The organism is Saccharothrix sp. NRRL B-16314 (assembly GCF_000716595.1).
Classification (GTDB): Bacteria; Actinomycetota; Actinomycetes; order Mycobacteriales; family Pseudonocardiaceae; genus Actinosynnema.
In genome coordinates this window covers 1-366,750 of record NZ_JNXC01000007.1, presented here as the reverse complement: position 1 = coordinate 366,750, position 366,750 = coordinate 1, and the positions used below count along the sequence as shown (strand labels likewise).

The 366,750-nt window shown below is 71.7% G+C and carries 297 protein-coding genes, 1 tRNA gene and 2 pseudogenes; 137 read left to right on the top strand and 163 right to left on the bottom strand.

Annotation, left to right across the window (positions count from 1 at the left end):
• Positions 1-1,609: beta-ketoacyl synthase N-terminal-like domain-containing protein (locus OQ02_RS15000; RefSeq protein WP_269321616.1), on the bottom strand; the 1,609-nt coding region annotated here is incomplete at its 3' end.
• Positions 1,610-2,765: 1,156 nt separating this feature from the next.
• Here OQ02_RS15000 and OQ02_RS14995 point away from each other — a divergent pair.
• Entirely contained in the window at positions 2,766-3,641 is an 876-nt protein-coding gene (locus OQ02_RS14995) for an LLM class F420-dependent oxidoreductase (RefSeq protein WP_033438974.1), read from the top strand.
• A gap of 141 nt (positions 3,642-3,782) precedes the next feature.
• Complete coding sequence (locus OQ02_RS14990; protein WP_033439054.1) at positions 3,783-4,415, top strand: class I SAM-dependent methyltransferase; 633 nt, start codon at positions 3,783-3,785, stop codon at positions 4,413-4,415.
• Between the two features lie 6 nt (positions 4,416-4,421).
• Here OQ02_RS14990 and OQ02_RS14985 read toward each other — a convergent pair whose 3' ends face one another.
• The 16 genes from OQ02_RS14985 to OQ02_RS14910 form a co-directional block, all read right to left on the bottom strand.
• Positions 4,422-5,249, bottom strand: a complete 828-nt coding sequence (locus OQ02_RS14985) for an alpha/beta hydrolase family protein (protein ID WP_033438973.1) — start codon at positions 5,247-5,249, stop codon at positions 4,422-4,424.
• A 122-nt stretch (positions 5,250-5,371) separates the two neighbouring features.
• Positions 5,372-6,103 (bottom strand): putative adhesin, encoded by a 732-nt coding sequence (locus OQ02_RS14980; RefSeq protein ID WP_033438972.1) that lies wholly within the window; start codon positions 6,101-6,103, stop codon positions 5,372-5,374.
• Positions 6,104-6,207: 104 nt separating this feature from the next.
• Positions 6,208-7,209, bottom strand: coding sequence for a hypothetical protein (locus OQ02_RS14975; RefSeq protein ID WP_033438971.1), 1,002 nt, complete (start codon positions 7,207-7,209; stop codon positions 6,208-6,210).
• A gap of 38 nt (positions 7,210-7,247) precedes the next feature.
• Positions 7,248-8,654 carry an alkaline phosphatase family protein gene (locus OQ02_RS14970; RefSeq protein WP_033438970.1) on the bottom strand — a complete coding sequence of 469 codons (1,407 nt, stop codon included), beginning with the start codon at positions 8,652-8,654 and terminating at the stop codon, positions 7,248-7,250.
• Positions 8,651-9,757, bottom strand: coding sequence for a metabolite traffic protein EboE (eboE, locus tag OQ02_RS14965; RefSeq protein WP_231500037.1), 1,107 nt, complete (start codon positions 9,755-9,757; stop codon positions 8,651-8,653). Before eboE ends, OQ02_RS14970 begins: the two co-directional genes overlap by 4 nt.
• Positions 9,754-10,605, bottom strand: coding sequence for a TatD family hydrolase (locus OQ02_RS14960; protein ID WP_033438969.1), 852 nt, complete (start codon positions 10,603-10,605; stop codon positions 9,754-9,756). Before OQ02_RS14960 ends, eboE begins: the two co-directional genes overlap by 4 nt.
• Positions 10,605-12,191 (bottom strand): EboA domain-containing protein, encoded by a 1,587-nt coding sequence (locus OQ02_RS42400; RefSeq protein WP_033438968.1) that lies wholly within the window; start codon positions 12,189-12,191, stop codon positions 10,605-10,607. Before OQ02_RS42400 ends, OQ02_RS14960 begins: the two co-directional genes overlap by 1 nt.
• A complete protein-coding gene (locus tag OQ02_RS14950; protein WP_033438967.1) occupies positions 12,188-13,042 on the bottom strand; it encodes an SCO3242 family prenyltransferase in 855 nt (284 codons plus the stop codon). The genes OQ02_RS42400 and OQ02_RS14950 overlap by 4 nt, the downstream gene beginning before the upstream one ends.
• Complete coding sequence (locus OQ02_RS14945) at positions 13,039-14,196, bottom strand: inositol-3-phosphate synthase (RefSeq protein WP_033438966.1); 1,158 nt, start codon at positions 14,194-14,196, stop codon at positions 13,039-13,041. Before OQ02_RS14945 ends, OQ02_RS14950 begins: the two co-directional genes overlap by 4 nt.
• A 202-nt stretch (positions 14,197-14,398) precedes the next feature.
• Complete coding sequence (locus OQ02_RS14940) at positions 14,399-19,210, bottom strand: ThuA domain-containing protein (protein ID WP_081915634.1); 4,812 nt, start codon at positions 19,208-19,210, stop codon at positions 14,399-14,401.
• A gap of 66 nt (positions 19,211-19,276) precedes the next feature.
• Positions 19,277-20,134 (bottom strand): sugar phosphate isomerase/epimerase family protein, encoded by an 858-nt coding sequence (locus OQ02_RS14935; protein WP_033438965.1) that lies wholly within the window; start codon positions 20,132-20,134, stop codon positions 19,277-19,279.
• Between the two features lie 47 nt (positions 20,135-20,181).
• Positions 20,182-21,360 (bottom strand): substrate-binding domain-containing protein, encoded by a 1,179-nt coding sequence (locus OQ02_RS14930; protein ID WP_033438964.1) that lies wholly within the window; start codon positions 21,358-21,360, stop codon positions 20,182-20,184.
• Complete coding sequence (locus OQ02_RS14925) at positions 21,357-22,391, bottom strand: ABC transporter permease (RefSeq protein WP_051772309.1); 1,035 nt, start codon at positions 22,389-22,391, stop codon at positions 21,357-21,359. The genes OQ02_RS14930 and OQ02_RS14925 overlap by 4 nt, the downstream gene beginning before the upstream one ends.
• A complete protein-coding gene (locus OQ02_RS14920; RefSeq protein WP_442973627.1) occupies positions 22,388-23,272 on the bottom strand; it encodes an ABC transporter permease in 885 nt (294 codons plus the stop codon). Before OQ02_RS14920 ends, OQ02_RS14925 begins: the two co-directional genes overlap by 4 nt.
• A 131-nt stretch (positions 23,273-23,403) precedes the next feature.
• A complete protein-coding gene (locus OQ02_RS14915; RefSeq protein ID WP_033438963.1) occupies positions 23,404-24,909 on the bottom strand; it encodes a sugar ABC transporter ATP-binding protein in 1,506 nt (501 codons plus the stop codon).
• Complete coding sequence (locus OQ02_RS14910) at positions 24,906-26,186, bottom strand: Gfo/Idh/MocA family protein (RefSeq protein WP_081915633.1); 1,281 nt, start codon at positions 26,184-26,186, stop codon at positions 24,906-24,908. Before OQ02_RS14910 ends, OQ02_RS14915 begins: the two co-directional genes overlap by 4 nt.
• Positions 26,187-26,334: 148 nt before the next feature.
• Between OQ02_RS14910 and OQ02_RS14905 the strand changes: the two genes are divergently transcribed.
• The 9 genes from OQ02_RS14905 to OQ02_RS14865 all read left to right on the top strand — a co-directional run bounded on the left by OQ02_RS14905 (position 26,335) and on the right by OQ02_RS14865 (position 37,307).
• Positions 26,335-27,465: an ROK family transcriptional regulator gene (locus OQ02_RS14905; RefSeq protein WP_197043341.1), complete on the top strand. Its 1,131-nt coding sequence runs from the start codon at positions 26,335-26,337 to the stop codon at positions 27,463-27,465.
• A gap of 30 nt (positions 27,466-27,495) precedes the next feature.
• Positions 27,496-28,524: a family 2 encapsulin nanocompartment cargo protein polyprenyl transferase gene (locus OQ02_RS14900; RefSeq protein ID WP_033438961.1), complete on the top strand. Its 1,029-nt coding sequence runs from the start codon at positions 27,496-27,498 to the stop codon at positions 28,522-28,524.
• Positions 28,525-28,750: 226 nt separating this feature from the next.
• On the top strand, positions 28,751-30,631 hold the full coding sequence (locus OQ02_RS14895; RefSeq protein ID WP_033438960.1) for a hypothetical protein: 1,881 nt from the start codon (positions 28,751-28,753) through the stop codon (positions 30,629-30,631).
• A 5-nt stretch (positions 30,632-30,636) separates the two neighbouring features.
• Positions 30,637-32,112: a hypothetical protein gene (locus tag OQ02_RS14890; RefSeq protein WP_033438959.1), complete on the top strand. Its 1,476-nt coding sequence runs from the start codon at positions 30,637-30,639 to the stop codon at positions 32,110-32,112.
• A 296-nt stretch (positions 32,113-32,408) separates the two neighbouring features.
• The gene (locus tag OQ02_RS14885) at positions 32,409-33,050 is read left to right on the top strand and encodes a dTMP kinase (RefSeq protein ID WP_033438958.1); all 642 of its coding nucleotides are present in this window, start codon (positions 32,409-32,411) and stop codon (positions 33,048-33,050) included.
• Between the two features lie 131 nt (positions 33,051-33,181).
• Complete coding sequence (locus OQ02_RS14880) at positions 33,182-33,934, top strand: hypothetical protein (protein ID WP_156077049.1); 753 nt, start codon at positions 33,182-33,184, stop codon at positions 33,932-33,934.
• Between the two features lie 23 nt (positions 33,935-33,957).
• Positions 33,958-35,196 carry a putative PEP-binding protein gene (locus tag OQ02_RS14875; RefSeq protein WP_156077048.1) on the top strand — a complete coding sequence of 413 codons (1,239 nt, stop codon included), beginning with the start codon at positions 33,958-33,960 and terminating at the stop codon, positions 35,194-35,196.
• 36 nt (positions 35,197-35,232) lie between these two features.
• Positions 35,233-36,474 carry a 3-phosphoshikimate 1-carboxyvinyltransferase gene (gene aroA / locus OQ02_RS14870; RefSeq protein ID WP_033438955.1) on the top strand — a complete coding sequence of 414 codons (1,242 nt, stop codon included), beginning with the start codon at positions 35,233-35,235 and terminating at the stop codon, positions 36,472-36,474.
• On the top strand, positions 36,471-37,307 hold the full coding sequence (locus OQ02_RS14865) for an MBL fold metallo-hydrolase (protein WP_197043330.1): 837 nt from the start codon (positions 36,471-36,473) through the stop codon (positions 37,305-37,307). Before aroA ends, OQ02_RS14865 begins: the two co-directional genes overlap by 4 nt.
• A 57-nt stretch (positions 37,308-37,364) precedes the next feature.
• On the opposite strand, the gene OQ02_RS14860 is transcribed toward OQ02_RS14865, so the two are convergent.
• A tRNA-Met gene (locus tag OQ02_RS14860) sits at positions 37,365-37,438 on the bottom strand.
• Between the two features lie 470 nt (positions 37,439-37,908).
• Here OQ02_RS14860 and OQ02_RS14855 point away from each other — a divergent pair.
• Together OQ02_RS14855 and OQ02_RS46930 are read left to right on the top strand one after the other, a co-directional pair.
• Entirely contained in the window at positions 37,909-39,549 is a 1,641-nt protein-coding gene (locus OQ02_RS14855) for a serine/threonine-protein kinase (RefSeq protein WP_033438953.1), read from the top strand.
• Positions 39,550-39,926: 377 nt separating this feature from the next.
• The gene (locus OQ02_RS46930; RefSeq protein ID WP_081915650.1) at positions 39,927-41,027 is read left to right on the top strand and encodes a lytic polysaccharide monooxygenase; all 1,101 of its coding nucleotides are present in this window, start codon (positions 39,927-39,929) and stop codon (positions 41,025-41,027) included.
• A 53-nt stretch (positions 41,028-41,080) separates the two neighbouring features.
• Here the strand turns inward: OQ02_RS46930 and OQ02_RS14845 are convergent, their stop codons facing one another.
• From OQ02_RS14845 to OQ02_RS14815, 8 genes are all read right to left on the bottom strand, one after another.
• Positions 41,081-41,713 (bottom strand): hypothetical protein, encoded by a 633-nt coding sequence (locus OQ02_RS14845; protein ID WP_033438952.1) that lies wholly within the window; start codon positions 41,711-41,713, stop codon positions 41,081-41,083.
• Positions 41,714-41,724: 11 nt separating this feature from the next.
• The gene (locus OQ02_RS14840; RefSeq protein ID WP_033438951.1) at positions 41,725-42,408 is read right to left on the bottom strand and encodes a hypothetical protein; all 684 of its coding nucleotides are present in this window, start codon (positions 42,406-42,408) and stop codon (positions 41,725-41,727) included.
• Positions 42,405-43,544: a WXG100 family type VII secretion target gene (locus OQ02_RS40085; protein WP_051772308.1), complete on the bottom strand. Its 1,140-nt coding sequence runs from the start codon at positions 43,542-43,544 to the stop codon at positions 42,405-42,407. The genes OQ02_RS14840 and OQ02_RS40085 overlap by 4 nt, the downstream gene beginning before the upstream one ends.
• A complete protein-coding gene (locus OQ02_RS42390) occupies positions 43,541-43,867 on the bottom strand; it encodes a hypothetical protein (protein WP_051772307.1) in 327 nt (108 codons plus the stop codon). Before OQ02_RS42390 ends, OQ02_RS40085 begins: the two co-directional genes overlap by 4 nt.
• Before the next feature lie 10 nt (positions 43,868-43,877).
• Positions 43,878-44,492 (bottom strand): YbaB/EbfC family nucleoid-associated protein, encoded by a 615-nt coding sequence (locus OQ02_RS14830; protein WP_231500035.1) that lies wholly within the window; start codon positions 44,490-44,492, stop codon positions 43,878-43,880.
• Positions 44,493-44,563: 71 nt separating this feature from the next.
• The gene (locus OQ02_RS14825; RefSeq protein ID WP_033438949.1) at positions 44,564-45,607 is read right to left on the bottom strand and encodes a hemolysin family protein; all 1,044 of its coding nucleotides are present in this window, start codon (positions 45,605-45,607) and stop codon (positions 44,564-44,566) included.
• Entirely contained in the window at positions 45,604-46,917 is a 1,314-nt protein-coding gene (locus OQ02_RS14820) for a hemolysin family protein (RefSeq protein ID WP_033438948.1), read from the bottom strand. The genes OQ02_RS14825 and OQ02_RS14820 overlap by 4 nt, the downstream gene beginning before the upstream one ends.
• Positions 46,918-47,044: 127 nt before the next feature.
• Entirely contained in the window at positions 47,045-47,854 is an 810-nt protein-coding gene (locus OQ02_RS14815) for an SAM-dependent methyltransferase (protein WP_033439047.1), read from the bottom strand.
• Between the two features lie 181 nt (positions 47,855-48,035).
• Here OQ02_RS14815 and OQ02_RS14810 point away from each other — a divergent pair, with 181 nt between their 5' ends.
• On the top strand, positions 48,036-49,121 hold the full coding sequence (locus OQ02_RS14810; RefSeq protein ID WP_033438947.1) for an S-(hydroxymethyl)mycothiol dehydrogenase: 1,086 nt from the start codon (positions 48,036-48,038) through the stop codon (positions 49,119-49,121).
• The gene (locus OQ02_RS14805; RefSeq protein ID WP_442973624.1) at positions 49,121-49,747 is read left to right on the top strand and encodes an MBL fold metallo-hydrolase; all 627 of its coding nucleotides are present in this window, start codon (positions 49,121-49,123) and stop codon (positions 49,745-49,747) included. Before OQ02_RS14810 ends, OQ02_RS14805 begins: the two co-directional genes overlap by 1 nt.
• A 65-nt stretch (positions 49,748-49,812) precedes the next feature.
• Here the strand turns inward: OQ02_RS14805 and OQ02_RS14800 are convergent, their stop codons facing one another.
• On the bottom strand, positions 49,813-50,865 hold the full coding sequence (locus tag OQ02_RS14800) for a LacI family DNA-binding transcriptional regulator (protein WP_197043329.1): 1,053 nt from the start codon (positions 50,863-50,865) through the stop codon (positions 49,813-49,815).
• Positions 50,866-50,990: 125 nt separating this feature from the next.
• Between OQ02_RS14800 and OQ02_RS14795 the strand changes: the two genes are divergently transcribed.
• From OQ02_RS14795 to OQ02_RS14780, 4 genes are all read left to right on the top strand, one after another.
• Positions 50,991-52,913: a discoidin domain-containing protein gene (locus OQ02_RS14795; protein ID WP_033438945.1), complete on the top strand. Its 1,923-nt coding sequence runs from the start codon at positions 50,991-50,993 to the stop codon at positions 52,911-52,913.
• A gap of 181 nt (positions 52,914-53,094) precedes the next feature.
• A complete protein-coding gene (locus OQ02_RS14790; protein WP_063747064.1) occupies positions 53,095-53,814 on the top strand; it encodes a winged helix-turn-helix transcriptional regulator in 720 nt (239 codons plus the stop codon).
• A 267-nt stretch (positions 53,815-54,081) separates the two neighbouring features.
• Entirely contained in the window at positions 54,082-55,635 is a 1,554-nt protein-coding gene (locus tag OQ02_RS14785; RefSeq protein WP_033438944.1) for a carbohydrate-binding protein, read from the top strand.
• A gap of 83 nt (positions 55,636-55,718) precedes the next feature.
• Positions 55,719-56,567 carry an NYN domain-containing protein gene (locus tag OQ02_RS14780; protein WP_231500034.1) on the top strand — a complete coding sequence of 283 codons (849 nt, stop codon included), beginning with the start codon at positions 55,719-55,721 and terminating at the stop codon, positions 56,565-56,567.
• A 6-nt stretch (positions 56,568-56,573) separates the two neighbouring features.
• On the opposite strand, the gene OQ02_RS14775 is transcribed toward OQ02_RS14780, so the two are convergent.
• The 3 genes from OQ02_RS14775 to OQ02_RS14765 all read right to left on the bottom strand — a co-directional run bounded on the left by OQ02_RS14775 (position 56,574) and on the right by OQ02_RS14765 (position 59,133).
• On the bottom strand, positions 56,574-57,743 hold the full coding sequence (locus OQ02_RS14775; RefSeq protein ID WP_033438942.1) for an RtcB family protein: 1,170 nt from the start codon (positions 57,741-57,743) through the stop codon (positions 56,574-56,576).
• A gap of 58 nt (positions 57,744-57,801) precedes the next feature.
• Positions 57,802-58,431, bottom strand: a complete 630-nt coding sequence (locus OQ02_RS14770; RefSeq protein WP_033438941.1) for an NADPH-dependent F420 reductase — start codon at positions 58,429-58,431, stop codon at positions 57,802-57,804.
• A 105-nt stretch (positions 58,432-58,536) separates the two neighbouring features.
• Positions 58,537-59,133: a short chain dehydrogenase gene (locus tag OQ02_RS14765; RefSeq protein WP_033439044.1), complete on the bottom strand. Its 597-nt coding sequence runs from the start codon at positions 59,131-59,133 to the stop codon at positions 58,537-58,539.
• 110 nt (positions 59,134-59,243) lie between these two features.
• On the opposite strand from OQ02_RS14765, the gene OQ02_RS14760 reads away from it, so the two are divergent.
• The 4 genes from OQ02_RS14760 (at position 59,244) to OQ02_RS14745 (ending at position 62,354) form a co-directional block, all read left to right on the top strand.
• A complete protein-coding gene (locus OQ02_RS14760; RefSeq protein ID WP_033438940.1) occupies positions 59,244-59,873 on the top strand; it encodes a superoxide dismutase in 630 nt (209 codons plus the stop codon).
• Positions 59,874-60,086: 213 nt separating this feature from the next.
• A complete protein-coding gene (locus tag OQ02_RS14755) occupies positions 60,087-60,530 on the top strand; it encodes an SRPBCC domain-containing protein (protein ID WP_033438939.1) in 444 nt (147 codons plus the stop codon).
• Entirely contained in the window at positions 60,527-60,883 is a 357-nt protein-coding gene (locus tag OQ02_RS14750) for an ArsR/SmtB family transcription factor (protein ID WP_033438938.1), read from the top strand. Before OQ02_RS14755 ends, OQ02_RS14750 begins: the two co-directional genes overlap by 4 nt.
• Positions 60,884-60,974: 91 nt before the next feature.
• The gene (locus tag OQ02_RS14745; protein WP_231500033.1) at positions 60,975-62,354 is read left to right on the top strand and encodes an MFS transporter; all 1,380 of its coding nucleotides are present in this window, start codon (positions 60,975-60,977) and stop codon (positions 62,352-62,354) included.
• On the opposite strand, the gene OQ02_RS14740 is transcribed toward OQ02_RS14745, so the two are convergent.
• Positions 62,348-63,868, bottom strand: a complete 1,521-nt coding sequence (locus OQ02_RS14740) for a glycosyltransferase family 39 protein (RefSeq protein WP_231500032.1) — start codon at positions 63,866-63,868, stop codon at positions 62,348-62,350. The two genes, OQ02_RS14745 and OQ02_RS14740, sit on opposite strands and share 7 nt — an antisense overlap.
• Before the next feature lie 167 nt (positions 63,869-64,035).
• On the opposite strand from OQ02_RS14740, the gene OQ02_RS14735 reads away from it, so the two are divergent.
• The 4 genes from OQ02_RS14735 to OQ02_RS14720 are packed head-to-tail and all read left to right on the top strand — an operon-like array spanning position 64,036 to position 70,476.
• Positions 64,036-64,872 (top strand): ABC transporter ATP-binding protein, encoded by an 837-nt coding sequence (locus OQ02_RS14735; protein WP_033438937.1) that lies wholly within the window; start codon positions 64,036-64,038, stop codon positions 64,870-64,872.
• The gene (locus OQ02_RS14730) at positions 64,859-65,617 is read left to right on the top strand and encodes an ABC transporter permease (protein ID WP_033438936.1); all 759 of its coding nucleotides are present in this window, start codon (positions 64,859-64,861) and stop codon (positions 65,615-65,617) included. Before OQ02_RS14735 ends, OQ02_RS14730 begins: the two co-directional genes overlap by 14 nt.
• Positions 65,618-65,629: 12 nt before the next feature.
• On the top strand, positions 65,630-69,334 hold the full coding sequence (locus OQ02_RS14725) for an SDR family NAD(P)-dependent oxidoreductase (protein ID WP_051772306.1): 3,705 nt from the start codon (positions 65,630-65,632) through the stop codon (positions 69,332-69,334).
• Positions 69,331-70,476, top strand: coding sequence for an acyl-CoA dehydrogenase family protein (locus OQ02_RS14720; RefSeq protein ID WP_033438935.1), 1,146 nt, complete (start codon positions 69,331-69,333; stop codon positions 70,474-70,476). The genes OQ02_RS14725 and OQ02_RS14720 overlap by 4 nt, the downstream gene beginning before the upstream one ends.
• Before the next feature lie 214 nt (positions 70,477-70,690).
• On the opposite strand, the gene OQ02_RS14715 is transcribed toward OQ02_RS14720, so the two are convergent.
• From OQ02_RS14715 to OQ02_RS14655, 13 genes and pseudogenes are all read right to left on the bottom strand, one after another.
• The gene (locus OQ02_RS14715; RefSeq protein WP_033438934.1) at positions 70,691-71,239 is read right to left on the bottom strand and encodes a GNAT family N-acetyltransferase; all 549 of its coding nucleotides are present in this window, start codon (positions 71,237-71,239) and stop codon (positions 70,691-70,693) included.
• Between the two features lie 182 nt (positions 71,240-71,421).
• The gene (locus OQ02_RS14710; protein ID WP_033438933.1) at positions 71,422-72,147 is read right to left on the bottom strand and encodes a thioesterase II family protein; all 726 of its coding nucleotides are present in this window, start codon (positions 72,145-72,147) and stop codon (positions 71,422-71,424) included.
• Entirely contained in the window at positions 72,144-73,214 is a 1,071-nt protein-coding gene (locus OQ02_RS14705; protein ID WP_033438932.1) for an HAD-IIIC family phosphatase, read from the bottom strand. Before OQ02_RS14705 ends, OQ02_RS14710 begins: the two co-directional genes overlap by 4 nt.
• Entirely contained in the window at positions 73,211-74,359 is a 1,149-nt protein-coding gene (locus tag OQ02_RS14700; RefSeq protein ID WP_033438931.1) for an acyl-CoA dehydrogenase family protein, read from the bottom strand. The genes OQ02_RS14705 and OQ02_RS14700 overlap by 4 nt, the downstream gene beginning before the upstream one ends.
• A 3-nt stretch (positions 74,360-74,362) precedes the next feature.
• A complete protein-coding gene (locus OQ02_RS14695; RefSeq protein ID WP_033438930.1) occupies positions 74,363-74,620 on the bottom strand; it encodes an acyl carrier protein in 258 nt (85 codons plus the stop codon).
• Positions 74,621-74,677: 57 nt separating this feature from the next.
• Positions 74,678-75,547, bottom strand: a complete 870-nt coding sequence (locus OQ02_RS14690) for a 3-hydroxyacyl-CoA dehydrogenase family protein (protein WP_033439040.1) — start codon at positions 75,545-75,547, stop codon at positions 74,678-74,680.
• Between the two features lie 46 nt (positions 75,548-75,593).
• Entirely contained in the window at positions 75,594-79,412 is a 3,819-nt protein-coding gene (locus tag OQ02_RS40920) for a type I polyketide synthase (RefSeq protein WP_051772305.1), read from the bottom strand.
• Positions 79,378-83,769 carry a type I polyketide synthase gene (locus OQ02_RS40915; protein ID WP_051772304.1) on the bottom strand — a complete coding sequence of 1,464 codons (4,392 nt, stop codon included), beginning with the start codon at positions 83,767-83,769 and terminating at the stop codon, positions 79,378-79,380. The genes OQ02_RS40920 and OQ02_RS40915 overlap by 35 nt, the downstream gene beginning before the upstream one ends.
• Entirely contained in the window at positions 83,720-88,912 is a 5,193-nt protein-coding gene (locus OQ02_RS40910; RefSeq protein WP_051772303.1) for a type I polyketide synthase, read from the bottom strand. The genes OQ02_RS40915 and OQ02_RS40910 overlap by 50 nt, the downstream gene beginning before the upstream one ends.
• 8 nt (positions 88,913-88,920) lie before the next feature.
• On the bottom strand, positions 88,921-93,555 hold the full coding sequence (locus OQ02_RS14670) for a type I polyketide synthase (protein WP_033438929.1): 4,635 nt from the start codon (positions 93,553-93,555) through the stop codon (positions 88,921-88,923).
• 20 nt (positions 93,556-93,575) lie between these two features.
• Positions 93,576-98,960: pseudogene (locus OQ02_RS14665) on the bottom strand (SDR family NAD(P)-dependent oxidoreductase); the annotation flags it as partial.
• Positions 98,961-98,991: 31 nt separating this feature from the next.
• On the bottom strand, positions 98,992-104,454 hold the full coding sequence (locus tag OQ02_RS46680) for a type I polyketide synthase (RefSeq protein ID WP_442973625.1): 5,463 nt from the start codon (positions 104,452-104,454) through the stop codon (positions 98,992-98,994).
• Complete coding sequence (locus OQ02_RS14655; protein WP_051772302.1) at positions 104,451-112,784, bottom strand: type I polyketide synthase; 8,334 nt, start codon at positions 112,782-112,784, stop codon at positions 104,451-104,453. The genes OQ02_RS46680 and OQ02_RS14655 overlap by 4 nt, the downstream gene beginning before the upstream one ends.
• Before the next feature lie 406 nt (positions 112,785-113,190).
• Between OQ02_RS14655 and OQ02_RS14650 the strand changes: the two genes are divergently transcribed.
• The 3 genes from OQ02_RS14650 to OQ02_RS14640 all read left to right on the top strand — a co-directional run bounded on the left by OQ02_RS14650 (position 113,191) and on the right by OQ02_RS14640 (position 118,987).
• A complete protein-coding gene (locus tag OQ02_RS14650; RefSeq protein ID WP_033438927.1) occupies positions 113,191-114,561 on the top strand; it encodes a condensation domain-containing protein in 1,371 nt (456 codons plus the stop codon).
• A 34-nt stretch (positions 114,562-114,595) separates the two neighbouring features.
• Positions 114,596-116,782: an MMPL family transporter gene (locus tag OQ02_RS14645; protein WP_033438926.1), complete on the top strand. Its 2,187-nt coding sequence runs from the start codon at positions 114,596-114,598 to the stop codon at positions 116,780-116,782.
• A gap of 99 nt (positions 116,783-116,881) precedes the next feature.
• Positions 116,882-118,987, top strand: coding sequence for a HelD family protein (locus OQ02_RS14640; protein ID WP_051772301.1), 2,106 nt, complete (start codon positions 116,882-116,884; stop codon positions 118,985-118,987).
• A 34-nt stretch (positions 118,988-119,021) separates the two neighbouring features.
• Here OQ02_RS14640 and OQ02_RS14635 read toward each other — a convergent pair whose 3' ends face one another.
• The 3 genes from OQ02_RS14635 to OQ02_RS14625 are packed head-to-tail and all read right to left on the bottom strand — an operon-like array spanning position 119,022 to position 121,988.
• A complete protein-coding gene (locus OQ02_RS14635; protein WP_033438925.1) occupies positions 119,022-120,221 on the bottom strand; it encodes a pyridoxal-dependent decarboxylase, exosortase A system-associated in 1,200 nt (399 codons plus the stop codon).
• A complete protein-coding gene (locus tag OQ02_RS14630) occupies positions 120,218-121,735 on the bottom strand; it encodes an acyl-CoA ligase (AMP-forming), exosortase A system-associated (protein ID WP_033438924.1) in 1,518 nt (505 codons plus the stop codon). The genes OQ02_RS14635 and OQ02_RS14630 overlap by 4 nt, the downstream gene beginning before the upstream one ends.
• Positions 121,716-121,988: an acyl carrier protein gene (locus OQ02_RS14625; RefSeq protein ID WP_051772299.1), complete on the bottom strand. Its 273-nt coding sequence runs from the start codon at positions 121,986-121,988 to the stop codon at positions 121,716-121,718. Before OQ02_RS14625 ends, OQ02_RS14630 begins: the two co-directional genes overlap by 20 nt.
• A gap of 182 nt (positions 121,989-122,170) precedes the next feature.
• Between OQ02_RS14625 and OQ02_RS14620 the strand changes: the two genes are divergently transcribed.
• A complete protein-coding gene (locus OQ02_RS14620) occupies positions 122,171-123,757 on the top strand; it encodes a condensation domain-containing protein (protein WP_033438923.1) in 1,587 nt (528 codons plus the stop codon).
• Between the two features lie 69 nt (positions 123,758-123,826).
• On the opposite strand, the gene OQ02_RS14615 is transcribed toward OQ02_RS14620, so the two are convergent.
• Entirely contained in the window at positions 123,827-124,819 is a 993-nt protein-coding gene (locus OQ02_RS14615; protein WP_033438922.1) for a hypothetical protein, read from the bottom strand.
• Between the two features lie 84 nt (positions 124,820-124,903).
• On the bottom strand, positions 124,904-125,872 hold the full coding sequence (locus OQ02_RS14610) for a hypothetical protein (RefSeq protein WP_033438921.1): 969 nt from the start codon (positions 125,870-125,872) through the stop codon (positions 124,904-124,906).
• A gap of 199 nt (positions 125,873-126,071) precedes the next feature.
• Between OQ02_RS14610 and OQ02_RS43760 the strand changes: the two genes are divergently transcribed.
• Positions 126,072-126,278, top strand: coding sequence for a hypothetical protein (locus OQ02_RS43760; protein ID WP_156077047.1), 207 nt, complete (start codon positions 126,072-126,074; stop codon positions 126,276-126,278).
• A 152-nt stretch (positions 126,279-126,430) separates the two neighbouring features.
• Here OQ02_RS43760 and OQ02_RS14605 read toward each other — a convergent pair whose 3' ends face one another.
• Positions 126,431-129,520, bottom strand: coding sequence for an AfsR/SARP family transcriptional regulator (locus OQ02_RS14605; RefSeq protein ID WP_063747062.1), 3,090 nt, complete (start codon positions 129,518-129,520; stop codon positions 126,431-126,433).
• Positions 129,521-130,543: 1,023 nt separating this feature from the next.
• Here OQ02_RS14605 and OQ02_RS14600 point away from each other — a divergent pair.
• A complete protein-coding gene (locus tag OQ02_RS14600; protein WP_033439033.1) occupies positions 130,544-131,656 on the top strand; it encodes a sugar ABC transporter substrate-binding protein in 1,113 nt (370 codons plus the stop codon).
• Between the two features lie 61 nt (positions 131,657-131,717).
• Here OQ02_RS14600 and OQ02_RS14595 read toward each other — a convergent pair whose 3' ends face one another.
• The gene (locus OQ02_RS14595; protein WP_033438920.1) at positions 131,718-132,110 is read right to left on the bottom strand and encodes a hypothetical protein; all 393 of its coding nucleotides are present in this window, start codon (positions 132,108-132,110) and stop codon (positions 131,718-131,720) included.
• Positions 132,111-132,215: 105 nt separating this feature from the next.
• Here OQ02_RS14595 and ilvD point away from each other — a divergent pair, with 105 nt between their 5' ends.
• Positions 132,216-133,904, top strand: coding sequence for a dihydroxy-acid dehydratase (gene ilvD, locus OQ02_RS14590; RefSeq protein ID WP_197043339.1), 1,689 nt, complete (start codon positions 132,216-132,218; stop codon positions 133,902-133,904).
• Between the two features lie 56 nt (positions 133,905-133,960).
• On the opposite strand, the gene OQ02_RS14585 is transcribed toward ilvD, so the two are convergent.
• The 5 genes from OQ02_RS14585 to OQ02_RS14565 all read right to left on the bottom strand — a co-directional run bounded on the left by OQ02_RS14585 (position 133,961) and on the right by OQ02_RS14565 (position 139,383).
• Positions 133,961-134,635, bottom strand: coding sequence for a hypothetical protein (locus tag OQ02_RS14585; protein WP_033438918.1), 675 nt, complete (start codon positions 134,633-134,635; stop codon positions 133,961-133,963).
• Between the two features lie 104 nt (positions 134,636-134,739).
• Entirely contained in the window at positions 134,740-135,630 is an 891-nt protein-coding gene (locus tag OQ02_RS14580; RefSeq protein WP_331281535.1) for a WD40 repeat domain-containing protein, read from the bottom strand.
• A 38-nt stretch (positions 135,631-135,668) separates the two neighbouring features.
• On the bottom strand, positions 135,669-136,550 hold the full coding sequence (sigJ, locus tag OQ02_RS14575) for an RNA polymerase sigma factor SigJ (protein WP_033438916.1): 882 nt from the start codon (positions 136,548-136,550) through the stop codon (positions 135,669-135,671).
• Positions 136,547-137,281, bottom strand: a complete 735-nt coding sequence (locus OQ02_RS14570) for an SDR family oxidoreductase (RefSeq protein ID WP_033438915.1) — start codon at positions 137,279-137,281, stop codon at positions 136,547-136,549. The genes sigJ and OQ02_RS14570 overlap by 4 nt, the downstream gene beginning before the upstream one ends.
• Before the next feature lie 80 nt (positions 137,282-137,361).
• Positions 137,362-139,383 (bottom strand): MMPL family transporter, encoded by a 2,022-nt coding sequence (locus OQ02_RS14565; protein ID WP_033438914.1) that lies wholly within the window; start codon positions 139,381-139,383, stop codon positions 137,362-137,364.
• 74 nt (positions 139,384-139,457) lie between these two features.
• On the opposite strand from OQ02_RS14565, the gene OQ02_RS14560 reads away from it, so the two are divergent.
• The 3 genes from OQ02_RS14560 (at position 139,458) to OQ02_RS14550 (ending at position 142,544) form a co-directional block, all read left to right on the top strand.
• Positions 139,458-139,922, top strand: coding sequence for a MarR family winged helix-turn-helix transcriptional regulator (locus OQ02_RS14560; RefSeq protein WP_033438913.1), 465 nt, complete (start codon positions 139,458-139,460; stop codon positions 139,920-139,922).
• A gap of 76 nt (positions 139,923-139,998) precedes the next feature.
• Complete coding sequence (locus tag OQ02_RS14555; protein ID WP_033438912.1) at positions 139,999-141,144, top strand: glycosyltransferase; 1,146 nt, start codon at positions 139,999-140,001, stop codon at positions 141,142-141,144.
• Positions 141,145-141,326: 182 nt separating this feature from the next.
• Entirely contained in the window at positions 141,327-142,544 is a 1,218-nt protein-coding gene (locus tag OQ02_RS14550; protein ID WP_033438911.1) for an SGNH/GDSL hydrolase family protein, read from the top strand.
• Between the two features lie 91 nt (positions 142,545-142,635).
• On the opposite strand, the gene OQ02_RS14545 is transcribed toward OQ02_RS14550, so the two are convergent.
• Together OQ02_RS14545 and OQ02_RS14540 are read right to left on the bottom strand one after the other, a co-directional pair.
• Positions 142,636-143,958, bottom strand: a complete 1,323-nt coding sequence (locus tag OQ02_RS14545; RefSeq protein ID WP_197043327.1) for a YVTN family beta-propeller repeat protein — start codon at positions 143,956-143,958, stop codon at positions 142,636-142,638.
• 165 nt (positions 143,959-144,123) lie between these two features.
• Complete coding sequence (locus OQ02_RS14540) at positions 144,124-144,723, bottom strand: superoxide dismutase family protein (protein ID WP_051772296.1); 600 nt, start codon at positions 144,721-144,723, stop codon at positions 144,124-144,126.
• Between the two features lie 180 nt (positions 144,724-144,903).
• Between OQ02_RS14540 and OQ02_RS14535 the strand changes: the two genes are divergently transcribed.
• The gene (locus OQ02_RS14535; protein ID WP_156077046.1) at positions 144,904-145,416 is read left to right on the top strand and encodes a hypothetical protein; all 513 of its coding nucleotides are present in this window, start codon (positions 144,904-144,906) and stop codon (positions 145,414-145,416) included.
• 3 nt (positions 145,417-145,419) lie between these two features.
• Here OQ02_RS14535 and OQ02_RS14530 read toward each other — a convergent pair whose 3' ends face one another.
• Both OQ02_RS14530 and OQ02_RS44785 read right to left on the bottom strand, forming a co-directional pair.
• Positions 145,420-147,393 (bottom strand): endo-1,4-beta-xylanase, encoded by a 1,974-nt coding sequence (locus tag OQ02_RS14530; protein WP_033438910.1) that lies wholly within the window; start codon positions 147,391-147,393, stop codon positions 145,420-145,422.
• A gap of 113 nt (positions 147,394-147,506) precedes the next feature.
• Positions 147,507-148,460, bottom strand: coding sequence for a hypothetical protein (locus tag OQ02_RS44785; RefSeq protein WP_051772294.1), 954 nt, complete (start codon positions 148,458-148,460; stop codon positions 147,507-147,509).
• 184 nt (positions 148,461-148,644) lie between these two features.
• On the opposite strand from OQ02_RS44785, the gene OQ02_RS14520 reads away from it, so the two are divergent.
• The gene (locus OQ02_RS14520) at positions 148,645-149,310 is read left to right on the top strand and encodes an alpha/beta fold hydrolase (protein ID WP_033438909.1); all 666 of its coding nucleotides are present in this window, start codon (positions 148,645-148,647) and stop codon (positions 149,308-149,310) included.
• A gap of 15 nt (positions 149,311-149,325) precedes the next feature.
• On the opposite strand, the gene OQ02_RS14515 is transcribed toward OQ02_RS14520, so the two are convergent.
• Positions 149,326-149,694 carry a hypothetical protein gene (locus tag OQ02_RS14515; protein ID WP_033438908.1) on the bottom strand — a complete coding sequence of 123 codons (369 nt, stop codon included), beginning with the start codon at positions 149,692-149,694 and terminating at the stop codon, positions 149,326-149,328.
• 143 nt (positions 149,695-149,837) lie between these two features.
• Between OQ02_RS14515 and OQ02_RS14510 the strand changes: the two genes are divergently transcribed.
• Both OQ02_RS14510 and OQ02_RS14505 read left to right on the top strand, forming a co-directional pair.
• Complete coding sequence (locus tag OQ02_RS14510; RefSeq protein ID WP_051772293.1) at positions 149,838-150,425, top strand: RDD family protein; 588 nt, start codon at positions 149,838-149,840, stop codon at positions 150,423-150,425.
• Positions 150,426-150,666: 241 nt separating this feature from the next.
• Positions 150,667-150,939 carry a hypothetical protein gene (locus OQ02_RS14505; RefSeq protein ID WP_033438907.1) on the top strand — a complete coding sequence of 91 codons (273 nt, stop codon included), beginning with the start codon at positions 150,667-150,669 and terminating at the stop codon, positions 150,937-150,939.
• 121 nt (positions 150,940-151,060) lie between these two features.
• Here the strand turns inward: OQ02_RS14505 and OQ02_RS14500 are convergent, their stop codons facing one another.
• Both OQ02_RS14500 and OQ02_RS14495 read right to left on the bottom strand, forming a co-directional pair.
• Positions 151,061-151,867, bottom strand: a complete 807-nt coding sequence (locus OQ02_RS14500) for a hypothetical protein (RefSeq protein WP_033438906.1) — start codon at positions 151,865-151,867, stop codon at positions 151,061-151,063.
• Positions 151,867-152,367 carry a SigE family RNA polymerase sigma factor gene (locus OQ02_RS14495; protein ID WP_033438905.1) on the bottom strand — a complete coding sequence of 167 codons (501 nt, stop codon included), beginning with the start codon at positions 152,365-152,367 and terminating at the stop codon, positions 151,867-151,869. The genes OQ02_RS14500 and OQ02_RS14495 overlap by 1 nt, the downstream gene beginning before the upstream one ends.
• 180 nt (positions 152,368-152,547) lie before the next feature.
• On the opposite strand from OQ02_RS14495, the gene OQ02_RS14490 reads away from it, so the two are divergent.
• Positions 152,548-153,690 carry an acyl-CoA dehydrogenase family protein gene (locus OQ02_RS14490; RefSeq protein WP_033438904.1) on the top strand — a complete coding sequence of 381 codons (1,143 nt, stop codon included), beginning with the start codon at positions 152,548-152,550 and terminating at the stop codon, positions 153,688-153,690.
• Between the two features lie 15 nt (positions 153,691-153,705).
• Here OQ02_RS14490 and OQ02_RS14485 read toward each other — a convergent pair whose 3' ends face one another.
• Complete coding sequence (locus OQ02_RS14485) at positions 153,706-154,632, bottom strand: NAD(P)-dependent alcohol dehydrogenase (RefSeq protein ID WP_033438903.1); 927 nt, start codon at positions 154,630-154,632, stop codon at positions 153,706-153,708.
• 91 nt (positions 154,633-154,723) lie between these two features.
• Between OQ02_RS14485 and OQ02_RS14480 the strand changes: the two genes are divergently transcribed.
• Positions 154,724-155,341, top strand: a complete 618-nt coding sequence (locus OQ02_RS14480) for a TetR/AcrR family transcriptional regulator (protein WP_231500031.1) — start codon at positions 154,724-154,726, stop codon at positions 155,339-155,341.
• 110 nt (positions 155,342-155,451) lie between these two features.
• Here the strand turns inward: OQ02_RS14480 and OQ02_RS14475 are convergent, their stop codons facing one another.
• Positions 155,452-156,387, bottom strand: a complete 936-nt coding sequence (locus OQ02_RS14475) for a hypothetical protein (RefSeq protein ID WP_033438901.1) — start codon at positions 156,385-156,387, stop codon at positions 155,452-155,454.
• Between the two features lie 414 nt (positions 156,388-156,801).
• On the opposite strand from OQ02_RS14475, the gene OQ02_RS14470 reads away from it, so the two are divergent.
• The 3 genes from OQ02_RS14470 to OQ02_RS14460 all read left to right on the top strand — a co-directional run bounded on the left by OQ02_RS14470 (position 156,802) and on the right by OQ02_RS14460 (position 160,045).
• Complete coding sequence (locus OQ02_RS14470; RefSeq protein ID WP_033438900.1) at positions 156,802-157,422, top strand: L-threonylcarbamoyladenylate synthase; 621 nt, start codon at positions 156,802-156,804, stop codon at positions 157,420-157,422.
• Between the two features lie 109 nt (positions 157,423-157,531).
• On the top strand, positions 157,532-158,305 hold the full coding sequence (locus OQ02_RS14465) for a hypothetical protein (protein ID WP_033438899.1): 774 nt from the start codon (positions 157,532-157,534) through the stop codon (positions 158,303-158,305).
• 237 nt (positions 158,306-158,542) lie between these two features.
• Complete coding sequence (locus OQ02_RS14460; protein WP_033438898.1) at positions 158,543-160,045, top strand: methionine--tRNA ligase; 1,503 nt, start codon at positions 158,543-158,545, stop codon at positions 160,043-160,045.
• 43 nt (positions 160,046-160,088) lie between these two features.
• On the opposite strand, the gene OQ02_RS14455 is transcribed toward OQ02_RS14460, so the two are convergent.
• Together OQ02_RS14455 and OQ02_RS14450 are read right to left on the bottom strand one after the other, a co-directional pair.
• Positions 160,089-161,609 (bottom strand): chitinase, encoded by a 1,521-nt coding sequence (locus OQ02_RS14455; RefSeq protein ID WP_051772292.1) that lies wholly within the window; start codon positions 161,607-161,609, stop codon positions 160,089-160,091.
• Between the two features lie 111 nt (positions 161,610-161,720).
• Complete coding sequence (locus tag OQ02_RS14450; protein ID WP_033438897.1) at positions 161,721-161,951, bottom strand: hypothetical protein; 231 nt, start codon at positions 161,949-161,951, stop codon at positions 161,721-161,723.
• Between the two features lie 138 nt (positions 161,952-162,089).
• Here OQ02_RS14450 and OQ02_RS14445 point away from each other — a divergent pair, with 138 nt between their 5' ends.
• From OQ02_RS14445 to OQ02_RS14430, 4 genes are read left to right on the top strand one after another with little or no spacing between them, the layout of a single operon-like run.
• A complete protein-coding gene (locus OQ02_RS14445; RefSeq protein WP_033439026.1) occupies positions 162,090-164,558 on the top strand; it encodes a hypothetical protein in 2,469 nt (822 codons plus the stop codon).
• Positions 164,551-165,216, top strand: a complete 666-nt coding sequence (locus OQ02_RS14440) for an ABC transporter ATP-binding protein (protein WP_033438896.1) — start codon at positions 164,551-164,553, stop codon at positions 165,214-165,216. Before OQ02_RS14445 ends, OQ02_RS14440 begins: the two co-directional genes overlap by 8 nt.
• The gene (locus tag OQ02_RS14435; RefSeq protein ID WP_231500030.1) at positions 165,213-165,896 is read left to right on the top strand and encodes an ABC transporter ATP-binding protein; all 684 of its coding nucleotides are present in this window, start codon (positions 165,213-165,215) and stop codon (positions 165,894-165,896) included. The genes OQ02_RS14440 and OQ02_RS14435 overlap by 4 nt, the downstream gene beginning before the upstream one ends.
• 6 nt (positions 165,897-165,902) lie before the next feature.
• Positions 165,903-166,946 carry a GDSL-type esterase/lipase family protein gene (locus tag OQ02_RS14430; RefSeq protein ID WP_033438895.1) on the top strand — a complete coding sequence of 348 codons (1,044 nt, stop codon included), beginning with the start codon at positions 165,903-165,905 and terminating at the stop codon, positions 166,944-166,946.
• Here OQ02_RS14430 and OQ02_RS14425 read toward each other — a convergent pair.
• Genes OQ02_RS14425 through pdhA form a run of 7 tightly spaced genes read right to left on the bottom strand, consistent with a single transcriptional unit; the run spans position 166,921 to position 172,265 of the window.
• Positions 166,921-167,535: a histone deacetylase gene (locus tag OQ02_RS14425; RefSeq protein WP_231500029.1), complete on the bottom strand. Its 615-nt coding sequence runs from the start codon at positions 167,533-167,535 to the stop codon at positions 166,921-166,923. The two genes, OQ02_RS14430 and OQ02_RS14425, sit on opposite strands and share 26 nt — an antisense overlap.
• A gap of 20 nt (positions 167,536-167,555) precedes the next feature.
• Positions 167,556-167,807 (bottom strand): hypothetical protein, encoded by a 252-nt coding sequence (locus OQ02_RS14420; protein ID WP_033438894.1) that lies wholly within the window; start codon positions 167,805-167,807, stop codon positions 167,556-167,558.
• A 25-nt stretch (positions 167,808-167,832) separates the two neighbouring features.
• Positions 167,833-168,396, bottom strand: a complete 564-nt coding sequence (locus OQ02_RS14415) for a GNAT family N-acetyltransferase (protein WP_033439023.1) — start codon at positions 168,394-168,396, stop codon at positions 167,833-167,835.
• Between the two features lie 5 nt (positions 168,397-168,401).
• Positions 168,402-168,899 (bottom strand): HIT family protein, encoded by a 498-nt coding sequence (locus tag OQ02_RS14410; protein ID WP_033438893.1) that lies wholly within the window; start codon positions 168,897-168,899, stop codon positions 168,402-168,404.
• Between the two features lie 9 nt (positions 168,900-168,908).
• Entirely contained in the window at positions 168,909-170,189 is a 1,281-nt protein-coding gene (locus OQ02_RS14405; protein ID WP_033438892.1) for a dihydrolipoamide acetyltransferase family protein, read from the bottom strand.
• Positions 170,182-171,195: an alpha-ketoacid dehydrogenase subunit beta gene (locus tag OQ02_RS14400; RefSeq protein WP_033438891.1), complete on the bottom strand. Its 1,014-nt coding sequence runs from the start codon at positions 171,193-171,195 to the stop codon at positions 170,182-170,184. The genes OQ02_RS14405 and OQ02_RS14400 overlap by 8 nt, the downstream gene beginning before the upstream one ends.
• Positions 171,192-172,265 carry a pyruvate dehydrogenase (acetyl-transferring) E1 component subunit alpha gene (pdhA, locus tag OQ02_RS14395; protein WP_033438890.1) on the bottom strand — a complete coding sequence of 358 codons (1,074 nt, stop codon included), beginning with the start codon at positions 172,263-172,265 and terminating at the stop codon, positions 171,192-171,194. Before pdhA ends, OQ02_RS14400 begins: the two co-directional genes overlap by 4 nt.
• A 122-nt stretch (positions 172,266-172,387) precedes the next feature.
• Here pdhA and OQ02_RS14390 point away from each other — a divergent pair, with 122 nt between their 5' ends.
• The gene (locus tag OQ02_RS14390; RefSeq protein WP_033438889.1) at positions 172,388-172,879 is read left to right on the top strand and encodes an Lrp/AsnC family transcriptional regulator; all 492 of its coding nucleotides are present in this window, start codon (positions 172,388-172,390) and stop codon (positions 172,877-172,879) included.
• On the opposite strand, the gene OQ02_RS14385 is transcribed toward OQ02_RS14390, so the two are convergent.
• The 4 genes from OQ02_RS14385 to OQ02_RS14370 all read right to left on the bottom strand — a co-directional run bounded on the left by OQ02_RS14385 (position 172,861) and on the right by OQ02_RS14370 (position 176,334).
• Positions 172,861-173,568, bottom strand: a complete 708-nt coding sequence (locus OQ02_RS14385; RefSeq protein ID WP_033438888.1) for a CAP domain-containing protein — start codon at positions 173,566-173,568, stop codon at positions 172,861-172,863. The two genes, OQ02_RS14390 and OQ02_RS14385, sit on opposite strands and share 19 nt — an antisense overlap.
• A gap of 240 nt (positions 173,569-173,808) precedes the next feature.
• Positions 173,809-175,089, bottom strand: a complete 1,281-nt coding sequence (locus tag OQ02_RS14380) for a HAMP domain-containing sensor histidine kinase (RefSeq protein ID WP_033438887.1) — start codon at positions 175,087-175,089, stop codon at positions 173,809-173,811.
• Positions 175,086-175,766: a response regulator transcription factor gene (locus OQ02_RS14375; RefSeq protein ID WP_033438886.1), complete on the bottom strand. Its 681-nt coding sequence runs from the start codon at positions 175,764-175,766 to the stop codon at positions 175,086-175,088. The genes OQ02_RS14380 and OQ02_RS14375 overlap by 4 nt, the downstream gene beginning before the upstream one ends.
• A 31-nt stretch (positions 175,767-175,797) precedes the next feature.
• Positions 175,798-176,334, bottom strand: a complete 537-nt coding sequence (locus OQ02_RS14370; RefSeq protein ID WP_033438885.1) for a TetR/AcrR family transcriptional regulator — start codon at positions 176,332-176,334, stop codon at positions 175,798-175,800.
• Between the two features lie 135 nt (positions 176,335-176,469).
• Between OQ02_RS14370 and OQ02_RS14365 the strand changes: the two genes are divergently transcribed.
• From OQ02_RS14365 to OQ02_RS14350, 4 genes are all read left to right on the top strand, one after another.
• A complete protein-coding gene (locus OQ02_RS14365) occupies positions 176,470-177,252 on the top strand; it encodes an SGNH/GDSL hydrolase family protein (RefSeq protein ID WP_033438884.1) in 783 nt (260 codons plus the stop codon).
• A 103-nt stretch (positions 177,253-177,355) separates the two neighbouring features.
• Complete coding sequence (locus OQ02_RS14360) at positions 177,356-177,907, top strand: hypothetical protein (protein WP_033438883.1); 552 nt, start codon at positions 177,356-177,358, stop codon at positions 177,905-177,907.
• Between the two features lie 48 nt (positions 177,908-177,955).
• On the top strand, positions 177,956-178,531 hold the full coding sequence (locus OQ02_RS14355; protein WP_033438882.1) for a MarR family winged helix-turn-helix transcriptional regulator: 576 nt from the start codon (positions 177,956-177,958) through the stop codon (positions 178,529-178,531).
• Positions 178,528-178,890: a hypothetical protein gene (locus OQ02_RS14350; protein WP_033438881.1), complete on the top strand. Its 363-nt coding sequence runs from the start codon at positions 178,528-178,530 to the stop codon at positions 178,888-178,890. The genes OQ02_RS14355 and OQ02_RS14350 overlap by 4 nt, the downstream gene beginning before the upstream one ends.
• 17 nt (positions 178,891-178,907) lie before the next feature.
• Here the strand turns inward: OQ02_RS14350 and OQ02_RS14345 are convergent, their stop codons facing one another.
• On the bottom strand, positions 178,908-179,654 hold the full coding sequence (locus OQ02_RS14345) for a peptidoglycan recognition protein family protein (RefSeq protein ID WP_081915646.1): 747 nt from the start codon (positions 179,652-179,654) through the stop codon (positions 178,908-178,910).
• A gap of 7 nt (positions 179,655-179,661) precedes the next feature.
• Here OQ02_RS14345 and OQ02_RS14340 point away from each other — a divergent pair, with 7 nt between their 5' ends.
• The 4 genes from OQ02_RS14340 (at position 179,662) to OQ02_RS14325 (ending at position 187,041) form a co-directional block, all read left to right on the top strand.
• On the top strand, positions 179,662-180,366 hold the full coding sequence (locus OQ02_RS14340) for a VIT1/CCC1 transporter family protein (protein WP_033438880.1): 705 nt from the start codon (positions 179,662-179,664) through the stop codon (positions 180,364-180,366).
• Between the two features lie 137 nt (positions 180,367-180,503).
• Positions 180,504-180,716, top strand: coding sequence for a hypothetical protein (locus OQ02_RS14335; protein WP_156077044.1), 213 nt, complete (start codon positions 180,504-180,506; stop codon positions 180,714-180,716).
• 384 nt (positions 180,717-181,100) lie between these two features.
• Positions 181,101-185,597, top strand: coding sequence for a glutamate synthase large subunit (gltB, locus tag OQ02_RS14330; protein WP_033438878.1), 4,497 nt, complete (start codon positions 181,101-181,103; stop codon positions 185,595-185,597).
• Positions 185,590-187,041, top strand: coding sequence for a glutamate synthase subunit beta (locus OQ02_RS14325; protein WP_033438877.1), 1,452 nt, complete (start codon positions 185,590-185,592; stop codon positions 187,039-187,041). The genes gltB and OQ02_RS14325 overlap by 8 nt, the downstream gene beginning before the upstream one ends.
• An 82-nt stretch (positions 187,042-187,123) precedes the next feature.
• Here the strand turns inward: OQ02_RS14325 and OQ02_RS43750 are convergent, their stop codons facing one another.
• The 4 genes from OQ02_RS43750 to OQ02_RS14305 form a co-directional block, all read right to left on the bottom strand.
• Positions 187,124-187,735 (bottom strand): uracil-DNA glycosylase, encoded by a 612-nt coding sequence (locus OQ02_RS43750; protein ID WP_033438876.1) that lies wholly within the window; start codon positions 187,733-187,735, stop codon positions 187,124-187,126.
• Positions 187,736-187,993: 258 nt separating this feature from the next.
• A complete protein-coding gene (locus tag OQ02_RS14315) occupies positions 187,994-188,626 on the bottom strand; it encodes a DUF4360 domain-containing protein (protein ID WP_033438875.1) in 633 nt (210 codons plus the stop codon).
• A 106-nt stretch (positions 188,627-188,732) separates the two neighbouring features.
• Positions 188,733-189,350, bottom strand: coding sequence for a DUF4360 domain-containing protein (locus OQ02_RS14310; protein ID WP_033438874.1), 618 nt, complete (start codon positions 189,348-189,350; stop codon positions 188,733-188,735).
• Positions 189,351-189,608: 258 nt separating this feature from the next.
• Positions 189,609-190,091, bottom strand: a complete 483-nt coding sequence (locus OQ02_RS14305; protein WP_231500028.1) for a MarR family winged helix-turn-helix transcriptional regulator — start codon at positions 190,089-190,091, stop codon at positions 189,609-189,611.
• A 95-nt stretch (positions 190,092-190,186) separates the two neighbouring features.
• Between OQ02_RS14305 and OQ02_RS14300 the strand changes: the two genes are divergently transcribed.
• Complete coding sequence (locus OQ02_RS14300) at positions 190,187-191,701, top strand: GGDEF domain-containing protein (protein ID WP_231500027.1); 1,515 nt, start codon at positions 190,187-190,189, stop codon at positions 191,699-191,701.
• 41 nt (positions 191,702-191,742) lie between these two features.
• Here OQ02_RS14300 and OQ02_RS14295 read toward each other — a convergent pair whose 3' ends face one another.
• The 3 genes from OQ02_RS14295 to OQ02_RS14285 all read right to left on the bottom strand — a co-directional run bounded on the left by OQ02_RS14295 (position 191,743) and on the right by OQ02_RS14285 (position 193,818).
• On the bottom strand, positions 191,743-192,321 hold the full coding sequence (locus OQ02_RS14295; RefSeq protein ID WP_033438872.1) for a hypothetical protein: 579 nt from the start codon (positions 192,319-192,321) through the stop codon (positions 191,743-191,745).
• An 87-nt stretch (positions 192,322-192,408) separates the two neighbouring features.
• Positions 192,409-192,981 (bottom strand): hypothetical protein, encoded by a 573-nt coding sequence (locus OQ02_RS14290; protein ID WP_033438871.1) that lies wholly within the window; start codon positions 192,979-192,981, stop codon positions 192,409-192,411.
• Between the two features lie 258 nt (positions 192,982-193,239).
• Positions 193,240-193,818 (bottom strand): hypothetical protein, encoded by a 579-nt coding sequence (locus OQ02_RS14285; RefSeq protein WP_051772290.1) that lies wholly within the window; start codon positions 193,816-193,818, stop codon positions 193,240-193,242.
• Positions 193,819-194,213: 395 nt separating this feature from the next.
• Between OQ02_RS14285 and OQ02_RS14280 the strand changes: the two genes are divergently transcribed.
• On the top strand, positions 194,214-194,537 hold the full coding sequence (locus OQ02_RS14280; RefSeq protein WP_033438869.1) for a hypothetical protein: 324 nt from the start codon (positions 194,214-194,216) through the stop codon (positions 194,535-194,537).
• Between the two features lie 552 nt (positions 194,538-195,089).
• Here the strand turns inward: OQ02_RS14280 and OQ02_RS14275 are convergent.
• The 4 genes from OQ02_RS14275 to OQ02_RS14260 all read right to left on the bottom strand — a co-directional run bounded on the left by OQ02_RS14275 (position 195,090) and on the right by OQ02_RS14260 (position 199,995).
• A complete protein-coding gene (locus tag OQ02_RS14275; protein WP_231500026.1) occupies positions 195,090-195,875 on the bottom strand; it encodes a cyclase family protein in 786 nt (261 codons plus the stop codon).
• 86 nt (positions 195,876-195,961) lie between these two features.
• The gene (locus OQ02_RS14270) at positions 195,962-197,056 is read right to left on the bottom strand and encodes a zinc-binding dehydrogenase (protein WP_033438867.1); all 1,095 of its coding nucleotides are present in this window, start codon (positions 197,054-197,056) and stop codon (positions 195,962-195,964) included.
• Positions 197,053-197,469, bottom strand: a complete 417-nt coding sequence (locus OQ02_RS14265; protein WP_033438866.1) for an acyl-CoA thioesterase — start codon at positions 197,467-197,469, stop codon at positions 197,053-197,055. The genes OQ02_RS14270 and OQ02_RS14265 overlap by 4 nt, the downstream gene beginning before the upstream one ends.
• Positions 197,470-197,502: 33 nt before the next feature.
• Positions 197,503-199,995, bottom strand: coding sequence for a helix-turn-helix transcriptional regulator (locus tag OQ02_RS14260; protein WP_051772289.1), 2,493 nt, complete (start codon positions 199,993-199,995; stop codon positions 197,503-197,505).
• A 170-nt stretch (positions 199,996-200,165) separates the two neighbouring features.
• Here OQ02_RS14260 and bdeA point away from each other — a divergent pair, with 170 nt between their 5' ends.
• From bdeA to OQ02_RS14240, 4 genes are all read left to right on the top strand, one after another.
• Positions 200,166-201,032: a bis(hydroxyethyl) terephthalate hydrolase gene (gene bdeA / locus OQ02_RS14255; RefSeq protein ID WP_051772320.1), complete on the top strand. Its 867-nt coding sequence runs from the start codon at positions 200,166-200,168 to the stop codon at positions 201,030-201,032.
• A 431-nt stretch (positions 201,033-201,463) separates the two neighbouring features.
• The gene (locus tag OQ02_RS14250) at positions 201,464-202,870 is read left to right on the top strand and encodes a family 2B encapsulin nanocompartment shell protein (protein WP_033438865.1); all 1,407 of its coding nucleotides are present in this window, start codon (positions 201,464-201,466) and stop codon (positions 202,868-202,870) included.
• A gap of 27 nt (positions 202,871-202,897) precedes the next feature.
• Complete coding sequence (locus tag OQ02_RS14245) at positions 202,898-204,307, top strand: family 2B encapsulin nanocompartment shell protein (protein ID WP_033438864.1); 1,410 nt, start codon at positions 202,898-202,900, stop codon at positions 204,305-204,307.
• Between the two features lie 107 nt (positions 204,308-204,414).
• Positions 204,415-205,455 (top strand): family 2 encapsulin nanocompartment cargo protein polyprenyl transferase, encoded by a 1,041-nt coding sequence (locus OQ02_RS14240; RefSeq protein ID WP_033439018.1) that lies wholly within the window; start codon positions 204,415-204,417, stop codon positions 205,453-205,455.
• 78 nt (positions 205,456-205,533) lie between these two features.
• Here OQ02_RS14240 and OQ02_RS14235 read toward each other — a convergent pair whose 3' ends face one another.
• Both OQ02_RS14235 and OQ02_RS14230 read right to left on the bottom strand, forming a co-directional pair.
• Positions 205,534-208,080, bottom strand: coding sequence for an ABC transporter permease (locus tag OQ02_RS14235; RefSeq protein WP_033439017.1), 2,547 nt, complete (start codon positions 208,078-208,080; stop codon positions 205,534-205,536).
• Positions 208,080-208,838 carry an ABC transporter ATP-binding protein gene (locus OQ02_RS14230; protein WP_033438863.1) on the bottom strand — a complete coding sequence of 253 codons (759 nt, stop codon included), beginning with the start codon at positions 208,836-208,838 and terminating at the stop codon, positions 208,080-208,082. The genes OQ02_RS14235 and OQ02_RS14230 overlap by 1 nt, the downstream gene beginning before the upstream one ends.
• A 365-nt stretch (positions 208,839-209,203) precedes the next feature.
• Here OQ02_RS14230 and OQ02_RS14225 point away from each other — a divergent pair, with 365 nt between their 5' ends.
• Positions 209,204-209,596, top strand: a complete 393-nt coding sequence (locus OQ02_RS14225) for a DUF742 domain-containing protein (protein WP_231500025.1) — start codon at positions 209,204-209,206, stop codon at positions 209,594-209,596.
• On the opposite strand, the gene OQ02_RS14220 is transcribed toward OQ02_RS14225, so the two are convergent.
• The 3 genes from OQ02_RS14220 to OQ02_RS14210 all read right to left on the bottom strand — a co-directional run bounded on the left by OQ02_RS14220 (position 209,549) and on the right by OQ02_RS14210 (position 211,890).
• On the bottom strand, positions 209,549-210,457 hold the full coding sequence (locus tag OQ02_RS14220; protein ID WP_051772288.1) for an NAD(P)-dependent oxidoreductase: 909 nt from the start codon (positions 210,455-210,457) through the stop codon (positions 209,549-209,551). The two genes, OQ02_RS14225 and OQ02_RS14220, sit on opposite strands and share 48 nt — an antisense overlap.
• 130 nt (positions 210,458-210,587) lie before the next feature.
• Positions 210,588-211,322 (bottom strand): anti-sigma factor family protein, encoded by a 735-nt coding sequence (locus OQ02_RS14215; protein ID WP_033438861.1) that lies wholly within the window; start codon positions 211,320-211,322, stop codon positions 210,588-210,590.
• Between the two features lie 4 nt (positions 211,323-211,326).
• Positions 211,327-211,890, bottom strand: coding sequence for a sigma-70 family RNA polymerase sigma factor (locus tag OQ02_RS14210; RefSeq protein WP_081915624.1), 564 nt, complete (start codon positions 211,888-211,890; stop codon positions 211,327-211,329).
• Between the two features lie 177 nt (positions 211,891-212,067).
• Here OQ02_RS14210 and OQ02_RS14205 point away from each other — a divergent pair, with 177 nt between their 5' ends.
• The 5 genes from OQ02_RS14205 to OQ02_RS14185 all read left to right on the top strand — a co-directional run bounded on the left by OQ02_RS14205 (position 212,068) and on the right by OQ02_RS14185 (position 216,678).
• On the top strand, positions 212,068-212,646 hold the full coding sequence (locus OQ02_RS14205; RefSeq protein WP_231500024.1) for a hypothetical protein: 579 nt from the start codon (positions 212,068-212,070) through the stop codon (positions 212,644-212,646).
• Between the two features lie 11 nt (positions 212,647-212,657).
• A complete protein-coding gene (locus tag OQ02_RS14200) occupies positions 212,658-213,425 on the top strand; it encodes a DUF4142 domain-containing protein (protein ID WP_033438859.1) in 768 nt (255 codons plus the stop codon).
• A 151-nt stretch (positions 213,426-213,576) separates the two neighbouring features.
• A complete protein-coding gene (locus OQ02_RS14195) occupies positions 213,577-214,416 on the top strand; it encodes a ferredoxin (protein ID WP_156077043.1) in 840 nt (279 codons plus the stop codon).
• Entirely contained in the window at positions 214,413-215,813 is a 1,401-nt protein-coding gene (locus tag OQ02_RS14190) for an NAD(P)/FAD-dependent oxidoreductase (protein ID WP_063747060.1), read from the top strand. The genes OQ02_RS14195 and OQ02_RS14190 overlap by 4 nt, the downstream gene beginning before the upstream one ends.
• Positions 215,814-215,955: 142 nt before the next feature.
• Positions 215,956-216,678 (top strand): D-Ala-D-Ala carboxypeptidase family metallohydrolase, encoded by a 723-nt coding sequence (locus tag OQ02_RS14185; RefSeq protein WP_033438858.1) that lies wholly within the window; start codon positions 215,956-215,958, stop codon positions 216,676-216,678.
• 154 nt (positions 216,679-216,832) lie between these two features.
• Here the strand turns inward: OQ02_RS14185 and OQ02_RS14180 are convergent, their stop codons facing one another.
• Together OQ02_RS14180 and OQ02_RS44780 are read right to left on the bottom strand one after the other, a co-directional pair.
• Positions 216,833-218,110 (bottom strand): S1 family peptidase, encoded by a 1,278-nt coding sequence (locus OQ02_RS14180; protein WP_033438857.1) that lies wholly within the window; start codon positions 218,108-218,110, stop codon positions 216,833-216,835.
• On the bottom strand, positions 218,107-218,748 hold the full coding sequence (locus tag OQ02_RS44780) for a hypothetical protein (protein WP_197043326.1): 642 nt from the start codon (positions 218,746-218,748) through the stop codon (positions 218,107-218,109). The genes OQ02_RS14180 and OQ02_RS44780 overlap by 4 nt, the downstream gene beginning before the upstream one ends.
• Before the next feature lie 118 nt (positions 218,749-218,866).
• Between OQ02_RS44780 and OQ02_RS14170 the strand changes: the two genes are divergently transcribed.
• Positions 218,867-219,331 carry a YkvA family protein gene (locus OQ02_RS14170; protein ID WP_033438855.1) on the top strand — a complete coding sequence of 155 codons (465 nt, stop codon included), beginning with the start codon at positions 218,867-218,869 and terminating at the stop codon, positions 219,329-219,331.
• 1 nt (position 219,332) lies between these two features.
• Here the strand turns inward: OQ02_RS14170 and OQ02_RS14165 are convergent, their stop codons facing one another.
• The gene (locus tag OQ02_RS14165) at positions 219,333-220,067 is read right to left on the bottom strand and encodes a lysophospholipid acyltransferase family protein (protein WP_033438854.1); all 735 of its coding nucleotides are present in this window, start codon (positions 220,065-220,067) and stop codon (positions 219,333-219,335) included.
• 77 nt (positions 220,068-220,144) lie between these two features.
• Here OQ02_RS14165 and OQ02_RS14160 point away from each other — a divergent pair, with 77 nt between their 5' ends.
• Genes OQ02_RS14160 through OQ02_RS14150 form a run of 3 tightly spaced genes read left to right on the top strand, consistent with a single transcriptional unit; the run spans position 220,145 to position 223,340 of the window.
• Positions 220,145-221,410: a PP2C family protein-serine/threonine phosphatase gene (locus OQ02_RS14160; protein ID WP_081915619.1), complete on the top strand. Its 1,266-nt coding sequence runs from the start codon at positions 220,145-220,147 to the stop codon at positions 221,408-221,410.
• Positions 221,407-222,906: a sensor histidine kinase gene (locus OQ02_RS14155; protein WP_331281534.1), complete on the top strand. Its 1,500-nt coding sequence runs from the start codon at positions 221,407-221,409 to the stop codon at positions 222,904-222,906. The genes OQ02_RS14160 and OQ02_RS14155 overlap by 4 nt, the downstream gene beginning before the upstream one ends.
• On the top strand, positions 222,903-223,340 hold the full coding sequence (locus OQ02_RS14150; RefSeq protein ID WP_033438853.1) for a response regulator: 438 nt from the start codon (positions 222,903-222,905) through the stop codon (positions 223,338-223,340). The genes OQ02_RS14155 and OQ02_RS14150 overlap by 4 nt, the downstream gene beginning before the upstream one ends.
• Here OQ02_RS14150 and OQ02_RS14145 read toward each other — a convergent pair.
• Positions 223,337-224,005, bottom strand: a complete 669-nt coding sequence (locus OQ02_RS14145; RefSeq protein ID WP_033438852.1) for a TetR/AcrR family transcriptional regulator — start codon at positions 224,003-224,005, stop codon at positions 223,337-223,339. The genes OQ02_RS14150 and OQ02_RS14145 overlap by 4 nt on opposite strands.
• 79 nt (positions 224,006-224,084) lie before the next feature.
• Here OQ02_RS14145 and OQ02_RS14140 point away from each other — a divergent pair, with 79 nt between their 5' ends.
• The gene (locus OQ02_RS14140) at positions 224,085-224,852 is read left to right on the top strand and encodes an alpha/beta fold hydrolase (protein WP_033438851.1); all 768 of its coding nucleotides are present in this window, start codon (positions 224,085-224,087) and stop codon (positions 224,850-224,852) included.
• Between the two features lie 6 nt (positions 224,853-224,858).
• On the opposite strand, the gene OQ02_RS14135 is transcribed toward OQ02_RS14140, so the two are convergent.
• Complete coding sequence (locus OQ02_RS14135; RefSeq protein WP_033438850.1) at positions 224,859-225,863, bottom strand: MBL fold metallo-hydrolase; 1,005 nt, start codon at positions 225,861-225,863, stop codon at positions 224,859-224,861.
• A 10-nt stretch (positions 225,864-225,873) separates the two neighbouring features.
• Positions 225,874-226,152, bottom strand: a complete 279-nt coding sequence (locus OQ02_RS14130) for a GNAT family N-acetyltransferase (RefSeq protein ID WP_081915618.1) — start codon at positions 226,150-226,152, stop codon at positions 225,874-225,876.
• 84 nt (positions 226,153-226,236) lie between these two features.
• Here OQ02_RS14130 and OQ02_RS14125 point away from each other — a divergent pair, with 84 nt between their 5' ends.
• The gene (locus OQ02_RS14125; protein ID WP_033438849.1) at positions 226,237-227,256 is read left to right on the top strand and encodes an LLM class flavin-dependent oxidoreductase; all 1,020 of its coding nucleotides are present in this window, start codon (positions 226,237-226,239) and stop codon (positions 227,254-227,256) included.
• A gap of 259 nt (positions 227,257-227,515) precedes the next feature.
• On the opposite strand, the gene OQ02_RS14120 is transcribed toward OQ02_RS14125, so the two are convergent.
• The 4 genes from OQ02_RS14120 to OQ02_RS14105 form a co-directional block, all read right to left on the bottom strand.
• Positions 227,516-229,516 carry a UvrD-helicase domain-containing protein gene (locus tag OQ02_RS14120; RefSeq protein WP_033438848.1) on the bottom strand — a complete coding sequence of 667 codons (2,001 nt, stop codon included), beginning with the start codon at positions 229,514-229,516 and terminating at the stop codon, positions 227,516-227,518.
• Positions 229,517-229,925: 409 nt separating this feature from the next.
• Entirely contained in the window at positions 229,926-230,729 is an 804-nt protein-coding gene (locus OQ02_RS14115) for an ABC transporter ATP-binding protein (protein WP_231500023.1), read from the bottom strand.
• Positions 230,726-231,754, bottom strand: coding sequence for a FecCD family ABC transporter permease (locus OQ02_RS14110; RefSeq protein ID WP_033438846.1), 1,029 nt, complete (start codon positions 231,752-231,754; stop codon positions 230,726-230,728). The genes OQ02_RS14115 and OQ02_RS14110 overlap by 4 nt, the downstream gene beginning before the upstream one ends.
• Positions 231,751-232,752, bottom strand: a complete 1,002-nt coding sequence (locus tag OQ02_RS14105) for an iron chelate uptake ABC transporter family permease subunit (protein WP_033439009.1) — start codon at positions 232,750-232,752, stop codon at positions 231,751-231,753. The genes OQ02_RS14110 and OQ02_RS14105 overlap by 4 nt, the downstream gene beginning before the upstream one ends.
• A gap of 72 nt (positions 232,753-232,824) precedes the next feature.
• On the opposite strand from OQ02_RS14105, the gene OQ02_RS14100 reads away from it, so the two are divergent.
• Entirely contained in the window at positions 232,825-233,325 is a 501-nt protein-coding gene (locus tag OQ02_RS14100) for a hypothetical protein (RefSeq protein WP_033438845.1), read from the top strand.
• Position 233,326: 1 nt separating this feature from the next.
• Here the strand turns inward: OQ02_RS14100 and OQ02_RS14095 are convergent, their stop codons facing one another.
• Positions 233,327-233,953 (bottom strand): FMN-dependent NADH-azoreductase, encoded by a 627-nt coding sequence (locus tag OQ02_RS14095; RefSeq protein WP_033438844.1) that lies wholly within the window; start codon positions 233,951-233,953, stop codon positions 233,327-233,329.
• Between the two features lie 94 nt (positions 233,954-234,047).
• The gene (locus OQ02_RS14090) at positions 234,048-234,671 is read right to left on the bottom strand and encodes a TetR/AcrR family transcriptional regulator (RefSeq protein ID WP_033438843.1); all 624 of its coding nucleotides are present in this window, start codon (positions 234,669-234,671) and stop codon (positions 234,048-234,050) included.
• Positions 234,672-234,767: 96 nt separating this feature from the next.
• On the opposite strand from OQ02_RS14090, the gene OQ02_RS14085 reads away from it, so the two are divergent.
• The 4 genes from OQ02_RS14085 to OQ02_RS14070 all read left to right on the top strand — a co-directional run bounded on the left by OQ02_RS14085 (position 234,768) and on the right by OQ02_RS14070 (position 238,742).
• Positions 234,768-235,238: a MarR family winged helix-turn-helix transcriptional regulator gene (locus OQ02_RS14085; RefSeq protein ID WP_231500022.1), complete on the top strand. Its 471-nt coding sequence runs from the start codon at positions 234,768-234,770 to the stop codon at positions 235,236-235,238.
• Positions 235,235-236,140 (top strand): NADP-dependent oxidoreductase, encoded by a 906-nt coding sequence (locus OQ02_RS14080; RefSeq protein WP_033438841.1) that lies wholly within the window; start codon positions 235,235-235,237, stop codon positions 236,138-236,140. The genes OQ02_RS14085 and OQ02_RS14080 overlap by 4 nt, the downstream gene beginning before the upstream one ends.
• Positions 236,141-236,324: 184 nt before the next feature.
• Positions 236,325-237,815, top strand: a complete 1,491-nt coding sequence (locus OQ02_RS14075) for a hypothetical protein (protein ID WP_051772284.1) — start codon at positions 236,325-236,327, stop codon at positions 237,813-237,815.
• Positions 237,816-237,875: 60 nt separating this feature from the next.
• Positions 237,876-238,742 carry a class I SAM-dependent methyltransferase gene (locus tag OQ02_RS14070; protein WP_033438840.1) on the top strand — a complete coding sequence of 289 codons (867 nt, stop codon included), beginning with the start codon at positions 237,876-237,878 and terminating at the stop codon, positions 238,740-238,742.
• A gap of 39 nt (positions 238,743-238,781) precedes the next feature.
• On the opposite strand, the gene OQ02_RS14065 is transcribed toward OQ02_RS14070, so the two are convergent.
• Entirely contained in the window at positions 238,782-241,937 is a 3,156-nt protein-coding gene (locus OQ02_RS14065) for a hypothetical protein (RefSeq protein ID WP_156077041.1), read from the bottom strand.
• Positions 241,938-242,209: 272 nt separating this feature from the next.
• Here OQ02_RS14065 and OQ02_RS14060 point away from each other — a divergent pair, with 272 nt between their 5' ends.
• Positions 242,210-242,785: a snapalysin family zinc-dependent metalloprotease gene (locus tag OQ02_RS14060; RefSeq protein WP_033438838.1), complete on the top strand. Its 576-nt coding sequence runs from the start codon at positions 242,210-242,212 to the stop codon at positions 242,783-242,785.
• A gap of 89 nt (positions 242,786-242,874) precedes the next feature.
• Positions 242,875-243,186 carry a DUF6191 domain-containing protein gene (locus tag OQ02_RS14055; RefSeq protein WP_081915616.1) on the top strand — a complete coding sequence of 104 codons (312 nt, stop codon included), beginning with the start codon at positions 242,875-242,877 and terminating at the stop codon, positions 243,184-243,186.
• A 203-nt stretch (positions 243,187-243,389) separates the two neighbouring features.
• Here the strand turns inward: OQ02_RS14055 and OQ02_RS14050 are convergent, their stop codons facing one another.
• The 4 genes from OQ02_RS14050 to OQ02_RS14035 form a co-directional block, all read right to left on the bottom strand.
• Positions 243,390-243,587, bottom strand: a complete 198-nt coding sequence (locus tag OQ02_RS14050; protein ID WP_033438837.1) for an MbtH family protein — start codon at positions 243,585-243,587, stop codon at positions 243,390-243,392.
• Positions 243,584-257,410, bottom strand: coding sequence for a non-ribosomal peptide synthetase (locus OQ02_RS14045; protein ID WP_231500021.1), 13,827 nt, complete (start codon positions 257,408-257,410; stop codon positions 243,584-243,586). Before OQ02_RS14045 ends, OQ02_RS14050 begins: the two co-directional genes overlap by 4 nt.
• A 93-nt stretch (positions 257,411-257,503) precedes the next feature.
• Complete coding sequence (locus OQ02_RS14040) at positions 257,504-258,511, bottom strand: iron-siderophore ABC transporter substrate-binding protein (protein ID WP_033438836.1); 1,008 nt, start codon at positions 258,509-258,511, stop codon at positions 257,504-257,506.
• 82 nt (positions 258,512-258,593) lie between these two features.
• Complete coding sequence (locus tag OQ02_RS14035) at positions 258,594-259,940, bottom strand: lysine N(6)-hydroxylase/L-ornithine N(5)-oxygenase family protein (RefSeq protein WP_033438835.1); 1,347 nt, start codon at positions 259,938-259,940, stop codon at positions 258,594-258,596.
• Positions 259,941-260,148: 208 nt separating this feature from the next.
• Between OQ02_RS14035 and OQ02_RS14030 the strand changes: the two genes are divergently transcribed.
• The 5 genes from OQ02_RS14030 (at position 260,149) to OQ02_RS14015 (ending at position 266,055) form a co-directional block, all read left to right on the top strand.
• Positions 260,149-261,774: an ABC transporter ATP-binding protein gene (locus OQ02_RS14030; RefSeq protein WP_231500020.1), complete on the top strand. Its 1,626-nt coding sequence runs from the start codon at positions 260,149-260,151 to the stop codon at positions 261,772-261,774.
• On the top strand, positions 261,771-263,498 hold the full coding sequence (locus OQ02_RS14025; RefSeq protein WP_197043334.1) for an ABC transporter ATP-binding protein: 1,728 nt from the start codon (positions 261,771-261,773) through the stop codon (positions 263,496-263,498). The genes OQ02_RS14030 and OQ02_RS14025 overlap by 4 nt, the downstream gene beginning before the upstream one ends.
• 163 nt (positions 263,499-263,661) lie before the next feature.
• Positions 263,662-263,835, top strand: coding sequence for a hypothetical protein (locus tag OQ02_RS43740; RefSeq protein ID WP_197043324.1), 174 nt, complete (start codon positions 263,662-263,664; stop codon positions 263,833-263,835).
• A gap of 299 nt (positions 263,836-264,134) precedes the next feature.
• Positions 264,135-264,782, top strand: coding sequence for an MBL fold metallo-hydrolase (locus tag OQ02_RS14020; protein ID WP_033438832.1), 648 nt, complete (start codon positions 264,135-264,137; stop codon positions 264,780-264,782).
• A gap of 55 nt (positions 264,783-264,837) precedes the next feature.
• On the top strand, positions 264,838-266,055 hold the full coding sequence (locus tag OQ02_RS14015; RefSeq protein WP_156077039.1) for an SGNH/GDSL hydrolase family protein: 1,218 nt from the start codon (positions 264,838-264,840) through the stop codon (positions 266,053-266,055).
• A 45-nt stretch (positions 266,056-266,100) separates the two neighbouring features.
• On the opposite strand, the gene OQ02_RS14010 is transcribed toward OQ02_RS14015, so the two are convergent.
• Both OQ02_RS14010 and OQ02_RS14005 read right to left on the bottom strand, forming a co-directional pair.
• Positions 266,101-267,087 carry a LacI family DNA-binding transcriptional regulator gene (locus tag OQ02_RS14010; protein ID WP_033438830.1) on the bottom strand — a complete coding sequence of 329 codons (987 nt, stop codon included), beginning with the start codon at positions 267,085-267,087 and terminating at the stop codon, positions 266,101-266,103.
• 129 nt (positions 267,088-267,216) lie between these two features.
• Positions 267,217-267,453: a hypothetical protein gene (locus OQ02_RS14005; RefSeq protein ID WP_033438829.1), complete on the bottom strand. Its 237-nt coding sequence runs from the start codon at positions 267,451-267,453 to the stop codon at positions 267,217-267,219.
• A 492-nt stretch (positions 267,454-267,945) separates the two neighbouring features.
• Between OQ02_RS14005 and OQ02_RS14000 the strand changes: the two genes are divergently transcribed.
• The 8 genes from OQ02_RS14000 (at position 267,946) to OQ02_RS42380 (ending at position 275,843) form a co-directional block, all read left to right on the top strand.
• The gene (locus tag OQ02_RS14000; protein WP_081915614.1) at positions 267,946-269,160 is read left to right on the top strand and encodes a M16 family metallopeptidase; all 1,215 of its coding nucleotides are present in this window, start codon (positions 267,946-267,948) and stop codon (positions 269,158-269,160) included.
• Entirely contained in the window at positions 269,144-270,058 is a 915-nt protein-coding gene (locus tag OQ02_RS44775) for a hypothetical protein (RefSeq protein ID WP_033438827.1), read from the top strand. Before OQ02_RS14000 ends, OQ02_RS44775 begins: the two co-directional genes overlap by 17 nt.
• Complete coding sequence (locus tag OQ02_RS13990) at positions 270,051-271,244, top strand: M16 family metallopeptidase (RefSeq protein ID WP_033438826.1); 1,194 nt, start codon at positions 270,051-270,053, stop codon at positions 271,242-271,244. Before OQ02_RS44775 ends, OQ02_RS13990 begins: the two co-directional genes overlap by 8 nt.
• A gap of 7 nt (positions 271,245-271,251) precedes the next feature.
• Complete coding sequence (locus tag OQ02_RS13985) at positions 271,252-272,319, top strand: nucleotidyltransferase family protein (RefSeq protein ID WP_033438825.1); 1,068 nt, start codon at positions 271,252-271,254, stop codon at positions 272,317-272,319.
• The gene (locus OQ02_RS13980) at positions 272,319-273,278 is read left to right on the top strand and encodes an ABC transporter ATP-binding protein (protein WP_033438824.1); all 960 of its coding nucleotides are present in this window, start codon (positions 272,319-272,321) and stop codon (positions 273,276-273,278) included. Before OQ02_RS13985 ends, OQ02_RS13980 begins: the two co-directional genes overlap by 1 nt.
• A complete protein-coding gene (locus OQ02_RS13975; protein ID WP_033438823.1) occupies positions 273,275-274,042 on the top strand; it encodes an ABC transporter permease in 768 nt (255 codons plus the stop codon). The genes OQ02_RS13980 and OQ02_RS13975 overlap by 4 nt, the downstream gene beginning before the upstream one ends.
• Positions 274,039-274,836: an ABC transporter permease gene (locus OQ02_RS13970; protein ID WP_033438822.1), complete on the top strand. Its 798-nt coding sequence runs from the start codon at positions 274,039-274,041 to the stop codon at positions 274,834-274,836. Before OQ02_RS13975 ends, OQ02_RS13970 begins: the two co-directional genes overlap by 4 nt.
• 124 nt (positions 274,837-274,960) lie before the next feature.
• Positions 274,961-275,843 (top strand): IS5 family transposase gene (locus OQ02_RS42380; protein WP_231500019.1). Its coding sequence is split into 2 segments (ribosomal slippage): positions 274,961-275,304 and positions 275,303-275,843, totalling 885 coding nucleotides; the frame shifts between segments, so codons are not numbered across the junction.
• Positions 275,844-276,013: 170 nt separating this feature from the next.
• Here the strand turns inward: OQ02_RS42380 and eno are convergent.
• Positions 276,014-277,294 carry a phosphopyruvate hydratase gene (gene eno, locus OQ02_RS13955; protein ID WP_033438820.1) on the bottom strand — a complete coding sequence of 427 codons (1,281 nt, stop codon included), beginning with the start codon at positions 277,292-277,294 and terminating at the stop codon, positions 276,014-276,016.
• Between the two features lie 208 nt (positions 277,295-277,502).
• Positions 277,503-278,462, bottom strand: a complete 960-nt coding sequence (locus tag OQ02_RS13950) for a nucleoside-diphosphate kinase (RefSeq protein WP_033438819.1) — start codon at positions 278,460-278,462, stop codon at positions 277,503-277,505.
• A gap of 205 nt (positions 278,463-278,667) precedes the next feature.
• Between OQ02_RS13950 and OQ02_RS41895 the strand changes: the two genes are divergently transcribed.
• The 8 genes from OQ02_RS41895 to OQ02_RS13910 all read left to right on the top strand — a co-directional run bounded on the left by OQ02_RS41895 (position 278,668) and on the right by OQ02_RS13910 (position 286,823).
• A complete protein-coding gene (locus OQ02_RS41895; RefSeq protein ID WP_063747059.1) occupies positions 278,668-279,168 on the top strand; it encodes a transposase in 501 nt (166 codons plus the stop codon).
• 128 nt (positions 279,169-279,296) lie between these two features.
• The gene (locus OQ02_RS13940; protein WP_033438818.1) at positions 279,297-279,509 is read left to right on the top strand and encodes a hypothetical protein; all 213 of its coding nucleotides are present in this window, start codon (positions 279,297-279,299) and stop codon (positions 279,507-279,509) included.
• Positions 279,510-279,584: 75 nt separating this feature from the next.
• Positions 279,585-280,811, top strand: coding sequence for a hypothetical protein (locus OQ02_RS13935; RefSeq protein WP_033438817.1), 1,227 nt, complete (start codon positions 279,585-279,587; stop codon positions 280,809-280,811).
• Positions 280,808-282,793, top strand: a complete 1,986-nt coding sequence (locus OQ02_RS13930; RefSeq protein ID WP_051772283.1) for an FAD/NAD(P)-binding protein — start codon at positions 280,808-280,810, stop codon at positions 282,791-282,793. The genes OQ02_RS13935 and OQ02_RS13930 overlap by 4 nt, the downstream gene beginning before the upstream one ends.
• Positions 282,790-283,869 (top strand): alkaline phosphatase family protein, encoded by a 1,080-nt coding sequence (locus OQ02_RS44770; RefSeq protein ID WP_197043323.1) that lies wholly within the window; start codon positions 282,790-282,792, stop codon positions 283,867-283,869. The genes OQ02_RS13930 and OQ02_RS44770 overlap by 4 nt, the downstream gene beginning before the upstream one ends.
• The gene (locus OQ02_RS13920; protein ID WP_033438815.1) at positions 283,866-285,200 is read left to right on the top strand and encodes an LLM class flavin-dependent oxidoreductase; all 1,335 of its coding nucleotides are present in this window, start codon (positions 283,866-283,868) and stop codon (positions 285,198-285,200) included. Before OQ02_RS44770 ends, OQ02_RS13920 begins: the two co-directional genes overlap by 4 nt.
• A 1-nt stretch (position 285,201) precedes the next feature.
• Positions 285,202-285,387 carry a hypothetical protein gene (locus OQ02_RS13915; protein WP_033438814.1) on the top strand — a complete coding sequence of 62 codons (186 nt, stop codon included), beginning with the start codon at positions 285,202-285,204 and terminating at the stop codon, positions 285,385-285,387.
• Entirely contained in the window at positions 285,384-286,823 is a 1,440-nt protein-coding gene (locus OQ02_RS13910; protein WP_033438813.1) for an amidase, read from the top strand. Before OQ02_RS13915 ends, OQ02_RS13910 begins: the two co-directional genes overlap by 4 nt.
• A 204-nt stretch (positions 286,824-287,027) precedes the next feature.
• Here OQ02_RS13910 and OQ02_RS13905 read toward each other — a convergent pair whose 3' ends face one another.
• Positions 287,028-288,749 (bottom strand): DUF4910 domain-containing protein, encoded by a 1,722-nt coding sequence (locus tag OQ02_RS13905; RefSeq protein WP_033438812.1) that lies wholly within the window; start codon positions 288,747-288,749, stop codon positions 287,028-287,030.
• 92 nt (positions 288,750-288,841) lie between these two features.
• Here OQ02_RS13905 and OQ02_RS13900 point away from each other — a divergent pair, with 92 nt between their 5' ends.
• The gene (locus OQ02_RS13900) at positions 288,842-289,642 is read left to right on the top strand and encodes a hypothetical protein (protein WP_156077037.1); all 801 of its coding nucleotides are present in this window, start codon (positions 288,842-288,844) and stop codon (positions 289,640-289,642) included.
• Positions 289,639-289,932, top strand: a complete 294-nt coding sequence (locus OQ02_RS13895) for a PqqD family protein (RefSeq protein WP_033438810.1) — start codon at positions 289,639-289,641, stop codon at positions 289,930-289,932. The genes OQ02_RS13900 and OQ02_RS13895 overlap by 4 nt, the downstream gene beginning before the upstream one ends.
• Before the next feature lie 6 nt (positions 289,933-289,938).
• Here OQ02_RS13895 and clpX read toward each other — a convergent pair whose 3' ends face one another.
• Entirely contained in the window at positions 289,939-291,237 is a 1,299-nt protein-coding gene (clpX, locus tag OQ02_RS13890; protein WP_033438809.1) for an ATP-dependent Clp protease ATP-binding subunit ClpX, read from the bottom strand.
• A gap of 129 nt (positions 291,238-291,366) precedes the next feature.
• On the opposite strand from clpX, the gene OQ02_RS13885 reads away from it, so the two are divergent.
• The gene (locus OQ02_RS13885; RefSeq protein WP_033438808.1) at positions 291,367-292,467 is read left to right on the top strand and encodes an aminotransferase class I/II-fold pyridoxal phosphate-dependent enzyme; all 1,101 of its coding nucleotides are present in this window, start codon (positions 291,367-291,369) and stop codon (positions 292,465-292,467) included.
• A 41-nt stretch (positions 292,468-292,508) separates the two neighbouring features.
• Here OQ02_RS13885 and OQ02_RS13880 read toward each other — a convergent pair whose 3' ends face one another.
• Positions 292,509-293,468, bottom strand: coding sequence for a nucleoside-diphosphate kinase (locus OQ02_RS13880; RefSeq protein WP_033438807.1), 960 nt, complete (start codon positions 293,466-293,468; stop codon positions 292,509-292,511).
• 106 nt (positions 293,469-293,574) lie between these two features.
• Positions 293,575-294,624: an LD-carboxypeptidase gene (locus tag OQ02_RS13875; RefSeq protein ID WP_081915610.1), complete on the bottom strand. Its 1,050-nt coding sequence runs from the start codon at positions 294,622-294,624 to the stop codon at positions 293,575-293,577.
• Between the two features lie 88 nt (positions 294,625-294,712).
• Between OQ02_RS13875 and OQ02_RS13870 the strand changes: the two genes are divergently transcribed.
• From OQ02_RS13870 to OQ02_RS13850, 5 genes are all read left to right on the top strand, one after another.
• Positions 294,713-295,462, top strand: coding sequence for an SDR family NAD(P)-dependent oxidoreductase (locus OQ02_RS13870; RefSeq protein WP_033439001.1), 750 nt, complete (start codon positions 294,713-294,715; stop codon positions 295,460-295,462).
• 133 nt (positions 295,463-295,595) lie between these two features.
• Positions 295,596-295,961 (top strand): SSI family serine proteinase inhibitor, encoded by a 366-nt coding sequence (locus OQ02_RS13865; RefSeq protein ID WP_051772280.1) that lies wholly within the window; start codon positions 295,596-295,598, stop codon positions 295,959-295,961.
• Between the two features lie 194 nt (positions 295,962-296,155).
• Positions 296,156-296,824 (top strand): hypothetical protein, encoded by a 669-nt coding sequence (locus OQ02_RS13860; RefSeq protein ID WP_051772279.1) that lies wholly within the window; start codon positions 296,156-296,158, stop codon positions 296,822-296,824.
• A complete protein-coding gene (locus OQ02_RS13855; protein ID WP_081915609.1) occupies positions 296,811-297,263 on the top strand; it encodes a phage holin family protein in 453 nt (150 codons plus the stop codon). Before OQ02_RS13860 ends, OQ02_RS13855 begins: the two co-directional genes overlap by 14 nt.
• On the top strand, positions 297,239-297,973 hold the full coding sequence (locus OQ02_RS13850) for a DUF3618 domain-containing protein (RefSeq protein ID WP_033438805.1): 735 nt from the start codon (positions 297,239-297,241) through the stop codon (positions 297,971-297,973). The genes OQ02_RS13855 and OQ02_RS13850 overlap by 25 nt, the downstream gene beginning before the upstream one ends.
• A 111-nt stretch (positions 297,974-298,084) precedes the next feature.
• Here the strand turns inward: OQ02_RS13850 and pcaC are convergent, their stop codons facing one another.
• The 8 genes from pcaC to OQ02_RS13810 form a co-directional block, all read right to left on the bottom strand.
• Positions 298,085-298,447 (bottom strand): 4-carboxymuconolactone decarboxylase, encoded by a 363-nt coding sequence (gene pcaC, locus OQ02_RS13845; protein WP_269321615.1) that lies wholly within the window; start codon positions 298,445-298,447, stop codon positions 298,085-298,087.
• Positions 298,444-299,193: a 3-oxoadipate enol-lactonase gene (gene pcaD, locus OQ02_RS13840; protein WP_033438804.1), complete on the bottom strand. Its 750-nt coding sequence runs from the start codon at positions 299,191-299,193 to the stop codon at positions 298,444-298,446. Before pcaD ends, pcaC begins: the two co-directional genes overlap by 4 nt.
• Positions 299,190-300,566, bottom strand: coding sequence for a 3-carboxy-cis,cis-muconate cycloisomerase (gene pcaB, locus OQ02_RS13835; protein WP_051772278.1), 1,377 nt, complete (start codon positions 300,564-300,566; stop codon positions 299,190-299,192). Before pcaB ends, pcaD begins: the two co-directional genes overlap by 4 nt.
• Positions 300,541-301,116 (bottom strand): protocatechuate 3,4-dioxygenase subunit alpha, encoded by a 576-nt coding sequence (gene pcaG, locus OQ02_RS13830; RefSeq protein ID WP_033438803.1) that lies wholly within the window; start codon positions 301,114-301,116, stop codon positions 300,541-300,543. Before pcaG ends, pcaB begins: the two co-directional genes overlap by 26 nt.
• Positions 301,109-301,816 (bottom strand): protocatechuate 3,4-dioxygenase subunit beta, encoded by a 708-nt coding sequence (gene pcaH, locus OQ02_RS13825; RefSeq protein WP_033438802.1) that lies wholly within the window; start codon positions 301,814-301,816, stop codon positions 301,109-301,111. Before pcaH ends, pcaG begins: the two co-directional genes overlap by 8 nt.
• A 37-nt stretch (positions 301,817-301,853) precedes the next feature.
• Positions 301,854-302,576, bottom strand: a complete 723-nt coding sequence (locus OQ02_RS13820) for a CoA-transferase subunit beta (RefSeq protein WP_051772316.1) — start codon at positions 302,574-302,576, stop codon at positions 301,854-301,856.
• Positions 302,577-302,596: 20 nt separating this feature from the next.
• Positions 302,597-303,394, bottom strand: coding sequence for a CoA transferase subunit A (locus OQ02_RS13815; protein ID WP_033438800.1), 798 nt, complete (start codon positions 303,392-303,394; stop codon positions 302,597-302,599).
• 254 nt (positions 303,395-303,648) lie between these two features.
• Positions 303,649-304,044: a YybH family protein gene (locus OQ02_RS13810; RefSeq protein WP_033438799.1), complete on the bottom strand. Its 396-nt coding sequence runs from the start codon at positions 304,042-304,044 to the stop codon at positions 303,649-303,651.
• Between the two features lie 70 nt (positions 304,045-304,114).
• Here OQ02_RS13810 and OQ02_RS13805 point away from each other — a divergent pair, with 70 nt between their 5' ends.
• The gene (locus OQ02_RS13805) at positions 304,115-304,990 is read left to right on the top strand and encodes a LysR family transcriptional regulator (RefSeq protein WP_033438798.1); all 876 of its coding nucleotides are present in this window, start codon (positions 304,115-304,117) and stop codon (positions 304,988-304,990) included.
• Between the two features lie 3 nt (positions 304,991-304,993).
• Here the strand turns inward: OQ02_RS13805 and OQ02_RS13800 are convergent, their stop codons facing one another.
• From OQ02_RS13800 to OQ02_RS13790, 3 genes are all read right to left on the bottom strand, one after another.
• Positions 304,994-305,437, bottom strand: coding sequence for an LIC_13387 family protein (locus OQ02_RS13800; RefSeq protein ID WP_033438797.1), 444 nt, complete (start codon positions 305,435-305,437; stop codon positions 304,994-304,996).
• 76 nt (positions 305,438-305,513) lie between these two features.
• A complete protein-coding gene (locus tag OQ02_RS13795) occupies positions 305,514-306,089 on the bottom strand; it encodes a TetR/AcrR family transcriptional regulator (RefSeq protein ID WP_033438796.1) in 576 nt (191 codons plus the stop codon).
• A 45-nt stretch (positions 306,090-306,134) separates the two neighbouring features.
• Positions 306,135-307,532, bottom strand: a complete 1,398-nt coding sequence (locus OQ02_RS13790) for a PP2C family protein-serine/threonine phosphatase (RefSeq protein ID WP_033438795.1) — start codon at positions 307,530-307,532, stop codon at positions 306,135-306,137.
• 386 nt (positions 307,533-307,918) lie between these two features.
• On the opposite strand from OQ02_RS13790, the pseudogene OQ02_RS40075 reads away from it, so the two are divergent.
• Positions 307,919-311,532: pseudogene (locus OQ02_RS40075) on the top strand (HAMP domain-containing protein).
• 197 nt (positions 311,533-311,729) lie between these two features.
• Here OQ02_RS40075 and OQ02_RS13780 read toward each other — a convergent pair.
• Together OQ02_RS13780 and OQ02_RS13775 are read right to left on the bottom strand one after the other, a co-directional pair.
• A complete protein-coding gene (locus tag OQ02_RS13780; protein WP_231500018.1) occupies positions 311,730-312,551 on the bottom strand; it encodes an aminoglycoside phosphotransferase family protein in 822 nt (273 codons plus the stop codon).
• Between the two features lie 47 nt (positions 312,552-312,598).
• Positions 312,599-312,931 (bottom strand): STAS domain-containing protein, encoded by a 333-nt coding sequence (locus OQ02_RS13775; RefSeq protein ID WP_033438794.1) that lies wholly within the window; start codon positions 312,929-312,931, stop codon positions 312,599-312,601.
• 214 nt (positions 312,932-313,145) lie between these two features.
• Between OQ02_RS13775 and OQ02_RS13770 the strand changes: the two genes are divergently transcribed.
• Both OQ02_RS13770 and OQ02_RS13765 read left to right on the top strand, forming a co-directional pair.
• Positions 313,146-313,532 (top strand): ATP-binding protein, encoded by a 387-nt coding sequence (locus OQ02_RS13770; protein WP_033438793.1) that lies wholly within the window; start codon positions 313,146-313,148, stop codon positions 313,530-313,532.
• Between the two features lie 110 nt (positions 313,533-313,642).
• On the top strand, positions 313,643-313,879 hold the full coding sequence (locus tag OQ02_RS13765; protein ID WP_033438792.1) for a hypothetical protein: 237 nt from the start codon (positions 313,643-313,645) through the stop codon (positions 313,877-313,879).
• Between the two features lie 154 nt (positions 313,880-314,033).
• On the opposite strand, the gene OQ02_RS13760 is transcribed toward OQ02_RS13765, so the two are convergent.
• Both OQ02_RS13760 and OQ02_RS13755 read right to left on the bottom strand, forming a co-directional pair.
• Positions 314,034-314,294 carry an antitoxin gene (locus OQ02_RS13760; RefSeq protein WP_051772276.1) on the bottom strand — a complete coding sequence of 87 codons (261 nt, stop codon included), beginning with the start codon at positions 314,292-314,294 and terminating at the stop codon, positions 314,034-314,036.
• 177 nt (positions 314,295-314,471) lie between these two features.
• Positions 314,472-314,780, bottom strand: a complete 309-nt coding sequence (locus OQ02_RS13755) for a hypothetical protein (protein WP_081915608.1) — start codon at positions 314,778-314,780, stop codon at positions 314,472-314,474.
• 445 nt (positions 314,781-315,225) lie between these two features.
• On the opposite strand from OQ02_RS13755, the gene OQ02_RS13750 reads away from it, so the two are divergent.
• The gene (locus OQ02_RS13750; RefSeq protein WP_156077036.1) at positions 315,226-316,077 is read left to right on the top strand and encodes a peptidoglycan-binding domain-containing protein; all 852 of its coding nucleotides are present in this window, start codon (positions 315,226-315,228) and stop codon (positions 316,075-316,077) included.
• 58 nt (positions 316,078-316,135) lie between these two features.
• The gene (locus OQ02_RS13745) at positions 316,136-317,098 is read left to right on the top strand and encodes a pirin family protein (RefSeq protein WP_033438790.1); all 963 of its coding nucleotides are present in this window, start codon (positions 316,136-316,138) and stop codon (positions 317,096-317,098) included.
• 5 nt (positions 317,099-317,103) lie between these two features.
• On the opposite strand, the gene OQ02_RS13740 is transcribed toward OQ02_RS13745, so the two are convergent.
• Positions 317,104-317,436: a YnfA family protein gene (locus tag OQ02_RS13740; RefSeq protein WP_033438789.1), complete on the bottom strand. Its 333-nt coding sequence runs from the start codon at positions 317,434-317,436 to the stop codon at positions 317,104-317,106.
• A 95-nt stretch (positions 317,437-317,531) separates the two neighbouring features.
• Here OQ02_RS13740 and OQ02_RS13735 point away from each other — a divergent pair, with 95 nt between their 5' ends.
• Genes OQ02_RS13735 through OQ02_RS13725 form a run of 3 tightly spaced genes read left to right on the top strand, consistent with a single transcriptional unit; the run spans position 317,532 to position 319,514 of the window.
• A complete protein-coding gene (locus OQ02_RS13735; protein WP_033438993.1) occupies positions 317,532-318,341 on the top strand; it encodes a class I SAM-dependent methyltransferase in 810 nt (269 codons plus the stop codon).
• Positions 318,342-318,391: 50 nt separating this feature from the next.
• Entirely contained in the window at positions 318,392-319,012 is a 621-nt protein-coding gene (locus OQ02_RS13730; RefSeq protein ID WP_033438992.1) for a TetR/AcrR family transcriptional regulator, read from the top strand.
• 22 nt (positions 319,013-319,034) lie between these two features.
• Complete coding sequence (locus OQ02_RS13725; RefSeq protein ID WP_033438788.1) at positions 319,035-319,514, top strand: hypothetical protein; 480 nt, start codon at positions 319,035-319,037, stop codon at positions 319,512-319,514.
• 15 nt (positions 319,515-319,529) lie between these two features.
• Here OQ02_RS13725 and OQ02_RS43730 read toward each other — a convergent pair whose 3' ends face one another.
• The 5 genes from OQ02_RS43730 to OQ02_RS13705 form a co-directional block, all read right to left on the bottom strand.
• Positions 319,530-319,706 carry a hypothetical protein gene (locus tag OQ02_RS43730; protein ID WP_156077035.1) on the bottom strand — a complete coding sequence of 59 codons (177 nt, stop codon included), beginning with the start codon at positions 319,704-319,706 and terminating at the stop codon, positions 319,530-319,532.
• A gap of 41 nt (positions 319,707-319,747) precedes the next feature.
• Positions 319,748-320,515 (bottom strand): F0F1 ATP synthase subunit A, encoded by a 768-nt coding sequence (atpB, locus tag OQ02_RS13720; protein WP_033438787.1) that lies wholly within the window; start codon positions 320,513-320,515, stop codon positions 319,748-319,750.
• A 65-nt stretch (positions 320,516-320,580) separates the two neighbouring features.
• The gene (locus OQ02_RS13715; RefSeq protein ID WP_081915607.1) at positions 320,581-322,119 is read right to left on the bottom strand and encodes an extracellular solute-binding protein; all 1,539 of its coding nucleotides are present in this window, start codon (positions 322,117-322,119) and stop codon (positions 320,581-320,583) included.
• Positions 322,120-322,226: 107 nt separating this feature from the next.
• Positions 322,227-323,300, bottom strand: a complete 1,074-nt coding sequence (locus tag OQ02_RS13710; RefSeq protein ID WP_033438785.1) for an acetate/propionate family kinase — start codon at positions 323,298-323,300, stop codon at positions 322,227-322,229.
• Position 323,301: 1 nt separating this feature from the next.
• Complete coding sequence (locus OQ02_RS13705) at positions 323,302-325,629, bottom strand: phosphoketolase family protein (protein WP_033438784.1); 2,328 nt, start codon at positions 325,627-325,629, stop codon at positions 323,302-323,304.
• An 83-nt stretch (positions 325,630-325,712) separates the two neighbouring features.
• Between OQ02_RS13705 and OQ02_RS13700 the strand changes: the two genes are divergently transcribed.
• The 4 genes from OQ02_RS13700 (at position 325,713) to OQ02_RS13685 (ending at position 332,935) form a co-directional block, all read left to right on the top strand.
• Entirely contained in the window at positions 325,713-326,840 is a 1,128-nt protein-coding gene (locus tag OQ02_RS13700) for an alkaline phosphatase family protein (RefSeq protein ID WP_051772274.1), read from the top strand.
• A 106-nt stretch (positions 326,841-326,946) separates the two neighbouring features.
• Positions 326,947-330,507 carry a DEAD/DEAH box helicase gene (locus tag OQ02_RS13695; protein WP_033438783.1) on the top strand — a complete coding sequence of 1,187 codons (3,561 nt, stop codon included), beginning with the start codon at positions 326,947-326,949 and terminating at the stop codon, positions 330,505-330,507.
• A gap of 43 nt (positions 330,508-330,550) precedes the next feature.
• Positions 330,551-331,153 (top strand): acetoacetate decarboxylase family protein, encoded by a 603-nt coding sequence (locus OQ02_RS13690; RefSeq protein WP_033438990.1) that lies wholly within the window; start codon positions 330,551-330,553, stop codon positions 331,151-331,153.
• A 192-nt stretch (positions 331,154-331,345) separates the two neighbouring features.
• Complete coding sequence (locus OQ02_RS13685) at positions 331,346-332,935, top strand: glycoside hydrolase family 64 protein (protein ID WP_033438782.1); 1,590 nt, start codon at positions 331,346-331,348, stop codon at positions 332,933-332,935.
• A 73-nt stretch (positions 332,936-333,008) separates the two neighbouring features.
• Here OQ02_RS13685 and OQ02_RS13680 read toward each other — a convergent pair whose 3' ends face one another.
• Together OQ02_RS13680 and OQ02_RS13675 are read right to left on the bottom strand one after the other, a co-directional pair.
• Entirely contained in the window at positions 333,009-333,497 is a 489-nt protein-coding gene (locus OQ02_RS13680; protein WP_231500017.1) for a DUF1062 domain-containing protein, read from the bottom strand.
• 288 nt (positions 333,498-333,785) lie between these two features.
• Positions 333,786-334,433, bottom strand: a complete 648-nt coding sequence (locus OQ02_RS13675; RefSeq protein WP_231500016.1) for a dienelactone hydrolase family protein — start codon at positions 334,431-334,433, stop codon at positions 333,786-333,788.
• Positions 334,434-334,540: 107 nt separating this feature from the next.
• On the opposite strand from OQ02_RS13675, the gene OQ02_RS13670 reads away from it, so the two are divergent.
• Together OQ02_RS13670 and OQ02_RS13665 are read left to right on the top strand one after the other, a co-directional pair.
• Positions 334,541-334,774: a hypothetical protein gene (locus tag OQ02_RS13670; RefSeq protein WP_156077034.1), complete on the top strand. Its 234-nt coding sequence runs from the start codon at positions 334,541-334,543 to the stop codon at positions 334,772-334,774.
• A 79-nt stretch (positions 334,775-334,853) separates the two neighbouring features.
• A complete protein-coding gene (locus OQ02_RS13665; protein WP_033438779.1) occupies positions 334,854-335,636 on the top strand; it encodes an alpha/beta fold hydrolase in 783 nt (260 codons plus the stop codon).
• Here OQ02_RS13665 and OQ02_RS13660 read toward each other — a convergent pair.
• Complete coding sequence (locus OQ02_RS13660) at positions 335,599-336,468, bottom strand: serine/threonine-protein kinase (RefSeq protein ID WP_051772272.1); 870 nt, start codon at positions 336,466-336,468, stop codon at positions 335,599-335,601. The two genes, OQ02_RS13665 and OQ02_RS13660, sit on opposite strands and share 38 nt — an antisense overlap.
• 107 nt (positions 336,469-336,575) lie before the next feature.
• A complete protein-coding gene (locus OQ02_RS13655) occupies positions 336,576-337,514 on the bottom strand; it encodes a lysyl oxidase family protein (RefSeq protein WP_231500015.1) in 939 nt (312 codons plus the stop codon).
• Between the two features lie 250 nt (positions 337,515-337,764).
• On the opposite strand from OQ02_RS13655, the gene wecB reads away from it, so the two are divergent.
• On the top strand, positions 337,765-339,015 hold the full coding sequence (wecB, locus tag OQ02_RS13650) for a non-hydrolyzing UDP-N-acetylglucosamine 2-epimerase (protein ID WP_231500014.1): 1,251 nt from the start codon (positions 337,765-337,767) through the stop codon (positions 339,013-339,015).
• On the opposite strand, the gene OQ02_RS13645 is transcribed toward wecB, so the two are convergent.
• A complete protein-coding gene (locus tag OQ02_RS13645; RefSeq protein WP_033438777.1) occupies positions 338,918-340,240 on the bottom strand; it encodes an FAD-dependent oxidoreductase in 1,323 nt (440 codons plus the stop codon). The genes wecB and OQ02_RS13645 overlap by 98 nt on opposite strands.
• Complete coding sequence (locus OQ02_RS13640; protein ID WP_033438776.1) at positions 340,240-341,067, bottom strand: glycosyltransferase; 828 nt, start codon at positions 341,065-341,067, stop codon at positions 340,240-340,242. The genes OQ02_RS13645 and OQ02_RS13640 overlap by 1 nt, the downstream gene beginning before the upstream one ends.
• Positions 341,068-341,405: 338 nt before the next feature.
• Between OQ02_RS13640 and OQ02_RS13635 the strand changes: the two genes are divergently transcribed.
• On the top strand, positions 341,406-342,812 hold the full coding sequence (locus tag OQ02_RS13635; RefSeq protein ID WP_231500013.1) for a sugar transferase: 1,407 nt from the start codon (positions 341,406-341,408) through the stop codon (positions 342,810-342,812).
• Complete coding sequence (locus tag OQ02_RS13630) at positions 342,809-344,212, top strand: putative glycoside hydrolase family 15 protein (protein WP_231500012.1); 1,404 nt, start codon at positions 342,809-342,811, stop codon at positions 344,210-344,212. Before OQ02_RS13635 ends, OQ02_RS13630 begins: the two co-directional genes overlap by 4 nt.
• Positions 344,213-344,538: 326 nt before the next feature.
• On the opposite strand, the gene OQ02_RS13625 is transcribed toward OQ02_RS13630, so the two are convergent.
• Genes OQ02_RS13625 through OQ02_RS13585 form a run of 9 tightly spaced genes read right to left on the bottom strand, consistent with a single transcriptional unit; the run spans position 344,539 to position 354,270 of the window.
• Positions 344,539-345,636 (bottom strand): glycosyltransferase family 4 protein, encoded by a 1,098-nt coding sequence (locus OQ02_RS13625; protein ID WP_231500011.1) that lies wholly within the window; start codon positions 345,634-345,636, stop codon positions 344,539-344,541.
• Complete coding sequence (locus OQ02_RS13620) at positions 345,633-346,706, bottom strand: glycosyltransferase (RefSeq protein ID WP_231500010.1); 1,074 nt, start codon at positions 346,704-346,706, stop codon at positions 345,633-345,635. Before OQ02_RS13620 ends, OQ02_RS13625 begins: the two co-directional genes overlap by 4 nt.
• On the bottom strand, positions 346,703-348,124 hold the full coding sequence (locus tag OQ02_RS13615; protein WP_231500009.1) for an oligosaccharide flippase family protein: 1,422 nt from the start codon (positions 348,122-348,124) through the stop codon (positions 346,703-346,705). Before OQ02_RS13615 ends, OQ02_RS13620 begins: the two co-directional genes overlap by 4 nt.
• Entirely contained in the window at positions 348,121-349,395 is a 1,275-nt protein-coding gene (locus tag OQ02_RS13610; protein ID WP_197043321.1) for a glycosyltransferase family 87 protein, read from the bottom strand. The genes OQ02_RS13615 and OQ02_RS13610 overlap by 4 nt, the downstream gene beginning before the upstream one ends.
• The gene (locus OQ02_RS13605) at positions 349,389-350,267 is read right to left on the bottom strand and encodes a hypothetical protein (protein WP_033438774.1); all 879 of its coding nucleotides are present in this window, start codon (positions 350,265-350,267) and stop codon (positions 349,389-349,391) included. The genes OQ02_RS13610 and OQ02_RS13605 overlap by 7 nt, the downstream gene beginning before the upstream one ends.
• Positions 350,264-351,319, bottom strand: a complete 1,056-nt coding sequence (locus OQ02_RS13600; protein WP_231500008.1) for a glycosyltransferase — start codon at positions 351,317-351,319, stop codon at positions 350,264-350,266. The genes OQ02_RS13605 and OQ02_RS13600 overlap by 4 nt, the downstream gene beginning before the upstream one ends.
• A complete protein-coding gene (locus OQ02_RS13595) occupies positions 351,309-352,493 on the bottom strand; it encodes an O-antigen ligase family protein (protein ID WP_033438981.1) in 1,185 nt (394 codons plus the stop codon). Before OQ02_RS13595 ends, OQ02_RS13600 begins: the two co-directional genes overlap by 11 nt.
• Positions 352,493-353,440 (bottom strand): polysaccharide deacetylase family protein, encoded by a 948-nt coding sequence (locus tag OQ02_RS13590; protein WP_051772270.1) that lies wholly within the window; start codon positions 353,438-353,440, stop codon positions 352,493-352,495. The genes OQ02_RS13595 and OQ02_RS13590 overlap by 1 nt, the downstream gene beginning before the upstream one ends.
• The gene (locus OQ02_RS13585) at positions 353,437-354,270 is read right to left on the bottom strand and encodes a hypothetical protein (RefSeq protein WP_051772269.1); all 834 of its coding nucleotides are present in this window, start codon (positions 354,268-354,270) and stop codon (positions 353,437-353,439) included. The genes OQ02_RS13590 and OQ02_RS13585 overlap by 4 nt, the downstream gene beginning before the upstream one ends.
• A 218-nt stretch (positions 354,271-354,488) precedes the next feature.
• On the opposite strand from OQ02_RS13585, the gene OQ02_RS13580 reads away from it, so the two are divergent.
• The gene (locus OQ02_RS13580) at positions 354,489-355,124 is read left to right on the top strand and encodes an SAM-dependent methyltransferase (RefSeq protein ID WP_033438772.1); all 636 of its coding nucleotides are present in this window, start codon (positions 354,489-354,491) and stop codon (positions 355,122-355,124) included.
• Between the two features lie 6 nt (positions 355,125-355,130).
• Here OQ02_RS13580 and OQ02_RS13575 read toward each other — a convergent pair whose 3' ends face one another.
• Together OQ02_RS13575 and OQ02_RS13570 are read right to left on the bottom strand one after the other, a co-directional pair.
• Positions 355,131-356,006 (bottom strand): NAD-dependent protein deacetylase, encoded by an 876-nt coding sequence (locus OQ02_RS13575; protein WP_033438978.1) that lies wholly within the window; start codon positions 356,004-356,006, stop codon positions 355,131-355,133.
• A gap of 10 nt (positions 356,007-356,016) precedes the next feature.
• Entirely contained in the window at positions 356,017-356,532 is a 516-nt protein-coding gene (locus OQ02_RS13570) for a substrate-binding domain-containing protein (protein WP_051772268.1), read from the bottom strand.
• A gap of 2 nt (positions 356,533-356,534) precedes the next feature.
• Between OQ02_RS13570 and OQ02_RS47145 the strand changes: the two genes are divergently transcribed.
• Both OQ02_RS47145 and OQ02_RS13565 read left to right on the top strand, forming a co-directional pair.
• Entirely contained in the window at positions 356,535-356,840 is a 306-nt protein-coding gene (locus tag OQ02_RS47145; RefSeq protein ID WP_081915604.1) for an enolase C-terminal domain-like protein, read from the top strand.
• Positions 356,841-356,881: 41 nt separating this feature from the next.
• A complete protein-coding gene (locus tag OQ02_RS13565) occupies positions 356,882-357,463 on the top strand; it encodes a dihydrofolate reductase family protein (protein WP_033438771.1) in 582 nt (193 codons plus the stop codon).
• 12 nt (positions 357,464-357,475) lie between these two features.
• On the opposite strand, the gene OQ02_RS13560 is transcribed toward OQ02_RS13565, so the two are convergent.
• From OQ02_RS13560 to OQ02_RS13545, 4 genes are all read right to left on the bottom strand, one after another.
• The gene (locus OQ02_RS13560) at positions 357,476-357,910 is read right to left on the bottom strand and encodes a VOC family protein (RefSeq protein ID WP_033438770.1); all 435 of its coding nucleotides are present in this window, start codon (positions 357,908-357,910) and stop codon (positions 357,476-357,478) included.
• A 28-nt stretch (positions 357,911-357,938) separates the two neighbouring features.
• Positions 357,939-360,143: a M20/M25/M40 family metallo-hydrolase gene (locus OQ02_RS40070; RefSeq protein WP_051772267.1), complete on the bottom strand. Its 2,205-nt coding sequence runs from the start codon at positions 360,141-360,143 to the stop codon at positions 357,939-357,941.
• Between the two features lie 57 nt (positions 360,144-360,200).
• Positions 360,201-361,688, bottom strand: a complete 1,488-nt coding sequence (locus OQ02_RS13550) for a serine/threonine-protein kinase (RefSeq protein WP_033438769.1) — start codon at positions 361,686-361,688, stop codon at positions 360,201-360,203.
• Positions 361,689-361,866: 178 nt separating this feature from the next.
• Positions 361,867-363,156: a CoA transferase gene (locus tag OQ02_RS13545; protein WP_231500006.1), complete on the bottom strand. Its 1,290-nt coding sequence runs from the start codon at positions 363,154-363,156 to the stop codon at positions 361,867-361,869.
• Positions 363,157-363,235: 79 nt separating this feature from the next.
• On the opposite strand from OQ02_RS13545, the gene OQ02_RS13540 reads away from it, so the two are divergent.
• Positions 363,236-364,405, top strand: coding sequence for a cytochrome P450 (locus OQ02_RS13540; protein WP_033438768.1), 1,170 nt, complete (start codon positions 363,236-363,238; stop codon positions 364,403-364,405).
• Between the two features lie 31 nt (positions 364,406-364,436).
• Here the strand turns inward: OQ02_RS13540 and OQ02_RS13535 are convergent, their stop codons facing one another.
• A complete protein-coding gene (locus tag OQ02_RS13535; RefSeq protein WP_033438767.1) occupies positions 364,437-364,814 on the bottom strand; it encodes a DUF4267 domain-containing protein in 378 nt (125 codons plus the stop codon).
• 112 nt (positions 364,815-364,926) lie between these two features.
• Here OQ02_RS13535 and OQ02_RS13530 point away from each other — a divergent pair, with 112 nt between their 5' ends.
• Both OQ02_RS13530 and OQ02_RS40900 read left to right on the top strand, forming a co-directional pair.
• Positions 364,927-365,520 (top strand): TetR/AcrR family transcriptional regulator, encoded by a 594-nt coding sequence (locus OQ02_RS13530; protein ID WP_033438766.1) that lies wholly within the window; start codon positions 364,927-364,929, stop codon positions 365,518-365,520.
• Between the two features lie 174 nt (positions 365,521-365,694).
• Complete coding sequence (locus OQ02_RS40900; RefSeq protein ID WP_156077033.1) at positions 365,695-366,735, top strand: DUF222 domain-containing protein; 1,041 nt, start codon at positions 365,695-365,697, stop codon at positions 366,733-366,735.
• Positions 366,736-366,750 lie beyond the last annotated feature (15 nt).

Here is a 366,750-nt window from a genome sequence, read left to right as displayed (position 1 = left end):
GCTCGGCACACACCTCGTCCAAAGCCTCGGCGAAACGCGGGAACGACGCCGCAAGCGCAACGCCCATCCCCGCACGCTGAGCACCCTGACCCGTGAACAGGAACGCCGACTTACCACCGATCAGAGAACCCTGCGACACCCCAGCAGCCGGTCGGCCCTCGGCGAGCGCGTCCAGACCGGCCAGCAAGCCGTCACGATCCGACGCGACCACCGCGGCGCGCTGATCAAATTGAGCGCGCGTCGTGACCGCGGAGAAGCCGACGTCCACCACGTCGAAATCGGGGTGCGCCACCAGGTGATCCCGCAGCCGCGCTGCCTGTGCGCGCACCGCCGCGTCACCCTTGCCGGACACCAGCACCGGCACGGTGCGCGCGAGCCGAGCCGGCTCGGCGTCGGGCGTCACGGGGGCGGCGGTCAGCACGACGTGGCAGCACGTGCCGCCGATGCCGAGCGACGTCACCGCCGCGACGGGCCGGCCGTCCGACGGCCAAGGCTCGTTGTCGGTGACGACTCGCAGACCCAGTTCACCCAGGGGGATCCGGGGGTTCGGCCGCGAGAAGTTGAGGCTGGGCACGAGTTCGCGCCGGTCGATGCACAGCGCGGTCTTGATGAGGCCCGCGATGCCGGCGGCGCCTTCGAGGTGGCCGATGTTCGTCTTGACGGAGCCGACGACGAGCGGGCTGGTGCGGGAACGCCCGTAGGCCGCGCCCAGTGCCTCGGCCTCGATCGGGTCGCCGACCCGGGTGCCGGTCCCGTGGAGTTCGATGTACTGCACCGCTGCCGGGTCGACGCCGGCGTGGCCCAGGGCGTCGGTGATCGTGCGTGCCTGCGCGGTGGCGCTCGGCACGGTCAGCCCGCTGTCGTCGCTGCCGGTGCCGACGGCGCTGCCCTCGATGACCGCGTAAATGTGGTCACCGTCCTCGATCGCGCGGTCGAGCGGCTTGAGCACGACCACGCCGCCGCCCTCGCCGCGCACGTAGCCATCGGCCCGCTCGTCGAAGACGAAGCACTTGCCCGATGGCGAGAGCGCTCCCGCGGCCTCGGGCAAAGCGCTGCTGAGCGGTGAGATGTTGAGGTGGATTCCGCCTGCCAGCGCGATATCCGCCTCTCCGTTGCGGAGGCTTTCACACGCGAGGTGGACCGCGACGAGGGACGACGACTGTCCGGTGTCGACCGTCAGGCTGGGACCGTGCAGGCGCAGGGTGTGTGAGATGCGGTTGGCGATCATCGCCCGGTGGACGCCGGTCAGCGTGTGCCGCGTGACGCCGCGCGTTCCGCCGATCGCGACGAGGTCCGCGTAGTCGGCGGCCATGACGCCCAGGAAGACGCCGATCTTCGCCGGCAACGTCCCGGCGGCGACGATGCCCGCGTCCTCAAGCCCTTGCCACGCCAGTTCGAGCGCGAGTCGCTGCTGCGGGTCGGTTTCCGCTGCTTCCCGCGGTGACATGCGGAAGAAGCCGGCGTCGAACTCCTCGATGCCGTCGACGAAACCACCGCGGTCGGGCCCGAACGGCCGGTCGCGGTCCCGCGTCGCGTCGACGCCACCGCTCAGCACCTGCCAGAACTCCTCGGCGCCCGCTGCTCCGGGCGTCCGCGACGCGATGCCCACGATGGCAACCTGTAGGCGATCCGCGCCCGTCATGGCATCCCCCCGTTATCCCGCCGACAAAGCGATGTTCCGTACCGGTGTGATGGCAAAGAGACAGAGACCGGTCACTCCGTGTTTACATGGGTGCCACTGAATCCGGCGTGGCAGACAACCGCCGACAATGCGGGCGGCATGGTTTACCTACGCAATCACTGCGGACAAGGGAAACGTTACACCCCCAGCCACGGTGCTGGGTCGAATCTCGGACGCGGTCGGCACCGACCGAACTAATTATGAACCTGGCGGCCCTTCCGCTCACATCCCAGCTGTGCGCCGGGAGAATAACCCGGCAGCTGCGGCACTGCGCAAGACTCGTCTCCCACCGAGAGGCCGGAAAGGGCCGAACGGACGCATTCCCTACCCCGTCGGGACAGTTCCCTTAGGCCGAACGGTCACATTTGAGCCCGTTTCGGACGACGTTGACTTAAACGTACACCCACTTATACGTCACCGAAGTTGAACCGTCAAGTACCCATCAAAGCACCGGGGTTACCGGCCATTAACATGCACACCGCCCACCGGCCAGGTAAATCAGCGACGGATCAAATCCCGGAGCCGGGAGACGGGGCGTCGCCCGCCCTTCACGGCTGACCTCAGCCATCCTCGGACCAAGCCGCAGACGGTCGTCCGGGCGCTATTCGAGCAGGTCAGCGGGCTATCAGGCCCGGACGCGAGCCTTCGGCACCCCGGTCCGCCCCACCGTCGCGCCGCCCACCGCCACCGACCGCATACTAAGCGGACGCATACCCACGAATGACCGATTCGCGAAGTTGCCTGAAGAAACCAATGCACAGGCCGACCCATTTGGTTTTCCTATGGGTGCCCCATCGGGCAGTCTTCCCGGGCCACCGAAAAACATCGGTAACGAAAAGTTCACCCCGGCGCGTGGACGTGGCCTAGACCACAGTGCGGGATGTGTAACGAAACGGAAAAACGGTCCCGGCCGATACCGTAACTCGCCTGGAACCACGAACGCGAGCAGTTCTCACGTCGTCCGGCGGTCCGGCGACCCGACCGCAGGCCAATCCCCGAAATGTTGCGCACTTGACCTGGAGCGCGCTCCAGGAACTAGCGTCGCGCCGTCGACCAGGAGAACAGCCGGAGAACGGAGCACGACGTGCGGCTCGGTGTGCACATCACCAGGTTCAACCAGGGCGCGGCCCGACTCGGTCCCGATTTGGCCGCCGCCTGCGCCGCGGCCGAAGCGGCCGGGGTCGGCTGGCTCTCGGCCATGGACCACTACTTCCAGATGGAGCACAACGGCGGCCCTGAAGACGCGATGCTGGAGTGCTACACGACTCTCGGCTTCCTCGCCGCCAACACCTCGACGGTCCGGCTGGGAGCGCTCGTCACGGGTGTCACCTACCGCCACCCCGGTCTGCTGGCGAAGATCGTGACGACGCTGGACGTGCTGTCGGGTGGCCGGGCGACCCTGGGCATCGGCGCGGCCTGGTACGAACGCGAGCACACGGGCCTGGGCGTGCCGTTCCCGCCGCGGTCGGAACGCTTCGAACGCCTGGAAGAGACGCTCCGGATCTGCCACCAGATGTGGGACGCGGACGACAACGGCCCGTTCGAGGGCAAGCACTACCGCCTGGCCGAGACCATGTGCTCACCGGCGCCGGTGAGCGCGCCGCGCCCGGAGATCATGATCGGTGGCAACGGCGAGCGCAAGACGCTCCGGCTGGTCGCGCGGTACGCCGACGCCTGCAACTTGCTCGTGCCGACCCCCGCGGAGGTCTCGCACAAGCTCGACGTGCTGCGCCGCCACTGCGACGACGTGGGCCGTGACTACGCCGAGATCCGCAAGACCATGGTGTACCTCGGGGACACGCCGAAGGTGGGCGACGCCGACGCGTTCGCCGAGGAGCTGGCCGGGTACGCGGGGCTGGGCATCGACACCATCGTGGTGATGGCGCCGGACGGCGACTTGGCCGAGTGGATCGAAGGCGTCATCGCCCCGACCACCCGGCGAATGGCCGACGTCGACTGAGGGACCGCGCCTCGACAGGGGCACGAGCGGCGCCGCCCGGCGTCCGGCGGTGAGGTCGGCGGTGCCGATCGCGGACTTGGAGATGCGCGCGGACGTGCTGACCGGTGGACTGGTCGGGCTCCCGGTGACGTGGTGACCCCGATGAGGAGGACAGCGGTGGTGGACGAGCGCATCCGCGCCAAGTGGGACGAGTTCGCGCCGAAGTACGACCGGTCCATCGGTCTGTTCGAACGGCTCCAGTTCGGCGGCGGGCGGGAGTGGGTCTGCTCGCAGGCCGCTGGTGACGTGCTGGAAGTCGCCGTCGGCACCGGTCTCAACCTGCCGCACTACCCGCCCGGTGTCCGGCTGACCGCCCTGGACTTCAGCCCCGCCATGCTCGACCAGGCCCGCGCCCGCGCCGCCGACCTCGGCCTCGACGTCACCTGGCGGGAGGGCGACGCCCAAGCCCTCCCGTTCGGCGACGCGACGTTCGACGCGGTCGTGTGCACCCTCGGGCTGTGCGGTGTCCCCGACGAACGGGTCGCGCTGGCCGAGATGCACCGGGTGCTGCGCCCGGGAGGCTCGCTCCTGCTCCTGGACCACGTCGGCAGCCACCACCGGCCGATCAACCTCGGCCAGCGACTCCTGGACCGGATCACCGTGCCGATGATCGGCGATCACCAGACCCGCCGGCCCCTGCCGCTGGTCGAGGAAGCGGGTTTCACCGTCGTGCGCAGCGAACGGCTGAAGCTCGGCACGGTCGAACGCGTCGCCGCCGTCAAACCGTCCGGCTGAGGGCCGTCACGCCGCATCCGCGAGGTGGCGTCGGAACCACCTGACCAGGCCGGCGTCCACCTCACGGGCGTGCGGCAGCTGCGGTGCGGGCTCGATGCCCGGCTCCTCGGCGAGCGGGTGCGCCAAGCCGGGGATCGACAGCAGTTCGGCCCGCTCGCCGACGGCGTCGACCAGACGGGCCGCGTCGACCCGCAGCGCCGGGTGGTCCAGCTCGCCGCTCACGACCAGCAGCGGCGCGCGACCGGCGATGAGGTCCGCCTTGGCGAGGAAGTCGAGGCTGTCGACGGCTTCCCCGGACTCGGCGTCGTACGGGTAGTCGCCCGGGAACAGGTCCACGACGGAGCGCATCCTGATGGCGGCGTTGACGACGGCGCCGGCGAAGACCGGGACCTCGCTCTCGGCGAGGACGCGCAGCGCGACGGCACCGCCCAGCGATCCGCCGAGCACGCCGATCGGGCCGTCACCGATCGGCAGTTGGGCGCGGATCGACTCCAGGGCGGCCGGGAACTCCTCGTAGGCCTGTCGCACGAACGGGTACAAGTAGGACATCAAGGGGTCCTTGCGGACCAGCGCCATGCCGGCGTCCATGCTGCCGTCGACCATGCGCGCACCGCACATCGGCATGCCCAGGTGCACGCGCCACGCGGGCAGGCCGTTCAGCGGCAGTGCGGCGGCGAACGCGGCGTCGGACCTCGGCGCGTCCAACATGTGCCAGGTGACGATGACCGGCGCGCGGCCGTCGACGGCGGGCGATGACGAGGTGGGTGGCAGCGCGGTGGGTGGCAGCGCGGTGAACGGCACGCCGGCGGCCGTGCCCGTGATCGGTGACTCCATGCGGCCACGGTAGGTCGACCGCCGCGTGCCCGGAATCGGTTACGCCACCGGCGGAATCGACACGGCCGACAGCACGCCGTCGCTCCGGCGCCGACCTGTCACGCCGCCTGTCACGCCGCCTGTCAGGATTCCTTCAAGCGCACGTAATAGCCCTGGTGCGTGAACAACGCCGCGAACTGCGGGTTGTCGGAATACCCGCTGCTGCAACACGCGTAGTGGACCTGCGTGTGCCCGTCGGCCGCGGCCTTTTCGACCAGCACCCGCAGCGGGGTCGGTGTCTCGACGGTGATCGGTGAGCCCTGGATCGCCAGGCCGTCCGGCGGCCGGACGGTGTAGTCGACCACTTCCTGCCCCTGGGTGAAGCTCCACGGGTACCCGGCGGGCATGGGCTTGACCACCGCGGAGTCCGTCTGCTTCAACTCCAACTCGTCCGCCCGCGGGATGCTCCCGGTTTCGATCCGGTTCGCCACGGCGTTGTCGAGGTACGCCCCGTTCGGCGCGTACATCCGCACCGTCATGTTGGCCGGCACCGTGAACGTCCCGAACTTCTTGCGCCGCTGGGTGGCCAGGTGCGACTCGCTGAACCGGCCGTGCCCGCTGATCACGGCGCCGTACTCGTCCAGCTGCTGCTCGGGCGTGTCCAGGTCCATCCCCTCGGGTGGCTCCGACAGCGAGGACATCGAACTCTCCCGGCTCGCGCGCTGCACCGGCGTGAGCATGTCCGCCACCGCCCGGTTGCCGATCTGCCGTTGCAGGTCGAGCACTTCCTGGTGCGGGTGCGCGTGCGGCGCGGGGGTGTCGTGCCGGACGGCCTCGTCCTCCGCCTTGTTCCGGTGGCGTGTGGACTTGTGCACAACCGTTCCCCTTCCTCCTGGCGACACCGTCCATCGTGGTCGGCGTGACCGGGCTTGGGAGGGGCCGTGAGGGCAACACGGCGGCAGCGTTCCTGCCCCAACGATCAGAGTCGGTCGAGGGGGATGCGTGCGCGTGCGTCGGGAAGTCCGGCGAGGGGCCACGTGACGAGCAGGTCCAGCACGTCGTCCGGGGGACGTTCGACGATGAAGTCCTGGGTGCCGGAGACGATCCCGTCGCCGCCCGAGAACGAACCGGACTGCGCTCGGAGCCAGTGCGCCCGGCCGTCCCGGACCACCGCGAGGGAGCCGCCCGGACCGTCCGCGCGGATGCGGGCCGCTTCACCGGGTGCCCGCGACGAACGACCGGTCGGCCCGAACGCACTGGCCGCGATCGTCCGCGCCACGTCGCCCTCGGCGACGCTCGACAGGCCGCCGGCGAGCAGGTCCGGGCCGACGGCGACCAGCCGCGTGAGGACGACGGCCGCGCGACCTCCCCGGTGCAGGACGCGCGGGACCGCCGCGGTGGTGCCGGTCTCGATGGCCGCACCGCGCGGCCAGGAGGCCACCTGGTGTTCGAACGTCTCGTCGGTCGGCACGGCGGCGACCGGGGCGTCCCAGATCGACGTGGTCGCCCGCTCGACGGCGGCGCGGTCCGGCAGCGGCACGGTGACCACCGACTCGGGGAAGCCGATCTCGGGCCAGGCGAGGACCAACGTGACCTCGTCGAACGCCGGCGGCAGCTGGAAGACCGAGCGGTGGGTCGGCCCGGACTCGCCCCCGGCGTGCTCACCGCTGTTGGTCGCCAGGGAATCCGGGTAGCGCCAGTGCGCCCGCCCCGCCTGGTCCAGCAGACCGAGTCGGAGGTCGATGCCCTCGTCCACGGCGGGCAGTAGCGTGCGCGGCGCGATCGCACCGGCCTTGCGGGTGGCCCGCCGCCGCTCGGTGGCGTTGCGCCGGTCGAGCGGACGGCGGGCGAGCAGCTCGATCTCCAGCCCGGACACCCGGGACACCGCCCTGACCACGCCGACCGACAACTCCGGCCGGCGCACCAGGAACCCACCCGGGTGCGCCACGGCACCCAGAACCTGCTCGATGTCCCCCGTCATCAACCCAGCATGCCCTCGACCCCACCACCGGGCAACGGTCAGCCCGGCCGCGAGGACCCGCCCGGCAGCCCTTGCAGACCGAGCAGGAGGTCGCGGACGTCGGTCGCGGCGATCCGACCCGCGCGTTCGACGGCGTCCGGCACGTGCGGGTCGGAGCACAGCAGCACCGGGCCGTCCTCGGCGCGGTCGGGCAGCCTGCCGTGCGTGCCGAGGACGCAGGTCGGGTCGAGCGGCACCACGTTCATCGCGTACCGGAGGCCGAGCTTCTTGCGGGCCAGGTTCAGCCCCGCCTTGGCCTTGGCGAACGGGTCGGCGGGGTCGAAGAACAGCTCGGCCGGGTCGTAGCCCGGTTTGCGGTGGATCTCCACGCCGCGGGCGAAGTCGGGGGCGCGGTCGTCGTCGGTCCAGTAGTAGTAGGTGAACCACGCGTCCGGTTCGGCCACGGCGATCAGCTCGCCGGAGCGCTCGTGGTCGAGCCCGACGCCCGCCTGCGCCTCCCGGTCGAGCACCACGTCCACGCCGGGTAGTTCCGCCAGCACTGCCCTGGTGCGCGGGAGGTCGGCGGGGTCGGCGACGTAGACGTGGGCGATCTGGTGGTCGGCCACCGCGAACGCGCGGGAGGTCCACGGGTCCAGCAGCTCCATCCCTGCCTGCGTGTAGACCTCCAGCAGCCCGGCGCGGCGCAGCGCCCGGTTGACGTCGACCGGGCGGCGGGCGTCCGTGATCCCGTACTCCGACAGGGCCACGACGGTCGCGCCGGCGGCCTCCGCGTCGGCGAGCAGCGGGGCAAGGGCGGCGTCCACCTCGGTCGCCGCCTTGATCGCCTGCGGCGCGGACGGGCCGAAGCGCTGGAGGTCGTAGTCCAGGTGCGGGACGTAGACGAGCAGCAGGTCAGGCCGTTGTGCCGCGAGCACGCGGCGGGCCGCGCCGACGATCCACTCGCTCGACTTCAGCGCCGCCGTCGGCCCCCAGTACTGGAACAGCGGGAACGCGCCCAGTTCGGCCACCAGCTCGTCGTGCAGCGCGGGCGGGCGGACGTAGGCGTCGGGCGACTTGCGGCCGTCGGCGTGGTAGATCGGCCGCGGTGTCACCGTGATGTCGGTCGACGCGCCCATCGCGTACCACCAGCAGACGTTCGCGGCGGTGTAGCCGGGGTGGGCGCGGCGCGCGGTCTCCCACAGCTTCTCGCCGCCGACCAGCTTGTTGTGCTGGCGCCACAGGTGGACCTCGCCGAGGTCGCGGAAGTACCAGCCGTTGCCGACGATGCCGTGCCCGGCCGGGGTGAGCCCGGTGAGCAGGGTGGACTGCACGCTGCACGTCACGGCGGGCAGCACCGTGCCCAGCTCGGCCCGCCAGCCCCGTTCACCCAGCGCGCGCAGGTTCGGCATGTGCGGCAACAGCGCCGGCGTCAGGCCGACGACGTCGATGACCACGAGCGGGTTCATGGTGTGCCTCCGATGTGGTCCATCGCCCAGCGCAGCTCGGCGGCGATGCCGGCCGCCAGGTCCGTGCTCGGGCCGGGCAGGACGGTCCACGTGTAGGTCTCGACCTCGACGTGGGGCATGGTCTCGGCGGTGGTCCGGACCGCTTCGGCCGCGGCCAGCAGCACGTCGGTCGTGGACGTGAGCGGTGCGGCCGGTCGTGCGTGCAGCGGCACGTGGAAGTGCACCCGCCACGGGCCGTCGGCGGGCAGGTCCGCCAGTGCTCCGGGCAGGTCGTCGGCCGCGAGCACGCCGGTGGGCGTGTTCTCCCTGACCTGGTGCAGGTACCGCGGCTCCGCGAACGCCGAGATGGCGCGCCGGCCGTCCTCCGTGCCGGGCTCGGCGACCTCGAGCGCCGCGGACGCCTGCACCTTGACCACCGACAGCCCCGACGCGTAGATCGACTTCACCGCCGCGACGGGGTCGGCGAACGACACGGCCAGGTGGCAGGTGTCCAGGCAGAGCCCGACGTGGTCGTGGTCGACGCGGTCGGCCAGCCAGCCCACCGCGTCGGCGACGGTGTCGAGCACGCAGCCCGGCTCGGGCTCGACGGCCAGCTTGACCGGCCTGCCGTTCCGCCCCGCCTCGGCGCGCAGGTAGCGCGCCAACACGTCGAACGCGCCCTGGGCTCGCACGTCGTCGGCGTTGGTCCACGGCTCGCGCCAGGCCAGCGGCAACGTCGAGATGCTGCCGTAGGACGCCGAGTCGGGGAGCAGGTCGGCCAGCACCGTCGCGCACGCCATCGTGTACGACAGGCGGCGCGGGTCGGTCCACGTCGGCAGGTACACGGCGTGCTTCACCACGTCCTGGTGGAACCCGCCGTAAGGGAACGCGTTGAGCGTGCTCACCGTGAGGTCCCTGGCCCGCAGCTCCGCCGCCAGGCCGCGCCGGGCCGACTCGTCCTCGGCGAGGCCGCGCGCGACCGGTTCGGCCAGCCAGAGGCCGAGGGCGAGCGTGTCGACGCCCAGCTTCTCCCGCACCGGAACGGCGTAGCGGTCGAGCTGGGCGACGATGCCGGGCAGGTCTTCGGCGGGGTGGACGTTCGTGCAGTAGGCGATGGACGTCACGGGCGTTCGCCCCGCAGCACGGAGTTGCCCGCGAACGTGTCCCCCGCCGGGGTGTCGTCCAGCATCAGCCGACCGCTCTGGCCGTAGAACTCCACGGGGTTGTCCCACAGCACCCTGTCCACATCGGACTGGTCGAAGCCGGCCGCGAGCATGGCCAGGCCGGTCTTGTGCGTCTTGAGCGGGTCGGACCGGCCCCAGTCAGCGGCGGAGTTCACCAGGACGCGTTCGGTGCCGTACTCGCGCAGGATCGCCACCATCCGGTCCTCGTCCATCTTCGTGCCGGGGTAGATGGAGAAGCCCATCCAGCAGCCGGAGTCGGCCACGGCGCGCACGGTCGTCTCGTTCAGGTGATCCACGGCCACCCGTTCGGGGGCCAGGCCGGATTCACGGACCAGGTCGAGCGTCCGGGCCGTCCCCGCAGCCTTGTCCCGGTGCGGTGTGTGCACCAGAGCCGGCAACCCGTGCCGCACGGCGAGCTCCAACTGTCGGGCGAACGCGTCGTCCTCCTCCGGCGTCATCGAGTCGTAGCCGATCTCGCCGACCGCGACCACGCCGTCCTTGGCGAGGTAGCGCGGCAGCACGTCCAGCACGTCGGTGCAGCGCGGGTCGTTGGCCTCCTTGGGGTTGAGCGCGATGGTGCAGTGGTGCCGGATGCCGAACTGCGCCGCGCGGAACCTCTCCCAGCCGATCAGGGCGTCGAAGTAGTCGGTGAACGACCCGACGTTCGTGCGCGGCTGCCCCAGCCAGAACGCGGGCTCGACGAGCGCCCGCACACCGGCGGAGTACATCGCCTCGTAGTCGTCCGTCGTCCGGGAGGTCATGTGGATGTGCGGGTCGAAGATGCGCATCAGGTTCCGCTCCTCAGCAGGTCGAGCGCGTCAGCGGGCACGGCGCGTCCCGCGGCGCGGCGTTCGTCGGCGAACGCGCCGACCATCCGCCGCAGCTCCGCGTCCGCGCGCCGGTCGAGCCGGGCCACAGCGGCCAGTGGGATGCCCAGGAACAGGCACTTCAGCACGCCGTGCCGCCACGTGTGCACGTCGAGGTGGTCGGCCGCGAACGGACCGAGCGCCGCCGCGACGAGCCGGGTGTCGTTGCTGCGCAACGCGTCCTGCACCAGCTCGACGGCGGCCGTCGGCGCCTTGTCCCCCACGGCGGCGAGCGCGCGCAGGACACCGCGTCGTTCGGCGTCGTCGCCGTGGCGGTAGAGCGAGGTCAGCTCGGTGGCCAGCTCCTCTGGTCCGACCGCTGACGCGAGGGCGGTGAGCAGCTTGGCGCGGGCCACGTCGTCCACGGTCCCGTGGACCACCCCGAGCGGGTCGGACTCGCCTTGGACCGGCGTTCGGCCCACCTCCCTGCCGACGGCGGGGAAGAGGGCGCCGATCGACGCGGGATCGGCCAGCACGCTGCTTTCCGCTTCCGCGAGCCACGACCCAGGCGTCGCCGCACCCGATTCGGACGACACCGCGCCCAACTCCTCCGACCCAAGCGGCACCGCGCCCGAAGCCTCCGACCCAAGCGACACGACGTCCGACCCCGGCAACGCTGCACCCGACGCGTGCGACACCCCGCCGAGCGCCTCCGAGCCAAGCGACACCGCACCCGGCGTGGGCAACGCCGCGCGCAGCGCGCTCATGGCCCTGCGCGCCACATCGGGCGCGGCGTGGCTGTGTCGGGGCAGTTCGACCCCGGCAAGACCGGTGTAGCCGATCTCGGCCAGTGCGGCGAGCGTGCCGGGCAGGTCCAGGTCGCCGTCACCGAACTCCAAGTGCTCGTGCACTCCAGGCAGCATGTCGTCCAGCTGCACGTTGAGCAACAGGTCCCCCGCCCGACGGATGCAGGCCGCCGCGTCCTCCGGTTCCACCGCGACGCAGTGCCCCACGTCCAGCGTGATCCCGAGCAGGTCGGGCGACCCCAGCTCTTCCCTGAGCCGAAGCGCCTGGTCCAAGCGTTCCACGAGCATGCCCGGTTCCGGTTCCAGCGCGAGCGGCACGCCGTGCCGGACCGCGCCGTCCAGGGCCGCCGTGACACCGGACCTCATCCGCTGCCACGCCTCGTCGTGGTCCACGCCGGCGGGCACGATCCCGGACCAGAACGACACGCAGTCGGCGCCGAGGTCGGCCGCGATCCGCAGCGCCCGGACCAGGAAGTCCACCCGGACCTCCTGCGCGTCGCTGACCAGCGTCGGGTGGTGCTTGCGGTGCGGGTCGAGCAGGAACCGCGCCCCGGTCTCCACCACTACCCCCAGGCCGAGGCCGTCGAGCCTGGCCGCGACCTGGTCGACCCGTTTCGGCAGGTCGGGGCCGAACGGGTCGAGGTGGACGTGGTCGAGGGTGAGCGCCACCCCGGTGTAGCCGAGGTCGGCGATCACCGCGAGCGCGTCGTCCAGCCGGTGGTTGGCGAATCCGTTCGTGCCGTACCCGAGGTGGAACGTCATGTCGGCCCTACCTTCCGGCTCAACGCACGGGCGAGGGGCAGCACGAGCGCGAGCCCCGCGGCGACGGCCGGTGACCCGCTTCGCGCCACCAGCGCACTTTGCAGCGGCACCATGCCGTGGATACCGGCTTTCGTCGCCGATCGGACGGCGACAGCGCCGGGATCGCGCACGGCGGCCAGTTGGGCACGCCCGACCGTGGCCGCGTAGCCGGCCGCACCCGCGAGCACACCCAGCCGATTCCGCCAGGTCCGGACCGGGCGGGCGATCGTGGTCAACGTCGTGACGGCCGTGCCGCCCAGCACCGCCTTCACCGCGGTGGCCGACGTGCCGTGCACCTCGCCGCGGGACAACGCCGTCACGCCCAGGGTGTGCCCGGCCATCACCACCGCGGCAGGCAGCGCGGTACCGGCCCCTGACCGCCCCGCGCCCAGCAGGACGTCGAGCGCTCGGCACGCCGCCATCGCCAGCGGACCGGCTTTGGTGTCCTTGAGCACCGTGTCGTAGGACCACACCGCCACGGCGAGCGGCGCGGCGACGGCCAGCGAGTCACGGCCACCGGCCAACGCGGCCAGCCCCAACCCGGTCGCGCTGAGCGCCACGGCAGTGGTCAGCGCGGCGCGAGGGCTGATCCGGCCGGACGGGATCGGGCGCTCCGGGCGCTCGACGGCGTCCAGCTCGCGGTCGGCCCAGTCGTTGAGCGCCATGCCCGACCAGTACAGCGCGACCGACGACAGCGGCAGCAGCAAGCGCCGGCCGCGCAACGCCGTGCCCGCCGCCGCCGCACCGACGAGCGTGTCGCCGAGCACGGTCAGCGCGGCCGGTGCCCGGACGAGTTCCGCGTACGCCCTCACCCCAGCTCACCCGCCCACCGGTACAGCTCACGCGTCTGCTCGGCAAACCGGTGCTCGTCACTGCCGAGCGGGTCCTTGAAGAAGAACGCCAGTGCCCCCAGCGCACCCACCTGGCCCGTTGCGTGCGCCGCGGCGACCAACCGGGTCAGGTCCAGCACCAACGGCGCGGCCAGCGACGAGTCCAGCCCCGTCCACGTCAGCTGGAGCGACATGCGTGCGCCGAGGAACCCCTCGAACGACACGTGGTCCCATGCCGTCTTCTGCTCGCCCAGGTCAGGGACGTTGTCGATGTGCAACGGCGCGGTGACGTCGTCGCCCAGCAACGCCGCGAGCCCCCGCGCCTTCGACACGATCTTGCTGTCCGCGTGCGCCGGGTCCTCCAGGGTCGCGCCGTCACCGCCGCCGAGCAGGTTCGTCCCAGCCCAGGACCGCACCCGCAACGCCCGAGCGGTGAACATCGGCGCGAGCACCGTCCGCAGCAGCGTCTCCCCCGTCTTGCCGTCCCGCCCCGCGTACGGCAGCCGCTCGCGCCGGGCGAGTTCGTCCAGCGCGGGCAACGCCACACCCGTCGACGGCGTGAAGTCCACGAACGGGCAACCCGCCCGCAGCGCCGCATAGGCCGCCACCGAACTGGGCGGCAGCACCGACCGCGCCGGGTCGGCCAGCGCTTCCTCCAACAGCGCCAGGTCGGCGTGCTCGGGCGCGGCCGGTACCGGCGGTTCGGTCGAGGACACGTTCACCACCACGACCCGCGCCAGACCGTTCCGCTCGCGGAAGTCGGCGATGTCCGCGCCGAGCCGCCGGGCGGCCTCGGCCTGGCTGCCCCGGTGCGTGACCGGGTGGTAGCCCTCGCGGATCTCGTCGTCGGCCGACCGCAACCCGGCCTCGATCGGGCCGAGCAGCCGGTGCGGCAGCACGCCGCTGTCGGCCAGTTGCTCCGCCCGCTTGACCAAGGCCGTGTCCACCACGTCGTGCCCGCCGACGACCAGGTCGTCCCAGCCGGGCAGCGGCGCCCCGGCCAGCTCCGGTCGTTCGGTCACGCACCCGGTCGGCGCCGCCAGGCCCGCCCGCATCGCCAGCAGCCCGCTGATCGCCGTGGTCGCTACCGACCCCCGTGCGCCGATCAACCACAGCCCGGTGGGTTCTTCCGCCATTGGCCACCCTCCTTCGCCTGCTCCACTCGAAGTCCGTCCAGTCACCGGGTCCGGTCGCCACCGAACCGGCGCCGGGACGCGGAAACGTCCCGACGCCGGTCGGGTGGACGCGGACCGGCACCCGCGCCCACGCATGGTGGGTGGTAGCCGCCGTCGTCGGCAGTGACCGACGACGACGGCTACCACGGTCGACCCGGTCCGATCAGCCCGCCTGCGCCCTCAGCGCGGCGATCACCACCTCCGCGTCGGCCACGAGCAGCTCGCGCACGCCCTGGTCGGTCACCTTGCGGGCGACCGCGTCGCGGAAGCCCTCCAGCTTCTTTACCGCCTCGGCCTGCTTGCCGTCGAACAGCAGCCTTCGGGCGTCGTCCAGGTCGCGGTCCAGCCCTCGCGCGACGGACGACGTGATGCGCCGTTCCGCCGAGAACCGGTCGACCAGGGCCTGGAGGTCGGGCAGGGAGGTGGTGACGCTGAACGACACGACCACGTCCCGCTTGTTGCCCGCCTTGTCGGTCGCGGTCAGCGCCAGGGTGTGCGCGCCGAGCGCGAGCGTGTGCATGGCGATGCTCGTGCCGGACGTCACCGGAGCGCCGTCGAGCGCGGCGGTGACCGTGCCGACGCCGGACGCGGCGTCCTCGCCCTGCCAGGAGACCACCTTGTCCTCGGAGTGGCCGTAGCTCACGCCGTCGTACAGGCCGGTGAGCTTCACCGTCGGCGCGGTCGCGTCGACCTTGACCGGGACCGAGCCGGGTTCGGACTCGTTGCCCCGGACGTCGGTCGCCCGGTACTGCACCGCGTGCACGCCGTCACCGGTCACCGGGAACGGCGCCGTGTAGGGCTTCCAGTCGCCGCCGTCGATCCGGTACTCGGTGCTCGCCACGCCGGAGCCGGCGTCCACCGCGTTGATCGCGACGGTCGGCGTCGTGGTCCACCAGCCGTCCGTTCCGTCGGGCTCGACCGGGTCCACGGTGGCCGAGACCTCGGGTGCGACGTCGTCCACGGACACCCGGAACCAGTCGAAGTCGACCGTCACCGGGCCCCTCGTCTGCGACGGGCCGATCGCCATCAGGCCGACCTTGGCGTTCGGCACGTCGTTCGTCACCGGCGCGCCCATCGACGTCCACGTGGTGCCGCCGTCGCTGATCTCGCCGCTGTAGGTGTTGCCCACCTTCTTCAGCCGCAGGTGCCACCACCCGCTCTCCGGCGTGCCGATGGTGATGCCCCGGTTGCCGCCGTCGCCGAACGAGCCGTTGTTCTCGGACACCAGCTCCGCGCCCAGCGACACGGCCTGACCCGGCGCGTTGCGCGCGACGACGTCGAACTTCACGTAGTCGTCGTCGTTGGCGTACACCATGAAGCCGGCGAGCTGCCACTGCTCGACCACCGGCGCGGCCATCCTCGTCTCCAGCGTCCAGTCGCCCTCGGGGGCGTTCTGGAGGACGAAGTTGCGCGGGTCGTCGTTGTTGCCGCCGTTGATGTCGCCGGGCAGGGTGTCGATGCTCAGCACACCGTCACCCATCCGCATCGACGGCAGGTCCGGCCGCACGACGGCGTTCCAGCGGCACCCGTCGAGCCGGTCGCCGTCGAACTCGTCGCTCGGCGCGACGGCCGGGTCCGGCGTGTCGCACGTGATGGGCGGCATCGGGGGATCACGCACGAGCACCGGCGTGGACACCTTCTTGGTCCGCCCGGCCGCGTCGGTGACCGTCACGGACGCGTAGTACGTGCCGTCCACGGCGTAGGTGTGCTCCACCGTGGCACCCGACCCCGACGTGCCGTCACCGAGGTCCCACGCGTAGGTGAACGGCGCGTCGTTCTCCGCGTCGGTCGCCGTCGCGGTGAGCTTGGTGGTGAACGGCGCGGTGCCGGTGGCCGGGTCCGCCGTGACGACCACGTGCGGCGCGGCGTTGACGGACACGCCCTTGCCGATGAACGTGAACGAGTCGAGCGTGAACTGGTTGGCCGGGCCGCGGAACACCGCGACCAGCTTCATCGTGCCGCCGGGGTTCGTGACCGCCACGTCGGGCGCGGTCGCGTACCGGTCGATGCCGCCGGTGGCCGGGACCGCGATGGTCGCGACCAGGTCACCGGTCGGTGAGTCCTTGCGCAACTCGATCGACCCGCCCGCGGACGTGGACGCCACCCGTGCGGTGACGCGGTCGATCTGGTGCAGGTTCACCGGGTCGAAGGCGATCCAGTCGCCGTCACCGATGTCGCCGACCCGCTTGCCCGATTCGGCGGCGGGGTCGTTGCCGACCAGGACGCCCGAGGACTCCTGGTGGAACTCGGCCTGCTTGTGCTTGGGCTGGATCACCGCGAGGTCGCGGCCGACCAGCGGCGGCAGGTCACCGGAACCGCCGTCGGTGTAGGACGCGTCGACGGAGTAGAAGATGTCCGCGTCGGCGTGGCCCTCGTCCACCAGCGTGGCGAACTCGCCCTCGCACGCGTTGATCTGGTCGATCGGGTGCGCGTGCGCCTCGTGGCCGAGGGCGGGCTGCAGGACCGCCTTGGCGCAGTCCGGTTGGCCGTCCTCCGGGTCGGTGATGTCGAGGTCGAACGCGACCTTGTCGCCGAAGTCGAAGAACCCGCCGTCGACCGGGGACGTCATGGTCACCGACGGCGCGGTGTTGCCGACCGTCACCTGGACGTTGGTCACACCGCTCTTGCCCGACGCGTCGGTCACGGTCAGCTGCGCGTTGTAGACGCCGTTGGCGTCGTAGGTGTGGGTCGGCTCGGCCTCGGTGGACGTGCCGCCGTCGCCGAACGTCCACGCGTAGGTCAGCGCGGCGCCTTCGGGATCCTCCGACCCCGTGCCGGAGAACGTGACCGGCAGCGGCGCCTGGCCCGAGGACGGCGTCGCCGTCGCCTTCGCGGTCGGCCGTCGGTTGCCCTGCGTGTAGTCGATCCGGTAGACGCCGGAGTCCGGGTTGTCGCGGCCGTAGCCGCCGCCCCACTCCACCACGTACATCGCGCCGTCCGGACCGAACTTCATGTCCATGGGCGCGAGCGGCGCGGCGCTCTTGAACCACTCGTTGATCTTGAGCAGGCCGCCCTGGTCGTCCTGCGAGAACGTCCAGAACTTGTTGCGCGTCCAGTCGTAGTAGAACGGCTTCCCGTCGTAGTACTGCGGGAACTTGACGTCCGACACCAGGTTCGGGTCGAACTCGTAGCGCGGCCCGGCCATCGGGGCCTCGCCGCCGGTGCCCATCTCGGGGAACTCGTCGCCCTCGGCGCCGTTGCCGTACCAGACCTGGGCGGCCTTGGCGGCGGGCAACGTGGTCAGGCCGGTGTTGTTCGGCGAGTCGTTCACCGGGTTGCCGCAGTCGAACTTCGCCTTGGACGTGTTCGTCGCGAAGTCGAAGTCGTTGAACGGCGTGTTGTTGCCGACGCAGTACGGCCAGCCGTAGTTGCCGGGCTCCTCGATCACGTTCCACTCGACCAGCCCCCCGGGGCCGCGCGACGGGTTGTCCCCGCCCGCGTCCGGGCCGTAGTCGGCCATGTAGAGCGTGCCGTCGGAGGCGACGTTGAAGCGGAACGGGTTGCGGAAGCCCATGGCGTAGATCTCGGGCCTGGTCTTCTCCGTCCCCGGCGCGAACATGTTGCCCGCCGGGACGGTGTAGGTGCCGTCCGCCTCGGGGTGGACGCGCAGGATCTTGCCCCGCAGGTCGTTCGTGTTCGCCGAGGTCTTCTGCGCGTCGAACAGGTCGCGGCCGGGTCGCTCGTCCACCGGGGCGTACCCGCTGGACTGGAACGGGTTGGTGTCGTCGCCGACGCCGATGTAGAGGTTGCCGTTCGGCCCGAACTCCAGGTACCCGCCGGTGTGGCCGGGCTCCTCGCGGCGCGACGCGGGGATCTCCAGCAGGACCTTCTCGCTGTCCGGTCGGATCACGTTGCCCGTGGCGGTGAACCGCGAGACCCGGTTGATCTCGGCGAGGCCTGGCGGCGAGTAGTACACGTACAAGTGGTTGCTGGTGGCGAAGTCCGGTGCCAGGGCCAGCGACACAAGGCCGTCCTCGCCGCCGCTGTAGACGGGCAGGGACAGCGCGGTGGAGGTGGCGCCCGTGGCCGGGTCGTGGACGCGGATCTCGCCCAGCAGCTCGGTGTAGAACACCCGGCCGTCCGGTGCGACGTCCAGCGTCGTCGGCGCGTGGGTGCCGTCGTCCAGCGTCACCTTCTCGAAGCTGGCGTCGACCGTGGCGCCGCAGTCCGAGGACACGACACCGGCGGCGGTGCGGATGCCGCCCAGGACGTGCGCGACGAAGTTCGGCTCGGTGTAGTCGGCGGCGTTGTGGCCCATGCCGGTCGCCCAGACCCGGCCGCCTTCGGCGTCACGGCACCACGTGATCGGGTGGTCGTGGCCCATGGCCTCGGAGCCCGGGTCGTAGGTCTTCTCGTCGACCTCGACCAGCGGGTGCACCTTGCCGCGCATGCTGGGCTTGAAGTTGTACCACTCCTCGGCCTTCTGCCAGCGGTCCGGCAGGTGCTTGGTCGACTCGTGCACCTCGTCCACCTGGTAGGAGGTGGCGGTGAGGCCGTTGGCGGAGTGCGCGGTCATGTGCGCGCCGCCGTTGACGAAGTCGTCCCACCACGGGAACGACGACTCGATGTTCATGTCCGTCGCGTTGTGGACGGCGACGATGCCGCCGCCGTCGTTGACGAACTTCTTCACGGCGGCGCGCTGGGCGTCGGTGTCCCAGACCATGCCGCCGTTCTGGAGCATGATGACGACGTCGAAACCGGCCAGGTTCTCGTCGGTGAACTGGGCGGAGTCCTCGCTGTGCACGACCTCGAAGTGGTTGTCCGCGGCGAGCTTCTCGACCATCGCCACACCGGCGGGGATCGAGTCGTGCCGGTAGGCGCCGGCGGCGGTCTTGGTGAACAGCAGGGCGCGGAATTCGGCCGGCGCGTCGTGGCCCGGGTGGGCCGCGGCGGTCGCCGGGATGAGACCGACCACGACGAACAGGGCCAGCACGAGGGTCAGAACGGTGCGCAAGCGGACTACAGGGGTTCTCACGATCCTCCACACACTTTCGGTTCCGCCCGGCGTGCCGGCGCCGGTGAGTCGGGGGGACACGCTGGTTCAGGCGGGGCCTACCACCCCCTTCAGGAACTTGAGGCCGTCGACGGCGAGCGCGTCCTGCGTCGGCGCCAGCGGGCGCCAGATGGACGCGGCGGTCGCGATGGACGCGTTCTCACCGGTGAACGACTCGATGCACAGCGGCCCGGTGTAGTCCGCCTCGGCCAGCGCGGCGACGATGTCGGCCCAGTCGAGGTTGTCGTCGCCCGGTGTGCCGCGGTCGTTGGCGCACACCTGGACGTGCGCGATCCGGCCTCGGGCCGACCGGATCGCGTCGCCGACGTGCTTCTCCTCGATGTTCTGGTGGTACACGTCGACCGCGACGCCGCAGCCGTCGACGGGCAGGCCGTCCAGGGCCGCAAGGGTCTGCCCGATGGTGTTGAGGAGGCTGGTCTCGTAGCGGTTGAGGGGTTCCACCGCGACCCGGACGCCGGACGCCCGCGCGTGCTCGACGACGGGTGCGAGGTTGTCGCGCAGTTCGGCGTACGCGTCGGACCGCTCGCGGTCCGACATGCGCCACGTGCGGCCGACCGAGGCGTAGGCGGGGCCGCCGATGACCGGCGAGCCCACCTCCGCCGCGATGTCCACGACCTGCCGCAGGTAGTCCTGGGTGGCGGCGACCGTCGCCGCGTCGGCCGCGACGAGCTCGCGGCCGGGTGGCATCACCAGGCAGACGGTCGCGGCGAGACCGTGGTCGGCGAGCACCCGTGCCGCCAGCGCGGGGTCCCAGTCGCCGACCTGCTCCACCGGGAGTTCGAGCACGTCGAACCCCCACCCGGCGGTCCGCGTGGCCAGCTCGGCCAGCGTCGCGTCGCGCAGCGGTGACGTCCAGACCCACGTGCTCACACCGATGGCGTGCACGGGTGCCTCCGTTCCGGCTCGGTTTTCCGACGTCGTTCCTCGGGCGATCACTTCCAGGGCGCGGGGTACCCGGCCATGGCCTCGCACCCGCACATCGCGTAGTGCAGCGGGGGCATGTCCTGCTTGAGGAAGCTCTGGAGGTTGTCGCCGGTCACCTTCGGCTGCGGCAGCACCCACTCCTTGGGCACCTGCTGACCGTTGAGGACCTTCAGCGCGGCGATGATCGGCGTGCGCCACTGGTAGGTCGGGTAGGTCGGGGCCACGGCGGTCATCTTCTCGTCGGCCCACATCCGCAGGAAGTCCTGCTGGTCCTCGCCGACGAACGCCGGGATCGGCACGCCCGCGTCCTGGAACGCCTCGATCGCCGCGACGGCGGTCGCGCCCGCGTCCATCCACACGCCGTCGATCTGGCCCTCGCGCTGGATGAAGTCGTTGACGATGCTCTTGGTCTTGGCCGCGTCACCGTCGGTGAACTCGACACCGACGACCTTCAGGTCGCTGCCGGAGAAGATCTCGTTGGCCGCCGCCCACCGCTGCTCCAGCACATCGACGCCGGGCAGGATGCGCAGGGCGAGGACCTTGCCGCCCGACTTCACCTTCTCCTTGAGGAACTCCGCGCCGTCCGCGCCGAACGCGAACCCGCCGATCGGGTGGACGAACGTGACGGGGCAGGTGGAGTTGACCCCGCGGTCGAACACGATCACCGGCACGTTGGTCTTGCAGGCGGCCTCGATGGCGGGGGTCAGGGTGGCCGTCGTGTTCGGGGACACGATCAGCGCGCTGCACCCCTGCGACGCGAACGACTGGATGTCGCTGATCTGCTTGTCGTCCTTGGCCTCGGCGTCGAGCACGGTGAACTTGGTGATCTCCGGGTGCAGCTTCACCTCCTCCTTCATCGTCTTGAAGCCGACCTGGCGCCAGGGGTTGTTGACCGCGGCGTTGGAGAAGCACACGTGGTAGTCGCCACCGGGCTTGGCGAACTTGGCCGTGTCGACCAGCTCGGGCGAGATCATCTGCTCCCACGGCTTGTCGGCCGGCCCCTCGGCCGCGGTCGTCCGGAACTTCAGCTGGCGCTCGTACTGCGCGCGGTCGAAGAACTCGGACTTCGCCTCGGCCTTGGACGTGCCCGTCGAGCCGGGCGTGCCGCTCTCGGCGGGCAGGTCGCTGCTGCAACCGGCCATGGCGAGCACGCCCGCGACGGCCACGACGGACCACTTCCTGTTCATCTGTTCTCCTTGTGCGGCGGTGGGGTCGAACGAGTGGAGGACTCGGTGGCGGTGCGCGACCGGAACCCGAGCCGGAGGTTCGCGCCGAGGGAGGCGTAGGCCACCGCGGCGATGATGATCACGCCCTGGACGGCGGACTCCAGGGCGCCGGAGACGCCGAGCAGGTTGAGCAGGGAGAAGAGGGCTTCCAGGGTCAACGCCCCGGCCGCGGCGGCGACGACGGAACCGCGTCCGCCGCCGAGCAGGACGCCGCCCAGCACCACGGCGGTGATGGCCCGGAACTCCAGGCCCTCCCCCACCTGGGCCGACACGCCCGCGAACCCGCCGAGCAGGATCGCGGCCAGCGCAGCGAGCAGACCGGACAGCACGAACGCCAGCACCTTCAGGCGCACCACGCGTCCGCCCGCCAGTCGCACCGCGTCCTGGTTGTCCCCCACCGCGACGAGCGTGCGCCCGGTGCCGCTGCGCATGAACTGGGCGGCGGCGACCAGGACGACCAGGAGGATGACCACCGACCACGGCAGGTGGCCGAGCACCGGCAGGTCGATCCCGCCCCGACCGAACACGCGGAACGACGGTGACAGCGCGCCGCGGGGAGCGCCGCCGGTCCACAGGAACACCGCGCCGTCGAGCACGAGGAGCATGCCCAGGGTCACGATGAACGACGGCACCAGCAGCTTCGTCGTGATCAGCCCGTTGACGAGGCCGACGAGCACGCCGAGGGCCAGCAGCAGCGGGATCACCCAGATCGTCGCCGACTCCTGCCCGTCGATCAGCCTGGCGGCGATCACCACTTCGGCCGTGACCAGCGACCCGACCGACAGGTCGAAGCCGCCGGAGACGATGACGAAGTACTGGCCGATGGCGAGGATCATCAACGGCGCCGCGCGCTTGAGCAGCGCGAGGTAGCCGGTCGGTTCCGAGTAGGCCGGACCGGCGAAGGCCAGCGCGACCAGGAGCACGGCCAGCACGGCCAGCACCGGCGCGGTGCCGTCCGCCAATCGGGGACGCCACGTGGTGGGCGCGTTCACCCGGACCTCCTGGAGAGCTGACGGCGGGCGTAGAGCGCGACCGCGACGATGAGGACGACGCCGCGCACCACGTCCTTGAAGAACGGGTCGACCGCGAGGTCGTCGAAGATGGTGTCCAAAGTGGACAGGATGAGCACGCCGCCGATGGTGCCGACGACACCGCCGCGACCACCCGCGAGCGCCGTTCCGCCGAGCACGACGGCCGCGATGGACTCCAGGTCGTACCCGGCGTCCGTGCCGACGTACGGCGCGCCCGAACCGAGCCTGCCGGCCAAGAACACCCCGGCGAGACCGGCCGCGACCGCGCACAGGACGTGGGCGGTGACGATGGTGCGGCCGGTGCGCACACCGGACAGGCGGGCCACGTCGATGTCACCGCCGACCGCGTACATGTGGTAGCCGCCGCGGGTCCGCCGCAGGTACCACCACGCCGCACCGGCGATGGCCAGCATCAGCAGCACGCCGATCGGGACCGGGCCGACGCGGTCGAACCCGAGGTGCTGGAACGCGCGCGGCACGCTGCCCGCCGGTCCGGTGTAGTTCTCCTCCAGGTAACCCCGCAGGATCAGCGCCACGCCGAGGGTCGCGATGAACGCGTTGACCTTCAGCACGGTCACGACCAGGCCGTTGACCAGGCCGACGACGGCGGCGACACCCAGTGCCAGCAGCACGCCGGGCACCATCATGCCGTCGCTGCCCGCCATGGTCTCGGCCGCGACGAGCGAGCACAGGCCGACCAGGTAGGCCACCGACAGGTCGAGCGACCCGTTGATGATGACGATGGTCTGGCCGACCGCGACCAGTCCCAGGACGGTGCTGCGGGTCAGGATGTTGAGGATGCCGCCCTGGTCGAGCAGGACGCCGCCCTGGATACCGACCAGGACGCTCCCGACGACCAGCAGCACGGCCAGCGCCAGGTAGACGGTGACGGTGGGGGTGGGGGTGAGGCTGAACCGCCGTGCGCCGCCTCTGCCGGCGCCACGGGCGACCTCGCTCTTCTGCTGCACGACGCTCACGCCACTTCTCCGATCCCGTGGCCGGTGGCGAGCCCCATGACGGCCTCTTCACTCGCGCCCGCGGGTAGTTCGCCCGCGATGGCGCCCTCGTGGACGACCAGGATCCGATCGCTCATGCCGATCAGCTCCGGCAGCTCAGACGAGATCATCAGCACCGCGACGCCCTGCCGGGCCAGGTCGCGCAGCAGCCGGTGCACAGCCTGCTTCGCGCCGACGTCGATGCCGCGGGTCGGTTCGTCCACGACGAGCACGCGCGGTCCCACGGCAAGCCACTTGGCCAGTACGACCTTCTGCTGGTTGCCGCCGGACAAGTACCGCACTTCCTGGTGCTCGCCCCGCGCGACGACCGTGACGGACTTCAACAGCGCGGCGAGGTCGGACCGCTTGCGCCCGGCACTGCCCGGCAACGCCGCCCGCCGGACCAGCAGCGCGTTGTCCCGGATGGACTGCCGCAGGGCCAGGCCCTCGCTCTTGCGGTCCTCGGTGACGAAACCGATGCCGAGTCGCACGGCGGCGCGGGGGTCGGTGATCCGCCGCGCCACGCCGTCCAGTTCCAGCGTGCCGGTGGTGAACGGCTCGACGCCCCAGATCGCCCGTGCGATGGCCGACCGCCCCGAACCCTGGAGGCCGGCGATGCCGACGATCTCCCCCGACCGCAGCTCGAAGGTCACCTCCCGGACCCGCTGGTTGCCCGCGCCGCGCAAGGCCAGCCGGACCTCGCCGAGGTCTTCGTCGGTCGCGCGGTCCGGGTAGAGCGCGTCCAGCGAACGCCCGACCATGTGCCGGACGAGCTGGTCGGAGGTCATCTCGGTGGTCGGGGCGCAGGTCACGAACGCGCCGTCCTTCAGCACCGTGATCCGCCCGCTCAGGTCGAACACCTCGCGCATCCGGTGCGAGACGTAGAGGATCGCGATCCCCCGCTTGCGCAGCCGGTCGACCAGGTCGTACAGCAGTTCCACTTCCTGGTCGGCCAGCGCGGCCGTCGGCTCGTCCATCGCCAGCACCTTGGCGTCGGTGGACAGCGCCTTGACGATCTCCACGACCTGCTTCTGGGCGACCGACAACCGGCTGATCGGCGCGGCCGGGTCGATGCCGTCCTCACCGAGCCAGTCGAGGAGCTTCCGGGTGTCCTCCTCCATCCTGCGGCGGTCCACCCGGCCCCGGCGGACCGGTTCCCGGCCGAGGTGGACGTTCTCCGCGACGGAGCGGTGTTCGAGGAGGTTGAACTCCTGGTGGATGATCGCGATGCCCGCCTGCTGCGCCTCGCGCGGCGTGCCGAAGACGACTTCCTCGCCGTTGACCTCGATCCGGCCGGAGTCGGGCCGGTGCACGCCCGCCAGCACCTTGAGCAGAGTCGACTTGCCCGCGCCGTTCTCGCCCATCAACGCGTGCACCTCACCCGCCCGCAGTTCGAGGTCCACGCCTCGCAGCACCGGCACGCCGAGGAAGCTCTTGGTGATCCCGGTGAGCCGGACGACGACGTCCTGTTCAGACGCGCTCACCCGGCCACCCCGGTGTGATCGCCGGCCTGATCGCCGGCAGCACCGACGGTGGCCTGGTTGCCCGCACCGCCGACCGTTGCCCGATCGCCCGCACCGCCGACGGTTGCCCGATCGCCCGCAGCGCCGACGGTTGCCCGATCGCCGGCAGCGCCGACTGTGGTCCACTCGCCATCGGACGCGGCGGACAGCAGGACCGCCTCGGTGATCCGGGTCGCGCGCAGGCCGTCGGCGAAGGTCGGCAGGCCGTCCGGCGCGCCCTCCCCCCGCACCGCGCTGTACGTGTCGGCGACGAAGGCGTCGAAGCAGTCCTGGTAGCCCTGCGCGTGCCCGGCGGGCAGCCGCGCGTACCCGGCGGCCGAGGGCGAGAGGGTGGACGGGTCGCGCAGCAGCACCCGGTTGCCGTCCCGCCGACCCACCCACAGCCGCTCGGGGTCCTCCTGGTCGAAGGCGAAGCTCGACTCGGTGCCGGAAACCTCCAGGTGCAGCCGGTTCTTCCGACCGGCGGCGACCTGCGAGACCACCAACGTGCCGAGAACCCCGGCTTCGGTGGCGAACTGGACGACGGCGGCGTCCTCGGTGGGCGTGACCGAAGGGCGCGGTCGCGCTTGGACGGTGGCCGTCCGGGCGGACAGCCGGTGGATCCGGTCGCCGGTGACGAACTCGAACAGGTCGCACCAGTGCGAGCCGATGTCGGCGAACGCCCGGGACGGCCCGCCGACCGCCGAGTCGACCCGCCAGTCGTCGTCGTTCGGCCCGGCCAGCCAGTCCTGGAGGTACCCACCGGTCACCGTGGACACCACGCCCGCCTCGCCGGTCGCGAGCCTGGCCCGCAGTTCTCGCACCATCGGGTGAAATCGGTACACGAACGGAACAGCGCCGACCCGGCCGGCGGTCAGCGCCGCGGCGGTCAGGGCGTCGGCTTGGACCGCGCTGGTGGCCAACGGCTTCTCGCAAATGACGTGCGCGCCAGCGGCCAGCGCCGCCTCCACCGCTTCCGCGTGCCGCGCGTTCGGCGTGCACACGTGCACCACATCGGCGCCGGCTTCGGCCAGCAGCGCGTCGAGATCCGGGTACCCGCGCTCCGCTCCGACGGTCCGTGCGGCCTGGTCAGCGCCTTGCGGGGTGCTCGCCACGGCGGCGACCACCGCGGCCCCCGCGCGCCGGGCGGCTTCGGCGTGCACGCGGCCCATGAACCCAGCTCCCACCACGGCGACCCGCAGTGTCCGAGGCTCGGTACGACCGCTCTCAGCCGTTTGAGTTAGGTGGGTCACAGTCATGCGGCGAACGGTAAGGGGGCTAATGGCGGATGTCAACCAAAAGTCGGCTAAGTTTAGCCGAGTTGCGCCGTATCAGCCCGCTCTCTGCTTCAATTGAGAGGTGAAAGAAGACGTTCCCTCCGTCGGCGCCGCGTCTCCAGGAGAGTTGTTGCGACTCCTGCGCGACGGCGTGCCCCGCACCCGCTCCGAACTCACCACGGTCACGGGACTGGCCCGGTCGACCGTGCGGGCCAGGTTGGACGCGCTCCTGGACGCGGGCTTGGTCAGCGACGGGGGCAGTGAGGCGTCCACCGGCGGCAGACCAGCCGGCCGGTTCGTGTTCAACGCCCGCGCGCGGGTGGTGCTCGCCGCCGAGGTCGGCGCGACGCACGCCACCATCGCGGTGACCGACCTGACCAGCGCGCCGCTGGCCGTCAGCCGGCTCGACCAGGACATCGCCGAGGGCCCGGAGGTGGTCCTGCCCCGGCTGATCGCCGCCTGGCGGGCGCTGCTCGCCGAGGCCGGCCTCGAATCGACGCGCGTGGCGGGTGTCGGCATCGGCCTGCCCGGCCCGGTCGAGCACTCCACCGGCCGGCCGAACAACCCGCCGATCATGCCCGGCTGGGACGGTTACGACGTGCCGGGGCTGATCAGCGCGGAGCTCGGCGTGCCGGTGCTCGTGGACAACGAGGTCAACCTGATGGCCCTCGGCGAGCACACCACGTCGTTCCCGGAGGCCGAACACCTCATCGTGATCAAGGTGGCGACCGGCATAGGCGCAGGCTTCATCAGCAACGGCCTGCTGCACCGCGGCGCGGTGGGCGCGGCGGGCGACCTCGGGCACATCCTCGCGCCGCACGCCGGCGACGTCCCGTGCCGCTGCGGGAACACCGGCTGCCTGGAGGCGGTCGCCAGCGGCTCCGCGATCGCGGCGGCCCTGCGCGCCAAGGGGGTCGAGGCGCACACGAGTTCCGACGTGGTCGCGCTGGTCCGGGCGGGCAACCTGGAGGCAGGCCAGGCGGTGCGCCAGGCGGGCCGCAACATCGGCGAAGTGCTCGCCGCGTGCGTGAGCATGTTCAACCCGTCGCTCATCGTCGTGGGCGGCACCGTCGCGCTGGCGGGCGAGATGCTGCTGGCCGGTGTGCGCGAGGCGATCTACCGCCGTTCGCTGCCCCTGGCGACGGGGAACCTGCGCATCGTGCCGTCCCAGGCCGGTGACGACGCCGGTGTCCTCGGCGCGGCGGCGATGGTGGTCCAGCACGTCCTCTCACCGGCCGTCGTGGACCGGCAACTCGCCTGACCGTCCGTCCCCCCACCGACAAGGAGGCGCGTGGTGCCATCGGAAGCCCCAGCCCTCGCCCGGCCGGTGCGCGACGTGGTGTCGTGGAGTCGCGGCATGGTGGAGCCCGCCCTCCGTGCCGCCGTCGACGGGTTGCCCGCCTCGGTGCGGCGCGTCGCCGGGTACCACCTGGGCTGGTGGGACGAGCACGGCGACCCGACCGAAGGCGCCGGTGGCAAGGCGATCCGGCCGGTGCTGGCGCAGCTCGCGGCCGAGGCGGTGGGCGGGTCGGCGAGCGACGCCGTGCCGGCCGCCGCGGCGGTGGAACTGGTGCACAACTTCTCGCTGCTGCACGACGACGTGCTCGACGGCGACCTGACCCGCCGGCACCGACCGGCGGCGTGGCACGTCTTCGGCGTCCACGCGGCCATCCTGGCGGGGGACGCGATGCTGGCGTCCGCCTTCGACGTGCTCGCGGCCGGCGGGCACCCGGCCGCGTTGACCGGCGTGCGGGTGCTCAACGCCGCCGTGCTCGGCCTGGTCGAGGGAGAGCACGCCGACCTGGCGTTCGAAGCCAGGCACGACATCGACGTGGCCGAGTGCGTGGCGATGGTCGAGCGCAAGACCGCCGGACTTCTCGCCGGCGCCTGTGCCCTGGGCGCCCTGTTCGGCGGCGGTGGACCCGGGGCGGTGGCCGGTCTGCGCGACTTCGGCCGGGAGGTCGGCGTGGCGTTCCAGCACGTCGACGACCTGCTGGGCATCTGGGGCGATCCCGCCGTGACCGGGAAGCCGGTGCACGGCGACCTGCGCGCCCGCAAGAAGTCGCTGCCGGTGGTCGCCGCCCTGACGTCCGGCACACCGGCCGGTCGGGAACTCGCCGCGCTGTACCAGGACCCGGCCACCGAGCCGTCCCGCTTGGCGGAGCTGGTGGACGCGGCCGGCGGTAGGGCGTGGAGCGAGCGGCAGGCGGACCTGCTCCTCGCCCAGGCCTTGAGCCACCTCGACTCGACCGGCCTCGCGCCACGCCCGGCTGCGGAACTCACCGCCCTGGCCAAGGTGATCGTCCACCGCGACCGCTGAGCGCACAATGCGCGCGACCCGCCGAGACCCTGGCGTCGTTGAGCACTGCCACCGCGGGCAGTCGAGGCGACGCGCCGCTGCGGTGAGCGTTGATCCGAAGGGCTGAACCGATCCGATCTCCCGCCCGGACGGCCTCGACCGCTCGCATAATTGCCCGACTTGCCGGGGTCGGGCACGAGGCAGTCGCGGGAGACTCATGTCGGGTGACACGGGTGGCTTAGCCGGGGTGGACGGCGTTTCCACCGTCCTGGTCGACGAGATGGTGCGGCGACCAGGCGGACGGGCGCGGCCGTCGCCGCTCGTCGTCGCGCTCGGTGCCCGAGGGACCGGCAAGACCGCTTTGCTGCGGCGGATTCGCGACCGGTGCGTCAACCGGGTGCCCTGGGCGTTGCTGGACCTCGAAGAGCTGGGCGAGGCCCGTCCGAGTGGAATCCTGACCGGTATCGCCTTCGAGCTCAGCCGGGACGTGCCGCAGTTCGGCCGGATCGCGTTCCCCCGCCTGTGGCTGTGCGCGCTGGTCCTGACCAGCAACCTGAACACCGTGGACCGGGGCAAGGCGCTGGCGGAGGTCAACGCCGTGATGCGCGAGAACCGCCCGGTGGAACAGCACCGGCAGCAGGTGTTGAGCCTCGCCGAGCTCGCCGCGGACGCCGCCGGGTTGCCCGGCTGGGCGCCGTCGGCGACCGACACGCTCCTCAACGGCCTCAACTGGCTCTCCCGCCGTCGGGTGCTGCGCGCCGTCAAGGGCATGTCGCGTTCCGCGGCGCCCAACCCCCGCGATCTGCTGGTCGACCTCCACCACAAGGACAAAGGCGCACCCGACGATCGCGCCGCGGTCGACGCGATCGTGTTCGACGCCTTCCTCGCCGACCTGCACCAGGCGTTCACCGGTCGGGTCCACCAGCTGCGCCGGACGGCCAACTGCGTGGTGCTGCTCGACAACGCCCACACCCCGGAGGGCAAGGCGTTCCTGTCCGGTCTCCTCGCGGCGCGCAAGCGGGCCGGGGCGCAGGGCGACCACGCCGCCGTCTTCGCGACCAGCCGGACGTGGAACGTCGACTGGAACGGCACCTGGCGGCGGCCCGGCACGCTGCCCACCGGGCACTCGCCCCTTCCGCCCACGCCCGACGAGGTCGAGCGGGTCGTGCGCGCCGAATCGCAGCCCTGGTTCCTCGTGCGGTTGACGCATCTGAACCCCGGCGACACCGCGGAAGTGGTCAAGCGCGCCACCACGTCCCGGTTGCCCGCGTCGCTGCCCTACCGCCTCACGCACGGCCACCCAGGCGGTCTGCGGACGATGCTCGACGTGCTCGCCCGACAGGAAGGGCCGGTTCCCCTGCGGCGGCTGCTGTCCGTGCCCGCCCACCCCGACCGGACCGCGTCCTTCGCCGACGAAGCACTGGGGCTGCTGCTCGGTGACCTCCCGGAAGCCCAGGTGGACGACCTCGTCACGGCGAGCGCGGGACGCGGCGTGGAGTTCCTGTCCGACGCGACCGTCCTCGGCACCGACCTGCCGGACGGCGGCGGCGCGCTGTACACGTTCCTGCTGAACAACTTCCTGCTGACCCTGGCAGGCGAGGGCGACGCCGCTCGCGTCGTGCTCGACCCGTGGCTGCGCACCCTGCTGCTGCACCGGCTCGCACGGCGCGAGGACGCCGAACGGGGCTGGGACGCGGTGCACCGGAGGTGCCGGGACCACTACGCGGACCAGGGCCAGGAGACCAAGGCCCGCTACCACGACCTCGCCCTCGGGGACGTGCGCTCGGCGGTGGCGCACCTCGCCGGCCCGTTCACGTCCGACCGGCAGCTGGACATGGCGACCGCGCTGAAGTGGTTGGCGGAGCTGGATGTCATCACGTCCGCGCCCAACCGGCTGCCGCGCGACGCCGAGCCGCTGACGCAGGTCGAGCAGCTCATCGAGGGCGTCCCGCCCACCGGGTCGCACGGCGCGGCCCTGGCCAGGCTCGTCGCCGCGCTCTGGATCGCGGCCGACCCGCTCGGCGATCCCGACGGCACGCTGCGCGGTCGGATCGCGGAGGCCTACCGGCGGCTCGGCCAGCACGGCGGCGAGGGCTCGATCCTGTTGCACGACCGGGCGGAGAGGTAACGCGGATGAGCGTGACAGTGCCACCGTCGCCGTTCCGGCGGCTGCTGATCCCGGTGCTCGTCGTCCTGCTCGCCGCCCTCGGCGTCGCGGCCTACCTGGTGGTGGACGATCGCCTGGAGCGCTGCGACGGCCAGGACGACGTGCGCAAGGCCGCGGACACCGGCGAGTGCATCGGCGTCACCGCCGCCGAGAGCGACTTCGACCAGCCGGAACTCGGCGCCGTGCTGGACCGCATCAGGACGGAGAACGCGAACGCCCGCACGGACCCGGAGTTCGTCAGCGTCGCGGTGTTCCTGCCGATGACGACGGCGCCGGGCGGCATCACGACCTACGACTGGGTGCGCAGCCAGCTCCAAGGCGCGTCCCAGGCGCAGGTGACGTTCAACCGGAGCGCACGCCCCAAGGTGCAGCTGCTGCTCGCCAACCCCGGCAACGACATGCGGCACTGGCGGTCCGTCGTGGACGACCTCGACTCACGGCGGGACGGACCCGACCACCTGGTGGCCGTGACGGGCATCGGGCTGAGCCTCGGCCACGCCCGTGACGCGATGCGGCGCATGTCGGAGCTGCGCATCCCGATCGTCGGCTCGACCATCACCGCCGACGACCTCGCCGGCATCCCCGGCCTGCTGCGGCCCGCGCCGACCAACGAGCGCCAGGCCCGTGCGGCGGCCGACCACCTCAAGGGCACCGGCGCGAAGACGGCGTTGCTGTTGCAGGACACCAACAACGACGACCTCTACCCCGAAACGCTGGCCAAGGCGTTCCGGGACCAGTTCGACGACGGACAGCACCGGGTGCTGGAGCAGGCGCAGCAGTACGACTCCGGGCTGGGCAGCGTGGAGAACGCCTTCGCCCTGATGATGCCCAACATCTGCGCCACCGAGGCCGACGTGGTGTTCTTCGCGGGTCGGGGTCGCGACCTGGCCCGCTTCGTCGAACGGCTGGCCACGCGGTTGTGCCGCGAGCGGGTGATCCGCATCGTCACCGGCGACGACATCTCGGCGGAACAGCTGCTCAGCGAGTCGTTCAAGCGGGGCCTCGCGGCGGGCGTCGAGGTCACCTACACCGATCTCGCGGACGGCGCCGCGTGGGAGGCGGACCGGCGAAAGCCCCTCGCCGAGCGCGAGTTCCCGGACACGGCGGTCCAGACGTTCCTCGGTGACGAGCAGGACCCGGAGACGTGCTTCCGCTGCTTGTTCGGCGCGGTGGCGTCGGGCGACGACGGCGCGATCATGGCGTACGACGCGATGCTCACCATCACCACGGCGATCCAGCGGGCGTCCGGGGCGACGGCCCGGCGCGTGTCGGCCACCCAGGTGCTGCAGGCCTTCAACTCGCTCAACGGCCAGAACGCCGTGCCGGGTGCGAGCGGGCTGCTGTCCTACGACAACGACGGCACGGCGCACCGGAAGGTCGTGCTGCTGATGCGGCTGGACGGCGCCGGTGTGCCGGCGTTCGTGGGCCTGGTGTCCGGCTGAGCACCGCCACGCCGGCGGGTGTGATCGGCACCACATCGCCCGTTACCAGTCGATCAAGGCGACCGTCAAGCGCCGCCAAACAATTCTCCCACCATCCGGGACCTTCCGAAAGTCGTCGAATCGACCGGGAAATACCGACTGCTTGACGGCCGCCGCCGCACTCTGCTTGTCTGGCTGCAACGTTCTTGCTGGGGGGCAATTCAGGGAGCACGGGCCACACCTCGCGTTCCGCACGGATTACGCATTCGACTCCCCCGCGAGCGGTGTTGACCGACATCAACGGGAGGTAGTCGAACGTGGTTCGTGATGGGGGATCGCGCGCACCCGGTCGCTTAATCGCGGTCGTCGGGCTCGACGGCGCGGGGAAGTCGACGCAGGTGCCCGCGCTGGGCGACTGGCTGACGTCCGTCGGCGTGCCGACGCAGGTGCAGGTCAGCGTGTCCATGGCGCCGGTGCGCAAGGCGCTGTCGGTGATCGCCGCGGAGGACGGGTACGCCGACCACCTGGAGCTGATCGGCGCGGAGACCATGCGCCTGATCTCGGCGTGCAACAAGCTCGCGCGGGTCGCGCCGGTCGAGCGGAGCCTGCGCGAGTCCGGCGGCGTGGTCGTGATGGACCGGTACACGTACTGCCAGTACGCGCTCGCGTCCGCGCAGCGCGCCGGTGACGTGCGGTTCCTCCGGCGGCTCTTCGCCGGAACGCCGAAACCCGACCTCACCCTCTTCCTGGACGTCGAACCCGAAGAGGCGGCACGGCGCGTGGACGAGCGCGGGGTGGACGTGGAAAGCGTCCAGTTCCTGAAGGAGTTCCGCGAGGCCTACCAGGCCCTGCCCGAGTTCGCCGACTTCGTGCGGGTCGACGGCAACGGCACCCCGGAAGAAGTCCAAGAATGTCTTCGGACGGCCGTTCGGGTGAACCTGCCGGAACTCTTCTCCTGAATCACCGAATTACCGGACGACTTCCACAACTGAACGAGCACCGCGCGGCGCATTCCGTCGTGCCGATCACGCTGCCCGTCCGCGCTGCCGCGTAGGTCGGCCGGTGTGCGCTGCGCAAAATGGAGGTAATGATGTCCAGTTTCCAGAGCCGAACCATTGCCGACGGCATGTTCAGCCGTTCGTCGACCTGCCACATGCACGTCGACGCGGGCGGTTTCGCGCCGGCGGTGGAGATCGCGCGCCTGGTCGACCGCGACCACCAGGTCCCGTGCAAGGCGGTGCCCGTCATCTCGCTGGTGAGCGGGCCGCAGCGGAAGGCGTCCCCGGACGCGTACGCCGAGCACCACCCCGCGCACGACGAGGACCCCCAGGCCGACTCGTTCGCCTCGGTCTACCTCGGCGACGCCACGACCCTGACCGCCGTGCCGGGCATCCTCGAAACCGTCTACGCCGCGCACCCGACCGCGGTCGTGGAACTCGAGCAGGTCGCGTGCGCGATCACGTGGGAGGGCGACGTCCTGGTCGCGCCGCGAGAGTTGGAGACTTTACCAATCCACGTCGCCGGCGCCCGGCAGATCGAGACCCACGTGTCCTACGAGTACCACCACGGCTTCAACCTGGCCAAGGACGCCACCCAACCCGACCTGGACAAGCTGGTCGAGCGCCTCGCGGAGCGCGGGGTGCCGTTCGGGAGCATCTACGTGTTCGACCGCGGCGACAAGCTCGCCTACCGCACCAACTGCTTCACCGCCGAGTCGGAGCCGGAGCGACTGGTCGGGGAGCGGCAGGCCTGCCTGGAGGTCGTCGCCGAGCTGACGGGGGCGCAGGCGCCGGTGAAGACCGTGCTGGAGCGGGTGCTCGGCATCTGGCAGCCGGCGGCCTGAGCACCGGGTCGGGGGGAACGCCAGTGGACGGGACGTCGATGAGGTGGTCGGACGCCTACTACGCGCGGCCGGAGGTGTTGCGGGACAAGGTGGTGCGGTGCGACGTCGACGTCCCGCTCTCCACCATCGCGTTCCTCCACCGGTCCCGGGTGTCCGGTGTGGAGTTCACGGGCGACCTGTCGGGTGCGCACTCCCGGATCATCTGGGAGGAGATCGGGTCCTGCCGGCAGGCAGGCGGCGGCACGCACGAGCGGCTGTCCGAACCGCTGCTGGCCAACGCCTGCTCCGCGGAGGGTTTCGCGCACGCGGCGCGGATCGGCGCGGGCGGGCTCGGTCTGGTGCGCGGCGAGTTCCTCTTCGCGGTGGCCGTCGTCGGCCTGCTCGACCGGCGTTTCCACGACGGGCGCACGGTCGCGGACGTGCTCACGGCCGAAGGCGACTGGCGGACGTTGGGCCGAATCCTCGACGACGACCGGTTGCGGGAGGAACTGGCCGAGCGGTTCCTCGCGGAACTCCACCCGGCGGGCCGCCTCTTCCAGCCCGGAGCACCGGTTTTCGTGCGCTGCTTCGACTACGGCGACGCCTACAGCGCCACCGGCGGGCAACGCGGCACGCCGCTCCTGCTGAACCAGCTGCCCGGCTCGATCTCGTTCCTCGCGCAGGTGCTCGCCGAGGCTCAGGAGCAGCACCCGACCCGGTTCGTCCTCGGCCTGCCGCTCGTGTCCAGCTACGCCGAACTGGCCGCGGGGTTGGGGATCGCGGAACGGGCCGGGGTGCGGTTCGGCGACGGTGGTCCCGGCTTCGGCTGGGAGGTGGAGACGCCCGCCGCGTGCCTCTGCACGGGGCTGTGGGCCGACCAGCTCCAGCGGGAGCGCGGAGTCCGCGTGGAGCTGTGCGGTATCGGGACCAACGACCTGACCCAGTTCACGCTGGCCCGGCCACGCCGTGAGGCCGCCCGTCCCATCGAGGGCAGGCACGAGGCGCACCCTGCGGTGCTCGCGCTGCTCACGCGTCTGGCGCAGGACTGCACGACGAGGTCGCTGACGGCCGTGCTGTCCGGCGTGGCGGGTGAGGACCCCGGCTACCGCGCGTTCGCCCGTGAGCTGGGGTTCCTCGTGTCGTGCCCGGTGCCCGCGCTGCACCGGTCCGCCCGCCCGCCCGTGCCGGTGCTGGACCAGGCGGTGGAGGCGGACGGCCTCGCCGACGGGACCGGCGTCGCGGAAGCGGTCGGCTGGTCCCGGGAACCGTCCTCACTATCCTGACCGGTACCACCGCCGTTCGGCAGGAAGGCCGCCACCATGCCCTACGCGACCGCGCGCATCCCCGGTTCGAAGTCGGCGACGGCGAGGGCGTTGTTCCTGGCGGCGCTCGCCGACGGCCGCACCACCCTGCGCGACCCGCTCGTGTCGGACGACACGGTCGCCTTCGCGGAAGGGTTGCGGGCACTGGGTTTTCCCGTGACGCGGGAGCGCGGCGTGTGGACGGTCGACGGGCGACCGGCCGGTCCGCCCGCGACCGAGGCGACCTTGTGGTGCCACGACTCGGGCACCACGGCGCGGTTCCTGCCGGGACTCGCCGCGCTCGGCAAGGGCCGGTACGAGGTCGACGCGAGCGAGCAGATGCGGGTCCGCCCGATGGGACCGCTGCTGGCGGCGTTGCGGCAGCTCGGGGTCGACGTGACGGCGCAGCCCGGTGATCGCCTGCCGTGGGTCGTCGAAGCGGACGGCGTGGCGGGCGGCGAGGTGGTGATCGACGCCGGGACGTCCAGCCAGTACCTGACCGCGCTGTGCCTCATGGCGCCCGCGACCGCGGCGGGGTTGCGCATCCACGTCACCGACCTGGTGTCCGTGCCCTACGTCGACATGACGTTGGCGATGATGCGCGACTTCGGGGTGGAGGCCTCCCGTTCGGGCATGACGATCACCATCCCGGCGGGTGGCTACCGGGCCGGCGAGCACGCGATCGAACCGGACGCGTCGACGGCGTCGTACTTCTTCGCGGCGGCGGCCGTCACCGGCAACACCGTCACCGTGCCGGGCCTGGGCCGTGACTCGCACCAGGGCGATCTCCGGTTCGCCGCGGAAGTGCTGCCGCGCATGGGGTGCCGGGTGGAGGTCACGGCGGACAGCACCACCGTGACCGGCCCCGAACGCCTGCGCAGCCCCGGTGAGGTCGTCATGCGCGACATCAGCGACACGATGATGACGTTGGCCGCGATCGCGCCGTTCGCCGACGCGCCGGTCCGCATCAGCGACGTCGCCAACTGCCGTGTCAAGGAGTCCGACCGGATCGACGCGATCACCGAGGCGCTGGAGGCGTGCGGCATAACCACTCGCAGCGGGCCGGACTGGCTGGAGGTCGACCCCGGCACGCCGCGGGCCGCCGAGGTGAAGACGCGTGCGGACCACCGCATCGCGATGAGCATCAGCGTCACGGGTTTGCGCGCACCGGGGATCACCCTGGACGACCCCGGCTGCGTGCGGAAGACGTTCCCCGGATTCCACGAGGAGTTCGCGGCCCTGCGGGAGGCATGGCGATGACACAACCGGCATTCGTGGCACCCGGCGTGGTGACGGCGTTCTGCCCCAAGCCGACCAGCCACACCGGGGTGGTCGTGATGGTCGCGGCCAAGGGCGACGGTGTGGTCGTGCTGGACAGCGGCATGGCGGAACCCATGCCGGACGCGCTGGGGCCGGCGCTGGAACTGCTCGGCGCGACCACGGCCGACGTGCGGGCGGTGTTGAGCACCCACGGGCACCGCGACCACACCGGTGGCAGCCGGGCGTTGCGGGACGCGAGCGGCGCCCTCACGTACTTCTCAGCGGACGACGAGGGCCTGGCCGGCTTCGCGCCCGACGTGCCGGTGACCGACGGGGACGTGATCTCCAGCGGCGACTTGCGTTTCGAGGTCGTCACCACCCCGGGCCACACGGCGGGCAGCGTGTGCTTCTACGAGCCGACGCTCAAGCTCCTGGTGGCGGGCGACGGCGTGCAGGGCGTGGGGTCGGCGCGGAAGCTGCCGGTGTACTACGAATCGGGCACGAGGTACCGGGCGAGCCTCCGCAAGCTGCTGGCCCTGGAGATCGACACCCTCGTCGTCGGCCACCCGCTGGCGTGGCGTGGTGCGAACACCCACGTCTTCACCGGCGCGCAGTGCCACGAGCTCCTGGAGGACAGCTTCGCGGCGGCGGAGGCGATCCGTGCGGCCGTGGCAGCGGTCGGACCGCACCCGACACCGCACCGGGCGGCCTTGGCGGTCCTGGCGACATCCCCGATCTTCGACCACTTCGACCCCGGCGACCCGGTGGAGGAGGACACCGAAGCGACGTTGGACAGCGAACTGCGCGACCTCGCCGGAACAGCCGTGAGGTGAGCTCGGCTCACACGTCAAAGGCCCCGGGCTGCTGCCCGGGGCCTTTGCACTGCGTTGTAGCGGGGACAGGATTTGAACCTGCGACCTCTGGGTTATGAGCCCAGCGAGCTACCGAGCTGCTCCACCCCGCGTCGGTAAAACCAGTCTACGCCATCGCGGACGGGGGTTCGCACCACCCCCGTCCAAGCAACGCCGCCGCAGGTCAGGGCCTCACCAAGCCTCCCAGGCCGGGGTTAGCGGACGTGCGGGTTCCGCCCGCTCGGACCGTCTCTGCCGCCGGTGATCCCGACTGCGGACATCCGACCCTCGTCGGTCCGCACGCCGATCACCGTGCCGACGTGCAGGCCGTCCACCGCGATCGGTCGGCCTGACCCCGGCGTTGCCGACGGTCTCCGGACCGCCCTCGACCTTCCGGCCCGCAAGCACCGCCACCACGGCCGGCGCCGCTGCTGCTCTTCCCTGCACCGGCCGAAACTTCCGGAGAACCCGCCTACCTGGATGATCTTCGCGCCGTGCGCGGCGGTGAGTGCCGGGTCCGGTGCGGACCTCCGGGTACGTAGGATTGCCCGGTTGTGCAACACGGAAGGGTGAGGTGCCGGTGATGGACGTGGGCCGCTTGGTGGCCGGGCGGTACCGGCTGCGCGGGCGCCTCGGTGCCGGTGCGATGGGCGTGGTGTGGCAGGCGACCGACGAACGCCTTGGCCGCGTGGTGGCGCTCAAGCAACTGGTGGTGCCCGCGGGCACCGATCCGGTCGAGGCAGTGGGCCGTGCCGCGAGGGAAGGGCGCATCGCCGCCCGGTTGCAGCACCCGAACGCGGTGACCGTGCACGACGTCGTCGAGGAGGACGGCAGGCCGGTCCTGGTCATGGAGTACCTGTCCGCCCGGCCCCTGTCCGACAAGATCGCCGAACGCGGAACCCTTCCCGCCGAGCAGGTGATGCGCGTCGGCGCGCAGATCGCGGGTGCGCTGGCGGCGGCGCACGCGGCGGGCATCGTGCACCGCGACGTCAAGCCCGGCAACATCCTGCTGACCGACGACGGCACCGCGAAGATCACCGATTTCGGCATCTCCCGCGCGGTCGGGGACGTCACCGTCACCAAGACCGGGCTGCTCGCGGGCACGCCCGCGTTCCTCGCGCCCGAAGTCGCGCGGGGCAGCGATCCGGGACCGGCCTCCGACGTGTTCTCGCTCGGCGCGACCCTGTACGCGGCGGTGGAGGGGCGACCGCCGTTCGGCGACAGCGACAACGCCATCGCTCTGCTGCACACCGTCGCGTCGGGCCACTACGCCCCTCCGACGCAGGCCGGGCCGCTGGCCGAGGTGTTGGCGGAACTGCTGCGCAACGACCCGTCCACCCGGCCGACCATGGCGCAGGTCGCCGACCGGCTGCGCGCGGTGCGCCCGGCTCCGACCCGGCTCGACCTGCACCCGGCCGACCCGCTGACGGCACCGTCACCCGGCACGTCGTCCGGTCCGCCGACAGGTCCACAAGCCGGTCCACTGGCAGGTCCGCCATCCGGTCAACCAGCAGGCCCGACGCCGGGCAGGTTGTTCGGTCCGCCGACAGGTCCACAGGCAGGTCCGCCACCAGGCCTACCAGCAGGTCCGCCGCCCGGCACGTTGTTCGGGCCGCCACCCGGTCTAGCGGCAGGACCGCCGCCTGGCTCGGCCTCCGGCAGCCGACCAGGGCTTGCGTCGGGGCGTCGAGGACTCGTCGCGCTCGCCGCCGTGGCCGTCGCCGCGCTGGTCGTGCTCGGCGTGGTGTTGGCGAACAAGCCGTCGAACACCGCGCGCGATACCACCAAGCCCACGACGACCACCCCCTCCGCCGCCTCGACCACCGTCACCCCGGAGCAGCTGGAGAAGGTGGTGGCCGACTACTACGGGCTGCTCCCCCAGAACCCGGGAAGTGCGTGGAACCTGCTCTCGCCGAGTCTCCAAGCGCAGGGCAAGCAGCAGTACGGCAAGTCGTGGACCGGCATCAAGGAGCTGACCATCAGCTCGCCGCCCGCCGCCACCGGCCGGGAAACCGTCACCGTCGGCATCGACTACACCGGCGCGGAGGGCAGGAAGTTCCGCGAGTCGCACCGGCTGGGGCTCGTCGTCCGCGACGGCACGCCGCTGATCGATTCCGTCGAGGTCCTGTCGTCGCAACGCATCGGCGACGACAAGGGCCATCACGAGGACGACGATGACGACGACAAGAAGGGCGACAAGAAGCGCGGCGAAGGCAACGGCTGAGTCCCCCGCCCAGTCGCCTCACGGCCACGGTGTCCACGCTCGCTCCACCGACCCCCTGCCGTCCGAAGTCGCTTCGCGGGTTCGCCCTTGACGAGCACCGGGCGACGACCGTACCGTCGTCGTGATCGTTTAAGTTGCGCAAGAGTTCGAGGTGTCCCGACCTCCGATCGCCTCAGGTCGGCCACACCGGCCCCGAGCGATCGGCCCGGCGGGCACCGCACCCGGAGTAGGACCTATGAGCAGCCGGTTTCCGACACCATGTCTGGGAGCGCTCCCAGGAGGGCTGGGTGCTCACGAGGTCCGCGAACCGCCGGTTCCGGCCGCCCCCGGAACCGGGCAAGTCCATGTCGTCGATCAATGAAGATTTGGCGGTCTACATGCTTCGCTTCTCTGAAAGCGCTCCCACCGCTCGCCGGTCCGGCGACGGTTCGCCCAAGTCCGCCGCGTGGCGGGCGGCGGCGGTCTTCGGCGCCTGCCTGACGCTGCTGACGACCCTGCTGGTCGTGACCTTCGGCGCGGGCAACGCCTCGGCCCACGGCGCGGTGAGCGACCCGCCGTCGCGCCACTACGGCTGCTACCACCGCTGGCCCAACGGCCCGACGCAGCAGATGGCCACCGAAGACCCCATGTGCTACCAGGCGTGGCAGGCCGAGCCGGCCGCGATGTACAACTGGAACGGCCTGTTCCGCGAAGGCGTCGCCGGCAACCACCAGGGTGCCATCCCCGACGGGCAGCTGTGCAGCGGCGGCCGGACCTTCAACGGCCGCTACGCCGCGATGGACAAGGTCGGCGCGTGGGCCGCCCCGACCAAGCCCAACCAGTTCACCCTCAACCTGAACGACACTTCCTCGCACGGCGCCGACTACATCCGCGTCTACGCCACCAAGCAGGGCTTCGACGTGAAGACCCAGCCGCTGAAGTGGAGCGACCTGGAGCTCGTCGGCCAGACCGGGCGGATCCCCACCGGCACGACGACGCCGGTCCAGGTCAACGCACCCGGCCGCACCGGCAACCACGTCCTCTTCACGGTGTGGCAGGCCAGCCACCTCGACCAGAGCTACTACGCCTGCAGCGACGTGAACTTCAACGGTGGGACGACCACGACGACGACCCCGACCAGCACCTCCACCACCACGACCACGACCACCACGACCAGCACCACGACGACCACCAACCCGTCGGCCGGTTGCTCGGCGAGCTACCGGGTGACGTCGCAGTGGTCCGGTGGCTTCCAGGGCGAGGTGCGCGTGGCGGCCGGCACCACGCCGATCAACGGCTGGACGGTGAGCTGGACGTTCACCAACGGCGAGCGGATCAGCTCCTCCTGGAGTTCGACCCTGACCACGAGCGGGTCCACCGTCACCGCTCGGAACGCCGCCTACAACGGCTCGGTCGGCGTCGGCTCCAGTGCGAGCTTCGGCTTCACCGCCTCCGGCACCTCGGCGAACGCCTACGCGCTCACCTGCACCGCATCCTGATGTGATCGGAAGTCCGCCCGCCGGCTACCGCAGCGGCGGGCGGACTTCGCACGTCAGAAGTTGGCGTGGGCGGTCCGGACGGACTGCTCGGCCTGTGCGTCCCGGAACTCGAAGGTCGAGCCGTCCGCGAACGCCACCCGCACGAACCACTCCGGGTCGACCGCCCGTCCCAGCGGCACGGCGTCCAAGCGCGCCGTGGTGATCGGCGCGTCCCACCACGTCACCAGCGCCGGCACGTCGGGCTGCGACTGCCCCAACGAGCGAACGCGGCCGAGCAGGCCACCGGACGCGGGTGCGGCGGGCCTGGTCGCCTCGCCGTCCACGACGAGCGCGAGCCGCCGGTTGGTCAGCAGCAGCCGGCACTCGTCACGGCCGGCGGTGAACGAATCCGCCCACCGGACGGCCACCTGGTCGGGGCGCTGGGCGTGGGACCAGCCCCAGACGGCCGGGTCGTGCACCCACTCGTCGTGGTGGAACCGCCCCTCCCCCACCGCACGGGTCGGCAACGGCCACTCGGGCACGGGCACTTCCAGGGCGGCGACGTCGGTCCGGTGCGGCGCGGCGCGGGTCGGTCCGATCGTGCTGCCGACGTGCCCCTCCGGGTCGACCACCCACACGACCTGCTCGCCGGGCTCGACCCAGCGCTGCTGGGCGATCTCGCCGATCTTCAACCTGTTCTTCGGCAACTTCCCGTCCCCTACCGGCCGTTGACCAGGGCCAGCAACCGTTGCGCGCGAACGGCGTCCGACCCGGCGACGATGTCGATGCCCGAACCGTCCACAAGCGACACCCGCAGCACGTGGACGTTGCCCGTCGTGTAGTCGTAGGGCAACTTGCGCGCGGCGACGGCGACTCCGGCGATCCGCTCTCTCGGGACCTCGGCGACGGACTCGACGTCGGCCGTCTCGATCGGGACGTGCGCTGGGTACGGGTCCTTGCCCGCCAGCGCGTCACGCGCGCTCTTCGCGAAGCCCCAGACCTGGTCGAGCAGCGACTTGTCCGGTTCCGCGTCGGGCGACGCCGGTTCGGGTTCGGTCCGCACCCAGGCCATCCGCCGCGGGGTCAGCACCCACCACGCGAACGTGAGGTCCCGCACGGCCAACCCCGCGCCGACCGCCATCGTGCCGGTGCCAGGACCGAACACCACGGCCTTCGGTGGCGCCTGGCCCTGGTCGCGCGGGCCGCCGGCGGACGCCGCCGCGGCTGCCGTGCCCAACGCGCGCAACGCCTTGCCGCCGAGGCCCCGTTCCGGCGCGCCCCACCAGTCCAGGCCGTTCACGTCGAAGCAGGAACCGGTCGAACCGACCGGAGCGCACAGCAGGACGGGCTCGTCCGGCGCGCACCACGACTGCCGGAGTGCCGGCACCCCGTCGAGCTTCACCAGTTGAACCCGCGTTCCTGCGTCTCCCGGCGTTCCTCTTCGGACGGTTGGTTCTGCGCTGCGTCGTAGGCGGCGTCGGTGCCGAACTTGATGGCGCCGTCGACCGCGGCGTCGACGGCGGCGTTGGTCGCCGCGGCGGCCACCCTGGTCTCGCCGCCGAGCAGCCCGGTGAGCACGGTCTGGCTGATGTTGCTCGCCAGCGCGCCTTCACCGGTGACGCCGTCCATGAACCGGTTTCCCGTGGTCGAGGCGAGCGACGTGTCGTCCGCCCTGGTCAGGATGTTGACCAGGGGGTTGGACCCGGCACGGCGACCGACCGCCTGCTCCAGCATGTTGCCGCCGCGCAGGCCGTTCATCCGCTGGATGACCTGGCGCAGCGGGCCGCGCAGCCGGGTCAGCAACTGCTCCAGCCGCTTCATGATCTTGAACAGCTCCATCTGGAGCTTGCTCACCCGCATGGTGATCCGGACACCGGTGCTGCCGACCTGCACCGTGGTCGTCGCACCCGCCGCGGCGACCGAACCGCCCGCGGTGATCCACGAGGCGGCCAGCGCGGCCAGCCACTGCACGATCAGGCCGATGATCAGCTCGGTGAGGATCTGGATCACGAACTCGACGAACATGTCGAAGAGGTCGGCGATCATGTCCAACGTCTGCTTGAGCCCGCGCACGTCCTCGGCCAGCGCGGACACCCCACCGCTGAACTCGGTGATCTGGTTGCGGAACGCGTCGCCCGCCTCGCCGACCCAGAGCCCGCTGGTCGCGTCCGCCCGCTTCTGCTCGGCTTCGGCGACCTGGTCCAGCCAGACCGCGACCTCTTCCCAGCCGTTGCCGGTGGCGCGCATCTGCTCCGGATCACCGATCGCCCACTCGGCGAGCTCGATCAGCGGGCTGAGCACGATCGACACCAGGAAGCCCAGGCCGTTGTCCATCAGCGCCTTGCCGGGGCTCGCGATGGTCTCCAGCAGCTCCATCCGGCCGGAGATCGTCGCCGCGGCCATCTGCGGCGGGCTGGTGGCGTCGGCCAGGTCCTGCATGGCCCCGATGCCCGAGCTGCCGCGCCCGGCCGCCTGCTCGAACCAGTTCTTCTGGTCGCCGCCGTTGAGGTCGGCGAACGTGCCCGGCCCGGCGTTCACCGGCCACCGCCCAGGCCGTCACCGATCTTCGAGAACGCCTGCGAGAGGCCGTCGTCGACGCCCTTGTAGACCTCGAAGCTGCCCATCAGCTGCTCGCCGGTCTGCTTCAGGAAGTCCTGCGCGTCGGTCGCCAGCTGCCGGCACTCGTCAAGGCTGGAGAAGTAGCCGCTGCTCAAGCCGACGGCGTCGCCGATCGGGCCGAAGCACTGGTCGTCCACCCTCGCCTGCTCCAGCAGCGCGGCCAACGCGCCGAACTTCTCCGCCAGGCTGTCGCTGCCCGCCGCGAAGGCGGTCAACGCCTCCGGTACGACGTTGAAAGTCACCCTGTCCCCCTCAGCTCAGGTACGTGCTCGGCGGTTCCTCGTCGTCTTCGACCGGCGGACGTGGCGGACGGTTCCCCGGCGCCTGGTTCGGCGGCGGGGTCACCGGCCGCTGGAACGGCGGTTGGAACGCCGGCGGGCCGGCCGGCGGCGGCGCGCTCACCGGTGAGGTGATCGAACCGGTCACCGGCGGCGAGGCGGGCGGCGCCATCCCTGGAGGCGGCGTGCCAGGGGGTTGCGCGCCCGGAGGTTGCGCGCCCGGGGGCGGCGGTGCCGACGGCATGATCGGCTGCACGCCGGACGCCGCCATGCCCTGCTTGAACTCCTGCAACCGGTCGCCCAGGATCGGCGCCACCGCGGCGTCGAGCTGCTGCGCCGCGTTCAGCGTGGCCATCCGGATCGCGTCCAGGATCTCCTGCTGCAACGCCACGTGCGAACGGGACATGGCGGCGGGCGACAGCTGGAGCCCCAGCACGGCACCGGACGGCGCGGCGGTCACCGTGACGGCTCCGTCCCGGCTGCGCCCCACCCCGCGCAGGTCCTTCATCGCCTCCTGGAGCTGGCCGGCCTTGGCCGCCTGCTCCTCGAACGATCGCATCATCGCCTGCAACCGCTGCTGACCATCCACCCCGCACGCACCCCCGGCGCCCTTGACACTCCGTGCGCGAAAAGGCTAGCCGAACTCGTCCGGTCGGGTGTTCAGATCGCCGGAAGCGGGCTGTCGGTCTCGTCCTCGAACTCGCCGATCAGCTCTTCGAGCAGGTCCTCCAGCGCGGCGATGCCCACGACCCGGTCGTCATCCGCCACGAGGGCGAGCTGTGCGCGGTCGGCACGCATCGCCGTGACGGCCTGGGCCACCGGCATGGCGGCGGGCAGGATCAGTGCCTTGCCCATCAGGTCGCGGGCGGTGGCGTCGGCGCCGGCCGCGGTGGCCCGGACGGCATCGCGGATGTGGACCAGGCCAACGAACCGGCCCTGGCGGTCCGTCACCGGGAAGCGGGACCGACCGCACTCGCGGCTGCGCAGTTCGATGGCCCGCGCGCTGGTCCCCTCGGACACCGTCACGGTCCGCTCGGCGGAGATCATGACCTGCGCCACCGTGGTGTCCTGGAGTTGCAGCATCCGGGTCAGCAGTCGCCGCTGCCCCTCGGGGATCAGACCGTGCTCAGCGGACTGCCGGACGAGCATCCGCAGGTCGTCGGGCCGGTGCGCCTGGGCCAACTCGTCCTGCGGCTGGACCTTCATCGCCCGCAACAACGCGTTGGTGACCCCGTTCAGTCCACTCAGGAGGTAGCGGACCGAGTGCGCGAACGCCCGGAACGGCAGCGCCAGCAGCAGCGCCGAGCGCTCCGGGTGCGAGATCGCCCACGACTTCGGGGCCATCTCGCCCACCACCATGTGCAGGAACACCACCAGCACGAGGCTGATCGCGAACGCGATGCCGTAGGACACGCCGGCGGGCAGTCCGGTCGCGGCGAGCAGCGGGTCGAGCAGGTCCGCGACGGCGGGTTTGGCCAGCGCGCCGAGCCCCAGCGTGCACAGCGTGATGCCGAGCTGTGCGCCCGCGAGCATCAACGACAGCTCACGCACGCCGGCGACCGCCGCACGGGCGGCACGACTCGTCTCGGCGGCCTGCTCCAAGCGGTGCCGCTTGGCGGAGATGAGGGCGAACTCGGCGGCGACGAAGAACGCGTTGGCGATCAACAACCCCGCCGACAGCACCAACGACCACCCGGTGCTCATCGGACGTCCTCCCGGTCGGCGACGCGGAACGCGAGCACGACGGTCGACGGCACGTTGCGCGCGACCGCCGTCACCCGCACCGACACCCCGTCCAGCTCGACGTGGTCGTCCAGCCGCGCGGTGCGCCCGAGCCGGCTCAGCACCAGCCCGGACACGGTGTCGTAGCTGTCGTGCTCGGGCAGCTCGACGCCGGTGGCGTCGGCGATCTCGTCCACCCTCATCCGACCGGGCACCCGCCACACACCCTCGTCCAGCTGCTCGATCACGGCCTCGTCCAGGTCGTCCTCGTCCCGGATCTCCCCGACCAGCTCCTCGGCGAGGTCTTCCAGCGAGACGACACCGGCGAAGCCGCCGAACTCGTCCACCACGCACGCCAGCTGCCGGCGCTCCGCCCGCAACCGTTCGAGCACCGCCGGGAGCGGCAGCGTCGCGGGCACCACCAGCGCGGGGGAGGCGATGTCGCCGATCGGCGTGTCCGCGCGCCGGTCCGGGTCCACGGTCAACACCTCGGCCAGCCCGACCACGCCCCGCAGGTCGTCCAGGTCGTCGCCGAACACGGGGAAGCGGGAGTGTCCGGTGTCCAGCAGGTCCACCACGCGGGCGGCGGGCTCGTCGGCGCGCACCGCGTGCACCGCCACGCGCGGGGTCATGGCCTGGTCGGCCACGAGTTCCCGGAAGCCGATGCCGCGGTCGAGCAACCGCGACAGCCCGGCGTCCAGGTGCCCCTCGCCGCGCGCGTCGGTGATGATCTGGCGCAGGTCGTCCGAGGTGGCGCCCTGCGGCAGCTCCTCGACCGGCTCGATGCCGACCGCGCGCAGCAGCCGGTTCGCCGCCGCGTCGAACAGGCGGATGACCGGGCCGGCGACCTTGAGGTAGGCGAGGGTGGACGCGCTCAACGCCTTGGCCAGCGGTTCCGGCCGGGCGATGGCGAAGTTCTTGGGCAGCAGCTCGCCGAGCACCATCTGCACCACGGTGGCGAACACCAGGGCCACGGCCATCGACAACGACACCGCCACGGCCGGTGACAGGCCCGTCAGCCCGAGCAGGTCGGCCAGTCCGGTGCCGAGCAGGGGTTCGGCCACGTAACCCGCGAGGAGGGCGGTCACGGTGATCCCGAACTGGGCGCCGGAGAGCATGAAGGACAACTTCTGGGTGACGCGGTGAGCCCGTTCGGCGGCTGGGTCGCCGTCCTCGGCCTGCTGCCGCAGCCTGCCCCGGTCCACCGCCATGTAGGCGAACTCCTGGGCCACGAAGTACCCGGTGGCCGCGGTGAGGGCCACGATCGCCGAGACACCGGCGAGGATCAACACGAGGCGTCCGCCTCGGAGGGTGGAACCGTGATCAGCCGGGTCGAACCCGGCCTACTACTACAACCGTCTGTATCGGCACTATCAGGCATTGCTCCACAGTAGCAAGTTCCCCTGCCCGACCAGGGCGTCAGGGCTTGCGGCCGACCGCGGCGAGGCCGGTGAACCGCTCGGGGTGCTCGTCGACGTCGTCCGGCGACTCGGGCCGCCACAGCGGCAGGAACACCACGCCCGGGTCGACCACGTCGAAGCCCTCGAACAGGGCGGTGACCTGCTTGCGGGTGCGCATCGTCATCGGCGTCGAGGTCTTCCGGTACAGCTCCCGGTGTTCCTCCACCTTCTCCGGCTGCGCCTCGTCCGAGGCGTGCGACACGACGAGGAAGCTCCCCGGCGCCATCGCCTCGCGGTAGCCGGCGATGATAGCCGCCGGGTCGTCCGAGTCCGGCACGAAGTGCAGCACCGCGACCATCATGACCGCGATCGGCTGGTCGAAGTCCAGCAGCGACGTGACCTCCGGCCGGGCCAGGAGCGCGTCCGGCGCCCGCAGGTCGGCCTTCACGACGGTGGTCTGCCGGTCGTCACCCAGGATCGACCGGCTGTAGGTCACCGCGACCGGGTCGCGGTCCACGTACACGACCCGCGTGCCCGGGTCGACGGCCCTGGCCACTTCGTGCACGTTGCCCGCGGTCGGGATGCCGGAACCGAGGTCGAGGAACTGGCGGACGCCCGCGGACACGCAGTAGCGGACGGCGCGGCGCAGGAACGCCCGGTTCGCCTGCATGATCACCGGCAGTTCCGGCCACATCCGGATGGCCTGCTGGGCCATCTCCCGGTCGACCGCGAAGTTGTGCGCCCCACCGAGGTAGTAGTCGTACACCCGGGCGGCACTCGGTCGACTCAAGTCGATCTCGTCGGGCCCCCCGGCCTCCTCACGGTCCATCTCGTCCTCGCCCCCCCGCACTCCACGACCCCCCGTCAAGCTACTCCGCTCGTCCCTCCCGGTCCGGCCGGTGTCGACACGACCGTGCACGAGGACGACACCCCGCGCGCGTCGCAGTCGCTCACCGCGTGGGTCCATCGGGTATGAACGCTGAGGACATCAGCACTGGGAAAGGGACTTCGTGACACAGACGGTTCGTGGCGTGGTGGCCCGGGGCAAGGGCGCCCCGGTCGAGGTGACCGACATCGTGGTGCCCGATCCGGGGCCCGGTGAGGCGGTGGTGCGGGTGCAGGCGTGCGGCGTGTGCCACACCGACCTGCACTACCGGGAAGGCGGGATCAACGACGAGTTCCCGTTCCTGCTCGGCCACGAGGCCGCGGGGATCGTGGAGCAGGTCGGCGAAGGCGTCACCGACGTGGCGCCGGGCGACTTCGTGGTGCTGAACTGGCGCGCGGTGTGCGGCGCGTGCCGGGCGTGCCTCAAGGGCAAGCCCTGGTACTGCTTCAACACCCACAACGCCGCCCAGCCGATGACGCTCGCCGACGGGACGCCGCTGTCGCCGGCGCTGGGCATCGGCGCGTTCGCCGAGAAGACCCTCGTCCACGCCGGGCAGTGCACCAAGGTGGACCCGCAGGCGTCACCGGCCGTGGCCGGGCTGCTGGGCTGCGGTGTGATGGCCGGGTTCGGCGCGGCGGTCAACACCGGCAACGTCGGCCGGGGTGACAGCGTGGCCGTGATCGGGTGCGGCGGCGTCGGTTCCGCGGCGGTGGCGGGCGCGCGGACCGCCGGTGCGACCACGATCATCGCGGTCGACATCGACCCGCGGAAGCTGGAGTGGGCGCGCGGGCTCGGCGCCACCCACACCGTGGACGCGTCGTCGGAGGACGCGGTGGCCAGGGTGCAGGAGCTGACCGGCGGGTTCGGCGCGGACGTGGTGATCGACGCGGTGGGGCGGCCGGAGACGTGGAAGCAGGCGTTCTACGCCCGTGACCTGGCCGGCACCGTCGTGCTGGTGGGCGTGCCGACGCCGGACATGCGCGTCGACCTGCCGCTGATCGACTTCTTCTCCCGCGGCGGTGCGCTGAAGTCGTCCTGGTACGGGGACTGCCTGCCGTCCCGCGACTTCCCGTACATGATCGACCTCTACCGGCAGGGCCGGCTCGACCTCGACGCGTTCGTCACCGAGACCATCGCGCTCGACCAGGTCGAGGACGCTTTCGCCAAGATGCACCACGGTGACGTGCTGCGCTCGGTGGTGGTCTTCTGATGGCCCGCGTCGACCACGCGGTCACGCGCGGGACGTTCAGCCTCGACGGGCAGACGTTCGACGTGGACAACAACGTGTGGGTGGTGGGTGACGACGCGGAGTGCGTGGTGATCGACGCGCCGCACGACGTGGACGCGATCCTCGCCGTCGTCGCCGGCCGCGAGGTCAAGGCCATCCTGGCCACGCACGCGCACGACGACCACGTCCGGGTCGCCCCGGACCTGGCCCGCGCGACGGGTGCGCCCGTGCTGCTGCACCCGGCCGATCGCGTGCTCTGGGACCTGACCCACCCGGACGTGGCGCCGGACGGCGACCTCGCCGACGGTCAGGTCGTGGAGGTCGCGGGCACCGCGCTGCACGTCCTGCACACCCCGGGCCACGCGCCGGGCGCGTGCTGCTTCCACTCCCCCGACCTGGGCGTCGTGTTCACCGGGGACACCCTGTTCCACGGTGGTCCGGGCGCCACCGGGCGGTCGTACTCGGACTTCGACACGATCGTCCGGTCCATCGCGACGAGGCTGCTCACCCTGCCGGAGGCGACCGTCGTCCACACCGGCCACGGCGAGGACACCACGATCGGCACCGAGGCGCCGCACCTGACCGACTGGCTGAGCCAGGGCCGCTGACGCGCGGGGGCCTGCACCCCGGAGGGGACGCAGGCCCCCGGCGTTCGACGCGGGCGACGGGTGCCCTACGGCCTGGTGACCAGGGCCGGTCCGGTGGACTGGCGGATTACCAGCGTGGTGGCCAGCTCGATGTGCAGGGCTTCGGGCTGGTGCCCGTCGAGCATGCGCATGAGCTGGGTGACGGCGATCCGCCCCATCTCCTGCAACGGCTGGCGCACGGTCGTCAGCGGCGGGTCGGTCGCCCGGCTGATGTCTATGTCGTCGAACCCCGCGATCGACAGGTCTGCGGGGATGCGCAGGCCGCGTTCACGGGCCGCCTGCAACGTGCCGACGGCCAGCTTGTCGTTGAAGCAGACGATCGCCGTTGGCCGTTCCGGGTGGTCGAGGAGTTCGGCGGCGGTGCGGCGGCCCGCCTCCGTGGTGGGCTCGACGTGCCAGAGGTGGTGCGCCATCGGCAGGACACCCGCCTGCGAGAGCGCGGCGCGGTGGCCGGCCAGGCGGGCGTCGCTGGCCAGCCAGTCCTCGGGCCCGGCGATGACGCCGATGTCGCGGTGGCCGAGGCCGACCAGGTGGCCGGTCAGCGCGCGGGCGCCGGCGAAGTGCGCGGCCGAGACGGCGGCGACGTCCGGTGGCGGCGGGGTGCGCGGGTCGACCACGACGAACGGCAGGTCGGTGCGGGACAGGGCGACGAGCTGGTCGCCGTCCTCCGGCGGGAGGATGAGGATCGCGGCGCTGATGCCGGGCTCGTCGGGCAGGCCCGCGAGCGTGTCCGCGTGCTGCGCGGACTCCCCCGCGTCGAGCAGCAGGCGCAGGCCGTGGCGCTTCAGCGTCTCGGCGATCGAGGAGACGATCAGGCCGAAGTAGTCGGTGAGCACGTAGGGGCAGCGCACGTGGACGGTGCGCTGCCGGTCGGCCCCGGTGACGCGCATCCTGCTTCGTTCCACGGCTTGCAGCACCAGATCGCGGGTCCGCGGGGCCACGTTGGCGTGGTCGTTGAGCACGCGGGAGACGGTGGCGATCGAGACGCCGGTCTCCGCGGCGATGTCGCGGACGGTGACGCGCCGGTTATCGGGCATGACGTTGCCGCAGGTCACCGGCTTGAGTTTGCACCTGCTCACTATAGCGACCGGCGTCCGGCACGGGGTTGACGCCGACCGGAACCGCGTGTTTCATGCTGCGAGCAGCTGTTACACCCTGATCGACCTCTTGTTACATCGGTGCCTCCTCAGCCCTAAGGACGACGATGAGAACGACTGTTCGCCGCGCCGCGACCGCGGCCCTGATCCTCGGTCTCGCCGTCGTGCCGGCGGGGCAGGCCGCCGACGGCCACGACACCGGCCCGCGGGCGCGGGTCTGGGTGACGACCGTCGACCGGGCCGAGTTGATGGCGGAACGCGCGCCCGTCGCGTTCGGCACCGGCTCCTCCGCGCACCCGACGATCGTCGTGGACCCGGACCGGACCGAGCAGACCGTGGACGGTTTCGGTGCGTCGATCACCGACTCCTCGGCGAACGTGCTGCACGGGCTCGCGCCGGCGGTGCGCGAGGAGACCATGCGCAAGCTGTTCGACCCCGTGCACGGGATCGGGGTGAGCTTCCTGCGCCAGCCGGTGGGCTCCTCCGACTTCACCGCCGCCGCCGAGCACTACACCTACGACGACGTGCCGGCCGGACAGACCGACTTCCCCCTGGCGCACTTCAGCATCGCCCCCGACGAGGCGAAGGTGCTGCCGCTGCTGCGCGAGGCGAAGCGGCTCAACCCGGCGCTCAAGGTGATGGGCACGCCGTGGAGCCCGCCCGCGTGGATGAAGACGACCGACTCGCTGGTCGGCGGCCGGTTGAAGGACGACCCGGCCGTCTACGACGCGTACGCCCGCTACCTGGTGAAGTTCGTCGAGGCCTACGCCGCCGCCGGCGTTCCGGTGGACTACCTGTCCGTGCAGAACGAGCCGCAGAACCGCACCCCGGACGCCTACCCCGGCACGGACATGCCGGTGGCGCAGCAGCTCGCGGTGATCGAGGCGCTGGGCCCGAAGCTCCGCGCCGCGAGCCCGCGCACGAAGATCCTGGCCTACGACCACAACTGGGCCACCCACCCCAACGACGTCGCGGCCACCCCGCCGGGGTCGAGCCCGGAGACCGACTACCCGTACCAGGTTTTGGACAGCCCGGCCGCCCGCTGGGTCGCCGGAACCGCGTTCCACTGCTACTACGGCGACCCGGGCGCGCAGACCGCGCTGCACGACGCGTTCCCGGACAAGGGCATCTGGTTCACCGAGTGCTCCGGCTCGCGCGGCCCGACCGACCCGCCGGCGAAGGTCTTCCGCGACACCCTCACGTGGCACGCCCGCAACGTGGTCCTGGGCACCACCCGCAACCACGCCAAGTCGGCGGTGAACTGGAACATCGCGCTGGACAGCACGGGCGGCCCGCACAACGGCGGCTGCGGCACGTGCACCGGCCTGGTCACCGTCCACCCCGACGGCTCTGTGACCACCGACGCCGAGTACTACACGATCGGCCACCTGTCGAAATTCGTGAAGCCGGGCGCGAAGCGGATCGCCAGCACGTCGTTCGGCACGACCGGCTGGAACGGCCAGGTCATGGACGTGGCTTTCCGCAACCCCGACGGCTCGACCGCCCTGGTGGTGCACAACGAGAACGACGACCCGCGCGCGTTCGCGGTGAAGGTCGGCGAACGGCTCTTCGAGTACACGCTGCCCGGCGGCGCGCTGGCCACGTTCACCTGGCCGCGCCACCACGCGTTGCGCGGCAAGCTCGACCAGGTCTCGCTGGACGGCGCCACCGCCACCGCGTCACCGACCGGTGAAGGCGCCGAACGCCTGGCCGACGACGACGCCTCGACGCGGTGGAGCAGCGGACAGGCCCAGGCCGCGGGCCAGCACGTGCAGCTGGACCTCGGCTCCCGCGAGCAATTCCGCCGGGTGGCCGTGGACAGCGGCGGCAACCTCGGCGACTACGCCCGGAACTGGGAGCTCTCGGCCAGCGACGACGGCACGTCGTGGCGGACCCTGGCCACCGGCGCAGACGTCGGCCAGCTGACCGAGGTCGACGTGCGCCGGACCGCCGCGAGGTACCTGCGGGTCACGTCGACCGGAGCGGCGGGCAACTGGTGGAGCATCGCGGACATCCGCCTGTACGACTGATCGCCACCCCTTCGCCGTCCTGACGAGGACACAGCCGGGATCGCTATCACTTCTGACACCATTGACCTTGCCGCGTCGATCAACCCGCAACGTCTAGCACCCATTGCTACGGGTCGGCACGGAGCGTGAGCGATGTTACCATCAGAGTTGTTAGCGATCCCGGTCGGAAGGGCTCGGCGTCATGGGCGTCCGGCGAGACTACGGCCAGTTCTGCGGGCTGGCCGGCGGGTTGAACGTGATCGGCGAGCGGTGGACGCTGCTGATCGTGCGTGAGCTGCTGATCTCGCCCTCGCGCTTCACCCTGCTGCTGGAGAACCTGCCCGGCATCGGCCCCAACGTGCTGACGGAGCGGCTGCGGATGCTGCTGGAGCGCGGGGTGGTAGAGCAGCTGCCGGTCGAGGGCGACTCGCGGGGGCGGATGTACCGGCTGACCGCGAAGAGCGAGGAGCTGCGCGGGCCGGTCCTGGCGCTCGCCAGGTGGGGGATGGGTTTCCTCACCGAGGAGGACGCGGGCAGGACCGTGCGCGACGAGTGGGGCTTCCTGGCCCTCCAGTCGATGATCGACCACGACCGCATCCCCGACGTGGACGAGACCTACGAGTTCCGGGTCGGTGACAGCCGCTTCGCCGTCGAGGTCCGGGGCGGCGCGCTCTCGTTCGTGCCGGGTCCGGCGCCGTCGCCCGACCTGGTCGTCAGCTGCGCGGCGGACGTCTTCGTCCGCATCGGCGCCCGCCTGCTGACCCCGTTCGACGCCATCGTGACCGGTGACGTGAAGGTGCACGGCGCCCCCGAATCCATCCACCGGTGCACCAGGATGCTGGGTCTCGCGCCGCGCGGTGCGACTCCTCCGCCACGTGGCACCCGCGGACCTCGTGAATCGACGAACGATTGTTCACGGTGATGAACCGCAGGTAATTCCCGCGCCGTTGTTCACCGTTGTGAAACCACAGCGGAACAGCGCCCGCGCATTGCGTCGGCCGGAACCGTTGAGTTAACGTTCCTGAGACCGCTCCCACACACGTTTGCGCAGTTCAGAGACGTGAACAAGGGAACGGGTCACGTTCCGGCCGATTGCCCGCAAGGAGGCGTGCATGAGCGCTCGCGAAACGGTGTCCGTGTTCGTGGAATGGCGGGAATTGGCGGCAGCCACGACACAGGAGATCCCACGATGAGATTGACACCGCTTGCCGCAGGCGTCGCCTTGGCCGCGAGCGTCGTCCTGGCGTTACCGCTGGGCACGGCGAACGCCGCGACGACCCGCCACGAGGCGGAGACGTCGCCCGCCGTCTGCACCGGCTCCATCGACAGCGACTGGACCGGCTTCTCCGGCACCGGGTTCTGCAACGGCACCAACGCGACGGGCGCGTACGCCCAGTTCACCGTGAACGCCGCGGCGGCCGGCACCGCGACGCTGGCCGTGCGGTTCGCCAACGGGACCACGAGCGCGCGTTCCGCGAACCTGATCGTCAACGGCACGACCGTGCAGTCGGTGCCGTTCGAGGGCACGGGCGCGTGGAGCACGTGGGTCACCAAGACGCTGACCGCCACCGTGAACGCGGGCAGCAACACCATCCGGCTCAGCCCCACCGGCTCCACGGGCCTGGCGAACATCGACTACCTCGACTTCACGTCCGAGGGCACCCCGCCGCCGACCGGCGACACGCTGTACGCGGCGCCGAACGGCCGTGACGGCGCGACCGGCACGGTGGCCGACCCGACCACGCTCACCTCGGCCATCTCCCGGATCGCCGAAGGCGGCACGATCTACCTGCGCGGCGGGACGTACGCGTACTCCCAGACCGTCACCATCCCGCAGGGCAACAACGGCACGGCGACCGCGCGCAAGAAGCTGGCCGCCTACTCCGGTGAGACGCCGGTGCTGAACTTCTCGGGCCAGGCCGAGGACCCGGCCAACCGCGGCCTCGCCGTAAACGGCAACTACTGGCACGTCCTCGGCGTCGTCGTCGAGCGCGCCGGCGACAACGGCATCTTCGTCGGCGGCAGCAACAACATCTTCGAGCGCACCGTGACCCGCTTCAACCGGGACACCGGGTTGCAGCTCTCCCGGATGCTGTCCACCACGCCCAAGGACCAGTGGCCGGCCAACAACCTCGTCCTGAGCGCCGAGTCGCACGACAACGCCGACTCCGACGGCGAGGACGCCGACGGTTTCGCCGCGAAGCTCACCTCCGGCCCCGGCAACGTCTTCCGCTACGCCGTCGCGCACAACAACATCGACGACGGCTGGGACCTCTACACCAAGACCGACACGGGCCCCATCGGCGCGGTGACCATCGAGGACTCGCTCGCGTACGAGAACGGCACGCTGAGCAACGGCGGCCAGGCAGGCAACGGCGACCGCAACGGGTACAAGCTCGGCGGCGAGGACATCGGCGTCAACCACGTCATCCGGCGCAACATCGCCTACGACAACGGCAAGCACGGCTTCACCTACAACCGCAACCTCGGCTCGATGACCGTCTCCGACAACGTCAGCATCGACAACACCGAGCGCAACTTCAACTTCGACGGCGGCTCCTCGGTGTTCCGGAACAACACCTCGTGCCGCAGCGGCAGCGGTACGACGGACCGGACCATCGGCAACGTCGACAGCTCGAACCAGTTCTGGTCCGGCACGAACGGCTCGCGGTGCTCCTCCTACGCCGGCGCGCTGCGCTGGTCGTACGCCGCGGACGGCCGGCTCGTCGTCACGTTCGGCTAGGCGGCACCGTCCACGCGGGTCGGTCGGGTGTGCGCCCGCCCGACCCGCGTGGTGCTCCCGGCCGGCCGGGTAAGGTCGGCCGTGTGGGTCGTGTGGCGGAGATCGTGCGCATCGGTGTGTTCTACGACGGAACGTGGTTCGCTTATCTGAGTGATTTCTACGCCACCGTCCACCCGCGCGCGGCCCGCGTCTCCCTCGACGGCTTCCACGACGCCCTGCGGTGGTACGCCCACACCGAGACCGGGCTCCCCCTGGACGACTGCGTGCTGCACGAGGCCCACTACGTGCGCGGTCGCATCGAGACACCGGCCGCGTCGTTCGACGCCGTGCTGGCTGCCGCCGGGGTCGTCCGGCACGACCTCCCGCTGCACGGCGGCAAGGAGAAGGGCGTCGACGTCCACTTCGCACTCGAAGCGTGGGAGCGCGCGACCACCGCGCCGCTGGAGTGGGTCGTGCTTGTCACCGGCGACGCCGACTTCACCCCGTTGGCGACCCGGTTGACCGACCGCGGCGTGCGGGTGGTCGTGCCGGTGGTGGACGTGCCGTCGGTGTCGGCGCCCGCCTGGACACCGCGCACCGCGGCTCCGCTGCGGGCGGCGGCTACCGCGACACCGTCCTTCGACGTGCTGTTCGCGCCCACGGACCGTGACGACTACCCGCTGCGACGCCCGTTCGTGCGTTCCGCGGAGGCCGTGGCCTCGGCCGCGGGCCTGCCGCGCGGGCGTCGTCGCGGTACGGTGACGGGTTGGCGCACCGGGCAGCCGCACGGGTTCATCACCGACACCCGCGGCGGCTCCTGGTACGCCTCCCGCGACGACATCCCCGAAGGCCTCACCCTGCTGCTGCCCGGGACTCCGGTGTCGTTCACCGGATCGCCCACGCCGGTCGCGGGCCGGAAGTACCCGCGGGCGCAGGCGATCCGGCCGGAGTGAGGGTGGTCAGTCCCCCTTCACGTTGACGACCTGGCGCAGCGTGTGCCGCACCTCCACCAGGTCCTGCGCGTCGCGCATCACGACGTCGATGTCCTTGTACGCGGCCGGGATCTCGTCGATGAACGCGTCGGTGTCGCGGTACTCGATGCCGACCATCGCCTTGCGCAGGTCCTCCCGGTTGAACGCCCGGCGCGCGGCCGACCGCGAGTACTCGCGTCCGGCGCCGTGGGGCGAGGAGTTCAGCGCGACCGCGTTGCCCTTGCCGACCACGACGTAGGACGCGGTGCCCATCGAGCCGGGGATGAGGCCGGGCGTGCCCTCCTCGGCGTTGATGGCGCCCTTGCGGGACAGCCACACCTCCTTGCCGAAGTGAGTCTCCTGCTCGGTGTAGTTGTGGTGGCAGTTCACGGTCTCCTGCCGTTCCACGTCACGGCCGATCCAGTCCGTGACGCAGTCGACGACGCGGTCCATCATCTCCTCGCGGTTGAGCCAGGCGAACTCCTGTGCCCAGCGCATCTCGCGGATGTAGTGCCAGAACTCGTCCTCGCCCTCGACCAGGTAGGCGAGGTCGGGGTCGGGCAGGCTGATCCAGCGCCGGTCGCACTGCTCGCGCGCGACCCGGATGTGCTTCTGCGCGATCTTGTTGCCCACACCGCGCGAACCGGAGTGCAGGAACAGCCACACCTGCCCGGTCTCGTCCAGCGTCACCTCGATGAAGTGGTTGCCGCTGCCGAGGGTGCCCAGCTGGAGCTCCCAGTTCCCGGCGTAGGAACCGGGGTCGAAACCGGCCTTCTCCGCGTTGGCCGCGAGCACGCCGACCCGTTCCCGCGCCGTGGAGGTGAGGTACTTGTTGTACTTCCCCGCCGACAGCGGCACGGCCTGCTCGATCGCCTCGCGCAGCGCGGCGAGCGGTCGCGCGCGGAGGTCGTCCCGGGTGAACTGGGTCCGCACGGCGATCATCCCGCAGCCGATGTCGACGCCGACGGCCGCCGGGATGATCGCGCCCAGGGTCGGGATGACGCTGCCGACCGTGGCGCCCTTCCCGAGGTGCGCGTCGGGCATGAGCGCCAAGTGCGGGAAGATGAACGGCATCCGCGAGGCCTTCTCGGCCTGCTCACGCGTGCCCGGGTCCAGGATGGAAGCCCAGTTCATCAGGCGCTTGTTGATGTGCTCCACGGTTCTCCTCTGCTCGAGGTAGAACCTATTCGCGATGGAACAGCCTCGCGAGCGAGATTCACCCCGTGGCGGCCACGAGGTTGAACGCCGCGAGGCTGTCCATTCCGCCGAACAGCAGGGAGATCATCACCGCGGCCATCGCTTCGAGGTGGTGGGCGTGCCGGAGGTCGCCGACCCGCAGCGGCTCGCACCCGATGTCGGTGATCAGCCGCGTGGCGAGCTCCGACGCCGAGGGGTCGTCACCGCAGTGCGGCACGACCAGGCGGCGGTGGTCGAACACCGGCGGCTCCATCCGCCAGACGTCCGCGTGGCAGAGGTTGAACGCCTTCACCACGTGCCCACCCGTCACCTGCGCGATGTGCTGCGCCATCGACACGCCGGGTCGCGTGACGAGCGTGAAGTGCTCGACCTCGACGGGGTTGTTGCAGTCGATCACCGCCTTGCCGCGCAGCGCGTCCCCGATCCCGTCCAGCGTCGCCGCCATCCCCTGGTACAGGACCGCGATCAGGGCCACCTCCCCGAATTCCGCGACCTCCCGGAAGCTCCCACTGCGCCCTCCCCACTTCTCCGCCAACCGCCGCGCCTTCGACTCCGTGCGCCCCGCGACCATCAACTCGTGCCCTGCCGCGGCCCAGCGCGTGCCCAACGCGTCCGCCATCGCCCCGGCACCGAGGATTCCGATTCTCACGATTGCGAGGCTAGGAGGCGGTCAGGAACCATCCGGTTCCCGACGGCCCAGGGCTGACGGCTCAGGGCTGACCGGCGCGGGCCTGATCGGTGGAGGTCGGTCGGTTCACGGGCAGTACACCTGGCCGGTCTGCGCGCCTTCGACCGAGCGGACGTAGGCCTGGGTCACCTTGGCCAGGTCCACCGGCTCCATGCCCGGGAAGAACGCGCCGTAGTCGTCCAGGCTCTCGGTGAACACGGTGGGGCTGACGGCGTTGACGCGCTGTGGTGCGATTTCGATCGCCGCCGCCCGCACGAACGCCTCCACCGCGCCGTTCGCCAGCGAAGCCGCACTGCCCGTCGGCACGGGTTCGCGCGCCAGGACACCGGTGATCAGGGTGAACGAACCCCGTTCGGCGACCCGGCGGAGTCCCTGCCGGACCAGTTCGACCTGGCTCAGCACCTTCCCCCGGAAAGCCGCCTCGTAGTCGCGCGCGGTCATCTCGGCGATGGGCTTCCACGGGGTGTCGCCGGCGGCGCTGACGACGGCGTCCAGGGGCCCGATCCGCTCGTACATCCCGGTGATCTGCGCCGGGTCGGCGATGTCGTGGCGCAGGTCGCCGCTGGAGCGCCCCACGGTGACGACCTCGTGGCCCCGCCCGATCAGGGTGGCGTGGACGGCCGCGCCGAGCGTGCCGCCGGCGCCGATCAGAGCAATCTTCATGCCGGTCACGCTAGAGCCCGCTCCGGTGCCCCACCGCCCCGGCCTAGTTGCAATAAAGTTGTTCTTGCTAGAGAGTGGCAATAACACCCACGAGGTACCCGGAGAGGCTGATGAGCCAGTACGTGCTGCCGGACTTGCCCTACGACTACGCGGCCCTGGAGCCCGCGATCACCGGCGAGATCCTGGAGCTGCACCACAGCAAGCACCACGCGGCCTACGTGAAGGGCGCCAACGACACCCTGGAACGACTCGCCGAGACCCGGGAGAAGGACGACTTCTCCGGCCTGGTCGGCCTGGAGAAGACCTTCGCGTTCAACCTCTCCGGACACGTGCTGCACACGATGTTCTGGGACAACCTCAGCCCGGACGGCGGCGGCCGGCCCGACGGCGAGCTGGCCGCCGCGATCACCGAGCACTTCGGCTCGTTCGACGCCTTCGCGAAGCAGCTGACGGCCGCCACGGCGGGCGTGCAGGGTTCGGGTTGGGGCGTGCTCGCCTGGGAACCGCTGTCGCAGCGCCTGATCGTGGAACAGGTCTACGACCACCACGGCAACGTCGGCATGAACACCACCCCGGTGCTGGTGTTCGACGCGTGGGAGCACGCGTACTACCTGCAGTACCGCAACGTCCGCCCCGACTACGTGCAGAAGCTGTGGACGCTGGTCGACTGGGCCGACGTGACCCGCCGCTTCGACGCCGCCCGCGCGGGCGCCACGGGCCTGATCGCGCCTTCGAAGTAGCGCCGGAAACCGAAGCAGCACCCAGACCGGCAGTGGGTGCTCCGACAGACCACCACGCTGCCACCACCGTGCCCCCGCCTCCCGACAGAGGCGGGGGCACGGTGCTGTCCGCGGCCGTCGTTCAGTGAGTTGCAACTTGTCGGTTGCTACTCACCGGGCTTTGTGCAACTATCTGGTTGCACCCAATGACGACAGCGAACAGGAGTCCTTCCCATGAGCGAAGACCGGATCGAGCGCGACACCCTCATCGCGGCACCGCTTGAGCGCGTGTGGTCACTCGTCGCCGCACCGGGTTTCTGGGTGGCCGAGGACGCGGGCGCGGCCACCGCACCGGCCGCCGAAGGCCAGTCCGTGGTGGCGAAGAACCCCGAGTACGGGGAGTTCCCCGTCCGCGTGGAGAAGGTCGAGCCGCCGACGTACGTGGCCTACCGCTGGGCCAGCGCGTTCCCCGGCCAGGAACTGCGCGACGACAACAGCACGCTGGTCGAGTTCACGCTGACGGCGGAGGGCGACAAGACCCGCCTGCGCGTCGTGGAGAGCGGTTTCGCCACGATCGTCGCGTCGGAGGACGTGCGCGCCCAGGCGTTGAGCGACAACACCGGTGGCTGGCCGCAGGTGATCGACGCCCTCAAGGACCGCGCCGAACAGGCCGGGTGACCGGAGCGGAACGTCGCGGCGACGTCGCGGGGGTCGGCGGCGTCCTCGTCGCGCTGGCCGACCCCACGCGACGTCGACTGGTCGACCTGCTCGCCGCGGAAGGCGAGGTCACCGCGACGGCGCTCGCCGAACGGCTGCCCGTCTCCCGGCAGGCGATCGTCAAGCACCTGGCCGTGCTGGACGCCGCCGGGCTCGTGTCCGGCCGCCGCGTCGGGCGGGAGGTCCGCTACGCGCTGAGGCCCGCCGCGCTGGACGCGACAGCGCGGTGGGTGGTCTCCCTCGCCGCCCGCTGGGACCGGCGACTGGCGACGGTCAAGCGCGTCGCCGAGCTGGCCCGTCCCGACGAGGGCTGACCGACAGCAGCACTTCCTCAGGCACAACACGGAAAACCGCACACCCCGCACCCCGGGGTGTCCTCGGCCTGCCGCGAAACGGAACCGTCCCTTGACCACCGACACCTCGACCGCCGGCACGACCTCGCCGCACCGGTTCACCGGCCGGGAGCGGCTGATCCTGCTGATCCTGCTCGGCGCCGGGTTCATGCTGTCCGTCGACTTCTCCATCCTGAACGTCGCCCTGCCGCAGGTCGGCGAGGGCGTCGGGATGGGACTGGCGGCACTCCCCTGGGTCGCCACCGCCTACGCCCTGCCCGCCGCCGGTTTCACCCTCCTCTTCGGACGGTTGGCCGACCTGTTCGGCCGCCGGCGGCTGTTCCTCGCGGGCATGGTCCTGTTGACCGTCGCCTCACTGCTCGGCGGCTTCGCCACCAACCCCGAGATGCTGCTGACCGCCCGCGCGCTCCAGGGCCTGTCCACCGCGATGTCCATCCCGGCGTCGCTGTCCCTGCTCACCACCACGTTCCAGGAGGGTTCGGCCCGTGACCGCGTCCTCGGCCTCAACGGGGCGCTGCTGTCCGGCGGCTTCACCGTCGGCGCACTGGTCGGCGGCACGCTGGTCGGCCTGCTGAGCTGGCGCGCGGCGTTCTTCATCAACGTGCCCGTGGCCGTGGTGCTGCTGGCGCTCACGCCGTTCCTGATCGCCGAGAGCAGGTTGCCCGACCGGGTGAAGCCGGACGTGCCCGGCGCGATCACCGTGACCGGCGGTCTGCTGGCCGTCGTGTACGCGATCACCGAGCGGAGCGTCCTCGCAGCCGCGCTCGGTGTCGTGCTGCTGGCCGCGTTCTGGGTGGTCGAGCTGCGGGCCGAAGCACCGCTCGCCCCGGTCCGCATCCTCCGGCGCCCCACCGTCAAGTGGGGCAACTTCGCCGGTCTCGTGGTGTTCGGCACGGAGACCGGGATGATCTTCATGATGACGCTGTACCTGCAGAACGTGCTCCGGTTCAGCCCGATCGTCACCGGTCTCGTCTTCGGCGTGCCGGGTCTGGCGGCGGTGTTCGCGGGTCCGATCGCGGGTCGCTTCATCAGCCGTCACGGCTACCGCAAGGTGCTGTCGGCTGGGTTGACCGTGCAGGCCCTGTCCACCGTGCCGCTGATCTTCCTCGGCTCCGACCGCCTCGGCCTGGCCGTCCTCGTCCCGGTGCTGCTGATCGGCTTCTTCGGGCACGTGACGGCGATCGTGGCGTACACGGTCACCGGCACGTCCGGCCTGCCGGACGAGGAGCAGGGCCTGGCCACCGGTCTCACCACGATGACGCAGAACATCGCCATCACGATCGGCATCCCGGTCCTGAGCGCGATCGCCGCCACCGGTTCGTCGGAGCTGACCGGCATCCACCTCGCGCTGACCGTGGCCGTCGCCGTCACGCTCGTCAGCGTCGTGCTCGTCTGGTTCGGGCTCCGACCGCGCAGCGCGCCGCGTCAGTAGTAGCGGCGCAGGTCCGGCCAGATCGCGGACCACGGTGCGTCGGTGCCCGCGCACAGCTGGACCACCGTGCCCTGTTCGTCGTTCTCCAGCCCGTGACCGTTGTCCACGGTCGCCACCGGGCGGCAGTCGGTGAAGTGCCTGCCGATCGTCCGGTTGGAGGGGTAGTGCACCAGCACCACCGGGCCGGTGGCGGAGTCCGGTGGCGCACCCCAGTCGGCGAAGCTCATGTGCCCCGAGTACGGGCCGGGCAGACCGTGCTCCGGGCCGTAGCGGGCGATCGCACCCGCCTCGCCGTAGTTCTGGGTGAAGATCACCGCCTGGTCGCGCCGCTCGGCCGGTATCCCGCGCCACGCGGTCGCGACGGCGGCGGTCAGCTCCGGCCACCCGACCTGTTCGCCCTGCTCCTTGTTCATGCCGTTGATCAGGTTCAGCGACGTCGGCGGCAGCACCGGCAGCGACGCCACCACGTTCACCGCCGCCGCGACCAGCACGAGCGCGGGCAGCGCCCACCGGCGTGCGCCGGGCTTCCGCCGTGAAGCGGCCCAGCGCACGGCCGGCGCGGCGCCCGCCGCCAGCACCACGATCAGCAGCGGGATCACGTAGTACGCCTTGCCGCCGATCGCCAGCACGAGGACCGCCAGCAGCGGGTAGGCCAGGCCGAACGGCCGCGCCCACCGGATGTCCGGATCACGCCACAGGCGCCGCGCACCGGCGACCAGGACCGGCACGAAGACCGGCGACAGGTACACGAACTGCAGCGGCACGAACAGCGCCCGGTTCTCCGCGCCGTCCTCCGCGCTGATCCCGACCGCGATGGTGAGCTGCGGCCAGCCGTGCGCCGCCTGCCACCACAGGTTCGGCGCGGCGAGCGCCAGCGCCACCAGCGCGCCCGCCACCGGCCACCAGGACCGGAGCACCCGCCGCGGTCCCACCACCAGCACCGAAACCAGCACGCCGAACAGCAGCAGCCCCACCAGGTACTTGTTCAGCACACCGATCCCGGCCGCCGCGCCGACGGCCAGGTACCAGCGGCCGTCGCCGGTGCGCAGCAGCCGCAGCGTGAACAGGCTGATCAGCAGCCACAGGAAGATGTCGAACGTCGCGGTCGAGACCAGGTGGCCGTTCACCAGGATCACCGACGACACCGCCGTGCACGCCGCCGCGAACACCTGCGCCCGCCGGCCGCCGCCCAGCTCGCGCGCGATCAGGGCGACCACCACGACACCGGCCACGCACGTCAGCGTGGACACCACGCGCAGGCCCATGACGGTGTCGCCGAACAACGTGGTGCTCAGCCTGGCCAGCAGCGGCGTCAACGGCGGCTGGTCGACGTACCCGGCGGCGAGGTGGTCGCCCGCCACCCGGAAGTACAACTCGTCGCGGTGGTAGCCGTAGCGGCCGGACAACGCGGTCAGCAGGGCGGCCAGCGCCGCGCCGAGCACCGCTACCTGGCGTGCCGCGAACGGTCGTAGGGGTCGGCCGGTGTCCGAGTGCTGCGCCGCTTCGAGGCTCACCGCACGAATCATGCCGGCCACCGCGCGGATCGTCCGCCGCCGCGCGGACCGGCGGTGGCAAGTACCTGCCGACAGCGATTCCCGTCTGGCTGGGCCGATTCACGGCCGTCGATAGTGATCAGCGGCGGAGCCCGACCCGACCGCACTCATCGCAGGGAGGTGACCCCTTGTTGGAAGCTGTCGACCTCACCAAGCGCTACGGTCAGGTCCAGGCCCTCGACGGATTCAGCCTGACCGTCGACGCGGGTGAAATCGTCGGCCTCGTCGGTCACAACGGCGCGGGCAAGACGACGTTCATCGAGATGGCCGCGAGCCTGGCCCGCCCGGACGGCGGCCGGGTGACCATCGGGGGTGAGGAACCCTCGCGCGTGCGGCACCGCATCGGCATCGCACCGCAGCACATCGCGTTGTACCGGTCCGTCGACGTCCGCGAGCACTTGGCGCTGTTCGGCGGCCTCGCGGGGATGCGCGGCGCCGTCCTGCGGACCGCCATCGACGAACTGGTGGCCGCGTTGCGGCTCACCGAGTTCGTCGGCCGGCGCGCGGGGCTGCTCTCCGGCGGCCAGCAGCGCCGCACCCAGGCGGCGTGCGCGCTGATCCACCGGCCGTCGGTGCTGCTGCTGGACGAGCCGACCGCGGGCGCCGACCCGGAGACGCGCGAGGCGCTGCTCGACGTGGTGAAGCAGCGCGCGGGTGAAGGCGCGGCGATCATCTACACCACGCACTACCTGCCCGAGCTGGCCGAGTTGCAGGCGACGATCGCGGTGGCCCGACGTGGCCGGGTCATCGCCCGCGGCACCAGCGCCGAACTGCTGGCGTCGTTGCCCGGCGAGGTGTCCGTGACGGTCGACGGCCGGGAGATCCGGGCCAGCACCACCGATCCCGGCGGCACCCTGATCGACCTGCTCCAGCGCAACGACCGCGGCGTGACCGCCGTCGAGCTGCGCAAACCCTCCCTGGACGACCTCTACCGGTCACTGGCGGTCACCGATGCGGCAACGTGAAGCGACTCACCGGATCGGCGTGCTGATCCGGCACAACACCCTGATGCGGTTGCGCGACCCCGGCCAGATGATCAGCTACGTCGTGCTGCCGATGGTCATCATGCTGATGTTCAAGCCGCTCTACGAGAAGGCGCTCGGCACCGGCACCATCCAGGTCGTCACCGGACCGCTGGTGATGTTCTCGGTGTTCACCCTGGCCATCGTGGGCAACTCGATCCTGGTCGAACGCGAGTGGCGCACCTGGGACCGGCTGCGCACCAGCTCGGCGTCGGCGTTCGAACTGCTGCTGGGCAAGACGGTGCCGGTGTTCGTGATCCTGCTGGTGCAGCAGAGCGTCCTGCTCGTGTACGGCTGCCTGGTCATCGGCCTGCCGTTCCCGAAGTCGATCGGGTACGTGGCGCTCGCGGTCGTCGTGTGGGGCCTGACGCTGCTCGCGATCGGCGCGGCGCTGGCCACCGTGATGCGCAGCCACGCCGAGCTGGGCATGGTGTCCGACCTCGGCGCGATCGTGCTCAGCTCCATCGGCGGCGCGCTGGTGCCGGTGAGCCTGATGCCGGAGTGGGCGCAGTTCCTCGCGCACTTCTCCCCCGGCTACTGGGCGCTGCGGATGCTCCAGTCCGCGGTGGTCGGCGACTCGGCCGGGATCGTGCTGCCCACCGCGGTCCTGCTCGCGATCGCCCTGGTCGCCGGTCTGTTCGCGATTCGTCGGATCGCCCGCGGCTGGGGCCGCAGCGATCTGCTCTAGGAGGCCACCACCATGACCGAAACCGACTACGGCTCCGCGGTCGCGCTGATCGGCATGTCCGGTCGCTTCCCCGGCGCGGGCAGCGTGGCCGAGCTGTGGCGCAACCTGCTGGCCGGCGACAAGGGCCTGCGGACCATCACCGACGACGAGGCACGGGCGGCGGGCGTCACGGAGGACGTGCTCGCCGACCCGCGGTACGTGCGGGTCGGCGGTCCCCTCGACGGCATCGAGGAGTTCGACGCGGGCGTGTTCGGCTTCAGCCCGCGCGAGGCCGAGACGATGGAGCCGCAGCACCGGATGTTCCTGGAGTGCTCGTGGGAGGCGCTGGAGAGCGCCGGCTACTGCCCCACCGACACACCGGGCCAGGTCGGCGTGTTCGCCGGGTCCGGCTTCCCGTTCTACATGATCCGCAACGTGCGGCAGGTCGCGGACGAGCCGGGCGGGGAGATCCTGCTCGGCATCGGCAACGAGCGCGACTCGTTGTCCACGCTGGTGTCCTACAAGCTCGGGCTGCGCGGGCCGAGCATGACCGTCCAGACGTTCTGCTCGACCTCGCTGGTCGCGGTGCACCTGGCGGTGCAGAGCCTGCTGACCTACGAGTGCGACATCGCGATCGCCGGCGGCGCGTACGTCCCGCTGCCGCAGCCGACCGGCTACCTGTACGAGCAGGGCGGGATCCTGTCGCCCGACGGGCAGGTGCGCAGCTTCGACGCCGCCGCCGGCGGCACCGTGATGGGCGCCGGTGTCGGCGCGGTGGCGTTCAAGCGGATGTCCGAGGCGCTGGCCGACGGTGACGTCATCCACGCGGTGGTCCTCGGCTCCGCCACCAACAACGACGGCCGGGTGCGCGCCGGGTACACCGCGCCGGGCGTGGACGGCCAGGCCGCGGTGATCGAGTCCGCGCTGGACGTCGCGGGCGTGAAGCCGGACACCATCGGGTACGTCGAGTGCCACGCCACCGGGACGGTGCTGGGCGATTCGATCGAGCTGGCCGCGATGAACCGGGTGTTCCAGCAGACACCGGAGACGCCCGCGGTGCTCGGTTCGCTCAAGCCGAGCCTCGGTCACCTGGACCGCGCTTCCGGCGTGGCCGGGCTGATCCGGGCGGCGTTGAGCCTGGAGCACGAGGTGCTGCCGGGCACGCCGGACTTCGCCTCGCCCAACACGGCTTTGGCGAACGACCGGTTCACCGTGCTCACCGAGCACCGGCCGTGGCCGCGCGGGACGCATCCGCGGCGGGCGGGTGTCAGCTCGTTCGGCCTGGGCGGGAGCAACGCCCACGTCGTGCTGGAGCAGGCGCCGAAGCGCGAGGCGGCGCCGCGTCCGGGTCCGCACTTGTTGGTGTGGTCGGGTGCGGACGACAACGCGGTGTCCGAGCTGACCGATCGGCTGCGGCGGCACCTGGTGGAGAACCCCGGGCTCGACCTGGCTGACGTCGCGTTCACGCTCCAGGTGTCGCGCGGTGGTTTCGCGCACCGGCGTGCGGTCGTGTGCCACGACGTGCGGGACGCCGTTGCCGCGTTGGCCGACCCGGCGCGGTGGATCGACGGGACGACTCGTCGGCGTGATCCGCAGGTGCGGCTCGTTCCGTCCGACGCGCCTGCGGCTTGGTTGGCAGAGCTGGCCTCAGTGGTCGACTCTTCACCTGATCGTGTGATGTCGGGATTGGGGGCGGAACTGACGCGGCTCGGCGTTCGGGTCGTGTCCGGTGCCGCGGCGGAAGAGGTTCCCGTCGAGCCCGGTCACACCGGGTCGGCGGCCGAGTGGCTGCTCACCACGGTGGCCACGCTGTGGCAGGCCGGTTCGGGGATCGACTGGGCGGCGTTGCACGGCGGCGCGGGCCGGCGGGTGGAGCTGCCGACCTACCCGTGGCAACGGCGTCGGTACTGGGTCGAGGCCGACCCTTCGCAGACCGCACCCGTTCCCACCGGGCGCACCCACGACCGTTCGCGGTGGACCCACCTGCCGACGTGGAAGCAGTGGCCGTTGCCGGTGGCGGACCTGGACGAACGGCTGCGTGCCGCCGGTCCATGGCTCGTGCTGGCCGACGACCCGCGCGGCGAGGAACTGGTGTCCCGGCTGCGTTCGGTCGGCGCGGAGGTGACCGCCGCCCGTCCAGGTGACACCTTCGACCAGGACGACCAGGGTGATTTCACCGTGGGCCCGTCGGATCTGACCGAGCTGTTGTCGTCGCTGCTGGCCGCGCCGCGGACCGTTGTGCACGGGTTCGCCCTGACCCCGGACCCCGGCGACGACCCGATCGCCCGCTTCGACGCGGCGCAGGACCGCGGGTTCTACTCCGCGCTGGCGCTGGCACGAGGACTCACCGACGACTCCGGTTCCGCGCCGCCGGTCGAGCTGGTGCTGCTCACGTCGGGTGCGTCGGCCGTCGTCGGGTCGGACCTGACGCACCCCGAGCACGCCGCGCTGGCGGCGGTCGGACCGACGTTGGCGCAGGAGAACCCCCGGCTCCGGGTACGGCACCTCGACGTCGACGAGCTGTCGACCGCCGCTCTGGCGGCCATGGTCGCGCCGCACGAAGGGCCGGTGGCGGTCCGTGCCGGTGAGGCTTGGCTGCGGCGGTACGAGCAGTTGCCGCTGGAGGCGTCCGGTGACGTGATCCGGCCCGGCGAGACCGTGCTGATCACGGGCGGGCTCGGTGACGTCGGCCTGGTGCTGGCGCGCCACCTCGCCGAGCGGTACGGGTGCAAGCTCGTGCTGACCGCCCGTTCACCACTTCCGCCGCGCGCCGAGTGGCAGGCGTACCTGGACGCGGTGCCGGAGGACGGTGAGCGGACCGCGCGGCACATCCGCAACGTGCTGGACCTGGAGGCGCGGGGCGCGGTCGTGCTGGCGATGTCGGCGGACGTGGCGGACCTCGCACAGATGCGCGCCGTGGTGGACGCGGCGGTCGAGGCGTTCGGCGGGATCGACGTGGCCGTGCACGGCGCCGGTGTGCAGGACCCCCGGTTCTTCGGCTTCGCGCACCTCGTGGAGCGGGCCGAGTGCGAGCCGCACCTGTCGGCCAAGGTCCGCGGTTTCCACGTGCTCCAAGCGGTGTTGGCGGGCCACTGCCCGGACCGGCGGATCACGCTGTCGTCGTTGGCGGGCGTGCTCGGCGGGATGACGCTGGGCGCCTATGCCGCCGCCAACGCGGCGCTGGACGCCTACGTGAAGGTCGCCCGCGCCCGCGGTGAGGGCAACTGGATCACCGTGGACTGGGACACGTGGAACGTCGACGCCGACCGGCTCGACGGGCACGGCCCGACCGTGGCGGACTTCGCGATGTCGCCGACCGAGGGCGTGGACGTCTTCGAGCGCGCGCTCGGCGCCGGCGACCGCGTCGGGCACCTGGTCATCTCGACCGGGTCGCTGGACGCCCGCCTCGCGCAGTGGGTCACCGGTGTCGGCGGTGAGGAGGGCGCCGAGACCGACGGTCGGGAACGCCACCCGCGGCCCGACCTCGGCACGCCGTTCGTCACGCCGGCCGACGGCACCGAAGAGGTGCTGGCCGGGATCTGGTCGGCCGTGCTGGGCATCGAGCCCGTCGGCGCCGACGACAACTTCTTCGAGTTGGGCGGCCACTCGCTGGTCGCGATCAAGCTCACCACCCGGATCCGCAAGGCGCTCCGGGCGTCCGTGCCGGCGACCGCGCTGCTCGAGTGCCCCACGGTGCGCCAGCTGGCCGCGTTGATCGACGAGGGGGAAGAGGGATGAAGCAGCCCGAATACGTCCGGACCGTGCAGTCGTTCGTGCGGCGGGAGCTGATCGGGACGTCGTTGGACTCCCTCGCCGACATGCCACTGCCGGTGTACTCGCGGTTCGCCGAGACCGGGCTGGCGAACTGGTGGGCGCCGAAGGAGCAGGGCGGGCTGGGACTGGGGTTGGAGGAGGGCGTCCGGATCGTGTCGGAGCTGGCGTACGGCGACGCGGGCGTGGCGTTCACGCTGCTGATCCCGGTGCTGGCCGGCAGCATGGTGGCCCTGTACGGCGACGACGCGGTGAAGGACCGGTACCTCGGCGGGATGGTGGCGTCGAACGGGACTTGCGCGACGTTGGGCAGTGAGCACGAGTCGGGCAGCGAGCTGACCCGGGTGACCACGACCGTGCGCCGTGACGGTGACGAGCTGGTGCTGAACGGGCGGAAGGCGTTCTCGACGAACTCCGACTTCGCCCGGTTCCTGATCGTGCTGGCGCGCACCGAGACCGGCTACCAGTCCGTGCTCGTGCCGCGTGACACACCGGGCATCCGGGTCGACAAGCGCTGGGACGTGATGGGGCTGCGGTCGTCCGGGACCTACGAGGTGACGCTCACCGACTGCCGGGTTCCCGCGGTCAACGCGTTGCGGGGCAATGGTTTGCGGTTGCTGGAGGTCGGCTTGAACGCCAGCCGCATCCTGATCGCCACCACGGCGCTCGGTGTCGCGCGGCGGGTGCGGGACCTGTGCATGGACTACGCCAAGACGAAGATCGTCAAGGGCGTGCCGTTGACGGCCAACGGCGTGTTCGCGAGCAGGCTCGGGCAGTTCGAGATGCAGATCGAGGTCATGACGAACCAGTGCCTGGCCGCGGCGCGTGAGTACGACTCGATCGCGTCACGTCCGGATGCGGCGGAAGAGTTCCTGCGGGCGGGCACCCTGAAGTGCGCGTTGACGACCAAGATGTTCTGCGGGCAGGCCGGGTGGCGGATCGCGTCGGAGGCGTCCGAGATGTTCGGCGGGCTGGGCTACACGCACGAGTCGCCGATCGGCAAGCTGCTGCGCGACGTCCGCTACGTGTCCATCGTAGAGGGCGGCGACGACGTGATGCGCGACCTCGTCTACAACCGCTTCGTCGTCCCGGTCTCCAAACGCGCCTGACCCCCGTGAGTCCTACGTTCAGGCCCCGTGAGTCCTACGTTCAGAACCCCCGAGTTCAACGCTCAGAACAAGGTCGCTCTGTTCTGAGCGTTGAACTCGGGGTACACGAGCGTAGGACTCACGCGTTCTGAACGTAGGACTCACGCGGGTGGGTGGTGGGATGCGGGGGTTCGGTACGCGCCTGAACCCCGGGAGTCCTCCGTGCTGCCGGACGTCAAGCGGGCGGCGTGGCCGGGGACCACACGCCGAACCACTGCTCGGCGCCGAACGCCTCGAACCTCTCCACCTCCGTGAACCCCAGCTTCACCGCGAGTCGCATGGAACGGTCGTTGGCGGTCTGGGTGCAGAGCGCCACCTGCCTGCCGGGTAGCGCGTCGGCGAACCAGCCGAGCGCCGCTGCGCACGCCTCGGCGGCGTACCCGTGTCCCCACGCCTCCGGCAGGAGCAGGTAGCCGAGCCACGCCTCCCCCGCGTCCGGGCGGGCGGGAGCAGGGCGCTCCGCGTCACGCCCGTCGAACGTGATCATGCCGATCGTCGCCCCGCCACGATCGATCACGAAGAAGCCGGGTCGCCGCCCCGGCACCTCGGGCATCGCGCGTTCGAGCTCATCACGCGATTGTGGGCCACCGATGTAGGTGCCCACCTCCGGCGAGGAGAACAGCTCGATGAGCGCCGCGCGGTCCCCGGCCTCGGACTCGCGGAGCACGAGCCGCTCGGTCCTGATCGGGACGGGTGGCCAGGCGACGAGTCCCAGCTCGGTCATGTCGGCAACTTAGCGCACCCCCGCGGGGCAGCAGCCTCGTCCAAGCCGAACCGGCGTCCCCCGAGTTCACCGCTCCGAACGAGGTGACTTTGTTCTGAGCGTGAACTCGGGGTACGCGAACGTAGGACATGGTGGTTCTGAAGGTACGACTCACGGGTTCTGAACGTAGGACTCACGCGGGGTCAGAGGTGGGGGTGTAGGGCTTCGGTCAGGTGTTTGTGGGTCAGGGTGGGGTGGTCGAAGACGGCGAAGTGGCCGCCGGCCAGGGTGTGCAGGGTGAAGTCCGCGGTGGTTTCGGCGGCCCAGGCCTGCTGGGCCGCGTGGGCGGCCCTGGGGTCGCCGGTGCTCGCCAGGACGGTCAGCGGGACGGGCAGGGGCGGCTCCTCGGTGTACGAGTACGTCTCCTTGACGCTGAAGTCGCCGCGCACCGCGGGCAGCACCATGTCCAGCATCGAACGGTCCGCCAGCAGCCACTCGGGGGTCCCGCCCAACGCCCGCAGCATCTCCACCAGCTCCCCGTCGGTCATGCCGCCCACCAGCGGCAGGTCGTCCGCCGAGTACCGGGGCGCCGCGCAGCCCGACACGATCAGGTGCACGGGCAGGGGTTCACCTCGCCGACGCAGCTCGCGCACCAGCTCGAACGCCACCAGCGCGCCGAGGCTGTGCCCGTAGACCGCGTACGGACCGGAAGTGGAGACCACGTCGGCGATCCCGGCCACCAGCGTCGGCATCCGGTCGTGCGGTGGCTCGCGGAACCTCGTCTCGCGCCCCGGTGGCTGCACCGGCCGCACGGACACGCCCGGCACCTCGCCCAGCCACCCCCGGAACGCCGACGCGCCACCACCCGCGTGCGGCAGGCAGTACAGGGGCAGGCCCGCCGACGCCGGGAACGGCAACCACGCCGTCACGCCACGACCTCCACCCGCACGTACGGCGGCGGGGGCTGCAACGTCGACAGGTCCGCCTCCAGCACCGCCAGCGAACCCGACCGGCTGATCTCGCGGAACCCGGCGAACGCGTAGGTGATCTGCATCATCCGGTTGCGGCCGGTCTCCACGAAGTCCGCCCGCACCGCGGCGCCGGCGTCACGGGCCAGGCCCATCACGTGGTTGAGCATGACCATCCCGACACCGCGGGACATCACCCGGCACGACATGAGCAGCATCCGGAGCTGCCACGCCTCCGCGCCCTTCTCCACCAGCGCCAGCCCGATCTTGCCGTAGCTGCCGAACCTGTCGGTCAGCGACGCCACCAGCAGCAGGTGGTCCGGCGACGACCGCAGCTCGTCCAGCTCCTCGTACGAGTACGTGCGCCCGGTGGAGTTGAGCTGGTTGGTGCGCACCGTCAGCTCCTCGGCGCGCTGGAGGTCCTCGCGCCGCGCCGGTTCGATGGTGAACGTCAGGTCCAGGCTCGCCAGGAACTCGTGGTTCGTCCCGACGAACTCCTTTTCCAGCTCGTCCCGCACGATCTGCCCCTGGTACATCCCGCGCCGCAACGCCGACTCGTCCGTGACGAACCGGGGCGTGAACTCCGGCCGCACCAGCGCCTCGTCCACGTCGAGCACGTCCACGCACGTCACCTCGGGCACGCCGTGCGCCACCTCCGCCCGCTCGAACTCCTGGTCGTCGACGAACGCGAACGCGTCGAGCCCGAGGTTGAGCGCCGTGGCGATCCGCCGGATCGACTCCGACTTGGCGTTCCAGTTCACCTGGGGGAAGAGGAAGTACTCCGCCAACCCGAAGGAGCGCAGCTTCTCGACTGCGGCGTCGTGGTCGTTCTTGCTGGCGATCGAGTGCAGCACGCCCATCTTGTCCAGGCGTTTGACGTGCTCGACCAAGTCCTGCCTCAGCACGACGTCGCCGTCCTCCAGCAGCACGCCGTCCCACAGCGTGTTGTCGAGGTCCCACACGATGCACTTGATGCGGCCCTGCTTGGGCTTCTCGGGTACCACGGCCCCGACCGTCGGCGCACTCATCTCGTCTCCCGGTATGCGTCGCCAGCGATGGTGATCCGCTGGACCTCGTTGCTGCCTTCGATGATCTCCATCACCTTGGCGTCGCGGTACAGGCGGGCCACGGGGTAGTCCGCGCCCATCCCGTTGGCGCCGTGCACCTGGACGGCCTCGGACGCGTGCCTGGCCGCCGCGGTGGACGCGAAGTACTTCGCCACCCACGTCGCCATCAACGTCGTCGGGTCGCCCGCGTCCTTGAGCCTGCCCGCCTCGGCGACGAGCAGGCGTCCCGCGCGCACGTCGGTGACCATGTCCGACAACTTCGCCTGGATCAGCGGGAAGTCGCGGATCTTCGTGCCGCCGACCGAACGGCGGGTCGTGTAGGCGGCGCAGGCGTCAAGGCACGCCTGGACGATGCCGACCGACCCGGCCGCCACGCTGTAGCGGCCGATGTCTAGCGTGCCCGTCAACACCATGCCCGCGGTGAACCCGCTGGGACCGAGGAGCGCGTCGGCCTCCAGGCGCACGCCCTCGAAGGCGACCTCCGCGATCATCGACCCCCTGGTGCCCATGATGTCGGTGATCGGCGTGACGCGGACCCCCGGCGTCGACCGGGGCACCAGGAACGCGCCGATGCTGGACCCGGTGCGGGCGAACACCAGGTAGACGTCCGCCCGCTGACCACCGGTGATCCACTTCTTGACGCCGTCGAGCACCCAACCGGAACCGGTCGGCACGGCGGTCGCGCCGATGCCCGCGGCGTCGCTGCCCGCGCCCGGTTCCGACAGGCAGAACGACCCGAGGGCCGCGCCGCGCGCGAGCAGCGGCGCCCACCGCTCGCGCTGCGCCGGGCTGCCCCAGCGGTTCAGCGTCCAGGACACCATGCTGTGCACGGTGAGGAGGCTGCGCACCGACGAGCAGCCGCGGCCGACCTCCTCGTGCACTTCGCCGAGCGTCACCATGTCCATGCCCGCGCCACCGACCTCGGGCGGCAGGAACGGCGCCCACAGCCCGGCGGCGGCCATCCGCTCGATCAGCTCCTCCGGCACGCGCGCGGCGCGCTCGAAGTCGTTGGCGTGCGGTGCGATGTGGGTGTCGACGAACGCACGGGCCGTCGCGCGGTCGTGGACCGCGTCGACGCCCGGTGCGGCGACAACCGGGGCCGCCATGCCTCAGACCCGCGCGACTTCGACCGTGGAGCACCGGGTGACCAGGGCGTCCATCGAGTCGACGGTGCGGAAGTTGTCCAGCTGCAACTCGTTGTTGGGGATGGTGATGCCGAAGTTCTTCTCCACGAACATCACCAGCTCCATCGCGAACAGGGAGTTGACGAAGCCCAGCTGGAAGATGTCCTGGGACGTGTCGAACTCGACGTCCGGGTAGCGGCCCTTGATGAAGGCCAGGATCCGGTTCTTGACGGTGTCGGACATCGTTGCTCCTTTGTCGGGTCGTGCGGGAAGGCCACGGAAAGGGAAAGGGAAGGGTGGCTACTTGGCGGCGGTGACGCGGTTGCCGCCCTGGTAGTCGTAGAAGCCGCGGCCGGTCTTGCGGCCGTGCAGCCCGGCGTCGGTCATCTGCTTGAGCAGCGGGCACGGCCGGTACTTGCTGTCGGCGTAGTGCTCGTACAGCACCTCGACGCTGTACAGGATGGTGTCGACGCCGATCAGGTCGGCGGTCTCCAGCGGGCCCATCGGGTGGCCGAAGCAGCTGCGGAACACCTCGTCCACCGATTCGGCGTCGGCCACGCCCTCGTGCACCAGGAACGCGGCCTCGTTCACGGTCAGCATCAGCACCCGGTTGGACACGAAACCGCTCGCGTCCTTGACGTCGATGGCCTTCTTGCCCATCGCGGTCAGCAGCGCCCTGGTCCGCTCGACGGTCTCCGGCGACGTGTGGAAGCCGGGGATCAGCTCGACGGCGGTCTTGGCCGGCACCGGGTTCATGAAGTGCACGCCGACCACGTTCGCCGGCCGCTTGGTGATCGACCCGACCTTGGTGATCGGGATCGCCGACGTGTTCACGATGAACACGGTGTCCGGCCCGCAGGCCTCGTCCAGCGCCGCGTACACCTCGCGCTTGACGTCCCAGTTCTCGGTCACGTTCTCGATCACGACGTCGGCCTTGGCGACGCTGTCCGCGCCGACGCCGGTGGTGATCCGGGACAGCACGTCGTCGGGGTCGAGCGCCGGTCCGCCGAGCAGCCTGCTCAGCCGGCAGTTGTTCCTGATGGTGGCGAGCGCGTCCGCCAGGATCGCCTCGCTCCGGTCGACGAGGACGACCTCGTGTCCGGTCTGCGCCAGGTTCTGGGCGACTCCCACACCCATGACACCCGCGCCGACCACGCCGATCACCGTCATGCCCACTCCGTTTCCTGTCCGCATAGTCCGCATCGGGTCGAGAACGTCACTTGCCGCGCCTGCGCGCGGCGGAGGCCGCCACGCCGGACCGGCGGAGCTGGGCGCGCAACTGGCCGCCCTGTTCCGCGGGCCCGTCGGTCGACCCGCCGCCCGCCGCCGCTTCGACCACCTTGGCCAGCGACGCGACCGTCGGCGCTTCGTAGAGGATGTGCGGCGGCAGCTCCGCCAAGCCGAACTCGCGGCGCAGCGAGGCCACGATGTTCACGCCCAGCAGCGAGTTGCCGCCCAGTTCGAAGAAGTTGTCCAGCACGCCGACCTGCGCCAGCCGCAGCGACTCGCACCAGACGGCCGCGATGGACTCCTCGGTCGCGCCCGACGGCTCCTGGAACAGGGTCACCAGCTCGGGCCTGGGGTGCCGGGCGCCGCCGCCCTCGGCCAGCGCCGACGACGTCACGGCCGCGAGCGTGAACTGCGAGCTGAACCGGACCATCGTGTCGAAGTCCTGGGTGGACACGACGACGCGCGGTTCACCCGTCGCCAGGGCGCGCAGCAGCGACCGCCAGCCCTCGGCGAAGCCGATGCCGATGCGGGCCCGGTTGACGACCAGGAACTCCTGGAGCGTGTCGGAGTAGCCCGAGAGGCCGTCCGACCAGGCGTTCCAGGTCCACTCGCCCCAGTCGACGGAGACGACGTTCCGGCCGCCGGCCGCGAGCTGCTGGGCGTAGGCGTCCAGGAACGCGTTCGCCGCGGTGTAGTCGACCTGGCCGGGGCCGCCGCCGGTGGCGGAGGTGATGGACGAGAACAGCACCCAGAAGTCCAGGTCGACCTCGTCGGGCTCGCCGATCCGCAGCGCCTCCGCGAGGGCGAGGGTGCCCGCCACCTTGGGCGCGAGCACCTGGTCCAGCTCGTGCGGCTGCTTGAACTGCATCAGGCCCATGCCGGGCACACCGGCGGCGTGCAGGACGCCGTTCAGCGCGCCGAAGCGCGCCAGGGCGGTGTCCACGGCCCTCCGGACGTCCGCCGGGTCGCTCACGTCGCCGGTGACGACCTCGACTTCCGCGCCCAGCTCCGCCAGGGCGGCGACCTGGGCGGCCCGCTGCCGGGTCTTCTCGTCCGGCGCGTCGGTGCCGGGCTCGGGCAGGCCGGTGCGGCCGAACAGCACGAGCTTCGCCTTGACCGCCTTGGCCAACTCCTCGGCCATCGCGAGACCGATGCCGCCGAGACCGCCGGTGATCAGGTACACGCCGCCGTCGCGCAGCACCGACGTGTCCACAGTGGACGGCATCGACTCGTAGCCGGGGACCCAGCGGCGTCCGTGCCGCAGCGCGACGATCCGGTCGTTCAGGGGTCGCCCGAGTTCGCCGACCAGGCCGGTGACGGCCCGACGGGTGGGTGACGCGTCCACGTCGATGAACCGGGCGGTGACGGTCGGGTACTCCAGCGGGATCACCAGGCTCGGGCCGACGAGCGTCGCGGCGTGCGGGTCGGCCACGTCACCGGGCAGCACCTGCTGGGTGCCCGCCCCGACGACGTCGAGCGACCAGTCCTCCACGCCGAGCTCCCCCGCCGCCCTGGCCAGCGCGACCAGGGTGTGCAGGCCGAGCCGAACGGCGGTGTCGCCCTGGTCGCCGAGCGTCCACAGGTGCACCACGCGGTCCAGCGGTGTTCCCGCCGCACGCAGGTCGCGCAGCAGCCGGAGCGAGTCGTCCACGTTGCCGGGCCGCAGCACGTGCCCGCCGTCCACGACCTCGTACGCCGCACCGGGTCGGACCTCGGTGACCGCCGCGCCGGTGCGCCGCAGTTCGGCCACCACGTCGTCCGCCACGCCCTCACGGGTGAACACCAGCCACGACGCGGGCTGCTCCCCCGCCGCCACCGCCGCGGTCTGCCGCCACACCGGCAGGTGCAGCCACTCCTCCTCCGGCAGCTTCGGCAGGTCGGCGAGCACGTCCAAGGTGGCCTCGGCGGGGCTCTGGCCGGCCGGTGTGACCGCGCCGCGCACCGGCGGCTCGATCCAGTAGTCCTGCCGCTGGAAGGCGTAGGTCGGCAACGGCACCCGGTTGGGCAGCGTCGCGGGGTCCACGCCCTCGGCGTCGGCGTGCCGCCGGTGGTACGTCGTCCAATCCACCCGGACGCCGGTGAGCCACAGCCGGGCGAGGCAGTCGGCCAGCGCCTCGTCGTCCGCACGCCGGTCGCCCGCCGGCGGCAGGGTGCTCAGGATCAGCGGCCAGCGCTCCGGCGGGCAGCCCGCGGTGCGGAGCATGGCGCCGAGCGACTGACCGGGGCCGATCTCGACGATCGTCACCTCCTCGTCGGCCAGCAGGGTGTCGACGCCGGTCGAGAACTGGACGGTCCGGCACATGTGCCGCGCCCAGTAGGCCGGGTTGGTCGCCTGCTCGACGGTCACCCTGGCGCCCGTGACGTTGGAGATGTACGGGATCGTCGGCGCGTTGAGCGTGACGTTCGCCTTGACCCACGCGGTCAGGTCATCGGCGATGCTTTCCAGCATCCGCGAGTGGAACGCGTGGGTGGTCTGCAACGCGCGGTTGGGCACTTCCGCCTTGCGCAGTTCGGCGACGAGGGCGTCCATCGCGTCCTGCGGCCCGGCCAGCACGGTCACCTCCGGCCCGTTGACCGCGGCGACGTCCAACCCGCGCTCGTCCAGCCGGTAGCGGCGCAGCCCTTCGACGGACAGCGACACCGCGACCATCGTCCCGCCGGGCAGGGCGTTGATCGCCTTGGCCCGGTGGGCGACCAGCTTCAGCGCGTCCTGCACCGACAGCACGCCCGCCAGGCAGGCCGCGACGTACTCGCCGAGGCTGTAGCCGAGCATCACGCGGGGCTTGAGGCCCCACGTCATCAGCGTGCGGGCCAGCGCGTACTCGACCGCGAACAGCGCGGGCTGCACGACTTCCGTGCGTTCCAGCGCCGACACCCTCGGGTCGGTGTCACCGGCGCTGCGGCCCAGCAGGGCGGCGAGGTCGTTGCCGCCGGCGCGTTCACCGGTCAGCAGGTCGGTCAGGTCGACGTCCGGCAGCTCCAGCTCCGCCAGGCACCGGTCGAGCTCGGCGCGGAACACGGGCTCTCGTTGGTACAGCTCGGCGACCATGCCCGGGTACTGCTCGCCGACACCGGTGAACAGGAACGCCACCTGCCGGTTCGTGGTGGTGTCGACCCGGCCGAGCACACCGGACCGGTCACCGCCCAGCGCCGCGGCGGCCTGCTCGACGCTGCTCGCGACCAGTGCGCGCCGGTGCTCGAACGTCTTGCGCCCCACCTGGAGCGTGTAGGCGACGTCCACCAGCCGGGTGTCCGGCTTCGACGCGAGGTGCTCGGCCAGCCGGGCGCCCGCCTGGTCCGCGGCCGTGACGTTGCGGGCCGAGATCGGCAGCACGTGGTGCCTTCGGGTGGTGCCGGGATCGGTGGGCCGCGGCGCCGGGCGTTGCGGCGCCTGTTCGACGACGACGTGCACGTTGGTGCCTCCCATGCCGAGGGAGTTGATGCCCGCGACGGGCGGCTTGCCGGCGTTGTCGCGCCACGGCGACAGCTCGGTGTTGACGTAGAACGGGCTGTTCTCGAAGTCGATCTGCGGGTTGGGCTCGGTGTAGTGCAGGCTCGGCGGGATCACGCCGTTCCAGAGCGCGAGAGAAGTCTTGATCAGGCCCGTGACGCCTGCCGCGCGGTCCAGGTGGCCGACGTTGGTCTTGGCCGAGCCGATGGGCACGAACTGCTTCGCGGCGGTCTCACCGAACGCTCGTGTCAGGGCCGCGACCTCGATCGGGTCGCCGAGTTCGGTCGCCGTGCCGTGCGCCTCGATGTAGCCGACGTCGTCACCGCTTGAGCACGACCACCGCCGCGCCGTCACCGAACATGCTGCCCGCGGCTTGGGCGTCGAACGTCCGCACGTGACCGTCCGGCGACTCCATGCCGCCGGGTGCGTACTCGTGGCCGATCTTGTCCGGCACCCGCACCGACACACCGCCGGCCAGCGCCATCTCGCAGTCGCCGTTGCGCAGCGCGCGGATCGCCATGTGCGTGGCGACCAGCGACGTCGAGCAGAACGTCTGCACGGCGACGCTGGGGCCGTACAGGTCGAGCAGGTAGGACACGGTGAGGGTGAGGGCGTCCTTGTCGTTGCCCATGATCACCTCGTAGGTGCTGAACTCACCGTCCGCGAGCTTCTCCGGCATCCGCATCAGGTACGTGCTGAGGTTCGCGCCGCCGTACACGCCGACCCGGCCGCGGTGCTCCGGCACGACGTAACCGGACTGCTCCAACGCCTCCCAGCACACTTCGAGGAACAGGCGTTGCTGCGGGTCGGTGATCGAGGCCGCGCGAGGGCTCATCCCGAAGAACGCGGCGTCGAACCCGGCGACGTTGTCCAGCACGGGCCGGGCGCGGACGTAGGACGGGTTCGCCAGCTCCTCCGGCGTCACGCCCGAGCCCAGCAGCTCCTCCTCCGAGAAGAAGCTGATCGTCTCGACGCCGCCGCGCAGGTTGCGCCAGAACGACTCCACGTCCGGTGCGCCGGGGAACCGGCCGGCCATGCCGACGATCGCGATCTTGTGGTCGTCGTCGGTGCCGACCTGCGGGCGCTCGGTCACCGTCACGGTGGCGGCGGCGCTGTCCGTCGCGCCCTCGTTGTCCAGGATGGCGGCGAGGCCTTGCACGGTCGGCGCCTCGAACAGGGTCACCGCGGCGATCGCGATGCCGAACCTCTTCTTGACCAGCGACAACATCTGGAGGCCGAGCAGCGAGTTGCCGCCCAGGTCGAAGAACGGGTCGTCCACGCCGACCGGCTCGACACCCACCAGGCGCGACCACAGCTCGGCCAACGCGCGTTCGGTCGGGGTCGACGGCGGTGTGTAGGGCTGCGGCAGGTCCGGGCGCGGGAACCTCGGGCCGGTGCTCAGCGCCTCCGAGACGGTCATCGTGCGCGGCAGGCGTTCCTCCAGCCCGCCCGCCGCGACGACCAGCCACGGCCGGGGCGCGGCCAGCAGCCGGTCGAACGCGGCCAAGGCCTCCTCGGCGGTCATCGAGTGCTTGCTCATGGCCGCGCCGACCTGGACGTGTCCCAGCGTCACGGTCCACGTGTCCCAGCTGGACGAGATCCAGCAGGTCGGCTGCTCACCAGCGCGGAAGCGGCTGTGGTTGCGGTAGCCGATCGCGGCGAGCGCGGCGTTGGCCGCGGCGTAGGCGGCGAACGTGATGCCGCCGAGGATCGAGGACGTCGAGGAGAACAGCAGGCAGAACTCCGGGGCCTGCGCCTCGGGCAGTTCGGCGAGCACGGTCTCCACCACCCGCGCGCCCGCCACCTTCGCGCCGAAGTGCAGGTCGAGCACTTCGTCGTCCACCTCGCGCAGCGCGCGGAACGTGCCGGGGTCGGTCACCGCGGCGGCGTGCACGACACCGTCGAGCCGACCGCCCGCGACCACGTCGGCCACCAACGCGCGCATGGCGTCCAGGTCGGTCACGTCGATCGCCGGTGTGAGGACTTCCGCGCCCAGTTCCCGGATGCGGGCCACGCCGTCGGTGCGCTGGTCGCCTTCCGCCGAGTGGTCGCCGGCAGCGGGCAGTCCGTTCCGGCTGGTCAGCACGAGCCGTGCGGCGCCGGCGCGGGCGAAGTGCTCGGCGAGCAGCAGTCCGAGGTCGCCCAGCCCACCGGTGATCAGGTAGGTGCCGCCGGTGCGGATCGCGAACTCGGCGGGCGCTTCGGGGTCGGGCTCCGCCGGGGCGTACCCGCGCACGTGCCGGACGCCGTCGCGGTAGGCCATGAGCACGTCGCCGACGTCCTCGGGCCGCCGCACCTCGGCCGCCAGTGCGCCGGCGGTGGCGGTCACGTCGGCGGAGGCGTCCACGTCGACCGTGCAGCAGTCCAGGTTGAGGTATTCGAGGTTCGCGACGAGCTGGAGCACCGCGGCGGCGGACTGGCCGGGCTCCGGGACGTCCCCGGCGGCGACGGCCTGACCCGTCTTGGTGGCGACGATGACCCGCGCGCTGCCGTTGCCGTCGCTGCCCCACGCGTCCAGGACGGCGGCGGTCGGCAGCACCACGTCCCGGCCGTCGGACACCGGGTGGTCCAGCAGCCTCAGGTCGACGACCGTCGTGGAGCCTGCGGCGTGCTCGCGCACCAGTTCCGCGTGCTCCTCGGTGGTGAACGCCTTGGCGGGCACCACGACCACGTCGACGCCATCGGTGCGCAGCAACCCGGCGAGCGCGTCGGCGACACCGGCGGTGTCGGAGTACAGGACGCACCGTGCGACCTCGGCCGGAGTGCCGGTGATCCGGGCGACCGTCCACTCCGGACGCATGACCTGCACGTGCGCGGTCGCCACCGGCTCGGCGGCCGGGGTGGCGGCGGGCAGCGCGGGCCGGGTGGAGGGCTCGATCCAGTAGCGCTGCCGCTGGAACGGGTAGGTGGGCAGCGGGATGCGGTTGCGCCTCCCGTCGTGGTGCGCGGTCCAGTCGAGGTCGACGCCGCCCAGCCACAACCGGGCGAGGCAGTCGGCCAGCGCCTCGTCGTCGGCCCGCCGGTCGGCCGCGTTGGGCAGGGTCGCCAGGATCAGCGGCCAGCGCGAGGGCGGGCAGTTCACGCCGCGGACCATCGTGCCGAGCGACTGGCCGGGACCGATCTCCACCACGGCCAGTTCGGGGTCGGCCAGCAGGGTGTCGACGCCGGTCGCGAACTGGACCGTTCGGCACATGTGCCGCGCCCAGTAGGCCGGGTTGGTGGCCTGCTCGGTGGTGACCCGCAGGCCGGTGACGTTGGAGATGTACGGGATCGTCGGCGCGTTGAGCGTGACGTTCGCCGCGACCCACGCGGTCAGCTCGTCACCGAGCGGCTCCAGCATCCGGGAGTGGAACGCGTGGGTGGTCCGCAGGGCGCGGAACGGGATGTCGGCGTCACGCAGCTCGGCGAGCAGCCCTTCCATCGCGTCACCCGGACCGGCGACCACCGTCACCTGGGGTCCGTTGACGGCGGCGATGTCGAGCCCGCGGTCGGCGAGCCCGTAACGCCCGAGGTCCCGTTCCGGCAGGGACACCGCGACCATCGAGCCCGCGTCGACCGTGTCGATCAGCCGGGCGCGGTGGGCGACCAGCTTGAGCGCGTCGTCGGGTGAGAGCACGCCGGCGACGCACGCCGCGACGTACTCGCCGAGGCTGTAGCCCATCATGAGCTGCGGCTTGAGGCCCCACGCCATCAACGTGCGGGCCAGCGCGTACTCGACCGCGAACAGCGCCGGCTGGACGACCCCGGTGCGTTCCAGGGCCGACGAACGGGGGTCGGAGGCGGCGTCGGCACGGCCCAGCATCGCCGCCAGGCCGTCGGTCGCCGCGCGGTCGCCGGTGAGCAGGTCGACCAGGTCGACGTCGGGCAGGTCCAACTTCGCCAGGCACGCGTCCAGCTCGGCGCGGAACACCGGCTCACGCCGGTACAGCTCGGCGACCATGCCGGGGTACTGCTCACCGACACCGGCGAACAGGAACGCCACCGGACGGCCCGTCGTGGTCTCGACCCGGCTCAGCAGGCCCGTCTTCGCACCGGTCAGCGCCTCGCACGCGGCCTCGGCGCGGTCGACGACCAGCACCCTGCGGTGCTCGAACGTCTTGCGCCCCACCTGGAGCGTGTACGCGACGTCCGCCAGCGGGGTGTCGGGGGCGGCGAGCAGGTGGTCACCCAGCCGTCCGGCTGCCTGGTCCGCCGCGGTGGCGTTGCGGGCGGACAGCGGCAGGACCTGGTACCGGCGGGCCGTGTCGGGGTTCTCGATGACGACGGGCTCGCGCACGGGAGCCTGCTCCACCACCAGGTGCACGTTGGTGCCGCCCATGCCGAGCGAGTTGATGCCCGCGATCGGAGGCTTGCCGGCGTTGTCCCGCCACGGTGACAGCTCGGTGTTGACGTAGAACGGGCTGTTCTCGAAGTCGATCTGGGGGTTCGGGGCGGTGTAGTGCAGGCTCGGCGGGATCACGCCGTTCCACAGGGCGAGCGACGTCTTGATCAGGCCCGTGACGCCCGCCGCGCGATCCAGGTGGCCGACGTTGGTCTTCACCGACCCGATCGGCACGAACTGCTTCGACGACGTCTCACCGAACGCCCGCGTCAACGCCGCGACCTCGATCGGGTCACCCAGTTCGGTCGCCGTGCCGTGCGCCTCGATGTAGCCGACCTCGTCACCGGTGATCCCGGCGCCGCTTGAGCACGACCACCGCCGCGCCGTCACCGAACATGCTGCCCGCGGCTTGGGCGTCGAACGTCCGCACGTGACCGTCCGGCGACTCCATGCCGCCCGGCATGTACTCGTGGCCGATCTTGTCCGGCACCCGGATCGAGACGCCGCCCGCGAGGGCCATCTCGCACTCGCCGTTGCGCAGCGCCTGGATGGCCAGGTGGGTCGCGACCAGGGAGGTGGAGCAGAACGTCTGCACGGCGACGCTGGGGCCGTACAGGTCGAGCAGGTAGGACACGGTGGTGGTCAGGGCGTCCTTGTCGTTGCCCATGATCACTTCGTAGATGCTGAACTCGCCGTTGGACAGCTGCTCGGGGTTGCGCAGCAGGTAGGTGCTGATGTTCGAGCCGCCGTAGACGCCGACCCGGCCGCGCGCGCCGGGCACCGCGTACCCGGCCTCCTCCAACGCCTCCCAGCAGACCTCCAGGAACATCCGCTGCTGCGGGTCGGTGATCGCGGCCATCCGGGGGTTCATGCCGAAGAACGCCGCGTCGAAGTCGCCCACGTTGTCCAGCACCGGGCGGGCCCGCACGTAGGACGGGTCGGCGATCTCCTCCGGCGTCACGCCCGACGCCCGCAGCTCCTCCTCGGTGAAGAAGCTGATCGTCTCCACGCCGTTCTTGATGTTGTCCCAGAACGCGCGCACGTCCGGCGCTCCGGGGAACCGGCCCGCCATGCCGACGACCGCGATCCGCCGGTCGTCGCCGGACTCCTCGCGAGGCCGGGTGACGACGGGTCGGGGCGCGGGGGCCGAAGCGCCCTGCTGGTCGAGGACGGCGGCCAGGGTGCCCACCGTCGGCGCCTCGAACAGGGTCACCGCGGGCACCGCGACGCCGAACCGCTTCTTGACCAGCGCCAGCATCTGGAGCGCGACCAGCGAGTTGCCGCCGAGGTCGAAGAACGCGTCCCGGATGCCGACCGGCTCGACGCCCAGCACGTCGGACCACAGCTCGGCCAACGTCCGCTCGGTCGCGGTCAGCGGGGGCGCGTACGGCTGCGGCAGGTCGGGGCGGGCGAAGCGCTCTCCCCCGCCGACCGGCATGTCGAGCATCGACGCCGCGCGGGGCAGGCGGTCGGCCAGGCCACCGGCCGCGACCACCGTCGCCGGGCGTCCGTCGGCCAGCAGCCGGTCGAACGCGGCCAGGCCCTCCGCGGTGCTCATGGAGTGCTTGACCATCGCCGCGCCGACGCCGCCCTGGATGCGTTCCAGGGTCATCGCCCAGGTGTCCCAACTCGCCGCGATCCACCGCTCGTTGCGGTGAGCGAGGGCGGTCAGCGCGGCGTTGGCCGCCGCGTAGCTGCCGAACGTGATGCCGCCCAGGATCGAGGACGTCGAGGAGAACACGACGCAGAACGCCGGCGCCCGCTCCGGCGGCAGTTCGCCGAAGACCCGGGCCAGCACGTTCGCGCCGGCGACCTTGGCGCCGAAGTGCCGGTCCACCGCCTCGTCGTCCACGTCGCGCAGCGCGCGGAACGTCTCCGGGCCGGTCACGGCGGCGGCGTGCACCACGCCGTCCAGCGGGCCGTCCGCCAGCACGTCGGCCACCAGCGCGCGCATGGCGTCGACGTCGGTGACGTCCACCGCCGGGGTGAGCACGTCCACGCCCAGGGCGCGCAGGCGTGCCACGCCGTCGCTGCGCCGGTCGCCGGTGCCGGCCGGGATGCCGCTCCGGCTGGTCAGCACGAGACGGGTGGCGCCGGCCGTTGCCAGGTGCTCGGCCAGCACCAGGCCGACGTCGCCCAGACCGCCGGTGATCAGGTACGTGCCGCCGCGGCGGACCGCGAAACCGCTGTCGGACGGTTCGGCGGGCGCGTAGCCCCGGACGTGGCGGCGGCCGTCGCGGTAGGCCGCGAGCACGTCGTCGGCCGGCTGCCGCACCTCGGCGGCGAGCGCGAGGGCCGACGTACCGGCGTCCGCGCGCACGTCCAGGTCGACGGTGCGGCATTCGAGGTTCAGGTACTCCTGGTTCGCCACCACCGGTAGGCCGGCCGCGGCGGCGTGCGCGGGTAACGGGGATTCGCCGTCGAGCACCGCCTGTCCGCCTCGGGTGACGAGGACGACGCGGGCGTTGCCGCCCTGTGTGCCCCACGCGTCGAGCATCGCGGCGATCGGGCGCACCACGCCCCGACCATCCACATCGGACTCCGGGTGGTCGAGCAGGCGGAGGTCCACCAGCGTGGTCGCGACCTGGTCGGCTTCGGCCAGGCTGTGCCCGTCCCGGAGGACCAGCACGTCGGTGCCGTCACCGCGCAGCACGTCGGCCAGCGCGTCGGCGACACCCGTCGTGTCGGCGAGCAGCACGCACCGCTCCGGCGTAGCGCTACCGCTCAGCTCCCGCGCGGTCCACGTCTGGCTCATGAGCTGGACGTGCTCGACGTCGGCGTCGAGCGCCAACCCCGTCGGGGCGACGGCCGAGATGACGGCCTGGGTCGCGGGCGGGTCGATCCAGTACCGCTGCCGTTCGAACGGGTAGGTGGGCAGCGAGACCTTGGCGACGGGCCGGTCCCGCTGGTAGCCCGCCCAGTCGACGTCGACACCGGCCAGCCACAGCCGGCCGACCGCCTCGGCCACGACCTGGCTGCCCGGACGCGGGTCGGCGGACGCGGGCAGCGCCGCCACGACGTGCGCCCAGCGGTCCGGCGGGCAGTCGCGGTGGGCGCGGGCCATCGTGCCGAGCGACGGGCCGGGCCCGATCTCCAGCAGCGCCAGGTCGCCCTGCGCGAGGACCGTGGCCAGCACGGCGTCGAACCGGACGGGGGCGCACATGTGCTCGGCCCAGTAGGCGGGATCGGTGACCTGCTCGGCGGTGGCGAGTTCGCCGGTCACGTTGGAGACGTACGGGACCTCCGGCGCGTTGAGCGTGACGTTCAACGCGACCCAGGCGGTCAGTTCGGCGCGGATCGGCTCCAGCATCCGGGAGTGGAAGGCGTGCGTGGTGGCCAGGGGGCGGGACGGCACCGACTCGTCGGCCAGGAAGTCGCGGAACGCGCGCATCCCGTCCGGCTCACCGGCGACGACCGTCAGCTCCGGCCCGTTGACCGCGGCGACGTCCACCGTCGTGACGGCGGCACGCTCCAGCCGTGCGCGGACCTCGTCGGCGGACAGCGGGATCGCCGCCATCTCGCCCGCCGGCAGGTCGTTGATCAGTTGCGCCCGGTGGGCGACGAGGGCGAGCGCGTCGTCCAGGGACAGCACGCCGGCCAGGCAGGCGGCGACGTACTCGCCGACGCTGTAGCCCGCGAGCAGCTTCGGCCGCACACCCCACGCCTCGAAGAGCCGCGCCAGCGCGTACTCCACCGCGAACACCGCCGGCTGCAACCGGTCCGTGGACTCGGCGGACGCGGCGTCCGCACGACCCAGCAACGCACCGAGGCCACCGTCGGCCCCGCGGACCCCGAGCATGTCCTCCAGCGGGTCGACGCCCATGTGCCTGGTCAGCACCGCGCGGCACTCCTCCAGCGCGGCGCAGAACACCGGCTCGGTCTCGCACAGGTCGGTCGCCATGCCCCGGTACTGCTCGCCGGTGCCCGCGAAGAGCAGGGCCACTTCACGTTCGGCGGTGCCCTTGCCGCCGAGAGCCCGACCGTCGCGCAGTCCGGTGATCGCGTCGGCCGCCGTGCCGGCGACCAGGACCCGCCGGTGCTCGAAAGCCTGCCGCCCGGTCTGCAACGTGTGCGCCACGTCCGACAGCCGGTCGTCCCCCGTCTCCAGGCGGTCGGCCAACCGCGTGGTCATCGCGTCCGCGGCGGCGTCGGACCGGGCCGACCACACCAGCAGCTCCGGCCGCGGCGCCGCTTCCGGCCGCTCGACCAGGGGCGCTTCCTCGATCACCACGTGCGCGTTGGTGCCGCCGATGCCGAACGCGCTCACGCCCGCGCGGCGGACCCGCTCGGCTTCCCGAGGCCACGGCGTCAGGTCCGTGACCACCTCCAGCCGGGCGTCACCCGCGCCGAGCTGGCGGTTCGGCTCGGTGAGGTTGCGGGTGGGCGGGATCTCCTCGTTGCGCAGCGCGAGCGCGGCCTTGATCAGGTTCGTGACGCCGGCCGCCCGGTCGAGGTGGCCGACGTTGGTCTTCACCGAGCCGATCCGCAGCGACCCGCCGCGGAACACCTGCTGCATCGCGGCGAGCTCGGCCGCGTCACCCAGCGCGGTGCCGGTGCCGTGCGCCTCCACGTAGTCGATGTCGGCCGGGTCGAGACCCGCGCTGGCCAGCGCCTCGGCGATCACGGCGGCCTGGCCGCGCACGCCCGGCGCGGTGAAGCCGACCTTCCGGCCGCCGTCGTTGTTGACCGCCCAGCCGCGGATCACCGCGTAGATCCGGTCGCCGTCGGCCAGCGCGTCGGACAGCCTGCGCAGCGCGACCACGCCGACGCCGCTGCTCAGCGGGCTGCCCAGGCCGGCCGCGTCGAACGCGCGGGTCTCGGCGTCCGGCGGCGCGATGCCGCCCTGCTGGTAGAGGTAGCCGACGCGGTGCGGCACGGCGATGTTCACGCCACCCGCCAGCATGACGTCGGCCTCGAAGTTGGCCAGCACGCCCGCGGCGGCGGCGACCGCGACCAGCGACGTCGAGCAGTAGCTCTGCACGGCGTAGCTGGGGCCGGTCAGCCCGAGGGTGTGCGCGACGCGCGTGGTCAGCGAGTCCTTGTCGTTGGCCAGGCCCACCGCCATCTCGCCCATCGACGCGGCGACACCGCTGGGCGACAGGTTGTTCTGGAGGTAGGAACTCCACGCGCTGCCCGCGATCACGCCGATCGCGCCGTCGAACCTCGTCGGGTCGACCGCCGCGTCCTCCAGCGCCTCCCAGCTGTGCTCCATGAAGAGCCGGTGCTGCGGGTCGAGGATCTGCGCTTCCTTCGGGGTGACGCCGAAGAAACCCGCGTCGAACAGCTCGATGCCGTCGAGCACACCGCCGGCCTTCACGTAACCGGGGTCGTCCAGCAGTTCCGCCGGAACCCCGGCGGCCTTCAGCTCCTCGTCGGTGAAGCGGGTGATGCCCGACGCGCCACCGCGGATGGTGCGCCACAGCCCGGCGACGTCGGCCGCGCCGGGGAACCGCCCCGACATGCCGACGATCGCGATGTCGGTGCCCGGGACGGCGTCCGGCCCGAAGTCCGTGCTGTCGTCGTGGTCGCTCACGTCAGTCCTCATTTCCGCCTGTCCGAACGGGCGCGGCGCCGCCGCTGCCCGCGAGCCGAGCTCGTGGTGAGCAAGTCCTCGGAGGCGCGTTCACGCCCGTCCGAGCGGTCCAGTGCCGCGGCGAACGCGGCTACCGTGGGGTGTTCGAACAGCACCGCGGGCGCGATGGTGGAGTCCAGCTCCTTCTCGACCGCCCGCACCATCGCCATGCCGACCAGCGAGTTGCCGCCGAGGTCGAAGAACGGGTCGTGCACGCCGACGCGGTCGATGCCCAGGTACGACTGCCACACCTCGGCGATCGTGGTCTCCAGGGGCGAGCGCGGCGGGACGAACTCGGTGCGCAGCAACGGCCTGGGGAACCGCTCGGCGGCCGGTGCGACCGCGCTGGCGTCCACGAGCGCGTCGATGTCGACCATCGCCGTCCACTCGCGCAGTGCTTCGGCCATGTCCTGGCGGACCGCGACGACACGTCCCTGGCCGCCGCGCACGATCCGGTCGAGCAGGGCGTTGCCGGTCTCGTCGTCGAAGCCGTGGCGTCGCCGGTAGTCGGCCGCGCGTTCGGCCATGGCGCTGGCCGCGCCGCCCGTCTGCCAGGCGTCGTGCAGCCACGGTCCCCAGGCGACGGTGACGACCTCGGTCGAGGGCGCGGTGGCCGCCAGGGCCGCGCCGTAGGCGTCGAGGACGGTGTTGGCGGCGCAGTAGTCGGCCTCGCCGATGCCGCCGAACGCCGTCACCGCGGACGAGTACAGGACCAGCAGCTCGGGGCGTTCGTCGGCCGGCGTGCCGGGTCCGACCAGCTCGGCGAGCGGGCCGAGGGCGAGGACCTTCGGTGCCAGCACGGCGTTCGCGCCCTCGGTGGTCTGCCGCTGCACCATGCCGCTCGCGGGCAGGCCGGCGACGTGCACCACGCCGGTCAGCGCGCCGAAGTGCGCGCGGCAGCGGCGCAGGGCTTCGCGCAGGCGGTCGGGCACGCCGACGTCCGCGGCCAGCAGCAGGACTTCCGCGCCGGCGGCCTCCAGCTCGGCGACGTCGGCGGTGCCGGAGCGGCCCACCAGCGCCAGCTTGCGGACGCCGGCGGCGACGAGGTGCCGGGCCAGCCCCAGCCCGAGACCACGGGTGCCGCCGGTGATCAGGTAGACGCCGTCGGCCCGCCACGCCGGTCCACCCGAGTCCACTGTGGACGTTTCAGCCCAGTCCTGCACCCAGCGACGACCGCGCCGCCAGCCGGTCACGACGCCGTGGTGGTCCGGCTCTTCGAGCAGTTCGCGGGCCAGGTGTGCCGCTCCACCGGCGGTGTCGAGGTCCACGCCGCTCCAGGTGAAGCCCGCGTACTCGTGCTGGACCACCCGGCCGAGGCCGTGCACGGCGGCTTGGAACGGCGCGGGCGCGTCGGCACCCAGGACCTCCACCGCGCCCCGGCTGACCGTCAGCAGCCGCACGGCGGGCAGGTCGCCGAACGCCTGGACGGTGTGCAGGAGGGTGTCGTAGCCGTGGCGGATCGAGGCTCGCAGCTCGTCGTCGCTCGCGTAGACCGGCCGGGCCGAACCGCTGAGGCCGCTCCACAGGTGGACGACGTGCACCGGTCCTTCGCCCACCGCCGCGCGGACCTCGCGGTAGTGCTCCGGCACAGCGGGGTCGATGACGATCCGGGCGCCGTCACGGCGCAGTTCCGCGCCCGGCACCACTTCGACCACCGGCGTTCCGGTCGCGGCGACCAGCGCGGCCAGTTCGGCGCCGGTGCCGTCCGGGTCGGTGAAGACGACCAAGGTGCCCGGCAGGGCCACCGAGGCGGGCGGTGCGGTCAGCTCCTGCCGCCACACCGGCGCGTAGACCAGCTCGGCCGCCTGGGACGCCTTGGTCCGGCGTTCGGTCGGCGTCGCGGTCTGCTCGGGCCAGAACTTCCGACGTTGGAACGGGTAGGTGGGCAGGCCGACCACCCGGCCGGGGCGCGCACCTGCCGTCCAGTCGACCGGCACGCCCAGTTCCCACAGCCGCGCCGTGGTGTGCCGGAACTCGCCTTCTCCGGCCGTCCACCGGGTGGGCAGTGTGCCGAGCACGGCCGGTGCGCCGGTGGCGTTCTGGCGCACCAGACCGCCGAGCGTCTGGCCCGCGCCCAGTTCGAGGAACACGTCGACGTCCAGTGACAGGCAGTGGCGCACGCCGTCGGCGAACCGGACCGGGCTGACCAGGTGGTCGGCCCAGTAGCGGGCGCTGGTGGCCTCTTCGACCGTCAGGGCTACGCCGGTGCGGTTGGAGATGATCGTGGTCGTGGGCGGGTTGCGCGCCACGGACTCCAGCAGTGCGGCCAGCTTCTCCCGCACCGGCTCCAGCAGCGAGGAGTGGAACGCGTGGGCGGTGCGCATCGGCCGGCACGCGACACCGTCCTCGGTCAGCCGGCCGACCACGGCTTCGACGGCGTCACCGGGTCCGCTGAGCACCGTCATCGACGGCCCGTTGAGCGCCGCCACGTCCACGTCCGCCCCGGTGGCCGCGATCGCGGCACGCGCGGTGGTCTCGTCGGCGGCCACGGCGACCATCCGGCCGGCCGGTGTCGACGCGATCAGGCGGGCGCGCTCGACGACGACCGTCAGCGCGTCCTCCAGGGTGAACACGCCGGCCAGGCAGCCGGCGACGTACTCGCCGAGGCTGTAGCCGATCAGCGCGTCGGGCGTGACGCCCCGGTGTGCGAGGAGCGTCGCCAGGGCGTACTCGACGGTGAACAGGAACGGGTGGGCGATCTCGGCTCGGTGCAGCGGACCGTCCTCGGCCGGGCTGTCGGCGCGACCCAGGAGCGCGGCCAGGTCGGTGGGTTCGTCGTCACCGAAGAGGAGGGGACGCAGGTCGACGCCGTGTGCTTCGACCAGCGCGACGCAGCGGTCCACGGCTTCGGCGAACACCGGTTCGGTGCGGTGCAGCTCCCGGCCCAGGCCCGCGTGCTGGTCGCCGGTGCCCTGGAGCAGGAACGCCACCCTGGGGCGGGACTTCGCGCGGACCGCCTCGCCCGTGGCGGCCAGCGCCGTGAGTCGGCGGACCGCGTCGTCCACGTCCGTGACGACCAGGGCGCGGCGGTGGTCCAGCTCGGCGCGGCCGGTGCGCAGGGTGTGGGCGACGTCCGCCAGGTCCGTGCGGCCGTCCAGCCAGTCCGCGAGGTTCGCCGCGTGGGCCTGCAACGCCGGAACGCTCGCCGCCGACAACGGCAGCACGTGCGTGGTCGCCGCGGGGTCGGCCTCGGCTTCGGAGAGCTCGGTTCCGGAGGGCTTGGGGGCTGCCTCCAGCACCAGGTGCGTGTTCGTGCCCGACCAGCCGAACGAGCTGACGCCCGCGATGGCCCGCCGATCCACCGGCAACGTCGTCGCGGCGGTCGCCGGCCGGATCGTGCCGTCAGCGGGGATGGCGCCGGTCGGGTCCGCCATGTTCAGGTTCGGCGGCACCAGGCCGTGCTCCAGCACCAGCACGGTCTTGATCAGCCCGGCGACACCGGCCGCCGCCTGGGTGTGGCCGATGTTCGTCTTCACCGCGCCGACGTGCAGCGGGTGCCCGGGGTCGCGCGAGCCGAAGACGTCGTGCAGCGCGGACAGCTCGATGGCGTCACCGAGCGGTGTGCCCGAACCGTGCGCCTCGACGTAGTCCACCTCGTCCGGCCCGATCCGGGCGGCGGCCTGCGCCCGGCGGATCACGTCCACCTGTGCGCCGCGGCTGGGCGCAGTGAGGCCGTTGCTGCGGCCGTCCTGGTTCACCGCCGAGCCGCGCAGCACCGCCCTGATGCGGCGGCCGTTGCGGATCGCGGACGACAGCCGTTCCAGCAGGACCAGCCCGCCGCCCTCGCCCATCACGTAGCCGTCCGCGGCGCGGTCGAAGGTCTTGCACGTGCCGTCGGCCGACAGCATCGAGGTGGCGCACGCCTGCACGTAGGTGTCCGGGTGGATCACCAGGAACGCTCCGGCCGCCACGGCCAGGTCGCACTCGCCGCGCCGCAGCGCCTCCGCCGCCAGGTGGACGCCGACCAGCGAGGACGAGCAGGCGGTGTCCAGGGTCGCGGTGGGTCCGCGCAGGTCGAACTGGTAGGCGAGCCGACCCGCGACGACGCTGGCGGACACCCCTTGCCCGAAGTAGGGATCGGCGACGACACCCGGTCCGGTCCGCTCGGTCTCCAGCCGGCCGTACTGGACGGTGTCCATGAAGCCGACCATGACGGCGGTCCGGCTGCCCGCGAGCCGCGCCGGCGACGTGCCCGCGTTCTCCATGCCCTCCCACAGCAGCTCCATCAGCAGCCGCTGCTGCGGGTCCATCCGCAGCGCTTCCTGGGGCGACACGCCGAAGAACTCCGCGTCCCACCCGGCGATGTCGGGCAGGAGGCCACCGTGCCGCGTGTACACGCCGCCGACGGTGCGGCGGTCCGGGTCGTAGTAGTCGTCGATCGACCACCGCGCGGGCGGCACCTCCACCACCCCGCTGCGGCCGTCGCGCAGCAGGTCCCAGAAGCCCTCGACCGTGTCACCGCCACCGGGGTAGCGGCAGGCCATGCCGATGACGGCGATCGGCTCGTGCCTGCTCTCCTCCGCCTCCGCCAGGCGCTTGCGCGCCTCGCTGAGGTCGACCGTGACGCGCTTGAGGTACTCGCGCAGTTTGTCCTCGGTGGCCATGTGCCTTGTCTCCCAGCGTGTCAGAGCCGGCTGTCGATGAAGGCGAAGATCTCGTCGTCCGACGCGGAGCTGAGTCGGTCGCGGACACCGTCGGGTCCGTCGTCGGCACCCAGTCGGGCGAGTGTGCTGTGCAGGATCGCGATCACCTTGGCGCGCATGGGTTCGCCGTGATCGGGGAGCGCGCGCTGCACCCGGTCCAGGGTTTCGCGGAGCGTGTCGTCGGGCGACGGTGGCGCCGGTGCCAGCGTCCGGTGGAGGTGCGCGGCCAGCGCCGTCACGGTCGGGTGGTCGAACGCCACCGTCGCGGGCAGCCGCAGACCGGTCCGCGCGCCGAGCCGGTTGCGCAGTTCCACTGCGGTGAGCGAGTCGAACCCCAGGTCGCCGAAGGCCACGTCCTCGTCCACTGTGGACTGCGCCAGCACGGCGGCCACGTTGGCGCGGACGAGGTCGACGAGCAGGTCCCGCGCTTCGGCCTCCGTCAACGCCGACAGCTTGGCGCCCAGGCCGTGCGCGGCCTCGCCCGTGGCGACACGGCGGACACCGCGGACCAGGCCGCGCAGCACCGGGGGCAGGTCGCCGCGCTCGGCCGCGGTCCGGAGCCCCGCCTCGTGCCAGTTCGCCGCCGCCACCAGCGGTTCGGAGCCGCGGACAGCCGTGTCGAACAGGGCCAGGCCTTCGTCGGCGGTGAGCGGGCCGATGCCCGAGCGGGCCAGTCGGGCGACTTCGGCGGCGCCGAGCGTGCCGGTCATGCCGGTCGCGGTGTCCCACAGGCCCCACGCGACGGAGACGGCGGGCAGCCCCGACCGGTGCCGGTGCGCGGCGAGCCCGTCCAGCACGGCGTTCGCTGCCGCGTAGTTGGCCTGACCGGCGTTGCCGAGCACCCCGGCGAGCGAGGAGAACAGCACGAACAGCGACAGCGGCCGGTCGGCGGTCAGCTCGTGCAGGTGCCAGGCCGCGTCCGCCTTCGGCGCGAGGACGGTCGCCAACCGCTGGGGCGTCAGGGCTTCGACGGTGGCGTCGTCCAGCACGCCCGCCGCGTGGACGACGCCCGTCAGGGACGGGATGCCGTCGACCAAGGCGGCTAGTGCGGCACGGTCGGCCACGTCGCAGGCGACCACGGACACCGCTGCGCCCATGTCGGTGAGGCGGGAGGTCAACTCGGCCGCACCGGGCGCGTCCGGGCCTCGGCGGGAGGTCAGCACCAGGTCGCGCACGCCGTGGTCGGTGACGAGTCGTTCGGCGACCAGCGCGCCGAGGCCGCCGACGCCACCGGTGACCAGCACCGTGCCGCCCGCAACCGCGGTCCGGTGGTCGGCAACCGGCCGGCGGGTCAGGCGGGTCAGGCGGGGAACGAGCACCTTCCCCTGGTGCACCGCCAGTTGCGTCTCACCGGCCGCCAGCGCCGGGTCCAGCGAAGTCCAGTCCTCGAACCCGGCCGGCACGTCGGCCAGCACGAACCGGTCGGGGTGCTCGGACTGGGCGGACCGCACCAGCCCCCACACCGCCGCGCCGGCCACGTCGTGCGCGCCCGGCCCCACCGCGCCGCACGTGGCGAACACCAGTCGGCACCCGGCGAACCGGTCGTCGGTGACCCACGCCTGCACGGCGGCCAGCACCCTGGCGGTGACGTCGTGCACGGCTTCGGGCATCGTCGCGGGACCGGGGTCGACCGCGACGACCAGGAAGTCCGGGGTTCCGTCGGGTGCCAGGGCGTCCAGCCTGCCGACTGCCCACCGGGCCGGGTCGGCGGTCCGGGCCGGCGACTCGACCCAGTCGACGGCGAGCGGTGCGTCGTCCGGGGTGGTGGCACGCAGTGATGCCGGCGCGACCTCACGGACGCGCAGCGACTCGATCGTGAAGACCGGCGTGCCCGTCGCGTCGGCGGCCAGCACCTCGACGTCGTCACCGGTGAAGGTCAGGCGGACGCGCAACGTCGATGCGCCCGTGGCCCACAGCCTCATGCCGCGGAACACGAACGGCAGGCGCGGGTCGCCGTCACCCGCGGCCAGCGCCACCGGGTGGAGGGCCGCGTCCAGCACCGCCGGGTGGATGCCGAAGCGGGCGAGGTCCAGCCCGTCCGGCGCGGCGATCTCGGCGAACAGCCCGGTGTCGTGCCGCCAGACGCCCACGACACCGCGGAACGCCGGACCGTACTGGTAGCCGAGGTCGGCGAGGTCCTGGTAGCCCTGAGCGGCGTCACCCGCGGCACCCGACGGTGGCCACCGGACCGCCCACTCGAACGACCCGTCGGCCTCCCCCACCCCCAGCAGGCCGGATGCGCACCGGACCCACTGGTCACCGGAGCGGAAGTGGGCGGTGAAGGCGCGGCGATGGTCGGTGTCCGGCTCACCGACGCCGAACTGCACGTCGACGGCACCGGTCGCGGGCAGCACCAGCGGGTGTTCCAGGGTCAGCTCGTCCACTTGGTCGCAGCCGGCGGCCGAAGCGGCCTCCGCGGCCAGTTCCACGAACGCGCTGCCGGGGAACAGGACCGTGCCGTCGACGGCGTGGTCGGACAGCCAGGGCGCGGTCTCGCGGGACAGCCGTCCGGAGAGCAGGAAGCCTCCGTCTGCCCGTGACACCACGGCGGTGAGCAGCGGGTGCGTCGAGCGTGCGATGCCCGCGCCGACCGCGAGCCCACCGCCGTCGGACGCGTCTAGCCAGTACCGCTGCCGGTCGAACGCGTAGGTGGGGAGGTCGACGTGCCGCCGGGGTGCGGCGCCCAGCGCGACGGACCAGTCGACCGGCGCGCCGAGGACGTGGGCGTGCGCGGCGGCGGTCAGCACATGACACCAGTCGCCCGCGTCACGGCGCAGCGAGGCGCACACCCCGCCGGTGATCCCGGCGGTGTCGAGGATGTCCGCGACATCGCTGCCCAGCACGGGGTGGGGGCTGCACTCCACGAACAGGGGGCTGCCGGTGAACGCGCCGACCGCCTGGTCGAACCGGACGGGGTTGCGGAGGTTGTCGTACCAGTAGTCGGAGTCCAGGTCGGTGGCCGGGATGAAGCCGCCGGTCACCGAGGAGCAGTACCGGACGTCGGTGTCGCTCGGGTGGATGCCGCCCAGGACCGCGCGCAGCTCGTCCCTCAGCGCCTCCACATGCGGCGTGTGGGACGCGTAGTCCACGTCGATCCGACGCACCCGCGTGGTGTCGCGCAGCTCGTCGGTGAGCTCGTCCAGCGCGTCGACGTCACCCGCGACCACGCAGCCGGACGGTCCACTGTGGACCGCGATCCACAGCCGCTCGGGCCAGGACGCCAGCGTCGGCTCGACTTCCGCGGCGGGGAGGGCCACCGCGAGCATCCCGCCGGTGCCGTTCAGCTTGACCAGCGCCTGGCCGCGCAACGCGACGATCCGTGCGGCGTCGTCCAGCGACAGGGCTCCGGCCACGTGCGCGGCGGCCATCTCGCCCTGGGAGTGCCCGATCACGGCGGTGGGCTCGACGCCGAGGGACCGCCAGACCTCGGCCAGCGACACCATGACCGCGAACAGCACCGGCTGCACCACGTCCGTGCCGACGAGTGCGGGCACGCCTTCGTCGCAGCGGAGCACGCCGAGGACCGACCACCCGGTGTGCGGTGCGAGGGCGGCGTCGCAGGCGGTCATCTTCGTGCGGAAGACCTCGTTGGCTTCGAGCAGGCCGACCGCCATCCCGGCCCACTGGGAACCCTGGCCCGGGAACAGGAACACCGGTCGGGCGTCCGGGCGGGCCAGGCCCGTCACGGCGCACGGGTGGGGTTCACCGGCGGCGACCGCGGCCAGCGCGGCGACCAGCTCGGCCCGGTCGTCCGCGATCACGACGGCGCGGTGCTCCAGCGTCGTGCGCCGCGTCAACCGGTGGCAGGCACTCACCAGGTCGGCGTCGGACGCACCCACCGCGAACGCCCGCAACCGCCCGGCCTGCGCCGCCAACGACCGCCCGGTCCGCGCGGAGAACGCCCACACCAACGGGCCGGTCACCGCTTCGGGCTCGGCCGCGTCCGGCTCGACGTCGGCCGGCGCCGCTTCCACGATCACGTGCGCGTTGGTCCCGCTGACCCCGAAGCTGGAGACCCCAGCCCGCACCGGCCGGTCGGCGTGCCGCCACGGCACGGCCTCCGTCAGCACCCGGACGCCACCGCCCTCCCAGTCCACGTGCGGACTGGTCTCGTCGGCGTGGAGGGTGCGCGGCAGGGTGCCGTTGCGCATCGCCATCACCATCTTGATCACACCGGCGACGCCCGCGGCGGCCTGGGTGTGGCCGATGTTCGACTTCACCGACCCCAACCACAGCGGGCGGTCCGCCGGGCGGTTGCGCCCGTAGGTCGTGACCAGCGCCTGTGCCTCGATCGGATCACCGAGCACGGTGCCGGTGCCGTGCGCCTCGACGGCGTCCACCTCGCTCGCGTCGACCCGCGCGTCCGCGAGGGCCTGCCAGATCACCCGCTCCTGGGACGGCCCGCTCGGCGCCGCCATGCCGTTGCTGCGACCGTCCTGGTTGACCGCGCTGCCCCGCACCAGGGCGAGGACCTGCCGGCCGTTGCGCCGGGCGTCCGACAGCTTCTCCAGCAGCAGCACACCCACGCCGTCGGACCACGCCGCGCCGTCGGCCGCCGCCGAGAACGACTTGCACCGACCGTCCGGTGACAGCACGCGCTGCCGGCTGAACTCCACGTACATGTCCGGCGTGACCATGACCGTGGTGCCGCCCGCGAGCGCGAGCGAGCACTCGCCGTTGCGCAGGGCCTGCACCGCGAGGTGGACGGCCACCAGCGACGACGAGCAGGCCGTGTCCACGCTCATCGCCGGGCCTTCCAGCCCGAACGTGTAGGCCACCCGGCCGGGCAGGATGCTCGGCAGGCTGGAGGTGTAGAGCGTGCCCTCGACGTCCTCCGGCACCGCGCCGAGGAACCTGGTGCCGTAGAAGTCGAACATGTTGCCGACGTAGACACCGGTCCGGCTGCCGCGCAGCGACATCGGGTCGATGCCGGCCCGCTCGAACACCTCCCACGTCGTCTCCATGAACAACCGGTGCTGCGGGTCGGTCGCCAGCGCCGCGCCGGGGCTCATGCCGAAGATCCCCGCGTCGAAGTCGGCGGCGTCGTGCACGAACCCCCCGTGCCGCGTGTACGACTTGCCCAGCGCGTCGGGGTCCGGGTCGTACAGCCCTTCCAGGTCCCAGCCCCGGTCGGTCGGGAACCCGCTGATCGCGTCCACACCGGACGAGACGAGGTCCCACAGGTCCTCCGGGTCCGTCACCCCGCCGGGCAACCGGCACGCCATCCCGACGATCGCGATCGGCTCGTGCCGCGCCGCCGCCGCGTCGTTCAGCCGCGTCTCGGTGTCGCCGAGCCTGCGCCGCGTGTCGGCGAGGTCGACGATGACGCGCTTGAGGTAGCCGCGGAGTTCTTCCTCGGTCGCCATAGCTCGCCTTTCGCTAGCGGGGGGCTGGGGGTCAGAGTTCGCTGTCGATGAAGGCGAAGATCTCGTCGTCCGACGCGGAGTTGATCTTGTCTTGGACGTCGTCGCCGCCCTGCGGTCCGCTGAAACGGGCGATGGTGCCGTGCAGGATCGCGACGAGCTTGGCGCGCGTGGCGTCGTCGTCCGGGTCCACCAGCCGGCCGACCTCGTCGAGGGCCGACCTGAGGGTGTCCTCGGCGGACGGCGGTGCGGGCGCCAGCGTGCGGTGCAGGTGCTCGCACAGGGCCGCGACGGTGGGGTGGTCGAACGCCAGCGTGGCGGGCAGCCGCAGTCCGGTCTCGGCGTCGAGCCGGTTGCGCAGCTCCACCGCGGTCAACGAGTCGAACCCCAGCTCGTTGAACGCCCGGTCCACCTCGACCGCGTCCGGACCGGGGTAGGCCAGCACCGCCGCCACGTGGCCGCGGACCAGGTCCGCGATCAGCTTCCGGGCGTCGGCCTCGGTCACCTTCGCCAACCGGTCCGCCAGCGCGGTGCCGCCCGCGGAGGCGCCACCGGCCGCACGTCGTGGCGCACGCACCAGCCCGCGCAGGACCGGCGGCAGCACGCCGCCCTCGGCTCGGGCGCGCAGCCCGGCCAGGTCCCAGTTGGTGGCGACCACGACCGGTTCCGGCGAGGTCAGGGCGTAGTCGAACAGGTCGAGGCCCTGGTCGACGCTCAACGGCGCGATCCCCGACCGGGCCATCCGCGCCACGTCGGCGTCCGCCAGCCCACCGGACATCCCGCTCGCGGAGTCCCACAGGCCCCACGCGACCGACACGGCCGGCAGCCCGAGGGCACGGCGGTGAGCGGCGAGCCCGTCCAGCACGACGTTCGCCGCCGCGTAGTTGCCCTGGCCGGGGTTGCCCAGCACACCCGCCAGCGACGAGAAGAGCACGAACGCCGTCAGCGGCAGGTCCGCCGTCAACTCGTGCAGGTGCCAGGCCGCGTCCACCTTCGGCGTGAAGACGGTGTCCAGCCTCTGCGCGGTCAGGCCGTCCACGGTGGCGTCGTCCAGCACGCCGGCCGTGTGCACGACGCCCGACAGCGGCCGGTCTGCGGGGATCGCGTCCAGCACGACCTCCAGCGCGTCCCGGTCGGACACGTCGCACGCGGCCAGCGTCACCTCCGCGCCCAGCGCTTCCAGCCCGGCCACGAGTTCGGCCGCGCCCGGCGCGTCCGCACCCCGGCGGGACAGCAGCAGCAGGTGCTTCACCGCGTGCCGCTCGGCCAGGCGTCGGGCGACCAGCGCACCCAGTCCCCCGGTGCCACCGGTCACCAGCACCGTGCCGGAGAAGTCGGGCGGGGCAACGACATCCGCGGTGCGACGGGCCACGCGGGGGACGCGCGCCACGCCGTCACGGACGACGAACTGCGGCTCACCCGGTGCGGCGACCAGGTCCCACTCGGCGAAACCGTCCGGCACGTCGGCGAGCGCGAACCGGCCGGGGAACTCGGACTGCGCCGACCGCACCAACCCCCACACCGCGCCACCGGCAACGGCGTCCGCGAACGCGTCCCTGGTCAGGAACAGCACGGTGCTGCGGGCGAACCGGTCCGCCTCGGGTGAGGAGAGCCAGCCCTGCAACACCTCCAGCGCCCGCCCGGTGACCTCACGGGCGCTCGCCGGCACCGGACCAGCCACCGGGGAGCACGGCACCACGACGCGGTCCGGCACCGCCGCCTCGCCCGCCACCACGGCCTTGACCAGCGCCTCCAGGTCCGGGTAGGCGACCAACCCGGGCACCGGGTCACCGATCGACACCCAGCCCGACACGTCCGCGGCGGTGGCCGCGAGGTCCAGCCAGTCGATGCCGTGCGGCACCGGCCCGGCCGAAGCGGGCGCCAACGACTCGACCGACACCGCCCGCACCCGCACCGAGTCGATGCCGAACACCGGCCGTCCGTCGGGGTCCACCGCCTCCACCGCCACCGAGTCACCGGACACGCCGAGCCGCACCCGCAGCACCGACGCGCCCGAGGCGTGCAAGCGCGCACCCCGGAAGACGAACGGCAGCCTCACGTCCCCGGACCCGGCCGTGAGCACGAGCGGGTGGAACACCGAGTCCGCCACCGCCGGGTGGAGGCCGTAGCCGTCCACGTCCAGCCCGTCCGGCGCGGTGACCTCGGCGAACACCTCGTCGCCGCGCCGCCAGACCGCCGTGACGCCGCGGAACGCCTGCCCGTACTCGTACCCGAGGTCCGCCAGCCCGTCGTAGCCACCGACGACGTCGACCGGCTCGGCGCCGGCGGGCGGCCACGTCGACGCCCAGTCGCCGGAGCCGGACGCGTCACCCGCAACCAGGACACCGGACGCGCACCGCACCCACTCGCCGTCACCTTGGCGCGAGAACACCCGCACCGCGCGCGAGCCGTCGCCGCCGTCGACCACGACCTGCCACGACAGGTCACCCGCCGCCGGCAGCACCAGCGGAGCCTCGAACATCAGCTCTTCCACGTGGTCGCAACCGACCTGGGCGCACGCCTCCCACACCGCGTCGAGCACCGCCGTGCCCGGCACCACGACCGTCCCGGACACCACGTGGTCGGCCAGCCACGGCAGCCGGGCCACCGACAGCCGACCGGTGAGCACGACCCCGCCGCCGTCGCCGATCTCGACCGCCGCGCCGAGCAGCGGGTGGTCCAGGCCGCGCTGGCCGACGGACGACGCGTCCGCGCCACGCGTCGGCGGGTCGAGCCAGAACCGCTTGCGGTCGAACGCGTACGTCGGCAGGTCCGCCGCGACGTCCACCGAACCGGTCCCGAACAACGTCGCCCAGTCGACCGCCACACCCGCCGCCCACGCCTGCGCCAGGCAGCTCACCACGCCCTCGGTCTCGGACCGCTGCCGGTGGTGCAGCGCCAGCACCGGCACGTCCGGCGTCGACACGCAGCCGTGGGTCATCCCGGCCAGCACCGCCTGCGGCCCGATCTCCAGGAACCCGGTGGCGCCCTGCTCCTCCAGTCCGCTGATCGTGTCGCGGAACAGCACCGCACGGCGGATCTGCTCCACCCAGTACCCGGGCTCGGTCCACGACAGCTCGCCGCCGAGGTTGGTGACGTACGGCGTCCGGGCCTGCTCGAACCGCACGTCGGCCAGTTCGGCGGCGAAGTCCGCGACCACCGGTTCCATCAGCGGCGAGTGGAACGCGTGGCTGACCGCGAGCCTGCGGGTCCGCCGACCGCGTCCGCTCCACTCCGCCGCCACCGCGAGGCACGCCTGCTCGTCACCCGACACGACGACGCTGGTCGGGCCGTTGACCGCGGCGATGCCGACCAGGTGCCCGGACAGGGTCGGCGTGACCTCGTCCGGGGTCGCCTCGATCGCGACCATCGCGCCGGGCGCGTCCAACGCCTGCATCAGCCGGGCCCGCGCGGTGATGAGCCGGGCCGCGTCGGTCAGCGAGAGGACACCGGCGACGTGCGCGGCGGCGAACTCGCCGACCGAGTGCCCGGCCACGAAGTCCGGTGTGACGCCCAGCGACACCACCAGCCGGTACGCGGCCACCTCGAAGGCGAACAGCGCGGGCTGCGTGTAGCAGGTGTGGTCGAGCAGCGACGGTTCGTCCCACATGACGTCACGGAGCGGACGGTCCAAGTGCGCCGACAGCGCGTCGCAGACCTCGTCGAACGCCGCAGCGAACACCGGGTGGGCGGCGTGCAGCTCGCGGCCCATGCCCACCCGCTGGCCGCCCTGGCCGGTGAACAGGAACGCGAGCTTCACCTTGTCCCGGGCGGTGCCCCGCACCACGTCCGCCGATGGCCTGCCCGCCACCAGGTCGCCGAGCGCGGCGACCAACCCGTCACGGTCCGCGCCGAGGACCACGGCACGGTGCCTGGCGTGCGACCGGGTGGTGGCCAGGGCGTGCGCGACACCGACGACGTCCGCGCTCGCCTCGGAGGTCACGTGCGAGTGCAGCTTGGCCGCCTGTGCCGCCAACGACTCCGCACCGGCCGCGCTGACCACCCAGGCCGACGGCCGGATCGTCAAGTCCACTTCGGACGGTTCGACGGCGGGTGCTTCCTCCAGCACGACGTGCGCGTTCGTGCCGCTGATCCCGAACGACGACACACCCGCCCGGCGCGGCCGGCCGTCGGTCGACCACTCACGCGCCTGGTCGAGCAGCCGGACGGCGCCGCTGCTCCAGTCCACGTGCGGGCTGGGCTCCTCGGCGTGCAGGGTGCGCGGCAGGACGCCGTTGCGCATCGCCATCACCATCTTGATCACACCCGCCACGCCGGCCGACGCCTGGGTGTGGCCGATGTTCGACTTCACCGACCCCAGCCACAGCGGCCGGTCCGCCGAGCGGTCACGGCCGTAGGTCGCGAGCAGCGCCTGCGCCTCGATCGGGTCGCCGAGCGTGGTCCCGGTGCCGTGCGCCTCCACCACGTCGACGTCACGCGGGTCCAGGCCCGCGTCGTCCAACGCGTCCTCGATGACCCGTTCCTGCGCGGGGCCGTTGGGCGCGGTCATCCCGTTGCTCTTGCCGTCCTGGTTCACCGCCGAACCACGCACCACGGCCAGGATTCGCCGCCCGTTGCGCCGGGCGTCCGACAGCTTCTCCAGCAGCAGCACACCCACGCCCTCGGACCACGCCGCACCGTCCGCCTCGGCCGAGAACGACCTGCACCGCCCGTCCACGGACAGCGCGCGCTGGCGGCAGAACTCGATGATCGGGTCCGGGGTCGCCATGACCGTGGTCGCACCCGCGAGCGCGAGCGAGCACTCGCCGTTGCGCAGGGCCTGCGCCGCGAGGTGGATCGCCACGAGCGACGACGAGCACGCCGTGTCCACGCTCAGCGCCGGCCCTTCCAGCCCGAGCGTGTAGGACACGCGGCCGGACAGCACGCTGCCGGCGCTGGACACCAGCAGCATCCCCTCCAGCCCGGGTGGGTTGTCGCCGTTGAACCGGGCCGCGTAGTCGTTGTACATGATCCCGGCGAACACACCGGTCCGGCTGCCGCGCACCGAGGCGGGGTCGATCCCGGCCCGCTCGAACACCTCCCAGCTGGTCTCCAGGAACAACCGGTGCTGTGGGTCGGTGGCGAGTGCGTTGCGCGGGCTCATCCCGAAGAACCCCGCGTCGAACTCCCCGGCGTCGTACAGGAAACCGCCGTGCCGGACGTAGGACTTGCCGACCGCCTCCGGGTCCGGGTCGTACAGCCCGTCCAGGTCCCAGCCCCGGTCCGCCGGGAACCCGCCGATCGCGTCCGTCCCGGACGCCACCAGGTCCCACAGCTCCTCCGGGCCGGTGACCCCACCGGGGAACCGGCACGCCATGCCGATGATCGCGATCGGCTCGTGCCGGTCCTGCTCCACTTCGGCCAGCCGCCGACGCGCCTCCGTGAGGTCGACGGTGACGCGCTTGAGGTAGTCCCGGAGTTTGTCCTCGGTCGTCGCCATGGGATCAAGGCCTTTCGCGGAAGCCGGGTGGACTGGCCGGACGGGTGGAGGGGTCAGAGCTGCTTGTCGATGAAGGCGAAGATCTCCTCGTCCGAGGCGGCGCCGACATCGGCCGGCAGGCCGTCCACCTCTTCGGCGACGGTGGCGGGCACCAGCGCGGAGCCCAGCCGGTCGAGGGTGCTGTGCAGGATCGCGACGAGCTTCGCCCGCGTGGTCTGGTCCTCGTCCGACAGCACGCCGTGGATCTGGTCGAGCGTGGCGCGCAACAGGTCTTCGGGCGGCGTGGCCGACGGTGCGATGGTCTTGCGCAGGTACTCGGCCAGCGAGGTGATCGTCGGGTAGTCGAACGCGAGCGCCGTCGGCAGCCGCGTGCCCACCTCCGCGTCGAGCCGGTTGCGCAGCTCCACGGCGGTCAGCGAGTCGAAGCCCAGCTCGGTGAACTCCCGGTGCACGTCGACCGATTCGGGGCTCGGGTGTGCCAGCACGGCCGCCACGTGCGACCGCACCAGGTCCAGCACGAACTTGCGCGCGTCCGCGTCGGCCATCGCCGACACGCGTTGCGACAGCCCGCCGGCTGCCACGACCGGTGCAGTCGTGGCGGTGACCGTTCGGCGGGGCGTGCCACGCACCAGCCCACGCAACACCGAGGGCAGCTCCCCGGTTCGTGCTTTGAGGGCCGCCGTGTCCCACTTCGCCGCCACCACGAGCGGTTCGGACGCGGTGAGCACGTGGTCGAACAGGTCCAGGCCCTCACGGGCGGTCAGCGGCGTGATACCCGACCGGGCGAGCCGAGCGGTGTCGGCCGCCGTCATCGCGCCGGTCATGCCGCTCTCCCACGTGCCCCACGCCACGGACACCGCGGGCAGGCCGAGCGCGTGCCGGTGCACGGCCAGGCCGTCGAGGAACATGTTGGCGGCGGCGTAGTTGGCCTGACCCGCGTTGCCGACGACGCCCGCGACCGAGGAGAACACCACGAACAGCGACAGGTCGGCGGTCAGCTCGTGCAGGTGCCACGCCGCGTCGGCCTTCGGCCCGAACACCTCGTCCACCCGCTGCGTCGACATGCCTTCGACCGTCACGTCGTCCAGCACTCCGGCGGCGTGCACGACACCGGTCAACGGCCGGTCGGCAGGCACCGAGGCCACCAGGCGGGCGACGGCGTTCCGGTCGGAGACGTCGCAGGCCGTCAGCTCCACCTCGGCGCCGAGATCCCGCAGCCGGGCCGCCAAGTCCTCGACACCGGGCGCGTCCGCGCCACGCCGTGACGCCAGCAGCAGGTGCCGGACACCGTGCTGCTTCACCAGGTGCTCGCTGACCAGCGCGCCCAACCCGCCCGTGCCGCCGGTCACCAGCACGGTCCCCGACACGTCCACGGTGGACTCGACACCGTCGACCGCACGACGCACCAGGCGAGGCACCACGACGTCCGGGCCGCGCACGGCCACCTGCGTCTCACCGGCCGCGAGCGCCGCCGCCACCGTCGCCCACTCGGAGAAGTCCTGTTCGACGTCCACCAGGCCGAACCGGCCGGGGTGCTCGGACGCCGCCGAGCGCACCATGCCCCAGACCGACGCCCCGACCACGCCCTCCACACCGCCCGCCGACAGCCCGCGAGTCACGAACACCAGCCGCGAGTCGGCGAACCGGTCGTCGCCCAGGAAGCCCTGCACCAGGTCCAACACCTGGTAGAGCGCCTGCCGGGCCGCGTGCGGCACGTCGTCGTCCACCGGGGGCAGCAGCGGCACGGCGATCAGACCGGGCACGTCACCGGCCGTCAGGTCCGCCAGCGAGCCGAGGTCGTAGTGCGGCTGGGCCTCCACACCCGCCAGCCCGAGCACCGCGCACAGGTCGTCGGCGGCGGAGTCGTACCCGACCACCGCCCACCGCTGTCCCACCAGGTCCACGTCCGACACCCGTGCGTCGGCCCACTCGATCGCGTAGGGGGTCACGCCGGACCTCTGCCCGCCGCCTTGCTGCCCGCCGCCTTGCCGCCCGATCCTGCGCATCGCCAACGTGTCGACGTTCGCGATCGGGTTCCCGGCGGCGTCGTGCACGGCCAGGGACACCCGGTCGTCACCGGTGCGGCCGATCCGCACCCGCAGCACCTCCGCGCCACCCGCCGCGACGCGCACCCCGCTCCAGGAGAACGGGAGCAGCAGCGAGTCGCGGTCCAGCAGGGCGTGCGCCGGGTCGCCGAGCACGAGCAGGTGCAGCGCCGCGTCCAGCAACGCCGGGTGCAGGGCGAACCGACCCGCGTCGGCGCGCACCGGCTCCGGCAACGCGACCTCGACGTACAGGTCGTCACCGACCCGCCAGGCGTCGGTCAGCCCTTGGAACGCGGGACCGTACGCGTACCCCTGGTCGGCCAGCCGCTCGTACACGTCGTCCACCTCGACGGCCACGCCGTCCACCGGCGGCCACACCGCGAGCCCGTCGACCGGGACGTCAGCGGCGACCGCGAGGACACCGCCGGCGTGACGCGTCCAGCGTGCCCCCGGGTCGTCCGAGGGCCGGGAGTGCACGCTCAGGTCCCGTCGACCGTCAGCGTCGGCGCCGCCCACCACGAGCTGGAGCGCCACCGCGCCGGTCTCCGGCAGGTCCACCGGGAACTCCAGGGTCAGCTCGGCGACCTCGTCGCAGCCCGCGACGGCGGCGGCCTCCAGCGCCAGGTCGACGAACGCCGTGCCCGGCAGCAGGACCCGTCCGTCGATGGTGTGGTCGGCCAGCCACGGCGCGGCGGCCCGCGACAGCCGCCCCGTCAGCAGGAACCCGTCACCGTCGGCCGGCTGGACGACCGCGCCGAGCAGCGGGTGCGGCGACCCGGTCAGGCCGATCGCGGTGACGTCCGCCGCCTGCGCGCCGTCCAGCCAGTAGCGGGAGCGCTCGAACGGGTACGTCGGCAGCCCGGCCGGCGCGGGGCGCTGCGGTCCGAGCACCGAGGCCCAGCTCACGTCGGCGCCCGACACGTGCGCCCGGCCGACCGCCAGCAGGAACCGCCGCCACCCGCCGTCATCGCGCCGCAGCGACCCGACCGCGACACCGGCCGTGCCCGCGTCGCGCAGGGTTTCCTGGACGTGCCCCATCAGCACCGGGTGCGGGCCGGCCTCCACGAACAGCGGCGTGCCCGGCACGCTCAAAGTCCGGACGGCCTCCTGGAACCGCACCGCGTGGCGCAGCGTCCGGTACCAGTAGTCGGCGGTCAGCTCCTCCGTCGGGACGATCCCGCCCGTCATGCCCGAGCAGAACTCGATCTCCGTCTGCCGGGGCCGGACGCGGGCCAGCGCGTCGAGCAGCCGCTCACGCAGCACCTCGACGTGCGGGGTGTGCGAGGCGTAGTCGATGGCGACCCTGCGGGGCTGCGCCCGGTCGCCGCAGGCCGTGACGAACTCCTCCAGGGCGTCCAGGTCACCGGCCACCACCGTGTTGCCCGGCCCGTTGTAGACCGCGATCCACAGCCGATCGGACCACGGCGCGAGGATCGGCTCGACCTCCTCGACGGACAGGCTGACCGACGCCATCCCGCCGGTGCCCGCCAGCGTCATCAGGGCCTTGGCGCGCAGCACGACGACTTCCGCCGCGTCCTCCAGCGTCAGCACGCCGGCCACGCACGCGGCCGTGATCTCGCCCTGCGAGTGGCCGACCACCGCGGCGGGCTCGACCCCGACGGACCGCCACAACTCGGCCAGCGACACCATCACCGCGAACAGCAGCGGCTGGATCACGTCCGAGCCGTCGTCGAGTCCGGGTGCGTCCTCCGCACCGCGCAGCGCGTCCAGGACCGACCACCCGGTGTGCGGTGCCAGCGCCGCGTCGCAGGCGGTCAGCCGGTCGCGGAAGACTTCGCTGGACTCCACCAGGTCCACCGCCATGCCCGGCCACTGCGTGCCCTGGCCGGGGAACACGAACACCGGTCGGACGTCAGCCGCCGCCACACCGTCCACCGAGGACGGGTGCGGCTTGCCGGTGCTCAGTGCCGCCAGTGCCGCCAGCAGGTCTTCGCGGTCTTCGGCGACCACGACGGCACGGTGCTCGAACGCGGCGCGTCGCGCCAGGGCGTGCCCGGCGGCGCGCAGGTCGTCGTCACCGGCCGCCAGCGCGAAGTCGTGCAGCCGGGCGGCTTGAGCGCGCAACGCGGTGTCCGTGCGGGCGGACAGCGTCCAGACGATCGGACCCTCGCCCACGACCCCGGTCACCTGCTCGGGGGCACGTTCCAGGATCAGGTGGGCGTTGGTGCCGCTGATGCCGAACGACGACACCGCGGCCCGCGCCGGGCGGTCGGCGGGCAGGTCCACCGGTTCGGTCAGCAGGCGCACCGACCCGCCGGACCAGTCGACGTGCCCGGTCGGCTCGTCGGCGTGCAGGGTGCGCGGCAGCGTGCGGTGCTCCAGCGCCTTGACCATCTTGATCACCCCGGCCACACCGGCCGCCGCCTGGGTGTGGCCGAGGTTGCTCTTGAGCGAACCGAGCCACAGCGGCCGGTCGGACGGCCGCCCGTCCCCGTAGGCGGCCATCAGCGCCTGCGCCTCGATCGGGTCGCCGAGCCGCGTGCCGGTGCCGTGCGCCTCCACCGCGTCGACGTCCGCGGGCGTCAGACCGGCGTCGGCCAGCGCCTGCCGGATCACCCGTTCCTGCGCGGGCCCGTTGGGCGCGGTCATGCCGTTGCTGCGGCCGTCCTGGTTGACTGCGCTGCCTCGCACCACCGCGAGCACGGGGTGGCCGCGGCGGCGTGCGTCGGACAGTCGTTCCAGCACGACGACGCCCGCGCCCTCGGACCAGCCGGTGCCGTCCGCGTCGGCCCCGAACGCCTTGCAGCGGCCGTCCGGGGCGAGCCCGCCCTGGCGGCTGAACTCGACGAACATGCCGGGCGTCGCCATCACGGTCGCGCCGCCGGCCAGCGCCAGGTCGCACTCGCCCCGGCGCAACGCCTGCGCCGCGAGGTGGACGGCCACCAGCGACGCCGAGCACGCGGTGTCGACGGTGATCGCCGGGCCTTGCAGCCCGAGGGTGTAGGCGATGCGGCCGGACACGACGCTCAGCGCGGTCCCCGTCAGCAGGTGGCCGTCCACGTTGCCGGTCGGCTGGTGCAGCCGCGGGCCGTAGTCCGGTGCCATCGCGCCCAGGAACACGCCGGTGCTGCTGCCGCCCAACGCGGCGTGGTCGAGCCCGGCCCGTTCGACGGCCTCCCAGCACACCTCCAGCAGCAGCCGCTGCTGCGGGTCCATCGCGGTGGCCTCACGCGGGCTGATGCCGAACAGGGCCGCGTCGAACCGGTCGGCGTCGTGCAGGAACCCGCCGTGCTTGGTGTCACTGGTGCCCGAGCTGCCGTCCGCGGACAACGCGTCGAGGTCCCAGCCGCGGTTCGTCGGGAACGAGGTGATGGCGTCGCCGCCCGTGGACACCAGCCGCCACAGGTCGTCGGGCGTGGCCACGTCACCGGGGTAGCGGCAGCCCATCCCGACGATCACGACCGGGTCGTCGTCCGCCGGCCGCACCACGACGGCCTGGTCCGCCGGCCCGTCCTGGGACAGCGCGTGCAACCGGTCCACCAGGGCGTCCGGCGTCGGGTGGTCGAACAGCAGGCCGGTGGGCAGCCGCAGCCCGGTGGCCGACCGCAGCCGGTTGCGCAGGTCGACGGCGGCGGCCGAGTCGACGCCCAGCTCCTTGAACGTCCGGATCGGCAGGACGCCCCGGGTGTCCGACAGGCCCAGGACGTCGGCCGTGGTGGTGAGCACCAGGTCCCGGAGGTCCCGTCGAGACCTGACGACCGGCTTCCGTCCACTCAGGACAGATGGGCGCGGCGCGGCGTCACCCGGCCAGTGCCGTTCCCGCTGGAACGCGTAGGTCGGCAGGTCCGCCAACGCCGTCCGCGGCACGTCCACGCCACCGACCCAGTCCACCGGCGCGCCGAGCGTGTACGCCTCGGCCAGCGCGTGCCGGAACCGGTCGAGCCCGCCGTCGCCGCGACGCAGCGTGCCGACCACCGCCACATCCCGCTCGGCCTCCTCGGCGGTCTCCTCCACGCCCGCGACGAGCACGGGGTGAGGGCTGCACTCCACGAACAGCGTGTGGTCGAGGTCCAGCGCGACCCGCACTGCCCGGTCGAACCGCACCTGGCGGCGCAGGCTCCGGTACCAGTAGTCGGCGTCGAGGGTCGCGGTGTCCACCGGCTCACCGGTGAGGGTCGAGACGAACACCGCGTCGGTCGACACCGGCCGGATCGGCGCGAGCGCCGCCAGCACGTCGTCCCTGATCCGCTCCACCTCGACCGAGTGCGACGCGTAGTCGACCGGGATCGCTTTGACCCGGTCCCCACGCCGCTCGAACACCTCCCGCAGCCGTGCCAGCGCTTCGTCCGGCCCTGAAACGACCACCGAACGCGGCCCGTTCACGGCGGCGACGGTGACCTCGGGCGCGTGCTCGGCCACCACCGACTCGACGACGTCCGGTGACGTGGCGACCGACATCATCCCGCCGTGGCCCGCGATTTCGGCGATCGCCTTGCTGCGCAACGCGACCACGCGTGCGCCGTCGGACAGGGTCAGCGCGCCGACGACCGTGGCCGCCGCGATCTCACCCTGCGAGTGGCCGACGACCAGGTCCGGCACGACACCGCGAGAGCGCCACAACCGGGCCAGCGACACCATGACCGCCCACAAGGCGGGCTGCACCACGTCGACCCGGTCCAGGTCACCCCCACCGCGCAGCACGTCGACCAGCGAGAAGTCGGTGAACGGCGCAAGCGCCTCGGCGCACGCCGCGATGGACTCGGCGAACTCCGGCGAGTCGTCCAGCAGCGCCCGTGCCATCCCCGGCCACTGAGATCCCTGACCGGGGAACGTGAACGCGCACCGGGTGGACACCGCGGTCCCGGTGACCACGGACGCGTCCGGGCGACCTGCGGCGAGCGCGTCGAGCCCGGCCGAGCGGTCCTCACCGAGGATGACGGCCCGGTGCTCGAACTCGGCCCGGGACAAGGACAACGACAGCGCCACGGCGGCGGGCTCGACGGCCGGCGCGATGGCGCGCAGTCGTTCCGCCTGGCCCCGCAGCGCTTCGGCCGACCTGGCGGTCAGCACCCACGGCAGGTCCGGTCTACCGCAGGCCGGTTCACCGGGCACACCCGCCGGCGCCTCGCCGAGCACGAGGTGGCAGTTGGTGCCGCCCATGCCGAACGAACTGACACCCGCCACCAGCGGGCGGTCCGGCCGGGGCCAGGGACCGGCGGCCGTCGGCACGCGCAACCCCAGCTCGTCCAACGGGATCTCGGGGTTCGGCTCGGCGAAGTTCAGGCTCGGCGGCAGCTCACCGTGCTTGAGGCTCAGCACCACCTTGAGCAGGCCCGCGACGCCCGCCGCGCCCTCCAGGTGGCCGATGTTGGTCTTCACCGACCCGACCAGCAGCGGCGTGGCCGCCCGTCCCGCACCGAGAGCGGCGGCCTCGATCGGGTCGCCCACCTTCGTGCCGGTGCCGTGCAGCTCGACGTACTGCACTTCGTCGGACCGGACGCCCGCCGACGACCGTGCGGTCTCGATGACCTCGCGCTGCGCGCGTTCGCTGGGCGCGGTCAGCCCGTCGCCGCCGCCGTCGTTGTTCACCGCGCCGCCCAGGACGACGCAGTGCACCACGTCGCCGTCCCGCAGCGCGTCGGACAACGGCTTGAGCACGACCAGCGCGCCGCCTTCACCGCGCACGTAACCGTTGGCACGGCGGTCGAACGTGTAGCAGCGACCGTCGGGGGACAACGCGCCGAAGCGTCCGATCGACGCCGTGGTCTCGGCCAGCAGGTTGAGGTTCACGCCGCCGGCGAGCGCCAGCCCGGTCTCGCCGCGCCGCAGGCTCTCGCAGGCCAACTGGACCGCGACCAGCGACGACGACTGCCCGGTGTCGAGCGTGAGGCTCGGTCCGCGCAGGCCGAGCGCGTAGGAGACGCGGTTGGCGATCATGGCTCGGTTGGCGCCGGTGTAGCTGTGCGGGCCGAGGTTGTCGGCGCCGAGCCGGTCCTGGACGGCGGCGTAGTCCTGCGTGATGGACCCGACGAAGACGCCCGTCGCGCTGCCGCGCAGCCCGGTCGCGACCAGGCGTGCGTTCTCCAACGCCTCCCAGGCCAGCTCCAGGGCGAGGCGCTGCTGGGGGTCCATCACCGCGGCCTCGTTCGGCGAGATGCCGAAGAAACCCGCGTCGAAGCGGTCCACGTCCGGCAGGAAGCCGCCGCGGCGGTGCTCGGTCAGCCCCGGCCAGCGGCCCTCGGGCACCTCGGTCACCGCGTCGACACCGTCCCGCAGCAACCGCCAGAACGCCTCCGGGTCACCCGCGCCCGGCAGCCTGCACGACATGCCGATCACGGCGACCGGTTCGGCCGCGTACTGCCGACTCGTCTCACCAACCATGACTGCGCCACCTCACGGTCATCGTCCGACGACGCCACCGGTAATTGCCCGAACCGACGGTGGCGAACAGCGCGTGGACGCCATTCGAACTGCGGACTCCTCTTGCGATTCCCCATGTTTCGCACTGTCGCCGGAATTCACACCGGACGACCAAGATCCTTGGCGTCGAATGCTAAGCGACCCGGACGGCGGCTGTGCTGACAACTAGTGACGGCAAGAATCGGCCGGCGGGCGGCGCTTGTCCCCCTCGCGCGGGCGGGGCTAGCGTCTGCGGCACAGTTCGAGTCCCGATCGAATTCGTCGTCTCGCACGTGCTTCATCCGGCCGGAAGTGCGGCAAGGCGCTTCGCGCGTGCGTGAAGGGCCGGTAGACCCCGCCCCCGGTAAAGCCTCACCGAGGAGTCCACGTGCACGCAGACGCGCCGCTCAGCCACGGCCAGCTCTACTCCTGGCGGGAAGTCGACAGCTACCCGGAGGGCTGGAAGAAGGAGGCCAACCTCCCGGCGACGTGGGACCTGAGGGGCCGGTCGCTGGACGACGTCACGGCGGCCCTGCGGCGGTTGGTCCGGCGGCACGAACCCTTGCGCACCACCTACCACCTGGTCGACGGCGTTCCGGTCCAGCGGGTCCACGAGGACGTCGCGCTGCCCGTCGAGCGGGTCGACCGGGTGATCACCGACTTCGGCGACCCGGACCGCACCACCGGCGCCCTGGTCGGGATTCCGTTCCCGATGACCGACGCGCTGTGTTGGCGCGGGGAACTCGTCACGACGGACGGCGTGCCGATGTTCCTCTCGCTGTCGTTCTCGCACCTGATCCTGGACGTCTGGTCGATCATCGAGCTGGGCTCCCAGTTCGACGCCCTGGTCCGCGATCCCTCGACCGCGCCGCCGACCGCTCCGTCACCGCGAGAGCTCGCCCACCGGCACGCCGAGGACGCCGCGTCCGGACGGCGATCCGCCGCCGAGCGCTACTGGAGCAAGCTGCTGGAGGACGACCACCGGTCACCTGCCCTGCCGACGCTGCCGCCGCACGAGACCAAGCCACGCGTCCAAGCGACGCTGCACTCGGTGGCACTCGGAGGACTCTCCGCCACCGCGGCAAGCGCGCTCGGCGTCTCCGCGCCGGCGGTCGTGATGGCGCTGGTCGCCGCCGGGCTGGCCGAGCACGCGGGCGCGCGGCGCGTCACGCTGAACCTGATGTCCTCCAACCGGTTCACGCCCGACCACCGGCACGCCGTCGGCACGCTGAACCAGCTGATCCCGGTCGTGGTCGACGTCGACGCGGGCCTGCCGTTGGGCGAGCACATCACGCGCACGCACTGGGCCGCCGCCAAGGCCTACCGCTACTCCTCCTACGACGTCGACCGGATCGCCGCGATCGCCGCCGAGGCGGGTGCGACCGGTGACCACGACGGCTGGTTCAACCAGCTGTTCCCGTGCTGGTTCAACTACCTCCAGCTCGACGGCGAACCGTGCGCCCCGGCGTCCCTCGCGCCCGCGGAACTGGTGTGGACGCCGGACGCGCGGCAGTACGGGCAGCCGTTCGACGTGCGGGTCACGGTCAAGGGCGGCCGGATGAGCGTCGCGCTGCGGACCGACCCGGACGTCGTCACCGCGGACGGGGTGACGTCGATCCTGCGTGCCGTCGCACTCGGCGTCCGGCGCGCGGTGATCGAGCCGGAGACCGCCACCAAGGACCTGTGGGACGCCGATGGCGCGGAACTCCCGCCGGCGCTGTTCCCGCCGCGGCCCCCGGCTCCGCCGCGCGGGGTCTGACCCGACCGAGGATCGAGACGACGGAAGGAAGCGCATGTTCGCGTGGTGGGGAACGGTCATGAACCGGATGCGGTGGGTGGTCCTGGTGGCCACCGCCGGGTTCGTCGCGTTCGCGGGTGTCTGGGGCATGGGCGTGTTCGACCGCCTCGCCGACGACGGCAGCCTCAACGATCCGAACAGCGAGTCGCAGCGCGTCATCTCGCGGGTGACCGAAGAGGTCGGGCGGCAGAACGTCCACCTGATCGCGTTGTACTCCAGCGACGAGTTCACCACCGACGACCCCCGGTTCCGCGACGCCGTCGAGGACGCCGTGGCGGAGCTGCGGGCCAATTCCGCGGTCGAGATGGTGACCTCGTTCTACGAGACGCAGGCGCCGGACATGGTGTCGACGGACAAGCACTCCACGTTCGTGCCGATCAGGTTCGCGGCGGGCACCGGCGACGCGGTGGTCGAGGAGGCGAAGGCCGGGCTGGCGGCCGACGGCCTGACCACGCAGGTCGGCGGCCAGCTCGCGGTCAGCGCCGACATCGACGAGCAGATCGGCGACGACCTCGTGCGCGCCGAGCTGATCGCGCTGCCGCTGCTCCTGCTGCTGCTCGTGATCATCTTCGGCAGCGTGGTCGCCGCCCTGATGCCGCTGCTGGTCGGCGGGATCGCCATCCTGGGCGCGTTCACGGCCGTCCGGGTGATCAGCGTGTTCACCGAGGTGTCGGTGTTCTCCATCAACATCATCACGATCCTGGGCCTCGGCCTGGCCGTGGACTACGCGCTGTTCATGGTGAGCCGGTTCCGGGAGGAGATGGACCGCGACCGGCCCGTCGGGCAGGCGGTGGCCAACACCGTCGCGACCGCGGGCCGGACCGTCGCGGTGTCCGGTCTGATCGTGACGCTCGCCCTGGCCGGGCTGCTCATCTTCCCGCAGATGCTGCTGCGCTCGATGGGCCTCGGCGGCAGCGCCGCGGTCCTGGTCGCGATGCTCACCACGCTGATCGTGCTGCCCGCCGTGCTGGCCGTGCTCGGCAAGCGGATCAACTCGCTGCGCATCCCCGGCCTGCACCGGCGGCGCATCCCCACCGTCACCGGTGCGGTCGCGAGGGCCACCACGGGCATCTGGGCGCGCATCGCGGGCGCGGTCATGCGGCGGCCGGTGCTGTTCACGATCGGCACCACGGCGGTCCTCCTGCTGCTGGCGACCCCGTTCGCCCGGGTCGAGTTCGGCGGCGTGGACGAGCGGGTGCTGCCGGCTGGCACCGAGAGCCGGGTGGTGTCGGAACGGCTGGACGCCGAGTTCGCCAGTGACGGCGTCGACCCGATCCGGGTGCTGGTCTCCGGCGCGTCCGCGGCCGAAGCCGCCACGTTCGCCGACTCGGTGGACGGGGTGGACGGCGTGCGTGGCGTCGCGGTGTCCGCGCAGAAGGGCGAGTCGACCCTGCTGACGGTGCGCTACGACGGCGCGTCCAACTCGCCGCAGGCACGGGCGATCGTCCGGGACATCCGGGCGCTGGACGACCCGGTCGGCGCGGAAGTGCTGGTCGGCGGCCCGACTGCGGCGGTGGTGGACCAGGTGGACGGGCTGTCCGAGAAGCTGCCGCTGATGGGGCTGCTCGTCGCCGGCATCACGTTCCTCCTGCTGGCGCTGGCTTTCGGCTCGCTGGTGGTGCCGCTGAAGGCGATCGTGATGAACCTGGTGTCCATCGGGTCGGCGTTCGGCGTGGTCGTCTGGATCTTCCAGGACGGGCACCTGTCCGGGTTCCTCGGCTTCACCCCCACCGGGTACGTCGACGCCAGCCAGCCGATCCTCATGCTGGCGATCCTGTTCGGGCTGTCGATGGACTACGAGGTGTTCCTGCTGTCCCGTATCCGCGAGCAGTGGGACCACCTGGGAGACAACACGGCGGCCGTGGCGACGGGCGTGCAGCGCACCGGCGGCATCATCACGTCGGCCGCGTTGCTGCTGTGCGTCGTGGTCGGCGCGTTCGCGGCGTCCGGCATCACGTTCATCAAGATGGTCGGTGTCGGCCTGCTGGTGGCCATCGTGGTGGACGCGACGCTCGTGCGCCTGCTCCTGGTCCCGGCGACGATGCGCCTGCTGGGGCGGCACAACTGGTGGGCGCCCGGCTTCCTGCGCAAGTTCTACCAGCGCTTCGGGTTCCGCGAGTCCGACGACCTGGACGACGACGACTCGACCGAGTCCGAACCGGAACTGGCCGCCACCCGCTGAACCGCGGCACCCGAAAGGGCGGGCCACTTCCGCGCTTGCGCGGCTGAGCCGGCGGGGAAGAACAAGACTGTTCTTCCCCGAAATCGCGGTGCACGCTCGATGGCACTGATCGTCGTCCGGGGGGACCGCGTGGCCGTGGCCGGCAGTGGCATCGACCGTGAGATCGACATCGAGCAGGACTACGTGGCGGGCCTGTACGCCCGGCTGGACGCCCTGCGAGAGGAGGCGGCCGGGCGGCTGGCGGCGGCAGGGGATCGGGAGGCGGTGGCCGTCTGGCAGGCGGAGGTGGCACGACTGGGCGCCGTTGAGCAGGGGTTGTGCTTCGGGCGGCTGGACCTGCACGACGGCCGGCGCCTCTACATCGGCAGGCTCGGCCTGTTCCGCGACGAGGGCGGCGAACCGCTGCTGGTGGACTGGCGCGTCCCCGTGGCGCGGGCGTTCTACACCGCGACGGCGACCGCTCCGAACGGCGTGCGGCGACGGCGCCGCATCACCACGCGCGGCCGGACGGTCGTCGCGCTGAACGACGAGTTGCTGGACCGGGACGGCGCCGGCGATGACGGTCTGGTCGGCGAAGCGGCGTTGCTGGCGGCGGTGACCGCGGAGCGGACCGGGCGGATGCACGACATCGTGACCACCCTCCAGGCCGAGCAGGACCGGATCATCCGGCACGAGTCCGGCGGGGTGCTGGTGGTGCAGGGCGGTCCCGGGACGGGGAAGACGGCCGTCGCGCTGCACCGGGTCGCGTACCTGCTCTACACCCGTCCGCACCTGCGCACCCGCGGTGTCCTGGTGGTCGGTCCCAGCCGGATCTTCCTGGACTACATCGGCCAGGTCCTGCCGGGTCTCGGTGAGAACGGCGTGGTGACGGCGACCATCGCCGACCTGGGGCAGGGCGTCCGGGTCAGCCGGGTGGACCCGCCCTCGACCACCGAGTTCAAGGGCGCGGCGGCCATGGCCGAACGGCTGGCGGCGGTGGTGCGGTCACGGGTCCGGACACCGGACCACCCGGTCGACGTCGAGTTCGAGCAGCAGGTGCTGCGGCTCGACCCCGGCGACTGCGCTCGTGCCGTGCGGAAGGCCAGGCGGACCGGGCTTCCGCACAACCAGGCGAGGCTGGTCTTCCAGCGGGAGGTCGTGGACGTGCTCGCGCGGCGCCTGGTCGAGGGCATGGAGGCGGTCGTGCTCACCGACACCGGCGAAGCGATCGACGGCGGCAGCCCGGACGGCCGGCTCGGCGAGGCGGATCTGCGTGCGCTGGCCGCCGCGGGAGTCGTGGTCGACCAGGATGAGCACGACGACGGGCCGAGGACCCTGCTGGACGACACCGACCGGACGGCTCTCACGGACTCGCTGCTCGCCGACACCGGCGTCCGGGCCGCACTCGACCCGCTGTGGCCGCCGCTGACACCGGAGCACGTGGTGTCGGACCTCCTCCACGAGCGGACCGGCGAGCGGACCGACGGGTGGAGCGCCGCGGACGTCCCGTTGCTGGACGAGGCCGCCGCCCTGATCGGCCGGGTCGACGACCGCGCCACGTTCGGGCACGTGGTCGTCGACGAGGCGCAGGAACTGTCCGAGATGGCCTGGCGGATGGTGCTGCGCCGGTGCCCGACCAGGTCGATGACCGTCGTCGGGGACCCCGCCCAGACCGGGAACCCGGCCGGCACCTCCTCGTGGGAGCGGGTGCTCCGGCCGCACGTCCAGGACCGCTGGCAGCTCGCCCGGCTCACGGTCAACTACCGCACACCGGCGGAGATCATGGCCGCCACCGCGGACCTGCTCGCCGCCCACCACCCCGGAACGCCGCCACCCCGGTCGGTCCGCTCGACCGGCGAACCACCGTGGCGCGTCGGCACCGCCCGCGCCGACCTGATCACGACCACCGCCGCCCTCGCCGCGGCGCACACCGACGGCCAACTCGCGATCATCGCCCCGAGCGCCCACATCGAGCCCTTGGCCGCCGCGCTCTCCCTTGCCACACCACCGGACCTGACCGGCAAGGTGGTGCTGCTCACCCCCGATCAGGCGAAAGGCCTGGAGTTCGACTCGGTCCTGATCGTCGACCCGGCCGAAATCCTCGGCACCGCGCCACTGGGCCACAACGACCTGTACGTCGCGATGACCAGGGCCACCCAGCGACTGGGCATCGTGCACCCCGGTCGGCCACCAGCAGAACTGTCCGCCATTCCGGAGCAACCGTGACGCCGCCGACCCGGTGGAGGTCCGCTCGGCGCGGTCACCCGACCAGCACCTCGACGGGCGCCGGGTGGCTGAGGAACCCGGTCGGGCTGGCGGTGAGGCCGTAGGCGCCCGCCTGGAAGACGACGACGAGGTCGCCTACATCCGCGGCGGGCAGCTCCACGTCGTCACCGAGCAGGTCCAACGGCGTGCAGAGGCAGCCGACCACGGTCACCTTCTCCACCGGCCGCCCCACCGGGCCGGCCACCGCGATCGGGTAGTTGCGGCGGATCACCTGGCCCAGGTTGCCCGAGGCCGCGAGCTGGTGGTGCATCCCGCCGTCCACGACCAGGAACGTCTTGCCGCGCGACACCTTCCGGTCGACCACCCTGGTCACGTAGACGCCCGCCTCGCCGACCAGGTACCGGCCCAGCTCGACGACGACCCTGGCCCGCGGCAGGCGCGGGCCGAGCACGTCGGCCAGCGCGGCCAGGTTGTCCGCGATCGGCGCGAGGTCCAGCGGCTTGTCGCGGGCCGCGTAGGGGATGCCGAACCCGCCACCGAGGTTCACGTACCGCACCGGCGACGGCGCGCTGTCCGCCAGTTCCAGCACCAGTTCGACGGTCTGCCGCTGTGCCTCGCAGAGGCTCTGGGCGTCGAGGTTCTGGGAGCCCGCGAACACGTGGAACCCCTGGAAGTCCAGGTCGCCCAGCTGCGCCAGCACCGACGGCACCTGCTCCGAGTCGATCCCGAACTGCCGCGGCCCGCCGCCCAGTCGCATCCCGGACCCGCGCACGGCGAAGTCGGGGTTCACCCGCACCGCCACCCGTGCCGCGATCCCGAGCGCCGAGCTGACTTCCTGTGCCCGTCGCACCTCGGCGGCCGACTCCAGTTCGACGGTGACGCCCGCCGCGACCGCTTGCGTCAACTCGGCGGTGGCCTTGCCCGGTCCGGCGAAGCTGATCCGGTCCGCGGGCATCGGCGTGTCCAGGGCGTGCCGCATCTCGGCCGCCGACGCCACGTCGAAGCCGTCCACCAAGCCACCGAGGTGCTGCACCAACGCGGGCATCGGGTTGGCCTTCACCGCGTAGCTCAAGTGCACCGAGGAAGGCAGCACGGCGCGCACGGCAGCCACGCGCCCGGTCACCTGTGCGCGGTCGTAGGCGAAGAACGGCGTGCTGCCCACCCGTGCCGCCAGCAGCGGGAGGTCGACGCCGCCCACCGCCAACCGCCCGTCCGGCAGGGTGAACCCGTTCACGTGCACCTCCGCCGCAGTTCGGTCCGGTCGAACTTGCCGTTGCCCGACCTGGGCAGTTCGGGCAGCACCTCCACCCGCCGGGGCAGCATGTACTTCGGCAGGTCCACCGCCAGCGCCTTGAGCAGGGTCTCCACGTCACACGGGCCGTTGACCGCCAGGACGACGTGCTGCCCCAGCGCGTCGTCGGGCACGCCGAACGCGACCGCTTCGCCCACCAGTCCGGTGGCGTAGGCGGCTTCCTCGATCTCCGCCGGGCTCACCCGGTAACCCGAGGTCTTGATCATGTCGTCCGTGCGGCCGACGAAGTACAGGAAGCCCTCGTCGTCGCGGTAGGCCACGTCGCCCGACCACACCGCGAGCTCCGACGCACCGGGCGGGTACGGGCGGTACCGCTCGGCCGTGCGCTCCGGGTCGTTCCAGTAGCCCAAGGCGACCAGCGCGCCGCGGTGCACGATCTCGCCGTGCTCACCGGGATCGCACGGCGTTCCATCCGGCCGGACGACCAGCACCTCGGCGTTCGGGATGGCCCGCCCGATCGAGTCCGGCCGCCGGTCGACCTCGGCCGGGTCGAGGTAGGTGGACCGGAACGCCTCGGTCAGGCCGTACATCAGGAACGGTCGCGCCAGGGGGAAGAGCCCGCGCAGCCGGGTGAGCGTCGGACCGGGCATCCGGCCTCCCGTGTTGGCGAAGTACCGCAGCCGCCGCGTCGCCTCCTCCGGCCACGCCACGCCCGCCAGTTGCAGCCACAGCGGTGGCACGCAGGTCAACGCGGTGACGCCGTGACGCGCGCACAGCCGCACGACCTCGCGCGGCAGCAGGTAGTTCACCAGCACCACGTGCGCACCGGCCAGGAACGACGTGGTGAGCTGGCTGAACCCGGCGTCGAAGCTCAGCGGCAGCACCGCGAGCACCACGTCGTCCGCGGTGTGCTCCAGGTACTCCGCGACGCTGGCCGCACCGGCGAGCAGGTTGCGGTGCGACAACACCACGCCCTTCGGTCCACCCGTGCTGCCGGACGTGTAGAAGATCGCGGCCACGTCGACGTCGATCACGCCGTCGCGCACCGGTGACCCGTCCGCCGAGCACAGGTCCGTCGGGCACAGGTCCGCCCAGCCCGTCACGCCCGGCTCGTCGTCGACCTCGCCGATCAGCACCACGTGCCGCACGGTCGGGGTCGCACTCAGGGTCCGGTGCCGCTCGGCGGTCGTGATCACCACGGCCGCCGCGCAGTCGGCGAGGACGTGTTCCACCTGCCGCGCCTTGAAGACCGGGTTCACCGGCACCACGACGCCGCCGGCGGCGGACACCGCGAACAGCGCGACGACCGCTTCGAGGCGCTTCTCGACGTACACCACCACCCGCTCGCCGCGGCGCAGGCCGAGGCGGCGCAGACCGGCCGCCGCGCGGGCGACTCGCCGGTTCAGCTCGCCGTAGGTGAGGGTCTCGTCCTTGAACGTGAGCGCGGGCCGGTCGTCGGCGCCGCACCGCGGCAGGTCATCGAGTCGGGTCGGCATCGGTCCCGGCCACCAACGGTGACAGCGCCTGCCAGAGGGAGCCGACGGTCGCGAACGTGCTCTCTTCGATGATCTCGTCCGGCAGCTCGACGTCGTAGGAGCTCTCGATGTCACCCAGGAGCTGGACGATGCTCATCGAGTCCAGCCCCAGGCTCGCCAGCTCGCTCGCACCGGTCAGCTCGCCGGAATCCGCGTACGGCAGGTGCGGCCGGAGGATTTCCTGGAATTTGCCGGGTATTTCCAAGGTAGCCAAGGTTTCACCTCTGGTCGCCGATGCGGGAACCGACAGAGCACCACGTCGACGGTCAGGTTCGCCGAACACCCGAGCACCGGTCAAGGATCACGCCGAGCAGGTGCCGGCCATTAATTTCGGCCGCTAGCTGCCACCGGCGGACGCATTGTCCCGGCCGGTCCCACCCCCGATCATCGGACACCGTGAAGAGTGCGAACCTGTGCTGGGGCCAGCGCTACATCTGGTTGCGACACCACCAGGTGCCGCCGCACGCCCGGCACGAGTCCCACATCGTGCTGCGGTTCGACATGCCGGCCGGCGTCACCACCGTGATGGTCCGCTCGACGCTCAACTACCTGGTGCGCCGGCACGAGGCGTTGCGGACGACCTACCACCTGGACGCCGACGGCACGCCGCGGCAGCGCGTGCACCCGCCCGCGGCCGTGCCGCTCGTCCAAACGACCGTCGAGCGTGACGGCACGCCGACTCCCGCGGACGTCGTCGAACGGCTGTCGTCGTCCGCGTTCGACCTGGCCGGGGAGTGGCCGTTGCGGGCGTGCCTGATCACCCGCGACGGAGCGCCGAGGCAGGTCGTGCTGGTGCTGAACCACCTGGCGTTCGACGCGTGGACGATCGACCGGTTCGAGCGCGAGTTCGAGGCGCTGGGCGCGGGTCTGGCCGCACGCCGTCCCGCCGCCCTGGAACCGGTCCTGCGCCAACCCGCGGACCTGGCGGCGCACGAGGCGTCCGTCGAAGCGCTGGCCGCCAAGGACATCGCGCTCGGGTACTGGCGGGACGAGGTCGCCGGGCTCGTCCCGGACGTGTTCGCCACGCGGCGCGGCACACCGGCCGACCCCGTCGCGCGTGGCGCCACGCTGACGTCGCCGACGATGCTGGAGGCGAGCCGTCGGGTCGCGGACCGGCACAGGGTGTGGCCGTCGCTGGTGCACGTCGCCGTGTACTCGGCGGTGATGGCCGCGTACACGGGGAGCCGTGAGGTCTCGCACCTGTCGTTCACCGGCAACCGTGACGCCACCCCGTGCACGGACGTGATGACGTGCCTGTTCTCGCCGCTGCTGATGCGGGTCGACTGCCACGACAACCCTCCGTTCTCCGTGTTGCTCAAACGTGCCGCCGAACGCTTCCGGCAGGGGCAGGACCACGCCTACGTCCCGTACGACGAGCTGCTGGAGCTGGTGTCCCGCGAGGGTTCCCGGCGGGGCGAGGTGCTGCGGACGGGCTCGGAGCTGAACTTCCTCAACCACGGCGACCACGCCACCCGCGCCAGGCGGACGAAGTTCACCTGGAACCCCACCCCGGCCGCCTGGGCCGAGTACGGGGCCGACACGTACTTCCGCGTGATCGAACTGCAGGACGCCGTGGTCGTCGGGCTCAACGCCGCGTCGACCGTGATGGACGCCGACGCTGTGGAGCGGTTCCTGCGCGGCTACGAGGCCGTGCTGCTCGCGCTCGACGACCCCGCCGCCGACCTCACCGTCGACAACGTGACCGACCTCTGCGGGTTCGCCGAGCCGGTCCCGGTCGTTCCCCCCACCCACGAGACAGCCGACCCTGAAGCGGTACAAGCACTCCTGACGGCCGTGAGCCAGGTGAACGGGCTCCCGGATGCGTCCCCGGACGACGGCTACGTGAGCGCCGGCGGCCGGGTCCTGCGCATCCCCCGCGTGCTCGCGGACCTCGCCGAGCAGGGCTGGACCGGCGTTTCCGTCTACGACCTCGCCGGCGGCCGACCGATGCGGCACGTGGCCACGAAGCTCACCGCACCCTGACCGTGCCGGGTGGGCCGAGCCATGCCGGATCGGCGGGCTCGGCGCACCCGGCAGTGCCGACCACCGCACTCAGCTCACCAACGCGCGGCAGGCAGCGCGCACGCCCGCCTGGAACCGGCTCACCGCGTCCAGATCACGCATCAACGCGGCGATGTGCCGCCGACAGGTGCGCACCGACATGCCGAGCTTGCGCGCGACGACCTCGTCGGTGAACCCCTTGGCCATCAAGCTGGCCACCGTCTGCAACAGGTCGTCGGCGACCTCGGCGTAACCGGAATCGGCCGCCTCCAACGACGTCGCCACGTCCCACAGGTGGTTGAACACGTCCAGCAGGAACGGGACCACCTCGTCGTGCCGCACCCAGGACGCGACGGCTTCCGCCGGGTGGCTGCCCATCAGCACCGCCGACGACCGGTCGAAGACGACGGCGGTCCGCGGCAGGTGGCTCACCGTGCGCACCACGGCGCCCGAGTCGGTCAGCCGCCGGATCTTCACCCGGCTGGCGAAGTCGGCCCGGTCGCGGTGCTGGCAGACCATCCTGACCGCCACGCCCCGCTCGACCAGCCCGCCGCACACCGACAGGAAGTCGTCCAGCTCGTCGGAGTCGAACGCGCCGGACCGCAGCACCAGCACCTCTTCGCGGCAGGCCTCGGCCGCGACCCGGAGCAGACCGTTGACCTCCAGGTCGCCCGTGATCCGCTCCACCGCGGCCTGCCCGGCGGTGTCGGCGTAGTCCTGGCGGAACGCTTCGGCGCGCTGCCGGATCTGCGCGATCAGCTCGCGGCGCTGGTAGATCTCCCGTTCCATCGGCGAGACCAGCAGCGCCGTCGCCACCTCGGGGTCGACGGGCACCAGCCTGCGGTCCCGGTCGGCGCGCAGCAGCCGGCTCTCCAGGAGCTGGTTCACCGCGGCGTTCACCTCGTGGGTGCCCATCCCCAGTTCCGCGGCCACCCGGTCGATCCCGTCGATCGCGCCGTTCCGGGTGGCGTAGCGGTAGACGTCGAGGAGTTGGTGCTCCGATATTCTGACGATCTCCGGGCGTAACGCGATCACGGTCTGCATGGTCGGTTCTCCTGCTTCACCTCGACACGCGGCATCCGGCGGGACACCGCGGAACTGCGCACGGCGCGGGGCACGCCGTGTGGGTCATCGGGTCGAACGGGGACGATCGGCCAGCCGGACACCCAGGCCGCGTTCCAGCGCGGCACGCTGGAGCCGGCCGCCCAGCGCGGCGTTCTCCGTGCCGACGCCGAGCAGTTCCACCAGCAGGATGTCGTCGGGGTCGCTTCGTCCGGGGTGGTGTCCGGTGAGCACCCGGCCGAGGTCCGCTTCGACGCGCCGCCGGTGCCGCCACGCGGCGTGCGGGCGGTACCAGCCCTCGGTGCGTGGTGCCAGCTCTTCGTGCGTTCCGGGCTCCGCCAGGTGCATCGCGGCCACGGCCCGGTGCCGGTTGGCCGGCAGCAGGCCGAGGTCGTCGACGTAGACCTGGTCGACGCTGTCCAGCAGGTCCGACGGCAGGTCGACGCCGGTGGCGTTGACGGTCAGCGAACCGAGCGGCGGCAGCCCGACCGCCAGCCGGTCCGCGGCGAAGTCGGAGGTGATCAGCAGGTTCGCACCGGCTGCCGCGTGCCGCATGTCGGCGGTGGCGGAGATGCCGATGCCCGCCGCTTCGAGTTGGTCCAGCAACGCCCGTCCGATCGGCACCGGACTCGCGATGTCCGCCGTGTGCACGGAGATGTGGGTCAGCCAGGGCACGTGCCGGGCGATGACGGCGAGGTGCAGCGGAGTGGCCGCGGGCGAGGCGAACAGCGCGGCGGTCACCACCCCGTCGGCGTGCACCTCACGGGCGGCGAGACCGACCAGTGCGGCGGCGCGGACCAGCCGGAGGCAGGACGCCGGGAACAGGCACACGTCGCCGGTGACCAGGTCCTGCACGGCGGTCTGCTCGTGCCGCAGGTGCGCCGCGCGTTCCGGGTCGGCGACGAACCTGCACGTCGGCGGCTCGTCCGGGTGGGTTCCACCGGTCAGCTCTTCGGCGACCACGGCGACCGGGTCCACGTCCTCGATCGCGCGCAAGACCTCGTCGGCGCTGAGTCGCAGGACAGCTCCGGTCATGTGACGCCTCCGGCGTGCCGAATGAGGACGGTTCCCGCCCTATCGTGCACACCGCGCTTCCCAACCTCTTCCGAACCGCTTCCGGTGGCCCGGAAGGCATCGACAGCCGTTCAACGGTCATCCGGCAGCGGCGTGGCTACGGTCGAGATCGGAGAAGCACCAGAAAACTGCCGCCCGAGGTTTGGGAGAATCCGCCGCCGTGTTCACGAAACGAAACTTCGCCAGATCCGCCGTGGGGTTGTCGGCTTTCCTCGCCATCGTGGTCGAGACGTCCCCGGTGGCCCTGGCCTCCGACTCGCTGAGGGACGCGCCCCACCCCGCGGTGAACGACACCGGGTCCAGCAACGCGATGCGCCTGCCCACCGCGCCGCCGCGGTCCGCCAACAACGACTCGCCCTGGGACTGACCGACTGCGCGCCCGGCAACTCCGGCAAGTCGTGCGATCCTCGCAACCACCGCAAGTCCTGCGATCCCCGGCAAGTCCCGCGACCCCGACAACTTCGACAACTCGGGCAAGTCCGGAAACTCCGGCCACTTCGACAAGTCCGGCAACTCCGGCTAGTCCAAGATCCGCGCCGCTTCGCCACCGTCGTCGAACAGCGCGGACCTCGCCGTGTCCAGGCTCTTGAGCAGCCGGACCGCTTCCTTCGAATCCACCTTCGACAGCAGGATCGCGGCCTGCTCCAGGCTCTCGTCGGCCAGGGTCGGGTCGTCCCCGCCGTCCTGCACCTCCGACAGCAGGATCAGCGTCTTCGCCAGCCACACCGACGAGCCGAGGTCGCCGAACACCGTGCGCGCCTCCGCGAGGTGCCCCGCCGCGCTCGCGGTGTCGTCCCGGACGACCGCGATCTCCCCCAGTGCGAAGTGGGACTGCCCTTCGATCATGCGGTCCCCGACGCGCTGGGCGATGGACAACGCGTGCACGAGCGTCGTCTCCGCGCTGTCCATCCGACCCTCCCGGCGCCGCACCATCGCCAGCCCGTACAACGCGTGCGCTTCGCCGATCCGGTCGCCGATCTCCCGCACGGTCCGCAGCACGCTGTGCAGCGCCCGCCTGGCCTGGAGGACCTGGCCGGCGCGCAGGTGCAGCTCGGCGAACCGGCTCATCACCTGCGCCTCACCGCGCAGGTAGCCGGCGCGCCGGCAGAGCGCCAGCGCGTCGCCGAGCATCTGGCGGGCCACGTCGACCTCACCCTCGTCGATGTGGAACTTCGCCAGGCTGCGCAGGATGTTCGCCTCGCCGATGAGGTCGCCGACGGCGCGCATCTTCACCAGCGCGTCGCCGTACTTGGCGAGCATGGGCTCGAAATCGCCGCGCATCCGGTCGACCAGCGCGGCGTTGCGCAGCACCAGCGCCTGGCCGTGGACGTTGTCGTCGGCTTCGAACAGCGCCAGGGCCGACGTGAAGTACCGCTCGGCCGCGGGCAGTTGCTTCTGGATGGTGTGCAGCGTGCCGAGCGAGTAGAGCATCGCACCGCAGCCGGTGCGGTTGCCCGCGCACTCGGTCACGCGCAGCGCCAGTTCCGCGGTCTCCCGCCAGTCGTCCAGGTAGCCCTTGACCTCGAAGACGCTGACCGCGGTCAGCGCGAGGTCCCAGCACAGCTCGTCCAGGCCGGCCGCCGCGGCTTGGCGGACGGCGGCCACCAGCGCGTACCGCTCGTTCTCCAGCCAGTCCACCGGGTTGTCGACCAGCACCGTGTCGGCCCACTCGTCGACGTGCCACCGCGGCGCGGTGCCGTGCAGGATCGTGTGGTCGCCGCCGTACTCCTTGCGGTGCGCCCGTTCCGCGAGCGCCAGCCACGCGCCGAGCACCCTGGTCGTCGCGTCGGCGCGCTCGGCTTCCGTCTCGACCTCCACCAGCTGTTCCCGCGCGTAGACGCGGACCAGGTCGTGGAAGCGGTAGCGCAGTTGTCGCGACTGCCCGTGGACCGTGTCGATCATCTGGGCGTCGACCAGCCGCTCCAACGCCTCCTCGGCGTCGATGGGGTCGGAGTCCAGCAGCGCGGCGGCCGTCCAGCCGGGGAAGTCCGGCGCCTCGATCAGCGCGAACAGCCGGAACAGGCGCTTGGCCCGGTCGGGCAGGCTGCGGTAGGTCATGCCCATGCTGGAACGCAGCTCCAGGCCGTGGTGGCTGAACTCGTCCAGCCGGCGCACCTCGCTGCGCATCCGCCGGGTCAGCTCGGCGATCCGCCACTGCGGCCGGGACGCCAGCCGCGCGCCCGCGATCCGCAGCGCCAGCGGCAGGCCGCCGCAGTAGCGGACCAGCTCGTCCGTGCGGTCGGGCTCGGCGCGCAGGCGTTCGGGGCCGACGATCTTCGCCAGCAACTCGGCGGAGGTGGCGTCGTCGAACGCGTCGAGGTCGACCCGGTGCGCGCCCGCCAACCCCGCCAACCGGACCCGGCTGGTCACGATGACCGCGCAGCTCGGGCTGCCCGGTAACAGCGGCAGCACCTGGTCCTCGCTGGTCACGTCGTCCAGCAGGAGCAGCAGCCGCTTGCTGGCGAGCCGGCTGCGGTACAGCTCGGCGCGCTCGGCGACGTCGTTCGGCATGACCGCGCCGCTGACGCCGAGGGCGCGCAGGAACCGGGCCAGGAGCAGACCGGTGCGCACTTCGCCGCCTTGCAGGTCGACGTAGAGGTGCCCGTCCGGGTAGTGCTCGCTCAGCTCGTGCGCGACCCGCAGCGCGAGCGTCGACTTGCCGACGCCGCCGCGGCCGGAGATCGCCACGACCGGCACCGCGTACCGGGCGGCCTCCGGGCGACCCGCGCCGGGCAGGACGTGGCGGATCTCGGCGATGTGCTGGTCGCGGCCGATGAAGTCGGCGATGCTGCTGGGGAGCTGGCGGGGGCTCGCGGGCGGCTGCTCGGCCGACTCGGGCGGCGCGCCGGGCGGCGGCGCCAGGTCGAGCGACGGATCGCGGTTGAGCACCGCGTGTTCCAGGTCCTGCAACTCCTGGCCGGGGTCGATGCCCAGCTCTTCCACGAGGGTGGCGCGGACGCGGCGGCACACGTCCAGTGCCTCGGCCTGCCTGCCCGACCTGTACAGCGCGAGCATCAGGAAGCCGTGCAGCCGCTCGCGCAGGGGGTGTTCGGCCACCAGTCCGCGCAGCTCGCCGGTGATCTCGTCGTGCCGGCCGAGTTCGAGGTCGAGCCGCACCCGTTCCTCGACGGCGGCGATGCGCGCGTCCTCCAGCAACGCCGCGGCCCGGCGCACGGCGTCGCTCTGGATGCCGTCGAGCGCGGGGCCGCGCCACAGGTCCAACGCGGCACGCAGCGTCGCCGCCGCCTGGTCCGGCTTGTTGTCCGCGGCTTCCCGCTGCGCGGCGGCGACGAGCTTGCCGAACGTGCCGCTGTCCAGCTCGTCGTCGGACAGGGCGAGCAGGTAGCCGGAGGGCCAGGTCTTGATCGCGTCCGGGATGCCGGCGTCGCTGAACAGCTTGCGCAGGCCGGAGATGCAGCCCTGGATCTGGCCGCGTGCGGTGGAGGGCGGCACGTCGCCCCAGATGGCGTCCACCAACTGCTCGACGGACGTGACCCGGTTGGGCTTCAGGGCGAGCGTGGCGAGCACGACGTGCTCCCGAGGGCCGCCGATCTTGTACGAGCGACTCCCGACGACGAGTTGGAGAGGACCGAGAATCCGCAATCCCACCGCACGCACCTCACATTCTCGCGTGATTGCGCGGCCACCCGACCGTTGCGCCGAGCTGCCACCGCCCCCGGACTCGGCCAGGGCACGCTAGCACCTGTTCACGCACGTTGAGCACCTTAGTGCGCATTTCAACCGGTCAACTTTCGCGCGAAAGCACGATCGGGCGCAATGGCCTGCCGAGGAAAGCGCCGGCACCAGCCGGGGTGTTCACCGGACCGTCGGGGGCCGTTCCCGCGAACCGTTTCGAACAACGACAAGATTAGTGAGCATATTTCAGTTTCCACCGGGCGCGGCTTGCCGTATTGACACCACTGGAGCGCACTCCGCCGCACGTGTCCGGTTGGTCCGGATCGGGCAGGTAGCGCCTGGTTCAGGCGGCCGGCAGTCACCAGGCGGGCCATTTCGCCCGGCCGGTCGCGGAGTGCGGACAGCGCCCAGGTCGTCGGCTGGTGCCGCGCCGAGTCGGGGAACGCCGATCGCGGTGCGCCCGAACGTGGTCCTTCACGCTCCGGAGGATGGGGTGGTGCACCCGACCGGCCGGGTCGGGATCGGCCTCGACCCCCAGCGTGACGGTCGCGCCTCGGCCGCCGGTGGCGATCATCGTGCCGTCACGTCCCACCGACCCGGCCGCGCAGGGCCGACGCGTCGTCGACCGCGTTCCGGCGCCGGCGACCGGACTACGGCCGGCCATTCCCGCAGTTCGACCACGAGCCCTCCCCCGCACGGCTGGTGAACACGTCCGCCACGTCGACCTCCCCTGCCCACCTGTCGGCACGAGCAGTGATCGCGTTACGACCCACCGCGCCCTCGCGGGGGCCGGTCACGGCGCCGCCGCGGGTCCGGTCGAAGCCACAATTCCCGGTATTGCGCCGCGATTTCACCGGTCACGGTTGTTTCCGCACTTTATTTCCACCGGCCGGTCACCACGTGAATACAAATCACGGAAAAGCTTGACTCGACCCCGACGAACAGGCTGGAATCCCGTTCTTCCCATTTCACCCCTGAGGCCCGGGAGTGTCGGCCATGCACCGTCGGAGCGCGTTCTCCGTCCTACTCGTCGCGTTGCTCGCCACGGCGTGCGGCGCTGACGGCCGGACGGGGGCCGGAGCCGACGGCGACATCGCCGACAAACCCGTCGTCGGGGTGATCCTGCCGGACGACGAGGCGTCCTCGCGGTGGGTGGAGCAGGACAGACCGAAGCTCGCCCAGGCCTTGCGGTTCGCCGGTGTCGAGCCGTTGATCGAGCACGCCGACAACGACGAGGGCAGGTTCGCGAGCATCGCCGAAGACCTCATCCGGCAGCGGGTCGACGTCCTGGTGACCACGCCGCTGAGCCCGCGAGGCGGTGCGGACGTCGAGGCCATGGCGAAAGCCGCCGGCATCCCGGTCATCAACTACGACCGGATCAGCATGGGCGGCCACGCGGACTACTACGTCTCGTTCGACAACATCAACGTCGGCGAACTCCAGGCCGAAGGTCTGCTGAAGTGCCTGGGAGACAAACCGGGCGCGCACATCATCGAACTCCAAGGCTCACCCACCGACAACAACGCCACCTTGTTCGCGGAGGGCCAGCACCGCAAACTCCGGCCCCTGTACGACAACGGCACGTTGAAACTGGCGCAGAGCCACGCGGTCGACAAGTGGGACGTGGCCGAGGGCCGGATCGCGTTCGCCCGGATGCTCGACGCGAACGGCGGCCGGGTGGACGGCGTGGTCGCCGCCAACGACGGGTTGGCGGGCGCGGCGATCGAGGTGCTCGAGGAGCGGGGTCTCGCCGCCGGCCGGGTGCCGGTGACGGGCCAGGACGCCACCCTCGACGGCCTGCGCTCCATCCTGCGCGGCGACCAGTGCATGACGGTCTACAAGCCGATCCGCGACGAGGCCGAGGCCGCCGCGCGCCTGGCGGCGGCCGTCGCCAGGGGTGACCTCAGCGGCGCCGACGACCTGGCCACCGGCAACACCCGCGACCTGGTGTCCGGCCGGGACGTGAAGTCGGTGCTGCTGGGCGCGGACCTGATCACCGCGGAGAACGTCCGCCAGGTGGTCGTCGCGGAGAACGCGATCAAGCCCGCCGAGCTGTGCGCGGGCGACGTGGGCCCGGTGTGCGCCGACCTGGAGATCCTGGTCGGGTAGCCGCCGAGCCCGCACCGCCCGCGCCGGTCGCGCGCACCGCCCGCCAAGCCGCGGACCGGTGTCAGAAGTGGTCCTTCTCGGTCAGCTCGTGCTCGAACGCGTCCGCACTGGCGACGAGCATCGTCAGCGGCCGTTCGAACTCCTCCAGGACGCTCAGGTCCTCCAGCGGCACGGTGTGCTTGAGCAGGGCGACGCCGTCCACCACCGCCGCGCCGCCGACCAGGCACGTGCCGGCGAGTTCGAGCAGCCGGCCCGGGTCGACCTTGTCGGCGCGGCCGACGGCCGAGGAGATCTCCAGCCAGCCACCGCCGTCCTCGTCCGGCACGTGGTGCACCGCGACCTGCTGGGTCCGGCTGTTCTCCGTGTCCAGCCGGAAGCGCAGCCAGCTGTCCGTCTCCTCCAGCACCTCGTACCGCGTGCGGACGTAGCTGATCACATCGGTCCAGGTGGTCACCGTCGTTGCCTCCCGCGTCCGGCCACGTCACCACCGTAGTACCTGGCGCGCGTGGCACGGCGTGAACAACACCCCGGGAAGCGTTAGGTTCGCCCCATGGACGAGATGCCCGACATCAAGCCACGCAGCCGCGACGTCACCGACGGCCTGGAGCGGACCGCTGCGCGCGGCATGCTGCGGGCCGTGGGGATGGGGGACGACGACTGGGTCAAACCCCAGATCGGCGTCGCGTCGTCCTGGAACGAGATCACCCCGTGCAACCTCTCGCTGGACCGGCTGGCGAAGGCGAGCAAGGACGGCGTGCACGCCGGCGGCGGGTACCCGCTGGAGTTCGGCACGATCTCCGTGTCCGACGGCATCTCGATGGGCCACGAGGGCATGCACTTCTCGCTCGTGTCGCGCGAGGTGATCGCGGACAGCGTGGAGACGGTCATGCAGGCCGAGCGCCTGGACGGGTCGGTGCTGCTCGCCGGGTGCGACAAGTCGCTGCCCGGGATGCTGATGGCCGCGGCACGCCTCGACCTGGCCTCCGTGTTCCTCTACGCGGGCTCGATCCTGCCGGGCCGGGTCACGCTGTCGGACGGCAGCGAGCGCGAGGTGACGATCATCGACGCGTTCGAGGCGGTCGGCGCGTGCTCCAGAGGGCTGATGAGCCGCGCGGACGTCGACCTGATCGAGCGGGCCATCTGCCCCGGCGAGGGCGCGTGCGGCGGCATGTACACGGCGAACACGATGGCGAGCGCGGCCGAGGCGCTGGGCATGTCGCTGCCGGGCAGCGCGGCCCCGCCCGCGACCGACCGGCGCCGGGACGGGTTCGCCCGGCGGTCCGGTCAGGCGGTGGTGGAGATGCTGCGCAAGGGCATCACCGCCCGGCAGGTCATGACGCGGGAGGCGTTCGAGAACGCGATCGCCGTGGTGATGGCGTTCGGCGGCTCCACGAACGCCGTGCTGCACCTGCTGGCCATCGCGCACGAGGCGGAGGTGGAGCTGAGCCTGGACGACTTCACCCGGATCGGCGCGAGGGTGCCGCACCTGGCGGACGTGAAGCCGTTCGGCCGGCACGTGATGACGGACGTGGACCGGATCGGCGGTGTGCCGGTGGTGATGAAGGCGTTGCTGGACGCGGGTCTGCTGCACGGCGACTGCCTGACCGTCACCGGCCGCACGGTCGCCGAGAACCTGGCCGACATCGCGCCGCCGGACCCGGACGGCAGCGTGCTGCGGGCGGTGCACGAGCCGATCCACCGGACCGGCGGCATCACGATCCTGCGCGGCTCGCTGGCGCCGGACGGCGCGGTGGTGAAGTCGGCGGGGTTCGACTCGGACGTGTTCACCGGCACGGCCAGGGTGTTCGACCGCGAGCGCGCCGCGATGGACGCGCTGGAGGACGGCACGGTCAAGGCCGGTGACGTGGTGGTCATCCGGTACGAGGGCCCGAAGGGCGGGCCGGGGATGCGCGAGATGCTGGCCATCACGGCCGCGATCAAGGGCGCCGGCCTGGGCAAGGACGTGCTGCTGCTCACCGACGGCCGGTTCTCCGGCGGCACGACCGGCCTGTGCGTCGGCCACGTCGCGCCGGAGGCGGCGGACGGCGGGCCGATCGCGTTCGTCCGCGACGGCGACCCGATCACGCTGAACGTCGCCGACGGCACGCTGGACATCGGGGTGGACGCCGCCGAGTTGGCTGCCCGCCGGGTGGGCTGGGAGCCGCTGCCCGCGCGCTACCAGCGGGGCGTGCTGGCGAAGTACGCGAAGCTGGTCGGCTCGGCCTCGAACGGCGCGGTCTGCGGGTAGGTGCCACGAGCAGGGAGGACGGGCTCGGGCTCGTCGTCCCTGCTCGTGGACCGGCGTCAGTCGTACGTCCGCAGCACCAGGCAGAGCAGGTTCTCGTCGTCGTCCACGATCTCGAAGCCGGTGACGTTCTCGGAGTCAACGGGGAAGACGAAGGCGTTCGCGCCGGTGTCCCGGTCCAGCAGCGCCTCCACCCAGCCGGCCCGCCGGTGGTGCCGCCCCCTGGCCGCGATGTCGTCCCGCGCGCGGTGGAGGAAGTCGGGCACGTGGTCGTCGTCGAAGTGGTGCCCCGGGTACAGGGCCTCTTCCGCCCACAGCACCGCGAAGTCCTCGATCATGTGGATGTCGTCGTAGCCGTCGGTGCCCCACTTCGCCGCCTCGATCCGCGCGGGCTCGGCCAGCGGGATCACGACCATGCTGACGGAGTACCGGAACGCGTCGGGGTTCCAGGCGTCCGGGATGGTGGCGTGGCTGCCCACGTACACCGGATGGGAGCCTGCGGGTAGCCCGTGCGTGAACCCGCCCTCGGTGTGCGACGGCGTCTCCCAGGTGACCCGGCCGTTCACCACCACGAGGTCGCCCGCGTGGTCGAACCACTCGGGTCTGACCGTGCTGGACCGCGCGGGTGGAGCCGGCGCGTACTTGTCGGCCAAGCGCCACAACAGCCGTTCCACGTCCATGGGGTCGTGCCCTTCCGTTCGTCCGTTGCCCGTGCCGCCCGCCACGCCGATCACCGGTTCACCCGCCGCACCGCGATGCCCACTTCGTCGCGGGAGCCGGTGGCGATCACGAGTCGGCCGTGGCGTCGCCGCACGCGGTCATGGTCGCCACCTCGCCGTCACAGCTGACCGGTTCTCCCACTCGTCCCCCGGTCGCGGCGTCCCACCGCAACACGCCGGTCTCGGCGTCCCACCGCGCCGTCACGGCAGCCGCCCACGAGCAGCGTTCGCCCGTCCGGCAGGACGACCGGGACCAGGGAGAGCACGGGCGCGGTGTGGCCGGTGAGCGAATCGCCAGCCCGCTCGGTCCCAAGGTCCCAGCAGCGCACGTCGCCGTCGTCGGAAGCGCTGAACAGCGACGAGCCGGCGACGGCCAACGTCCGCACGGGTCCGGTGTGGGCGGTGATCGGGTCGCCCACGGGCAGGCCCGTCACCGCGTCCCACCGCCACAGCGCGCCGTCGGCGAAGCCGCCCACCAGCACCGTGCGGCCGTCCCGCACCGAGGCCGCGGCCAGCGACCAGACCGAGGACCGGCGTCCGTGCAGCGGATCGCCCACGGGCAGGCCCGTTGTCGCGTCCCACCGACGCACGTCGCCGTCGTCGGACCCGCTGAACGCGACCGTGCGGCCGTTCAAGCGTGCCGTGACCACCGCCCTCACCCACCCGGTGCGGGCGCCGCCCGCCAACCGCCGGCCGGTCGCCGCGTCCCACCGCTCCAGCCGGCCGTCCTGGAAACCACCGACGACCAGCGCGCGTCCGTCGTCGGCGGTCGTGGCGGCCGACGACCACACCCAGCCGGTGCCGTGGAGCGGGCCGTCCAGCGCCACTCCGGTGATCGCGTCCCACCGGCGCACACCGCCGTCGCTCGACCCGCTGACGAGCACCGTGCGCCCGCCGGGCGGCCGGACGACGGCCAGCGCGGTGACCGGTCCGCGGTGCGGGGGCTGGATCGACCATGGTCGCCCGGCTCGCCAGAGCTCTCGGTTCCCATGGACATGATCATTCGCCATCGCTCGCGGGCACCGCGCGGTAGGTGCGCCGGCGCGGCTCAGACCTCCAGCTCGCGCGGCAGCTTCGCGGGCGCCACCACGAAGTCCACCCGCTTGATCAGTCCTCCGTGGACGGTGAACGCGCAGACGAACCGGGTGGCGTTGCCGGTGAGCACGGCGAATCCCGGACCGCCGTTGACGGCGAGTGCCGCGATGCGTTCACCGGCGGCCATCTTGCGGCGCACGCCGACCAGGAACCGGCCCACCCGATCCGCGCCCAGCACCGGACGGCGGGCCACGCCGAGCATGCCGCCGCCGTCCGTGGTGAGCAGCACGTCCGGGTCCAGCACGGCCAGCAGTCCGCGCAGGTCGCCTTGGCCCACGGCACGCACGAAGGCATCCACCGCCCGCCGATGTTCCGCCGACTCCACCTCGACGCGTGGCGCACCAGCGGCGACGTGCGCCCGCGCCCGCACCGCGAGCTGCCGCACGGCAGCCGGGCTGCGCCCGACCACCGCGGCGATCTCCGGGAACGGCATGCCGAACACCTCGTGCAGCACCCACGTCGTGCGCTCGGCGGGCGTGAGGGTCTCCAGGACGACCATGAGCGCGAAGCTCACCGTGTCGTCCAGCGTCACCTGCTCGGCGGGGTCGGCGGCGAGGCCGACGAGCGGTTCCGGCAGCCACGGGCCGACGTACTCCTCCCGCTGCACGCGGGCCGACCGCAGCACGTCCACCGCCCGACGTGCCACGGCCACCACCGCCCACGCCTCGACGTCCCGGACGGGGTCGTGCCCGTCGGCGACGGTCAGCCGCAGCCAGCAGTCCGACACCACGTCCTGCGCCTCGGCGAGCGTGCCGACCAACGAGTACGCGACCCCGACCAGGCGCGGTCGGATGCGGGTGTACTCGGCGGCCAGTTCGGCGACCCGGTCGGTCACGGGCGCACCGACTCCAGGTACTCGGCGAACGTCACCTTGCCCTCGGTGTACTCGCCCTGCGGCGTCAGACCGCCGGTCGCGAGACCGTCCGGCCCCTCCCCCGCCTCCTCGACCCGCAGGTCGTCACCCCGGCGCGCCACCAGCTGCCGCGCCATGTCGACCAGCCGCAGCCGCTCGGGACCGGCGATCGGCAGGCTGAAGCCCTGCGGTCCGCCCTCCGCCAGCTCCACCAGCCGCGCCGCCACCTCCGCCGTCGACACCGGCTGCGACAGCATCGCCGGCACCTGGGCCACCGGCCCCGTCGCACCGGCCAGCACCTGGGACGGGAACTCGAAGAACTGCGTCGCCCGCAGCACCGTCCACGGCGCCGGCCCGCCCGACACCAACGCCTCCTGGTGCCGCTTGGCGAAGTAGTAGTCCAGGTCGACCTCGTCCACACCGACGATCGACAGCAGGACCAGGTGCCGGACGCCCGCCCGGACCGACGCGTCGAGCAGGTTGCCGGTGGCCTCGGTGAAGAACCGCTCGGCCTCCGCACGACCCCACTCCGGCGAGTTGGACACGTCGATCACCGCCTCGCACCCGTCCAGCGCCGCGTCGAGCCCGGCGCCGGTGGTCAGGTCGACCCCGCTCGACCGGCTGAGCACGACCGGGTCGTGCCCCGTCCGGGTCAGCTCCTCGACCACCCTGCGCCCCACCACACCCGTACCGCCCGCGACCGCGACCTTCATCGTCCACCCTCGACTCGTCCTGACCGGGAATCTGCCACTGACAGGACGATCGGGCCGGCCGGGCTGTGACATCTCCTCCGTCAGTCCTCGCCCCGGGCCAGTCGGGACGGCCACCAGATGCGCCGGCCGACGTCCACGGCCAGCGCGGGCACGAGCAGCGAGCGCACCACGAACGTGTCCAGCAGCACGCCGAACGCCACGATGAACGCGATCTGAGCGAGGAACAGGATGGGCAGCACCGCCAGCGCCGAGAACGTCGCCGCGAGCACCACGCCCGCCGACGTGATCACACCGCCGGTGATGGTCAGCCCACGCAGCACGCCTGCCCGCGTGCCTTGTCCGACGGCTTCCTCGCGGACCCTGGTCATCAGGAAGATGTTGTAGTCGATCCCCAGCGCCACCAGGAACACGAACCCGAACAGCGGCACCACCGGGTCGGCGCCGGGGAAGCCGAGGATCCCGTTGAACACGAGCGCCGCCACGCCCATGGTCGCCGCGAACGACAGCACGACCGTCGCGATCAGCAGCAACGGCGCGAGCAGCGACCGCAGGAGCAGCGCCAGCACCAGGAAGATCACCAGCAGCACGATCGGGATGATCACCAGCCGGTCGCGCTCGGACGTGGTCTGCGTGTCGAGCTGGGTCGCGGTGGGTCCGCCGACCTTGGCGTCGGCGTCCGGCACCGCGCGGACCGCGTCACGCAGCCGTTGCACGGTGGCCAGCGCGGCCTCGGAGTCGGCCGGGTCGTCGAGCACGACGTCCAGCCGGACCAGGCCCGAAGCCTCGCCGGCAGCACGCACCCCGGACACGCCCGGCACGTCCGCCGCCCTGGTCACCGCCTCGGCCTGAGCCGCGCGCGCCAGCACCACCGTCGGCGCGCCGCTGCCGCCCGGGAAGTGCCGGGACAGCACTTCCTGCCCGGCCACCGAGTCGACGTCGGTGAGGAACACGTCCGACTGGGCCGTGCCGGACGCCTTGAGCTGCGGCACGAACGCGACACCGACGAGCAGCACCAGCGTCGTGAGGACCCACGTGGCCCGTGGCCGGGCGGAGATCAGCCCGGCGACCCGCGCCCACAGCCCGCTCGCCTCCGGGTGCGGCGAGCCGAGCTCCGGTCGACGCGGCCAGAACGCGGCCCGGCCGAGGAGCACCAGAACGGCGGGCAGGAACGTGACGGAGGCGAGCAGCGCCGCGCCGATGCCGATCGCGGCCACCGGGCCGAGGCCCTTGTTCGAGTTGAGGTCGCTGAACAGCAGGCACAGCACGCCGAGCACCACCGTGCCCGCCGACGCGGCGATGGGCTCGATGGTGGCCCGCCACGCCACCCGCATGGCCTGGTAGCGGTCGTCGGTGTCGCGCAGCTCCTCGCGGAACCGGGACACGAGCAGCAACGCGTAGTCCGTGGCCGCGCCGAAGACGAGGATGAACAGGATGCCCTGGCTCTGGCCGTTGAGGTCGAGCACGCCGCCGTCGGCGAGCAGGTACACGGCGAGGCTGGCCAGGCCGAGCGCGAACACACCGGACACCAGCACCACGAGCGGCAGCAGCGGGCTCCGGTAGACCAGCACGAGGATCAGCGCCACCACCGCGCCCGCGACCAGGAGCAGCAGGCCGTCGATGCCGCTGAACGCCTCCTTCAGGTCGGCGACCTGGGCGGCGGGGCCGGTGACCAGCACGGTGAGCCCGTCGGGCGGGTCGGTCACCTTCCCCCTGATGTCCTCCACCGCGCCCGCCGGGTCTTCGGGGTCGACCACGATGACGACCTGCGCGCCCTGGTCGTCCCGGGTGGACGGGATGACCGGCGACGCCTGACCGGGGAAGCCGCGGCTGCCCAGGTACTCGCGGTCCGCCGGGGTGAGCCCGGTGGCGCGTTCGGCCACCACGATCGCGGGCAGGCCGCGCGCGTCACCGAACGACTTGACCAGCTCCGAGACCTCGGTGGCCTCGGCGGACGACGGCAGGAACGCGGTGCTGTCGTTGACGGCCACCTCGCTCAGCTTGCCCGCGAACGGACCGGAGATGCCGCCGAGCGCCAGCCACGCGACCGCCACGAGGGCGGGCAACAGCCAGCGGGTGCGGGTTCGGGTGCGGGTTGCCTGCACGGGAGAATGACCTCCAGGGCCACGTAGTTCGACAGTCTGATAGTTCGACAATCGAAACAATAAGGGGAGGGTGGATGGCCGACAACTCGGACCTGGTCAGGTTGCTCCGGCAGCTCACCGTCGAAACCGACCGGTTCGCGGAACTGTTCGGCGAGAAGCAGCGGATGCACCGCACCGACCTGAACGCGCTCGCGGTGATCATGGACGCGCGCTGGGGCGGAGAGCCGATGACGCCGACCAGACTGGCAGAATCGCTGCACATGAGCGCGTCGGCGACCACGTCCGTGCTCGACCGGCTCGAAGCCGCCGGGCACGTCGAGCGCACCCGCAGCGCGCACGACCGGCGCAAGGTCGAGGTACTGGTGCGGGACAAGGCGCTGGAGCTGGGCCGCCGCTTCTTCGGCCCGCTCGACGGCGCGTTCACCAGGGCGTGGGAGCAGTTCAGCGAAGCGGACAAGGAGGTCGTCGCGCGGTTCCTGAGCGCGAGCATCGACGCCACCGTGTCGGTGCGGGCCGACCAGGCCTCGGTGCCGGACTGACCTCCGCGTCGCCGCCGCGAGGCGCGAACGGGCATAATTCACCCGCTGTGGAAAAAATTTCGCTACGCTCGGTCCAGTGCGAATCCTCTTCTCGAGCCTGCAGACACACGGACACACCTACCCCCTGATGCCGCTCGCGATCGCCGCGCGCGCGTTGGGCAACGACGTCACGTTCGTCACCGGGGAAGCGTTCGCGGACGCGTTGACCGCGCACGGCATCGAGCACGTCACCGGCGGCTTCGGCATGCGCGATGCGTTCGCGCTGGCACAAGAGGGCATGCCGGTGGGGAGGGCGCAGGACGTCCGGCCACAGGTGATCCCGCTGGTGTTCGGCTCGGTGCTGCCGCGCCGCTTCGCCGCCGACCTCGCGCCGATCGTCGCCGAGCGCAAGCCCGACCTGATCGTGCACGAACTGGCCAACCCGGGCGCGGGGCTGGCCGCGAAGGTCGCCGGCGTGCCCGCCCTGTGCCACTCGTTCGGGCGAATGTGGCAGCCGGACGACGTCGGCGCCAACTCGCAGGCGCACCTGGCCGAGGTCGCCGCGGACCTCGGCGTCTCAGTGCCGACCGACGACCTGATGGTGCTTGGCAACCCGTACGTGGACATCTGCCCGTCTTCGGTGCAGGACCGGGCTTTCCTGGCGAGGTCCCCCGAGCGGGTCGAGCTGCGGCCGGTGTCGTTCGCCGAGCCGGGCGACCTGCCGTCGTGGGTGGTCGAGCACCGCGAGCCGTTGGTGTACCTGACGTTGGGCACCGCGTTCGGTGACGTTGGCGTGCTGCGGACCGCCATCGAGGGCTTGGCGGCGACGGGCGTGCGGGTGCTCGTGGCCGCCGGTCCGACGGTCGAGGTGGGCGCGCTCGGCGACGTGCCCGACAACGTCGTCGTGGTGCCGTGGGTGCCGCAGGCGGACCTGTTGCCGCACGTGGACCTCGTCGTGCACCACGGTGGCAGCGGCACGACTCTGGGCACGTTCGGCGTCGGCGCGCCGCAGCTCGTCCTGCCGCAGGGCGCGGACCAGTTCAGCAACGCCGAGATGGTGGTCGAGGCGGGGCTGGGCGACCGGTTGATCGGTGACGACCTGACCGCCGAGGCGATCGCGGCCAAGGCGCGGCACCTGCTCGCCGACGAGGCCGTGCGCGGTGCGGCGCGGGCGATCGCCGACGAGGTGGCCGCCATGCCGTCACCGCACGACGTGGCCCGCAGGCTGCACGAGTACGCCTGAACCACCCTGGCCGCGTCCCCCTGCCGCGGGGCGCGGCCAGGCACGGGTGGTCGGACTTATGCGTTAAGTCGAACCACTCATCGCAACTCCTGCACCGCTCGTCGTGGCTTGCTTGACCGGTTAATCACCTCGCTGCCACGGTCGGCGACGCCACCACTGACGACTGGCGTTGGGAGACCTTCATGGCAGGACACGTCGGGAAACTGGCCGTGATCGCCGCACTCGTGGCGACCATGACGGCGCAGCCCGCCGCCACCGCCCACGGCACACCGTGGGTGGCCGGCTGGGCGGCGAGCCCCGTGGTCGGCAGCGAGATCCCGTGGAGCGACTGCCCGGCCGGACGGGGACTGGAGAACCAGACCGTGCGGAACGTGGTGTTCCTGAGCGCCGGCGGTCGATCCGTGCGGGTCCGGCTGACGAACGCGTTCGGCGCCACGCCGCTGGAGGTCGGACGGGCCTCGGTCGCGGTGCAGGCGTCCGGTGACGCGGCGGTGCCGGGCACGATGCGCGCGTTGACGTTCAAGGGCAGGCGCAGCGTCACGGTGCCGGCCGGGCGGGAGGTCTTCAGCGACCCGGTCCGGTTGGACGTGCAGGCGCTGTCGACCCTGCTGGTGAGCGCCTACGTGCCGCGCGCCACCGGTCCGCTGACGAACCACCCGTTCACCGCGCAGGGCAACTACCTGGCGCCGGGCGACCGGACCGGCGTGCAGTCGGGCGGGTTCCAGGACACGCCGTGCTGGATGGTCGTCAACGGCGTGGACGTGGCGCCGTCACGGCGGGTCGCGGGCGCGGTGGTGGCCTTCGGCGACTCGATCACCGACACCGCGAACACCACCGGCAACGCGAACCGCCGCTGGCCGGACTTCCTGGCCCGGCGGCTGGACGCGGTGCCGGGCAGGACGCTGTCCGTGGTGAACGCGGGCCTGGGCGGCAACCGCCTCATCGCAGACCGGGACGAGCCGTTCTGGGGCGTCGCGGGCGTGACGCGGGTGCAGCGGGACGTGCTGTCGCAGACCGGCGTGAAGGCGATGATCCTGCTGGAGGCCGTGAACGACATCGGCTACAGCGCGTCGGCCGAGGACCTGATCGCCGGGCACCGCGACGTGATCGCACAGGCGCGGGCCAAGGGCGTGAAGGTGTACGGGGGCACGGTCCTGCCGTTCAAGGGGTCGTTCATCTGGACCGAGGAGCGCGAGGCGACCTGGCGCGCGCTGAACGACTGGATCCGCACCTCGGGCGAGTTCGACGGCGTGGTGGACTTCGCCGCCGCGACGGCGGTCCCGGGCGATCCGGCCACGCTGGCACCCGCCTACGACAGCGGCGACCACCTGCACCCGAACGACGCGGGCACGGAAGCGATGGCGAACGCGATCGACCTGGCGATGCTGCTGGAGCGCTGAGCCCCGTCGTGCGCCGCGCATCGGCTGTCCCCGTGCACGCCTCGTCAACCGGGGCGTGCACGGGGGCTCGACGGTCCCCCCGGGTCGGCCGCTACCAGCGGTGCCAGTAGGGGGTGGCGTCGGGGCCGTAGAGCACGAGGTTGGAGTCGCTCTGCACGACGAAGCGATCGGCCGCGGTCCCCCAGCTGTGGGTGTGCCACTTGGCTTCGCCGGCGGGGGTGTAGACGACGAAGTTGCCGTCGGGCTGCAGGATCGCGTAGGTGGCTCCGGAGCCGTCGGTGCGGCTGTGCCACAACGCCTCGCCGGTCGAGGCGTAGAGCACCAGGTTGCCGTCGGGCTGCATGATCAGCCGGAACCTGTTGTCGGGAGAGGTCCGGTACTCGCCGACGGCCAGGCGGTCGCCGCGCACCACCCGGTCGTCCGCGACGTTGACGACCGCGACGTACTGGCCCCCTCGCTGGACCACGTACGCTTCGGCGCCGTTCGGCGTGATGGCCAGGGAGAACGGGGTGAGGCCGACCGGCTTGGTGCGGACAACGGCGTTGGTGGCCACGTCGATCGTCGTCAGGGTGTTCCCGTCGTGACCCGTGACGTGCACCTGGCGACCGTTCGGCGCGGCGGCCACGCCCACGGGCTTCCCGGGCGCGTCGATGGTCGCCCTGACCTGGTTGGCCGCGGTCGCGATCATGTACACCTTGTCGCCCAAGCCGCTGGTGACGTACACGCGCAGGCCGTCCGGCGTGATGGCGAGCCTGTTGGGGGCGGTGCCCAGCGGCACGGTGGCGATCACGCTGTCGGTCGCGGTGCTGACCACCATGACGCTCTTGGTGTGGAAGTCCGCGATGTAGACGCGAGAACCGTCAGGAGTGACCTTCACGTCCGTCGGGCCGTTGTTGCCGATGTGGACCGCGCGGGCGGTGCCGGTGGCGGTGTCGATCACCGACAGGTAACCGAAGCCGACGACGTAGGCCTTCTTCCCGTCCGGCGTGACGGTGACGGCGTTCGGGGACCTCAGCGGTGCCACCGAAACAGTCCTGACGACCGACTTGGTCGCGGTGTCGATCACCGACACCGAGCCCTGATCGGTGTTGTGGTCACCGACGTTCGCGATGTACGCGGTCCGGTTGTCCGGGCTGAAAGCGATGCCCTCGGGCTGCGTGCCGACCTTGATGGTGCCGGTGACCGTCCTGGTGGCGGTGTCGATGACCGACACCGTGCGGTCGTACGCGTTGGTGACGTACGCGAACGCCCCGTTCGGGCTGATCGCGACCCAGATCGGGTTCGACCCGACGCCGATGCTGTTGGGCCTGTCGTCGGCCGTCGCCGTGGTGGGCACCGACGCGATCAGGCCCGCGACGAGCAGGACGACGAGCGCGGCTGATCTTCGCCGGATTCTTGGTGTTCGACCGTGCATGACGCATGACCCCCTTCGACCGTGCGGGCCGGCATTCAGCCGCGCCCGGCGCACCGGATCTTGCCAGACGGGTGCGCCGACCTCGGCTGGAATTTCCGGCTTCACCGGCGGAAACGCCGCCATCACAGGAGCCGGCCACCCAGCACGCCTCCGGCTGCGGCGCGGTCAGCGGAACGGGGCGGTGAAGCAGGCCACCCGGCCGCCGGCGCTGCCCGCGCGGCCCTGCTCGGTCGCGGTCTTGGGCTGTTCGTGGAACACGATCGAGGACGGCACGCGGTCGCCGAAGACGAACGGGACGGTGGTCTCACCCGAACCGTTGCCCTGGCCGTCGGTGGTGAGGTCCAGCCAGATCTCGTTCTGCGGGTTGGCGTACGCCGGGTCGACGGACGGCCGGTCCGGTGTCGCGGCCGGGTCGACCTCGTGCTGGTAGTGCGGACCCGCGTCGGTGCCGGTGAGGCCGCACGGTTCGGTGTGCGCGTGGACGGCGTAACCCCGGTCGGGCTGGAGCAGTTCGACGGTCAGGCGCACGGTCGTCGCGCCCTCGCCCTCCATCACTTCCAGTTCCAGCCGGCCGCCGGCCGGGGCGGCGGACTGGTCGTAGGTGAACGCCGTGTCGGCCGCGTCCACCGGTGCGAGCACGCCGATCTGCCTGCTGGTCACCTTCGCCTGGGCCGTCCGATCGGGTGGCGCCGACTCACCGCCGCAACCCGCCGTGCCGCAACCCACCGCGACGCAGAGCGCGGAGACGACGATGACGGTGCGCATACCGGCTCCCTTCGACGTCGGTCACCGGCCGACTACCCCCGTCACGCCGCGTGAAACCGTCCGCACGCACAGCACACCACCCGCCCGGGTGGATTCCCGCTAGTCCGGGCCGGCGCGGGAAACCTGTCGCCGACGCCGCCGGACGCACAGCGGCGGCGCACCTCGGCAGAGGGGATTTCGATGAGCACCCGTACTTTGATCGCCGTCCTCGCCTGCACGGCGGCGTTCCACGCCCCGGTCGTGCACGCCGCCCCCGACGCGAAGATCGCGTGCGGCACGACGGCCGAGGACCGCGTGACCTCGCGCAGCGAGACCGACGCCAGGTCGCGGTCCTGGCTCGACGCGCAGGTGCCGTACAACCAGCAGTCCTGCTACCAGAACGAGTACGGCAGCTACCGCACCGACTGCTCCGGTTACGTCTCGATGGCGTGGGGCCTCACCCACTCCCGCACCACGGTCACGCTGCGGGACGTCGCCACCGAGATCCCGCGCGCCGACCTCCGGCCGGGTGACGCGCTCACCAACGCCAACCACGCGGCGTTGTTCGTGCGCTGGGCGGACGGTGCGCAGTCGGAACCGGTCGTGCGCGAGCAGACCGGCCCCGACGGCGCACCGCCGGTGGAGCGGACGTGGTCTGCGGCGACGGCGGGCGCCTACACGCCCGTCCGCTACTACCGGATCACCGAGGACTGAGCGTCAGCTCTGGCAGGCCACCCCGTTGAGGCTGAAGGAGTTCGGCTTGGCGTTGGCGCCGGTCCAGCTGCCCAGGAACCCGAACGACACGGAGCCGCCGGGCGGCAGCGTGCTGTTCCACGCCGCGTGCCGCACGGTCACCGACGCGCCGTCCTGGGTGTGGACGCCGCCCCAGAGCTGCGTGATCCGCTGACCGTCGGCGAACGACCAGGCCAAGGTCCACGGGTTCACGGCCGCGGTGCCCCGGTTGGTGATCCGGACCTCGCCCTGGAACCCGCCCTGCCACTGGCTGCCGATCGTGTACGCCACCGCGCACGTCGACGGCGGCACAGTCGTGGTCGTGGTCGTGGTCGTGGTGGTTGTAGTCGTCGTGGTGGTGGTCGTCGTGGTCGTCGTCGTGGTCTGGCCGATCCGGCTCGGGTCCACGACGCCCCAGTACGCGTCCTTGGCCTGCAAGCGGGTGTCGAACAGCAGCGGGTGGTCCTTGCGGGTCACCGGGAAGCTGTCCAGCCAGGTGCCGTCGTCCGCCAAGCCCCACAACGTGACCGAGCTGACGTCGTCGGAGTAGCGCTTGTACAGCTCGAACATGTCGCGGTAGCGGTAGGCCTGGGTGAGCAGCACCTCGCGCGGCGGCGTCGGGTACGACTGGCTGTTGTCGGTGTAGACGGAGATGTCCATCTCGGTGATCTGCTGGTCGATCCCCAGCGGCGCGAACTTGGTCAGCATCGCCTCGGTCTCGGCGACGGACGGCCACTGCACGTTGATGTGCATCTGGTGGCCCACCGCGTCGATCGGCACGCCCTCGGCGCGCAGCTGCACGACCAGGTCGTAGAGCTTGTCGCGCTTCGACGGCACGTTGGTGTTGTAGTCGTTGATCACCAGCCGGGCGTCCGGCGCGACCTCGCGGGCCACCCGGAACGCCGTGCGGAGGTAGTCCAGCCCGGTCAGCTCGAACCACTTGCTGCGGCGCAGCCCGTCGGACTGGTTCTCGTCGATGACCTCGTTCACCACGTCCCACACGGGGATGTCGGCGCCGTAGTGGCCGACAACGGCACGGATGTGCGCGTCCAGGCGGGCGAGCACGAGCGCCTTGCTCTCCGGCGTCGCGGTCAGGTCGTTGCCCGCCGCGTCCTTGAACACCCACGCCGGGGTCTGCTGGTGCCAGACCAGCGTGTGCCCGCGCACCGTGGAGCCGTTGGCCTTCGCCCAGTCGACCAGGGCGTCCGCGTCGGCGAACCGGAACGTGCCCTCGGCGGGCTCGGTGGCGTCCCACTTGAGCTGGTTGCCGGGGGTGATGGAGTTGAAGTGCTTGGCGAGCAACTGCCCGTGGTTGTTGAGGATCTGCGCGTTCTCGACCGCCGCGCCCACCGTGAAGTGGTCGGCCAGCACGTCCTTCACCGACGGGATGTCGGTCTGGATCGGCGGCAGCGGCGTGTAGGACATCGAGAAGTCGTCGATGTGCAGCGAGGCGGTCGCGCCGGCCGCCTCGACGTAGGTGGTGAGGAAGTCGACGTCGGCGGCGAGCGTGTAGGTGCCCTTCAGGTTGACCCACCCGTCGGCGGTGACAGCGGTGCTGCCGACCACCTGGTCGTACGACGGGGTGCCGGCGGTGTGGCGCTCGACCGACAGGCCGGCGCTCGTGGCCGCTTGGCCCGCGGCCAGCCGCACCCACACCGAGAGCTCGTAGCGGACGCCCTTCTGCGCTTTGTCCAGGATGCTCAGGGCGGGACCTTGCCAACCGGCGGTGCGACCGGTGACGGCGAGGCTGTGCGTGCCGCTGTGTGCCACCGCGGTGCTGGGCTCGACGACTTCGCTCGCCCGGCCCGTCCACCCTTGCGCGGTTCCGTCGTCGAACGTGCTCGAGACGACGACCACCGGCTCGTCGGCTGCTGCGGCCCGGGGGCTCGCTTGCGCTGCGATCGCGACCAGGCCGGCCAGGACCGAGGTCGCGAGCACACCGGCGAGAACTCTCCTCATCGAGAATCCCTCTTCCGTCGGGGCAATTTCTGGGAGCGCTCCCAGACATCTCGCCCGGACTATAGGCAGCCCCGGAGGACGCCGCCCAGCCGCCATTCAGCCCAAACGCCCGCCTACTCGCACCCGACGCCGTCGTTGTTGCCATCCAGGCGGTAGTCGTCCGGACCGATGACGGTGATCGGGCCCAGCACGTACTCGGGACCGTCGCCTCTGCCGCCCTCGCAGTCGACGTCGCTCACGATCGGCACGCACGGCACGTAACTGGGGTGGCAGCCGTCGTTGGGTGCGGGCACGGGTGCGGGCGGGGGCTGCGGAGCCTGCGTGGCCGGGTTGGGCTGCGGCTGCGGCTGCGGGTTCGGCTGCGGGTTCGGCTGCGGCTGCGGGTTGGGGGCTGGCGCAGCCGTGGTGGTGGTCGAAGTCGTGGTGGTGGTGGTGGGAGTCGTCGTCGTGGTGGTTGTCGTTGTCGCAGTTGTCGTCGACGTGGTGGTCGTGGTCGGCGCGGCGGTGGTCATCGCCTCCGTGGCGGACGCGGCGGACGTCGTCAGTGCGCCGGACGGGACCTCAGTGGACTTCGGGTCGGACAACAAGCCGATGACGACGAACAAGGCCACCACAGCACCGACGGCGTTCACCACCTTGCGGCGTGACTTGGCCTTTTCCGGTGGGGCGGAGGCGTTCTGCGGAGGTGGCGCGACGACGTTGGACGGGTTGAACGGGTTGCGCGGCAGGTAGAGCACGACTTCCAGACCGCGATCACCCCGCCGGATCGCGGCCTCGCAGCCCGGCGTGCCGCCACCGTCGATGACCTGGCCGACCACGTCGGCGTAGCGCCGCGACATCAGGTACGTCAGCTCGCCGACCCGCTGCCCGTCCAACCGGACCTCGATGGCGTACTGGCCGCGGTGCTTGCCCGCTCCGATGACGCACCACGCCAGCGAGACCGCGACCCGTCTCTCCGCCGGCACTGTGGGATACCTCGCCAGCCACGCCTGCTGGTGTTCCTCCCCGGTCACGACCACCGGGACCCCGGCCTCCAGCATGACCAGGCCTGACGCCGAGTTCTCCATACGCACTCCAGCGACGAACGTGTCTACGTCGCTCATCGGCGCGGTTCGACCGACCGTTACGAGCAGGCGTGAGCGCCTTACCAGACCGCCGCACCACTGCCGTGCCGCGTCCCAAGAGGACGTGGGCATGATGGGCGTCCACGAGGTCACCGGATGAGGCCTCGCCGGAGAAGGTGGACTGATCATGGAAATCCTGCTCGTCGCCGGCCTGTGGCTCGACGCGTCCGCCTGGGACGACGTCGTCCCGGCACTCGAAGCACTCGGCCACGACCCCGTGCCGGTCACCCTGCCGGGCCAAGGCGACGGAGCCACGTCCGCGACGTTGGACGACCAGCTGGCGGCGGTGCTCGCGGCCGTCGACGCGGCGGCCGGGAAGCCCGTGGTGGTGGGGCACTCCGCCGCCGCGACCCTGGCGTGGCTGGCCGCCGACGCCCGACCGGAGAAGGTGGCCAAGGTCGTCCTCGTCGGCGGTTTCCCGGCCGGTGACGGGCAGCCGTTCGCGGACTTCTTCGAGACGGAGGACGGCGCGATGCCCTTCCCCGGCTGGGAACCGTTCGAGGGTCCGGACTCCGTCGACCTGGACGACGAGGCGAGGGAGCGCTTCGCGGCCCGCGCGATCCCCGTTCCCGAAGGCGTGACCAAGGGCGTGGTGCGCTTCACGGACGAGCGCCGCTTCGACGTCCCGGTCGTGGTCGTGTGCCCCGAGTTCAGCCCGGACCAGGCCCGGGAGTGGATCGGCGGCGGTGAACTCTCCAAAGCACGGCACGTCGACTTCGTGGACATCGACTCGGGCCACTGGCCGATGGTCACCAAGCCGGTCGAACTCGCCCGGCTCCTCGCCGGGGCCTGACCTGCCGGCCGCCTCCTACGAGGCGGCCATGAGCAGGCCCATCTCGTAGACGAAGAGCGTGCACAGGTAGGTCGGCAGGGAGATGAGCAGGATCGCCCAGTACGGCAGCGCCATGCGTCGGCTGATGAGCCACGACAGCAGGGCCGAGAGGATCACCGGGATCGGCATGTGGAAGGCCACGTAGTCGATCACGTCGGCGGCGGTGAGCGGGTTCTGGCCGGGCACGGCGAAGGTCAGCACCACGAACACCACGATCCCCGTCAGCAGGTGCGCCGCGAGGTACTTGAGGAACGGGATCTGCGGCCGGGCCGGTGGCGGTGCGCCCTTGCCGCCCTGCCCTGGACGCGCCTGGCCGCGGCGGGCGGCGTTCCGATCCGAGTTCATGTCCCGTCCTCTGGTCGTGGGCCCCGGATGATACGTCCGGGGATCCCCGGACCCGCCGTCCGCGTCTCAGGTCGTACGCGCCGGCAGGCCTCGGATCCGGGGCGGACAGAATGTCGCCGGTCGCAAACGGACAGGAGAGTGTGATGGTCGTTCCTCACGTCGGCCGTGCGCCGAGCCGGCTGGAGATCGTCAGGAGCGAGGTGGTGCACGCCCTCGGGAAGGCGGACGCGGGGCAGGTCGAGGCGTTCGAGGACGGCACCTTGTACGTCCGGGCCGGCTCGTGGTCGCAGCTGTGGGCGTGGCTGGTCGACTTCGTGATCTACCTGCTCGGTGTGGCCGTCGGCATCGTCGTCGCCAGCCTCGTGTACAACGCCGGAACGATCGACGACACCCAGCTCGTCCTGTGCTGGCTCGGACTGCTGTTCCTGGTGCCACCCCTGTACGGCCTCTTCTACGGCAACGGCCGCGCGGTCGGCGCGGTGCTCGCCGGCACTCGGCTCGTGCGGACCGCCGACGGCAGCCGGATCGGCCTCAAGGCCCCGTGGGCGATGATGATCAGGACGGTGCTGCTGCCGTTGCTGATCTTCGTCTTCCTCGCCGGGGCACTGTCCGGCGGCGTCACCTCGGGTCCGCCCGGACGGTTGGTCAGGACCAGCGTCAACGACCGCGGCACCCGCCTGCTCCACGCCGCGGGCTTCCGCCGGCTGGACGACGTGCGCGTTCCCCACTGATCACCGGGCGGTCCGAAGACTCGGCGGTCTGCCACCGGGCGTTCGGCGCGCGGGAACTGTCGGTGGGCCCGGTTACGGTTTTCGATCATGATGGACGAAACCTCCGGTGTGGACCTGGTCAACACCGACCCCGCCCAGGTCACAGCGCTGCTGAAGGGCGGCGCCGACCCGTTGGCCGCAGCTGTGCACCAGGCTTCCGCGCACCTACACCGCGCCTCGGAGCTGGGACGGCGCGGAACGGGTGTGGGACCTGACCACGGGCGAGGAAGTCGGCCGTCCCGAGACGCGGTTCGCCACCATGGCGTTCTCGTTGGCGACGGTCACGATCGACGGACGTCCGCTCGTCGTGACCGGCGGCGGCGACTACGGGACGTCCGGCAGGGTGCGCCTGTGGGACGTCGCCACCGGCCGCGTGGTGGGCCGCGAGCTGCGGTTCCCGGCCCCGGTCAACTCGGTGGCCGTGGCACCCGGTGACGCCTCGTCGTCGCCTTCGGTCACGAGATCACCCCCCTGAGCCGCATCGGAACCGGCGGCTCGGACTGAGCAGCCTTCTTCGGCCCGGATCGTCGCCGCCGGTCCTGCACCGCAGTCGGTGCGGCGTGTCCGGAAAGGTCACGCCGCACCTCTCGTCCGGTTCAGTAGGTGAACCCGGGCTTGCCGACCATGTCGGCCAGCTGCTGCTCGGTGAGCAGAACGCCGCCCGGAGAGAAGTCGAGCGGCGGGCCGTCGTCCACCCAGCTCTGAACCACGGCCTCCACCACCGTTCCGTCCGGGAACAGCTTGCTCGCCGTCATCATGGCCACCTCGCCGCTGCCGCGGTCGACCAGGTTGGCCACCACTCGGATGTCCACACCCTCGACGGGCCGCGTGGTCGGCGGGGCGATCGGTGGGGTCGAAACCGGGATGGCACTCGTGCAGGGGTTCTCCGGCCCGCACTCGGGCGCCTCCGACACGGACCGCACGGAGATCGTCAACGTCGCCCACCCCTTGCCGTCCTCGACGACAGCGGTGGCCTTGTACCCGTCCGAGCTGTCCTCACCGATGCCGTAGAACTGCAACGGCCCGGCCGGTGACCCGGCAGCCCGGGAAAGCCGGTAGCCGGCGGGGATGACGCCGGCCGTCGACAGCTTCGCGGTGAGCTCGGCAGCGTGCTCCACCGTGACGGGCACCGGCGGCACGGCACCGGGCAGCGCCTGCCGCGTCGTGGTCGTGAGCGTCGCACTGGCCGCAGACTCCACAGTGGACGGAGCTTGCACGCTCATGAGCACGCCCGCTCCGGTCGCCAGCACCACACCGACGGACAACGCGCTCGCCACCACCGCCCGCCGTTGCGCCGACGCCCTGCGCGCCGACTTCAGCACCTCCTCCGGTGAGTGCCGCGGTCCGGCATCACCCTCCAGCACCGAGGCCAGCATCCCCCGCACCTCGTCCACGTCGTTCATCAAGCCACCCCTCCCTTGTCGAACGCGCCTTGCAGTTCGCGGCGCAACGCGGCGATCCCCTTGGCGCACTGGCTCTTGACCGTTCCCTCACCGCACTTGAGCAACTTCGCCGTCTGCGCGACCGACTGGTCCTCCCAGTACCGCAGCACCACCGCCGCGCGCTGTCCCGGCGGCAGCGTCGCCAGCGCGCGCAGCACGTCGATGCCCTGGTCGGGGTCGATCTCCGCGGCGGCCAGGTCCGGCGGCTCGGCCACCGGCCTCTCCGCGCTCTTCATCGGCCGGCGGTGGTCGATGACCGTGCGGACGAGCACCTTGCGCCAGTACGCGTCGACCGAATCGGCCCGCCGCGCCCGTGACCAGGACCGGTACAGCTTCAGCAGCGTCGCCTGTGCCAGGTCCTCGGCCAGGTGCCAGTCGCCGCACAGCAAGAACGCCGTCCGCCGCACGTGGCGGTGCCTCGCCCGGACGAACGCGACGAACTCGGCGTCTTTGTCCTTCATCCGTCCACCTCCTCAGCCGTCACGACGAGATGGGGCCACGGTTCGGTTGTCGTCGAGCGCCGCACTCCCGAATCGGGCACCACCCCTCCGGCCGGGAATGCCACGCGAATGGTCGCGCCGTTCCGCGAGCCGCAGTGGGACGATCGTCACTCACCGTAACTTCTCCGCAGGAGGTTGCCGATGAGCTCCGACGTCCTCGACGCCATCAGGACCCTCGCTCCCCAGCTGACCCGCGCCGCCGACCGGGCCGATGCCGAACGCCGACTGGCCGACGACACCGTGGCGGCGATGCGGGAGGCGGGCGCGTTCCGCATCGCCACCCCCGCGCGCTACGGCGGCGGTGAGGCGTCGATCCGCACGCACCTCGACGTCGCGGCCGAACTCGCCACCCTCGACGGCGGCGCGGGCTGGGTGGCGTCGTTGTGGAACGGCGGCAGCTGGATCGTGGCCCAGTACCCCGAGCAGGCGCAGGACGACGTGTGGGGCGCCGATCCCGACGCCCGGATCAGCGGCGCCCTGAAGCCGAGCGGCCCGGTCCACCGCGTGCCGGGCGGCTACCGGCTCAGCGGCGGCTGGAGCTACGCCTCCGGCATCTGGCACGCGACGTGGGGGCTGGCGGCCGTCGTCCTCGACGACGGCCCGGCGGTCCTCCTGGTGCCGCGCGAGGACTACCGGATCGTGGACGAGTGGCACATGGCCGGGATGAAGTCGACCGGCAGCCACCGTTTCGTGGTGGAGGACGCGTTCGTGCCGGACCACCGCGTCCTGCGGCTCGGCCCCCTGGTGGAGGGCTCCAACGTCACGCCCGCCACCCCGCCCACCTACCGCGCCGCGTTCGTGGCGACGCTCGTCGTGATGCTCGCCGCGCCGCTGCTCGGCCTGGGCCGCGCCGCCCTCGCGCACGTGACCTCCGCCGCCGGGCGCAAGGCCATCGCCTACACCGACTTCGCCCGGCAGCGCGACTCGGTCGCCTTCCAGCTCCAGGTCGCCGAGGCCGCCGCCCTGGACAGCGCCGAGCTGCACACCTACCGGGCCGCGGACACCCTCGACGACCACGCCGCCGAGGGTACCTACCCGTCCGAACTCCTCCGCGCCCGCTGCCGCGCCGACGCCTCCGTGGCCGCCCGCAACGTGACCCGCGCGCTGGAAACCCTCGTCTACGCGCACGGTTCGAGCGGCTTCGCCGACGCCAGCCCGCTGCAGCGGATCTGGCGCGACGCCAACGTGTCCGCCCGCCACGGCATGCTCATCCCGCAAGTGAACTTCGAGTTCTACGGCGCGGCGCTGGTGGGTGCCGAGAACATCCTGAGCCCGTTCGTCTGAGCCCTGCCCCCGGTCTCACACCACGCGGACGACGTGCTTGCCCCGCACGCCACCGGCTTCCAGCGCGCGGTGGGCTTCGGCGATCCCGCCGAGCGGGTGGACCGCGTCGACCACCGGCCGGACCGCACCGCTCTCGACCAGGGCGGTGAGGTCCGCGAACAGGTCGGACCGGGGGTTGCCGCTGAAGAACCGGACGCGCCGCGAGCCGAACACCGTCGACGCGAGGACGTAGCCGACGTCGGCGGCGGACCGGAACGCGATGCCGACCATCCGGCCACCGGGGGCGAGCAGGCCGCGGTAGGCGCGGGGTGTGCTGCCGTAGGTGTCCAGGACGACGTCGAAGCTGCCGAGGTCCGCGGGATCGGTGCGGTAGTCGATCGCCTCGTCGGCGCCCAGTTCGCGCACGAAGTCGAGGTTGCGCTCACCGGCCAGGGCGGTGACGTGTGCGCCGTACGCCTTCCCCACTTGCACCGCGACGCTGCCCACTCCCCCGCTCGCGGCGCGGACGAGCAGGCGTTCGCCCCGGCGAAGTTTGGCCTTGTCTCGCAGCGCGGTGATGGCGGTGGTGCCGACGCCCGGCAGCGCGGCGGCCTGGACGAGGTCCAGACCGGCGGGGCTCCGCGCGATCTGACGCGGGTGCACGGCGACGTACTCGGCGGCGCTGCCGAACGAACCGCGCGGCAGCCCTCCCCACACGTGCGCGCCGGGCTCGAAACCAGGACCCGACACGACCTCGCCCGCGAAATCGAGACCGACGCGCTTCGGGAACTTCCGGCCGAGCAGGAGCTTGAGCTTCCCGGCCCGCGCCATCACCTCGCCGCCGTTGACGCTGGCCGCGTGGACCCGGACCAGCACGTGCCCCGGCTCGACCACCGGATCGGGCGCGGTGCCCTCGTGCAAGACCTCCGGCGGCCCGTACCGGTCGAACAGCGCTGCGCGCATCCCGCACCCCTCAAGAAGTGGAAGCTACCCTCCACTTCGACGCTAACACGACAAGCGGAAGGCTCCCTCCACTTGAGCTAAAGTGAGAGGGGTGACCGGTGGGACGACTCAGTTGCGCGTGGACGCGCAGCACAACCGCGACCGCATCGTCGCCTCGGCGCGGGAGACGTTCGCCGCGGTCGGGCTGGACGTCTCGATGACCGAGATCGCCCGCCGCGCCGGAGTGGGCGTAGCCACCCTCTACCGACGTTTCCCGACCAAGGAGTCACTGGTCACGGAAGTGTTCGCGGACCAGTTGACGAACTGCGCGGCGGTCGTGCACGACGCGCTGGACGATCCCGACCCGTGGCGGGCCTTCTGCCGGGTGGTGGGCGAGCTGTGCGAGATGCAGTCACGGGACCGGGGGTTCAGCGCGGCGTTCCTGAGCAGGTTCCCGAACGCGTTGCCGGTGGACGAGGAACGCGCGCGGGCCGAGGAGGCGTTCGCCCGGTTGGTGCTGCGGGCCAAGGAGTCCGGCCGGCTGCGCCCGGACTTCACCCCCGAAGACCTGAACCTCGTGCTGATGGCGAACAACGGCCTCGTCGCCGACTCGGTGGAAGCCACCGTGGCCGCCTCGCGCCGCCTGGTCGCCTACTTCCTCCAGGCGTTCCAGGCCGGTGACCCGCTGCCCCCACCGGTCCCGTTGGGACTGGCGGACGCCCTCGGCTGAGCTCGGCCCTGCGCTCACCCACCCAGGGCCGCACCACTCCTCCCGAGGTCCCGAACCGTCCGAACCGGACAGTCAGGAACCGTTGCCCCGGCAGGTTTCGCCGGCGACGGTCAGCGCGCGCTCCACTCCTTCGCCAGTTGTGCCGCCAACTTCAGGTTCGCCGCCGCCGCGGACTCCGTGCGCCGCCCGTACCCGCACGCGGCGGCGACGCCGGCAACGGGCCGACCGAGGGCGTCCACGGTCAACTCCAGTGCCTCGCGCGTCTCCTCGGGGTTGTCCTCGGCCACGACCCCCGCGATGATCTCCACCCCGGGCCGCAGGCTTCGCAACGCGCTGAAGAACGCCGGATCCGTGGACGGCGGGCTGTCACCGCTCGCGATGGGCAGGTGCACCACCGGCATCGGGATGCCGCGCTCGGCCAGCAGGTCGGCCAGCGCGTTGAGGAGCAACACCGGCGAACGCAGGTCGGTCGGCGTGAACACCGGCACGTGCTCCAGGTCGCCGTAGCAGAGGTGCACCACCCAACGGACGTCCGGCGCGGCGGCGGCGAGCACCTCGGCCACCTGCCAGATGATCCGGCCGGTCACCTCCGGCCAGGCCGCCTCCGGTGTGTGGTGGTACGCCACCAGCACGGCGGGCGTCTCCAGCTGCAACTGCAGCCGATCACCCCACCGGGCGGCGAGCCCGGCCACCTCGTCCACCACCGCGGCTTGCACGACAGGCAACCACTCGCAGGCCGCGTCGATCGAACCGAACGCGAAGACGGCCAGGTCGAGCGCGTTGGGGATGCCGACCTGGACCCGCATCGGTCCACCCGTGTCGAGCCGTTCGAGCGCCGCGAACGCCGCGTCGGCCTGGTCGACCCGGGCGAGGCCGATGTCCTCGGACCGCAGTCGGTGCCCTGGTCGGACGCGGTAGTAGGGCATGTCGTCGTAGCCGCGGCTGTCCCCACCGCGCACCTGGTCGAGCGCGGGCAGCGACGCGAGGTGGTACGTGAGCCAGTCGATGATCCAGCGCGGGTCTCGGTCCCACGGCAGGGCTGTCAACCTTGCGCTGCCACGGTGTTCGAGCACCCAGCCCATGGAAGTGGCTGGGTCTTCGCACAGCGGACGCGGCAGCGAACCCACGAGGTGGACGGGAAGCGAGCAGTCTTCGGAAGATTTTTCGTTGCTGGACATGAGTGTTGTTCTGCTTTCGATCCGAGAGGAGCGTCAGCACCCGGGACGGCACGTGATCTCCGCACTCGAATCCCGGGCACTGGAGGCATCTTCACCACACCGGGCCGACCTCGTCCAATTAGGACGATCAACGCTATCCGACCGTGCGGATCATCCACGCGAACGTGTGAATCGGTTCCGAAGCACCCTCACGTTGACCACGACCGTCCCGCCCGTCCCGGCCAAGACGGGTGGAGTCCGGGGCATCCCGCAGGCCGCGACCGGGGAGACTAGGCTCCCCACATGGCGAGGTACTTCGACGTTCACCCGGTGAACCCACAGCGCAGGTCCATCGACCAGGCGGTCGCGCTGATCAAGGCGGACGGGCTGATCGCCTACCCCACCGACTCGTGCTACGCGCTCGGTTGCCGGCTCGGCAACAAGGCGGGCCTGGACCGGATCCGGCAGATCCGGCAGCTCGACGACAAGCACCACTTCACCCTGATGTGCCGCGACTTCGCCCAGCTCGGCCAGTTCGTGCACGTGGACAACGCGGTGTTCCGGGCGATCAAGGCGGCGACGCCGGGCAGCTACACGTTCATCCTCCCGGCGACCACCGAGGTGCCGCGCCGGTTGATGCACGCGAAGAAGAAGACGGTCGGCGCGCGCATCCCGGACCACCCGGTGGCGCTGGCGCTGCTGGAGGAGCTGGGCGAGCCGCTGCTGTCGAGCACCCTGCTGCTGCCCGACCAGGAGGAGCCCCTGGTGCACGGCTGGGACATCAAGGAACGACTGGACCACGTGGTCGACGCCGTGCTGGACGCGGGCGACTGCGGCACCGTGCCGACGACCGTGGTCGACTTCTCGCAGGGCGACCCGGAGGTCGTCCGGCACGGCGCCGGCGACCCGTCACGCTTCGAATAGCGCCGCGGATCGGGCGAACAGATCAACACTGTTGCGCCGCTCAGAGGTATGGGAGCGTTCCCAGAACAGATAGCTTCCTGCTGCCCCCTCAGCGCAGAAGGAGCTACCCGTGCGGAAACGGTTGTCCTCGGCGGTCCTCGCCGTCCTGCTGTCGGTCGTCACCCTCCCGGTCGCGACCGCTTCCAGCCCCGCCGACCACCGGCTGAAGACCTGCGCCCGTCCCGGCCTGCTGTTCTGCGAGGACTTCCAGAACGTGCCGACCGGCGCGGGCACCAGCCTGAAGTGGGGTGTCGACACCAGGAACGGCTCGCTGGAGGTCGAACGGGACCGGCGCGGCCAGAAGGTGCTGCACGTGCGCGCCGAGGGCAACGGCCGGGCGTTCCTCAAGGTGGACGACTTCGCCGCGCCCGGCAACAGCTTCTACGGCCGGGTCCGGGTCAAGGTGGCGGCGTTCCCGGACCAGCCGGACTGGGCGCACTACACCCTGATCGAGGCCACCGGCGACGGCCCCGAGGTGGTGCGCCCGCTGGGTGGCCAGTACGTGCCGCCGCTCGACCAGGCGCTGTGGGGTGTCGGCGCGGACGGCGGCCCGACCGGCGACTGGACGAACTGGCGTGAGTCGGCGCCGTCCGAGGCCGGCGCGTGGCAGTGCGTCGAGTGGCGGATGGACGCCGCGGACAACCGGATCACGCTGTGGTTCGACGGTGTGGCGAACCCGGACCTGACCGTGTCGACCCGTGAGCACGGGGGCAACCCGGTCGACTTCCTGTTCCCGAGGTTCGACACGGTGAAGCTCGGCTGGCAGCTCTACCAGCCGAACGAGGGCAGCTACGACATCTGGATGGACGACATCGCGCTGGGCACCGACCGCATCGGCTGCTAGGAGACCGCCGTCGGCGCCCCTGGTTCGCCAGGGCGACGGCCGCCACGGCGACGGCCGGGCGATAACGACGCGCGGGACGGGCGGCGGCACTGCTAGCGTCGCCGCCATGTCCTCGTCCTGCCCGGTCATGGCGCCCCGCCACGCGGGGCTGCCGACGCTGGACCGGTGACGAGGTCCGAGGCGCCCACGCCGGGTGCCTCCGCCCGGTGCGGAGCCCCCGCACCAGGAGGTTCCCCGATGTCGCGGTTCTACGTGACCACCGCCATCCCGGACGTCGACGCGGGCCCGCACCTCGGGTACGCGCTGGAGGTCGTGCAGGCCGACGTGCTGGCCCGGCACCACCGCCTGCGCGGCGACCGGGTGCGGTTCCTGACCGGCATCGACGAGAACTCGTCCAAGAACGTGCCGGCCGCCGAAGAGGCCGGGCTGTCGACCGGCGAGTTGGTCGACCGGAACGCGGCGGCGTTCGCGGCGCTGCGCGAGCCGTTGGCGTTGTCGTTCAGCGATTTCATCCGCACGAGCCGCGACGCCCGACACCGCTCCGGCGTCGAACGGCTCTGGCGGGCCTGCGCGGACGCGGGCGACATCTACCGCGCGCACTGCGAAGGCCTGTACTGCGTCGGGTGCGAGCAGTTCCGCACGTCCGACGAACTGGTGGACGGCAAGTGCCCGGAGCACGACGTTGCGCCGCGGTTCGTCACCGAAGAGAACTGGTTCTTCCGGCTGTCGCGCTACGCGGACCGGCTCCACGACCTGATCAGCGGCGGCACGATCCGCGTCGAACCGGCGTCGCGGCGGGACGAGGTGCTCGGGTTCATCGCCGCCGGGCTGCGGGACTTCGCCATCTCCCGGTCACGGACCCGCGCCCACGACTGGGGCATCCCCGTGCCGGGCGACCCGGACCAGGTCGTCCAGGTGTGGTGGGACGCGCTGGGCACCTCCGTCACCAGCCTGGGCTACGGCGAGGGCAGGTCGAACTACCGGCGCTGGTGGGTGGAGAACGACCGGCGCGTGCACGTGATCGGCAAGGACGTGCTGCGCTTCCACGCGGTGCTCTGGCCGGCCGTGCTGCTGTCCGCGGGCGAGCCGGTGCCGACCGACGTCCTGGTGCACGACCACCTCACCACCGACGGCCGCAGGCTCGGCAAGTCCGCCGGTGACGTGGTCGATCCGGTGGGCCTGGCCGACCGGTACGGCGCGGACGCGGTGCGGTGGTGGCTGCTGCGCGAGGTGCCCCGGGTCGGTGACGCCCACTTCACCGTGCCCCGGCTCGTCGCCCGCGCCAACGAGGACCTGGCCACCGGCCTGGGCACCCTCGTCAACCGGGTCACCGTCATGGCCCACCGCTACCGCGACGGCCGACCACCCGTCGGCGCGGGCCCGGACTCGGACGCGGAGCCGTTGGGCGTGGCGTGCCGGGAGTGCCCGGACCTGGTGCACGCCGCGCTGACCGACTTCGACTTCGGGCGGGCCGCCGCGGCGGTGTGGCGGATCGTGGAGGAGGCCAACCGCTACGTCGAGCACGTGCGGCCGTGGGAGCTGGCCCGCGCCGAACGGGGTGGTGATGTCGGGGCGGGACGGCGGCTCGACTCCGCGATCACGGCCCTGCTGTCGGCCTGCCGCGTGCTGGCCACCGAGCTGACCCCGTTCATCCCGACACTGGCCGCGCGGATCTCCGGGCAGTGCGTCACGCTGTCGGACCGGCTCCCGCTACCGCAGCCCCTCTTCCCCCGGCTGTGACGTCGGACCCGCCGGGGTGGTGCCCCGGCGGGTCCTCAGCGGCTCACCGGGGCAGGTAGGCCCGGTGTGAACGGGAGAACTCGAACCCGTTGTGGCGGTCCCAGTTCACCGACCACGTCATCAGACCGCGCAACGCCGGGTACACGGCCTTCGGCTTGTACGTGCCGCAGTTCGCGCCCTTCATCAGGCAGTCCAACGACTTGTGCACCTCCGCGACCGACGTGAACCCGTTGCCCGCGTTGATGCTCGCCGGCAGGCCGATGGCCACCTGGTCCTGCCGCAGCCCGGTGAAGAACTTCGTCGCGTCACCGCGCACCGGGAACCCGGCCAGCACCATGTCCGCCATCGACACGTGGAAGTCGTGGCCGCCCATGAAGTGGTACTGGTTGTCGAGGCCCATGATCGGGCCGGAGTTGTAGTGCTGGACGTGCAGCAGGGTCAGGTCGTCGCGCAGCGCGTGGATCACCGGCAGGTACGCGCCCGCCCGCGGGTCGGCGCCGCCGCTGCCGCCGTAGTGCTGGTAGCCGATCTGAACGAAGAACGTCTCCGGTGCCATGGTGAGCACGAACTTCGCGCCGTAGCGGGCTTTCAGCGTCTTCAGCGCCTGGATCAGGTTGACGATCACCGGCGTGGTCGGCGCGCGGAAGTCGGTGTCGTCGGCGTTGAGGGACAGCGAGTGGCCCTCGAAGTCGACGTCCAGGCCGTCGAGGCCGTACCGGTCGATGATCGCCGAGGCCGAGCGCACGAACGCGTCGCGCGCGGCCGTGGTCGACAGCTGCACCTGGCCGTTCGCGCCGCCGATGGAGATCAGCACCTTCTTGCCCTTGGCCTGCTTCTCCCGGATGCCCGCGATGAACTCGGCCTCGGACTCCACGTTCGGGCACTCGGCGACCGGGCACTGGGCGAAGCGGAGGTCGCCGGAGGTCGCGGAGGTGGGTTCGGCGAAGGACAGGTTGACGATGTCCCAGTCGTCGGAGACGTCCTTCATCCGGATGTAGCCGGAGCCGTTGGCGAAGCTCGCGTGCAGGTAGCCGACCAGGACGCGCTTCGGCAGCCCGGTGGGTGGTGGCGTGGTCGTGGTCGTCGTCGGGCCGGTGGTCGTCGTGGTCGTGGAAGTGGTGGTGGAAGTGGTGGTCGTCGTCGTGGTGGTCGTCGTGGTGGTCGTCGTGGACCCTGCGCACGACGCTCCGTTGATCTTGCAGTTGGCCGGCGACGCGGTGCCGGAGGCGTTGAAGCCGAACGTCACCGTGGCGCCGGGCGCGACGCTCCCGTTGTACTCCCGGTGGGTGAACGTGTAGTGCCCAGCGGCGTTCGTCTGCAGGGAATCCCAGTAAGCGCCGACCGCCGTCCCGGCCGGCAGGTCGAACTCGACCTTCCACCCCGAGATCGCCGCGCTGGTCCCGTTCTTGATCGAGAACTGCGCGGTGTAGCCGGTATCCCAACTCGCGGTCTTGGTGAACGTCGCGGTGACCGACGCGGCGTACGCGGGCGCGAAGCCCACCGCCGCCGCGCCGACCACCAACGCCGCCACCACCCCCACCCTGGCGAACAGGACTCGCGACATCGTTCTCCTCCCAGGCGGTGGCGGCCTCCTGAGGGAGAATTGGACTAGACCACGTCACGGCGTGTCAAGAGAGACCGCCGGGTGGGTGTCACGAGGGCGCGCGGCCCCGGGTCAGTTGTCGCCGCCCTCGTCGCCCTCGCCGTTCCCGTCTTCGCCGCCTTCGCCGTCCTGCTCGTTCTCCTGGTTGTTCTCGACGCCCGGACGGTCGTCGTTCTGGTTGCCGCCCTCCTCGTTGCACCCGGCGCCCAGGGTCAGGAACAGCGCGGCCCCACTGGCCAGCACGGCGAGCGACTTCTTCATCAAGGTCGGCTTCATGGTGTCCCAGTACCCCGACAAGACCATTTCGACACCGCCCGCCCGTTGTCCGGCCCGCGCGCGGCGTTTCCGGACACCCCGCGCGTTGTCCGGACGTTGTCCGGATCGCGACTGTTGTTCATGGAAACTCTCCTGCGTGAACAGACCGGCGGTTACCGTTCGCTGGTGCAGATCCCGTGGAGAGCCGCCCCGCGCGCTGCCCTGTCGAGCCCGTTGACGCTGCTGGTCAGCGTGGTCACCGCGCTGCTGCTCAGCTTCGTGGTCGCCGCCGCCGTGATGCACTCGGCCGCTTCCGGCAGCGCCGCCATCGCCTACCAGCAGGACCAGCTGTGCGCGGAGGCGCTGCACCCGTCGCTGGAGGCCACGGGCGTCGGCGCGCTCCCCCACGCGTACGTCGCCGAGGTGGTTCGGGGAATCACCGCCGCGACGCCGGACAAGCCACCGCTGATCGGCACCTACACGCGCGAGAAGCGGGTGGACTTCGGCGGGCAGCCGACCGAGGCCAAGTTCGGCTACCGACCCGGCGCCACCGACCACCTGAAGGTGCTCCAGGGCGGCTCGAAGGACGGCCTGTGGGTGCCGCAGAGCATCGCCGTCACCACCGACCTCCGACTGGGCGAGCGCGGCATGGGCGGGCGGCTGCCACCGGTCACCGCGGTCTACGCCGACGTGTTCGACCCGCTGCCCGAGTGGTGGTGCTCGGAACGCCACTTCATCGTGCCGAACGTGCTGGACCGCGACGAGCTCGCGACCGCCGTGGTGTGGATGCCCAGCGCCGAGTCGTTCGCCGCGCTGCCGCCGGAGGCGACGACCCCCACCGACATCACCGTGCGCTTCCCCGCCGACGTGCCGCGCACCATCGACGAGGCCTCGGCGCTGCTCGCCGCGGGCACCCAGCGCGTCGCCCCGATCGAGGAGATGTTCAACCGCAAGGTGTCACCGCTGGTCCTGCCGGTCGAGAACGCCGCGCAGACCGTGACGAACGTGCGGTCCGCCGTCCTGCCCCTCACCTTGATCAGCCTGCTCATCGGCCTGGCGGGCATCGCCACGGTGACCGTCCAATGGGCACAGCGCCGGCAGCACGAACTGCGGCTGCTGTGGGTGCGCGGAGCGGGCCCGTTCGCGCTCGGCGGTCGGGGCGTGCTGGAACTGGGCCTGCCGCTGGTGGTCGGCGGCGCGGCCGGGTTGGGCACGGCCCGGCTCCTGCTGCCCGTGTACGCACCGTCCGACGTCCTGCCGCCCGGCACCGTCTCCACGGCGGCGTCGGCGGTGGTCGTGGTGGTGGCGCTGGGCATCGTGGTCACGTTCGCCACCGCCGCCCTGCGCACGCACCGGATGTTCCAGGTCGCGGTGCGCGGCAACCGCCTGCGCAAGGTGCTGGCCGCCCTGCCGTGGGAGTTGGCGACCGCGGCGCTGGCCGTGTGGGCGTGGAACCGGGTGCAGCACAGCGGTCTGGCCACCACGACCAAGATCGGCGGACTGCCTCGCATCGATGCGGCGGCCCTGGCGTTCCCGCTGCTTGTCGTGCTCACGGCCGCGTTGCTGACGGCCCGGTTGGCGAAGTGGGGGCTGGCCGCGTCGCACCGCGCGAAGTTCTGGTCCAAACCGGCCGCGCAGCTGGCCCTCCGCCGCCTCGCCGCGGCACGCGGACCGGTGACGGGCGTGCTGCTGGTGGGCGTGCTGGCCGTCGGCACCATCGCGGTCGGCACCGCCATCGCGGGGTCGCAGGCGACGGCGCTGGACGTGAAGTCCGGCATGTTCACGGGCTCGAACAGCTACGCCCGGATCGCACCGGGGACGACCGAGCTGCCGGAGTCGCTGCGCGCCGACTCCACCATCGTCGGCTACGTCGAGCAGTTCGACCGCCGTGCCCTGGTGGTGGACCCGCGGACGTTCCGCGACGGCGCGTACCCGTTCGAGATCGACCCGGCGCTGCTGACCGAGCCGCTGCGGGTGGGCTCCGTGCCGCGCCGTGAAGTCCGGCTGCCGGGGCTGCCGCCGGTGAACCCGTCGGCGTGGGTGCCGACGTTCCCGAAGCTCGGCAAGGCCGGCTGGGTGGTGCCGGTGGACCGGATCGAGGACCGGGACGACGTCGGCTCCTGGTACGTGTGGTCGCGCAAGCCGCTCGGCGAGCTGACCGCGGCGTTGTCGGCGGCCGGCGTGAAGCACCACGACCCCGACGAGAAGTCGAAGGCGGTGCAGGGCCTGCCGTTCCTGACGATCCAGTGGACGTTCGGTTTCGTCACGGCCCTCGGCGCGGTGCTCGCGGTGGTGGCGGCGATCGCGCTGCTGCTGGCGGTGGAGGTGCGGCGGCGGCAGAACGCGCTGTCGAGCGCGTTCAGCGGCCGGATGGGCCTCAGCCCGGCCGCGATGCTGCGCAGCCACCTGTTCGAACTGGGCTCGGTGGCCGCTGCGGCGGTCGTCGTCGGGATGGCCTCCAGCGCGGTGAGCAGCGGTGTCACCGTGCCGAAGCTCGACCCCGCACCGCGACTCACCCCGGCGCCGGAAGTCCCGAACGCGCTGCCGCTGGTGGCGGCGACGGTCGCGGGGAGCGTGCTGGTGGTGCTGGTGGCGGCGTGGATCGCGGTGCGCGCGGCGCGTTCGGCGAAGATCGGGGAGTTGATCCGTGGTTGATCACGTGCTGCGGCTGCGCGGCGTGGGTGTGGAGTACCGGACGTCCGCCGGTGCGGTGACGGCGGTGTCGGACGTGTCGCTGGACGTGCCCGCGCAGGGCATGACGGTGCTGGCGGGGCCTTCCGGGTCGGGCAAGTCGACACTGCTGCGCGTGCTGAGCCTGGTGGAGCGGCCTACGGTCGGTGGCGTGGAGCTGCGGGGCGCGGGTACGGAGCGGCTGTCGTCGCGGGCCAGGCGGCAGCTGCGGCGGAAGGAGGTCGCGCTGGTGTTCCAGAACCCGGCGGACAACCTGATCGACCACCTGGACGTGGGCGACAACCTGCGTGCGGCGGCGCAGGCGGCCGGGCGGGTCGCGCCGGTCGAGGAGCTGCTGGAGCAGTTGGGCCTGCCCGGCACCGCCGGTTGGAAGGTGTCCGCGATGTCCGGCGGGCAGCAGCAGCGGCTGGCGTTCGGGTGCGCGCTGGCGCGGCAGGCGACGGTCGTGCTGGCCGACGAGCCGACGTCCCAGTTGGACGTGGTCTCGGCGGACCTGGTGCTGGAGACGTTGACGGACTTGGCGCAGCGGGGTGTGCCCGTGGTGGTGGCGTCGCACGACCCGAGGCTGATCGCGCTGGCCGACACGAGGTTCGACCTGCGGAACGGGGTGTTGGCGGCGTGACGGCTTCGCGACAGGTCGGGTCGACGGCGGTGGCACGCGCCGTGGCGCTGCGGGCGACGGGGATCGAGCGGACGTTCCAGCACGCCGGCGGGCCGGTGCACGTGCTGCGCGGGGTGGACCTGGAGGTGGCGGCCGGTGAGCTGGTGACGCTGTCCGGTCCGTCCGGGTCGGGCAAGAGCGCGCTGCTGGCCGTGCTCGCCGGGTTCGACCAGGCCGACGCGGGCACGGTGGAGCTGGGCGGCGAGGTGCTGACGTCGCCGCCGCCGTGGCAGTTGTGCGCCCTGCTGCCGCAGGCGCTGGGGCTGGCCGGCGAGCTGACGTTGGCGGAGAACGTGGCGCTGCCCGTCCGGCTCGGCCGGGTCGGTTCGCCGGCCAGGGTGGCGGAACTGCTGGCGGAACTGGGCATCGCCGACCTGGCCGACCGGTACCCGGCCGAGGTGTCGTTCGGGCAGCAGCAGCGCGCCGCGCTGGCACGGGCCGTCGTCGGGTCGCCGAGGGTGCTGCTGGCGGACGAGCCCACCGCGCACCTCGACCTGAACAGCGCGCCCAAGGCGGTCCGGGCGTTGCGCCAGGCGGCGGACGCGGGCGCGGCCGTGCTCATCGCCACGCACCACGACGAGGTGCACCGCGCGGCGGACCGCACTGTGGTGCTCGACGGCGGGCGGGTCTCCGTAGGATAGGCACCGATGTTGCGTCGATTCGTTGCCGTCGCCCTGGTGTTCCCGCTGCTCGCCCTGTTGCTGGTGGTCAGCGACTCGCCCTACCCGTCGTCACCCGGCCCCTCGCGCGACGCGCCGCGGGCGTTGGTCGCGCTCGGGGACAGCACCATGGCCGGTGAGGGCGCGGGCACGTACGAGCCGGGGACGGACGGCGAGAACGGCAACTGGTGCCACCGGTCGTTGAAGGCCTCGGTGTACAAGACGCAGGTCGCGGGCGTGGACCGGGTGTTCAACCTCGCCTGCTCCGGCGCGAACTCGGAACAGGTCGGCATCACCGACCAAGTGCGCAACACGGAGGGTTCGCAGGCCGCGCAGCTGGCGGCGATCGCGCGCGAGTACCGGGTGTCGGTGGTCGTGGTGGCGGTCGGCGCGAACGACGACCCGCGGTTCGCGGACGTGCTGGGCGCGTGCCTGCGGGCGTGGATCGAGCGCAGCACCGACTGCGCGGACGCCATGGCCGCCGAGTGGGAGGCCCGGGTCAAGCGGATGACCCCCAAGGTGGAACGGGCGCTGCGCGACGTCCGCCGGGTGTTGCAGGACGAGGGCTACACGCCCCGGTCGTACACGCTCGTCCTCCAGTCCTACGCCGCGCCGGTCGCGCCGGGGTTGCCGTTCGACCTCCAGAACCTCGCCGGGTGCCCGCTGCGGACCGGTGACCTGGAGTGGGTCCGGGACACGGCCGTCGACCAGCTGTCGGACGGCCTGCGCACGGCGGCGGACAAGGTGGACGCGAGGTTCCTCGACCTGTCCAAGGCGGGTGACGAGCGCGAGGCGTGCATGCGCGGGAAGAAGCCCGAGGACGAGTGGTTCACCCGGCTCACGATCGACTTCGACGGTCTGCGGGAGGAGTCGCGGGCGCGGCACGCCTTGCAGGAGTCGTTCCACCCCAACGCACGCGGGTACGAGCAGTTCGGTCGGTGCATGACGGAGTTCCTGACCATGCCGGACCGGGAGGCGTCGTGCGTCGCCGGTGACGACGGGAACCTCACCGCCGTGGTGGAGAAGGACTGACCAGCGCCGCGATGTCGGCGGCGGTCCAGAACGGCGTGCGGCGGGCGAGGTAGGCGGCGATCCGTCCGGCGGTCCAGCCGTGCGCTTCGGCGAGGCCGGAGCCGAGCATCCTCAGGTAGGCGGCCGAGGGTGCGGTGTGCTCGACGTCGGCCGCGCTCCACGGTGCGGTGAACGTCAGGGCCGGGTGGCCGTCGTGCTCGCCGAGGTGGAGCAGCGTCTCGTAGCGGCCGGGGCCGAACGCGTGCCTGCCGTCGGCCAGCACGGCGGTCAGGTCGAGGTCGGCGCCCGGTTCGCGGTACATCTCCTGTTCGGCTACGTCGGCGAACTGCGGCGCGGTCACCAGGTAGCCGCGCGCAGAGGTGGTGCCGGGCAGGCCAGGGTCATAGAACGCCCGACCGCCGAGCCAGACCGGCGAGTGCGTGGCGAAGTAGATCCCGCCGGGCAGCTCCAACGCCCTGGTGTCGACCGGCGGACTGCCGTCCCGGCACCCCGGGTAGCACCTCGTCGCACCGACCGGCGTCCCACCCGTGAGGTAGCACGCGAACCGCTCGGCGTGCATGTTCGAGCCGTAGCTGACGTACCAGACCAACCGGCTCGGCCTCCCGGGTGTCACAGGCAGAGGCGGCACGGGCGGGCGGTCGGGTGCGTGGCCTCCAGTTCGGTGCGGCGGCCGACGATCTTGATGTAGCTGCCGACCCAGGTCGTGCCCCGGCTCGGGGTGCCGTTGATGGTGTGGCAGCTGGCGCGGTGCAGGACCAGGTTGTTCGGGTTCAAGCTGCGCTCGGCGTTGACCACGAACTCGTCCTGGTGCTCCGCCAGCCACCGCTCGTAGGCGCCGCTGTCCACGGTGTACTCGTGCATCGAGCCATCATCCGCCGTCCGGTCCTCAGGTGCTGTCCGCCATCCGGTGCCACTCGTCCTCCAGGATGGCGTAGATCAGCTCTTCGCCCCACGCGCCCTTGAAGACCTCGCCGTGCCGGAAGTGGGCCTCCCGGCGCATGCCCAGCCGCTCCATCACCCGCCACGACGGCTCGTTGAACGCGTCGCACGACGCCACGATGCGGTGCAGGCCGAGGTTCGTGAAACCGAGGTCGATCATGGCGGCGGCGGCTTCGGTGGCGTAGCCCTGACCGTGGTGGTCGGGGTGGAAGATGTAGCCGACCTCGCCCTGCCGGTGCGCCTCGCTGAGCCACTTGAGCACCGTCTCGCCGATGACCTCGCCGTCCTTCTCCACGGCCAGCGAGAGGTGGTCGCCCTCCTTCTCCGGCCACGTCACCGCGACCTTCACCGCCAGGCTGTCGGCGGTCTCCTCGGGGCTGCGGGCCTCGCCGTAGAGGTAGCGCACGACGTCCGGGCGGGACTGCCAGGAGTGCAGCGCGTCCTGGTCGGCGAAGGTGAAGGGGCGCAGGGTCAGGCGCCGGGTCCGAATGGGGTAGTCGGGCTTCGTCACGCCGGTCAATCTACGAGGATCCGGCGCAGCCGTCCTCCGAGTTCTGCGGCCAGCTCGGCTAGGTCGCGCTCGGGGAAGTCGCACGAGCCCAGCTCGGCCGAGAACGCGGCGAACTGCTGCCGGTCGTACGGCACTCCGGGTGGCAGGGGCGCGAGGTGCCAGTGGGCGTGCCGGTTGCCCTGTTGGCTGCCCAGGCTCAGCACGTACAGGCGTTCGGTGGGTACCAGGGAGGTCAGCGCGGTGCCGGCGGCGTGGACCACCCGTTGGAGGGCGAGGTAGTCCTCCAACGGGAAGTCGCCGATGACGTGCTCGCGGTGCTCGACCGGTGCGACCAGCAGGTGCCCCCACATGAACGGGAACTTGCTGAGGAACACCACGGCCCGCTCGTCGCGGTGGGCGACGTGGTGCGGGTAGTCGGGGTTCCCGGCGAGCATCTCGCAGATGAAGCACGCTCGGCGGACGAGGTCCAGGTAGGACTCCTCGTCCCACGCCACACGGGTCATCCGGCCAACCTACAGATCCGCCAGGGCGGTGATCGGGGACTCGACGCAGTCGGCGACGAACCGCAGGAACCCGCCCGCCGTGCCGCCGTCGCACACCCGGTGGTCGAAGGCGAGGGTCAGCTGCGCGACCTTCCGGACCGCGAGCTGCCCGTCCACCGCCCACGGCCGGTCGATGATGCGCCCGATGCCGAGGATCGCGGCCTCCGGGTGGTTGATGATCGCGGCCGAGCCGTCGACGCCGAACACGCCGTAGTTGTTGACCGTGAACGTGCCGCCGGTCATCGCGGCGGGCGCGAGCTTGCCCTCACGTGCCGAGGCGGTGTGCGCGGCGATGGCGGACGCCAGTTCGGCGGTGGTCAGGGACTGCGCGTCCCGCACGACCGGCACCATCAGGCCGCGGTCGGTCTGCGCGGCGAAGCCGAGGTGCACTTCGTCGAGGACCACGATCTCGTCGCCCTCGACCCGTGAGTTCAGCTCGGGGAACTTCTTGAGCCCCAGCACGGTGAACCGCGCCAGCAGCGCGAGCAGCGACACCGAGGGCAGCGCGGCGCGTGCGGCGAGGAAGTCGGTGGCGTCGACGTCCACCCACACGGTCGCTTCGGGGATCTCCCGCCGTGACGTGGCCAGCTTCTCCGCCACCGCGCCGCGCACGCCGCGCAGCGGGATGCGGCGACCGGGGGCGACCGGAGCGGTGCGCGCGGTCAGTTCGCGTTCCACGTCGGCCCGGCGGATCACGCCGCCCGGCCCGGTGCCCTCGACCTGGTCGAGCGCCAGGCCGTTCTCCCTGGCCATCCGCCGCACCAACGGCGAGATCACGGCGGGTGCGGTGGCGGGGCGGGCGGCGGGGACGGTGGGCGGTTCGGGTGTCCTGAGCGTTGAATTCGGGGGTTCCGAACGTAGGACTCTCGCGTTCTGAGCGTTGGACTCACGGGGGCGGCGGCGGCGCCGCGGTGTGTCGGAGGTGCCGTAGCCGATCAGGACGTTGCCGCTGCCCGACTTCTCCGGCTCCCCCGGTTCGGCGGGGGCGGCCGGTTCGGCCGGGGCGGGTTGCTTGGCGGGTTCGCCGACGGTCAGGAGGACCGAGCCGACGGGCAGCTGCTCGCCCGGTTCGCCGAAACGGGCGCTCACCACGCCCTCGTACGGGCACGGGACCTCGACCACGGCCTTCGCCGTCTCCACCTCGACCACGGGCTGGTCGATGGACACGTGGTCCCCGACCGACACCAGCCAGGTGACGATCTCGCCCTCGGTCAACCCCTCGCCCAGGTCGGGCAGCCGGAAGTCAGGCACCGTGACCCCCCACGACCTCGTCGTCCCACTGGAGCCGGGCGATCGCGTCCAAAATCCGGTCGACGCTCGGCAAGTGGTGCTCCTCCAGCTTCGGCGGCGGGTAGGGGATGTCGAAGCCGGTCACCCGCAGCACCGGCGCGTGCAGGTGGTGGAAGCACCGCTCGGTGACCCGGGCGACGACCTCCGCGCCGTACCCGCCGAACCCGGACGCCTCGTGCACGACCACCGCCCGGCCGGTGCGCCGCACCGACGCGCACACCGTCTCGTCGTCGAACGGCGACAGCGACCGCAGGTCGACCACCTCGACGTCCCAGCCCTCCTCCGCCGCCGCGTCCGCCGTCTCCAGCGCGGTCGCGACCATCGGCCCGTACGCGATCAACGTGACGTCCCGCCCGGTCCGCCGCACCAGCGCCCGGTCGAACGCGACGGAGTCGGCCGAGTCCGCCGAGTCCGCCGACAGCTCGCCCTTCGCCCAGTACCGCCGCTTCGGCTCCAGGAAGATCACCGGATCGGGCGACGCGATCGAGTCGCGCAGCAACCGGTACGCGTCATCCGGCGTACCCGGCGTGACGACCCGCAGCCCCGGCGTGTGCGTGTAGTACGCCTCCGACGAGTCGCAGTGGTGCTCCACCCCGCCGATCCCGCCGCCGTACGGCACCCGGATCACCACCGGCAACGACACCTGCCCGCGCGTCCGGTTGCGCAGCTTCGCCAGGTGGCTGGTGATCTGCTCGAACGCCGGGTAAGCGAACGCGTCGAACTGCATCTCCACCACGGGCCGCAAGCCGTTCATCGCCATGCCGATGGCGGTGCCGACGATGCCGGACTCGGCGAGCGGCGTGTCGAACACCCGCTCCTCGCCGAACCGCGCGGCCAGGCCGTCGGTCACCCGGAACACCCCGCCCAGGGGGCCGACGTCCTCGCCGAACACCAGCACGCTCGGGTCGGCGGCCAGCGAGTCGGCCAGCGCCCGGTTCAGCGCACCGGCCATCGAGACCGCGCTCATGCCAGTTCCTCGCGCAACGCCGCCGCCTGCTCCCGCAGGTGGCGCGGCATCGTGGCGTACACGTGCTCGAACAGGTCGTCCGGCGACGGCTCCACGTCCACGTTCATCTTCGCCCGCACGGACGCCGCGAACTCCTCGGCCTCGGCCGCGATCGCCGCCCGGCGCGCGTTGTCCAGCAGCCCCCGCGACGTCAGGTACGTCTCCAACCGGTCCACCGGATCGCGGTCCAGCCACGCGGCGACCTCGTCGGACGTGCGGTAGCGGGTGGCGTCGTCGGCGTTGGTGTGCGCCTCGATCCGGTAGGTCAACGCCTCGATCAACGTCGGACCGCCGGACAGCACCGCCTCGCGCACGACCGCGTACACGGCGGCCACGTCGTTGCCGTCCACCAGCACGGACGGCACGCCGTACCCGATGCCCTTGTGCGCCAACGACGGCGCGGCGTTCTGCTTGGACATGGGCACGCTGATCGCGTAGCCGTTGTTCTGCACCAGGAACACCACCGGCGCGTGCCACACCCCGGCGAAGTTCAACGCCTCGTGCGTGTCGCCCTCGGACGTGGCGCCGTCGCCGAGCAGCACCAGCGCCGCCGTGTCCTCGCCCTTCAACCGCGCCGCGTGCGCGAACCCGACCGCGTGCAGCGTGTTGGTCGCCAACGGCGTGCACTGAGGGCCGACGCGGTGCTCGTACGGGTCGTAGCCCAGGTGCCAGCCGCCTTGGAGCAGGGTCAGCGTCTCGGCCGGGTCGACGCCCCGGGTCACGAGCGCGACCGAGTCGCGGTAGGTCGGGAACAGCCAGTCGGTGGGGCGCAGGGCGAGCACCGAGCCGACCTCGCACGCCTCCTGACCGTGTGACGACGGGTAGACGGCCAGCCTGCCCTGCTTGGTCAGCGAGGTGGCCTGGGTGTCGAAGCGGCGGCCGACGACCATGCGCCGGTACAGCTCGACCAGGACGTCGTCGTCGGGCATGGCCAGCGGTGAGTCGTCCACCGGTGAGCCGTCCTTGCGCAGCAGGGACAGCGGTTCGTCGCTGGGCAGCAACGTTCGCTCGGGCGCGCGGGTGCGGGCCATGGGCTCCTCCGGTGTCTCATGTGACGAGATGCTGCGCATGGTCCGCGTCACGGCGGCCAAAGTTCCAGATCCGGCCCGGAAATCCGGACGAATGGCCTCGCGGACGGGTTATCGTCAGCCACATGACGGTGAGGGTTGGACATTCGGCTCCGCTCGACGCGCTCGATCGGCGCATCGTGGAGGAGCTGCGGGCGGACGGCCGGATGTCCATGCGCACGCTCGCGGAGAAGCTGCACATCTCGCGTGCGAGCGCGTACTCACGCGTCGAACGGCTGCACCGCGACGGCGTGATCACGGGGTACGCGGCGGTGGTCGACCCGGAGCGCTACGGCTTCGGCATCTCGGCGTACGTCTACCTCAAGATCAGCCAGCACTCGTGGAAGGCGGTGCGGCAGCGGGTGCTGGAGATCCCGGAGGTGTGGCACGGCGCGCTGGTGTCCGGCGACTACGACCTGGTCCTGCTGGTCCGCGCCCCGGACGCGCACAGCCTCCGCGACCTCGTCCTGTCCCGCTTGCAGACGATGCCGGACGTGACGTCCAGCCACACCGTCCTGATCCTCGACGAACTACCGGCCGGCGGCAACGACCGCGACGGTCACCAGCCGAAGTTCTGAGTCCAGTAGATGCCGTAGGAACCGCCACGCGCCATGCCCGCGCCCAGCGTCTTGAGCTTGCAGTTCAGGATGTTGGCGCGGTGGCCGGGCGAGTCCATCCAGCCCTTCACCACGGCCTCGGCGGTGCGCTGACCGGCGGCGATGTTCTCCGCGCCGGGTGCGGGGTAGCCGGCGGCCTTGACCCGGTCCACGAACGTGCGGCCGTCCCGGGACACGTGGTCGAAGTAGTTCCGGGCGGCCATGTCGGCGCTGTGCGCGCGGGCGGCGGTGGCGAGTCGGTCGTCGGCGGCCAGGGCCGGGCAGCCGTGGGCGGCGCGTTCGGCGTTGGTCAGCTCGACCACCTTGGACTCCGCGATCTCGACCTCGGTCCTGGTCGGCACGGCGGGCGCGGGTGCGGGCGGCGCGGGTGGCTCCACCGGTGTCTTGGCCGCAGGCGGGGCCGGTGCGGGCTCGGCAGTGGTGGTGACGGCCGTCGTCACGGGCGGCGCCTCGGGTGTCGTGGCGCTCGGCGCGGACGTCGTGGCGTCCGCCGTGGTCGTCACCGGCGGGGTGTCGGCTTGGGAGGAGGCGCGGATCGTGGCCGTCGCGCTCACCGTGACCAGGGCCATCCCGTCCGGGTGCTCGCACCCGGCCAGGGCCAACCCGGCGAGGACGATCGTGACGGGCAGCACACTGCTCTTGCGCGACAAGCGAAAAACCTCAATCTGCATTCGGCGGTATTTCGGGCGCGGCGACCGTGTGCACTTCTTCGCAGGGTAAGTGCCGCGGTCGCCGCACCGAACGGGGAACCGGGCGACCGGGCAAGGGTGGGAGCGCGACGGTCGACCTCAATTCCGTGAATAACTTTATCCGGTAACGCGGAACTGTCAACACGCATTTATTTAAGGAACATTTAAACCTGGCATCAGGCGCCGAAAAGGCAGCCTCGGTCAGACTTGCTCCTCCGCACGGCCCAACCACAGCTGGACGCGGGTGCCGCCGAGCGGTCCCCGGTCGACCACCAGCGAACCGCCGGTGGACTCCGCCGCCCGGCGGGCGATGTCCAGCCCGAGCCCGGTCGAACCCGCGCCGCTGCTCCCCCGCCGCAACGCCGCCTCCAGGTCGTCGATGCCGGGCCCCGCGTCCTCGATCACGATCACCACCCGGTCGGCCTGGTGGAACAGGGCCACCACGAAGCCGACACCCTCGGGCGTGTGCCGGAAGACGTTGCCCAGCACGGCGTCCATCGCGGCGGCGAGGTCGCTGCGGGTCAGCGGGACGAGGGCGCGGCGCTCGGTGCCGCGCTGGTTCCACAGCCGCTGCTGGTCGTCGGCCAAGGCGGACCAGAACACCAGCCGGTCGTGCACGACCTGCGCGGCGTCGCACCGACCGCCATCGGGGTCGTCCAGTTCGCGGCGGGCGGCCCGGATGAGTTCGTTCACCTCGCGCTCCAGCGCGTGCACGGCCTGGCGGACGCGGTTGGCGTTGGGGTCCTGGCCGAGCGTTTCCGAATCGAGCCGCAACGCGGTGAGCGGTGTGCGCAGCCGGTGCGAGAGATCCGCGAGGATTTCGCGTTCGTTGGCGACCAGTTGGCCGATGCGGTCGGCCATTCGGTTGAACGCGGTGCCGGCGTCCAGCAATTCCGGTGGACCACTCGGCGTGACCCGGGTGGCGAGATCGCCCTGACCCATTTTGCGCGCGCCTTCGGCGAGCGCGGCGGAGGCTTTGACGACCCGCGCGCCGAGGCGGTCCGCGACCAGCACGGAGCCCAGCACGAGGGTGATCGCGACGCCGCTGAGCGCGAGCCAGGCTTCGGTGACACCGCGGGACAGCTCGGCCACGGGCACGAACGCCTCCACCACCGCGACGCGGCCCTGGTCCAGCAGCACGGGTTGCAGGTGCACCCGGCCAGCGGGGATGACCTCGGTGGACGCGCGGCCCTGCTCACGGGCGGTCGTGAGCTGGACCTCGCTGGCCATCGGCACGCCGACGACCTCGCCGCCCGGCAGGTGCACCGCGACCCGGCCGCCGGTGCTCAGCAGGGCCTGGCCGACGGCCGCCGGGTCGGTGGTGATCACCAGGACCGGCGTGAGCGCGCCCGCCAGCCGTTCCGCGTCGGCCTCCGCCCGGTCCTCGGCGAGTTGGCGCACCACCAGGGCCAGCGGGATGAGGAACGCCAGCGCCACCATCGACGTGACGGCGAGCGAGACCAGGCCCAGCGACTTCCTCACTCGGCCGCCGTGAGCTTGAACCCGACGCCGCGCACGGTGTGCAGGTAGCGGGGCTGGGCGGCGCGTTCACCGAGCTTGCGGCGCAGCCAGGACAGGTGCACGTCCAGCGTCTGGTCGTCGTGCCGGCCGGGCAGGTTCCACAGGTTCGCCAGGAGTTCGGCGCGCGGCACGACCTTGCCCTCGCGGGCGGCGAGGTAGGCGAGGAGGTCGAACTCCTTGCGGGTCAGGTTCAGCTCGCGCCCGTCGAGCGTCGCTTCCCGGCGGTCCGGGTCGACGGTGAGCCGACCCACCCGGAGCGTCGCGGGCACGGTTTCCTTGCGCGCGCGACGCAGCACTGCGGACAACCGCGCGGCGAGGTGCTCGCTGGAGAACGGCTTGACCAGGTAGTCGTCGGCGCCCGCGTTGAGCAGGCGGACGATCTCCTTCTCGTCGTCGCGGGCGGTGGCGACGATGACCGGCACGTCGCACACCCCGCGCATCATCCGCAGGGCGTCCGCGCCGTCCATGTCCGGCAGGCCGAGGTCGAGCACGACGAGGTCGAACCTGCCGTTGGTGATCTCCCGCAGGGCCTCCAGCGCGGTGCCGACCGGCAGGACGGCGTGCCCCAGCCCGGTCAACGCCCGGGTCACCGCAGACCGCACCACCGGGTCGTCCTCGACGAGCAGCACCGAGACCATGGCGCGCACGGTATAACGCGCGCCGTGAGGCTCAACGGGGTTCCTGGTGGAACAGACCGTCGAGCAGCACCGGGATGGCGCGGCCGGGGTCCGGTGTCGAGTCGACGGCGGCCTGGAGCATCGTCAGCACGACCACGATGTCGTTCAGCACGACGTCGTGGCGGAGGTGGCCGGCCTCCTGCGAACGGGCGAACGGGCCGCGCAGCGCGTCCAGCAGTCGGCGCACGTGTCCCCGCTGGTCGGGTTCGGGTACCCGGCGCAGCTCGTCGACCAGCGGGCGCATCGACACCTGGTAGGCCATCACGGCGGCCAGCAGTGCGCGGAACGCGGCGGGGTCGTGGGCGTTCCGGTCGGCGGCCTCGGCCAGCAGCGCCAGGTGTTCCCGCGCCATGGCCAGCAACAAGGTGCGGCGGTCGGAGAAGTGCCGGTACACGGTGGCCTGGCCGAGCCCGGTCAGCCGGGCGACCCGTGCGAGCGACGGGATCGTGCCGCGGACCACCAGCTCCTCGGCCGCGCGGATGATCGCCGCCCGGTTCCTCAGGGCGTCGCTGCGGCGCGGAACGATCATGGCGGCACCCCGGCGAAGCGGTCTATGTTACTCGCAGGTAACGAGAATAGCACCGACTGTGATCCCTCGGAACGCCTTCGTAACGTCGGCGACCTGCCGCCTTCACGCAGGTGACTCCCCGAGGAAGGACCGGACGTGCGCTTACGTCTTCGCAAGGTCGTGTGCGCGGTGCTGCCCGCCGCGCTGGCCGTCATGCTCACCTCGACCGCGGCGCAGGCCGCGGCGGCCGTCGACTACGTCGCGCTCGGCGACTCGTACTCCTCCGGGACGGGCGCGCCGCCGTACGTGAGCGGCTCGTGCTTCCGAAGCCCTCGCGGGTACGCGCAGCTCTGGGCGGACACGCACGCGGTGGCGTCCTTCAAGTACGCCGCCTGCGGTGGAGCCACCACGCAGAGCATGACCGACCAGTTCGCCTCGCTCGACGCGGGCACGGACCAGGTCACGATCACCATCGGCGGCAACGACGTCGGGTTCGCCAACACCATGATCACGTGCGTCACCGGCAGCGACACCAGTTGCGTCAACGCCGTGGACGCCGGCATCGAGAGCGCCCGCACGACGTTGCCCGGTCGGCTCGACGCCACCTACGCCACCATCCGCGACCGCGCCCCGAACGCCACGGTGATCGTCCTGGGCTACCCGAGGCTGGTCGAGCCGACCGGCACGTGCATGAACACCACCAAGCGCGCCGCGCTCAACCGCGGCGCCGACGCGCTGCACGAGGTGATCGCCGGACGCGCCGCGGCGGCCGGGGTGCGCTACGTCGACTCGCGGGCGCACTTCGCGGGCCACGGGGCCTGTGGCCGGTCACCGTGGATCAACCAGTTCTCGCTGTTCCGGCTGGCGGAGTCGTTCCACCCCAACGCCACCGGCTACAGCGCGGGCTACCTGGCCCTGCTCAACACCGTGACCGGCTGACCACCCTCGCCGTCCTGCGTCCGGGGCCACTCCGGACGCGGGGCGGCGCGTCACTCTGCCGGTCAGGGGTCCGCCGTGTCGCCGCCGCCGGCAGTATGGCCGCGTGACCAGGGGCCTCCAGTACCTCGCCGCGTGGTCGGCGACGACCGCGGTGGCGGTGGCGCTGTCTTGGTTGGGCATCCGGTTCGTGCTGGACGCGGGTGTGCCCGAACGGCCGCGGGTCGTCGCCGGGCCGACGCAGTCGTCGGCGATCCGCAGCACCGCCGCAACGACGACCACGACCGTCGCCCCCGTACCCACCACCACGACGACGACGGTGGCCGCGGTCGTGGCGACGGTCGTCCCGACCACCACGACGGTCCCCGTCACGACGACCACGACGCCGCCCCTGCCGTCCGAGAACGGCACGTGGACCGAGGAGGACGGCCGACCGGTGTACCTCCGGAGCTTCCGCCTGCACGGCGGGGTGGCCGCGATCCGCTTCTCCCCCGACGACATGCAGCCGATCTCCGCGACCCCGCGCCAGGGCTTCGCCGCGACCGTCGAACAGCCCGCGGACGCCGTCGTGGTCGAGTTCACCGGGCCCGGCCACACGTCAAGGCTGGAAGCCACCTGGGTCGGCGGACCGCAGTGGCGCATCGTGGAGACCGGCTAGCCGCCCGTTGCACAGATGCTGAAGTAGGTAATAAAGTACTGCTTCACTATGAGTCCAGTAAACAAACCAGCGGTCGAGCTCGCCAACGACCCCGACGGAACCCTCTTCGACTCGCGCGTCCGAACCGCGATGACCGCGTTCACCGACGACGGCGACACGCTCGCGTTCGAGGCGGCGGCGGCCGTTCGCACCGCCTTCCACGCCGTGGAACGCCTGCGGTCGCGCGGAACCGACAGCCGGGGACTCAGCTCCGGCGCGCTGGACGTCCTGATCCGCCTGAGCACCGCGCCCGAGGACGGCATGAGCCTCGGTGCGCTGGCGGGGTCGGCCGGGGTCAGCGCCAGGAACGCGACCGGTCTGGTCGACACCCTCGAACGCGACGGCCTGGTGGAGCGCGTCCCCGACCGGAACGACCGCCGGTCCGTGCTGGCCCGGATCACGCCGCGCGGCGAGGAATGGCTCGACGCGTTCCGCCGACCGTCCCAGCTCGCCATGGCCGCGATCTTCCGCGGCTTCACGCCCGCCGAACTCACCCAGCTCCGACACCTCTGCCTCCGGTTGGCGGACAACCAGACCCGGATCGAGCAGCACCTGAACGCCACCGACCAGGGGGAGACGCCATGACCGACCACGAGGGAACCCGACGCCGGGTCCGGGCCTACCACGACGCCAGGTTCCGCGGCGACGTGCCGACCGCGGTCGCCCAACTCGCCGACCCGTTCACCTTCGAGAGCCCGCTGATGCGGTCGGACGCCGCCGGGCACCTGGCCGGGCTGGACGCGTTCCTCGGGGTGGTGACGGGCGTCGACCTGATCAGCGAGCTGTACGGCGAGTCCGAAGCCACCCTGGTCTACGACGTGCACACGGCCACGCCGGTCGGCACACAGCGCACCGCCGAGCACTTCCGCCTCACCGACGGCCGCATCGCCGCCATCGAACTGATCTTCGACGCCACCGCGTGGCGGCCGATGATGGCCGGCTGAAGCCGAACCGCCACGACTCAGGCCAACGCGACCCGGGCCCGCAGCCTCGGCAGCAGGGCGTGGAAGGCGTCGCCGGGGCACACCGTGCCGTCCCAGAAGTCCCGGTGGCCGTGGATCTCCGTCGGCGGGATGCCGTACTGGCGGCAGATCACCGCGCACAGCCACACCAACGCGTTCCACTGGACCGCCGGCGGCTCCTCGTCGACGTACGTGCCCTCGTTCTCGATGCCGATCGAGTTCCGGTTCTGCCCGAACGCGTGCGCGCCCTCCACCATCCGGTCACCGGCGAGCAACGCGTCGAGGCTCCCGTGCCGCCCCTCCAACAACACCCCGCCCCGGGTGATGGTGAAGTGCTGCCCGGTGTCGCCCCAGTCGTTGCGGTCCATGTGCAGCCCCTGGAAGAACCGGGCCAGTCGGTGCGCGTGCTCCCGCGACGAGTCCGCCACGTTCTCCGTCGCGGTGTGGTGGATCAAGATCCGCTCCGGCTCGCGGGCCAACGACACCGGCCGTTCGACCGGCGGCCGGGCACCCCACTCGGCGCACGGCTCGACCCGCCGCCGGACGGGACGCGGCGGCAGCGTCACGGCGCCCAGCCCCACCACTGCACCCACCCCGAGCAACACCGCGCGCCTGCCGACCACGACTCCCCCATTCGTCAGCCACGAGTGGATCACACGGTGATCGCCGTGCGGCGGACGGCCGCTGTCCAGCCCCTCACCCGTTCGCGCCCACGACACCACCCGGTAGCCGCGTGGTGGTTCCATCATCGTCATGACGCACGCCGGTGAACCGCACAACGACGACCTCTCCGGACGGCTCAACTGGCTGCGCGCCGGTGTCCTGGGAGCGAACGACGGCATCGTGTCGACGGCCGGCCTGGTGGTGGGCGTCGCGGGCGCCACCACCGACCGGACCACGATCCTCGCCGCGGGCGTGGCCGGGCTGGTCGCGGGATCGCTGTCGATGGCGGGCGGCGAGTACGCGTCGGTCAGCACCCAGCGGGACACCGAAAAGGCCGCGCTCCGGTTGGAGGCGCAGGAGTTGCGCGACATGCCGGAGGCCGAGGAACAGGAACTCGCCGGCATCTACCGGGACAAGGGCTTGTCCGACGAGCTGGCCGCGCGGGTGGCCCGCGAGCTGACCGAGCAGGACGCCCTGCGCGCGCACGCCGAGGCCGAGCTCCAGATCGACCCGGACAACCTGACCAGCCCGTGGCAGGCCGCGTGGGCGTCGCTGGTGGCGTTCGCCGTGGGCGCGCTGATCCCGGTGATCGCGATCGTGGTGCCACCGACGGCGTGGCGGGTGTGGGCGTGCGCGGTGGCCGTGCTGGTCGGCTTGGTGCTCACCGGCGCGATCAGCGCACGCCTCGGGTCGAGCCACGTCGGCCGCGCGGTCCGGCGGAACGTCGTCGTCGGGTCACTCACGATGTTCGTCACCTACTACGTCGGCCTCCTGTTCGGCGTAACGGTGGGGTGACTGGGATCACAAGCGCGCACGCTGCGTGATCGCTCGGAAAAAGTCACCACTCCAAGGTGTGGAGTACGCAATCTGCGGGTACCCCGGGCGGACTTGTCGAGGCTGAACGCGGCAAGTCCGGACTGGAGGTGCCCGCCGTGACCCACCCACCCACATTCGTCCTCTTCCCTCGCGGTGAGAAGGCCGAACGGCGGCTCTGGACGCTCCTCGCGGGCCTCTTCACGCTGGTCGCCGGCGTCAACGTGATCCTCGCCGTGAGCGAGGCCGCGTGGTGGCAGGGCGCCCTCGCGGCACTGTGCCTCGGTGTCGCCGCGGGCTGCGTCAGAGCGTCCAGAAGATCCCGAGACTGACTTCAGCCGTAGTTGAAGAGACAGAATTACTAGCCTGACCGGGTGTACCGCGCTGGTCGCAACGGCGTCAAGTAGTGGTGTGATTCACCACGACGCCCTGTCGGACTAGAGCCATAACCGCGAATTCACACTATCGTCACAAGACCCCGGCAATCCCGGTGCACCGCCCAGCACGTCCCGCGACCCAACCGGCCACGGCACGCGCGCACAAGGAAGTGCAGTTCTCCCGCACAACGGAGTGCGGTCACCACGCCGAAGATCTCTCGGGCGTGGATCCACAGCCAGTACCTGTAGGCCGAGCTGTCCGCGTAAAGCCGCGCGTGGGCGTTCGGCCGCATCCGTATGCCCGGACGATGCCCGGACGACGCCACGGGAGGGCCCGTTGTGACCCACCACCAGCCGCAAGGCCTTTACGACCCGCAGTACGAGCACGACGCCTGCGGTGTCGCGTTCGTCGCCGACCTGGCCGGCCGCAGAAATCACGCGATCGTCAGCCAGGCCCTGGTGGCGCTGCGCAACCTCGAACACCGGGGTGCGCGCGGCGCCGAACCGGACACCGGTGACGGCGCGGGCATCCTGATCCAGGTGCCCGACGCGTTCTACCGCGAGGTCGTCGGCTTCCCCCTGCCCGAGCCCGGCGGCTACGCGGTCGGTACCGCGTTCCTCCCCCAGGAGGGCCAGGACGAGGTCAGGGACCAGATCGAGCGCATCGCCGCCGAAGAGGGGGCGACCGTCCTCGGGTGGCGCACCCTGCCGGTCGACACCGACCACGTCGGGCCGACCGCGAAGACCACCATGCCCGCGTTCAGCCAGCTCTTCCTCGCCGGCCCGGAAGGCACCGCCGGCTTGGAACTCGAGCGGCTGGCGTTCGTCGTCCGCAAGCGCGTGGAGCACGCGACGGACGTGTACTTCCCGAGTCTTTCCGGGCGCACCATCATCTACAAGGGCATGCTCACCGAGCCCCAGGTGGAGAAGTTCTTCCCCGACCTCACCGACGAGCGGGTGACGAGCTCCATCGGCCTGGTGCACTCCCGGTTCTCCACCAACACCTTCCCGTCGTGGCCGCTCGCGCACCCGTACCGGTACGTGGCGCACAACGGCGAGATCAACACCATGCGCGGCAACCGGAACTGGATGGACGCGCGCGAGTCGATGCTCGCCACGGACCTGATCCCCGGTGACCTGTCCCGGGTGTTCCCGGTGATCACCCGGGACGCCAGCGACTCGGCGACGTTCGACGAGGTGCTGGAACTGCTGCACCTCGGCGGGCGCAGCCTGCCGCACGCCGTGCTCATGATGATCCCCGAGGCGTGGGAGAACCACGCCGAGATGGACGCGCAGCGCCGTGCGTTCTACGAGTTCCACTCCACGCTCATGGAGCCGTGGGACGGTCCGGCGCTGGTGGCGTTCACCGACGGCACGCTGATCGGCGCGGTGCTCGACCGCAACGGCCTGCGCCCGGCCCGGTACTGGGTCACCGAGGACGGCCTGGTCGTGCTCGGCAGCGAAGCGGGCGTGCTGGAGTTCGACCCCGCGACGATCGTGCGCAAGGGCCGGTTGGAGCCGGGCCGGATGTTCCTCGTCGACACCGCCCAGGGGCGGATCATCGACGACGAGGAGATCAAGGGGCAGCTCGCGGCCGAGCACCCGTACCAGGAGTGGGTCGCCGACGGCATCCTGCACCTGGCCGACCTGCCCGCGCGCGAGCGCGAGGTGCCGACGCACTCGTCCCTCGTGCGGCGGCAGCAGGCTTTCGGCTACACGGAAGAAGAACTGGCGCTGCTGTTGGGCCCGATGGCCCGCTCCGGCGCGGAACCGATCGGCTCGATGGGCAACGATGCCCCGTTCGCGCCGCTGTCGGACCGGCCGCGGCAGCTGTTCGACTACTTCAGCCAGTTGTTCGCCCAGGTGACCAACCCGCCGTTGGACGCGATCCGCGAGGAGCTGGTGACCTCGCTGCACGCCACGCTCGGCGCGGAACCCAACCTGCTGATCGCGGACGCGTCGTCGTGCCGGCGGATCTCGCTGCCGTTCCCGGTGCTGGACAACGACGAGCTGGCCAAGCTCGTCCACGTCGACGACGACGGCACGCTGCCGGAGTTCCGCACCTTCACCGTGCGCGGTCTGTACGAGGTGGCGGGCGGCGGCGAGGCGCTGGTGCGGCGGCTTGACGAGATCCGCGCCGAGGTGTCGCAGGCGATCGAGGACGGCGCACGGTTGGTCGTGCTGTCGGACCGGGGCCTCGACGCCACCCACGCGCCGATCCCGTCGCTGCTGCTGACCGGCGCGGTGCACCACCACCTGGTGCGCGAGAAGACCCGCACGCAGGTCGACCTGATCGTGGAAGCGGGTGACGCGCGGGAGGTGCACCACATCGCGCTGCTCATCGGCTACGGCGCGAAGGCGGTGAACCCCTACCTGGCCATGGCTTCGGTGGAGGAGCTGTCGGACGTCGAGCCGGAGGTCGCCACCCGCAACCTGATCAAGGCGCTGGGCAAGGGCGTGCGCAAGACGATGTCCAAGATGGGCGTCTCGACCGTCGCGTCCTACACCGGCGCGCAGATCTTCGAGGCGATCGGCCTCGGCGACGAGGTCGTGCGCTCCTGCTTCACCGGCACCACCTCGCGGCTCGGCGGCATCGGGTTCGACGTCATCGCCGAGGAAGTCGCGCGGCGGCACCACACGGCGTTCCCGGCCGACGGCGTCCGGGCGCACCACCGCGAGCTGGAGGTCGGCGGCGACTACCAGTGGCGCCGCGAGGGTGAGGCGCACCTGTTCAACCCGCAGACGGTGTTCAAGCTCCAGCACTCCACCCGCACCGGGCGTTACGACATCTTCAAGGAGTACACGCGGGCGGTGGACGAGCAGGCCAAGCGGCTGTTGACGCTGCGCGGTCTGTTCGCGTTCAAGGAAGGCGTGCGCGCGCCCGTGCCGATCGACGAGGTCGAGCCGGTCTCGTCCATCGTCAAGCGGTTCGCCACCGGCGCCATCTCCTACGGCTCCATCTCGCAGGAGATGCACGAGGTGCTGGCGATCGCGATGAACCGGTTGGGCGCGAAGTCCAACACCGGTGAGGGCGGCGAGGACGCCGAGCGGTTCACCCCCGACGCCAACGGCGACTCGCGGCGTTCGGCGATCAAGCAGGTGGCGTCCGGCCGGTTCGGCGTCACGAGCGAGTACCTCGTCAACGCCGACGACATCCAGATCAAGATGGCGCAGGGCGCGAAGCCCGGCGAGGGCGGTCAGCTGCCCGGCGCGAAGGTGTACCCGTGGATCGCCAAGACCCGGCACTCCACGCCGGGCGTCGGCCTGATCTCGCCGCCGCCGCACCACGACATCTATTCGATCGAGGACCTTGCGCAGCTCATCCACGACCTGAAGAACGCCAACCCGGCGGCGCGCATCCACGTGAAGCTCGTCTCCGAGGTCGGCGTCGGCACGGTCGCGGCGGGCGTGTCCAAGGCGCACGCGGACGTCGTGCTGATCTCGGGCCACGACGGCGGCACCGGCGCCTCTCCCCTGTCGTCCATCAAGCACGCGGGCGGCCCGTGGGAGCTGGGCCTGGCCGAGACGCAGCAGACGTTGCTGGCCAACCGGTTGCGCGACCGGATCGTGGTGCAGACCGACGGCCAGCTCAAGACCGGGCGGGACGTGGTGATCGCGGCGCTGCTCGGCGCGGAGGAGTTCGGCTTCGCCACCGCTCCCCTGGTCGTGTCGGGCTGCATCATGATGCGGGTCTGCCACCTGGACACCTGCCCGGTGGGTGTGGCCACGCAGAACCCGGTGCTGCGGGCGAAGTTCGCGGGCAAGGCCGAGCACGTGGTGAACTTCTTCGAGTTCGTCGCGCAGGAAGTGCGGGAGCTGTTGGCGCAGCTCGGTTTCCGCACCCTGGCCGAGGCCGTCGGGCACGCGGACCTGCTCGACACGCGGGCCGCGGTGGACCACTGGAAGGCGGCCGGGCTCGACCTGTCGCCGATCTTCCACGTGCCCCCGCTGCCGGCGGACGCGGCGCGGCACCAGGTGGTGGCGCAGGACCACGGGCTGGACAAGGCGCTGGACAACACGCTGATCCAGCTCGCGGAGGGCGCGATCGCGTCCGGTGACCGGGTGCGGCTCGAACTGCCGGTGCGCAACGTGAACCGCACCGTCGGCACCATGCTCGGCTCCGAGGTGACCAAGCGGTGGGGCGGTGAAGGCCTGCCGGACGACACGATCGACATCACGTTCACCGGCACCGCCGGGCAGTCGTTCGGCGCGTTCCTGCCGCGTGGCATCACGTTGCGGCTCGTCGGCGACGCGAACGACTACGTGGCCAAGGGCCTGTCGGGTGGGCGGATCGTCGTCCGGCCGGTGGCCGACGCGCAGTTCGTCGCCGAGCAGCACATCATCGCGGGCAACGTGATCGGCTACGGCGCGACCGGCGGTGAGATCTTCCTGCGCGGCAAGGTCGGCGAGCGGTTCTGCGTGCGCAACTCGGGCGCGCTGGCCGTCGTCGAGGGCGTGGGCGACCACGGCTGCGAGTACATGACCGGCGGGCGGGTCGTCGTGCTCGGCGCGACCGGGCGCAACTTCGCCGCGGGCATGTCGGGCGGCATCGCCTACCTGCTGGACACGGCCGTGCAGCGGGTCAACCAGGAGATGGTGGACCTGGACCCGGTGGACGACTCGGACCGCGAGTTCCTCCGCCGTGCCGTCGAGAAGCACTACCTGGAGACGGACTCCGCGGTGGCGCACGCGCTGCTGGCCGACTGGGACCTGGCGGTGGACCGCTTCACCAAGGTCATGCCGAAGGACTACAAGCGGGTGCTGGCGGCACAGGCCCGCGCCGAGCTGGAAGGCCGCGACGTCAACCAAGCGATCATGGAGGCATCCCATGGCTGACCCTCGTGGGTTCCTCACCACCGAACGTGAGACCCCTCGCAGCCGTCCCGTTTTCCTGCGCCTGCGCGACTGGCGCGAGGTCTACGAGGAGTTCGAGCGGCCCAAGCTGGAGAAGCAGGCCGGTCGCTGCATGGACTGCGGCATCCCGTTCTGCCACCAGGGGTGTCCGCTGGGGAACCTGATCCCCGAGTGGAACAACCTGGTGTGGAAGGAAGACTGGCGGCTCGCGTCGGAACGCCTGCACGCGACCAACAACTTCCCGGAGTTCACCGGGACGTTGTGCCCGGCGCCGTGCGAGGCCGCGTGCGTGGTGGGGATCAACGGCGATCCGGTCACCATCAAGCGGGTCGAGATCTCCATCATCGACCGGGCGTGGGACGAGGGCTGGGTGACGCCGCAGCTGCCGCCGACGCGCACCGGGCGCAAGGTGGCCGTGGTCGGCTCCGGTCCCGCGGGCCTGGCCGCCGCGCAGCAGCTGACCCGCGCGGGCCACGACGTGGTGGTGCTGGAGCGGGCGGACGCCATCGGCGGGCTGCTGCGCTACGGCATCCCCGAGTTCAAGATGGAGAAGTGGCGGCTGGACCGCCGGCTGGACCAGATGCGGGCCGAGGGCACCGAGTTCCGGACGGGCGTGAACGTCGGTGTCGACGTCACGGTCGAGGAGCTGCGGGAGTCCTACGACGCGGTGGTGCTGGCGGGCGGCGCGACGGCGTGGCGCGACCTGCCGGCGCCGGGCCGGGAGCTGTCCGGGGTGTACCAGGCGATGGAGTACCTGCCGGGTGCGAACCGGGTGGCGCGCGGCGAGCTGGACGCGCCGCCCATCACGGCCGAGGGCAAGCACGTCGTGGTCATCGGCGGCGGCGACACGGGCGCGGACTGCGTGGGCACCGCCCACCGCCAGGGCGCGTTGTCCGTGACGCAGCTGGAGATCATGCCCCGGCCGCCGGAGAAGCGCGCCGAAGCCCACCCGTGGCCGACCTACCCGATGCTGTACCGGGTGACGTCGGCCCATGAGGAGGGCGGCGAGCGGCTGTACGCCGTGTCCACGGTGGAGTTCCTGGGTGACGACGCGGGCGCGGTGCGGGCGTTGAAGCTGGTCGAGGTCGAGGCGTCCGGTGGGCGGTTCGAGCCGGTGCCGGGCACCGAGCGGGAGATCCCGGCGCAGCTGGTGACGCTGGCGATGGGCTTCGTCGGCCCGGAGAAGGACGGCCTGCTCACCGAGCTGGGTGTCGGTCTCGACGCACGCGGCAACGTCGCCCGTGACGACTCCTTCGCGACCGACGTCGACGGCGTGTTCGTGGCCGGTGACATGGGCCGCGGCCAGTCGCTGATCGTGTGGGCCATCGCCGAGGGCCGCTCGGCCGCCGCCGGCGTGGACGCCTACCTGACCGGCAGGCACGTCCTGCCGCGGCCGATCGAGCCGACCGACCGGCCGCTCGTCTGAGCCGTCCCCGGGCGCACAACGACGTGCGCCAGGGGACCCCCTTCTCGCGTGGCCGGACAGCGTGGTCCGGCCACGCGGACCATCACGCCAGCACTTCCGCCAGCCGGTCGAACGCCTCGCGTACGCGCTCGTGCGCGCCGACGTGCCGCAACCCCATCGGGCTCGGCATCGGCGACGTGATCACGTGCACCCGACGGCCCACCCCGGCCGTGTTACCCGGTCGATTCCACTCGTCGCGGGCGATGACCCCCATCAGGAGCACCGCCTTGATGCCCGGCACCAGGTCCAGGATCTTCGGCAGCCACGCTCTGGCGTCACGCAGGTCGTCGGCGCTCGGCTGGTCCGTCGCAGTCGGCCACGGCACGGTGTTCCAGTGCACGACGCGGTGCCAGTCCACCCCTACGCGCTCGTACTCGGCGTGCGCCCGCGCGGCCGTCGGGTCGTTGTTCTCCGGGCTCAGCAGGCCCGAGCCGTGCTTCTTCGTGGCGCCCGGTCCGGGTGACTTCAGCAGCACCAGCGCTTCGGCGTCGACGCCCGCGAAGTCCGGGTCCGGGTAGGGCACGTCGCCGGGCGTCAGACCGCGCGATCGGGCGATCTCGTCCGCCAGGGCGACGAGCGGGGCGATGTGCGGTTCGCCCAGGCGGGCCAGCTTGGTCTGGACCACCGCGGTCGACTTGTTCGCTCGGGCGGGCATGGGGCTCCGTTCGCGTGGTGGCGGCGTACCCCTGCACAAGCGGTGTGGCGGCGGCGTTCGTTACAGCGCCCGTCGTGGCTGCTGCGGCAGCGGACCGTGATCCGGCCGCCTCGGTGGGCGGGTGCCCGCCGCCCACCGAGGCCGCTCCCATGAGCCGTCCCCGGTGACCGGACAGCGTGGTCCGGCCACCGGGGACCCCTTCCCGTCACAGCTCCGACCGGCCCCGGCGCGGCGCCTGTCCGCCGGGACCGCCCCGGACTACGGGCAGGTCTTCCAGGCGAAGTGGTAGGTCGTCTCGACACTGCCGTCCGTCGAGTCCATCGAGATGAAGCTCGTGGTCTTGGTCGGGTCGGACGTGCCCGCGCTCACCCGGAGCTCGGTGTTGATGTTGAACAGGCGCTGCTCACCGCACGGGTGGTAGACGATCGCGGCCAGCTCCGTGGTGTCGGTCGCCTGCCAGTCGTCACTGAACGGGCCCGCGTAGTTGTGGCTCTGGTACGCCGTGGGCGACATGCCCTGGAAGTAGTAGTTGGCCCGTTCCAGGCCGGTCGCGCCCTGCTCAAGGTGGGCGAAGCCGCGGTAGTCGGCTTGCGCGATGCCGTAGGTGAACCCCTGTGGGATGTTCAGCCTCAGGTTGAGCTGGCAGTTCTTCCGGAAATCCGTGGGCAGTGAACCGACACCGACCTGCGCCATGAACTGGCTGTACGTGACGGTGAACGCCTTGTTGTCCGGTGACACCGCTACGGCGGCGGTCCCGGCCGGGCAGCCGGAGCCGTTCACGGTCACCACGTCGATCGTCATGTGGTCCGGCGGTGGAACCGTGTTCGGCGCACCACCGGGAGGAATGACGATCGCCGCCGCCATGGTGGCGGCCACCACGAAATTGAACATGGAGACACCTTCCGACTCGTCCTTGAGCAGGGGTAATCGGCGGCGAATTGACGCAGTTGTGGAGAACACGCGGTTCAGTGTTCGGCGAAGGGCGGTCCGACCGGTGCTAGCACCGCTTCCACGAGAAGTGGTAGGTGGTGCTCACGTTGCTGTCCGTCGAATCCATCACCATGAAACTCGTGCCGGTCGACGTGCCCGCCGTGACCCGGAGTTCCGTGTTGATGTTGAACAGCCGCTGCTCACCGCACGGGGCGTACACGATGGCGCCCCATTCCGTGCTGTCGGTCGCCTGCCAGTTGTCGCTCAACGGCCCGGTGTAGGTGTGGCTCTTGCGGGACGTCGGCGACATTCCCTGGAAGTAGTAGTTGCCCTGCTCCATGCCCACCGCGCCCGGCTGGAGGTGCGCGAAGCCGCGGTAGTCGGCCTGCGTGACGCCGAACGTGAAGCCCTGCGGGTAGTTCAACTGGAGCGCGAGCTGGCAGTTCTTCCGGAAGTCGGTCGGATCCGACGCCGCGCCCGACTCGGCGAGGAACTGGCTGTAGGTGACGGTGAACGCGGTGCGGTCGGGTGCGGCGGCGACCGCCGCGGTGCCGGCCGGGCAACCGGACCCGTTCACCGTCTTCACCTCGACGGTGACGTAATCCGGCGCGACGTCGACCTGCGGTTCACTTAATGGGATGATCGCGGACATGGCCATGACCGCCGCGGCCATTGTGCTCAGCATGGATTGCCTTCCTCTAACCTCACTTCACGATGTGACGGCGGTTACAGGAAGGTAGCGCAACGCCATCGGCGCACAGTTCCACCATTAGGGTGGAAGCGCTCCCGCATAGTGGAACGAATACTTCACCCGACAAATAGGTGTTCCGCACGGCGTTCGTTGAAATTGCGACCATTCCCGAAACGAGACCGACCGCAACTATTGCGTCCACCATTCGGGAGTTGTTCACGGGCCACCGACCCGGACCGACCGGGCACGGGCTCAACCGGGCCGGGAGGCCACCACGCGCCGGATCAGCTGCACCATGCGCGCGCTCTCGTCGTCGTCCAGCGCCTCGAACCAGCGCGCCTCACGCGCGTTCTGGCTCGGGAACGCCCGCGCCACCGACTTGCGACCCTGGTCGGTCAGCGCCACGAACACGACCCGCCGGTCCTGGTCGTCCTTCCTGCGCTCCACCAACCCGGCGCGCTCCAGCGTGTTGATCAGGTTGGACATCGCCGACCGAGTGGTGCCGGACAGGTTCGCCAGCCGCGCCGGCTGCGTCGGCCCCAGGATCCACAGCTTGAACATCAGCCGGAACCCGGGCATCGTCCACCCGAGCTCCCGGTGCACCAGCGCCTCGTAATCGGTGATCATCATGTACGCCAGGTGGAGCACGTTGTACGAAAGGCCGAACGCGTTCGCGTCCCCACCCAGCTCGGCGATCCGGTAACGTGCGTAACGCTCGTAATCCTGCCCTGTCACCACATCCGCAGCGCTGGGACCCTCCTGCTCTGCCACCCGCTGATCCTGACAGGGTGAACCGGCCGACGGCACGTGAATACGGCACACTGGCCGGCGTGATCGGGACGCGTCGGTTCGCCACCACGGCCGCGGTCGTGCTGGTGGTCGCCACCGCCGCGTCCGTGGCCGCGAGCTTCGACATCGTCAAGGGCGAGGGCGCGGTCGTGCTGGACGACCTCGCCCAGCTCGCCACCGGCCTGCTCGCGACCGGCTGCTGCCTGTGGACTGCCCGCCGGGCCACCGGGCCGGACCGGCGCTGGCGGCTCGCGATGGGCATCGGCATGGCGGGCTGGTCGACCGGCCAGGTGCTGTGGACGTGGTACCAGCTGGTCGAGCGGCGGGCCGTGCCGTCACCGTCCCCCGCGGACGCCGGGTACCTCAGCATCGTGCCGTTCGCGTTCATCGCGCTGCTGGTCATCGGCAACTTCCGCCGCTCGGGCTCACCCGACGCCCTGCTGGACCGCCGTTCCCACAGCGCCCGCCTGGTGTTGCTGTTGGACGGTCTGATCGTGACCGGGTCGCTCTTCGTGCTCACGTGGACCACGTCGCTCGGCGGTCTGGTGGCCGTCGGCAACCCGAGCACGCCGGCGTTCCTGGTCGCCATCGCCTACCCGGTGACGGACCTGGCGCTGCTGGTGATCGTGGTGGTGCTGAGCGCGGACCGGAAGGTCGTGCTGCGCAACCAGCTCCGACTGCTCGGGCTCGGCCTGGTGGGACTGTCCCTGTCCGACCTCGCGTTCGCCTACCTGGTCAGCATCCAGGCGCCCGAGGTTCCGCCGCTCGCCAACGCCGGCTTCGTCGTGGGGCCCGCGCTGATCGCGTTGGCGGCGCTCGCGCCGGTGGCGTCGCCCGCGGCCGGGCCGGAGCGCAACCGCCGGCGGTGGCAGTGGGCCTACCTGCTCATGCCGTACGTTCCGCTGCTGGTCAGCAGCGTGCTGGTGCTGCGCCGCACGCTCATCGGCGACCTCCGGCCGTTGGACGGGGTGGAGATCGCCTCCGGGTTCACCGTGTTCGTCGCGGTGATCCTGCGGCAGCTGGTGACCCTGGTGGACAACACCAAGCTGGTGCTGCTGCTCCGCGAGTCCGAGTACAGCCTGAACCACCAGGCGCACCACGACCCGTTGACCGGCTTGGCCAACCGGGCGCTGTTCGAGGACAGGCTCGACGAGGCGCTGACCGACCACCACCGCGACGGCACCCCGTTCGGGCTGCTGTTCGTCGACTTGGACGACTTCAAGGCGGTCAACGACATGTCCGGCCACGCGCACGGCGACGCGGTGCTCGAAACGGTCGCGGCACGGCTGCGGCAGTGCGTCCGCGACACCGACGTGGTGGCCCGGCTGGGCGGCGACGAGTTCGGCGTCCTGGTCCAGGGCGTCGCGGAGCCGGAGCGGGTGGCCTCCCGCGTCCTCGACTCGCTCGGGGACGAGATCAGCGCGTCGGTCGGCGTGGTGATCTGCACCGGCCAGGACCCGGAGGCCACCGCCGCGTCCGTGCTGAGCCGCGCCGACAAGGCGATGTACGAGGCCAAGCGCGAAGGTGGCGGGCGAGGGCTCGTCATCCACTCGTAGGGCGAGGCGGGCCGGTCGGACCGCCTCGCCCTGTGCTCGACTCACTCGACCTCGACGTCGGCCCACCACTGGACGATGTACTTCTGCCCGGCGAACTTGGCGAAGAAGCCCGGGGCAACACCGTGGTCGGAGTCGACGCGGTTGATGCCCAGCGCCAGGACGACCCTCCCCCTCTCCGCGGGGTCCGGGAGCAGCGCCGGGTCGACCCGGTAGAGCAGGGAGACGTCCGCGCTCAGGTCGGAGAGGAAGTCGTCCCACTGCTGGGCGGTCGCCTCGCACCTCAGCTGCATGACGATGAGCGCAGGCGCCTCCTCGTCGATGTTCTCGGTCATGTTGAAGACGAGGTTCGCGCGCTCGACGCGTTCGCCCGGCTGCCGCTGGAAGACCGGCGTCGCGGCCTCACCGGTCCAGATGGCGCCGACCTCGGTCCTGACGTCGAGCAGGTCCTCGCTGCCCGGGGCGCGCAGGTCGTGCTGCAACCACCGGGCGAACTGGTTGTGCGCCCAACCGTCCCAGTCTCCGCTGAACCGGAACACCTCGTCGATCAGCAACTCCTCCTGCCCGATCCACTCCACGACCTTGTCGACGGCTTGGTACGGGCTGAGCATGAGGTACGGCATCACTCACTCCTTGGGTACGGGGGTTCGGGGGAAGGCCGCGAAAGCGGGGTGGGCGACCCGGTGGCCGCCCACCCGCGCGCGACCGGGTCAGCCGAGCAGGTCGGGGTCCGACCACCACTGCACGGCGTACTGGCGGCCGGCGCTCTCGACCCGGTAGCCCGCCGCGGGGCGGAAGCCGGGCTCGTTGAAGCAGATGCCCAGCGACAGCACCATCACGTTCTCCGGACCGAACGCGTCGTCGACGTCGGGGTTGACGCCGTACAGCTTGGTGACGTCACGGCTCAGCCCGGACCGGAATGAGGTCCACGGCTGTTTCGGCGACTGGCACTTCAACTCCGTGATGATGACCGGCGCGGTGTCCGCGACGGCCGGGCTGAGCGCGTTGAACACGAGATCCGCGCGCGACTGGGTGCTCTCGAAAACCGGGACCGCGCCCGTGCCGGTCGGAATGAAGTTGGCTTCCGTCAGGACGTCGAGCGGGTTGTTGTTGCGCAGTCGGAGTTTCAGCTGACTTTGCAGCCACAACGCGAACTGGTTGCGGGCCCAGCCTTCCCAGCCGCCCGCGAACACCGAGAGGGCGTCGATCGTCGGCTGGTCCGCCTGGATCCATTCGACAACGGCCTTGACGACGTCGACCGGGCCGATGGTGTTGTAAGCCATGATGGGACTCCTGGAAGGGGGAGCGGAACGGGGAGCAGCGCGGAACGCGCCGGAGAGGGGGCGCAGAGCGCGCCGGGGAAGTTCGCGCTCTGCGCCCGGGACGACGGGCCGGTGTGGCGGGGGGGCACCCGGGCTGTCGAGCGGGGCGGGTCGTGGACGCCTCGCGGACCTCGACCCCGTCGTCCTCCGCAGTGCGCCGGGTGGACGGCCGGCGCACGGGTCACGCGGTCGACCGGGGAGCGGGTCGACCAGGGGTGATCAGGCCGCGATCGGCTGCATGCCGGTGTTGATCGTCCACGTGTTGTCGGGGTTCAGCACCGCGGTCATCTCGAAGCCCGCGTTGTACTGCAGCTCCACCGAGTTGCTGATCTGCTCGATGTCGAGCACCTCGCCGTGGGTGAAGGTGCCCGCGGTGAGCCAGTAGCTCGGGTGCGGGCTGAAGACGAGGTTCTCGTTGGGCTGCGCCTGCACCGCGAACACGCCGGAGTTCGACATGCCGATGCCGACCGCCGCGCCGTCGGCGGGCACGGTCGGCAACTCACGGATGTAGAGGTTGCCGAGCTCCGGGATGCCGAACGCCTTGCCGGGCACGAACCGGTGCGCGCCGTCCGCGTAGTCGAACAGGATCTGGTTCGAGGTCAGGTCCTGGGGGTTGGCCTGCTGGACCTGCTGCGCCCGGAACCGCGTACCCGGCTTCAACGTGCCGGTGTACGACCAGGCGAAGCAGTAGTCGAGAGCCCACTCGAAGGTCACGGTCGTGTGCGGCCAGGCCGGTGCGGTCAGCCAGGCGAGGGACATGGCGTTGCGCACGCCGAGGTCCACCGGCTGCTGGTACACGCAGAGGTCCTGGAACTGGGTAGATTCATTGCGAACCGTAAGGGAGTACTTCGTTGGCATGGCAGGACAACTCCTTCACGAGGAGAAAACTCGGATAAATTCACACCAGGGGCGAGGAATAGTCGGGCGCGGTGTGATCGGTCGCGGGCCGGTCGACAGCACCGCGTTCGCCCGTTCCCGACGGAGGGCCGGTCAGTGGATTCCGGAGCTCTTTATTTTTACTTTTCCGGTCCGTCCGTCGAAACAAGTACACGCCGCCGAGCGCAAGGCGTCAAGAGAACGGCCTTCACTCGATACGTCGACACCGCATTCACCTGACTTGGCTTCCCGGGAGCGCCGGGCGCGCCTTTTCGTAACGTGAAGACGCAGGCGACCCGAAACGAAAGTCGCGCGAATTGAATTGCGAGCAGTGCCGGCAGGAGTTCCCCGCTCGGGCCACCGGCAGACCCCGCCGGTACTGCTCGTCGGCGTGCCGGCAACGCGCGTTCCGGGCCAGGCAGGTCGCCGAGCGGTCCGCCGTCGCGCTGCCCGGCCAGGTGGAGGCGCTGGCCGTGGAGCTGCGGGACCACGCCGAGGTCATCCGCTTCCTCGCCCGCGGTTGGACGCCCGTGGAGCCCGGGATGTCCCTGACGGACCTGATCGAGGCCACCGCGGACGTGGCGGAGCGGTTGCGGGAGCTGGGCGGGCGCCTGGCCGACGTGCCGTCCCGGCACGGGTGACAGAACGCGTAACGCAACCCCTCAACCGGAACCGCCTACGGGTGACCCCTGACGGTCTGGTGGCTCGACCGACCGGCGGGGCGGTCGCACAGCTCAGTCACCGATCGCGCCGACCGGCACCGCACCTTGGCGGCGCTGCTCGTCTCGTGCTGGCGCTGGTGGCGGCAAGGTGCAGGCTGGCGAGGTCACAGCACCGGCGAGGTGCCGGGCAGGTGAGGTCTCGCCCGCGCCAGCGCGAGCGGTGCAGGTGAGGTGCAGCGCCCGCGCCCGCGGTGCAGGTGAGGTGCAGCGCCCGCGCCCGCGGTGCAGGTGAGATGCAGCGCCAGCGCCCGCGGTGCAGGTGAGATGCGCGCCAGCGCCAGCGGTGCGGGTGAGGCGCCAGCGGTGCGGGTGAGGCGCGCCAGCGCCAGCGGGGTGCAGGGCCAGCGGTGCAGGGCAGGTGAGGCGACATCGCCGTCGCGGGATCGCCGTCGCGGGCGAGGTTCGGGCGAGGTTCGGGGTCGGCCGGACCGCGTGCCGTGCGCCGATCTGGCCGCGCTCACACCGCCGTCGTCAGCGCTTGGGCACGAAGGCGTAGATGCTGGCGGGAGACCCGGAGCCGCGGCGGTTGACCGTGCCGCCGACCAGGATGTGCGCGCCCTGCTCGGGCAGCTGCGCCAGGTTCGCCAGGATCTCCAGGCTGATCCGGTGCTCCCGGTACAACAGCTTGGACACGCGGTACTCGAAGTCGGTGGCGGGCTCCGGGCTGAACGTGTCCGTGCCCAGCGCACCGCGACGGCCGAGGCGGCCGGTGTCGACCAGCCACTGCACGGCTTGCAGCGAGAACCCGGGCTGGTGCATCTGCCCGGCCGCGTCGAAGTTGAAGAACGAGGGGGTGCCCCACCGCTCCTCCCACCCGGTCCACAGCACGACCGCGGCCTCGTTCGGGATGCGGCCGTGCCGCTGCTCCCAGCGCTGGAGGTCGCCCACGGTGACCTCGTAGTCCGCGTCGCGCCCGGCCCGCTCCCGCACGTCGATCTTCACGGCGGGCAGGAACAGGTCGTCGGCGTCGAGCTCGTCGGCGTACGGCTGGTCGTCGTTGAAGTGCGCGGGCGCGCCCCAGTGGGTGCCGGTGTGCTCCCCCTGCGACACGTACTGGAGGTAGAACCCGTGCTCCGGCACCGTGGTCACGGTGGTCAGCGTGAACTCCGGGTCGCCCGGGTAGACGTTGGTCCGGCCCGGGTCGTTGACGTGCGCCAGGTTCACCAACCGGTAGTCGCCCAGCCCCAACTGGCCTGAACGCCCCGCCGCGCCGGCGGACCCGCTGCCCGCGATCATGCCGCCCACTGTCGTAGCCACACCCGCGAGCATCGACCGTCTCCGCACCGCCGACCACTCCTCTGCCTAGCCGTCACTCGATCCGGGCAACGGTACAGGCTCGGTGATCACAAAACGACAACCTGGCGGACGGCTTCCCCTGCGGCCAAACGGGTGAAACCGATGTTGATCTCCTCCAACGTGAGGCGTCCTGACAACAGCTCGTGCACGGGCAGCTGCCCCGCCCGGTACAGGTCGACGAACCTCGGCACGTCCCGCCGCGGCACGCACGAGCCGAGGTAGCTGCCCTTCAACGTCCGTTCCTCCGCGACCAAGCTCAACGCGGGCAGCGAGATTGTCCGGTCCGGGTGCGGCAGTCCCACCGTCACCGTCGTGCCGCCCGCGCCGGTCGCCAGGTACGCCTGCTCCAGCACGGCCGCGACGCCGGTCGTGTCGATGACCTTGTCCGCACCGCCACCGGTCACCGAGCGCACTTCGGCCACCGCGTCCGGACCGCCGGCCACCACGTCCGTCGCGCCGAGCTTCCGCGCCAACGCGCGCTTGTGCTCCACCACGTCCACCGCGACGATCTGCGACGCCCCGGCCGCCCGTGCCGCCAGCAACGCGGCCAGCCCCACGCCGCCGAGCCCGAACACCGCTACCCGGTCCCCCGGCGCGACGGCCGCGCTGTAGAACGCCGCTCCGGCGCCGGTGAGGACCGCGCAGCCGAACAGGGCGGCGATCTCGAACGGCAGGTCGGCGGGCACGAGCGTGGCCGACTTCTCCGACACCACGGCGTACTCGGCGAACCCGGACACCCCGAGGTGGTGGTGCGGGCGCGTTCCGTCGGGCAGCCGGAGCCGCCGTCCGCCGCTCAGCAGGGTGCCCTCGCGGTTCGCCGCCGCACCCGGCTCGCACAACGCCTGCCGACCCGACACGCACCGCCGACAGGACCCGCACGCCGGCACGAACGACAGCACCACGTGGTCGCCGACGGCGAAGTCCGAAGTGCCCGGACCGGTCTCCACCACCTCGCCCGCGGCCTCGTGCCCCAGCAGCATCGGCAGCGGCCGGAGCCGGGAGCCGTCGATCACCGACAGGTCGGAGTGGCACAACCCGGTGGCGCGCACCCGCACCAGGACCTCGCCGGGACCGGGTGGGTCCAGCTCCAGGTCGACCACCTGGAGCGGACCGCCGACCTCCGTCAACACCGCGCCCTTCACGCCACCACCAGCCCTTCCATCGCGGCACGCAGGTCGCCCGGGATGGCCACCGGCTTGCGGGTCGAACGGTCCGTGAACACGTGCACGAAGTGCCCTTCGGCGACCACGTCGTCCCGGCCCTCCGGGTAGAAGCCGATCTCGTAGCGGACGCTGGAGCGGCCGAGGTGCCCGATCCGCAGACCCGCGTCGACGGCCTCCGGGAACGCCACGGACGCGCGGTAGTTGCAGTGGGACTCCACGCACAGCCCGATGGCCGGACCGCCGTGGATGTCCAACCCACCCTCCGCGATCAACCACGTGTTGATCACCGTGTCCATGAAGGCGTAGTGCACGACGTTGTTCACGTGCCCGTACACGTCGTTGTCGTGCCACCTGGTCGGAATCCGCTGCCAGTGCCGGTACTGCTCACGCATACAACATCCTGGGCGCCACCCAACCTCCTGGAATCAGTCGAGCATCCTGGTGAGCTCGACCCGGGACCGCACTTCGAGCCTGGCGAAGATGTTGCGCAGGTGGTGCTCGACGGTGCGGTGGCTCAGGAACAGCCGCGCGGCGATCTCCCGGTTGGTCGCGCCCTCGGCGACCAGGCGGGCGATCTGCGCCTGCTGCGGCGTCAGCCCGGCGGTCGGGTCGACGTCGGCGCGCCCGGCGGCGCGGTTCGCGGCGCGGTCGGCGGTCCGGTCCGCCTGGGACGGTCCGACGGCCTCACCCGCCGCGCGCAGCTCCGCCCGTGCCCGCGCGACCCACCGGTCGGCCTCGTAGCGCTGGAAGATCTTCATCGCGTCGCGCAGGAGTTCGCGCGCGGCACGCGGTTTGCGGTCGCGCCGCAGCCGGTGGCCGTAGAACAGCTCGGTCTTGGCCAGTTCCATGGCGGTGCCGCTGGCCCGGTGCAACCGGATCGCCTCGCGGAAGTGCTCCTCCGCGCGGGCGCCTTCGGTGAGCAGGCCGTGGCAGCGGTGCGACAGCGCGAGACGTGCCGCGCTGCCGGTGGTGCCCGCCCACTTCTCGTAGCGCCGCAACGCGCGGTCCGCGATGGACAGCTGCCCGCACCCGACCGCGGCCTCCACGACGTGCGGCGCGGCCATCACCTTGATGCCGGTGTGCACGCCGCCCGACCCGGCGGCCATCAGCCGCAGCCGGTCCAGCGCGTCGGCCGGGCGGTCCAGCGCGAGGTCCACGCAGGCGAACGCCCACGCACCGAAGGTGCCGGAACGGCCGAGGCCGCGTTCGGCGATCTGCTCGGCGGCGGCGTCGATGCGGTGCACGGCGGTCTCCGTGTCACCCCGAAGCGCGGCGAGCAGGGCCAGGATCGTGAGGTGGTCGACCACGGCGTTGTGCTGGCCGATGGCGGTCGCCGCGTGCACGCCCTCGAACGCCGCCGACAACGCTGCCGAGTGCTGGTCGAGCAGCATCGCGGACAACGCCCGGTACACCAGCGCCCACGGCACGAGCGCCGTCAGCCCGTGCTCGTGCGCCGCCGTCACCGCGCTGGTCGCCAGCTCGTGCGCCCTGGTCGCGTCACCGAGGGTGTACGCGGCCTGGCCGCCCCAGATCTTGGCCTGCGGGTGCGGCACGCGTTCGGCCAGCTCCACCACGGACCGCAGCACGGGCAGGGCCTCGTCATGCCGTCCGGCGAACGTGGCCGCCATGCCGGTGAGGTGGTCCAGCGTGATCCGGGTTTCGTCCGGCTCGTCGGGTCGGCGCAGGCCGGCGGCAAACGCGGCGGTCTCGGCGTAGCGGACGTGGTCGCCCGCGATGCTGGCCGCCTCACCGGCGAAGCCGAGCGCGGTGATGGCCAGCGTGCGGTGCGTGCCGACGAGTTCGCCCGCGGCTTTCAGCAGCCGGCGGACCGCGACATCCGGCAGGCCGTTGCCCAGGTCGAGGCCGCCGCGGAGCACTTCGGTCCGCGCCCGCAGTTCGTTGCTGTCGGTCAGCCGGGCGGCGGTGCGCAGGGCGATGCGGGCGCGGCGGGGTGCGCCGGACGCCCAGTGGTCGGTGGCGGCGGCGATCAGGTGGCGCGCCCTGGCGTCCGGATCGGCGGTCAGGGCGGCGGCGCGGTCGTGGTCGCGGGCCGCGGCCGGGTAGTCGCCGCAGCGCCGGGCCCGGTTCGCCGAGTCGACGAGCCGTTCGGCGAACGCGTCGCGTGCGCCGGGCGCGCGGGCTGCCTCGTGCCAGGTGCGACGGGGGCCGGGTGGCAGGGTTTCGGCCAACGCGGCGTGCGCGGCGTAGCGCAGGACGAGCGGGATCTCCGTGCGCAGCGCGGACCGGACCAGCGGCCCGCCGTCGAGCAGGGCGTTCGCCTCCTCGATCGCGGCCAGGTCGAGGTCCGGCATCCGGGCCAGCGCGTCCGCGTCCACCTCGTCGTCCACCACGCACAACGCGACTGCGCACCTGGCCTGCGGTGACAGCGCGGTGAACCGGGCGCCGAACCGGGCGCGCAGCGAGCTGTCCTCGGGCAGCGCGTCGGGGCCGGGCGCGGTGCCGCCGAGCTGTTCGGACGTGAGCGCGCGGGCCAGCTCGGTGAGCGCCAGCGGGTTGCCGCGGGCCAGGTCGGCGACGTCGTCGGCGAGACCGGGTGCCAGGCCGGGCCGGAGTCCGCGCAGCACCCGGAGGCTGTCGGCGTGGTCGAGCGGGTCCAGCCGGACCCACGGCAGGCCGTGCGGCTCGGCCTCGGTGGCGATCAGCAGGGCCACCGGCTCGTCCGCGATCTCCGCGGCGAGTTCCACCAGCCAGTCGGTGTCCTCGAGGAGGTGGGCGTCGTCCACGCACAGGAGGACTTCGCGGCCGGTGGTCGTGGCGGCCTCCCGCGCGGCGGCGAGCATCGAGGTCTTGCCCGACCCGGCCACGCCGCGCAGCACCAGCGCCCCGCCGTGACCGGCACGGGCTCGGGCGAGCAACGCGTCTACGGCGACGCGCTGCCGGTCACGTCCGCGCAGCATGGGGCCAGTCTGGCCGGAGGTCGACGCCGGGCGGAAGGGGTGCGGCGGAAATTATCTACCAGCGTTAGTTTTCGCCCGCGGACCGGTGGTTGCACCGATGCGGAGCACTCACCCAAAGGCGCAAGGTCATCGCTGTCCGTAGTTCCCTGCCAAGCGAGGTGTACACCGACGTGCAACTCCGCAAACTGATCCCCGCGCTGATCCCCGCGCTGGCCCTGTCCCTGGTCGGCGTGACGCCGCCGGCGAACGCCGAGGTCGAGTACCGACGCGGTCCCGCGCCGACCACTTCCAGCATCGAGGCGACCCGCGGCCCGTTCGCCACGGCGTCCACCACGGTGTCCTCCTGGTCCGTTTCCGGTTTCGGCGGCGGCACGATCTACTACCCGACCAGCACCTCCGAGGGCACTTTCGGCGCCATCGCCGTCTCGCCCGGCTACACCGCGAGCCAGTCCAGCATGGCCTGGCTCGGCCCGCGCATCGCGTCGCAGGGCTTCGTGGTGTTCACCATCGACACCAACAGCCGCTACGACCAGCCCGACAGCCGGGCGACCCAGCTGCTGGCGGCCCTGGACTACCTGACCCAGAGCAGCTCGGTGCGCAGCCGGATCGACTCGAGCCGGCTGGGCGTCATGGGGCACTCGATGGGAGGCGGCGGCACCCTGCGCGCCGCCGAGCGTCGCCCCGCCCTCCAGGCGGCGATCCCGCTGACCGCGTGGCACACCGACAAGTCCTGGGGTGGCGTGCAGGTGCCCACCCTGGTCGTCGGCGCCGAGAACGACTCGGTCGCGTCGGTCTCGTCGCACTCCGAGCCGTTCTACACCTCGCTGCCGTCCACTTTGGACAAGGCGTACCTCGAGCTGAACGGCGCGGACCACTTCGCACCCAACTCGTCGAACACGACGATCGCGAAGTACAGCATCGCGTGGCTCAAGCGGTTCATCGACAACGACACCCGCTACGAGCAGTTCCTGTGCCCCGCGCCGGGGCGCAGCACGCTGATCGAGGAGTACCGGGACACCTGCCCGCACTCCGTCTGATCCGATACCCGGGCGTGGCGCCGCGACGAGTCGCGGCGTCACGCCCGTTCCACCACCGCCTCCTCCTCACACCGCGGCGCCGACTCCCCGTCGGCGCCGCGGTGTCGTTTCCACGCAAGACTGATCTTTTGCCCGCAAACTGGCGGAATGACGACTCGCCGACGTTTCGAATGGTCGTCAACTACACGTTCCAGTGAAAAACGCACACCCGAAAGAGGCACGTATTCGGGGCCAGGGCGAATGCTTCCACCAACGCCCCACAAGATCACTCGTTATTACACGCCCGAGCCCGCTACCAGCACAGTCTGTGCACTTCCCGGGGCCGATTGACCTCCAGGGGTGTACTCACATCAGCCGCTTTCCGCGGGGCATTCGGAGTCACTACCGTCACGGTGGACCACTGGACGGAATCCGATTGGCGGTGTGATGCGGTGACTGTGACCGATTCGGACTTGGACACCGAGCGACCTCGGCTCAGCCTCGGCACGGCGGCGGCGCGGAACCTGGCGACGACGACCAAGTCCGTGCCCCAGATGCAGGGCATCACCTCGCGGTGGCTGCTCAAGATCCTGCCCTGGGTGGAGGCGAAGGGCGGTGCCTTCCGGGTCAACCGCAGGCTCAGCTACGAGATCGGCGACGGTCGGCTGACCTTCACCAACATCGGCGCGGACGTGCGGGTCATCCCGCAGGAGCTGACCGAACTGCCGCTGCTGCGCGGCTTCGAGGACGTCGAGGCGCTGTCCGCGCTCGCCGACCGCTTCCAGCAGCGCGAGTTCCAGCCGGGCGACGTGCTGGTCGAGGAGGGCCGACCGCAGGACGCGGTCCACCTGATCGCGCACGGCAAGGTGAACAAGATCGGCCGGGGCGAGTACGGCGACCACACCGTGCTCGGCTCCCTCGCCGACGGCGACCACTTCGGCGGCCAGGTGCTCGCGGGCCCCCAGGGCGAGTGGGACTTCACCATCAAGGCGGTCACGCCGGTGATCGCCCTGATCCTGCCGTGGGAGGTGTTCGAGCGGCTCAACGGCGAGGCGGGTGGCCTGCGCGCGCACATCCAGCGCGCGTTCGCCAGCGGCACCGGGAGGTCCAACGCCTACGGCGAGGCCGAGATCGACATCGCGTCCGGCCACGAGGGCGAACCGGACCTGCCCGGCACGTTCGTCGACTACGAGGTCGCGCCGCGCGAGCTGGAGCTGAGCGTCGCGCAGACCGTGCTGCGGGTGCACAGCCGCGTCGCGGACCTCTACAACCAGCCGATGGACCAGGTCGAGCAGCAGTTGCGGCTCACCATCGAGGCCCTGCGCGAGCGCCAGGAGCACGAGATGGTCAACAACCGCGAGTTCGGCCTGCTGAACAGCGCGGACCTCAAGCAGCGCATCCACACCCGCAGCGGCCCTCCGACCCCGGACGACATGGACGACCTGCTTGCGACCGTCTGGAAGGAGCCCACGGCGTTCCTCGCCCATCCGCGGGTCATCGCGGCGTTCGGCCGGGAGTGCACCAAGCGCGGCGTCTACCCGTCCACGATCGACCTCAACGGGCACCACGTGCCGGCGTGGCGCGGCGTGCCCGTGCTGCCGTGCAACAAGATCGCGGTGAGCAAGACCCGCACCAGCTCGATCATGCTGCTGCGCGCGGGCGAGCAGAACCAGGGTGTCATCGGCCTGCACCAGACCGGCCTGCCCGACGAGTACCAGCCCGGGTTGTCGGTGCGGTTCATGGGCATCAGCGAGAAGGCGATCATCTCTTACCTCGTCAGCGCCTACTACTCCACCGCGATCCTCGTGCCGGACGCGGTCGGCGTGCTGGAACACGTCGAGATCGGCCGCGAAGACTGAGTCCCCCGACCAGATTGGGCAGCTGAAGTGACCGTGACAGACCCCGGCCTCGCTCCCGAAGAGGCCGAGCAGCAGCGCCAGAGCCTGAGCACCGCGAGTGCGCGGAACCTGGCCAGCACCACGAAGTCCACCCCGCAGATGCAGGGCATCTCGCCCCGGTGGCTGCTGCGAAAACTGCCCTGGGTGACCACCCAAGCCGGCACCTACCGGGTCAACCGCCGACTCTCCTACGCGCTCGGCGACGGCCGGGTGAGCTTCACCAGCACCGGCTCGGACATCCGGGTCATCCCGCAGGAGCTGCGCGAACTGCCCCTGCTGCGCGACTTCCCGGACGACGACGTGCTGGCCGCGTTGGCGAGCCGGTTCCGGCAGCGCGAGTTCCAGCCCGGCGACGTCCTGGTCGAGTCGGGAGGCCGGGCCGAGGAGGTCTACCTCATCGCGCACGGCAAGGTGAACAAGGTCGGCCGGGGCGAGTACGGCGACCAGACCGTGCTGGACACCCTGGCCGACGGCGAGCGCTTCGGCGACGAGGTGCTGATCGGCGGCGAGACCCGGTGGGAGTTCACGATCAAGGCCGTCACGCCGGTGATCGCCCTGGTGCTGCCGTGGCGATCCGTCCAGGAGCTGGAGGAGCGGGCCGAAGCGCTGCGGGCGCACATCGCGTCGGTGGTGCGCAACGCGGACAAGCCGCAGAACAAGCACGGTGAGGCGGCGATCGAGATCGCCTCCGGCCACGAGGGCGAGCCGGACCTGCCGGCGACGTTCGTCGACTACGAGTTGTCCCCGCGCGAGTACGAGCTGGAAGTGGCGCAGACCGTGCTGCGGGTGCACACCCGGGTGGCCGACCTCTACAACAAGCCGATGAACCAGACCGAGCAGCAGTTGCGGCTGACCATCGAGGCCCTGCGCGAGCGCCAGGAGCACGAGATGCTCAACAACCGCCGGATCGGTCTGCTGCACAACGCCGACCTGAAGCAGCGCATCCACACCCGCAGCGGGCCGCCGACCCCGGACGACCTGGACGAGTTGCTGTCCCGGCGGCGCAAGACGGCGTTCATGCTGGCCCACCCGCGCACGATCGCCGCGTTCGGTCGCGAGGCGAGCAAGCGCGGCCTGTACCCCGGCTCGGACGACGTGGACGGCACGCGGGTCATCACGTGGCGCGGTGTGCCGCTGCTGCCGTCGGACAAGATCCCGATCTCGCCGCAGGGCACCAGCTCGATCCTGGCCATGCGGATCGGCGAGCAGGACAACGGCGTGATCGGCCTGCACCAGCCGGGCATCCCGGACGAGGTGCAGCCGAGCCTGAACGTGCGGTTCATGGGCGTCAACGAGAAGGCGATCGTGTCGTACCTGGTCAGCGCCTACTACTCGGTGGCCGTGCTGGTACCGGACGCGCTCGGAATCCTGGAGCACGTGGAGATCGGCCGGTCCTGACCACACCGGAGTCGACGGCAGCCGGACCGCCACGTCCGGCTGCCCGTCTCCCCTGCGCGCCTGTTCACAGGGCAGGTGGGCACATCCCCCGGAACTGGAGTGTGGTGATGACCGACCTCGGCGTGAGCCTCGAACACCGATCCGCCCGAGAGGTGCTGGGTTGGAGTCGTGCGCGGGTGGACCCGGCGTTGCGGAAGGCGGTGGACCGGCTGCCGGACTCGATGCGCGCGGTAGCGGGTTACCACTTCGGCTGGTGGGACGAGGAGGGCAGGCCCACCGGCGCGGACCCCGGCAAGGCGATCCGGCCGGCGCTGGCGCTGCTGGGCGCGCAGGCGGTGGGCGGCGCGGCGCAGACGGCGCTGCCGGCCGCGGTGGCGGTGGAGTTGGTGCACAACTTCTCGTTGCTGCACGACGACGTGATGGACGGTGACACGACGCGGCGCCACCGTCCGACGGCCTGGCACGTGTTCGGGGTGAACCCCGCGATCCTGGCCGGTGACGCGTTGTTGACGCTGGCGCTGGACGTGGTGGCGGGCAGTGGTCACCCGAAGGCGCAGGAGGCGATCCGGGTGGTGTCGGCCGCGGTGCAGCGGCTGCTGGACGGGCAGAGCGCGGACCTGTCGTTCGAGCAGCGCGGCGACGTGCGGCTGGCGGAGTGCGTGCGGATGGCCGTCGGCAAGACGGGTTCGCTGCTGGGTGCGTCCTGCGCGTTGGGGGCGTTGTTCGGCGGCGGCCGGCCGGACCAGGTGGAGCACCTGCGGTCGTTCGGCGAGGAGGTCGGGTTGGCGTTCCAGTTCGTGGACGACCTGCTCGGCATCTGGGGCGACCCGGAGGTGACCGGCAAGCCGGTGTACTCGGACCTGGAGAACCGCAAGAAGTCGCTGCCCGTGGTGGCCGCCCTGACCTCCGACACCCCCGCCGCGCGGGAGCTTGACTCGCTCTACCACGCCGAACGGCAGCTCACCAGGTCCGACTTGGCGCACGCGGCCGAGTTGATCGAGCTGTCCGGCGCGCGGGCGTGGAGCCAGGGTCGGGCGGACGACCTGGTGGAGAGTGCCCGGGAGCACCTGCGCGCCGCGGAACCGACCGAGCGCGCGGCCCGGGAACTGGACGCCGTCGCCCGCCTGGCCACCCACCGGGACCGCTGACACGGGTCCACGCCCCCGCGAGGTCGCGTCGATCGGCTTCCCAAGCGATCGACGCGACCGTCTGCGGAGCAGCGGCCGTCAAGCGGAGTCGTGCGCGATGGCCTGCAGCACGTTGAGCCGTGCGGCCCGGATCGCGGGCAGGATCGCCGCGACCACGCCGATCCCGGCGGAGATCAGGAGGTAGCCGCCGAGCTGCGCCCAGGGGATGCCGATGTCGGTGATGCCCATGTCCTCCAGCGCCCGGACCGCCGCGACCCCCAGCGCGGTGCCCACCACGATGCCGAGCAGCGCGCCGAACACCGAGATCACCACCGATTCGACGGTGATCATCCGCATCACCTGGGCGCGGCGCATGCCGATCGCCCGCAACAGCCCCAGCTCACGCGTCCGCTCGACCACGGACAGCGCCAGCGTGTTGACCACGCCCAGCACCGCGATGAGGATGGCCAGCGCGAGCAGGACCTGGATCATCATCAGCACCGTGTCGAGCTGCGCGGCCTGCTGCCGCACGTAGGAGCTGAGGTCCTGCACGGAGACCTCGGGGTTGTCCGCGAACAGCGGTTCGAGGCGCTTGCGCACGTCGGCCACGTCCGCGCCCTGGTCGGCCTTGATGAACGCGCTGCTGATCTGCGGCAGCGCGAACCCGTCCACGGCGGACTCCGGCAGGAACAGCATGTCGTCGACCACCCTGCTCTCGGCCAGCACGAACGCCACCGTGTAGGTGCGCTGCTCGCCCTTCGTGGTCTGCACGGTCGCCGTGCTGCCCTGTCGCAGGTTCAAGGCGGTGGCCGACACCGCGTCCACGCCGATCTCCCCGTCCTCGAGGTCGGTGATCGTGCCGCCGGCGGCGCTGAGCCCGAAGATGCGCTCCATCGCGGGCACGTCGGTGACCGCCGTGGCGAACCTCCGCTCCCCGTTCACCAGGACGCCGTCGTTGTACCAGCCGAACGCGGACTCGACGCCGGGCGTGCCGGTGATCCGGTCCATCCGGTCGGCGGCGAACGTGCCGCCGACCTGGCCGTTGGCCGACGACTCGCCGGAGATGATCAGGTCGGCCTTGATCTGCGTGTCGGCGACCTTGGTCATGCTGGTGGTGGCGGAGGTGAGCACCACGCTGACGCCGGTGATCAGGGAGATGCCGACCATGAGCGCGGCGGCCGTGATGGCGGTGCGGCGCGGGTTGCGGGCCGAGTTGCGCCGGCCGAGCGTGCCCGGCACGGACCACGAGAGCAGCCTGCCGATCAGCGACACCACGGGTCGGCTGATCAGCGGCGTGAGCAGCGCGACGCCGACGAACGACACCAGCAGCCCCGACATGATCAGCCACAGCGTGCCGTCGGCGAACCCGAAGCCGAGCAGACCGCCGCCCGCCAGGGTCAGCACACCGCCCGCGACGGTCAACCGGGTCAGCGGCCGGTCCGGGGTGGAGGCTTCGCGCAGTGCCGCGACGGGCGGGATGCGGGAGGCGCGCACAGCGGGCAGCAACGCGGCCACGACGGTCACGACGAGGCCCACCGCGAACGACGAGATGATCGCCGACGGGGGCACCGCGATGCCCGCGAGGTGCAGGCTGCCGCCGCCGAACGTGCTGAACAGGGTCGCCAGCAACGCGCCGACGCCGATGCCCGCGCCGAGCCCGACCACGGACGCGATCAGGCCGATCACCACCGCCTCGACCACGACGGACGTGATCATCTGCCGGCGGCTCGCGCCCATCGCACGCAGCAGCGCCAGTTCCCGGGTGCGCTGCGCGACGATGATGGAGAACGTGTTGAGGATGATGAAGACGCCGACGAACAGGGCGATCCCGGCGAAGCCGAGCAGCACGTAGTTGAAGAACGCCAGGCCCTCGCCGATCTCGTCGGCCGACTCCGCGGCCAGCTGCTCGCCGGTCTTCACCTGGTACGCGTCGCCGAGCTCGCCCTGGACGCGGTCACGCAGCACGGTCTGCGACACGCCTTCGTCCGCGCGCACCGTGATGCCGCTGTACGCGCCGGGCGTGCCCAGGAGCAGCTGCTGGGCGGTGGCCTCGGTGAACGCCGTGGTCAGCTCGCCGCCGAGCGAGTCGCGGTCGCCGGGGTAGCCGAAGATCCCGGTGACGGTGAACGTCCGCTTCGGCTCCAGGGTGAGCACGGACAGCTGCTCGCCGACCTGGAACCCGCCGGTCTCGGCGAGGTAGGCGCTGATCACCACCTCGTCGTCGCGCTGCGGCCCGCGACCGTCCCGGATCTCCTCCTGGCCTTCGTCACGCCACGCGATGCCCAACCGCGGCGCGCCGGACGTGGTGAGCACCTTGCCGTTCTCGCCGATGGGACGGGCCGAGCCGACCACGTCGCCGACCGCCGTGCGCACGCCGTCCACCGACTCGACGGCCGCGACGTCCGCCGCGGTCAGGGTGCCGGCGCGAGCGGCCTCCGGGTCGTCCTGGCCCACCTTCGACTTGACCGCGACCTCGACGTCCACTTCGGAGTACGCGGTGGCGAACAAGTCCTTGAACGAGCGGTCCAGCGTGTCGGTCAGCACGAACGAACCGGACACGAACATCACGCCGAGCACCACGGCCAGGCCCGACAGGACCAGCCGGAGCTTGCGCGCCAGCACGCTCTTCAGCGTCGCCGTCAACATCACGCCACGACCAGCCGGTCGTCGCCGTCGAGGACCTTCATCGTGTCCAGCACGGCCGCGGCGGTGGGGTGGTGCAGTTCGCGCACGATCTGCCCGTCGGCCAGGAAGATCACGCGGTCCGCGTAGGACGCGGCGTTCGGGTCGTGCGTGACCATGACGACGGTCTGGTCGAAGTCCCGGGCCGAGCGCTGGAGGAAGCCGAGCACCTCGGCGCCGGACCGCGAGTCCAGGTTGCCGGTCGGCTCGTCGGCGAACACCACCTCGGGCCGTGCGACCAGGGCGCGGGCGCAGGCCACGCGTTGCTGCTGGCCGCCGGACAGCTGCGTCGGCCGGTGCGTGAGGCGGTCGCGCAGGCCCACCGCGTCGATCACGGCGTCGAACCAGGCCCGGTCGACCTTCCGGCCGCCGATGGCCGACGGCAGCGTGATGTTCTCCTCCGCGGTGAGCGTCGGCAGCAGGTTGAACTGCTGGAAGATGAACCCGACCCGGCTGCGCCGCAGCTCCGTCAACCCCTTGTCGCGCAGGCCGTTCACCTTCGTGCCGCCGATCCACACGTCACCGGAGTCGATCGTGTCCAGCCCGGCGAGGCAGTGCATCAGGGTCGACTTGCCCGACCCGGACGGACCCATGATCGCGGTGAACCGGCCGCGGTCGAACTCCACGCTCACCCCGGCCAACGCGGTGACCGCGGCTTCCCCCGTGCCGTAGGACTTCCACACGTCCACCGCTTTCGCGGCCGATCCCACGTTGCCCTGCACCGGTTCCCACCCCTCTGTCCGACGGCGCTCGCCGTCCCCGTGGGCAAATGTGGCGGAACCGGGTACTTCGGCGCGTCGGGAATGACCCCGGAATCGGAGTCGGGGTATTTCCCTTAGCCGGTGCGGAAACACTCCGGAGGAACACCGCGCGCCGTACTTCCCGTCGAACGCTGGCCGAACAAGGGACGAACGGAGGGTTGACCCCACCGATCATCCGATGCCTGCGATGTGGCTCCGACCGATTCGGACACCCGCAGAAAGCGGCCGGACACAGACCGTCGCGACGACACGCAAACCCTCCCACATGGCGGGAAAACCGAGACAGGAGGCGTGCCGGATCGTAGGGTCTAGCGGCGTCAGCGCCCTTGACCAAGCGCTGCCAAGATCAACGTCGACCGTTGTTAGGAGCTGGTGTGTCGACCCTCCGGGTGCGTCCCTACACCAGAACGGGCGGTCGTACGCGCTCCGCGACGACGCTGGCCATCGAAACCATCGTGACGACGAACGAACAGGCGGCGAGAGACGCCCTGACGTCGACCGCGGAACACCGGATCATCAGCGATCTGTGCCGCAATCCGCATTCCGTGGCGGAAGTCGCGGCGACGCTGCGACTTCCGCTCGGCGTGGTGCGGGTGTTGTTGGCGGACATGTCCGACATGAGCCTGATCAACGTGCACGAGGACGGCACGATCGACGACCGCGGTCGGCCGTCACTGGACCTGATGGAGCGGGTCCTCCTGGGGTTGCGCCGGATGTGAGCGGTCCCTGATCGCGTGGACGACCGCGGCCATGTCGACACCGCCGTGCCCCAGCTCCACCGTGCGGGTGAAGAGGGACAGGCACACGTCCAGCAGCGGTGACGCGACACCGGCGGCGCGGGCGGCGTCCACGATCAGCCGGTTGTTCTTGAGCACGTCGCGGGCCGAGGCCTGGACCTCGTAGTCGACGGCGAGGAGCTTCGCCGCCTTGGTGCGCGACACCTTGCTGGCCATGGGGCCCGCGTCCAGCACGTCGACGAACGTGCGCAGGTCGAGGTCGTGGCGTTCGGCGAAGTGGAACGCCTCGGCCAGGCCGGTGGCCATCGTGATCAGGAACAGGTTGACCGCCAGCTTCATCAGCAGGGCGTTCGGGGTCTGACCGCAGTCCACCACGTCCGCGCACATCGGCGCGATCACCTCGCGCGCCCGTGCCACGGCTTCGGGGGCGCCGGCGAGCATGGCGACCAGTTCACCGGCCTCGGCCGGGCCGCGCGAGCCCGAGACGGGTGCTTCGACGTAGTCACCGCCGGCGGCGCGGACGTCGACGCCCAGGGCGTGCGAGTAGTCCGCTGCCGTCGTGCCCATGTTGACGATCGTGCGGCCTCGGACGTTGTCCGCGAACCGGGGCGTGCCGCGTTCCAGGACGTCGTCGATCGCGACCTCGTCGGAGAGCATCAGGATCACGACCTCGGTGGCGGCGAAGACCTCGGCCGCTGTCGCGACGACCCGTGCGCCGACGTCCCGCAGCGGTTCGGCCCGGTGCGGCGACCGGTTCCACACCACCAGCGGCCGGCCGGACCGGGCCAGGTTGAGCGCCATCGGCTGACCCATGGTGCCGAGACCGACGAAACCGACCTCCACCAGAACCTCCTCGTCAAGTACCCGGACGCGCGATTCGCGGTGTCCCCGTCGGAGGCTCGTGGGTTCTGAGCGTTGAACTCACGTGTTCCGAACGTAGGACTCGCGGGTCCTGAGCGTAGGACTCTCGGGGTTACGAGGTGGGGAGGCGGACCAGGGTGGCGCCCTCCCTGGTGTCGCGGACGGTGAACTCGACGATGTCGTGCCACCGCATGCCAACAGCGGCGCTGAAGGTCACCGGGTCCTTGCCCGGGCCCGCCGCCGTCACCAACCACGAGCCGACGACCATCGACTCGCCGGTTCGGGACTTCGCAATCAACTCGCAGCGGGTCGGGCCCTTCGCGCCCTTCACCTCCACCTCCACCGACGTGCCCCATGGTTCGAGGCTCGCCGCGAGCCGGGCGTTCACGCCGGTGGCGGGGTCGGTGCGGGCGATGGTGCCCGCGACGTCCGGTGCGCCCTTCGCCACGTACGACGGGTCCGGCGCCGACGGCGTCGAAGAGGAGGCGGCGACCGGGTCGGGCGGTGAGGCGGCGTTCACCGACACGACCGCGGTCAGCGCGACGAGCACCACGGCAGCGGCGGCGGTCAGCAGCACCGCGGTGCGGCGCTTGCGCGCCCTGGATTCGGAGACCGAGTCGAGCATCGCGCGCACCGAGCGGCCGTCGGGCCGCTCCCCCGTGTTGGCGCGCAGCATGCCGTTGGCGTCGGCCTCGTCGAGCAGATCGGGCAGTTCGGCGAAATCCCGCAGGTCGAGCGCACATCGACGGCACTGGGCGAGGTGGTTCTCGAAGGCGTCGACCTCGTCCTCGTCGAGGACACCGAGGACGTACGCCGCCACGTCGACGTGGTTCGGCAGCGAAGTCACCTGTTCAGCCCCGATCCTGCAACGCGCGCCGCAGGGCGCGGAGCGCGTAGTACACCCTGGACTTCACCGTGCCGGGCGGTACCCCGAGCACCGCCGCGGCCTCTCCGACCGTTCGATCCCTCAGATATGTCTCGAGAATAGCCTCCCGGTGTTCCTCCGTCAGTCCGTTCATCGCCTCGGCGACGACGATCGCCGCCAGCGTGCGGTCCGCTTCGTCCCGCTGCGGCGCCTCGTCGGACGGCGTCAACTCCGACTCCTGCGGTCGGACGCTCCTCTTGCGACGGTCGTCGATGACCAGTCGCCGGGCGACGGTGAACAGCCAGGAGCGCAGCAGGACCGGGTCCCGCTCCAGCTTCTCGGCGTTGCGCCACGCCCGCACGAGCGTCTCCTGGACGATGTCCTCGGCCCACTGCCGGTCGCTGCCGGTCAGCCTCATGGCATGTCCGAGCAGCGCGCTGCCGAACTCCTGGTAGAGCCTGCGGATCAGCTCGTCTTCCAGACTCAAGTCCGGCCAACCGTGATCACTTTGGGGGGAAGTGCTGCGTCTGTGCCGCGCCACGCCGAGCATCCAAGCGCGCCGGCGGGTTCCGCGTCGAGGGTTTCGCGCCAAAAAAAGTCGTCGATTTGTTCGTGAACCGTCACCGCAACGTGTCCGTACTCCACGGTATCCGCCGCAATGGCACGGCCCCGGTTACCGGTCCGCTGGTCCTTTCGGCGGACCCGCCGGCCGGAGAAAGGACCAATGATGCGAAGTCGACGTACCCGGAACGCGTTGCTGCTGGTTCCGGCGGCGGCGGCGTTGATGCTGGTCAGCGCCTGTGGCGCCACCGCGATCGACACCGCCGCGAGCAGGGACGGCGCGGACGGCGCTGGTTCCGGTCCGACGACTCTCCAGCAGTCACCCGAATTCGGCAAGGAGCCGCACCAGATGCTCTCGGCGACCGAGTCGCGACAGGTCGGCTGGTTCGTCGCGGACGCGGGCGGTTTCGCGCTGTACCGCTACGACAAGGACTCCGCAAAACCGCCGAAGTCCACTTGCGACGGCGAGTGCCTGAAGTCGTGGCCGCCGGTGCTGGTCGGCGAGCACACCATGACGTCCGGGGTGGACCCGACGCTGGTCGGGTCGGTGGCCCGCGCGGACGGCAAGAAGCAGGTGACGTTGGCCGGCTGGCCGCTCTACCGGTACACGGGCGACAAGAAGGCGGGCGACCTGACCGGTCAGGGCAAGGGCGGCACGTGGTTCGCCGTGACGCCCGAGGGCCGGAAGGCGCAGGCCGAGGACGACGCGGCGCCCGGTCAACCGTCCACCGGCGACGGCTACTAGGACGAGAACCCATGTCAGCCAAGCGTTTCGCGGCGGTCGCGCTGGCCGTGCACCTGCTGCTCCTGCCCGTGCTGCCACTGTCCGTGCCGGCCGGTGTCGCGCACGCCGACGACCCGGCCGAGACCGGGCCGGTGCAGCAGACCCCGTTGGGCCCGATCTCCGCGCTGGACAAGGAACTGCTGGTCAAGGTGCGACTGGCGGGCCTGTGGGAGATGCCCATGGGTGAGGAGGCGAAGACCCGTGCGGCGAGCACCAGGGTCAAGGAGGTCGGCGCGCAGCTGGCGAGCGACCACATGTTCCTCGACGAACGGGTGGTGCGGCTCGCCTCGCAGATGGGCGTGGCGCTGCCCAACGAGGCCAACGCCGACCAGCAGTCCTGGATGGCGGAGATGCGCTCGCTCACCGGCGCGGCGTTCGACGACTCGTTCGCCAACCGGCTGCGCGCCGCGCACGGCTCGATCTTCCCGGCCATCGGCACGGTCCGGGCGAACACCCGCAACGAGGCGATCCGGCAGTTCGCCCAGGTGTGCAACCAGATCGTGCTCAAGCACATGACCCTGTTGGAGAGCACCAACATGGTCACCGACATGGGCCTGGCCAAACCGGTCGCCGCGGGGGTGGCGCCCGCGGCGGCGGTGCGCGGCGACCCGGTGCGGGCGTCCGCGCAGGTACCGGCGGACGGCCCGAGTCCCCTCGTCGTGCTCCTCATGTGCCTGGCAGGCGCGGTGGTGACGATCGGAATCCTGCGCGTGCTGCGGCCCCGCGGCGACGTCAAGTGAAAGGAGGTGGTCACCCACCCCACTCCGCACTGCCCTCCCCACCCCTGAACCCGCCCGGCAGGCCGTGACCCACTCCTGCACCGCCTGCCGGGCGGGTCGACCCCTCCCACCACCTGCGAGTTCTCTCCCGCCATCTCGGAGGTAACCACCCGTGCTCACCCAGGTTCCGCTGCTGATCGCCCAGGCGGCCGGCGGCGACCACGACGCCGGAGTGCGCCACGTCGCGCAGATCTCGGCGCGTCTGGCCTACGCGACCATGTGCGCCACCCTGTGCTGGGGCGTGCTGATCGCGACGGGCTGGGCCAACAAGCTCTCCGGCAGGCAGGGGTTGCGCAACAGCCACATGGTGCTGGCGACCATGGCCCTGACGTTCGGGTCGCTGCACGCCGTCGCGTTCACCCTGTTGCGGCTCGACGCGTTCACGTCCCTCCAGCTGCTGGTGCCGTTCGCCGACGGCGGCCTGTTCCGGCACGCCCTGGGCATCCTGGGCCTGGAGGTCATGCTGACCGTCGCCGTCACGGCGGGTCTGCGCAAGAAGGTCTACTACCGCAAGTGGCTGAGGCTGCACCAGCTCGCCTACGTCGCGGTAGCCGTGACCGTCGTGCACTCCTGGTTCGGCGCCGTCGCCAACGGCACCCTGGCCGTGGTCTGGCTGGCGGGCCTCACCATCCTGATCCCCACGGCGACCATCGCCGTGGCCCGGTTCCTGCCGCCGCACGTGCTGGTGAAGCTGGGCATGCTGGAACCGGAGCCAGGTTTCGAGCCCGAGCCGGACGGCGCGGGAGGCGCGGCGCTGGACATCAGCGTCGACAACGAGCGCTGCCACCGCTACGGCATCTGCCAGGCCGAGGCGCCGGGCCTGTTCCAGCTGGTCGACGACGAGCGCCTGCGCTACGAGCGCAGGCCGCCGCCGGAGCAGTTCGCCAATGCGCGGGCCGCCGCACGCGCGTGTCCGATGCGCGCGATCGAGTTGCGGGAGCGTGTGCGGTGAAGAACGAGGAACGCGTGGTGGTCGCGGGCGGCGGGCTGGCCGGGTTGCGTGCGGGCGAACGGCTGCGCGAGCTGGGCTTCCGCGGCGAGATCGTCATCGTCGGCGCCGAGCGGCACCTGCCCTACCACCGGCCGGCGCTGTCCAAGGAGGCGATCAACGGCGAGCTGGTCGCGTCCGACCTGCGGTTGACGATCAGCCGCGAGCTGGACGCGGTGTGGCGGCTGGGCACGGTCGCGACGCACCTGGAGCCGGACCGGCACGTGGTCGGCCTGCCCGGTGGCGAGGAGCTGAAGTACGACGGGCTGATCATCGCGACCGGCGTCGAGCCGCGGCACCTCGCGGGCGCGCCGCGGCAGGACCCCCGCATCCACGTGCTGCGCACGGTGGACGACGCGATCGCGATCAAGCGGGCGATCAACTCGACGCAGGGCCTGGTCGTGGTCATCGGCGGCGGTCTCATCGGCTGCGAGATGGCGGCGTCGGTGAAGTCGATGGGCCGTGACGTCGCCGTCGTGAGCCGGTCGTCCACGTTGCTGGGCAGCGCGGTCGGCAAGAGCATCGCGGACACGGTCACCGAGGCGCACCGGGCGCGCGGCGTCCGGCTGGCGATGGGCGTGAAGATCCGGCACTGGGTGCGGCAGTCGGGCGGGGTGGCCATCCACCTGTCCGACGGGCAGGTGTTCTTCGCCGCGGTCGTGGTGATCGCGGTGGGCGCCGCGCCGTCGGTCGCCTGGCTGCGCGGGTCGGGTCTGGTGCTGGAGGACGGCGTGCTGTGCGATCCCACGTGCCACGTGGTCGGCGGGACCGACATCGTGGCCGCCGGTGACGTCGCGCGGTGGCCGAACCTCCGGTTCGGAGGGCAGCCGCGTCGGGTCGAGCACTGGCTCAACGCGGTGGAAATGGGTCGGGCGGCTGCGGAGAACCTGTTGGCGGGCAGGGAGTCTTCGCGGCCGTTCACCCCCGTCCCCCGGTTCTGGACCGAGCAGTACGGCATGCGCATCCAGGGTTCGGGCCTGCCCGCGATGGGCACGGACACGACGACGTTGGCCGGGTCGCAGAAGGACCACCGGACCATCACCGGGTTCATCAGCGACGGCCGACTGGTCGGCATGGTCGGGCTGGACGCGCCGACGGCGATGATCAAGCTGTCGACGGAGCTGTGGCGGCAGAACAAGGTGACCGCGAGCCCGCGTCCGCCACAGCACAGCGCACCCGCCGCGTCGGCCGACCCGGGCGAGCACCGCCTGCCCGCCGGCCCGCGGGCACCGGCCGTGCCGCGTCAGGCACCGGAGCCCGTGCCTTCGCCTCCGCCTTTACCGTCGCACGCGCCTGTGGTGCGATCACGCGGGCACAGCCGCGCGTTGGCCCGCAGCGGACCGAAGGCACCACCCCGGTGATCAGGGGACGCCCGGCCCGCCGTTGCAGGTTGTTCACAAACTGTTCGCGATGTGTGAAATATTCATACATCGAGGACAGATTGACGCAAGTTTTTGTCTCCGCAAGGCTCCAGACCCGTCCCCAACCCGGTCTGGAGGTCCTGTGCTCCGACTAGTTTCCTACATCGCTTCATTAGCCCTTGTCGCTGTCGTCCTGGTGACTGGTGGTGGAACGGCGCAAGCCGACGGCTGCTACACCTGGAACCGAACCCTCTCGCAAGGAGCGTCCGGCGAGGACGTGCGCCAGTTGCAGGTCCGCCTGTCCGGCTACCCCGGCTACGGCGGGGTGCTCGCCCTGGACGGCTCGTTCGGTCCCGCGACCCGCTCGGCGCTCGTGCGCTTCCAGCAGGCTTACGGGCTCTCTGCGGACGGCGTGGCCGGCAGCGCGACCTACTCTCGGCTCTACGCGCTCCAGGACGATGACTGCACGCCGATCAACTTCTCGTACGCGGAGTTGAACAACTGCAACTCGACCTGGGGAGGTGGGAAGGTCTCCGCGTCGACGGCCAAGTTCAACGCCCTGGTGTCGATGTGGAAGCTCCAGGCGCTGCGGCACGCACTTGGTGACCAGTCGATCCGCGTGACCAGCGGCTTCCGCAGCATCTCCTGCAACAGCGCGGTGGGCGGCGCGTCCGACTCGCGGCACCTGTACGGCGACGCGGTGGACCTGGGTTCGGGTCCGCACTCCCTGTGCCGCCTCGCCCAGCAGGCCCGCAACCACGGTTTCAACGGCATCCTCGGCCCGGGTTACCCGGGTCACGGCGACCACACCCACGTCGACCACCGGAGCAGCCGCTTCTGGTCGGCGTCCGCCTGCGGCATCTGACCGCACGGCCTGACTGATCCGGATCTACCCGCGCCCGGCTCCACGCCGGGGTTCTCCACCGACGCCGGCCCGCCCCACCGGTCCTCCCGGGGCGGGCCGGCGTCGCGCGTCCTGCGCCGACACCGGATTCCCGCGACGAGATCGGGCGGGGCGACTACTGCTCGTCGTCCGCGCGCGCGGGGCTGCCCTGTGGCGGATCGCCGACGACAACGGCCGGCATCGGGATTCCGAGCGGCGGGGTGTCCACATCGGACACAGGAGGTCCCGCGTGCTTCAAACGCCGCCGGCGGGTCAGCGCGACCACCGTGCCCGCCGTGCCGGTGCCCACCGCGACGCCCGCGCAGAGCACCGCCAGGACGATGAGCAGCACCGGTGCGCCGCCGGGCTGCCCGCCCCGGTCGACCGCGAGCCGCCGGTACTCGGTGGTCTGGAGGTGACCGGGCGAGCCGGCCAGCGCGTCGTCGAACTCGTCCACCGCGTCGTCGAGATCACCGGCGAAGTAGTGGTCGAGGCCGGTGCGGTAGGCGCGGTCGTGCTCGCCGAGGCCGACCTCGACCTGCTTGCCGGCGAGCACGTCGAGCAGGATCGAGGACGCGGCGGCGAAGTTGAACGACTGCGTCTCGCCCGGCGACTTCTGGCTGACCAGGCCGACCACCCGGCCCTGCATGTCCACCACCGGCCCGCCGCTCATGCCGTTCGTCGCGGCGGCGCTGAACTCGTAGAACGGGCGGTCGTCGCGGGTGCGGCGGGCCGAGATCTGGCCGTTCTTGCTGCTGGGTTCCAGGCCAGGGTCGTCGGCCGCGCCCGCCGAGCCCGGGTACCCGATGGCCAGGATCGGCGTGCCGACCGGTGCCGGTTCACCCCGGATCTCCAACGACGGCAGGTGCTCGCGCGGAACCTTCAGCACGGCGACGTCGCCGTCGTCCGGCGCGACCAGGTCCACCACGGTGGCGGGCGCGATGTCGCGGATCGGTCCGTCGACGGTCGCCTCCATCCGCTCGACCCGGACGTCCCGGTCGATCGGCCGGTCCGGGACCGCGCCCTCGGCGACCGCGTGCTCGGCGAACTGCTGCCTGGCCTGCGCCGGATCACCGACCCGGCCCGCGCCCGCCAGCTCGTCGACGGCCGCGCCGAACAACGCACCCGCACCGCCGTGCGGTCCGGTGTGGACGCAGTGGCTCGCCGTGGCGATGTACCCGTCCGGGCTGATCACGGCGCCGCTGCACGACGACTTCGCGGTGTACCCGTCCGTGCCGCCGAACACCTCGCCGGTGCGCTTGTCGCGCACCCAGCCGTGCCACTCGACGGTGATCAGCACGATCCCGGGCCGGGCGATGGCGGCGGCCGATTCCTCGGGACTGGCCGGCTGGGCGTCGGCCGGCGCGGCAGCGAGCACCGACAGCAGGGCCGCCACGAACAGCGCCCGCCTCACCCGTACACCCCGAAGCCGTTGGTGCGCGACATCGTCGACCGGTAGCCGCTGGCATTGCTCTCGACGAACCGGGTGGACTGGCAGGTGTAGTCGTCCACCTCGTTCTGGCCCGGGTCCACCTCCAACGGCTGGGTGCTGAGCTCCCCGCGCTGGTCGTAGAAGGTCCAGGTGACGTCCGACCGGGTGCGGGCGATGTAGGTGACCGCCTTGTCCGTCGCCGACCACGTGAAGTCGTAGGTGCCCCTGCCCACCACTCGGAGTTCGTTGCCCCGGAACGTGCCGTGCAGCACCACGCCGTCCGGTCGCGCGGTCCCGGTCCCGTCCGGCCGGAACTCGTAGGTCAGGCCGGCGGAGGTCATCGGCAGGGGTGGCTGATCGGTGTAGAACTTGACCATCGACACCTCCTCCACGACGAGCCAGGAGCCGACCAGGCACAGCGGAAGCCCCGCCGCACGCGTGCCGGACTCCACGGCCGTCGGCGAGGGCCTGCCTGCCGTTGTCGACGCGGGCGTGGGACGGTCGTCGGCCAGGGCGACGGCGGTCAACCCGCCGGCCGCGAGCAGCGCGCACGCGCTGATGACGAACAGCACCACGACGAGTCGTGCCGGTGGTGCGGCTAATCCGGACGGTTCACTCACCCGGCCATGGTATTGATCACCGTCGCCCGCCATGTCCCGGTTGATCCGGACGTTTCCGCGACGTGACCCGGCGCTCTCTCCACCCGCGCGGACGCCCGACCGCCACTACCATGGGTGCGTGATCTTCCTCAGCGTGGTCTTCACCCTGATCGGGCTGGGCACGCTGCTGTGGCGTGACGACGACCTGATCGGCGTGCCGCCCGTGGTCGCGGGCACCGGCCTGGTGGTGCTCGGCGTCGCCACCGGCGTGGTGTGGGCGGTGCGCCGTCGACGCCGGTGGGAGCGCAACGGCGAGCCCAGGCCGGTCGGCAACGTCGTCCAGCGGGCCAAGGCGCTGCCCCGGCTGCTGCGCGAGCGCAAGGCGTACGGCCTGCCCACGACGACGCTGGCCACGTGGGGCTTCGCCGTCCTCTACCTGGTCTCGCCGGTCGACCTGCTGCCCGAACTGCTGCCGGTGATCGGCGTCACCGACGACGCGGGCGTGGCCGTGTGGCTGCTGACCAGCGTGTCCACCGTCGCCGGCCAGTACTTGCGGTGGGAACGGGAACGCTCGGGCGCCAGTCCGCGCCCGAGGAAGCCCTGAGTCACCTGCTCCCGGGGTGCGGCAGCTCGCGGACACCGGTCAGCAGCGTGGTGATGGCGCCCATGATCCGCTCGGTCGCCTCGTCCAGCACGGCCTTCGTCGGCTCGAGCCCGTACAAATCGGACAGGTCGACCTCCGCGCCCGCCACCACGGTCACCTTCCGCCACGGCCGTGGCACGAACTTCCCCGGCGGCAGCAGCTCCTGCGTGCCCCACTGCGCTACCGGCACCACGGGCGTCCGGGTCGTCAACGCGAGCCGCGCGACACCGTTCTTCCCGCGCATCGGCCAGCCGTCGGGGTCGTTGGTGAACGTCCCCTCGGGGTAGACGATCACGCACTCCCCCGACTCGAGCGACGTGCGGGCGCTGTCCAACGCCTTGCCCGCGCGCACGCTGTTCCGGTCGACGGGGATGTGCCGCCCCGAGGACATCACCCACCCGAGGACCGGCGCCCGCCACAGGCTCGCCTTCGCCAGGTACCGGGGCACCCGGCCGGAGACCAGCGAGAACGCCGTCAACGTCACCGGATCGGCGAACGACAGGTGGTTGGACGCGAGCAGCACCGCGCCGTCGCGCGGGATGTTGTCCCTACCCGCCATCCGCATCCGCACGAAGAGCACCACGAACGGCCACAGCAGGTCGATGGCCACGGAGTACCAGAATCCTCGGCCCCGGCGGGGTAGTCGGGCCGTCAGGGCCACCATCTGGGAGAACGTCACGCCAGGATCTTCGGTCATGGCCACCGGCGCCGTTACCGCGGCCCACCCGACCGCCGTGGCCCGGGCCTGATCGAGTTCGACTAATCTCCACCCCCGTGGCAGGGCTCCCCGCACAGCGGACCTCCGTGGACCGGATCGACGTGCTGCTCGTCGAAGACGACGAGGGCGACGCCGTGCTGGTCGAAGCACTGCTGGAGGAGGTCGAGGCGGACGTCGCGCTGCACCGGGCGCGGACCCTGCGCGAGGCCGAGGGCCTGCTGTCGACGGCGGACTGCGTGCTGCTCGACCTCGGCCTGCCCGACACCACCGGCCTGGACGGCCTGACCCGACTGCTCGCGCACCCCGCGCCGGTCGCGATCATCGTCCTCACCGGCCTCAACGACGAGCACCAGGGCACCAGGGCGGTGGCCGGTGGCGCGGAGGACTACCTGGTCAAGGGCCAGGTGGACGGTGTGGGCCTGGCCCGCAGCATCCGGTACGCGGTCGGCCGCAAGCGGGCCGAGGAGACCCAGCGCCAACTGCGCGACGAGCAGTTGCTGGCGGCCGAGAAGACCCGCCTCGAACGCGGCCTGCTGCCGTCGCCGATCATGCACGGCGACGACATCGGCTGGCACGTCCGCTACCGCCCCGGCGGCAGCCGGATGCTGCTCGGCGGCGACTTCTACGACGCCGTGCGCACCGCTGACGGCACGCTCCAGGTGCTGATCGGTGACGTGTGCGGGCACGGTCCGGACGAAGCCGCGATCGGCGTGTTCCTGCGCATCGCGTGGCGGGCGCTGGTGCTGGCCGACCAGGAGCCGTCACGGGTGTTGCGGACGCTGCACGAGATCCTGGAGCACGAGCGGCACCAGCAAGGCCTGTTCACGACGGCGTGCATGGTGACGATCTCGCCGGACCGCCGCTGGGCGCGGGTCTACCTGGCCGGGCACCCGGAGCCGATGCTGCTGGTCGGCGACCGGGTGGTGGAGCTGCCGCGCGACCGCGCCGGCCTGCCGCTGGGCGTGCTGCCGGACAGCACGTGGAGCGGCCTTGACGTGCCGCTGCCCCCGGGCTGGGTGATGCTGCTCTACACCGACGGGCTGGTGGAGGGCCGGGTGCACGGCGACAGCGAGCGGCTGGGCTCGGAGCGGTTGATCGAGCTGATCGGCGAGATCACCGCGGACCGGCCGGACTGGGCGGAGGCGCCGGCGGCGTTGCTGGACGGACTGATCGACCGGGTGAAGGAACTGAACGGCGGGGAACTGGACGACGACATGGCGGCACTGCTGATCTCGGACCGCGCTCTTTCGGACCGCGCTGTCCCGAACCGCGCCGGCTCGGACCGCGCCCTTTCGGAACGCCCCCTCACGGACCGCGCGTGAAGGCTTACCGCACCCGGTGGCCCGCCAGCAGGCTGTTGATGGCGGCGGTGGCGATCCTGATCCTCGTGTGCGCGGGCGCGATCGGCAGCCTGGCCGTCTCGCTGGCGGGCCTGGCGGACGCCAGGGTGCTCCTGCTGGACAAGATCGCGCCGGCCCGCACCATGGTGCTCCGGGCCGACACCGCGTTGATCAACCAGCAGTCCGGGGTGCAGGGCTACCTGCTCACCGCGAGGCAGAACCACCTGACCCCCTACACCAACGGGCAGCGCGCGGAGCACAACGCCCTCATGGTCGCCCGGTCGATGCTCGACCCGGTGCGGCCGGACCTCGTCCGCGACCTGGACGACGTCGACCGGCTCGCGGCCGAGTGGCGGCGGGACTACGCCGAACCGCAGGTCGCGCAGGTGCGACAGTCCGGCGTGCCGCACACCGGGTCAGCCGACGCCCAGCGCGGCAGGGAGCTGTTCGACCGGGTTCGCGCCGCCCTCAGCGGGCTCGGCACCAAGCTGGACAAAGCGTCCGAGGAGGCACGGGGACGGCTGGACGCGCTCGCGGACGACATGATGTGGTTGGTCGTCGTGCTCGGCGTGCTGCTGGTGCTGATCATCTCCGGGGTGGCGGTGATCCTCTACCGGATCGTCATCGCGCCGTTGACCGGGCTGGCCGCGGACGTGCGGCAGGTCTCGTCCGGCGACTTCCAACACCCGGTCGAGGCGGGCGGTCCGCGCGAGACGGTGATGCTCGGCCAGGACGTCGAGGCCATGCGGGTCCGCATCCTGACCGACCTGGAGGAGCTGCGGCGCTCGAACTCGGAGCTCGAGCAGTTCGCGTACGTCGCGTCGCACGACCTTCAGGAGCCGCTGCGCAAGGTGGCGAGTTTCTGCCAGTTGCTGGAGCGGCGGTACTCGGGCGAGCTGGACGAGCGCGGCGAGCAGTACCTGAGGTTCGCCGTCGACGGCGCGAAGCGGATGCAGGTGCTGATCAACGACCTGCTGGCGTTCTCACGGGTCGGCCGGATGTCCCGCGAGCAGACGCTGGTGGACTGCGACGAGCTGGTCGCCCAGGTGCTGGACAACTACTCCGAGGTCGTCGAGCGGACGGAGGCGACGGTCGAGGTCGCGGATCTGCCGACGGTGCGCGGCGAGGCGTCGTTGCTGGGTGGCGTGTTCGGCAACCTGATCAGCAATGCGCTGAAGTTCCACGGGTCGGAGCCGCCGCAGGTGCGCGTCGACGTCGAGCGGACCGATGCGTTCTGGACCTTCGCGATCAGCGACAACGGCATCGGGATCGATCCCGAGTACGCTGAACGGATCTTCGTGATCTTCCAGCGCCTCCACCACAAGGACGACTACCCCGGCACCGGCATCGGGCTGGCCATGTGCCGGAAGATCATCGAGTACCACGGTGGCACGATCTGGCTGGAGACCGACGCCGGCCAGGACACCGGGACCACCTTCAAGTTCACCCTGCCGGCCGTAGAGGACGACGAGCAATGAGCAATCCGCTGAACGTGATCGACGTCCTGCTGGTCGAGGACGACCCGGGTGACGCGCTGATGACGCAGGAGGCGTTCGAGCACCACAAGATCCGCAACCAGCTGCACGTGGTGCGCGACGGCGTCGAGGCGCTTGAGTTCCTGCGCCGCGAGGGCCAGTACGAGGACGCGCCGCGGCCGGGGCTGATCCTGCTCGACCTGAACCTGCCGAAGATGGACGGCCGGGAGGTGCTGGCCGAGATCAAGGCGGACGCGGCACTGCGCCCGATCCCGGTGGTGGTGCTGACCACGTCGGAGGCGGAGGAGGACATCCTGCGCAGCTACAACCTGCACGCCAACGCGTACGTCACCAAGCCGGTGGACTTCGACCGGTTCATCGAGGTCGTGCGGCAGATCGACGACTTCTTCGTGACCGTGGTGAAGCTGCCCCGCTAGGCCTCCCGTCCTTCGGCTCCGCCGGGGGTCGCGTACGCCGCCAGGAACACCCGGACGCCTTCGTCGGCGAACCTCAGCAGTTCGTCGTGCGGGTAGGGCTCGGGGTCGAACATCGCCCGGTTGAGCGGCACGGACAGGGCGAGCCAGAGGAACTGCTGGGCGGCGAGCAGCGGGTCCGGCGCGTGCAGCCGGCCCTGTTCGGCGAGGCGGGCGAATCCGTCGGCGAGCCGCTGGTAGCCGCGTTCCGGGCCGGAGGCGTACCAGGCGCGGGCCAGGTCGGGGAACCGGCCGGCCTCGCCGATGACGACCTGCCGCAGCCGGACGAGGTGCGGCAGGGTGACCACGGTGACCAGTTTGCGGGCGATCTCGCGCAGGGCGCCGGCGAGGTCCGCGGTGTCCGCGAGCCCGGTGACCACGTCGTCCGACCGTTGTCCGGCGCTGCGGATGTCGGCGGTGATGACCTCGACGAACAGCCGTTCCTTGTCCGTGAAGTGCTTGTAGACGGTCTGCTTGGAGACCTCGGCCAGCGCCGCCACCTCGTCCATGCCGGCGCCGACGTAGCCGTGCCGGAGGAACACCGTGCGGGCCGCGTCCAGGATGGCGCGGTGCTTGCGGGCTGACCGTCCTTCGGCTTTTCGAGGTGCCTCGTCCCGTGCTTCTTCCACCGTTCGACAGTACTGGACCGTCCAGTACTTGCGCGAGTACCGTACCGTCTAGTTCCGTTTGGTGTGAGAGGAGATGACCATGAGCACCGTGACCTCGAAGGACGGCACGACGATCGGGTTTTCCCAGGTCGGCGACGGGCCGCCGGTGGTGTTGGTGGACGCCGCGTGCTGCTTCCGCGGGTCAGGCCCGATGCCCGCCGTGGCCGAGGCGTTGACCGGGTACACCGCGTTCACGTACGACCGCCGTGGCCGAGGCGAGAGCACGGACCGTCCGCCGTACGCGGTCGAGCGCGAGGTGGAGGACCTGGCGGCGGTGGTGGAGGCAGCGGGCGGGTCGGCGTTCGTCTACGGGTTCTCGTCGGGCGCGGTACTCGCCCTCCACGCCGCCGCGGCCGGGGTGCCGATCACCGCTCTGGCACTGTTGGAGCCGCCGCTGTCGTTCGAGGAGCCTTCCGGCCCGGACGTGCGGGACGAGATCAACGCCCTGGTGGCGGCCGGTCGGCGTGGTGACGCGATGATCCACTTCCAGGTGGCGTGCGGCGTGCCGGAGGAGTTCACGGCCGGGATGCGACAGTCACCCGGCTGGCCGGCGCTGGAGGCACTGGCCCACACGACCGTCTACGACCTGACGATCACCGCCACTCCCCCGGACCTGGCGTCGGTCGGGGTGCCGACGTTGGTGCTGGACAGCAGCAGCAGCGACGAGCGGTTGCGGGGCTGGGCCGACGGGGTGGCCGAGCGCCTGCCGAACGTGCGCCGCCGGACGTTGGGAGGCGAGTGGCACGGCATCGCCCCGAACGTCCTCGCCCCCGTCCTGGCCGAACACTTCAGCCACGCCCGCCCCTGACGCGCCCTAACCCGCCACCGCGTAGAGCACGACGCCATCGGCAGGCGCAGCGGTCAGCAGACCCCGGTGAACGAGCACGTCCAGGTGCGCGGCGGTCTCACCGGTGGCCAGGACCTGGTTGAAGACGTCGAGTTCGACGAACTTCCGCCGCCGCCGGGTCCAGTCGAGCTTGCGGGCGGTCTCGAAGGCGGTGCCCGTGCCGGAGCGGACGGCGTCCATGGTGGCCGCCAACCGGTCCTCGTGGTGGGCGATCAGCTCGTCCACCCGCGCGTGGCTGGACTCGGTGACCGGACCGTGCGCGGGCAGCAGGCGCAGGTCGGGGAACTCGCGGACCAGGCGCAGCGAATCGAGGTAGTCGCCGAGCGGGAGCGCCGGGCGTGCGGGCTCGAAGCCGATCGACGGGGTGATGTGCGGCAGCACGTGGTCGCCCGCGAAGAGCAGCGACGAGTCGGGGTCGACGAACACGACGTGCCCACGGGTGTGGCCGGGCGTGGGCAGGACGCGCAGCACGCGCTTCTCCAGCGCCACGTCGGCGCCGTCGAGCCATTCGTCCGGCTCTTCGTAGTCGCGCAACGCGTCCTCGCCCACCGACGCCATCATGGCGCGCCACTTCTCGGCCAGGTGCGGAGCGCCCCACGTGGTCAGGTCGTCGACCTGGTTGTCGCGGGTGCGGGCGGTGATCTTCGCCAGCGACGGCTGTTCCCCGGCGCCCAGGGCGACCTTCGTGCCGAAGCGGCGGCGCAGGGCCACGGCCATCGTGTAGTGGTCGCGGTGGACGTGGGTGATCAGGAACCGGCGGACGTCCTCGAACCCGTGGCCGATGGCGCCCAGCGCGGACTCCAGCGCCGTTTCACCCGCTTCGAGCGCCCAGCCCGAGTCGATCAGCACTATGCCGTCGCCGTCGTCTATTGCATACACGTTGACGGTGTGCAATCCGTCGTTGGGCAGTGGCAGCGGTATCCGGTACACACCGGGCGCGACCTCGAAGACTCCGGGTTCGGTCCACTCCATCCCCGGGATACTACTTGTCGGTAGCTTCGATCAGCTCCGGATGCTTCTCGACGTAGCCTCGGACGAACGAGCACTCCGCCACCACGGTCAACCCCTTGGCCCGAACGTCCTCCAACGCGTGCCGGACCAGCTTGCCGCCCAGCCCCTTGCCCTCCATCCCGACCACGGTGTGGGTGAACGTCACGACACCGTCCGCCAGCGTGTACTCGGCGAAGCCGCCCGGTTCGCCGTCCACGCGCACTTCGTAGCGGGACCGGTCGGGGTTGTGGGACACGGACACGTCGGTCACCGTCGCTCGCCTCCTGAGCTGTTCGCGCGGCCTCTGACGAGGCTGCCCGCGTGTCACCGTAACCGTGCCGTGCAAGATTGTCGGATGGACGTGTACCTGCTGATCCTGGGCGACCACCTGCCCGACCCGGGCACCGGCACCGTCGTCACCGAGCGCGAGCGGCTGCAGGCGATCGTGGATCAGGCAGTGGTGGCGGAAGAGGCCGGGTTCACCGGGGTGGCGATCGGCGAGCACCACTTCACCCGGTACATCGTGTCGGCGCCCGAGTTGCTGCTGGCCACGATCGCCGCGCGCACCTCCACGCTGCGGCTGTCCACCGGGGTGACGTTGCTGGCGCACCACGACCCGGTGCGGGTGGCGGAGGAGCTGGCCACGCTGGACGTGCTGTCCGGTGGCCGGGCCGAGCTGATCGTGGCGCGGGGGGTGTCGCAGCGGACGGACGCGGCCTTCGGGGTGCAGGACGACCTGCGGGCGCGGTTCGACGAAAACCTGCGGCTGCTGCTGCGGCTGCTGGAGGAGCCGCACGTGACGTGGGACGGCAAGTACCGGAGCCCGCTGGTGGACGTCACCACGACGCCGCGCCCCATGCAGCAGCCCCGGCCGTTGGTGTGGATCGGGAGCGGGTCGGCGGTGTCCGCGGACCTGGCGGTCGAGCTGGACCTGCCGTTGATGCTGCCCAGCACGTTGCGCGACCCGAGCACGCACCGATCGGTGGTGGAGCGTTACCGGGCGGCGATGGGTGGCGGGGGGCGGGTGGCGTTGCCGAGCCACGTCTTCGTGGCGCCGACGGCGGCCGAGGCGCGGGCCACGTGGCGCCCCCACCTCGCCGCGTACGCCGAGTTCGCCGACCCGTGGCGCGGAGACGGTGACGTGAAGGTGGACGCGTTGATGGACGGCGCGGCGGTGTGCGGAGATCCGGTGGAGGTGACCGAACGGCTGAACGGCCTGACCGAACTGCTGGGGTTGGACGCGCAGCTGGTCATGGTCGACATCGGCGGCCTGCCTCACCAGGCGGTGCTGGACACGATCCGCCTCTTCGGCCGTGAAGTCCTGCCCAACCTGACCCCCTCCCCCGCCGCCACCGCCCGTCAGGCCGCGTCCTGAGCGTTGAACTCGGGGGTTCCGAACGTAGGACTCACCTGTCCTGGACGTAGGACTCACGCGTTCTGAACGTAGGACTCACGGGGTGGGTGGGGGGGTTGGGTGGGTAGTCCGGGGTGGGAGGTCGTCATGGTTCAGCCTCAGCCGCCTCGGCCGGAGCCGGTGCCCGAACCCGGGCCCGTGCCTCGGCCTGGGCCGGAGCCGCCTGGGCGGGAGCGCACGCCGGGTACCGAGCCGCCGGTCCCGCCCACGCCCGAGCCGCCTACGCCTGCGTGAGGTGCGAACTGCCGGTGCGCAGGACGACCAGGCGCCGGGTGGCCCGGGTCAGGGCCACGTACCGCTCGGCCGGGGTCATCCGCTCCGGGTCGACCACGACGACCGTGTCGAACTCCAGCCCCTTGGACGCGCGCGGCGTGAGGGGGCCGGCGGGGCCGATCACGGCGAACGTGCCCGTCGGCGGGCGGAACGACTCGGGGTCGGCGTCGGTGACTTCGAGCGGCGGTTCGCCGTGCCGGACGGACGTCGGCAGGACGGCGGTCGGGTCCACTTCGGCCAGGGTGGCGGCGGCGTACGCCATGATCTCGGCGGGCGTGCGGTAGTTGACCGTCAGCCTGCGGTACTCCCAGCGGTCACGGGCGAGCGGGGCCAGCACTCGGCGCCAGTCGCGGGTACCCGCCGCCGACTGGCGCTGCGCCAGATCGCCGACGACGGTCATGGACCGGTTCGGGCTGCGCCTGGCCAGCAGCCGCCAGTCCATTTCGGACAGTTCCTGCGCCTCGTCCACCACGACGTGCCCGTAGGTCCACTCCCGGTCGACAGCGGCGCGCTCGGACAGCACCCGGTGGTCCAGCGCCGTGTGCCGGTCCGCCAGCCACTCGGCGTCCACCAGGTCCACCGCCCGCAGTTCGTCCTCGTGCATGACCTGGTCGGTGTCGATGACGTGCAGCACCCCCTGCGCGTACTCCACGGCCTGCCGACGCTCCTCGGCCTCCCGACGTTCCGCTTCACCGTCCGACCCGAGCAGCTCGGCGGCCTCGTCCAGCAACGGCACGTCGGACACGGTCCACGCCTGCGGGTCGTCGCGGTGCAGCTCCGGATAACCGAGCGCGAAGCAGCGCCCCGCGTAGAGGTCAGCCAGGAGGGTTCGCGGGGTCAGGATCGGCCACAGCGCAGCCACCGCGCGCCGCACGTCGGGGTGGCCCGTCAGCTCCCGACGCACGTCGGCCGCCAGTTCCGGCCAGTCCTCGCCGATGAGGTCCAGCGCGGGGGCGACCAGGGCGTCCACCAGCGCTTCGTGGAACAAGGACTGGGCCTCGTTGTGCTTCAGCCCGGCGTCCCTCGTCCGTGAACGGGCCTGGTCCGCGATCTCGGCGGTCAGCAGCACGGTCACGTCCTCCAGTTCGACCGGGAGCGGCTCCGCGGGCACCTCCTGCCGGTCGGCGACGGCCTCCACCACCAGGTCCACCGCCGCGAGGCCGCCCTTCAGGGCCTGGAGCTCCGGCGAGTCCTCCCGTTCCGCCCGGACGCCGGGGAACAGCTCACCGGGCGTGGCGAACACGACGTCGGCCTCACCGAGCGACGGCAGCACCTCGCCGATGTACCGCAGGAAACCCGGGTTCGGGCCGACCACCAGCACGCCGTGACGGGACAGGCGCTCGCGTTGCGCGTACAGGAGGTAGGCGACGCGGTGCAGCGCGACCGCCGTCTTGCCGGTGCCCGGCCCGCCCTCGATCACCAGGACGCCCCGGTGCGGCAGGCGGATCACCTCGTCCTGCTCGGCCTGGATCGTCGCCACGATGTCGCGCATGGTGTCCGAGCGGGGCGCGTTCAACGCGTCGAGCAGCGCTTTCGACGTGAGCTGGAGTTCGTCGTCGTGAAAGCTCTCCAGGTGCCTGCCCCTGGTCCGGAAATGACGTCGGAGCGTCACGCCTTCGGGGTTCGCGGCGGTTGCGGTGTAGAACGGTCGTGCGGCCGGCGCACGCCAGTCGGTCAACAACGGCTCGTAGTCGTCTTCGATGTCGAACAGGCCGATCCGGCCGACGTAGACGCGGTCGGCGGTGGTGTCGATGCGACCGAAGCACAGGTTCTCATCGGCCACGTCCAGGCGGCTGACCTGCTCCGACAGCGTACGGACGGCGACTTCACGGTGCCAGCGCTGCTCGTGGCCGTCCTTGAGCGCGGCGTCGAGCGCGGCGTGGGCGGCGGCCCGTTCGCGCTCCAGCCGGTCGTGCAGGAACGCGATCCGCTCTCGTTCTTCGGACAATTCCCCGGTTGTCACGCTTGCCCCCTGTGATATACTCGAATTGCCTCCACTCCGCCATTGGCGGGCGAATACAACCTTTATGTTTACCACATTTCCCCGGGGCGCGGATTGGGTGAGGCGTAAGCGCGGCACGCGGCGGCCGAGGGCGCCCGAGTCGCGGTGAACGACGTCGAGGGCGAGGAGGGCGGCGCGGCTTCGATCGCGTCCGCCGGCCGTGCCGGTGCCGCCGCCTACTCGACGTCGAAGGGCGCGGTCGCGTGGGCGGGTTCGCCGGCGTGAACCCCGATGATGGACACCGACTCGCGCGCCGGCGAGATCAGCTCACGCGACCGGGCACCGGGCAATATGGCCCCGTTGGTGACATACCTGCTCAGCGGCCTGTCCAGCGGTGCCTCCGGCCGGCGCCGCGTCAGGTGGCGAGCGTGACGCGCTGCCGGCGCAGCGGCACGATCAGCGGGGTCTCGGTCTCCGGGTCGGTGATCACCCGGCACGGCAGGCCGAAGACGTCCTCCACCAGCTCGGCGGTCACGATGTCGCTCGGCCTGCCCTGCGCCACCACACCTTCACCGGGCTTCATGGCGATCAGGTGCGTTGCGTAGCGGCAAGCCTGGTTGAGGTCGTGCAGCACGGCGACGAGCGTGTGGTTGCCGTCCTCGTGCAGGTTCGCGCACAGGTCCAGCACCTCGACCTGGTGCGCGATGTCGAGGAACGTGGTCGGCTCGTCCAGCAGCAGGATCGACGTCTGCTGCGCGAGCACCATGGCCAGCCACACCCGTTGCCGCTGCCCGCCGGACAGCTCGTCCACCAGCCGGTCGGCCAGGTCGTGCACGCCGGTCAGCCGCATCGCCTCCGCCGTCTGCGCCTCGTCCTCCACCGACCACTGCCTCAGCAGCCGCTGGTGCGGGTACCGGCCGCGCGCGACGAGTTCGCCGACGGTGATGCCGCCCGGCGCGATGGACGACTGCGGCAGCAGGCCGAGCCGCCGGGCGACCTCCTTGGACCGGTACGACGAGATCGCCTCCCCGTCCAGGTACACGGCGCCGTTGCGCGGTTTGAGCATGCGCGCCAACGCCTTCAGCACGGTGGACTTGCCGCAGGCGTTGGGGCCGACGATGACGGTGAACGAGCCGTCCGGGATCTCGACGTCCAGCCCCGACACGACCACGCGCTCGTCGTAGGACAGCGTCAGATCCGAGCCTCGGAGCCTTGTCACGTCGTGCTCCCCTTCCGCCATTCATGGGCCAGCAGCCACACCAGGTAGAGCCCGCCGATCGCTCCGGTCGCGATACCGACCGGCAGCGGGGACGTCGGGAACAGCCGCTGCACCGCGAGGTCGCTGACGACCAGGAGCAGACCGCCCATCAGCGCGGACGCCGCGAGACCCGGACCCGAGGCGCCGGTGAGCCGGCGGGCGAGCTGCGGCGAGGCCAGCGCCACGAACGCGATCGGTCCGGCGGCGGCGGTGGCCACGGCGGCCAGTCCGACGCTCACCGCGAGCAGCGCCAAGCGGGTGCGCTCGGCGTTCACGCCCAGACCCATCGCGGCGCTGTCGCCCATCTCCAGCAACGCCAGGCGCCGCCCGAGGACCAGCGCGCACGGCAGCAGCACGGCGAGCACCACCGCGACCACCTGCGCGTGGTCCCAGCCCCGGTTGTTCAGGCCGCCGACCAGCCAGGCCTGCGCGGCCAGCGCGCTCTCCAGCGTGGCCCGGGTGAGCAGGTAGGAGTTGACCGCGAGCATCATCGCGCTCACCCCGATGCCGATGAGCACCAGCCGGAAGCCCTGCACGCCTTGCTTCAGCGCGAGCAGGTACACGGCGGCGGACGTGAGCAGACCGGCGACGGTGGCGCCGAGGGCGGTGGCCGCCATGCTGCCCTGCACCAGCACGATCACCGCGATCGCACCGGCGGCCGCGCCCTGGGTGAAGCCGATGATGTCGGGGCTGGCCAACGGGTTGCGGGACAGGCTTTGCAGGATCGCGCCGCTGAGCGCGAGCGCCGCGCCGACCAGCAGGCCGGTGAGCAGGCGTGGCAGGCGCAACGTGAAGACGACGAACTCGGCGTAGCCGTCGCCTTGGCCGAGGAACGTGGCCAGCACTTCGCCGACGGTCAGCGGGAAGTCGCCGCTGACCATGGTGGCGACGGCGGCGACCACGGTCAGGGCGGCGAGGGCCGTGCTCACGAGCAGGGCGCGTTCGCTGATCCGGAGCGAGAAGGCGGGGGTCCGGACGGTCCTCACAGCGTGGCCAGCTTCCGGCGGCGGCACAGCGCGATGAACACGGGCGCGCCGATGAACGCGGTGATGATGCCGACCTCCATCTCCTGCGGCGCGATGATCACCCGGCCGACGATGTCGGAGCCGAGCAGCAGGATCGGCGAGAGGACCGCGGCGAACGCGAGCACCCAGCGCTGGTCGCTGCCGCCGATCATCCGGGCCACGTGCGGGACGGTCAGGCCGACGAACGAGATCGGCCCGGCGGCGGCGGTGGCGGCACCGGCCATGAGCGTGACGGCGAGGACGCCGAACGCGCGGATGCGGTTGACGTTCGCGCCGAGCGCTTTGCCGGTGTGGTCGCCGAGGGCCAGCACGTTCAGGCTCCGGGCGAGGAGGAAGGCGATCAGGATGCCGGGCACGACGAACAGCGAGATCCGGCCGACGAGGCCGAAGTCGCGGCCGGCGAGCGAGCCCACGTTCCAGAACCGGAACGAGTCGAAGGTGTGGGTGAACAGCAGCAGGATCGCCGAGACGTAGGCGAACAGCACCGCGGTCAGCGCCGCGCCGCTGAGCACCAGTCGGTCCGGCGTCGCCGTGCCACGACCGGCCGCGCCGAGCACGTAGACGATGGTCGCCGTGCCCGCCGCGCCCGCCAACGCGAACCAGATGTAGCCGAGCGGGCTGGTGATGCCGAAGAACGCGATGGCGGACACGATCGCCGCCGCCGCGCCCATGTTGACGCCGAGCAGGCCGGGGTCGGCGAGCGGGTTGCGCGTCAACGCCTGCATCACCGCGCCGGACAGGCCGAGGGCCACGCCGACCAGCACGCCGAGGACCGCCCGGGGAACGCGGACGTCGCGGACGATCGCGGCGTCGCCGGTGCCGTCGTCGGCGAGGAGGAGGGCGAACGTGTCACCGAACGGGATGCTCTTGGTGCCGATCCAGAGGCTGAGCAGGATGACGAGGGCCAGCACCCCGATCGACACCAGCAGGCCGACCCCTCGCACCGCTTCGCGCGACACCCGCACCTCCCGAAGTTTAGGTAAGGCTAACCGACGCTTCGGCCGAGTCGATCGTCCGGTTAGCCTCGCCGGGTGGACGCTGAGCTGGAGGCCGTTCGGGAACTGGCCGCCCTGTTGCCGCCGGGGCAGGCCCGGGACGTGGTCGAGTGCTGGGACATCGGCGAACAGGAAGCCGGCCTCGACCTCTTGACCAAGGCCTTGGCGGAGGGCGGCATCCCGATCGACGGCGACCAGCGAGCGCAGGTGGCCGTCACCGCCGAGGCCTGGGGCGTCCGCGAGTCGCTCACCCCGGCTCTCCGCCGCTGCCGTTCACGTGCCGGTGGTGCGGTGCGGTTGATCGACGACGACGTGCCGCTCGTGCCGCCGACCTCGACGGACCTCGTGATCGTCCCGTGGATCGCCTGCGCGCTCTGCCCGGAGACCCTGAGCCGAGCCCACCTCATCGAGCCTTGGGGTGATCTGTCGTACCTGGCGGAGCACTACGTGCTGTCGCCGGCACGACTGTTCGGCCCGGAAGACGTCTGGGGAGCCTTCACCGCACTACGAGCCTGCTCGACCGCCTCGAGTCGCTGACTCAGAACGCCTTGGCCGCCGTGACCGCGTCCTCGTGGGCCTGCTTGCGCAGCAGCTCGGCGTCGGCGGTGACGAGGTTGGGGCGGAAGTCGATCTCGGTGACGTCGGTGATCCCGGCCCAGCGCAGCCAGCCGCTGAAGAACGGCCGCTGGAAGTCCACGCCGAACGCCGCGTCACGACCGTTCCCGTACACGGCGCTGGTGTACACGACCGCTGCCTTCTTGCCCGACAGCAGTCCCGAGTAGCCGTGCTCCGGGTCGAAGCGGAACACCATGCCCGGCTGGCTCACCACGTCGATGAACTGCTTGAGGATGTACGGCACGCCGGTGTTCCACATCGGCACGCTGAACAGGTACGCGTCGGCGGCGGCGAAGCGGTCGAACGTGCGCGAGGCGTCGTCCCAGGCCTGCGCGGCGGCGCCCGACGGCTCCCGGCCCGCGAACACGGCCATCTTGGCGGCTGCCGCGTCGGGGCCGAACGCGGGCAGGGTGCCGTCCCACAGGTCGAACGTGTCGACCCGGTGGTCCGGGTTGGCCGCCCGGTAGGCGTCGAGGAACGTGCGGGCGATCGCCAGCGACTCCGAGGCCTCGCCCCGGGGTGACGCGGAGATGTGCAGAAGGGTCGTCACGGTGCGGTCCTCCAGGTAGGCATGACATCCGGACTCCGGTCCGGTTACTACCGCACTGTAGCGGACTGCGGTCCGTTTATGCCACCGGGACCCGTCAGGAGCCGGTCAGCACCAAGCCGGCCAGGCGGGCGACGTTCTCGGCGAAGCGCTCGGCGGCGAACTCGTCGCGCGTCGCGTGCCGGAGGTCGGCCGCCAGCGGGGCGAGGAGCGCGTGGGCGAAGAGGTCGGCGTCGAGGTCCGGCCGCGCTTCGGCCAGCAGGATGCGCACGTGCAGGCGCCAGAACCGGTAGGCGCCCGTCCGGTAGCGCGCGCCGGGGCTCGCCGTCTCCGACAGCCGCACGAGGTCGAGGTTGGCTTCCAGGAAGTGCGCGTACGCGGTCACGAAGGCGATCAGCCGCTCCCCCGCCGGCACACCAGGCCCCAGCGGCGGCGGACCACCGAGGATCGCACCCTGGAGGTCTTCCTCACGCGCACCCAGGAGCGCCGACGCCAGGCCGGCCTTGTCGCCGAACCGGCGGAACAACGTCCCCTTGCCGACACCGGCCTCACCGGCGATCTGGTCCATCGACACGTCCGCGACGCCGTGCCGCGCGAACAACCGCGCCGCGACGTCGAGGATCTTGGCCCGGTTCCGCGCCGCGTCGGCGCGTTCCTTCGGCGCCGCCTCACGGAGATCCGCCAACTCGACGTCCCGGGACGTGCCGCGCTCGCCACTCATGAAGACGGACTGTAGTCCGACTGCGTCCGCCCACCATGTGGCCGGCCAATTAACCGGGTACGTTCATGTGGTCAGCCACATGAACAGGAGGCAATCGTGGAACAGCCGAGCACGGCCGACGCGGGCAGGCTGAGCTACGCGATCTTCGCGCTGGCACGGGCGCATCGCGGGTTCGCCGCCGCACTCCTGCGCGACCTGGGCCTGCACCCCGGCCAGGAACTGCTGCTGATGCGGCTGTTCGACCGGGACGGGCAGACGCAGTCGGAGCTGCTGGACCACGTCGGCCTCGACCACTCGACGGTCTCGAAGTCACTGCGCCGCATGCAGGAAGCCGGTCTGCTGACCCGCGAACCGAGCGAGCGCGACCGGCGGGTGCTGCACGTCTGGCTCACCGACAAGGGCCGTGCGATGCGGGAACCGCTGACCGCGCTGTGGTCCACCCTCGAACGCGCCTCCGTGCGCAACCTCGCACCCGGGGAAGCCGACACCTTCATCCGACTCGCCGGCGTGGTCGAAGACGCGATCGCCCACCGGCACACCTACTCGAACGAGGAGACACCACGATGAAAGCCGTTGTGCTGGAACACTTCGGTGGACCCGAAGAGCTGCATCTGTCCGAAGTGGAACGTCCCGAACCCGGCCCCGGCCAGGTGCGCGTCCACGTGCGGACGGCGGGCGTGAACCCGTTCGACGGGAAGGTCCGCTCGGGCTCCATGGAGGCCGTCTTCTCCACGCCGCTGCCCGCGGTCCTGGGTTCCGAGGTCGCCGGTGTGGTCGACGCGGTCGGCCCGGACGTCACCGGTGTCGCGGTCGGCGACGCCGTGTTCGGTTTCGCCGACTCGGGTTCCTACGCCGAGTACGCGCTGGCGAGTTCGGTCGCCCACAAGCCCGAAGGGCTGTCGTGGGAGCACGCCGTGACGCTGCCCGTGGCCGGTGAGACGACCGACCGCGTGCTGCGCCTGCTGAACGTCCGACCCGGCGAGACGCTGCTGGTCCACGGCGCGGCGGGCGGCGTGGGCTCGGTGGCCGTGCAGGTGGCGCTGGCGGCCGGTCTGCGGGTCATCGGCACCGCCGGCCGGGACAACCAGGAGCACGTCGCCGCCCTCGGTGCCACGCCGACCACCTACGGCGAAGGCCTGGTCGAACGAGTGCGGGCGCTGGCGCCGGAGGGGATCGACGCGGTGTTCGACGTGGCGGGGAAGGGCGCGCTGCCGGACTCGATCGAGTTGCGCGGCGGCACGGACCGCATCGTCACCATCGCCGACAACGCCGCCGGCGAACTGGGCGTGGTGTTCACCGGGGGTCCGCAGCAGCGGTCCGCCGAGCGCTTGGCCGAACTGGCCGGACTGGCCGTGGAAGGCAGGCTCCGCACCACCGTGGCGGCGACCTTCCCGCTGGCCGACGCCGCCGAGGCGCACCGGATCAGCGACGCCGGCCACGTGCGCGGGAAGATCGTGCTGACGGTGTGAAGTAGCTGCGGTGCGGTAGACCGGCCGGGTTTCGGCGCGTACGCCGTCGGTCGGGCTCCGCCCACCACGTCGGAGGCGCGTCGGCCGCTGCCTTCGGGTGCACCGAACGGGCCCCTGGACACTTCGTCACCGCTGCCTGTAACACATGGTTGACAAGTTACCGGCAGGAGTCCGAGGAGGACCGATGGTGGCACGGGACATGAGTCGACGCGGGTTGCTGCGCACCGCCGGGGCGGTGGGCGCCGTCGGCGCGGTCTCGGCGCTGTTCGGTGCCGTGCCCGCGATGGCCGAGCCGTCCATGACCCCGTTCGACCTGCACTTCGCGGTATCGCACAAGTACCGCCCGTTCGACCTGATCGCGCCGCGGTTCGTGCAGTACGACAGCGCCGTCACCCCGCTCCCCGCCTCGGGCGACACGCTCGTCGCCACGGGCGTCCGGCCGCGTGCGCCGTTCGGGTCGGTGCTGGTGGAGGTCCAACGGGCAGCCGGTGTCGTGGTGGCCGGTCTGGCGGGCGGCGGCACGTCCGTGCTCGGCACGCTGGACGCGACCACCGGGCGTGCCACGATCGAGGTGACCGTCGGCGGCGCGACGACCGTGGTGAAGTCCGCGGACGTGCGGGTGGCCGGCGCGTTCCGGTTCGCCGTGGTGGTGAACGAGAACGCGGTCACGGTCCTCGTCGACACGACGGGCACGGGCGCCGGGTGGCAGCCGGTGCTGACCGAGCGCGACGGCGTGCGGGCACTGGTCGACCTGCGGGTTCCCGCAGTGCTGGGCCGGCTCGACTACTCCTACGGCGGGCGTGGCGACGTGCGGCTCGGCCGGGTGCGGGCCGGCTACTTCGGGCAGGCCGGTGTGCGCGATCCGCACGTCGTGCAGCACGCGGACGGACGGCCGTTCATCCGGGACGGCAAGCTGTACCTGACGATGACCAACGCCGGGTTGGGCTTCTTCCAGCAGGCGCACTGGGCGGTGTGGACGATCGACCTCGCCGATCCGAGCCGGTTGGAGCAGGTCGCGGTGCTGTTCTTCGAGCGAGACGGCGTCGTGCTGGGCGACCACGCCGGGCAGATCGTGTACGACGACCGCACCGGCCGGTTCATCCTGGCGATGAGTTCCTGGGGCGACTTCGCGTTCCGGGGCGTCCACGTCCGCCACACGACGACCACCGCGAACGTGCTGCAAGGCGTGCACGTCCTGCCCACCACGAGGTTGGGGCTGCCGACGGCCGTCAGCTCGTGGGACCCGGCCCTGACCCGCGTCGACGGCCGCTGGCACGTGGCGTTCGTGGAGAGCGAGGCGCAGCAGCCCGCGTTCGTCTTCCACCCGGCGCTCGCCGTCGGACCGGTCGGCGCGGACTACGGCGACTCGTTGCGGCTGGTCGGCGCGGACAACTCGGTGGACCAGACCGAGGGGACGATCATCCAGCGGGTTGGCCGGAACTGGTACCTCTTCGCCAGCGACGGCGATGCCCGCCAGTACCCGGTGTACGACATGGCGATGCGCAAGCTGGGCACGCTGGACGCGCCTTACGGCACCAACATCCCGCACCCGATGCTGCTCCAGGTGGGGCGCGAGTGGTGGATGATCAGCTTCGACGGCACGCAGTACGCCGAACCCGTCCTGGGCTATGGCGGTCACGGTGACCTGATCCTGATGCGGAGCCCCGGTCGTTAGCCGGCGCTGTCGCGGCAAGGCCGGATCACCGCAGCGAAACCGTTTTGGTTAGCTCGTGGGGTGAGCGACTACATCGACGAAGCCCTGAAGGCGTTGGCGGACGGGGACATCGACCGGGCCAGGGAAGCGGTCAGCGGCGGGAGGACCCCGCTGCTGACCGCGTTGGCCGCGTACTTGGACGCCTGCGCGGACGGGTCGGTGTACGACCAGCCGGCGGCGTTCGAGGCGTTCATCGACGGCGGCGGCAACGTGGGCCTCTACCGGGAGGTCACCTCGGCGTTGGCGGACGTCTACGCGCGGGTCCGGCCGTCGCGGGTGCTCGACATCGGGTGCGGTGACGGTCGGGCGTTGCGCGCTCTGGCGTCCACCGACGTGGCGGTCACGCTGGTCGAGCCTTCGGCGGCGTTGCTCGACGCGGCGGTGCGCTCGCTGGACGGGTTCGAGGTGGACGCGCGTCACGGCCGGGTCGAGCCGTTCGCGGCGGGACTGCCCGCGGACGCGGTGTTCGACGTGGCCCAGTCGACGTTCGCCCTGCACACGTTGCCGCACGAGGTGCGTGACGGTGTGTTGGCCGACCTGGTCGGGCACGTCGGTGTGCTGGCGGTGGTGGAGTTCGACGTACCCGACCTGGTGCACGGGAGTCCGGAGCACCGGCGGTTCCTGGCGGAGGCCTACGAGCGCGGGCTCACCGAGTACGACGCAGACCGGGCGTTGGTGGCGCAGGGTTTCCTGATGCCCGTCCTGACCGGGCAGCTCGTGCCGGGGGCGACCCGGGCGACCTGGGAGCAGCCCGCGTCGCGGTGGGCTGCCCAGGTCGCCCGAGCCGGGTTCACCGATGTCCACGTCACCCCGCTGCACGACTACTGGTGGTCGCCCGCGTTCCTGCTCACCGCTTCCGGATCGCCCGCAGCAGCGACGCCCCGGTGAGGCGGATCGGAGGATGACCACCCGGCACCATGCCGGCGGTCACGTGGACCGGCGGCGCCCCCACACCAGGGCTGCGGCGCCGAACACCACGGCGAGCAGGCCCAACAGACCCAGGCCGAGCACGCTCGCGCCGGTGTCGGCCAGACCGCCCCCGCCACCGGGCGCGCCGCTGCCAGGCGTGTCGCCGCCGGGTGTGTCGCCGCCGGGTGTGGGCAGACCGGTGGTGCTCGGCGGCACGTCCGGGTCGGCGACCTCGGGGCCCGGGTCGAAGTGCAGGTTCACCGGGTTCGCTTGTCCCCGGATCACCTTGAAGTACGCGTACGGACCCCAGTTCCGGTTGAACTCCCACGGCCCGACCAGGACCGGCGTGTAGTACCCGACCGCGAGATCGGTGAAGGTGAAGCCGCCGTCGGGGCCGGTCACCGTGCGCGCCACGGGTTGACCGGTGATGAAGTCGAGCAGCACCAGCTTGACGCCGGGGATGCCCGCGGGTTCGGGGCCGGTGCCGATCAACGCCCGGCCGGACACCGTCCACACCGCACCCGGCACGCGCGCCAGGTCGGTGCCCTGCGGCAGGCCGACGGCGTTCTCCGGGCCGAAGTCGCACCAGGCGCCGAACAGGCCGAAGTCGTCCGCCCGGTCGGGCATCGCGTCCCGGATGGTGAAGGTGCGCGTCTCCCCGGCCGCCAGCTCGGTGCCGGGCCCGTCATATGCGAACGGTCCCCACTCGGCGCCGTTGTCGGGCATGGGGAGTTCGGCGCTGCCGCAGAAGGCCTTGGCCAGGAGCGGGGTGCCACCCGAGTTCGCCAGCGTGATCGTGATGTCCACCGGGTCGTCGACGCCGTAGGTCTCCCGGTCGAACGACAGGGTCGCGTGCAGCCGGTCCGACAGCGGGCGCTCCATGCGGAAGTGCGCGACGATCTCCTGCCCGCCCGTGACGACCAGTTCGGACTGGTCCTGGCTCACCCACCCGGTGTGCTCGTCCCGGGTCCTCACCAGGTAAGTGCCCGCGGGTACGTCGTCCAGCCGGTAAGTGCCGTCGGCGCCGGTCTCACCGGCCACCCACCTCCGAGGGAGACCGCCCTCGAAGGTGATGTCGACGTTCGGCAACGCTTCGCCGTCGTCGTAGGCGCCGTCCAGGTCGCGGTCGCCGTAGACGACGGCCACCGCGTCGCCGGTCTGGTGGGTCACCGTCGCGCTGAGGTCGAGCACGTTGTCGGCGGGATCGGTGTCCTCGGCGACCTCGACCCGACCCTTCAGCCGCACCACTCCTTCGCGCACCCAGCTCACGTCGCCGACGAGCGTGACGGTGCGCCCCTCACCGGGTTCGAGGTAGGCCCCGCCCCACGGGCGCAGGTCGCCCCACTGGTTGTGGTCGTAGTGCATGCCGTCCGCGACCGACTCGGGCATGTACCGGGCGAACCCCACGGCGGTGCCGGTGTTGACGACCTCGACGGTGACCGTCGCCGGTTCGGTGATGTCGTAGGAGGGCTTGTCGAACGACGCGGTCACCTTCACGTTCGGCGCGAGCCGCGGCTCGACCACGACCGGGCCGTCGACCACCGAGAAGATCGAACGCGTCGGCCCGGCGGCGTCGACCCGAATGCGGAAGTCGCCGTCGTAGCGGTTGCGGTACGGACCCAGCACCAGCACGTCGTAGTCACCCACCGGCAGGTCCACGAAACGCCACTCGCCGTCGTCACCGGAAACCGCCCGTGCGACCGGGATGCCCCGCTGGTCGAGCGCGAGCAGCCTGACCCCGCCGAGCGGCGTCTCCGGTCCCTGACCGGAGTAGTAGCGCAGCAGGCCCGTGGCGTCACCGCGTGCGCCCACGACCTTCGCCATGTCGGACGACCCGACGTAGCCGTCCTCGTGGTGGCCGTGGTTGCCGAAGTTGCACTCGGCGTACAGGACACCGCGCTCGTAGGCGCGTTGGGGCACGACGTCCGGCACGACCACGACCTTCGTCTCGCCCGCGCCGACGGTGGTGCCGGGGCCGCCGACCGCGAGGGGCGCCCAACCCGGGCCGGTGCCGTCCAGCACGTAGGGCTCGCCCGCGTGGTTGCAGACCGCCACCACGCCCACCAGCGGCACCGCACCGGAGTTGGTCAGCGTGATCCGCACGTTGACCTGGTCGGCACGCACATAGGTGTCCCGGTCCAGTTCGAGTCGGGCGGTGAGCACGTCGGACACCGGGGTCGCGGTCGGGATCGCCAGGTCGGCGGTGGTGCCGTCCTCGACCGTGAACTCGCCGAACCCCGGCTTGACCACGACGTCGTCGTCCGGGAGGTGCAGCCGATACCGGCCGGTCGGCACGTCGGTGAACGCGACGCGGCCCTCCCCGTCGGTCACCGCGCTCAGCGACGTGGCCGGCGCGCCGCCGTACGCGGAGAAGTGCAGGCCCGCCGTGCCTTCACCGGCGTCGGCACGGCCGTTGCCGTTCGCGTCGGCGTAGACGACCGCGGAGACCGCGCCCCTCTTCTGCGCGATGCCCGCCCGCGTGGTGGCCGTGTTGTCGACCGGCGTCGGGTCGGCGATCGTGCCTTCTGCCCGGAAGACGCGGATGTTGAACTCCGCGTGGTCGGTCTGGTGGTCGAGCGGCCGTGCGACGAGGTCGACGACCATCCGCTCGCCGGGGGCCAGCGTGTAGCGGCCGGAGATCTCGTTCCAGCCTTCCCTCAGCCACACGTTGCCGTCGAAGACGACGAACTGCACCTCGGTGGCAACCTCGTCACCGACGTTGTCGACGGTGACCGTGATGGGGAGGTCGGACTCCGGCGGGTACTCGGCGCGGTCGAACGCGGCAGTGATCCTCAGGTCGGCTTCGGCTGCGTCGGCGGCGGGGTCGGGGGCGGACACGGGTGCGGGGTCGGGGGCGCGCGGTGACGTCGGGTCGGGCCGGTCGGGCGTGGGCGGGTTCTCGGGCGGCACCGGGCTCTCGGTCGGGCTCTCGGTCGGCGTCTCGGTCGGCGTCTCGGGCGCAGTGGCCGTGGTCGTCGTGGGCGCCGTCGTGGGCGTGGTGGTGGCGGTGGTGCCGGCGGCCGTGGTCGTTTCGGCAGGTGACTCGGCGGTCGTCTCCTGCGCCCAGGCCGGCGCGCCCCCCAACGCGGTGGCGACGGCCAGCACGGCCGCCAAGGCGGTTCTCAGCACACGGTCGCGGGCCGCACGTGGGCGCGCGACATCGTCAACGGACATGATCCGTCCCCCCTGATAGCCGCTGACGTCCCTGCCGAGGTCTCAGCGTCCCCCCGGACGTTTCGGGGCAGGGGCGGGGCGGTGAATGTGCGAAGAGGTTACCGGGGGCGGAACGTCCACCGCAGCGACTGTTCGGGGCAACGGCGAACACAGCCGCCCACCGGAACACCCTACGTATGGGTCTGGTGACATCCGGCTACTGCTGGTTCGTTGGGTACGGGAGCCTCCCTGTCACCGGCTCCCGCACTTCCCTGCCCCCAAGGAGACCAACGATGTTCGTACGAAAGGCCGCGTGGGTCGTCACCGCAGTGCTGGGCCTGCTGTTCCCGCTCGTCGCGGTGGCCGCACCCAGCGCGTCGGCGGACGCGCACGCTCTGGTGCGCACGCTGTACTACGACGTCAGCCAGGCCCAGGAGTTCGCGGCGGACTGGGATCGCGCCGCGGTGAACTGGAACAACTCCGTGGTCAACGTGAAGCTGGCCCGCCGGGCCTCGGGCACGCCGACCAACATCCGGATCTACGCGGACAACGGCTGGCCCCGGGCGTACGTCTCGTCGCTCGGCAACGGCACCGTCTACATGGGACGCCAGGCCGTGCAGCAGGGCTACTACCGGCCCCGGATCACCACCCACGAGATCGGCCACATCCTCGGCCTGCCGGACCGGCGGACCGGGCTGTGCGCCGACCTGATGTCCGGCTCCAGCGCACCCGTCTCGTGCCGCAACGACCTGCCGAACGCGGCGGAGCGGGCCGAGGTCGACCGCCGGTTCGCCGGCACGCTGGCCGCTGGGGACGTGCGTGCGGCCGGGTACACGGGTAGCAGCAGCACTGAGTGCTTCGTGTACTGACGCGGCCGGGGTTCGTGGGGTGGGCTCGCGTCCCACCCCACGAACCCCGACACCTGGAACTCCGTCGGACGACCCGCCGTTGGGGTTGCGTGGACGCGGTGGAGACGGTGTTGGCCTGGAGCATCCCCGGCGGGACTCTCACGGTGGTCGGGGTGGCGGTGTACGAGTTGCTGCGCCAGAAGCGGCGCAAGCGCAAGGGCACGCCGCTGGCCACGACGACCGTCAACGAGATCACGGCGATGTTCTACGGCAGCAAGCGGATGGAGCTCGACTACCGGGATTCCGTCGCCGTGATGCGTGAGGAGGAGTCGCAGGGCGCCCCACCACTCCGCGTCGACCTGGACGACGGCGTGGTGCGCCTCCCGCGATCCCCCGACCAGCGCGACGTCAGCGCAGACTGAGGAACGTCAGAGGTTCGACTCCGGTCCACGAGGCCGGCTCTGCACCCGGGGCAACTCCTCGTCGCGGAACGCCTCCACCTCCTCGATCAGCACGAGAACGTCGATGGTCCCCGCGAGTTCGCGGACGCGCTCGGCACGTGTGGCGACGAGGCACTTCTCGATCGCGCGTTCGATCCACCGCTCGCAGTCGACCCCGTCGCCGGTCAGTCGCGCAGGCTGAGGGGGCGCAGGTCGGTCCAGTGCTCCTCCACGTAGGCGACGCACGCGTCCCGGGTGTCCGGGCCGAACCTGGTGGCCCAGCCCGCCGGGACGTCGGCGAACGACGGCCACAGGGAGTGCTGGCCCTCGTCGTTGACGAGGACGTGGAAGCGGCCTTCTGGGTCTTCGAACGGGTTGGTCACGGCTCGATCCTCCGGTCGGGGTCGGTCGTCGCGGCGTGCAGGTGGCGCAGTACCGCGTCGACCAGGTCTTGGGCTGTGGTCGGGGTGAACAGGTCGGTCGCGTAGACGAGGTAGCACGGCACGGGGCCGTCGTCCCTCGGTTCGTAGAAGCTGAGGGTCAGTTCGGCGGGGGTGGTGCCGGTGGGGATGGCTTCCAGGCTGCCGGTGTCGGCCTCCAGGGTCGACAGGACCGCCTTCTCGTGGTGGACGATCATCACTTGCGGGTCGTAGGGCACCTGCACGTCGGCGTTGTCCAGGGCCGCCAGGTTGGTGGCGCGGATGCGGGACAGCAGTTCGGCGTAGCTGGGGTGCCCGGCGGTGTCGGTGCGCAGCACGATCCGGTTGAAGAACGAGCCGACCAGGTCCGCCAGGGCTTCCTCGGTCCGCCCGGCGGCCATCGTGCCGATCGGGATGTCCGTGCCGTACGGCGTGAGCGCGGCGGCCAGGGCGGCCTGCACCACCATGAACATGCTGGTCCCGGTGCCCGTCGCCAGGTGGTCGACGGACGCGTGCAGTGACGCCGGCAGCTCGAACGGGATCACTTCGGCCGGGTGGCGTCCGGGTCCGGGTTCGCCGGCATAGGGCAGGTCGAGCACGGGCAGGTCGCGCAGGGTCTCGCGCCAGAACGCGTGCTGCTCCTCCCCCACCGACTCGACCACCTCCAGCGACCACAGCGCGTAGTCGGCGTAGGTCACCGGCAGCTCTGTCCACTGTGGAGCTTCACCGGCCCGGCGGGCGGCGTAGGCGTGCTGGAGGTCGCGGAACAGCGGCACCACGGACCACTCGTCCACCGCGAGGTAGCTCATGGTCAGCAGGAACGCCTGAGCGCCGTCGCGGTCGTCCACCACCAGCTGCGCACGGACTGGCGGCTGGGACGCCAGGTCGACCCGCCCACCCGCGAGCGCGCGCAGCGCACCGTCCAGGCCGAGTACGCCCACTACTTCCAGAGGTGGCGCCGGAACCGCCCGCTGCACGCCACCGTCGACCACCGTCCGCAACGGCTCGTGGCGGTCGACGACATCCGCGTACGCGGCGACCAGCGCGGGCACGTCGAACGGCGTGGAAGCCCGCAGCGCCAACGCGTGATCCCACCTGCCCGACGCCCGGCCGCGCTGCACGGGCGACAGCGGCAGGTCCACCGGACGGTCGAACCGGCGCAACCGGGGACGGGCCGACGTGGCGCCGGTCAGCCGCCCGGCCAGCCCGGCGACGGTGGGCGAGTCGAAGACGTCGCGCAACGCGATGTCCACCCCGAACGCCGACCGGATCTTGCCGACCAGCCGCATGGACGCCATCGAGTGGCCGCCGAGGGTGAAGAAGTTGTCGTGGATGCCCGGTGACACGCCCAGCAGCTCGGCGAACAGCTCCGCGATCGCCTTCTGCTCGGGCGTCACCGGACGGTCGTCGCCGGTCAGCGCCGACCAGTCGGGCTGCGGCAGGGCACGGCGGTCGAGCTTGCCGTTCGGCGTCAGCGGGAGCGGCCCGTCGAGGAAGATCACCGTGGCCGGGACCATGTACTCGGGGAGCCGTTCGGCGGCGAACGCCCGCAGGTCGTCCTCAGTCGAGCCGACGACGTAGCCGACGAGCCTGGTCACGTCGCCCGCCCGGTCGGCGACCACGGCGGCCTGGACCACCGCGGGGTGCCGGGCCAGGGCGGCTTCGATCTCGCCGAGCTCGATCCGGAAGCCGCGGATCTTGACCTGGGTGTCGACCCGGCCGAGGAAGTCGAGGTTGCCGTCGGCACGCCAACGCGCGCGGTCGCCCGTGCGGTACATGCGGGCACCGGGCGGACCGAACGGTGAGGCGACGAACCGGGACGCGGTGAGCGCGAACTGGCCGAGGTAGCCGCGGGCCAGACCGCGCCCGGACACGTACAGCTCGCCGACCACACCGGGTGGCACCGGCCGCAGCCGGTCGTCCAACACGTACACGGTGGTGTTGGGGTCGGGGATGCCGATGGGCACGGCGGTGTCCCACTCCGGCTCCGCTTTCCACAGCGTGGAGTTGACGGTGGCCTCGGTGAGGCCGTACGCGGCCAGCAGGTTGAGCCGTCCCGCCCAGCGCCCGATCACGTCCGGCGGCACGGTTTCGGTGCCGACCAGGATGGTGGAGCCCTCGGGCAGTTCGCAGTCGGCGGGCAGGGCGGACACCAGCGACGGCGGCAGGATCATGTGCGTGATCCGGCGGTCGCGCAGGAAGTCGGTCAGCTCCGGTCCGGCGACGCGCACCTCGTCGGGCGCGAACACCAGCCGCCCGCCGACGCACAGCGCCATCGTCAGCTCGAACACGGCCACGTCGAAGCCGACCGACGCGAACTGGAGCACCCGGCTCTCCGACGTGAGCCCCATCCGGTCGATGGCGGTCGCGGCGAGGCTGGAGATGCCCTCGTGCGGCACCACCACGCCCTTCGGCCGGCCGGTCGAGCCCGACGTGTAGATGACGTACATCGCCGAGTCGAGCCCCAACGGTCCACTGCACGCAGTCGACTGGCTGTCGGGTACAGCGGCCAGTTCTTCGCGCACGGAATCCGCGTCGAGGGTCAGGATCTCCACGACGTCGGGGACGGGCGCGTCATAGGTGGTGACCACGAGCGTGGCCGCGGAATCCTGGATCATGTACGCGATCCGGTCGGCGGGGTGCGAGAGGTCGAGCGGCAGGTAGGCCGCGCCGAGCTTCAGGGTGGCGACGACGGTGGCGACCATGTCCGCCGACTTCGGCACCGCGATGCCCACCACGGACTCCCGACCGACACCGCGCGCGGCGAGCAGCCGGGCGATCCGGTCGGACCGGTCGTCCAGCCACGCGTAGCTGACCGACCGGTTGCGGTCGACCACGGCCACCGCGTCGGGCGTCGTGGCCACGCACCGGGCGAACATCACCGGGAACGTCTCCTCCGGCACCACCCGGGCGGTCCGGTTGAACTCGTCCACCACCCGGCGGCGCTCGTCGGGCGCCAGCAGGTCGACCTCGCTCACCGGCGCGGACGGCCTGGCCAGCACCGCGCCCACCAACGTGGTCAGCCGAGCGCCGAGGCGTTCCACCGTCACCCGGTCGAACAGGTCGGTCGCGTACTCCAGCCGGCACACCACCGGCCCGTCCACCACCTCGGTGAAGCTGAACACCAGGTCGAACTTCGCCGTCGTGGTCTCGTGGCCGACCCACGTCACCGGCAGGCCGTCGAACTCCCCCGCGTCACGACCGCGGCTGTGGTACCCGACCATGACCTGGAACAGCGGGTTCCGGGCCGCCGAACGGGTCGGGTTGAGCCGGTCCACCACCGCCTCGAACGGCACGTCCTGGTGCGAGAACGCGGCCAGCGAGGTCTCCTTCACCCGCGCCACCAGCTCGGTGAACGCCGGGTCGCCGGACAGGTCGGCCCGCAGCACCAGCGTGTTCACGAAGAACCCGACCAGGTCGTCCAACGCCTCGTCGGTGCGGCCCGCGATCGGCGCGCCCAACGGGATGTCGTCGCCGGCGCCCAACCGGGCCAGCAGAGCGGCGACGGCGGCCTGCAACACCATGAACATCGACGCGCCGGACGTCTGCGCGAAAGCCCGCAGCCCGTCCGCCAACTCCGGCTCGAACTCGATCTCCAGGTCGGAGCCCTGGAACGTCGGACGTCCGGGACGCGGCCGGTCCACCGGCAGTTCCAGCTCTTCCGGCGCACCGGCCAGCGTCCGCGCCCAGAAGTCCAGCTGCTCCTCGCCGACGACCTCCAGCACGTCCCGCTGCCACACGGTGTAGTCGGCGTACTGGACCGGCAACGGCGTCCACCGCGGAGCCCCGCCGGTCCGCCGCGCCCGGTAGGCCGACGCGAGATCACGCAGGAACGGCCGGTCGGACCACTCGTCGGTGGTGATGTGGTGCAGCAGGATGACGACCAGGTGCTCGTCCGGGGACAGGGACGCGACGGTCACCCGCAACGGCAGTTCGGTGCGCAGGTCGAACGGCCGCTCGACCTCGTCCCGCACGATCCCGGCCACGTCGTCCTCGGTCGCCGAACGCACCACGACCTCGGGCGTGACGTCGTGCAGCACCCGCTGGAACGGCGTGCCCTCGTGCTCCCCGAACACGGTCCGCAGCGCCTCGTGCCGGTCGACGACGTCACCGACGGCGGCGGTGAACGCATCCACGTCCAGCGGGCCGCCCACCTTGAACACCAGCGGGAAGTTGTAGGCGGCGGACGTGCCCTCCATCTGCTGGATCAGCCACAACCGCTGCTGGGCCGACGACAGCGGCAGCTCGGCGGGCCGTTCCACGGGCACCAGCGGCGGCCGGGCCGAGCGCGACCCGACCGAGCCGCCACCGGCCCGTGACGCCAGCTCGGCGACCGTGGGCGCGTCGAACAGGTCCCGGATCGCCAGGTCGACGCCCAGCACCGACCGGGCCCGGCTGATCAGCCGCGTGGCGAGCAGCGAGTGGCCGCCCAGGTCGAAGAAGTCGTCGTCCACGCCCACCGACGGCACCCCGAGCACGTCGGAGAACAACCCGCACAGCACTTCCTCTTCCCGGGTGGCGGCGGCACGCGACGACGCCGCGCCCGTCACCACCGGCTTGGGCAGGGCGCGGACGTCGAGCTTGCCGTTCACGGTCAGCGGCAACGCGTCCACCGGCATGATCGCCGCGGGCACCATGTAGTCGGGCAGGCCGGACTTGAGCCCGTCCCGCAGCACCGCCGGGTCGACGGACGACACCACGTACCCGACGAGCCGCTTCACGCCACCCGGTCCGGCGTCCACCACGACCGCGGCGTGCGTCACGCCGGGTTGCGCGGCCAGCGCCGACTCGACTTCGCCCAGCTCCACCCGGTAACCGCGGATCTTGACCTGGTCGTCCGTGCGGCCGAGGAAGTCCAGGTTCCCGTCACGGCGGGCGCGCACCAGGTCTCCGGTGCGGTACATGCGGGTGCCGGGCGGCCCGTACGGGTCGGCGACGAACCGCTCGGCGGTGAGGCCGAACCGGTCGTGGTAGCCGCGGGCCAGGCCGATGCCCGCGATGTACAGCTCACCGGGTGAGCCGGGCGGCACCGGCCGGAGGCGCGCGTCGAGGACGTACGCACGCGTGTTGCGGATCGCCTTGCCGACGGTCGCCGTCTCGCTGTCCTCTGTGGACGCTCCGAGCGTGTTGATCGTGTACTCGGTCGGCCCGTACAGGTTGTAGCCGTACGTGCCGGGAGTCTCGCGCAGCCGCTGCCACACCGATTCCGGCACGGCCTCGCCGCCGAGCAGCACCAGCGCGGGCACGTGGTTGTCGAGCAGGCCCTCCTCGATGAGCAGCTGCGCGTAGGTCGGGGTCACGTTGACCACGTCGATCAGGTGCTCGTCGCAGTACGCGACCAGGGCCGCGGCGTCACGTCGCAACTCCTCGTCGCACACGTGCACCTCGTGGCCTTCCACCAGCCACAGCAGCTCTTCCCAGGACATGTCGAACGCGAACGACACCGTGTGGGCGATCCGCAGCCGCCGCCCGCCTGCCGCCGCGATGGCCGGCTCGAAGATCGCCTGCTGGTGGTTGAGCTGCATGTTCGTCAGGCCGCGGTACGGCGTGACCACGCCCTTGGGGCGGCCGGTCGAACCCGACGTGTAGATCACGTACGCCGGGTGCTCGAGCGAGAACCGCGGCCACTCGACGTCCTCCGGCGCTAGCGGCAGGTCGTCCCGGCCCGGATCGTCCGAGCTCAACGCGTCCAGATTCAGGTCGTCCAGGCACAGCGCGTCCGGCACCAGCCCGACCGCGGTGGTCGACAGCACGCACAGCGGCTTGGTGTCGTCGATCATCATCAGCAGCCGGTCCGCCGGGTGGTCGAGGTCCAGCGGCAGGTAGGCGGCGCCGGTGCGCAGCACCGCGAACAGCGCCACCACCATCTCGATCGTGCGCGGCAACGCCAGCGCGACCACCCGTTCCGGCCCGGCGCCCCGGCTGATCAGCAGCCGGGCGAGGGTGTCGATCCGGTCCTGCAACTCGGCGTAGGTGAGCCGCCGGTCGCCGAACACCAGCGCGGTCGCGTCCGGTGTCTTCCTCGTCTGGGCGACCAGCAGGTCGGCGATGGTGTCCTCGACCATGCTGTCCGCGCCGGCGTCCCACTCCGCGGCCAACGCGCGGCGCTCGTGGTCGGGCAGCACGTCGAGCGTGCCGAGCAGCGCGTCCGGTGCGTCGACCAGCCGCTCCAGCACGGTCGTGTAGCGGGTGAGCAGGGCTTCGGCCGCGTCGGCGGTGAAGATGTCCGGCCGGGACGCGAGCGTGACGCGGGTCCGGGCACCCGGCGTGATGACGAGCGTCAGCGGGAAGTGCGTTCCGTCCACATTGGACACGTCCAGGACGTCGTGCGCCTGTGCCAGCTCCGCCTGCCGGTCCTCGCCGTCGCCGGTGCGCAGCACGAACAGCGTGTCGAACAGCTGCCGGTGCCCGGCTTCCTGCTGGATCTCGCCGAGACCGACGTGCTCGTACGACATCAGCGCGGTCCGCTCGGCCTGGAAGCGCCGCAGCAGGTCCAGCACGGTCTCGCGGGGGTCGACCGTGACCCTGGTGGGGATGGTGTTGAGGAACATGCCGATGACGTGCTCGACGTGCTCCACCTCGACCGGGCGGCCCGCGACGGCGGTGCCGAACACGACGTCGTCCCGGCCGACCTGGCTCGCCAGCACCAGCGCCCACGCGACGTTGAACACGGCGTTGGCGGTCAGGCCGTGCCGCCGGGCCTCGGCGCGGATCCGGTCGGTCAGGTCTGCGGTCAACTCCTGGTGGAACTCGGCCGGGATGACCGGCTCGCGGGACCGGTCCACCGGCGCGACCAGGGTCGGCTCGCGCAGGCCGGAGAGGGCGGTGCGCCATGCTTGACGTGCGGCTTCGTGGTCCTGACGGGCCAGCCACGTCAGGTAGTCCCGGTAGGAGCCGGGTGGCGGTAGTTCGGCTTCGGCGTCGCGGTACAGCTCCAGCAGCTGCTCCAGGAACAGCCACGCCGACCAGCCGTCCCAGAGGATCAGGTGGTGCGTGATGACGAGCCGGTCCCGGCCGTCCGGGAGGCGCAGCACCAGGAACCGGCACAGCGGTGGCGCGGCGAGGTCGAAGCGCTCGCGGCGGTCGGCGGCCAGGAGATCGGCCGTCTCGGATTCGTCCGCCAGGTCGACCACGCGCAGCGGGATCTCCACGCCGGGCGCGATGAACTGCACCGGTCCGGGCACGCCTTCGCCGGTGAACCCCGCGCGCAGGCTCGGGTTGCGGTCGAGGAGCACGGCTACGGCGCGGCGCAGCCGGTCGACGTCCAACCGGCCGGCGAAGTCCATCGTCTCCTGGGAGAGGTAGACGTCGAGCGCGTCGGTGTCGTAGCTGGAGTGGAAGTACAGGCCCTCCTGCAGCGGCGAGAGCGGCCAGACGTCCTCGGCCTCCGGCAGGGCGCGGCGCTGGTCGTCGGTCAGCACCAGCAGCGGGGCGTCCTCGACGTGCCGGCCGACGGTCTCCACGGTCGCGAGGGCTGCGACCGTGCGGTGCTCGAACACGTCACGCGGGCTGATCTCGACGCCCAGTTTGCGGGCCCGGCTGGACACCGCGATGGACGTGATGCTGTCGCCGCCGAGGCCGAAGAAGTCGTCGTCCACCCCGGGTTCCGGCACGCCGAGCACGGCGGCGAACACACCGCACAGCAGGCGTTCCCGGTCGGTCTGCGGGGCACGTCGTTCCGTGGTCGCGGAGGTCGGGGACGGCAGCGCGTTCTGGTCGAGCTTGCCGCTCGGGGTGAGGGGGAAGTCGGGCAGCGCCACCAGGGCGTGCGGGACCATCGCGGCGGGCAGCGCGCGGGCGATGCCGGTCCTCAGCGCGTCCAGGTCGACGTCCGCCGGCGTCACGTACCCGAGCAGCTGGTTGTCCCGCGCGATCACGGCGGCCCGGCGGACGCCCGGCAGCGTGGCCAGCGCGGACTCGACCTCGCCCAGCTCGATCCGGTTGCCGCGCACCTTGACCTGGCGGTCCGTGCGCCCCAGGTAGACGATCACGCCGTCCGGGCGGCGCACCACCAGGTCGCCCGTGCGGTACATGCGGGAGCCGGGCTCGCCGAACGGGTCGGCCACGAACCGCTCGGCGGTGAGCGCGAACCGGCCGTGGTAGCCGAGGGCGAGCTGCGCGCCGGCGAGGTACAGCTCACCGGGCACGCCCGTCGGGACGGGCCGGAGGAACGGGTCGAGCACGTGCAGCCGGGTGTTCCAGACCGGGCGGCCGATCGGCACGGCCGGGTCCGGCGCGCCGTCGTACTCGAAGTAGGTGACGTCCACGGCCGCTTCCGTCGGGCCGTAGAGGTTGTGCAGCGGCACGGCGGTGAGCGCCAGCCACCTGGCGGCCACGTCACCGGTCAACGCCTCACCGCTGCTGAACACGCGGCGCAGGCTGGTCGACCACCGGGCGTCGTCGCACACCTCGGGGACGCCGAGGAACGCGGCCAGCATCGACGGCACGAAGTGCAGCGTGGTGACGCGTTCGCGGTGGATGAGGTCGGCCAGGTAGGCGGGGTCGCGGTGGCCGTCCGGCTTGGCGAGGACGACGGCCGCGCCTTCGCACAGCGCCCAGAAGAACTCCCAGACGGACACGTCGAAGCTCGACGGTGTCTTCTGGAGCACGCGGTCGTCGGCGGTCAGGCCGTACTCGTGCTGCATCCACGCGAGGCGGTTCACGATGGCGCGGTGCGTGACGACGACGCCCTTGGGCCGTCCGGTCGAGCCGGAGGTGTAGATCAGGTAGGCGGGCCGGTCCGGGTGCGGGGCGGGTAGTTCGACGTCCGGCGCGGTCTCCGCGACGCAGTCCTCCGGCCGGACGACCGTCGTCGCGCCGGAGTCGGCGAGCATGAACTCGATCCGCTCGGCGGGGTAGTCGAGGTCGAGGGGCAGGTAGGCGGCGCCGGACTTGAGCACGCCCAGCAGCGCCACCATCAGTTCGACCGACCGGGGCACGGCCACGCCCACGACGTCACCGGCGTCGGCGGCGCGCAGCCTGCGTGCCAGTGTGGTGGCGCGGCGGTCCAGTTCGGCGTAGGTGAGCGAGGTGCCGTCGTGGACGACCGCTACGGCGTTCGGGGTGCGGGCGGTCTGGGCGTCGATCCGGCTGACGAGCGTGCCGTCCGGGACGTCGACAGCCGTGGCGTTGAGTTCCGCGAACCAGTCGGTTTCCTGCGCGGAGACGAGGCCGAGGTGGGCCACCGGGCGGTCGGGGGTGGTGGCGAACGCGGTCAGCAGCCGGACCAGCCGGTCGCCGAGCGCGGCCACTTCGGCGTCCGGGAGACGGTGCTTGAGGCGGAGTTCGATGCGTTCGCCGGGCATGACCACGAGGGCGAGGGGGTAGTGGACCTGGTCGCGGACCTCGACGTCGTCCACCACGTCCGGGAAGTTCTCGACCACCACCAGGGTGTCGAACAGCTCGCCGTGCCCGGTGATGCGCTGGATCTCGGCCAGACCGAGGTGCTGGTGGTCCAGCAGGCGGGTCTGCTCGTCCTGGAAGCGCTGGAAGACGGTGGCGAGGCTGTCGCCGCCCTTCCAGCGCTGGCGGACTGGGACGGTGTTGATGAACAGGCCCACGGCGTTCTCGATGCCGGGCACCTCGGCCGGGCGGCCCGCGACCGTCGTGCCGTACACGACGTCGGTGCGGCCGGTGAGCGCGCCGAGCAGCAGGCCCCAGGCGCCGTGGAGGACAGTGCTGAGCGTGAGGCCGCGCCGTCGCGCTTCGGCGGTCAGGGCTGCCGTCGACTCGGCGGACAACCGCACGCGGTGCTGACCGTGCCGGGGCGACGCCTCCAGCGCACCCAGCGTGCCCGACGTGCCCGACACACCCGGAGTGCCTGGCACGCCCGATGTGCCCAGCGCGCCCGACATGCCCGCCGTGCCGGACGCAGCAGGCGCGCCGGACGCAGCAGACGCACCCGACGCACCCGACGCACCAAGCGTGCCCGGCGCGCCCGACGTGCCCGACGTGCCAAGCGTGCCCGGCGCGCCCGACGTGCCCGACGTGCCAAGCGTGCCCGGCGCGCCCGACGTGCCCGACGTGCCCGACGTGCCCGACGTGCCAAGCGTGCCCGACGTGCCCGACGTGCCCGACGTGCCCGACGTGCCCGACGTGCCCGACGTGCCCGACGTGCCCGACGTGCCCGACGTGCCCGACGCGCCCGACGTGCCCGACGTGCCCGACGTGCCCGACGTGCCCGACGTGCCCGACGTGCCAAGCGTGTCCGACGTGCCGCGCGTGCCTGGCGCGCCCGACGTGCCCAGCGGGCTTTCGGTCGCCGAGGATGCTTCGCGGAGGTCCCCTCCCCGGGGACCCCTGCTTTTATTCTGCCGGCCGGGTCCGACAATTCTGGTTGGCTCGTCCACATCGGACAGCGCGGCGCGCCACGCGGCGTGCGCGGCGTCGCGGTCGCGGCTTGCCAGCCACGCGAAGTAGCGGCGGTGATCGACCGGTTCCACCCGACCGCCGACCAGCTCCCGCCGGATCAGCCCGACCGACCACCCGTCCAGCAGGATGTGGTGCACCGTCAGCACGAGCCGGTCACCGTGCCGCGCGGCCCGCATCAGGGGCGGCGCCGACAGGTCGAAGCCCGGGGCGCGTTCGGCGGCCAGGACGTCTTCCACGTCATCGGTGGCCGGGTACTCGCGCCAGGGCAGCGTCACCGCCTCAGCGATCACCTGCTCCACCCGCCCGCGCTCGGTCTGCCGGAAACCGGCGCGCAGCAACGGGTGCCGGTCCAGCAACCCCTGCACGTCGTCCCGGCCGGCTTTCAGCGCCAGCACTTCCTGCACCACGTACGAGTCGTCCGCGTCGTACTGCGCGTGGAAGAAGAAGCCTTCCTGCAACGGCGACACCGGCAGCACCGGACCGTCGAACCCGGTCACGTCCAGAGCAGCGGTACCCACCGCGCGGGCGACGCGGGCCAGCCCTGCCACGGTCCGGTGCTCGAAGACCTCGCGCGGCGTGATCACCAGACCGGCGTCACGGGCCCGCGACACCAGCTGCATGGTGACGATGCTGTCGCCGCCCAGCTCGAAGAAGTTGTCGTGGATACCCGGCGTCAGGCCCAGCACGGCCTCCACCACATCCACCAGGGTCTGCTCGACCGGGTTCGTCGCCGGCGCGTCGCCGCCCAACGCCGTCCAGTCCGGTTCCGGCAGCGCCGCCCGGTCGAGCTTCCCGTTCGGCGTCAACGGCAACGGCCCGGCCAGGGGCAGCACCACCGACGGCACCATGTACTCGGGCAGCGTCGAAGCGACGTGCTCCCGCGCGTCCGCCGGAGCCGCCGACCCGACCACGTACGCGACCAGCCGCTTGACCCGCCGGTGGTCCTCCCGCACCAGCACGGCGGCCTGCGCGATGTCGGGGTGCGCCATGAGCACGCTCTCGACCTCGCCGGGCTCGATCCGGAACCCCCGGATCTTCACCTGGCCGTCCGCGCGCCCCAGGAAGTCGATGTTGCCGTCCGCCCGCCACCGGGCACGGTCACCCGTCCGGTACATGCGGGCGCCGGCACCGCCGAACGGGTCGGCCACGAACCGGGACGCGGTCAGCGCCGCCTGCCCCCGGTAACCGCGCGCCAGCCCGCGCCCGCCGACGTACAGCTCGCCCTCGACCCCCACCGGCACGGGCCGCAGCGCCGAATCGAGGATGTAGCACCGCGTGTTGGGGTCCGGCACACCGATCGGCACCGGCCCGGTCCAGTCCGGCTGCGCGGCCCACAGCGTCGAGTTGACGGTGGCCTCGGTGAGCCCGTAGGCCGCGACGACGCGCAGCCTCCGCGCCCACCGGGCGATCAGCTCGGTCGGCACGGTCTCGGTGCCGACGACCAGCACCGCGCCCTCGGGCAGCTCGCAGTCCGCCGGCAGCGCCGCGACCAGCGACGGCGGCAGGATCATGTGCGTGGCGCGGTGTTCGGCGATGTACGAGGTCAGCGCCTCACCCGCGACCCGCCGGTGCGACGGCACGACGATCGCCCGACCGCCGACGCCCAACGACATGCACAGGTCCCACACGGCCACGTCGAAGCCGACGGACGCGAACTGCACGACCCGGCTGTCCGCGGTGATCCCGATCCGGTCCGTCGCGGTCGCGATCAGGCTGCCGATGCCCTCGTGCGTCACGACGACGCCCTTGGGCCGACCGGTCGACCCGGACGTGTAGATCACGTACGCGGCCTGGTCCAGCGCGATGTCCAGGCCGAGGTCGGAGCCGTCGGAGGGCAGCTCGAACCGCGTGTCCGGCGTGATGACCAGCTTCGCGCCCGCGTCGGCCACCATGTAGTCGACCCGGTCACGCGGGTGGTCGAGGTCCAGCGGCAGGTACGCGGCGCCGGCCTTCATCACCGCGAGCAGCGTGACGACGAGGTCGGCCGAGCGCGGGAGTGCCACGCCCACCACGTCTTCCGCGCGCACGCCTTCGGCGACGAGGGCGCGGGCGAGCCGGTTCGCCGCGGCGTTCAGCTCGGCGTACGTGAGTCGGACGTCCTCGCACACGACCGCGACGGCGTCGGGCGTCCGCAGGGCCTGGCGTTCGAACGCCCCGGGCCACGTCACCTCGTCCACCTCGCGGGGTGACGTGCCGAAGTCCAGCAGCCGGGCGCGTTCCGCGTCGTCCACCAGGTCGATCGACGCGACCGGCTGGTCCGGGTCCGCGCCGAGCACGCGGAGGAACCGGTGCTCGTGGTCGGCCAGCTCCTCGGGGGTGCACACGGCCGCGTTCGCCTCGAACGTGACGGACATGCTCCCGTCGGCGCGCGGGAGGAACGACGTGGTGAGGTCGTTGACCGGGCCGAGCGACAGCACGTGGAACGTGACGTCGAGGCCGTCGAACAGGTCCTCCCGGGTGAACCCCAGGTAGTTGACCGTGGGCCCGACCAGCTCGGGGATGCCGTCGCGCAGACCGAGTTCGCGCGCCAGGTCCTCTCCCCGGTAGGCGCTGCGCGGCACGACCTCGCGCACCCCGCGGTCGACGTCCGCGACCAGGCCGGTGACGGTGCTGTCCGGCCGCACGGTGACGCGCAGCGGCAGAACGGTGGACGACATCCCCGGCGTGACCCGGCCGGCCTCGTCGCGTCGACCGGTCATCGGCATGGCCAGCACCAGGTCGGACGCGCCGGTCACGCGGTGCACGTAGGTGGCGACGGCGGCGATGGCCTCCCGTGACGACAACGCGTTCGGCAGCTCGAAGGTCCGGCGGACGACCTCGCGCACCTGTCCGGCGGCACGCGGCACGAGCCGCACGGGCTCCGGGCGGTCCGTCATCTTCGCGTGCCAGAACTCCCGGTCCTGGTGCTGCGCCGGGGAATCGCGGTAGGCGAGGTCGGCGTCGACGAGCGCGCTCGCGGGCTTGGGGCGCGGTTCGTCGGGAGCCGCGTACAGCTCGTGCACCCGTCGGGCGAGCAGCACGAAGCCGTAGGCGTCGATCACGAGGTGGTGGTAGCGCTGGTACCAGACCACGTGGTCGGCGACGCGCAGCAACGCCTGGTGGAACATCGGCCCGTTGGCGAGGTCGGTCAACCGGCCGAGGTCGTCGTCCATCCACGCCCGAGCGTCGGCGGCCGAGTCGAACGACAGGTGCGTGACGTCGGTCGTCACCGGCGCCGAAACCTGCCCCTCTTCGGTGAACCGGACGTGCAGCGCGCCGGCCTCGCCCACCGCCTGCCGCACGGCCGTCTCCAACCGGTCGAGGTCGACCGCGCCGCGCAGCTCCAGGTACCAGCCGATGTTGTAGACGGGGTTGTCGGGCTCCAGCTGCTGTGCCAACCAGACACCGGTCTGAGCACCGGTCAAGGGCAGCGCCATGGTCACGAAACCTTTCCCGCTTCTTCCCGACTTCTCCGCACACACCACGGGTGGGGATGCACGTCGGCACCCCCACCCGTGGGATCGAACCGACTAGTTCTTGACCGCTTCGAGCAGCGGCACGACCTGCTCGATGCCGTAGGGCACGCTCAGCACGGTGTTGAACGACATGGCCGCGCCGATCGGCGGGTCCATGTAGGTGAGGAACAGGTCGCGCTTCTCGCTGACGACGCCCAGCCGCTGGTAGGCGGGCACGGACTTGATCCGCTCCCACGCGGTCTGGTCGAACATGATCCACACCAGCCGGTCGGCGTCGAGCAGGTCGAACCGCTCCTCGCTGAACTCGGCCACGTTCATCTGCCCGGCGAGCTTGCCGATCTCGTCCACCAGGGTGAAGCCCAGCTCCTTCATGAAGATGGCCTTCGGGTCGGTCGGCGCGAACGCGGAGTACTGGCCGGGCTTGAAGCTGTCGGCCACCACCATCGTCTTGCCGGCCCACTCGGGGTGCGCGGCCTTGGCGTCGGCGAAGCGCTTGGCCACGCCGTCGATCAGCGCCTTGGCCTCCTTCTCCTTGCCCAGCGCCTTGCCGATGTGCAGGGTCTGGTCCTGCCACGGCGCGGCGTAGTCCGGGAACGCCTTCGGCTGCGCCACCACGGGCGCGATCTTCGACAGCGTCTCGTACTGCTCCTTCTTCATCCCGGAGTAGACCGCGACGATCAGGTCGGGCTTGAGCGAGGCGACCTTCTCCAGGTTGTACTCGTCGCGCTCGCCGACGATCTCCGGCTGGGTGGAGCCCCAGAGTTCCTTGGTCCACGGCCAGTTGCCGAACGGCCGCTCCTTGAACCAGTCCACGACGCCGACCGGCTTGACGCCGAGCGCCAGCACGGGCTCCTGGTCGGACAGGCCGAGCGTGACGACCTTCTTCGGCTCGGCCTTGATCTCGGTGGTGCCGTACTTGTGCTCGACCGAGACCGGGAACGCGCCCGAGGAGGCAACACCGGTCGGGACCGTCCCGGAGCCGGCGTCGCCGCCGCCCCCGCAGGCGACCAGCGCCAGCGCTGCGGCCGAGACGACCGCGACCAGCCTGAACTTCGTGGACATCAGGGTTTCCCTTTCGGAGGCGCGGCGGCGCGCCGCAGTAACACCAGTTAGGTTTGCATAACCTAACCCATGACGAGGGGTTTCAGTGAGACGGTGAGACGCTGATCGCGTACTCGGGCCGCACCGGCTCGACCGACTGGGCCGGCACCGCGGGCTCGCGGCGGCCGAGCACGGACTGGAGGATCTCCCCGACCCGCACGGACGTGTTGGACAGCAAGGACGACGAGATGCCGTGCGTGTGCTCGGTGCCGCCCTGGAGGTACAGCCCGGCCAGCAAGTGGTCGTCGGTGTCCAGGCGGTAGTCGCGGCCCACGCTGAGCCGGCCGTGCTCGTCCCGCGCGCAGCGGTCGGCGAGGCCGCCGAGCAGCGCCGTCGGGTCGGCCTCGTGGTACCCGGTGGCGTAGACGATCGCGTCCGCCTCCAGCACGGCGCGCTCGCCGGTGCCGAGCGATTCGACGGTCACCGTGACGCCGTCCTCGCGGTCGTCCAGCTCGGCGACGCGGGAGAGGTTGAGCAGCCGCAACCGCTGTTCCCCCAACACCTTCTCCCGGTACACCCGCCGGTACAGCTCCGCGATCAGGTCGTTGTCGACCACCGCGTAGTTGGTGTTGCCGTGGTAGTCCATGAGCCTGCGCTTGACCTGCTCGGGCGCGGTGAAGAAGTCGTCGACGGCGTCCGGGTCGAAGATCCGGTTCGCGAACGGGCTGTCGTCGGCCGGGCTGTAGCCGTAGCGGGCGAACACCGCGCACACCTCGGCGGACGGGAACCGCTCGTGCAGGAACGCGGTGACCTCGGCGCCGCTCTGCCCCGCGCCGACCACGACCAGCCGGCGCGGGTCGGTCAGGGACTCGACGCGGTGCAGGAAGTCCCGGTTGTGCCAGACCCGCTCGGACGGCCGGACGCCGTCGGGCAGGGCCGCGCGCAGACCGGTGGCCAGCACCAGGTTCCGGGCGCGGCGCACCTCCACCTCACCGGACGACGTGCGCGAGGCGACGTCGAAGTGCGTGATCACGCCGTCCTCGGTGACCGGCCGGACGTCCACCACGTCGTGGTCGTAGGACACCAGGTCGTCCACGCGACCGGCGGCCCACTCGAAGTAGTCGTGGAACTCGACCCGCAGCGGGAACAGGTTCTTGTGGTTGATGAAGTCGACCAGCCTGCCCCGCTCGTGCAGGTAGCTGAGGAACGTGAAGGTGCTGTTCGGGTTCCGCAGGGTCACCAGGTCCTTGAGGAACGACACCTGCATCGTCGCGTCCTCGATCAGCATCCCCCGGTGCCAGCCGAACCGCGACTGGCGCTCCAGGAAGTGTGCGGTCACCACGTCTTCGGGGCGCGCGGCGGCGTTGTACTCGGTGACGGCGATCGCCAGGGCCAGGTTGGAGGGCCCGAAGCCGACGCCGAGGACGTCGAAGACCGGTGGCTGTGGCATGGGTGTCCCATCGGTGCGACAACAAGATGATCGAACTTTGGTGAGCCTAACCTAAGCTTGTCCGCAGCGGGAGTGATCCAGGCCTCTCTTTTCATTAGGGTAGCCTCACCTACCACTTAGCGGAAGGCGGCACCGGGTGGAACCCGACCTCAAGACTGCTGTCCCCAAGGTTGTTCTCCGGGAAGCGGTGACCGGGCAGTGGAAGTCGGTGACCCTCGCTTCGGCGCTCGGTGCGGCGCACCAGGCCGGCGAGGCCGCGGTGCCCCTGCTGATCGGCGTGGTGATCGACGAAGCGGTGCGGACCGGCGCGGGCGGGCGGCTGGCGTTCTGGGTCGGCGTGCTGGCCGCGGTGTTCGTGGCGCTGTCGCTGAGCTTCCGGTTCTCCTTGCGCAACGGGGAGAAGGCGTCCCACCAGGCCGCGCACGAGGTGCGGTCCAAGCTGGCCGCACGGGTGCTGGCGACGGACGGCGGCGTGGCGGAGGGCAGGCTGTCCGGCGAGCTGGCGAACATCGCCACCAGCGACGCGCAACGCGTCGGGCAGGTGAACCTCGCGTTGCCCATCGCGTTCTCCGCCGTGATCGGCGTGCTCGTGGGCGCGGTGGCGCTGCTGCGGGTGTCGGTGGTGCTGGGGCTGCTCGTCCTCGTGGCCGCGCCGGTGTTGTTGGGCTTGGCGCACTTCCTCGGCAAGCCACTCGAACGGCGCAGCGACGCCGAGCAGGACCGGGCCGCGCTGGCGTCCGGGGTGGCGGCCGACCTGGTCGCCGGGCTGCGGGCGTTGAAGGGCATCGGCGCGGAGGCGACCGCGGCGCAGCGGTACCGGGTGACCAGCCGGTCGTCCATGGAGGCGGCGATCCGGGCGGCGCGGTCCCGCGCCTGGCTGGACGGGTCGATGCTGGCGATGACCGGTGTCTTCCTGGCGATCGTGGCGCTGGTCGGCGGCCGGTTGGCGGCGGCCGGGTCGATCACCGTCGGCGAACTGGTGGCGGCGGTCGGGTTGGCGCAGTTCCTGCTGTGGCCGCTGTCGATCTTCTCCTGGGTGAACGGGCTGTTCGCGCAGGGGCGGGCGTCGGCCGCGCGGGTGGCCGAGGTGCTGTCCGCTCCCCCGGCCGTGCCGCCGGGCTCGTCCGCGTTGCCGGCTTCGGTGGCCGGGCGGGTCGAGTTGGCCGACGTGGTGTCCGGGTCGCTGCGCGGGGTGTCGTTGACGGCCGCACCCGGCGAGCTGCTGGGTGTGGTCGCGCGTGATCCGGCGGACGCGGTGTCGTTGCTCGCCGTGCTGGCGCGCGAGGTGGACCCGACGGGCGGTTCGGTGACGCTGGACGGACTGCCACTGTCCACTGTGGAGGGTGCGGCGCTGCGGTCGGCGGTGCTGGTCGCGGCGCACGACGCGGACCTGTTCGAGGGATCGGTGCTGGACAACGTGTCAGCCGGTGGGATGAACACCGGTGGCGTGGACGAGGCGATGGACGCGGCGCGGGTGGACGACGTCGCACGGGCGTTGCCGGACGGGCTGGACACGGTGATCTCGGCGCGCGGCCGGTCGTTGTCGGGCGGGCAGCGGCAGCGGGTGGCGCTGGCGCGCGCCCTGGCCGCCGCTCCCCCGGTCCTCGTGGTGCACGACCCGACCACGGCCGTGGACGCGGTGACGGAGGTGTCGCTGGCCGCCGGGATCAAGCAGGTGCGGACGGGGCTGACGACGATCGTGGTGGCGACGAGCCCGGCGTTGCTGGCGGCGGCGGATCGCGTGGTGTTCCTGGCTTCGGGCGCCGTCGTCTCGTCCGGCGCGCACGCGGACCTGGTGGCGGACGAGGACTACCGACTGGTGGTGTTGAGCTGATGCGCGAGCTGTTGGCGACCGCGTCCGGGACGCGGACCTGGGCCGCGGTGGGCGAGTTGGTGCGACCGCGCCGCGGGTTGGCGTGGGCGGCGCTGCTGGTGCTGCTGGCGGGCACGGCGGTCGGGCTGGTGACCGCGCCGGTGCTGGGTCGGATCGTCGACCTGGTGGGCGCGGGGTCGTCCGACCTCACGTGGCCCGTGGTGGTGTTGGCGCTGGTCGCGATCGCCCAGGGCGTGTCGACGGCGTTCGGCACGTCCCTGGTGGCGAAGTTGGGCGAGGGGATGCTCGCGGACCTGCGCGAGAGGTTCGTGGAGCGCGCGCTGCACCTGCCGTTGGAGCGGGTGGAGAAGGCGGGCTCGGGCGACCTGACCTCGCGGGTGACGCGGGACGTGCAGGTGATCGGGGACGCGGTGCGCAACGCGCTGCCGGTGATGGCGCGGTCGGCGTTGACGATCGGGTTGACCGTGGTCGGCATCGCGGTGCTGGACTGGCGGTTCCTGATCCCGGTGCTGCTGGCGCTGCCGATCCACGTGCACACCGTGCGCTGGTACGGGGGGCGGGCGGTGCGGCTGTACGCGGCGCAGCGGGTCGCCGTCGGTGTCCAGCAGCAGCAGTTGCTGGACTCCATCGGCGGTGCGGCGACCGTGCGGACGTTCGGGTTGGCGTCGTCGCACGTGTCGCGGGTGCGGTCGCGGTCGCAGGAGGCGGTGGACCTGGCGTTGCGCGGCATCCGGCTGCTGACGCGGTTCTACGGACGGCTGAACCTGGCCGAGTTCATCGGTCTGGCCGGCGTGCTGGTGACCGGGTTCCTGTTGGTGGGCGCGGGTTCCGCGTCGGTCGGCACGGCGACCGCCGCGGCCCTGTACTTCCACGGGCTGTTCAACCCGATCAACGCGGCGCTGGCGCTGGCGGACGACGTGCAGGCGGCGACCGCGTCGTTGTCCCGACTGGTGGGCGTGACGGACGAGCCGATGCCCGTGCTGGAGGGGCGGGTCCGGCCGGTGGACACGACGATCAAGCTCGCCGGGGTCTGCCACTCCTATGTGGACGGACATCCGGTGTTGCGCGACGTTGACCTGGAGCTGGGCGTCGGCGAACGGGTCGCGCTGGTCGGCGCGTCCGGAGCGGGCAAGACGACGCTGGCCAAGCTGATCGCGGGCGTGCACGAGCCGACGAGCGGGAGCATCAGCCTCGGCGGGGTCGACCTGGGTTCGGCGGTGCGGTCGGTCGCGTTGATCACCCAGGAGGTGCACGTCTTCGCCGGTCCGCTGGCCGACGACCTGAGGCTGGCACGGCCGGACGCGACGGATGCCGACGTCCTCGCCGCGCTGGAGCGGGTGGGCGCGCGAGGCTGGGTGTCGGCGTTGCCGTCCGGGCTCGACACCGTGGTGGGCGAGGGCGGGCACCGGCTGACGGTGGCGCAGGCGCAGCAGTTGGCGCTGGCCCGGCTCGTGCTGGCCGATCCGCCGGTGGCGATCCTGGACGAGGCGACGGCGGACGCGGGCAGCGCCGGCGCGCGGGAGTTGGAGGCGGCGGCGGCGCGGGCGCTGGACGGGCGGACCGGGCTGCTGGTGGCGCACCGCCTCACCCAGGCCGCGACCGCGGACCGCGTGGTGGTGCTGGAGGCCGGTCGGGTGGTGGAGAGCGGCACGCACGAGGAGCTGCTGGCCGCCGGCGGTCGGTACGCCGAGCTGTGGTCGGCCTGGTCCGGAACCCGGTCCTGACACGGCGGCACAGCGGTGATCGCGGCGCCCGAATCCGGGTGCCGCGATCACCGGCTGCCACTACGCCGTGCGGATCACCCTGAGGTAGAGGTCGTAGTCGGGGCCACCGGCCACGTCGAACGGCAGGTCGCCGCTGCATCCGTGGAAGTGCAGGACCAGCACCGTGCGCAAGCACATGGAGCACATCTTCGACCGCACCGGCGCCCGCAGCCGCGCGGCGGCAGCGGCTCTGGTGATACCGCACCTGAGCGCCATCGACCCCGGCTGGCGCCACCGCGACGAGTGTCCCGCCGCGAGCGCCGGTCCCACCGAATCCGGCGTTACCGCGTGGAACTAGAAGATGACGATCAGCAGGACGATCGCGAGGATGATCGCGACGACGGTCGGGATCGTGGCGGGCGACCTGCGGTAGTGGCTGTGCACCGTGGTCTTGCGGAACCAGCTGTACGGCACGCGTCTGCGGTGTCGCTGAACCCAGGGCATGTCTGCTCCCAACGTGGTGTCGTACCCCCGTGTCGGCTCCAGTGGTACCCAGGAGCGCCCTTCCGGACACCTCCGGGTGATCACGACCCGCGATCGGTCCGCCCGTGGCGAAAGCGGGTGCACGGTCGCGGCCCGGCGGCTTAGCGTTGGCGCGTGGAGATCATCGATGTGGTGCCGAACCTGCGGATGCTGCGGTTCCCGGTGGGGCAGGCGTACGTGTGGCAGGAAGGCGACGCGCTGACCGTGATCGACACCGGTACAGCCGGGTACGCCGAGCAGATCGCCGCGCTGGGTCGGATCGAGCGGATCGTGCTGACGCACTTCCACGACGACCACATCGGGTCGGCGGCGGAACTGCGCGCGTTGACGGATGCGCCGGTGTACGCGCACGGGCTGGAGGCGCCGGTCATCCGCGGCGACGCACCCGCGCCGCCGCCGATCGTGCCGCCGGAGGAACGGGAGCTGTACGACCGCGTGACGCCCGGCGTGCCGGTCGCGCCCCACTCCCCCGTCGACCGCGAGGTGGACGAGGGCGACGTGCTGGACTTCGGCGGCGGCGCGCGGGTGCTGTCGATCCCCGGGCACACGCCGGGCAGCATCGCGCTCCACCTGCCGGACGCCGGCGTCCTGTTCACCGGCGACACCGTGGCGACGTGGGAGGGCGCGCCGATCCCCGGCGTCTTCAACCTCGACCGGCCGCTGCTCCTGGAGTCGGTGCGACGCCTGCTCGACCTGGGACCGGACGTCCTGTGCGTCGGCCACGGCGATCCGCTCTTGACCGGGGGCCGCGCACGGCTTTAGCTATCGAGCACTCGATCGAAACTTTCTGTCCCGAGCAGTCGAGGAGAGTGCCGCCGTGAGAGCTCTGGTCGCCGCACTGGTGTTGGCGTTGCTCGGAGTCGCCCCCGCGGCGGCGGCGCCGCCCGATCGCTGGGTCGGCACGTGGTCCGGCGCGGTCACCACCGTGCCGGCGAGCGACTCGACCGCGTTCGAGGACCAGACGATCCGGCAGGTCGTGCGGACCAGCGTCGGCGGCGACTCCGTGCGCGTGCGGCTGTCCAACGAGTTCGGCACGGCACCGCTCGTCGTCGGCGAGACGCACGTGGCGCTCCGCGACTCCGGCGCGCGTGCCGTGCCGTCGACCGACCGCCTGGTCACGTTCGGCGGGCGCGAGTCGGTCACCATCCCGCCCGGCGCGCCGGCGTTGAGCGACCCGATCCCGCTGCGGCTCAAGGCCCGGGTTGACCTGCTGGTCAGCATCCACCTGCCGGACCACACGCCCGGCACGACCACCAGCGCGTTCGCGTACCAGCAGAACTACATCGCGGCGGGCAACGTCACCGGCAGCGCGGACATCACGCCGACCGGCACGACCGATCGGTGGTACTTCCTGTCGGGCGTGAGCGTGCGGTCGTCGGCTTCGGCCGTGGTGGCGTTCGGCGACTCGATCACCGCCGGGACGTCCCTCAACGCCAACAACCGCTGGTCCGACTACCTGGCCCGGCGCGCACCGCACCTCGGCGTGCTGAACAAGGGCATCGCGGGCAACCGCCTGCTGCACGACCCCAACCCCCCGGCGGGCTCGCCGGCCGAGGGGTACGCGGCGCTGTTCGGCGAGAGCGGCCTGCGCCGACTGGACCGCGACGTGCTGGTCCAACCGGGCGCGCGGTACGTGATCGTCCTGCTGGGCGTCAACGACATCGGCCACCCCGGCACGCCCACCGCGCCCGCGTCGGAGAAGGTCACGGCCGCGGACATCATCGCCGGCCACTCGCAGCTCATCGCACGGGCGCACGAACGCGGGCTGAAGGTGTACGGCGGCACGATCACGCCGTTCCGCGACGACACGTTCGGCTTCTACAGCCCCGAGAACGAGGCCACCCGGCAAGAGGTGAACCGGTGGATCCGCACCGGTGGCGCGTTCGACGCCGTGATCGACTTCGACCGGGCGCTGCGCGACCCCGCCGCACCGGACCGCCTCCTCGCGGCGTTCGACAGCGGCGACCACCTGCACCCCAACGACAAGGGCAACGAGGCGATGGCCGAGGCGATCCCGCTCCGCCTGTTCCGCTGACACCGCAAGGCGAACCGGGCCTGCACCAGGCAGGCCCGGTTCGGCTCAGCCCGACCGGCGGACGACGAACTCGGTGGGCAGCACGACCGGTTCCGGCGCCAGGACCGCGCCTTCGAGCCGGGACAGCAGCAGCCGCGCGGCGGCTTCGCCCATCGCCCGCATCGGCTGCCGGACGGTCGTCAGCTCGGCGTGCGCGGCGATCGGCACGTCGTCGAAGCCGACCACCGCGACGTCCTCCGGCACGGTCCGTCCGGCCGCGTTCAACGCCCGGATGACACCCAGCGCCGACAAGTCGTTGTGCGCGAACACCGCGTCGAAGCGAAGCCCGGTGGCCAGCATCTTCTCCGTCGCCTCCGCACCGCGGTCGGTGCCGAAGTCGCCCTCCACCACCAGTCTCGGGTCGACGTGCACGCCCGCGTCGCCAAGGGCGTCGAGGAAACCGTCCAGCCGCTCCCGCACGCACCCGAAGTCCGACGGCCCCGTCACCACGGCGAACGCGGTGCGGCCGGCCGACATCAGGTGCTGCGCCGCGTGCTGCGCACCTTCCCGGTTCGTGGTGCTCACCGACGGGAAACCGGGCCTGCTGCCCCGGTCGTCGATCATCACCACCGGCAGGCCCTGGTCGTGCAACGTCTCTATGTAGCTCAACGTGTCCGGCGGCTCGATCACCAGCAGCCCGTCGAACGCCTTCGCCGACACGTGGCTGGCGAACTGCGCCAACGACTCCGCGCCCCGGTTCACCGTGTACAGCAGCAGGCCGTACCCCTCGGCCTCCAGCTCGTCCACCGCGCCCTGCACGACCTCACCGGTCCACGGCCACGTCAACGACGGCACGAGCATGCCGACGGTGCGCGCGCGACCGCGGGCCAGGCCGACCGCCCGTGCGCTGGGCACGTAGCCGACGTCGGCGATCACCTGCCGCACCCGTGCGGCGGTGGCCGCGTCCACGTCCGGTTTGCCGTTGAGCACCCGGGACACGGTCGCCTTGCTCACCTGTGCCCGTTGGGCGACTTCGGCGATCGTGACCCGCACGGTGACACTCCTCGGCTGCTGACCCCGGCGCAAGCTGCTGCGTAACCGGTACCGAAACCGGTTACGGACACGCAGTCAACCGGTACGCGCACGCAGCGTCAAGAGTCCTCCGGCCGGGATTCGCCGTGGTCAGGCCAGGACCGCGCGTCCGGCGGGCGTCAACTCCGCCCGCACCCACGGCCCGGTGGAACCCGGTTGCGCCGGACGGAGCAGTCCGGCGTGGGCCAGTTCGCGCGCGGCGACCTGGTCGCAGCACAGCAGGCCGTCCACCTTCAGATCCGGCTCGCTGCTGCGGGTCACCTCGACCCGCCCGGCCTCGATCGCGCGGAGCAGGGCCCGCGCGCGGTGGTTCAACTCGTCATCCATGATCTTTCACCGTCGTCCCCAGTAGTTGTGCACTGGGGTTATCGCCGCGACCCCGCGAAGTCTTACCGGGTGCCCGCCCGAGCGGCCTCGGCAGCGGTGATCGTCGTATTCCAGATCGGTGGCGTTACAGCAACGTGGTGATCGTCACTACACGAGGTTCATAATCTTCGGTCACCGTCCGTTCACCGCACGTAGTCTGGCCAACGCGGCGCCGCCTCCCGAAGACCGGCGGCGGCAACGTGCAACAGGGGGAGACCTCGGGAACACGGCCTCACGCCTTCTCGTGATCTCCTTGTCCAGCCTCGAATCCGGTGGCCCCACGGCGACCGGAGGCCACGTTGAAGGGAGGTTCATCATGACTCGCAAGCACACTGCGACGCTCCGCCCCAAGCTGGTGATCAAGGGCAAGGGCAAGTGATCATGAGCGGGGGCGGAGTCTGCTGACTCCGTCCCCGCTCTTCTTCCTCCGGATCGCGACCCCACGGGAGCGGAATGTTCGTGGTGAAGGCCCTGGACAACGGGGTTCGCGTGGCGCTGGACGGCTCGCTCGGAGTGCGAAGCGTGACGGTGTGCGTCTCACTTGGCGCGGGTGCGGCGCACGATGCTCCAGACCAGAGTGGACTGTCTCATTTGGTGGAGCACCTGGTGCTCGAGGCGCCCTGCGACGGTGACACCCCGCTGGCCAAGTGGGTCGACTCGGTCGGCGGCCAGTCCAACGCCTCCACCTCGCACGAAGCGGTGGTGTTCTGGGCGCGCGTGCCCCCGGAGGCCGCGGTCGAGTGCGTGCGCCACCTGGACCGCGCGGTCGCCCGGCCCCGGATCACCGACGAGCTGTGCGATTCCGAGCGCTCGGTCGTCCTCCAGGAACTCCTCGCCGCGGCGGCCGATCCGATCGACGTGGCCAGGGAATCGTTCCACGGCGCGCTGTTCGCCGGCGGCCCGTTCGCCCGCCCGGTCGGCGGCGACGTCGAAAACTTCCCCGAACTACCCGCCGAGGACGTGCTCCGGGCGCACTCGCGCACCCTGGCGGCGCACCCGGTCGACATCAGCCTGGTGGGACCGCCCGACCTGCTCGCCGAGTCGTTCGACGTCCTCACCGGCGGCGAACTGGCACGGCTCGAGCGGACCGGCGCACCGGCGTTGTCCGACCGCGCGGTGGCCGCGCCGCCCCTCCCCGCAGCCGACCCGGACGCCGAGTACGCCTACCTGGTCGCGGGCGGACCCGGCGCGGGCCGGTCCACCTCGCAGTGGGCCGCGGCCGAGGTGCTCGCGGCGGCGATCGGCGGCACCCCCGGCTCGGTGCTGTACGAACGGCTGCGCGGCGAACTCGGGATGGGATATCAGCTCCAGTCCTTCCACACCGCCTACCGCGACGTCGGCTCGTGGTCGGTCGTCGTGGGCGCGCCGCCGGAACACGTGCCCCTGGTGGAGCGGACGGTCCACGACTGCCTCGACGCCGTGGCGTCCGGCCGGCTGGCGGGCGGTCACCTGGACGCCGCGAAGCGGCAGGCGGTCGGCTCGGTGCTGCTGGACAACGAGGACCCGGTCGCGCTGGCCCACCTGGACTGCGCGTGGCTGCCCCTGGTCGGTTCGGGTGAACCGCCGGTGGACGCGGTCCGGCGGCTGATCGCCGGGGTCGACCACGAGGACGTCCGCGCCGCGGCTGCACGGGTTTTGAAGGGCTACACGCATGTCGTCGCGTCCTGACGCCGACGCGGCCGAGCTGCGCGCGCTCGGTGTCGCGGACGACGTCGCCGACCTGTTGGCCGAGTCCGACGCGCTCGCCCGGGTGGCGGACCGGCTGGTGGTGATCACCCCCGAGGTGGACGACGTCACGGGCGACGCCCGCGCGCTGGTCACCTTCCTCACGTCGTCCGTCCACACCGGACCGGAGCTGGTGGCGGAACTGGCCGTGGCCGCGACGGCGCTCCACCCGGGGATCGACCGGCTGGTGCTGGTGCTACCACCCGGTAGCGAGCCGCTCGCCACTCCCGGTGGGACGGCCTACATGCGTTACGTGCTCGCCACCGATCGACTGGTGACCACGGGTCCGGCACCCGGCTGGCAGGTCCGGCAAGCGACCGCGGACGACGCCGACGACGTCGTGCCGCTGTTCGTCGCCGCGCTGGTCGACGGCTACCGCCTGGCCGGCGTCGCCACCGACGAGTCCACAGTGGACGAGTACGCGGTCGGGCTGTTCGGGCAGGCGTTGGAGGTCGGCGCGGTGTTCGTCGCGCACGACGCCGACGGCTTCGCGGGCCACGCCACCGTGCTGCCCGACCAGGACGACCTGACCGGGCGGGACCGCCTGGAGCTGTTCGACCAGTTCGTGCTGCCACGCGCGCACGGCACCCCCGCGGGGTCGCTGCTCACGTCGGCGGCGGTGGAGCACGCCCGCGCGTGCGGTCTGCCGCTGCGCGGCTACGTGTCCGGTGGTGGCCCCACCGCGGACCGGGTCTACGAAGCGCTGGTGGCCAAGGGCTGGCGACCGGACACGACGTACTGGTCCCTCCCGCTGTCCGCACTCCCACTGGTGTCGCCCTCACCGCCCTCGCTCCCACTGGCCTCGCCCTCACTGCCCGCGGAGGTGGTTCCCGGTGGCTGACCGCCGCTTGGCCCTGTTGCCCACGGTCCAACCCGGTCTGCGGACCACGAGCTTCTGCCTCACCGTCACCTGCGGGTCGCGGTCGGACCCGGAAGGGCTCGGTGGCCTGACCCACCTGGTGGAGCACCTGGTGATGTCCGCACCGCTGCGCGGCGGCGAGTCGTTCAGCCGGCGCACCGAGCGGATGGGCGGCACGGTCAACGCGCACACCGGCCTGGAGGAACAGCAGTTCTACGCACAGGTGCACGCGCAGGACGCGCCGAAGGTGCTGGAGCTGCTGCTGGAGGCGGTGTACGCGCTCGACCCCGACGAGGCGACCGTGGCCAGGGAGAAGGACGTCGTGCTCCAGGAGTTGGCCGGTGGCGCGGCCGACCCGAGCGAGCAGGCGCAGGACGCCATCCTCGACGCGCTGTTCCCCGACCACCCGCTCGGCGCGCCGGTCGGCGGCACCCCGGAGGGCATCCGCGCGATCAGCCCCGAGCACGTGCGCGCGCACCACGCGAACGCGGTCCTGACCCGCCCGGTGAGCCTGTCCGTGGTCGGGCCCGAGGTGCCGGGCCTGCCCGACGACGTGATCGCCGACCTGGCCGGTGACCTGGCCGGTGACCGCCTGCCCGACGACCACGCGCCGCTCACCCCCGTGCGGCGGGACCCGATCACGTGGCCCCAGGGCTACTTCTGGCTGTGCTTCGGCGTCCGCTCCCCCGCCATGGGCGACCCGGGCCGTCCGGCGTACGACCTGCTGGCGCTGCTGCTGGACTCCAGCCCCGCGTCGCTGCTCTACCAACGGCTGCGTGACGAGCACGCGCTCGGCTACGCGTTCGACACGTGGGACCGCGGCTACACCGAGGCCGGCGCGTGGCGGATGCTCGTCGGTGTCGACGACGGCAACGGCGACCGGGTCGAGCGGATCGTGCGCGACCTGCTCGGCGAACTCGCCGACCGCGGTCCGGCGGACGAAGACCTGCTCACGGCCAAGCGGCGGGCGGAGGTGCAGCTGCTGCTCCGGACCGAGGACCCGTTGGAACTGGCCAAGTTGGCGGGCGTCCGGTCCCGTGCGGGCAGCGTCCCGTGGTCCGCGGACGCCGACCTGGCGGCCCTGACGACGGTGCCGGCCGGCGCGATCGCCGAGGCCGCCGCCACCGTGCTGGCCAACCTGACGACAGTGGTACGAGCCGGAGGATGACCGCACCATGACCACCACCGCCACCAGGGTCGACCTCGCCCTGTTCCACCGGCTGCTGGACGTGGACGAGGACGAGACACCCGACGTGCTGGTGCGCGCCTCGCGCGCCCACGGCTGGTCGTTCCCCGCGCTGGTGCTGTCGGCGTTCGCGCACGAGGGCGTGGCGCTGGGCAGCGGCTCGTCGGACGAGCTGAACCGCACCAAGACCCGCCGTGCGCTCTACGCCGAAGCCCTCGCCGAGCTGTCCGCGCGGGTGCCCGTCACCGTCCTCAAAGGACCGTCGGTGGCCCGGCACTACCCGGAAGGGCTGGTGCGCCCCGTCGGCGACCTGGACCTGGTGGTGGCCGACGAGCCGACGCTGTGGCGCGCGGTGCGGGCGGTCCTGGAGCTGTGCCCGATCGAGTCGATAGGGGTGTCGGTCTTCGGCCACCCCGAGCAGCACCTGGTCGTCGAGCTGTTCTGGCCGGGCGCGGACCCGTTGCTGGACAAGCAGCACATCGTGGAGCTGTCCACCGCGGCGTTCCCCGGTGACCAGGGGCCGGTGCCGGTCCGGGCGCCGCTGCCGGACGACCCGATCACGTCCAACCTGCTCGCGCTGGCCGAGGAGCGGTTCCAGCGCGCCTTCACCGCCAAGGACCTGACCGACGTGGCCGTGCTCGGCCCGCTGGTCACGTCGTGCGCGGACTTCACCGCCGCGGCCGAGCAGTGGAACCTCGCGCCGGAAGCGCTGGAGCTGCTGGAGCTGGCGGCGGCCAAGATCGACCTCGGTCCGCTCGGCGACGCGCTCGTGCCGCTGCGCGCCGCGGCTGGACGAGAACGGGAGCGGCGGCTCGCCTGGGCACGACCGGAACCGCCGGACGACCCGATCGCGGCGGCGTTGGCCGCGGGCAGGTCGGTCGGCGGTCTGCTGCTGCGCGAGGCGAGGCGTGACGACATGGAGCAGGCCCGCGTGCACCGCTACGACGGCGGTGTCCTGATGGAGACGCCGGTGGGCGACTACCTGATGGTCGACCGCGTCGAGGTGACCCAGGAGCAGTACGACCGGGCGCTCGCGGAACTGGACGGCAGGGACTGATGGGCGAGCCGACCGGTTCTGCCGTCGTGGTCGAAGGGCTGCGGCGTTCGTACGAGCGCAAGCGGCAGGAGCCGCGGGTCGCGTTGGACGGGATCGACCTGTCCGTCGCCGTCGGTGAGGTGCACGGGCTCCTCGGGCCCAACGGCGCGGGCAAGACCACGCTGTGCAAGATCCTCTCCACCGTGCTGCTGCCGACCGGCGGACGGGTCGAGGTCTTCGGCCACGACGTCGTCACCGACACCGCGGCGGTGCGCCGCCTGCTCGGCATCGTGTTCGGCGGCGAACGCGGCCTGTACGGCAGGCTCACCGCGCGCCAGAACCTGCGTTACTGGTCGGCGCTGTACCGGCAGCCGCGAGCCGTGGGCAGGCAGCGGTCCGCCGCGCTGCTGGAGCGGGTGGGCCTGGCCGACCGGGCCGACGAGCGCGTCGAGACGTTCTCGCGCGGCATGAAGCAGCGCCTGCACCTCGCGCGGGGGTTGATCGGCGACCCCAAGCTGCTCGTGCTCGACGAGCCGACCATCGGCATGGACCCGGTGGCGGCCAGGGACTTCCGCACCCTCGTCGGCGAACTGCGCGCCGAGGGCCGGACGATCCTGATCACCACGCACGACATGGCCGAGGCCGAGGCGGTCTGCGACCGGGTGTCGCTGATCGACGGCGGCAAGCTCGTGGCCACGGAGAACCCGAAGACGATCGGCGACTGGCTGAGCACCTACGAGCGGGTGGTCGCCGAGGACGTTCCCGAGGACGTCGCGGTGTCCGTGCGTGCGGTGCCGGGCGTGCGTGACGCCACCCGGTCCGAGGGCTCGCTGGTGGTGGAGACCGACGCGGCAGGCGCGGCGGGACGGGTGGTCGAACTGCTGGTCAAGGCCGGTGTCGCGCGGATCTCCACCGGCAAGCCGTCGCTGGCGGACGTCTACCTGCACGTCATCGGCGACCGGGGAAGCGTGGTGCGGTGATCACCGTCTTCGGCGCCGCGGTGTGGTTCCAGGGGCTTCAGATGCGCCGGGTCGCCAACCTGAGCGCGCTCGTCAACACACCGCTGTTCACGCTCGCCCTGGTGGCGATCATGGTGCACTCCGGGCGGTCGGACCTGGCCCCCTACGCGGTGGTGGGCGCGACCGTGATCGCGGTGTGGAACATGGCGATCGTCGAGTCCGGCGGCATCATCGACGCGGATCGCGGCCAGGGCACGCTGGAAGCGCTGATCAGCACGCCCGCGCCGTTGGCGCTGGTGGTGCTCGGCCGGACCGTGACCGTGACCGTGATCAGCCTGCTGTCGCTGGTCGAGAGCGTCATCGTGGCCCGGCTCGTGTTCGGCGTGGTGGTGGACGTCCACCACGGGTGGCTCTTCGCGGTGACGCTGGTCCTGACCGCCGTGTCGATGGCGATGACGGCTTCGGCGCTGGCGGGCATCTTCGTGCTGTCCCGGTCGGCGCGGACGTTCCAGAACGCGTTGTCCTACCCCTTCTACCTGCTCAGCGGCGCCGTAGTGCCCGCACCGCTGTTGCCGGAGTGGCTGCAGCCGATCACCAAGGTCGTCTTCCTGTCGTGGTCGACCGACCTGATCCGCGACTGCCTGCGTCCGGGTGCCGTGCCGAACGCGTTAACGCGGTTGGCGGTGGTGGCCGGTCTGGGGCTGGCCGCGATGGTGGCGGGCGTGTGGGTGCTGCGGCGCATCCTGGAGCGGGTCCGCACGACGGGGGCGGTGAGCTTCGCGTGATCCGCGACAACGCGAGGGTGCTGGCCGCCGCGTTCACCAGCGCGCTGGCGGACCTGCGGGCGATCTACACGTGGCGCACGTGGTCGTTCGCCTGGCTGTCCCGGATCTTGGCGCAGGTGGCGTTCTACGCCGTGATCGGGCGGCTTCTCGGGTCGGCGGAGCGGACGCAGTACCTGCTCGTCGGGAACGCGGTGTTCATCGCGGCGCTGGTGTCGCTGCTGGTGTGCGCGTCGACGGCGTGGGAGCGGCAGGCCGGCACGCTGCCGCTGCTGGTGGCCGCGCCGACCAGCCCGTTCCCGCTGTTCGTCGGGCGCAGCGCGCAGTGGCTGCTGGACGGGACGATGTGCGCTTCGATCGCGCTGTTCGTGCTGTCGCCGCTGTTCGGCCTGCCGATGCCGATGCCACGGGCGCTGCTCGCGCTGCCGCTGATCGCCTTGGTGTCGTGGTCGACCTACTGCTTCGGCCTGGTGCTGTCGGCGTTCGTGCTGCGCAAGGTTGAGGTGCGCAACCTGGTGAGCGGGCTCAGCTCACTGACGCTGATGCTCGTGTGCGGGGTCCAGGTGCCGACCACGTTCTGGCCCGCCCCGTTCCCGCAACTGGCCGAAGTGCTGCCGCTGACGCACGGGCTTGGCGCGGTGCGTGACCTGCTGTCCGGCGCGCCGGCGGGTGTGGTGGTGGGTGGTGCGGCGCTGGAGCTGTGCGTGGCGACCGGCTGGCTGGTGGTCGCGGGCCTCGCCTTCCGGCACCTCGCGGAGAGCGGGCGGCGGGACGGCTCCATCGAGTTCGGCGACTGACCGCCCGCCGGCGCTGCGCCCCGACAGGGCGCTCCGGCCCGACACCACCGCTCGGTCCCAGCACCACCGCGACCTAGGGCCTGTCCTCAAAGCAGATGTGGCTGATCTGCTTTGATCTTGGGCCGTGGTACGCAGGCATGAGTTGACCGATGAGCAGTGGCAGGTGATCGAGTCGTTGTTGCCCGCTTCGGGTGTGAGAGGTCGCCCTCGGGTGGACGACCGGCGGGTGGTCAACGGGATGCTGTTCAAGGCGAAGACGGGTGTGGCATGGCGTGACCTGCCGGAACGGTACGGGCCGTGGAAGACGGTCTACAACCGGTTCTGGCGCTGGTCGCGCAACGGCACCCTCACGACGCTGGTGTCGCGGGTCCGGGTGGTCGCCGAGGCGATCGACGAACTCGACCGCGAGGTGTCGGTGGACTCCAGCATCGTGCGTGCCCATCAGCACGCCGCCGGCGCCCGCCGCACGACCGCGTCCCACACAGGGGGCGGACGGGCCGTGCGGCGGGCACAGCGAACCAGCTGATCATGCCATCGGCCGCTCCCGCGGCGGACCCACCACGAAGATCCACCTGGCCTGCGACGGCCACGGTCGACCGCTGTCGGTGGTGCTGACCGGCGGCAACGTCAACGACTGCACCCAGTTCACCCGTGTCATGGCCGGCGTCGAGTTCCGACGACCGGGTCCCGGCCGCGCGGCGACCAGGCCCGCACGGGTCATCGCGGATAAGGGCTACTCCTCCAAGGCCATCCGCGCCCACCTGCGCAAACGAGGCATCCCGGCCACCATCCCCGAACGCCGTGACCAGCAGGCCAACCGCAAACGCAAGGGCCGCGCGGGCGGGCGCCCGCCGGCCTTCGACCGCGCCGCCTATAAACGCCGCAACGTCGTGGAACGCTGCTTCAACCGACTCAAGCAGTTCCGCGCCATCGCTACCCGCTTCGACAAGACCGCCATCTCATACCGAGCCATGATCGATCTCGCCACGCTGCTCATCTGGCCTTGAGGACACGCTCTAGCACCACCGCTCCGGCCCGCAGCACCACCGCACCGGCCGGTAGCGGCCCGGCAGGGCGCTCCGGCCCGACTCCACGCTGCCCGCAACATTTTCGCCCCGAACAGCGCGGTGCCCGCCCGTCCCGGCTGGGACGAGCGGGCACCGGTCGTGCTTGGTGGTCAGCCCCGGCTGAGAGCCGACCGACCCGCGTAGCGGGCCTCCGAGCCCAGCTCCTCCTCGATGCGGATGAGCTGGTTGTACTTGGCCGTGCGGTCCGAACGGGACAGCGAACCCGTCTTGATCTGACCGCAGTTGATCGCCACCGCGAGGTCGGCGATCGTGGTGTCCTCGGTCTCGCCGGACCGGTGGGACATGACCACGGAGTAGCCCGAACGGTGCGCCTTCGCGGTCGTCGCCAGCGTCTCGCTGAGCGTGCCGATCTGGTTCACCTTGACCAGGATCGAGTTGGCGATGCCCGCCTCGATGCCCTCGGTCAGCAGCTTCACGTTGGTGCAGAACACGTCGTCGCCGACGAGCTGGCAGCGGTCGCCGATGGTGTCGGTGACGAGCTTCCAGCCCTTCATGTCGTCCTGCGCCATGCCGTCCTCGATGGACACGATCGGGAACTTGGCCACCAGCTGGGCCAGGTACTCGACGTGCTCCTCGACCGTGCGCTTGCGACCCTCGCCGGCGTAGTCGTACACACCGTCCACGTAGAACTCGGACGCGGCCGGGTCGAGCAGGATCGCGACGTCGTCGCCGGGCGTGTAGCCCGTCTTCTCGATCGCGTCCACGACGAACTGGAGCGCCTCGTCGGCGGAGTTCAGGTTCGGCGCGAAGCCACCCTCGTCACCGACGTTCGTGTTGTGCCCGGCGGCGTGCAGCTCCTTGCGGAGCGTGTGGAACACCTCGGAACCGACGCGCACGGCCTCGGCGAAGGTCTTGGCGCCGACCGGCGCGATCATGAACTCCTGGAAGTCGATCGCGTTGTCCGCGTGCGCGCCACCGTTGATGATGTTCATCATCGGCATCGGCAGCAGGTGCGCGTACACGCCACCCACGTAGCGGTACAGCGGCACGTCGTGGTGCGCGGCGGCGGCCTTGGCCACGGCGAGCGACACGCCCAGCGTCGCGTTCGCGCCGAGCCGCGCCTTGTTCGGCGTGCCGTCCAGCTCGATCAGCGTGCGGTCCAGGTCCGTCTGGGCCTCGGCGCTCATCCCCAGGATGGTCTTGGAGATCTCGCCGTTGACCGCGTCGACCGCCGCGCGGACACCCTTGCCGTGGTACCGGCTCTTGTCGCCGTCCCGCAGCTCGACCGCCTCGTTGGTCCCGGTAGACGCCCCCGAGGGAACCGCCGCCCGACCTCGCGCACCGCCCTCCAGCAGCACGTCGACCTCGACAGTGGGGTTGCCCCGGCTGTCGACGATCTCCCTGCCGACCACTCGGACAATGGCAGTCATCTCACTCCTCGGCTCTGGATAACCACAGGCGGCTGAGGACCACGCCGTTGTGGCATCCCCGCCGAGCGCGGTTCGATTGTCATCAACATGTTTCCCGCCCGCCTGAATCATGTCACAGCGGCGGTTTCGACCCTCGGTGACCAAGGGGTGCACGGATGGGCGACCCACGGCCCGTGGACGCAGTTAACGTGCTGTTAACGGGAGGCGTTCACGAGCGGTGGTCGGAGCCCGCCATCGGCGTCGACCACGCACCGGGCGGCGGGTTCTCCAGCACCTTGGCCCACCCCGGCTCGTCGTAGGTGATGAAGTGGGTGCCCAGCACGGCCAGGTCCCAGTGGTCCAGCTCCAGGTCGAGGCGTTCGAGCTCGCGGACGAACGGGCGCCACGCCACGCGCTCGCCCCGGGACATCGCCGCGAGCTGCTCCAGCAGCCAGCCGGCGGCCGGGTCGTCGGCCTGCGGGCACTCGCGCACGGCCCTGGCCACCCGCTCGACCGCCGGTTCCGGCGACAGGTCGAGGCCGCCCTCGTCGCAGCGGCGCAGCTCTTCGTCCAGCACCGCACGGCCTTCGGCGGACAGGCGGCCCTCCGCGAGCGCCGTCAGCAGCCGCAGCCGGGTCGCGCGGTCGCAGAGCAGGCCGAGTTCGCGGACCAGGTCGGCGGGCTCGTCGGCGACGTGGATGAAGCTCAGCACCCGGTTCGGCTGGCCGAGGAGGCTGCGCAGGGTTCCGGGGCGCTGAGCGGACAGCGTGGCCGAGCCCTTGAGGCCGCTGAGGCGCACGGTGCCGGGCACCTCGTGGCCCTCGCCGCTGCGCAGCAGGAGCAGCAGCGCGGGACGGGACAGGACGTGCTCGTTGACCTTGAGCCGGTCGAGGGTGGCGGACGTGAGCTGGTAGCGCCACAGCTCGCGCCAGCTGTGCGGGGTGAACGACATCGGCTGCGCGGCGACGATCTCGAAGTCGTGCTCGCCCAGGTACTCCACGACGGTGCGGAGCTTGGCCGCGACCAGCCCGTCCGGCTTCACCATCAGCAGGGCGGACCGGTGCAGCAGTTCGCCGACCGCGGGCCCGAAGGATTCGACCGCGTCGCTGAACCCCTCCCGGAAGTACGTTTCGCGCTGGTACAACTCCGCCTTCAGCGGCAGCCGGGTCAACGACGGGAGAGTGTTCACGTTGGCGGGCCCCCAAGGCGCGTGGTCCATTTGCCGGAGTTGTCCGAAGCCGGAGTCGCCCAATGCCGGGTAGTGCGATGTCGGCGGCTTCCGCTGTCGGCCGGTCGCAATCCTAACAGCGCGTCGCCGGACAACGACCCGTGACATTGTCCACAGTTCCGCGCATCATGTCGAGGTGCGGTCAAAATACGAGTGGTTGGCCCCCATGTCGCTGTGGCCCCTCGCCCGGCCGCTGATACCGCGACCGGTCGCCCGTCCGCAAGGCGGCGGAACGCGTCGGACCGACGACGAGGCGGTGTTCGGCGCGGTCGTCCACGTGCTCGCGAGCGGGTCCGCGTGGCGCGAGGTGCCCAAGGTGTTCGGCACGTCGTGGCAGACCACGCACCGCCGCTTCACCCAGTGGTGCAACGCGGACCTGTGGCGCCGACTGGTCGACGCCGCGGCCGAAGCCGAGTCGCGCGCGCCGGAGCGTGAACAGGCCGCCGGTGACCTGACCGGGTGGGCGCGGACGCTGGCGGAGGCGGCGGACGAACGACTGCGCGAGGCGCGCGGGGACACGTCGGGCCGGCGGGCGCCCGCGCCGCGGCCGTACATCAAGCGGCAGTTCAGCGGCGGCTTCGTGGAGCAGTTGTTCGGCCCGCGCCGGTGGCGCACCTCCCACGGTGGCCCGCCATCACGTGAGACAACATTCGAAGAATTCGAATAAAAACACCGATCCACGTGAGACAAAGTCTCCTCGAATCAGCCTCGCAATGCTTGACAGGACGAGTCGAAGCGATTGTAGGCTGACCATCGCGGGGACCTTACGCCCGCCTTGAATAAGGGAGCAGAGACATGCAGCACGCATTTTCTCCTGCCATTCAGAGTGGCAACTTCAACCTCAAGAACGAGGTTGTCCAGCTCATCCCGACGGGTGGCGTCGCCGAGCGCGTCGTCATGAGCGTCCGTGAGCTGGAGTCGTTCCGGGTGGCGGGGCTGTCCGTCCCGGCCTCCAAGCACGGCCTGGAGACGATCTGCGGCGCCAGCTGCGAGACCGGCGCCCAGTAGTTCCCCGGCGGGCGGGCCGTCTCCGGGCGGCCCGCCCGTTCACTACTCGTCCCGACGGCCGAACAGGAATTGACCATGCCGACGAACCCCACCTTCCGCAGCGTCCCCACGGTGTCGGTCGTGACCTCCCACGGCCGCCAACGACTGACCGGATCCAGCGACGAGCGGTTGATCGACATCCTGAACCGGAACAACGTGCCGTGGTCGGCCGTCGCGGTGTACGTGCTGCCCGCCTCCGGCGGTGAGCCGCGCCTGACGCCGTGCCTGGACCAGCGGCTGGAGGACTTCGAGGACGCGGCGGAGGTGCTGCTCTACTTCAACCGGAACGTCAACCCGTTCCTGTTCTCGATCGACGACTTCGCCACGATCGACAGCGAGGGTGCGGGCGCGACCGAGTACGTCTACCAGCGGATGGACAACGAGCAGGGGTCGGCCGAGGCGTTCCTGAAGAAGCTCAGCCCCGAGGAGTGCCAGTCGATCATCGCCGACCGGGTCGGCGAGACGATCAGGGCGCACGTGCCGGCGGGCGCGGACATCGTGGTGGGCGTCAGCGGCGGCGGGGACAGCAACGCGCTGCTCTACGGCCTGAGCCAGCTCACCGACCACGGCGTCACGGTGCACCCGGTGATCCTCAAGGGCATCCCGGACTGGGACGCGGGCGTGCCGCGGGCGCAGGCGCTGTGCGAGAAGTACGGGCTGCCGCTGCGCGTGATCGAGGCGGACGAGGTCAAGGAGCTGCTGGGCATCCCGCGCGACTCGGTGGCGCTGATCGACCGGTTCGAGCGCGAGTTCCAGGGTGACGACTTCGAGTTCCTGGGCACCCTGCTGATCCGGCTCGCCCTGTCGAAGGCGGCCCGCGACCTCGGCACGCCGTACATCTGCACCGGCGTGAACCTCGAGGACATCGTCTGCGAGAACCTGTTCCGGGTGTCCAACGGCATGAAGCCCGCCGGTTTCCCGGTGCGCCCCATCGGCGACGTGACGCTGGTGCTGCCGCTGTGGATGTGCCCCAAGCGGATCATCGACGGCTGCTTCCCCAAGTACTCGCTGGAGAACTACGACGCGCGCTACCCGTGCTTCTCGTTGGGGCGCAACCTGTACTACAGCGTGGTCTACGCGATGCAGTCGCAGTTCCCCGGCTACCTGGAGCAGCTGGCGCGCGGGATGTCCGCGCTGAGCCTGAAGGAGCCGGTGGAGTACACGTTCCACGAGGAGCTCGGGTTCCACGTCGAGCGCAGCGTGCCGTTCCCGCTGCTGCGCCGGTTCCGCAAGATGCTCAGCGACGCGGTGCCCACGACGTGACCCTCGGGACCACGAAGGCCGACGGCGGGCAACCGTCCGCCGTCGGCGCCACCGGCGGAGAGCGCCGGCGCGTCCTGGCGATCGTCGGCGCGGGTCCGATGGGCACGTACGCGCTGGCGCAGCTGGCCGCCGAACTGCCGCACGAGACGCCCGCCGGCGGTGTGCGCGTGGTGGTCTTCGAGGGCGGCGGCAGGTTCGGCGCGGGCGAGGTGCACAGCGACCGGCAGCCCAGGACCAGCCACCTGAACCGGGTGGCGGGGCAGATCGCGTTCGCGCCGGACGAGTCGGCGCGGCCACCGGTGCGGCTGCTGCCGCCGGCGCTGCGGCCGACGTTCCTCCAGTGGTGCCGGGCGCGGCACGCGGAGACCGGTGACCCGGACTTCGACGTGCGGCCGGAGGACGTGCCCCGGCGTTACGTGCACGGACTGGCGCTGCGGGACGTGTTCGACCGGTTCGTGCGGCGGCTGCGCTCGACGCCCGGTGTCGAGGTGGACCTGCACGCGTGCGCGGTGGTCGACGTGGTGCCCGGCGACCACGACGGCCACCGGTTCCTGCTGCGGACCGACGACCCGGCGGTGGCCGTGCCCGCCGACGACGTCCTGTTCGCCACCGGCCACTCGTGGAACCACTACCCCGGCTCGGACACCGACGACCCGCGCTGGGTGCCGTACGCCTACCCGCTGGACGTCAGGGTCACCGAGCGGTCCGTGCCGCCGGGCAGGCCGGTCCTGGTTCGAGGGCTGGGGCTGACCGCGCTGGACGTAGTCCTGCACCTCACCGAGGGGCGCGGCGGCCAATTCACGCCGTCGCCCGACGACCCGGCGCTGCTGCGGTACGTGCCCAGCGGCCGGGAGCCGTCGCGGATCGTCGGGATCAGCCCGAGCGGTGTGCCGGGCAGCGGCCGGCCCCGCAACGACAAGCTGGCCGACCCCGCGCTCGAACACCGCGGCGTGTTCTTCACCGAACCGGCGATCGACCGGCTGCGGCTGTCCTGCGGTTTCCCGGACCCGCGCGGTCGGCGTCCACGGCTGGACTTCGACCTGCACCTGCTGCCGCTCGTCGTGCTGGAGATGGCGTACGTGCACCACCGCACGAAGCACGGCGAGCAGGCAGGCCGTGAGCTGCGGGACCGGGTGGACGACGCCTACCAGCGCTTCCTGTCCGGCTCCCTCGCCCAAGGCGAAGAGGGCGCGGACCTCCTGCTGCACGCCGCGCAGGCCGGGGACTTCGACTGGCGCGCGGCGCTGGACCCGCTGCCCGCGCACCTGGCACAACCCGGCGTCGACTGGCACGACCTGGTCCGGACGCGCCTGGCGCGGGATCTCGCCGACTGCTTGGAGGGCAACGTCGCCAACCCGGTGAAGGCCGCGTGCGACGGGGTGTGGCGCGATCTGCGAGCGGTGTTCTCGGCCGCCGTGGACGACGGCGGCCTCACCCCCGAGTCGCACCGCCGCTTCACCGAAGTGCACCTGCGGCACTACAACCGGCTGTCCAACGGCGCCGGGGTCGAGCCGATGCGCAAGCTGTCGGCACTGGTGGACGCGGGGCTGGTGGACCTGGCGATCGGGCCGGACCCGGTGGTCCGCGCGCACGGCACCGGGTTGCTGGTCGAAGGCCGCCGCACGGGCGTGGCGCGCACCGTCGAGGTCGCGGTCGAGGCGCGGGTGCACCCGTTCGACCCGTGGCACGACGCGTCCCCGCTCTACCGGAACCTGTTGCGACGCGGTCTGGCACGCCAGTGGCGCAACCCGTCGGCCGACGGGAGCGCGGACCACGTGCCCGGCGCGCTCGACCTGACCGACGAGTTCCACCCCGTGCTGCCGGACGGGTCGGTGGAGGACGCGTTGACGTTCCTGGGCGCGCCGGCGGAAGGGCTGCGGGTCTTCCAGCTCACCGCGGCACGGCCCGGGTCCAACAGCGCGGTGCTGAACAACGCGGCGGCGTGGGCCGTTCGGGCCGTCGCGCGGAGCGTGCGCCGGTGACCGCCCTCGCGCCGGGTCGCACGGCGTCGATCACCTCGTTCCGGGGCCGGGTAGCCGCCCTGCTTGAGCGGTCCCACCCGCGTGACGTGGTCGTGCTGGCCGTCGACGGTCTGCCGCACCGGCTGGTGGAGCGCCGCTGGCCCGACGCGGTGACCGAGCCGCTGGCATCGGTGCTGCCGACCACGTCGTCCGCGGCCTGGCTGAGCAGCCTGACCGGGCTCGCGCCGGGCGACCACGGCGTGCCCGGCGTGGTGTTCGCGGACCCGGACGGCTCCGACGCGTTGATCAACGCGTTCGACTACCGGGGCGACCGGCTGACCGCCGCGGACGGCACCGTGTTCAGCGACGCGGCGGACCGCGGCTACCGGCCGCTGGCCGTGCCGGCCGACCTGGACGCCTACCCGTGCGCCTGGCGGGACGCGCTGCTGCGCCACGCGGAGATCGTTCCCGGGCACCGCTTCTACACCCTCGGCGGCGGCCCGTACCGACCGCGCGATCCGGCCACCGTCGTCGCCGACGTCGACACGGCGATCGAGGAAGCGTTGGGGCGCGACGGTCCCCGGTTCGTCTGGTGCTTCGTCGAGCTGGACCGGCACGTGCACCACCACGGCTACGACGACCACGTGTCGGCCGCCCTCGACGGCCTGGGCGCACTGGCACGACGGCTCGCCGACGCCGGCACGGTGGTGGTCGCGCACTCCGACCACGGCCTGGTGCCCACCCGCCACGACCCGGTCCTCCAAGCGCTGCTGGACGACCTGCTCGCCCGCCACGGTGCGCGCATGGGCGGCGCCGGCCGGGTGCGGTGGCTGTACTGCACGGCCGTCGACCCGCTCGTCCGCGACCTGAGGCGCTCGCTGCCACCGTCGATCCGGGTGGTGGACTCCGACCTGCTGCTGCCGCCGGGTTCGCTCGCCAGGAACCGGATCGGCCCGGTGAGCCTGGTCGCGGACGGCGAGCTGTTCCTGACCGATCCCGCCTACACCCACGACCACGGGTCGGACGCCGACGACGAGGTGCTGACGCCGTTCACGGTGTGGGAGCCCGACCGGACCGCCGCTGGAGGAACCCGATGACGCGAAAGCACGTGGCACTGGGCGCGTTCCTGTACCCGACGGGGTACCATCTCGCGGCGTGGCGGCACCCGGACGTGCCCGCCGACGCCGGGGTGAACCTCCGGCACTACGCCGACCTCGCCCGCACCGCCGAGCGCGGCGGCTTCGACTTCCTGTTCCTGCCCGACAGCGCCGGCGTGCGCGGTACCGACCTGGACGCGCTCAGCCGTGCCGCGATCCGGTACGTGGCGCAGTTCGAGCCGATGACGCTGCTGGGCGCGCTGGCGGCGGTGACCGAGCGGATCGGGCTGACCGCGACCCTGTCGTCCACGTACAACCACCCGTACAGCGTGGCGCGGGTGGTCGCCTCGCTCGACCACATGAGCGCGGGACGTGCGGGCTGGAACCTGGTCACGTCGCAGAACCCGCAGGAGGCGCTGAACTTCGGGTTCGCCGCCCAGCAGAACCACGACGAGCGGTACGCGCGGGCCGAGGAGTTCGCGGACGTGGTGAAGGGCCTGTGGGACAGCTGGGCGGACGACGCGTTCCTGCGGGACAAGGCGTCCGGCCGGTTCTTCGACCCGGGCGGCGTGGACGTGCTGGACCACAGCGGCGAGCACTTCACCGTGCGCGGGCCGCTGAACCTGCCCAGGTCGCCGCAGGGGCACCCGGTGACCATCCAGGCGGGGTCGTCCGATCCGGGTCGGAACCTGGCGGCACGGGCGGCGGACGTGGTGTTCACCGCGCAGCAGTCACTGCCGTCGGCGCAGGCCTTCTACGCCGACGTGAAGGCGCGGGCGGCCAAGTTCGGCCGTGACCCGGACGACGTGCGCGTCCTGGTCGGCGTGTCGCCCTTCGTCGGCGACACCGAGCAGGCGGCGGTGGCGAAGTACGAGCGGCTCCAGGAGTTGATCGACCCGGACATCGCGGTGTCGCTGCTGGGCAGCGAGCTGGGCGGCGTCGACCTCGGCGGGCACCCGCTGGACGGCCCGCTGCCGCCGCTGCCCCCGTCGAACGCGGGCCGGTCGCGGCAGGAGCTGCTGGCGGACGTGGCGCGGGCCGAAGGGCTGACGATCCGGCAACTCGCGCTGCGGGTCGCCGGGTCGCGCGGGCACCACCAGGTGCTGGGCACGCCGGAGCAGGTCGCCGACCACCTGGAGGAGTGGGTGCGCGAGGAGGCCGCGGACGGCTACATCGTGATGGCGCCGCAGCTGCCCGACGGGCTGACCGACTTCGTCGACCACGTGGTGCCCGAGCTGCGCCGGCGTGGCCTGGTGCGCGAGGGCTACGAGGGCACGACCCTGCGGGACCACCTCGGTCTGCCGCGGCCCGAGCGTCGGGAGGTGGTCTGAAATGTGGGATGACGAGGTCGAGGCGGCGCTGCGCCGGGGTGGGCTGGAGGTGCCGGAAGACCTGCGGGCGGGCACCGCGGTCGGCTACCGGGAGTTGTTGCGGATGGTGGAGCTGCTGCGTGGGCCGCGGTCGGCGATGAGCGAGCCCGCCGCCGTGTTCCGGGTGCCGGAGGGGGAGGTCGGGTGACCGGGACGACCACGACCGAGCTGCACGCGCTGTCGGTCGCCGAGGCGGGGGCGTTGCTGCGGGCGCGCCAGGTGTCTTCGGTGGACCTTACCCGCAACGCGCTGGACCGGATCGCCAGGCACGACGGTGACGTCCGCGCGTTCGTGACGGTGACGGACGAGCACGCGTTGGAGCGCGCGCAGCAGGCGGACCGGGAACTTGCCGCAGGCGTCGACCGCGGCCCGCTGCACGGCATCCCGTACGCGTTGAAGGATGTGTTCGACACCGAGGGCATCCGCACCACGAACCACTCGTGGCTGACCGTCGACCACGTGCCCGCGAGGGACTGCGGCGTGCAGGAGCGGCTGCTGGCCGGCGGCGGGGTGATGGTGGGCAAGCTGGCCACCCACGAGTTCGCGCTCGGCGGCCCGAGCCCCGAACTGCCGTTCCCGCCCGCGCGCAACCCGTGGAACCTCGACCACTTCACCGGCGCGTCGTCGTCCGGGGCGGGTGCGGCGGTGGCCGCGGGGTTCGTCCGCGTGGCGATCGGTTCGGACACCAGCGGTTCCGTGCGCGGGCCCGCGTACCACTGCGGCACGGTGGGGTTGAAGCCGACGTACGGGTTGGTGTCGCGGCGCGGGGTGTTCCCGCTGTCGTACTCGATGGACCACTGCGGACCGCTGGCCTGGACCGTGCAGGACGCGGCGCTGGCCATGCGGGTGATCGCCGGGCACGACCCGGGGGACCCGAGCAGCGTCGACCGGGCCGTGCCGCCGTTCGACGCGGAGTTGGGGTCGGGGGTGCGGGGGCTGCGGGTCGCCTACTCCCCCGGCATGTTCGCCGCCGACGCGGTCACGTCACCGGAAGTGCTGGCGGGGATCGAGCGCGCGGTGGCGGTGCTGCGCTCGTCGGGTGCGGTGGTGGAGGAGGTGGAGCTGCCGCCGTTCGAGCTGTTCAACGCCTGCGGGCGGGTGATCATGACGGCGGAGGCGTTCGCCATCCACGAGCGTGACCTGCGCGAGCGCCCGCAGTTGTTCGGTCGGTACACGTACCACCGCGTCGCGCCGGGCGCGGGGCTGACCGCGGCGGACTTCGTGCAGGCGCTGCGGTTGCGCCGGGAGTTGGCGGAGCAGGTGCAGCAGGTGCTCGACGGGCACGACGTGCTGCTCACCGCCGCCGGGTTGACCACCGCCGCCAAGTTCACCGACTTCGGCCGCGACTGGCCACCACCCAAGACGGCGACCGCGATGCAGACGATCCCGTTCAACGTCACCGGGCATCCCGCGCTGGTGCTGCCGACGGGCTTGGCGGGCAACGGTCTGCCGACCGGGCTCCAGCTGGTCGGTCACGCGTTCGGCGAGGCGATGATCTTGCGGGTCGCGGCGACGCTGGAGCGCGCGCTGGGGCATCCGACGGTGCGCCCGCCGGGTTTCGGCATCGGAGACCCGCTTCGCTGAACGCCCAACGGCCGGCCACGCCAAGTCCAGCAGCCCGCCCGCTCCCACCAGGCCACGTCCGTTCCGGCGGCCTACCCGCCACCACCCCGACCAGCGGACCGCCCGCTCCCACCCGGCCCAGCGGCTCACCCACCACCACCCAGTCCGGCAGCCTGCCGCCACCACCGAACCCAGCGCCGGCACCACACTCCCGGAACCGACCAATCAGGCCCGAACCACCCAACCGGACTCCTCCAGCGCGTCGAACAACCTGCCCGCCACCACCCCGTCCAACGGCCGGCCCAGGGCCAGCGAGGTGTCCTCGATGATCGCCGACCGCCCTGTCCGACCGTCCGCCCTGATCGCCAGGTTGAACAGGACCGCGAGGCAGTGCTTGTCCGCGGCGATCAGGCTCCCGAGCGCGTGCCTGCTCGCCTCGGGCAGGTGGGCGATCATCGCCCGCAGGTTCAACGGTCCGTCCCACGCCGCGCGGACCGGCGGCTCATCGTCCTCCGCCGTCGTCCGGTCCGGGTCGACGCCGGCGGCCAGCGCACGCAGCCGCGCGTTGCCCCGCTCCACGTGCCCGCGCAGGCGTCGGCCCCACTCTCCCCCTTGCGCCGCAGCGACTTCCTCCGCCCGCGCCACCTCGCGCTCGCACCACCAGTCCAGCACCCGCCCCAGCTCGTCCGGCCCGGGACCGCCCGAGGCCACGAGGTGCGCCAGCGCGGCGGCAGCGGCGGTGGCGCGGGTCAGTTCGACCGGCGACACCTTGTCGATCGTGTCCGCGGCGCTGTGGTTGAACCGGTCGGCGGGGTGGCAGAACTGCACCGCGGGGCTGCCGACCGACGGGTCGACGAACAGCGCGTGGTCGGAGAAGCCCAGGAACGGCGAGGACTGCCACGTGCCGGGCGAGTCGGCGGTGGCGGCGAAAGCCTCGTGCACCACCCGTTCCGCCAACGGCGTCAGCAGCGAAGGCAACGTGTCCGGCGACCGCTCCACCACGAACGGCGACGCGCACAGCGCCTGGTCCTCACCGACCATGTCGAGGTTGATCACCGCCATCGGGGGCGGTCCGCCCTCGACCGCCAGCCGTCGGTGCAGGATCGAGGCGGTGCCCACGAATTCGGGGCCCCAGAAGAACCTCACGGCGGCACGCCTGCCCGGCACGGCGGCAAGTGCACGGGCGGCACCGAGGAGCGCGGCGACACCGGAGGCGTTGTCGTTCGCACTCGGCCGCGGGTGGCACAGGTGCGCGGTGAGCCAGACCTCCCCGTCACCGTCACCGGGCAGCACCCCGGACACCACGGGCATCCCGGCGGTGCGGTCCACGGAGACCTCGACCCGGGCCGTCGCGTCGCGGAGGTCCGCAACCCGGGCGAACTCCGCGGGCGTCAGGCTGAACGCCAGCAGCCGGCTCGTCGTCGGCAGTTCGACGCGACCACGTTCATCGCCCTTGTTGGTGGCGTCGGTGACGAACCCGAGCGCTCCGCCGGCGTCCAGTTCGGCGAGCAGGGCACCGTCGCGGTACTCATCGCGGTCCACGACGACCAACGCGCCGTCGAGATCCCCACCCCTTCGCACCAACGGCACGGTGACACCTCCGCCGGGGGTGGACGCGGAGTAAGTCGCCACGGCAAACGGGTGAATCCCGTGATCGAGCTCCACGACCGGACCGCCGGCCCCGACCACCCTGAGCGTCGCGCTGAGCGGGGTCCACGAAACCGGAGCCTCGAACGTCCACCACTGCGCCTTGCCGTCCGCCTGGTAACCGTGCACCGCAACGTTTTGCAGACCGGCGTCCACCGCGGCTCCGGCCACGACCCGTGCGGCCCTTTCGAGCCCGAGCGATGCCTGGTACCGGTCGAAACCGGCAATCCGCCGGAGGTCGTCCATCGTCCTTGCGGTGTCGACCGAGCGGAGGAAACGGGCGACGAGGTGTTCGACCACCGGGGACTCCCCACTGTCCTGTCATGGTCTTGACGCTGCCCACCTTAGCTGGTGAACTCGAATTCCCGACGGCCGATTCTGGGGGAGGCTGCGTGTGGGGAACCGCAAGCGCGCCGGTGAGGGCGATCGCGCTCGAAGCGCTGACGGCGTCCGGTCTGGTACCCCGTGACCACGTGGCGGTGTGCCTCGTCGGCTCGGTGGCCCGGGGCTGGGCCAACGCCAACAGCGACCACGACTTCTACGTGATCACCGGATCTCCTTGGCGCGGCGGCAGTTCCCGCACGCTCCCGGTCCCGCTGCGCCCGAACGCGGTGCCCAGCCGGTCCGCGACCGTGTCCGGTTTCCGGTGCGAGGTCAAGTACTGGACGGTGTCCCAGGTCGACCAGATGATGGCCAAGGTCACCTGGGACCAGTTCGAGCGCGGCACGTCGTCGACGAAGGTGTTGGTGGACACCGAGGAGCTGTTCCTGGAGCGGTTGATCACGTGCGTGCCGGTCAGCGGCGCGGACTGGGTCGCGGACCGGCGGCGCGCGCTGGCCGAGTCGGCGTTCCAGGCCTTCCTGGTCACCGCGTCACTGGCCGAAACGGACTCCAGCGTCGAGGACGCGTTGGGCCAGGCCGAGGAGCAGGACTTCACCAGCGCCGTGCTGTCCGCGCGCAAGGCGTTGGGCCACGCCGTGGACGCGTTGCTGGAGAGCCACGGGAACTTCGGCTCGCGCATCCCCAAGTGGCGGGCCAAGCGGTTCCTGGAGACGGCGCCGCGCCAGTTGAGCTTCCAGGAGTACTGGGACCTGGAGACCATGCGGGACTACGACCCCACCGCGCCGCGGGTCTGGCTGGACCGGGTGCTCACCCTGTGCCGCGACCTGTCGCTGGAGGTGGAGATCCGATGACGTTGCCGATGCCGCTCGCGGCCGAGGCCGTGCCGCGTCGCGCACTGGGCTGCCGTGCGCGCCGGTACCGGGGCAGTCTCCTGGTGGCCAACGCGGACCAGGCGTTCGAACTGGACGAGCTGGCCGAGTTCGTGTTCCGCGACATCGACGGCGCGCGCACCGTCCACCAGTTGGGCGAACGCCTTGCCGTGCGTTACGACCTGCCGGTGGACCAGGCCATCGCGGACACCGCGGACCTGGTCCACCAGCTGGTCGTGCACCGCGTGCTCGACGTCAGCCCGGAGGACTGACGTCGCTCACCGGACGACCTCCTGCGTCCACGGCACCGCTTCGCCTTCGGCAGTGCGCAGTTCCGGCAGCGCGCCGTGCAGGATCGTGTCCTTGGTGACGTGCACGGACGCCACTTCGACCATGGACGGCACGTCGTACATGACCGGCATCAGCGCCTCCTCCAGGATGGACCGCAGGGCACGCGCGCCGGTGCCGCGCTCGATGGCGCGGCCCGCGACGGCGGCCAGCGCGTCGTCGGCGAAGACCAGGTCGACGTCGTCGCGGCGCAGCAGCCAGCGGTACTGCCGGACGAGCGCGTTCTTGGGCTCGGTGAGCACGCGCAGCAGGGATTCCTCGTCCAGCTTGCGGGTCGAGGTGATCACCGGGAGCCTGCCGACGAACTCCGAGATCATCCCGAACTCCACCAGGTCCTCGGGCAGCACGTTGTCCAGGAGGCCGTCCGCGTCGGCGGTGGCGGCGGGGTCCATCTTGCTGCCGAAGCCGATCCCCTTGCGGCCCAGGCGTGCGGCCACGACCTTGTCCAGCCCGGGGAACGCGCCCGCCGCGATGAACAGGATGTCGCTGGTGTCCAGTTTGATCTGGTCGTTGTTGCTGCGGCTGCGACCCGGCTGCGCGCCACCGCCCTTGGCCTGCGGCGAGATGGGGATGACAGCGCCTTCCAGCACCTTCAGCAACGCCTGCTGCACGCCCTCGCCGGACACGTCGCGGCCCGCGGAACCGCCGTTCGACCGACGTGCGATCTTGTCGATCTCGTCGATGTAGACGATGCCGTTCTGCGCCCGCGCCACGTCGTAGTCGGCGGCCTGCAACAGCTTCAGCAGGATGCCGTCCACGTCCTCGCCGACGTACCCGGCCTCGGTGAGCCCGGTGGCGTCCGCGACGACGAACGGCACGTGCAGCATCCGGGCGAGGGTCTGCGCGAGCAGCGTCTTGCCCGAACCGGTGGAGCCGAGCAGCAGGATGTTCGACTTGGCGATCTCGACCTCGCGGTCGGGATCGGACGGATCGGCGGGCGCGATGCGCTTGTAGTGGTTGTAGACCGCCACCGACAGGGACCGCTTGGCCCGGTCCTGGCCGACCACGTACTGGTCCAGGAAAGCCCTGAGCTCACGGGGTTTCGGCAGCACGCGGTCGGTGCCACCTCGCGGCGCCGCCCGTTCCTCGGCGATGGCCTCGGCGCACAGGTCCACGCAGCCGTCGCAGATGCGCACCCCCGGTCCGGAGACCAGCTGTTCAACCCGGTCCTCGCCCTTGCCGCAGAACGAACAGGTCTGCGACTCCGCGGTGTCCGCGACAACCGTCACCGGATTCCCCCGTTCTCCGAAACACGTCACGTTCGGCTCGGCTTCCATCCTCGTGACGGATCCACACGGGGACAAGACCCGTGTACGTTCGATCGGGAAGGAATCGCCGGCTCGACTCCTGGGGGATCCATGCCGTTGGCGATCGGGTCCTACGCGGGCCTGGGTGCGTTGGCCGACGACGCCGACGTGCTGAACCTGGCCTGGACGCAGGACGAGCGGGACCTGCTGGACGTCGACCTCATGGCGGTGGTGTCCGCGGAACTCGCCGACGAGGTCGCCTCGGGGCTGCCGTACGTCAACAGCTACCTGGTGCGCGACCCGTACGGTGAAGCCGCGCTGGGTCCTGCGGTGGCCGGGCACTTCGGCAGGGCCGGGTGGTCGGCGGGCACGACGGTCGGCGCGGGCGTCGGACCGTTGCTGCACTGCCTCAGCACGCTGGCTCCACGCGTGCACGTGGTGTCCGACATCTACCCGGATTTCCCGTTCTGGGTGGACAAGGCCGGTGGGCGGTGCGTGTTCGCCGACGAGTGGGACGCGGCGGACCCCGTGACGCCGCACCTGCGCGCCGCGGCCGACCACGATGCCGCGGTGCTGTTCCTCGAACGGCCGGGCATCACCGGCGACGACTTCGCCGACCTGGACCGGGTGGTGGCGTTGTGCGAGGGCGCGGCGGAACGCGGTGCCGTGGTGCTGGTGGACGAGTCCAACGCGAACTACTACCCGCCCGCCTACAGCGCGGTGAACGTCGTGGACGTCGTGCGGAACCTCGTCGTGGTCCGGGGTCTCTCCAAGGCGTACGGGCTGGGTGGTCTGCGGCTCGGGTACTGCGTCGCGTCGGCGGCGTTGACCGAGTCGGTGCGGTCGGTGGTGCCGCCGCTGCACCCGTCGTCGCTGTCGCTGCGGATCGGGCGTCGAGTGCTCGACCTGGGTGACGTGACGAGTCGGTTGCGCGATCTCGTGGTGGCGCGCAAGCGGGACGCGCACGCCGTGCTGGCCTCGGCCGGGGTGGAGCCGGACCTCCAGGCCGCCGAGTTCCTGCCCTACCTCCTGTACACCGATCCGCAGGGTGCGTTGGAACGCTTGGCGGCGTTGGGAATCCAGGGCAAGGCGCACCCGGCGTGGTCCGCCCGGCGGGGCGAGCTGCGGCACGTCGGGCGGATCAGCGTGCCCCTCGCCGACGCGCGGTGGGCCGAGCTGCGAGCGCGGTGCGCCGGGGAGCGACAGGTCTGACCGCCGCTCCCCTGTCGCTCCTCAGGCGGGCCTGTCGCTCGTCAGGCGGGTCCGGCCCATTCCGCGCGGCTGCTGGCCGGGAGCAGGTCGACGACGCCCGTGCGCTCGGGGACCATCGTCTCGGTCGCGATCATGACGAAGTCCCACCGGTCCACCGGCGAGTCCGGCGGGAAGATCGCCCGCAGCCGGTCCCAGCTCAGCGGTTCTCCCCCGTCGATCGCGGCCCGGAGCTCGGCCAGGTCCGCCGCGCTCACCGACTCGGTCTGCTCGACGCGCAGCAGCGCCTTGCCGATGTCGAAGTCGTTCTCGGGGTACCGGGCTTCCAGCTTCGCGCGCAGGGCGGCGGCCTCGACGTCCGCGCCCGTGGTGAACCGGTCGCGGATCTGGGCGAACAGCTCACGCCGTTCCACCCGGTCGAGGAAGATGCCGACCTCGCGGACGATGTCGGAGGGCTCGTCGGCGACGTGCACGAAGTTGATGACCCGGTTGGGCGGCTGCAACACGGAACGCAGGCTGTTCGGGTCGCGGCCCGCCGGGTTCGCCGAGCCCTTCATGTCCGCCAGGCGCACCGATCCGGGCACCACGCCGTCGTAGCGGGTGTCGCGCAGGATCAGCAGCATGGTGTCGGTGGCGTCGTGCATCACGGTGGTCAGCGCGAGCCGGTCGATCGTGTAGACGTGCCAGTTGTAGCGCCACAGCTCGCGCATGGAGTGCCGGTTGTGCCGCATGGGCGCGACGCCCACGACCTGGAAGCCGTTGGCGGACAGGAAGTCGAGCGTGGCGCCGATCCGCCGGCCGATCAACCCGTCGCACTTGAAGTTCAGCAGCGCCAACTCACCCATGACGGCGGTGGTGCGGTCCCCGAAGACGCTCAGGGCGTCGGCCCACGCCTCCCGGAAGTACAGGTCTTCGGTGAAGAGCTCGCGCTTGCGGGCCGACCGGGTGAGCCCCGCCCACTCCTGTTCACCGGGGTCCTGGTCGATCACGGCTCCGGGGTTCATCGGCCTCTTTCCGTCCGTCTAGATCGATCCTGCTTGCGGTTCGAGCTTAGGACGTGAGCACCCCGCTGTCATGTACGGCATTCCGCGCCCCTGTGCCCGCGCGCCGCTACGCGTAGTCGGCGAAGATCCGGCGTTCGGCGCCGTCGACGGTGATGGCGCCGCCGTGCGGGAGGATCCACTGAGGCCTGGTGTGGCCGAACGGAACGCCGACGCAGACGACGGCGTCCGGGTTGTAACGGCCCACCACCGACACGACCACGTCACGTTGCTCGGCGCGCAGCCGTGACCGGTCCTCGGCGGACGGGCGGTGGGTGAAGTCGGACACCGGCGGCCGGGCCACCAGGACCGCGTCCACCGCGCCGAGGATGCCGCGTTCGCCGAGGGAGCGGACGATCCAGCCGACGTTGCGCGCCGGGAGGAGTTCCTCCGACGTCTCGATGATGAGCACGCCGCCCTGGAGGACGTCCGGCGGGAACGGGAACCGCCCGGCGGTGAGGATCCACTCGATCACCTCGATGCAGCCGCCCCAGGTGCGGCCGGTCACCGATCGGGACGGTCCGTGCCAGCTCCAGGGCTCGGTCGCCTCGCGTTCGCCGAAGGAGTCCAGGGCGCGCGGATCGGCCCAGTCGACGCCGGTGTCCTCGGACTCGCCCGGGTCGGTGATCTCGAGCCGCCCTCCGGTCAGGAGGGCCGCGCGCAGGGACCGGGCGTGGATGTCGTCCACGGCGGGTCCGGGACCGAGGTGGACCTGGGAGGAACCGCCGTAGAAGCTCGCGATCCCGTTCGCCCAGAGCCAGTGGTGCAGGTTCGTGTTGTCGCTGGTGCCCAGGAACGGCTTGGGGTCCAGCCGGGCGAGGTCGGCGTTCAGGTGCGGGACCACCGTGATCTGGTCCTCGCCGCCGACGACGGCCAGGATGCCGCGGATCCGAGGGTCGGCGAAGGCTGCGTTGATGTCCGCAGCGCGCGCTGCGGGTGTTGCCGTGAGGTCGCGCGTCGTCGGGTACTCGACCGGGACGAGGCCGGTGACCTCGGTGAGCCGGCGCATCGCCTGCTCGTGCACTGCCGGGAAGGCGCTGGCGGCGGCGAACGACGGCGAGAGGACCGCGATGCGGTCACCGGTGCGGGCCTTCGGTGGGTGGACCGGGTCGAACACCATACCGAAGATCAAATCACCTGCTGGGCGGACGCGCACGGGCCGATCCCTGAACGTCCCACTACCGAACTTGGCGCTACTCTCCGTGCCCGTGACAGGACTTCTCGCGGGCAGGGTCGCGCTCGTCGTCGGGGCCAGCGGCGGCATCGGGCACGGGGTTGCGGTGCGGTTCGCGCAGGCAGGGGCCGCGGTGGTGGTGCACGGGCACCGGGGTGACGTGCGGGCGCTCGTCGCGGAGATCACTACGGCGGGTGGTCGAGCCACCGCAGTGCGGGCCGACCTCTCCGCCGCGGACGAGTGCCGCCGGATGGTGCACGAGGCGGCGTCCTGGGGTGGGCGGCTGGACGCGGTGGTCAACAGCGCGGGCGCGCAGCCGGTGCAGGAACTGCCGGGCATGACGGACGCGCAGTGGCGCGCGGTGGTGGACGTGAACCTGACCTGCGCGTTCTCCTGCACCCAGGCCGCGGTCGAGGTGCTGGCGGAGGGCGGGTCGGTCACCCACATCGCCTCCGTCGAGGGCGTCAACCCCGCCGCCGGGCACGCGCACTACAGCGCGTCGAAGGCCGCGCTCATCATGTTCGCCCGGTCAGCCGCCCTGGAGTACGGGCCGCGGGGTGTCCGGGTCAACACCGTTTCCCCCGGTTTGATCGACCGACCGGGTTTGGCCGACGACTGGCCCGACGGGGTCGAGCGGTGGACGAGCGCCGTGCCGCTGGGCCGACTCGGCCGACCCGAGGACGTTGGTGACGCCTGCGTTTTCCTCGCGTCACCGATGGCTTCGTGGATTACCGGGAACAACCTGGTAGTGGACGGCGGGATCACCGCGCGACCGACCTGGTGAGCAATTCCGCGCGATTTGGAAAGGCGAATTCGGGCATTACGACATCTCGGTGACATGCCAATCAAGCCGAATACGTTCCACTCGATCGGGTCACCCCGGGGCCATGCGACGAACACGAACTCTCATCGCGTCCTTGTTCGCATCCAGCCTGTTGGCCGCACCGCTGATCGGCACCGGCACGGCGTCCGCCGCACCGCCGGAGACCGACCTCGTACTGGCCGTCTACCAGGAGGAATCGGGGGTCGAGAGCACGCGGCTGACGTGCGACCCGGCGGCTGGTGAGCACGTGCGGGCCCAGGTCGCCTGCAACGAGATCGAAGCTGCCGACGGTGATTTCACCCAGCTGAGCGGCACCGACCCGCAGTTGTGCACGTTCGACTACCGGCCCGTCACCGTGGCCGCGTTCGGCTCGTGGCGCGGAACGCCCGTGCAGTACGTCGAGGAATTCCCGAACCGGTGCGTGATGAAGCAGAAGACCGGCACGGTTTTCTCGTTCTGACCATCTGACCCGACAATCATCCGACCCCGCGGCCGAACACCGGCTGCGGGGTCGCCGCACATCTACCGCCATTTCTTGATCACGGGTGCCCACCCCGCCGCGCCCCGGCGGATCGTTGCCGTTGCGAAGGAGGTTAGCCGGCCGCCAGGTGGGTAGGTGGGTAGGCGAGAGCACGCCGACATGAGGAGTCAGCCGTGGACGAGAACCAAGTGGGTGCGGTCCGGGAGACCGCCCAGCAGGAGGGCACGGCCATGGCGCAGCACGCCAGGCAGGCCGCCGGAAACGTGGGCGCGACCGCGCGTGCGCAGGCCGGGCACGTGGCCCACGAGGCGACGGGTCAGGCCAAGCACGTCGCACGTGACATGCGGGCACGGGTCGCCGACGAGGCCGAGGAGCAGGCGCACCGGGTGTCGCGGCAGATCAACCGGATCGCCGACGAGTTGGGCTCGATGGCCGACGGCTCGGGTCCGGACTCGCTGACCGCGGGCGCGTTGCGCCAAGTCGCCGACACGGGCCGGCAAGCGGCCCGGTACCTGGACGAACGGGGCGCGCGAGGGCTGCTGGACTCGGCCCAGGACTTCGCCCGGCGCAAGCCGGGGACGTTCCTGATCGGCGCGGCGGTGGCCGGTTTCCTGGTCGCCCGCACGGCCAAGAGCATGAGCGGCGCCAACGAGCCGCGACCGCAGCGCGGGTACACCGACCAGACGCCGACGACTCCGGTCACGACGCCGACCGCCGTGCCGCCGACGTCGGCGACACCGCCGTCCGAGTACGGCACGTTGGCGCCGCAGTTCCCGGCGGACCCGGCGCCGTCGCCGCGCGCGCCCTACCAGCCCGAGGGGGTGCCGTATGTCCAGCGCTGAGACCCGCGTGCCGCACACTCGCATCTCTGACGCCGGTGCGACCGCGGTGCCACCGACCGACGAGGAGCCGTCGCTCGGCGAACTGGTCGGTGAGCTGACCGAAGACCTGTCGCGCCTGATGCGCCAGGAACTCGAACTCGCCAAGGCCGAGATCCGGCAGGAAGCCGGCAAGGCGGGCAAGGCGGCGGGGATGCTGGGCGCGGCCGGGTTCGCGGGCTACATGACCGTGATCCTGCTCAGCCTGGCCCTCGTGTTCGCCTTGGCGTCGTTCATGGGCCTGGGCTGGGCCGCGCTCGCCGTCGCGGTGCTGTGGGCCATCACCGGAGCCATCCTGTTCTCCGCCGGTCGGGCGCGGCTGCGCAAGGTGTCGCCCAAGCCGGAACGCACCATCGAAACGCTGAAGGAGGATGCGGAATGGGTCCGTCACCCGACCAAATAAGGCACGACATCGACCGGACGCGCGCCGAGCTGGTCGCCGACGCCAACCGGATCGTCGACCACACCAGGCCGCGCAACATCGCACAACGCCGGGTGGACCGGGTCCGGCACGGCATGAGCAGTCTGAAGGAGCGAGTCATGGGCACGGTTCCGGAGACCGCCTCGACGATGCAGGACCGCGCGGCGGGCATGGCGTCCACCGCCGGTGACCGCACGAGGGACGTCGCGTCCACCGTGGGCGAGCGCGCGCATGACGCCGCCTCAACCGTCGGCGACAAGGCGCAGCACGCCGCGTCCACCATGAGCGACAAGGCGCAGCACGCGGCTCATGCCGTCCAGGCGGCGCCCGAGCAGGCCAGGCGACAGGCCCGCGGCAACCCGCTGGCGGCGGGCATGATCGCGTTCGGCGCGGGTGCCCTGGTGGCGACCCTGATCCCGGCGACCCGGGCCGAGCAGGACGCCGTGCGGGAACTGGGCGAGCGCGCGAGCGGTGCCGTCGAGCCGGTGAAGGAAGCTCTCGCCGAGTCCGCGCAGAAGCTGAAGGAGGACGCGGGCACGATGGTCGGCGAGGCCGCGGACCAGGTGAAGCAGGTCGCCCAGGACGCCACGCAGACGACCGTGGAGCAGGCCAAGGGTTCGGCGCACGAGGTGACCGACCACGCCCGTGAGTCGGGCCAGCACGTGAAGGACGAAGCGAGGAACAAGTACTAGCGCGACGACCTGCCGGGTGAGGTCGACCCGGCCCCAGCGCCGATCTCCGCTCGGAGACCGGCGCTGCGCGCTGCCCGGGCCACGTGCCGCGATCGTGCGGGGCGGACGGGGTCAGTGCTCGGCCAGGATCGGTTGCGCCACGGCGAAAGCCCGGTTCGCCGCCGGGACGCCCGCGTAAACCCCCACCTGCAGCAGCACTTCCTTGATCTCGCCCGCCGTCACGCCGTTCCGCAACGCCGCGCGCACGTGCAACGCCAACTCCTGCTCGTGCCCGAGCGCCGCCAGCATGGCCAGGGTGACGCACGACCGCACCCGGCGGTCCAGGCCCGGACGCGTCCACACCTCATCCCACGCGTACCGGGTGATGAAGTCCTGGAACTCCGCGGTGAACTCGTCGGTTCCCGCCACGGCCCGGTCCACGTGCGCGTCGCCGAGCACTTCCCGCCGCACCCGCATGCCTTCCTCGAAGCTCACAGGTGCGCCTCGATGATCGCCGAAACCTCTTCGTGCGACTCGACGTTCGCCAGGTGGGCCCCCGCGACGACGTGGTAGGAAGCCCCCGGGATCGCCTCGGCGATGAGCCGCCCGCACTCCTTCGGCGTGGCCTGGTCGTCCACCCCCGAGATGACGACGGTCGGGGCTTCGATAGCGGGCAGGACGGACCTCAAGTCCAGTGACGCCAGCGCATCGCAGCACGACGCGTACCCCTCGTCGTCCACTTCGGACAGACGGGCCTCGAAGGAGGCCACCACCTCGGGCGACCGCTCGCGGAACTCCGGGGTGAACCACCGGCCGACAGCGGTGGGAGCGATCGAACCGGTCCCGGCGGACCGCACGGCGGCAGCACGGTCCACCCACGGCTGGAAACTGGCGAACGTCGCCGCCGTGCAGCACAACACCAGCCGTTCGATGCGCTCCGGCGCGTGCCCGGCCAACCACATGCCGACCATCCCGCCCATCGACACCCCGCAGTACGAGACCCGGGCCAGCCCCAGCGAGTCCAGCAGCTCCAGCACGTCGTCGGCGAGGTCGTCGATCCGGTACGGACCCGCCGGAGCCGGACTGCCCCCGTGACCGCGGTGGTCGTAGCGCAGCACCCTGAACCGACGGTGCAGCACCGACAACTGCCGCTCCCACAACGCCGTCGTCGTGCCGAGCGAGTTGCCCAGGACGACGACCGGCGCCTCCGCGGGCCCGCTCAACTCGTAGTGCGGCTTCACGGCCGCCCCCTTCCCCGATGCGCCGCGAGGGCGCGGTCCACGAACTCCCCCGCGCTGCCGACGTACCCGGTCGGGTCCAGCGCGTCGTCGATCTCCTTCTCAGACAACCCGATCCGCAGGTCCGCCAGCAACGCGTCGCGCAGCGACCGGCCGGACGCCACCGCGGTCCGGCACACCTCCGCGACCAGGTCCTGCGCCTCGGTGCGGCCGATGCGCCCGGCCAGCCGCACGGCCACGTTCTCGGCCATCAGCAGCCCACCGGTCACGTCCAGGTTGCGGCGCATCCGCTCGGCGTCGACCACGAGCCGGGACAGCAGCTCACGCGTGCCCCGCACCGCGCCGCCGACCAACCGCAGCAGGTCGGTGACGGTCTGCCACTCGCTGTGCCACGCACCCGCCGCGCGCTCGTGCTCCTGAGCCATCGCCGACAGCACCGTCGACACCAACCCCGGCACACGGCGGGTGCAGGCCGTCACCAGCACCGCGCGCACCGGGTTGTGCTTGTGCGGCAAGGCGGACGACGTGCCACCGTCCGCCTCGGCCACCTCGGCGACCTCGGTCTGCGCGAGCAGCACCACGTCCTGCGCGATCTTGGCCAGCACCCCGGAGACCTCACCCAGCGCGCACGCCAGCTCCGCGACCCTCGTCCGGTTGGTGTGCCACGGGATCAGCGGCGCGGCCAGCCCCAGTTCAGCGGCCAGCTGGGCGGTCAGGTCACCGCCCGAGGGCACCGCGGCCAACGTCCCCGCCGCGCCACCGAACTGCACGGCCAACCGGTGCGTGCGCACCCGCGCCAGCACCGCCTCGGCCTCGTCCACCGCGACGAGCCACCCGGCGCACTTGAGCCCGAACGTGGTGGGCAGCGCGTGCTGCCCCAACGTGCGGCCGGCGATCAACGTGTCCCGGTGCCGCCGGGCGAGCCGTTCGCACTCGGCCGCGACGCCGCGCAGCCCGTCCAGGGCCGGCCCGAGCGCCCGGTAGGCGACCAGCGACAACGCCGTGTCCAGCACGTCCTGGCTGGTCGCGCCGTTGTGCACGGCCGCGCGCCCCTCGGCGGTGACGTGCGCGCCGATCGCCCGGACCAGCGGCACCACGGGCGTGCCGGACGTGAGCGCGCCCTCGCCGATCACGACCGGGTCGTAGTGCCCGACGTCGATGGCCGTGACCACCATCCGGGCGGCCTCCTCGGTCACGATGCCCGCCCTGGCCTGCACGATGGCCAGGGCTCGTTCGAAGTCCAGCATGGCCCGCAGCCACGCCCGGTCGGAGGTCTCGGCCTCGACGTCCGGATCGGTGAACAGCGTGCCCCAGAGCGAGCGGGCGGTGCCGGGCGACCGGCCGCCGTGCTCAGAGGTCGAAGAAGACGGTTTCATGCTCCCCTTGCAGGTGTATGTCGAAGCGGTAGCCGTGCGGAACGCTCTCGGCGATGAGCGTGGCCCGCCGGGCGGGGTCGATCGAGGTCAGGACCGGGTCCGCGGTGTTGGCCTCCTCGTCGGGGAAGTAGATGCGGGTGACCAGTCGCACCAGCATGCCCCGGCTGAACACGGACACGTTGAGGTGGGGTGCTTCCAGCCCGCCGCCGGTCACGGGCAGCGGTCCGGGCTTGACGGTCAGCAGCGAGTACCCGCCGTCGGGGTCGGTGGCGCTGCGGCCGAACCCTCGGAAATCCTTCCAGCGGACGGGACCGCGCGGGTCGTCGGGGTGGTCGAACCGGCCGTCCTGGTCCGCCTGCCAGGTCTCGACCACCGCGTCCGGCACCGGTGCGCCCGTGCCGTCGAACACCGTGCCGCCGATGCGGAAAGCACCCGGTGTTCCTTCGGGGACGACGTGCGGCCCGTCCTCCCACACCAGGCCGAACGAGAAGAACGGACCGACGGTCTGCGACGGAGTCGTCTGGAGGGAGTTCACCCGGAGTTCACTCATCGTCGTCCTCCTCTTCCAGCGGTGTGGGGTTCTTGCCACGCAGCACGATGTCCCACCGGTAGCCGAGCGCCCACTCGGGCACGGTGGTGTCGAGGTCGAAGCGGGCGACCATCGCCTCGCGCGCCCGGACGTCGCGGACCGAGTTGAAGATCGGGTCCTGGGCGAACAGCGGGTCGCCGGGGAAGTACATCTGGGTGATCAGCCGCTGGGTGAACGCGGTCCCGAACAGCGAGAAGTGGATGTGCGCGGGCCGCCACGCGTTGTCGTGGTTGCGCCACGGGTACGCGCCGGGGTGGATGGTGGTGAACGAGTAGCGGCCGTCCGCGTCGGTGATCGTGCGGCCGACGCCGGTGAAGTTCGGGTCCAGCGGCGCGGGGTGGCGGTCGGCGTCGTGGCGGTACCGGCCGGCCGCGTTGGCCTGCCACGCCTCCAGCAGCGTGCCCGCGACCGGTCGGCCGTCACCGTCCAGGACCCGGCCGGACACGATGATCCGCTGGCCCTGCGGCTCGCCGTCGTGGCCCGCGGTCAGGTCGTTGTCGTTCGGGCCGACGCGGCCTTCGCCGAGCAGCGGGCCGGTGATCTCGCCCAACCGCTGTGGCAGCAGCACGAACGGCTGGTGCGGCGCGCGTGCGACGTTGGACCGGTATTCGGGGAACCGCGCCGGCGGGTGCGACGCGGTGTCTTGCCGGTAGGTCGGCACCGGGGTCTCCTGTTCGTCGTGCCGAAGGGGTGGTGGTCTAGCGGGTCAGCTCGCGCAGCACGGCGAGTTCGCGGTCCGTCGGCGGCTCGGTGCGGCCCAGGTCGTCGGCGATCTCCAGGTCCCACCCGGTGCGCTCACGCACCGCCTCCGGGTCGACGCCGGGGTGGACCTGGGTCAGCACCAGCTCGCACGTGCGGGGATCGGGCCGCAGCACGCCGAGGTCGGTGATCACGAGCCGGGGTCCCGCGCCGGTCAGGCCCAGCGCCTCCCGCTCCCCCGGTCCGGACCCGAACCCGAACGACGTCACGAAGTCGACCCGTTCCACGAACGCCCGCCTGCTCTGCCGCACCACGACCACGACCTCGCGGCAGGACGCGGCGATCTCCGGCGCGCCACCCGCACCCGGCAGCCGGACGCCGGGGTGGTGGTAGTCGCCGCCGACGACCGTGGTGTTGATGTTGCCGAACCGGTCGAGCTGGGCCGCGCCGAGGAAGCCGACGTCGATCCGGCCGGGCTGCAACCAGTAGTTGAAGATCTCCGGCACGCCCACCACGCTGACCGCCGTGTCGGCCAGCACGCCGTCCCCGATGGACAGCGGCAGCCGGTCCGGTTTCGCGCCGATCGTGCCGGATTCGTACACCAGCACGAGGTTCTGCGCGTGCGTGCGGCGGGCGAGGTTCGCGGCGGTGCTGGGCAGTCCGATGCCCACGAAGCACACCGCGCCGTCGCGCAACGCCCGTGCCGCCGCGACCGTCATCATCTCGTCGGGCGTGAAGCCGCTCACGCGACACCCTCCAACCACTGCGCGAACCTGTCCCGGTCGCGACTGATCCCGTCCCACGCCTGGTAGAAGTCGTTGTCCCGCACGGAGTAGTCGTGCGCGTAGGACGGGTGCGCCCCGCCCGGCGCGACGGACACGTAGTCCACCACCCACGACGGCAGGACCACCGCTCCCGGCCGCGGGTCCAACTCGTCCACGACCTCCTCGACGGTGACCAGCGAGCGCGAAGCCGCCAGCACGGCCTCCTTCTGCACGCCGGTGATCCCCCACAGCTGCACGTTGCCGTGCCGGTCCGCCCGCTGCGCGTGCACGACCGCGGCGTCCAGTCGCAGCGCGGCGACGGCGGTCAGCACCTCACCCGTGAACGGGCACGTCACCGACGAGATGTTGGCCGTCTGGGCGGGCAGGTCGGTGCCGGTGTAGCCGCGCAGCACCGCGAACGGCAGTCCGGACGCCGCCGCGACGTACCGGTTGGCCATGCCCGCGTGGCTGTGCTCCTCCAGTTCCAGCGGCCGTGGCCAGCCGTGCTCGACCGCGTCGCGGAACCGGTGCAGCGAGCCGACGCCGGGGTTGCCACCCCACGAGAACACCAGCTTCCGCGCGCAGCCGGCACCGATGAGCTGGTCGTACAGCACGTCCGGTGTCATCCGGACCAGGGTCAGGTCGCGCCTGCCCTGCCGGATCACCTCGTGCCCCGCGGCGAACGGGATCAGGTGCGTGAACCCCTCGAACGCCACGGTGTCGCCGTCGCGCACGACGTGTGCCACGGCTTCCGCGAGGGGTGCGATGGCGGCCAACCCGACCTCCCGTTGTGCGCGGCCCGAACCGGCGATCCGGTGCGGCGAACGCTATTGAGCGCGTTCGACGCGGGTCAACGGGAACTTCCACTCACCGGAAGCCCGGGAACCCCTACCTTCTGAACCGGACGTGCCCGCGGGACGAATTGCCTTATGTCAGCGCGTCCGCGAGATGCGCCGGCACGGGACCGCGCGTCGGTCGGATCGGTGATCACTCGACGCAGACGCCGGTGCGCCTGCACCGGTGGGCGGCTTCACCGGACCCGATCCCGGTCGCCCTCACCGGCGCGGCCCGGGGGCGCGAACTCGGGCTGGTCGAGCAGCCGCAGCCAACTCCCGTCGGGCTGGCGCCGGACGACCTGCGCGCGTGCGCCGCTCCCGTCCTTCGGCGGCGTCGCGGTCAGGGCGATGTCGCCGCTGATCAGCGTGGGCAGCGGTGGTTCCGGCTCGAAGTGGGGGCGGCGGGCGAGCACCTCCGCCCACAGCGCCCGGATCGCCTCCCTGCCCTCGGTCCGACTGCCCGGCGGGTAGGCCAGCACCGCATGCTCCTCGTACAGCGCCGCCACTCCGTCCGCGTCCCCCGCGTTCGACCGCTCGACGAACAGACGGGTCAGGTCTTCGGGCCGCATCGCCTTCTCGTATTCCGACATGGGTTCAGCCTGGTGGCGGGCCGATCAGAAGTCCAACAGATTGAACTCATGCGAACTAGAATCGCCAGTCATGGAACTGAGGCAGCTGGAGTACTTCGTCGCGGTCGCCGAGGAGCGGAACTTCACCCGGGCCGCCGAGCGGGTGCACATCAGCCAATCCGGTGTCAGCGCCCAGATCCGCCAGCTGGAGCGCGAGCTGGGCGCCGACCTGTTCGACCGGTCGGCTCGCGTCGTCACCCTCACCGTCGCGGGCAAGGCGGCGCTCGACCACGCCCGTGCCGCGCTGGCCGCCGCCGAAGCGGTCGGCCAGGCGGTCGGCGAGGTGGCCGACCTGATCCGCGGCAGGCTCACCGTCGGGATGGTCGTGGGCTGCACCGTCACGCCCCTGTTCGACGCCCTCGCCGCGTTCCACCGGGCGCACCCCGGCGTGGAGATCTCGCTGCTGGAGGACAACTCCGACCAGCTCGTCCACGCGGTGCGCGGCGGAACCGTCGACCTGGCCCTCGTCGGGGTCGCGGGCGCGATCCCGGAAGGACTGGACGCGCTGACGATCATCAGCGAACGGCTGGTCGCGGCGGTCCCGACCGGCCACCCGTTGGCGGCATCGCGACGGATCACGTTGGGGGACCTGGTTTCCCACCCGATCGTGTGCATGCCGGCCGGTACCGGTGTGCGCACGGTGTTCGACCAGGCGTGCGCGGCCCAGGGCCTGCACCCGTCGATCGCGCTCCAGGCCGGAGCCGCGGACGCCATCGCCGACCTCGCCGCCCGCGGCCTGGGCGTCGCGATCCTCAGCGACTCGATGGCCGCGCACCACCGCGACCGGCTCGTCGCCCTGACCATCACCGACGTCACGACACCCGCGTTGCTCGCCCTGGTCTGGCGCGGTCCGCACAGCCCCGCGACCCGTGAGCTGCTGAACCACTGCCGACGGGCATTCGCATAGTGCTCAGGCGGTCTGGGCGGCGGGCGCCGGGCGGACCACGGCGAGCGCCCAACCGAACGCGACGCCGGCCACCGTGAAGAGGACGATCGGCGGTGTCGGCATCAGCCACACCGACAGGCCCAGCATCACCAGCGAGCCGGCCAGCGCGAGACCGACCAACGGCCGGGCCACCAGCCCCGGAGCGGACCGCGCCACGAGCAGGCACACCAACCCGGCGAAGATCATCCCGGCCGCCATGGCGAGCGACATGCCGAGGTTGATGTCGCGCAGGCTCCGCCGGACACCGGCGATCTCCACGCCGTACTCCCGCATCGCCGCCAGCGCACGTGCCGCCGCGGGGTCTTCGGGGCGCAACGCCATCCCCACCGCGATCATCAGGTGGCCCGCCCCGGTGACGATCCAAGCCCACGCACCGACCCGGAACAGCGCCAACGCCCGACCAGCCATCGCCAGACCCCCTCATCCATACACGACTGTATGTTCCGGACCATACAGTCGTGTATGGCACGTGCCACGACCGGGCCTACCGGACGTCGGTCAACTGGTCGATGAGGTGCTTCAACGCCGCACGTCCGCGCGTGCCCTCCGCCGCCACCTCGGGCACCACCCCGGCCGCCGCGCGCCGCAGGTCGGCCCACCCGAGATACGCCGCGTACGCGACGACCGCCTGCCTGCGCGCCACCGCCGCGGTCAGGCCGGTCTCGACGTAAAGACCGGCGAGGAACGAGATCCGACGCTCGATCACCCTGGTCAGCACGGGAGCGACCGCCGGGTGGTCCGCGTGCGCCACGAGCGCCGGCTCCAGCCCGGGGATGACCTCCGCGCCGAGCGCCACCCCGAACCCCTCGCGAAGCTTCTCGCGGGGGTCGTCGATGGACTCCAGCCGAGCGATCAGATCGGCCGTGGCCCGCTGTTCCCAGAACTCGACCGCGGCCACGAGCAACGCCTCGCGGTCCTTGAAGTGCCAGTAGAAGCTGCCCCGCGTGATGTCCAGCTCACCGGCGAGCGCGTCGACGGACACCGCCGCAACCCCGCCCCTGGCCAGCGCGCGCAGCGCCGCCATCGTCCAGTCCTCGCGGGTGACCCGTCCTCTCGCCATGGCCCGAACAGTAGTGTCCGGCCACACCGAAGATCACCGAGCGCGCTAGGGCTCCGCCTGCAGCACCAACAGGGTCAAGTCGTCGTGCTCGGTCTCGCCGAGCCAGTCGAACGCCACCTTCCGGAGGTGCTGGGCCACCGCCTCCGCGGGCACCCCGACGCACTGGGCCAGCGCCGCCTTCAGCCGCACGTCCCCGAACAGCTGCTCACGGTCGCCGTGCTTGCGCGCCTCGGTCAACCCGTCGCTGTACAGCAGCAACGTCTCCCCCGGCGCGAGCGTCACCGTCGTCTGGTTGAACCGCACCTCGGCCAGCACGCCGACGATCCCGCCGTGCACCGCCACCTCGTCCACCCGCCCGTCCGAGCGCAGCACGAGGGGCGCGGGGTGGCCGCCGGCGGCGAGGGTCAGGCGCAGCCCGCCGGCCTGCACCGGCATCATCGTGCCCACGACCAGCGTGGTGAACAGACGGCTGCCCGCGGCCCGCAAAGCGGCGTTGAGCAGGTGCAACAGGTGCGCGGGCCGCTGCTCGACCACGAGCAGGGTGTGCAGGCTCTGCCGCACCCGACCGCTGTGCACGGCGGCCTCCAGCCCGTTGCCCGCCACGTCACCGAGCACGAACGCCGCGCTGCCGTCCTCGCGCGGGTGGACGTCGTAGAAGTCGCCGCCGATCAGCACCCGCCGGTGCGCGGGCTCGTACACCCTGGCCAGGAGGACACCCGGCACGTCCGGGAGCGTGGTGGGCAGCAGGTTGGCCCGCAGCGCCTCCACCGTCCGCTCCTGCTCGATGAGCCGGTCGCTCGCCTCCATCGCCGCCGCGGCCCGTGCGGCGAAACGTTTCAGCAGGTCGACGTTCCAGGTCCCGTCGAAGCACACCAGCGCGCCGCCCTCGGTCAGCGGCACGGCCAGGCCGGTCCCGGAGGTGCCCCACGGGCCCTCACCCAGGTCGGTGAGCTCCGCGTGCTCGACCACCCGGTCCAGCACGTCGGTGAAGCCGCCCACGGTGCCCGCGACCTGCCGGGTGGTGCGGGCGACGGCCACGTCACCGGCCGGGGTTCGGCGCCACCACTCCAGGCGTCCGCGGGCCCCCGGCAGCACCACGACGCTGTGCTTCGCGGGAGCCAGCTCGACCACGGTGCGCAACGCCTCGGCACGTTCCGTGAGCGACGACAGCCGCCGCGCGGCCTCCTCCAGGTAGTCGTCCACGCCCCGGTACCAGGCGCTCCACCCGCCGCCCAGGTCCTGGTGACGGCCGCCGTCGATCGCCTCCGACAGCGTCGAACCGGGCCGCGCGTCGGGGATCAGCACGGCTGCGAGAGGGTTGACCAGCCTGACGACGCCTTCGGGGTCCAGCACGACGACGGCCTCGTGGAAGCCATCGACCACACGACGCCACGCGTCGAGGTCGAGGCCCGTGTCGGCGCCTTGCCGGTAGCCCTGGGCCATCACGGCTCCTGTGTGTCGGGTCGACCCAACCTATCGGACAAGTTGACACCAACAGTGGCAGGCTTGGCGCAGTTCCGCTGACATCGGAGGCTCGTGTGACGACCGCCCAGGACGACACGGACGTGACCCTGGCCCGACTGCTGACCGCCATGCGCGAGATGAAGGACGGCAACTTCCGCCGGCGTCTCGTCGTGCCCAAGAGGGCCGGACACCGGGATGGGGTGACCGCCGAGATCGCCGAGGTCTTCAACGAGATCGCGGAGCGCAACCAGTGGCTGGTCGGCGAATTGGTGCAGGTGCGCCAGTCGGTCGGCCAGGAGGGCAGGCTCGGCGAGCGGCTGACACCGAGCACCGCCACCGGTGGCTGGGCGACCGCCGCAGACGCGGTGAACGGCCTGATCGACGACCTGACCCGGCCGACCGCCGAGCTGAGCCGCGTGCTCGCCGCGGTGGCCGAGGGCGACCTGTCGCAGGAGATGGTGGTCGACGCGCGCGGTGACGTGGCCGCGCTGGTGGAGAGCTTCAACTCGATGACGGCGACGCTGCGGACGTTCGCGGGCGAGGTCACCCGGGTGGCGAGGGAGATCGGCACGGACGGCCGACTGGGCGGGGTGGCGGTCGTGCCAGGGGTGGCGGGCACCTGGAAGGACCTGACCGACTCGGTCAACTTCATGTCCGACAACCTGACCAAGCAGGTCCGCGAGAGGTCACCCGCGTCGCGCGCGAGGTCGGCACAGACGGACGACTCGGCGGCCAAGCCAAGCCCAAGTACCCGGCGTCGCCGGAACCTGGCGAGACCTCACCGACTCCGTCAACTTCATGGCCGGCAACCTCACCTCCCAGGTCCGCAACATCGCCCAGGTCACCACCGCGGTCGCGCCAAGCCCAAGTACCCGGCGTCGCCGGAACCTGGCGAGACCTCACCGACTCCGTCAACTTCATGGCCGGCAACCTCACCTCCCAGGTCCGCAACATCGCGCAGGTCGCGACGGCGGTCGCGCGGGGCGACCTGTCGCAGAAGATCACGGTCAACGCGCGCGGTGAGATCCAGGAGTTGAAGGACACCATCAACACGATGGTCGACCAGCTGTCCTCCTTCGCCGACGAAGTCACCCGCGTCGCCCGGGAAGTCGGCACCGACGGACGACTCGGCGGCCAAGCCCAAGTACCCGGCGTCGCCGGAACCTGGCGAGACCTCACCGACTCCGTCAACTTCATGGCGAACAACCTGACCGCGCAGGTCCGTTCGATCGCGCAGGTGACGACGGCCGTCGCGGGCGGCGACCTGTCCCAGAAGATCACCGTCGACGCGCGCGGCGAGATCCTCGAACTCAAGTCGACCATCAACACCATGGTCGACCAGCTGTCCTCGTTCGCCGACGAAGTCACCCGCGTCGCCCGAGAAGTCGGCACCGACGGACGACTCGGCGGCCAGGCCCGGGTGCCGGGGGTCGCGGGCACCTGGAAGGACCTGACCGACAACGTCAACGTCATGGCCGACAACCTGTCCACGCAGGTCCGGTCGATCGCGGCGGTGGCGACGGCGGTGGCCGGCGGCGACCTGTCGAAGAAGATCGCGGTCGAGGCCAAGGGCGAGGTGGCCGCGCTGGCGGACACCATCAACGGCATGGTGGACACGCTGCGCGCGTTCGCCGACGAGGTCACCCGCGTGTCCCGCGAAGTCGGCACCGAAGGCATCCTCGGCGGTCAGGCGCGGGTGCCGAACGTGGCCGGCACCTGGAAGGACCTCACCGAGAACGTCAACTTCATGGCGAACAACCTGACCTCCCAGGTCCGCAACATCGCCCAGGTCACCACGGCCGTCGCGCTCGGCGACCTGTCCAAGAAGATCGACGTGGACGCGCGCGGCGAGATCCTGGAGCTGAAGACCACGATCAACACGATGGTCGACCAGCTGTCGTCGTTCGCCCAGGAGGTCACGCGCGTCGCCCGTGAGGTCGGCACCGAGGGCAAGCTGGGCGGCCAGGCCGAGGTGGAGGGCGTCTCCGGCACCTGGAAGCGGCTCACCGAGAACGTGAACGAGCTGGCCGGGAACCTGACCCGGCAGGTGCGCGCGATCGCCGTGGTGGCCACCGCCGTGACGGCGGGCGACCTGACCCGGCAGATCACCGTGGACGCGTCCGGCGAGGTCGCCGACCTCAAGGACAACATCAACCGGATGATCGGCAACCTGCGCGCGTCCACCCGGGCCAACCAGGAACAGGACTGGCTGAAGACGAACCTGGCCCGGCTGTCCGGCCAGATGCAGGGCCACCGGGACCTCAACGCCATGGCGTCACTGGTGATCAGCGAGCTGACGCCGCTCGTGTCGGCTCAGCACGGCGCGTTCTTCCTGGTCGATCCGGAGTCGCACGCCCTGGACCTGACCGCGGCCTACGGCTACACGCCGCGCGGCAGGCGGCCCAAGCGGTTCATGCGCGGCGAGTCGTTGATCGGGCAGGTCGCGGTGGAGAAGAAGACCGTGCTGGTGACCGACGTGCCGCCGGGGTACCTGGAGATCGGTTCCGGGCTCGGTTCCGCGCCACCCGCCAACCTGGTGATCCTGCCGATCGTGTTCCAGGGCGAGACGCTGGGTGTGATCGAGCTGGGGTCGTTCGGCGAGTTCACCGAAGTGCACCTGGACCTGTTGGACCAGCTGAAGGAGAACATCGGCGTCAACCTGAACACCATGCTCGCCAACGCCCGGACGGACACGCTGCTGGTGGAGTCGCAGCGGCTGACCGAGGAGCTGCGGGCGGGTTCGGTCGAACTGGAGGCGCGGGCCCGGCAGCTGTCGTCGGCGTCGAAGTACAAGTCGGAGTTCATGGCGAACATGTCGCACGAGCTGCGGACGCCGTTGAACAGCCTGCTGATCCTGGCGAAGCTGTTGGCGGACAACCTGGACGGCAACCTGAACCCGAAGCAGGTCGAGTTCGCCCGCACCATCCACTCGTCCGGCACCGACCTGTTGCAGCTGATCGACGACATCCTCGACCTGACCAAGGTCGAGGCCGGGCACATGCAGGTGCAGACGGACCCGGTGCGGGTGTCGGACGTGGTCGGCTACGTCGAGGCGATGACCTCGCCGCTCGCGGCCGAGAAGGGGCTGGCGTTCGAGGTCGTGGTGGAGCCGGACGTGCCGTCGACCCTGCACACCGACGAGCACCGGTTGCAGCAGATCCTGCGCAACCTGCTGTCCAACGCGGTGAAGTTCACCCACGACGGGGAGATCAAGCTCCGGATCAGGGTGGTCGAGGGCTCGGTGGCGTTCGACGTGCAGGACACCGGCATCGGCATCCCGTCGGACAAGCTGTCGGTGATCTTCGAGGCGTTCCAGCAGGCGGACGGCACCACGTCGCGCAAGTACGGCGGGACGGGGCTGGGGCTGTCGATCAGCCGGGAGCTGGCGACGTTGCTGGACGGGCGGCTGGACGTGCGGTCGGAGCCGGGAGTCGGGTCGACGTTCACGCTGTACCTGCCGTTGAGCGACCAGGGGCTCGTGCCGCCGGTCGTGGTGGAGCCGGAGGCGTTGCCGGAGCTGCTGACGCCCGCCGACTCGGCGCCGCAGTCGCTGATCGCGCCGTCCGAGCTGCCGCCCGCGCCCATGCGGTTCCACGGCGAGAAGGTGCTGATCGTCGACGACGACCTGCGCAACGTGTTCGCGCTGACCAGCGTGTTGGAGCTGCACGGGCTGCAGGTGATCTACGCGGACAACGGGATCACCGGCGTGCGGGCGCTGGAGCAGTACGACGACGTCACGCTGGTGCTGATGGACATCATGATGCCGGAGCTGGACGGCAACGCCACCATGGCCGCGATCCGCGCCATGTCCCGCTACGCCGACCTGCCGGTGATCGCGGTGACCGCGAAGGCGATGAAGGGCGACCGGGAGAAGTCCCTCGCGTCCGGCGCCACCGACTACGTCACCAAGCCGGTGGACACCGAACACCTGCTCCGCCTGATCGCCTTCTACCTGGGCGTAGAACAAGACCAACCGTGAGTCCTACGTTCAGAACGCGTGAGTCCTACGTTCAGAACGCGTGAGTCCTACGTTCGCGTACCCCGAGTTCAACGCTCAGAACAAGGCTGCCGGTGAGCGCAGCAGAACCTCGCCCGTTCTGAGCGTTGAACTCGGGGGTTCCGAACGTAGGACACGGGGGTTCTGAACGTAGGACTCACGGGACGTGAACGTAGGACTCACGCGGGGTGGGTTAGGGCGGTGGTGAGGCGGTGGCAGCGCAGCGGGTCCTCGGTGAGGCCGGCCGCCAGGCCCCACAGCCAGTAGTCGACGGCGCGGAAGACGACCGAGTCGCGGACGTGGTCGCGGTCCAGGGACGCCGCGTCCGCCAGGACGGTCAGGTGGTCGAGGATCGCGGCACGGTCGGGCATGTCGTCGAGCCTGGTCCACAGCACGCGGGCGAAGTCGTAAGCGATGTCGCCGCGCAGCAGGATCGGGTCGACGGTGAGCCACGGTTCACGGCCGCCCGCCAGCACCTGCGCCGAGTGCGAATCGCCGTTCACCGCGAGGTGTGACGACGTGCGAACCAGTGCGCCGGCGGCCTTCTCGCCCTCCCGCAGGAACGCCACGTCGAACGGTCTCCCCTGCCGTTCCCACTCCGCCTCCAACCCGGCCGACCGCACCCGCGCCAGGTCGGCAGTCGACCGCACGGTCGCGGGGGCGGGCACAGCAAGTCGCCGAGCCATCACGCCCAGCACCGCCATCGCCTCGTCCGACGGCAGATCCAGCGCACTGCGGCGCATGTCGAGGCGTTCGAGCAGCATCGCGCCGGCCGACGGCTCGGCGTCCACCAGGAGCACCGTTCCCCGCCCCCGCCAGAACCGCAACGCCTCGACGTGCGCCGCGACGTCCTCGCTGGGCGCGTTCATCCGCAGCACCAACGGCGTGCCGCTTTGTGTGACAGGAATCACCAACGCGTGCGAACCGTGCGTCACGGGGCCGTCCAAGCGCAGGTCCCACACCGCCAAGCGCTCCTCGATCGCCGCCGGGAGCGCGGCCAACCAAGCCCGGTCACGGGGTAGCGGCGCGTTCCGGAAGCTCTCCGGGATCACGAAGCGGTCGCGGTGGCCGACTCGACAGTCGCGTGGATGTGCATGACCTCGGTCAACTCGGTCAGCCGGAACAGCTTGTGCACCGCCGGTTGCAGGCACGCCATTCTGAACTCGCCGTCCACGCCGTCCAGGCGCCGGTGCCAGTCGAGCATCAGGGAGAGACCGGTGGTGTCCATGAACGGCACGCCGCTCAGGTCCACCACCATCCGGGCGCCCGTGCTCGCTTCGAGGCGGTCGGACAGCACGGGGACGGTGTCCGCGTCGAGTTCTCCCGACACCGCGACAACCGTCCAGTCGCCCCGCACCTCACTGCGCACCTGCAACTCCATGGTGCCCGAGCCTAGCTACCCGGTGCACCTCATGCCGCCACCCCATGCCCGCCACGCCGCCACCGGACGCACCACACCGCCCATGTGACCCGCAGTCGCACCGGTCACCGCACCGCCGCCCGTCGCTGCCACGACGCCGGTCGGCGCGACCAGTCGGTACCGCGAACGGAGGATGTGCGACGATGCGGTAACGGCCGATCAACGGGGAGCGGATGTGCGCAACGAGCCAGCGGCGCCGGTGGCCGTGACGCTGCCCGCTTCGGCGGGCTCATCGGCGCGTGCCAGGCGGGTGGTGGGTGACGCGGCGTCAGCCTGGGGTTTGTCGGCAGACGTCGCGGACGACGCCGCCCTGGTGGTGACAGAACTGGTGTCCAACGCGGTGGACCACGCGGCCGGCCCGGTGGGGCTGACGGTGATCCGCACGGAGTCCGGCGTGCGGATCGAGGTGGCCGACCGCTCGTCCGCGCCGCCCCAGCAGAGACCGGTGCAGGTCGACTCCGCCCGCGGCCGAGGACTGATCATCGTGGCCGCGCTGAGCCGCTCGTGGGGCTCCGAGCCGACGTCCGACGGCAAGGTCGTCTGGGCCGAGCTCGCCGCCTGATCACCCGAGAGCACCTGACAACGTGGCCACCTGGCCACTATCACCCGTACGCGGCGTTCAAGGCCCCGGAAACGGGTATCCCCTGGTTGTCCGACCAGTGAGGAGTTCACGTGTCCACGACCGAAACCGGTCAGGTGACCGGCACCCAGGACAAGGACTACAACATCATCTGGTTCGTAGAGGCGTGCCTGAGCAACGCCCTGCGGCTGGAGACCTACGTCGCCGACGCCGAACGCGCGGGCGACCGCGAGCTGGCCGAGTTCTTCCGCCGCGCCCAGGGTGAGAGCCGCAAGGGCGCCGAGCAGGGCAAGCAGCTGCTCGCATCGCGACTCGCCAAGACCTCGTAGGGACGTCATAGCTCGCGGGGACATCGCAGTTCGCCGGGATCTCGCAGAACAACGCGCCGGGACCGCGCAGACCAACGCACGGCACGATCAAGGGCCGCCCTCGGTCGAGGACGGCCCTTGATCGTGCTTTCGCGCTCTCGTACTCTCGCGCTGCTTACCGCTGGTCCGGGTCGCCGTACTGGCCCTGCCCGGGGGTCTCGTCCTGGTCGGCGGACTGGTCCTGGTCGCGGAACCGGCCCAGACCTTCCTTGGCCTTCTCCGTGCCCTGCTGGATGCGCTCGGAGTGCTGACCACCGGTCCGTTCGTCGGCGAACTGCCCGGCGCGGTCGACACCCTCGTCGACCTTGTCGCCGTGCTGCCCGAGGGCGTCCTTGGCCTTGTTCTTCATGTCGTCGAACTTGTCGCCAATGCCCATCTGCGCTCGACCTCCTCCAAGGGTGTCCCTCATGGACACTCTCTGCGAGGACTACCCGGGGATCGGTGCGTCCGAAGCACCCGGACCCGCAACTCACCCGGTCGAGTTAGCCCGAAGAGCAGGAGCAACGCCGCACGACAGTCCGAACACGACGTACGCACCAGACCGACGGCGGAATCAGACCCCCGGCCGGCGGGACGGGTCCGACGTGTGGTCCTGGTACGCGTAGTCCGGCACGTGCTGCTCGGCCGCGCGCTGGTCCTGAGCCCGCTCGTTCTGCGTGCGCACGGGCGCGCCGTCGGTGGGCGGGTCCGGCAGGCCGAGCATGAGCAGCAGCTCTCGGCAGTCGTTCGCGTCGACCGAGTTGTCCGCGACGGTGCGGGCGGCCTGGTTGCGCTGGACGGTCTCCGCCCTGTCGGCCGCGGCCCGCGCGTCGGCGAAGCCCACTGCGGCGCCTTGTGATCGGCCAGGTCTGGTCTGCGTCATGAAGACCCCGTCTCCCCCGCCTGCAGGGCCGCACCACGCCGACAGCGGACATCGTCCCGCGCGTCGGAGGCGTGATAGTTCGGTCCGGCGTGCCCGCGGGCAGTGGGGGTAGCTGATGTGAACGGATGGTCCGGCGACAAGCCGGTGCTCCCGTCCCCGGCCGCGAACCGCGGGCCGGACTGTGCCGGGGACCGCGCCGACCGAGTGCCGACAGCTCGTGCCCCAACCAGGGGGACTCTACTCCCCGGTCACCCTCACAACGAAGCGCGGTTCCGTCACGGCTGTACGAGGGGGTCGCCGGAGGACCGGAAACCGGTCCCCTCACCGACCCGCCGACGTCATGTCAATACCTAACCAACTACGAGCTTCCGCAGTGAAACGTTGCCAGGAACGGCCGGTTCGCGCTTGACTTACCTCCGTTCGTCGGTGTCGACCGGAGGTGGACGTGGTCAACGTCAGGATCGCCGCACTGGCCGCTGTGCTGATCGGGTCGGTCGGCCTCGCCGCCCCCGCGACCGCCGCGCCACAGGCTCCACCGCAGGTCGTCGCGCTGCCGACCGTCGACATGGAAGCCGTGCTCAAGGCCGCGCAGATCGACCCGCGCCGCGCCGACTCGGCCATCACGCCGGGCAGCGGGGACAGCGTGCTGCGGGTCGAACGGGCACTGGACGCCAAGGGGTACCTGTCGCCCACGTACGTGGACGGCCACTTCGGCACCAGGACCATCGACGCCTACGCGGCGTACCAGCGTTCCCTCGGCTACACCGGGATCGACGCGTCGGGCCTGCCCGGACCCACCTCGTTGCGGCTGCTCGGCGAGACGACCTACACCGTCGTCCGGTCGGTGTCCGCGGGCAGCCGGGTCACGTACCACAACGCGCTGATGAACACCCGCACCAAGGCGATGCTGGTCGAGGCGGAACGCCTGCTCGGCCGGTCGCTGGGCATCACCCAGGGCTCCTACAACCCCGGCGGTGTGCCCGGGTCGGCCGGGACGCACGACGGCGGCGGCGCGCTGGACATCTCCGTGTCCGGCATGACGGCGACCACCCGGACCACGGTGGCGAGGGTGCTGAGGCAGGTCGGTTTCGCGGCCTGGGTCCGCACGCCCGCGCAGGGCGACTGGGGTTACCACATCCACGCCATCGCGCTCGGCGACCCGGACCAGTCCTCCGGCGCACAGCACCAAGCGGGCGACTACTACCTCGGCTTCAACGGGCTGGCCAACCGCGCCCCCGACGACGGCCCGCTGGTCACGCCGAAGCGGACCTGGGAGGAATACCTGCGTTCGCGCTAGCGCGGAGCACGACCACCGGGTTCTACGATGGCCCGATGGCCGTGCGATCGGGGTCGCGATGAGCAACGTGGAGACGAACCCCTCCGAGCTGATCTGCGAGAACACGTCCGGCGTCGCGGCGGTCGAGGTGCTCGAACCGCGTGACGTCCCGCTGGGCGGGCCGCGGGCGATGACCGTGCGGCGCACGCTGCCGAGGCGCTCGCGGTCCATGATCGGCGCCTGGTGCTTCGCCGACCACTACGGGCCGGACGACGTCTCGGTCAGCGGCGGCATGGACGTCGCGCCGCACCCGCACACCGGCCTCCAGACCGCGAGCTGGCTGTTCAGCGGCGAGATCGAGCACCGCGACAGCCTCGGCACGCACGCGGTGGTGCGGCCGGGCGAGTTGAACCTGATGACCGCCGGTCGCGGCATCTGCCACTCGGAGGTGTCGACCCCGACGACGACCGTGCTGCACGGCGTCCAGCTGTGGATCGCACTGCCCGACGCCCACCGCGACACGCCGCCCGCGTTCGAGCACCACGTGCCCGGAGAGGTGCGGTTGGACGGCGCGACGGCACGGGTGTTCCTCGGCACCGTCGCGGGCGAGACGTCACCGGTTCGCACGTTCACCCCGCTGCTGGGCGCCGAGATCGTGCTCGAACCCGGCGCACGGCTGGCGCTCGACGTCGACACCTCGTTCGAGCACGGTGTGCTGGTCGACGTGGGCGCGGTGGAGCTGGCGGGCACGCCGCTCGCCCGTGGCGCGCTCGGTTACGTCGGCGTCGGCGCGACCAGGTTGCACCTGACCAACGTCACCGACGAACCCGCACGGGTGGTCCTGCTGGGCGGTGAACCGCTCGGCGAGGACCTGGTGATGTGGTGGAACTTCATCGGCCGCGACCACGACGACATCGTCCGGTACCGCGAGCAGTGGCAGGAGGAGTCCGAGCGGTTCGGCCGGGTCGAGGGCTACGCCGGTGACCGCCTGCCCGCACCGCCCATGCCGACCGCCCGCCTCCGGCCGCGCACCAGGCCCTAGGACCCTTACGGACGCGGGGCATACATGATCACGGCCACGCCGACCAGGCAGATCGCCGCGCCGACGTAGTCCCACCGGTCGGGCCGGAACTTGTCCACGACCACGCCCCAGGCGAGCGATCCGGCCACGAAGATCCCGCCGTACGCGGCCAGGATCCGGCCGAAGTGCGCGTCGGGCTGCAAGGTGGCCACGAACCCGTACAGGCCGAGCGACACCACGCCCGCGCCGATCCACAGCAGGCCGCGGTGCTCCCGCACCCCCTGCCAGACGAGCCACGCGCCGCCGATCTCGGCGAGCGCGGCCAGCGCGAACAACACCAGCGAGCGGACCACGGTCATGATCGCGACGATAAACCCCCGGATGGCTTGACAAGACGCGGCCTCGTTGTGAACAGTTGTTCATGAACAGGCGTTCACACCGAGAGGGGCACGTGGTGCCGGACATCGTCAACACCCATCAGGCCGAGGCCTGGAACGGGTACGAAGGCGGCCACTGGGCCGACAACCAGACCCGCTACGACGCCGTGAACAGCGGTTACAACGAGATGCTGCTGACCGCCGCCGGTATCGGGCCGCAGGACCGGGTGCTCGACGTCGGCTGCGGCAACGGGCAGGTCACCCGGCTGGCGGCCCGGCGTGCCGGGCACGCGACCGGCCTCGACCTGTCCGGCCCGATGCTGGCCCGCGCACGGGCGTCCGCCGTGGACGAAGGCGTCGGCAACGTCGCGTTCGAGCAGGGTGACGCGCAGGTCTTCCCGTTCCCGCCGCACGCGTTCGACGTCGCGCTGAGCCGGTTCGGGATCATGTTCTTCGCCGACCCGGTGGCGGCGTTCGGCAACATCCGCGGCGCGCTCCGGCCCGGCGGGCGGCTCGCGTTCCTGTCGATGCGCGACCTCGGCGACCTGGGCGACGTGTTCTCCGCCGTCGGCGGTGGGCCGGCGTCGACCGATTCCGGCCCGTTGTCGCTGTCCGACCCGGCCGTAATCGACCGCGTGCTCACCGCCGCCGGGTTCACCGACGTCAAGGCCGAGGCGGTGGAAGCGGAGGGCGTGTGGGGCAGGGACGTGGCCGACGCGACGGAGTTCATCATGGGCTGGGGCCCGGTCCGGTTCGCCCTGCGGAGCGCCTCACCGTCCACTGAGGACCGGGTCCGGGAGTCCGTCGCGCGGGCGCTCGCGCCGCACGCCGGTCCGGACGCGGTACGGCTTCGGGGCACCGCCCGGCTGGTCACTGCGACAGCCTGACGCGGACCGTCGAGCCCGCCGGCACGACGCACGGCCTACGATGCGACGTGATGGCACCGCGACGAGCAGCAGCACTGCGTGACGGCGACGTGAGCCTGCGCGACCACTTGATCGCCACGGCCACCCGCCTCATCGCCGACCGCGGCACCGCGGGGCTCACCGTCCGCGACATCGCCCGTGCGGCGGACGTGGCGGTCGGCGTGCTCTACAACCACTTCGAGGACAAGGAAGAGCTGCTGGCGCTCGCCCTGCACGCCCACGTCCGCGCGGTGGACGAGCGGGTGGGGCGGCCGGCGGTGGACGGCACGCTCGCGGAGAACCTGCACGCGTTCGTCACGCACGCCTTGGCCGTGCACGCCGCGTTCCTGCCCGCGTTCGCCGGTCTGGTGGGTCAGCCGGAAGTGCTCGCCCGGTTCGACGCGCTGCCGAACCCGACGGCCGACGGGCGCGGGCTGCACGCGGCGCTCGCCGACTACCTGCGTGCCGAGCGGGAACGAGGTCGGGTCGCGGCGTGCACCGATCCCGACGCGGTGGCCACGCTGGTCATCGGCGCGTGCCACGAACTCCTCCTCCCCCGCCTCTACCGCGGTGCCACGACGTCCGCCGAGGTGCCGCCGGGTTACGTGGAGAAGGTGGTGGCGGCCGTGCTGAACGGCGTCACGCCGCGGTAGGGGTGCTGGTAAACCTGGTGCTGTGACCGACTCGGTGCGCAACGTCGTGGTCGGGCGGGTCGTCGAGTCGACGCTCGGCCTCACCACCTGCTTGGACCACCGCGGCCTCACCCGATCGCCGAGCCGTCGGAACAGCGGCAGGGCGTCGCGGAAGCACGTCATCGCGGTTTCGGTTGCGCCCGAGGTAGCCGAGCGAGTAGCCGAGCCCGACGAGCAACTTCCCCTCGCTCGACCGGTCGTCGGTCCGCCTGGCTTCGGCGTGGCGCTCAACCGGCTGGGCGAGCTGTTCCGCCGGACCGACAGGTTCGAGTGGGCGATGCGCTGCCACCGATGGGCGTTGGACCTGTTCGCGGCGGCCGACGTGCCGAAGACCCTCTTCAGCGCACTGTTCACCATGGTTGTGATCCACCGACAGCTGTGGGACTTCGAGGCGTCTCGGATCCTCGGCGTGCTGCCGGGTGTGATCGGGCCACGCATCACCGACTGGGTCGCGGAGGTGTGAGCTGTCTCCGATAGGTCACATGCTGTAGTTCACCTGGTCCTGGACTTCGGACTCCGCACCCGACAGCACCCGGCTGACCACCCGCCGCTGGGCCTCCGCCAACTGCTCCGTCGACAGCGCTGCCAAGGCGTCCAGCGGGATGGTGGTCACGTCCGGCAGGTTCAGCTCGATGTCGTCGTGGTGGGCGGACATGGCGGCCTCCCGTGCTCCGAAACCACCATCATGGCACCGGTTCAGTGGTGGGCGGCCAGTGCTCGGCCGATGAAGTGGGCGCTCAGCGTCGCGAAGATGTACGCCTGGAGCACCTGGATCAGCGCTTCCAGCGCGGTGATGCCGATCGCGAGCGCGAAGCTGACGGCGGCCAGCGGTTTCAGCAGTGGGGCGGCTTCGAGGAGCAGGAACTCGCCGCCGAGCACGAACACCATCACCAGCAGGTGGCCCGCGAACATCGCGGCGAACACCCGGATCGCCAGGTTCACCGGGTCGAAGAAGAACTTGAGGATGACCTCGGTGGGGATGAGCAGCAGCCACAGCACCGGTTTCGGCACGTCCGGGATGATGAACTGGTTGCGCAGGTACCCGACGAGGCCGTGCCGCCTGATCCCGACGAAGTGGTAGACCGGGAACACGACCAGCAGCGCGACCGCGGCGGGGAAGCCGATGTGCGCCATCGTCGGGAACTGCACCAGCGGCACGATGCCGAAGATGTTGTTCACCAGCACGAACGTGAACAGGGACAGGATGAGCGGCACGTACGGCTTGAAGTCCTTCGCGCCGATCTGCTCGCGGGCGATCGAGTTGCGCCCGAAGTCGTAGACCGACTCGGCGGCGAACTGCCACCGACCCGGCACCAGCTTGAGGTTGCGGCTCGTGATCAGGAAGAACGCCGCGATGATCACCACCGACAGCACGACGAGGACCATCGGTTTGGTCACCCCGCCGAAGATCGCCGGCGGGAAGAAGTCCGCCGGACCCGGCGGTGTGAAGGTGTTGTCGGCCATGGGCGCCCCCCGTCCAAGGTCTGGGGACAGACCCTATCCGAATCCGGCGGTCGGCACCCGTGCCTTCACCCGGTGGGCACCACAACCGGCCGGTTGAGGATCTCCGCCAACCGCTTCCACAGGTCCGGCGGCAACCGGCTGTCCTGGTCGGTGAGCGCATAGGCGATGCCCTCGCGGAACATCCGGCTGAACTCCACGTAGTGCGGCGTGACCGGGCGACGGCGCGCGTCGTTCAGAGCGGTGCGGATCTCCTGGAGGTCGGGACGCTTGCCGTTGTCGTACGCGGACTGCCTGGTCGGCGCGAACCCGCCGAGCTCGGACAGGATCAACTGGCTGGACGGGCTGGTCAGGAACTCGATCAACGCCTGCGCGGCCCGCGGTTTGTCCGTGGACGCGCTGATCGCCAGGTTCTGCCCGCCGAGCACGCTCGCGGTCGGCGGTGCGGCGACCGCGAACTCGACTCGGTCGACCAGTTTGTCGTACGCGACCGGCCAGTTGCGCATGTACAACGACCGCCCGGCGGCGAACGCGCCGACCGCCGCGTCATCCGTTGTCGCCCGGGCCCCGTTCAGCACGATGGCGGGGTCGCGGGACGCCTTGGCCAGGCGCTCGATGCCCTCCAGGTCGGCCGGCCCGAGTTCGACGGCGCTCTCGTCCGCGTTCCGGGCGACTTGGCCGTTCCGGCTGAACGCCTCGCCTCCCGCCGCCCACATGGCCTCCAACGCGACGACGGTGAGGATCTCCTCGTCGTCGAGCGCTGCCGCGTTCGCCGCCTCAACCCCCGCTGCCCCGGCCGCGATCGCCGCGGCACTGCCGAGGTAGTCGTCCCAAGTCTCCGGCGCCTTGGCCAAATCGGTGCGGTAGAACAGCATTCCGACGTCGGTGTTGAACGGCAGGGCCCACAACTTCTCGCCATGGGTGCAGGTGTCCAGGACCCGGGGCACGAAATCGCCCGACGCGGCCGACCGGTCGAGTTCCCGGATGTACTGGAACTCCGCGAATTGCGCCGTCCACACGACGTCGAGCAGGTAGACGTCGGCGCGGTTGGCCCCACCCGGCTTCGCGTCGTTGACCATCCGCGCGTTCTGCTGGTCGGGCTCGCCGGACACGGGGACGACTTCGAGCTTGTTCTCCGGGTTCGCCCGGTTCCACTGCTCGAAGAGGATGGTCCGCGGGTCGTTCGCGCTCTCGTTGAACGCCGTCATGATGACCAGCCCGCCCGGCTCCGGACCGACGTCCGGCGGGCGCAGGACCAGACCCGCCACCACGATCGCGGCGACGGTCAGCACGATCCCGAGCCGTCTCAACGGTCGCCGCAGCGTGCTCCCGATCTTGCCGACCGCATCGCCCAACGGGAGGTCCGTCGACTCCGGCCGGCGCCACAGCCTGACGATCACCGCCAGCATGATGTTGACGTAGACGCCGGAGATCAACGCCAACACCGCACCGAGCACGGCCCGCGCCACGGAACCGGGCGTCCACGACTGCTCCAGCTCCGCGAACGAGAGGGTGGACACCATGGTCACAGCGATGCCGACCAGCAGCATGAGCGCGATCAGGACACCGCGAAAGCGGGGACTCCAGTGTCCCCCGGGCTCCGCCATTCCCCACCCCTCCGCATTACGCGACGAGCCAAGTAACGTCGGTTCAACCGGGTGTGTCAATCCGCCAACAGCCACAAATAAAGGGAAAACCGCACTATTGCGGAAGGTCAGTCTCCGTCGCGCAGGGCGGCGCGGGTGCCGTGCGCGATCTCCAGGTCTTCCCTGGCGGTGATGACGAGGGTCCGTGCGGTGGCGTCCGGGCCGCTGATGTCGCTGTCGCCGTCGACCCGCTCGTTGAGGCCGTCATCGACGGTGACGCCGAGGAAAGCCAGGCGTTCGGCGGCACGGCGGCGGACGGTGGCGGACCTCTCGCCGACGCCGCCGGTGAACGCGAGCACGTCCAGTCCGCCCAGGGCTGCGGCCATCCCTGCGATGCCCGCGACCAGCCGATGCGTGTAGACGTCCAGCGCCAGCACGGCATCGGGGTCGCCGTCCGCCGCCCTGGCGTCGATCTCCCGCATGTCACCGGTGCCGGCCAGCGCGGTGAGGCCCGACCGTTCCTCCAACGCGGTCGCGACCTCGTGCGGCGACAGCTTCTCGTGCTCCTCCAGCCACAGCACCAGACCGGGGTCGACGGTGCCCGACCTGGTCGCCATGACCAGGCCCTCCAGCGGCGTGAACCCCATGGTGGTGTCGACGCTGCGACCGTCGGCGATCGCCGTGAGGGAGGCGCCCGCGCCCAGGTGGCAGGTGACGAGGCGCTTCGGGCCCAGCAGTTCGGCCACCCGCCGTGCGCAGTAGGCGTGGGACAGTCCGTGGAAGCCGTAACGGCGGATGGCGTACCGCTCCCGCCACTCCTGGGGCACCGCGTAGGTGGCAGCCGCGGGCGGGATGGTGGTGTGGAAGGCGGTGTCGAAGCACGCTACCGCCGGGACGTCCGGGAGCAGCCGGTGCACCGCGTCCAGCCCGGCCAGCGACTTCGGCTGGTGCAGCGGCGCGAGCGCGGTCAGGTCCACCAGCGCCCGGCGGACCAGGTCGTCGACCACGACCGGGTCGGTGAACCGGGTGCCGCCGTGCACCACCCGGTGGCCGATCGCATCCGGCGTGGGCCAGTCCTCCAGGACGTCGCCGAGGCGGGCGGGATCGGGTTCGACGTCGGCGGTGCGCTCCACCTCGTCGTCGGCCGCGAGCAGCCGCAGCTTCAGGCTGGACGAGCCCGCGTTGACGACCAGGACCCGCACGTCAGCTCCACGTCCAGTCGGCGATCGCCGGGTCGTCCTCGCCGTGCTCGCGGGTGTACCTGCGTGCGGCGAGGCGGGCGTCCGACATGCGTTGGCGCAGCGACGCCGCCGCACCGCCCAGCGACGGCACCCGGTCGATCACGTCCATGACCAGGTGGAACCGGTCCAGGTCGTTGAGCATCACCATGTCGAACGGTGTGGTCGTGGTGCCTTCCTCCTTGTAGCCGCGCACGTGCAGGTTGACGTGGTTCGCGCGGCGGTACGTGAGGCGGTGGATGAGCCACGGGTAGCCGTGGAAGGCGAAGACCACCGGCTTGTCGGTGGTGAACAGGGCGTCGAAATCACGGTCGGGCAGGCCGTGCGGGTGTTCGGTGTCCGGTTGCAGCCGCATGAGGTCCACGACGTTGACCACCCGCACCTTCAGCTGCGGCAGGTGTTCACGCAGCAATTTCGCGGCGGCTAGGGTCTCCAGCGTCGGGATGTCCCCCGCGCACGCCAGCACCACGTCCGGCTCGCCCTCGGTGGTGCCCGCCCAGTCCCAGATGCCCACGCCGCGCGTGCAGTGCGCGACCGCGTCCGGCATGTCCAGGTAGGTGAGCGCGGGTTGCTTGCCCGCCACGATCACGTTGACGTAGTGCCTGCTGCGGAGGCAGTGGTCCGCCACCGACAGCAGCGTGTTGGTGTCCGGCGGCAGGTACACGCGGACGATCTCGGCCTTCTTGTTGACCACGTGGTCGAGGAAGCCCGGGTCCTGGTGGCTGAACCCGTTGTGGTCCTGCCGCCACACGTGCGACGACAGCAGGTAGTTCAGCGACGCGAGCGGCGCGCGCCACGGGATCGCACGGGTCGTCTTCAGCCACTTCGCGTGCTGGTTGAGCATCGAGTCGACGATGTGGATGAACGCCTCGTAGCTGGTGAACAGCCCGTGCCTGCCGGTCAGCAGGTAGCCCTCCAGCCAGCCCTGGCACAGGTGCTCGGACAGCACTTCGAGCACCCGGCCGTCCGGCGCGAGGTGGTCGTCACCGGGCACGGTCGCCGCCCGCCACTTGCGGCCGGTCACGTCGAACACCTCGGACAGCCGGTTCGACGCCACCTCGTCCGGACCCATGACCAGGAAGTTGTCCGGGTTGAGGCGCACCACGTCCCGCAGGAACGCGCCGAGCACCTTCGTGGCCTCGCTGCTCGCGGCGGCGGGCCGGTCGACGGTCACCGCGTGGTCGCGGAAGTCGGGCATCCGGAGGTCGCGCAGCAGCCGGCCGCCGTTGGTGTGCGGGTTCGCGCTCATCCGCCGATCGCCCGTCGGCGCGAGGGCGCGCAGTTCGGGCACCAGCCGGCCGTTGTCGTCGAACAGCTCCTCGGGGCGGTAGCTGCGCAACCACTCCTCCAGCCTGGCGCGGTGCCCGGCGTCGGTGCGGGTGCCGGCGAGCGGCACCTGGTGCGAGTGGAACGTGCCCTCGACCGGTTGGCCGTCCACCTCCTTGGGTCCGGTCCAGCCCTTCGGGGTGCGCAGCACGATCACCGGCCACGGCGGGCGTTGTTTCGCGGACCTCATCTCGGCGATGTCGTCCAGCACGCGGTCCAAAGTGGACGCGAGCTGTTCGTGCACGGCCTTGGGCTCGTCACCGACGACGAAGTGCGGCGTGTGGCCGTAACCGCGCAGCAACGACGCCAGCTCGTCCTCCGGGATGCGCGCCAGGACCGTCGGGTTCGCGATCTTGTACCCGTTCAGGTGCAGAACGGGCAGCACGGCGCCGTCACGGGCCGGGTCGAGGAACTTGTTCGAGTGCCAGCTCGCGGCCAACGGCCCGGTCTCCGCCTCACCGTCCCCGATCACGCACACCGCCAGCAGGTCCGGGTTGTCGAACACCGCGCCGTAGGCGTGCAGGAGGGAGTAGCCGAGTTCGCCGCCTTCGTGGATCGAGCCGGGCGTCTCGGGCGCGACGTGGCTGGGGATGCCGCCGGGGAAGGAGAACTGCCGGAACAGGGCGCGCAGGCCGTCGGCGTCCTCGCCCACGCCGGAGTACACCTCGCTGTAGGTGCCCTCCAGGTAGGCGTTCGCGACCAGGCCCGGACCGCCGTGACCGGGACCGGCGACGTACAGGGCGTTCAGGTCGCGCTGCCGGATCACGCGGTTCATGTGCGCGTAGACCAGGTTGAGGCCCGGGGTGGTGCCCCAGTGGCCGAGCAGGCGTGGTTTGACGTGCTCGGGGCGCAGCGGCTCGCGCAGCAGCGGGTTGTCGAGCAGGTAGATCTGCCCGACGGACAGGTAGTTGGCCGCACGCCAGTAGGCGTCCAGCAGGTCGAGGTCGTCCGTCGCGGTCGACACCATGCACCCGACGCTAGCTCTGATCACCACCGCCCGAAACTCGAAGCCGGCGAACTCTCGAAGCCGGCGGACTAGGGTCGGGTGCCATGGATCCGCTGGTGCCCCGGTACGGGGGCGGTTCGCTCGCTGACGTGGTGCCCTCGTTGCTCGCCGGTCTGGGCGTGCCGGGGATGGTGGACGTGCTGGGCATCTCCGGCCCGTCGCGGGTGTGCGTGCTGCTGGTGGACGGCCTCGGGTGGCGGTTGTTGCGGGAGCACGCCTCCGACGCGCCGTTCCTGGCCTCGTTGGCCGGTTCGCCGATCACCGCGGGGTTCCCGTCGACCACGGCGAGCAGTTTGGCGGCGTTGGGCACCGGGTTGCCGACCGGCGAGCACGGGCTGGTCGGGTACTCGTTCGAGGACGGCGCCGAGGTGCTGAACGCGTTGCGGTGGTCGCGGTACGGGGTGCCCGAGCACGTCGACCTGCGGTCCGTGCTGGTGCCGGAGGAGGTGCAGCCCCGGCGGACGGCGTTCGAGGCGGCGTCCGACGCGGGGGTGGCGGTGCGGCTCGTCTTGCCGCGCGACCAGAAGGGCAGCGGGCTGTCCCGGGCGGCGCTGCGGGGTGGGCGGTTCCAGGCGGTGCTGGGGTTCGGCGACCTGGTGGCGCGGGTGGCGGAGGCGATGCGGTCGGACGACCGGGTGCTCTGCTACGCGTACCACGGTGACCTCGACGCGCTCGGGCACGTGTACGGGCCCGGGAGTGACCCGTGGCTGTGGCAGTTGCGGTTCGTCGACCGGTTGGCGGCGGCGCTGGCGGACGGCCTGCCGCGCGGGGGCGCGTTGGTCGTGACGGCCGATCACGGGATGGTGGCGGCGGACGACCGGGTGGACTTCGACGCGGACGCCGGGTTGCGGGAGGGTGTGCGGGTGCTCGGCGGCGAGCCGCGGATCCGGCACGTCTACACGTCGGACGTGGCCGGTGTGCGCGGGCGGTGGACCGAGCGCCTGGGCGATCGGGCGTGGGTGGTGTCCCGTTCGGAGGCGGTGGCGGCCGGCTGGTTCGGACCCCGGGTGGCGGACCACGTGCTGCCGCGGATCGGTGACCTGGTGGTGGCGGCGAGGGGTTCGCTGGCGTTGGTGCGTTCGACGGTCGAGCCGAGTGCCACCACTTTCGTGGGTCACCACGGGTCGCTGACGGAGGAGGAGCAGCACATCCCGGCGCTGGTGGCCACCTGATCCACCCGTCCCCCCGCCAAGACCACCCGAACGGGCGTTCGGCATAGCATCACGTGTCGGCCCGCCCGTGCGGGTCGACGGCCGGTGACCGGGATGGAGGCGATGAGTGGAGCACGGCTCGCCCGTCGTGGACACGTCGGTCGCCGGGGTCGCGGAAGCCAGGTGGGGCGTCCGCCCGGAGCCGGCGATCGCGCGGTACGCCGAGCCGGGCTGGCAGGTGTCCCCCGTTCCCGTCGACCGGCGGTGCCCGACCTGCGAGGGCGAGCTCCACGGCCTGTACCGGGCGCACCCGGACCGTGGTCGGCAGCAGTTGCAGGCCGCCGTCGTGTGCCCCGCGTGCCCCGCCTCGTTCACGCTGCGGGAGTTGAAGCTCTCGCAGCGGTCCGTGCTGGGCGAACTGCGCCCCGACGCGGTGACCCGCCGCCTGGCCGAAGACGCGCAGCTGGAAGCCCTGGCCCGCAACACCCGCCCCGTCCGCCCGCCGGCCGCGAAACCGCCCCAGCGCCCGGACCGATCACCTGGGCAGAGCCGGCCCCAGGCCGAACACCGGACCCTGGACCGACCCCGGAGCGCGGACCAGAGCCCTGGTCAGGAGCCGCCCCGGCAGCCGCGCCAAGATCGCCCGACCGATACGCGTCGGCCCCGTTCTGACACAGCGCCGGGCGCCGAACCGGGCTCCCCCGACCCCCGACCAGCGTTGCCGCCGGAGAGGGCGGGAGTCGAGACGGAGCTCGGGGTCGCGGGTGTCGAGGCCGAGGCGCGGGCTCCGGGCATGGCGGGGGCGGCGGCAGAGGCTGGGTCGGTGCGGCCGGTGCGGCGGGTTTCGACCGTGGCGATGGCGGCTCGGATCAGGTCGATCCTCGCCGGTTCGGAGGTTGCGCCGGCGACTCGTGACGCCGGTGCTCCGGTGTTGCCGCCGGCGTTGGCCGCGCTGGAGTCGCGGCCCGTGTGGTGGTGCAAGACGGTGGACCCGGCACTGGAGGTACCCCATCTGCCACCGGGGGTCGACGCGCGGGTGGTGCTGCCGGAGCGGGCCGAGTTCGACGGGTTGCGGGCGCGGCTCGATCGGGCCGGGGTGCCCTTCCGCTCTGTCCGGCACTGGCTCGAACAGGAGGAAGTGACCACGAGCGCCGCGTCGGCCTGGTTGTCCGACGTCGGCGGCGTGGTGCCGGAGCGGTGCGAGGCGGTGGTCGGGGACGGCGCACGGGCCGCGCGGCTGGCCTTCGAGGTGCTGTGGGACCTGCACGAACCGGTCGACCCCGGCGACATCCCCGACCCGGTGCCCGTCACCCGCTTCGTCCCGGCCGACTGGGCACGGTTCCTGCCGTTCCCCGTGCTCAACCCCGCCCAGGCGCAGGCCGCCCCGCACCTGATGGACGGTGACTCCCACCTGCTGATCACCGCGCCGACCGGTGCGGGCAAGACGGCGATGGGGATGCTCGCCGTGCTGAAGTCGATCCTGGACGAGGGCCGCAAGGCCGCCTGGCTCGTCCCGCAGCGCTCCCTCACCGACGAACTCGACCGCGAACTCGAAACGTGGCGCGCACAGGGCCTGCGGGTCGAACGGCTGTCCGGCGAGTACACCGTCGACGTCGAAGCGGTCAAAGCCGCCGACCTGTGGGTCGCCACGACCGAAAAATTCGAGGCGATCTGCCGCGCCGGCTCGCTCCAGGCGGCCCTCGGCGAGGTCGGCTGCCTGGTCGTGGACGAGATCCACCTGCTCGGCAGCCCCGGCCGCGGCGCGCTGCTGGAAGCGTTGCTGGCCAGGGTCCGGGGCACCGACTCGCCGGTCCGGATCGTCGGCCTCTCCGCGACGGTCTCGAACGCCGCCGAGGTCGCCGAGTGGCTGGAAGCGGACCTGGTGGCCACGACCTGGCGACCGTCCCGCGTCACGTGGCAGCTGCCGACGATCCCGGCGGCGTCCGGGTTCGCCGCGAACAACCGCCGACGCGAACAGGCCGTGCTCGACCTGACCCACCGGCACACCGCCGAGGGCGGCAGCGTGCTCGTGTTCTGCGGCTCCAAGCGCAACGTCCGCTCCACGGCGATGGCGATCGCGGCCGACCGGGGCGCGCCCGTGCACACCGTCGCCGCCGACGACGTCGACGGCCTGACGAAGGTCTGCGCGGACGTCGGCGTCCGCCTCCACTACGCCGACTACGAGCACAAGCACGCCGCCGAACGGGCGTTCCGCGCGCGTGAGGCTGACGTCCTGGTGGCCACGTCCACCGTCGCGGCCGGCGTGAACCTGCCCGCGCGCGCCGTGATCGTCAGGGACGTCTCGATCGGCGGCGAACCGATCGACACCTCGACCGTGCTCCAGATGTTCGGCCGGGCGGGACGCATCGGGGCCGGTGAGACCGAGGGCTGGTCGTACCTGCTCGTGGACGAGACGCAGCGCGCCGACTGGCAGACCAGGCTGGTGGCCGGCTACTCGGTGTACTCGCGCATCCGCGACTCGCTGCCCGACCACGTGCTGGCCGAGGTGCTGCAAGGCCGGATCGGGACGATGGACGACGCGCAGGCGTGGTGGGTCGAGACGCTGGCGCACGCGCAGGGCGACGACGACCTGGAACCGGTGCAGGAAGCTGCGGAGTTCCTGGTCGACGAGGGTCACCTGACCCTGACCGACGGCCGGTTGGCGATCACCGAGCTGGGTCGGCTGACCGCGCGGATGATGGTGTCCACCCACACCGGGCACCGGTTGCGCCGCACCCTCGCCCTGCTGCCCGTGCCGCACGACCCGGACGAGGCGGAGAACGCCCTGAGCCTCGTGCTGTCGGTGGCGGTGCGCGACCTGGCGGGCATCCCGGTGCCGGAGCCGGTGCGACCGGCGGTGGCCACGGTGATCAAGGCGGGCGGCAAGACGTCGCAGATCACCAACACGACGTCGGTCAAGGGCCTGGGTTCCCAGACGACGACCGCGCCCGGTGACCTGGCCTGGGCGGCGCTGCTGCTGGCGGCCCGCTCACCGCACCTGTTCGAAACGGGCAAACCGGGCAGGGGACGGCGGGTGGCCGGCGGCATCCCGATGGCCACCCTGCACCCGGTGTACGAACAGGCGCCGCGGTTCCTGGCGTGGCTGGCCGCGCAGGGCGTGCTGGGCACGGTGCACCCGTGGATCGCCGTGGTGGCCGCCGACCTGGACCACCGCGTCCGCTGGCGGGCGCTGGCACCGACCCGCGGCGCGGGCAGGCTGCTGTGGATGTGCGAGGAGATGGCCACCCGCGCCCACCTGAAGGACGTGGTCCCGGCCTTGTGGCGCTCGGCCGTGGCACGCGGCGTCCGCGCACCGGACTGGCAGCCGGGCCGATCGCCGGCGGGCTGCGTCCTCGACCACGCCGGCTACACCGCGCTGCTGCGCGAACGAACCACCAACCACACCTTGACCGCCCACGCCGACAAGGCCACCGTCACCGGCGGCTCCGGGGCCACCGCGATCGCCTGGCGAGGTCGGACCTGGACGGCGCCCTCGTCGTCGGCGACCATCGCGTACCCCGCGACGGAGGACGACGACTTGACCGAGACCGGCGTCGCCGTGTTCACCCGACGGGGCGACTACCGCGCCACGGGCTGGCTCGACACCTACACGACCCTGGACACCACCACCGAAGCCCCGCCCCCACCGCCCACACGTCCACGTCGGGGGTTGGGCGCGCGGCACTGACCCGCCCGGCCGGATGCGGCCCACCCGTCGACAATGGGTGACCATGGTGAGCTATCCGCCGGAACCGTGGGTCCTCCACGGCCACGCGTGCCTGTCCGTGTGGTCGGTCCCGGTGACCGCCCTCCCGCCGCTGCCGGTGCGCCCGGTGGCGTTGTTCGGGCGGGCCGTGGTCGGCACGGCGTTCGTGGACTACCGGCCGCCCGGCCTGGCGTACCGGGAGTTGGTGGCGGCGGTGCTGGTGCGGCAAGGGGTGCGGCTCGGGGTGTCGATCGCGCGGATCTGGGTGGACAGCCCGGCCTCGCGGGCCGGCGGGCGTGAGCTGTGGGGCATCCCCAAGGAGTTGGCGGAGTTCGACTGGGATCACGGGCTCACGGCGTCCGCCCGGGATGCCGGCGGCACGATCGCCTCGGTGCGCGCGACGCCGCGGCGTCACGGGCTGTGGCTGCCGGTGATGACGTCGACGTGGCAGGCGTTCGGTCGCGGCGTGGCGCGGACACCGTTGCGCGCCACCGGTTTCGTCGCACCGCTCCGGGCGACCTGGGACGTCGACCCGGCCGGCGCGCTGTCGTGGTTGCGCCCCCACCGGCCGCTGATCAGCGTCGGCGTCCGGAACCTCCGGCTGAAGTTCGGCCCGCGTCGGCGTTGACCGTCACGGGTTGACCGAAGTGGTCCGGACCACGTTCCCCCCTTGACATTGGTCGGACCACCGCACAACCCTATGTGGAAGCGCTCTCACGGACGGCGTCAGGCACTTGCCGCCCGTCGCGCTCGCCTCACGGCCGCCCTGAACCCGGTCGCGAGGTCGCATCAGCCTGCCCTGCACCGAGGAGTCGCAACCATGCGCACCCGAATGAAGTGGCTGAGCGCGCTCGTCGCGCTGGCCACGTCAGTGTCACTCACCGCCGCCACACCGGCCGCGGCCATCGGCCCGGACCTGCTGCCGCTGACCGTCACCAACAACAGCGGGCGTTCGGAGGCCGTCCACCTCTACGTCCTGGGCACCGACATCCGCAACGGCCGCCTCGGGTACGTCAACCAGGCCGGCGCCTTCACCCCGTGGTCGCCCGGCTCCAACCCGCCCGTGCCGGCACCGGACGTGTCGATCGCCGGACCGGGCAACGGCGGCAACGTCACCCTCCGCGTCCCCCGGTTCATCTCCGGCCGGGTCTACATGTCGTTCGGCGACAAGCTGAAGTTCTTCCTGACGCCCGACGGCCTGGTGCAGCCAGCGCCGTGGGCCTCGGGCGACCCGAACCACAACATCCTGTTCGACTGGAGCGAGTTCACCTACAACGACTCGGGCCTGTGGTTGAACAGCTCCCAGGTGGACATGTTCGCCGTGCCTCACGCCGTCACCGTGACCGGTGCGAGCGGCGTGACAAAAAAGACCGGCGAGCTGGTCAACAACGGCCGTGACAACGTGATCAACGGTGTGCGCAACCAGGCCGGCTGGGCGAACACGGTCCGCACCCGGTCCGACGGCACGGTGCTGCGCGTGCTCGCGCCGGGCAAGGCGGCCGACGCGGGCCTGTTCGACCGGGCCTACCTGGACCCGTACATCACGCAGGCGTGGAACGCCTACACCTCCAAGACGCTGACCGTGGTGCCGTTCACCGACCGCCCGGACGTGCGCTACTTCGGCCGCACCTCGGGCACCACCATGAACTTCACCAACTCCGCCGGTCAGCACGTGGCGTCGTTCGCCAAGCCGACCACGGCGAACGTGTGGGGCTGCGACGGCGCCCTGCACGCGCCCAACGACCAGGTGGTCGGCCCGATCGCCCGCACCCTGTGCGCCGCGCTGCACCGCTCCACGCTCGGCACGATCGACACCCAGCCGGGCGGCGGTCCGGCCGACTTCTACAAGGGCTCCATCACCAACCACTACTCGCGATTGGTCCACCAGAACATGGTGGACGGCAAGGCTTACGGCTTCGCGTTCGACGACGTGCAGGCGCAGGAGTCGTTGGTGCACGACGGCGACCCGCGTGCGGCGGGCATCGTCCTGACCCCGTTCGGCGCCGGCGGCACCACCCCGCCCCCGCCGGGAGGCAGCATTGTCAGCGCGTGGCACGGCAAGTGCATCGACGTGCCGAACTGGAACTTCGTCGACGGTCAGCGGCTGATCGTGTGGAACTGCACGGGCGGCACGAACCAGAAGTGGGAGTCGACCGGCGGGACGTTCCGCACGCAGAACAACATGTGCATGGACGTCGCGTGGGGCTCGACCGCGAACGGCGCGGCGATCCAGGTGGCGCGCTGCAGCGGCAACGCCGCCCAGCAGTTCGTCCTGACCGCGGCGGGCGACCTCGTCAACCCGCAGTCGAACAAGTGCGTGGACATCGCGGACTGGAACCCGGACAACGACGCGGTGCTGCAACTGTGGGACTGCACCGGCACCGCGAACCAGAAGTGGCGTCGCGGCTAGCCTCCTGATCGAGTCGAACACCTCGGGCCTGTCCGGCGGATCACGCCGGACGGGCCCGAGGCGTTCATGGGGCTCAGCGCTTGAGCGTGAAGGTGAAGTCGCCGGAGAGCTTGCCGCTCAGCCGGACCGCCGAGACGAGCTTCCCCTCCGTGACCAGCCGCTCGACCTCGGCCCGCCCGAGGCCGAACCCTTCAGCGATCAGTCGCACCGGCCGGACCGGGATGCGCGCCGCGAAGCGGACCGACACGTCGATCACCTCGACGTCCAGGCGATCCGATCCGCCCGTGTCGAGGCGCCAGGCGCCGTCCCAGTCGAGGGTGATGCGATTGCGGTGCTGCACGACCGCGTCCTGGAGCAACTCGGCCGTCAGGCCCGAGTCGTTGTCGTGCAGCCGGTCCAGCAGTTCGGGTCGTACGGAGCGCACGTTCATCCGCTCCAGGACCGTGAGCTTCGCGGTGTCGCCGCACCCGGTGCAGAGCACCAGGAGCCAGACGTCGAGGAGCTTGTGGTTCGCGTTGACGCGGAACTTGCCGCTCGCCCGGAAGCGATCGGACGCGCACACGTGACAACGGCGACGGACAAGGGGCAGGCAGGTGGGTACGACCACCCAGTTTTCGAGCACAGGGATACACCGGTTCCAGTGAGAAGTCCGCAGCAAGAAGAAGCGCGGCGCACAAGCGCGACGCGCGACAGATCAGCTCTCGGGAGGTCTCACACGGTGTACAACGGCACGCCTTTGCCCAGACGACTCGGTCCGGCAGCACGGTAATGGCGCGCAGCAGCGCCAATCCAGCGAATTTCCGAGGGACGCGTCGGGCGGCGGAAGTCCGGCTTCCGGTGTCCGGCTACGTCAGAGGTGTTCGCGGAACCACCAACCTGCCAGGCGGGCGACTTCCTCCAGTGCACCCGGCTCCTCGAACAGGTGCGTGGCGCCCTCGACGACCTCGACCCGGTGGGTCACCGCCAGCTGCTCCGCCGCCGCCAGGTTCAGCTCCAGCACCTGCTCGTCCCGACCGCCCACCACCAGCAACGTCGGCGCACGCACCCGGCCCAGCGCGCGACCGGCGAGATCCGGCCTCCCGCCACGCGACACCACCGCCTTGACCAGGTACGTCCCGGCCGCCGCCACCAAGGCCGCCGCCGCGCCGGTGCTCGCGCCGAACAGCCCGATCGGCAGTCCCCGCGCCACCTCCCGGCGCGACGTCCACTCGACCGCCCCCGCCACCCGCTCGGCCAGCAGCCCGATGTCGAACCGCAGGCGCCCCGTGACGCGGTCCTCCCGCTCCTCCCGCGGGTTCAGCAGGTCCAGCAGCAGGGTCGCGAACCCGTCGCGCCGCAGCGACTCGGCCACGGCCCGGTTGCGGCTGCTGTGCCGGGAACTGCCCGAACCGTGCGCGAACACCACCACGCCCAAGGGGTCGTCCGGCACGCCGAGGTCGGCGGCCAGGTCCACGCCCCACGCGTCGACCGACACCGCCATCGTGCCGCTCGTCGTCATGCCTTCCGGGTTGACCGGCGCGCACGGCGGCAAACGACCGCGGCTCGAACGCGGATTCCGGTCGCGCGGTGGGTAACCCATCCGTGTCCGAGCGGAAGGAGCCACCCATGGCTGACGAACGATGGATGTCCGAACAGCAGGAAGGGCTGGACCTGCGACGGGACACCGGCCAGGACCACCGCCTGCAACGCGCCGCCGAGTCCGCGGGCCCCCAGTACACCGCGCACAACGGTCGCGGTGACCTCACGGACGAGGAGTCGACGGCCATCGCCGACGAAGCCGGCTCCAGCTACCCGCGGGGACCGGAGTACGACGCGATGCACGTGGAGGAGGAGCGCTGACCGCCCGGAGCCGGGACGTTTCCGGGACACGGGCTCCCGGAACATAAGATTTCGGGGTCAACGGGACAAAGGGGGACGCGTGCGCGTGAACGAGATCGACATCGCCTACGACGACAAGGGCAGCGGCGTACCGGTCGTGTTCGTGCACGGCCACCCGTTCAACCGCTCGATGTGGCAGCCGCAGGTCGAACGCCTCAGCGCCCGCTACCGGGTCATCGCGCCCGACCTGCGCGGCTACGGCGAGACGACGGTGGTGCCCGGCACGACGCCGCTGAGCACGTTCGCCGACGACCTGTTCGGCCTCCTCGACCGCCTCGGCGTGGACCGCGTGGTGCTGTGCGGGCTGTCCATGGGCGGCCAGATCGTCATGGAAGCGCACCGTGCGCGCCCGGAGCGCGTCCGCGCCCTGATCCTGGTGGACACCTCCCCCGACGCCGAGACGCCGGCCGGGCGTGAGGTCCGGTACGCGGTGGCGGACGATTTCCGCCGTGACGGCATGAGGCCCTACGCCGACGAGGTGCTGGCCAAGATGATCTCCCCGCACAACGTCGGGGCCATGCCCGACGTCGCGGCCCACGTGATGCGGATGATGCTCGGAACGTCACCGGAAGGCGCTGCGGCGGCGGTGCGGGGCCGCGCGGAACGGCCCGACTACCTCGACTCCCTGTCCCGCGTCACCGTGCCCGCGCTCGTCGTGGTCGGCGAGGAGGACGAGTTCACGCCGGTCGCGGTGGCCGAGCTGATGCACCGGACCATCCCGGGGTCGGCCCTCGCGGTGATCCCGGGCGCGGCCCACATGCCGAACCTCGAACGGCCGGACGAGTTCAACGACGCGGTGGAACGGTTCCTGGACGCGCTCTGAGGTGACCCAGGCGTTCCAGGCGCACGGGCGCCGGCCGACCGGCGGACCGCAGCAGCTCGGCGCACCGCGCGGCCGTGGGGCGGCGGCGGGCGGGCAGCGACGTCATCAGCGACAGGAGCCTGATCAGGTCGGCGGGCAGGTGGCGCGGGATCTCGGGCGGGCGGTGCAGGCGGGCCACCGCGGCGTCGAGCGGGTTGCCCTGGTACTCGCGGTAGCCGGTCAGGCACTCCAGCAGGACGAGGCCCAGCGCGTAGACGTCCGCGGCCGGGCCGACCTCGTCACCGCGGACCTGCTCCGGGGCCAGGTAGGCGGCGGTGCCGACGACCTGACTGGCGTTGGTGAGCCTGGTCGCGGACAGTGAGCGGGCCAGGCCGAAGTCGGCCAGGTAGGCGGCGCCGGTCCGGTCGAGGAGGATGTTCGACGGCTTCACGTCACGGTGCACGACGCCCTGTTCGTGCACGTGGACGAGGGCGTCGGCCAGCCGGTGGCCGAGGGCGCGGACGTGCGCGGCGGGCAGCGTGCCCCGCGTCAGCCGATCCCGGAGCGTGACGCCTTCGACCAGCTGCAACACGACGTAGGACTGGCCGTCGGCCGTGCCCGCGTCGTACACGGACAGCAGCCCCGGGTGCGACAGCGCGGCCATCGTGCGGATCTCGTTGTCGAACCGCCGCCCGCCCACCGGGTCGCCCCGGAAGTCGAACAGCTTGACCGCGACGAACCGGCGGAGCAGCACGTCCCAGCCCCGGTGGACTTCGGCCGTACCGCCCGCGCCGAGCTTGCCGTCCAACCGGTAGCGGCCGGCGAGCACCCGGTTCTCAGTGGTCAACGACATGGCCACGCCCTTCGTGTCGCCGGTTGGGACGCCTCCGAATTCCCCCGGTCGGACGTCGACAAACCCACCGGTCTGCGCGGCTCGGCGCGGAGCGGGCGGAACGGCGGTCAACCGATGATGCGGCCGGCGCACCGCTCCTGGCCGGGGCAGCTCCGCAGCACCCGCACCACCGGCGGCTCGACGATCTGCGCGGGCGGCCCCTCGGCGTCACCCGGCCACCGCACGGAGATCGCCATCGTCGAGGAGTTGTTCGCGTACGACTTCTCCACCAGCGTCCGGTCGCCGTTCACGACGTTCACCACGTCGTACACGCCCGACCGCACGCCGGTGATGTCCAGCCACTGGAAGTCGACCGTGTGCAGGTAGTCGTCCCCGAACCCGACCGAGATGCCCTGCACCACGCTCAACGCCTCGGGCGAGTGGTGGCCGCACCGGTTCAGCCGCAGCTGCTTCGCCAGCTCCGCGGCCGGGCTGCCGTCGTCCACCGGTCGGTTCGCCAGCCGGTCCGCCGTCCGGTAGCGGTCGCCGAGGCAGAAGCCGTTCTTCCGGTCGGTGACCACCGTGTCGCCCGAGGTGGTGCGGAGCTGGAAGTGCTCGAAGTCGAGCATGTGCCAGTGCTGGTGCGCGGGCGCCGGCTCGAAGTACATCGTCGCCGGCAGCTGGTGCTGCGCCTGCTCGTACGACGCCGGGATCGAACCGTCCACAGCGGACTGGAAGGCCTGCCGCGACGCCATCAGCGGCTGACCGGTGTCACCGCGGGCGCCGTAGATCAGCAGCGGGCCGTCGCCGATGTTCTCCGCGGACGTGGTGAACCGCAGCCGGACCGCGCCGGCGGGCCCCTTCTCCAGGCACTCGCCGTTCGGCGCCGACGGGTCGGCGACCATGCACACGTCCCAGTCGACGCACCGCGCCGGGTTGGCGGTCCGACCGCCCGCGCACCCCACCGGGGCCTGCCGGAGGTCGGGCAGCAACCCCGTCTCCTCCGCGACCGCGTGCGACGGCCCCATCGACACCGCTACGAGCACCGCTGTGCCGACCAGGGCCACGCATCTCCGCACCATTGTCCTCAGTCCGTCCGATTTGTCGTACGAGTCCGTGCAGTTCCCCGTGCGGTCGTCGGGCGACGGCGGGCGAATGCCGGACTGATCCACAGACAAACCTACTCAAGGACCCCGAAAACGTCGGCACATCACCCGCCAAGTTCACTCGATCGATTGAGGGACAAGGGAAATCCGCCGCACTGGCCCTAGCCTTCACCGCGATCGCGCCCCGGGCGCGCGTCATCCGCTACGGGAGGTGGGTCCGATCGACCAGGGAGTTCTCGGCGCCGTGACGATGGTGTGCGGCACCAGGCCGGAGCTGATCAAGCTGGCTCCGCTGATCCGGCTGATCGGCGCGAGTGCGACCGTCGTCTACACCGGACAGCACTACGACACCGCGATGTACCACCGGATCCGCCAGGACATCGGCCGTCCCGGCCGGTTCCACGAGCTGAACGTGGGCGGCGGGCGGCGCGGCGCGCAGCTGGGCGCGGCGGTGGCCGCGGTGGACGAGGTGCTGGCGCAGCACCCGACGCGGGCGGTGATCGTGCAGGGCGACACGACGTCCGCGCTCGCGGGAGCGCTGGCGGCCAACGCGAACGACGTGCCGCTCGTGCACGTCGAAGCGGGCCTGCGCAGCTTCGACCGGGCGATGCCCGAGGAGCACAACCGGGTGGCCATCGACCACCTCGCGGACCTGTGCTGCGCGCCGACCCCGCTCAACCGCACCAACCTGCTCGCCGAGAGCGTCCCCGAGGAGCGGATCGCGATCACCGGCAACACCGTGGTCGAGGCGCTCGTCAACGCGATGCCGGGGCGGGACGCGGAGGCCGGCGTGCTGGCCTCGCACCGGCTCGAGCGCGACGGCTACGTGCTGGCCACCATCCACCGGCCGGAGAACGTGGACGACCCGGTCACCCTGGAGACGATCCTGCGCGAGCTGAACCGGCTGCCGCTGCCGGTGGTGCTCCCGCTGCACCCGCGCACGGCGAAGCGGGTGTCGGGCTTCGGGCTGACGTCCCTGCTCATCCGGCTCAGGGTGGTGGAACCGCAGGCGTACCCGGCGTTCCTGGCGCTGGCCCGGGGCGCCGCCGTGGTCGTGTCCGACTCCGGCGGCATCCAGGAAGAGGTCAGCGTGCTCAAGCGGCCCGTGGTCGTGGTGCGCCGCAGCACCGAGCGGCCGGAGATCGAGGGCACGTTCGGCACCCTCGTCCCGCCCGGCCCGCGGATGGGCGCGGAGGTGTCGCGGTGGCTGGACGACGTGCCCGGCCACCGGGAACGCCTCGAGCAGATCCCGTCCCCGTACGGCACCGGCTCGCCGTCGGTCCGGATCGCCGCCGCGCTGCGGCACCTGGTCGGCGGCGAACCGGTCCGCGGTCGGTCCGAGGTCCGCCTCGGCGCGGACGCCCTCAGGTCGGAATCCCCTGGCCGGGAAGCCGTTGTGGTGCCTCCTCCAGCATCGCGACGACCCGCCGCGCAAGCCCCGCACTCGAATTCCAGCTCGTGACCTCCGGGTAGACGTGCGCGGTGGTGGCCAGCAGCAGCGGCGTGCCGTCGACCACCACCGGCGGGCGTCGGGCCAGGTACCCGAGCGGGTACACCGGCTCGACGAAGGGCGCCTTGAACACCCGCACGTCGTCGACGTCCGCAGCGTCCAGCGACGGGTGCAGCTCCAGCAGCTGCGCCGTCCAGCGGGCCGCGATCGATGCGTCGTCCTCGCCGAACAGCGGTGACTCCCGGTCGGTGTAGCGCATCGCGTAGACCAGGTGCCACCCGTTGTAGGGCCGCACGCCCGCCAGCGGGGTCATCTGGATCAGGCCGTCGAACTCCGTGCCGGACCGCACCACGGGCGTCCAGTAGTGCCCGGACAGCGGCCGGCGCAGGAAGAACAGCGCGTTCACCACGCCCTGGTACGGCAGCCGCACCTCGGGCAGCCGGGCGGCCAGGTCGTCGTCCGCGAGTTCCCGCAACAGCGGCAGCGGCAGCGTCGACACCACGCGGTCCGCCGAGACGACCTCGCCGGCGTCCAGCTCGATCCGCACGCCGTCGGCCACCCCGACCCGCCGCACCGGGGCACCGAGCCGCACCACGCCGCCACCGGCCTCGATCGACGCCCGCAACGCGTCGATGACGGCCCGGTAGCCGCCCTCCGGGTAGCCGCGAACGGCCACGGCGCCTTCGCGCCCCAGGCGCTGCCACAGGTACAGCGCGGGCACGTCGCCGAAGCGCGCGCCGAACTTCGCCCCGAACAGCGGCGCGAGCAGCAGCTCCCACACCCGGTCGCCGTAGAGGCCGCGCAGCCAGTCCTCGGTGCGCGTGCCGTCCAGGTCCTTGCCCCGCCCCAACCGGCGCAGCAGCAACGAGACCACGCCGAACCGCAGCCGGTCGAGCACGCCCAACGGGGTGAACCTGAGCAGGTCCAGCGCGGTGTTGAACGGGAAGCTCCGACCGTCCACGACCATGCCCATCCGAGTGCGGCGCCACCCGATCGAGTCACGCAGGCCCAGTTCGTCGAGCAGCTCGAGCAGGTGGTCGTCCGTCGGCATCACGCAGTGGTAGAAGCGCTCGATCCAGCGGTCGCGCCAGGGGAAGAACGTGCCGAGCCCGCCGAGCTGGTCGCTGCCCTCCAGCAGCGTCACCGCGGTGCCGGCGCGCACCAGCCGGTGGGCGGTGGCCAGGCCGCAGATGCCGCCGCCGACCACCACCACGTGCCCGTGGCCCACCGGTCCCATCACAGCGCCCGGTACGGCGCGGGCGAGAGCCGGTCGCGGACCAGCAGCTTCACGTACTGCCCGACCGTGCGCGCGATCCTGATCTTGCTCGGGCCCTGCTTGCGGTCGTAGCGCAGGGTCAGCGGCACCTCGGCGACCACCGGGCGGCAGTGCCGGAGCTTGAGCAGCAGCTCCACCATGCAGGCGAAGCCGCGCTCCTCGATCAGCCGCTCGCCCCAGTGCTCCGCGGCACGGGTCAGCAGGCTGACGCGGTAGGCGCGGAACCCGCTGGTGAAGTCGCGGACGCCGTCCACCCGGAGCACCTGCCGGAACAGCACCGCGGCGCCACGGGACAGCAGCCGGCGCAGCGCGGGCGCGGTCGCGTCGTCCCCGCCGGCCACGAACCGGGAGCAGATCACCACGTCCGCGCCGGCCGCGATCTCGCTCTCCAGCTGCCTGATCAGGTCCGGGTCGTGGGTGTCGTCGGCGTCCATCACGACGACCACGTCGTCCTCACCCGCCTCGGCCAGCACGGCGCGCAGTCCTGATTGGACGGCCTGGCCGAGGCCGAGGTTGACCGGGTGGCTGACCAGCCGGACGTCGAGGCCCGGCACCCCGGCGATGGCGACCTCGGCGGTGCCGTCGGACGAGCCGTCGTCCACGACCCAGGCGGTGAGCTGTTCGGTGAGCGCGACCTCCGCGAGCCGGTGCAGCAGCGGGGGGAGCGAGGCGGCCTCGTTGTAGGCGGGCAGGACGACGTGGGCTCGGGCGTGTGTGCGCTTGCCGCCGGAAAGGGCCGGTCCACCCTGTTCCGACGCGGTGCGCAGAGCGCCTTCATCGACTGTCAAAGGACCCCATTTCACTGGATGGTGGATGACGGGCCAGAATTATTCGCCTGCGCACCGCGACTAGATTCGACCACCCCCGCCGGTATCTGGTCGCACGGCAGGATGAATTCACGCGAAGAACGGGCCCGAAGATCACCGAAAAGAGGAACAGGGTTCACCGAAAGAGTGACCCGACATCAAAGAATCACGCTAGGTGCACACGGAGTGCGCGGAGATTACCGTTCGAATGGTCTCGAACGGGTGACCAATATCGAGTTCGCGGTTGGGAAGGACGTCGTCCGAATGTGGTGTGGCGTGCACGGTACGAGCTCGGCCAAGGGCGGTCCGAGGTGAACGGGGTGGGATCGGCGACGACCTCGCCGCTCGAGTCGCGGTGGCGGCACTCGGTGCTGCGGACGGTGTCGCGGCCGGACCTCCTCCGACGGGTGAACGCGGTGGCGGTGCTGCTGGTCGCGGTCGACGTGGCGGCCGTGGCCGCGGCGGCCACGCGGTTCGCGCCGGACGCGGGGTGGACCGCCGTGGTCGTGGCGTCGCTGCTCGGGGTGCGAGCCGCGAGCCGCCTCTACCGACGACGGCTGTGGCTGTCGTGGTTGCACGACGTGCCGCGCTCGGTCTGCGCGACGGCGGTGGCGTTCGCCCTGGTCACGATGGTGGGCCTGATCGGACAGGCGCCACCGGGCGCGACCGCGCGGGCGCAGTGGTCGGTGCTGGTCTTCGCCGCGCTGAGCGAACCGGCCCGGCTCGGCGTGTTCGCCTTCGGCCGCTGGTGCCGGCGCAAGTTCCACCGCTGCGACCGCACGATCGTGGTCGGCGCCGGGAAGGTCGGGGTCGACCTCGTCGGCGCGATGATCGCGCACCCGGAGTTCGGCCTGCGCCCGGTCGGGTTCGTCGACCCCGAGCCCGCCCTCGACCGCTCCGTCCTGCCGGTCGACCTGCTGTCGGAGGAGCTGGCCGACGCGATCACCCGATTGGGTGTCGGCACGGTGGTGCTGGCGTTCTCCCACGCCCGCGAGTCGTCCGTGGTCGACTCGGCCATCACCGCGCACCGGCTCGGCTGCACCACCCTCGTCGTGCCCCGGATGTTCGAGCTCTACCAGGACGGACCGGACATCGAACGGCTGCGCAGCTACCCGCTGATGCGCCTCGGCACCGCGCCGACCAGCAGGCCGAGCTGGTGGGTCAAGCGCGGCACGGACGTGCTGCTGGCCGCCGTCGCGCTGGTCGTGCTGGCACCGGTGATCGCGCTGTGCGCCCTGGCCGTGCTGCTGGAGAGCGGCCGGCCGGTGATCTTCCGCCAGGTCCGGGTCGGGATGGATGATCAGCCGTTCGTGCTCTACAAACTGCGCAGCGTGAGAATGCGCGGAGAAGACGATTCCCAAGTCACCTGGTCGGTGGTCGGAGATCGCCGGGTCGGGCCGGTCGGACGATTTTTGCGTAGCACTTCGTTGGACGAACTCCCCCAGTTGTGGAACATCCTCCGGGGCGACATGTCGATCGTCGGACCGCGCCCCGAACGACCGGGTTTCGTGCGCGAGTTCTCCGCGATCCACGAGCTATACTGGGCCCGGCACCGGGTTCCGACGGGATTGACCGGACTCGCGCAGGTGCACGGGCTGCGGGGCGACACCTCGATTGTCGACAGGTCCCGATACGACAACTACTACATAGCCAACTGGTCGTTGTGGCTGGACGTCAAGATCCTGTTGCAGACGGTGGGTGAGCTGTTGTGCCGAAGGAATCGTTGAACCGACGACCGGGCAGTGGTCGTGGACTTGGTGGCCGTGGCCGTGGTTTCGGCCGGGCGCTGGGTCTGCTGTGCGCCGCTGTGCTGCTGCTGCCGAACGCGGCGTGCACCGCCGTGGACGCGTCCGCGGTCAGGTTCGTGCCGCCCGTCGACCCGCTCGGCCCGCTGCCGAAGCCGCTGGCTCCGTGCGGCTGGTGGTACGGCATCGGCGAGCCACCGACCGAGAAGGACATCGCGTTCGCCGCGAAGCACTACAGCCTGGTGGTGCTCAACGCGACCGAGACGGCCGCGCTGCGGCAGCTCAAGCAGCTCAACCCGAAGGTCAAGGTGCTGGTCTACAAGGACTTCGCCAGCGCGCGCAACTACCCGGGCGCGGTGAACGGCGACAAGGACGCGCCGCTGCTGCCCACCGGTATCGGCTACTTCAAGGCGCAGCGGGAGAACCCGAACTGGTTCGCGCTGGACAAGTCGGGCTCGCGCATCGAGTGGAAGAGCTACCCGAAGCACTGGCAGATGACGGTGTGGGACCCGGCCTACCAGAAGGCGTGGAGCGACGCGGTCACCGCCGAGGTCGTGCGCGAGGGGTGGGACGGCGTGCTGGCGGACAACGACTTCAGCACGTTGAAGCACTACTCCTCGGCGGTGCTCAAGGGCACGGCGGACGCGGCCGAGTCGGACCGGATCATCCGTGACGGCATGGACGGGTTCCTCACCACCGCGGGTGACTCCCTGCACCAGGCCGGGAAGATGCTCATCCCGAACGTGTCCGAATCGCACCTCACCGCCGGTCGGTGGGCGGCGCACTCGCGGTACGACGGCGCGATGGAGGAGAACTTCGGCCTCCGCGACACCGGTACGGGTGAACTTCTCACCTTCAAGGGCAACGAGTGGAAGGAACTGCGGTCACAGGCCGCGCTCGGCGAGTCGTGGCTGCTGCTGATCACGCACACGAAGGGCGAGCGGGAGCAACGCGTCGGGTACGCCACCGCGGCGCTGCTGGCGAGCCCGTTCACGTGCTGGTCCGGTGCGACGACCAGGGACTACCGCAACCCCGACTGGTCGCGGTACCAGGAGTCGGCGCTGGGCAAGGCGACCGAGACCGCGAACCGGTTGCCGTCCGGCGTGTGGGACCGGCGGTTCACCGGTGGCTACGTGGCGGTGAACCCGACCGGGCAATCGGCCTCGGTGGTGCCACCGGCGGGGTTGGTGAACTTCGACGGAGGCGGCGCGGCGCCGGCCACGGTCAAGGTGGCAGCAGGCGACGCCGTGATCCTGGTCAAGCCCAAGCCCAAGCCCTCGACCACCACTCCAACCCCCACCACTCCCGCTCCGACCACCACCCCACCACCGGCGCCGACCACAACGACCACACCGCCGCCGGCTCCCGCTCCAACGCCGTGAGTTCGACGGGCACCACACCGCCGCCCACTCCCGCACCGGCCCCGTGAGTTCGACGGGCATCACAGCGCCGGCGCTCAGGTCCGCAAGTCCAACGCCGGCTCCGGCTCCGTGAGTCAACGCTGCTTTCACCACCAGCCTTCGCCTCACGAGCCGACAACCGCTCCGCCGCCGGCCCTGGCTCATGGTCCGACAACCACACCACCGGCCCTCACCCAGCGGCCCCAAGCACCGCCGCCGGCCCCGCCCCATGAGTGCAACGACCTCCGCATCGCTGCCCCGCCCGAGAGAGCGACGACCGCCGCACCACCACACCGCCGCGCCGACCCTCACCCCATGAGTTCGCGGTAGAGGGCGAGGTGGCGGCGGGCGCACACGTGCGGGGCGAATCGGTCCTGTGCCCGTTCGGCGAGCCGCTTGCCGGTGTGCGCCGGGTCGGGGTCGGCGAACAGCTCGCGCAGCCGCGCGGCCAGCTGGTCGACGTCACCCGGCGCGGCCAGCGCGACACCGTCTCCCGGGTCGCCCAGCATGTCGGCCACCCCACCGGTGTCCGTCGCCACGACGGGCTTGCCCGCCGCCATCGCCTCCGCCACCACCAACGGCTGTTGCTCCATCGTGGACGGCAGGACGAGCGCGTCGTGGTGCCGCAGCACGTCCGGCACATCGGTCCGGAACCCCAGGAACGTCACCCGTCCCCCCAACGCCACCGCCAGCTCCTCGGCCGCAGCCCTCTCCGGACCATCACCCACCACGGTCAACGTGGCGTCCGCCGGCATCACCCCCGGCAACGCCAACGCCGCCAGCAGCGTGGCCAACCCCTTGCGCTCCACCAGCAACCCGACGAACACCAACCGCCGCACCGGCCCGACCGGCAGGTGGACGTGCGCGGGCTCCACGCAGTTGTCGATGTGCGTCACCCGCCCTTCCGGCACCCGCAGCCGGGTCGCCAGGAACCGGCCCATCTCCCGCGCGGGCACCACAATCCGGTGAACAGCACGCGCCACCATCGCATCAGCGGCCAACACGGTCCGCGTGTACGCCGAGGGCCTCACGGCACCCCGAACACCCCGGAACCACTGCTCCCCCACGTCGTCCGGCACACCGTGGTAGGTCTGGATCACCTTGTGCCGCCGCCGGAGCCCTGCTCCGACCAGCCCGGACCGCCGGTCCTGGGCGTGCACCACGTCCGGCTCCCACGCCCGCACAACCGCCCGCGCCCGCCGCCCGGCACGCACGTCCGCCTTGTCACCGACCTCCACGTGCTCGTGGTGCCCGTCCAGCGCCTTCGCACCCCGGCGCGGCACCGGCCCGAACACCCGCACGTCCACCTCGCCCGTCTCCAGCAACGCCCGCGCCAGGCGCACGGTGACGTCCACCGGTCCCCCGCTGTCCTGGGTCAGCAGGTACGCGACCCGCAGGCGCGTCACCGGGCACCCACCACGAGCTTGTCCACCAGGGTCGCGACCTGGTCGGCCACCTGCCGCCGGTCGAACAGCAGCTCCACCCGCCGCCTGCCCTGCACGCCCTCCCGGTCGGCCAACGCGGGATCGGCGAGCCGCACCGCGACCGCTTCGGCCAACGCCGAGACGTCACCGCCGGGCACCACCGCACCGGCCTCACCGACGCTCTGCCGCACCCCGCTCACGTCGAACGCCACCACGGAGCGCCCGCACGCCATCGCCTCCAGCGGCACCAGCGCCATCCCCTCGGCCCGCGACGGCATCACGACCACGTCGGCGGCGGCGTAGAAGTCGGCGACCGCGTCGTCGTGCCCCCACCACCGCACGGACTCGTCCGCGCAGGCCGCCCGCCACCGCTCTCCCATCGCACCGTCACCGACCAGCACCAACCGCGCGTCCGGCACCTTCGCCCGCACCTCGGGCCACGCCGCGAGCAACTGGTCCTGGCCCTTGAGCGGCGCGAGCCGGCCCACGCACACCGCCGTGGGCGCGTCCGGCAGCCCCAACCGCCACCGCGCGGCCACCCGGTCCGAGGGCCGCAGCCGGTCGACGTCCACGCCGTTGCACACGACTTCCGCCGGCGCTTCCACACCGGCGGCCCGCCCGACCGCCAGTTCGTCGTCGCTCACGCACACGAGTTGGTGCGTCCACCTCGACGCCAGCCGCTCCCATGCCCGGGAGGCACGTCCCACCACCCCTGTGGCGGTCTGGAACGACCACATGTGCGGCTGGAACAACGTCGGCCGCCGCCCCCGCACGGCCAGCCGCCCGGCCACACCGGCCTTGGAGCTGTGCAGGTGCACGACGTCCGGCGCGAGGTCCCGCAGGATGCGCCGCAGCCGGACCACTTCGGCGATCGTCCCGATGCCGGGCTGCCGACGCGCCGGCCAGTCACGCACCTCGATCCCCAGCCCACGTGCCCGCTCGGCCAGCGGACCGGGCGGGCACACGACGGCCACCGACCACCCCAGCGCCCGTTGCGCCTCGGCCAACTCCAGCACCACCGACGCCACTCCCGCCGCGACGGGCTGGCTCACGTGCACGACCTCCACCGGAGCACCACCTCCCGGTTCGCCGCCAGCACGACCACACCGCACACCACCGTCAGCACAGCCCCTTCGGCCAGCACACCCACCACCGAACCCGGCGGCCCCAACGCATCACCGAGCAACGACGCCACCGCCGCGCAACACCCCGCCGCCAGCACTACCCCGGCAACGCCCTTCGCCAGCGCCCTGAATGGCGGGCCGAGCCCACGCCGGGCCAACGCGCGCCACGTGCACGGCACCACCAGCCACACGGCCGTGAGCTGGACCAGCGCGACCGCCACCACACCGTGCCGGGTGAACACCGGCAACCCGACGACGAGCAGCACCAGGTGGGTTGCCTCCAACGCCAGGTAGCGCCGAGCGTGGCCGGCCGCCTTGAGCACCTGGTACCAGACGTGCAGCAGGCTGATCCCCAAGCCGTACAGGCACAGCAGGGCCAACGGCGCCGCCGCCTCCGACCACCGCGCGCCGAACACCACGACCCGGTCCGCCAACGCCGCCGTCACCGCGTACAGGCCGCCGGTCACCGCCAGGACGGCCACCGTGAACCGACCGACCACTTCGGACAGTTCCTGCCCGTCGCGGATCAACCTGGCGCACAGGGGGAGCACCACACCGCCGAGCACCACCGCCACCAGGATGTACGGCACCCAGGCGATCCGGAACGCCAACGAGTACACGCCGACCGCCTCCGGCCCGTGCACCCGGGCGATCGCCAGGTAGTCCACGTTGATCAGCAGCACGGCCACCAGCGCGCCCGGCCCGACCACCGCGATCCACCGCAACGCCTCGGCCGCCGCGCCCGCGTCCCACACCGGCCGCACCCGCACCCCGACCACCACACCGAGCACGGGCTGCGCGACCGCCGTGCACAACAGCCCGATTACCAGCGCGTACGGCCCGGCGCCCACCACCGCGAGGACGATCGTCACGATCGCGCCGAGCACCGCGCCGCCCGCGTCCGGCAGCAGGCGACGGCGGAAGTCCAGGTCCCGGTGCAGCAACCCCATCTGCACCCCGGCCACCGCCGCGAACGGCAGGCTCAGCGCAGCCAGCCGGACCATCGGCGCGACGGCCGGTGCGTCCAACGCCCGCGCGATCCAGTCCGCCGCGAGCACCAGACCCAGCGCCAGCACCACCCCGGCGCCGGCGCTGAGCGTGAGCAACGTGCCCGCGACCCGACGCGGGTCGCGGTCCGTCCGGCTGACCACGTCGTAGACGCCCATCGACTGGACGACCTGGCCGATGTTCACCAGCGCCACCGCGAGCGCCACCAGCCCCAGGCCTTCGGACGTGAGGAACGCGGCCAGCACGAGCGTGACCCCCATCTGGGTGCCCTTGCTGACCAGGTTGACCAGGAACAACCACAACGAGCCCCGTACGGCCCGCTGACCGATCGCCGTCACGCCCGCACCGCGCCGACGCCGGAACAGCGACGGGTGGCCGCGAACGCCACCGCCAGCACCCACGCCACCACGACCGCGACACCGTCGACCGTCACGTCGACCCGCACGCCGAACAGGTCCCTGATCGCCAGGTTGACGAAGTGCAGGTGGGCGAAGGGAACCAGGAGCAGGACCACCGACAACAGGAGCCGCCAGTCCCGTTCACCACGTCGCCGCCACCACACCACGCCCACCGCCGCCATCGACGGCACGGCGATCAGCACGTCACCCGGCTGGTGCACGATCGCGACGACCACCGCGAGGCACGTCAGCAGGTCCGACGCGGCCGGGTGGCCCATCCGGTCCAGCCGCTGCACGAGCGCCGCGCTCACCGCGAGCACACCGATCAGCGTGAACAGCTCCGCACCGGTCGCCAACCAGCCGGTGACCCGGAAGAACACCGCCGAGAGGTCGACCCGCTGCGCGGTCAGCGAGTCCACCGCGCCGTACGTCGTCTGGCCGGCGTGCACGAGGTTCGCCGCCACCACGTCCAGGAACGGACCCACCCCACCACCGCGCACGATCATGGGCACCACGACGACCAGGCTCGCGACCGCCGCGATCGCCGTGCCGACCAACGCCACCCGCCGCGACCCCCGTACGCACAGCAGCACCGCCAGCGGCAGGCCGAACTGGGGTTTCAGCCACGCGAACGCCAACGCGACCGCCGCCCACTTCGGCGAGTCACGCCTGGCCAGCAGCGCGCCCGCCGCGCCGAGCGCGATCAGCGGGTTCACCTGTCCCACGTACAGCTGCGCCTTGCCGACCTGGCTGAGCACCAGCAGCGTCGCGATCACCGCCGTGCCGAGCGCCACCGGCACGTGCGGGCGCAGCCGTCCCGCCGCCAGCACCGCGAGCGCGATCAGCAACACCAGCGACGCCAGCGCGAACGCCACCGCGCCGACCCGGTAGCCGGGCAGCGCGAACGGCGCGTGCAGCAGCAGGTGGTACGGCTGGTAGAGGTTGAAGCTCTGCCGCACCGGCCAGTGCTCGAACATCGTGGCCGGGTGGTACGGGTTGCCGCCCGCCAGGAACTCGCGGATCGGGAAGTACAGCGCGTCCCGGAAGTCCTGCAGCCGTTCCTCGGGCAGGTTCGCCCTGGTCGGCAGCGGCACCTCCCACGACGGCCGCAGCGCCCGCCACGCGCCCACCACGCCCACGGCTCCCACGAGTGCCGCCACGGCGACGAGGCCGGACCGCTTCCCCAAGCCGGACTTCAACGACGTCAACACAGCACCACCGCCACTACCGTCGCCACGGCCGGCAGCGCGCCGACCACGGTCGCCAACTCGTCCTGTCGCCTGCTGTCGGCCGGGACGACCGCGATCACCGCTTCGCCGTCACCGGGCTCACCCGTCTTGTCCGGCAGTTCCGCGGCCAGCGCGTCGGCGCGTCCGGTGAGTTCCGGCACCACGGCCACGACGCGCGCGGGCCGTGCCGACGCCTCGCACAGCACCGCCAGCCGTTGCGCCAGACCGGGGTCGTCGTCGGGCAGGACCGCGACCGGGTGCCGCACGCCACCGGCCGTCAACGCCGCGCGCACCTGGTCGCCGGGGCGGGTCCGGCGCAGGTGGCCGAAGGCGTACGCGGCGAGGCCCGCGATCACACCGGCGACCAGCGCCAGTCCGAACGCCAGCGGGCGGTCCGGTGCGGTCCGCGTGGTCTCGGGTCGGTCGAGTTGGCGCAGCCGGGCGGCGGGTGCGAGCAGGTCGACGTCCACCACGGCCTGCGCGATCCGGGTCGCGGCCTGGGCGGCCTCGTCCGCGGTCGAAGCGCGGACCGAGAGCCGGGCCAGGCCCGAGGCGGGCACCAGCTCCACCGACACGCGTCGGGCCAGGTCGTCGATCGTGGTGCCCAGCTCCTGTGCCGGTGCGCGCAGCACGGACGGGCTGCGCGACACCTCGACCAGCGCGGGCAGGGAGAGGGCGACGACCTCGCCGTACCGGGCGTGGACCGCCTCGGCGGAGTTCTCGGTCGCCACCGCCAGGAGGCCGACCCGGCTCTGGTACTCCTCGCCGCGCACCTCGACCACGATCAGCACCACCACGGCGACCAGCAGCGCGACACCGAGGCTGATCCTCAGCTGGAGGCCCGGCAGTCTCATGATGCTCCGATCGCGGTGCGCAGCAGTTCGTCGTAGGACCGCATCAGGAGTCGCGGGTCGTGCAGGCGCCGAACGGACGCTCGCCCCGCCTCCCCCAGTTCGGCTCGTGCGTGGGCGTCGAACAGCAAGGAGTGCAACGCTTCCGCCGTCGCGCCCGGGTCGCGGCGCGGCACCAGGACGCCGCCGCCACCGGCCAACGCCTGGCGCACACCGTCCACATCGGTCGCCACGACCGGGCGTGCGGCGGCCAGCGATTCCAGCACCGCGATCGGCATGCCCTCCCAGTCGCTGGCGAGGACCGTGACGTCGGCGGCGGCCAGCAGGTCGGGCACGTCGCAGCGGTTGCCGAGGAACCGGACCCGGTCCCGGACGCCCAACTCGGCGGCACGGAGGCGCAGCTCGTCCCGGAGGCTGCCGTCACCCGCGAGCCACAGCACCGCGTCGCCGCCGAGCTTCGCCCACGCCTCCAGCAGCACGTCGTGCCGCTTCTGCGGTTCCAGCCGGGCCGGGCACAGCGCGACCGGCACGTCGGGCGCGACACCGTGCACCGCCCGGACCGCCGCCCGGTCCACCCGTTCCGCTTGGGGGAACACGGCGTTCGGGATCACCACGGGGTCGGCGACTCCCGCCGCGCGCAGCCGGTCGGCCGTGGCGTCGGCCACCGCGACGACCGTGCGCGAGGTGCGTTTGAGGATGCGGGCGGCACCCGAGTAGTCGGCTTCCGCCACGCCGTGGAACACCGTCAGCAGCGGCAGCCGGCGCGGCAGCACGGCGAGCCGTGCGACCAGGCTGGCCGACACGTTGTGCGCCAGCACGACCTCCGGCCGGAAGGCGCGGATCGCGGCCTTGGTCGCGGTGGCCGCGCGCAGCACGCCGGACGCCTTGCGCTCGGCCACCGGCACGGTGAACGTCGGCACGCCGAGCGCGCGCAACGCCTCGGCCCGGTGCCCGCCGCCGCTGGCGACGGCCGACTGCCAGCCGAACTGGTCGCCCGACCTGGCCATCCCGGCTACCAGCGCTTCGGCGCCACCGGTGCCCATCTCACTGATCACGTGGAGCACACGCAACGTCGCTCGTCCTCCTCAGACGCAGGTCGGCCGCGGCCACGACCGCGACCAGCGACCACAACGGCAGGTAGTACTGCTCGGACAGGAAGGCGGAGGCGACCACCACCGCGATCAGGGACGCCTGCACCGCGATCATCGGCAACGGGTCGGTGGTGGTGCGCCGCACGCGTTCGCTGGTGACCGCGGTGAGCGCCAGCAGGGCGCAGAACAGCGCGAACCCCGGCACACCGAGTTCGGCCGCCACCTCCAGGTACATGCTGTGCGCGACCGGGCTCTGCTCGTCGATCTCGGCGTTGTGCGAGGCGGCCGGGTAGGAGGTGCGGAACCCGCCCGGTCCGACGCCGAGGCCGGGGTGGTCGGCGACCATGCGCGCGGCGGCCTGCCAGCGCAGTTCGCGGGTGTCCACATTGGTCCCGGCGATGTAGGACTTCTCGTTGATCGCCCGGTCCAGCTCGGGTCCGGCGAACAGGACGGCGGCCACGCCGAGCGCCGTCAGCGTCGCCGCGGCGGCCGTCAAAGCCTTGAGCGGCAACGCGCTGCGGGCGAGCAGCCACGCGACGGTGGCCGTGAGGGCGAGGGCGCCGCCCCGGGAGAACGTGGCCGCCGCGCCCGCCACGAGCACGGTCGCGGCGACGATCGCGCCACGGCGGAGCGCGACCAGCAGCGGCAGCGCGGCGACCAGGAAGTACGCCAGGTCGTTCGGGTCCTCCAGCGGGCCGGTCGCCCGCGTCTCGCCTCCCGCGAGGAGGCTGTGCAGCGCGCCGAGCGCGGCCACCACGGCGCCGGCGACGGTGGACGCGAGGATCGCCCGGATCGGCACCTCGCGGGCCGCGACGTCGATCAGCACCACCGTGACCAGCAGGAACGGCAGCCAGCGGAGCGCATACCCCATCGTGTGCGGTCCGCCCGCGTGCAACGCCGAGGACGCCAGCAGCACGACGGCGAACAGCGCGAGGATCGCGTGCACGGGGTGGGGTTCCGGCGCGCGGCGTTGACGCACCCGGACCGCGACCCAGGTGACGACGAGCAGTGCGGGTGGCAGCTTGGCGAGTTGACCGTGCACTTGGAGGAGGTAGCCCTCCAGCGGTGCGGCGAACACCGTGACGCACGCGAAGGCCCGCAGCAGCCACGTCGTCCGCCACTTGATCCGCGAGGTCATCAGCCGCACCGCGCCAGCAGTCCGGTGTCGTGCTCGGGCAGGCCCGCCGCGAGCCGGCGGACGTGCTCCCCGGTGCCGACCACCTCGAAGTGGGCGCGCAGTGCGCCGAGGACCCAGCCCAGGAACTCGACCTTCCGCGCGCCGGGCACCGCCATGCCGGGGAAGAACTCCATCCCCGGCGCTTCGGCCGCGCCGAGCACGTCCGTCGGGTGCAGCAGCAACGACGGCTGCACGCCGCGCGCCCGGCACAGACGCAGCGCGGTGGTGAAGTAGCCGCGGGCGAGGCGGGGTGACACCTGGTGCAGTTGGAGCAGGTAGGACCCGTGGATCGGGACGCGCAGCAGCGGCATGGTGGTGACCGGCAGTTCGACGAGGCCCGTGCCGACGCGCCAGCGGTAGGCGGCGTTCGGTGCGCGGACGCGGGAGAAGCCGCCGAACAGGTCGCGGTCGCCGCCGGTCGGCGCGGTGCGGTTGTGGTAGGCGCGGGCGAGGGGGCCGATCCAGGTCGGCAGGGTGCTGGCGTCGTAGCGGTAGCCGCGTTCCGCGAGCAGTTCGAGCAGGCTGTGGGTGACGCTGAAGCCGGGTCCGCGGAACCCGGTCGGGCACGGCGCGCCGGCCGTGACGATGGCGTGCTCGGTGCGGGCCAGCTCGGCTTCGAGCCTGGTCCGGGAGTAGCGGTGCAGCCAGGGTTCGTGGCCGTAGGAGTGGTTGGCGATCTCGTGGCCGGCGGCGGTGATGTCGGCGACGGCCTGCGCGCCGTCGTCACGTTCGACGTCCGCTCCGACGACGAAGACGGTGGTGGTGAGGCCGTTCGCGCCGAAGGCTTCCAGCAGGCGGGGCACGGCGGTGGGCAGGAAGCTGGGGCGGCGTTCCCACTCGACGTCGCCGTGGGTCTTCAGGTAGGCCCACAGGTTGTCGAGGTCGAGCGAGACGCTGGCGGTGCTCATCCGGACACCTGCGCCGCGTCGTCGGTGGTCTTCGCGAACCGGTCGGCCGAGCCGAGCAGCAGCACGCCGGACACGACCAGGCCCACGCCGAGCACCACCCACCACTCGCGGCCGGGGGTGATCCGGTCGCCGAGGGCGGCGATGCCGATCACCGAGGTGATGACGACCGTCGTGGCGTCCATCGTGGCGACGGTGGAGGTGGCCGAGCCCCGGCGCAGGGAGAGCGCGAGGTAGGACTGGCCGACGAGGGCGGCGACGATCATCAACCACGCCAACGGGTACAGCGGGAGAGTGGGCAGCGGCTCGTCGGCCAGGGTGCGGCTGGTCATGGCGACCACGGCGAACGTGAGCCCCGCCGCGGTGGCCAGGGGCACCACGCCGTTGATCCGCCGTTGGACCAGGACGAGCGCGACGAGCGGGAGTCCGAAGAGGACGACGCCGAGTCCTTGCGGCACGTCGTGCGCGGTGGAAGGGGTCGCCGCCGCGACGAGCAGCACCAGGCCCGTCGCCATCACGACGAGCACGACCACCTCGACCGTGCGGATGCGCCAGCCGAGGACGGCGATGCCGAAGAGCGTGGCCAACCCGACCGCGCACGACGAGCCGGCCTGGACGAGGTAGAGCGGGAGTTCGGCGCGGGCGAGGAAGGCCAGCGCGAACCCGCCGACCTGGCCGGCGAAGCCCAGCAGGTACAGCCGGTCGCGGACGAGCCTGGAGAGCAGCCCGAGGCCGCCGCCGCCTTCGTCGGCGCGGCGGGAGGCGACCGACTGGGCGACGATGCCCAGCGCGTACAGCACCGCGGACGCGGCGAGTTCGAGGTAACCAGTCACGCGACTCTTCCCCTGGAGACAGCCGGCGCGCGGAAGCGGTCGGTGTGATCCCGATATCGGAGGGCGAGACTAGAACCCGGATCTTCGCGCCTCGATCGAGCGATAGGCCACTACCCGTTCGAGGTATCCCCCTGGTTACGCAACGGGAGTTCGCGGGCGAGTTGCCGGATCGGCAACAAAGTTTGCCAGTCCCGACGCGCGTCCGGAGGATCGGTGACATGAACACGGACGTGAACATGACCGAGGACCACTGGGAGTCGTTCTACCGCGAGAAGGGCCAGATCTGGACCGGCTCGGTCAACGAACTGCTCGCGAGAGAGGTCGGGCACCTCACCCCCGGCACCGCGCTCGACTTGGGTTGCGGCGAGGGCGGCGACGCGCTGTGGCTGGCCGCGCAGGGCTGGACGGTGACGGCGGTCGACGTGTCGAGCACCGCGCTGGCACGGGGCGCGGCGCGGGCCACCGACGCGGGCCTGGCCGCCCGCATCGACTGGAAGCAGCACGACCTGGCGCGGTCGTTCCCGACCGGCACGTTCGACCTGGTCTCGGCGATGTTCCTGCACTCGGCGGTGGCGGCGGACGGTGAGCGGCACGGCATCCTGTCGCGGGCGGCCGAGGCGGTGGCGCCGGGCGGTGTGCTGCTGATCGTCGGGCACGGCGGCTGGGCCACGTGGCAGCACGACCACCCGCACGCCGACCACCACTTCGACACCAACGCCGAACTGCTGGAGTCGCTCGACCTCGGCCCGCGGTGGACCGTCGAGGTGGACGACACCGTCGAGCGCGACATGGTCGGCCCCAACGGCGAGCAGGGCACCCGCTCGGACCACGTCCTGCGCCTCAGGTTGCGCTAGGTGCAGCTAGGACAAGTGGGCCAGGAGGGTCGTCAGGGCGTGACCCAGGGGTAGGTCCACGCGGACGGTGGCGTGGGCGTCGCCCCTGGTCTCGCCCTGGTTGACGATGAGGACGGGTTTGCCGGCGGTGGCGGCGTGGCGGACGAAGCGCAGGCCGGACATGACGGTGAGCGAGGAGCCGAGCACCAGCAGGGCGTCGGCGGAGTCGACCAAGCGGTAGCACTGGTCCACGCGTTGACGCGGGACGTTCTCGCCGAAGAAGACCACGTCCGGTTTGAGGACGCCCGTGCCGCAGTCGGCGCAGGCCACCAGCCGGAACGAGCGGACCTCGTGCTCGGGCAGGTCGACGTCGCCGTCCGGGTTGATCCGGGTGGCGGTGGCCTCGAACGCGGGGTTGGCGGCGCGGAGGCGGCGGTCCAGGTCTTCACGGGGGCTCACGGCTCGGCAGCCCAGGCAGACCACGCGGTCCAGGCTGCCGTGGAGCTCGACCACGTCGGGTGTGCCCGCAGCCTGGTGCAGGCCGTCGACGTTCTGCGTGATCACGCCGGACACGTGGCCGCGGGCGTGCAGTTCGGCGACCGCGTGGTGGCCGGTGTTCGGTGCGGCGCGGGCGATCGTCCGCCAGCCGAGGTGGCTGCGCGCCCAGTACCGGCGCCTGCCCTCGACGCTGCCGGTGAACTCGTCGTACGTCATCGGCGTGTGCTTGCGCAGGCTGCCCGCCGCGCCCCGGTAGTCCGGGATGCCGGACTCGGTGGACAGCCCGGCGCCGCTGAGCACCAGCACCCGCCCGTCCGCGACCACCCGCACGACGTCGTCCAGGCTGGTCGTGCGCGGCAGCGGGGCGCCGGTCGCCGTCCAGCTCAACGTCGGCCGTGTGCGCATGCGCTCCACCTTACGTGGGGTGGACCGGTGCCCGGCCGTTCAGCGGACCGGTGGACTCGCGGACGACCAGCTCGGGCGGGCGGATGTCGATCGCGGCGTCCTCGACCTCCCCGAGGGACGCGAGCAGGGCGCGGGCCGCCGCCCGACCGAGGCCGACGAGGTCCTGGTGCACGGCCGTGAGCTGCGGGGATACGAGTTCGCCGAGGGGCAGGTCGTCGTGCCCGATCACGGACAGGTCGCCGGGCACGTCGACGCCGAGCCGCCGGGCCGCGCTCATCCCCGCCACGGCCGTCGAGTCGTTGGCGAACAGCACTGCCGGACACGTGGGCGATGCGCCGGTGGGGCGTCGGCGGTCGGCCGGCGGCTTCCCGACGGCGTCGACCGCGCCGGCGGCGGTGAAGTCGGACACGATCGTGTGACTGGGTGTGAGGTCGTACGCCGCCAACGACTCCTCGAACACGCGTCGCCGGAAGCGCGCGTGCACCCGGATGCCGCTGTCCAACCTGCGTTCGGCGGTGACGCACACCAGTGGGCGGGACGGCGTTGAAGAAGGTGCTCGACTTCGCCGCGGTGTACGGGTCAAGTCGGGGAGCCCACGGGCCGACGGACCTCTCGCCGGTGGGCATGGCCGCCGCGCTGCACCCGGACCTGGCGGTGCACAACTTCGGCATCCAGGAGTACTGCCGCACACGGCGGCGACCTTGGAAGTGTTCCGGACCTCGCACACGTTCGCGGACGGGCTGCTGCACCCGTCCGACACGCCCGGGTTGGGGGTGGAGCTGGACCTGGACGCGGCCGGCCGGTTCCCCTACCGTGCCGCGTACCTGCCGGTGAACCGGCTGGCGGACGGCACTCTCCACGACTGGTGAGCACCCATGCGGAAGATCATCTTTTCGTTGTCGGTGTCGCTCGACGGCTTCTTCGAGGGCCCGGACGGCGAGATCGACTGGCACGTCGTCGACGACGAGTTGCACCAGCACTTCAACTCGTGGTTGGCGGGGGCGGGCGGGTTCCTGACCGGGCGGCGCACCCATTCGCTCATGGCGGGGTTCTGGCCGACCGCGGATCGCGATCCGGCGAGCACGGGGCCGGTGGTGGAGTTCGCGGGGATCTGGCGGGACATGCCGAAGGTCGTGTACTCGCGGACGTGGGAATCGACGGACTGGAACACGACCATCGCGCGCGAGGTGGTGGTGGACGAGGTGCTGGCGCTGAAGGCATCGCCGGGCGGGAACCTGGTGGTGGGAGGGCCGGACCTGGCCTCGACCTTCCGCCGCCACGGTCTGATCGACGAGTACCGGGTGTACGTGCACCCGGTGCTGATCGGCCGCGGGCGGCCGGCGTTCGGGCCGGAGGACCGCCGGACGGACCTGGACCTGATCGAGACCCGGACGTTCGGCACGGGCGTCGTGCTGCTGCGCTACCGCGTCGGCGGTCGGCTCCTGAGCCGGGGGTGACGCGCCGCCGCGTCAGTCGAGGCAGAACTCGTTGCCCTCGACGTCCTGCATGCAGATGCACGACTCCTCGTTGCCGTCGGCGAGCAGCAGCCGCACGCGCACCGCGCCGAGCGCGACCAGTCGTGCGCACTCGGCCTCCAGCGCGGCGAGGCGTTCCCCACCCACGAGCCCGGTGCCGGCCCGCACGTCGAGGTGCACCCGGTTCTTGACGACCTTGCCCTCCGGAACGCGCTGGAAGTACAGCCGCGGGCCCACACCCGTGGGGTCCATGGCGACGAACGCGGCACCCTGACGCTCGGGCGGCAGCGAGCGGTCGAAGTCGTCCCAGGTGGCGAACCCCTCCGGTGGGGGCGGCACGACGTACCCCAGCACCTCGCACCAGAAGCGGGCGACGCGCTCGGGTTCCGCGCAGTCGAAGGTGATCTGGACCTGCTTGACCGACGCCATCGGCCCACCTTAGCCAGAACCGGAACAGCTAGAACCGGAACGCGGCACGCACCAAGGCGGCGTCGTACGGGCGGTTGCCGGACTGGACCGGCATGGTGTCCGCCGGACGTGGCCCGACCAGGGACGACGCCTCGGCGGGCAGGCCGATCCAGTGGTCGGCCACGGCCACCTCCAGCGGTGTGCCGGGGTCCAGGTCGCAGGTGATCTCACGGCTCGTCGGGCCGTACAGCTCCAGCGTGGCGCCGGGGAGTTCCGCATCACCGAACCGGCAGGCCCGCCGTCCCGGGTCCGACAGCGTGACCTGCGTGCGCCACGCGGAAGCGGTGGGCGTGACGCTGAACCGGACCGTGCGGACGTCGCCGTCGTGCACGCCGACCACGGTCGCGGCGGGGGCGGGCAGGGCGAGAGTGGGCGCGGTGGCACGCATCAGCGGGTCGTCCAGCATCGGGTAGAGGCCGGTCAACGTCACCCGTTCCGGGTTCTCCCCCAGCACGCGCGAGGTCCACGGATCAGGTGCGGGGTCGGCGGAGAGCCAGTCGGCCCGGCCCGTTCCGGTGTCCAGCAGGTAGATCAGCGAGTTGGGGCGCGGCTCGGCGGGGTCGAACCCGAACCGCGCGGTGCCCACCGCGATCAACGTCACCGCGACCACGGCCACCCCGGCCGCAACGGTCCCGGGACGCGGCAGCAAGGACAGCAACGGCATCAGCAGCACCCCGGCGAGCAGCGCGAACACCACTCCCACCGCGCTCAACGGCATCCCCAACGCCACCATCATCGTGCCCACCAGCGGCGGGAAGATCGCGGCGGCGGCGAGCGGCGGGGCGAACGCCAGCCGGGGCGCCCACAGCGCGGGCAACCCGAGCAGCAACGTCCACTGGAACAGGAACCCGCCACCGGGTGCCGCCACCGTCGTGGCCACCAGCAGCACGGCCGTCAGCGCCAACACCCCGGCGATCACCTCGGCCGCGGACCACCGCCGCACCACCCGGACCGCCGCGAACAGCACCGCCAGCCCCACCGCCAGGAACCCGGCGACGAACCAGCCCCGCTCGTACGGCTCCGACAACGCCAGGAAGGCCAACTCCGGCCGCACCGCCGTCACCAGCGCCCACAGCCCGAACGACAGCGCACCGGCCACGACCACCGCCCCGACCGCCACCCCGGCGACCGCGAACACGGCCCGCAACCGCAACCGTCCGATGCGGACCCCGACGGCGAGCCCCACCACCGTCACCGCGGCGAGCACCACCGCCGGCCACGTCGGGTAGTGCACCAGCACCCGGGAGAACAGGTCGAAGTAGACGGCGTCACCGTCACCTGCTCGCAGGTCTCGGTCCCCCAACGCCCGCACCAGCCCGACCATCGTCTCGCCGTGGTGCTGGAGGCTGCCCCGGTCGAGCCGCTCCAGGTCGTCGTAAGGCGAGTGGTAGTCGCGCACGTCGTCGATGAACGCGCTGTTCAGCCCGCGAGCGCCGGCCTCGAGGAACACGGTGAAGTCGCTGTAGTTCGGCATCCGCCGGTAGACCTCGGAGGCCATCGAGTTCGCGATGGGCCGACTGCTCGAAGCGCCGAACGCGGACACCAGCGGCCCGTTGTCGGCACCGGTCTGGAACATCCACACCGGCCCGCCGCTGCCCCGCGCCTCCCAGTTCAGCACGGCGCCGAGCCCGTCGACGCCGTGCCGCCGCACGTAGGCCTCCGCGCCGAGCGTCCCCAGCTCCTCCCCGTCGGTGAACAGGAACACGACGTCGTTGCGCACGTCGCCGGCACGCAGCCCGCGCAGCGTCTCCAGCATCGCCGCGACCGCCGCCCCGTCGTCCGCCGCGCCCGGACCGGTTGGCACGGAGTCGTAGTGCGCGACCAGCATCAACGCCTTGCCGCCGCTCACGGACGGGTCCGTGCCGGGCACGCGTGCGACGACGTTGTGCGCGGTGGCCACGCGGACCACATCGCGCCACGGCTGCACGACGTCGTCGGACTCCACCGTCACCTCGGCGCCGAAACCTCGGGCCGTGTCGGCGATGTAGTCACGGACCCGCGCGTTGTCGGCCGACCCGATCGGGTGGGGTCGTTGGGCGATCGCGGCCAGGTGCTGCTCGGCGCGTCCGGCGGCGAACCCACCCGCCACCGCGTCCGCCACGGGCGCGGGCGGTCGGAACGCCAGGACCGCCAGCGCACCCACACCGGCGATCAGCACGAGCAGGGCCGACACCCACATCCGCCGGACGATCATCCCGAGACCCTAACCGGGCGAAAACGCGTTCGACAGCGCCGGAAGGCGGGCGCACGGCTATCGCTGGCTGTCGATCGCCCACTTCCCGTCGACCTTGACCAGCGTGTAGACGTGCTGCTCCACCTCGTTGCGGCCCGACTTGAACGAGTACGACACCGACGCCGACACCTGGTCGGGGCCGACCGCCTGCACGTTGCTCACGGTCACCGCGCTCATCTGCTCCCACCACCCCCGGTACTCGTCGAAGCTCGACGCCCGCTCGGCTTTGAAGCGGTCGGTGAGCCGGCCGTACGCGACTTCGAGGTTGTTCGGGAGGAGGCCGTAGTAGTCGGACAGCGCCTGGTCCGGGCCGACCTCGGCGGGCGGCTCGGTCGTGGTCGTGGTCTCGGGTTCCGCCTCCGTGGCGGTCGGCGGCTCTTCCGAGGTCGTGTCGCCGGGTTGGGTCGCGGCGGCGGTCGTCGTCTGCGCGGGTTCGGCGGTGGTGGTGTCGCCCTCCCCCGCCGACGGTGAACCGCCTTCGCCCCGGCTGACCAGGTAGCCGATCACCGCGGCGGCGATCACGGCCACGACCGCCAGTGCCACGAGCGCCTTCCGGTCACGTCGGGGCTGTTCCGGAGGAGCAGGCCGAGGATCGACGGGCAGCGGGCCGGCGGGCGGCTGCTCGACGGGCAGCGCGTCGACGGCCGTGGCGCCGAGGGGCGCGGCCATCACCGCGGTCGGGCGCGGCGTCACGGCCGGGACCTCGTCGAACCGCACGTCCCGCAGCATGTCCGCCGCCTCGGGCATGGTCGGCCGGGTTTCCTGTTCCGGGTCGAGCAGGCGCAGCAACACCGGCGTCAACGGCCCGCCGTTGCGCGGCGGCGGGAACCGGCCGTCGGCGACCCGGTGCAGCAGCGCGATGGTGTTGCCGTCCGCGCCGAACGGCGGCGTGCCCTCCACCGCCGCGTAGAGCGTGGAGCCCAGCGCGAACACGTCCGCCGGGAAACCGCCCGTCCCGCCGCGCGCCACCTCCGGCGCCAGGTAGGCGGGTGTGCCGACGAGCATGCCGGACGCGGTGACGGTCGCCTCGTCCGCGGCGCGAGAGGTGCCGAAGTCGGTGACCTTGACCGTGCCGAACTCGGTGACCAGCACGTTGCCGGGCTTGACGTCCCGGTGCACGACCCCCGCCCGGTGCGCGGCGGCCAGCCCGGACGCCAGCTGCACCCCCAGCCGGGCCACCTCGTCGGGCGGGAGGGTGCCGCGCTCGCTGATCAGCGTGGACAGGCTGCGGGACGGCAGGTACTCCATCACCAGCCACGGGTGGCCGTCCTGCTCGACCACGTCGTACAGGGCGATCACGTTGGCGTGCTGCAACTTCGCCGCGATGCGCCCCTCCCGGACCGCGCGGTCGACCGACTCCTGGTCGAAGCCGCCGCGGAACAGCAGTTCCTTGACCGCCACGATGCGACGGAGCCTCAGGTCTTCGGCCCGCCACACCACCCCCATCCCCCCAGCGCCGATCTTCTCGGTCAGCCGGTACCGGCCTGCGATAGTGCGGTCCTCCACCCGTGCTCCCAACGTCGCGCGCACGTTCAGCGACGGGGGTACCCGATCGAGTGACCCTTCGAACGTGCGTTTCAGTGGTAACACTTCAGGGACGCTTTGTCCGCTCACCACGCGGGGTCGGTCCGGACGTGTGACCGGCACGGCACACGACCGTCCTCAAAGGACTTCAGGGGTGCTGTCAGCGCCAGCGGGGTTCGTCGGCGCCCCACCGGGATGGCGGGTCGGTCCACGTTTCCCGGTCGCTGAACGGCGGGCGTGCGTGGCGGAGCGTTCCGTGCGGCGAGGGCGTCTCGACCAGCCACGGTGCGGGGTCGTAGTCGCCCTCGGCGGGTGACGGGTCGATGTCGTGCAGGAGCCAGGACGCGGTGCCTGCGAGCGACAGCCTGACGTGGTGGCCCCGCCCTTCGGTGAGGGCGCGCAGGACGGCCGCGGCGAGCAGGTAGCCGGTGCCGTGGTCGAGGGCCTGGGCGGGCAGGACTCCGGGGACGCCGTCCGCACCTTCGACGGCGGCGATGCCGGTGGCGGCCTGGACGAGGCTGTCGAACCCCCGCCGGTCGGCCCAGTCCCCGGTGTGACCCCAAGCGGAGAGCTGGGCGATGACCAGGTCGGGTCGCCGCGCGTGCAGGGCTGCCGGTGCGAGGCCGTGGCGGTCGAGTGCGCCGGGCCGGTAGCCGGTGACGACGACGTCGGCCCGGTCGAGGAGGTCGTCGAACGCCTGCCGGTCGTGGCGGTCGGTGAGGTCCAGGAGGGTGGAGCGCTTGCCGAGGCCGGTGTCCGCGTGGATGTCGGGGTCTTCGGGGAGGTGCGGCGGGTCGACGCGCAGGACGTCGGCGCCGAGGAACGCGAGCGTGCGGGTGGCGACCGGCCCGGCGATGACCCTGGTGAGGTCGAGGACGCGGACGCCTCCGGCGGGGCGGGAGGCCGGTGGCAGGGTGCGGCTCGCGGTGTCGGTGCGCGTCGCTTCGACCAGGGTGCGCCTGGTCGGGTCGGGTTCCGGCCGGACCGCGACGGCCAGTCCACCCGCTTCGTAGACGGTTTCCTGGACTTCCAGGGCACGTCTGGTGGCCAGTTCGCCTTCGAACGCGTCGGCGGTGACGCCCAGGGCGTCGAGGAGGCGGGTCCGGTGGTGCGGGTAGTTGGCGTGGGTGCGGACCCAGCCGTCGGCGGTGCGCCAGAACCCGGACAGGGGTGCGAAGGTGGCGCCGGTCCGCCCTTCGATCCGCAGGTGGCGTTCGCTGACGAAGGCGGTGGCGACGGCGGCTTCGTCCACGGTCACCGGTGGTATCGCCGTCTTGTTGCGCCGTGCGGCCAGTTCCGCCGCCGCGAGCGCGCACACGCCGACGGTGGCCCGTGCCATGTCCCGCACGGGCAGCCGGGCGTCCAGGACGTTGCCCGCCGTCCGGTGAGCCACGGTCACGTCGGGTCGGCCGCCGAGTGCGGCCCAGGCCTGCGCTGTCACCAAGTCCACGTCGAGCAGTGTGCTGCTTCCGGGCTCGGCGGTCACGTGAGCCCGACCGCCGAGTCGATCACAGCGCTATGTTCTCCGCATGGACTACCCGATGGCGCGTCGTCCCGGCTTCGACCCGCCGGCGGAGTTCGCGGCGTTGCGCGAGGAGTCGCCCGTGTGCCCGGTGTCGTTGCGGCACGGGCAACAGGCGCACCTGGTGACGCGGTACGACGACGTGCGGGCGGTGCTGCGGGACCACGGGCGGTTCTCGTCCGATCCGAGCCGGCCGGGTTTCCCGCAGTTGCGACCGGTGGTCGACCGGAAGGCCTCGCCGGGGAGCTTCCTGGTCATCGACCCGCCCGAGCACACCCGGTACCGGCGGTTGCTCACCGGCGAGTTCACCGTGCGGCGGATGAACGCGTTGCGGCCCGAGGTGGAGCGGATCACGCGGGAACGGCTGTCGGCGTTGCGCTCCGGGCCGCGTCCGGCGGACCTGGTGACCGGGTTCGCGCTGCCCGTGCCGTCGGACGTGATCTGCCTGCTGCTCGGCGTGCCGGTGTCGGACCAGGAGTTCTTCTCCACCCGCAGCCGCGCCCACCTCGACCGGACGCTGTCGGCGGAGCAGGTGCAGACGGCGTTGGACGAGCTGCACGCGTACCTCGAAGACCTGATCCGCGCCCGCCGCGCGTCACCTCGGGACGACCTGATCAGCCGCCTGGTCCGGGAGCCGGGGTTGACCGACGAGGAGGCCCTCGGGATGACCGTGCTGCTGCTGGTCGGCGGGCACGAGACGACGGCGAACTCCATCGCGCTGTCCGTGCTGGTGCTCCAGCGCGACCGGGCGCAGTGGGAGGCCCTGGTCGCCAGGCCCGGTCTGGTGGACAACGCGGTGGAGGAGCTGCTCCGCTACCTCAGCCCCGTGCACCAGGGCGTGGTGCGGGCGGTGGCCGGTGAGGCGACGGTCGGCGGGACGGTCCTCGGCGAGGGCGAGGGCGTGATCGCGTCTCTCTTCGCCGCGAACCGCGACCCGGCCGCGTTCCCCGAGCCCGACCGCCTCGACCTGCGCCGGAACGCCCGGTCGCACCTCGCGTTCGGCACGGGGGTTCACCAGTGCGTCGGACACCTGCTGGCGCGGTGGGAGATGCGCATCGCGCTGCGGCTGCTGGTGACGGACCTGCCCACCCTGCGCGTGGCGGTGCCGTTCGAGGACGTCGCGTTCAAGTTCGACGCCCCCATCTACGGCCTCCGCTCCCTGCCGGTCATCTGGTAGAGCCCTCCGACCGAAGCCGCGCGACTCGCGGTCACGCGACCAGCAGAAGGACGCTCACCACGAGCATCACCGCGGCGGTGGCCCCGTGGACGCCGTAAGCGGCGGCCTTGGGCCCGTTGTTGCGCCGGACGATCAGCGCGTCGCCGGCCGGAATGCCGGTGGCGGCCAGCATGAACCAGCCCAGCAACTGGGGTGTCGCCCCGATCAGCAGGATGAAGATGAAGAGGCCTGACGCGATGTCGCGCACGGCCTTGACGGACAGCCACGCCTGGAAGGTCGGGTCTCCGGTCTGCGTGCCCGGGATGCCGAAACCGGCTGCGGCCTGCGGCGCCCAGAAGGCACGGGCTCCGATGACGATGATGCCTGCGCCGATCAGTCCGGCGACCACGGCGGCAACGGTGGTGAGCATGGCTTGCACCTCTCTCGATGGCAGCGCCGGCTACGTATACTGTCGGCGCTAGCGACAGTAGCGACGATAGATCACTCGACGACAGGATGTCTAGCGTTGCTAGGATGAGGTCATGTCCGCCATCCACGAGCGCCGTGAACGCGAACGCGCCCACCGCCACCAACTGATCGTCACGGCCGCGCGCGAACTCGCGGAAGCCGAGGGCTGGGACGCGGTGACGACGCGCCGGCTGGCCGACCGCGTCGAGTACAGCCAACCGGTGCTGTACAGCCACTTCAATGGCAAGGACGCCATCGTGAGCGCCGTCGCCCTCGACGGTTTCAGCGAACTAGGCGCCCACCTGCGCCGCGCGCGGGAGGCCGCACCCGGGCGGGGAGAAGCCCTGCGCGCCGTGTGCAACGCCTACCTGGAGTTCGCGACCGGACGACCCGCCCTGTACCAGGCCATGTTCGTCCTGCCCACCGACCTGAAATTCGCGAGCACCGAGACGCCGCCGCCGCTGCGGACGGCTTTCGACGAGTTCGTCAGCTGCTTCCGCCCCGACAACGACCGCCGCGAACTGTTCGCCGAAGTCGTCTGGAGCGCGCTGCACGGCATGGCCGTCCTGTCCGACAGCGGGCGCATACCCCCGGCCGGCCAGGAAGAACGGCTCGATTTCCTCATTTCCCGGATTTCCGACACCCACAGCGGGCCGACGACTCCATGAGGACGGAGAGCCGCATCCCGCCGGGTTCCGCCTACCCGACCGGGTTGTCCGATGGAAATGGTGGATAACCGACACGATTCCCTCGCCTTGTTGGCGAGTTCATGCGTCCAGCGCGAGCCGGTGACGGACCGTGTAGTTTCCGGATGATTTACCCACCTGGCCGGGTGACGGCGTGTGAATGCCTGTTCGACTATTGTTCGAGGTATGGATGTTTCGCCGGTGCTGTTGACCGAGGACGACGTGTTCGCCGCCATCGCGGAGGTCGAAGCGTCGATTCGGGCATCGCACCGGCGGCGTCTGGAATTGCTGGCGCAGGTGTTGCGGTGTGGTTTTGACCTGGATGCGCATCGGCGGTTGACGCGGGCGAATCCGGCGGAATTCAAGCAGTGGGTGGCGCAGGTGGAGTTGTTCCTGCCGTCCACCAGCCCCACCGGGCAGTCGCTGCCGCCGCTGTACCGGGCTGCCGGTGCCGCGTTGACGGAAGGCGTGTTGTCGGAGGGGCATCTGCGGGAGTTGGCGCGGGCGTTCACGACGTTGAAGTTGCCGGACTGGTCTGAGGGGGTCCTGGTCGAGGCGGCCGGGTCGGTGGAGCCGAAGGTGGTCCGCCAGCTCGCCGACCGCATCCGGGACCGTGTCGAGCAGGACTCGGTGGACGAGCTGGACGAACCTGCGGCCGAACCGGCGGATGTGTTGTACGTGCGGGATCTGCCGGGCGGGCGGGTGGAGTTCTGGGGTGAGGTGTCGGCGGAGACGGGGGCGCGGTTCACCGCGATGCTGGAGCCGTTGGCGACGCGACGTCCGGAGGGTCCGAAGGACCGGGCGCACCGGTTCGGTGAGGCCTTCGCCGACGTGATCTCGCTGGCGTCGCGGTCGGGGGATCTGCCGTCGGAGGCCGGGGAGCGCCCGCACATCAGCGTGACGGTGGACTTCGAAACCTTGCGGCGTGGGGTGGGGCACGCGGTGTTGGACGGTGACCGGTATCTGAGTGCGGCGCAGGCGCGGCGGATCGCGTGCGACGCGAAAGTGATCCCGGTGGTGATGAATGGCGATTCCGAGGTGGTGGATCTCGGGCAGACGAAGCGGACGGCGAGTGTGGCGCAGCGCAGAGCGCTGCACGCCCGGGATCGGGGGTGTGCTTTTCCGGGGGTGCGCCACGAGGCGCTGTCAACCAATGTGGAGGTGAAAGACCTGCACCGCTGTTATGTCGCACCATAATAGTGATAGCTGAGG

Excerpts from the sequence above, each read along its gene's own strand:
- OQ02_RS14545 (WP_197043327.1), bottom strand. The coding sequence starts at position 143,958 with ATGCACGGTCGAACACCAAGAATCCGGCGAAGATCAGCCGCGCTCGTC.
- OQ02_RS14640 (WP_051772301.1), top strand. The coding sequence starts at position 116,882 with ATGGCACTGATCGTCGTCCGGGGGGACCGCGTGGCCGTGGCCGGCAGT.
- OQ02_RS13715 (WP_081915607.1), bottom strand. The coding sequence starts at position 322,119 with ATGGCGGAGCCCGGGGGACACTGGAGTCCCCGCTTTCGCGGTGTCCTG.
- OQ02_RS14700 (WP_033438931.1), bottom strand. The coding sequence starts at position 74,359 with ATGGCGGCCCCGGTTGTCGCCGCACCGGGCGTCGACGCGGTCCACGAC.
- OQ02_RS13820 (WP_051772316.1), bottom strand. The coding sequence starts at position 302,576 with ATGATGACGGTCGCGGCGGCACGGGCGTTGCGCGACGGCGCGGTGTGC.
- OQ02_RS13560 (WP_033438770.1), bottom strand. The coding sequence starts at position 357,910 with ATGGCGTCGGTCAAGCAGGTCCAGATCACCTTCGACTGCGCGGAACCC.
- pcaB (WP_051772278.1), bottom strand. The coding sequence starts at position 300,566 with ATGAAACCGTCTTCTTCGACCTCTGAGCACGGCGGCCGGTCGCCCGGC.
- OQ02_RS14600 (WP_033439033.1), top strand. The coding sequence starts at position 130,544 with ATGCACCGTCGGAGCGCGTTCTCCGTCCTACTCGTCGCGTTGCTCGCC.
- OQ02_RS13700 (WP_051772274.1), top strand. The coding sequence starts at position 325,713 with ATGGATCCGCTGGTGCCCCGGTACGGGGGCGGTTCGCTCGCTGACGTG.
- OQ02_RS13590 (WP_051772270.1), bottom strand. The coding sequence starts at position 353,440 with ATGAGCACCGCCAGCGTCTCGCTCGACCTCGACAACCTGTGGGCCTAC.
- OQ02_RS14815 (WP_033439047.1), bottom strand. The coding sequence starts at position 47,854 with ATGGACCGTGAGGAGGCCGGGGGGCCCGACGAGATCGACTTGAGTCGA.
- OQ02_RS14790 (WP_063747064.1), top strand. The coding sequence starts at position 53,095 with ATGGGCGTCCGGCGAGACTACGGCCAGTTCTGCGGGCTGGCCGGCGGG.
- OQ02_RS13985 (WP_033438825.1), top strand. The coding sequence starts at position 271,252 with ATGACCACCACCGCCACCAGGGTCGACCTCGCCCTGTTCCACCGGCTG.
- OQ02_RS13775 (WP_033438794.1), bottom strand. The coding sequence starts at position 312,931 with ATGGAGTTGCAGGTGCGCAGTGAGGTGCGGGGCGACTGGACGGTTGTC.
- OQ02_RS14910 (WP_081915633.1), bottom strand. The coding sequence starts at position 26,186 with ATGACTGTGACCCACCTAACTCAAACGGCTGAGAGCGGTCGTACCGAG.
- OQ02_RS14075 (WP_051772284.1), top strand. The coding sequence starts at position 236,325 with ATGGTGGCACGGGACATGAGTCGACGCGGGTTGCTGCGCACCGCCGGG.
- OQ02_RS13740 (WP_033438789.1), bottom strand. The coding sequence starts at position 317,436 with ATGACCGTGGTCCGCTCGCTGGTGTTGTTCGCGCTGGCCGCGCTCGCC.
- OQ02_RS14340 (WP_033438880.1), top strand. The coding sequence starts at position 179,662 with ATGACGCACGCCGGTGAACCGCACAACGACGACCTCTCCGGACGGCTC.
- OQ02_RS14485 (WP_033438903.1), bottom strand. The coding sequence starts at position 154,632 with ATGCGCGCAGCGCTGTTCGACCGGTACGGGCCGCCGGAGGTCTTGCAC.
- OQ02_RS14370 (WP_033438885.1), bottom strand. The coding sequence starts at position 176,334 with ATGATCGTTCCGCGCCGCAGCGACGCCCTGAGGAACCGGGCGGCGATC.
- OQ02_RS14165 (WP_033438854.1), bottom strand. The coding sequence starts at position 220,067 with ATGACCGAAGATCCTGGCGTGACGTTCTCCCAGATGGTGGCCCTGACG.
- OQ02_RS14880 (WP_156077049.1), top strand. The coding sequence starts at position 33,182 with ATGTCCAGTTTCCAGAGCCGAACCATTGCCGACGGCATGTTCAGCCGT.
- OQ02_RS14200 (WP_033438859.1), top strand. The coding sequence starts at position 212,658 with ATGTCAGCCAAGCGTTTCGCGGCGGTCGCGCTGGCCGTGCACCTGCTG.
- OQ02_RS14135 (WP_033438850.1), bottom strand. The coding sequence starts at position 225,863 with ATGGAGTGGACCGAACCCGGAGTCTTCGAGGTCGCGCCCGGTGTGTAC.
- OQ02_RS14125 (WP_033438849.1), top strand. The coding sequence starts at position 226,237 with ATGGACGTGTACCTGCTGATCCTGGGCGACCACCTGCCCGACCCGGGC.
- OQ02_RS13795 (WP_033438796.1), bottom strand. The coding sequence starts at position 306,089 with ATGGCGAGAGGACGGGTCACCCGCGAGGACTGGACGATGGCGGCGCTG.
- OQ02_RS14350 (WP_033438881.1), top strand. The coding sequence starts at position 178,528 with ATGACCGACCACGAGGGAACCCGACGCCGGGTCCGGGCCTACCACGAC.
- OQ02_RS14500 (WP_033438906.1), bottom strand. The coding sequence starts at position 151,867 with ATGAACGACGTGGACGAGGTGCGGGGGATGCTGGCCTCGGTGCTGGAG.
- OQ02_RS14035 (WP_033438835.1), bottom strand. The coding sequence starts at position 259,940 with ATGCCACAGCCACCGGTCTTCGACGTCCTCGGCGTCGGCTTCGGGCCC.
- OQ02_RS43730 (WP_156077035.1), bottom strand. The coding sequence starts at position 319,706 with ATGTCCGCCCACCACGACGACATCGAGCTGAACCTGCCGGACGTGACC.
- aroA (WP_033438955.1), top strand. The coding sequence starts at position 35,233 with ATGCCCTACGCGACCGCGCGCATCCCCGGTTCGAAGTCGGCGACGGCG.
- OQ02_RS40070 (WP_051772267.1), bottom strand. The coding sequence starts at position 360,143 with ATGATCGTCCGGCGGATGTGGGTGTCGGCCCTGCTCGTGCTGATCGCC.
- OQ02_RS14655 (WP_051772302.1), bottom strand. The coding sequence starts at position 112,784 with ATGGTTGGTGAGACGAGTCGGCAGTACGCGGCCGAACCGGTCGCCGTG.
- OQ02_RS14490 (WP_033438904.1), top strand. The coding sequence starts at position 152,548 with ATGAGCTCCGACGTCCTCGACGCCATCAGGACCCTCGCTCCCCAGCTG.
- OQ02_RS14290 (WP_033438871.1), bottom strand. The coding sequence starts at position 192,981 with ATGGCTTACAACACCATCGGCCCGGTCGACGTCGTCAAGGCCGTTGTC.
- OQ02_RS14495 (WP_033438905.1), bottom strand. The coding sequence starts at position 152,367 with ATGAAGGACAAAGACGCCGAGTTCGTCGCGTTCGTCCGGGCGAGGCAC.
- OQ02_RS14080 (WP_033438841.1), top strand. The coding sequence starts at position 235,235 with ATGAAAGCCGTTGTGCTGGAACACTTCGGTGGACCCGAAGAGCTGCAT.
- OQ02_RS13730 (WP_033438992.1), top strand. The coding sequence starts at position 318,392 with ATGGCACCGCGACGAGCAGCAGCACTGCGTGACGGCGACGTGAGCCTG.
- OQ02_RS13935 (WP_033438817.1), top strand. The coding sequence starts at position 279,585 with ATGCCGACGAACCCCACCTTCCGCAGCGTCCCCACGGTGTCGGTCGTG.
- OQ02_RS14040 (WP_033438836.1), bottom strand. The coding sequence starts at position 258,511 with ATGTCCACGAAGTTCAGGCTGGTCGCGGTCGTCTCGGCCGCAGCGCTG.
- OQ02_RS13670 (WP_156077034.1), top strand. The coding sequence starts at position 334,541 with ATGGCTGACGAACGATGGATGTCCGAACAGCAGGAAGGGCTGGACCTG.
- OQ02_RS14150 (WP_033438853.1), top strand. The coding sequence starts at position 222,903 with ATGAGCAATCCGCTGAACGTGATCGACGTCCTGCTGGTCGAGGACGAC.
- OQ02_RS14720 (WP_033438935.1), top strand. The coding sequence starts at position 69,331 with ATGAAGCAGCCCGAATACGTCCGGACCGTGCAGTCGTTCGTGCGGCGG.
- OQ02_RS13575 (WP_033438978.1), bottom strand. The coding sequence starts at position 356,006 with ATGCGCACACGGCCGACGTTGAGCTGGACGGCGACCGGCGCCCCGCTG.
- OQ02_RS13540 (WP_033438768.1), top strand. The coding sequence starts at position 363,236 with ATGGACTACCCGATGGCGCGTCGTCCCGGCTTCGACCCGCCGGCGGAG.
- pdhA (WP_033438890.1), bottom strand. The coding sequence starts at position 172,265 with ATGGCCCGCACCCGCGCGCCCGAGCGAACGTTGCTGCCCAGCGACGAA.
- OQ02_RS14615 (WP_033438922.1), bottom strand. The coding sequence starts at position 124,819 with ATGCAGACCGTGATCGCGTTACGCCCGGAGATCGTCAGAATATCGGAG.
- OQ02_RS14420 (WP_033438894.1), bottom strand. The coding sequence starts at position 167,807 with ATGCACGAGTACACCGTGGACAGCGGCGCCTACGAGCGGTGGCTGGCG.
- OQ02_RS14045 (WP_231500021.1), bottom strand. The coding sequence starts at position 257,410 with ATGGCGCTGCCCTTGACCGGTGCTCAGACCGGTGTCTGGTTGGCACAG.
- OQ02_RS13565 (WP_033438771.1), top strand. The coding sequence starts at position 356,882 with ATGCGGAAGATCATCTTTTCGTTGTCGGTGTCGCTCGACGGCTTCTTC.
- OQ02_RS14240 (WP_033439018.1), top strand. The coding sequence starts at position 204,415 with ATGACCGACCTCGGCGTGAGCCTCGAACACCGATCCGCCCGAGAGGTG.
- OQ02_RS14580 (WP_331281535.1), bottom strand. The coding sequence starts at position 135,630 with ATGGCGAATGATCATGTCCATGGGAACCGAGAGCTCTGGCGAGCCGGG.
- OQ02_RS13605 (WP_033438774.1), bottom strand. The coding sequence starts at position 350,267 with ATGAGACTGCCGGGCCTCCAGCTGAGGATCAGCCTCGGTGTCGCGCTG.
- OQ02_RS13685 (WP_033438782.1), top strand. The coding sequence starts at position 331,346 with ATGCGCACCCGAATGAAGTGGCTGAGCGCGCTCGTCGCGCTGGCCACG.
- OQ02_RS13675 (WP_231500016.1), bottom strand. The coding sequence starts at position 334,433 with ATGACGACGAGCGGCACGATGGCGGTGTCGGTCGACGCGTGGGGCGTG.
- OQ02_RS14760 (WP_033438940.1), top strand. The coding sequence starts at position 59,244 with ATGAGCCAGTACGTGCTGCCGGACTTGCCCTACGACTACGCGGCCCTG.
- ilvD (WP_197043339.1), top strand. The coding sequence starts at position 132,216 with ATGCCCGACATCAAGCCACGCAGCCGCGACGTCACCGACGGCCTGGAG.
- OQ02_RS14205 (WP_231500024.1), top strand. The coding sequence starts at position 212,068 with ATGCGAAGTCGACGTACCCGGAACGCGTTGCTGCTGGTTCCGGCGGCG.
- OQ02_RS13915 (WP_033438814.1), top strand. The coding sequence starts at position 285,202 with ATGTGGGATGACGAGGTCGAGGCGGCGCTGCGCCGGGGTGGGCTGGAG.
- OQ02_RS14355 (WP_033438882.1), top strand. The coding sequence starts at position 177,956 with ATGAGTCCAGTAAACAAACCAGCGGTCGAGCTCGCCAACGACCCCGAC.
- OQ02_RS14310 (WP_033438874.1), bottom strand. The coding sequence starts at position 189,350 with ATGCTGAGCACAATGGCCGCGGCGGTCATGGCCATGTCCGCGATCATC.
- OQ02_RS14560 (WP_033438913.1), top strand. The coding sequence starts at position 139,458 with ATGGCCGACAACTCGGACCTGGTCAGGTTGCTCCGGCAGCTCACCGTC.
- OQ02_RS13535 (WP_033438767.1), bottom strand. The coding sequence starts at position 364,814 with ATGCTCACCACCGTTGCCGCCGTGGTCGCCGGACTGATCGGCGCAGGC.
- OQ02_RS13800 (WP_033438797.1), bottom strand. The coding sequence starts at position 305,437 with ATGGCTGGTCGGGCGTTGGCGCTGTTCCGGGTCGGTGCGTGGGCTTGG.
- atpB (WP_033438787.1), bottom strand. The coding sequence starts at position 320,515 with ATGGCCGACAACACCTTCACACCGCCGGGTCCGGCGGACTTCTTCCCG.
- OQ02_RS13940 (WP_033438818.1), top strand. The coding sequence starts at position 279,297 with ATGCAGCACGCATTTTCTCCTGCCATTCAGAGTGGCAACTTCAACCTC.
- OQ02_RS14210 (WP_081915624.1), bottom strand. The coding sequence starts at position 211,890 with ATGCTCGGCGTGGCGCGGCACAGACGCAGCACTTCCCCCCAAAGTGAT.
- OQ02_RS13580 (WP_033438772.1), top strand. The coding sequence starts at position 354,489 with ATGAACACGGACGTGAACATGACCGAGGACCACTGGGAGTCGTTCTAC.
- OQ02_RS14690 (WP_033439040.1), bottom strand. The coding sequence starts at position 75,547 with ATGACGGTGATCGGCGTGGTCGGCGCGGGTGTCATGGGTGTGGGAGTC.
- OQ02_RS14705 (WP_033438932.1), bottom strand. The coding sequence starts at position 73,214 with ATGAGTGCGCCGACGGTCGGGGCCGTGGTACCCGAGAAGCCCAAGCAG.
- OQ02_RS14260 (WP_051772289.1), bottom strand. The coding sequence starts at position 199,995 with ATGCTGCGCGGACGTGACCGGCAGCGCGTCGCCGTAGACGCGTTGCTC.
- OQ02_RS13645 (WP_033438777.1), bottom strand. The coding sequence starts at position 340,240 with ATGGGACCGGTGGGCCACGGGCACGTGGTGGTGGTCGGCGGCGGCATC.
- OQ02_RS14515 (WP_033438908.1), bottom strand. The coding sequence starts at position 149,694 with ATGAACTCGGATCGGAACGCCGCCCGCCGCGGCCAGGCGCGTCCAGGG.
- OQ02_RS14825 (WP_033438949.1), bottom strand. The coding sequence starts at position 45,607 with ATGAGCACCGGGTGGTCGTTGGTGCTGTCGGCGGGGTTGTTGATCGCC.
- OQ02_RS14795 (WP_033438945.1), top strand. The coding sequence starts at position 50,991 with ATGAGAACGACTGTTCGCCGCGCCGCGACCGCGGCCCTGATCCTCGGT.
- OQ02_RS14865 (WP_197043330.1), top strand. The coding sequence starts at position 36,471 with ATGACACAACCGGCATTCGTGGCACCCGGCGTGGTGACGGCGTTCTGC.
- OQ02_RS13880 (WP_033438807.1), bottom strand. The coding sequence starts at position 293,468 with ATGAACCCCGGAGCCGTGATCGACCAGGACCCCGGTGAACAGGAGTGG.
- OQ02_RS14855 (WP_033438953.1), top strand. The coding sequence starts at position 37,909 with ATGGACGTGGGCCGCTTGGTGGCCGGGCGGTACCGGCTGCGCGGGCGC.
- OQ02_RS14325 (WP_033438877.1), top strand. The coding sequence starts at position 185,590 with ATGGCTGACCCTCGTGGGTTCCTCACCACCGAACGTGAGACCCCTCGC.
- OQ02_RS14410 (WP_033438893.1), bottom strand. The coding sequence starts at position 168,899 with ATGACCCGTGTGGCGTGGGACGAGGAGTCCTACCTGGACCTCGTCCGC.
- OQ02_RS14140 (WP_033438851.1), top strand. The coding sequence starts at position 224,085 with ATGAGCACCGTGACCTCGAAGGACGGCACGACGATCGGGTTTTCCCAG.
- OQ02_RS14060 (WP_033438838.1), top strand. The coding sequence starts at position 242,210 with ATGTTCGTACGAAAGGCCGCGTGGGTCGTCACCGCAGTGCTGGGCCTG.
- OQ02_RS14550 (WP_033438911.1), top strand. The coding sequence starts at position 141,327 with ATGGCAGGACACGTCGGGAAACTGGCCGTGATCGCCGCACTCGTGGCG.
- OQ02_RS14345 (WP_081915646.1), bottom strand. The coding sequence starts at position 179,654 with ATGGAACCACCACGCGGCTACCGGGTGGTGTCGTGGGCGCGAACGGGT.
- OQ02_RS14460 (WP_033438898.1), top strand. The coding sequence starts at position 158,543 with ATGTCGCGGTTCTACGTGACCACCGCCATCCCGGACGTCGACGCGGGC.
- eno (WP_033438820.1), bottom strand. The coding sequence starts at position 277,294 with ATGACTGCCATTGTCCGAGTGGTCGGCAGGGAGATCGTCGACAGCCGG.
- OQ02_RS44775 (WP_033438827.1), top strand. The coding sequence starts at position 269,144 with ATGTCGTCGCGTCCTGACGCCGACGCGGCCGAGCTGCGCGCGCTCGGT.
- OQ02_RS13875 (WP_081915610.1), bottom strand. The coding sequence starts at position 294,624 with ATGGTGTTCGACCCGGTCCACCCACCGAAGGCCCGCACCGGTGACCGC.
- OQ02_RS14970 (WP_033438970.1), bottom strand. The coding sequence starts at position 8,654 with ATGAACCCGCTCGTGGTCATCGACGTCGTCGGCCTGACGCCGGCGCTG.
- OQ02_RS14985 (WP_033438973.1), bottom strand. The coding sequence starts at position 5,249 with ATGGAGTCACCGATCACGGGCACGGCCGCCGGCGTGCCGTTCACCGCG.
- OQ02_RS14065 (WP_156077041.1), bottom strand. The coding sequence starts at position 241,937 with ATGTCCGTTGACGATGTCGCGCGCCCACGTGCGGCCCGCGACCGTGTG.
- OQ02_RS13810 (WP_033438799.1), bottom strand. The coding sequence starts at position 304,044 with ATGTCGGAATACGAGAAGGCGATGCGGCCCGAAGACCTGACCCGTCTG.
- OQ02_RS14400 (WP_033438891.1), bottom strand. The coding sequence starts at position 171,195 with ATGAGCGCGGTCTCGATGGCCGGTGCGCTGAACCGGGCGCTGGCCGAC.
- OQ02_RS14315 (WP_033438875.1), bottom strand. The coding sequence starts at position 188,626 with ATGTTCAATTTCGTGGTGGCCGCCACCATGGCGGCGGCGATCGTCATT.
- OQ02_RS13705 (WP_033438784.1), bottom strand. The coding sequence starts at position 325,629 with ATGGTGTCGACCGCGACGGACGACCTCGACCTGCTGGACGCCTACTGG.
- OQ02_RS14930 (WP_033438964.1), bottom strand. The coding sequence starts at position 21,360 with ATGAACAGGAAGTGGTCCGTCGTGGCCGTCGCGGGCGTGCTCGCCATG.
- OQ02_RS14450 (WP_033438897.1), bottom strand. The coding sequence starts at position 161,951 with ATGGTCTTGTCGGGGTACTGGGACACCATGAAGCCGACCTTGATGAAG.
- OQ02_RS13690 (WP_033438990.1), top strand. The coding sequence starts at position 330,551 with ATGGTGAGCTATCCGCCGGAACCGTGGGTCCTCCACGGCCACGCGTGC.
- OQ02_RS14765 (WP_033439044.1), bottom strand. The coding sequence starts at position 59,133 with ATGAAGATTGCTCTGATCGGCGCCGGCGGCACGCTCGGCGCGGCCGTC.
- OQ02_RS13895 (WP_033438810.1), top strand. The coding sequence starts at position 289,639 with ATGACGTTGCCGATGCCGCTCGCGGCCGAGGCCGTGCCGCGTCGCGCA.
- OQ02_RS14945 (WP_033438966.1), bottom strand. The coding sequence starts at position 14,196 with ATGGCGGAAGAACCCACCGGGCTGTGGTTGATCGGCGCACGGGGGTCG.
- OQ02_RS14725 (WP_051772306.1), top strand. The coding sequence starts at position 65,630 with ATGACCGAAACCGACTACGGCTCCGCGGTCGCGCTGATCGGCATGTCC.
- OQ02_RS14375 (WP_033438886.1), bottom strand. The coding sequence starts at position 175,766 with ATGGTCTCGGTGCTGCTCGTCGAGGACGACCCGGTGGTGCGGTCTGCG.
- OQ02_RS14695 (WP_033438930.1), bottom strand. The coding sequence starts at position 74,620 with ATGTCCGACACCGTCAAGAACCGGATCCTGGCCTTCATCAAGGGCCGC.
- OQ02_RS14730 (WP_033438936.1), top strand. The coding sequence starts at position 64,859 with ATGCGGCAACGTGAAGCGACTCACCGGATCGGCGTGCTGATCCGGCAC.
- OQ02_RS14430 (WP_033438895.1), top strand. The coding sequence starts at position 165,903 with ATGTTGCGTCGATTCGTTGCCGTCGCCCTGGTGTTCCCGCTGCTCGCC.
- OQ02_RS44785 (WP_051772294.1), bottom strand. The coding sequence starts at position 148,460 with ATGGAGAACTCGGCGTCAGGCCTGGTCATGCTGGAGGCCGGGGTCCCG.
- OQ02_RS13790 (WP_033438795.1), bottom strand. The coding sequence starts at position 307,532 with ATGGCCCAGGGCTACCGGCAAGGCGCCGACACGGGCCTCGACCTCGAC.
- OQ02_RS14960 (WP_033438969.1), bottom strand. The coding sequence starts at position 10,605 with ATGCGCATCTTCGACCCGCACATCCACATGACCTCCCGGACGACGGAC.
- OQ02_RS13755 (WP_081915608.1), bottom strand. The coding sequence starts at position 314,780 with ATGACGCAGACCAGACCTGGCCGATCACAAGGCGCCGCAGTGGGCTTC.
- OQ02_RS41895 (WP_063747059.1), top strand. The coding sequence starts at position 278,668 with ATGTCGCTGTGGCCCCTCGCCCGGCCGCTGATACCGCGACCGGTCGCC.
- OQ02_RS13760 (WP_051772276.1), bottom strand. The coding sequence starts at position 314,294 with ATGGGCATTGGCGACAAGTTCGACGACATGAAGAACAAGGCCAAGGAC.
- OQ02_RS14785 (WP_033438944.1), top strand. The coding sequence starts at position 54,082 with ATGAGATTGACACCGCTTGCCGCAGGCGTCGCCTTGGCCGCGAGCGTC.
- OQ02_RS14090 (WP_033438843.1), bottom strand. The coding sequence starts at position 234,671 with ATGAGTGGCGAGCGCGGCACGTCCCGGGACGTCGAGTTGGCGGATCTC.
- OQ02_RS43750 (WP_033438876.1), bottom strand. The coding sequence starts at position 187,735 with ATGCCCGCCCGAGCGAACAAGTCGACCGCGGTGGTCCAGACCAAGCTG.
- OQ02_RS14990 (WP_033439054.1), top strand. The coding sequence starts at position 3,783 with ATGAGGAGGACAGCGGTGGTGGACGAGCGCATCCGCGCCAAGTGGGAC.
- OQ02_RS14570 (WP_033438915.1), bottom strand. The coding sequence starts at position 137,281 with ATGAAGGTCGCGGTCGCGGGCGGTACGGGTGTGGTGGGGCGCAGGGTG.
- OQ02_RS14295 (WP_033438872.1), bottom strand. The coding sequence starts at position 192,321 with ATGCCGTACCTCATGCTCAGCCCGTACCAAGCCGTCGACAAGGTCGTG.
- OQ02_RS13920 (WP_033438815.1), top strand. The coding sequence starts at position 283,866 with ATGACGCGAAAGCACGTGGCACTGGGCGCGTTCCTGTACCCGACGGGG.
- OQ02_RS13855 (WP_081915609.1), top strand. The coding sequence starts at position 296,811 with ATGTCCAGCGCTGAGACCCGCGTGCCGCACACTCGCATCTCTGACGCC.
- OQ02_RS14975 (WP_033438971.1), bottom strand. The coding sequence starts at position 7,209 with ATGACGGGGGACATCGAGCAGGTTCTGGGTGCCGTGGCGCACCCGGGT.
- OQ02_RS14715 (WP_033438934.1), bottom strand. The coding sequence starts at position 71,239 with ATGACCGAGCTGGGACTCGTCGCCTGGCCACCCGTCCCGATCAGGACC.
- OQ02_RS13850 (WP_033438805.1), top strand. The coding sequence starts at position 297,239 with ATGGGTCCGTCACCCGACCAAATAAGGCACGACATCGACCGGACGCGC.
- OQ02_RS46930 (WP_081915650.1), top strand. The coding sequence starts at position 39,927 with ATGCTTCGCTTCTCTGAAAGCGCTCCCACCGCTCGCCGGTCCGGCGAC.
- OQ02_RS13805 (WP_033438798.1), top strand. The coding sequence starts at position 304,115 with ATGGAACTGAGGCAGCTGGAGTACTTCGTCGCGGTCGCCGAGGAGCGG.
- OQ02_RS14000 (WP_081915614.1), top strand. The coding sequence starts at position 267,946 with ATGTTCGTGGTGAAGGCCCTGGACAACGGGGTTCGCGTGGCGCTGGAC.
- OQ02_RS14510 (WP_051772293.1), top strand. The coding sequence starts at position 149,838 with ATGGTCGTTCCTCACGTCGGCCGTGCGCCGAGCCGGCTGGAGATCGTC.
- OQ02_RS14890 (WP_033438959.1), top strand. The coding sequence starts at position 30,637 with ATGAGCGTGACAGTGCCACCGTCGCCGTTCCGGCGGCTGCTGATCCCG.
- OQ02_RS14535 (WP_156077046.1), top strand. The coding sequence starts at position 144,904 with ATGAGCACCCGTACTTTGATCGCCGTCCTCGCCTGCACGGCGGCGTTC.
- OQ02_RS13595 (WP_033438981.1), bottom strand. The coding sequence starts at position 352,493 with ATGACCTCGCGGATCAAGTGGCGGACGACGTGGCTGCTGCGGGCCTTC.
- OQ02_RS14235 (WP_033439017.1), bottom strand. The coding sequence starts at position 208,080 with ATGTTGACGGCGACGCTGAAGAGCGTGCTGGCGCGCAAGCTCCGGCTG.
- OQ02_RS14805 (WP_442973624.1), top strand. The coding sequence starts at position 49,121 with ATGGCCCGCGTCGACCACGCGGTCACGCGCGGGACGTTCAGCCTCGAC.
- OQ02_RS13660 (WP_051772272.1), bottom strand. The coding sequence starts at position 336,468 with ATGTCGTTGACCACTGAGAACCGGGTGCTCGCCGGCCGCTACCGGTTG.
- OQ02_RS13885 (WP_033438808.1), top strand. The coding sequence starts at position 291,367 with ATGCCGTTGGCGATCGGGTCCTACGCGGGCCTGGGTGCGTTGGCCGAC.
- OQ02_RS14470 (WP_033438900.1), top strand. The coding sequence starts at position 156,802 with ATGGCGAGGTACTTCGACGTTCACCCGGTGAACCCACAGCGCAGGTCC.
- OQ02_RS14630 (WP_033438924.1), bottom strand. The coding sequence starts at position 121,735 with ATGCCGACCCGACTCGATGACCTGCCGCGGTGCGGCGCCGACGACCGG.
- OQ02_RS14265 (WP_033438866.1), bottom strand. The coding sequence starts at position 197,469 with ATGCGTGAGCAGTACCGGCACTGGCAGCGGATTCCGACCAGGTGGCAC.
- OQ02_RS13530 (WP_033438766.1), top strand. The coding sequence starts at position 364,927 with ATGTCCGCCATCCACGAGCGCCGTGAACGCGAACGCGCCCACCGCCAC.
- OQ02_RS14390 (WP_033438889.1), top strand. The coding sequence starts at position 172,388 with ATGACGGTGAGGGTTGGACATTCGGCTCCGCTCGACGCGCTCGATCGG.
- OQ02_RS14670 (WP_033438929.1), bottom strand. The coding sequence starts at position 93,555 with ATGGCCACCGAGGACAAACTGCGCGAGTACCTCAAGCGCGTCACGGTC.
- pcaG (WP_033438803.1), bottom strand. The coding sequence starts at position 301,116 with ATGAGTGAACTCCGGGTGAACTCCCTCCAGACGACTCCGTCGCAGACC.
- OQ02_RS14455 (WP_051772292.1), bottom strand. The coding sequence starts at position 161,609 with ATGTCGCGAGTCCTGTTCGCCAGGGTGGGGGTGGTGGCGGCGTTGGTG.
- OQ02_RS13745 (WP_033438790.1), top strand. The coding sequence starts at position 316,136 with ATGAGCAACGTGGAGACGAACCCCTCCGAGCTGATCTGCGAGAACACG.
- OQ02_RS14755 (WP_033438939.1), top strand. The coding sequence starts at position 60,087 with ATGAGCGAAGACCGGATCGAGCGCGACACCCTCATCGCGGCACCGCTT.
- OQ02_RS14645 (WP_033438926.1), top strand. The coding sequence starts at position 114,596 with ATGTTCGCGTGGTGGGGAACGGTCATGAACCGGATGCGGTGGGTGGTC.
- OQ02_RS14610 (WP_033438921.1), bottom strand. The coding sequence starts at position 125,872 with ATGACCGGAGCTGTCCTGCGACTCAGCGCCGACGAGGTCTTGCGCGCG.
- OQ02_RS14005 (WP_033438829.1), bottom strand. The coding sequence starts at position 267,453 with ATGGATGACGAGTTGAACCACCGCGCGCGGGCCCTGCTCCGCGCGATC.
- OQ02_RS14540 (WP_051772296.1), bottom strand. The coding sequence starts at position 144,723 with ATGCGCACCGTCATCGTCGTCTCCGCGCTCTGCGTCGCGGTGGGTTGC.
- OQ02_RS13980 (WP_033438824.1), top strand. The coding sequence starts at position 272,319 with ATGGGCGAGCCGACCGGTTCTGCCGTCGTGGTCGAAGGGCTGCGGCGT.
- OQ02_RS14520 (WP_033438909.1), top strand. The coding sequence starts at position 148,645 with ATGGAAATCCTGCTCGTCGCCGGCCTGTGGCTCGACGCGTCCGCCTGG.
- OQ02_RS42400 (WP_033438968.1), bottom strand. The coding sequence starts at position 12,191 with ATGACGTTCCACCTCGGGTACGGCACGAACGGATTCGCCAACCACCGG.
- OQ02_RS14530 (WP_033438910.1), bottom strand. The coding sequence starts at position 147,393 with ATGAGGAGAGTTCTCGCCGGTGTGCTCGCGACCTCGGTCCTGGCCGGC.